A 341,608-nucleotide genomic window follows, 5' to 3' on the forward strand; every position below is an offset into this window, starting at 1 on the left:
TTTACCACTCATACTGCACCTTTCTTTTATTGCCATTATTACGGCTTAAAGGTGTCTAGTAAATTAGTGGCGATTCACTTTCACGCGCAATCGCCAGCAATACCTCCTGAACGGGCGCATCATGCACGACCAGGTTAATGAGTAAGGTGGGGGTGGCCGACTTTAATGGCGGCTTAATAATGCGGGCGGATTCAATTTCAGAGATATCGACTTCAGGGTAAGTTGCTACAGGTGGCGTTTCTGACACGCTGATATCTGGCAAATGCAATGCAGCGTGAGTAGACGCATCCAGCGGCTGCCGTACGCATGCAGCAAGCCAAACACAACACAGCAGGATGATAGCGAAGCGCATCCACGTCCCCCGTTACGATATTGACATTTTTTAACACATATTAATTAAAATCAATACGCAATGTCAAATCATCATGAGAGAAAACGCAGGCTTCTGGCGAAAGTGTCGATCAATTGTCAGTCAATAGACACTATTTTAGTGGCCATACTAAAAGTATGGCAGTGAGAAATTAGAACAATTCGATTTCGCCGGTAATCACACTGTCTGTGAGCAGGCCTTGCGCAATCAGCGTTTCATAGTAGCAAATTTGATCTCTACCGTGCTCTTTGGCGTAATACAAAGCTTCATCTGCGTGCTCAAGCACCGTATTCGGCAACACATTCAGCGCCATTTTTGAGCAACCGATACTGATCGTGACTTTCCCCACCTGCGGAAACGTATATGCTGCCAGTGCCTCTTTAAACCTGTCTAGCAACATGACAATGTCATGCTCTTCGGCACAGGAGAACACGCCGACAAACTCCTCCCCGCCAAAACGGAACAGCAGGTCACCATCCCGAAAAGCCTCTTGCATCAGACGCGATAACAGCAGCAGTACCTCGTCACCAATCAAGTGGCCATAGGTATCGTTAATTCTCTTGAAGAAATCAATATCGAAGATCACCAGGTAGTGGTGCAAAGGGAATCTGTATTCCGGCTTATAGTCATTAAGCAGGATTTTGCCAACGCATTGATCAAATGTCTTGCGATTGAGCAGGCCGGTTAAGGCATCGCGTTCGTTTTCAATAATCAACCCGGCGTAATGCTGGAACATCTGCAAGCATTGCTCTACCAGATCAATCTCCTCAGCCGAGAGCGATTCGTGCTGGATCAGCAAGATGGCACTTTTGTGGGAGATACTTTGCTTGAGCGGGAACACATGCAGCTTGCCGCTGGCTGTATCAAAACACACATGCTGACGATGCTCTTGATTCAAATAACCCAATAGCATCGTATACACTTCCGGCGGCCAGGCTTCAAAGGTCGGGTCAGTACTGGACTCCTGAGTATCCATCACCGAGACAAGCTGCCGCTTGGACAACACCTGCATCCTGACTGGCTGTGCCTGGGCCGCAAACACAGACATCCAGTGCTGCATTAATGATAGCAGCGCCGGATCGAGTGCAAGGCTTTCCCTGACCTTGGTGAGGTCAATCAGGCTTTGCATAAATTTTTTCAAATTCAAAGGTGTATTCATGTTCGCGACAATTGTTTTTTCGAACACTTTATCAAAAGCATGGCGTTGACCTATTGGTAAACAGAGCCAATTTTAGTGACTATTTTTGAATTTAAGACGGGATAAAATAAGAATGGGGTGGCTAATGGGGCTCGAACCCACGACAACCGGAATCACAATCCGGGGCTCTACCAACTGAGCTATAGCCACCACTGGGAAAGATTTTGGCCTGCCCGACAGGAATCGAACCTGTAACCCCCAGCTTAGAAGGCTGGTGCTCTATCCAGTTGAGCTACGAGCAGATAAAGTAGTTACATGCCGATCAGGCAATCCAGAGAAAACTGGTCGGCGTGGAGAGATTCGAACTCCCGACATCCTGCTCCCAAAGCAGGCGCGCTACCAGACTACGCTACACGCCGAAGACGGAAATATAACCGATTTTCTGAATTTGTGTCAATGTCGATGTGATAAAATTCTATTTTTTACGACAAATATTTTGTTCATGAGCGCTCATATTATTGATGGCAAGCAAATTGCCGGTCAACTGCTAGAGGATATTAAAGCCAATATCGATCAACGTGTGCAGGCCGGAAAACGTGCGCCCTGCCTCGCGGTGATTTTAGTAGGTGACGATCCTGCTTCTGCTATTTATGTGCGCAACAAACGCCTGGCCTGCGAAAAAACAGGCATCGTTTCAGTCGCGCACAACTTACCTGCCAGCACGTCACAAGAAGAATTGTTTGCGCTGATCAGGCAGTTGAATACGGACAATGAAACAGATGGCATTCTGGTGCAATCGCCCTTGCCACACCATATAGATGAAACAGAAATCCTTGCCCTGATTGATCCAGCCAAAGATGTCGATGGTTTTCACCCTTATAACATTGGCCGCCTGGCGGTACGCCAGCCTTTACTGCGCTCCTGCACACCTTATGGTGTGATCAAGATGCTGCAAGCCAGTGGCATCGCGCTCAAGGGCCTGGATGCCGTGGTGGTGGGCGTATCCAATCATGTTGGCCGCCCCATGGGCCTAGAGTTGCTATTGGCCGGTTGCACCGTGACCAGTTGCCACCGCCACACCAAAGACCTGGCTGCGCATATTGGCCGTGCAGATTTAATTGTGGCCGCAGCGGGCAAAGCCGGTCTGATCAAAGGGGAGTGGATTAAACCTGGCGCGATTGTGGTCGATATTGGTATTAACCGCTTACCAGATGGCAAGATTACCGGCGACGTGGATTTTGCCGTTGCCAGCCAGCGCGCCAGCCATATCACCCCGGTGCCAGGCGGCGTTGGCCCGATGACCGTCGCCACATTGATGGAAAACACATTAAAAGCGCTGGAACTGCGCGAGCAAGTCTAGCCGCTCCCAGTTTAACGCCCATAAAAGAAACTTTGCATGGTGGTTAAACTGGTGTACACTCGCGCGATTGTTGATTGACGTAATGCAGTAAACCACGCCTTTTTTGGCAATAACTATTCAGTAGTTTCGTTGTTTGGAACCATCATGGCAGATACCGTTAACAAATCCTTCACTCCTTACCAGCCAGCCGCCGGTGAGGAATATATGAACAAAAAGCAGCAGGATCACTTCCGTAAAATCCTGAATGACTGGAAATCAGAACTGAGTCACGACATTGACCGTACCGTGCATACCATGCAGGACGAAGTCACCAGCTTTGCTGACCCAAATGACCGCGCCAGCCAGGAGTCTGACATGGCGCTGGAATTGCGTAACCGCGACCGCGAACGCAAACTGATCAAGAAAATTGACGAGACCCTGCGCAATATCGACAGTGGCGACTATGGTTACTGCGAAGGTTGTGGCATTGAAATTGGCCTCAAACGCCTGGAAGCCCGCCCGACGGCCACCTTGTGTATTGATTGCAAAACACTGGACGAAATGCGCGAAAAACAAGTCGCAAAATAACGCCAATAAGCAATCCATCATAAAAAAGGCTGCAATGTATTGCAGCCTTTTTTATTAATGCCGTGCTACCAGCTTTCTTCCACTGCAAACAAGCGTCGGTGCTCCCGAATTGCGTAGCGGTCAGTCATGCCAGCCACATAGTCAGCGACGGCACGCGCCTGATTCTGCTTGGCAGCTAATTGATATTCATCCGGCATCAAGGCTGGATTATCCATAAACGCCGTAAACAGTTCTTCAATAATGCGGCGCGCCTTAGCGCTCATGCGATTGACTCGGTAGTGCTGGTAAAGATGCTTGCGCAAAAACTGCTTGAGCTCCAGGTTTTTTTCATCCAGCGCCTGGCTAAACCCAACCAGGTAGTCAGACGCCTTGCGTACATCCTCAATACTGGCTGGACTCAAAGCGGCAATGGCCTGCTGACTGTGCTGGCATAAGTCGACCACCAGCACATTAATCATGCGGCGTATGGTTTCATGCACTAGCCGTTTTTCTTCTATGTCACCATACAGCTTTTTCACTTCGGCCATGTTTTCGGCAAATAGCTGGATACCGGACAACTGTTGAATTGTAATCAAGCCTGAGCGAAGACCGTCGTCTACATCATGATTGTTATAAGCAATTTCATCGGCAAAATTGGTGACTTGCGCCTCCAGGCTGGGTGATTCGCCTCGTAAAAAACGCTCGCCGACATCCCCTAGCAACTGTGCATTTTTGCGTGAGCAATGCTTGAGGATGCCTTCACGCACTTCAAAAGTGAGGTTCAGGCCATCAAAACTGGCATAGCGGTTTTCCAGCACATCTACGACGCGCAAGGACTGCAGGTTATGTTCAAAGCCACCGTAGTCGCGCATGCAATGATTGAGTGCATCTTGCCCGGCGTGACCAAATGGCGTGTGACCGAGGTCGTGCGCCAGCGCAATCGCTTCGGCCAGGTCCTCATGCAGCCCCAGTGTACGCGCAATCCCCCGGGTGAGTTGTGCTACCTCGATACTATGGGTGAGCCGGGTGCGGAACAGGTCGCCTTCATGATTGACGAACACCTGTGTTTTATACTCCAGGCGGCGGAAAGCCGTGGAGTGGATAATACGGTCGCGGTCACGCTGAAACACATTACGCAACGGTGACTCTTGCTCACCGACCTTGCGGCCTCGCGTCTGTTCAGGATGGGCGGCAAAGCGGGCTAAGGTCATGTCGAGTCTCTGTGACTACACTGCGAGTGACAGCGTCTGTTTTAATTTATCAGCGTCATAATCTGCCGTCATCACCGCCTTGCCAATATCCTGCTGCAAGATCAGCCGGATGCGGCCATCGGACACTTTTTTGTCCAGCTGCATCAGGCGCAGATACTCGTCCGCCCCCAGGTCTGGCGCGTCTATGGGCAACTTTGCTGCCTGCATAATGGTTTTAATGCGAGCAATTTGCGCCGCATTGAGCCAGCCCATACGCTGTGACAAATCTGCCGCCATCACCGTGCCTGTCGCCACAGCTTCACCATGCAACCAAACCCCATAACCCATGGCATTCTCAATGGCATGGCCGAAAGTATGGCCCAGGTTGAGCAACGCACGCTCGCCCTGCTCGTGCTCATCAGCCACCACCACCTCAGCTTTATTCTGGCACGAGCGGTAAATGGCATAGCTGGCAACAGCAGTGTCCAAATCCATGAGGGCGGACATATTGATTTCCAGCCAGTCAAAAAAATCCGCATCGCGAATCAGACCATACTTGATCACTTCGGCGATCCCGGCTGACAACTCGCGTTGTGGCAATGTTTTCAAGGTATCAATATCAGCCAACACCAGTTTGGGCTGATAGAACGCACCTATCATGTTTTTGCCCAGTGGATGATTGATGCCGGTTTTGCCACCGACGCTGGAATCCACTTGTGACAACAAGGTCGTCGGCACCTGGATAAACGGCACGCCTCGCAAATAAGTGGCCGCGGCATAGCCGGTCAAATCTCCAATCACACCACCGCCCAGGGCGATTAGAGTGGTATTCCGCTCACAGCGATTTTGCAGCAAATGATCATAGATGATTTGCAAGGTCTGGTTATTTTTATGCGCCTCACCATCCGGCAGAATAATTTCAATCACGCTGACACCGGCATCGCGCAAGGGCTGCGCAATCGCTTGCATATATAACGGCGCTACCGTGGTGTTACTGACAATGGCAACTTGCTTGCGTTTGAGGTAGGGCAAAATAAGCTCTGCCTGCCCCAGCAGGCCACTGCCGATATGAATAGGATAGCTACGGTCAGCCAGGCTGACAGTTAAGGTTTGCATGATGGCTCCAACGCATTGAGGGCGTTTTCAATTTTTTGGATAATCACCGACACCGGTTGATGTCCGGTATCAACAATCAGGTGTGCAGTTTCGGTATAAAGTGGATTGCGTGCGTGAAACAATTGCTCCAGCTTGGCTTTCACATCCACATTTTGCAGTAAAGGACGGTTTTTATCGTTGCGCGTGCGCAGATACAACTCATTGACGTTGGCGCGCAGATAAATCACATAACCATAACGTCTGAGAATGTCACGGTTTTCCGGCGCGATAATCGCCCCTCCGCCAGTGGCAAGCACAATGTTATCCTGCTGCGCAAACTCTTCCAGGGTCGAGGTTTCGCGCTTACGGAAGCCGACTTCCCCTTCCAGCTCAAAAATAGTCGGTATCTTGACGCCGGTGCGCTGCTCAATCACATGATCCGTGTCGTAGAAGGTCTTGCCCAGACTTTTGGCAATCAATTTGCCAACTGTGGTCTTGCCTGCCCCCATCAAACCGATCAAAAATATGTTGTTTGGTATTTGCGCACCCATAAAAAAGCCCAACTGTTTCAGTTGGGCATTTTAAGGCAAAGCCTGTCGGCTGTCAGTAATCGCGCACGTTTGCGTGCGCTAATTAGTTCAAAGCTAGTGTTTCATCCATCACTTTAGGGGTGATAAAAATCAGCAACTCGGTTTTATCTTCTTGCTTGGTGTTGCGTTTAAACGCATAACCGACCACAGGCAAGTCCCCAAAGAAAGGCACTTTATCGGTAGATTTGCGGGAAACCTGTTCGTAAATCCCGCCCAGTACCACTGTCTCGCCGTTGCCAACGAGGACCTGCGTTTGTACGTTTTGCGTATTAATCGCCACACCACCGGGCAAGGTTTCACCACGACTGTCTTTGCGTACATCAAGATCCATAATAATTTTCTGGTCTGGCGTGATTTGCGGGGTCACCTCCAAACTAAGCTCAGCTTTTTTAAAGCTGACCGCAGTTGCACCACTGCTGGTGGCACTTTGGTAAGGAATCTCCACCCCCTGCGCAATACGCGCTTTCTGCTGGTTGGCCGTGGTCACGCGCGGACTGGAAATCACCTTACCACGTGAATCTGCTTCCAAAGCGGATAATTCAAGGTTCAGCAATAAATTGGCCGACAACTTAAGCAAACTCAGCGCAATGCCGCCATAAGCGTTGGTCACTGGCAGGTTGGACATCAAATCAGGCTGACCATTGGAGCTAACGGTATAGTTACCCAGCGTCGCACTCTGTACAGTACCGCCTTGCGTACCCAGTGTATAAGTCCCGGTACCGCCTGCCGTTGTCGGTGCAGTGTAAGCCGTCGCCTTATTGCCCAACGAGCCACCTATCGACAAGTTGGTATTACTGCCCGGTGTACCGGTTTGCGAAATGCCAAATCGCGCACCCAATGCTTTAGAGAATGTATTAGAGGCGATCACCATGCGTGACTCGATCATGACCTGTTTCACAGGCACATCCACTTTGTTGATAATAGTCTGGATTTCATCCAGTTTTCTTGGCGTATCCTGCACAAAAATCGTATTGGTGCGCGCATCAAATGTCACGCTACCACGTTGCGACAGAATGCGATTCATACGGCCAGCCGATGCGCCACCTGACGAACCGGTAGACGTGCCAGACGTCGAGCCACCTGAACCACTGGCACCGCCGCCAAGCAGCATATTCCTGAAGTCCACCGCCTTCTGGTATTTCAATGAAAACACCTCTGTACGCAAGGTTTCCAGCGTCTCGCGCTCCGCCTCAGCAGTGAGCTGCGCTTTCTCTTTGGCGGCAAACTCCTCTGCTGGCGCGATCGAAATCACACTACCGTTGACGCGCATGTCCAAGCCCTTGCTTTTCATGATCACATCCAGCGCCTGGTCCCATGGCACATCTTTCAGGCCGATGGTTACACTACCAGAGACTGAATCGCTGACGACGATGTTCTTACCGGTGAAGTCAGCGATCACTTTCAATACATCCCTGACATCTACACGCTGGAAGTTCAGAGACAATTTTTCACCAGCATAGCCTTGCTTGGAGCCCTGAATGAGTTTGTTAGGGTCTTTTGCCAATGGGCGGATATCGACCACCAGGCGCTTATCGGTCTGGTATGCAGACTGCTCCCAATCACCTTGCGGCTCAATCACGATTTGTGCCTGATTGTGATGCCGCAAAGCATCCACATACAATACAGGCGTATTAAAGTTGATCACATTCAGGCGGCGCTGCAAGGCTTCTGGTAACTCAGTATCGGCAAAATCAATCACCACTGTTTTCCCCGCATTGCGCACGTTGACGCCCACACGGTTATCCGACAAATCTACCAAAATACGGCCTTCACCATTTTTGCCACGCACAAAATCAATTTTCTGGATTTTGTGTCCAGCGGACACTTCCTGCTCAGAAAAACGCTTGGCGGCCACAGCCGCAACAGGCACCTCAGCGCCTTCTTGGGTCAGGCCTACCAGCAAGGTTTGCTCCTGCAACTGTAATTGATGCTGGACCGGCTTGGATAAATTTAATACAACACGACTGCGATCACTCGCCTGTGCAACCTGTACTGACTTCAATACCCCCTGATTCACCGGCAACACATTTTTACCGGTAGCGTTGATGGTATTGGGAATATCAAACACGATTCTGGGCGGATTACTCAAGATGAAACTGACCGGTGCCGCCGCCAATGGCTGCGACATTTGCAGTTGCACATCCAGGCGTCCTCCTGGCTGTGCTGTGACATCCACCGCCTGCAACTGGTTACTGGCCGTGGACACCTCTGCCGCCATGCCAACACCCTGTAGCGCTAGCGCCACAGACAAGAATGCCACCCTGGCCATAAAATAGCTTAAATTTTTCATCATTGATGTTCCTGCAGTTCCAACGTTGTCATTTGCTCAGACCACTCACCGCTCCCGGGGTCTTGAATCGTCTCTTTGATTTTTAATTCATACTTCAAGGTCTGACGGTTTTCTGTCAGTGCCGTAATGACGCCAAACTTCTCCCCCAGGTGCGAGCCAGGTTTGACCTGATACACCAGGTTATCCGGGGTCTGGATAGTGGCAAACATGCTGTTCTTTTTGCTTAATACGCCGACAAACTTGAGGTTCTCTAGCGGATAAGCCTCCAAGGGCTCCTTGCGCCGCGTCAGGTCAGGCTGGTTAGTGTTCTGCACTGCCGCTTTGCGGGGCACAAACGGGTCATGCAGCGTGCTATCCGCGTTATATTGCTTGGGGGCAAACCCTTGCACTTGTGGCAACGGCTCTACCGGTGCCCCCACGGTCTGGCTTGCCTCTTCCATAAAGCGGGTCAAATCATCATCTTGTGATGAGCCGCATGCAGACAGCAATAGCGTTGGGATCAGGGCAATTAAGTACTGGTTACGCATCATTTCTTCCCTGCCTTACTCTCCTGGGCCTTACGTGCAGCAACCTCTTCTGCATCCAGGTAACGGTAAGTTTTCGCCACGGCCTCCATCACCAGCATATCCTTGTGTGGCTGCTTATCCTCTTTACCGGCAGGCTGTATCTGCAAATTGTGTAGTGTCACGATACGTGACAGCTTGGCCACCTCTGTCACAAAAGCCCCCAGCTCGTGGTAATGCCCCAACACCTTGATATTGATGGGCTTCTCGGCATAAAAATCGGCAAAAATTTCTGGCATCGGCACAAAGCCTTCAAACGATAAGCCCTGGCTCAAGCCAGCCTGGTTAATATCGGTCAGCAAGCCATCCATTTCAGACTTGTCCGGCAACTGCTTGAGCAGGGTGCCAAAAGTGCGCTGGATATCAACGACCTGTTGCTCATAGGCTTTAATTTTGACTGCCTGTACTTTTTTAGCCAGGTATTCGTCACGCAGGCCCTGCTCTTTTTCTTGTTCGGCTTTCAATGCCTTCAGGTTAGGGCTGAGCAAAAACACATAGCCCAATACCAGCAATGCACTAGCCAAAATGGCCAGCAACACGGCTTTCATCGGCAGCGGTAAATTACCGGCCGTTTTTAAGTCAATATTATTAAAATCTGAAAGTTGCATTTCTCGCTTATCCTTTGGCCCCGACAGGCTTATGTTTAGCGGGGTCCTCTTTGGCAGTTTCGCGTTTTAAATACACCCGCAACACAAACTCATACTCTTTAACAGAGAGTGCATTGGTGTTGGCCTTGATTTCAACCAGGTTAGGGTTGTGCATAATCGGCGAACTGCCCAGGTTATGGACCAGCGTGGCAATCCTGGCATTGGTGTCAGCCACCCCCTTGAGTTCAATCTCATCCTCCAGTTGTTTGACGCTTTTGAGGAACACACCTTCTGGCAACTGCCTGGCCAACTCATCCAGAATCGACACTGCCTGGTTACGGTCACTCTGCAAGCCCTCGACAATTTGCTTACGCTCCAACACATGTTTAATCTGCTCTTTCAGATTACCGATAATGGCAATTTCCTTGTCCAGGTGCGCCATCTCATCTTGCAACCGCTGGTTGCGCGACTGCTGTGTCTGGATTTTGCTGTGGATATAGCTCCAACTCACAAACAGGATAGCCGCAGCGGCAATGGCCACCAGCGACGCCATAAGCCCAAACTCGCGCTGGCGCTCGGCACGCTTGATCTGACGGTGAGGTAACAGGTTCACTTTAATCATGCGTCCACTCCCCGCAGGGCGAGGCCACAGGCAATCATCAGTGCTGGCGCATCTGTTTCAAGCTGTGAAGACTTGATCTTGTTTGCCAGCGCCATCCCCTTGAAAGCATTGGCCACCAGCGTATGCACACCGGTTTTCTGCTCTATCAATGGCGCCAGGCCTGCGGTCGCTGAAACGCCACCGGCCAGCAACACATGGTCGACCTTGTTATATTGGGTAGAGTTGGTGAAAAAGGACACGGCACGCGCCGCCTCACCCGCCAGGTTTTGCAGGAAAGGTTGCAATACCTCCGCCTCATAAGACTCAGGCAAACCGCCCTGACGCTTGGCGATTTCACTCTCTTCAGGCGACAGGCCAAATCGGCGCTGGATCTCTTGCGACAGCATGGCGCCACCAAAGGCCTGTTCCCGTGCATAAATCGACTGTGTACCGACCATGACATTGACATGTGTCACATGCGCACCGATATCCAGAATCATGGTGACGGTCTTTTTGCTGTGTTGCGGCAACTGTTTGAGAATCTGACGATAGGCCGTTTCGGTGGCGTAAGCTTCTACATCAACGATGCTGACCTTCAAGCCGGCCTCTTCAGCCACGGCAACCCGGTCATCAATTTTTTCTTTCTTGGCCGCCACAATCAACACTTCAACTTCATCTGTGCTTTTGCCCATAGGACCCAGCACCTGAAAATCGAGGTTCATTTCTTCAAGCGGGAAAGGAATATACTGATTGGCTTCTGACTCCACCTGCAACTCCAGGTCTTCGTCACGCATGCCAGCTGGCATGATCACACGTTTGGAAATCACCGCAGCAGTTGGCAATGCCAGCACCACCTGTCGCGCGCGCGACCCGAGCAAACGCCAAGCTGAGCGCATGGTGTCAGCCACCAGCGCTAAATCGTTAATATTGCCATCACTGATGACCCCTTTAGGCAGGGTCACATTGGCGTAGCCATCCAGTCGGAATTGTTGTTTGCCCACGGCGCTCAGTTCCACCATTTTGATGGCGGTTGCGCTGACATCTACACCAATAAAACTGGTTTTTTTGCGTTGTAAAAAGCCCAGACTCAACTGTATTGCCCTTTTTTAATATTTGGATGCTCGTTGGCTTATGCATCAACCATGCCAACTCACACCATTTCATGGCGACAAGCAAATTCCCGGCCTTCATGGTAGCCAGAAGAATGCTGATTATTTACATGATTCCATAATTAACTGCCATTGAATTGGCAAAAAAAGATTACAATTCATGGGTAATTCTCACGATGGCAGCAAGACGCATGAACTCAAGAAACTGGTTGCAGTCCCTTCTTTTTCTTTCCATTACCGGCAGCTTGATCGTCGCCGCCCTGCTGGTGCTGATGATCAGCATCCTCTATCCGTCACTGCCTTCACTGGATGCCCTCACGGATTACCATCCGAAATTACCGTTGCGCATTTACGATGCCGAAGGTGGCCTGATTGCCGAGTTTGGCCAGGAACGCCGCGCCTTTGTGCCGATTGAGCAAACTCCCAAGGTCATGAAAGACGCGATCCTGGCCATTGAAGACCGTCGTTTTTACCAGCACAACGGTATTGATACCACCGGTATCTTGCGCGCCATCCGCAACAACCTGACCGGCCGCGGCCATGAAGGCGCCAGCACCATCACCATGCAGGTGGCAAAGAACTTCTTCAGCAGCCCGGATACACCGCGTAATATCTGGACCAAGATCAAAGAGGCCATGCTGGCAATCAAGATTGAAAACGCCATCAGCAAAGACAAAATTCTTGAGCTTTACCTCAACCAGATCTACCTTGGTGAGCGCGCATATGGCTTTGCCACGGCATCCAAAACCTATTACGACAAAGACCTGAAGCAACTCAACCTGGCGGAGGCCGCCCTGCTGGCAGGCTTGCCGAAAGCACCGAGCAAGTACGACCCGTATATTCACCCCGACTACGCGATCAAGCGCCAGCATGAAGTGCTGCGCGACATGCACCGCTACGGCATGATCAGCGACCGCGAATTTGAGCAGGCCATGAATACGCCACTCAAGTTCCAGTCGTCGAGACGACAAGTGCAAGCACTGGGTGGAGAATACGTGGCTGAAATTGTGCGGGCGACTTTGTATAAACGTTATGGCGAAAAAGCGTATACCAGCGGCCTGCGCGTTTACACCACCATCAATAACAAGCACCAGGCAGCGGCGAACACCGCCGTGATCCAGGGCATTATCAATTTTGAATTGCGCCATGGATTCCGTGGTGCAGAGCAGGTCATTTCCCTGCCAACCGGCAAACTGACCGCCAGCGGTGCCAGCGAACTATTGCGGGATTTTGTCACTTATAACCAGTTTGTGCCCGCCTTGGTCACCAAGGTCGAGCCCAACCTGCTCACTTTGGTCACTAACCGTGGCACAGTGCTCAAATTGCAGGACAAAGCCATTTTGCTGGTGAAAAACCATATGCCACCCGCCAAACGCACGCCATTGTCGCTGGTGCCTGGCGCGGTGATCCGTGTTTACCAGCAAAATGACAGCTGGTCTGTGGTGCAATTGCCAGAAGTTGAAAGCGGGTTTATGGCACTCAACCCGGAAACCGGGCAGGTACAGGCCCTCATTGGCGGTTTCAGCTTCCAGCGCAACAAATACAACCATGTGACGCAAGGCCGCCGCCAGCCTGGCTCCAGCTTCAAGCCATTTATCTACTCGGCGGCACTCGAAAAAGGCTACAGCCCGGCCAGCGTATTTGAAGATGCGCCTATCAGCTTCACCTCTACCGAAACCGGTAGCAATAGCAGCTGGGAGCCGCGTAACTACGATGAGAAATACGCAGGCCCCATGCGCTTGCGCGAAGCCCTGGCGCAATCCAAAAACACCATTTCCATCCGCCTGATGAATGCCATTGGTGCCCGCTATGCCCAAGACTACCTGCGCAGATTCGGCTTTGACCCCAAAGATCATCCGGCTTACCTGTCTACCGCGCTAGGTGCAGGCTCTTCGTCTGTCTGGCAAATGGCAGCCGCCTACGCCACCTTCGCCAACAGCGGTTACCAGGTACATCCTTACCTGATTGAAAAGATCATTGATAGCCGCGGCAAAGTCATTCAAGCAGTACAGGCTGGCAAACATGTGTCGCAACAACGTGTGATCGACCAGCGTAACGCCTTTATCATCACCACCATGTTGCAAGACGTGGTCCGTGACGGCACGGCCAGGGCCGCGCTGTCATTGCGTCGCCCTGACATTGCCGGTAAAACTGGCACCACCAATGACCAGTTTGATGCCTGGTTTGCGGGTTACCATCCGAAAGAGGTCGCCGTAGCCTGGGTCGGTTATGACAATCCGCACAACCTGGGGCGTGGTGAGACTGGCGGCCGTGCCGCATTACCAATCTGGATCAACTATATGCAGCAAACCCTGACCGGCTTGCCTATCTATCAGTACAAAGTGCCTGATGGGGTCTTACAGCTGAAAGTAGACGCTTACACTGGCACGCAAGTGGGTGAAGATGACCCTGGCATTTATGAATATTTCTACGAAGAACATTTGCCGCAATCACAACCGGAAAACCTGCCAGGCTTGTTTGACCCAGAGGCAGAGCATGCGCCAGAGGACAACGAACCATCTTTTCTGGAGCGCCTGATTGGCGATCATAGCAGTGGCAACAATGAGGACAAAAAGCTGCAGGTAAACCCGGCAGCAAAGTTACTCAGCCCTAATTAGAAACGAATTCAACTTAAAGCCTGATGCGATGTTTGACGACTTTTCAAGTGATCTAAGGCAAGAAATAGCACAGTCCGCCGCACGCCTGATGTTTGAGGAAGGCATTAGTGACTATGGCCGCGCCAAGCGCAAGGCGGTCAAGCTCATGGGCATACAACAGGATGCCCCGCTGCCGACCAATGCCGAAATTGACTCAGCGTTGCGCGAGTATCACGCCTTATACGCTGATGAAAATGATGCAGCGCACCTGCTGGAGTTAAGGCAAGCCGCCTTGCACACCATGCAGTTACTCAAAAAGTTTAACCCACACCTGATTGGTTCGGTGATGGAGGGCACGGCAGGCCCTTACGCAGACACCGACATTCATGTGTTTGCTGAAAGTGGTAAAGAACTGGAGATTTACCTGCTCAACCAGAACGTGCCTTACCGGCTGGATGAACAGCAATTCCGCATGTCTGACCGCCCTGGCAAGCAAAAGCATGACCTGGTACGCAAACGGGTGCCGGTGTTACTGGTGGAGACGCGTTTTGGTACGCAACGCATCAGTGTGTTTGAAACCGATGATATCCGCACCGCACCGCGTAAAAATGGCGAAAAGGCTGGCATACATCGCATGAACCTGCTGCAACTGACCGAAGCTCTATCCCCAGGTAAAACCGCCAGTGAATAAGCTTTAGCTTTACTGCAAGCTGATCTGGCCGTGCCCAAGCACAGTGCCGGTAGCATAGGCCATATCGACCAAAGAGACTTGATAATCACTGATCGCGCGGATTTCTTTCAGTTGTGCCTCGCCCAGACGCGTTAGCGTTTCCAGCACCTCGGTCATGGTGCGCAAGCCTTCATTAAACTGTTTGAGTTCAGCCTCGTAATTAATCCCGGCGACCAGTACCTGCTGGCGTGCCGCAATAATGCGCTGCCAGTTTTGCTCAACTTTATCCAGCGCGTCATGAATCTCACGTTTGACGGTCAGGGTTTGTAACGTTTTGGTGGTCAGCCGTTGCATGCGCTGGGCCACCGCACGATCCAGCTTGGCCTTGCGCGCCTCATTACTCACTGGCATTTCAAACTTCAGGCCGACCGACCAGTCGCGATAACGGCCACCAAACAAATCCTGGCCGATGTCGCCAAAACGTTCACCAGAACCAGACAATGCGCCATACTGATAATCCAGCGTGAATAAGGGCAAGGTCTGGTTTTGCAGATAATCAATCTGCACCAGGTCAGCACTTAGCTTCAACTCCTGATCCAGCAACTCAATACGGCTATCCAGCGCATCGCGGATCAAATGCGCGCGGTCAAATTCAAACCTAACCAGGTTAGGTGCCGTCATCGGCACCCAGGGTGACTGTCCTGCCTGATCGTCAGGCAAATCATTAAGCAAAAACTGTAATTGCCGTTGTGCCAGCTTGAGATTGGTTTCAGCCACAATCAGCGCCTCCATACGGTCAGCGACACCAATTTGCGCCCGGTTTACTTCAACCGCCGCGGTCAAGCCTTCTTGCACCCGGCGCTTGACCATGGCCAGGTTCTGGCTGGCATATTCATACTGATTCTTGCGTACATCCAGTGCCGCCCACGCCTCGTAAAGCTCCCAGTAGGCCTTATCTACGGTTGCCACAATGCGTATCGTCTGCAATCGCGTTTTCAGTTGTACGCCGTCACGGTCCAACTCGGCAACACGGATGCTGGCTTCATTGACCTGCGTGCCAGCATTACGCAGCAAAGGCTGGCTAAACGAGAAACGCAGGGCACTGCGATACTGATCACTGGCAAACTTGCCCAGGCTTTGCCGGTTTTCCAGCGGTGCGCTTAAAGTCACCGTGCCACCGGTACGCAAAGGCACTTTGACCCCGGCCTCCACATCCCAGAATTCCTTTTTCTGCGCATCTAGGTTGAGCTTGGCCAGCTCGCCATTCAGCAAAGCATTGTCTGACTTGATAATGACCTTATCCCCAGACATGGCGGGCGTGTCTTTTTCGGCATATTTGGCATAGGCAAAAATCACCTGGTCAAACTTGGCCTGCTCTTCGCGCAGCGATTGCCTGGCCAGTTCAGGGTCCATTTTGGCGACTTTGATCTGCAAGTTATTTTGCAGGGCGCGCTGGCGAATATCGGCAATGGTGACTTGGGCACCTTGCCCCTGCGGCGCGATACTATCAGTTTCCGGGCTATCAAACGGCTTTAACGCACTCTTGAGGTCTACTGTCACTGACGACTTGCGTTGCTGCTGTTGCTTGACCGCATCATGCAGCGGCACGCCCGGTTGCGGGCTATAGGTTTCCAGTGCACGCCCCTCTGTTTTTTCCAGGCGTTGCCGCGCACGCGTGTCTGTCACCTCATCGGCCAACAATGCGCCCCAAGGCGAAGCAAGCGCCAATAGTGTTACCAGCCAGCGCGTCATGCGGCTTTGCCTCCGGCCTGCTGCAAGGGTACGGGCTCTGGCGGAATGCGCGGCGGGAAGCCATTGAGCAAGCGCCACAACTCGTAGCCTATGGTCACACGCTCAAGCAATACCCAGCCTTTGGCACTGATGCCCTGACGCAAAAACCTGGCAGACGGCCACTCAGGCGTACCGGCTTTATGCACCACCATGATACGGAAGTGGCCAGAGCCGTTGTCCGTCGGGTCGACAAAGGAGATTTCGCCTTCAAAAGTGCCGACGCCGACCTGCGCCCAACCCGGCACCTGTATCGCAGGCCAGCCTTCAAACTCCAATCGCACACTGCTGCGGGACGTGATTAACGGCGCATCGCGGCCATCGACCCATAACTCGACCGCACGCTGCGAGGTATGTGGCACAATCACCAGCAAGGGATCGCCCTGCTTGATGATTTGCGATTGTGAATTCACTGGCAGCCTGAAAATCGTGCCATCCCTGGGGGCAACAATTCGCTGCATATTTTGCCGCGCCAGTGAGATCTCAGAGTTGTGCAGGCTATTTTCACTGTCTGCGGTTTCGCCACGGATTTTGTTGATCACCGCAGACGTCGAATCCAGGTATGCCTGGGTATCAGAACGGGTTTGCTGGATATCCGCCGCGGCAGAGCTGGCCTCCGCTTTAGCCGACTGCCATTGCGCTTGCGCACTGTTGAGACTGCGACTGGCGATAATATGGTCACGCTCGGCGACTTCCAGGTCACGCTTGGATACCAGGCCATCGCCAAACAGGCGTTGCAGGCGCTGTACTTGCTGGCTGGCAGCATCCAGTGTTGCCTGTGCCGAATTCACCGCCTCCTGACTACTGCGGATTTTCTGGTTAGCCACATCCAGTTTGTATTGCGCCGCAGAAATCTTGGCATCGCGCGCAGCGGTCAGGTTCTGTTTTTGTAACTCGTAATTACGCAACTCGTCCTGTTTTGCACCCAGCTTGCTTTGCAAATTATCCCGCTGTGCTTCAAGACGCTGCTTAAAATTAGGATCAGTATCGGCAATCTCCAGCAGCAAATCGCCCTCTTTGACCTGCGAGCCTTCTTGCACATGCCAGCGATTAATCATGCCATTCACCGGCGCATCGATGGTCTGCACACGTTCAGAAGGCGAGTAGGCGGTCACTTTACCCAAGGCTGTCACGTTTTGCTGCCAGGGTAAAAACAGGAACATCGTCGGTAAACCAACCAGCAACCAGGCCAGTCGTTTAATCCAGACGCGTAAACGCTGCGGCGTTTGCACCGTGCCCATCAATGTTTGCTGCAGTTGATTATGCATGCTGGTCTCCCGCCTGGCCGCGCGTGCTATCCAGCGTCATCACCTGCTGGAATTGCTGTGCAATATGGGGGAAACGGGTGGTCACAATCAACATCCAATTTGACTGGTGGCGCTTAAGCAAGGTCAGCACCTGATCCAGCTCCTGCTGACCGAGCCCATCCAGCAAGCCATCAATCATCAGCAACTCCGGGCGCCCTATCATCGCCCTGGCCAGCATCAGGCGTTGCAATTGGGTATAGGTCATGGGTGCACCATAATCAGTCAAGATAGTATCCATGCCCTTGGGTAACTGACTGATATCCTCCCACAAACCCAGCATTTGCAATATATCAACCATGGTATCCAGAGGGATCTCAGTGCGGGTCAGGCGCAGATTATCCAGAATCGAGCCGTGCTGCCACTCCACCTTGTTGGCAATACCAATATGGTCACGCAGGTGATCCAGGTTCAATTGGCGCAGGTCTATGCCACCATAACTGACATAGCCTTGCACCGGTTGCCTGAGGCCGGTCAGTAACTCGAGCAGGGTACTTTTACCACTGCCCAATGCGCCCAGAATGGCCAGACTCTGGCCACGCTGCAATTCAAAACTGACCTGACTCATCAAGGTTGGCTGGCCATGGTGGCTAAATCCCAAGCCAGCCACTTTCAGCGGGTGATACCCCTCCAGGCTGGATTGATGCTCACCTGCGGCCTCTACTGGCAACGTTTCCAGCACGCCCAATTTATCAACCGCAGCCAGCAAGTCGTAGAAATACTCCAGCTTGGTCACAAAACGCACAAAGGCAGACAATACGCCAAAAATAATCAGCTCTGCCGCCACAAACTGGCCCAGGTTAATCTGCCCCTTGATCACCAGCGTCCCGCCGAGAATCAGCATGCCGGTACCTATGACCGCATACATGCCCACCGCACCGATCAACTGCGTCATTAATACGCGGAAATGTTGTACTCTGGCATCCAGATAGTCCTGCGCCAGCACCTCGGTATTGGTTGTGGTGCGTTGCTTGGCACCATAAAATTTGGATAACCATTTATTACGTGCAATGTTTTCCAGCCATGCGGCCATATCGTACTTGGCCTTGGACTCCTTGAGTGCGGTGGTTTCTGCCTGTTTGCCCAGCAGAAATACGACCGCCCATAACACGATCAGCATCAGGATCACCAGAATGCCGAAATACAAGCTGTAAAACAGCAATACCACGCTGCCGATCAGGCCTTGCAGCAAGGCAGTCAGACCAACAGTCAGCAGCGTCGCCACAGACTTTTGCACGGTCTGGATATCAAAGTAGCGGTTTACCAGCTCGACTGGATTGTGCTGGTCATAAACAGAGACATGAATCTGTTGTGTGTTTTGCGCAATGAGCAAACTATGCCGCACAAATACCCGGCGCTGAATCAGCTCAACCAGGAAACTCTCAATCGCGTAAATGCCCCCCGACAAAGCCAGCAGACAAAACAGGATAAAGCCGACCACATACAAGGGCTGCAACACGCCGCCCATGGTGACGATATTGACCATGGTCTGTACCGCCACCGGCGTCGCGATGCCCAACACCCCATAGGCAAGCGTCAGGTAAACCAGCAGCAGGATATCCTGCTTTTCAAAGGTGGCGAGTTTTAATACCCGTTGTACGGGGCTCAACAAGGAGGGAGTCAGATTTGCCATGGTAAGAGTTATTTTAGTTCAGGCCCACTACATGGATAACAATGTATTTTATTAAGTTCAAAAAAAAAACGGCTCAATGAGCCGTTTTCTTTTTCACATCATGGATTACAGGCTATAAGCACGCTCACCATGCTCTGTCGTATCCAGACCTTCGCGCTCGTATTCTTCACTTACACGCAAGCCTACAACAGCGTCTACAACTTTGTAAAGAATGACGCTAACGATACCAGTCCAGATCAATGTTACCACCACAGCGATGATTTGAGTCGTCACTTGACCACCCATGGTCACGCCTTCGGCATAACCCACACCACCCAGGCCAGGAGACATCAGTACACCAGTACCCACCGCACCCCAGATACCGGCCAGGCCGTGCACACCGAATACATCCAGTGAGTCATCATAACCCAGTGCACCTTTCAACTTGGTCACGCCCCACAGGCTGACAAAGCTGGCGGTGAAACCGAGGATGATGGAACCCATCGGTCCGATGAAACCACAAGCAGGCGTAATCGCAACCAGGCCAGCTACCGCACCGGATGCAGCACCCAACATGCTAGGCTTGCCTCTGAACAACCACTCGGCAAAAATCCAGCCCAATACCGCAGCAGCCGTTGCCAACTGTGTGTTGACCAATACCATACCGGCAGTCGCATCCGCAGCCAGTTCGCTACCGACGTTGAAACCGAACCAACCCACCCACAGCAATGAAGCACCAATCATGGTCATCACCAAGCTATGCGGAGGCATCGCTTCTTTACCGTAACCGATACGTTTGCCCAACAACAAGGCACCAATCAGCGCAGCCACACCAGCGTTGATATGCACAACCGTACCACCGGCAAAGTCTTTAGCACCCAGCTCAGCCAGGTAGCCACCACCCCACACCATGTGTGCGATTGGGATGTAAGCAAAAGTCACCCACAATGCTGTGAACAACAAGACAGCAGAGAACTTCATACGCTCAGCAAAACCACCTACGATCAGGCCAGGTGTCAGCGCAGCAAAAATCATCTGGAAAGTCAGGAACACATACTCAGGGATCGTGCCAGACAAACTATCTGTCGTAATGCCAGACAGGAATGCCTTGCTCAAGCCACCAACAATGGCATTGCCTTCACTAAACGCCATACTGTAGCCGTAAGCCGCCCACAGCACAGACACCAGAGAGAACACCACGAAGACTTGCATCAACACGGAAAGCATGTTTTTCTGACGCACCAAACCACCGTAGAACAAAGCCAGGCCAGGGATAGTCATCAAAATCACCAACACAGTGGCGACAATCATGAATGCGGTATTACCCACGTCCAAGGTTGGCGCAGCCTCTGCGGCAGCAGGTGCGGCTTCTGCAGCAGGGGCTTCAGCCGCCGGTGCTGCATCAGGAGTAACTGTTTCTTGAACTGTGATGGTTTCTGTCACAGTCTCTTCAGCATAGCTGACTGGGGTTGCCGCCAGGCCAATCAAGGCAACCAGCGATAACATGGAAAGAATTTTCTTCATAGCTGAAGCCCTTTCTTATAGCGCATCCGGACCGGTTTCGCCGGTACGTATACGGTAAACTTGTTCCAGATCGAAGACAAATACTTTGCCATCACCGATTTTGCCAGTTGCAGCCGCTTTCTCGATCGCATCAACGACCTGATCCAGCATGTCGTCCTTAATGGCGACTTCCAGCTTCACTTTAGGCAAGAAATCAACGACATATTCTGCCCCACGATATAACTCGGTATGCCCCTTTTGACGGCCAAACCCTTTGACCTCAGTGACTGTGATGCCTTGTACGCCAATGTTGGACAAAGCCTCACGCACTTCATCAAGCTTAAATGGCTTGATTATTGCGGATACAAATTTCATTTGCTTCTCCCGTTGTTAACTCTGACGGGCACAATGCCCGCCAGATCTAAACTTACTTACTTCTGACTAACTTTTAGAATGTACGGCCCAATGTGAACACCAAGCGACCATCATTCAGGTCTTTAGTTTCGGTAGTACCGTTGATGGAACGGCTAAAGCTTGTACCGCCGTAGCCACCGCCCCAGTATTTGTCGTTACTGGCTTCAACCCAGTATAAACCAGCAGACCAGCCCTCAGACTTACCCACTGCAAAACTTTTGCTCAAACCCAGTTTCCAGTCAGTGTAGTCAGGGTTGGTTTCATATGTGCCTGGCGCACCGTTGGCAGTTGGGAAACCACTTGCCTGCAATTTACCAGCAACATTCATATGACCCACGTGAGCGACCAATGTCAGATCCCACCATGGCAATGGATAAGCCGCGTTCAACTCCAAATACATAGAACCTTTGGTGCTACCATCCCAGCCAGTTGCTTTCTCAGCACCAAACCAGTCTGTTAATGTATAAGAAACTTTAGCGCTGATCCAGTCATAAGACAAACCGAAGTTCAACTCGGTCGTATCCCATTTACCACCGGATTTTTTACCTTGGTCAGCAGTCAAGCCATCATACTTTTTCCAGGAACCGCCCGGATACATATATGAATATACACCAACGGTATAGCCTAACTTTTCTACAGCTGGGATCGTACCGTTGTAACCTGCATACACGTCAATTTCAGTTTGTGCATCAGGATAAGTGTTTGGTGTTACACCTGAACCCCAGATACCGGCATAGAAACCGCTGGAGTGAGTAATATCCATACCGCCTTGTACGGTTGGTTTGTGCCATGTTTGTGACAAACCACGGAAGTAGTAGTCAGATACGAAGCTGATGTTTGCTGTCGCATCCCAATTGGACGCTGGCGCAGCTTCTTCAGCTGCATATGAACTTTGTGCAAAAGATAATGCACCCAAAACTGCTGTGAGCAAAATAGATTGACGCATTTATGAGTCCTCTCTCTGTGAAAATCTTTGATCGAATTGTTGTAAACGAGAATGAAACAACATTGACCACAAAGCAAGGCACGTGCCAATCCATATAAACAAATTAAATCATATATTTAAATAATAAATTACATCTAAAATATTAAAATAACATCGCAATAAATTGTTTTTAATTGGAAATGACGTTTATATATTGAGGTAATTATATTTTCAAGCCAGTCATACATGCTAAAATATTGTGCAAAGGAGCCTTCATCATGCTATTCACCAATGAAAAAATTAAAGAATTATCTTTTAAAATCAAACAACTAGTGGATTCAAGCCCCATTTCAGAGCTAGAAACCAATTTGCATGCACTATTTCAGGGCGCGCTCACCAAAATGGAACTTGTTTCGCGGGAAGAATTCGATATTCAATCCGCATTACTGGCACGTACTCAACAGCAATTAAAAACACTTGAAGAAAAAATCACCCAGCTGGAACAGGCGCACGCAGCCAAAAAGTAAAAATTAATTTACAATTGTTAGCATTCTAATATTGAAGGATGCGACATGAGCCTGGCGGTGCTATACAGTCGTGCATTGAGCGGCATGGACGCGCCAGAGGTGGTGGTAGAAGTGCATCTGGCAAATGGCTTGCCTAGTTTTACGATTGTCGGACTCCCTGAAACAGAAGTCAAAGAGAGCAAGGATCGTGTGCGTGCGGCGATACAGACCGCACAATTTGAGTTTCCTGCCCGCCGCATTACTGTCAACCTGGCGCCTGCCGACTTACCCAAGGAAGGCGGTCGCTATGATTTACCCATTGCACTGGGCATACTGGCCGCTTCCGGGCAATTACCGAGGCAACATCTTGCCAATTATGTGATTGCTGGCGAGTTGGCGCTGACAGGTGAACTGCGGCCGATTCGTGGCGCATTAGCCATGACTTATCAACTTCTTCAGGATAAATCCAACGCGAGAGCAGCCATTCTGCCCCAAGAGAGTGCATACGAAGCCAGCTTAGTAGAAGGCTGCACCATTTTTGCAGCGAACAGCTTGCTCGAGGTGTGCGCCCACCTGTCAGGCAAGCAATCCCTACCCCAGCATCCCACAGTCACTACCGACCCGCAACGCGAGCAGCCAGACTACAATGAGGTCAAAGGGCAACTACGTGCCAAGCGCGCACTGGAAATTGCGGCAGCAGGCCAGCATAGTTTGCTCATGAGTGGGCCACCCGGCACAGGCAAGAGCATGCTGGCCCACCGCTTCGCCAGCATCTTGCCCGAGATGACGACGCAGGAAGCGCTGGAAAGCGCGGCCATATTGTCACTGTCCGGACAATTTCCGGTGGCAGACTGGAAAAAACGCCCCTCGCGCGCACCACACCATACCGCCTCCGCCGTCGCATTAGTTGGCGGTGGCAGCGTGCCTCGCCCTGGTGAAATCAGCCTCGCACATCATGGCGTGCTTTTTTTGGACGAGTTTAACGTTTAGCTTTTCTTATAATATTGTCAATATGACTTTTATTTATATACATCAATAGTATATATGGACACCTCCAACGTGAAAGTAATTGACAATGATCAATATCGCAAGAGCAAACATAGATTTTCCCTTTTTGGCAATCAATCTACATGTCCTGCATAAATTAGAGGAGGCCCACCACAATGTGGAATTGGGCGTTGCTTACAAGGCAAAAGCTAAGCCAGTTTTACGTACGCTTGAATGCTTTTTGCAAATAACTAATCGAAAATTAAATGATTCGATTCTGCAAAGCCCGGCCTTTGGGGAAATAATCTGCCTATATGCTGGGGCTTTATACTCGAAAAAAATATTCGAAATAACTAATCAAACAACTTATACATATCTATGTATTCTATCCAGGCTTTGTGAGCAATCCCAAAAACTATTCGATTCATACCCCTTTCCTAGTTTGAAATTTCACCTGACCAAACCTTCCTTAGATGCAATCAGTTGTGTTGAAAAATTTGAAAAGCTTGAATTAAATGAAGAAAAAGTTTGGCTATGGAATGCTTGGAAATGTTCAAATAAAGAAAGTGCAGAGTACTGGGCACCCTTGTACGGCATTTACGAAAAATTTGGGCGAGATTTCACACAGAAACTGTACGACATTTGCACGCTATATTACAGCGCCAGTGGAGCCGATAGAATTCATGGCCTCAAGTCTTTTGTTAATTTTATACGTCAGACTAAGGAACCTCTAAATGAGAGGAACTTCCAAGACCCCCATTTTATGGGTCCTTTTCTAAGAAGATTTCTAACATTTTATTTTGAGGAGGGGTATGCAAGCGGAGTCAAGGTCAACACATTGATTACTCGCTGGAACGGTTCAATTCTTCCGTTCCTAAATACATATTTATTGCGCTCAGATTTATTTGCGGAACCTTATGGAGCGATCCCTTCAATCCCTTTTAAAAAAGGTCCAAAATCGAGCAAAAATATAAAAATTGCTGATGAAGGGTATCTTGTCAGTCAAAAGCTATTAACTGACATTCCTTTGCATGCAACTGATGAAGAAGCTATGCACCTTCTCTTTCATAATATAAAAGCTGATTTAGATATTGCCATAACATGGGCCGAATGGGCTATAAATGAAATATGGGTAAGATACACATTAAGATTAGAAAATAGCACCTTAGGAAAAGTAGTTAAGATTGGTCAGAGTGATAAAACAAATAAAAACTCATGGTTAATTGATCGTTTTAATCCTGATCATTTAAAAAATGCAGCATCTACATATTTCCATCATGGACATATTGTAGATAAAAAAAATAACGCGCATCTTTTTCTTCCGAACCCGTTACCTCAAACTGCATACGAATTAGGCTTACCTATCACAGGGGCACTTTTACCTTTTTGCATTATCTTGATTGCTAATCACCCACAAATAACACCGTCCTTCTTAGAGAAGCTGCAACTCTTTGACAAAAATGGAAAATTGGTTGGATTTGTGAAGTCTGATAACGGCTATAACTTGATTAGCTACAAAAGTCGCAAAGGGCCTTTACTTGCTGAACAAATCATTCATTTAAATCTAAAAACAACATTTATTGTTCAGCAAATGATTGACTTAACTACCAGCTTACGGAACCACCTAAAAAAGAATAATGATGATAATTGGCGATACCTATTATTAACATGTAAACGTGGCTTTAGTTACCCAGCAAGAATTAAAAGGTTAGCAAGCGATACTTCACTGAGATTTGAATCATTTGCGGAATCTTTAGCAAATACATCCTCTCTAGACTATGAGAAGCGCCTTAAATATGCTCTTAGGTTCAGCCTCCCGGCTTTAAGAGCCAGTTGTGGTGTTCTGGTATATCTTGAGACTAGAAGTCTCAGTGAAATGTCTAAAGCTCTGGGACACACCCAGTTAGACATAAGGCTCATCAGCCGGTATCTTCCAAGGCCAATTCTAGATTTTTTCCAAGAACGATGGATTCGTATATTTCAGGCAGCAATAGTAATTCATGCAATGAAAGATAGTGACCTTATGCTTGAAGCAAGTGGTTTCGAAACAATTGATGAAGTCGATGAATTCTTGAAAACACATGCTTTGAAACAACCTACAAACCCAGCTATCCAGAACAGCAACAACTTTACTGAGCAGAGCATCTTTAAAGAAATAGTATTTGGAGTCAATTCAGAAATTTTGACAGTGTTATTTAGCTTAATGCAAGCAGTTGACCAAGCCAAAAGTACTGTCAATGCAAAAGCTAAATATTGGTCGGAAATAGCTTATTACCTAATTAATCATATCGAAACTTTAATCACGCAAAGACCAGACTTGAAGCTATATCTTGATTATGCAAAGCAAAACTCTAATCCAGGCTGGATGGAAAAGATAATCTATGCAAAGTAATAAATTGTGGCCAGAAGAGCTTAGTTTTCTGGAGTCTATCAATGGCGACCGCTTTCAGGAGTATCGTCATTGTCCATTTCTTACTGTCTCATTTGATGCTGAAGTTTGGATTCTTGATTTTGGTAAGTCAGAATTCTGTACGCTTGATTTTAGATTAAAACTTGAAAACGGTAGTTTGTTGACAGATGAGACGAATAGACTGCTACTAGATTTATTTAAATGTTGGATTTGCATTCAGAGTCATTCGGACATAACCGGTGGGAAATTAATATCAATTAGCTCTGCTTATAACTCATGTAGAAGGGTATTTTCGTTAATCGATTATTTTTTATTAAATGCTGGTCAATTCAAATTGTCCCAATACGGGCTAATGAATGTAACTGAAAATGATATCTTCAATTTACTCGCGCAACTAGCATCTTCAAATGAAACATCAACGAGCATTTATCAGTTACCAATCAAACTCACCGAGTTTTTGAAACGAGAAATTTCAGAAGCGAACATTATTGAATTGAATGCACTCATTGAAAACAATTCTGAGCTAGCACTTGATATACCTGATGAGCAAGACTGTATGCTTCAACTCGATAAGCAAGAGATTATTTATGCAAGAGCAATACTATGGAGTAAAGGTTATTACAAGTCTGATTATCGAACCAAAAAGCGCCTTGAGAGTTATCGATTCTCACCTGATTATGAAAAATTATTTGAAATAATCTATCCAAACTCAATTCGTGCATTTACATCTAAGCCTCAAGCACCTGAATTACTTTTCGATCAAATTAATAGTTATGTGAAGGAATACCCCAGAGCATCAGTCACTACAACTTTGGAAGAGACCATGAGCGTCAAGGAGTGGTCAGCATATCGCTCAGCTATTAGATCACTTGGTCAACTCAAAGAAATTGGCTTACCAGCTCCAATTCTTGCACTCAATGCAACCGACCCAGCCTTCAGTCATGATAAATTCAGCTTGAAAGAAGCAGGTCGTTTCAAAACTGTGCCAAATGAAATTGTTCTTAAGTCTTTAAGACAAGCCATTGAATTTACCCTGTCCAATGGTAAGCAAATATTTGACAGTGCAATTGCTGTAATTGAAGCTGCAAGAAAAGAGGGTGTAAGTTGCTTCACATACTCAATTAACAATGATATACGCCCCCTATTAGATCCCAAAATTCAGGCAATGGGTGTCAGCACTTGGAACCTCAGAACGCTAATTAGTCCATTTGAATCAAGGCATGGGCATAGCGCGCGACTGACTTCGGCTGAGTATTTTCAACGATTACGAAATAATGAAGGACTATTTGAAGTTCTCAGAGTTCTATTTGGGGCAATTCAATTCAGTATAGGGACTTTAGTTGCTCGTCGACAAGCTGAATTACTTGGATTAATTGCTGGAAGGTCAGTTGATTTAGAAAAAAGAAATCTAATTTTTGATAATGGAAAGTCTGGTATAGGTGAAATTAGAGAAAAGGAAGCTAGACCAATCCCTCCTGTAGCAGTGAAGATGATTGATTTACTAGAATACTTCCACAAGCGCCTTAAGGATATAGGAGCCAGCAATCGCCAGGTAGAGCTTTTTTCATATCCAAATATGCATACAGGCGCTCCGGGACCAGCTGACACTAAGAAATACAACTCAAATTTAGATTTGTTTTGTGATTACTTTGAAACTGGATTGAACGATAAAGGTGAACGTTATTACATGCGACAGCATCAATTACGTCGCTTCTTTGCAATGTTATTTTTCTGGGGAAATTCTTTTGGTGGGATGGAGACACTACGCTGGTTTCTGGGCCATACAGACATTGAGCATCTTTATCATTACATAACTGAATCTACACCTGGATATGTTCTTCGTGCATCAAAAGCCCAATTCGGCAGTGAAATCATCAGGACAGATCCAATGGAAAGTAAAGCATTAGCAGACATTATAGAAAAACATTTTGGCACCAGAGAGTTTTCTGTTCTCGATAGTGATGAATTGCAAGAATACATAGAAGAACTTTTACTAGCAGGTCGTATTGAAATTGAACCAATATTCTTCATGACACCAGATGGACAATCTTTCCGCATTGCAATAAAAGTTAAAGAAAGCCCCCTGGAGAAATTCAATGGATAAACGTATTGAAAAAAGTAATCAATCCTTGTTGGCACTATCAAGCCTGTTACGGGAGGTTATCAATCATCCAGAAACGTATATTCATGATCAGCAACTAAACACAGCCTTAAAATCTCAAGGAGCCTTAGCAAAATTCTCAAATACATCTAAAGGAATCTTTAGCCTATCAATTAATACTCAAAAAAGAATTGCAGACTCAATTATAAATGGCGGCTACGAGGGACTAAACAAGTCAAGAATCAATGCACTGTTAGCTCTCGAATCAAGCTTACATACAAATAAAAAACCTAATAAGGAAACCAAAGCCGGACTTCTACTTGTCAATCAACAATTAGAAAAAGAAATGCAATCCATTAGACATGATCTCTTACTTTTAACTTTAGCATTTGAAAAATCATTACGGCAAGGGGCTGTTTATGCCAGCCGATCTGACTCACCTACTCAAGCCCTGTGCAAAAAAGAGCAAAGAGAGCTTTTAGACATGTTAACGCTCAGAAACATTCCGCACTTAAAAATGTGATGAAGATGAAAAATGATTAAATCTAAGCTTTATAACAGCACAGACAATAAATTTCAGCTTCCCTTATATGTTGATCAGCAACATCGAGTTATCCCCCAAGATGCAACAAATATTCCAATGATATCTTGGCCTAACGGGACGTGGTGTCTTGAGGCTAACGTTTATATATTAGAACTTTACAATAAAGGGCTCTCTAGAAGAAATCGCGGCGGGACCCTGCTCACTTACGCTACCAATATAAGTCATCTTTTAAGATATGCTTTTTACAACAGAATTTCATTGATAAACCTGACAGATAATCACTTCTGCCAATTTATCAAAATGCTACAAGCTGAAAAAAGAAAGCGTCAGCCAGAATTATTTGCACGAGACTCAAATTCGGTAATCGCTATCGGCCGTAATTGTCTCGAGTTTTTAGCATGTGTAGGAAGGCTTTATCAACTTGAGAACTTCATCGGTCGCAATGGTCAAATTAAAGCCGAGGAAAAAGAGTTTTATATTAAACAAGTCAGCTCTAATCATTTCACCGGAAAAGGAAAGCCAACAAGGAAATATTGGACTCATCGCGCATTTCCTACTCCAGACCCTCAAAAAAAGCGGCTACCTATTGGAACAGAAGCTATTGATAAAATTAGAAAGGTGATACTTCCAACAAGCTCATCCATATTCTTACGGAAGAGACGCTACCTCATGTTGAAGCTTTTAGAAATCACTGGCGGTCGCCGTTCAGAGGTTGCTGACTTAACTTGTGAAAGTGTTCGTATCGCTGCAAGCATGCCTAAACCACTACTGAATCTAATTACTATAAAAAAAGGAAGCGGCACTGTAGCGCATAGAATGATTCCAATTGCTAGTCATGATGCGAAATTTTTACTTGAGTTCATAGAAAAAAATAGGCGCAGTGTTATACGTGCAACTTGTGGATTCAAAGAAGATGATGGATATGTGTTAATCAGTGAAAGAACGGGAAAGCAACTCCGTTCAAACACCATAACTCAGGAAATCTCAATACTTTCAAAAGCAGCTGGTATAGTAGAAAAATGTTGCCCTCATATGTTTCGCCATAGATTTATTACCAAATTATTTGTGGCGTTAATTGAACAACATGAGTTTGATAACCCTAATAGCTTTAGACGCGCTCTACTTGAAGTTGAATCTATTAAACAAATTGTTCAACAATTTACCGGCCATTCAAATCTTGCTTCACTCGATGTTTACATAAATCTCGCATTTGAAGAAGTTACAAACTTCAAAAATACATTGAATGTAGTCAATACCAAAAGAATTGTTAAGTCATTTCAGAACACTTTAAAACAACTCTCAGGAGAGCTTAATTCTGGAGCATCACCAACTGAAATATTGGTACAGATACAAAAATATTTGGATGCTTTTGAAGATGACCTAAATACTTGCCACATCACTGAAGCTACATAATCAAAAATCACTTAGCTTGAGACTCCCTTATTATCAGTCGCAACTGCATCATGGTCTAATGAGTTATGTAGATGTCTGGCAGCCTCCATGTATGGCGTGCACATACTGGAGCGGAAATCATACGCTACTAACAATGAGCAGAAGACATCATCATGGCTAAGCACGGCACTTTTATGTTGCCTTAAGTGGTTTTCTGGAAAGGCAGATGAGTTGCCAGTCCAAACTATCAGTGGAATTTTAGTTTGCTCTTTGGGTGCAATCATCACCGGTGCTGCATGCAGATACATCCCGTATTCTCCGAGCGACTCACCATGGTCCGCGATATACATCATCCCAACATCATAATTTTCTTCATAGGGTTTTAAAAACTTGATGACCTCTGACAAAAAGTAATCTGTATAGAGAATTGCATTGTCGTAAGAATTGTCTATTTCCTGTTTGGTGCAATCTTTTAGCTCTTTGGATTTACAAACCGGGCTAAATTTCTCAAAGGCAGCGGGGTATCTTCTGAAGTACTCAGGGCCATGGTTTCCCATTTGATGCAGCACGATCAAAATGTCTTTATCATTCTTAGATTGAATATGTTTATCAAGGCCATCCAGCATGCCGATGTCCCTGCACTCTGGATCGCAGACTGGGTTCAATGTTGTGGACTGGAAGTTTTGATATTTAACTCTTAAGGCAACGCCTTTGGAGTCGGAGTTATTATCCCTCCACAATACATCGACGCCATTCCTGGCAAGCACATCAATGGCATTCTCCTGCTTTAATGCTGCCTGTTTATCGTAATTTTTCTTACCCAGAGAAGAAAACATACATGGCACAGAAACACTTGTGGACGTACCGCAAGAGGACACGTTATCGAAACTAATCACATTGGCGTTTGCAAGGTTGGGATTGGTAATTCGCTGATAACCGTTGAGTGAGAATCTGTCAAAGCGAGCTGTTTCACCAACCACCATAATCATCAACTTACGTTTATTGCCCGTAGTTGAGGTTTTTACTGCATCCCCAGCAATCGTTTTGAGCACTGTATTACGTGCTTCGTAAACTTTTGCCTCTTGATTCAGGTAATTGTAAGCGGAGTAAATGGAGTAAGTGGGGTTTGCGTAAAACCTTACAATCTTATGCTCTCTAATGAACGAAGCATAACCTGCAGTGAATGGTGCCACGACTACGATGGCAGTTAACACAAGAACAGAAATCGCTTTGAGTCGACCTTTGACTTCTTGTTTGAAGGCCAACCCTTTGGGAAAGAATTTGATGACCAAGTAGGCTGGTATGCAGCCTAATAGAACTAGCCTAAGCAAGAGTTCAATGCTTATTAATCCTTGCATTTCCTTAAAGTCAGTTTGCGCTACGTTATCCATCATAGTGTGATCGATGACCACACCAAAACTATCCATAAAATACGCGTTGATAGAGGCAACAATCAGCAATATGGCTAATATCCATTTTGCTGTTGTTCTGCCAATGCAAAGAATCTGAAAGACGATAGCGATCGTCGCAAAAAAGAAAGTTATTAGAGAGGCCAGGAAAGGTAGGTTATGGAAACTTACTGGATATGTTTTCAGCAAGTTTTGGCAAAGGGAAAGGTTGCCCGTCACCATAATGAATAACGAAATTGCCAATATCCACTTGGTTTGTGTTTCCGGTACAGAAAAGTATTTTGCAATCCCTGTTTTGAAAGTACTTGAAAGCATCGTCATATCTTCTAATGATTATCATTCTTGATAAGCAATTCAGATGCCAGTTCGTAACCGATTGAATTTTATATATTTAATTAAAACTCATCCTGATAGCCATGCATTTTTTGCAGAGTGATATCTTAAATTTCCTGCAAAAAATGCACCCATGAATGATTGGTTTTATTGATAGTCCACAGAAATTAAGAGGCAGATTCAAAAGTATGCTTCGGGGATTCAGACTTTTGTACATTTAGTTACACTAAACTCATTGACTCATCAATAAGTTATTGTTAGATTTAAAAAGGCATGTATCAAATTTTTAAAAAATTCATGGTATTTCTTGCGCTGATCTCAGTGATGAGTTCATCGGCGTGGGCCTTTTCGCCTGAAGTTTTATTTGATGATGCTGTAGCGTCTCAAGCGGTTATGCAAGATGTCCATTTGATTAATAAGTCACAAATCACTTCGGTCTCAGATAATCAAACTGTCCCGATGCCGGAGCAGTTTTGTGATCATGCTTGCCATATCTCTGCACATATCACGGCTATTGAGACCAATGAAGTAGTTAGTACACTTTCCCAATTGGGCTCGACGATTTTCAAAACTGAGCCTAAAGATCAGTTCACCAACCCTGTCCTAAAAAGTCTCTACAGACCTCCTGCACTCATTTAGTCAATTTGTCTAAGATGCTGACTCGTTCAGCATCTTGATCATTGATCTAACGAGAGAGGTCTTGCCGTGTTTGAATCATCTATTAGAAGATGGCTATTACTTTCAATAGCTTTCTTCATAGCTCCAGCTATACAAGCTGAACCATTAACATTGGATGCAGCTTGGAATATTGCTGCCCAGAATAACCCTGATCTGAAACGCTTGATCGCCAACCAGAGTATTCCGGCTGGCGAATTCCAGGATGCATCAGGTCCACTTTATTACAACCCAACAGTCAACCTTGAGGCGAGAACACGTCGTATTGCTCAAACTGGCGCATCAGACCCATATCGAGGTGAATATGGCATAGGCGTTTCTCAAACCTTTGAGATTGCCGGACAGCAAGGCTTCCGTAGGCAAGCAGCTGAGGAAAGCAAAACGGCAATTAGCCAGGACATTGCTGAAGAGTACCGTGTCCTGCATGCACAGTTGGAAGAGCAGTTTATTACTGTGCTCGCAGTACAAAAGCGTATCGAAGTTGAAAAGCGCATTCTCAAGCTCATAGAGCAAAACACCTCCCTGTCTCGCAAGCGGGTAAGTGCCGGCGAAGATAGTTTGCTTGATGGTAATCTAGCCATCGTTGATGCTGAACGCGCAAGAAATCAGCTGATCTCTTTAAATGAACAACTACTGCGTGCCAGAACCCAACTAGCTGCCACACTACAACTCAATGCCAACGACTTTCCAGAGGTCACGGGGCAATTAACTCCAAATCAGACGCAATATACATTGCAGGATCTTTTCAACAAATTAGACTCCCGCCCAGGCATTCAGGCACTAACCAGTAAAGAAGCTTCTGCACGCTCACGCTTGGAGCTGCAAAAAAGCATGCGCTATCCAGATTTAACGGTGAGTCTGATCAATACCACCGAAGCCAGTTTGGCAGGTAGCGACAATATCTCATCCATCGGCGTTTCTTTGCCATTGCCTATCTTCCGCCGAAATGCTGCGGGTGTAGGTCGTGCGGCCGCTGAGCTTACCCAATCAGAAATCAACCGCACCTCTGGTACTCGCAATGCAAAAGCGACTATAGAGGCCGCATGGTTACGTCGTGAAAATATCAAAGACCGTGTAAGACGGTTAGATAGCGAGGTATATCCGAGGTTGGAAGAAAACCTGATACTTTCCAAGAAAGCCTTTGAAAACGGAGAAATCGGCTTACCTCAGTTATTGATTGTGCAAAGGCAGGTTGTGGATGCGCAGCGAGACATCATTGATGCTCAGAAAGAACTGCGCCTCGTGCAGATCGAATTGGAATATATCTCTGGCTGGCTATCCCCTATAGCTGCAACTGATCAAAACTAGGAAACTAAAATGCTAAAGTTCTTCAGAAATTTATACGTGATTGCACTGGCATTTTCAGTCATCATTTTTCTCATGATTTTAAGCGGGTGCAGTTCTGAGAACAACCAGCCTCAAGAGCCGAAAACAGAAACCTCAAGTATCCCAGCGGAGACAAAAGCTGATGAGGATTTAATTAAATTAAGTCCTGCCGAGATACAGAAAAGTGGTGTCACTATCGCCAAAGTGACCAAGCAACCCATACAGGATCAGCTCAGTTTTACAGCGAACATTTTGGCCAATCAAAATAAACTGGCTCATGTCACGCCTCGTATTGAAGGGAAGCTGTCCAAAGTGATCGCCAATCTTGGAGACCATGTAAAAACAAGCCAAACCCTAGCTGAGATTGACAGTGTTCCGATGGGGGAGGCTCGTGCACAATTCAGAAGCTCTAAGACCGATCTAACGCTAGCTCAGGCGAACTTTGATCGTATATCCAAGCTGTATGAAGACAAGGTTGTGCCACAAAAGCAATTCATTGAATCTCAGTCTGCACTGGAGCGCGCTAAATCAGCGCTCTACGCAGACTCTGAAAGATTAAGAATGTATGGCGGTCTGGATCAGCAGAGTGGATCTACCTACCTATTGAAAGCACCATTCAACGGCATCGTGATAGAGAAAAATGCAGTGATTGGTGAATTAGCCAATCCAGCAGATACCATTTTCACCATCGCGGACATGTCAACGGTGTGGATTGATGCCGATGTTCCAGAAAGGGATTTGCAATATCTGGAAGTCGGTAAAACAGCCAGTGTGACTGTGACCGCTTATCCCGATGAGGTATTTACCGGGAAAGTGAGCTACCTATCTAGTGTGGTGGATAAAACCACCCGTACGGTCAAGGCGCGTATCGAACTGCCTAATACAGAGCAAAAGCTTCGCATCGACATGTTTGCCAAGGTCGTTCTGAATCATTCTGGTACGAAGGATGTTCTAGTTGTACCTAATACATCTGTCGTGATGGTACAAGGTATCCCTAATGTCTACGTGAGCGAAGATGGCGGATTTAAAGCAAGAGCTGTAGAACTAGGTGCCCGATATAACGAGTATGTCGAAATCAAAACTGGATTAACTGAAGATGAAAGCATCGTTCAGACAGGCGTATATGCTCTAAAAGCTCGACAACTCAAATCACAAATCAGTGATGAGCACTAGGAGAACAGCATGTTGAATTGGATATTAGATGCTGCCCTCAAATACAAGCTTCTTGTCATTCTTGCCTTTGTTGTCGTGGTTTTTTTCGGTGTCAAAGCATGGCAGGAAGTCCCTCTAGATGCTTTCCCAGACGTGACTCCTGTGCAGGTAAACGTGTACACGGAGTCTCCTGGACTTGCTTCTGAAGATGTTGAAAAGCTAATTACTTTTCCAGTCGAGAGTTCTTTGGCTGGCCTGAAAGGTATTGAGGAGATTCGGTCAGTTTCATTGTTTGGTTTGTCTTATATCAGTGTTTATTTTTCTGATACTACTGACATACAACAGGCTCGCTTTTTGGTGGGTGAAAAGCTAGCTGATGCTCGCTCCAGAATGCCGGCAGGCTATGGCGAACCAACACTTGGCCCTAACACATCAGGTTTAGGTCAGGTACTTTGGTATACCTTGAAGTCCGATAAGCAAAGCACTATGGATCTTCGCACATTGCATGACTGGAATGTGCGTATGGTGATGCGTACCGTACCCGGAGTCGATGACATCACATCCTGGGGAGGCAACGAGAAACAATTTCAGGTTCAAATCGACCCTCAAAAGCTATTCAAATATGGCCTGACCTTCTCTGAAGTCATCGACAGATTGGTGGCAAATAACCATCAGGTTGGTGGGCAATACGTCAATATTGGCCAAGAACAGTTCTTGGTGCGTGGCTTAGGGCTGGTTAAAAATAGCCGCGATATTCAACGTATCGTCGTCTCTGAGAACCAGGGTACGCCAGTCTATGTAGAAAACATTGCCAAAGTAGTTGAAGGCGCAGGCCCCCGTTTTGGTGCTGTTACGCAAGATGGCAAGGAAGTTGTGATGGGTATGGTACTTGCCAGGATTGGTGAAAATGCCCAGCAAGTGGTTGATGCTGCCAAAGAGAAGTTGGAGCTGGTGAAAGCCACCTTACCTAAGGGTGTGACACTGGAAACTGTTTATGATCGAACCGCGATCATTGACAAGGCTATACGTATGGCAGACCGCGCCATGATTGAGGGCGCATTGCTAGTCATTGCGGTGCTGTTCATGTTGCTTGGCGAAGTGCGTTCGGCTTTAGTCGTCGTTGTAGCAATCCCAATGGGCCGTCTGATCGCTTTTATCTTCATGGAGAAATATGGCATCTCAGCTAATCTGATGTCATTGGGTGGTTTGATTATTGGCCTAGGTATGACCATTGATGGCCCACTGGTTCTTGTTGAGAACTGCTTCCGTCGTTTGGCTCACTTCGCTGGTCAAAAGGTAGATAGATCCAAAATCGTACTCGATGCTTCACGAGAGGTGATCAATCCAATCACTTTTGGTGTGTTGATCATCACAGTGGTTTTCCTGCCTATCTTCTCCCTGACGGGGCTGGAAGGGAAGCTATTTAAGCCCTTGGCCATCAACATGACTTTTGCCATGATTGGCTCAATGATCCTGACGCTGACACTTATTCCGGTGTTGTGTTCTTTGGCGTTGAAGCCAAAGGAAGAGAGAGATCCATGGCTGATTCGCTTAATCAAGCCTAAGTATGTATCTCTGCTGAAGTGGTGCTTGGCACATAAGAAGCTAGTCGTAGGCTCTACGGGTATTGCCTTCATTGCCGCCTTAGCGATGTTTCCATTCCTGGGCAAAGAGTTTATGCCCAACCTGCAGGAACAGGACATTCTCTTTAGGGTGACAGGCATCCCTTCTACCTCACTTGAGCAATCTATTTCAGTCTCTGATCGTGTGGCGAAGAGCCTCAAAAAAATGCCCCAAGTGCAAAGCAGCCTGGCAATGATTGGTCGTGCAGAAAAGGGTGAAACCGCTGACGTGAACTACATGGAAGTACTAGTGCATTTAAAACCAGCAGACTCATGGCCTCAAGAAATTACCTATGGCGACCTCGCGCAGCAGCTCCAGGAGCAAGTTGAAAAAGATGTCCCTGAGGCTGTTATTTCGGCTTCTCAACCTATCCAGTCTCGGGTTGAAGAATTGATCTCGGGCGTCAGGGCAACTTTGTCTGCAAAAGTCTATGGTGAAGATCTTGCAACCATTGATCGTATCGCTAATCAGGTAAGAGCTGTGGTCTCCAAAGTTAATGGAGTTACAGATCTGGCGTTGGAAGCCAACATAGGAAAACCGCAACTCATTATCAATGTGGATCGTGAAGCGATCGCCCGTTATGGCATTAATGCTGATGATGTCTTACAAGTTGTGCAATCAGGCATTGGTGGCAAGCCCGTCTCTACGCTGATTGACGGTGTGAAGCGATTTGCCATCCAAGTTTGGTTACAACCGGAGTACCGCAGTGATATTCGAGCAATTAACGATATCCCCATTTCAACATCTCAGGGTGCGTTGATTCCGTTGTCTCAAGTTGCTAGCGTTGATATTGAAGAGGGTTATTCATTTGTCAGACGTGAGCAATTGCAACGTTACGCAGTGATTCAAATGGACGTGCAAGGCCGGGACATTGATGGCTTTGTTAAAGAGGCCCAAGCCGCGATTGAGCAGCAAGTAAAACTTCCAAGTGGTTATTGGATTCAATGGGGTGGCGCATTTGAGAACCAGCAACGAGCCATGACTAAGCTGGCAATCATTGTACCGCTTACCATTGGTCTGATATTCGTTCTTCTCTACACAGCCTTCCATTCACTACGTTATGCCGGACTGATTATTGCCAATGTGCCTTTCGCAGCAATCGGCGGCATTTTCTCTCTGGCAATTGCCGGCCAGTACCTCTCGGTGCCTGCGGCGATTGGCTTTATCGCAGTGTTCGGGGTGGCCATGTTGAACGGTATTGTCTTAGTGGAGTTTATCAATGGCTTACGCGAAGAAGGCAAGTCCGTAGATGAGGCTGTACTGGAAGGTACCACTCTCCGATTAAGGCCTGTGATGATGACGGCCATGGTAGAGATCTTTGGTTTGATCCCGTTCTTACTTGCAACCGGTGTCGGTTCAGAAATCCTTAGACCACTTGCTGTCGTGGTTATTGGAGGCCTTCTCACGGCTACGGCACTTACCTTGGTTTTCCTGCCGGTTGCGTACGACTGGATGGAAACAAGGAGGGAGCTCAACGAAGCTAAAAACCCAAATTGATTTGGAGTTTTGGTTAATTAAGTGATCGGATCAGGTTGTATTTGTAGCAGCCTGATCATTAGCATAAATGTTTCATGATTCCATTGAGGAGAATATCGTGAATAGATCTAAGAATCATAAAAATGAAGCTAAGCAATGCAGTGATTGCATTGATAAAGAACCAGTAATTACTACTGCACTTTCAGAGGGTACATTGACAACCTCTTTATCTACTGTAGATCAAGCAAGATTTCGTATTCCATCCATGGATTGTGCTTCTGAGGAAGCTGAGATTAGACGTGCGCTTGCAAAGATTGATGCAATCAAAAGCTTAAGATTTAATTTGGGCGCACGTGAACTGATCATAGATGCAGATGCGAATAGCATCCCATTAGCTATGGAGGCAATCAAGAAATCAGGTTTTGAAACTGAATTAATCCTTGATGAGAAAAACTCTGAAGTCATTACAGCGTCTCCAAAAGGATTTTGGAGCAGTTGGGGCAAACCAATTGCCGGCTTGGTTTTGGCAGTAGCAGCCGAAGTCCTGGAGTTTGCATTTACAGGTACCCAAGAAATTCGATATCTTGGAATGGCTTTGGCTGGTCTCTCAATCGCTTTGACAGGGTTAGATGTTTATATAAAAGGACTCAAAGCATTTAATGATGGACGTTTAAACATCAATGCATTAATGACCATTGCTGTCACCGGTGCATTTTTCATTGGTCAATGGCCTGAGGCTGCAATGGTGATGGCGCTCTATGCAATCGCAGAAGCTATCGAAGCTAAGGCTGTAGATAGAGCACGGAACGCAATTAAGAGCTTGATGGAATTAACCCCAGAAGATGCTGAGGTTTTGCAATCGGATGGGGCATGGAAGCGTGAATTGGTCAAAGATATTCCAATTGATGCAAAAGTGCGTATTCGACCAGGTGAACGTATCCCGCTAGATGGCATTGTGATTTCCGGGCAGAGTGCTATAGACCAATCTCCTGTTACCGGCGAAAGCCTACCAGTGGATAAGTCTCCAAATGATCAAGTGTTTGCCGGAACTATCAACCAAGCGGCTGAATTAGAGATTCGAATCACTGCCCTTTCTTCGAACAGCACAATATCCAGAATCATCAATGCGGTTGAGCAAGCCCAAGGTTCCCGGGCGCCGACACAGAGATTTGTAGATTCCTTTGCGGCGATCTATACACCCGCGGTTTTTGTTCTTGCGCTAATCGTGGCTCTCTGGATGCCATTCTTACTGGAATGGACCTGGATGAAGTCTATTTATAAAGCACTTGTATTACTGGTGATTGCTTGCCCGTGTGCGTTGGTGATATCGACGCCTGTTACCGTAGTAAGTGGCCTTGCAGCAGCAGCGAGAAGAGGCATACTCATCAAAGGTGGAGTTTATCTTGAAGAGGCCCGTAAGATAAAAGCGGTTGCGCTAGACAAGACAGGAACGATTACTGAAGGAAAACCCAAGCTATCTAGCTTTGATGTATTTGATGTGCAGTCTAATCCCACTGAGTTAAAAAGTATTGCCTATAGTTTGGCATCTCGGTCAGATCACCCCGTGTCAAAAGCAATTGCTGAGGGCTTATCTGGGCAAACTAAGGATGTGAAGAATTTCAAAGCTGTTGCTGGACGTGGAGTACAGGCCAAAATTGGAAACAGTACCTTTTTCTTGGGAAACCATCGCTGGATTGAGGAGATGAACCTTTGCTCCTCCGAATTGGAAATGCAATTAGCCAAACTAGAAAATGCCGGTCGCACGGTTAGCTTACTGGCCACATTCGAAAAAGTGCTGGCAGTTTGCTCGGTAGCGGATACGATCAAGTCCTCTTCAAAAGAAGCTGTTTCAGATCTCATACGACTTGGAGTCACACCTGTCATGCTAACAGGGGATAATCTGGCCACCGCTAAAACGGTAGGTATCCAAGCTGGCATCAATGAAGTCAAAGGTAATCTATTACCAGAAGATAAATTAAAGGAAATTGAATTTCTTCAGAAACAATTCGGTGTGACTGCCATGACCGGCGATGGGATCAATGATGCGCCATCATTAGCACGAGCTGATATTGGTTTTGCGATGGGAGCAGCTGGGACACACACTGCGATGGAAGCAGCAGATGTTTTGGTAATGAATGATGATCTACGTAGGTTGCCTGAAACAATTCGCCTCTCAAAACAAACGCATGCCATTCTTTGGCAGAACATTGCTCTAGCCTTGGGCATCAAGTTTGTATTTTTATATCTTGCCTTATTTGACAATGCATCTATGTGGATGGCTGTCTTTGCTGATATGGGTGCAAGTTTGCTAGTGGTATTTAATGGTTTGAGATTGATTTACTTCAATCGGCAATCAAGAACCTAATACAAATAAACAGCTTTTATTTTAGGAGGTCTAAATTGATACTTAAGAAATTAGATGCTGAACTTAACTTTCACCAAGCAGCACTGCGCGTACGCAACCAGCGCCAAGAATTACTCGCATCAAATATCGCCAACGCTGACACGCCCCAATACAAAGCGCGTGACATTGACTTTCAATCTGCAATGCAGTCAGCGCTTCAACAAAGTGCTGGAGTTGGTCCTGCAACACAACCTGCAAGTGAAATGCAGCAAACCAATAATGCTCATATGAATGGTAATGCTGGCAATGGTTACCCCGGATCAGGTGACGTATTATTCCGATCATTGAGACAAGGATCCGTAGATGGCAATACCGTTGATATGGACGTAGAGCGAAACGCTTATGTAGATAATGGAATTCGCTACGAAGCAAGTCTCACGATGATGACTGATAAAATCAAAGAGGTGATGGCGGCTATTAACGGGCAAGATAAATAACAGTCACTATGGCATTATGCTGAGTCGAAATACTAATCTATGACCATACATCCTGATGCAATTTATGCGATATTAGCTGCCATTCTTTTTGGCTTGGCAACCCCCGTCGCCAAGCTTTTGATTAGTGATGTTTCACCACAAATGCTCGCCGGTTTATTGTATGCAGGTAGTGGACTTGGCCTTTTTCTGCTGTATGGCTTCACTCGATTATTTCTAGGCGATAATCATGAGCGCCTGCCTATCCAGGCACCGGATTTACCATGGTTATTAGGTGCAATAGTATGTGGAGGTGTGCTTGGACCAGTCTTACTTATGCAAGGATTGCTATCCACACTTGCTTCGATGGCGTCACTATTACTCAATCTTGAAAGCGTCCTGACTGCACTACTAGCCTGGTTCATATTCAAGGAGCATTTTGATCGTCGTATCTTGATTGGGATGGTCAGTATTGTATGTGGCAGCCTATTGTTATCATGGCCTAAGCATTTGAATACTGCTTTTCCTTGGGGTGCGGTGGCGATCGCAGGTGCCTGTGCGTGTTGGGCAATTGACAACAATCTCACGAGAAAAATATCGGCCAATGATGCTCTACAAATTGCTTGTATCAAAGGTTTGGTAGCTGGTTTTGTGAATCTGGCAATCGCATTAAGCCTTGGTAAAGCATTGCCTGATTTTTCTGCGGGAGTAAGTGCGGCTATTATCGGCTTCTTGGGTTACGGAGTCAGCCTGGTATTGTTTGTCATTTCTTTGCGCCACATTGGTACGGCCAGGACAGGAGCATATTTTTCTGCTGCTCCCTTTGCTGGCGTAATCTGTTCTTTTCTATTACTACATGAGCAGCCAGATGGCTTGTTCTGGGCAGCAATGGTCTTGATGATCATCGGTGTATGGCTTCATTTAACCGAACATCATGCTCACCTACATTATCACAGGGAATTACGTCATCAACATATTCACTCTCATGACGAACACCATCAACATACACATGATTTTGATTGGGATGGATCGGAGCCTCATGTGCACCCGCATGAACATATGGCATTAAGTCACAGTCACCAGCATTTCCCTGATTTGCATCACCAACATAAGCATTAATTTTTGTGGGATATACCCTTCCCAAGACCAAGTTATGCTCATGTCACTCGGCCAGCTTATGGTTTCATTTCCGTCTCGTGGCAATTTTATGCTTCTCTCAAGCGAGTGATAATTATCTCAATTAAGTTTGAATGAGCCTTTTCTAAAATATTATCGTAAGATGTATGGTGAGAACCCTAAAAAACATTAGATCGTCAAAAATTTGAAGAATATAATAATTCTCATAATTTTACTCGCTGATCCAGTTGTATTTTTGATCCGCACGCTTATTGATTCACTAGATCTAGCGCTATCAAAAGTCAAAAATCGTGTTTTGGTTTTCCTACAAATTACATATTTATGCCTTTTGCCTTTACTCATTAGTAGATTCAGAGTCGGGGTGATGTCTTTTGAAGAAGTTTGCCCAACCTGGAAAGTGATTCAGAATAAGCGTACCAAAAATCAGGCAGGCGGTTAGGCAAGCGAGCAGATACATACCGAAGGCACTCGCCATTCCAACAGCAGCCGTTGCCCACAATGTCGCAGCTGTGGTCAATCCTTGAATCCGGCCTCGTACCTGTAGGATAACTCCCGCTCCGATGAAACCCATACCTGAAACGACTTGCGCAGCGATTCGGGTGTCTACACCAGGAATGTGGTTGGATACGATGCTGAAGGCACAGGAGCCTACTGCAACTGCCATGTAGGTTCGAACGCCGGCATCTCGATTATGGCTTTCTCGTTCCCAGCCGATAAGGCCACCTAGCACGGCAGCCAGTAAAATGCGGAAGGTCAGCAATAGTTCGGTATCCCAATCCATTATCTGCCCCTCCACTTGTGCGGCCAGCTAGTTCGCTTTCCTTGGTTGTTGGAGTTGTTTGGCGCGTATTCTGAATGCATCAAAAGTCTCGTTTCGTCTAATTGATAAAGCAGAGCTACATTAACATTTCAATGGTGAGCAGCAAGATGAAGCCCAAGAAAAACATCGCTGTCTGGAAACTGGTTTCGGGTACTTCATGAGCCTCAACAAGCAATTCTTCTGTGACCAGATACAGCAGGGCAGCAAGGCTAAATGCTAAGATTGCATCCACTACGGTGTCACTCGCAAAAACGAGCAAGGCACTGCCGGCAAGTGCTCCGATGAGTAATATCAGAGAGAATCCGATAGACACCATGAGGGTGTTCTTGCGACTATTTCCGGCTTGAGCTAATGCTAATGCCCCTGACAATCCAAGAAATAGAACTTCAAGGGTAAGTGCTATGGTCAGCAGCAAGCCCTGCTTTTGGCCGGCAGCAAACCCTAACCCCACTAACAAACCATCCAAGGCCACATCAATGCCAAGAATTGCGATCAGGCTAGTTGGAGTAGTCGCGATACTGATTGTGTTTTGCCCTAATTTCTCGGCAAAGTGCTTAACTGCCAGCATGATCATCACCCCCAAGGTGAATCCAATTAGAGTAATCCAGGGAAGCTTTCGGTGCATTAGGTCCGGCAGGAGCTCAGTTGCTAGGGCGCAAAAAAGCAAGCCAGCAGCAAAGTGCTGTATAGCACTAACAGTCCCCGGTTTCAACGGCCGCCACAGCGCAATCAACCCTCCAAAGATTACGGCCAATGCAGGATAAAAAGCAAATGTGAGAATGCTAAACGCCGCCTGCATAGAAAGTTATCTCCTATCTAATTTAGTAATACATCCAGAGAATGATCATAGTTTTCGTTGTAAGTTTTAAAACAATAAGCTTTATTACCCAAACCCTAAGGTTAAATTACTCAGGTGAAGTTTGTTTCGGTTTGGCTTGTTTTCGAACCATCCCTCTAGCATGGGCAGCACCAGCCGCCTCGACTACACCATCCGGATTACCGTCTAAATCTAATCGGTTTGCTCCTTCTTTGCATGCTTGCCAGTAGCGTGAACTTTTACACCAAGTTTTAATAGCCAGCTGTAGGTCTTCCTTTGAAATGCCAATCTCTTCGGATCGTGCTTGAAGGTCTTCTAGAACCCCAATCTTCAAAGGTACTTTAGGTATCGGGTTTTTAGGGAATGCTTTGGGGTAAAACTTCTGAAGTTTGCCTATGATCAAAACCACAGGATCTACTCGAGCAGTGTTCTTGGGTTTAGCTGGCTTTGCTGGCTGCTTTTGTTTAATTTCTTCCGCAAGCTGCTTTTTGAGTTCGGCGAGTTTTTCTAGGCCCATGGTAATAAATGCGGTTGGTTGTTTTTCTTAAGACGAATTTTCTAACAGATAGTTATATACATGCAATCGATTTGAGAGGGGGTAACCGAACATCATGCTCACCTACATCATCACAGGGAATTACGTCATCAACATATTCACTCTCATGACGAACACCATCAACATACACATGATTTTGATTGGGATGGATCGGAGCCTCATATGCACCCGCATGAACATATGGCATTAAATCACAGTCACCAGCATTTCCCTGATTTACATCACCAGCATAAGCACTAGGGTTTGGTGGGACACACCCGAAGTTACATGCTACGAAGGTAGATGGTTTGCAAAACTTTAGCAACCTTACCAACTTATAGTGACGCTGAATCTTGAGGTAAGTTTCTGACGACAACAAATATTTCAACCCTCAAAATTTGGCCACATTGGACTTCAGCCGTTCTGTTTTAGAAATTATGATGTGTCTAGCAGAGCGGCTGAAGTCCAGTTACCCGATATCCAATAGCCCTGCAGATAAAAGGGCTTGGTAGGTTTTTAATATTTCCTCATCATTCAAGAGGTTGGCTGAATTCGCAATTAATTGTAACGAGGGATCATTTGCCGCATTCAGTCCCATGAGTTTTTGCCGCGCCACCTTTACACTCACTCCCTTCATTAGAGTATTCGCTAAATTGAAACTTGGCACCTTTGGTTCAACCTGCTTAGTATCTTTGGCACCTACTGTCTGGAGCGCTTTTAGATATGCTCTCTTCGCCATAAAGCCCTCACTCTTCGTAAAAGAGTCATTGTCTTCATCTAGTACCTCTCTATCAGGCAGCTTTATCACCTGATGTGATACCGCTTTAGCTATATTGAATAACTGCTCAATAGATTGCTTTGATTGTTTAGTCATAACGATTCCTGTAACCCTAACTTGTCATACTTACGCCTAATTGCCTTTAAGGCACTTGCATACTGTACGGGTGTTAATTCCATTAGCTTCTGTATTTCTGCGGGCTGCAAATTGTCCATTTGATAAGTCAAAATTTCCATGGACCTTTCATCCCCCTCAAATAACTGTTTGAGTGCTTGCAGTGTTTGGTTGGCAATCATCTCTTCTTCAGGTGTGCCAATCCTGCTGTCCAGCATATCCATCAGTTCTATAGCATCCTCACTATCTAATGGATGTATCGTGTTCTCCAAGGGGTCTGATTTACGCCTCTTAATAAAAGCATCCACAACACTTTCCATTGCATGATAAATAAAGACCTCCATCGGCAACTCTCTTCGACATCTCCGCCTACCCTCAAGAGCTCTGCAGATCACGATATGTAAAAGATCAGCACCCTCAATTGGCAAACCTCTGCATAGGTTATTTGCTGTCTTACCAAGCTTTATCCATTGAGCTTCAGTAAAAGCGTCAAAGCCTACCTTTATTTCAGATATGGTTAAAAAATCTTCTAAATTTTTATCGCTCAGCGCCAATTTATGTTCCATAGAATGTATGGCTCTAAAAACCCCAGTCGCAGACAAAAAAATATTCTTTTTTTAAATGTCTGAATGCCATCCTTTCGTAGCCCTTTCAATTATGCAGTATATGAATATAGTTTTTAACGGAGAACATCATGAGTGAAATTGAAAAAGAATCACAAGCAGACAAAGCAAAGGGCCACGAAATTACAATCATCGTAAATGCTACCCAGCATACAGTAGAAGACAAAGATCTAACCTATTTAGAGGTGGTTCAACTAGGCTTCCCTGGTGCGGTTGTTGGTAGCAATGTAATCTACACCGTCACATACAGAAAAGGCCCCTCCTCTAATCAACAAGGATCTATGGATGTTGGCGATACAGTTAAAGCAAAGAAAGGCATGGTATTCAATGTCACACCAACTGATAAATCATAGTCCCGACCTAAAAAGGTTACGTGATGAAGGATATGAGGTTCAAATAAAATCAGGCCACTTATTGATTTCAGGCGTACCTTATATTAACTCGAACCGAGAACTGAAGTATGGCACTTTGGTTTCGACCCTTCATCTTGCGGGCAATGTCACAACCAAGCCTGACACCCATGTGGGAATGTTTAAAGGTGACTACCCTTGCCACAAAGATGGGTCACCTATCGAAGGCTTTAGACACGCATCCCACAATCAAACCTTGGCAGAAGGTGTTGAAATAAACCATTCATTTTCTAGTAAACCTCGTGATGGCTTCGGCTATCCCAATTACTACGAAAAAATGAAACGCTATATCGACATCATTTCAGCACCAACTGGATTGAGTGCATGTACGTTTAAGACTATTGAATCGGTCGATTCTGAATCCGTTTTTCACTATCTAGACTCATGGTCTAGCAGAGCTGGTATTTCAACAATAAACGATAAATTCAAACATAAAAAGATCGCGATTATTGGGCTTGGCGGCACTGGATCATATGTATTGGATTTAGTAGCTAAAACACCTGTGGCTGAAATTCATTTATATGATGGCGATAAATTTCTACAGCACAATGCCTTTCGGGCGCCAGGTGCAGTTAGTCTTGAGCAGTTAAATGCACAAAGCTTCAAAGTAGATCACTTCAGAAGCATCTATTCAAATATGCATAAAAACATAATTGCGCATTCTGAATATCTCAATGAGTCCAACATCAATGAGTTACCTGACTTTGATTTCGTTTTCATATGCATTGATAAGGGAGAGATTAAAAAACTGCTTATCGCAAAACTTGAAGGTGACGGTACATCTTTTATAGATGTTGGAATTGGTGTGCAAGCAATAAACGATGCCTTAATTGCTACAGTACGTGTCACAACAAGCACCCAGACCAAACGTGACCACGTTGCTAGAAAAGTATCGCTCCATGACAGGGATGATGATGAGTATGCACAGAATATTCAGATCGCGGATTTGAACTCATTAAACGCATCACTTGCAGTCATTAAATGGAAAAAACTCAGTGGTTTTTACCATGATCACGAAAACGAGCATCATTCGACTTACACAGTCGATACAAACTTGTACTTAAGTGAATGTGAAAATGAAAACTAAATTTCTTAAACCAGAGTTCGTAGAGTTTATGCCTCCCTCTTTAGAAGAGGGAGTCATTTACGTTTCCATGGCGTATGGAACAGCGATTCATAGCTGTTGTTGTGGCTGCGGAGAAAAAGTCGTGACACCACTATCCCCCACTGACTGGAAGCTAATGTTTGACGGTGAGAATGTTTCGTTACATCCTTCAATCGGGAATTGGAGCTTTCCTTGTCAATCCCATTACTGGATCAAAAATGGCAGCATCAAATGGTCTGGGAAATTTACCAAAGAAGAAATCGACGAAGTAAGGAAAAGAGACAAATACGCAAAATCTCAGCACTACAAGGTTGCCGATATGCAAGAGAATCATCGTCCGAACTCTAACGCTCAGCCCGAGAAGATCGATCAGAATTTAATCATCACTCTTTTCAGAAAAATATCTCGCTTTTTTCAATAACCCTAAGAACAAGTTATCGCTCCAAACGAATAACTTGTTCTTACTGAAAATTCTTCGAACTGATCCAAACTCATCGAATTTGTTGCGCTTGTTACAAAAAAGATACATTTTTCTAAAAGATTATTAGCGGAATCTTTTAAAGATCGAATAAACATCTGCCTAAAATGCAAATGAACGCACTTCTTAGCCGATATCTTCCAAAATCCACCTTAACTACACCAATAATCTTCCGCACGCGCCATAAGGCAACGCCTAAAGATTAAGCGCCATTCGCAGCCATCGAAGTCATCGCATTCACAAGGTCCCGTTATTGACAACCAAAATTGTCAAAGAGATAATTTGCAAACAATATAGATACTTAAGTCGAGATTGATAGCAATCTCTATTTTTTTGCGTGATTATTTAATAACAACAAGAAACCTTTATCTCATCTAAGGTTTCAAATTAAAACATAGTTATTAAACTTTACAGATTAAGCGTCGTTATCATGCTTAAATATTGGAGTTAACCATGTCTAATCTAGGTTTATTCGTTCTTGAAGTAGCAAAGAGTGAAAGCAAAACCGTTCCGATGCCTGAAGATAAAGCACAGGAAATTCGAAACAATCTTTCTAATCAGATTTCGACCAAAATTGAAGAAATTCGTAATGAACAAAGACGGGCTGTAGAAGAGTCATTAAATATTACAGTCTTTTGATTTTTATTGGATAATAGAGCCGTCATAGGACGGCTTTTTTATGGATCCAAGAATAACAATTCACAATATCACGGACTATAATTCTCTTCTGAGTATTGTATATTCAGAACTTGAGTCCATTTCACGCCGTAAACCTCAACAATCTGTTGACACTCAGAATCCATTACTAAAATGCTGTGAAGCGCTTTTTCAGGCTGGCGCAATAACCATAATGGCTCAACACAAAGTGCTTGATCCAGATTTTCTAGCAGAATATAGCTCGTACTACAGCAAGCAATTCAATGAAGTCAGTCGCTACTGTACAAGACTGCACTTCTTCAAAGAGTCTAAAGCCACCGAGTTAACCCAACTGGAATATATTGACTCGACACCACCTGAACATTATTTAGGTTTTATTACTCTCAGACCAGTTATTACGAGTCCAGTAGGTGCGACAATCTTAAGCTCAGAAGTCGTACCTGGATTTATACGAAGCGCCGATAAATTTCCTGTGCATATTATGGGCAGAGAATTGTCTGTCTTCGGAACACCATTTATGCAGCAAGATAATGCTGTAGGCGCATGTGCTCAAGCCTCCATTTGGATGGCCCTAAGAACACTCCGTAAACGGGAAGGTGATCGAGCTCACGATCCCGCACAAATTACAGATGCTGCTACTCGCTATAACGCCAACGGACGTATCAAACCGAATCGCCAAGGATTAACTCAGATTCAAATGATGGAAGCGATTAGGTCAGCAGGTTATTCTCCACATTCTATTTGGTTAGGGCAGTGGCATAACCAAAGCCTAGATGCCATGAATCCTGCTGATGTTCAAACAGCAAAACGAACTATCCACCCATACATTGAATCTGAAATACCAGTCGTTTTACTACTAATCCATAAAATTGGCGGACATGCAGTTGTTGCAGTTGGCCATACATGGAATGCCAACACCACAGAATTCCAGACGGTAGAGGTCTCAAATTCAGCAAGCCTAGATTTAAGGTTAGTACATGCTTCGAGTTGGATTCCAGACTTCATTATCAATAATGATAATTCTGGTCCATACATGCCGTTTCCTTCTTCATCTGGAGGTGGCACAGGTTACTCAATGGAACAAATGGTGTACGCATTGCCATTGTTACCAGCTGATGTTTTCATGTCTGGTGAGGAGGCGTTAAGTATTGGTTTAACTGTCGTTTCAGATATATATGAAGGCTTTGCTACCGCTGCAGATAAAGAAGCACTCGAACTGTCCGCATCAGATATTGCTATTAGAGTTCTATTAGTTGAAAAACGGAAACTCAGAACCTGGGCAACAACAACAACTATGCCAAAAGAGCTGCAAGACGAACTTAGGACGATGCATCTTCCTAAGCGAGTATGGATACTTGAGCTACACTTAAAAGCTGTTTACGGTGCCCACGATAAAGAAAACATAGTCCCTAGTTTAGTAGCATTCGCGTTAATCGACCCAACGGGCGACACAGTTGCGAACTCCATATTAATGTTCTATCTAAACAAAAACTATCCCTTAGATATCATCGAGGTTGGCACATTCCTTCAGTTCCAAGATGGCTTGGTGAAGTCGGGCACTCAAACCACTGATAACACTCCTTTGGAGCCAATCAGGGGCCGGACGCCCTAATGATCATTTAATGTAGCAAAGACTTCTTCAAAATATGCAGCAAGATACATGCGAATGTATAACGACAGATCGTAAATAATTGGAAGCTCTATGCCACATAATCAAAGCTCCAGGCAATAGAAGTTTGCAACTGCTATCAGTTAGGATGTGAGAGTGAAATCATTTCATAATGGTTACTCTTCAAATCTTTTAAGATCCGCCATAATCCTAGAAATCAAATCTAACGCAGAATTATCTTTGTCAGTTGATAAGTAAGTCTGAAACAATAAAGAGACGGGATGCAGACCAACGACTTCAGACAATTCATCTAACTTTTCCAAACTAATTGAAACCTTACCCCGCTCAATATAGCTAATGTAAGACCTTGAGCTAACCTGCTCAAAATCGTCTTGTACCAACTTCGCACTCTTTCTTGCTTTTGCGAAAGTTTTCCCAAATGCTTGTTTAATATCCACAGCAAACTTCCAGTCAAAAGGAAGCTTGAATATTTGCTTACCGACCAATATATAACCACGCAATATATTGGTCATTTAGGAGTGGGCCATGTATTTATACTATTAATGGCAAGCTGTTATATTTAAAGAATTAGTATATCTTTGAATAACATACTGAGATAATGAACGATATATTGTTCATAATATTGTGTTTGACCTCATGTTCATTGCCAACAAAGACAACTTCATTCCTTCATTTTGGGAGGATTCATTTAACTTCTCTGGTGTGGAACTTATTTCGTTTTCGCCCTGGTTTATGTGCGAGGTACCTCAATTTGAAAAGGGCTCTGTGGAGGCGACTTTCAGATCGACTCACCTAATTGGTGATGTAATTAATCTTCATCATTTTGCAAGCATGAATGAGATTGAGAAGACTTACATTGTAACCCCAGCTAATTTGAATAAGACTGAAAGCTGGTCTATTCAAAGGCTGAGGTCGATTTCAAAAGCGATCTACCAAATTGAAGATTACGCGAATATTATTTACCGATTTGAAACTGAAATCGGTAAGTTTTTAGATTACGATCTTGGTGGGTTTGGTGGAGATTTACTAAATCTTAAATTCGATACAATCTTAAAGTTCAGCTAAGTGGTTATTAGTGCGCTCAATCTTCTACACGCCTTAAGGGAACAAAAATGAAGAAAGTCCCAATCAAAACTGGATCTGATGCAGACTTTTTCAAAAGAGGGGTTCTCATTTCTAGAGCGTTAGATGCAAGTAAGCCAGCCCCCAGTAAACTAATTCTAACGTTTGAAGATCCAAGTGACCTTATAAAACTAATTTCCGGTGCAAGATTAAATTTATTCAGAGCTATCAAGAAAGAACCTGGGTCAATTACTGCTCTAGCAAAAAGACTTAAGCGAAATAGAAGCACTGTAAAGCGCGATATTGATGCTATGCAAGCTGCAGGCATGATCATCGTAACAGAAAAAGTCCACCCGGGTCTCAGGCGTATTAAAGTGGTATGCGCTGTTGTCGAACAAGTGACCCTTGAATGCAGATTCACATGAAAGCGCACTCTACGCAAATAACTATACATTTTGAAAGCGACACTGAGACCTCAGTTAGCTTGGAAACAGCTAATGCGCTCATGACAATCACTGGTACAACATCTATTGAAGCGTTGATTCAGTTAGTACTCATTAGCTTAAGAAATTCGTTAAAAATTGCATACTCTTCTGATCACGGCCTGCCAACTGCCGATCAATTGGCGGCAATAGCCCGATTATCCCCACAAGATCTGGAGCTCAAATTAATTTCAAGTTTGTTTAATGAGTCTTCAGAAGATCAACAAATAAACACTGATCAAACAGATCTCGCCATGTTGATATCAATGGTTACCGAAGAAAATAAGCACGCTAAAATTGACCTTTAAGAGAGCGTTGGCAGAGAAAATCAGTAAGTTTTATCTTCCATCACGAGCTGATCCGGATTACTGTCGACCGCATTCAGGAGTTTCCAGTTAATTCGCATACAACAAAAAAGTAGTGGCTTATCAAGATATGGACTACATTTATTGTAAAGCATGGTAAAAAGCAAAATGCCGGAGTTTGACCGCAAAGTACTGGAGGTATTACGCGAGCCGCTGGAAAACGGCCACATTACGATTTCGCGTGCCGCCAGGCAGGCGACTTTTCCGGCACAATTTCAACTGATTGCCGCCATGAACCCCTGCCCCTGCGGCTATTTTGGCCATTACAACCAACGCTGCCGCTGTACGCCAGAGCAAATTTTACGTTACAAAAACAAACTTTCCGGGCCGCTTTTAGACCGCATTGACATGAATATTGATGTGCCCGCGCTGAAACCTGAGGAGTTGAGCCAGCATCATCCCGGAGAAAACAGTACCAGCATGCGCTCCCGCGTGATGCTGGCAAGACAGCGGCAAATGCAACGCCAGCAAAAACCCAATGCAACACTGGGACCACTGGAGCTTTCAGCGGTTTGCCAACTCGGCGAACAAGCCAGCCAGCTACTACAAAGCGCCATGCAAAAATTTTCCCTGTCTGCCCGTAGTTATCATCGCATTCTCAAGGTTGGCAGAACTATCGCCGATCTGGCAGGCACAGAACACATCAGCGATGCCCACATTGCAGAAGCGTTACAATATCGGCGTTATGACTATTAAAGGAGTTACGCCATGCATTTATACGACGTCAGTATCGCGCCATTGTTGCGCACCCTACAAAACCTGAAACACATCCTGCAACAAGGCGAGCTGTACGCTGAGCAGAAAAAAGTGGCGCCTGAAGTCGTGCTGGATAGCCGCCTAGCTGTCGACATGTACCCACTGACCAAACAAGTACAACTGGTCAGCGATATGAGCAAAGGCGCGGGCGCAAGACTGGCCGGATTAGAGATTCCGCAATATGCCGATGATGAAACCAGCTTCGAGACGCTTTATGTCAGAATTGATAAAACCGTAGATTTTCTGGCGCAAATCAAACCAGAACAGTTGGAAGGCGCGGCCAGTAAAGAAGTCGTGTTGACAATTCGCAAGGTCGACCTGACATTTACCGGGCTGGATTATCTGGAAAAATGGGTCATGCCGAACGTCTACTTTCACACCACCACGGCCTATAACATATTGCGCCACCTGGGCGTGCCGCTTGGTAAAACCGACTACCTCGGCCAAAAACGCTAATCGCTCAGGCAGATTTGCGCCAATAGCCAACGACGTTTGGCTGCGCTTTTAACATGGCCTGGCGCCGCAGCGTTTCATACGCCTCAGCCTCGGAAACCCCTTGCTCGTGCGCGATACGCTGCGCTTGCTGATTGGCCTCAGTCACCCAGGCTGGATTCTGCGCATACCCGCGATCTTGCATGCAGCGATCCAGTACGCGTGACTGCCGTGCCGCTTTTTCCAGCTTTTGAAACGGCAACACTTCAGGCAGCTCAGCCGCTGCCTTGCTGGCAATCAAATCACACTGATTAATCGCCTGCACGACATCACTCTGCTGGTGAGTTGGCTCAACCTCGGCCAGCGATTGCCAGTACCAAAACCCCGCATAGCCCAGCAAACCAATCACCAGCACAACCAACACTCTTGCAGTTTTCATAGCCACCCCTCGCTCCAATTGCATTTATTGTGCGCCATTTCATGGCAGATAGATAGCAAGGGAATTGTCATCTAAACAATGCATGCACTTCACGAAAGCGTCACACAGGCGGGTTAACATAGTTTTAACCGATGGCGACATGAATGACCGCCATAAATCAGGATGCCCGACTTAAGAATGGAGCAAGCATGACGTTAATACAGTTATACATACCAGCCAATAAAGGAAAAATCATGAGCGAATGGCAAGATGAGCCACTGACCTATACCGCCAGCATGCCTGAGCTGATGACTGCACAGGACATTATGTACTTGGCAGAAGACATTGTGGCTGACAATAATATTCAAGCAATTTACAAACCTGCAGAGCTCTCTCTGGAAGTGGTATAACGCTCAGAGTGTTGCCCGGCAACCAGCCGCGGCTAATCCGTACCAAACCCACGCAGCACCTCTGCCACACAGCCCTCCATCCATGCGTCTCGACCACGCCTAGACACTGACTCAGTGTTTGCCTAAAATAAACCCTCGACCATCACCATCACTGGAGGCAACCATGTTTTTAGGCGCGGTAGGCATCTATACCCTGATTGGCGTTGTTGTAGCGATTTGTCTGATTTTGTATGTGTTTGCAAAACGAGTGAAGTAACTCGCTGAGATAAAAAAAGCCCCTATCGGGGCTTTTTTATTTGCTACTTATTGTATGAGCTCATGCCAGCTTTGCTTGGTGCCATAACTACCATTATTCTTCTGCTTGAAAATCTCAGTCGACCTGCTCGTCGCCGAGAGGCCAAACACCTGGTCGTCCAGACTCAGTTGCTGCGGTGTTGGGTCATTACTGCCCGTCACCACCACATGTGGCACGCCATTACCGTCATAAACGATATTGAAGCCCACCGCCGGGGTAGTCATGCGTTCGGAAACGATGCCACTGGTTAGCAAAGAGCCGCCTTTTTTGTAGTTAAAGAAGTTAAACCAGCCATACCCTGCGCCATTACAGGCCTCGCTGCTGGGCACCATGGTTGGCATCATGAGTGCACCATTTAACAACAGTGGATCAAGGTTAACGCGCTCACCCGCCGGGAAATCCAGCACCCAGCCATAGCCGGTATCAAAATTGACCGTCCCACTCGAGGTCACGACACGATCACCGCTCAGTGATTGCGTCGTCAGTTGCGCACGCCCGATTGCCGTGGTTTGCCCGTTATCTTTAAACGTGTATGCAGAGTTTTGTGGGGTGTTTGTCAAATCAGCCGGTTCGAGAAACTTCCCTGTCCCCACCATGACCACCTTGTTATTGTCGACCTTACCCAATTCTGGTTGGGTAGTGATTTTTTGCACATTACCGCCGCCATCACGTAAGGTCGCAATTTTAGTCACTGCATTAGTGTTGATGTTAAAGCGCCAGATGTTGCCATTTAAATCACCACCATACACATTCAAGGCCATGTTATTTTCAAACATCTGGTCAGCATAGGCCGAGATTCTTGATAGGCCACTAGGCTCGCCAGCACTGCCTTCACCGGTAGAGAGAGTTTTCAACACGCTGCCGGTATTGGCATCGAGCACATACAGGTAACCGCCGCCATTCCCGGTTGGCGTGTTAGCGACCAATGTACCATCATTCAATTTACGCGCATTGGTGCCATTGTTATAGCCCGAAGTCACCAGCACTACCCAGCGGCCATCCTGCATTTTAGTCACCAGCGGGTTACCAAAGGTATACCCCAAATTATTATTCGCGCCGGTGGTCTGCGCATAAAACTCCCACAGCAACACGGGGCTACCGGGGTTCGTCACATCAATGGCAAAATAGCCACGCCCGCCGCCATTTAACCCAGAAACCAGGATAGTGCGCCAAATAGCACTATCGCCACTGCAGCCGGAGATACAAACATCGGTAACCACCGGGCTGCCATTCACGTAATTGGTATGGTAATTGGAGCCATACTCTTTATCGGCCAGATTGGCCAGGTTGGCAATCACCGGGGTGGGGATAAATGCCCACAGCTCATTACCGTTATCGGCGTTGAAGGCATGTAACATACCATCATTGGCGCCCACATAGACCGTTCCACTTTGCAAGGCTTTTCTTGATGCCTTATAGGCTTTATAACCAGCATCCAGATAATCCACATTAGAGGCTTTGAAATAAGCGGGGCGTGACTGTGAGATATCCCCCAGCGTTGCTAACCGCTCACGGAACCAGCGATTATCTGCAACCGGATTAGATGAGGTATCTTCGTAAGTCTTATTCCCTCGGAGATAATCCACCAACTTGCCGGCTTTATTAGGTTCAGTCATCCGCAGGTCGCTGGCAGGCAAGCCCTGCATCTGGCTCAACGCTTTATACCCATTTTCCAGCGTAGTGCGATGCTGCACAGGTAAGTTATCTGCCGTAAACAATACCATTGCATTATTGACATTAAAGAATATTTGACGGTTTGCACCCAGCTGATTCTGTAACTTGCCAGTACAACTGCTTGCAATCGCCACATAACACGAGGCAGGCTCACTCATGCCAATGGCAGAACCTAATGCGCCCCCTGCATTCCCGCACGCAGTCTGATCAGAGTTAGTCGTTTTACAATACAGCTTACCGTCCTGGCTAGCCGCCGTTGCAGGTGAGGTACATGTTTCTGCGGCCACATTCTCAACGCACCATACGGCGCTTTCTGACGTTTGCAAAGAGGTCGTGTTAACTGTGCGTGCCTCCAGATTGCCTGTCCACTTCACGGACTGGTAACTGGCCACATACTGGAAATTATCCCCATTGGTCGGCGCCAGGCTACTGGCGGCAGCGGCGGCACTGGCGCCCTGGATAGACTTGATCTCGGACAAGCCCTTCGCTAATGACTCACGTAACAACTTGGGGTTGCTGGCACTGTAATAGGTGCCGCCTGCGTTCACTGCCGCATGCCATAAGTCATCAATACGGGTGCCATCCTCATTGAGGGTTGGGTCCGGCCAGTTTTTTGCATTGGAAGAAATATCCTTGTAATCGCCGGAGGTCCGCGTTTTGTAGTCCTCGGTATAAACCAATGTGCCGTCAATGCCCAGGCCCAAGGTCATGGTCACCATATTCTGTTTTGGATAATCATTGGTTGTACCACACACAGAAGAGCCTAAGCCACCGGTACAATTCGAGAACGTATTATCCCGGATATCTGTATCATAAAAATACTTGGCCGTATCCGCCAGCGTGTTGGACTTAGCGCTACTGTCGAACTGTGGCCGTGGACTGCTACCGTCCTGGTCACCGATGGCTGTACTATTGATACGGGTTGGGTTGCTACTGTCGTTCCAGTAACCATCCGTGGTCAGCAAGGTGAAATTAGACTGACAGGCATATTGCATTGGGTCATCATTGCCCAATGTTTTTTTACCAGCAAAATGCCGCCCTACGCTGGATAGCGCCGTACGCAACGGGGTGCCGCCACTGGCAGACACCGCAAACAGTTTCTGGTACCAGGATTGCTTCTGGCTAGCATTAAACGGTGCCAGTGCCAGATAGTTGGAACTCGGACTATTAATGGTGACCAGACCAACGCGATAACGGGAATCCAGCGCCTTGAATGCCTGGCTGGCTGCCGTTTTCATCGACTGCATACGTGTACGGTAATACGCCCACCAGTTAGCAAAGTTGGTCATCTCCTCGGTAAGCGTACAAGTAGTGCCGGTACAATCCAGCCTATCCAGCCCTTTGGTCGTTTTTCCCGGGGCTGTATAAGGGACATCACTTGAAATCTTGACGTAGACCATGCTGCCGGGAATGTCAGTGGTGGTATTAGTCGTCAGTTGAGCCGTGTAGTTGCCACCTGTCATGGTGACTTGAATCGGGGCGGCGGTGTTCACTGGCTCACCAGCAGGCGTAATAATCGTCAGCACATTGCTGCTGATATTGACCGTATTACCGCTCAGGTTGCAATTGCCCGACAGACTGGTACGGCACATATTATTGCGTACCTCACTGGCAAACTGGCTGCTGTTATATGAGTTGTTGACTGAGACGGTAGTGGATAAAAGCTCAATATTATTGATTTTTATGCTTTGTATGGACGCATTATTACTGGTCTTGTTCAGCGTCAGGGTATAGGTGGAGATAGGCCTGCGCAAATTGGTATAGGTATTGCCGTCATTCACGGTACTGCTGGCATTGCGGATCTTCTGACAATACATGGAGCCGGTCAAACTGCGCCTGGTTGCAGCCGTGCTGGTGTTACACCAGCGGATATTGGACGGATAAATATAGCTTCCCGTTGCCTCTTTCGAGATCACGCAACTGGTCAGGCTAGGCGTGGAGCAAAACTCTCCTGGGATAAACGCATAGTAAGTCGCCATCGAGCGGATATCAGTGGTCCCGTTTTTGCCACCGCCCAGATCATTCACCTCATTCGGCACCGCCGCAAAATTAGTCTGGTTAGCCATACTCACGCCCAGGTAGGTCAGCGGCGGGCTATATTGCACCTCGGGGTTGTAATACTGTGTGTTGTAATCCGCATTATCAAATAACCACGGTGAAGAAGAATTGGACCAGTCAGGCGCATAATCCCAGCCCATACTGCCCGAGTTATCCAGCACAAACATCAAGTTAGGCTTCACATCCGAGCTACCAGAGGTTTGCAACGGCATGGTCGCCAGATCCAGAAACTCAGCTTGCACAATACCCGGCAGCAACAGGCCCAGCCAGAGAAGTTTTTTGATCCAGTGTTGGCTTTTCATCGTTCCACCCATTTAGTTGGAGATAAACGTTTGCAAAAAAGTGACGGTGTTTTTGGGTCCGGCGATGCGCAAGGTGACCCGGTATAGCGGTGAATCCGAGCCAGCAATACAGCGCTTGAAGAGCTCAATATTCGAAATATTATGAGAGCAGTTCTCGCCATTGCTGGGTGAACTGGCCATCATGCAACGTGAGGCATCACTCAATGCCGAACCGGCATTAATTTCAGCATCGCTGTAATTGCACATGCGCTCAACAACATAGCGGATCTCATTCCCCTGACGGTCTACACCGTTACGAATCTCATCATTACCATCGGTCTGGCTGGGGGCGAGGCTGCTATTGCCATCACTCCACGCCATCGTCGTTAACTGATTGCCATCGCATACTAGCGCATCGGGTTGGGTATCAAACTGGCTGCAATTAGCGTAATAGCCCAACGCTGGATGATGCGCAGTACTGACCGACAGCGATACGTTTTTAGCAATACTCTGCGCAATACCTTCCAACGCCACATTAGAGGCCGTACTGGCAGACTGCCGGAACACCATATTGCCGGACAGCAAGGCATTGGTATCCACACTGCGTATCAGGGCCACCGCCGCAATCGACATCACGGCAAGTGCCAGCAAGGCAAAAAACAGCACGATACCGCTTTGGCGAACCCAAAGCCTGCGTGCCACCCTGGACGATAAAAGGCTATAGCGCATCGCGGTTCCAAATAATGTTTCTGAGCGGGATAGTGGCTTCAAAACTACGGTAGCGGTAACGCTGCCAGTTGGGCACACTGCTTAAGTCAACACTGGCAGGATTGGCGTCTGCCTGCCAGATGCACACTCTGCTCACGCCTGCTGAGGCACCATTACATGCCTGGCTAACAGTGTTTCTTTGCAAATTGCCGTCCCTGGCAATCACTGCGATGCGGATCGCACGAATGCGGTTACGGTCCATGAGCGCCATCGTCGGCCCAAAAGTACCAGTGGCATCAACCCAGCGATCAACCCGGTTCAAATAAGCGGCAGCGGTGGTGGTGGTCGCCGTGGGGTCTATGGTCTCGGTGATCCCGTATTGCGCCTGCAAGGCCACAATATCACTGGCAACGGGTACCGCCGCGCTATTCGGAAATGGCGTGGTGCCGGATGTGCCTCCGGTGCGCGTCAGTTCCATGGCGGCATTCACCGTATATTCATACTGATTCCATGCGCCCAAACAAGAAAAGCGCACCCAGTCGGCACCATTCAAAATGCTCACCGGGCTGGCCGTAGGCGGTGTATTAATTTCAGACAAGGTATTTATGGTGCGATCAGAATTAACTTTTTGCAGGCGGCCAAGGCTGCAATTCGGATTGGTCGGTGTTTGATGAAACAGCACCACATCATTCTCCTGGCAACCAATCAGGCGCCCATCCAAAGTAGGCGCTGTCATGGTCCCCGTGGCGCGCAAGGATGCACCACCACTGGCCGGGTTGCCATAGCGGATGCGCACAATGTCGCTGCCTGTGCCACCGTCTACAATCACCACTGGCGACAAGTTAATAATCACTCCGCCCTGGTTAATCGAGGTGTTGATCGGGCACAACAAAGGAGATGGGTCACTACTGTTATACAAAGGCAGGCCATAACCCGCATTCTGCGCGTCGCGCTGCATGTAATACATGGCCAGCACCCCGCTTGACTGCGCATCTGAACCGCCCGCAATCATGCGCTTGCGCGCTTCAAACCCGCTAAACAAATTGCTGATGGCCAACGTTGCCACCAGGCCAATCGCCAGCCCTACCAGCAATTCAACCAGGCTCAGGCCAGCCTCTGCGCGCCCAGGGTGTTGACGTGAGAACATCGCTGAAGGCCGCATCATGGCATCACATCAAACAAATAACTGGACGCATTAACCTGGTGGCGGCTACCACCAGGCACCTGCCAACCGACGGTGACCGTCACCATGGTGTTGGTCAGCGCCGAGAACGTCAGCGTGCCATTAGGCAGCTGGGTTTTAATTCTGTCCTTATCGACTTGCGTAATGTAGTTCGCTGCATCGCCGCCAAATGCCATCATGTTGGCAATATGCGTTTGTGCGATCAACTGTGCCTCTGCGCGGTAGCGGTTGTCACTACTGTTTTTAATCATGGCACTTTGCAGACCCACCAGTGCCAGCACACCCATGCTAAAAATCACCAGCGCTACCATAGACTCAATCAGTACCGAGCCTTGCTGCAAGCGCATAGCAACAGAACGTTTTTGTCGTGAAAAAACTAACATGCTCTAGGATCTCCCACGGTCGACACGGCCGGATCACACACTTTGACATTGCCACCGGCGGCCAACAAGACACGCAACGCACGGCGCTCCTCGCTTTTGACTTGCGTATTGGTCACATTGACCACTGTCAGCCCCACTGCCGTCGCCGGGTCGCGCGTACCAAAGCTGCTAAACACGGCAGTATAATTATCTGCAGACACGGCTGTATTAGTAGAAGACCCTTCCGTGGCGTTTCTTTGCGTAATCAGCGCCGGGCACCCCGTGACCACAGTGACACAGCCAATTTGCCAGGCACTATTGGTTTGCAGGGTAAATTTGACTCTGGCATTGCGCTTGATCGCTTCCATGCGTGCTTGCTGCAAACCACTATGGATAGACTCGGCCACCGTACGGATCTGGGCATTACCGATGGAAGTTTGGAATGCCGGGATCGCAATCGTAGTCACCGAGACCAATACCACCATGGTGACGACCAGCTCTACCAATGTGAATCCCTTTTGCTGCATGACTAGCAACTTCCAGACGATGAAGTTAACCAGCAGGTGCTGCCGGTAGTACCATCAAACCTTGAAGTCTTGGCATTATCCTGATTTACCGTAAACTCAAAGTTGCCCATGTTCTGTGCCGCTCTACCAGAGGCTCTCAAGGTATAAGTGGTCGCTGACTGGTTATCAACGCCGTAATCAAAAAACCTGGCATCGCTAGGCACACAGGCAAAGCCCACATAAGTGAAGTTATCCTGGAAAAACTGCTCAGCCTGCACGCGGCAATTGGCCAGGTTCGCTGGCGCTTCCGCCGCATTGCCGCTTCTGACATAATCTTGGTAACCAGGCACAGCAATACTGGCCAACAAGCCAATAATCGCCACCACTATCATCATTTCAATCAGGCTAAAACCATATTGATTTGGGCGCTTCATGATCAAATCCCTTTTTAGATGGCCTTATCATGCAAACAGGTGGCTGTCATGTCCAGCACTAGCCGACCAGCGGTTGAGATCAGCCGACAAGTGGTCAAAAACAGCGACCATAAGCCACTTGAGGTTTAGTGGTAAAATAAGTCTTTGTTTATATTGGACTGTAAATCATGCCTTCCTGCTGGATGCGATTACTGGCTGCGGCCCTGTTATTGGCCCAACTGAGTGCCTGCGGCCTCAAGGGAGACTTGTACATTCCTGAACGCCAATACCCTCAACCTCAACCAAGCAACTCAACATCGTGACCGTTTTTTTGACCCAACAAGGCTTGCTGCATGCCGAGAATGTAGCCCTGCGTGACATTGCCCACGCCCATCAAACACCAACGTACGTCTATTCACGTGCCGCACTAACTCAGGCCTTCGAGCGCTTTCAGGCTGGCTTGGTCGGCCACGATCATTTGATATGTTTTGCCGTAAAAGCCAACCCCAGCCTGGCAATTTTGAACCTGTTTGCCAGGTTAGGGGCCGGGTTTGATATTGTGTCTGGCGGCGAATTGGCGCGTGTATTGGCAGCAGGCGGTGACCCGAAAAAAGTGGTGTTCTCGGGCGTAGGCAAATCACATGCTGAAATTAAAGCTGCACTCGAAGCGGGTATTTTTTGCTTTAACGTCGAGTCCGTGAATGAACTGGATCGCATCCAGCAAGTTGCGGCCAGCCTGGGCAAACAAGCGCCGGTTTCATTGCGGGTGAACCCGAATGTGGATGCCAAAACCCACCCTTACATTTCAACCGGCCTGAAGAACAATAAATTTGGCGTGGCGTTTGAAGATGCGCTGGGCTTGTACGAAAAAGCAGCACAGTCACCCAACATTGTAGTGCATGGTGTGGATTGCCATATCGGCTCACAAATCACCGAGCTGTCTCCCTTCCTGGATGCGCTGGATAAAGTACTAGGCCTGGTAGACGCACTGGCCGCCAAAGGCATTCATATCCAGCACATAGACGTGGGCGGCGGCGTCGGTATTACTTACAGCGACGAAACGCCACCAGACTTTGCTGCCTACACCGCCGCTATCCTGCAAAAACTGGCAGGCAGAAATGTGAAAGTGCTGTTTGAGCCCGGCCGTGCACTGGTGGGTAATGCGGGCGTGTTGCTGACCAAGGTTGAGTACCTAAAGCCCGGTGAATCGAAAAACTTCGCCATCGTCGATGCCGCCATGAACGACCTGATGCGCCCTGCCCTGTATGACGCATTCCACAACATCACCACCATTGCGCCATCAACGGCTACCGCGCAAGTGTATGAAATTGTCGGCCCGGTGTGTGAAAGCGGTGACTTTTTAGGTCATGACCGCACATTGTCAATTGAGGAAGGCGATTACCTGGCGATTCATTCTGCTGGCGCCTATGGCATGAGCATGGCCAGCAACTACAACACGCGTGCCCGTGCGGCAGAAGTCTTGGTGGATGGTGACCAGGTGCATGTGATCCGCGAACGCGAGCAAATTGCAGACTTGTTTAAACTGGAACGTACGCTGCCGTAAGCCTCCCTATGGCCAATAAAAAACCGAAGCCTCAAAGCTTCGGTTTTTTATTGGGTGAAACAGTTTAATCAAAAATCACTGTCTTGTTCGCGTAGAGCAGAATACGATGCTCGATATGCCAGCGCACGGCCTTGGACAGCACCACGCGTTCCAGGTCGCGGCCCTTTTGAATCAAGTCTTCCACCTGGTCACGGTGCGAAATACGCGCCAGATCCTGCTCAATAATCGGTCCTTCATCCAGCACTTCCGTCACATAGTGGCTGGTAGCCCCAATCAACTTCACCCCACGTTCAAATGCACGGTGGTATGGGCGTGCACCAATAAACGCGGGCAGGAATGAGTGGTGAATATTGATGATTTTTTGCGGATAACGCGCGACAAAGTCCGGCGACAAAATCTGCATATAACGTGCCAACACAATTAAATCCACACCATATTGGTCAAACAAGGCAAATTGCTGCGCCTCGACCTCGGCCTTGGTATCTTTGGTCATGGGCAGATAGTGGAAATCAATGCCGTAAAATTGCGCCAGCTTTTCCGTGTCCCGGTGATTACTGATAATCAGCGGAATATCACACGCTAACTCACCACTGTGATGACGATGCAACAAGTCAACCAGACAATGATCGTATTGCGACACCATGATCGCCATGCGTGTTTTCTGCTCAGACAATTTGAGTTGCCAGGTCATGTCAAAACGTTGCGCTACCGGGCCAAACGCCTGTTCAAAATCGGCCACGGCGACATTGAAATCGCTCAGATCCCATTCCACGCGCATCAAAAACAGATTATTTTCCGCATCCTGATGCTGGTCTGCGTGTAAAATATTGGCATTGTGCTCATATAAAAATTGCGCAATCGCCGCCACAATCCCTTTGGTATCCGGGCAGGTAATCAGCAAAGTAGCAGTGTTTTTCATAACATGGGCTTCAACGAGCGACAAAAATGCAGATTATACCTGATGCCTGCCAGACCTTGTGGTTGACATTGGTTTTCACCCGCGCGATGCAGCAGCATCCTTCACGGAATTGATTTATGCAAACACACGCTACACCCGATATCGTACTCGCCAACCCACGCGGCTTTTGTGCTGGCGTGGACCGCGCCATCATTATTGTTGAGCAAGCGCTGGAGAAATTCGGCGCACCGATTTATGTGCGTAATGAAGTGGTACACAACAAATTCGTCGTCGGCCAGTTACGTGACAAAGGGGCCATTTTTGTCGATGAACTGGAAAAAATTCCGGCAGGCAGCATTGTCATTTTCAGCGCCCATGGCGTGTCCAAAGCCGTGCGCGCAGAGGCAGAGTCGCGCGGACTGACTGCCTTTGATGCCACCTGCCCACTGGTCACCAAGGTGCATATCGAAGTGGCCAAGATGCGCAAAGATGGTCTGGAAATCATCATGATCGGCCACAAAGGCCATCCCGAGGTCGAAGGCACCATGGGTCAGTCTGAAGCAGGCATGCATCTGGTCGAAACGCCGGAAGATGTGGACACACTGCAAGTGGCAGATCCTGACAAACTGGCTTATGTCACACAAACCACACTGTCAGTGGATGACGCTACCCAGGTCATCAATGCCTTGAAAGTACGTTTTCCAACGATCAAAGCGCCTAAAAGCGATGACATTTGTTACGCCACGCAAAACCGCCAGGATGCGGTCAAAATCATGGCCAAAGATTGCGATCTGGTGATTATTGTCGGCTCACCCAATAGCTCAAACTCTAACCGCCTGCGCGAAGTCGCCAAAAACCAGGGCGTGGAAGCCTACATGGTCGACAACGCCAGCCATTTGCAAGCCGAGTGGCTCATAGGCAAACGCAAAGTCGGCATTTCTGCGGGGGCGTCTGCGCCTGAGGTGCTGGTGAAAGAAGTGATTACGGCCTTGCAAAACATGGGGGCGGCCCACGTTGAAGAGTTGCAAGGCGTAGTTGAAAACGTCGTGTTCCAGTTACCCAAAAACCTGGTCAACGCCGAAAAGCGCAATCAAGGTCAGTCAAACGGGTAATTCACCCGCATTCTGAGCAAAAAAAACCCAAGCTCGAGAGCTTGGGGCAAGCAATATCCTCGGGAAAGGATAATCGGGGAAAGATTGCTCGTTGTTGTGGTTATATGCAGTTGCTTCAATACTGACATTTTGGAGATGATCGCCCAACCTGCAAGCTGAGTGACTATCTTCCTTACTGCATTTAACGTGCCAACTCCCCAAAAACCGCAACCCATTGATTTTTAGACAATTAATTACTTTCATGCATATTCAAGCGCGCTGACTGGCTGAAATAAACCACCAGACTGGTTTCTTAAAACCAGCCCATCAGGATTTACGACGACGTACATCTGAGAATAGTGGGAACAACAAAGGCAGCAGCAGCAAGGTGAACAAGGTGGCCGTGATCAAACCGCCGACAATCACCACGGCAAAAGGCCGCTGTGTTTCAGAGCCGATGCCATGCGATAGCGCCGCTGGCATCAAGCCCAGCCCGGCCATCAATGCTGTCATTAAAATCGGCCGCAACCTGGCCACGGCACCATCAATCACGGACTCCGTCACACTGCGGCCTTCACGCATCAGGTTTTTAATCTGTTCGACCATAATCACACCGTTTTGCACCGAAATACCGGCCAGCGCAATAAAACCCACCGCCGCTGACACTGACAAATGCAGGCCTGCCACAGCCAAACCGGCCAAACCACCCACCAGCGTAAACGGAATCATCAATAACACCAGCAAGGCATTTTTCACCGACTTGAACGCCCAGAACAACAACACAAAAATCAGCAGCACAGACAATGGCACAATCACCATCAGGCGCTTCATGGCACGTTGCTGGTTTTCAAACTGGCCGCCCCAGGTCATGGTATAGCCAGGCGGCAATTTGACCTGCGCCTTCACCGTTTGCATCGCCTCTTTGACGAAGCTGCCCTGGTCCCTGTCTGTGATATTGGCCTTGATCGACACAATGCGTGCGCCCGCCTCACGGCTGACGCGCGAAGCACCTTGCTTGATCGTCACCTCCGCCACTTCGCTCAACGGGATACTGCCGCCGCCATTAGGCAAAGCAATCGGTAACTCATCAATATCATCGACAGAATCCCTGAAAGGCCTATCCAGGCGCAGGGTCACATCAAAATGGCGGTCACCATCGTAAAACGTATTGGCTGGGTTACCGGCCAGTGCCGTTTGCACAGTAGTATTCACGTCGCCCACCATCAAGCCATAACGTGATAACTGGTTACGGTTGAGCGTGATATCCAGCTCTGAATTACCTGAAATACGCACCGCCGCCACATCGGTTGCCCCCTGCACGGTATTCATGGCATCAACGACCTCAGCGGCTTTTTGCTCAAGAATCGCCAAATCGGGGCCAAAAATCTTGACCGCGATTTCGCCCTTCACGCCAGACAGCGCCTCTTCCACGCTATCCTGAATTACTTGTGAAAAGTTGGTCGGCACGCCAGGAATCTCATGGATGCGGCGCGACATATCTTTAATCAGCGCTTCTTTATCAACAAACTTCCACTCACTATGCGGCTTGAGATCAGCCAGAATTTCCATGTGATACGGCCCTTTAGGATCCGTGCCATCATCTGGCCGCCCGACATGCGCCACCACCAGACGTACCTCCTGGTAGCTATTGAGGATCTTCCTGATTTCGCGCTCGACGTCCTTGGTTTTCTCGAGACTGGCAGAAGGCGGTAAATCGACCGTGAGCCAGATATTACCTTCGTCCAGCTTGGGCAAAAACTCAGACCCCAGCATAGGGGCAGAGACCACAGACACGCCAAGAATGGCGACTGAGGCAATCACCACCAGCGCCCGCGATTGGCTGCTTTTGAGCAGGATATTGCGATAGGTTTCCTGCAGGCGATGCATCCAGTCGCTATGTTTTTCAGCCATATCTTCACGGCTCATGGTGTAGGACAGCAACGCGGGCACCAGGGTTAGGGTCAGGATAATCGCGCCTAGTAAAGCGAAGCTGAGTGTAAACGCCATAGGGGAAAAAATTTTGCCTTCTACCCGCTGAAAGGTAAAAATAGGCAGAAAGGCAGTGATGATAATAGCCTTGGAGAACAGGATGGGATGCCCCATATCAATCGCCGTGCTTTTAAGGGTTTGCATGCGCCAGGCCAGGCCCGTGTGCGTCGGGTTTTTATCCACTTCTGCCATGGCCAGCCGCACCATAAGCGCCTCGACCAACACCACCGCGCTGTCGATAATAATGCCAAAGTCCACGGCACCCAGTGAAATCAGGTTAGCCGAGACACCGCGCAAATCCATGACGATAAAGGCAAACAGCAATGATAATGGGATGACTGAAGCCACGATCAGCGCAGCCCGCCAGTTACGCAAAAACACCACCAGAATCGTCACCACCAGCAAAGCGCCAACAACCAGGTTTTCGGACACGGTATGCACGGTGTGCTGCACCAGGCCAGTGCGGTCATAAAAAGGCACCACCTTGACCCCGGCTGGCAGGGATTGATTCACCACATCCACTTTTTCGCGCAACGCTTCAATCACCTTGGCCGCATTTTGGCCTTTGGTCATCAAGACAATGCCTTCGATAATGTCATCTTGTTGGTTAAACGAGACAATGCCCGAACGCGGCCGGTCGCCAATCACCACCTGGCCAAGATCACTCACCAGGATAGGCTTGCCATCGCGCGTATCCACCACCGACTGCGCAATATCATCCAGGCTGTGATAGAGCCCGATACCGCGCACCACCAGCGACTCATCGCCCCGGTGCATCAGGCCACCACCCACATTGCTACTGTTGTTACCAACCGCCTGGTTCACCTGGTCTATGCTGACGGCAAATTTTTTCAGTCGGTAAGGATCGAGCTTGATTTGGTATTCTTTGACCGTGCCACCAAAACTGGTGATATCGGCGACGCCAGGCACCATGCGCAATTGTGGAATAATTTTCCAGTCTTGTATGGCGCGGATCTCACGTTGTGGCATGTCTTTAGGCGCTTCGACCAGGTAGCGGTAGACCTCGCCGACCGCGGTTGTCAACGGCGCCAAGGTGGGTTGCAGGCCAGTTGGCAAGCTCACGCCCTGCAAGCGCTCCAGCACCTGCTGCCTGGCAAAATAATCTTCCGTGCGCTCGGCAAATGTCAGCGTGACCACGGAAAGGCCAGTGATAGACACCGAACGGATTTGTGCCAGGCCAGGCACACCGCTCATGCCGTGCTCTATGGGTAGCGAGACGACGCGCTCTACCTCTTCGGGTGCCATGCCGGGTGACTGCGTCACAATAATCACGTGTACATCTTCTACATCCGGGAACGCTTCAATCGGCAGGTTTTGCACCGCGACCCAACCAAAAATGGTCAGCACGACTGCGCCTATGAGTAAAAATACCCGTTGTTGCAGCGAGAAAGTAATTAAGCCTCTTAGCATGCTCTATTTACTCACCGACAGATCAGAGTTCAATAAAATTGCACCACCGACCACCACACGCTCCCCCGCTTTCAAGCCGTCTTTCACCGTAGCGTATTCCCGACGTTGCAAGTCCAGCGTGACTTTGCGCTTTTTAAAGTGCAACGGCCGCTCTTCCACAAACACATAGCTGTATAAACCTTCAGTAATCAGCGCACTGTTGGGTAAACGAATCACGCGATGCTGGCTATTATCCAGCGGCGTGATGCGCGCATACATTTCCGGCTTGAGTTTGCCTTTACTATCTACCGTGCAACGCACGGGGATGCGACGTGTGGTCGGGTCGACCATGACACCTATGGTTTTCACTTCACCATTAAACACTTCGTCAGGATAAGCATCGACCTGCACACTTAGCTTCTGCCCTTGCGAAATCCGGCTCAACTCTCGCTCAGGCAGGTCGATACTGGCCCATAAATAGCCAGGATCCGTGACAATAAATAAAGGATCTGTACCATCCGGCCGCACCTCACTGCCAGGATTGATTTTACGGTCGACCACAATGCCGGCAATCGGCGAGCGCACCGCATAATTATCATTGGCTGCGGTTGAAACCCCCAGGTTTTTTAATCTCGCACCGGCCCGCTCCGATTCTGCACGTGACGTTGCCCAATCGGCCTGCGCTACTTCTACTTCCTTCTTCGCCAGCACGCCGTGATCCACCAGCATGCGGCTACGTTCCAGCGCCTGCTGTTTCAGTTGCATATCAGCCTGGGCTTTACGCACATCGGCTACCGCGCCACCTACATCGGGTGAATCCATCACCAGCAAAGTCTGACCCGCTTTTACGGCATCCCCAACCTGGGCCTTAATGCTCAACGCCCGCCCGGCCACTGGGGAAAAAATGCGTGCTGTCCGATTTTCATCAAATACAATCTTGCCGTTCAACGGTTCAGTCACGGGCACCGGAATTTCATTCACAGGTTCCACTTTCAGACTGTTCAACTGTGGCGACCCTGCGGTAAGCACGATTTCATTGGCGTCACGGGCACTCCCAGCCTGTTTGTCTGCGGCAGTTGCCTGACCGGCAATCACCAGAGCCAGTACGGCCAACGCAACGCTGCGTTTGACTGCGGCGGTCAATGTCGTGTCAGGATTGAATTTGGGCATGGTCATAAGCAGTTAGTCTTGAGGGATGAACGCCTGGCGGGTGGCTGCCAGCCAGGCAGAGAGGGATTTGGCATAGTCGGCTTTGACACTGACAGACTCCAGTTGCAAGGCGCGCAAAATACGTCGCGCATCCAGCAGGTCCATCACACTCATGGCACCATGCTGGTAAGCAAATTCGGCAGCATCTGCTGCCTGTTGCGCCTCACTGAGGATGCTCTGGTCAAAGCGGCGGTTTTTATCGACGGCCGCCTCTAAATCGGCTTTGGCCCTACGCATTTCAGCCACGGCAGCGGCTCTAACTTGTTCTTTAGCTTCCATCGCGCTGGTATAACCGACCTCGGCGCGCGCCGCCTCACCTTCATATTGATAATTGGTAAACAAGGGAATACTCACCGAGGCGCCCACCGTATCTGGTGCAGAGCCTGGCTCCTGCCCTGGAAAGTGTTGGTAAGCCAGCGACCAGGTCAGGTCACGGGTTTTAAGGGATTCAGCCAGTTTTCTTGCCTGTTGCGCCTGCTCCATGCGCGCCTCTGCGGCTTGCATGTCTGAGCGTTGCGGCAACCAGCTGTTTTCTGTCGCGGCCAGTTGGTCGGCCAGCAGGCTAGGCCAAGGGTCGGTCACATACAGTTTAGAAGCATCCTGGTCTTTACCCAGCAAATAGGCCAGCATGGCTTGCGCCTTTTGCAAGGTAGCTTGCGCCTGCCGTAAATCATTCCTGGCACGCAAGGCATCAACACGGATACGCGCAACATCGGCAGAGGCCACATCACCCGCCTTGAGCCGCAACTGCGCAGCCTGCAAAGTCTTGTCATAAGAGCCAACATTGGCTTGCTGTATTAACAGGGTTTCCTGTGCCAGCTTGAGGTCAAAATAAGCGGTGGCCATCGCCAGTGCCTGCTGGCGGTAAGTTTCTTTCAGGTCAAAACCCGAGGCCTTGACCGCACTTTCGGCGACCGCCGTACGCAGCTCGCGCTTGTTGCCGCGCTCATAAAGCTGGCTGACCTGTAAAGCGGAGTTATAGGTTTTGTCCCAGAGACCATTGGCACCACTCTGGTTTTGATTACCCTGGCCGCGATTGACATTGACGCTGGAGAGCCCCAGCGATAAGACAGGATTAGGACGTTGGCCCGCAATGAGGGTATCCGCCTCAGCCCCTTCCACGGCACGCTTGGCAGCGAGCAATTCACGGTTGCCTCCAGCAAATAGCTGCTCTGCCTGTTGTAAAGACAATTGATTTAATGCAACGGGATCACCAATACCGCCCGCTGCGGCATCTGCAGCCAGTAAACATTGCACGCTCATCATCAGCATCACGCATGCCCAGCCTAGCTGACGCCTCAACATTGAATCATTCCCTATGTTCTCTATTATGTTGTTTTTTTGATGATAATACTGACTACGGCTTACGACAATCTTTCAGTACATCAAATATTCAATCGCATGCCGCCATGGACAAGAAGCTGGCATTTATAGACAATATTTGTATGACACACCCCTATAAGACTCCCGTTTCAGCCCTGATTTTGATTCACACTCCGGATTTGCAGGTACTACTGCTCGAGCGCGCTGACAAAACAGGCTTCTGGCAATCAGTCACTGGCAGCATAGAAGCTGGTGAAACACCCTATGACGCCGCGATTCGCGAAGTGAAAGAAGAGACCGGCCTTGATGCGCTGGCTTATGATTTTCAGGATTGGCAAACCAGTAATCTCTATGAGATTTACCCACACTGGCGTTACCGCTACGCCCCCGGGGTGACAGAAAACACCGAGCACCTGTTTGGGCTCTGTTTGCCAGCCACCCTGCCCGTCACACTGGCCCCAGACGAGCACACCCGTTACGAATGGGTAGACTGGCGAGAGGCGGCTAAAAAAGTATTCAGCTGGACCAATGTCGACGCCTTGAAAAAACTAGGGGAGCACCACCATCTTAGTTTATGAGCAACCGCTTTGATTGGGATAAATCCTAATCGGTTGTAAAATATCATTTTTGTGAGAACCGGGCTTGGCCCGATGTCGGGAAAGCATGCAAACTGCCACCATCCAATTTGAGAAATTTCAAGCCGCGCAAGACGACGACTGTCAGGCGCGTATTCTGGCTGCCCGCAAGAAACTGGGCAAACGCCTGGTCATTTTAGGTCACCATTACCAGCATGAAAGCGTCTACCGACATGCAGATTATTCCGGCGACTCACTCAAGCTGTCCAAATATTGCGACAGCCTGGATGCGGAATACATCGTCTTCCTCGGTGTGCATTTCATGGCCGAAGTGGCTGACATCCTGAGCCGCCCTGAGCAAATTGTAGTGTTGCCTGATCTGGCTGCTGGCTGCTCGATGGCAGACATGGCCAACCTGGCAAAAGTCGAGCGTAGCTACCGTGAACTGAATAAGGTGCTCAACTTTGATGAAACCATCACACCAGTCACCTACATTAACTCGGCAGCCGATTTAAAAGCATTTTGTGGCGAACACGGCGGCATTGTGTGCACCAGTACCAACGCACCAAAAATTCTGGAATGGGGCTTTAGCCAGCGCGAAAAAATCCTGTTCTTCCCTGACCAGCACCTGGGCCGCTGGAGCGGCTACAAAATGGGTATTCCACTGGAGCAAATGCCAGTATGGGACCCTGACCTGCCTATGGGCGGCCTCACAGAACAACAAATCAGGGACGCCAAAATCCTGTTGTGGAAAGGCCATTGCTCAGTACACCAGATGTTCCGCAAACAGAATATCGAACAATTCCGCGCCCAGCACCCGGATGGCAAAGTGATTTCACATCCGGAAACGGCATTCGAAGTCTGCATTAACTCAGACTATGTCGGTTCTACCGAATATATCCTGCGCACTGTCAGCGAAGCCGAACCCGGCACCAAGTGGCTGGTAGGCACCGAACTCAACCTGGTCACCCGCCTGGCCGAAGAAATGAAACCGCAAAACAAACTGGTGCAATTCATGAGCCACGTCGTTTGCGAATGCTCAACCATGGCGCGCATCGACCCGCAACACCTGGCTTGGTGCCTGGAAAACCTGGCCGAAGGCAATGTGGTCAACCAGATCAAAGTGCCAGAACACGAAGCCAAACTGGCCAAGTTGACGCTAGACAGAATGCTGGCAGTCTCTTAATGAGTGACTGCGCGCTTTGCCTCCCCACACCACACGATCTACTGTGGCAGGACGGCTTCTGCCGCGTGGTATTACTGCACGATGCTGACTATCCTGCTTATTGCCGCGTTGAATTACGGGCGCACGTCAAAGAAATGACCGACCTGCCCCCCGCAGACCGCGCACGCACGATGAAAGTGGTGTTTGCGGTTGAAAGTGCTGTGCGTGAAGTGATTCAACCGGACAAAATCAACCTGGCAAGCCTGGGCAATAAAACGCCGCATATGCATTGGCATGTATTGCCTAGATTCGAGAGTGATAGGCATTTTCCGAATAGTCACTGGGGAGAACCTGTGCGGGATTCCGAGGTGCAGCCATTGAGCCAGGCCGTAAGGGATCAATTGCAGAGGATTGTTATTGAACGTGTCGAATGTGCGCTGAAGTCATAATCTATTGAGTCTTAAATTCTGTTTTTAACTCGATAAATTTATTTCGCCTGTAGGCGAGTCACTTTCTGGTGCTTGTCCCCCAGAAAGTAACCAAAGAGGAAGACACCCAGCCATCACGGCCTAAAGGCTTCCTTGCGTTGCTCAACAAAATAAGCCGGTCACGAAACTCAACCTGGCAGCTCACACAAAACGTGAGCTGCTGCGGGATTCAAACAGTCGCTCCCTCTACTCTTATTTTGTCTCCGCTACTCAGCGTGATGGGATGGGATTTATCTCGCCAAACTCACGTCACATAAATGCGGACGGTTCAAAAACCAGATTCTTTTATTAAACCCGCTAAAGGATGGTGCTCTCTTGGTGTTCTGGGTCCCCATCTGCCGCGCCGAGCAACGCAGGGTTGACGGGAGTCTTCGGCCATCGGCTGTCCGAGTTCCGCAACAAGCCACGTTCTGTGTGGCTTGTCAGGGCGAGTTTCGATGGACGCCCGGCAAACCGAGTAGCGCAAGGAAGACGCGGAAGCTGGGGTGCATTTCTTTTGGTTACTTGTTCTTTGGGCAAGCAAAGAAAAGTAACTCGCCGAAAAGGCGAAAAGCAACATCTCAATCAACCCGCCAACCCCACATCTAAAGAATTACCTTCCCTCCGATATCCCATCCATAAATAAAAAACCAGGCGCACCTCTCAGCACACCTGGTTTTAAGCTAACCTGCAAGTAAATAGAGATTAAACGTGCTTCCGCGCCAATCTCCCCCAACCGCGCAACCAGCCCAACAAATCATCCACATAGGTATACAACACTGGAATCACCACCAGGCTGAGCAAGGTTGAAGTAATCAACCCACCAATCACCGTAATCGCCATCGGCGAGCGGAAACTGGGGTCGGCACTCCAGCCAAGAGCAATCGGCATCATGCCGGCCGCCATGGCGATGGTGGTCATGATAATTGGCCGGGCGCGTTTGTGGCAGCCGTCGATAATGGCATCAAATCGGCTTAACTGCCGCTCTTTTCGCGCCATAATGGTGTATTCCACCAGCAAAATGGAGTTCTTGGTCACCACGCCCATGAGCATCAAGAGGCCAATCACACTTGGCATGGAGAAACTGTTATGCGTCACCAGCAAGGCGAAGAAAGCGCCACCTAATGACAAAGGCAGCGCGCCCAGAATCGTCACTGGCTGCAAGAAATCGCCAAACAGTAATACCAGCACGACATAGATGCACATGACGCCGATAATCATCGCGCCGCCAAAGCTGCTGAACAATTCGTTCATACGTTTAGCGTCACCTGCCTCAAGCTGCTTCACGCTAGGCGGCAGATTTTGCATGGCAGGCAGTTGCTGCACTTCGCGCATGACTTCGCCAATCTGACGCTTGTTGAGCTCAATATCAAAGGTGACATTGCGCATGCGGTCCATGCGGTCGATTTGCTGCGGACCGCTGCCCATGCGCACAGTGGCGACGGTTTCCAGGCTGACGCTACCGTTGCGTGAAGGCACGCGCAATTGCGCAATCTCCTGCAGGCTGGTACGCACACTCGGGCCCAGACGCACACGAATCGGCACCTGGCGCTGCGGCAAGTTTAATTTGGGCATGGTGTTGGTAAAGTCGCCCGACGTCGCCACACGGATCACTTGCGCAATGGACTCCACCGTCACACCAAGTTCAGCAGCTTTGTCGACATCAGGGATAATCTGTACCTCCGGCCGTTGCAAGCTGGCGCTGGAAGTAATATTGCCGACGCCCTTCAAGGTGCGCAATTGCTGTTGCAACTGCTGGCTGGCACTGGTCAAGGCATTGGCATCATCACTGGCCAAGGTGATTTGCAGCTTCTCGCCGGATTCGCCGATACCGACGGTCACGCGCGCACCGGGCAGGTTTTTCAGTCGTTCACGCAAGTCCGCTTCAATCTCGGATTGCTTTTGTTTGCGCTCGCTACGGTCAGTCAGGCTAATCACCAAACTGCCTTTACGCACATCAGTCGTGTTTTGTGACGCATTTGGCCCGCCGCCGCCCGTGCTGGCAGAGCCTGCCGCGCTGAATACCGCTTTTACTTCAGGATGTTGCTTGACGATCTGTTCGGCCATCTGCACCACATGCCGCGTTTGCGCCAGCGGCGTGCCTGGTTGTAACTCAATATTGACCTTGGTCTGGCTACTGTCAGAAGAGGGCACAAAGCCTTTAGGCAACAGCGGCATCAGGCTCAACGAACCAATAATAAACAAGATGAATCCTGCTACCACGGTTTTTCGGTGTTGCAAGCACCAGCCTACCCAGCGCAAATAGACACGCATGGAAGAGGAATCCTCTTCCTCTTGAGCCGCATGCGGTTTGAGCAGGTAAGCCGACATCATGGGCGTTAACAAGCGCGCCACCACTAATGAGCCCAGAATAGCGATGGCTGCCGTGATGCCAAACTGTTTGAAAAATTTGCCCGGAATGCCGCCCATAAAGGCGGTCGGCAAAAAGATCGCGACCAGGGTAAACGTGGTTGCAATCACGGCAAACCCGATTTCATCAGCAGCCTCCATGGCCGCCTGATACGGCGTTTTGCCCATGCGCAAATGGCGCACAATATTTTCAATCTCCACAATGGCATCATCGACCAGAATACCGACCACCAAGGCCATGGCCAGCAAAGTCAGTACATTGAGTGAAAAACCAAAGTACTGCATAAAGGCAAAGGTAGGAATCATGGACAATGGCAAGGCCACCGCAGCAATAATGGTGGCACGCCAGTCGCGCAAGAACCACCACACCACCAGAATCGCCAGCAGTGCGCCTTCATACAGCAGGTGCATGGAGCCTTCGTAGTTATCTTCTACCGGCTTGACCATGTTAAACGCTTCGACAATGTTGACCTGCGGATGTAATTGTTCAAACTTTTGCAATGCCTCACGCACATCTTTAGCCACGGTGACTTCGCTGGTGCCTTTGCTGCGCGTGATTTCAAAACGGATCACCGGCTTGCCATCATAGCTGGCATAGGTGGTGCGCTCGGCATAGGTATCCAGTACCTCGGCCACTTGTGACAACTTGATATGGCGGCCATCGCCGAGCGGAATATCGAGATTGCGCACTTCGTCTGCACTGTGCAAGGCCCCCAAGGTACGTACAGACTGGATATTGTCGCCAATATCGCCACGGCCACCAGAGGCATCTTGCTGCACGCGCTTGAGCTGTGCCGACACATCACTGACATCCACATCCAGCCCAGCCATCAAGGTCGGATCCAGGTTCACCTGCACTTCGCGGTCTACCCCGCCAGTACGCGTGATTTTGCCGACCCCATTGACCGCCAGCATGGCCTTGCTGACTTCGTTATCCACAAACCAGGACAGTTCGCCCTCATCCATATTATCGGCCGAGGCGACAAAGGTGAGAATGGCGTTGCCTGAGGTCGTGACTTTGGACACAGTGGGCGTTGTGACGGCGGCTGGCAACTCGGAACGTGCGCTATCCACTGCATTACGCACCAGGTTGAGTGCCTCTTCACTTTTGGTATCAATGGTGAACTGCACGGCGATGCTGACACTACCATCAGTGATGGTGGTGGTCATATGCTCAATGCCACCGATGGTCGCAATTTTGTCTTCAATCTTGCGCGCCACTTCGGTTTCCAGCTGCGGCGGCGCCGCACCTTCCAGCGCAGCGCTCACGGTGATGACCGGCAATTCAATATCAGGAAAGTTTTGTTTGCCTAACTGGTTGAGCGATTTCAGGCCGAGAAAACTCAGCACCACAAACAGCAAAATCGCCGGAACCGGGTTACGGATAGACCAGGCCGAAAAATTCATACTTAAGCCCCGCTACGCTTGCTCAGGGTGACCACTTGCACAGTGTCGCCATCGTTTAAAAATGCGCCACCGCTCAGCACCAATTGGGCGTTTGCATTCAGGTTGCCCAGTAACTCAATTTGCTCGCCTCGCGTACGGCCGGTTTGTACCTTGCGTTGAATCACTTTGTGCAACCCTTGGGCATCCGCTGCCGTCAACTCAAACACATAGGCAAAGCCATCGCGATAAGTCACGGCACTTAATGGCACGGCCAAGCCTTGTTGCTGACCAATATCCACTTGCCCCTGCACATACATGCCAGGCTTGGCGCTGTCTTTAGGAATATCCACATATACCAGCGCATTGCGCGTATTGTTATCTACCGTCGGCGAAATCAGGCGCACCTTGCCGGTCACCGCGTTGCCACCAGACAAGGTTAAACGCACCGACTGTCCAGCACGCAACGCCGTTTGCTGATCGGCATTCACCTCTCCGCGCCATTCAATCCGGCCCTGACGCACCAGCCGGAACAACTCGGTACCAGAAGACACCACATTGCCCAGGTTGGCTGAGCGTGACGAAATCACCCCATCATCCGGCGCGACTACTTTGGTCTGGCGCAAACGGATTCTCTGGTTTTCCAGCTCAGCCTCGGACAATGCCAGGTTTGCTTTCGCGGTTTGCTCGGCAATCAGGTATTCATTAATTTTTTGGGCCGACAAGGCGCCGCTGTCTTTAATTTCACGTGCACGGTCTGCATTGCTTTTCGCCTCTGCCAGCGCCGCTTTGTCTTTTTCAACAGTCGCCAACTGTTTTTGCAAATCGGCTTTGACTGTTTCATCGGCCAGCATGACCAAGGCCTGGCCTTTGCTCACTTGCGCGCCCACATCGGACAACACTTGCTGAATACGCAAACCAGAGATTTCTGCACTCACCAGCGCTTCTTGCCAAGGATAAATGCTGCCGTTGAGCACCAGCGTCATCGGCCATTGCACCACCGCGGGCTGTGTCACCTCTACACTCAAAGCAGCTTTAGAGGCCGGCGCCTGTGTGGCTGGGCTAGCCGTCGGCGTGGCAGCCGTTTGGCGGTGACCACGTTTTTCTGCCAGCTCGGCCTGGAGTAAAGGGTGTTGCCAGAACCACACGCTCACCCCCACCAATAACGCAGAAATAATGAGAAATGTTGTTTTTTTTGTCAGTTTTTTTGCCATCATGCTTACCTTTTTTCCATGGGCTTCAGAGGTTTACCAGTCTGCTGTGAGCCACGCTGCGTTTCTAGCCAGTCGCCGCCAAATGCCTTATACAAGGCGATCCACTGTAATACTCGGTTCTTTTGCTGCGTAATCACATTGAGTTCAGCGTTGATTTTCTGACGACGCGCATCTTCCAGCGACAGCAGATCCAGACCGCCGGATTTCCAGTTAATTTCAGCCGCTTTAAAATATTGCTGGTATTGCTGCGCACTGGCCTGCTCAGATTGTGCACGGCGCGTGGCGCTGTCCAGGTTAACCAGTGCCTGCTCGACTTCTTTGACGGCAGTTCGCACGTCTTGTTTGTAAGTCGCGAGCAAGCTGTCAAAGTTAGCCCGCGCCTCGGCGAGATCTGCACGTAAGGTGCCACCATCAAAAATAGGCAACTTGAGCGATGGGCCATAAGACCAGGAATCTGTACGCGTCACCATGCCGTTAAAATTGGTACGGCGGTAGCCAATCGAACCGGTTAACGTCAAGCTAGGGTACATTTGTGCTTTAGAGACACCAATATTGGCACTGGCTTCGGCCAAGTTGCGTTCATCTACCGCCAGGTCCGGGCGACGGGTCAGCAAGTTTGCAGGCAGCGCACTGACATCAAACATCGCTGGTTCCGGCATGCCTTTGCCTTTGGCCAAATCATCGCGTAACGCAGGTTCGGGCAGATTAGTCAGCTCAACCAATGCCTTGATTAAACCATCACATTCCGCCTGCTGGCCATCCAGCGTCGACTCACTGGCACGCGTTGCTGCCTCTGCCAGCGCCAGGTCAGATGGGGCAGAGAAACCAGCCTTGGCTGAAATGCCTGTCAAACGGGCCGTCTCGGCACGCGAATCGTAAGCCTGCTGCAATGCCTGCACCGAGGCCTGGCAGGCACGATAATTCACATAGTTATTGGCCACTTCTGCCGCCAGCGTCAGGCGCGCGTCATGCCAGGCAATCTTTTTCGACTCAAGCTGGGCTTTGGCCGCCTGCTTGGCCGCTTTCACCTTGCCAAACAGGTCGACTTCCCAGCTGGCATCCAGGGACACAGAGTCAATTTCTATGGTGCTGGATGGAAAAGCCGCATTACCACCGCCGCCTTTGCTCTTGGTGACACTGCCGGTGCTGGTTAAATCAGGAATGCCTTGCGCACGCGCCGACAATACATTGGCACGCGCCACACGGATATTAGCCAATGCGATTTCCAGCGAAGGGCTTTCTTTTTGCGACTCAGCCAACAGCTGGTCGAGCACCGGATCCTTGAATTGTGCCCACCAGTCTTTTAATGCGACCACACTACCGCTATGTGGCAAAGGCGCCTGCCATTGCTCGGCAATCACAGGTTTGGGACGAATATATTCATCAATCACTGAACAGCTTGCCAGTGGCAAACACAGTAATAGCCAGGCCCAGTGTTTATGACGCTGCATGAACTGGCTCCATTCCTTCTAATCCTCGTAAAAACAAACTCACCACAAATGCCACATGCGCCTCGGCATCCCAGTCCGGCTCAAGCACCCCAAACAGTGCCTTGGTCCGTGGGGTCGCAATCAGCAACTCACAATACGACTCAGCCGCCCGCATAAAGTCTTGTGTTGGCAACACTCCCTGCGCCGCATAAAAGCGGAAAATATCGGCCAGCATCTGGTGGATACGCTGCGGGCCGACGGTTTTCATTGCACGTGACAGCTCGGGGATATGTGCCGCCTCGGCAATGCCAATACGGAAAAAAGACAGCATGCGTGGCTCCATCACGCGATTGAGCGCGAAGCGGCCAATATCGGTCAGCACCTGCTGCAATGACTTGTTGTGCAAATCTTCTACCTTAAACATGGCAGACACATCCTGCTCCACCATGTGCCGCATGGCTGCAATCAGCAACTCATATTTATTGCTAAAGCGCTCATAAATGGTCCGCGTAGACACGCCGCACACAGAGGCAATATGCGCCACACTGGTTTGCGCCACGCCCTCAGTCATAAACAGCTCCAGCGCCTGCTCCAGCAACAATACATGGCGCTCTTGCTCAGTCCCTGACTTGGGGCGGCCGACTTTGGTTTTCACTTGTATAGGTTCCAGCATAAAATAAAAATAAAACGTTTCATTTTTATTTTACCTGCCACTTTGTCAAACTAGCAAGCGATTTGTTGTAACCCGGCAGATACATGCACGCTACGCGCCATGTTCGCGCACAGGTTTGCTATACTCGCAGCACTTTTAATTCAAACTGCACTGCACAGGCATGGCCCTTAAATCCACCATTTATAAGATAGACGTCAATATTGCCGACATGGATCGACATTATTACCAGCAACACCACCTTACACTGGCCAAACACCCGTCAGAGACAGATGAGCGCCTGATGGTGCGCCTGCTGGCCTTTGCGCTATATGCCGATGAGTCGCTGCTGTTTGGCAAGGGCTTGAGTGAGGACGACGAACCCGACCTTTGGCAAAAAGACCTGACCGGTGCGATTGAGCGCTGGATTTGTGTAGGCCTGCCAGATGAACGCGACATCCGCAAAGCCTGTGGCCGCTCGGCGCAGGTAGTACAAGTGCTTTATGGCGGCAGGACGGCGGACATGTGGTGGGAGCAGAACCATAAAGGGGTACTCAAGCTCGATAATGTCACGGTGATTAACCTGCCCGAGACTGAGCAATTAGCTGCCGCCGCTGCACGCGGGCTCAGCATCAGTTTCACCATTCAGGATAGGCAAATCCTGGTCAGTTATGAGGGCGGTAGTTTTGAAATCAGCCCGGTATGGTTAAAAGAAGCCAGCTAAACAAAAAGCCAGCATTGCTGGCTTTTTTCATATGAGGTCAGTTTAAGGAAAGAGCCGGTGTTCTGCTGGCCAGACACCACTATACATAGCCTCCGGGTGATGTCGCATCAGCCGTTGACGCACCTCACTCAACCTGCGCAAGGGCACAGACACAATCATCAAGATATTGCCCTGCTCAATTTGGGCAGAATATGATTTGATCCGGTAACTGGGCGCGGCTGTCGCCACCGTCGCTGCCCATGCTGCACATGAAAGCGCACCCAACACCATGCAATACGGGATCACCATGAGCGTGACCTCACCAAACCACCAGGGCACCAAATAAGCCAGCATGCCGCCGAACAAGCCGAACACGGCCCCAAACACAAAGCCCGCCAGTGCGCTGTAAATCACATCAGACTTTTCTACCGCGTTGGCTTTTGGCAAGTTACCCAGTGCCTGCTCATTTTTTGCATGAAAGTGAATGTGATCTTCATCAATGCGTTCCAGCAGCAACTCATTCATCATGGCTTGCGCACTTCTAATATTGGGTAAAACAAAATAGAGCCTGCGTCTCATGTCGTTCTCCTATCAATATTGCCAGTTTTCGCTTGTTTTACTTTGATAGTTTTTAAGCGCAAAGATTCACTTTTTAACAACTGTAGTGCTGGGCGGCCTTGCCACCAATAACGCAAGATTTATCTGTCATCCAGCTTACCGACCCAGACACTGCGCAACTTGGCCAGTTTATAGCGCAAACCAGCGCCTTCGTTGGAAAGTGCATCCAGAAACAATGACAGCCGCCTGGATTTAATGACCGTGTAAAACGTGAGCAAGCTGACCGGGATAAACACGACTGAGAAATACGCCAGTTTCTCCAGCGTGCTGGCTTGCGTGAGGTCAATCAGGTTCATACCCAGCAAGCCTGTTGTCATGGTGCCGATCAGGCCTAAAATGGTCACCACTGTGAGGCGGACAACCGTATCCGCTTGGCGCTTGATTTCTTCGCCTTCCAAATACTCGGCCATGTCCATAATACGGCGACGGGTTTTTTCAAACAGGCTGACGGAATCCAGTTGTTTCAGCATCAGTGAAAACAGGTCTTTGGCCACGGCCTGGTCAGACACATTTTCAAACCAGTAGCGATGGGTAAAGCGTAAAAACACGGCGGTAGCATTGCGGATACGGTTACGGAAATTTTTAACCGAGTCTTCGCTTTGGATATCCAGGCGACTGATGGCTTGCACCATGCGGTCTGACAGCATCAGCAAAGCCGCTTTCTGGAAATGTGCAATTAAAAACAACAGGAAATACTGGTTCTGGTAATGACGCTTGATGCCTGTGCGCTCATTGGTAAACACGCGATGCTGGTGGCTGCCAACGACGACAAAATTCTGCCCGGTACACATGATGCGGGTGGTGCTCCAGGGGTCTTGACGGGCTTCGTCCCAATAGCGGTCATAGCAGTTATTTTTTTCAAACTCCTGCAAGAAGTGTTCGGTAAACGGCAGGGTTTCCGAATGCCAGGGCTGGCAGACCAGGCCTAGCCGGATCAGGTCGCCACGACTCAGCTGGCTCACATCATCAAACGACAAATAAGCCATCAGCGGCATGCGCTGGTATTCAATTTCACGGTAGCGTAACTCGCCCTGCTGGCCGGAGTAATGCGGCACCAGCGGATGCAACAACGCCAACCAGTGCAACGACACGCAAGGCACATGGTTTTCTTTCACATAAGCCAGGTAGCGCGCCTTGTCTTCATAATCCGAGCGCGCAATTACTTGTCCTTGCTGATCCAGCCACTCAATCAATTGTGCGCAGTGCCCACCCTCGCCAGTATCATCCCAGTAATTAGGATAGGTGCGGCCCAGGCGGTACATTACCTCCATGGCCGACTTGAGTGGCAGGTCTTTGCCCGTCACTTCAAACGCCAGCATGGCCACATCAATATCAAAAAAGAAGTACAACTCGACATGGGAGACGCGCAAGATGAGCGGCTCCGCCTCGCCATGCAGCGTGATGCGCACCTGGCTAATATCACTGCGGGTAAAAATATGAATGGGCGATTCACCATAGCCGCCAGACTCGCGGCCATGCTTGCCTTCGCCATATAAAAAACGCTGGGCAAACGGTAAAAAGGTGACGAACTCCTGATACCTGGTTTCACTCAGATGCGGGGAATCCTGCAAAAACTCGTCTTGTATCTCGACCCAGGGCGAATCAGGCGCGGCTTTGAGTAGCTGCCAGGGACGATGCACGGCGCCCGCACTGTGATCGGTCATCAACTGTATCGGCCACAACAGTGTTTGCCGAAAATCTCGTACGATACTGCTTTGCAGGTTGTCCGCCATGATGGATGCCCTTTAGCCGCTTGAGTAGATGGTGGACTATAACGCGGGTTGCTATGACAGAATCAGAGAATAAGCGCCGAAAATACCCGCCAAATAATTTAGCCGCAATGTCGATACAAGTCCATCATGGTACGCCCCGCATTCACCAGTTCGTACACCAGCGTGCCCGCACCGGTGAATACAACCAGCAATACCGTCGCCAATATCAGCTTGCCAGTACTGAGTGCATGGCCTTTGAGATACATCGCCCATAACCGGGCTGACCAGATCAGCAGAATCAGCCCTGCCAGTAACTGCAGGCCTGCGGCCAACTTAAATAATGGCCTGTCGGTTGCCTGCATGTAAATCGCCTGCAAGGCTGTCAATTGTGTTTGCAACTGTGCGCCCAAGGCTGCGTTTGGCCGCACTTCACCACTGCTGGCATCAGTTGCGCAAAGCACGTTTTGCTCAATCAGCGGTTTGAGCGTCGCCATGCCTTTTTCCAACTGTCTCCATGCTTTTGCTGTGACCGGGTCAGCCAGGCTGATATTGGTGAGCGAAGCGGCAAACACCTGTATCACCAGCATGACGCCACAAGCCGTGCATATCAGGCCAAAAAAGCGCTGAAATCCGCTTTTGACGCCTGCCACTTTGGCCGCCAGGTAAGCCAGTGCCGACAAGCCCAACAACTCAAACAACAACCGTATGGCGGCAAATGCATGGGCAGCCATGCCTGCATCATCACTCGCCAGTTGCACCGGGTTAGTCATTTCAGGAAACACCACGGCCAGCACCAGCGCAATGGTGAAAGACAGTAATAAAAATGCGATGGACTGCTCCAGTTTGGCACGACTATCTTCAGCCTGCAGATGATCATGCACCAACTGCGCCGGTTGCGACAGCAGGTGGGTGAACTTGCCCAAATAGGCAGGCAGCTCCTTTAATACATCGTCCAACAATGCCATGGCGCACCCCTTTTACACAGACAGACATACCTTAACACTGTTGTGACGACGGCGGCTACTTCTGGCAGTGTTTGCAAGCAGCGTCGAGCAGCAGGCTGTCTGTTGCACGCCACACATAATAAAAAAGCCAGCATCGCTGCTGGCTTTTAAGCGTTCATCAGATTGCTTACACCTTCTGATAAACTTCACTCCCTTTTTTCACGAATTCAATCGCTTTTTCCTGCATGCCTTTTTGCAGGGCGGCTTGTTCATCAACCCCCAGCTTATCCGCATAATCACGTACGTCTTGTGTGATCTTCATCGAGCAGAAATGCGGGCCGCACATGGAGCAGAAATGCGCTTGTTTAGCGCCCTCTTGTGGCAAGGTTTCGTCGTGGAATTCCTTGGCTTTTTCCGGGTCCAGGCCGAGGTTGAACTGGTCTTCCCAGCGGAATTCGAAACGGGCTTTAGACAAGGCATTATCACGGATCTGCGCACCAGGGTGACCTTTGGCCAAGTCAGCGGCATGCGCTGCGATCTTGTAAGTGATGATGCCTACACGTACGTCTTCTTTATCAGGCAAGCCTAAGTGTTCTTTCGGGGTAACGTAACACAGCATGGCACAGCCGTACCAGCCGATCATGGCGGCGCCGATGCCGGAAGTGATATGGTCATAGCCAGGTGCAATGTCCGTAGTCAATGGGCCCAGGGTGTAGAACGGGGCTTCACCACAGTGCTCCAGTTGCAGGTCCATGTTCTCTTTAATGAGGTGCATAGGCACGTGACCTGGGCCTTCGATCATGCACTGTACGTCGTGCTTCCAGGCGATTTGGGTCAGTTCACCCAGTGTTTTCAGTTCAGCAAACTGTGCTTCGTCGTTAGCATCGTAGATAGAACCAGGACGCAAGCCATCACCCAGCGAGAAGGACACGTCATACTGCTTCATGATTTCGCAGATTTCTTCGAAATGCGTGTAGAGGAAGGACTCTTTGTGATGTGCCAGACACCATTTCGCCATGATGGAGCCGCCGCGCGACACGATACCAGTCATACGTTTTGCGGTCATCGGGATATACGCTAAACGCACACCGGCGTGGATGGTGAAGTAGTCCACACCTTGCTCTGCTTGCTCAATCAATGTATCGCGGAAAATTTCCCAGGTAAGGTCCTCAGCCTTGCCGTTTACTTTTTCCAGCGCCTGGTAAATAGGCACGGTACCGATAGGCACAGGTGAGTTACGGATAATCCACTCACGTGTTTCGTGGATGTTTTTGCCGGTGGATAAATCCATCACAGTATCGCCGCCCCAACGCGTGCCCCACACCATTTTCTCAACTTCTTCGCTAATGGAAGAGCCCAGCGCAGAGTTACCGATGTTGGCGTTAATCTTGACCAGGAAATTACGGCCAATAATCATCGGCTCGATTTCAGGGTGATTGATGTTGGCCGGGATAATGGCGCGGCCACGTGCCACTTCGTCACGTACGAATTCTGGCGTAATCACGGCTGGAATGCTGGCGCCATAATTCTGGCCAGGATGCTGTGTTTGCAGCAATTCGCTCATGTTTTCACGGCGCTGGTTTTCGCGGATAGCGATAAACTCCATCTCAGGCGTGATGATGCCTTTGCGTGCGTAGTGCATCTGGCTGACATTCTGGCCAGCCTTTGCCCGCAACGGTTTGCGATGCAGGTTAAAACGCATTTCAGCCAGTTGCGGGTCGACCAGGCGTTGGTGACCGAACTCTGAGGTCGGGCCATCCAGTTGCTCCACATCGCCACGCTCCATGATCCATGACGCACGCAGTGCTGGCAAACCATTACGGATATCAATCTCGACCGTCGGGTCAGTGTAAGGGCCTGAAGTGTCGTAGACCACGACGGGTGGATTGGTGTCGCCGCCAAAACTGGACGGTGTATCACTCAATGAAATTTCACGGAATGGCACCTGAATATCAGGGCGGGAACCTTCAACGTAGATTTTGCGCGATTTGGCAAATGGTTTGGTAGCAGCTTCGTCAACTTTGGCATCAGCGTTGACGAACTTGATATTTTTATCAATAGCGTTCATTGGCATCCTTAAAAGAAAAAGACGTAAGGATGCATGTGAAGGTTTGCATTCCCTACGGTGGTATTAACCACATCAGGTTCGAAGGGTAACTCTCACTGCAAAACCTGGAATAAATCAAGGATGTACAGACCCCTAGCAACGGACGGATTGTGCGTGAAAACGCTTGATAACGCAAGCAAAACAAAGTTTTGCAACTGCCTGCCATTGACAAATAGACAGACCTGTCTACAATCACAGCACCCGACTACAAAAACATACGGGATTTATTTCAATCAGGAACTCAGGAGAGATCATAATGGAAGCTTTACTCATAGGGGCCGTGGCCTGTACTACCGCTTTAATTTTGTCAGCATGGTTGATGACATTCGCGCGCTGGTTTCCCATCAAAGGCATAGATGGCGATTTTCTGGTCGATTACAAAACCATGATACGCGCCCACGTAGACTACGCCTTGATGGCCTTGTTTAACCTGGGTTTTTTTGGGGCGGCCAAAGCGGCAGGCGTTGAATTACATTATTTTGCCTGTGTCTGCGTGGCGATTGGTGGCTTTACCAACCCGACCGTATTTGTGATTGCGGCGTTTGACCCGGATTTCTGGAGCAAAACCAAGTGGAAAGTATTCTCTGCGATCAGCTTTGTCATCACCACGGTTGGCTTTATGACGATTTGCTACCAGCTGATTTGTCATGCCTTGTGTGCACAATAAGGCCTGTCACATCCCACCCTGAAACCCTGCTTCGGCAGGGTTTTTCAATCAGGCTGATCGCAATATCAATCAAAACGAGCAGTAATTTAAAAAACTAAGCACCGAACCTGCAAGTATTCCGCCATTCACTGCAAACCTGTACCCGCTAGACTATACGTGGGAAGTAGTCAAACAGGGACTCACAAGGCAAATCAAGCATGGATTGGTACGGTATTTTCTTTTTCAGGGCAGGCACTCCGACAGCACTGCTCTATGGCAGCTATGATGATTGGCTGGTGGTCCTGTCTGCGCTGGTCGCCATTGGCTCCTCTATACTCGCCCTGCAATTGACGCGCCTGTCACAGAAGCAGACGTCAGTCGTTTCACGCCGGTTTTCGATCATTGCCAGCTCAGTATCATTAGGTGCCGGCATCTGGGCCATGCACTTTATCGGCATGTTGGCCTATCAAATCTGCACGCCGGTTTCTTACTATCCGGATGCCACCCTTGTCTCCATGATGCCCGGCATCCTGGCGTCACACTATGCACTAAGCTTGATGTCTGAAAACCAGATTGATTACCGCAAGCTGATCAAAGGCGGATTTGCCGTCGGCGCAGGCATTGGTGCCATGCATTACATCGGCATGCTCGCCATGCGTATGGAGCCCGTGCTCAAGTTTGACCTGGTATGGGTATTGGTTTCAGTGGTGGTCGCCGTGGCCTTATCCACACTGTCACTATGGACAGGCATCTTTTTAAACCAGAAAGGCAAAATCCCGCCCAAAGTGAGCATCATCCTGGGCGGTATGCTTATGGGCAGCGCCATCACCGCCATGCACTATACCGGCATGGCCTCTGCGCGCTTTCTGGGCGAAGCCAAACCGGGCTTCAACCCGGATGACAATCAATCCATCACCATGGCGCTGGGCATTACGCTGGTCACTATCCTCATCGGCATTATCGCCACAGCGATCAACGCTCTGATACGTTACCGGCAAATGCTGGCCACCATCCAGGCCAGTGAAACCCGCTTATCGACCATTCTGGATACGGCGGTAGATGGTATCGTCACCATCAATACCACCGGTGAAATGATTGCCTGCAATGATGCAGTCGAAAAATTGTTTGGCTGGAAAAAAGCGGAAATGAAGGGCAAAAACATTTCGCTATTAATGCCAGAGCCTGACAGCTCCAACCACCTCTATTACCTGAAAAATTACCAGGCAACAGGCGATGCAAAAATCATCGGTGAAGGTCGTGACCTCGATGCCATGCGCAAAGATGGCTCAACCTTTCCGATTCGGCTGGCGATTGGTGAAGTCAAGCTTGCCAATGAAACCTTATATGTGGGCTTCATCACCGACCTCAGCCACCGCAAAGCGATTGAAGAGGCGGTGCGCGAAAAAGACCAGCAGATTCGGTCCATGATGAACAACATTCCCGGCGTGACTTTCCGCGTCAGCCTGGCGGGCGACTGGAGCATACAACTGATCAGCGATGCCGTGCTACAGATGACAGGCTGGCCTGCCCAGGACTTTCTCAGCGGGCAATTACGCTTTTCGCCCTTGATGCATCATGACGATATCGCACGTGTGCGCCCGATTGCAGCAAAAGCCATTGCCAAGCTTGAAAGCTTTGAAGTGGAGTTCAGGATCACGGATCGCAACGGTAATGAAAAATGGGTATCAGCATTCGCTTCACCGCTGCTGAATAAAGACGGCATGCCATATGCCATGGATGGCGTCTTGCTGGACATCACCGAGTCCAAGCAGAAAAACGCCGAATTTGAAGGCATCGTCAACGCGATCAATTACTCCACCAGCGTGGCCGAATTTACCATTGATGGCTTTGTCATTACAGCCAACCAGAACTTTCTTGGCCTGCTGGGCTACCAGGCGGAAGACATCGAAGGCCGCCATCATTCTATTTTCTGCCCGCCCGGCTTTGCCCAGACGGATACCTACCAGAAGAAATGGTCGTCCTTGCGCCGGGGTGAGTTCGTGCATGGCGAGTTTTTGCGTTACGGCAAAGCAGGTAAGCAAATCTGGATCAATGCCTCTTACAGCCCGGTGCGTGATGTAGACGGCAAGGTCGTTAAAGTGTTGATGTTTATGATGGACATCAGCGAGCGCAAGCAAATGGAACAAGAAATGCGGCAGGCAAAAGAAACCGCCGAGCAAGCAGCCAACGCCAAAAGTACATTTCTTGCCAATATGAGCCATGAGATTCGCACACCGATGAACTCTATTATCGGCTTTAGCGAATTGTTGTTGGATACCCCCATGCAACCGGAACAGCGCAACTATTTATCAACCATCAGCCAGTCAGCCAAGTCTTTGCTGCACTTGCTCAATGACATCCTGGATAGCGCCAAGCTGGAAAAAGGCATGTTGGAACTGGAAATGCTGGATTTCTCCATGCGCGAAATGGTCGATAGCCTGATTTCCTCACTCTGGTTGCAGGCACGTAAAAAGCAGCTGGACCTGAAGCTGAACTTAGCCCCCGAAACAGCTGGCTACTATATCGGCGCCGAACACCGCATTCGCCAGGTGCTGACCAACCTGCTGGGCAATGCCATCAAATTCACCGAGACCGGCCATGTTGAACTCAATGTGCACCTGACACCGCAAGGTGAAGTGCAGTTTGACATCATTGATACCGGCATTGGTATTGATGAAGACCGGCTGGATGTGATTTTTGAACCATTTACCCAAGCGGACGCTTCGATGAGCCGACGCTTTGGCGGCACAGGCCTGGGCACCACGATTAGCAAACAGTTGGTAGAGTTAATGGGAGGCCGCATTACCGCCAGCAGCAAAATTGGTCACGGCAGTTGCTTCTCAGTGATTTTGCCACTCACAGAAGGCAACGCACCGGAAAATACAGTGCAAAACAATGTTTCGGTATTCAGCTTACCGGCACTGAAAATCCTGGCCGCAGATGATATTGAACAAAACCGCAGGTTGCTCAACATTGTGCTCGAAAAACAAGGTCACCAACTCACCCTGGCCAGCAATGGCCAAGAGGTAGTCGATGCCTGGCAAGCACAATCCTACGACGTGATTTTGATGGATGTACAAATGCCTGTCATGGATGGCCTCAGCGCCAGCCTGCATATCCGCGCATTAGAGCAGCAATCCGGTAGGGCCAGAACACCGATTATTGCATTAACCGCTAGCGTGCTTGAGCAAGATCGGCTGGCCGCTGCAGAAGCCGGCATGGATGGCTTTGCGTCCAAACCCATTGAGCTGCCATTATTACTGGCAGAAATTCAGCGCGTGTTGCAGCTGGAAGCGGTCGTAATCAGCACCGACACTAGCCCATCCATACCTGCAACGACCCATTTTGACCTGAAAAAAGGCATCCAGTTATGGGGAGACCAGCAAACCTACCTGCATGAGGTAAATGTTTACGTACAAGAATCCCGCAAACATATCACCACACTCAAACAGGCGATCGCTGCACAAGATCACGCTACGGTGAAACAAATTGCCCATGCCAACAAAGGCGTGAGTGCCAATCTGGCGCTATTGAATATCCAGGACAGTTACCACGCCCTGGAACAAACCGGCGATGATCAATGGCATACCTGCTCAGCACTGGTGGCACAGTTGCAAATTGACGTGCAATCGCTACATGCATCCATCACGCCTTTGCTATCGCAGCAAGCAGTGATTCCAGCCATAGACGAGACTCAATTGCCAACCGTACAATTGCTCGATTGGCTGCAAGCGCTACGTACGCTGGTTGTCATGAACGAGCTGGATGATGCACTCGTCAGTAAACTTGTCCAACATGCCCCGGCTGCCTGGCGCAATGCATTGAACACCATTGCACAACTATTGAATGACTTTGACTTTGAGCAAGCGACCGTGCATATTGACCAGCTACTGGAAATCGAGAGCCAGGAGGCCTCCTCATGATGGATAACACCGCGCAACAAGCAAAAATCTTGGTTGTTGACGATGAGCCACTCAACCTTAAAGTATTGAAACAGGTGCTGCAGGACAATTACCGTTTAAGTTTTGCCAAAAACGGCATGGACGCATTGGAGTTGGTCAAAAAAGAAAGACCCGGCCTGATTTTACTGGATGTGATGATGCCAGGTATGACTGGTTTTGAGGTTTGCCGACAGTTAAAGAGCGACCCCGAAACAAACACCATCCCGGTGATTTTTGTCACCGCATTGGCGGATGAAGCGGATGAATCTGAAGGTTTTGCTGCTGGCGGTGTGGATTACATCAATAAACCGATTTCCCCGGCTCTGGTGCGTGCGCGCGTCAAAACGCATTTATCGCTGGTACATATCGACGAACTGAAACGCACCCATCTCGAACTGATCCAGCGTTTAGGCCGCGCTGCCGAGTTCAAGGATAATGAAACCGGCATGCACGTCATGCGCATGAGCCATGTGTCAGGCAGGCTTGCCTTGCAACTGGGCATGGATCCCTATTTTTCAGAACAACTGATTCATGCTGCACCTATGCATGACATCGGCAAAATCGGCATCCCTGACCATGTATTGCTAAAACCGGGTAAATTGAATGATGAAGAGCTGGCATTAATGCGCAAACACCCGAAAATGGGCGCTAAAATCCTGGATAACTCAACATCACCATTGATCAAGCTGGCACACTCCGTGGCGCTCTACCACCATGAAAAATGGGATGGCAGCGGCTATCCCTTTGGCTTAAAAGGAGAAGCGATTCCGATTGAGGCGCGCATCGTCGCCGTCGCTGACGTGTTTGATGCCCTGCTGAACAAACGCCCTTACAAAGAGGCTTGGCCAGTAGAAGCGGCCGTAGCAGAAATCGAAAGCAATCGCGGCAAGCACTTTGACCCGGCAATTGTGGACGCCATGCTGCAATGCCTACCGGACCTGCTGGCGATTAACAACAACTGGCTTGAGGAAGATTAGGTGACTGGCGGGAATGCTGTCATCAGGACAGCATCCCGGTTTAACCCAATTTGGCTTTAAGTAGCTCGTTGACTTGTGCCGGATTAGCCTTGCCTTTGGAAGCTTTCATGCATTGACCCACCAGCGCATTAAAGGCTTTCTCTTTACCGGCTTTGTATTCATCGACCATGGCCTGGTTAGCTGCCAGCACTTCATTGATAATCGCTTCAATGGCGCCAGTATCAGACACCTGCTTGAGGCCTTTGGCTTCAATGATGGCATCAACTTCACCCTCACCGGCCCACAAGCCCTCAAATACCTGCTTGGCCGCATTGTTAGAAATCGTGTTATCGGCAATACGCTTGAGCAATGCTGCCAATTGCGCGGCAGACACCGGGCTATCTACAATGGATTTTTCTTCGGCGTTGAGCTTGGCTGACAACGCGCCCATCACCCAGTTTGCCGCTTGCTTGGGCTCTGCACCTGCGGCCACGGTCGCCACAAAATAATCGGCCTGACTGCGAGAAGCAGTCAATGTACTGGCATCATAGCTCGACAGTTGGTATTCACTCACCAAACGTGCCTGCAAGGCTTGCGGCAACTCAGGCATTAGCGCTTTTACACGTGCTTTGTCAGCCTCAGTGACTTCCAATGGCAGCAAGTCAGGGTCAGGGAAGTAGCGATAATCGTTGGCTTCTTCCTTGCTGCGCATGGCGCGGGTTTCGCCCGTATCCGGATTAAACAGCACGGTGGCCTGCTGGATAGTGCCGCCATCTTCCAATGTTTCAATTTGCCACTGGGTTTCATACTCAATCGCCTGTTGCATAAACTTGAACGAGTTGAGGTTTTTGATTTCACGGCGCGTGCCTAATTTATCAGACCCTTTGGGGCGTACTGACACGTTGACATCACAACGGAAAGAGCCTTCCTGCATATTGCCGTCACAGATCCCTATCCATTGCACCAGCTCGTGCAGTTTTTTGGCATAAGCCACCGCTTCGGCCGCGCTACGCATATCTGGCTCGGTGACGATTTCCAGCAACGGCGTCCCGGCGCGGTTCAAGTCAATCCCAGACATACCTTCAACGGCGCCGTGTACAGATTTACCTGCATCTTCTTCCAGATGCGCACGCGTGATATTGATGACTTTTTCGTAGGCTTCGGTATTTTTAGTCGCAGGCACCTGGATGGTGATTTTGCCTTTACCAACGACCGGCAACTCAAACTGGCTAATCTGGTAGCCCTTTGGCAAATCAGGATAAAAGTAATTCTTGCGCGAAAACACGCTACGTGGGGCCATTTCAGCCTCAATCGCCAGGCCAAACTTGATGGCGCATTCAACGGCCTCTTTGTTGAGTACTGGCAACACACCTGGCAAAGCGATGCTCACTTCACAGGCCTGCGTATTTGGCTCAGCCCCATAGGTGGTCGAAGCACCGCTAAACTGCTTGGATTTGGTTTGTAACTGAGTGTGGGTTTCCAACCCGATGACGACTTCCCACTGCATTTAAATTCCCTCCGGCATACGTGTGTGCCAGTCTGTCACTTGCTGATAAGCGTGGCCGATCTCCAGCATGCGCGCTTCATCAAAATAATTACCAATGATCTGCAAGCCTACCGGCAAAGCCTTGCCTTCACCGCTTTGCGCAAAACCAGCCGGGATACTCATGCCTGGCAGACCGGCCAGGTTGACGGCAATGGTGTACAGGTCTTCCAGGTACATGGCGACCGGGTCACTGGTCTTCTCCCCGGCTTTAAAGGCTGTCGAAGGGGCAGCCGGGCCCATGATGACATCACAGTGCTTGAAGGCTTCGACAAAGTCCTGCGCAATCAGGCGGCGGATTTGCTGCGCCTTGAGATAGTAGGCATCGTAATAACCCGCGCTCAGCACATAGGTACCGATCAGGATGCGGCGTTTAACCTCCGCACCAAAGCCTTCGGCGCGCGACTTCATGTACATTTCCATGAGATCGTTGTACTCGGCAGCACGATGACCGTAACGCACACCGTCGTAACGTGACAGGTTGCTCGAGGCTTCTGCAGGGGCCAGTACGTAATACACCGGGATAGACAGGTTATTGTTAGGCAAGCTGACTTCCACAATCTCAGCGCCCAGTTTTTTGTATTCGGCAATGGCCGTTTCGATCACTTTGGCCACATCAGCACTCAGGCCTTCAGCAAAGTATTCTTTAGGCAAGCCGATACGCAAGCCTTTGAGCGGCTGCTCGCCAGCCATGGCCGCCAGGCCACGCGTGTAGTCTTCTTTTTCACGGTGGACGCTGGTGGAGTCACGCTCATCAAAACCGGCCATGACGTTGAGCATTAAGGCACAGTCTTCGGCAGATTTAGCCATCGGGCCAGCCTGGTCCAGAGAAGAGGCAAACGCGATCATGCCGTAACGTGAGACCAGGCCATAAGTCGGCTTGAGGCCAGTGAATCCACACAACGACGCGGGTTGGCGGATAGACCCCCCAGTATCAGTGCCGGTCGCAGCGGCACATAAACGTGCGGCAACGGCTGCGGCAGAACCACCCGAGCTACCACCTGGCACACGGTCAAAATCCCACGGGTTTTTCACGCCACCAAAATAGCTGGTTTCGTTGGAGGAGCCCATGGCGAACTCGTCCATATTGGTTTTACCCAGGTTCACCGCACCCGCAGCATCAAACTGGCTGATGACATGCGCGTCATAGGGGGAGATAAAGGTCTCCAGCATTTTTGAGCTACAGGTTGTGCGCCAGCCTTTGGCACAGAAAATATCTTTTTGTGCCAGCGGGATACCGGTCAGCGGACCGAAATCACCCGTTGCAATGCGTGCATCAGCGGCTTTTGCCTGCGCCAGCGTTTTGTCTTCGTCTATGGTGACGTAGGCATTAATGGCCGGGTTAAGCTGCGCCATGCGCTGCAAATAGGCTTGCGTCAGCTCGACACTGGATACTTGTTTGCTGGCCAACTGCTGGCCCAGCTGCTTGAGACTACTGTTAATCATAATGAGAACCGTAAAATCGCGTAGAAAGGCCGCTGTTATTCAATGACTTTGGGCACCAGGTAGAGGCCATCCTGTGTTGCCGGGGCAATAGACTGGAACAGCTCGCGCTGGTTGGTTTGGGTGACCACGTCTTCACGCAGGCGCTGCGTCACGTCTTGCGAATGTGACATAGGCGCAATGCCCGTGGTGTCGACGGCCTGCATTTGCTCGATCAAACCGAGGATGCCGGAAAGTTTGTTCAGGGTTTCCTGCGCTTCGCTGTCGCTGACCTCAATGCGGGCCAGATGCGCGATACGCTTGATATCATCTAGATTCAGTGCCATGTCTGGTTAATTGTCTGTAAGATTTTGAAAGCACATCTTAATTTCATGTGCGTTTTGCGCTATTATACCTTGATTTTATGCCGCACTTAGCGAGCAGTTCTAAAGTCGGAAACTTCACAGGATAAAACATGTTCGGTTCACTCAACAGCTACTTCTCCAATGATCTTGCCATTGACCTTGGCACCGCCAACACCCTGATCTACGTGCGTGGTAAAGGCGTCGTACTGGATGAACCGTCGGTGGTGGCGATTCGTACCGAAGGCGGCCCCAATGGCAAAAAAGTGTTGTTAGCCGTTGGTTCAGATGCGAAAAGCATGCTGGGCCGTGCGCCTGCCAACATTCAGGCCATCCGCCCGATGAAAGATGGTGTGATTGCCGACTTCACCATCACCGAGCAAATGCTCAAGTTTTTTATCCGCAAAGTACACGAATCCCGCTGGTTTTCTCCTAGTCCGCGCATCATTATCTGTGTGCCGGTTGGCTCCACCCAAGTTGAGCGCCGCGCGATTAAAGAGTCCGCCGAGCGTGCAGGTGCCAAACAGGTGTTCCTGATTGAAGAACCGATGGCCGCGGCGATTGGTGCTGACATGCCAGTGGCTGAAGCGACGGGCTCCATGGTGGTGGATATCGGCGGTGGTACAACTGAAGTCGGCGTGATTTCACTGGGCGGCATCGTGTACGCCAAGTCTGAGCGTGTAGGTGGCGACAAGTTTGACCAGGCGATTATTGACTACATTCGCCGCAACTACGGCATGCAAATTTCCGAGCCAACCGCTGAAGCCATCAAGAAAAGAATCGGCTCTGCCTTCCCGGGTTCTGAAGTCCTCGAAATGGAAGTCACTGGCCGCAACCTGGCAGAAGGCTTGCCACGTAAATTCACCATTTCCAGCAACGAAATCCTCGAAGCCCTGACTGAGCCACTGAACTCTATCGTCGGTGCGGTGAAATCTGCCCTAGAGCAAACCCCTCCAGAACTGGGTGCTGACATTGCCGAAAAAGGCATGGTACTGACCGGCGGTGGCGCCCTGCTGCGCGATCTGGACCGCCTGCTGGTAGAAGAAACTGGCCTGCCAGTCATCGTTGCAGAAGACCCACTGACTTGCGTTGCCCGCGGCTGTGGCCGTGCGCTGGAAGAAATGGATAAGCTGGGCAACGTTTTTGCTAGCGAATAATTCGGGGCAACGTTGGCGCGCACCCGATCATGCTAAAAGGCATACACCAACAGCTTGACCCTCAGGAATCCCCGGCTTTTTTTATCCAGGGACCCAAGCCTTTCTCACGCCTGATGTTTTTTTGCACGCTGTCACTGGTAATGATGGCCGTGGATGCGCGCTTTGATTACCTGAGCCAGGTTCGCCAATGGTTCAGCACCGCCCTGCACCCGCTGGAGGTGCTGGCCAGCGCCCCTAATGAGTGGGGACGCAACATTAACACCTACTTCACCTCACACAACCAGCTCATTCAGGACAACTTCAAGCTCAAACAACAAGCCTTGATAGACCATGCCGCCTTACAGCGACTGGCAACCGTGGATGCCGAAAACGTACACTTACGCACGCTGCTCGCGGGTGATTTGCCCATTATCCCGCAAGCCACACTAGGCGAAGTGTTGCACATGGGGCGCGACCCGTTCAGCAACATCATCACGCTTAACCGTGGCAGCCGCCATGACATCACCCCCGGACAAGCCGTGGTGGATGAACAAGGCGTGGTGGGGCAGATTACGCGCGTCTATCCATTCACCAGCGAAGTAACACTGATTACCGATAAAAAACTGTCGATTCCCATTCAGATTGAGCGCAACCAGTTACGTGCGATTGCCTTCGGCGAGGGCAAGCGCAACACGCTGGATATTCCATACCTGCCAACCAGTGTGGACATCAAGGTCGGCGACAAACTAGTCACCTCCGGCATCGATGGCGTGTATCCGGCAGGATTGGCGGTGGCCGTCGTCACCCAGATCAAGCAAAGCCAGGACTCGCCGTTTGCCAAAATCATCAGCCGTCCGATTGCAGGCGTCAACAACCATAAACACGTACTCATCCTCAAGATGCCGGATACGCCCGCCATGAACCAGGCCAGCGAAAACCGCCCCGTGCTGCCGCGCAACAATGCGCAGCACCTGGACCAGTCAGTGGTGGAAGTACTGCAAAAAAACAACGCCGCCGTTGATCCGCATCCGGCCACAGAAACACCCGTTTTAGATGCGACCCCTGCCAGCCCCGACAGTGGCGCAGCAGCAACACCTGATAACACGCCTGCCACACCGGAGCACCCATGAAGCCGGTTAAATTCAGCACATTCCTGTTTACCATGCTGGTCGGGCTTACCTTCCAGCTTTACCCCTGGTCCAATACCGGCATTATTATCCGCCCAGACTTTTTGCTGGTGATTATGATTTACTGGCTGTTGCAAGCGCCCTACCATTGCAACATTGGCTGGGTCTGGTTTGCCGGGCTATTGGTCGATTTATCGACGGGCAGCCTGCTCGGACAGCATGCACTGACCTTTGCAGTGACCGCTTTTCTGGGCCTGATTTACCAGCGCAGGCTGGTACTGTTTAACCGCTGGCAACTTTATTTATATGTCATCTTTCTGTTTGGTGCGCAACGCGCGCTGATTTTGCTGCTGAAACTGTTTGCTGGCGGCGAATTGCCGGACTGGACTTACGGCTTGCCCGTGATTTCCGACCTCATATTGTGGCAATGCATGATTATCTGGTTTGGCGAACTGACCCGCCCGAAGAAGTTATAAGCAATGGGGTATAGTACCGAACTCAAAAACCACCAAAACGAACAGCACAAGTTCCGGGTTCGTCTGGTGTTCCTGATCCTCATGGTCCTCAGCGCATTCTCTGCGCTGCTTGGCCGTTTTTACTACCTGCAAGTCTTCCGCTATGACTACTACCAGACCCTGGCGGAGAATAACCGTATTTCGATTGTCCCGATCACGCCCAACCGCGGCCTGATCTCAGACCGTAACGGCATCATTCTGGCGCATAACTTTTTTGTCTATACGCTGGAAATCACACCCTCCAAAACAGATGATTTGCAGGACACGATTGCCGAACTAGGTAAGCTGGTCGAAATTTCTGCTACCGATTTAAAACGCTTTAAAAAACTGCGCGCGCAAAGTCACACCTTTGAGAGCATTCCCATCCGCACCCACCTCAATGAGTACGAAGCGGCCAAGTTTGCCGTCAATCGCTTCCGCTTCCCGGGTGTTGAGCTCAAATCACGACTTTTTAGACATTACCCTTATGGCACCCTGGGTACGCATGGGATTGGCTATATCAGCCGCATCAATGAAAATGACCTCAAGCAACTCAAAGAGAGCAACCAGCTTTCTAACTACAAAGGCACCGAACATATCGGCAAAGCCGGAGTAGAACAGGCCTATGAAGCAGACCTGCATGGCATTACCGGCTTCCAGCAGGTGGAGATTGATGCCGATGGCCGCGCTGTGCGTGTGCTTTCAAGCGCGTCTCCCACCTCTGGCAACAATATTGTGCTGTCCATGGACGCCAAGCTGCAGGAAATCGTCGAGCATGAGTTCGCCGGTCGCCGGGGCGCACTAGTGGCCATACAACCTAAGACCGGTGAGGTCTTGGCCATGGTCAGCATGCCGTCATTTGATGCCAACCTATTTGTGGATGGAATTGATTACGACAACTGGAACAACCTGAACAACTCACCTGACAAACCGCTGATTAACCGCTCACTCAAAGGGATTTATCCACCAGGCTCTACCTTCAAGCCGTTTGTGGCATTAGCCGGGCTGGAGTCCGGCAAGCGTCAGCCGCCCTTCACTATCAGCGACCCGGGCTATTTCATGCTGCCCAACAGCCGCCACCGCTACCGCGACTGGAAGCCTTCCGGCCATGGTGCCGTTGATATGCGCAGAGCCATTACCGTGTCTTGTGACACGTTTTTTTATGGCCTGGCCGTTGAGCTGGGGATTGAGCGGCTGACGGACTTTGTACGCCACTTTGGGTTTGGCGAGAAAACCAATATTGATATCCAGGGCGAGCTGTCCGGCTTGCTGCCCACCCCGGCCTGGAAGCAAAAGCGCTACAAGCAACCATGGTATATGGGCGAAACCGTCATCGTCGGCATTGGCCAGGGCTATACCCTGGTCACACCTATGCAGCTGGCCTACGCCACAGCCACCTTGGCGAATAGTGGTAAAGCCATCCGTCCGCACCTAGTCAACGCCATCGTGGATGCCAAAACGAATCAGGTCAAAATGCTGCCACACACCGTTGCCGACCAGCTCCCGCTCAATACTCAGAATCTGGATATCGTCAAATTGGGCATGATGGACGTGACCCGTCCTGGCGGCACGGCTGCAGCCGTCGGTGCCAATGCAGGCTATGACATTGCTGCCAAAACCGGGACTGCGCAGGTGGTTGGTATCAAGCAGAATGAGAAATACAACGAAAAACTGATCGCCGAACGTCATCGCGATCATGCCTGGTTTATTGCCTATGCTCCGGCAGAAGACCCGAAAATTGCCATCGCCGTCATTGTCGAGAATGGCAGCCACGGTGGCTCGACAGCGGGCCCCATTGCACGCAAGGCCATGGATTATTATTTGCTAGGCAAAGTGCCGGTAGACCCTAACGCAGCCCCCGTGCCTGAAACCACGGTCACCAATGCGCCTGAAGTAGAGGAGGAGCCTCATGATTAGACAATGGATAGGCCACTTTATCCGGCATATCGACTCCATTTTGCTGGCCACCGTGCTCATGGTGCTGGTGGTCGCACTGATGGTGCTCTACAGCGCGTCCGGGCAGTCTATGCTCAAAGTCAATGCACAGCTCGTCAATATCGTGGTCATGATGGGCGTCATGTTACTGGTGGCCAATACACAACCACAGCATATAGAGCGTATTGCCTTACCGGCCTACCTGCTAGGCCTGTCCTTGCTGATTGCTGTCGCCCTGGTGGGAGATATCAGCCATGGCGCCAGACGCTGGCTCAACCTCGGCGTGACCAAAATCCAGCCATCCGAACTGATGAAACTGGCCGTGCCTATCATGCTGTCCTGGTATTTCTCCAAGCGTGAGAGCATGCTGCGTACCGCAGACTATGTGGTTGCAGGGGTCATTTTGCTGGTTCCAGTCTTGCTGATCGCCAAACAACCCGACCTGGGCACCGCCACACTGGTGTTTGCTGCCGGTTTTTATGTCATCTTTTTGGCCGGACTCAGCTGGAAGTTTATTTTTGGCAGCGCCATTGCATTTGGCGCCGCATTGCCGATTTTGTGGTCCATGCTGCACGACTACCAGCGCCGCCGGGTAGAGATTCTGATCGACCCGAGCCAGGACCCGCTGGGCGCCGGTTACCATATTATCCAGGCCACCATTGCCATTGGTTCTGGCGGCAGTACCGGCAAAGGCTGGCTCAATGGCACACAGTCGCAACTCGACTTTGTGCCCGAGAGAACGACCGACTTTGTGTTTGCCGTCTTTGCTGAAGAGTTTGGCCTGGTCGGCTGCAGCCTGTTATTACTGCTATTTACCATTATTATTGGCCGCGCCTTCATTATCGCGTCACAAGCCAAGAGTACCTTTTCACGCTTGCTGGCAGGCAGCATTGCGGCGACTTTCTTTACCTATTGTTTCGTGAACATGGGCATGGTAAGCGGCATTTTGCCCGTAGTCGGGATTCCATTACCGCTGGTCAGCTATGGTGGCACGTCACTGTTAACCCTAGGCCTGAGCCTGGGCTTGTTAATGAGTGTGCAATCACACAAACGCCTGGTCGCCACAGATTAGGTGCGTCAATACCGATTAAGGAACTGGATGTTTTTTCACTTGCAACGGTTATGCATCATCACACTGACAATCTGGCTGGCCGCCTGTAGCAGCAGCATGCCGCCGCGGCAGACCGCGCCTTCAACACCGCCGACAAAACCAGCAACGAGCAACCCTGCCAACAGCGCACCCATGCCGGCCACTAATGCTCCGGCCAGCAATGGCTCAATCATGGGTGGCCCCAAAGTGATTAATATAGACCCCAAACCTGAAAGCAGCGGCAATGCCACCGATGGCATAGACCCGAATATTCCGCTCGAAACCACCATCACACCTAAGGTGGAGCCGATTGTCAAAGGCACGACCAAGCCGTATATCGTCAACGGTGAAACCGTGACGCCTATGTCTGACCTCAGCACGCCATACACGCAAACCGGGCATGCCTCGTGGTATGGCAAGAAGTTTCATGGCCGCAAAACCGCCAGTGGTGAACCTTATGATATGTTCAAACTGACCGCGGCACACCGTACGCTGCCGATTCCGAGCTATGTACGCGTTACCAACCTCAGCAATGGCAAAACCATCATGGCGCGCGTCAATGATCGCGGGCCCTTTGGCCGTGATCGTATCATTGACTTGTCTTATGCCGCCGCCAAACAGCTGGATATCACCCGCCACGGCTCGGCCCAGGTACAGGTGACATTAATCGACCCCTCGCAGCCATCAGAGAGCACGGCCATAACTGCACCAGCCACAACAAACACACAAGCACTTCCGCAAGAGACCGTGCAGGTCACGCGCACCATTACCACGGCAAAACCATTGTCGACCTTGGATGCAAATGGCGTATATGTGCAGCTAGGTGCTTTCGGCCAGGAAGAGAACGCAGACCGCCTGCAACAGCGCATCTTCAGCGCCCTGCCCGAAACACAATCCCTGCTCAACAAAGTGTATAATGGAAAAGTGTTCCAGATAGTTCTGGGGCCTTATCCAGATCACGCATTGGCGACCCAGGCCGCCAACCAGATGCGTGACCAATTGCAGTTACCCGCGCTGATATTTTCGCGCTAGTATTTTCCTGTGAGCTGTTTCTCATTAAGTTTTTTTCTCGTTAAATGATGACCATGTGGCGTTCTTGTATTGCTTTTCTACTTTCGATTCCTTTGATGACCGTGGCGGCAGAAGCCATCACTGGCAATGTGCCGACCCCAACGCTGGCGGCCAAAGCCTTTGTACTGCGTGATGCCAACACTGGCAGCCTGCTGGCGGCTAATAACCCGGATATGCCGGTGGAGCCAGCCTCGCTCACCAAGGTGATGACGGCTTACCTGACTTTTGAGGCGGTGAAGCAAAAACGCCTGGCACTGACACAAACCTTGCCAGTCAGCCAAAAAGCCTGGAAGGTCGAAGGCTCCAAAATGTTTATCGACACCACCATGATGGTGACGGTGGATGAACTGCTGCATGGCCTGATTATTCAGTCCGGCAACGATGCCGCCATTACGCTGGCAGAGGGCATTGCAGGCAGTGAAGAACTGTTCGCAACCCTGATGAACAAAAAAGCCGCGGCGCTGGGCATGAAAAACAGCCACTTCGTCAATGCCACTGGCCTGCCAGACCCTACCCACACAACGACAGCGCGTGACTTGTCCATCCTGGCCAACGCCCTGATCCGCGACTATCCGCAGGACTACGCACGTTTATACTCCCAGAAGTCTTATACCTATAACAACATCACGCAGCCTAACCGCAACCGCCTGTTGTTTATCGACACGACCGTCGACGGCATGAAGACCGGCCACACCGAATCTGCTGGCTACTGCCTGATTTCTTCAGCCAAGCGTAGTGACTTCCGCTTGATTTCTGTGATACTCGGCACCACTTCAGATAATGTACGCGCGGCCGAAAGCCAGAAGCTGCTGAATTTTGGTTTCCAGTTTTATGAATCCAAACTGATTTATGCGGCTGACAAAGCCATTACGCGTCAAAAAGTCTGGAAAGGCACCGAAAGCGAAGTTGATTTAACGGTCGCCAAACCAGTCTATTTAACATTACCGCAAGGTGAGTATGCCAATATGAAGGCGAACCTGCGCATTGCCAAACCACTCGAGGCGCCATTAAAAGCGCATCAAACCGTGGGCGCGGTGGACTTTAGCCTGGGTGGCAAAGTGGTGCATAGCGTGCCACTGGTCACCGTGCATGCCGTTGAGGCCAGCAATATCTTCTCACGCATGATCGACCAGGTGCGCCTGTATTTGCAGTAAACCCTTGTTGTCATAACGCTGAACGAACACAAAGGTAGGTGACCCCATGACCCAGCAAGAGCAAACGCCTGCGGCGGAAGAAACCCTGATTGAGTTTCCAACCAACTTCCCGATCAAGGTCATGGGTGAAACGCATGATGACTTCACCCTTGAAGTCACCCGTGTTATTCAGGGCCATTGGCCAGAGTTCGATACGCACCTGATCGAGATGCGTGGCAGCAGCAATGGCAAATACCTGAGTTTGACCTGCCTGGTGTATGTGACCTCCAAACCACAACTGGACGATATTTATCGCAGCCTGACCTCGCACCCGATGGTCAAGGTCGTGCTGTAACCAGCCTTGCCTCCATGCTTGCTCTGCAAATCCGCCAGCTGGGCCTGACTGATTATGCGGCCACGCTGGCTGACATGCAGGCCTTTACCGCAGCACGTAACCAAGACACCCCCGACCAGCTATGGATCACCGAGCATCCACCCGTCTATACCTTAGGCCTTAACCGCCGGGGGGTACGCCTGCCGCAAAACGACATCCCTGTGGTCAATGTAGACCGTGGCGGCAAGATTACCTACCACGGCCACGGCCAGCTCATTATCTATTGCCTGATTGATCTGGCACGTAGCCACTTGAATGTGCGGCAACTTGTCTCCATCTTGGAAAACAGCCTGATAGAATTTTTGGCCGCGCATGGCATTGCCGCCGTCGCACGTGCAGATGCCCCCGGCGTGTATGTGGCAGGAAAAAAAATCGCCTCGCTGGGACTACGCCTGAAAAACCAGTGCTGCTATCATGGCTTGAGTTTGAATATAGACATGGATTTACAGCCGTTTGCCGACATTGACCCGTGTGGTTATGCCGGCATGCAAATGACGCAAACCCGGGATTTAAATATCGCGCTGAATATGACAGAGATCGCAGCAGATTTAACCCAACGATTGAAAGAGAAACTGACGCATGTCAGATAATTCCAACCAAGAACATCCGGTCAGCGTACGCCCGGCCAAAAAAGTGGCCGGTGTCAAAGAGATAGACGCCGCCAAAACATCGCGCATCCCGATTAAAATCGTGCCGCAACCCATGCTGCGCAAGCCGGAATGGATACGCATGAAAGTGCCAGATTCGGCACGTTTCCAGGAAATCAAACAGGTGCTGCGCGATAACAATCTGCACACCGTCTGTGAAGAAGCCAGTTGCCCCAACATAGGCGAATGCTTTAGCGGCGGCACGGCCACCTTTATGATTCTGGGCGACATTTGCACCCGCCGTTGCCCGTTTTGCGACGTGGCACATGGCAAGCCCTTGCCACCTGACCCGAACGAACCGGAAAACCTGGCGCGCACGATTGCACAGATGAAACTGCGTTATGTAGTCGTAACCTCGGTCGACCGTGATGACTTGCCTGACGGTGGCGCCCAACACTTTGTCGATTGTATCCGCGCCATTCGCGCGCAATCGCCGCAGATTAAAATCGAAATCCTGGTTCCTGACTTCCGTGGCCGCCTGGATGTGTCACTCAAAATCCTGCGTGAAGCGCCGCCGGACGTCATGAACCATAACCTGGAGACCGTACCACGCCTCTACAAACAGGCGCGCCCCGGCTCTGACTACCAACACTCGCTAGACCTGCTGAAGCAATTCAGCCTGATGTACCCGGATGTGCCTACCAAATCTGGCCTCATGCTAGGACTGGGTGAAACCGACGAAGAGATTATTGAGGTTATGCGTGACTTGCGTGCGCATAACGTCAGCATGCTCACGCTGGGGCAATACCTGCAACCCAGCGTGCACCATTTACCCGTGTTGCGCTACGTCACGCCGCAAACCTTCGACTGGTTTAAACAACAGGCCGACGCCATGGGCTTTGACAACGCAGCCAGCGGCCCGATGGTACGCAGCAGTTATCATGCGGATCAACAAGCCCACGCCGTGATAGAACAACCATCAGCATAAATAGCGCCGACAACCCGGCCCACCAATAACAAGCACAGGAGCAAACATGGTTCCACATTTAACAACGGCTTTGAGCGGTCCACTATACACGCTGGAAAAACGCGTGTTGCAAGCCATGCCAGATATCGAGCACTGGTTTCGCAGCAAATGGCAGGAAATCCCCGCCCCGTTTTACGCCAGTGTAGACCTGCGCAATGCCGGGTTTAAACTGGCACCTGTTGATACTAACCTGTTCCCTGGTGGTTTTAATAACCTCAATCCTGAGTTTCTGAGCCTGGCTGTGCAAGCGGCCCAAGTGGCGGTCGAAAAAATCTGCCCGGACGCACGCCGTTTGTTGCTCATCCCGGAAAACCATACCCGCAATACCTATTACTTGCGCAACGTGGTTGAACTGTGCAATATCCTCAAAGCCGCAGGCATGGAAGTGCGCGTCGGCAGCCTGTCACCTGAGATGACCGAAATCACCAAACTGGAAACCCATGACGGCCTGCCATTGATTCTGGAACCGCTGGTGCGCATCAAAAATCGCCTGCAATTAAACGCGGCTTCGTTTGAAGGCGTGGATTATCCGGCCTTTGATAGCTGTGCCATCCTGCTCAATAATGATTTGTCCGGCGGCGTGCCAGACATGTTGCAAAACCTGGAACAAACCCTGATTCCGCCCTTGCATGCAGGCTGGTTTACCCGCCGTAAATCACAGCACTTTGCCGCTTATGACAAAGTGGTCGACGAGTTTTCGCAATTACTGCAGATCGACCCCTGGTTGCTGAATCCGTATTTTGACACCGCTAGCGGCATTGATTTTCATGCCCGCGTCGGTGAAGACTTACTGGCAGACAAAGTCGATGCTATCCTGAAAAAGATTCAGGCCAAATATGACGAATACGGCATCACACAACAACCGTTTGCCATCGTCAAAGCCGATGCTGGCACGTATGGCATGGGCATCATGAGCGTCAAATCGGCGGATGAAGTGCGCGACCTCAACCGTAAAGCGCGCAACAAAATGTCGGTGATTAAAGAAGGCATGCAGGTGTCTGAAGTGATGATCCAGGAAGGCGTGTATACCTTTGAGAACATCAATGATGCCGTGGCCGAACCGGTGGTGTACATGATGGATCACTTTGTGATTGGTGGTTTTTACCGCGTGCACACCAGCCGCGGCATTGATGAAAACCTCAATGCGCCCGGCATGCATTTTGCCCCTCTCGCGTTTGAAAAACCCTGTACCCTGCCCGACTGTGCGGGCGCACCTGATGCGCCGCCAAACCGTTTCTATGCCTATGGCGTGGTCGCGCGCCTGGCACTGCTAGCCGCAGGCATGGAGCTGCAAGAAAACGACCCGTTGAATGATTAAACACCGCCGAGGCGCATAATGAAACTGCTGTTTATTCTGGATCCGCTGGCATCACTCAAAAGCTACAAAGACACCAGCCTCGCTATCATGCGCGCCGCCCAGGCACGTGGCCACGCAGTCTATGTGTGTGAACAGCACGACTGGCACCTGCAACGCGAAACCGTGCGAGTAGATGCCCAGTCTTTTGCCTTTGTTGAAGATGGCGGTTGGCAAACCGGTGACAAAACCACGCAAGCACCGCACAGCTTTGATGCCGTGCTCATGCGCAAAGACCCGCCGTTTGATAACGAATACCTCTACAGCACCTATTTACTCGAACTGGCGCAACAACAAGGCGCACGCATCCTCAACGATCCGGCTGCCATTCGTGGCTGGAACGAAAAATTATCGGTGACCCGTTTTGCGCAATTCACGCCACCGTTTATCGTCACCAGCAAACAGGAAAAAATACTGGCGTTTTTAGCCGAACATGAGGACATTATCGTCAAGCCTCTTGATGGCATGGGCGGCAGCGGCATTTTCCGCCTGCGCAAAGACGACCCCAATATCTACGCCATCCTCGAAACGCTGACCCAATTTGAAACGCAAACCATTATGGTGCAGCGTTATATTCCAGAGATTAGCAAAGGCGATAAACGCATCCTGATCATCAATGGCGAACCGCTCCCCTACGCACTCGCGCGCATCCCCAAAACCGGCGAGACCCGTGGCAACCTGGCCGCTGGCGGTAAAGGGGTTGCCCAAGCACTAAGCGCACGCGACCAGGAAATCGCTGAAACTGTAGGCAAAATACTCAAACAACACGGCCTGTTTTTAGTCGGGCTCGATGTGATTGGCGATTATTTAACCGAGGTGAATGTCACCAGCCCCACCGGCATGGTGGAAATTGCCGCGCAAACAGACTGTGACCCCGCCAAGGTGATGGTAGAAGCGCTGGAAAAACTCACGGCCTAGGGCGATAAAAACATAACCCTTACGCAAACTTGATTATCAAGTTTGATAATATGGCTGATGTCATTTAAAACATAAGTGATATCGTCAGTTGCAGTCGTAGGAGTGTCATCATGCGTGTGTTGGTGCTGGGTTCTGGAGTGATTGGTGTAACAAGTGCTTATTACCTGGCATTAAAAGGATTTGAAGTCACCGTCATCGACCGCCAGCCAGCGGTTGGCCTGGAAACCAGCTTTGCCAATGCAGGCCAAATCTCACCGGGCTATGCAGCGCCCTGGGCAGGCCCAGACGTTCCGCTCAAAGCCCTCAAATGGCTGTTTCAACGCCATGCCCCACTCTCGCTCAAACCCGATTTCAGCTTATGGCAACTGCAATGGATTGCGCAATTTCTAGGCAATTGCTCCACCGCGCGTTACGACCTCAACAAATCACACATGGTGCGCCTGGCAGAATACAGCCGCGACTGCCTGCGCACCTTGCGTACCAATACCGGCATCCAATATGAAGCGCGTAGCCGCGGTACGCTGCAAGTCTTCCGCACACCTAAACAACTGGCCGCTGAAGCTAAGGATATTGCCGTGCTCAGCCGCATGGGCGTGCCTTTTGAGCACCTGGACCCTACAGGCTGCACGCGCATTGAGCCTGCACTGGCGCACGTGCAAGACCAGCTATTGGGTGGGTTGTACCTGCCTGGCGACGAAACGGGCGATTGCCAGTTATTTACTACCCAGTTGGCGGCGAAGGCACAGGCGCTGGGCGTACAATTCATCCAAGGCGCCAGCATCCAGCGCCTAATCACGCAGCACAATCAATTGCAAGGCGTGGAAATACAAAGCCATGCTGGCGTTGAAACACTGAAAGCAGACCATTACGTGGTGGCACTCGGCAGCTATTCACGTCCACTCACGCAGTCACTAGGGCTGAGCTTGCCGGTATATCCAGTCAAAGGGTATTCACTGACCATCCCCATCACCAATAGCGATGCCGCACCGGTATCCACTGTCATGGATGAAACCTACAAAGTGGCCATTACACGCTTTGACCAACGCATCCGCGTCGGCGGTATGGCCGAGCTGTCGGGCTTTGATTTACGACTCAACCCGCGCCGCCGCGCAACGCTGGAAATGGTATTCAATGGATTATTCCCACATGCTGGCGATGTCTCGCAAGCCTTATTCTGGACCGGCTTGCGCCCCATGACGCCAGATGGCACGCCCATCATCGGCCAGGCAGACGCCCGCTACCCGAATGTATGGCTGAACACCGGGCACGGCACTTTAGGCTGGACCATGGCTTGCGGCTCAGGACAGGTTTTAGCTGACCTGATGACGCATGACAAACCTGCCATTGAGACCCAAGAATTAAGTAACAAACGCTACTCTTCTTAGCGCCTGCCTCCAAATCAAGCTGTGCCAAAATCCATCTTGATTATCCAGATCAATATACCTTTACCGATATTCCTGAACGAATATAGCGATGCTAGAATCCCCGCAGCGAATTGACCGCTATTCTTGCGTGTTCAGCGCATGAGTAAAACAAGAATAGAGCTCATCGACTAAAGACACCCTATTTATCACGAGAGGACAACCTTAGTGAACCACGTAAGAAATCGGGCAATATGCATTGCCACAGGCCAACAAGCGCCTTTTTCACGCGTTAAAAAAATCACAGCTGCAGTCAGCGCGGTGATGCTAGGTTTAAGCATCACACCCGCCTGGGCGGACGCAGAGACAGATGCCCGCATTGCTCAATTACAGCAGATGCTGGAAGCGCAACAACAGCAAATGCAAATGCTGGCGAACGAATTAAAAGCGTTAAAAGCCAGCGCCAGCAAACCAGCCGAACCGCCACATGCCATCGCGGCAGAAGAAAAACTGCAATTGCGTGAGCAACAATCAAAAATTGAGGCCATGGCAGATCAGTTAAAAACGCTGCAAGCAGCGCGCGGGCAGTCTACAGGTCAACCGGTATATGCCAACTTTAAAAACGGCTTGAGTTTTGAAGATGGCAGCGGTGCATGGAAGCTCGGCATTAACGGTCGCGTGCAAGCCGACTATCGCAGCTTTGCACCCGACATTGCCGCGCCTGATACATTCAATATCAGACGTGCACGTTTAGGGGCCAATGTCGCCCTGAAGGACTTTGCAGCCAGGTTAGAAGCAGAATACAGCGGCACCGCTAACAATGGCAGCGTGGGCTTAACGTATGCGCACGTCGACTATATCCACTTTAACGGTTTTAAATTGCGTGCTGGCCAGTTCAAGCCTTTTTATGGCCTTGAGCGGGCAATGAACGCCAACTTTACTGACTTTCAAGAACGTGGCTCTACTGACTATTTGTTAGGCCCTACCTTTGACCGAGGTGTGATGGTATTTGGCGAGCCGATCCCCGGTTTGTTTTATAACGCGTCATGGACCGATGGTAAAGGCGTCAATACGGCCACGGCTAACGGTGATGAAACCGATGCCAAATATGACAACAAAGACGCGTTACTACGCGTCGTTGGCAATATTGCACAATTCGCAAACTGGAAAGACAGCGTGGTGCACCTAGGCGGCTTTTATGCCAAAGGCCAACAAGAACCTGGCAGCATCACCACTCTCAATGTGCAGACCGAAGGTCGTGGTTATACAGTATTCTCCACGGATACGTTCACCAGAGCGATTGACCGTAGCCGCCAGGGTTATGAACTGGCGCTCGCACATGGACCACTCAAATTTCAAACCGAACATATCCAGGAGAAGTTTGATGGCAGTAATTTTGATCGCGACTTGACCGCATGGTATGCCAGCGTCAACTGGATAGTGACAGGTGAAACATTTGCCAGCACCTATAAAGACGGCATGTTTGGACGTTTGCGTCCCAAGCAGGACTTTGCCTGGGGTGGCGATGGCTGGGGCGCATTACAACTGGGCGCACGATACAGCAAATTTGATGGCAGTGACTTTGTGACCACGAATACCGCTGGCACTGGTCGCTTGGCTGCTGGCCGTTCGAATGAGTTTGACACCTGGACGATTGGTGCCAACTGGATTCTGACTCCTTATATACGCTTAGTCGCCAACTACGTGCATACGCACTTTGATACGCCCGTGACCGTCACAACCCCTGCAAGCAGCACCAATAAAAGCTACACGTTTGATCACGAAGATGCGATTACCATGCGCGCCCAGTTCGATTTTTAGTTCACTCTTTTAAATCATGCATACGCACCACACTCAGCGATAGTTTGCAGTGGTGCGTATCTTGGCAATCCTTTTTACAAAAATGTTCGTTTTACTGCAATGCCATCAGTTACATCAACACAAAGTCTTTAGGCTGTGGCGAGGGCGGTATATCACTCTCACGTAACGCTTCCTTGAGGTCAATTTCTATCATATCGGTCAAGGCATTGATCGGTAAGGCATTGGCACCCAGCGAAAACGGCTCCTCCAGCTCATTACCCAAGGCGTCGAGGCCAAACAGGGTATAGGCTGCCAGCGCGGTCACAAACGGCGTCGCCCAACCCAGGATATTGGCAAAACAAAACGGGAGCAAAAAACAAAAGGTATAAGCGGTTCTATGCAGTAATAGTGTGTAGCCAAACGGGATAGGTGTATTTTGTATGCGCTCGCAAGAGGCCTGTGCCAACGCCAGCCGCTGTAATAACTCATCCAGCATTTGAAACTGAATCACTTCAATTTTTCGGTCGCGCAAAGCCTCTACCAGCAACTGCTGCATGGCACGCAAAATGACTTCTGGCGGGTTGCGGCTGGTACGCACGGTCTGATAAAGTGCCTCTGGCAGCATGGCCTGTAGCTTGAATGATGAGCTGGCCGGGCGTAGCTGGATCAACAATGCGTGCGCATAGGCAATGCCATATTTCAATAGGCTTTGGCGCTGGCTGCTGATTGAGCCACGTGGCTCATCCAGCACCACACTCAAACGCCCCAGACTTCTGCAGGTCAGTACAAACTCCCCCCAGATTTTACGTGCCTCCCACCAGCGCTCATAACAGGCATTGTTTCTAAAAGCGAGAAAGATGGACAAGGTGATTCCCAGCAAGGCAAACGGCCCACCATCAAATTTAGGCAACCAGTCTGGCCTGAAGGTATACACCGACACCACCGCCGCAGACAAAGTCGCTACGAATACCAGCAGCGGCATGATTCTGAGCACGATCGAGCCTTTGATAATAAAAAACAGCTCAAACAAATGTGGTCTGGATCTGACGATCAAGGGAAGCCTCCTGCCTGGCGAACCATTGCGATAATGTTATACTCGATAGTCTGTAGTCTATCTGCCAGTGCCGCACCTGTATGTTTGAAAAAGACAGGGGAAACCACTGGTTAAGCATTTTTTGTCGTCTGCGCCGTGCATCATCGCTAATGGATTAACATCATGTTGAAATGGAAAGATATTCTCAAACTCGCCAGAGAAGGCAACCTGGCGCCCGATCACAAATTACAAAAATCCATACGCGCCTGGCGCGAAATTCTGGATGATGAAGTATTTGCGATTACCCGCCTGAGTGCGACCGAGCGGCCGTTTTCTTCTGAAATGTGTGTCGCTTTTACGCCGGGGCGCTACGCCTGTACCTGCTGTGAGCAAGTGCTGTTTGATTCAGGGCAGAAATTTGAATCCGCTTCTGGCTGGCCCTCATTTGACCAACCGTTGGCCAGCAATGCGATTGCCTACTTTGCTGATGAAAGCCATGGCATGCAGCGCGTTGAAGTAAAGTGTAATGTGTGTGACGCGCATCTGGGGCATGTGTTTCCAGATGGCAAAACCGAAAGTGGCTTGCGTTATTGCATTAACGGTAAAGCCATTACGTTTGTCGCCAATTAAACCACAAAAAAATGCGCGGCCTGACACCCCGGCCGCGCAGGACTCACTTTAAGATTAATGGGCTAAACGTCTGCCGAAACTCACGGCATAAGCAGTTGGCCGTGCCAGCAAGATAGGATCCTGGCTAGGCGCAATACCGTCTGTCAGTTGCAGCGGGTTAAACATAATCGGTTTTTCTGCCGCTTTGCTATCTGCCACCGCTTTATTCAAGGTGAGCGTACCCAGCTCTACCGTTTTACGGCTGTCTGGCCATACCACCGTCGCATTGTTCACCTCATCCCCCGGCTCAGCCAGTTGCAGCAATATTTTGTACTGCACGCCTTTGGCCTGCACACGCTCAACAATGTCTGTCATCAGGTAGTCGGGGGCCGCTTTATCAGCGACTTCCTGACTTAAATATTGTGCACCAGCCACCGGCACAATCTGATAGCGGCCATACACTGCCTTGCCTGCCGCATTGGTAAACTGAAATGCATTCACCCCAAAAAATGGCTGTGTGGCAAAACTCACCGGCGCTGGTTTCGGGGTGGTGACAAATTTAAGCGCTGCCGGATGTGATCCTAAAAACTGCTCCACCGGGCTAGGTTTAGCCGTGCTGCCTTGTGAATCACGTACCGCATTGAGCAAACCCAAAAAGTCCTCAGGCGTGGCGGCCGGAAAGCCATTCACAGAAATACTCACAATGTCTGTCCCCGTGCCATCTGGCAATTGAAAGCGGATGGCGATGCCTTTAGGGAAAGCATTGCCATTCGCATCGGGGATATTAGGCACGCCCGTGGCATTAGAAAAACGCACCAGTACTGGCGACGCTTTCTGGAAATGCGCGGCCTGGCTAATCCCAGCTGCCTGCGCAGTCGGTGCAAATGTGCCCTCCACCATCACACCCTTGGCATGGTTGGCGCGATAACCCGCATGCGGCCCACCAGACAAGGTCGTTAACGTATCCACCAGCTGTTCGGTCACCGGTTTATCATCCGCCAGAGCTGGATGGGCTGCGGTGAGTGACGCGGCAAATAACAGACTGACAACGGCGCTTAATTTCATCTTCATTCCCTTCGGTTAAAAAATGTTCCCATTAAAAAATAATTTCTAGGTTGATAACGCAAAATTAAATCGTGCACTACTTAAATGTCAAAAAAAATGAAACCCCTGTTTTTAGGCCCTGAGGCTCAGGCAACGTGCTGAATCAAATGATTGCGCAGGCTATTGAGGCGCTCACGTAACGCACCCAGCTCCTCCAGTGAACAGCCCATGGCACACAGCATGTCATCCATAATGCCTGCCGCTTGCTGGCGCAATTGCCGCCCTGACTCAGTCAGGCAAATAATCACCTGGCGCTCATCCTGGCTAGAGCGCACACGCTGCACCAGTTCCGCCACTTCCAGCCGCTTTAACAAAGGCGTTAAGGTGGCTGAGTCGAGAAACAGCTGCTCACCAATATCACTGACGGTGCGCTGATCGCCTTCCCACAATACCAGCATGACCAGGTACTGTGAATAAGTGAGATCCAGCTTTTTTAACAATGGCCGGTAAACCTTGTTAATCGCCAGCGACAGCGAATATACCGAAAAGCATAATTGCTCTTGTAATACCGGTGTTTTATTTTTTACTGGCTCATTCATATGTTTCTATTATAAATAGCACACTATTTAATAGCAATAGATTTAAAACTTATTTATGAAAATAATTAATCACATAGTGAACAATAAAATTGGCTTTTTTATGCATTCTGATCTGGCTCATATCAATCTCCTGTGGATATAGGTCACCATCATAAGCCGATATTTAGTGAAATAAAGTTGAATGTTTTTATGAGGCTGATTAATAAAATTGATGCATAGGAAAACGGACTGATAGCAAAACAAAAGCCCCACGTTAAAGTAGGGCTTGTGTATGCGCAAAAGGGTATCTAGCCGAGATTATCCAGCTTGAAAGGATCTTGTGTCTGCGGGTCGATATCCAGCGGATTAATCTCGTAGGACAGGTCGTCGCCAATATCAATGTCGATCTCGTTTTGACCTTCCCAGCGCTCCAGCCAGATAGAAAAATCTTTTTCCGGCATAGGCTTGCCAATAAAGTAGCCCTGACCTTCGTTGCAGCCCAATCGGGCCAACTGGTTCAGCACAACTTCATTTTCTATGCCCTCTGCCACCACGATCAGGCCCATATTGTGCGCCAGGTCTATGGTCGACTTCACAATGCTGGCGTCGCTGCTATTTTTGTCCATAAACATGACAAATGAGCGGTCAATTTTAAGCTCTTGCACAGGCAACTGGCGCAAATAAGCCAGCGATGAGTAGCCAGTCCCAAAGTCATCAATCGACAGATGCAGCCCCATCGCAGCCAGTTTTTTCACTACCACCTCAGCACGCTCCGGGTCCTGCATCAAACTGCCTTCGGTGATTTCCAGCTTCAATGCTTTGGCATCCAGACCATGTGAGGACAATAAATGGCCAATCTGTTCTGGTAACTCCATATTATTGAGGTCACGCGTGGAGAGATTCACCGCCAGCGTGATGTGCAAACCCTGTTTTTTAAAGCCAGCCAAGACCTGGCAGGCACGCAACAGCATCCAGTTGGTGATATCACTAATCACCCCGGTTTGCTCGGCAAACGGAATAAACTGATCCGGGAAAATCATGCCTTTTTCAGGATGCACCCACCGGATAAGTGCCTCGCCGCCTAGCGCGCGGCGCGTTGCCACATCAATTTTTGGCTGGATATACAACAACAACTGATCATGCTGGATAGCTTCCTTCAAATCCGAAATCAGGGTCAGTGTTTCTGACTGGTCAATTTCCAGCGCTGTGTTATAAACAATCCAGGGCGATTTTTTGGCTCTGGATTCCTGCAAAGCCGTTTCCGCATGGTTCAGCAATGACTCTTCGTCCAGCCCATGATCCGGATACAACGCAATACCGATGCCAGTACGCACATCTATCGCCTGGCCTTGCACGCTGACCGGCCGCTCAAACATCTGCTGAATCTTGTCGGCATAACGCGTGGCCTTGGCCTGGTCTGTTTGCTGCAATAACACGGCAAATTCATCTGCATCCAGGCGCGCGACCATATCCTGCGCACCAAGGACATTTTGCTTTAACACCTGGCCGACATGGCGCAGCAAGTCGTCGCCAAAGTCCCGGCCCAGCGTTTTATTAATCGGCTTGAAACGATGGATATTAATCACCATCACACTCAGCTTCTGCTGGCTGTCAGCATGTGACATGATGGCCTGATGCACACCCTGACTAAAAGCCAGGCGGTTAGACAAGCCAGTCAGCTCATCGTTAAACGCCAGCCGCTGTATACGCAGGGAACGTTGCAGCACAGCCTCACGCATGCTGTTCAGGGCTTTGGCAAGCAGACTGATTTCATCGCGGCTATTCACCTGAATTTCTTTTTCATAGTCACCCATAGCGATGTTGTCAGCGTCCCTCACCAGTGCCGCAATTGGCTCTGTCGTTTTGCGTGAGACATACCAAATCAGCGCGGCAAAGATCAGCACGCCTATTAAGGTCAGCAACAACATCACTTTAAACAGCGTGTTCAGGTCCTGTGTAAAGGGTTCGACCGAACCTTGCAGCACCACCAGCAAGGCTTCATCACGGGTTTCATGCAAGGAGCGGATTCTTAAATGAAAAGATTGACCACCGAGATTAACGCGATGCAATGACAACTTCTGGCGGTAGACGTCTGCCACCGTGCGAACCAGCAAGTTTGAGAGATCAGCCCCAGTGGTACCACTCACCAGTTGCCAGTGACTCTGCGGGGTGTTCTGCACAAAAGCGACATCAAGGTGTGTCAACTGCTTGATCTGACTCGCTAAACGCCCGTCCACCGCAAAGCCCATCACAATCCAGCCAATTACATCGGGCGCTTTTACCGGCACGGTGATCAGTTGATACGGCTTACCATCGACAATATCAAACTTGAGTGTACCGCTTTGATTTTGGAGAATTGCCTGCCTGGCATCTTCTTTGGCATTGGCACCAAACAAAGCATGCTCATTATCGGTCGTGCCGATCACCATATTTTCGTCGCGGCTGATGTAATAGGCTATATGCGCACGAATACGCCCCTGATAGCTCTCGAGGGCGGACTCAATGGTCTCGGCATCGTTCGTTGCCACCGCCTCTCTGAAGGCGAAATCGGCGGCCAGCACCTGCGTGGCCTGCTTGAGACTCTGTGTATTGTGCTGCAGCAAGTTGACAAATACACGCTCACCGACATCCATCTGCTCTTCAGCCAGTTGATTCGCATGTTTATCCAGGGCGTACTTGAGCGGAATCAGCCCGGCTAATTGAATCACCACCACCACTGTCAAAAAAGTAAAGGCAATGCGTGAGCGTATATGTTTGAACTGGATCATGCAGGGAAACTTTACGGGAGCGCGATTTTAATCTCGGCCGACCCTTCTATTTTCAGTTTTTGTTCTGTCGCGGGCTTGGTTTGACCCGGCAGCCAGGCTTGATAGCTATATTGACCATCGTTTAATTTGAGCACCGCTTTGCCATTGTCATCAGTTTTGGCAAAAAAAGGCGTATCTACAATATAGATGTACCCTACCATAGAATCATGAATGTTGCACCCCAGCGTCACAACACCGGCCTGGTCAAACAGCACAGGATCTGTCGGGACACCTGAATACAGTTTTAACTCAAATTTTTTGGCGGGCGAAAAGGAATACACATGGTGCCTGACAGAATCTTCGTTCGGAAAGTTGATTCTGGTCCCGGTTTGCACAATCGTGACCTTGGGATTAAACATCTTGTTTTTCTGCACAATTTTACCGCCTGCACCAGCAGGCAAGGCACTTGTCTTGCCATCATAAAAGGCAACAACAGCTTCAGCTACCGGCTTGCCAGCCGCATCAGTGATGATTGCAGTGACTTCAGCGGCGTCACTGCCGCGACTTAGGCACAGTACTGCCAGCATGATTAGAAGTTGCTTCATATGATCTCTTAATTAGTCACCACATCACGTTTCATTGGCGCGAGTATGCGCAGCAATTCATTTTTTTCTCTGGTACCTACCCCATTGCTATCCATGCGCTCACGCATCACGTCTACCATGCGTTCAAACTCCGCTGTGGTGATTTGGGCATCAGCATGTGATTTTTGCATGGTCTCGCCCTCATACACGCAATCGCCGCCGGTTTTCACACACAAAAAATTTGTCAGACTTTCTTTTAGCGTTTTCATTTTCACGCCGTCGAACGAGCGGCTGGTTTGCAGATCCTTGCTGACGATATCCAGCGTCTGGTTAGAAATTCTGCTGAGCATAGGCAAGCCACCAATACGCTGATACAGGCTGGCCTCAGCTTTGGGTGGCGTCACACACCCCGCAACAGTACACATACAGACTATCATCATCACAAAAAAACGCATTCCATTTTCTCCACACTTTGGGCCAATACTCACATCTTAACGCGCACGCAGGTAGCCCCAGGCGACAATAAACACCGCTTTATCGACGTTGTTCCAACAATTACATTTATCGCAATAATTACATAATGCGATAATCAAAATCAAGGAGCTCAGCCCGATGTATACACCTAATTTGTTTTTGACCAGGCTCATGCAAGCCGTTGCACTGATTTGTGCGACAGCACTCCCCGCCCATGCCGGTGACCGGCTACTAGCCACTGGCGGCGTCACGCAAATTGAAGGTGCCGCAGGCGGTGGCCTGATGCCATGGGCGGTGATCAGCGGCTATGGCACCGACAAGCAAATCGGCGGCTCATTGTTTTACACCCATGCTGAAACCCGTGGCGACTTCAAGCTTGACACCACAGGCGTTGCACTGGGGTTTTTCAACCGCGTGGAAGTGAGCGCCAGCCAGGCCCGCTTTGGCCTGAGTGACACCGTGCCTGGCGAGCAGATTCGCCTGAATACGCTAGGCGTAAAAGTGCGGGTATTGGGGGATGCTATTTACGAGCAGGATAGCTGGTTGCCGCAAATATCAGTCGGTGCCCAGTATAAATATAACGAAGACTTTAATTTTGTACCCAAATTGCTGGGGGCAAAAGACCGCAGCGGTGTTGATTATTATGTCGCGGCCAGCAAGCTGTTCTTGGGTGCCATTAATGGTTATAACCTGTTACTCAATGCTAACCTGCACGCCACCAAGGCCAACCAGTTTGGCCTGCTCGGTTTTGGCGGTGACAAGCATGACAATTACCGCATCTATCCGGCGGTGTCTGCCGCTGTCATGCTCTCGGACAACTGGCTGATTGGTAGCGAGATACGCTATAAACCGGATAATTTGTCTGTTTATCAGGAAAACAGCGCGCAGGATATTTTTATGACCTGGTTTCCACACCGCAATGTGTCCATCACCGGGGCGTATATTGATTTGGGCAGAATTGCCAACAAAGACAACCAGACCGGCTGGTATGTGTCTGGCCAGATCAATTACTAACCTGAATTACTAAGTTTGGTTAGGTTAGCGTAATGCCGTCAGGCCACAGTCAGCCTGCAACTTTTTATCCAGTTGCTTGAATTCAGCACCATTGCCAGTGGCAAACGCATAGGGATTAGTGGACAGATAACGGTTGTATCTGACTTGGCGCGCGGTGTATTTTTCTGCCAGGCCATCGGCGTAACATTCACAGGCAGCAGGCTGTTTTACACTCAGCGCCTGCTGGCAATCCGCGACGAGCATTTGTTTATCGACACCTGTCCACGGCTGGTCATGGCGTTGACCATTCGACCGCGCTTGCGTCAGCATGGCGTACATCAACTCAACACTGGCGCGCAATTTGCCCAACGCTGACGTTTGCAAAGTGTCCTGATGTTTCACTTGCAAGCTGCCAGCATCGACCGCAAAATCGGCTTCCAACACAGCTTGCTCAGGAATCTGGTAGCCCTGTGCGGCGAGCATGATTTGCTTGGCAGGCTCTGCCTGCAATAGCGCTTGTGCTTCGGCAATATCGGCCGCAGGTAAACGCAATTGCCAATGTGCCTGGCACGTGCCTGCCGAACCTGCCATCATTTGGCCTTGAATCAGCTGGTCATTCACAGCATCGGCAAAGGCTGGCGGAATGCGCTGCAGCATGTACTGCATTTCTTTGTCAGCCAACCCATTCAGCGCCTGCGCATCCAGGCAAGCCAGCACAGACTGGCTAAACAACAGCAATCCTAATGTGGTCACGCAGTGTGCAATAGTTGGCATGGTTTGTGGCCTTGTGAATGATCTGTGCATTGGAGATTGCGTGACCAAAAAAGGTTTTGTAGCATATGCTTTAAATGAAAACGGGCGCCTGAGCGCCCGTTCATGCCATTAAGAACAAATTATTTGTTCATAACGTACATAGTTACTTCGAAGCCGAAACGCATTTCGGTAGCAGCTGGTTTAGTCCACATAGTCATTCTCCTTGATCTTAAATTCGTGTTAGCGATTGCTATCAACGTGTGACCATATTAAAACTGCCCGCCACAATTGTCGTGATTAAACTACGCAACATGCATTCATGATTTTCATGAGTGTGGCCTGATATAAACTTTAAGCAAAGCGGGATTTGATATAGCGCAACAGCTTGCGTACGCCTTTGCGGCCGATGGTTTTCTTCAGTGAAACTTTGAAATCGTATAGATAAAACGGCCACAAGAACTGCCAGCTCAGGCGACGCCCGGTCATACCAAGATACATTTGCAGGAATTGTTTGCGGCCGTCCCAGTGCAGCTTATGTAGCGCCCGCGTTAAGTCTGCCAGGCGTTGCTTGATCATGATGGCGGTCGCACTTGCATGCAGGCGTGCGGTATCAATTAGCACAAAGTGTAATGCGCCATCGCTCTGCCGCTGTACCAAGATATTCCCGCCAGAAAAGTCGCGGAAATAAATCCCAGAACTATGCATATGTAAGCAAAAACGGGCGAACGCATGATACAAGGTCTCTGCAGCAACGCCTTCAAAATGACTGTCGCCGTTTTTAAATGCCAGAAAAGCTTTTGAAATGGCAAACTCATGCGGCACATAGGCTGAAATAAAAAAATTCCGTTTCAAGGTCGAGTCATTAGCATGCTCAAAGTAAGCCAGTGGCATCGCAGTCCCCACACCACGCCGTAACAACTCCATTGCGCCATTCCAGCTACGCTTGGCCTTGCTGGGTTTATATCTATCCAGCAAGGTTTTGTGCCAATACATGCGCACCGGTTTTTTAACGGTGACCTGTTGCGTGGCATCGCGCGGATCGGGCAGTGACCAGATGGCGTTTCTCGCATGGCGCAAAGCGTTTTCCTTGGCTGGCGGCAGCAAGGTTTCTGGGTGCCAGGCCTGCCACAACTGTTGCGCCTGCTCAGCATTCGCCGCCAAAATCATGCCGCGCCAATCGCCCTCTTCTATCGGAAAATACTGCTGACCAGCGATATGCGCGTGAATCACTGTACCACTCAACACAGGCCGTGGCGTGCGCAAGACAATCTGTTCAGCTTGTGGCCAAACCAGGTATAACGGCGACTCAGTGAGCATTTGCTTACCCTGCGCCGGTTCACCATCGCGGTTAAATAGTTGCGCTTGCTGCAAACTGTGCGGTGAGTAAATCTGGTCTAACAACGCGCATTGGCCATTCACGGTCCAGGCAATATGCACGGTCTGCCCATGCTGTTGCAATCGGTGCATTTCAAGGCCATTGCCAGTGCTGACTGGCGCAATATACTGTGCGCCATTGAGCCAATGGCTGACCATTTTAAAGGCGGCAAAACTCGGGTTCTGCTGGTAATCAGCCACCACGCCATCGGCTGACTTGTAATAAGCCACGCGCTCCAGCGCTGGATAATCGGCATCTTTCAAGCCATCATCAATCAAGCCTTCGCGGTGACAGACAAATGCCCCCCAATTGGCATGCCGTAACGCGCCTGCCGCAGCGAGCAAGGTGAAATAACGCGTGACATAATCGGCTTGTTTCTGCGCACCATCCGGGAAACGGCGCTTGATACGAAAAATCGCCCAGAATGAGACTGGAGAAACCAGTGTTGGCACGCCTAGATCGTCACCAATTTTTTGTAGTAGTTTGGCTTTTTTAATCAGGTTGAACTTAAGGATGCGCGTCCATTTGTGTTTAAAAATCCTGAAGTCAGCCAACTCAGGCTCAACCACCCGTTCCACAAACAAATTATTGCTATGCACATCTGGCAGGCGGCGGTCCTGACCCAGTGTTTTCAGCAAGCTGATATTGTATAGAGGCTCAAAGTCCTGAATATTGGGACCAACCACGACCACTTGATGCGCCCTGGCCAGGTCATAAGCAATTTGCCAGGCCAGCATAAAGCCCGGCATATCGTAACCCGCCCATTTCTTGCGATTGACGGTATTACCAATTTCCAGCGCCGCAATACTGCCCGCATACGCTTGGCATAGTTCGCTGACAAACCGTTTCCAGTCTGCCTGCACCTGGCTGTCACGCATATTTCTGGCCGCCTCAAAAGGCTGCACGGCGTGCAAGGTCACAGACAGCCCAGCTTCCAGCAATCGCCTTAAAAAACGCTCCTGGAACGGCCTAGCTTCGTCATCGCTGATATCCAGACGCACACGCTTCACGCCCAATGCCTGCAATTGCGCTAGCACATAGTCATCGGTGGCTGGCTCTGCATTGCTGGCCACACAGAGCCCGATAAAGTCATCAGGGATAGTATGGCTGATTGCGGGCAAATGACTGTTCTTCAGCCATAAACCACCCGTAGCGATATATTTCAGGCCATCAACAATGACCTGGCGCGTGAGCATGGAAGGTTGTGTCTTCTTCAAAACGATCTCTACTCCGGCAAGCGATAACGCTGCTCTTTATACAACAGCGCAGGCAACAGGCTATTCGCCAATGCCCGCTCAGCTAACGCAGCGCCATCAGCAGGTGCAGCCGTATTTTGCAATTGCTTGCTGGCAGGATCGTAACGCCCGAATGCAGCGGGTTTGCCTTCGCGCAGCACCACGACCTCATTCTCAACCACCGTTGCGCCCATTTGCTGCATCCAGCCAAAATTGTAGTTGTACTGCATCATGGCGCGACCACGGTAGTCAGCACTCACATTCGACAAATCATGCCCGGTCATTGGGTGTTGGGCCTCTATACCCATTAATGACAACATCGTCACCGGCAAATCAATCTGGCTGGCAATCGCATCCACCGTTTTGGGCTGTACCGCCCCTCCCAGAATCAGGGCCGGGATATGGAAGTGCTCAATCGGCACCAGTGAATCGCCACGCACGCGGATATCGTGGTCAGCCACCACCAGAAACACCGTATCGTTCCAGTAAGGGCTGGCCTTGGCTTTTTTAAAGAACTCGCCTATCGCGTAATCAGCGTATTTAACCGCATTGTTATCCGTGGCTTTGGGCTGTTCATAAAGCTCTATACGACCATCTGGAAATTCAAATGGTGCGTGGTTGGAAGAACTGAATGCCAGGGTAAAAAAGGGTTTGCCGCTGGCATGATGCGCCATGAGCTGCTCGTGGGTTTTATTCAGCAAGTCCTCATCTGACGCGCCCCAGCTAGCGACAAATGCCGGGTTCTTGAAGTCCGGCTGGTCAGTGATTTGCTGGAAACCATTGCCCATAAAGAAACTGCGCATATTGTCAAAATGCGATTCACCACCATAGATGAACTCGGTTAAATAGCCTTGTTTAGACAGTAAAGCGGCCAAGGTGAAAAAGTTCTTCTGGCTTAAATCCAGTTTCACCGTGCTATCCGATGGCGTCGGTTGGAAACCAGTCACCACTGCCTCAATGCCGCGCACAGAGCGGGTACCAGTCGCATATAAATGCGTGAACCAGATCCCCTCATTTTTCAGTGTTTCCAGGTTGGGTGTGACAGGCTTGCCGCCCAATGACTCAACAAAACCAGCACCCAGGCTTTCTTGCAGCAAAATCACCAGGTTCAGCGGCTTGTCTCGCTTGATGGAGGGCACTAACGTGGTCAAGGTAGGAATATCTGCCTCTTGCGCACCCGTGATCGCCAGCACTTTTTCACGAGGCAATTTGCCATAAATTTCGCTGGACTTTGCTTCATGCTGCAGACTATAAGCAGCATAAAACACGGAATAAGTAGAATTTAATACCAGACTGTTGACCATGCTATCTTGCGTAATCGCGAACAATGCCGGATTGGCGGGTCGATGTGTCAGCGTTGAGCGTATCCCTAACACCGTTAACACCAGTATCAATGGCCACACCAGCCAAACCGCCGGGCTTGCCCACTTGGCCTCAGCCTGACGCCAGGGTTTAAGCAGTTTAGCAACCGCAGCAAAAGCCACGAGGGTCATGACCAGACCAAACACCAACTCGGTCTTAAAACCTTGCCACAACATGCCAAACACTTCGTGTGGATATTTAAGGTATTCGACAAAAATACGGTTAGGCCGCACATCATATTCGAGAATAAAGCCAGGCGTGGCCGCTTCCAGAAACACCAGAAACACCAGTGATAACAATACCCACCAGTAAGTGAAGCCACGCCAAACCTTGAATAATTTCCGCGTCGCCAATATGGGTGACAGCAAAACGGGAATAATGGCCAGCAAACCAAGCTGGATAATATCCACGCGCACACCTTGCAGCAGAATCTGGCATAACTCGCCCGTGGCTTGTACGCGTTCCCATTTCCAGGTCACCAGGCCCAGGCGAGTGAGAGAAAGCAACACCAACCCACTGATAAACATGACGATGAGCGGTGCATAAGGGCCAAACCAATGACCAATGGCCCATAATTTTGAAGTGGAACGTGGCTTGCCGAAGTAACTTGATTGCATGGTTGCTTAATCAGATTGATTCAAGCGTGTGATTATAACGGGTTATTCACGATTGTTCGCGCAGGGCCAACGCTACTCAGGCAAAACAGACTTTTTGCGCAGGTCGAGGTACACCACGGACAGCAAGCCTACCGGAATCACAAACCCGACCAGCAGCGGTACCAAGTCAACCAGCATATCGACAATACCGGTCTGGCTGGTCAATAAACTCCATGCCTTTGCCAGCAGCGGAATCACTGTAAACAATAAAGTGGGGATTAAAAACCAGATCGTACTGGTCGCCCCGCGCTTCGCCAAGCGTGCGCAAACATAAGACACCACGGCGACAATCACCGCCGCGCCTGCACCCCACACCGCGCCGGCCAGAATGGTGATCCAGGTGCCGACCTGGTAAAGCAATAAACAAATAATCGCGGTCAGAATCAGTTTCCGTTGGCTAGCCAATGACATAAAGCGCTTCTTTTTATTGAGTTAAAGCTAAGACAGGTTTTCATTATAAAAGTGCAGGCGATGCCATGGCATCGCAGCAAAATGGGATTGCCCAAGCAATCCCATTATACCCGCCACCTTAATTGGTCGTCGCTGGCGGTGCTGCTTCATATTCAGTCGGTTGCACAGGATTTCCGTGCGTCGTCCCGGCTTTTTCGTCTTTATTCCTCAGCACTTTGTTTTTGTGCCTTTTCATGGGTCGATCGGCCGAGCCCTTGTCCGTGCGTTGGACCTGGTCTTTAACCTGAGGGCTCTCCGAATTGCCCAAATTGCTAGCATCATTAGGCACTCCATCTTGACTGCTACCAATAGACCCTTTGTCTGTCCGGCTTTGCTGCCTGTCGACTTGCGGGCTTTTAGACGTCCCTAATGTTGCGCCATCATCTTTGCTTTCAGCCGCATAAGACGACGTGGTTGAAATCACAGAAACCAATAATGCAATCAGTAATTTATTCATGTTTTGTCCTTAAATAAAAAATGTGGTTTGGCATTTTTATTTAAAAGGGAATCATGATGTCTGCTTATCCGTGCCTTGCTTATTTTGCTGTAGGAAGAGCGCGCCTTAACAAGTGCCTCAGTCCTTTCAGCAATACCCAGGCGAGACCAATCACACTGATTAAAAACAGAATCGCCGGTATCGGTAATACCGCAGGCGTCTCTGGCTTGCGCGCCAATCCCTCTTTTAACGGCTCAGGCAATGGATTTGGCGTGACCGGGATAATTTGCCACTGGTTTCTGTCTGCCGGAGCTTGTTGCAAGTATTGCGCAAAGCTATACACAGGTGCCAACCCATATACCCGGCTGGATGGGATCTGTGGGATGCGTACAAAATAAATGGCTTCCAGCTGCTCTGGCATTGCTTGCATAGCAACAGAGGTCAATGTTGACTGATTGCCTGTTTGGGCGATTTTAAGCAAATCGTTGCCTATCGCATTAAACGCCACGGCTGGAAACAGCCTGGTCATTTCGGTATTCAGGTAATCATAAATAGCGCGGCCTTTTTGCAAGCTGCGCTCCGTCGCTGCCACATACCAGTAAGCTGCACTGGCTTTGAGCAGGCTTTCTACACCACGTTTTGGCACTTGCCAGCCCAACTGACGCAGGGTGTCTATGCTGATGCCAGCGCAGTTTTCCAGCGCATGGTCATAGACAAAGTCATTGCGGTAAAAATGCTGGAATACCCTGTTATTCAGCGCTTGTACCTGCTTGGGAATCTCAGGCTGACTAAATACCGCCACCAGCATATACGAAGGACGATAAAAGGATTGCCCGCTATTGAGATCGCCCATGTATTTATCAAACGGCGTCACCCCGGCAATAATGCCTTTTTCACTGTTGCTGGCAAGGTTGTAATAGTTATTCACCAGCCACGTATCATAAGCACCGTCAGCCCCCACCCTGCCGGTTGCCAAGGCAAAATGCCCGCCATGCGCTTCGTCGTCACCTCCTTGCGCACCATTCAGCAGAATCCCCAGTGCCGCTTTGCCGGACGATTTTTGCGCGACGCCAGGCGATTTTTCCCATATCAAACGGCTTTGGTAAGGACTCCGTGCACCGCCATTGGCAAACTGCACCAGAGATTGCAGGCTTTCACCTGCTTGCAACGGCTGTGTGTCGGCTGTGAGGTCGAGTTTAAATGCTTGCGGCCAGACCGTACGCGCCACCAGCGTTTGCTCCTCCAGCTCACCACGGATGGCTAGTGGGCCCTGGTTGAAAAAATGGCTGGTGCTAGCGTTCCAATACGAGCGATTGCTGGCGATCTTGGGCGCCAATTTAAATCCAAATCGATCCCCTTCTGCGCTTGTGACCGTCGTTGCTTCAGCATTCAAGGTCAACCCTGACCAGTGCTGACTGGCCCCCGTCCACACTAAAGCAGGTAAGGCCTCAGGAGTTAATCCTTGCGTATCGTCAACGCCACGCTTAGTGGCGTCAAAATGGGTCATCAATGCATTGCTGTGCGGCAAGGCAAAGGTTTCATGACGAAAATACCATAATGCTTGCGGCAATGCCTGGCATGACGGGCAAACACCATTGACCGTTTGGAATTGGTTTTGTGCATATAAGCCCAGCTGACTGCTTCCAGGCTCGCTACAGGCAAACGACGAAATCAGGCCTAAGCCCACACCCATCATGCGACGCATGCTTAGCCTTTCAACCCACGCAGGTAATCGCGCACGCTGTGCCAATATTCCGGTTGGCGAAAACACAGATAAATAGCCACCAGCACATTGACCGCCGCTGTGATGGCAAACAATTGTGGAATGCTGACGCCCATGCCAAACAGCAACACCGAAAATCCGGCCGAGAGCACCATAAACAAGGCATTCATAATATTGTTAGCAGCGATCACGCGTGACTGATACCCCGCCTCGGCGCGGCTTTGCAGCAACACATACAGCGGCACGATATACAGGCCGCCGCTCACGCCGAGCAAGCCCACATCGAGCAACATGCGCCAATAATCCAGGCCACCTAATGTACGCAACGTGAGTGCTGGATTCGCTAACAGCTGTTGCTGAATACTGCCGGTAGTGCTGGCAAAATCCCAAGCGAATAAGGACATCCCTGCCGCCCCCAGCATGACTAGGCCCAGCTCTTGTTTGCCCTTGGACAACTTTTCACACCAGACCGAACCGACACCGACGCCGACCGAAAAAATCGACAGCAGGCTGATAAAGTCACGCTCACTGCCTTGCAACACATTTTTTGCCAGATTAGGGAATTGCGCCAGCAAAGTCGCCCCAAAAAACCAGAACCACGAAATGGCCACAATCGCTACCCACAAAGTTTGCTGCGCCCAGAACGTGCGCACATTCTTGATCGTTTCGGTGATCGGGTTCCAGTTAATGTTGATGTCAGGCACAGGCGCCGGTGACAACGGAATACCGCGGCTCAGGTGATAGCCGGAGACAGCGACCAGCAATACACTCAAACTGGTAAACAAGGCATGTTGCTCTAAACTACCCAACCAGGCGCCCAGCACCTGCCCTAGCAAAATAGCCACAAAGCTGCCCATTTCAACCAGGCCGTTACCCGCCGTGAGTTCGTTAGGCTGTAAATGCTGTGGCAAATAAGAGTACTTTACCGGCCCAAACAGGGTGGAATGCACTCCCATTAAAAACAAGGCCAGCGCTAGCATGACCAAGCTGCGGCTTAAAAAACCGATGCTGGCAAACAGCATGATGCAAATCTCAAGCACCTTCACCAGCCGGATAATCTGTGATTTTTCGTATTTATCTGCCAATTGCCCAGCCGAGGCCGAAAACAGGAAAAACGGCAAAATAAACAGGCCAGGTAGCAAGGTCGCTAATGTTGCCCCATCCAGGGTCGTCAGGCTGGCGGTGTTAAAGGCTACTTGCGTAATCAATGCGGTTTTAAACACATTGTCATTAAAAGCGCCTAATCCTTGTGTCCAGAAGAAGGGCGCAAACCGTTGCTGGCGTAATAAGATGAATGGGTTACTCATGCTGCTTGCTCCGCCATCTGCTTCAATGTCACATAATCTGTTTTACCCGTGCCCAGCACCGGGATTTGCGCCACCACAATAATTTTGCGGGCGATGGCAATTTCGGGCGCCCCCATACTTTTAGCCACAATCTGCAAGTCTTCACGCTTGAGTTTGGCATCGGTGGTAAATAGCACGATGCTTTCACCGCGGCTGGCATCTGCGATCGTGGTAGCGGCATGTTGTTGTTCGGGGGCTGCAGTAGTCGCCATTTTCTCCACCACTTCTAGCGAGACCATCTCACCAGCCACTTTGGCAAAACGTTTAACGCGGCCTTTGATATGAATAAACCCTTCACTATCTATTTCAACCACATCGCCCGTGTCATACCAGCCATCTTGCGGCGCAACCAACACACCGGGGTTGTCATACAGGTAATAGCCCTGCATGATGTTATCGCCCTTCACCAATAAGCGGCCGCCCTTTTCTATGCCTGGCACTGGTTCCAGTTTGTGTTCAATGCCGGGGAACAACTGGCCTACCGTGCCATTACGGTTAGCCATCGGCGTGTTGGCCGCGACCACGGGCGCACACTCGGTGGTGCCATAGCCTTCTAAAATGCGGATGCCAAATTTTTCGTGGTAAATCTTGCGCACCTCTTCATTGAGTTTTTCAGCGCCGGCAAACACCACGCGCAATTTATAAAAGTCGTACGGGTGCGCATATTTGGCGTAGTTGCCCAGAAACGTGCTGGTGGAAAAAAATACCGTGCAGCCTTTGTCGTAAATCACTTCCGGGATCAACTTGTATTGCAACGGTGAGGGGAACAGCAGCATGGGGATACCGTTTAACAATGGCAGCAACGCGCCGGTAAACCCAAAGGCGTGAAACAGCGGCAAGGCCATCATGAATTTATCCGCCGGGCTAAAATCCAGTGTTGCCAGAATCTGGTGCGTATTGGCCAAGATGGCTTTATGGCTGTGCACCACCCCTTTGGGCTTGCCCTCTGAACCTGAGGTAAACAACACCACCGCTGTCTCTTCGGCAGTGACCGGCTCCATGGCCGCGCGCGGATAATGTAAGGCATAGCCCATGAGCCAGGCACGGTCTAGCATGCCAAATTGGCTACGCAAGTCTTCGAGGTAAACAATATTCAAATCGCTCATTTTGGCGACCATCTCCTCCAGCTTGGCCGCTTCAATAAACTTGCGCGAACTGATCACCGTACGGATATTGGCGGCGTGGCAAGCATTACGCATACCATCCGCGCCTGCGGTGTAATTGAGCATGGCAGGGATTCTTTTAAAGGCGCTCATCCCCAGCACCAAGGCCAGCGTATTAGTGATATTCGGCATCAATACGCCAACCACTTCAGCAGGCTGACTCACCTTGGTGGCGATTCGTCCCAGTGCCAGGCTGCGCTTGAGCACTTCCTGATAGGTATCTTCAACCTGGTTCATATCCTCGATCATGCGCGACTTGGCTCCGTATTTATCCATGGCGTCCAAGAACGCTTCGAACAGGCTTTTGCTTTGCTGCGTTTTAAACAGCATATGCTGCATGATGCTGCGCATGGCCTCACCCGCGATCCGGCGGCGCTGCTTGGCCGTGAGCGGTGCGTGGTGTCCGTGCTGCTCAATGCGGATGTCAGTGGTGGGCAAAATCTTCAGGGTCACACGAGGCAACAATTTGCGTGGATGCGCATCGGATAAACGGCCAAAATAAGACTGGGCTGCACCTTCAACCCTGACTGGCAAGATTTTGACACCGGTTTTAGCCGCCACAAAGCCAGGGCCGTCATACACCTTCATCAAGGCGCCGGTCAGGGTAATGCGGCCTTCAGGAAAAATCACCACATTCTCCCCTGCATTCAGACGCTGCACGACTTTCTTCATCGCCAGCGGGCTGGCCGGGTCGACAGATAAATGCGGCGTCAGCTTTAACCACCAGCGAAAAAAGATATTTTTTAGCACACCGGTATGCACCACAAAAGTCGCGCGCTTGGGCAAAAACAAGCCCAACAACAAACCATCCAGAAACGACTCATGGTTGGCAATAATCAACAACCTGTCTTCCTGCGGCACGTTCTCCAGCCCTGTCACCTGCACGCGGAACAGCAGACGGCAGATCCCCCTTAATACACTCACCAGCATTGTTTGCTCCCTGTTAAATTCTTTTTATATTTCGTCTTTGATGTAGTCCAGCACGTTTTGCAGTGCCAGCTGCATGAATGATTGATTGACCCAAAAGTAGACTTCGCGGCCAATTTTCTCGCTCTGCAAGGCTCCACCTCGTTCGAGCACTTTTAAATGATGGGTCACAGCGGTGCGGCTCAGTTGCGAGCCCTCCACAATTTGCAGAATCGTCAGTCGCTCGTTTTTCTCGAACGATAGCAAAATCCGTTGCCGGTGGGCATCACCCAGCGCAACGAAGAGCTCTGAAATAGCGTTCCAGGGTTCTGGAACTTGGGTCACTGTTTTCATATAACTATATAATTAGTTATTTAGTTTGTTTTGTCAAGCATCATATAATCCCGCCATCCCCATGGACTAGTCTGCGCTTCATTAAAGCATCATCCAACGTTGGCGCACACCCTATTACACTGCAATGCCGCATGTAAAGGAGTGTTGAGATGTTACGCCTGTCAGTATTGTCCTGTTTGCTTGTCTGTTTGCCGTTGGCGAGTCACGCCAGTGCAGAAATCAGCCTGGCAAGCACGAGTTGCTCCGGCGACATGTCTCTGTCAGCAGGCAGTGGGATCTCATTAGCCTGTACTGGAAACCTGAGTCTGGATGGCGGCTGGCTCAAGTCTGACAGTCTGATATCAGTGTTCGCCGGTGGTGACCTGACACTCAACAACCTCAGCCTCTACGCGCCGGAAATCAGCTTATCAACCCTGTCCGGCAACCTGACTATTGGCAGCAACGTGCTATTCGACATCACGCACACAGCAGTGCTCACCAGTGGCGCCACGCCCTTAGACATTTGGTCGCCACGCCCGGTGATTGCGTGGCAGGCATTTAATATAGGCTTGAATTCAAGTGTCGTTTTCAATATGGGAGCAGCCAGTTCAAGCGTCATAAACCGTATCACGGAATATAGGCCAGATTTGGCAGGTAGCCTGGTACTCACACCCGCACAAAGTCAGATGCTCATTCATGAATCGCGGATCACATTGATCAACAGCGCAGGCATCAATGTCTCTGCGGTGCCTGAACCTGATGGTTATATGATGATATTAGCTGGCTTAGGGCTGATGGCTTGCAGACGCAAGACCAAAAAATTAGCTAGTGGAGGCTGAAAGATGCGTTTGCAGCAGACTGAGCATGGCGACATCGCCAGATTGGTCTGCGCTAAACGCGGTCAAACCGGATTCACACGCCTGCTCGGCGATGCGTGCATGGTTAACGAATACAGGCGTCGCTTTTAACCAGTCACCCTCGCCCGCCAGTGCCAATAAAAAACGCAAGGCTTCGCTGCTGGTGACAACGATGCCTTGTAACTGGCCGTTGGCATAGGCCTGCTTTAATGGCTGGGCGCTGCTTTGCGGATTCACACGGCGGTAGCATTCACCAAACACCACTTCCGCGCCACGCTGTTTTAAGGTGTCGGCTAATACCTCACGCCCACCCACGCCACGCACAATCAGTACGCGCTGCCCTTGCATCTGTTGCAATGCCGGTAGCGCCAGCAAGGCTTCGCTGTCAAATCGTTCGCTCGGTGTGAGCACCTCTGTCACGCCAAAACCTTGCAAGCTGGCGGCTGTGGTTGGACCAATTGCAGCAAATTTTAGCGCAGGTGAAATACCTGCCTGTTGCAACAAAGGCATGCCATATTGCACGGCATTGCTGCTGATAAACACGGCCCAGTCAAACTGGCTTAACGGCGTGACTGCCGCATGAAAAGCACTCAGGTCGTCGAGGCTTTTAATATCCAGCAACGGAAAAGAAATCACCGTGCCGCCTGCGCCAGTGATCGCCGCAGTCAGCTTGGTGGCTTGCTCGGGTGGCCGTGTGACCGCGATATGCATCCCGGCCAAGGTCGCTGCCGATGGCAGTGTCATTTCACCCCATCCAGCGTGGCCAGGATTTTATCGGCACCACGTGCCACGAGTTGCAGCGCCAATTGCTGACCCAGCTTTTCAGCTTCTGCCGCATGACCAGTGACGGTTTCTTTAAGCATCTGCTTGCCATCAACGCTGGCGACAAACCCCTGCATGGTGATGGTGTCACCTTGTTTGGTGGCATAAGCACCCAGCGGCACCGTGCAACTTCCTGCCAGCGCACGGCTGAATCCTCGTTCAGCTTCCACGCACAATTGTGTATCCACATGATTCAACGGCGCCAACACAGCCATCAGGTCACTGCGGTCAGCATTGATTTCGATACCCAATGCGCCCTGACCCACGGCCGGAATACTCTCTGCCGGACTAATAAAACTTTTAATGCGATCGCCTAACTCCAGGCGGATGAGCCCGGCTGCCGCCAGGATAATCGCCGCATATTGACCTTCATCCAGTTTGCGCAAACGGGTTTGCACATTACCACGCAATGACTCGATTTTTAAATGCGGAAAGCGCGCCTGTATCTGGCTTTGGCGACGCAAGCTGGAGGTACCCACCACGCTGCCCTCAGGTAAGGCTTCCAGATTCGCATAGTCGTTAGAAACAAATGCGTCACGCGGATCTTCACGCTCACCGGTCGCCGTCAGCACAAAGCCCTCGGGCAAATGCATGGGCACATCTTTCATACTGTGCACAGCCAGGTCAGCCCGGCCATCGGCCAGCGCATTTTCCAATTCTTTCACAAACAAGCCTTTGCCGCCTATGCGGGACAACGGGGAATCCAGAATCTGGTCACCAGTGGTGGTCATGCCTAAAATGCTGACCTCGCATTGTGGATATAAGGCCTGTAACCTGGCCTGGATATGCTTGGCCTGCCACATGGCAAGCGCACTCTCACGTGAGGCAATAACGAGCTTGGCAGGAGGATTGAATGTACTCACAACGATCTTACCTTTAATGGATTTAGCGCAACATTTTAGCACGGCAAGACGATTGTTCCGTGCGCATTACCGGCCCGATACAGATGAACCTTTTGCTCCCCAAGGCAGTCGGATTGAGTTATGCTGACACCTGCATAGCAACCCGAAGTGGCTAGAAAAGTCGCTATTCAATGATAAAAATGGAGGACTATCCATGCAATACCAAATCGACATTTTCCTTTCTTCTCTCAATCAATTCTGGGTCGAACTGGTCCATTTTGTGCCTAAATTACTGGCTGCCATGGTCATCCTGTTTTTCGGCTGGCTGGTCGCAAAAGCGGTGAGGCTTGGTGTGAAACGCATTCTTGAATTGACGCATTTCGATACCTTTGCCCAAAAGTCTGGCCTTGAGGCCTTTATGCGTAGCGCCAATTACAAAGTCACGCTGAGCGGCATCATCAGCCAGGTTGTCTATTGGCTAGTCATTTTGCTGTTTGTCATTACCGGCGCCAACTCACTGGGGCTGACAGAAGTCGCTTCATTGCTCAAAGAGCTGGCAAGCTACCTGCCGCATATTATTGTCGCCATCCTGGTGGTGATTTTCGGCACCCTGTTTGCCCGCTTTATCAACCGCCTGGTCTTTGCCTGGCTGCATAGCATCAAATTTGAGCAAGCGCTGATCATCAGCACCTCTGCGGAATATTGCATCCAGATTCTGGCCATTTTCATTGCCCTGGAACAACTGGGCATTGGCATGCAATTAATTCATTCACTGTTTGTGATTGTGTTTGGCGCCGTATTCTTGGCACTGGCCATCGCGTTTGGTCTGGGTGGACGCGACTGGGCAGCCAAAGTGATTGATCAAGCGCAACAGAAGAAAAAGTAACTCCTCAAAAAGGCCACCCTCAGGTGGCCTTTATCACATGCTGGTGGCGACGACTCACCACCAGCGTCTCCGGAACCCCTTTCACCAGCACCACCCATGCCGTCTCCCCGGCCTCTTCGCCTTCGGCAATCCGTTGCTTTTCAAACCCGCCAATGGCATTGCGCGCCACCAGCGCATTGCGGTGGATACGCACAAACTGCGCTGCATAGGTGTGCTCAAGCTGGTTAAGCGAGGTTTCAAGCAAATAGCTTTTATCACGCGTGCGTACGGTCACGTACTTCAACTCAGCCCTTAAATAAAGCACATCTGCGATAGGCACCAGCACCACTTTGCCACGCTCGTGTATGCTCAAATGATCATGCGTTTGTTGCAAAGACACCAACGCTTGTGACTGACTAGTCTGCAGCGGCTTGGCTTTGGCCAAGGCTGCCGCCAGGCGCTCACTGCGTATGGGCTTGAGCAAATAATCAATCGCACTGAGCTCAAACGCCTGCACCGCATAATGATCATAAGCGGTGGTAAAAATCAGATTGGGAGGTTGCGGCAAGCCCCGTAAATGCTGCGCTAACTCAATGCCATCCATGACAGGCATGCGGATATCCACTAGCACAATATCCACTGTAGCGTCTTGCAGCAACTGCAACGCTTCCACGCCGTTCGCGGCTTCGCCCACGACGTCGTAGCTGCCCACATCGCCGACCAAATCCCGCAAGCGCTGCCGGGCCAACGGCTCATCGTCTACAATTAACAAGCGCTGGTTAGCCATGCACAACCTCGGACAGCGGGCGCGTTGGGATCACGATTTCTACGATGTAACGCTGGTCGGCCTCATATTGCCGCAATTGCGCCTCCAGGTCGTAGTGCAGGCGCAAGCGCTCACGGATATTTTTGAGTGCCATTTTATTGCCGCCAGACTTGTCACTGCGTGGCGGCAGCGGATTACTGATACGCAACAACAAACTTTTGCCGCTAATGTTGATTTCAATCACCACCACCCCGCCCTGCGATTGCGGCTCTATACCGTGATACACCGCGTTTTCCAGCAAAGGTTGCAGAATTAGCGGCGGGATCATCATCTCGGCAGGGATGTCAGACAGTTGCCAGTCACATTGCAACCGCTCGTCTAGCCGTAGTTTTTCGATATTCAGGTATTGCTGGCATAAGGCAATTTCTTGTGACAACGGCACCAGATCGCGGTTATCGGCCATCAGCATGCGGAACAGTTCGGCCATGTCTTCCAGCGCCGTTTCGGCTCGTTGCGGCTGGCTGCGGATCAGCGACAAAGCCGCATTCAGGCTATTAAACAAAAAATGGGGGCGGATACGTGCCTGCAAAGCCTGCAAACGCGCCTCGGCAATCGCCGGTGAATAAGCGCGCTGCAATAAATCCAGGTAATACAAACACATCAGCACATCGGCCACACACAGCAGCATCACCTGCCAATATTGTGCGGCGCTCAATGGCATTATCCAGCGCTGGTAACCATAGCTGGATAATGCAGTGATGCCAATCGCCAGCAAAAACAGGGCCGCCAAGGCTTGTCGATAAGGCCAGCGACTAATCACAGGGTATGCCAGCGTCAGCGCCCCCAACACCAGCAACAGGGGCGGCAACCACTGGCTGCCTATACGCGCCAGGTCACTGGCCCACAACGTGACATTCCAGCCAGACTGGCCGTCATACACCGTGAGCAAGGCCAGCAAACACAGATGCAACAACAATACACGTAAGTGTATGCCCAGATTGCGAAAATTGGGGATGCGGCTACTTTTACGCACGGCGTGATGTTCGTTTATAATGTCGTGCCAGCATCATAAGTATTAAGTGCCACTGGCGCAAGCACGCGCTGTGCGCCCTATTTCTGGCAGAAAGAATTTTTGTTTTGACAACGTCCAATTCCAATACACAGTCATCTTTGCACCAAAAAGACCAAGCCTGGTCCGGCCGCTTTAACGAGCCAGTCGCCGAGCTGGTCAAACGCTACACAGCGTCTGTCGATTTCGACAAGCGCCTGGCCACATTCGACATTCAGGGCTCGATTGCCCACGCCACCATGCTAGGCGCACAAGGCATTATTTCGACGCAAGATGTCACCGATATTAAGCGCGGCCTGGGCGAGATTCTGACAGAGATTGAGGCCGGACAGTTTGAATGGCTGCTGGACCTGGAAGACGTGCACCTGAATATTGAAAGACGTCTGACAGAAAAAATCGGCGACGCCGGTAAACGCCTGCATACCGGCCGCTCACGCAACGACCAGGTGGCGACCGATGTGCGCTTGTGGCTGCGCAGTGTGGTCGATGATACCATTGCCGGTATCCGCGCACTGCAAACCTCGTTGCTCGATTTAGCTGAGCAACACGCCGCCACCATCATGCCTGGCTTTACCCACTTGCAAGTGGCGCAGCCAGTGACCTTTGGTCACCACCTGATGGCCTATTTTGAAATGCTCAACCGCGATGCCGAGCGCTTTGCCGATGCACGCAAACGTATCAACCGCTTGCCGTTGGGCGCCGCCGCACTGGCAGGCACCAGCTACCCGATCAAACGTGAGTTAGTAGCAGAATTATTAGGGTTCGACAGCGTCTGCCAGAACTCGCTGGATGCCGTGTCTGACCGTGACTTTGCCATTGAATTTAACGCCGCGGCATCATTGCTCATGATGCACTTGTCGCGCTTTTCTGAAGAATTGATTTTATGGATGAGCCCGCGCTTCGGCTTTATTGATATTGCCGACCGTTTTTGTACCGGTTCCTCCATCATGCCGCAAAAGAAAAACCCTGACGTACCAGAGCTGGTACGCGGCAAAACCGGCCGCGTCTATGGCCATTTAATCGGCCTGCTGACTCTGATGAAAGGCCAGCCACTGGCCTATAACAAAGACAATCAGGAAGACAAAGAGCCGCTGTTTGATGTGGCTGACACCTTGCTGGTGACCTTGCAGATTTACGCCGACATGCTGCGCGGCATCACCGTCAAAGCCGACAATATGCGCCAGGCCGCACTGGAAGGTTTTGCCACCGCCACCGACCTCGCCGACTACCTGGTGAAAAAAGGCATGCCATTCCGTGACGCGCACGAAGTGGTCGCCCACGCCGTGAAAGCAGGCGTGGAATCAGGCCGTGACCTGGCTGAATTCAGCCTGGCTGAGTTACAAGCCTTTAGCAACACCATCAGCGACGACGTGTTTGAAGTGCTGACGCTAGAAGGCTCCGTCGCCAGCCGCAACCACACCGGCGGCACCGCGCCCGAACAAGTGCGCCGCGCCATCGCCCAAGCCAGGCAACAAATAGGCAGCTAATGTCCCACCACCATCATCCACCGAGTAAGTGCAAATCACACCCGGTAATGATGGGGCTGGTGTTAGCCATCAGCCTATTGGCGACCCAGCCCACGCAAGCAGCGCTTGGCATCGCCAACCCCAAACACGAACAAGCCATGCTGTGGCCGCTGTTGCCAGGTGAAAGCGTCAACAGCCTGGCCGCCAAACTTTACCCGCAAAGCCCGGTGCTACAGCAGCGCTTTGTGCAGCAATCCATCACCCTCAGTCGGGGCCGTGGCATTCTGCTACGCCCGGATGAACGCAGTGCAACCGCACAACTCATTGCCGTGCCCAACGCGCAAACCTTGCACACCCTCACCCACCGTATTAAAAAAGCCGATGAAGTCGACACCGACGCATTTGTCACACCAGGCTTGGTGATGAGCGTGCAACTCACACAAGCATCGCAGCAAAACGCGACCGGGTGGCATTTGCCAAAGCTGAATCTGCCAGAAGGACTCGCGTTAAAAGGGTATTCTTTTTCTGTGTCGAATTTAACCGGGCGAATCGCAACCGCAAAGTCACATATTGTGGAAACCTATCAGGCCAATGCACGGGCGATTGCGCGGACGCCAGTGAAGAGACTGTATCAAACACCGCAATTGGCGGTGATTGTAGTGAGTGCGATCTTGTTGCTGGTGTTGAGTTTGAGTTGGGGTGTTTTGGAAGAGCGGCAGTCTAAAAAATAATTCTTATAGATACTCGTCACTTACATTTTCGCCTCTCGGCGAGTCACTTTCTGATGCTTGCCCCTCAGAAAGTAACCAAAGAGGAGGGCACCCAGCCATCACGGCCTTCGGCTTCCTTGCGTTGCTCAACAAAACAAGCGGTCACGAAACTCGCCCTAGCAGCTTGCACACTACGCAAGCTGCCGCGGAGCTCAAACAGTCGCTCCCTTCTCCCTTGTTTTGTCTCCGCTACTCAGCGTGATGGGATGGGATTATTCTCGCCAAACTCACATTGTGGGAATCTGAATGGTTCAAAAAACAGATTCGTTTGTTAAACCCGCTAAAGGATGGTACTCACAGGTGTTCGGGGTCCCCATCTGCCGCGCCGAGCAACGCAGGATTGGCGGAAGCTTTCGGCCATCGGCTGTCCGAGTTCCGCAACAAGCCACGAAGTGTGTGGCTTGTCAGGGCGAGTTTCGATGGACGCCCGGCAAACCGAGTAGCGCAAGGAAGAAGCGGAAGCTGGGGTGTCTTGTTCTTTGCCTTCTTTCTTATGGACAAGCATAAGAAAGAATGGTCGCCGAGAGGCGAAACACATCGACTGATTAGACAACCAAGCTCTAACTTAAGAAACCAAGAAAAGTAACTCGCTGTAAAAGCGAAAAACAACCTTTCAAACGCCTACTACCACTAGGAATTAAGGCAAAAACATCCCCAATAACTCATTCAAAAACCGTTGCCCTTTTAACGTCGGCGCAATCACCCCGCTCTGCTCCACCAACAAGCCTTGTTGCTGTGCTTCCTGCAAAGTAGATTGGATACTCCGTAACGGCAATCCCGTGCGCTGCTGAAATAAATCTGCTTCCACCCCATCCACCAAGCGCAATGCATTCATCATAAATTCAAACGCCAAATCCTCGCGGCCAATCTGCCACTCACTATCGACCATCTGGCCTTTGGCCACACTCTCCAGATATTTTTTAGGATGCTTATGTCGACTCTGGCGGACAATTTTGTCGTGAAAACTCAGCTTGGAATGCGCACCAGCGCCTATGCCCAAATAATCCCCAAAGGTCCAGTAGTTGAGGTTGTGCTGGCACTGCCGCCCAGACTGTGAAAAACCAGAAGTTTCATAATGTTGATACCCATGACTAGCAAGCACCTTCTCAATTTCCTCTTGCATGGTGGCGCTGGTATCGTCATCCGGCAAGCTCGGCGGCGTACGGTGAAATGGTGTGTTGGGTTCCAGCGTCAGGTGATAAAACGACAAATGCGCCGGTTTGATCTGGCAAGCCGTTTCGGCATCTTTCAATGCATCTTCCAGGCTTTGCTCCGGCAATGCATACATCACATCCAGATTCACCTGATCAAAGGTATTTAACGCCAATTCTGCCGCCGCCAATGCCTGCTCACGGTCATGAATACGCCCTAGCGCTTTAAGATATTGCGGCTGAAAACTCTGGATACCCAGTGAAACCCGGTTCACACCCGCCTGGCGATAGCCTTGAAAATTAGCGATATCCACCGTGCCTGGGTTGGCCTCTAGCGTCACTTCAGCCCCATACTCCAGCGGCGTCAGCATACGCACATGACTCAGAATTCTATCAATAGCCTCCGCAGAGAAAATGCTGGGCGTGCCGCCGCCAAAAAACACACTCCGGATTTTGCGCCCCCACACCAGCGGCGTCGCTTGCTCCAAATCCGCAATCAAGGCATCCACATACGCTGCTTCCGGGATTTCTTGCCGGGCTTCATGCGAATTAAAGTCGCAATAAGGGCATTTGCGCACACACCAGGGGATGTGAATATACAGAGAAAGTGGTGGTGGATTGGTGAGGCCACTCAAGGTGACATCACCTTGCAAAGGCGCATCCTTGAGGCTATTGGCGGGATAAATCGGGATCATTCGGACATTTTAACCTGTAACCCTACAATTGAAATCCGGCAAAGTCAGGATTAATGCAGATTAAGCCATTTCCTCTAACACACCCAAAAACTCGTCTCCATACTTCTGCAATTTCGCCTGCCCTATTCCGCTAATCTGTCCCATTTCATCCAAGGTCTGCGGTTTTCTATTATGGATTTCCAGCAAAGTACTATCGTGAAAAATCACATACGGTGGCACGCCCTGCTCTCTTGCCAGTTCCAACCGTTTGGCTTTAAGCGCTTGCCAGAGTGGATCATCATTGGCACCGGCAAAAGCTTCTTTGGCGCGGGCGCTGCGCTCGGCTTTGCTCATGCGTTTTTCGGGTTCGGCGTCGCGGCGTAGCCAGACTTCTTGCTCGCCTTTGAGCACTGGCCTTGCAGCTTCAGTCAGTTTTAAGCCACCATACGCTGCCATGTCGGCCTCAAGCATGCCAGCCGCAATTAGTTGGCGATAGACACCACTCCATTGGGCTTGATTGAGGGATTTGCCTATACCAAAGGTGCTGACTTTGTCATGGCCGAAGCGCTCGACTTGCGGAGTGAGTTTGCCGATGAGCACATCGATTAAATGGCCGACGCCAAACCTTTGCCCGGTGCGGTAAACACAGGAAAGTGCCATCTGGGCGACCTGGGTAGCTTGCCAGGTTTCGACGGGATGGAGGCAGTTATCGCATTGATCACAGGCGCCGGGATGGCTTTCACCAAAGTAGCGCAGAATGGTTTGATGTCGACAGGCGGTAGATTCGCAGTAGCCTAGCAAGGCATCCAGCTTCAGGCGTTCAAGCCGTTTGCGCTCTTCGGAGGCTTCGCCGCTATCTAGCATTTGCCGCATGGAGACGACATCGCCCATGCCGTAGACCATCCAGGCATTCGCTTGCAGGCCATCGCGACCGGCGCGGCCGGTTTCCTGATAATAGCCTTCCATGCTTTTTGGCAGGTCTAAATGGGCGACAAAGCGGACGTTAGGTTTATCGATACCCATGCCAAATGCAATGGTCGCCACCATGATAATGCCTTCTTCACGCAGAAAGCGGCGCTGATGATGTTCACGTAATTGCGCGGGTAAACCAGCGTGATAAGGCAACGCTGACCAGCCTTTTTCGACTAGCCAGGCGGCGGTCTCTTCGACTTTTCTGCGCGACAGGCAATAAATGATGCCGGCATCATCTGGGTGCTCACGCTCAAGAAAGGCCTGCAATTGCTGGCGCGCATTATTCTTGATCCCGACGTGGTAGCGGATATTCGGTCGGTCAAAGCTGGAGACAAACTGGGCGGCGTTTTCAAGGTTGAGCTGGCTGATGATTTCGGCGCGCGTGGGCGCATCGGCCGTGGCGGTGAGCGCAATACGTGGCACTTGCGGAAAGCGCTCATGCAGCACAGTCAACTGGCGATACTCTGGCCTGAAATCATGCCCCCACTGAGACACGCAGTGCGCTTCGTCGATGGCAAACAGTGCCAGGCCCACATGCTGATGCACTTCGTCGAGCAGGCTTAAAAAGCTGCCGACCATGAGCCGCTCTGGGGCAACGTAAAGTAGCTTTATGTCACCTGCGAGCACTTGGCGCGTAATGCGGCTATTGTCTTCTGCGCTTAAACTGGAGTTTAAAAAGGCGGCGTTGACGCCTAATTGCTGCAAAGCCTCGACCTGGTCTTGCATGAGGGCGATCAGCGGTGAAACAACAATGGCCAGGCCTTCGCGTGCGAGGGCAGGAATCTGGTAACACAGCGATTTGCCGCCACCCGTAGGCATCAGCACCAGCGCATCGCGCCCGTCGATCACGTGCTCAACGATGGCTTGCTGCTGGTGACGGAACTGCGAGTAACCGAAAACGTCGTGGAGGATTTGCTGCGGTGAGAGACCTGCCATATTGGCAAGCCTATAGCTTGTTGTAAGGATTAACCAGAGTATCGACGAGCGCATGCAACGCAGCACGCATCTGCTCTTCGCTGACTTCCATCAGCAAACCGTCTTCCATTGCATCCTGCGCGATTTGCTTGAGTTCATCAAAATTTTCGGCCATGACTTTGACCTTTTCGGTGCAAGAGACCACCGAACCGTCATCGCGTACCCATTTTGGCCATTCGTTTTTCATACACTGACTCTTTCCAAGGCTTGCAGCAATTTTACCAAAGCCTGACCGCGATGGCTCATGCGGCTTTTCACTTCCAATGGTAATTCGGCAACCGTTTTACGGGTTTCAATATCCATAAATAACGGGTCATAGCCAAACCCCTCGGTGCCGCGAAATTCGCGCAAAATTTCTCCACGCCACAGGCCATCGGCAATAATCGGTTGCGGATCTTGTGGCGAACGCACCAGCACCAGCACACTGTAAAAATACGCCTGGCGCTCGCTGATACGTGACAATACTGTGAGCAGTTTATCGTTGTTTCGTTCATCTTGCGTGAGCAGGCTATTGGCCGGTTGCGGCCCAGCATAGCGCGCCGAAATCACACCCGGCGCGCCTTGCAAAGCATCGACACACAGGCCGGAATCATCGGCCAACGCAGGCAAGCCTGTGTGCTGGCTGGCATGACGCGCTTTGGCCAAGGCATTTTCAATAAAGGTGCCGTAGGGCTCGGGGCATTCCGGCACATTAAATTCTGATTGCGACACGATGTCGATATTCAGCGGCGCCAGCACATGCGCAATCTCGCGGATTTTGCCTTTATTGCCAGAGGCAATGACCAGTTTATTAAATGGCAAGGCCATGGTTATTTGGCCAATGCCAGGGTTTGCAGTTGGCCCAACTCATGAATGCCTTTGGCAGCCAGGTCCAGCATCTGGTTCATGGTATCGCGGCTGAATGGCTCACCTTCGGCCGTGCCCTGAATTTCAACAAAGCCACCGTTGCCGGTCATGACCACATTCATGTCGGTATCGCAGTCTGAATCTTCGATATAGTCGAGGTCCAGCACTGGCGTGCCCTGATAGACACCGACTGAGATTGCTGCCACTGAGTCTTTGATGGGCGTTTCGGTGAGCAGGCCTTTTTGCAGCAAGGTGCCCACTGCATCTACCATAGCAACATAAGCGCCGGTGATGCTGGCGGTACGTGTGCCGCCATCGGCCTGAATGACGTCACAATCAAAATGGATGGTGCGCTCACCCAACTTTTGCAGGTCAATCACTGCGCGCAGGCTACGGCCGATCAGACGCTGGATTTCTTGTGTGCGGCCGCTTTGCTTGCCACGTGCGGCTTCGCGGTCCATGCGGGAGCCGGTGGAGCGCGGCAACATGCCGTACTCAGCCGTCACCCAACCCTGGCCTTTGCCTTTTAAAAAGCCGGGCACTTTTTCTTCTACGCTGGCGGTGCAAATCACGTGCGTATCACCAAACTTCACCAGCACTGAGCCTTCGGCGTGCTTGGTGTAATGGCGGATAATTTCGATGGCGCGCAATTGGTCATTGGCACGCTGGCTTGGTCTGATCATGGTTTACAACTTCCTGTTATTTAATATGTTGCCGGGTCCTGCCCAGCGCTTCCTGTATTTCGGCAATCGCCTTTTCAATTTCGTCATCGGTCAGGTCCAGCGCATATTGGCTGGGCGGGGCCGTGGTTTCGTTCATCATGGTAGTGGTGACGTCTACCGGTAAATCCAGTGTTGAAATCGTCAGCGGGCTAGTCACCCGTTGCCCCCATTGCAGGGCAATCGCGCTCATATTATCGCCGACAGTAATGCTGGCGGCATCGGCATCATCCAATAAACGGTTCACGCCATCGTTGATATCTGCAGCCAGCATATGTTGCGCCATGTTGATATCAGGCACAGTGTTCCATACACCATCCGAGCACAGCATGATGACATCGCCTTCGCGCAGCGGGATCGGCGCCGCCAGTTCCACTTTTGGCGGACGCTCTCCACCCACGCAATTATAAATTTTATTACGGTGCGGGTGATGATCCATCTCATCTACCGTGATTTTTCCCTCACGCAATAACGATTGCACGACTGAGTGGTCCTCGGTCTGGTGCTCGACCAGGCCATTTCGATACAGGTACAAGCGGGAGTCACCGACATGCGCACAAAACAGTTTGTTGTGCTGGATTAGCGCGACAACAATGGTGGTGCGTGGCGATTCCAGCAGGCGTTTTTGCAAACGCACATTTTCGATCACATCATGCGCACGGGCAATTTGCTCACGCAGAAATTGTGCAGGTTGGGTAATTAAAGGCTGCGATTCACGCTGAAAGGCCTCTATCATGGTTTTCACCGCGATTTCAGCGGCGACATCGCCATGCTGGTGGCCGCCCATACCATCGGCCAACACCATAAAAATGGCGTGCCTGTGATAAGAATATGCCAGCCTGTCCTGATTGTAAGGCCGCGGCCCCTGGCGGCTACCTTGTGCAATGGTGAATTTCATAGCGGTTTATTCAATACCTTGATGATTTTATCCACCAGCGAACCGCGAGGGTCTTCTACCACGCGGATGCCGATCATTTTTTTCTGTAATGAGAACACGCTTTGCGGCCGTAACAGGTAGTCCAGCTGCATGCATTCATCAATAATCGCCAGCAATTTCTCAGAGTATATCTGTTTACCGAGCTCAGTCGCAGGCACCAGCGTATCATCTTTCAGGCGCGCATTGGCCGAAATGGGCGATGCACGTTGCAAACAGGCATACATGCTGGCGCCTATGCTGTAAATATCACTCCACGGGCCCAGGTGTTTACGGTCTATATATTGTTCCGGCGGCGCAAAGCCCGGCGTGTACGTCGGCGCCAATGTCACCTCAGACAAGGCCTGGCGCGCCGATCCGAAGTCCAGCAACATAGGCGAACCATCGAGACGGATATAAATATTGGCGGGTTTGATATCCAGGTGCAGTAATTTGCGTGTATGCACCTCGCGCAAGCCATTGAGCAACTCGACAAACATGCGGATCAGGAAACTCTCAGGCACCGGCTGCGACAAGGCCATGATGTAATCTTGCAGCGACTTGCCACGCTCATACTTCATGACCATGTAAACGGTATTGTTGGCACGGAAGAAGTTTTTCACACGCACGATATTCTTGTGCTCGATATTGGCCAGCGCCAAGCCTTCTTCAAAAAAGCACTTCATGCCATGTTTGTAGGCGGCTTCATTTTTACCATTGGAGCGAATATGCGTATGTTCGTCACGTTCCGCCAGCGTCACCGGCATATATTCTTTAATGGCAACGGTGTTTTTTTGCGGATCTTGCGCCAGATAGACGAAACTAAACCCGCCCAGACTCAGCACCCGTGTAATGGTGTAGTCATGCAGCGCAGTGCCTACCGGCAAGGCAAAATCAAATTTATTAGAGAGCTTCACTAACGCTTTAACGTCACAATCATGGCTTTTTTAAGGGAAACCTTGCATTCAGTCGCGTGCCCGGCACGCATAAAAGCAGGTTTCTTTTATCTATGCCCTATTTTCGCATATCGATAGCGCATTTGATACAATCGTCCCGTTTGCCCGGAGCGCGATAATGACTGCCAACAAAACCACAGAAAAAGAAACCAAAAACGCACAACCCATTTTAAGCATGACGGGCTTTGCTGCAAGTGAAGCCCGCTTTCCTGGTGGCCTGCTGCTGATCGAATTGCGGGCAGTGAATCATCGCTACCTTGAGCTCAATGTCAAAATTGAAGACAGCCTGCGCCAGTTCGAAGCGCAAATTCGCGAACAATTACAGACAAGGCTCGGTCGCGGCAAAATCGAATGCCGCATGAGCCTCAAGAGTGACAACGCAGCCACCACACTGGCGCTCAACCCGGCCATGGTGGCGCAAATTGCACAAACGCTCAGCGAGCTGCAACAGCATTTTCCGCAGGCGCAACCGATCAACCTGGTCGACGTGTTCAAACTGCCCGGCGTCTTGCAAACCGAAGCGGTGGATGCCGAAGCCATGGCACAAGGCGTACAAACCGGCCTGTCACGCGGCATTGATGAACTGATTGCTGCACGCGCACGTGAAGGCGAAAAGCTCAAACAGGTATTACTTGACCGCCTGCAAGGCGTGCGTGAGCAAATCAGCATCGTTAAACCCCTGCTACCCACGCTGGTGAGCCAATACCAGGAAAAACTCACGGCCAAACTGCGCGAAGCCATGCAAGCCGATGACGACCGTGTGCGCCAGGAAATTGTGCTCTACGCGCAACGTATTGATGTAGACGAGGAACTGGCACGCCTGCAATCCCATATTACAGAAATGGACCGCATCCTCAGTGCTGGTGGGGCCATGGGCAAAAAACTGGACTTTTTAATGCAGGAAATGAACCGTGAAGCCAATACGCTGGGCTCAAAATCGGTCGCGATTGAAACCACGCAAGTTTCCATGCAGCTCAAAGTGCTGATCGAACAAATGCGCGAACAAATCCAGAACATTGAATAAACACCTCACACTGCACCAAAATCGTGACGCCAAAACGCACCGCAATGGTGCGTTTTGCTTTTGTAGCAACAGCTAAAAATCAATAACAATATGATTTAAAACACTATTCTTTGCTGGCACACGGCTTGCTCTTATTTAATTGAATTTTACAAGTAAGGCAAAGGTCCAGCATCATGACGCAATCGGCCAAACAGTTTTTCGATGAAATGCAGGGCTATGGGGGCAATGTCCGGGCGATTTACCAGGCGTATAACCGCTGGTTAAGCGATGTACCCACACAACAGCTGGCAGCCAAGCGTGCCGAAGCTGAAGTATTGTTTCGCCGCGTGGGCATTACATTTAACGTTTATGGTGAAGAAGACGGTGCCGAGCGTTTGATTCCGTTTGACGTGATTCCGCGCATGATTTCTGCCAGTGAGTGGGCACATCTAGCCAAAGGCGCCGTGCAACGCGTGCGCGCACTCAATATGTTTCTGCATGATATTTATCATGACCAGGAAATTATCAAAGCCGGCATCGTCCCCAATAGTATTTTAAGCAATTCGCAATACCGCCCGGAAATGGTGGGCGTCAATGTGCCTAACCAGGTCTATGCGCATGTGGCCGGTATCGACTTGGTGCGCACCAGCGAATCGCAGTTTTATGTGCTGGAAGATAATTTGCGTACGCCTTCAGGGGTCTCTTACATGCTGGAAGACCGCAAAATGATGATGCGGTTATTCCCGGATTTATTTAAAAAATACCCGATTGCGCCGGTCGAGCATTACCCACACGTGTTACTCAACAATTTGCGCTCGGTCGCGCAAACCGGTGTCACTGACCCGACTGTGGTCCTGCTTTCTCCAGGCGCTTATAACAGCGCCTACTTTGAACATGCCTTCCTCGCCCAGCAAATGGGCATCGAGCTGGTGGAAGGCCAAGATTTGTTTGTCCGTAATAACGCCGTCTACATGCGCACCACACAAGGCCCGCAAAGGGTGGATGTGATTTACCGCCGCATCGACGACGACTTCCTTGACCCTCTGGTGTTCAAGCCCGACTCCCTGTTGGGCGTGCCAGGTCTGCTCTCCGTCTACCGCAATGGTGGCGTCACGTTAGCTAACGCCGTAGGCACCGGCGTGGCTGATGACAAGGCGACGTATGTCTACGTGCCGGAGATGATTAAGTTCTATCTGGGTGAGTCTCCCATCCTGCAGAACGTGCCTACGTATCAACTCAGCAAGGAAGATGATCTGGCCTACGTGCTGGATCATCTGCCCGAGCTGGTCGTGAAAGAAGTACAAGGCTCCGGCGGCTACGGCATGCTGGTCGGCCCGACTGCCAGCAAGCAGGAAATCGAAGAATTCCGTTTACGGATTGTCTCCAAACCAGCCAACTACATTGCACAGCCTACGCTGGCGCTGTCTACCTGCCCAACGCTGGTCGACCAGGGCATTGCACCGCGCCATGTTGACCTGCGCCCCTTTGTGCTGTCGGGCAAAACCGTCAGTGTGGTGCCCGGTGGCCTCTCGCGCGTGGCGCTCAAGGAAGGCTCATTGGTGGTTAACTCCTCACAAGGCGGCGGCACCAAAGATACCTGGGTGCTGGAACGCGATGATGTCAGTGTAGAAACCATGCAGTCGCAAATGGCTGCACAACAAGCGAATCAAGAGGCCGTGATATGTTAAGTCGTACCGCAGATCATTTATATTGGATGGCGCGTTATATCGAGCGCACCGAAAACGTTGCACGCGTGCTGGATGTGACTTACAACATGTCGTTGCTGCCTTCTGACAGCAGCAACGAAGAAGAACTCTGGGATACGGTATTGGAAATTGCCGGTATCCGCGACATTTATGACAAAACCTATAAAGAGCTCAATGCCGCCAATGTGATTAAACATCTGGTCATGGATAGCAGTAATCCTTCGAGCATCTACAGCTCGTTGCGTAGCGCACGTGAAAATGCGCGTGCAGTGCGCGTGGCCATGACCACAGAAACCTGGGAAAACATGAATACGCTGTGGCTGGAATTTGGCCAATATATCAAGCAGGACCTGACACAGACTGGCTTGAGCGAGTTTTGTGAATGGGTCAAAAGCCGCTCGCATTTGTTCCGCGGCGTGTGCTTTGGCACCATGCTGCGCGACGAAGCATTTAGCTTTGTGCGCCTGGGCACGTTTATGGAACGCGCCGACAACACGGCACGCCTGCTCGATGTGAAATATGAGTTTTTAATCCCCATGCAGGAAGCGAATGACGGCGCGGTGGATTATTACGAATGGAGCGCGGTATTGCGCTCGGTATCAGCCTTCCAGGCCTATCAGAAAGTCTACCGCGATGCGATTGAGCCAATGAAAGTCTCTGAGCTACTCATTTTGCGTGAAGACATGCCACGTTCACTGCACGCCTGTTACGCTGAAATCATGCCAATTTTGCGCCAGGTGGCCGGTAGCCGCCAAACCGAGGCCGAGCGCCTGGCCGGACAAATGCATGCCAGGCTGCACTACGGCCGCATGCTGGATATTTTGAAAGATGGCGTACACCACTTTTTGGATGAATTTATTCTGGCCAACCGCAAACTGGGTGAAGAAATACAACGCAATTTTTTAAGTGCGACGGCCTGACAACGACAATAGATTGCCATGAACCCCCTCATGCGCAGACTGTTTAACACAGCGCTGCGCTTTTTTACTTTGGCACACCACACACATGCTGCTCAATATTGAACACCAGACCCACTATGCTTTCAGTGATATGGCGCAATACACCATTCAGCAACTGCGCCTGACACCACGCAATGGTCACGGCCAGCAAGTCAACCATTGGCAAATCAAGGTCAACGGGCAGCTGGCTGCGTTTGAGGATGCATTTGGCAATCTGGCGCATACCCTGGTCATCGACCAGCCGCATAATGAATTGCTCATCGCCGTATGCGGCGAAGTAGAAACCGGCGTGGCGGATATGGACGCGCACCAACCATTGCCAGTGGAGATTTTTCTGCGCGATACGCCATTGACCCAGGCCGATGCCGCCATGACGACGTTTGCCCAGCGTTTTGCCAAGGCCCCACTCACAGACATGATGCAGGCACTGCGCGCGCAGATGCAATACATCTCAGGCGCGACCCAGGTCGATACCTCGGCAGCCGAGGCCTTCAGGCTTGGCAAAGGGGTTTGCCAGGACCATGCGCATGCTTTTATTGGCTGTTGCCACAGCCTGGGGCTGCCCGCACGGTATGTCAGCGGTTATCTGTTCACCGAAAACGGCAACTTGATGCAAACGCATGCCTGGGTGGATGTGTGGCAACACGATCAATGGCTAGGGCTGGATGTGTCTAACGGCACATTGGTAAACGAAACGCATGTCAGATTGGCCACTGGCCTGGACTATCGTAGCGCCAGTCCGATCACGGGTTCGCGTATCGGTGGCGGCACAGAAGGCATGGCGAGCATGGTCAGTGTCAACCAGCACATTGGCCTGACAGATAAACAGCGCGAGCAGCATAAACAACAGCTACGGCAGCAGGCACAAAGTGCGCAGCAGTAGCTTGCCCGTGCATGCTATGATGACTTTTAAACATTAACCTTCCTCTTTTCTTATGACTTATTGTGTCGGTATTTTGCTGCAACAAGGCCTGGTATTGGCTTCTGATACGCGCACCAACGCTGGTGTCGACCAGGTAGCGATTGCGCCCAAAATGCACCTATTTGAAGTGCCGGGCGAGCGCATGATTGTACTGCTGACGGCGGGCAATCTGGCGATTACCCAATCGGTGGTCAACCTGTGCCGTGAACAGCTCAAATCACCTGAACCACACGCCCACCTGCATAACGTGCAGTCGCTGTTTGAAGCAGCCAGTGTCGTCGGCGCAGCCATGCGCACCGTGCATCAGCGCGATGGCAAAGCCCTCAAGGAACATAGCATAGACTTTAGCGCCAGCATTCTGGTAGCCGGGCAAATCAAAGGCGAGCAGCCGCGCCTGTTTAATGTCTATGCGGCAGGCAATTTCATTGAAGCCACCTCGGACACGCCTTATCTGCAAATCGGCGAGACCAAATATGGCAAGCCAATCATCGACCGCGTGATCAAACATCAAACCAATGTCACAGATGCGGTAAAATGCGTGCTGATTTCATTTGACTCCACCATCCGCAGCAATATTTCTGTGGCTTTACCGATTGACTTGATGATATACCGCACTGACACCTTTAGCGCCGATTGCCGGCAACGCCTGACGGAAGATGATCCTTATTACGCCTGCATCCGCAAAGGTTGGGGCGAAGGCCTGAAATCCGTTTTTTCTTCACTGCCTAACCCGGAATGGTGTGCATCATGAGCCATGGTCATTTATATGTGATTTCCGCTGCCTCTGGTGCTGGCAAAACCAGCTTGGTACGTGCCATGCTGGCGCAAGACCCGATTCTAAAACTGTCGGTATCACACACCACACGTACCCCGCGCCCGGGCGAAGAAGACGGCATCCATTACCATTTTGTCTCAGAAGCCGAGTTTTTGGGCATTCTGGATAACGGCGGCTTTCTCGAAAGCGCCCATGTACACAGTGCTCGCTATGGCACGGCACAAAGCGAAGTGGAAAATGCACTGGCATCCGGCCGTGATGTGATTCTTGAAATCGACTGGCAAGGCGCACAGCAGATACGCAAACTGTTCCCGCAAGTCACCTCCATCTTTATTTTGCCGCCCTCGATTGAAGCGCTGGCGCACCGCCTGAACAATCGTGGCCAGGACAGTGAAGCCGTGATTACGCAACGCCTCGCCGCAGCACGTGAGGAGATGCGTCACGTGCATGAGTTTGATTATGTTACAATTAATGATAATTTTGACGTGGCCTTGCAGGATCTGATGGCGATTGTTCGCGCCCAGCGCTTGCAGTTAGACCGCCAGGTTGCCTGCCACGCGTCATTGATTCAATCACTTACCTGACCCAGCGCGCCTGCCGCTCTGTGCAGGCTCATATATTAAGAGGTTTTTATGGCTCGTATTACTGTCGATGATTGCTTGGACAACATTTCTAACCGTTTTCAATTGACTTTGGTCGCCGCTTACCGCGCCAGACAATTGGCGAATGGCTCAGACCCATTAGTCAGCGGTTATTCACAAAAAGACAAGCCAACAGTGATTGCACTGCGTGAAATCGCCGCCGGTAAAGTAGGCGTAGAGCTGTTAGAGAAAAAGGGCCAAGCATAAACAGTTATGCCGCAAAGCCAAGGCGACGCTGCCCATCGCAAGTCCAGGCCTCCTCTGGAGGAAGTGGACTTGCTCCCTGCTGACCGTGAGGATTCCCCCCTTACCCAGCTGATCCGCAAGTATCTCAACGAAGAAGAAGTGCAACTGGTCTGGCAAGCGTATCGCTATGCCGAGCAGGCGCATGCCGGTCAAACCCGCAAAACCGGCGAACCCTACATTACCCACCCGATTTCGGTGGCCTGCATCCTGGCCAAACTGCATCTCGACTTGCCCACGCTGCTGGCGGCTTTGCTGCATGATGTAGTGGAAGATACAGAGGTCGACAGTGCGGCGATTGCCGAGCGCTTTGGCAAACAGGTGGCTGACCTGGTGGACGGCCTGACCAAGCTGGACAAGGTTGAACTGCAAACTGCCACCCAGGCGCAAGCCGAAAATTTCCGCAAAATGCTGCTGGCCATGAGCCAGGATGTACGCGTGATCTTGGTCAAACTGGCCGACCGCTTGCACAATATGCAAACGCTGGAGGCGATGCGCCCGGAAAAACAAAAACGCATCGCGCGCGAAACGCTGGAAATTTATGCACCAATTGCCAACCGGCTGGGTCTGAACCCGATTTACCATGAGCTGGAAGACCTTAGTCTCAAGTACCTGTACCCGAATCGCCACCGGGTGATTGATAAGGCGATTCGCCTGGCGCGCGGCAACCGCAAAGAAGTCATCAGCAAAATCCAGGAAGCCATTGAGAACCAGCTGACGCAATACCAGATTGAATATGATGTACAGGGGCGTGAAAAGCACCTTTACAGCATTTATAAGAAAATGGCTGAGAAATCGATGAAATTGTCGCAAATTGGCGACATTTACGGTTTTCGCGTCATTGTTAAGGATACCGCAGCCTGCTACCTCGCACTGGGCGCATTGCATGCCTTGTATAAGCCGATTCCGGGCCGCTTCAAAGACTATATTGCCATCCCTAAAGCCAACGGTTACCAATCGCTGCATACCACGCTGTTCGGCCCGTTTGGCACGCCCATCGAGGTACAAATCCGCAGCCAGGAAATGCACAACATTGCCGATGCTGGCGTGGCGGCGCACTGGCTGTATAAAACCACCGATGCGCACCTGACCAAACTGCAACAGCAAACCCACCAATGGTTGCAACGCCTGGTCGAAATCCAGACCGAGAGTGACGACAGCCACGAGTTCCTGGAGAACTTTAAAGTCGACCTGTTCCCAGACGAAGTCTATGTGTTCACACCTAAAGGCAACATCATGGCCTTGCCACGCGGCTCGACCGCGGTCGACTTTGCCTACGCCGTGCACTCTGATGTCGGTAACAGTTGTGTCGCAGTGAAAATCAATAATGAACTGGCGCCATTACGCACCGAGATGCGCAATGGTGATCATGTCGAAATCATCACCGCGCCACTGGCGAAACCCAATCCGGCCTGGCTCAACTATGTGGTCACCGGCAAGGCGCGCTCGCATATCCGTCATTACCTCAAAACGGTGAAGGTGGAAGAGTCGGCACAGCTAGGCGAACGCATGCTAAATGTGGCTTTACGCGCCATGCATATCGAACCAGCAGAAATTACCGACAAGCAGTGGCAAAAAGTCATGAATGACTATGGCAGTAAAACCCGCCAGGCCATTTTGACCGATATCGGCCTCGGCAAGCGCAACAGCCTGATGGTGGCGCACCAGTTGCTGGCGCATCCGGCAGATGCAGAAGAGAAGTCCGGCAAAGTGCTGGATACCATTACCATCCGCGGTTCGGAAGGCATGGCCGTACAGTTTGCGCCCTGCTGCCGCCCGATTCCAGGTGACCCTATCCTGGGCTTTATTAATAAAGACAAAGGCCTGGTCATTCATACCCACGATTGCCCGGCCATCCGCAAGTTCAGGCTGGATCCGGAAAAATGGCTGGATGTGGAGTGGGATGCCGACCCGAAAAAACTGTTCAGCGTCAACCTGCGCATCACGGTGGTCGACGAGCGCGGCATGCTGGCCAAAATTGCGGCAACCATCTCTAATGCAGATGCCAACATTGATAATGTCAGCGTTGAATCCAGTGATGGCAGCCAGTACTCCAATGTGAACTTTACGGTGCAAGTGCATAACCGTGTGCACCTGGCGACCCTGATCCGCAACCTGCGCAAGATTCAGCAAATCGTGCGCATCAACCGGGTCAAAGGCAACCAGCTGGAACAACGTATCCAGTAAACCAGCGGTGATGCCAGCATGCGTCCCTTGAACGACATCAAAGGCTTCACACCCGCCGTGTGCAGCCAGCTGGCAAAACTGCATATTCATTCAGTGCAGGCCTTGTTGCTGCATTTACCGCTACGCTACCTGGACGAAACCCGCATCACGGCCATCCGCGATTTACGATTGGGTGAGCAAACGCAAATCGAAGGCGTGGTAGTACACAACGAAGTGGCCTACAAGCCACGCAAAATGCTCAATGTCAGGTTGCAGGATGACACTGGCATCATCAACCTGCGCTTTTTGCATTTTTATCCCAGCCAGATAGCCGCCATGCAAACCGGCCAGCGTTTGCGCGTGTTTGGTGAAGTGCGGCCGGGATTTTTCGGCTATGAAATGGTGCATCCGACTCAACGCAAAGTCGGTGAAGATACCCCGGTCAGCAGTGCGCTGACGCCCGTCTACCCAACTACCGCCGGCTTAAGCCAGTCCACCATACGCAAAGCCGTCAACCGTGTATTGCAAGCAGAGTATTTACAAGAAACCCTGCCAGGCTGGGTATACCAGTCCATGCAATTGCCCGGCTTCGCCAGCAGCCTGCAGTTGCTGCACCAACCCCAAGCTGAGACATCGCTAGCGACACTGGAGGACCACTCGCATCCGGCCTGGCAACGCCTGGCTTATGACGAACTGCTGGCACAACAGCTGTCCATGCGCCAGCATTACGCGCGTCGCAAGCAATCGCGCGCACCGGCCATCTCTGCCTCACACACACTGGTTGCCCGTCTGCTAGCCAGCCTGCCGTTTACACTGACGGCCGCCCAGCAAAAAGTGGTGGCAGAAATTAAGCACGACCTGAGCCAGCCACACCCCATGCAACGCCTGTTACAAGGCGATGTCGGCAGTGGTAAAACCATTGTTGCCTGCTTGGCAGCCTTGCAACTCATAGAACATGGCTGGCAAGTGGCCATGATGGCGCCCACCGAAATTCTGGCCGAACAACATTACAAAAAACTCAGCGACTGGTTGCAACCATTAGGCATCACCATCGCCTGGCTCACCGGCAGCCAGCCAAAAAAAGAACGTGAGCAATCACTGTCACGCATTGCCAGTGGAGAAACCATGCTCGCCGTCGGCACCCATGCCCTGTTTCAGGATGAGGTGCAGTTCAAACAATTAGGGTTAGCGATTGTCGATGAACAACACCGTTTTGGTGTCGGGCAACGCCTGGCACTGCGCAAAAAGGGCACGGCCAGCCAAGGTCGTGGTCAATTGCTGGAACCACACCAGCTCATGATGTCGGCCACGCCGATTCCGCGTACCTTATCCATGAGCTATTACGCCGATCTCGACGTCTCTGTCATTGATGAACTGCCCCCTGGCCGCACACCGATTGTGACCAAACTGGTGGCCGATGACAGGCGCGATGAAATTTTGCAGCGCGTACATGATGCCTGCGCCCAAGGCCATCAGGCCTACTGGGTATGCCCGCTGATTGAAGAATCGGAAGCGCTGCAACTGCAAACCGCGAATGACACTTTTGCCTATATGCAAGAGGCATTCCCGGAACTCAAAGTCGGCCTGGTGCACGGCCGTATGAAATCTGCAGAAAAACAGGCGGTGATGCAGGCATTTTCTGCCAATGAGACTCACCTGCTGGTCGCCACCACAGTGATTGAAGTCGGCGTCGATGTACCGAATGCGAGTTTAATGGTGATCGAACATGCGGAGCGCATGGGCCTGAGCCAGTTACACCAGCTACGTGGCCGCGTCGGCCGTGGCGCAGCCAAGAGTACCTGCATTTTGCTCTATAGCAAACAGCAATGTTCGCAAATTGGGCGGCAGCGATTGAAGGTGATTTTTGAGAGTAACGATGGTTTTCAAATTGCCCAGGCCGATTTACATATCCGCGGCCCGGGCGAATTGCTGGGCACGCGCCAGAGTGGTGTGCCCATGCTTAAAATTGCCGATCTGGAACGGGATATGGCGTTGCTGGAAACAGCCAAAATCAAGGCGGACCAGCTCTTGCGACGGGAACCAGCGGCGGTTGCCGCCCATCTTCAGCGCTGGTTAAGCCAGGGCGAAGAGTGGATCAAGGTCTAGCTGAGTCGGCTACGTAACATTTTGCGCTGCCTGGTTGTGGATGGCGCGTTTGCCGCGCCGTGCAGCGTGGATTGCAAACTGGCTTCAAACTCTTGCAAAGGCAGCGGACGGCTAAACAAATAGCCTTGAAAAGCGTGGCAACCCATCTTTTGCAACATGACCATTTGCTGCTGCATCTCCACCCCTTCAGCAATCACACTGTGGCTCAGGTTTTTGCCCATATTGATGATGGTTTGCACAATAAATGAATCGTAGTTGTTATGGACGATGTCCTTGATAAAGCTGCGATCTATTTTTAATTCGTCCAGCGGCAGCCGCTTCAAGACCGACAACGACGACTGGCCAATGCCAAAGTCATCCAGCGAAAAAGTGATGCCCAATACTTTCAGGGCATTGATCTTTTCGATCACTTCATCGATATTTTTCACAATCAGGCTTTCGGTCAACTCCAGCCGCAAATAGCTGGCGTCACAACCACTCGCCAGTACGGTTTCTTTCACCATTTGCACAAAGTCCGGCTGGCTGAATTGGATGGCACTGACATTGACCGACAATTTAAGCTGGGCGGTATGCACAGACTGTGACCAGTGCTTAAGTTGCTGGCAAGCTTGCGCCAGCACCCATTGCCCAATCGAGACAATTTCACCGGTTTCTTCGGCAATCGGAATAAACTGGTCTGGGGGAATCATGCCCAGCGTCGGATGTTGCCAGCGCAACAAGACCTCTGCACCTGTTGGCTGCTGCAACTCATTGACTTGCACCTGGTAATACAACAAGAACTGCTTGCTCTGCAAGGCAAATGCCAGATCATTTTCCAAGGTGGCACGCATTTCCAGTGCCGGGTGCACGGCCTCGTCATACATTTGGATACTGTTGAGGTTATCCGATTTTTTAGCCTGATACATGGCAATATCGGCGCGCCGTAACACTTCATCTTCTTTCAACAAGTCGCCCAGAAACAGGCAAATACCAATGCTGGGGGCGGTACGGTATTTACTGTTTTGCAGCTCGAAAGGCTGTGAAAACACTGCCATCATTTTTTCGGCAGTGGTCTGCGCAGCAGTAATCGCTTCTGCCTTGTCGGTAGATAACTCGTCGAGCACGGCAATAAATTCATCGCCGCCCATGCGGGCAATGGTGTCTTTTTTACGCAAGCATTGTTGCAGCCTAAAAGCGACTTGTTGCAACAACTCATCCCCCGCCTGGTGCCCTTTACTGTCGTTCAGGCCTTTGAAATTATTCAGGTCCAGGCACAATACGGCGCCATAGCTCTGATGGCGCACACAGCGGGCAAATGCCTGATTCAAGCGGTCTGTCAGTAAGCGGCGGTTTGGCAGGCCGGTTAAAAAGTCATAATAAGCCAGCTGATGTACCTTTTTGTTATCCAGATTGGAGGCAATCCGCAACGAGATATTTTCACGCAGACTGTTAGCCAGGCTGCGGCCTGCCACCGTCACATAGAACACATACACCATAAACAACACGGCGAGCGCCAGGGAGACTGAGCTGCCATGAATCAAAAAGCGTGGAATCATGAATAACACGATGCCGCCGCTAAACAGGTTGGTGCTTAAAGTATCGACGGAATAAATAATGATGCCCGCCCCAGACACCCCAACCAGCGCGAAAATCAGAAACGCCTGATGTGCGGTGTCGGCTTCTGGGAAAAGAAGGATGCCACCCAAACCCCAGGCCAGGCCGCAAAAACAGGTGCTGGCGCGAAACCACTGTAGCCATTGGCGGCTATGCAGTTCACGTTGCTCGTCTTTTTCGTATTGATAGGTCAGGTAAGCACGAATGCCATAAGCCACCAGGAAAATGCTGGACCACACGGCGAGGATGGCATGGTCGATGAGGTGCCATTGCACGAGCAAAAGCGCAATCATGACCACGATGGCAGCCATCAATGATCTTCGATTGTTTGCATACAGCATGCCGACAATTTCTGCGTGCAATGCCGATGATTCCGCCGTCGTGTTCAACGCACGTATCCCCTATATATATTATTGTTAATCTCTTAACAACGGTTATGTCAGGCTGATACTTTAAGTTTACACACTTATCATGCGCTCAAAATTGAAAAAAAACACTATCCAACGGCTTGTTTCTCATCGCAGAATAGCAAAAATAACCTAAGAAATGTCAGCGGTGCCGTTCAGATAACCACGTCACAACAGGTAACTATACGTTGCCAAACGGGCAGCCAGCGGAGAAAAGCCTATTGCGTACTGAACAACTGCTTTAACTCAGCCACCGCCAGGTCAATAAAACTGCGCAATTTAGGTGGCATAAAGCGTTGCTTCGGGTAAACCAGGTGCACGGCATCCGCGCGCCCGCGCCAGTCTGGCAATACATGCTGCAAGCCGCCAGTCTCTACCGTAGGCTGGCAGATAAATGTGGGCAACAAAGCCACACCCTGCCCGTTTTCGGCCATAGCCCGCACCACGCCAATGCTGTTAACCAGGGTACGCGCAGCCAAGGGGACGCGTATGGCTGTTGTACCGCGCTGCAAATCCCATTGATGACGCCCCATGGGCGTGAATTGCACACATTGGTGCTGGCTGAGGTCAGTTGGCGTGGCAATCTGTCCCGCCGACTGCAAATACTGTGGGCTGGCAAATAGCGCCCATTGTATGGTGCCTAGTGACTTGGCAATCAAACTGGAGTCGCGCAATTCCCCGGTTCGAATCGCCACATCCACGCCTTCTGCCACCAGGTCAACATAACGCTCGGTGAGCATTAACTCCAGTGACAAGGCTGGGTAGGTGCGCTGCATCTGTGTCACCAAGCCTCCCAGCAAAGCATCCCCGAGGTCAGCCGGTGCCGTAACTTTTAACACGCCTTGCGGTTGCTGACGCGCTTCGTCCAGCGCAGCCTCCGCCTCGAGCAAGTAGCCCAGGCCGGTAGACGCGTGCTCAAAATACAAGGCGCCAGCTTCAGTCAGGTTTAAGCGGCGTGTAGTGCGTTGCAACAGGGTGACGCCCAGCCGTCGCTCCAGCCGCGCTACGCGGGTGCTAATGGTCGAGGTCGGCGATCCCAACTGCCGCGCGGCAGCGCTAAAGCTGCCCGCCTGCACCACCTTCACAAATACAGCGGCTTCATTAAAGTCCATGACTCAATTGTTCATTTAATTGAAAAGTAATTTTACATTTAACCATCTAGTGCCTTAAAAGTCATGTGTTTATAGTGTGAACCATGCAAACACGCAAACATTTCTGAAAGGGAATCATCATGAAAAAACTGGCTTTTATCAAACGCAGCAACGGCAACCACTGGGTGGGTGACGGCTTTCCGGTACAAAGTATTTTTTCTTACCGTGACATTGCCAATGACATTTCACCTTTCTTGCTGATGGATTACGCCGGGCCTGCCAGCTTTGAGCCAACCACACACAGACGCGGCGTCGGCCAACACCCGCACCGTGGTTTTGAAACAGTGACCATTGTCTACGATGGCCAGGTCTCACACCACGACTCCACCAACGCCGGTGGCACCATCGGCCCAGGGGAGGTGCAGTGGATGACCGCAGGCAAAGGCATTATTCATGAGGAATATCACGGCGATGACTATGCACGCAGCGGTGGCCCGTTTGAAATGATCCAGTTATGGGTCAACTTGCCGGCCAAGGACAAAATGACCGCACCTGGCTATCAAGGCATTACCCGTGAGCAGATCCCGGAGGTCGCTTTGCCGGAAGAGGCGGGTAAAGTACGCGTGATTGCCGGTGAATATGCAGGCCAAAAAGGCCCAGCCAATACATTTAGCCCGATGAATGTGTGGGATGTGCGCCTGAATGCCGGTACACGCACCACCTTCACCTTGCCGGAAGGCTACACCACCGCCATTTTTGTGCTGCATGGCGCGGTGAAAACCGGTGAAGTGCATACCATCCGCCCGGCTGAATTGGCGGTGATGCAACGCGAAGGCAATGAACTGGTATTGCAGGCACAGCAAGACACCGTGTTGCTGTTACTCAACGGTGAGCCGCTGAATGAGCCTGTGGTGGGTCATGGCCCGTTTGTCATGAATAGCTGGGAAGAAATTGACCAAGCCATTAATGACTTTAACCAAGGCCGTTTTGTCACCGCATAACGGCTTGTAAAGTAGTCAAACATTTTAAAAAAAGGAAACACGGCCGTCAGCATTCACGCGTTACGCTGACGGCCATGATCTCCACCCGACTAAATCCATTGAGAGGATATTCATCATGAACAACAAACCTTATGTACGCCTGGACCGTGACAACGCTGTCGTTTTGCTGGTAGACCACCAGGCTGGCCTGTTATCGCTGGTACGCGACATTGAGCCAGACCGTTTTAAGAACAATGTATTGGCCTTGGCCGATGCCGCCAAGTTTTTTAACCTGCCGACGATTTTGACCACCAGCTTTGAAACCGGCCCCAATGGCCCGTTGATGCCAGAATTAAAAGCACTGTTTCCGGATGCGCCTTATATTGCGCGCCCTGGCCAGATCAACGCCTGGGACAACGAAGACTTCGTCAAAGCCATTAAAGCCACGGGTAAAAAGCAACTGATTATCGCTGGCGTCGTCACCGAAGTGTGTGTCGCCTTCCCTGCCCTGTCAGCGATTGAAGAAGGATTTGAAGTGTTTGTGGTGGGCGATGCCTCAGGCACCTTTAACGAACTGACGCGCGATGCCGCCTGGCGCCGCATGGAGGCAGCCGGTGCACAAATGATGACCTGGTTTGGCGTGGCCTGCGAGTTGCATCGCGATTGGCGCAACGATATCGAAGGCCTTGGCACCCTGTGCGCCAATCATATTCCAGACTACCGCAACTTGATGACTGCATTCAATGCGCAACAAGCCAGGTAAAAAATTGGCAAATTGCAGAACTACACGGAACTTTTTTCGGATACTTTTTGTCTAATAGTTGCATGGTATTTCTTTGCGCCACGCCATAAAGCATTTCCTACACAACAATAGGAACATTGCTTATTAAGTATTCAGGTCAATTAGCGTAATCTGCAATTGTCGCGTTTGAAATGAAGTGTCGAATGCATTTCGAGTTTCATTCATAACAAGACAAATACGGCAGCCTTCACGGCTGCCGTTTGTACTCAACGAATGAAGGAGTATGCATATGCCTAGAGGATCCAACCCAAAGCGCGAACAAGAATACGAAGCCCTCAAACACGAGTTCAAGAAAGACCACCGCTACCCCGGCCGCGAAGAAGAAGTCGCCGCCCGTATCGTCAACAAGCAACGCAAACAAGCGGGTGAAACCAAGGATAACTCATCCTGAATCGCGCGGTTTTTAATGCATCAACACAGTGCCATGTTCAACCAATGTTCAATAAGATCCATGCAGGTTTGATGGGGTCATTGCTATAACGCCCCTGCCAGACCTGTTTAAAAAATGGGGGTTATTATGCAACAAACTGCTGATATTGGAATTTCACCACTCAACTACCAACCAGCCTATGAGGTGTTGGCCGAAAGCGAAACCAAAAGCCGGGAAAACCTGCAATATACGCTGCGCAAAATCTCCGAAATCACAGCCAGGCATGCCGCCTACAGCGCCCGTAGCGTACATGTAAAAAGTCATGGCCTGATCTCTGCCGAAATGGAGATTTACGATAACCTTCCCCCACTGTTGGCGCAAGGCATGTTTGCCAAAGCGCAAACCTTGCCGTTGGTCATGCGCTTTTCAACGGTGCCGGGTGATATTTTGCACGACAAAACCTGCACGCCGCGCAGCCTGGCCATCAAGGTACTTGGCGTTGATGGCGACCGGTTGCCTGGCAGCGAAAAAGCCATCACGCAGGATTTTTTATTTGTGAACGGCGCCAGTTTCCTGTCATCCAGCGTACAGGTGTTTCTCTCCAACCTGAAACACATCGCCTCCACGCCGGAAACCAACACTGAATTCCGGCATTTTTTATCACAAATTTTCCGCTCAACGGCCAAGCTGGTCGAATCGCTCAAAAGTGGCCAGCAAACCCTGATCAGAAACCTGCACCAGCCACAAGAAACCAATATCTTAGGTGAAACCTATTTTAGCCAGGACCCGATTCTATACGGCAACTACATGGCCAAAATCGCCTTTGTACCGATCTCCCCTGACCTAATCACCCTCACTAACAAACCGATTGATACCCTCGCCTCCGATGGCCTCAGGAAGTCTATCGTCGATTACTTTATTGCCCACACTGCCATCTGGGAGTTACGCGTGCAACTGTGCACCGACATCAAGCAAATGCCTATTGAGGACTCGACGGTGATCTGGTCGGCAGATGTGTCGCCTTATATCCCGATTGCCCGCATTACGGCCAAACCACAAATCGCCTGGAGTCCCTATCGTTCGCATGTCGTTGATGAGGGCATGATGTTCTCGCCATGGCATGGCATTCAATCGCACCGGCCGCTAGGCTCCGTCATGCGGCTGCGAAAAATGAGCTATGAAATGTCCAGAAACCTGAATGCGGCCCCCGCAGGCGCGCCGGTGCATGAGCCGACCAGTCTGGATGATTTGTGCTGAACACACATCATCCAGACTGACACAGCCTAGGCGGTCTGGCGGTCACGCAGGCGGTATGCCCATACATCCGGCAGGTAAGTCGCAATCACCATCAATGCCGCCAGGGTTAAAAACAGCCACTTCACCGAATAGCTGGTGACAAACTTAGCAGCGGGCGTTTGCGACTGCACAAACTGATAAAATGCCGGTTCGTCTATGCCTTCGATATATTGGCCCTTGATCTCTGTCGCCATGTCTTTCAAATGGTCCACATCCTGGCTGGATAAATAGCGGTCAAACTCGGCATACGCCACCGGTGGATCAGGATCATCCTTGCTGGCATCGCTGTAATTGACGCCGCCGCCAGCGCTTTCGGCCGCCGCATCGGTACCCCAATAGCCGACAAAGCGGTTATTCGCATTAAAGCGCTTGATTGGTGCAGGCTCCTTACCACCGACACCCACAAAAATCACATTTTTGCCTATGCGCACATCGCTGATATCCAGCTTGTTAATGCCATTGGCTTTGGGCGCTTCGTCACCATCGGTAAAAAACAGCATTTGCGCCGGAATATTCAGGTAATCAAACGTGGCTTCAGCGGCCTTCACCCCAAACGTCATGCGGCTGTTACCACTCCAGGCCATACGCCATTCCAGGTGATTAATGCTGTCATTAATAATGTCAAAGTTAGCGCACACTTCTAATGGCATAAACAATAACGCGACATTCTCAGCCGCAAATACGCCCACACTCACATATGTGCCGCAGGGCGATGTTTTCACCACCTGCCGCATCAGATGCTGTGTGTAGGCCAGGCGCGTCGCCGGTTTATTGGCAACGTGCATATCCTCGGCGTTCATGCTTTGCGAAATATCTGCCAGCAACAAATAGTTATGCACTTCTTGTTTGAGTTGTATCTCCGGCTTGACCAGGGCCAGCACCAGAAACAGCATGGTGCCCAACAATAAACTGGTTTCATAATGTGCTTTAAGCAGTGAAAAAAAGCGTTTCATGGTAACCCCTGTGGCAGATTGCTGATCTCCATGCCGGAAGGATCCTGCGGCACGGTTTTAATGTGTTTGGGAATCACGCCGTGCAATAAACTCAAATTGAATTTAGCTGCCTGGTTGCCAGGGTCGAGCTTGAGTGACTGCTCATACGCGGCACGCGCCTGTAAATAATCAAACTTGGCTTGCTCCTGAATCGAGCCATCCGTCTCGACCAGGCGCTGCAAACCAGAGCGGAACAAATGATTGCCAATATTAAAATGAATCTGCGACTTTAATGCCTGGCTGGGTTTAAACACCGAGGCATCCTGCTGTTTCGGCGCCTCCAGCAATTGGCCAAAATTCTGTATTGCATGTTTGTAGTTACCCGTTTTGCCTTGCTGATATGCATCGGCAAACTTCTGGTGAAAAGGAAACGGGTCTCCTGCCAGCACTTCGCCCGCCTGTAAAAGGCCATTGGCCGCAGAGATGGTATGCACCTGATAGCCTTCATACGCGCTCCCTAGCACGCCGACAATGAAGAGCAATCCCAGCACCTGGTTTTTGCGCGTTAAATGGTTTTTCATTCGTATACCCTTACATTTTTAATCACCAGAATCAGCAAGACCAACACCAGCGCAGAGACCATAAACACCTTGGAATAGTCATAGCCGGCAATGGTCTCGTGGTATTTAATGGCCTTTTTCTCCCGCGAGTCGATATCGTTAATCGCCGACTGCAAGGTTTCCGGGTCATCGGCTTCATAGGCTTTGTATTTCAGGCCCAGTGACTGGAAATACTTGTGCAGCACGATGGAGTTAGGCGTGCGGTCTTCTTCGTATTCATCTTTGGAGAAAATACTCGGCTCGCCTGGTTCACGCAGCATGATCCAGTAAATACTCAGCTTGCGGCTTTTCAGGCGCTCGCTGAGCAAATACTTCACGCGCGGGCTCAGTTTGCCAGCGCCATCCGAAAGCAGAATCACCGCGCGTGAGCCTGAACTCTGGATGTTATCGAACAAGCCAACCGCCTCAGTAAGCCCAGCGCCAATGTTGGTCTGGTTGAGCGAAGGACTGGTGGCGGCAAGAATCGCTGCATGAATGGCATCACGGTTAGTGGTGATTTTGATGCCGTACAACGCCGAGTTGGTAAACCCCACCACCCCCATCATGTCATTCGGACGTGAGTCAATAAATTGCGTGATGATACGGCGCGCCGCGGCAGACTTGATTTCCGCCACATGCCCACCTGAAGCATCTCCCGCAAACGGGTGGTCCATACTCACGCTGCGGTCTATCACCATCACCGTTTGGGCACCCTTGCCTACGCGTGGTACCTGTTCATCTGAACCTCGCGGGGCCGCCAGTGCAATCACGATACTCAGCAACAGCAAAGACATGATCACCTTCACCGCCAGGTTGAGCCGGTCAGAAAACAGGTCTTCCGGCATCAGCTCCAGCCAGCTGTAATGCTGGCCTTGATGGCCTTTTAACCAGAAAGGCAGCAGCGCGATGGGCAACAGGGCAAATGCCCATGGATTTAAAATGATCATGACACGCCCCGCTCACAATCACGCAAACGCTTGCTGAGCTGCACCAGCTGCGCAATCAGCTGGCGGCTATCGCGGCTTTTCACGTCGTATAACGATTGATTGGACGCCTCAAAAAATTGCGTAATCTCCTGCTGCAGGCCTTTAAAGCCTGGTCGCAAGCGCACAAACTCATCCACATCGCGGGCGAAAATATTCGCGCCATAATGCTGGTTGAAGGCCTGATGCAAATAAACCAGCGCTTTTTTCTCTTCTGCCGCAGTTTTTGGTTTGGCGGATTTTGCCAGGCGCTTGAGTTGCCTGTGCGCCCGTGCAAATGCCCCCCCCATGAATGGCAGCCATTGGCCATCGGCATTGATGTACAGCAAGGCGAGCAAGCTGATCACCGTCATGCTCAGACTGACCACCAACCCTTGCTGATGCACATGACTGTCAATCAGGGGTGTTTTCACTTCGGGCAAGATATTCTTCCTGGCGGTGGTCGTCCCGCCCGTCACCAGTGGTGAAAACCAGAATCCCCAGGCGGGAATATCCACTGTAGTGGCTGCAACTATCAGTTTTTCTGCGGGCAAATACATCACGCTGGGCGTGGCACTGGCCGCAAATACCTGATAATCAAATTGCACGGTATAACGGGTATGCCCGGACTGCGCCTGGCTTTGTACGGCGATGCCAACCAGCTCGATGCCATTCTGTTTGCGGCCCTTTTTAGGCAAGCTGTTTTTTGCCAGCGTGTCTCCGCCGGAAGCCTCAACCACTAGGGTTCTGGTCAGCACATCCCCAATATGCACCCCATACGTCGAGGGTGGGTTCACCACACTTAAAGTAGGGGCAGCTGCCAGGCTGCTATTGGCCGTGAGCAATACGCTGGCCGCCAGTAACAGGCATTGCATGCCCCTGCGAACGGTTATGTTTGAAATCTGTTTTAGCATGATTGTTTTTTCACCATCACATTGCTTGTTCAAAATAATGCGTCATCAGCTCTGGCCTGTAGTCGCCATGCATAAACAACGCCGGACTCTCATAACGCATGAATAAAGCTTCTAATGCCTGCCTGCGCGCATGAAAGGCGTGAATGAATTTGGCTTTCACTTCACTACGGAAAAACAACGTGCGGTTACGCCCGGTTTCCAGGTCTATCATGGTGCCAAAGCCAAACTTGGGCAGTTTTTTGTATTCCTCATCGTCCCACAGCACAATCGGCACCACCTTATGGGCAGACATCGCCAGCAAGGTTTTCTCAATCACCTGCATGGGCATATGAAAATCCGAAATCCAGAACACCAGGGCGCGCGTCTGCCCCAGAAAATTAGGCATGTCGGTGACGCCCTCCATGCCGATACGCAGCGAGTGATACTCATGCAGCAAGGCGATGGTCTGTTTGCTCTGGTGATAATTTCGGCTCAGCGGCAAGGTGAAATCCTCAAGCACCTGCTGGTTGTAGCCAATAAAACCAAACAAATCGCCCATGTTATAAGCCGAATTCGCCACCGCCGTGGCGATTTCTACCGCAGTATCCAGCTTGCGCTGGCGCCCCCTGAACTGCATGGACCCGGATAAATCACACACGGCATAAATCGGCGTCGTGCTGTCCTGGTTAAACTGCCGCACCTGCACCTGCTCAAACGGGTCACGTATGGTCTGCCGCAAATCCATACGCCTGGCATCCGGGTAATCCACCAGGTTGATGGTGCCACGGTAGTCTGAGCCTATCCCACGCTGAGTGCCGGGATGATCACCGAGCTGGATGCTGTCAGACTTCCAGCCAACCACATATTCAAAGGGCCGCGCATAACCGGCCTCTTCGTCATACCGCGGCGTTTTCTGCTCAGCTTTTTTCCAGGCGTTTTTGAGTGTGGCGCGCATGCTTAAGCCGCTTTGCTAAAGGACAGGCTAGGCACCGCCACCGTGCGGATAATATTGCTCGTCAGCTCCCTGGCCAAGGCTGTCCTGCGGTTTTCATAGGCCGCGTTAAACACCAGTCGGTGCGAAATCACCTCGTGGAACACGGCATGAATATCTTCCGGGTACAAACTATCGCGGCCGTTCAACCAGGCATTGACGCGGGCGGCTTTCATCAGCATGCCCATGCCGCGCGGGCTGGCGCCAGTCTGGATCACACGACTGACATCCACACTCTCCATGGTCACGCCAAATTTCTCCGGATGCTGTGTGGCCTCCCACAAATCCATGGTGTATTCCTCCAGCACATCGCTGGATTGAATATGATTTTGCAGTCGGTCAGAAAACGCATTTAACTGGTCAAACTTCAAAATGCTGCTCTCCACCTGTTGCGTGAGCTTTTCGGCGTGCTGGAACTTGGTATTGAACACCAGCGACTTTTTCAACTCACGGTCCGCCGGAATATCAATCGGAATCTCCATCATGAATCGGTCACGCGCCGCGGAAGGGATTTCAAACGTTTCGTTTTTCTCCACCTGGTTGCGGTCAGCAAACACAATCATGTGCGGCATGCGGTATTCTTTTTTGAACGCGCTGATATGGCGCTCCGCCATCACCCGCAACATCAGGGCATGCACCTGCGGCCGCGCACGGTTGATCTCGTTAAAAAAGAACACGGATAAATCTTCCCCGGCGCGCAACAACGGACCCTCATCAATTTGCGGCCTGCCATCTGGCCCCAAAAAGGTGTGGTAAATCAGGTCGTTCGGCATCAGGTCGACCGTGCCTTCAATCCGCTCATACGCGCCACCAATGCCGCGCGCAATCGATTGCAGCAAGGTGGTTTTGCCCACACCTACGCCACCATCCAGCAACACATGGCCGCGGGCAAAAATCGCAATATTCATCAAGCGGATGGCTTTACTCTGCCCGACAATCACCTGGTTCACCTGCTTTTCAAGTTCCAGCGCATGATGGCGCCAATCTGTCAGTTGGATATCTAATGGAGGTGACATGACTCTTCCTTTCTAACCACGGTTAAAAATACGCTCATGGAGAAGATCTCCCCGAACGATTTATCTGAATGTACAAAATGTTTCAAAAATGTAACAGAGTGACACTAGTCCACAATCCTCCAGTTTTAAGAACTTCACTGGTCCAGTTATTTTTGCGATATAGTGCCGATTGAGTAATCCAGATTTCCCGTAAAAGAAAGGGATTTATTCCTGACATGACATGTTTTTGGTGTGACTGATGGAGAGCGCAATGCTACGTTCGTGGAGTCTTAAACTCACAATTACCGACACCTCAGGCTTGCCGGTGTACCTGCAAATTGCCCAGCAAATCATGGAGGAAATTCAGCGTGGCCGCTTAGCGCCTTCCACCGCCATGCCAGGCACGCGGGAGCTGGCCGAGAAACTCAATGTAAACCGCAAAACAGTGATCCTGGCTTATGACGAACTCATCGCCCAGGGCTGGCTGGTGTCTGAGCAACGCCGAGGCTCGTTTGTCTCGGCCAACCTGCCCAACTTTAGTACACAGGCGCAAACTTCTAAAAGTAGTCATCAACCCGCCAATGTGGTGGAAGGCCCGACGCACCCGCTACTCAATTATCAATCGCCAGTCGATGGCGTGATTGATTTTAATGACGGCATCCCCGATGCACGGCTGATCCCGTTCAATATCCTGTCGCGGGCATTCCGCCATGCCTTGATCGGCTCCAGCAAAGGCAAAAGCCTAGGATATGGCGACCCACGCGGCACGCTGGCCCTGCGCCAATCCATCGCCACCATGCTCAATATGGAAAGAGGCCTGAGTGTGGATATCGACCAGATCTGCATTGCGCGTGGCAGCCAGATGGGCATCTTCCTGGCCGCACGCGTATTGACACGCCCGAACGACAATATTGTCGTCGAGCAGCTCAGCTACCCGGCCGCCAAAGAAGCCTTCAGGTCCTGCGGCGCCAACATCCTCACCGTCAAACAAGACAAGCATGGCATCGATGTCGTTGCGCTGGAAAAACTCTGCCAGCAGCACCCTATCCGCGCCATTTATGTCACGCCGCACCACCAGTTCCCCACCACCGTCATCATGACCGCCGAGCGGCGCTTAAAACTGCTGATGCTGGCCGAACAATACGACTTCACCATCGTCGAAGACGACTACGACCACGAGTTCCACTTTTCATATCACCCGGTGTTCCCGCTGGCCAGCACCAACCACGGCGGCCGCGTGATCTATGTTGGCTCGCTCTCCAAAGTGCTCGCGCCCGGCTTGCGCGTGGGCTACCTGGTCGCCACCCCCAGCCTCATAGATCGCTGTGCGCAGGAAGTCATGCTCATAGACCGTCAGGGCAACTCCATCACCGAACTCGCCGTGGCCGAACTCATGCACTCCGGCGAAATCAAACGCCATATCCGCCGTACGTTCAAGGTGTATAACGAGCGCAGAAACCTGCTGATTGCGCTGATTAAAAAAGAACTCAGAGAATACGTCACCTTCGACGCCCCCGATGGCGGGCTCGCCATTTGGCTACGTTTAAAAGAAGGTTACGACGTAGAACAGGTTGCCGGACAGGCGTTGAAACATCATGTGCGCATTTTGCCTGGCACCTTGTTTTCTGAGACAGAGCAAAGCGTGCATGCCATACGCTTGGGGTTTGGCAGTCTAACTACCGCCGAGTTAGAGAAAGGGGTACTGGCCTTAAAAACCGCGTTCATGGGCGGCTAGGTATTTTGATATTTAAGAAAATTTAAATATTACCGAAAACAATTTATTACAATGTAAGTTAATTTTATTATGGGAAGCGTCAGATAAATCAATATTAGAAATATTCGTTCATTTTATGAAAAATATTAAAAATCAGAATATTGAAAATAATCAATACATCCAGACCTTGATCGATAACTTCCCATTCATGGTCTGGCTCAAGGATGTGAACAGCCGCATCCTGGTGGCGAATACAGCCTACGCCAACATGGTGGGTGTTCACTCGAGTACTGAACTGATTGGTAAGACAGACTTTGATTTTTTTCCGCCAGAGTTAGCGCAAGAGTATGTCGATGGTGATAAAAAAGCCATGCTGAGTACCACGCCGAGCGCGGTCACGGTGCCGATTAAAAACGCAGAAGGCGAGTACTACTGGATAGAGTCTTACAAATCCTCAGTGATTGTAGACGGCAAAGTGGTCGGCTCGCTTGGTTACGCCAGAGACGTGACCGAAAGCATCCAGAAAGAAAACGAATACAAATCCATTGTAGAAAATTCATCGAACTGCATCGCCAAATACAACCGCGATTGCGAACGCATCTTTCTCAACAAAGCCAACTCCTCGTTTTATGAAGTCGACTCCACCAGCCTGATAGGCAAAACGCCGTCGCAATATCCCGGTGGCGCCTCCGCCAAAGTCCTTGAGAAAAGCATACAAGAGGTATTTCAAAACGGGGAAAATCAACATGTTGCATTCAAGCTGACCACCAAACATGGCAAGCACAAAATCATGCACACGGTATTAACTCCCGAATTTAACGCCATCCACGAAGTACAAGCCGTCATCGCCATCGGCCAGGACATGACGCAGTCATATGAAAACCTGGACCGCATCCATCACCTGGCGTATTTCGACTCTATTACCAAGCTGCCCAATCGTATTTCTTTGCTGGAAGTGCTAGAGCAATGCATCAAAAAATCACACCGCTCAGGCTGTTCATTTGCATTTCTGATGCTGGATTTAGATGGCTTCAAGGCAGTCAATGACTTGCTTGGGCACTCCGAAGGTGACTTGCTGCTATACGAAATGGCAAGACGCATTGAACGCTCGGTGAGGCCAACCGATACCGTTGCCCGCCTGGGCGGCGACGAATTCGCCATTGTGCTGTCAGACGTCAAAGACCCCAAAAATGCCGGGGGTGTGGCAAAAAAAGTACTCGAATCCATCAAGCAACCCATTTTAATCCGTGGCACAGAACTGTTTATTTCCGCCAGCATTGGCATCGTGATTTGCCCTGACCACAGTAGCGATGTCAGCGATATTGTGAAGTATTCAGATATCGCCATGTACAAAGCCAAGAAACAAGGCAGAAATAACTACCAATATTATTCCGCCGACTTATCGCAAACCACGATTGAACGCATAGACATAGAACGCTCATTGCGCACCGCCCTGCAAAACGACGAGTTCTTGCTGCACTACCAGCCACAAGTGAATTTAGAGACCGATAAAATCGTCGGCGTAGAAGCGCTACTCAGATGGAACCGTAACCACAACGAAATGATCCCGCCAAATCGCTTTATCAGCATTGCGGAAGACTCAGGCTTGATTGTCGAGATTGGTGAATGGATCATGCAAACGGCATTTAAAGACGCGGTCCGCTGGAACACTGGCCGCAAAGACCCCATTAGTGTCGCCATCAATTTATCCAGCCGCCAGTTTATCCATAACAACCTGCTCAACTCCATCAAGCACCTGTTAAAGAAAACCCACTGCAACCCGGCTTGGATCACCTTAGAGATCACGGAAAGCCTGCTGCTAAATGACAACCTGCATATTAGAAAAACCCTCAAAAGCCTGGATAACCTGGGCTTCAGAATCTCCCTGGATGACTTTGGCACCGGCTATTCCGCATTGAGTTACCTGAACAAATTCCCGGTCAGTGAAATTAAAATTGACCAGTCATTTGTGCAAGGCATCGCAGACAACAATGATCACCGGCTCATTGTGCAGGCGATTATTTCCATGGCGAAAAGCTTGGGTAAAGAACTGGTGGCAGAAGGCGTGGAGAAGGCCGAACAAGCCAAGTTTTTAGAAAGCTGTGACTGTAAAGTGGTGCAAGGCTACTTCTATAGTAAACCCAAGCCGTTTGATGAAATTGATATGCAGGCATCGTGGGCGCCTGCTGTTCACGAAAATAAAGCGATATAAACGCCAGCTACGCTGAAAGCTCTTGTAATGCCAACCTCAACTCGCTCGCGTCAATGTCCCTAACCAGGCGTTTGAGCTCAACACCGTCTTTCATAAAAACCAACGTAGGCCATAGTTTCACGTGGAACGACCGCCCTAACCTGCGGCCTTTGCCATCCTCAACTTTAATATGGCGGATATTGGGAAACTGAGCCAGTTCAGACGTAATCGCAGATTGCGCGGCCTTGCAGTAGCCGCACCAAGTAGCGCCAAACTCCAGCACTGTGGCGCCTGTTAAGGAGTTTACTTCTTCGCGGGTAGGTTCTGGGTTTTCCATATCCGACCTCTAACATTTATTCTCATCAGCAACTGTCAAGGATTACTTGACAGTTGCTGATAACCTTAAGACTTTGTTACACCCCCGATGGATGTGTTTGCTATGCAAGTATCGTTTAAATCTAGTGATTATCTGATGACTAAAAACGCCATCCTGACGACAAAGCCTCTGCCTGCTGCAAGACTGTTTGCACAGCTGCATCTTGCAAATCAGGTGGGTAGCCATACTTCCGCAGAATACGCTTCACCAGTACACGCATACGTGCCCGAGCGGAATCTCTATGTGCCCAGTCTACAGTGACATTTTCGCGAAGGCTTACTAGCAACTCATGTGCGATCAGTTTTAATTTATCGTCGCCCATCACCTCTAAAGCACTGTTGTTTTCTGCCAGAGCATCATAGAAAGCGATTTCCTCATCAGATAGCCCAGACTCTTCGCCACGCTGACGAGCTGCACGTATATCCTTGGCCAGTTGAATCAATTCTTGCAACACCTCGGCAGTCGTGATCGCATTGGCGTGATAACGTGCCACGGCATCTTCCAATCTTTCCGAGAACGCCTTAGTTTGGACTACATTGGCTTTACTACGTGAGCGAATGCCATCATTAATCAGCTTACGCAAAGCTTCCAGCGCAAGGTTCTTGCGCTCCATCTGCTGCACTTCAGCAAGAAACTCATCAGACAAAATTGAGATGTCCGGACTCTTGATGCCAGCAGCAGCAAGAATATCCACGATCTCGGTTGAAACTACAGCACGACTGACAATCTGCTGAATTGCAAGCTCGCGTTCTTGCTGAGTAACACCAGAACCCGTGCTACTCTTAACCAGTGCGGCACGGATCGCCTGGAAGAAACCGACCTCCTCCCGGATATCACGTGCTTCATCAGAGGCGGATGCCAAGGCAAACGCCTTGGACAATGCAAGTACAGCATCTTGGTATCGACGATGAGCATCCTTCTTACCATCCTTAGTTTTTTCGTTCGCCGCCAACCTCTGCTGCAGGTCTAGAATCCACTCTATGGCACCTGCCATCATTACCAAGCGTTCTTTGGGTGTGCCATTCATTGCAGAGGTATAGTTGTAGCCGTGGTACATATCACGTACAACTTCATATTTCTCCAGCATTACTGAAATGGCCTCAGCCTCATCAATACCAGTGTTTTCCTGGTCGTTTTTAGAATACTGTTGTAGGGCAGACTTCAAATTTTGCGCAATGCCGATGTAATCCACAATCAGACCAGCTGGTTTATCGCGGAACACCCGATTCACCCGCGCAATTGCCTGCATCAGGCCATGTCCCTGCATAGGTTTATCCACATACATCGTATGCATGCAAGGTGCGTCAAAACCAGTGAGCCACATATCCCGCACAATCACAAGTTTGAGTGGATCTTGCGGATCGCGGGCGCGTTTGGCCAATAAATCACGTCTAGCCTTATTGCCTATATGCTGCTGCCACTCCTTAGGATCGCTCGCCGCCCCAGTCATTACAATCTTGATTGCGCCTGCATTGTCATCATCGCTATGCCAATCGGGGCGTAGTTTCTTAATTTCTTCGTACAACCTCACGCAAATGCGGCGGCTCATACACACCACCATGGCCTTACCATCTAACGCAGCTACCCGATCTTCAAAGTGGGCAACCATGTCTTTGGCGACCAATGCCAGTCTTTTATCGCTGCCAACCAGGGCTTCAATCGTAGACCCCTTTTTCTTTAAGCGCTCTTGGTCGGCCTCGGAATCTTCTTCGGTGAGATACTCCACCTCGGCATCTATTTTTGGCTTCTCTTCCTCATCAAGCTCAATCCGCGCCAGCCGCGATTCATAGTAGATCGGCACGGTGGCACCGTCTTCCACCGCACGGCTAATGTCGTAAACATCAATGTAATTACCAAACACGAGCGGTGTGTTTACATCGTCCGCTTCAATCGGCGTGCCAGTAAAACCGATAAATGATGCATTTGGCAAGGCGTCGCGCATGTACTTGGCAAAGCCATAAGAAATCTCGCCGGTTTTGGCGTCCACCTTGGCTTTAAAGCCATACTGACTGCGGTGCGCTTCATCCGCGATGACGACCACGTTGCGTCTTGTGGTAAGCGGCTCTGTCACCTCGCCAAACTTCTGCAACGTCGTAAAAATAACACCGCCAGAAGCCCGGTTTAACATCTTCTGCAAATCGTCACGGCTTTCGGCCTGTATCGGCGTCTGCCGGATCAAATCACGGCACATCGAAAAAGTGGCAAATAGCTGATCATCAAGATCGTTGCGGTCAGTCAGCACTACCAGTGTCGGATTTGCCATCGCCGGATGCCGCACCAGTTGCCCTGCATAAAACGCCATCAAGAAACTTTTGCCCGACCCTTGCGTATGCCAGATGACCCCTGCACGTCTGTCACCTTGGCTCTGTGTCTTCACACTCGGCAAACCATAATCCGCTGGATCTTGCGCTGCGCCTTGTACAGAAGCTGAAGCTCGAATTGTTGAAGCAACCGCATGCCGTACTGCATGAAACTGATGATAACCTGCAATGATTTTGACCAACCCAGAACCCGTTTCACCAAACACGGTGAAATCGCGTAGCAAAGCCAGTAAGCGGCGCCGCTCGAATACGCCTTCAATCAATGTCGAGAGTTCTGGCGCACCTTTAGGCGCAACATCCACGCCGTCGGTGGTGCGCCAGGGCATAAAGCGCTCAAGGTCTGCCGAGAGCGACCCAACCCGTGCCGCAATACCGTCTGAGGTCACCAAAAGTGCATTGGTATTAAACAACGCCGGAATCTGCTGCTTGTAGGTCTGCAGCTGGTTGAATGCACCTAACAGATGTGCCCCTGCACTCCCCGGCGCTTTGAGTTCTATTACGCCTAAAGGCAAGCCATTGACGAAGATCACGACATCGGGTCGACGATTGCTTTGGCCGTTAATCACCACAAACTGGCTCACCACTAGCCAATCGTTATGCTCTGGGTGCTCAAAGTCAATCAGAGTAACTTTGCCCGCCGTCAGCGTACCATCGTTCGCATAGTACTCAACGTCTACACCCTCCGTTATCAGCTTATGGATGCGGCGGTTTTCTTCAAGCAGCGATGGCAGTTCAGATTGCATCACTCGCCTCAACGCATCGTTTTGCGCCTCAGCTGGCAAACTCAGGTTCAACCGTGCTACAGCGTCCTCAAACCGCTGTTTGAGTATCACCTCATTGTGACTCTCTCGCTCCGGCTGCTTGCCGTCTGGGCCAATTTCTTCTTCGCACGCAATGTTGTAACCCAGTGCCTGCAGTTGATCCAATAGTGTTTGCTCCACTTGCGCTTCGGATAAAAATGCCATTAGCGCTCCCCTTCAGTGAGCAATCGCACCAGTGGTGTATTAATAAAATACATATGCTTGCCTTGTGCAAACTCCTGCACGATGCCCTTGGCCGCGAGCTGCTTCAAATATTTAGCCGCTGTCTGGCGAGTGATGCCGAGGTCACGCTGTACAAACTCAATGCGCGTATAAGGGTGCCGAAACAAGTTGTTAAGTAAATCCTGAGAATAGAGTTTGGGCAACTCCTGCCGTAAACGCTGCTTGGTTTCCGCCATCAACTCACGCATTCCCTCAACCAGCACCACGGTAGTCTGTGCCGTTTCAGCCACGGCCTGCAACATAAACAATAACCATGCTTGCCAATCACCTTGATCACGCACAGCCTGCAGCAGACGGTAATAATCCGTCTTATGCTGATTGATAAAGCGCGAAAGATAGAGCACCGGCGCCTCTAGCAGCCCCGTTTTACTCAGATAAAGTACACTCACTATCCGCCCAATACGCCCATTGCCATCGCTAAATGGGTGAATGCTCTCAAACTGATGATGAATCACTGCCATTTTCAACAAATCATCCAGCCCATCCTCAGTCGTATTGATAAAGTGTTCCAGCGCATGCATATGCTGCAAAATCTCCGCCGCGTCTTGCGGTGGTACAAACACCGTCTTACCCGTTTTGTCGTTTTTAAGTACCGTGCCCGGTGTTTGACGAAATTCCTCTGCGCTATTTTTCAGCATCTGAAACAAGCTAATCAGCAAACCATTGGTCAACAACCCTTGTTGTTCACGCATCTGCTCGTAGCCCAACATCAAGGCTTCACGGTAACGCGAAACTTCTTTAGCTGCTATTGATATCCCTGCTGCCAACTGCAAATCTGCCTGAAACAGCTCATCCTGCGTGGTGACATAGCTTTCAATTTCCGAGCTCGCCTTAGCTTCTTGCAATGCCAGCGTGCTGACCAGGATGCCCTGATTGGGGATACTCTTAGCGCAGCCTTTCAGTTCCGCCAAGTGCCGATGAGCCAATGCCAATGCTTTCAGCAAAACTGGCGCATCGAAATCGACACCAACAGGCGGCAGAGGAGGAATGATATAACTCGGCGTTAACATGATTCGCTCATCGTGTTAATAAAATTGTATATTTTTAACATGGTAACTGGAATATGTTCAAAAAATAGAAATTTTTATGCATGTTTAGGCCATCATCTGTTAAGTCACTCCATTGCGACAAAACCCTATTACAACCCATCTTATTATTCAACTGCATCTGCAACCGGAGCTGGTAATCCACGTGTAGCGTTCAAGGCCTCGACATACGCGTCCCGATCTAGTTGATAGAGCAAACGGCTCACTTCAATATTGATAGGTATCTCATCTCCGCCAGGTAGTACAAAAAGCAAGGTCGGTGAATCAGTATTCTCATTACTCACCGCCAGTCCTACATGTGCATCAATCAACGCATTGTCATCTGCAAAGCGCTCCCATGGCTCGCGAGAACTGCTCGGGTCAAGCTGCGTATCCAGATAGGCTTGATGCAGAAAAGCTACGATGGCATCTGCCGCCAAAACCGCACTGCGGCGATGATGTTCGGCCAAACGAGCTAGATAAGGATCTTTACCGTGACTAGCAGGACCCGCCTTGTTGCGAAGGTCGTTCAGTGCATCGGCTAACTTATGGTGGCTGGACACCAGCTTTTTGAATCGGTCATCACGAACATCTCCCAACTTGAGTGCACGAATTGCGGCCGTCAACCAGTCGGAGAGCGAGGGTGTCTCTTGCGTAGGCCTAAGGGGGATTTGTTGAGTGTGAAAACTTTCTACCACCACGCGACAGACCACTTCAACGACAGTCTTGGCACAGTCTATGCACGCGTCGTTGTTCTGTTCTAGATTGCGCTCCATGGCCTCGAAGGTCTGTTGCAACATAGGCGCGTCGCGCCAATGACCGCATGCCTCGCGAATGCCAGGGCACCAATCCAAAGTCATATTGCTGCTCCAACGATACGCTCGGCATCCGGGACGCGCAACTCGCCAGTGATAAGCTTGGGCAGCAGGGTATCGCGCAGTTGGACGAGCGTTGCGATTGCTTCCTCGTTAGTTTTGATGCTAATGAACATAGGCTCAACAACATGCGAAAATGCATCCCACACAGCTTTGCTTGAAGGCACTGCAAGCTTGAATGCAGCTACTGAATCAGCCTGAACACGTTGGCGCCCAGAAGTGCCGGTCATACTCCGAATAGCCTGCTCTCGAAAGGCAGCGTTGCGGGCAAGCAGGTACCCAAACTCTTTCGGCACCGGAGGCTTAGGGCGCATAACGATGTACTCGGTGGATCCCCATCCTACGGTGTTATCCGGCAAACACTGGACGAAGGCCGTCTTGCCATTCTCTAAGCAAGGGGTAATTCTCGCCAGCAGGGTGTCGCCATTGCGAAAACGCATGCCACTGCCAAAGGCTCGCAATATAGGTGGCTCAGGCCAGCTTCCTGAAGTCGGCAATGCGGCCATCTCGATGTAGGGAGCCTCAGTGTCCTTTCGTAAAGGCTCAGCAGGATTGAACTCAATGAGTTTGCTCATCGGTACAATTTCCCATCCCTCTGGCATCTCACCCAACTTTGATTCAACTAACCGATCGGGAAAGATTTCATAGATATGTGCGGGCAGACCCGGCAAGGATTGGTTGTTGAACCAGCGGCGTTCCAGCTTGGCGCGTACTGGCTCGAAGTCTACGAACCACGCCTTGAATAAGGCATGAGAGATCGCATCAAGGGACACATTTTGAATGCGCAGATTTTCGATTTTTTCGTCGAGGGTACCAAGTATGTGGGCAATAGCCCGCTGTTCTGGCAAAGGTGGAATTGCGATTTTCAGTTCGTAGAGTACCGCAACGGTCAAATAGGGCAGCGCAGTACCTCCAGCTACCTCACCAAAATCAAACTGCGAAAGAGCATAGTGTAAGAAACGACTGTCGACAGCGTCAGAAGCTGGGATTGCACCCATCATATTGTTATCAATGATCGTCGGCCGAATGATGTAACGGAGTCGGTTAGCTTTAAGTGCTTCACCAATCTTTGCGAATATAGTTGTACCAGGAGGAAACACCTTCGCCTTTAATTGAAAGAGATCGTCGTCGTCGACCCAGTTATTTGCATCCTGAATCTGCACTACATTCGCAGCCAAGTTCATATCACTGACCTTGACGAATGGGTAGATGCCAGCTGATTTACCTTGTAGTGCTGGAGGGAAGACCGACCCAGCACGTAATTGGCAAACATCACGAAGAGTCGCATCTTGCCAATCATTCGCCATATCCAAGCTCCTTCAGGTTAGCCCCAATAGCCGCATCCAGCCTAGCGGCGTCGGCCTGGTGCTTTCGCCACTGCGCCGATAGCCGTAGTAACTTTTCCTCAAAGGGCTCACCGTCATCCTCCTGATCAGCCGCGCCCACATAGCGGCCTGGTGTCAGCACGTGACTGTGCTTACGAATATCATCCAACGTTGCCGATTTGCAGAAACCCGCCTCGTCAGCGTATTCACCTGCATCTTTCTCACCACGCCAAGCGTGGTAAGTGTTGGCGATCCTCAGTACTTCTTTATCTGTCAGTTCGCGCCGGGTACGATCCACCAGCACTCCCAGTTTGCGGGCATCGATAAATAGCACCTGCCCACGACGGTCACGCAGATGCTCTTTACCTGAACGGCCATTGGATTTGTCACGTGCCAAAAACCACAAACAGGCGGGGATTTGGGTTGAGTAGAAGAGTTGACCTGGGAGGGCGACCATGCAATCCACGACGTCTTTTTCAATCATTTCGCGGCGGATATCACCCTCACCAGAGGTGTTGGAACTCATCGAGCCATTAGCCAACACCACGCCTGCCGTACCAAACGGCGCGAGATGATGGTAGATGTGCTGAAGCCACGCGTAGTTGGCATTGCCCACTGGCGGTGCGCCGAATTTCCAGCGTACATCTTCTCGCAGGCGGTCGCCGCCCCAGTCTGAGATATTGAATGGGGGATTGGCGAGGATATAGTCAGCTTTTAGGTCGCGTAGTTCGTCTTTATGAAAACTGCCCTCGTTGTTCCAGCGGATGTCGGAGTCAATACCACGCACCGCAAGGTTCATCTTGGCCAGTCGCCATGTGGTGTAGTTAGACTCCTGACCGTAAATTGCAATATCGCCAATGCGGCCGCCGTGCTCCTGAACGAATTTCTCAGACTGCACGAACATGCCGCCCGAGCCGCAACAAGGGTCATAGACACGGCCGGAATAGGGCTCGAGCATCTCGACCAACACACTCACCACGGAACGTGGGGTGTAAAACTCACCGCCACGCTTACCCTCAGCGCCAGCGAATTGCCCAAGGAAATACTCATACACCCTTCCAAGCACATCTTTGGAGCGATCGCCTTCTTCATTGAGTGCAATGCCAGAGATCAGGTCGATTAGCTCGCCTAGCATCACTTTATTGAGCGCAGGGCGGGCGTAGTCCTTGGAAAGTACACCTTTGAGCGACTCGTTATCCTTCTCAAGGGCGCGCATCGCATCATCAATCAAAGTACCGATAGTTGGTTGCTTTGCGTTATCCTGAAGATGCGACCAGCGCGCTTCTTTCGGAACCCAAAACACATTGTCTGCTAGGTATTCGTCTTTATCCTCAGCTACCCGCGCATCCTCAGCTAACAAAGCTTTGTACTTAGCCTCAAAGGCATCGGAGATGTACTTAAGGAAGATCAGCCCAAGCGCAACGTGCTTGTAATCGGAAGGCTCCATGTTGCCGCGCAGCTTGTCGGCTGTTCTGAAAAGATCAGCCTCAAAACCCAAGTGATCTCCCTTAATATTTTTCTTCTCTACTTTTGCCATTTTCTATTTCTTGACCCAATGCTGAGGATTTTGCACCCATGCTACTTAATAAAAGCTTAAAACTCGTTTGACCCTAGATATTAACTTATTGGCATCAAACAAACACCCTCTGAAATTTTAATGTTGTCTTCGATTCGCCAGCTTCTTAAATAATGATTGTTATTTTTCCCCAGCTTGCTCATTTTTGCCTGAGGTTTGAAGCAAACGACACTCTGCAAACAACTCAGCCACCCACTCAATAAACGCCCGCACTTTGGATGATAAATGCCGATTTTGCGGATACAGCGCATTCATAGGCAAACTGCCCGTCGGGTAATCGCCCAACACTTTTTCTAACTTTCCGTCAGTTAAATACCCTTGCACCATAAACGTCGGCAGTTGGCAGATACCTATGCCTGCCAGTGCGGCGGCAACAATGGCGTCACCATTATTGATGGCCAGTTTACGTATGGCGGGGATTTCTTGCTCTACCCCTTCGTGCTCAAGAACGAAATTGCGCACTTTGCCGGTTTTGGATGAAAAGAAGTGCACGGCCTGGTGGCGTTGTAGGTCGTCATGATGCGTTGGCCTGCCGTGGGTTTGCAGGTATTCAGGTGAGGCGACCAGGATAAATTGCATGGTGCCTACGCGGCGGGCGACCAGGGTGGAATCCAGCGGATGACCGATACGAATTACGCAGTCGACGCCTTCTTCTAGCAGGTCAATCGGCCTGTCATCGCAGCCGATTTCGAGTTGTATCTCCGGGTACTTTTTAAAAAAATCTGGCAGGGCCGGAATAATCACCAGGCGCCCCAATGGCGTGGGCACATCTACCCGCAAGCGCCCTTTTGCACTGGCCGTGGCCTGGTTAAGCGCGGCTTCGGTTTCTTCCAGCTCGTTTAATAATCTGATGGCGCGTTCGTAATAGGCGGCGCCATCGGTGGTGACGCTGATGCGCCTGGTGGTGCGGTGCAGCAGCTTAACCCGCAGGCGTTTTTCCAGCGCCAGCACCTGGGCCGAGACGGTGGTTTTGGGCAAGTTAAGTGACATGGCGGCTTTGGTAAAACTTTCCAACTCTACTACCCTTGTGAAGGCCAGCATGGTGTCAAAGCGGTCCATAAACGTCCTGATTGATCTTAATTGTCCAATAAATTAGCACAGTGATTGCATATTTAGGTGATTTATCTGTGTTTTTTATTTATTTATAGTGGTCACCAGTTTCAAACAACTTCATTACTTTTTATTGAGGAGATTTTTATGAGCAAGAAACTTGAAGGTAAAGTAGCCGTAGTGACTGGTGCATCTAAAGGCATTGGGGCAGAAATTGCCAGACGTTTTGCCCGTGATGGCGCATCTGTCGTCGTCAATTATTTATCCAGCAAAGCGGGTGCTGACAAGGTGGTCGCTGACATTACCGCCGCGGGTGGCAAGGCTGTGGCCGTGGGTGGCAATGTGAGTGAAGCTGCCGACGCACAAGCGATTATCGATGCGGCGATTAGTAACTTTGGCAAGCTGGATATTTTGGTCAACAACTCTGGTATTTATGAATTTGGCAGCATCGAAGAAATCACCCCTGAACACTTCCACAAACAATTCAATATCAACGTGCTGGGCTTGTTACTCACCACGCAAGCGGCGGTTAAATATCTGCCTGAAGGCGGCAGCATTATCAATATTGGTTCTGTGGTCAGCCGTTTAACGCCTCCCGGCGCGGCGGTATACACCGCCACCAAAGGCGCGGTAGATGCTATCACCGGTTCGTTATCCAAAGAACTTGGCCCACGCAAGATTCGCGTCAATGCCTTGAACCCAGGCCTGGTTACCACGGAAGGTACGCAAACCGCAGGTGTGATTGGCTCAGAGATGGAGAGTGGCTATGTGGCACAAACACCGCTGGGGCGCACTGGCCAGCCGAATGATATTGCGTCAGTGGCGGCCTTTTTAGCCTCTGAAGACTCTTACTGGCTGACTGGCGAGCAATTGCTGGTGGGCGGTGGCTTGCGTTAATTTTAGAGAACAAACAAATGATCAACTTATACACATGGGCCACACCAAATGGTCGAAAGATCTCTATCCTGCTGGAGGAGTTAGGACTCGACTATGCGGTGAGCCCGGTTGATCTGGGCAAGCTGGAACAGTTTTCTGCACACTTCAGTGCGATTTCGCCTAACAACAAGATTCCGGCCATCATCGATACCGAACCAGATCGTGACCCGGTCGTGATTTTTGAGAGCGGCGCTATTTTGACCTACCTGGCCGAAAAGTACGGCCAGTTTCTGGCACCTACTGGGCAGGCGCGCTATAACGCCCTGGAATGGTTGCACTGGCAAACCAGTGCGCTTGGGCCCATGTTGGGCCAGCTCGGTTTTTTCGCGGTGCGTAGCCAGGAAAAATCGCCATTAGCCATCGCACGCTTTACCGAAGAGGCAGAAAGGTTATTCAGCGTGATGGAGAAGCAGTTAGCAAGCCATGCTTACCTGGCAGGTGAAGAATACTCCATCGCCGATATCGCCTGTTACCCATGGGTGCAAGCAGCCACGGTCTATTTCAAAGAGGCATTGAAAGGCTCGTTTGACACTAAACCAGCGTTGCAACGCTGGCTGAAGCGCATAGGCGAACGCCCTGCAGTGAAACTGGGCATGGCAGTGCCCACACTTTAAACCATGTGGACCACAAGCTTTGAATATCCGGCCAGTGCCGCACCAATTACTTTGCAGGTATTTGGCAAAGGCGATGCCAAAAGCAGGCAAGCTGCCCTGATTTATTTTCATGGCGGCTTGTTTAACTGTGGCAGTATTGAAACGGCATATGATTTGGCCCATGCACTGTCTGAACACATGGTAGTAGTGTGTGTGGCTTATCCCTTGGCGCCTGCCATGCAGTTTCCTGACACCATAGAGGTCGCCTACCAAGCGCTGGCGTGGGTGTGTGCGCACGCAAAAACAATAGGTGCAGATGCCAAAAGGATATTTGTTGGCGGGGAGCAAGCTGGCGGTAACCTGGCTGCGGTAGTGTCCATGTTGTTCCGCGACCGTGGCCTGAATTGCCGCAACACGCTTCAAGGCCAAATACTGATCAACCCCATGCTGGACGCGCTACAAACCTCAAAGTCACTGGCAGCCGTGGCAGATAGCCCGTGCCGCCGGGCCTGGGCAGATTATACGCAGGTGGCGAGTAATGCCTTGCACCCGTATGTGTCACCAGTGAATTCCTGTCGGCTGGGCGGACTGGTCCCTGCGATGATCATCAGCAGTGACAGCAACCCGCTCAGGGATGAAGCCGAAACCTATGCCACGAAACTGCTGCTCGCGGGCGTACCGGTACAAGTACAAAGACTGCAAGACAGCGCTTTTAATTTGAGCAACCAGCAGCACCCGGCTTTTGACACGCTTTGCCAGTTAATCAGGCAGTTTACCGGGTCGTCACCATGAACTACTGGCTGGCCCGGCCACTGAGTAATGAGCCCAGCGTGACCAAACCCAAGCCGTACATAAACCCGGCGCCTGGTGCGACATCTAACCACAGGCAGGCCAGTAACACCGATAATACCGGGGTGAAATACGACATCGTTGCCAGTAGTGCCAGGTTGCCGTGCTGAATGCTGTAGTTCCAGCATGAATAGGCGGTGGCCATCAGCGTGCCCATGACACAGACCTGGAGTAACCCGGCCAGATTGAATACCAAAGTCACTTCGTCACTAAGCCTGTAAGCAAGCCATAGCACCGCAGCCGTGGTGACGAGAAATAGCGGCACACCGTTGATACCTTTGCCAAAGCGGCGGGTAAATACCGAATACACCGCCCAGATGATGGCAGCTAACAACGCCATGCCATAGCCGATGGGATTACGCTGGACATTGTGCAAGAAGGTGGCGGGCGACCAGGCACCCTCGCCTTTCATCACCCAGGCGATGCCCAATAAACAAAGCACCATGGCCGGCAGTAATAGCCAGTGACCGCGTTGCTGGCGAGCTATCACTGCAAACAAAATGGTCAGGCTGGGCCACAGGTAATTGATCATCCCCAGCTCAAGTACCTGCCCCCTGTCAGTCGCAGTGCCGATAGAAAGCGCCAGCAGGACCTCGTAGAGCACGAACAGGCCGCCGCCTACCCATAGATATAGCCTGGGGAACGTTTTGAGCTTAGGCGCGCCGATAATCGTATTGGCAAATAACCCGGCAACGCTAAAAATCATGGCCGCACCCGCTATTGGGCCAAAAATTTCAGCCACACTCCTGAATAAGCCTACAGTGACGCTCCACATCAGCACGGCGCAACAACCGACCAGCGTGGCATGATTAAAGCGCGGGTTTGAGTCTTGCATGTTTTTAAGCTTTAAAGTGAGTAATAAAAAAGCGCCCGAAGGCGCTTTTTTAATTCAGGTGAAAACGGATTTCGTGTAGGTTCTCACAAAAAATGAAAAATCACACACAATAAAATCAATAAACTTTTCATGTTAATGTAGGTTCTCACAAAAAATGAAAAGTAACACCCAATAAAATCAACAAACTTTTCATGCTAATTGAAGCACTAGTAACGTCAAATTCGCACTTAATGTGAAAAATTCCTAACTTCTCGCATATTTAATGAAAAAAGCCTTAGTAAAGTATTTTACTAAGGCTTTCTGAATAAGATGCTAAGGAAGTGAGGCTACCTGGATTGCAAATCCAGCAGCAAACCCCAGAGAGGTGGCCACGGCAAGTTTTTTCAATCTCAAACTGAACTGCTGCGTGATCCTAGTGTTAATTGCTACCTCTGCTTTTACTGCTTTTACTGCTTTTACTGCTTTTACTGCTTTTACTGCTTTTACTGCTTTTACTGCTTTTACTGCTTTTACGTTTTCTGTGGTTTTATATTTCATGGTCTTCTCCTTCTTATGGTTAGGTTTTTCAACGTAAATCTTTTGGTTGTTGTTTTTCCTAGCCGTGACCACCACAGACTGGGGCTTAGACACCGTGCTTTCACCACCGACATGTCCATCACACCCACTACCTTAACATCTTATTTTGAATTATAACAAATTTGTTACATTATGTCAAATAGTTATATAACCTTGCTAACCCGAGTAAAGATTTATCTCTACTGAAAATGCGGTATTAATCAATACTTAATATTTAATGCTCGTTGGCCTTTGATGCAGATGCTTTCGGACTTGCATCAATTAACACAATATCTTTGCATTCAGTTAACTTTAATCTTTTCAAAATATCCATTACACGCTGAAGCTCTGAATCTGAAAAATACATAATTACTTTAATCGATTGCTTTGTATCACTAGCCTCTTCATAGATTTTTACTTGATGTTGCAGGTTCTTTTCCAGATAGGTGTTTTTTGCAAGCTTGAACTCTACTAAAGTTGAGTTCTTACTCCCCTTAGATATCTTGAAATCTACTGGACCACGTCCATTATTTACTTCTGCATTTAGATCGAGATCTTCTGAGTTAGCAAACCATGTGAGCCTAAACATCACGTGCAAGTCTACCTCTCGTTGAACAGGCTCACCATTAATGTAGAAGAGACGATGCCCTCCTTGATCTTCAATCACATGCTTAAGGTACATCACTCGCTTCATACTTTGTTCATATGAATGATCGCCGTTATAGAACTCCGCCCCCACCAAATAATCATTTACTAAAGTACGAACGTTCTCAACGAATTGTTCGTAAGTCTCTCTTACCTTGCCATTAGCAGATTTATGAGCTTCTGAACCATGCTCCTCTTTCCAACGAATGTAATAATCTAAAAGCGAATGAAATTTCTCAATTGTTCGCATCGCTGCTTCGCGCACTTCTTTTTCTTTAGATTTTCTATTAATTTGACTGTAAAAGTGCTCATTAACTTGCGCTCGTAAAGCATCATCAGGCAACGAAACACAAATGTCATGAAAGCGATCAAGAAGATCTGTCTGATTAATCCATGCTTCATCTCGTGTCAGGATCTCTTTGGGGGTAAGAACCACATAGTCGCCATTAATAACAGGAAGTTCGAAATAGTCGCTTTGCCAACGTCGTGTTGCATAGTCAAATCTAACACGCTCAATTCGGAATCGTGATCGTTGTTCTGGTCGAATGTTTGCAAGAGCAAATGCTTGTGTGTAATCAAGCAAATAAGCTTTGATTAAGTTAGTAGTGAAGTCACTAAGATGATCTCGTCCCACTCCTCCACTCAGCAAACCAAGTTTCTCTATGTGGGAGCTATGTGAGACTGTTTCGGTGCCAAAGTCTTTGAAAGCTGTTGTTAGATTGCGCGAGAGAGCCCGTGCAAATTCTGGACCAAGACCAGTTCCCTTATTACCAGTCTTACTAAAACCCAGCCAGTTTTGTTTAATTTCTTTAAAAAGCAGCCACTGTGAGATTGCACCAGGCGTCAATTCCCCACTTAATGCTCGATCACGAAGGAAACATAAATAAGTAATGATTTCTTCATGCAATTTCTGATAGGCGGGATTTTTACTGTCGTACAGAAGAAATGGATCAACGAATAATGGCAGATCATTAACAAGAGCGATATTGAATGCCCCATAAGCCTCAAGAATTTCAGGGGATACAGAAAATACATCTGAAAAGTAAATCTTCATCCCATTTGCCATTTTACTGATCCCTTTTCGTAGAGCTTGCTTATAAAAGTGCTCCACAATAAAACACTTTCCTCAGCTAGTTCCAACGCATCATAGATTACTCCATCAGATAAAATCTGATATTTGGATAATAAAAGCTCTCCGCCTCCATTACTGGTAAACATTAGAGAGGTTTTATGTTCTTTGGTAATAAAATGTGGCTGCCGCTCTGTACGCAGATTTCTTGTAAGTTTACAGTGCTTAGATCCGTTAGCTAAATCAGCACAAATTTTTAAGGGTATATGGTTATTTATGTACTCATCGACCTCTTTGGCATTAACGCAGACTTTGTTTAAATGAATTACCCAATCCCGAATATGATAACAATGAATAAAAAACGATATAACATCGTCATCATATGAATCTTTGTCGTGGCCGATTGGAGAAAAGACTCCTGAATAGATATTCTTGATTCTTTTTAAATATCTTTGTGATCTTTCAAGCTGCTCCACTACCCCTCCCTGCCCGAGATACCCGTGCTGTAGTAAGTTTTCTAAGTCAAACGATTCAAAATGATTTGAAGTATATTTTCTGCTGATTCCCCATTCATTTTATGTGGGTAAGAAACTTCTTTAGTGACGCTAAACTTAGATCAATCTTGGAGAAAGATTCATAAAGACCTTACAAGTTTAATTTCAGAATTGCATGCTCATGTCTGAGTTCAATCTCTGACACTGTTTATGCTAGGCTGAAAAATGCTCAAGCACTTGCATCCCTATGCTTGTATTATGGTGCTCGAAAAATTTGAGCAGCCTTTTAAGTTCACCTGTTCCTGATGCACCAAGTATCAACTTGTTAATCATAGCTCTCACACCAAATTGATTCTGGAGAGTGTTGATTGGACTTCCCTTCATGGCAATATTAAATATGTTGATACCTACAGTAAATGTAGTATTGTCAGTTGTAGACTTACCCATTGTCGAATCAACATATTTAGATATTGAGCTTAGTATTTTCTGATGCTTTTGAATCTCTTTGTAATCACCGTTATTTATACTTTTTTGATATTGCCCCAACCAATCCCTCAATTCTGCGTAATCATCTCGAATTTGCAGAGCGACAGTCATAATATCTGTTGGTGAACTGGCTTCTCGAATTACTTTAATTGGTAGGGGCTCCATATTTACTTGAAGAGAGTAGAGCTCATGATTACTAGATTGCTGTGACCGAATAGAAGCTCGCTTTTCTTCTATGACGTTGCAAGTTCGAATTACTGCATCAGTATCGGAAAGTGCAATTCCTGCCTTTTGTAAAAGTCGCCGTCTAACAGGGTGCGGTGTATATCCTTTTTCATAAACAAAAGCTCGGGCAAGCATACCTGCTCCCCCCCAGATTGTCTGAGAGAGATAAGGATGAGGTACTTGATTATTCAAAGCCCATCCATGGACGTTTTCTTTATGCTCTTTCTTTAACGAGCTTGTTAAACACAATCTAGAAACGAACTCGTCACGTGGCCCGATTAAAAGTTCAGGATCTCCTAGAAAGGGAAAGGCTTTTATCACTGATTGTTCCGCTAGATTCTTGAGGGGTCCATTTTCATCTAACCACACACTGGCGAATTCTTCTTCGACTAGTATTTGATCTCTCAAGATAATATCGGTAATCAAATCAAACATAGCCTCGATTGCAACAACTGCAGAAGGCACTTCTTCATACTGATGAGAGTCGGTTTCGCTGCTTGGTGTAATGAAATGAGTCACCTCGGCATCGATGCCATTGAGCAAAAGCTCTGATATATTTTGAAGCGACCAATTATCTGAAATTACACTTTGGCTCATAATTTTCTTTGCGGGTATAAATCCCAGAAATACTTAAGTGTACTAATCACTAGTATAGAGAAGCACTAACTGGTCCATTTCTAATAATGGTCTTTCAAGAAACTCCTGATATGTTAAAAATGTAAGATCAATAGGCACTTTTATATTTGAGGATAAAGTATCCAATTGCTTTTTAAGTACATAATAAACTGACAGTGGGTCCGAGCAATCAGGAGAGGCAACTGCCAAAAGATCTATATCAGAGTATATTTCCGATCGAAAGAAAGACCCAAAACCATATAGAGCACTCAATCCTTTAACCTCGATTGAAATATACAGGATTGCCTTTTTTATCTCGTTTGTAATATGACCAATATTCATTCTGCCAAAGCGCCCCAGACATCTCATCCGTTACATACAAACCAATATGTTGCTCTTCGCAAAAGAGCTTAGCTACAGATGTATACCCATTCCAACCTCCGCCAATATAAATCAGATCCAGAGGACCAAACTCCGCTATGGCGCTTTGCACTCTTGTTAAACTCATTGCATATTGACGGCAGCAAAAAATTCTTAAATGATCAGATTGCTTTATTCGATCGACTTCAAAAACAATGTCATCATGCCGAATAACATTGGTAATATTTGAATGCGTATTTAAAAGATTTTCAAACCATGTTATATCGCAAAATGGAACGTCCCAGGTATTTGACCCGTTATTTGTCATACCGAGAATAGCTCTGCAAAATGAAGAGGGAAAGTAGGATATGAATCCAATCGGTTAAGTTGATTGTCTTCGAAAGCTGAGGCATGAATTTTGAAATCAATAAATGCTTTAAATTCTTCTGGCTCAAGTAACTCAATATTTGAATTCACAACATTCACTATACGAATATTATTAGGGACAATAGTATCCAATTTACGTAGTGTCCACAAAATGTGAAGATTGGAACCTAAGTCCCTCCGAGCAGTTTCAGACTGTGGGCCAAATGCTTCCCAATTTGCTCTATTCTCCATAAGCATGCGATTAACATATTTCTTAAGGTCATTTAAGGATGAAAAACGCTTTTCTGACCCTGAAGAACGTATCACAGCTTCATGCTCTATCTTCCATGAATTTAATAAATCAATCGGGTACAAACCTTCAGGGGATTTATCGATGGTTCTATGGCAAGTGGGACACAGTAATATCAAATTGTCATATTTATCACTTCCGCCTTGTTGATTGCCTCTAGGACCGGATGGGCTATGTGCAATTATATGCGCCATTTCACCCACGTTATAACTAGTGGCGCCTTCTAAAAGTATTGTCAAATCCTCACGGCAAGACGGATTAGAACAAATACCTGCAGCGCGGCCCCACAAAAGTTTGTAATCATTATCTGAAATAGACATCAATAATCGTAATCTAATGATGAGGCATTCATAACACCCTCAACCCCAACTTCTTGGAGCCCTTTTTTCAAAGCACGATAAATATTAAAAAAGCTAGGTATTTGCAACAACCTATTCCCATTAATTCGTTTACGTTTGAACTCTACAGTTAATTGATTTCTTTTAACATTGAAAGGGAAAATATGATCTCTATTAAATTTCCATTTTTTTAGTAATTTAGCCCTTTTTTGTATCGTTTTATAGATTGTACTAACAAGCCAACCATCTAGTTCTTTTAGCTGATCTTCATTATCCACTAGAGGATAAAAGCTCATAATACCTTTAAAGAATATTCTATTACTATTACCATTTAGGTAATTTCTAATCATCTCTTCTGTTAGATTTCCATAAAGATATCTTCTTACTTCTTGAATCGCGCTTAATAATGCCGTGTCCTTATTATTAGCGGGAATGACTAGGGCTGTGAGCTGAGTTCCACCCAACGGCTGCAAAAGATGTTTATATAAAATATAGCTAATCTGCTTTTTAATTTTATTAACAGACCGCTCTTTTATTCCTACATTACTTACAGATACAGAGTACCCAAGAAATTCTATGTATTCCTTTTTACTTACGAATTCAGAAGGCATGTCTTTTGAACAGAGTAAGCTGATTCCATCTGATTTTTTTACATTAATTGCTACACCAGCCTCTTTAGAAAAGGCGGAGATAATGTCGTATGCTCGACTTATTTTTTGATAATCTTGTGACCAAATAACAGTATCGTCAGCATATCTTGCGAATTGCAAACCTGCTTTTTCTAACCCCTTATCTAATTTCCAACACACTAAATTTGCAAGAAATAAAGATATTGATGTCCCTTGTGGTATGCCTTTCCCACTCGGTCCTAAGAATGCTTCTATAACTTTTTTTTCAGCCTCGGTAACGAAAAACCCATTTTCTGCAAACTGATCAAAAAGATATTCGTGATTAATCGAATCAAAAAATTTTGAGAAATCAAACTCTGCTATAAACGATCGAGAGTTTTGTCTTAGTTCAACCGCTATATCCTGAATAGCAAAATGTACATTTCTGTCGTTTCGATAGGCATACGAAAATGAACTAAATCGATGCTTATTCTTCCAGAGTAATTGTTGATAATATAGTCTGGATACTGCGGCGTCAGGAATTTGATAGGTAGTTACCTGTCTATAACCACCTGAAGCTTTAGGAATATTTTTTACATTTGGCGGGTTAGGAGAATATGTCCCTTGAGTAATCTTTAACGCTATAGATTTTGCTATTTGGCGTCTGCGTTTATATACATGAAAAGGATTAAAAAGGTCATTGTCTTGCCAAGTGGCTGGAGTTTTCAAGACCTTCGCACTTACAGAAGAGGTACGCCTTTGTTTCCTAGCATGCTCTAATTCGAGGGCATTATGATATGAATGGTATCTAGTTTGAAGTTTAACGGCTTCTTCTTCAATTAGTTTTTTTAGTTTTTCTTCTAATGCCATTTGTAGCCTTTATAAAAGAAAACCCAGCATCTCTGCCAGGTTAACCCACGGACACAACCACGTAAAAGTAAGTCGCTACATATGATAAAAAATAGCTTTATTCTTTATCATCCATCCCTTAATGGTAATCCATCAAGTGCTAAGGGTGCCCGCTCTCCTCCTTAAGGAATAATTTATTAAATCAATTTATTAATTTAAAGTCAACGTAGAGTTATAACTTCAGTCAGTCCTGAACGCAGTGAGAATCTATTGAATGCATCAATCGTTTCTAATTCAATTTGAAAGGACTTGTTGTTATATATATTGTTTCTTAGCCATTCAATTTCACTATCCAGATTTATAGAATCAATAACTATAGACCAAAATTTTTTTTCTCCATTCCAGCGGTAACTACGTTTCTTTAGGATATCTTTAGTATCAAACTTAGAATTAATTGCCGACACTCTAATCTCTTTCGAACTAGCATTATCCAACAATCGTTTCATCGCTAATTCGCCTGACTCCGGCAATTTATTTTGTAAAACCTCAAGCAAAGCATGACAGTCATTGGATGCGCGATGCCCTGCATAATGGAAGCCATAACGGTAGGCGAGGAACTCTAATTTAGCCCCTCCCAGCCCTTCTTCATTCCAATTAATTTGCGAAAAGGAGCAGCCCCATGCTTTTTCTTGAAAAAAAGGAAATCTAGCTTCAACAAACGCTCTATCGAATTTCGCATTATGGGCAATAATCAGTGATGCCTCCGCTATGAATGCTTGGACCGCCAGTTCATCAAAATGGTGGCCATTAACCATAGTATTAGTAATACCGTGTATTTTCGTCGATTCAGGAGGAATAGATATCCCGGGATCTTCTAGTTCATCATACGTTTCTAAAACACGATAAGCTTGACCAGTTATTGGGCAATACTCAAATAAAACCATACCAAGCTCTATAATTCGATCACTGATAAAATCAATTCCCGTTGTCTCTGTATCTAGGATAATAGCTTTGAGCAAACTCTCTGGACGTTCATTATCTAAATAGTGATCTCGCGATATAAACTCTTTGGTGAATTTATAGCCATATCCACTCAATTCCTCTAACAATAATCCAATTTCTAATTCACTTCGCATTAAAATTTTCTCCTATTCTATGAATGCGAATTTATAGTTTTCAACTAAGTTCTAACATTAATTCTGGCTGATCTTGGCGATTCAAACTCATCTACACAATTTTTCATTAACTACATGGCGATCATTGTCGAAATACGCTACAAAGCAAGTCCTCTTTGAGCTGCCGCCATATTGGAATCAACTCATCAATTGCATGTCCTAGCTCACTCGGCGGTAACTCATCTACATCATCTATAATTGCTGATAGACAACGAAGGCTTAAATCTAACCATTGTCGGGTTGCCATAACTTGATCACTGCTTGCCAACACTTCCAGTCCATCTGCCAGAGCTAACTTTGGATTTAGAGGCAATTTTCCGCGTATGTAATGTTCGTCAGGCAACGAAACAAATGGAAGGATACGCTTTGATAGCTTAAGTACTGCACGTGTTAAAGCAATATCGACAGGGACATCTTTGTGTCCTCCATTGAAGTGTGATTGCATTTGAGATACAGCACATCTAATTGCTGTGGTGTCATTGATATTACGCCCCAGCTCACGGCTCCCACATTGCGCTAAGGAATAACACAAATCAGATGAACCTAGTGCACTGCTAGAACCTTTCTTTACATCTCTCGTTTTAAATGAGACCCATCTATTATTTGCCATTCTTTTGTTCTGGTGCCATTCAATTACGGTTGGTATCAAACGTTCAATAATCCAGTGATGGGTATATTCCGCATCCCAAGCCTTTGTTGGCCCCACCGCCTCTGCCTGGTCATCAAAATCACTAAGAGGTGTCCAGCTAAGTACAACATTTTCATCCCAAGGACCAGCTACCCCAACTTCATTATGGGCCTGCATCATCAAGTGGTATCCGGGTTCAAGCCTAGCTCTTCGATTTCTAACATAGACTTTTAACATTCCTGGAGCAGCATCAAAAATATGCCAATTTGAATCTCCATTTGCAAAATCATATTCCCATGCAAAATCCAAAATAATTGACCACAAATTTCGATGAACACTCACAAGTGCGTAAGAATCCCTGTTGTAATTATGCTCGATTAATTTGAACCTCATTGTTTGCCATTTTGCTTCATTAGCAAAGATCACTGGTAGAAGCCTATTCCAAGCTTCTTTTAATATCCAATCCAAATGACTGAGCTCATCCGTCGATAATGTTAGACGAGCATGCTTTGTACTAAGCATCCAGCGTTCTTTATTGTCTGTGGGAATGGCATATGGACGAGAATCTATTTCTTGAGCATGTGCTCGCCACTGTAACCAGTGCATCAGTTCATCTGAATCAATACCTAACGTTATACCGTTCAGATCTTTTCGAGCAAATGAAAGTAGTGCCGAGACAATTTGTTGCTTATCGTTAGGCACTAATAAATCTAATCGACACGTCAAATTCTCAAAAATTAAACTTGAATCGAGTCGATGAGCAAACTTTTGACGGTAGTTTACTGGATACTCTGTCGGTTGATTGGGTTCTAAACGAACACAAAATCTTTCTGCTGCAGCCTCGCCAAATAACTCCAATACAACTGGTTCTGCATATCTCAACAAGCTCTGAAGTTCGCCATAATCCCAAAGTGCACTATCAATTTTTTCCTCAAATAACGAGAAAGCTGCCTCTTTCCATTCATCAACTAGAGCAGTATCTGTTTCAATACTGAATGAAGTGCAGAGGAAATATTTACTAACCCCTTTACGTCTTTCGCCGGTTAGAAACTCTCTTATCCATTTAGTAATATCTCCACGGGATATCGTTTTAACATGTTTGCATTGGAGTACAAATGTATCAGCTGTTGCTGCATTAAAAGCAACTATATCAATCCCATACTGTTTTTGACCTTGACGACCATATTGAAAGCTATTTTGAATAGTACCTGACAAAGAATAGCGGACAAGTCTCACAATTAACCGCTCAAAATCTTCCCATGATAGTTCGCTATCAATTGGGAGTGCTTTCAACTTGCCATCAATCACCAAAGGAGTTTTGGAATCTCTCAATAAGCCATTATTATAATTATCGGTTACCATCAAACTGAATTGCCTATTTGTCGTTTTTACAACGTACGCTCGAATAAGTCATCAATTTCATCCGTTGGTGCAGCTTTCAAATACTCTCGCCAATCTTCGTCTGGCTCATGACTTGCAAAATATTTTTCAGCCTGTCCATTTATGTCATAAGAATCAACAATCTCTTGAATGTTTTTTTCACTTGGAATAGCTCCAAATTCCTCTAATTTTTTACGTGCTAGTAACTGAATTGATATTTCTGCAGCTTGCAGATCGTCTGGATTAGCATCTCCAAACACTTCACTAGCATCAAATTCATCAGCTGCATGATTTGCAATATATTCAACGGTAGCGGCATCAATGTTTGGTAAAAGTTTTAATTTAGATTCTTCTTCTAGCATTTCAATAATTTGAAAAAGAGTATGAATCTCGGAAGGAAATGGCGAGTTTGAACATGCCATATTTACCCACTTTTCAACCGACTCAGGATCAAAGCTTCCATTTTTAGCAGCCCATTCAACGACATTGGCAGCATCCTCAAAATAGAATGATGGCTCATTTTGAAGAATAAAATCGGCTGTGCTTTGGATAAGGTCAGCTTCATCATTAGATCTTAGTTTACGTAACAGAAAATTTGCAGCAGCTGCAAGATGATCGACAGAATAGCTAACAAAATTATTTGAAATAGCATCAATTAATATGTCGCTAGCCAAGCTAACGGCTTGATCTTCTGATACATACTTACTTGAAACAAGTCCTGTCAAGGTTGATATTGAACTTGCACTTCTAAGCGATATTAGCCCTACTCGTAAAGATGGCAAATCTTTTGAATACCTTTGAAGCACATAATCTCCAATGGAAGGGTTAAAAAGATCCAAAGTGACTGTACTTGATCGAGCGGTAGCCGTTCTATTCAAAAAAGACCCTACGAGATGACGAAGTGTAAGTAAAAAATCTCTACGGCCTGACATTCCCTTGCTCTCAGGACGTGAAACAAAACGTACATAAGCCTCTGCTAAAACATCTTCACTAATTGTGCGATTATTCAAGGTCACCAATAAAACTATACCTCGCCCAAAATCATCAAGTTGAGCCTCAAAAGGATGCTCCCAGACTCGAGCAGGATTTTTCAACAAGTTAGTGGTATAACTCCAATATTGCTCTGCAGGGTAATCTGTAACTGAATTGGCATCGGTTATAAATCGAATCAACCGTGGATTAAAATTTTGATGTTCGATTACAGTCCTATAACGCTTATTCAGATATAGCTCATTTACATATTCGATAGCAAGACTTGAGTGCCATATGTGATTGTATAAAATCCTAGCTTTATCGATATCTTTCAGAGATTCAATCTTAACCTCGAGCTCATTACGATTAATATTATTCTGAGTGAACACATCAATTAAAGCTTTACCTTGATTCAATATGGTTGTTCTGGAAGTAAGAATAAATCGTTTGCTCTTATCATGCGTAATACGTCTAATGAATTGCATGATGTGACTACCTTCGTGTCCTGAAAGCGCTTCAAGATAATTACGTCCAAGAAAGTCATCAAAATAGAAGATCTGCTTTTCATCATTCACATATGCATCTTCAGCCTCTCTAAGACGCTCTGCTATCTGAACTAGTTGAAAACCTTTTTCCACATAGTGTAAGACCATATGATTTGCTAGCGTACTTTTCCCGATTCCAGGAGCTCCAGTCACTATCACGGCTCCAAGCTGTTCGAGTTTTTTTATTGCGATTTCATGCAACTCGGTTGGAACATATAACTTAGCGTCTCTAATTATTTCTTCGAGCGAATATGCACTTCGATCATGGATCGCCTTGTTTAGCATATGTTGAAGAACTGAGGTACTACGAATCCAGAGCTTGTAGTGCCTTCTTTCTATTTTAGGGTCTTTCGATAAAAGATCATTTAAGTCCTCTCTACCCAAGATATCATCATCTCTAACCACAAACGGGCTAAGAATGTCGCGAATTCTTGCTTTATCAGCTCGAGAAAGTGCATGAGATACGGCTAAAATATAACGGGCTGGTTTTAACAATTCGACTTTTGGACGCTCGACTTTCTCAAGGTGAGAAACAAGTCGTTCAAGAGGTGTTATCTGCCAATGTTTGCACTGAAGAATTACCTCTTCTCCAGTTGCCTTAAAATAGCGGCCATCTACGCCACTATCTTTACCTGGTTTGAATCGTTCAAATCTATGCCCATACACGCCTGAAAGAAGGTCGGTACAAAGTGTTTCGAATTCTTTGTCATTTAGAGTTGAAAAGTCGTAGTCAGCCATCTGGAAAGAGTAGGCAAAGCCCAAATAATTGCGTTAAAATTTTTTCTCCATAGTATTGCTAATACTCTGCAATAGCAACGAGCATCCCGCGAACAAAATAAATAACAACAGGAGGCGCAATGCCCATCCAGCTTGAATCCGTCCATATCTCAAACTTTAAATCAATCTCTAATTGCGAGTTACTACTCAGTACTTATACTCCAATAATTGGTTACAACAACTCCGGAAAAAGTAATGCAATTTCTGCTATCCAATGGCTGTTAAGGAGATCTCTACTCGGTAAAACAGACTTTAATAATAGTGCCCAACCGATAGAAGTTACTGGTGTTATTTCTGGATTAACTCCTGCTCACGTCGGCCTCATGCCAGCAGTGCAACAAGGACAAATTAATCCATATATAAACAATGGGATCTTGAAAGTTAAGCGCACACAAGCATCTTCTGCAACCAAAGTTAGCGAAATAATACTTTCTGTATGGAATCCCACTACCGCAACGTGGAGTCCAAACCCTGTTGGAATTGATAATGCCTTAAGTACATTAATGCCGGATCCAATTCGTATAGGTGCAATGGAGGACTCTGCTGAGGATGCTTCTAAATCAAAATCGACAACTACCATTGGCAAGTTACTTGCCGAATTCATTGCTCCAGTTAAAGCAGCGCATGAGGCCGAATTATCTGGTTTTTTACAGGAAATATCACGTCGTGTCTGTGAAGATGGCGACATACGATTCGCTGAGTTTTTGACTATTGAGAGCCAAATTAGCACAAAAATAAATGATTTATTTCCTGGGATTAGCGCCAAACTTCATTTTGAGGTACCTAAATTCGAAGATTTAGTTAAAGGAGGTACACTGCGCTTGCAAGAGGGAGGCGCAACGGCTCGTGAATTCTCGTCTTATGGGCATGGAACACAACGTTCTGTTCAAATGGCGCTTATAAGACATCTTGCAGAAGTTAAACGTGCAGCTGCACCAGTATTAGGAACTACTTTATTATTAATTGATGAACCTGAACTTTACCTGCATCCTTTTGCGGTTGAACAAGTTCGTGCAGCACTCAAATCGTTGGGCAATACAGGATATCAAGTCATCTTTTCAACACACTCGGCTCAACTTGTTTCATCTTCTGATGCACAGTTCTCATTATTAATGAGAAAAAGTGATGCAAGAGGTAGTCATGTAAGACAGCGATTACAAGATGCCATTCAAACGGTTGTTCCAAATTCCACTCATCAAATGGAACAATTATTCACACTGGGAAACTCTAGCCAAGTCCTTTTCGCTGATAAGGTTTTACTTACAGAAGGTAAAACGGAACAACGATTACTACCGGCGATTTTCGAATCGCTTCGATCTCGCAGTTTAGGGCAGGATCGATGCGCATTAGTTGCTCAAAGCGGGGCTAATGATACAAAGAAATCAATGGAAATCTTAGCTGCTATGGATATTCCATCTAAAGCTATTGTAGATTTAGACTATGCATTTAATGGAGCAATTCGAGATGGGTTTCTCCAAGCTACGGATTCTGATATTGCAGCGCTTAAATCCATTCTAGCTAATCTTAGCGCCAATGGAAAAATAACTATTGGTGGTAACGGACTTCCACAAAGTGGTGTAGTACCGGCAGCCACTGCTTTTGTGATACTCGCTCAAGAACCAAGAGCAATAACTCACATCGCTTCCTTACATGCAAAATTATTAGCTCAAGAAATATGGCTTTGGCAGCAAGGTGATGTCGAAGCCCATTTAGGTCTCACTGAAAAATCTGAAAGAGAGTGGGCGCGTTTTAATACTGATTTAGGCACTAATGGACTATATGCAATCTGCCCACATGCTCTTTCGGTTGATCAAATGTTGGCGTGGGCTGTAGGATAGAGCCCGCTTAATCAAAAGTATCCGCTTTATTTTTTATAGAAATTTTGTCTTTTGATTATATCGTTCAAGCCACTCTCGATGGGATATCTCCCAAGCCTTCCATCCAGCCTGTTTAGCCCTAGCAGCATCTAATGCATGATAGGGCGACCGCCCCTCCAGTTCGAGATACTTCTCAATACCCTCATGAAAATCTCGACTTTTATTTAGCTTTCGTAAGTAATAGTCAGTGAATTGATTCGAGGGAATCTTTCCATTGAAGGCATTCCACATCAAATTCAGCTCCACGAGAGAGTACCCGGCAAGAGTAATTTTCTGAGGCAAACTCCCGAACCAGCTATACATACGTTCCGAAAGTTGCGAATCCGTTAGTTGAGCATCAGGCGTTTTGCCAAGTAGAGGAAATATTTTGGCTTTCAACGACTCACTGCAGGCATCTCGATTGAAATCTAACCTTTCAGCATAAAATTCATGCTTTAGATTTTTGCTCACCATTCCAAGACTGATCAGTTCGCCATCACCCAGATCTGTGTATTGGGTATCAATAAATAGCATCATCACATTCCCCTTTCATCAATCGCTCAAGCTCTCTTGTGCGAAGGTAAATATTTTGTCTGCCGCCATCGATCCAATGGCCACTGATCGGAAAAACATTTTCCTTGGCTAGAATTTCAAATAACTTTTTAGGACTCACCTTGAGTTGTCGACTAACCTCCACCCCAAAAATATGAGATTGCTTAAAGTCGTCCAGAGTATTTAACGCTACAAGCCGCTGCTTGGAGTCAACTTCTACGATGGTTTTTAAGATACCTGTCCGCACCAAGTGATAAATCACTTCCTCTTTAATCTTCAGGTGTTTTGCCGCAGCAGCAATTGGCATAGCGCCTTTACGTTCGACATTAATCTGCTCTGCTATCCAACTCTCTAAAGCCTTACGTTCATACGTCCAACCACAAATGCCCTTTTCATTTTTATTGACGGCAATAGGTAGTAAATCCTCTTTAATGATGGCGATCATTATTCCTGGGAAGAGGTACGGTCTTGTGAATAAATGGCGTATCGCATGGCCTAAACTCACCATATGTTCCGCTGATTTAAACTCCGGCAAATCAGAGCCTAGTATCAGTATTTGCTCCAAAGTCGCTCTGGAGATATGCCAACGCCCATTGCCACTTTCTTGTGGGCTAATAACTTTACCCAGTAGCTTGTGATCCACCAATTGCAGTACACGCTGCTCCTTAATGCCTAAAATTTCACTCGCCATTTTTAGATCGACACGATCTGTCAAAATGCCACGTATCACATCAACTTGCTGACGATTGATACAAAGCACCGTGCGTCCACCTGTTGTCTTGACTTGGCTACTCTCTATTTTTCCGCTATTTACCAAAGCGATGACTTGCTTAAGACCAGCACCTAATTCAGTCGCAATCGTTTTTACTGGTACCCAAACATGCTTTTTGCGTAACGGCATGGAAAGACGCTTATTTCTTTCAGCAAACGAATGACGCCAATTCTGCTCAAGATATTCTTCAAAGGCATGCAGTAGAAAACCGTATTTTGGTTCTTTGTAATGGCCGTAAAGATATCCATAAAATCTGCCGAAACGACCTGGTAGACTCGCCGACTCATCTGCCCCCATCGACTGTTGTATCTGATCCAGCATTCGATAAAATCCTTGGGGCCAATTAAGTAAAACTTCGGAAGCAGTTCCCATCAATTGCTGAGCACTAGCGATTGAATCGATCTTTTGTTCTCGCAAAGCAGAACTGACTCCAGCCTTTCCATATACCCCAAGGGTCACAATCAGCGAATGTAGTTGCTCCAACTCTAAAAGCTTTAAGTTTGGAATTCTTGAATCATGGCCAAATACCTTGTGATTTAATACTTGGGCTAATTTCAGCTCTTTCTGATCTGCTGAAAGAGATTTTGAGTGACGTAAATCGTGCCCACAAATGCAACTTAGTAAATTGCCTTTTTTCCATGATTGCACTTGATCACACTTCGGACAAATTTCAATTAAACTGACTCTATGCGCTGTGCAAACCGTCATAAGTGACAACTCCCACCCCTGTCGCCAATGAGGTTTTTCATGAAGACAAGCTGGGCAATAGCGACGTGTCCTGCTATTCCAAAGTGGGCGATTGCCTTTATTGTCATGTTGACGGAATAGTCTGTCAGTCCAACGCGCATCGGTTAAACCTAAAAGCCTGACCAATATATCGGGGCTCGGAGTAGCTTCATTCCAAAGTCTTCGTGGAGGACTTACATGATTACCTTCTGCCAAGCGCAAAATGAAGCCTTGCATACCTTCATCCGCAAACGGCTGAGGACGAAAAATCAATGGTGTGATGGTACTCATAAGCCAGCCTCTTCAGCCAAGGTTTCGCGATTTACCCTAGCTTGGTGCCGATCAACCATGTTCTCAAAAGGCTCGTTTGTTTTCGTAAGCGGTCTTAACGATCCATTGCTTGTAAAAGGATTTAACTTATCGGGCACATCTCGCCACACCTCCTCTTTGAAAGCTTCGGCATAATGTTTTTCTGTCACGAGTGCACTTTTCTCTAACAAAGCTAACAGCAATGCACCATCTACGATTTTGCCGATGTAATCGATCAAACCATAGGTTGCAAAGTAAAACCGCTTGGCCATGGTTGACGTACTTAATGTCACCGATGGCAGAGGCAGTTCCTTTTCGATCACCTTCAACACCCCTCGATACTCAACAATGTCCTCTTCATTCTCGATATTGAAAGGTCGCAAGTAATACCTTGCAGAAAACCGTCTTGCCAGTTGCACGTTTAACCTGAGAATTTCTTCGCTTTTGGGTAAGCCAAATAACACGACTGGGATGCGTGCCTGATTAATCAGATTTTTGAGCCAATCCGTTACCCGCAAGGTTTCATTGCGCTTCGCGTGCTCCACAAAGTGTTGAAATTCATCAATCAGCAATAACTCCACTTTGCAGAGCTTTAGGAAGTAATAAATACGGTGCGTTTTATGTTCTGCAGATCCTTGGTGACTCATGGGATCACCGAGCGCAACAAGAATAGTCTCCGCAAGGTTTTTTACGGTGGGCCCGGCTGGCGTATCTACCGTCAAAACGGGAATGACTGTGACTTCACCAAGATCTTTTCTTGGATATCGCCCTTCGTATTCATTCCTGATCGTGCTCTTGCCTGCACCCGATAAACCGGTGATTAGTAACCCTCCATGGTGGTCAGTATTTAATGACCGCACATGCAATCGTGTAATGAGCTCCAGCGCTTCTTTGAATCTTGGGTAGGAGATGATCCTGTTTCGAATAGAAAAACGCGTTATAGCGCTGCGCAGATGGTTTTTAGAGGTTGAAATCATTCTCTCTCCCCTCTCTGATTGCTTTTACGCTCACCTATCTCGAAATTTGGTAAGTCGATTTCCTCAGTAGCATCCTCGTTAAAAGTCTCTTCCTGCAAGGTGAATACTTCCGCTTTTGGCAATCGACTGTCCTTACCTCGCAAAACTGCTTGCCGTTTTCGTTTCCCCATTTTGTTATGGTGGATCGCTGACGTCACAATCTGCTGCAGCTCTTGTTTATTTTGAAGCAGGAGTTCTCTGTTATGAGGGTCTTTTTGCTGCTCTCTCAAAGCACTGCGAATGGATTGATGTTGCACCAGTCTCAAACCATCGGCATATTCAAAATGTATCGCATGCACCTTGAAGTAAAGCTTTTCGAAAGGATCGAAGACGTGGATATAGCCCATATCATCTTCGTAATACTTGAAGTCGACTTTAAGCTCCTCCCCATACTGCCGACGAAGCTTTTGTAAATGGTCATTGTTGTAATGCAGTCCATTTACCTCCAAGCCATAATGAAATACACGTCGTGTTTGCTGATGACCAGCAATCACTTCTAACAATGCAGGTTCAGCCGGATGTTTGATAATCCGCTCACGCTCCCCCGCTTGCCATTTTTCCAAAGGCGTCGTCATACCAACCCCCTGTGATGAGTGAGGTGATAGATATCGACGATCCATTTGATTAGCAGATGCTGCAGATCGCTAAATGTCAGACTGGCTTTTGCTTCCGATGGATAATCACCACGCGCATTAATGTTGGCAAACACGGTACCTGGTAATTGATGTATCAGCCCTTCTTCGATTGTTCGAAAAACCCGTTCTACTGAGCCTTTGTATTGTGGTGTTTTCGCTGGACAGAACTGGACTTGGATTCCCAGCTCCTGGCAGAAACTCATTAAGGCATTGGCATGGAGATCCATGCCGTTATCGCACACGATGGTCTCTGGAATTCCTCTCGCTGGCCAAGGTGTTTTGATATCGGGGTAAGCCGCCAGAATTTCATCCTTAGGCAAAATGGCTTGCTTCAGGCATTGCAATACCGCATATGCGGACGGCTCCCGGAAACTCAGATAAAAGCCCACAATCATCCGGCTATACTTATCGATGGTAATCGTCAGCCATGGACGCCCTAGTGGCTTAAAGCTTTTCTCACAAACGACTAAGATATCTAGTGGAGTATGGTCGATCTCCCAACGCTCCAACAGACGCGTCGCTATCTGCTTGCCTTTCACGCTCCTGAATCTAAGATCAGCCTCCGACTTCCCTAGACGTCTCGAGATAACATTGTATGCCTCCAATTTCTCGATATACCGGTAAATCGATGACTTCGAAGGTAGCTTGATTTCGTGGTCAGGCGGTAATTTCTTTACCCACTGTCCGATCCTTGTTTCAACAAGTTCTGCGACCGCACCCTTCGGGTATAGCTGATGATTGAAATATACCTCTTCGATCGCTTTATCAACGATGTCCTTAACAGTCTTGCTCCAACTTAATCGGCGACCTCGTTGCTCAAACCGATCAACGAGATCTACCGTACTGCCACGCCCTTTTTGTTTCTTTCTATTCCAGCGATACAGGCTAAGAGCACTAGGTGGATTTGGATCATTCAGCTCGACTGCAATCTGGGCAATTTGCTTTTCGAGCTTTTCGTAATTCATCACAAATTTCTGCCCACCGGTCACCCGCCTCAAGTACTCATCTTTCCTATAGGCCTTACGCTGCACCTCTTCTGAGAAAGTCGAAAGATCACGAGAAATCTTTGGGTCAATCACTAACGGGGCATCAAGTTCAGCGTCATCAATGATCCACTCGCCACGGCTACAACCAAGAATGATCTCTGCCTCACTACATTTGATTAGCTCACCATCCTCACTCTCCAGTTGAAAACTGCTATCCATTAAACGCCGCAGTAGCGTGAATTTCTGTTCATCACGAATAAAGACCAGTCCCTTCCTAAATGCAAAGTGTTTCATTGATCTCTCTCCCGAAGATAAACCACACTTTCCATCGTGATTGGTTGATCGAGATCGCAGATCAAATAACCAAGCGCTAATAACTTATATGCTAAGCGTTCATCTTTTAAGATCGCAATGACCCCAGCCAAAGTCCTGGCAGGAAGAATGATGAGTTTTTCGAATGCATCATCTGCATCGTTAAGATCGTCATTGATCCCTGGTAAGTGATAAGCCAAGAGTTTTAGATTCGTTAATCTTGGCTCTCGTCTAATGAAGGTTTCATCCCAAACTTGATAATTAAATCCTTGCTCCTCATGCGCCCACTTTATTGTGGCCAGCCGAGCTCTCAGCATCGGGCACTTCAATTTAGCCAATGGTTTGACTTCAATATGGGTAGGATCTTGATTTGCTCTATCAGCCCTGAAATCTGGGTAACAGAATTTTTGTTGATCGTTTTCGTAGAAATAGAATTTTTGAGGTTGTGCCGAATACTTTTTTACGTCATGAGAAAACTCTAAAATCAGAATAGCATCGCGCTCTAAAGTGGACTCCCATGGAATCATCTTTCTCATTTTCAGTGAGGCGCTATACCCTCTCACTCCCCGTCCTGAACGGGTTACAGCCTTACGTGCAGTCATAGTCAGTCCTTACGGTTAGGTCAGAACATCCTCATTTTTAAGGCGTAAAGAAGCCTTTGATCAGGTGAAAACCTGATTTTTTCTATGAGGTGCTAATTGAATTTACTACTTGACGCCCGCAAGGCTCGCAGAGATACTTAAGGTTCTCAGTCTTCAGGTACTACGTCTCTGAAGCCAAGGGGGCAAGCTGAAAAGTTTGTCCCCTTTTACATTTTTGGCCTCCCCTCTTCGCCATTCACGCTTTTTAAAGCAAGACTTCTTTGCTCTCGCAAAGTCAGTAATTCTTCAACAATGCGTATCTCGGATGATTGGAGTTCTGGTAAGGCATTCCATAAGCGATGCAGCATATGAAATGTTTCTGGTGGTATTTGTGCTGGAATAACAAGTTTACGTTGAGATACTCTTGCGAGCTTTCTCAGCTCTTCTGCTTCAACTAAGCTCAAGTTAAATTTGCGAACAAGTTTCTCTACAAACTCATCCGTTGGGGATTTCTTATCTAACTCCAGCGAAGAGATCAGTCCTTGCTCGTAACCTACACGTACAGCAAGCTCTCGCTGACTTAGTTTAAGTCTTTGGCGAAGTTGATAAAGATGTGCAGCAAAAGGGCTCAAAAAAAATCCCGGATTTAATAATCTTTGAACAGAAAGATTACATCACCGGGACTATTTTCTCAACAAAAATGTTGATTAAGTTATTGTTTTATAAGGAAAATTAGTTATATAAATATTGTATTATTTCCTATATAGGAAGCTTTTTTAGCAACCCAAATTTTTTAAAAGATTTTATATCCATCATTTTCAAAAAATTCGCACAACTGAGTTTTCACAATTGTGCGAAAGTTTTCACTATTTCTGCGAACCTACAAAAGTTTTCACTATTTCTGCGAACCTACATTTCGTTAAACATCCAGTGAGCTGACACTGAGCGCATTGCTTTCGATAAACGCGCGGCGCGGTTCCACGTTATCCCCCATCAGTGTCGTGAAGATTTCATCGGCACCGATGGCATCTTCAATTTGCACTTTAAGCAGGCGGCGCACAGTTGGGTCCATGGTGGTTTCCCACAATTGCTCCGGGTTCATCTCGCCCAAGCCTTTGTAACGCTGAATATTCAGGTTATGTTTGGCTTCGCCCAGCAACCAGTCCAGTGCCTGTTTGAAGGTGCTGACTTTTTGCTCTTTCTCGCCGCGCTTGATCAATGCGCCCTCGCCCAACAGGTTGTTGACCATATTTGAGGTACGGTTGATCTGGCGGTAATCGCCGCTGCTGAGAAACTCGGCATCAATCACGCAGCTTTGCAGGTTGCCATGCACGTATTTGTTCACTTCCAGGCGGTAGGCGCTGGTTTCTGTGTCCTGTGCCACGATGACTTCTGAACCAACCGCACCCAGGATAGGACGCAGTTTTTCAGCAGCAGTGTTGGCTGCAGACTCTGTGCTCAAATCCAGGTCACCTAAATCCTGGATCGCGCGTAACACGCTTTCGTCATACAGGTTGGCGATACGGCGGATCACGGCTTCTGTCAGCACCATTTGTTTGGCGATGCTGGTCAGGGCGTCGTCTTTCAGGATGTCGCCGCCTTCTTTGGTCACCAGCACGGCATCACGCAGGGCTGAGTTAAGCAGGTATTCATCCAGCTCGTGTTCGTCTTTGAGGTAGCGCTCGTCGCGGCCTTGTTTGACTTTATACAGCGGTGGTTGCGCAATGTAGATATGGCCGTTTTCGACCAGCTCTGGCATTTGGCGGTAGAAGAACGTCAGTAACAAGGTACGGATGTGGGCACCGTCGACGTCCGCATCGGTCATGATGATAATGCGGTGATAACGCAGTTTTTCCAGGTTGAAGTCGTCTTTGCCGATGCCGGTGCCCATGGCAGTGATCAGCGTGGCAATTTCTTGTGAACCCAGCAGTTTGTCAAAACGCGCTTTTTCCACGTTAAGAATCTTACCCTTCAAAGGTAAAATCGCCTGGAACTTACGGTCACGTCCTTGTTTGGCTGAACCACCCGCAGAGTCACCCTCGACCAAGTAGAGTTCGCTCAAGGCTGGATTTTTTTCCTGGCAATCAGCCAGTTTACCTGGCAGGCCCATGGTGTCCATCACGCCTTTACGGCGGGTGATTTCACGCGCTTTACGTGCCGCTTCACGCGCACGCGCCGCTTCTACAATTTTGCCACAAACAATTTTGGCATCGACCGGGTTTTCTTCCAGAAACTCTGCCAGTTTGGCCGCCACAATCTCAGACACCACTGGCTGCACTTCGCTGGACACCAGTTTGTCTTTGGTCTGTGAGGAGAATTTGGGATCAGGCACTTTAACAGACAGCACGCAGGTAATGCCTTCGCGCATATCGTCACCAGTAGTCTCGACCTTGGCTTTTTTAGCGAATTCGTTTTGCTCAATATACTGATTCAAGGTACGCGTCATCGCGGTACGCAAACCCGTCAAATGCGTGCCGCCATCGCGTTGCGGAATGTTGTTGGTAAAGCACTGTACCGATTCAGAGTAACTATCGTTCCATTGCATCGCCACTTCAACCGTCATATTGTCTTTTTCGCTGATGGCATAAAACACTTTTGGATGCAGCACCGTTTTAGTACGGTTCATGTATTCCACAAAACCTTTGATACCGCCACTAAAGGCGAAGTTTTCAGACTTGCCTGTGCGTTGGTCGATCAACTCGATCTTCACGCCATTATTCAGGAAAGACAGTTCACGGATACGCTTGGCCAGAATTTCAAAGTGATATTCAACCAGGGTAAATGTTTCAACCGATGCCAGGAAATGGACTTCCGTGCCTTTTTTGTCGGTAGTACCAGTGATGGTTAAAGGGGCTTGTGGCACGCCGCGATGGAATTCCATCTGGTGCACTTGGCCCTTGCGGTAAATTTTCAGTCTCAGCCAGTCAGACAAGGCATTCACTACAGACACACCCACACCGTGCAAACCACCAGAGACTTTGTAAGAATTCTGGTCAAACTTACCACCGGCATGCAGCTCGGTCATGACGATTTCAGCCGCAGAGCGTTTAGGTTCGTGTTTGTCGTCTTCTTTGATATCGGTAGGAATACCGCGACCGTTATCAGAAATACTGATGGAGTTATCCGGATGGATAATCACTTTAATATCGTCACAGTGGCCTGCCAGTGCTTCGTCAATCGCATTATCGAGCACTTCGAATACCATATGGTGCAAACCAGAACCATCTGACGTGTCACCGATGTACATGCCGGGACGTTTACGTACTGCGTCCAAACCTTCCAAAATCTTGATACTGTCTGAGTTATATTCTTGTGGCTGTGCCATAACAAAAGTTTCTTTAAATGAGATTTAAAAGTCCAACATTATCCATGCCAGGCGTGTTTCACGTGAAACACGGGTGCAGGCATTATATGCGCATTGGCATCACAACGTATTTATAGTTGGCATCGCTGGCCGCCGTGATCAGGCAGCTGCTGTTAGCATCGGCAAATGCAAACTCAATTTGCTCATCGCCAAGGTTATTCAGCACATCAATCAGGTAGGTGACATTAAAACCAATATCCAGCGCAACCTGGCTGTAATCAATTTCCAGTTCTTCTTCCGCTTCTTCCTGCTCAGTGTTAGTACTAATCAACTTAAGCAGGCCTTGTGTGATCACCATGCGAATACTACGGTATTTTTCATTGGACAAAATCGAAGCCCGTTGTAAGGCACTCAAAATTGCCACACGGTTCACCATAAATGTATTTTGATGTCCGGTTGGGATCACTCTGTTGTAGTCGGGGAACTTGCCGTCAATCACTTTGCTGATCAGTTGAATATCACCAAACTCAAAGCTGACCTGGCCATTGAGTAAATCAATGACAACAGGTGTTTCAGATTGCTCATCCAGCAACTTGGTCAGCTCCAGCACAGTTTTACGTGGCAGGATCACTTCCGTTTTTTCAAAGCTCTGATCCAGCGTGGTATTGGTATAGCTCAAACGATGGCCATCCGTGCCCACGACGTGCAACTGGTTGCCATTCACTTCCAGCAGTAAGCCGTTGAGGTAATAACGGATATCTTGCTGCGCCATGGCAAATTCAACCTGTTTCAGCAAGCGCTTGAGCTCTGATTGCGCCAGGCTGAAACTAATGTTCTGGCCACTGGCTTTACTCATCAAAGGATAATCCGCGGCTGGCAAGGTTTGCAGGTTAAAGCGGCTCTTGCCTGCCTTGAGCGTGATGCGGTTGTCCTGGTTATTCATTTCAATAGATGCGCTATCTGGCAATGAGCGACAAATATCCAGCAATTTTTTAGCAGAGATCGTTGTACTTAATTCGCCCTCTACCCCGCCATTCACTTTCAGCGAAATCTGCATTTCCAGATCAGTGGCTGTCAGATGCATTTCCTGCTGCTTGATGTTCACCAGCAGATTAGAAAGGATAGGCAATGTATGTCTGCGCTCTACGATGCCAGTAACACTATTAAGGGGTTTAAGCAAAACCTCACGGTTGATTTTGATTTGCATGGCCTGACCTGATTAATAACTTTATTTCAATATATAAAAGATAAGACTAATAGTAATGTGCAACTTTTTTGTGGGTAAGTCTAAAAAATAATTTAATTCAAAGACTTACAAACATTTTAGCTTGTGCATAAATTGCGGTTTAAACATGCATTATTTGTGGCTGATATTGTAAACTGATTTTATCCAGTCTATACGCAATATTTAAACACACGTCATTCTCAACTTATCCACAGCTTATTTTGTTAAATTTTTTTTGCTAGTCACGAATGACCTGTGTCAGCAAACCAATATCTCGCGCTAATGTCTGGTCATTTAAGCGTAATTGTTCAATTTCTTCACAGGCATGCATCACGGTCGTGTGATGGCGCCCGCCAAACGCTTCACCGATCTCCGGGAAACTATGATTGGTCAGTTCACGTGCCAGTGACATTGCGACCTGGCGCGGCCTGGCCACATTACGTGAACGTTTTTTGCTAAACATGTCGCTGACTTTAATCTTATAGTAGTCAGCGACGGTTTTCTGGATGTTTTCAATCGTGATCTGGCGGCCGCGCACAGCGATCAGGTCGCGCAAGGCGTCTTTGGCCAGGTGGACATCAATGGCGTGGCCAGTAAAGTTGGCCATGGCAATAATACGGTTCAGTGCACCTTCAAGTTCACGTACGCTGGAGCGAATTTGCTTGGCAACAAAGAAAGCCACATCTTCATGCAGGTTGATTTTGAGGTTTTCGGCTTTTTTGCGCAAAATCGCAACGCGCATTTCAAGCTCTGGCGGTTCAACGGCCACGGTCAGGCCCCAGCTAAAACGCGTGCGCAGGCGCTCATCCATGTCTGCGATCTCTTTAGGATAAGTATCGCAAGTAATGACAATTTGCTTTTTTTCTTCAATCAGCGTGTTAAACGCGTAGAAAAACTCTTCCTGGGTGCGGGTTTTTTTGGCAAAGAACTGAATATCATCAATCAGTAATAAATCGAGAGAGTGATATTGCTGCTTGAACTCGTCAAACGCTTTGTTTTCGTAAGCTTTCACCACGTCAGACACATAACGTTCAGCGTGCAGGTAGCGTATATTGGCTTCTGGCTTGGCTTTTTTCAGCTCATTGCCAATTGCCTGCAACAAATGGGTTTTGCCCAAGCCCACGCCACCATAAATAAACAAGGGGTTATACGCCTGACCTGGATTGCCTGCTACTTGAATCGCTGCAGCACGTGCCAACTGGTTGGCACGGCCGGTGACGTAGTTATCAAACAGGAAACTGTCATTCAAGCCACTGCTTTTCTCTGATTTGAGATGTTTGGCCGGCGCGCGGTTGCTCACTGGTTTTTTATCAATAACCCTGGTGGTTTGAGTGGCAGCAGCTACCACTGCTTCTACTGGAGATTGCGCAGTGGGAGTAGCTTTAACCGCAGGGGTGCTTGGTGCAGGTGCAGCCTGCTCACTGGTATCTACGATCAGTTCAACGACGGCAGTGGGAGATAATTCGGTAGCAATGGTGGCAATGCGGGTAAAAAACTTGCTTTTAACCCACTGCATGACAAATTTATTAGGCGCGACAATCTGCACCGCCTCACCATTGACGCGTGCTTTGAGGGGTTTAATCCAGGTATTGTATTGTTGTGCAGAAAGTTCTTTTTCGAACTTGAGCAAACAATAAGCCCAAAAATTTTCCATTGCTCCAGTGCTTTTTAAAAGTGCCAGCAAAAAGTCAGCCCGTTTCCGTGTTTCAGGCGCTGTTTGCGTTTATTCGTTATAATTGCCGGGAAGAGTGGCAGAAGACGTGGTCGTGTGGCGATTATCACCTTGACCTGTTGCAGACATTCTAAACGTTTTGACCTGAGTTATCCACAGCCATGGCCTATAAAAAAATAAAAAAAATCATTGACATAAGGTTGCGATTTGCTGTTTAATTAAGGGTTTTTGAAATCGGCAAATATTCACTGTTAAATCAGCGTTGCCGGATTAGAGTTTAATTGCCACTTTTGGCAGGAGTTTAATAATGAAACGTACCTATCAACCATCCAAAACCCGTCGTGCACGTACCCATGGCTTTCTGGTACGCATGAAAACCAAAGGTGGCCGTGCAGTGATTGCTGCTCGTCGCGCTAAAGGTCGTAAACGTCTGGGTCTGTAATCCCTGACGGATGCATTGCTTGAAACTCAATGCATGACATTGTACAAGCTAAAAAAAACGGATGAATTTTCATCCGTTTTTAGTTTCAGGAAACGGTTTTATGGTGAATGGCTGTTTGCCAACATCATGCCTAACCAGCAAGACCATCATCGCTACGGTTTGGTCGTGTCGAAAAAAGTCGCCAAACTGGCGGTCAAGCGCAACTATATGAAGCGCGTTTTGCGAGAATTGTTGCGGGCACAACCCTCTCTGGCCAGTCATGGCTTTGATGTTGTGTTACAAGTACGCAAGGCTTTTCAACACGAAGATTTTCCGGCCATACAACGTGATTTGTCACAATTGCTGGCTAGACTGAAAAAAACTGCGCCCGTTTCTTAACGATACTGATGAAAACGATACTGATTACATTAGTGAAATGTTACCAGTGGGGCTTAAGCCCCTGGCTGGGCCGTCAGTGTCGTTTTCATCCAACCTGTTCACACTACGCCATTGAGGCATTACAACGCTATGGTGCCTGGCATGGTAGCCTGTTAGCTTTGCGCCGCATTGGCCGCTGTCATCCGTGGCATCCCGGTGGTGTGGATCCCCTTCCCTGACCTGTAAAAACGAAACCTTATGGATACTCGCCGTTTAATTCTGTTCGTGATCTTTTCCTTCTCAATTATGTTGTTATGGGACGCCTGGCAACAGCAACACGCGCCTGCGCCAGTTGCACAGCAAGAGGCGGTGCAAACTTCCCCTGCTGACAAACCACAGGAAAATGGTTTTAAACTCAGCCAGGGTTCACGCATCGCGGTGAAAACAGACCGTTATGCGGCAGTGATTGATACGGTTGGCGGTGATCTGCGTCAGTTGTCTTTGCTGGAACATAAAGCGGACGATAACTCGGGACCTTATGAGCTCATGAGTGATGCCAGTGCAGATAAGTTGTATGTGGCGCAAACCGGTTTAAAAGGCGATGGATTACCTACGCATTATGTAACGTTTACAGCGGCTGAGACCAATTACAGCCTGCAAGAAGGCCAGGACACATTGGAAGTGCGTTTAACTGCACCAGAAACCAATGGTGTGGCTGTGGATAAAGTGTATCGCTTCCACCGTGGCCAATACCTGATCGATGTACAGTATGAAATCAAAAACAACAGCGATAAAGCAATTTCACCGTCAGTGTATTACCAGATTATTCATGATAATGAGTCTAACCAGGGCTCTAAAATGATGCCGACGTTTACCGGTGGTGCTTATTTCACCGAAGCGGATAAATATAACAAGGTCAAATTTGATGAAATGGCCAAAAAAGATGTGTCGATTAATGCTAAAGATGGCTGGGTAGGCTTGGTACAACATTATTTTGTCAGTGCCTGGGTGCCGCAATCCACGGCTGAGCGTAAGTTCTACACGACCAAGCTGAGTGAACATGACTTCTCTATCGGTACCATTTTGCCTGTGGGTGAAATTGCTGCGGGTAGCAGTAAAACGGTAGATGCAAAACTGTTCAGTGGCCCACAAGCCCAAGAGGATTTGGAAGCTGCTGCGCCTGGCCTGGAATATGTGGTGGATTACGGCATTCTGACGGTGATTGCCAAACCATTGATGTGGTTGTTGACCCATATTCACGAACTGGTGAAAAACTGGGGTATTGCCATCATTGTGTTGACCATTCTGATCAAGGCTGCCTTCTTCAAGTTGTCTGCTTCCGGTTACCGCAATATGGCGCATTTGCGTGAAATTGCCCCACGCATGCAAGCGCTGAAAGACAAATTTGGCGATGACAAGCAAAAACTGCAGCAAGCGATGATGGAAATGTACCGTACCGAGAAGATCAACCCAATGGGTGGTTGCTTGCCTATCCTGGTGCAGATTCCAGTGTTCATTTCATTGTATTGGGTATTGCTGGGCTCAGTTGAGTTGCGCCATGCGCCATTTTTTGGCTGGATTCAGGATTTGTCAGCCACTGACCCCTACTTTGTATTGCCGGTGTTGATGGGCGCGACCATGATTATTCAAACCTTTTTGAATCCGCCACCAACCGACCCGATTCAAGCCAAAGTCATGAAAATCATGCCAGTGGCATTCAGTATTTTCTTCTTCTTCTTCCCTGCTGGCCTGGTGTTGTACTGGTTGGTGAACAACATTCTGTCTATCTGGCAGCAATGGGCGATCAACCGCATGATTCATGCTGAAGCTGTGGCAAAAAAAGGGCATGGCAAATAATCAGGCCGCTTTAACTACAGACACCATTGCCGCCATTGCGACCGCACCAGGCGCAGGCGGTATTGGTGTGGTGCGGGTATCTGGGCCGTTGGCTGCAGATATCGCTACACAAATCCTGGGCCACTGCCCTGCCCCGCGGCATGCGGCCTACCTGCCTTTCTTGCAAGCGGATACCACGTTAATTGACCGTGGTATCGCCATTTACTTCCCTAATCCACACTCCTACACCGGCGAAGATGTGCTTGAGCTGCAAGCCCATGGCGGTACTGCCTTGATGCAAATCTTGCTGGCGCGTTGCATAGAGTGTGGTGCGCGTCATGCGCAAGCCGGTGAGTTTACCCAGCGTGCGTATTTAAATGACAAACTCGACCTGGCGCAGGCAGAAGCGGTTGCGGACCTAATCAATGCGGCGACGGTAGAAGCTGCACGCAGTGCTGTGCGCTCGCTCTCGGGTGAGTTTTCACAAGCCATACAGACTTTGTTGCAGCAGTTAGTTGATTTGCGCATGTATGTTGAAGCTTGCCTGGATTTTCCTGAAGAAGAGATTGATTTTATTACCCAGGGCCGGGTGCTTGAAAAGCTACAGGCAAATCAAGCGGCCTTGCAGCATATTTTTCACCAAGCCAAGCAAGGTGTCTTGCTGCGTGAAGGCATCAATGTCGTACTCATTGGGCAACCTAATGTGGGTAAGTCTAGTTTGCTCAACGCCCTATCTGGCGAAGAGGTGGCTATTGTGACGCCGATTGCAGGGACCACGCGCGATACCATTAAGAGTGTGATCCAGATTGAAGGCGTGCCTTTGCATGTGATTGATACTGCAGGCTTGCGCGAGACTGAAGACACGGTTGAACAAGTAGGCATTGCTCGCACCTGGAAGGCGATAGAAACTGCGCATGTGGCGTTATTGCTCGTGGATAGCCAGCATGGCATTGGCGCGCAGGAAAAGGCCATTTTGCACAAATTACCGCCAGAAGTGAAAAAAGTTTGGGTGCATAACAAGATAGATGTTTCACGTGAAACATCGCGCATTGAAAAACACGAAAATGAGCAACACGTGTTTTTATCGGCCAAGACAGGCGATGGTATTGCCAGCCTGCAAAAAACGCTTCTGGAAATTGTGGGTTATCAGCCTGGTGGCGAAGGTGTGTTTATGGCCAGGGCGCGTCATTTACAAGCGCTAGAAGAAGTTGAGCAGCATCTGGATCAAGCCATGTTGCAAATGCATGCGGCTGAGTTGGTGGCAGAAGAGTTGCGTTGTGCGCAAGAGGCGCTGGGAACCATTACAGGTGAGTTCACCCCCGACGATTTACTAGGGGAAATTTTCAGCCGTTTTTGTATCGGTAAATAAAAACCCGCATTAGCGGGTTTTTTTTCTTGGGAATGGCGTATTGCGTTCATTAAAGCGCTCATCAATGCTGCACACACGCTTGCAGCCGGTAATCATGGCCCAGATCAGGTTGTCGTGATTAATAAAACTTTCAAAAATAACCCCGAATACATGCACCACCACCACTGCCAGCCAGGTCCAAGTGGCATAGTGATGTAGCACCTGGCTCATCTCGTCATCAATGATGCCCCAGCCATTGTTGTAAACGATACAACCGGAGCCAACAGTGATGATACCCAAGCCTAGCATGGCGTAAATGGCAATTGAGCCTGTTGGGTTGTGGCCAATGTAGTGTCGGGCTGTGCCTTTGAGTAGCTTGAATAGGTGTTTGACTGCCCACACCGGGTTCAGTGGAAAGCTGCGAAAGCTGCCGTAGCCGGTAGCAAGCAATCCCCAGATAATGCGCGCGACGATCAGTGTGCCAGCGACATACCCTGCATAAGCATGATGTAGGCGGTCCCACATGGAGGCGTGGGTATAAAATGCATACCCAAACGCCGCCACTAAAGACCAGTGGAAGATCCTGATGAAAGGATCCCAGACATACCGTAGCATTTAGATTATTTGCTAGGTTTGGTTTCTGTTAACAGATAAGCGATAAAGTTGGCTTTTTCTGAAGGTGAGCAATCTGCACCCAGAATGTCGTTACAGTGCTTGGTGAACTCATCTTCCACTTTATCAATGTCGGTAAAGCGCTTGGTGTTAACACGTGGTGCCAATGGTGGAATTTCTTTGTTAGTCACAATGTTTTTGCCCACGTTGGCTGGATTGTTGGTGTGGCAGGATGCACAAGCTGCTTCTTTACCGCTAGGTGTTTTGAACTTGCGGTTGAAGAAAATTTTACCGTCTGTAATAGAAGGTGCTTCATACATAGGATTAGCGGAGTGTGCAATGTTGGTGTACTTGTATACCAGTTTTTCGGCATTGGTCACATCAGCCATTGCGTGTACAGAAAACAAGACCCCGAATGTAGCAATAATTGTTTTGATTTTCATGGTAAGAGCTCCTTGGTTGTTTTAAAAAATTCTATTCTTTTTATGTTAAGTAAATATGGCCTGCTTGTAATTGATTTGTATTAAACCGTAATAATTTTGTATTAAGACCGTATCAATCCATATTAAAACATGGAACAAGTGTATCAAAGCAGCGAATTAAATGACCATTTGATTAGTTTACGCTAAAATCACAATTCTTTTTAAATCAAACAGTTCAAGATTCTTTATGATGGACTTTCCTGATCGATTCGATGTCATTGTGGTGGGTGGCGGCCATGCCGGTACCGAGGCTGCGCTGGCGGCCGCCCGTATGGGGCAGAAAACGCTGTTGTTAAGCCACAACATTGAAACATTGGGACAAATGTCCTGTAACCCTTCTATTGGCGGCATAGGTAAAGGTCACCTGGTGAAAGAGGTTGATGCCCTTGGTGGCGCTATGGCGGCGGCCACTGATGAGGGTGGCATACAGTTCCGTATCTTGAACTCCAGCAAAGGCCCGGCGGTTCGCGCGACGCGCGCCCAGGCTGATCGTATCCTGTATAAGGCCGCTATTCGCCACCGCCTGGAAAACCAGCCTAACCTGTGGCTGTTCCAGCAAGCGGTGGATGACATTATTCTGGAAGGTGATCGTGCTGCCGGTGTCGTTACGCAAATTGGCCTGCGTTTTTACGCAAAATCCGTTGTCTTGACGGCAGGTACGTTTTTGGGTGGCTTGGTGCATGTGGGTTTGCAAAACTATAGCGCTGGTCGCGCCGGAGATCCGCCAGCCATCTCGCTTGCTGCGCGCCTGCGTGAAATTGGCCTCCCGGCCGGGCGCTTGAAAACCGGCACCCCTCCACGTATTGATGGTCGTTCCATTGATTATAGTGTCATGACTGAGCAGCCTGGTGATACGCCAGTACCGGTATTTTCTTTTTTAGGTAATGCAGCACAACACCCGCAGCAATTACCTTGCTGGATTACCCATACCAATCAACAAACGCATGACATTATCCGCGGTGGTCTGGACCGCTCGCCTATGTACACCGGAGTGATTGAGGGTGTGGGGCCGCGTTATTGTCCCTCGGTAGAAGACAAAATTCATCGCTTTGCAGATAAGGAGTCCCATCAGGTATTTCTGGAGCCTGAGGGCCTAACCACACACGAAATTTATCCTAATGGTATTTCTACCAGTTTGCCATTTGATATTCAGTTGGCGTTGGTGCGCTCTATTCGTGGTTTGGAGAATGCGCATATCTTGCGCCCCGGATACGCTATTGAATACGACTATTATGACCCTAGAGGCTTGAAGTCGACTCTTGAAACAAAAACTGTGCGTGGCTTGTTTTTTGCCGGGCAAATTAATGGTACTACGGGTTATGAAGAGGCTGCTGCGCAGGGTTTGCTCGCAGGGGCAAATGCCGCACTATTTGCGCAGGACAAAGAAGGCTGGTGCCCTTCGCGCGAACAAGCTTACCTTGGGGTGCTGGTGGATGACTTGATTACCACAGGAGTGAATGAGCCTTACCGTATGTTTACCAGCCGCGCAGAATATCGTTTACAGTTGCGTGAAGATAATGCCGATATGCGTCTGACGGAAAAAGGCCGCGAGCTTGGCTTGGTCGATGATGTGCGTTGGGAAGCGTTCTGTAAAAAACAGGAAGCGGTTGCGCGTGAACAAGCCAGGTTGAAACGTACATTCTTGCAGCCGGATAATGGCCAACCCGCAGGACAACATACAATTGTTTCACGTGAAACACAGGTCGCTGTTTTTGGTAAGCCTTTGGAGCATGAGTATTCATTGTTCGAATTATTGCGTCGGCCGGAAATTGCCTATCAGTCACTGTTGGACTTGGTGCCTGCTCCAGAGGTGTTGGCTGAGGATGTATTGGAGCAAGTAGAAATCGCAGCCAAGTATCAAGGTTATATTGATAGGCAGAATGAAGAAATCTCGCGCCAGAAAAATAGTGAGAATATCAAACTGGGGGATGCGATCGATTACAACGATGTGCATGGCCTGAGTAATGAGGCGCGCCAGAAATTATTAGCACAAAAACCGGAAACGATAGGTCAGGCTAGCCGCATACAAGGCATTACGCCGGCGACGATTTCACTGTTGTTGGTTTATCTCAAGCGTAAACATAAAAAGCAAAGCCAGTCTGGCGATATTGCAGCCGCATGATGGATGATTTGTTGCCGCAATTAGCCGCCGGAGTGGAGGCGCTTGGTTTACAATCTATAGTGACGCCGGAAAAGCAGCTGCAGTGTCTCGCTTATCTGGCGTTGCTGCAAAAATGGAATAAAGTCTACAACCTGACAGCCGTGCGCGATCCGCAAGAAATGCTGGTGTTGCATTTGCTGGATAGTTTGAGTGTGTTGCCTTATATTCAGCCGGGAAATCTGCTGGATGTGGGTAGCGGTGGTGGTTTACCTGGACTGGTAGTGGCGATTACACGACCGGATGTAGCGGTGACTACTATCGATACAGTGCAGAAAAAAGCGATTTTCATGCGTCAGGTAAAGGCTGAGTTGGGTTTGTCGAATGCGCAGGTGGTGCATGGTCGGGTGGAGGCTTATCAACCACCCTCGCCTTTTACGCAGATTGTCTCGCGTGCTTTTTCTGATATTGCTTTGTTTAAGCAGTTGACGACGCATTTGATCGCGCCGCATGGCCGTTGGTTGGCGATGAAGGGGGTGGTGCCAACCGATGAGCTGCAACAGGCTGCGGTGTTGCCCACAGAGGTCATCCGTTTGCAGGTGCCAAACCTGCAGGCAGAACGGCATTTAATTGTGTTTGAGAATACATAATGAAAATAATCGCAATCACCAACCAAAAAGGTGGCGTTGGTAAAACGACCACTTGCGTCAATCTGGCTGCCAGCCTGGCAGAGCATGGTAAAAAAGTATTGTTGGTTGATTTGGATCCGCAAGGTAATGCCAGTACAGGCAGTGGCGTTGACAAAACGCATTTAAAGGACAGTATTTACCAGGTGCTCATCGGCAATAAAACCATGCAAGAGGTAATCGTGCATGCTGAGGCTGCCAAGTTTGATGTCGCCCCGTCTAATCGTGACCTGGCAGGGGCTGAGGTTGAGTTGGTGAATGAAATGGCGCGTGAAACACGTTTGAAGAATGCCATCCTTAAACTGGGCGATGACGCCTATGATTATGTATTGCTTGATTGCCCGCCGTCGCTGAATTTGGTGACGGTGAATGCTTTAACTGCCGCCCATTCGGTGATGATTCCGATGCAGTGCGAGTACTACGCACTGGAGGGTTTGTCAGACCTGGTCAATACTGTCAAGAAAGTGCGTGCTCACTTAAATCCGGTACTGGAGATAGAAGGTTTGTTGCGGACCATGTTCGATAACCGCAATATGCTGGCGCAGCAGGTATCGGCACAACTGGTCAGCCATTTTGGTAAAAAGGTATATCAAACCATCGTACCGAGAAATGTGCGGCTGGCGGAGGCGCCAAGTTATGGCATGCCGGTATTGCTGTATGATCGCTCCTCCAAAGGTGCGCAGGCTTATTTGGAGCTGGCGCAGGAAATCATCCAGAAGAATTAATTGTCGATCAGCGACGTTTTTAGAGACTCATTGAAGAGGAAGTAGCAGTATGGTGAAGCCCAAAGGACTTGGACGCGGACTCGACGCATTGTTGTCAGGTGATACGGAAACGATCGCCCAGTCGGATACTTTGCGTACCCTCCCCGTTGATCAGTTGCAGCCGGGTAAGTATCAGCCGCGTTCTTATATGAACGAGGACGCATTGCAAACACTGGCAGACTCGATCGCGGCACAAGGCATCATGCAGCCTATCCTGGTGCGCGAAATTGCGGCCGAGAAATTTGAAATTATTGCCGGTGAGCGTCGCTGGCGTGCTTCGCAAAAAGCCGGGCTCACTGAAGTGCCGGTATTGGTGCGTGAGATCGCTGACGAAGCCGCCTTGGCGATGGCCTTGATCGAAAACATCCAACGTGAAGACCTTAATCCCCTAGAGGAAGCCATGGGGATCAAGCGCCTGATTGATGAGTTTGATATGACGCATGAAAAGGCAGCAGAAGCTGTGGGCCGTTCACGTGTGGCGGTGTCTAATTTGCTGCGCCTGCTCACGCTGACGCCTATGGTGCAAGACATGCTGCTGGATAACCAGATTGATATGGGTCATGCCAGGGCGTTGGTAGGTAGTGAGCCAGCACAACAAATTTTGCTGGCCAATAAAGTGGTGCAGGATGGTTTGTCTGTGCGTGAGGTGGAGCGCTTGATTCAATCAGAGCCCGCTACAGGTAAAAAGGCCAAGCCAGCCGTGCATCCCGATGTCGCTTCCTTGCAAAATCAACTCAGCGAACAATTGGGTGCCGATGTGGTGATTAGTAGTAAAGCTAGTGGTGCTGGGGTGTTAAAGTTGAGCTTTTCTAATCTTGATCAATTGGATGATTGGATAGCGAAACTGACCGATAATCGCCTGAAATCGTAAGTTAAATTGCATGTAAGTGATCTGGAAGCGGATTTTTCCAGCACATTCAGACAGTTAAGTCCTGTTTGGTGCTTGACTTCGGCGAGTGAATAATTCAAAATCTCGCGTCTTTGTAGTATTTTGCCTTGAATTTTAGCGGTCTCACCCCATGAGTGGTCAACAAAACACTGCGGCTGGCATGTCGCTCTATAGCAATGTGCTGCGTTGGCAGCTCATGGCGACGGCGGCTGTCACGTTGATTGCCTATGCGGTTGGTGGTTTAACGGCTGCATTATCTGCATTCATGGGTGGTGTTTCTGTGGTGATCGGTGCATGGTTTGCAGCGAGAATTGCAGAAAAGGGTCGTTTAAAAACAGACCCCACTGCTGTATTGCTCAATTTACTCAAGGCAGAAGCAGTAAAAATATTGATCATCGCGATTATCCTGTTTGTGGTTTTCAAGCTGTATCAGGCATTGGTGCCTTTCGCACTCATTGCTGGCTTGGCGGCAGCGGCGCTTTTTTCTGGCGCGGCACTGGCAAAATCACAAGTGGATGTGTAGACACGTTAATTTAAAAATAGTTTGAAGATATGACAACTGAACACGCACAAAACGTAGAACTCACCCCTTCTGAATATATCGCGCACCATTTGAGCTTTAATGCTCAGGGCGTTAACGGCAACACTGCCTCTGAAGGCTTCTGGGTGTTGCACTACGACACCTTGTTGACTTCAGTTGTGCTGGGCTTGCTGGTGATGGGCTTAATCTGGTGGGTAGCACGTGGTGCAACCGCTGGTGTGCCAACAAAGCGCCAGGCTTTTGTTGAGTTGGTGTTTGGTTTTGTTGATGATCAAGTCAAAAACATTTTCCACGGTGACCGTCATTCCTTTATTGCCCCAACTGCCCTGACCGTGTTTATCTGGGTGCTGGCCATGAACTCCATGGACTTCCTGCCGGTCGACTGGGTCGCTTCTATTGTGTCATTCTTCGGTGGCGAACACGCAAAATGGCGTATCGTCCCTACTTCCGATATCAACACTACCTTTGCGCTGGCATTGGCGGTGTGGTTCCTGATGATTTTCTTCTCTATCAAGGCTAAAGGCCTGGGTGGCTGGATCCACGAACTGTTCTGTGCACCATTCGGCAGCAATCCGCTGGTATGGCCTGCCAACTTCCTGTTCAACCTGATTGAATACGTTTCAAAACCACTTTCTCACTCATTGCGTCTGTTCGGTAACATGTACGCCGGTGAAATCATCTTCTTGCTGTTGGGTATGTGGGCTGCCACAGGCCTGAGCGGAACCGTGTTTGGTGCCATTCTGGGAGCTGGCTGGTCTATTTTCCACATCCTGATTGTGGCATTGCAAGCGTTTATTTTCATGATGCTGACTGTGGTCTACCTGGCCATGGCGCATGAGTCACACTAGTTTTTAACTTTGTAGTTGTTTTTAATTCTTTATAAGAGAGGGTATTAAATGGAAGCATTAGCATTGATTCAAGCCTACACAGGCGTTGGTATCGGTTTGATCATTGGTTTGGGTGCCGCTGGCGCTTGTATCGGTATTGGTATCATGTGTGCAAGTTTCCTGGAAGGCGCTGCTCGCCAACCAGAAATGATCCCAGCCCTGCAAGGTAAAGTATTCCTGCTGTTGGGTCTGATCGACGCTTCTTTCATTATTGGTGTTGGTCTGGCAATGATGTTTGCATTTGCAAACCCATTGTTGAGCGTTGTTGCTAAGTAATTTTTACTCGGTAAATACCGCCCGGTAGGGTTTAAGTGTGACTTAAACCTTTCAACCAATCAGTATGATGGATCCAAAATGAATATTAATTTCACACTCATCGCGCAAGCTATCGCATTTGCAGTGTTGATCTGGTTCACGGTGAAATTCGTTTGGCCGCCGCTGTTAACAGCGATCGAAGCGCGCCAAAAGGAGATCGCAGATGGTTTGGCTGCTGCCCAGGAAGGCAAAAGTGCCCTGGAAGTGGCTGCCAAAAAATCTGAAACCACGCTGAACGAGGCCAAACAAAAGGCAACTGAGATCATTGGGCAAGCCGAAAAACGCGCCGCTCAAATCATTGATGAAGCTAAGGGTAACGCCAAAGCTGAAGGTGATCGCATTATTGCCGGTGCCAAAGCTGAAATCGATCAGGAAGTGAACCGTGCCAAAGAAGGTTTGCGCGCACAGGTTTCCACATTGGCCGTAGCCGGTGCTGAAAAAATCCTGCGTAAAGAGATTGACGCTAAAGCACACAGCGAAATGTTGGCTAAACTCGCTGCGGAACTTTAAGGTAAAAGGGATAAAACATGGCTGAACTCTCAACCATTGCAAGGCCTTATGCTGTCGCTGCCTACAAGCTGGGCAAAGAGAAAAAAGCATTGGCAAAATGGTCTGAAATGTTGGCATTGGCCGCGGCAGTCGCAGCAAATGACCAAATGAAAACCCTGATTGATGACCCTAAGCTGAATGCCGCTGATATTGAAGCCGCATTCCTCAAGGTTTGCGGCGACAATCTTACCGAGCATGGTCAAAATTTGATCAAGACCTTGGTTGAATATGGCCGTTTATCCTTATTGCCTGCCATTGCTGAAGCTTTTGAGGCTTTGAAAGCGCAAGATGAAGGCACCTTGGACGCACAAATCATTGCCGCTGCCAAAATCACGGCAACGCAAACTAAAGATTTGGTAAAACGTCTGGAAGCCAAGTTCGGCAAGAAAATTGAAGCAAGCGTTTCCGTAGATCCGGAAATCATCGGCGGCATCAAAATTATTGTTGGCGACACCGTTATCGACGCGTCTGTCCAAGGTCAGTTACAAAATTTAGCCTATACGCTCACAGCATAAGGCATAGGAGAATTAAATGCAGTTATCTACATCAGAGATTAGCGAGCTCATTAAGAGCCGTTTGGAAAACTTCTCTACTTCTGCGGAAGCCCGTACTCAGGGTACCGTGATTTCCGTAACAGACGGCATTGTGCGTATCCATGGCCTGTCTAACGTGATGTCCGGCGAGATGATTGAGTTTCCAGGCAACACTTTCGGTCTGGCATTGAACCTGGAGCGTGACTCCGTAGGTGCCGTGGTATTGGGTGATTACGAGCACATTACAGAAGGTGATACCTGTAAATGTACAGGCCGTATTCTGGAAGTGCCAGTCGGTCCGGAACTGATTGGTCGCGTAGTGAACGCGCTGGGTCAGCCTATTGATGGCAAAGGTCCGGTTAACGCCAAACTGACTGACAAAATTGAAAAAATTGCGCCAGGCGTGATTGCACGTAAATCTGTGTCACAACCAGTGCAAACTGGCCTGAAGTCTATCGACTCCATGGTACCAGTTGGCCGTGGCCAACGTGAATTGATCATTGGTGACCGTCAGACTGGTAAAACAGCTGTTGCCGTTGATGCAATTATCAACCAAAAAGGTCAGAACATGACTTGTATCTACGTTGCGGTTGGCCAAAAGGCTTCAACCATTGCCAACGTGGTACGTAAACTGGAAGAGCACGGCGCGATGGCTTACACCATTATCGTTGCGGCTTCTGCTTCTGACTCTGCTGCCCTGCAATTCCTGGCACCTTATGCCGGTTGTACTATGGGTGAATACTTCCGTGACCGTGGCCAAGATGCATTGATCGTTTACGATGACTTGTCCAAACAAGCGGTTGCTTACCGTCAGATTTCCCTGTTGCTGCGCCGTCCACCAGGCCGCGAAGCTTACCCAGGTGATGTGTTCTACATCCACTCACGTTTGTTGGAGCGTGCTGCTCGCGTGAACGAAGAGTATGTTGAAAAATTCACTAACGGTGAAGTTAAAGGTAAAACAGGTTCATTGACTGCATTGCCAGTGATTGAAACCCAAGCCGGTGACGTGTCTGCATTCGTTCCAACCAACGTGATTTCGATTACTGATGGTCAGATTTTCCTGGAAACTGACTTGTTTAACGCGGGTGTTCGTCCTGCGATCAACGCCGGTATTTCTGTGTCTCGCGTGGGTGGTGCTGCACAAACTAAAATCATCAAAAAACTGGGCGGTGGTGTACGTCTGGCTTTGGCGCAATATCGTGAACTAGCTGCGTTTGCGCAGTTTGCTTCCGACTTGGACGAAGCTACCCGTAAACAACTGGACCGCGGTCGTATGTTTACCGAGTTGATGAAACAGGCACAATATGCGCCATTGAACGTGGCAAACATGGGTGTAAGCTTGTTTGCAGCGAACAAAGGTTTCTTTGATGACGTGCCAACCAACAAGGTATTGGCATTTGAAAATGCATTGCATGGTTTCCTGAACTCCAAGTACAAGAACATCATTGATGCTATCGAGTCCAGCAAAGATCTGAGCGGTGATAACGAGAAAGCATTGGAAGCTGCGATTCAAGATTTCAAAGCAACCAATGCTTATTAATCTCTGACACTTCGACTTAGGAACCTAATATGGCAGGTAGTAAAGAGATTAGAACCAAGATCAAGAGTGTAGAAAATACACGCAAGATCACCAAGGCGATGGAGATGGTAGCCGCCTCTAAAATGCGTAAAGCGCAAGACAGAATGCGTGCTTCCCGCCCCTACGCGGATAAAATCCGTAACGTGGCGGCTCACCTCTCCTTTGCACAATCCGAGTATCGTCATCCGTTTTTGATTAAACGTGACGTGGTGAAAAATGTCGGCCTGATTGTGGTCAGTTCAGACAAAGGCCTGTGCGGCGGTTTGAATACCAACGTATTGCGTTTGTCACTGAACCAGATGAAAGCCTGGGAAGCTGAAGGCAAAGGCATCAGCGTTAGCGCAATCGGTAACAAAGGCTACGGCTTTATGAACCGTATCGGCGCGCAAGTGAAATCCCATATCACTGGCTTGGGCGATACTCCGCATCTGGAAAAGTTGATCGGTACCATCAAGGTCATGCTGGATGCGTACATCGCTGGTGAAATTGATCAGCTTTACATCTGCTATACCAAATTCATCAACACCATGAAGCAAGAGCCGACCATGCAACAATTGTTGCCATTGACCGGTGAGCAACTGGGCAGCCCGAATGGCCATTGGGATTACATCTATGAGCCTGAAGCAAAACCAGTGGTAGATGAGTTGATGACGCGTTATATCGAGTCACTGATTTACAACGCAGTGGCCGAAAACATGGCGTCCGAGCAATCTGCCCGTATGGTGGCGATGAAATCTGCTTCCGATAACGCGAAGAGCGTGATTGGCGAGCTGAAACTGGTATACAACAAAGCCCGTCAGGCAGCGATTACCAAAGAGATTTCAGAAATCGTCGGCGGTGCGGCAGCGGTTTCCTCCTAAGGCGCGTGCTTTAAAAGCATCGTGAAAGAATTCAATTAGATCTGACTCATACAGTTAGGAAAAGAAAATGGCAAAGGCAAATCAAGCAGTAACAGGTAAAGTAGTGCAGTGTATTGGCGCTGTGGTTGACGTGGAATTTCCACGCGATCAAATGCCTAAAGTATTCGATGCATTGATTATTGATGCAAAAGACAGCAATGCAGAAGCCGGTTTGACACTGGAAGTGCAGCAGCAATTGGGCGACGGCGTGGTCCGTACCATTGCCATGGGCTCTTCTGACGGTTTGGCACGTGGTACCACATTCAAAAACACAGGTGCAGCGATCTCTGTACCAGTGGGTGAAGGTACTTTGGGCCGTATCATGGACGTATTGGGTCGCCCAATCGATGAAGTGGGTCCAATTGATTCACAAGAATTCCGCTCTATCCACCAGAAAGCTCCCGCTTTCGAAGAGCTGTCACCATCTGTTGACCTGTTGGAAACAGGCATCAAGGTGATTGACCTCGTTTGCCCGTTTGCTAAAGGCGGTAAAGTGGGTCTGTTCGGTGGTGCGGGTGTAGGCAAGACCGTTAACATGCTGGAACTGATTAACAACATCGCTAAACAGCACTCCGGTTTGTCCGTATTTGCTGGTGTAGGTGAGCGTACCCGTGAAGGTAACGACTTCTACCACGAAATGGCAGATGCAGGCGTCATCAAGCTGGACAACATGAAAGAGTCCAAAGTAGCGATGGTGTTCGGTCAGATGAACGAGCCTCCAGGTAACCGTCTGCGTGTTGCTTTGTCTGGTTTGACCATGGCTGAAAAATTCCGTGACGAAGGCCGTGACGTGTTGTTCTTCGTGGACAACATCTACCGTTACACCTTGGCTGGTACTGAAGTATCTGCGTTGCTGGGCCGTATGCCTTCAGCCGTAGGTTACCAACCTACCCTGGCTGACGAAATGGGCCGTTTGCAAGAGCGTATTACCTCTACTAAAGTCGGTTCTATTACTTCTATCCAAGCGGTTTACGTGCCTGCGGATGACTTGACTGACCCATCTCCAGCAACGACTTTCCAACACTTGGACTCGACAGTTGTGTTGTCACGTGACATCGCTTCCCTGGGTATCTACCCAGCGGTTGACCCACTGGACTCTACTTCACGTCAGCTGGATCCACTGGTGGTTGGTGAAGAGCATTACTCTGTTGCACGTTCCGTACAAGCAACATTGCAACGCTACAAAGAGTTGCGTGACATTATCGCGATTTTGGGTATGGACGAACTGTCTCCAGAAGACAAACTGGCAGTGGGCCGTGCACGTAAAATCCAACGTTTCCTGTCACAACCTTTCCACGTGGCTGAAGTGTTTACTGGCGCTCCAGGCAAATACGTACCACTGAAAGAAACCATCAAAGGCTTTAAAGCGATTGTGGCTGGTGAATACGATCACTTGCCAGAGCAAGCGTTCTACATGGTGGGTGGCATTGAAGAAGCCGTTGAAAAGGCTAAAACACTGAACTAATGGTTGCCGGTGCAGGCAGGCTTAAACCTGCTTGCATCAAAAATCTTCAGTGATATAGAAAAGAGAACATTATGGCAAATACAGTGCATATCGATGTTGTGAGTGCCGAAGAGTCCATCTTCTCTGGTGAAGCCGAGTTTGTGGTTGCACCAGCTGGCGCAGGTGAAGTGGGTATTTATCCACATCACGCACCGATGATTACCACCATCAAGCCAGGCGCATTGCGTATCAAGCAAACTGCCGAGCAAGAAGAGACGGTGATTTATATTTCCGGCGGCATGATGGAAGTACAACCAGGACTGGTAACAGTGCTGGCGGACACCGCAATTCGTGGCCAGGATCTTGATGAAGCAAAAGCCATCGCAGCGAAAGAAGCCGCAGAAGAAGCATTGCGTAACCGTTCTTCAGAGATCGATTACGCAGCTGCCCAGGCTGAATTGGCAGAAGCGATCGCACAAATCCAGGCAATCCAGAAATTGCGTAAATCTGTGCACTAGATTCCTGTGGAGTCTGGCAATAAAACAGGCGGCTTTCGAGCCGCCTTTTTTGTTTCTGAGATAAAATAACAGCATGACTGATTTGAATATCGTAATTCTCGCTGCGGGTAAAGGCACACGCATGCGATCAGACCTGCCTAAGGTGCTGCATGCGGTGGGGGGCAAGCCTATTCTGCATCATGTGATTGATGCGGCCCGCCAGCTGAATCCGCAAACCATCACGGTGGTGTATGGCTTTGGCGGCGAACAAGTACAACAACAGACGCCTGGTGATGACCTGCAATGGGTATTGCAGGCAGAACAACTGGGTACCGGCCATGCTGTACAACAAGCCCTGCCCACCTTGCCTGATCATGGTAAAACACTCATTCTGCTAGGGGATGTGCCACTGGTCGATGTGGCGGCTTGTCGTGACATGTTGACGCAAGCCGATCAGCACCTGGTGGTGCAGACGTTTATCAAGGCAGACCCCAGTGGTTATGGCCGTATTGTGCGTAATGACAAGCATGAAGTCGTCGCCATTGTCGAGCATAAAGATGCCAGTGAGGCCCAGCGCGCAATACAGGAAGTGAATACCGGCATTATGGCGATGCCGAATGTACAGTTGAAACATTGGTTGGCTAATATCAGCAACCAAAATGCGCAACAGGAATATTATTTAACCGATATCATCGCCCTCTCCGTTAATGAGGGCCGGGCGGTGTTACCGCATGTGGTCGCCGACGCCTGGTCGGTCACCGGCATTAACTCCAAACTGGACTTGCAGCAAATCGAGCGTGAGTACCAACTGCGCCAGGCAACAGCGCTGATGACACAAGGCGTGACCTTGCTGGATGCGCAGCGTATTGATATCCGTGGCGCATTACAATGCGGCCGTGATGTGTTGATTGATGTGAACTGCGTCTTTGAAGGCCAGGTCACGCTTGAAGATGATGTACAGATTGGCCCGCATTGTGTGATTAAGGATGCCGTGATCGCCAAAGGCACGCGCCTGGCGGCATTTACGCATATTGATGATGCCAAGGTCGGCCCGGGCAGCAAAGTCGGCCCGTTTGCACGCTTACGCCCTGGTACGCAGTTAGCCGCAGAGACACATGTCGGCAATTTTGTTGAAATCAAAAATGCCACCGTGGGCGTCGGCAGTAAGGTCAATCATTTGACTTACGTGGGCGATGCCAGCATTGGTGCCAATGTGAATATCGGCGCCGGCGTGATCACTTGTAATTATGACGGGGCGAACAAACATAAAACCATCATTGAGGATAATGTGTTTGTCGGCTCCGATACCCAATTAGTTGCGCCAGTGACTGTGGGCCATGGGGCAACGATTGCAGCAGGCTCAACCATTACCAAAGATGTGCCGGCAGATAGCTTAACGCTGTGCCGTGCGCGGGAACAACGGTCAATTCAGGGATGGAAACGTCCACAAAAGGTGAAAAAATAAGCGTATGTGCGGCATTGTCGGTGCGGTCTCCAATAGAAATATCGTTCCACTCCTGATCGAGGGCTTAAGCAGGCTCGAATATCGTGGCTATGATTCAGCCGGGATTGCCGTGCTCAATCAAACCATAGAACGCGCTCGCGCTGTCGGGCGTGTGTCCGAGCTGCAGTTAAAAGCAGAAGGCATGCATAGCCAGATTGGTATCGGCCACACGCGCTGGGCCACGCATGGTGGCGTCACTGAGCAAAATGCGCACCCGCACGTTTCTCCTGCGCAAGACAACGCACAGATTGCAGTCGTGCATAATGGCATTATCGAAAATCACGACGAACAACGTGATCGCTTGAAAGCACTGGGTTACCAGTTTTACTCACAAACAGATACTGAAGTCATCGCACATCTGGTGCATTACTATTACCAGCAAAACCAGGACTTGTTTACAGCCGTTAAACAGGCCATTGCCGAATTAACCGGTGCCTATGCCATCAGTGTGATTGCGCTGGATAATCCGCAGCAAATGGTGGTCGCCCGCCTGGGTTGCCCGTTGCTGATTGGCCTGGGTGACGGTGAAAATTTTGTCGCGTCTGATGTATCTGCCGTGCTCTCTGCGACCCGTAAAGTCATTTACCTGGAAGATGGTGATGTAGCAACGATGCAAACCGATGCCGTGATGATTATCGACAAACGTGGCGAGGTGGCTGAACGTAAAGTGCATCTGAGTGATGTGTCACTAGCCTCGCTGGAACTCGGCCCTTACAGCCACTTTATGCAAAAAGAAATCCACGAGCAACCACGTGCGATTAGCGATACGATTGAAGCGCTGATTGACGATGGCGCGTTCAGGAGTGAGTTGTTTGGCCAATCAGCCGCGAGCATTTTTTCACAGATTGATAGCGTACTGATCTTGGCGGCAGGCACCAGTTATTACGCAGGCCTCACGGCCAAATACTGGTTGGAAAGCATCGCCAAAATTCCAACCTCGGTTGAGATCGCCAGTGAATACCGCTACCGCGAGTCCGTGCCTAATCCTAAACAGCTGATTGTCACGATCTCGCAATCTGGCGAAACGCTGGATACCATGGAGGCGCTCAAACATGCGCAGAAACTGGGCCACGAACATAGCCTGGCGATTTGTAATGTACAGGAAAGCGCGATTCCACGGGCTTCGTCATTGATCTTTTACACGCGTGCTGGTGCTGAAATCGGTGTGGCCAGTACCAAGGCATTCACCACGCAGTTGATCGCACTGTTTGTGCTGGCTGTCACTTTAAGCAAAGCACGTGGCTTACTGAGTGCGGCACAAGAGCAGCAATACTTATCCGACTTGCGCCAACTGACAGGTGGCGTGCAGATTGCCTTGAATCTGGAGCCGCAAATCCGCGAATGGGCACACCGTTTTGGGGATAAAGAACATGCTTTGTTCCTGGGGCGCGGCGTGCACTTCCCGATTGCGATGGAAGGTGCACTTAAACTCAAGGAAATTTCCTATATTCACGCTGAAGCCTATCCGGCTGGTGAGCTCAAACACGGTCCGCTGGCACTGGTGGATAGCAATATGCCGGTAGTGGTGATTGCCCCTAATGATGCTCTGCTGGAGAAGGTCAAATCCAACATGCAGGAGGTCAAAGCACGTGGTGGCGAGCTGTTTGTGTTTGCCGATGCCGACAGTCACTTTAAAGAGTCTGAAGGCGTGCACGTGATCCGCACGCCGCGCCATGTCGGTGTGCTCTCGCCTATTTTGCATGCGATTCCAGTACAGTTGCTGGCTTATCATGCGGCTTTACTCAAAGGCACCGATGTGGACAAACCACGTAACCTGGCCAAGAGTGTCACCGTTGAGTAAGTAATAAAGGTAAAAAGCCCCGACATTCGGGGCTTTTTTCAAATAAGAAAACGGCTAGTATCCCTTATACTGATAGTAGATGCTCATCAGAAAGGCAGTCATGTCCACGTCACAACACAGTATTATCGGTCGCCAGCCGATTGTTAACAGTCAACAAGAGATTATCGGCTATGAGTTCTTTTTCAGGAACAATAGCAATGGCAGCCATGCGCCATTTGAAGAAGATATTCAAACCTGTGCCAAGATTCTCTCTACGACCATTGATGAGATGCAGGACAACTGGTTGTTAGGACAACAGCTGGCTTTTATCAACGTCGACCATGTCATGCTCGGCAGTGTATTTTTGGAGCTGATGCCTGCTGAAAAAACTGTTTTAGAGGTGGTGCATACAGTAGATGTGACCCCCGAGATCATTGCACGTTGCCGTGAACTCAAAGAAGCCAAATTCAGGATTGCGCTGGATAACCCGCAACACCACCCGCAGTTAGAGGCATTGATTCCCTACGCAGATTATATAAAGCTGGATATGCGAAATGTGGATATTGCACAAGCGACACAGTGGCTCAAAAAATATCAACCGACAGGTTGCAAACTGATTGCTGAAAAAGTCGAGCAGACTGCCCAGTTTGATAGCTTGCTTGAGGCAGGTTACCAGCACTTCCAGGGTTATTTTTACGCCAAGCCGGAAAACCTCAATAGCAAAGTCATTAACCCAAGTTTTGACGGCGTGCTGCATTTGTTAAACCTGGTCAGCCAGGAGGCGGACAACAAAACCATAGAAAATGGTTTCAAACGCGATACTACCCTGAGTTACAAGCTGCTGCGCTACATCAATTCTGTGGGCTTTGGCTTGTCCTGCGAGGTACAGTCAATTGGCCATGCACTGACTATTTTGGGCCGCAATCAGTTATACCGCTGGTTAACGTTATTGATGGTCACCGCTGGCAATAACAGCAGCTCCCCTGCCCTGATGAAAACATCCATTACCCGTGGCCGTTTGACCGAGCTGCTGGGCGAGCCTTTCTTTGAGAAACGTGACCGCGACAATCTGTTTGTGGTGGGCGTGTTTTCCTTGCTGGATGTGATGCTGAAAGTACCCATGGACAAGGTGCTGGAAAAGTTGCAGTTGCCAGAGACTATTGTAGATGCTTTGACCAAGCGTGAAGGTATTTTTGGCCCTTTCCTCAAGCTGACAGAAGCGTGTGAAGATGCCAACAGCGAGGAGATTTTACAACTGGCGGCAATGCTGCAACTAGACCCTGACAAAGTGAATCAGTGCCATATGGATGCCTTGGCCTGGACGGAGGCATTGGGTATTTAACCTGCTCGCTGGCCCTTGAAAAAATAAAGCGTATTCCCATATTGAAAATACAGATGCTTGCAGTTTGAGGTCTGAAATTCATGTTAATCGCTTTATTTTTACAAGGATCAACTTTATGCGTACTTATGACTTAAGCCCTTTCTACAGAACCGCCATTGGTTTTGACCGCCTGGCTAAAATGCTCAACGAAAACCAGCGTAGTGAAAACGAAATCAGCTATCCACCTTATAATATCGAACTGGTCGACGAAAACGCCTACAAAATTGTGATGGCAGTCGCCGGTTTTCAGCAGCATGAGCTGGAGATTGAAACCGAACACCAGGCGTTGCGTGTGACTGGCCGCAAAGCGAAAACTCAACAGGAAACTACCTTTTTGCACCGTGGGATCGCCACGCGTGATTTTGAACACAAGTTCCAGCTGGCTGACCATGTCAAAGTGACTGGTGCCAATCTTGAAAACGGCCTGTTAACCATTGCCCTGCTGCGTGAAATCCCTGAGGCCTTGAAGCCACGAAAAATCCAGATCGGCACGCAGGCGCAAACCAATCCTAGCTTTATTGAACAACGCGCCGCAGCATAAGTGTTTAAGTTAAAAAGGGCCGAAAGGCCCTTTTTTCATGCCGAATACTTTTATCTACAAGCTAATTTTGACCGCGCGTATTAAAATACGCACTTTCAATCACCGTCCCGGAATTTCTCATGGCGCAATATGTGATGTCCATGCTCCGCGTGAGCAAAATCGTGCCGCCCAAACGGCAAATCATTAAAAATATCTCTTTGTCATTTTTCCCGGGTGCCAAAATCGGCCTGCTGGGTTTAAATGGCTCCGGTAAATCCACTGTGCTGCGCATCATGGCGGGTGCCGATAAAGAGTACGAAGGCGAAGTGCAATGGCAGCCTAATTTGTCCATTGGCTATTTGCCGCAAGAGCCTCAGCTGGATCCGGACAAGACTGTGCGTCAGGAAGTCGAAGCTGGCCTGGGGGCGATTATGGAAGCCAAGCAAAAGCTGGAAGAAATCTACGCCGCCTATGCTGAGCCTGATGCTGATTTTGACAAGCTGGCCGAAGAACAGGCCAAGTATGAAAATATCCTCGCTGCCAGTGGTAGTGATGTTGAGCAACAATTGGAAATCGCTGCTGATGCGCTGCGCTTGCCGCCGTGGGATGCCATGATAGGCCCGTTGTCTGGCGGTGAAAAGCGCCGTGTGGCTTTGTGTAAATTGCTGCTCTCCAAACCGGACATGTTGCTGCTGGATGAACCGACCAACCACCTGGATGCGGAATCTGTGGAGTGGCTGGAACAGTTCCTGGTGCGCTTCCCGGGTACCGTAGTGGCTGTTACCCATGACCGTTACTTCCTCGATAATGCGGCTGAGTGGATCTTGGAACTGGACCGTGGCGAAGGCATTCCGTGGAAAGGCAATTACTCCAGTTGGTTGGAGCAAAAAGAAGACCGTTTAGCCCTGGAACAGAAACAGGAAGATGCTCACCGCAAAGCCATGAAGCAGGAGCTGGAGTGGGTGCGCCAGGGTGCTAAGGCCCGCCAGAGCAAGAGTAAAGCGCGTCTGGCCCGTTATGAAGAAATGTCCAGCGTTGAATACCAGCGCCGTAACGAAACCCAGGAAATCTTTATTCCGCCAGGTGACCGCTTGGGTAATCAGGTCATTGAGTTCAACAATGTGTCCAAAGGCTTTGGTGACCGTCTGCTGATTGATAATTTATCATTCAGCTTGCCGCCAGGCGCGATTGTTGGTGTCATCGGCCCTAACGGTGCCGGTAAGTCGACGCTGTTCCGTATGTTGCAAGGTCAAGAGCAGCCAGATAGTGGTGAAATCATCACCGGGCCTACCGTCAAGTTGGCAGCAGTCGATCAGACCCGTGACGGCCTGGATAACGATAAAACCGTCTTCGAGGCGATTTCTGGTGGCCTGGATGTGTTGAGCGTCGGCAAATTTGAAATGCCTAGCCGGGCCTATATTGGTCGCTTTAACTTCAAAGGTGGTGATCAGCAGAAGATTGTTGGTCAGTTGTCTGGCGGTGAGCGTGGCCGGTTGCATCTGGCGAAAACCCTGATTTCCGGCGCCAACGTCTTGCTGCTGGATGAACCGTCAAACGATCTCGACGTGGAAACCCTGCGTGCGCTGGAAGACGCCCTGCTGGAATTTGCCGGTTGCGTATTGGTCACCTCGCATGACCGCTGGTTCCTGGATAGGATTGCGACGCACATCCTGGCGGCGGAAGGTGATTCACAATGGACCTTCTTTAACGGTAACTACCAGGAATACGAAGCCGACAAGAAAAAACGGCTGGGTGAAGAAGGTGCTAAACCCAAGCGTATTCGTTACAAACCTATTACGCGCTAACTTAAAAGCCCATTCGATTGAATGGGCTTTTTTATGGCGAATGTTAAGGGATGTTGTAAATCATCCACAGCCGCATTTTTCAACATCTTTTAAAAAGGGCGGTTCTTTACAAAGATGAGCAGAAATCGCAAGATGAATCTGGAATCGTTGTAAGAATTTCTTTATTGATGATAGACAGAGGAGCGAGCGATGGCAGGTTGGTTTGAACTAACAAAAAGTGATGCAAACGGTCAATTCAGTTTTGCATTGAAGGCGGGTAATGGTGAGCAGATTCTTAAAAGCGAGCAATATACCACCAAGGCCGCGGCACAAAACGGCATTGAGTCTGTGCAGAAAAACAGTCCGCTGGATGAGCGTTACCAGAAGCTGACGGCCAAAGATGGTCGACCTTATTTCAATTTGCTGGCAGGCAATAGCCAGGTCATTGGCACCAGCCAGATGTACTCTGCGGAAGCTGGGCGTGATAATGGCATTGCTTCGGTGAAAACCAATGGTTCAACCGAAACGATTAAAGATTTGACCTGATCCGGTCAGTGTCGTGATTAAAGCCTCGCTTTGTGCGGGGCTTTTTTCATGATGAAGTCCCACACGCATGCAGGTAATAATCGCATCAGACGCGCGACGATGCCCATTTGCCACGGAATCACAGTAAAGCGGCGTTGTGCGGCAATCGCCCGCACGGCTTTGCGCGCAAACACATCGGCATCCATTAAAAACGGCATGGGGTAAGTATTGATATCGGTCATTGGCGTGCGGATATAACCCGGGGCAATGGTGGTGACAGCGATGCCGTATAGTTGCATTTCGACGCGCAGGCTTTCGAGGTAGGTGATCGCCGCAGCCTTGCTGGCACTATAAGCACCCGAGCCTGGCAGGCCACGGATACCGGCGACGCTGGCAATGCCAACCAATTGCGCAGGCTCACCTTTGGCCGCACTGGTTTTCATAGCCTCGATCAGAGGTTGGAAGGTGTGTACCAGGCCCATGACATTGGTTTCAAACACGGCTTGAAATGCCGGGATGTCTTCGGCAAATTCGGTTAAGGTGCCACGGCTGACACCGGCATTGCCGATAACGATGTGCGGCGTACCAAAGCGGTGTAAAAAGTCCTGAGCCATGGATTGCATTTGCTCGGCGACACGCACATCCACGCAATAAATGACGCAGGTGGTTTGATATTGTTGTTTTAAGCTGTCTACCAGCGTTTGCAATGCGGCTTCGTTTCTGCCGCACAAAGCCAGCACCAGTTTCCCGCCATATTCTCTGGCGTAGGCAGCAGCCATGGCTGCTCCTAGGCCGCTGGAGGCGCCGGTAATTAAAATACGCATGGCAGGCACAGGATTTTGTGACATAAAAAACATCGGGGTAAACAAATTTTAATCGGGTAGAATGCCATAAAACAATCGTCGGGGGAAACCTAAATGAATTTGGAAAAAGTGATTTTTGGCTTTTTTATTATTCTGGCCATGACACTCAATTTTGGTTTTTTTGTAGGCGAGATTGATAATCCGCAACATCACTTGCATTACGAGTTATATGTGGCGATTGTGGTGAACCTGATTGCCACCGTGCTCAAGTTTGGCGACCGTACCCAGATTGGCGCGATTCACCTGGCGACCAGCCTGGTGGCTGACATACAACTGATTGCCGCCGCGATTATCTGGGTGGTGGCAGGGAGCAAAGGCGCCGAGCCCGAGGTGATTGTGGGCATTGTTTCTTTGTCTGGCGGTGCTTTCCTGGCTAATATCACCTCAGTGATTTTGCTGATTTACGAAACCGTCACCTTGCGCCGCTAAGGTGCAGCAACGGGGACAGTCGTGAGTCTCAATCAAATCATCTTCCTGATTTTGCGGCGCATGCGCGCGCCGCTGCTCATGGTCATTATTAGCTATGCGATCGCGCTGATTGGTTTTGTACTCATCCCAGGTATGGATGATCATGGTCAGCCTTATCGCTACGGTTTTTTTGATGCGTTTTATATCCTGAGCTACACCGCCACCACCATTGGTTTTGGTGAAATCCCCTACCCGTTCACCACGCATCAACGCTTGTGGATGACTTTTTCGATTTACCTGACGGTCATTTCCTGGTTTTATGCCATCGGCGCGATTATTGCCCTGTTTCAGGAATCGGCCTTAAAGCTGGCATTTAAAAACGCCATGTTTCAGCGCGATGTGCGCAACCTGATGGAACCGTTTTACCTGATTTGCGGCTATGGCGAAACCGGTGGTGAATTGGTGCGGGCGCTGGATAAAAATGAATTGCGTGTGGTGGTGCTGGAAATTTCGCCGGAGCGTATCAATGAACTGGAAATGACCGATTACCAGTTCTATGTTCCGCATTTGTGTGCAGACGCCAAATTGTCAGAAGTGTTGCTGTATGCCGGCATTAAAAACCCGATGTGTCGTGGGGTGGCCGCGCTGACCGATGATGACCATGCCAACCTGGCGATTTCGGTGGCTGTGAAGCTGATCAAGCCCGATTTGCCGGTGCTGGCACGCGTGCAGAATGACGTGATTGCCGCCAATATGGCCTCGTTTGGCACTGACCGCATTATTAACCCTTACAATATTTTTGGCGAACATCTGGCCATGCGCCTGAACGCGCTGGGTACTTATTTGTTGCACGAATGGCTGACCAGGGCGCCGGGAGATGCGATTGCCACGCCAGCGCCGGTGCCGCAAGGGCATTGGATTGCCTGTGGTTTCGGTCGTTTTGGCAAGTCAGTTGTGAGCAGCCTGCAAAATGGTGAGATGCATGTCACCGTGATTGAGGCCGACCCGCAAGGCACGCAATGTGAGGACTGTATTATCGGCAGTGGTGTGGAATCGCATATTTTGCAGCAGGCCGGGGTAGAAAATGCGGTGGGTATCGTTGCCGGCACAGACAATGATATTAACAACTTGTCGATCGTGATGACGGCGCTCGAACTGAATCCGAAGCTATTCGTCATCATCCGCAAAAACAAACGGCATAACGATCCCCTGTTTCAGCACTTTAATGCCGATATCACTATGCAACCCAGCGATGTGATTGCGCATACCTGCTTGTCTTATATGGTGTCGCCCATGCTGGCGGAGTTTCTGGTGACTGCGCGGCATCAGGGCAACGCCTGGGCCAATGCTGTCATTGCGCAACTGGTTTCAAAATTAGGCGAGCAAGTGCCTGATACCTGGGACATCACCATTGCGGACGACATGGCGGTAGCCGTGTGCGCGCTGATGGAGCAAGGCATACTGCCTGCACTTAAACATTTGATGATGCGTCCGGCTGGGCAGCAGCGACATGAAATGCCGGTGGTACCGCTGATGCTGGTGCGCGGTGAGCAAAAGATGTTATTGCCGGAGTTATCTACGCCCTTGCAAATTGGCGACACGATTTTGTGTTGTGGCCTGGACCAGGCTAAATCGATACAGCGTTTTGTGATGCATGATATTAAGACGCTGCATTACCTGGTGACGGGGACGGAGATGCCGGAAACCTGGATTGGGCGTTGGCTTAAGGCTGGTGGGCGCTAGAGTGTTTTAGTTTGAATGATTGTGTAAGGTGATTGGGGCGTTGCTTTTCGCCTTTTTGGCGAGTTACTTTTCTTTGCTTGCCCAAAGAATAAGTAACCAAAAGAAAGTGCACCCCAGCTTCCGCTTATTTCCTGCGCTACTCGGCTTGCCGGGCGTCCATCGAAACTCGCCCTGACAAGCCACACAGAACGTGGCTTGTAGCGGAGCTCGAACAGCCGATGGCCGAATACTCCCGTCAACCCTGCGTTGCTCGGCGCGGCAGATGGGGACCCCGAACACCATGCGACTGCGACCGTCGATCGATTAAGAAAAAATTGTTTTTTTGAACTGTCCGAACTTCGCCAATGTGAGTTTTGCGAGATAAATCCCATCCCATCACGCTGAGTAGCGGAGACAAAACAAGAGAGAAGGGAGCGACTGTCTGAGCACCGCGGCAGCTTGCGTAGTGTGCAAGCTGCTAGGGCGAGTTTCGTGACCGCTTATTTTGTTGAGCAACGCAAGGACGCCGCAGGCCGTGATGGCTGGGTGCCCTCCTCTTTGGTTACTTTCTGAGGGGCAAGCATCAGAAAGTGACTCGCCCAGAGGCGAAAGAAAAGCTATCACTCAATAAAAATGCTAGTAGCGTGTGGGCATTCGCGCCCTCATGGTTTGTGTGATTGTTCAATGAATAGGTTTCACCCTCGGCGTGTATCCGCATTCATCGGTGGTCAATTAAATAGCTTTTTTAGTCTTTAGCAGCATCAAACAAAAACGCCTGATGTTGCTGACATCAGGCGTTCTTTTAATGCGAACTACTGGCTTATTTCTTACCGGCAGCTCTGTCTTTGCGCACGTTCTGAATAATAAAGTCAGCGGTTTGTAGGGCTGCTTCATTGCCACCGGCCATGGAGCTACCGGTGATGAATTTACCGTCGATAATCAGGGCAGGAACCCCAGTCGCGCCTGAAGCCCGGAAAGTTTGCATGGCTTTATTCATTTGCATGTTAATCGCGAATGACTTGAATGCTTTTTCAACTTTGATTTTATCGAGACCACCTTGCTTGGTCACCCAATCGATCAAAGACGCTTCGTCAGCCTGTTGGCTCAGGGTTTTGCTTTTGTGGATGGCGTCAAATAACTGGCTATGCAGTTTTTCCAGCACGCCGAGTTCTTGCATGGCAAAATAGGTTTTAGCTAACGGAGCCCAGCCTGCGTTTGGCAAGGCTGGGATGCGTTTGAAGTATACATCTGCGGGCAGTTTTTTCACCCAGGCTTGTAAAGGCTGCTCCATATGGTAGCAGTGCGGGCAGCCATACCAAAATAGCTCCATGACTTCGATTTTGGCCGGTTGATCGGTCGTGATTTGCTGCGCAACCTGATCAAACTGTTCACCCATTTGCGGGTCTGCCAGTGCTGAGGTCGCGGTAAAGCCAGCCCAAAGCATCAAACTCAACAACATATTTTTCATAAAGTCAGTTTCCTAAAGTTTTGTGGAACGTCATGCATTAACGTGGCAGCTGTGCATACGATGACAACCGCATTAATGGGTTGAAGATTCGATATTGACCTTGATCAGATTGGCCTGGAAGCCATTGGTTTCCAGATCGTGGCTAATTTTATTGATTTTGGCCAAGTCATTGAGCGGGCCAATACGCACCCGGTGCATGGTGCCTTTGTTGGGGATCTCTGCGGTTTGTACAAACGCTTCAAAACCAACCAGGGCCAAGCGGGTTTTGAGATTGTTGGCATCATCTTCTTTGGCAAAGGCGCCGACTTGCACAAAATAGCTTTCTTGCTTGATGGTCGGGTTTTTTTTCACTTGCTGTTCACTGATTTTGCTCTCGGTGTCGGGCAAAATGGTATAGAAATCAAACTTGTTCGGGTCCTCAATAGAGGCGCTACCAGGTTTGACTTCTTCTTCGGTGACGGTGTTCTTGATCGGGATTTCTTGCTGGCCCTCGTCTTTTTTGAATGCGCTGGAGAATGGGCTGTGATCACCTTTGATGTAGATAATCAGGGCCACGGTTAACGCGACACCCAAAAACAGGCCGACCAGCAGGCCGTTAAAGAAAGTGCTGCCGCTGCTTTTGCTTTTTGCTTTGGCTTGTGAGGGTTTGTAGTCGCGACTCATTGTGAGGTTAACCAATCAATTCAGCAGTCATTAAAGGGATGCTTACATTTTTTCCGGCGCGCCAACGCCCAATAACGCCAAGCCATTACGCAACACAGTGCGGGTGGCGGTGATCAGCGCCAAACGTGCCAGTTTGACTTGTTCGTCATCCACCAAAAATTTGGTGTCATTGTAATAACTATGCAAGGCACTGGCTAGCTCCTTGAGGTAGTTGGCCACCATGTGCGGTGCCAATGCCTGGCAGGCACTGCTGACCACTTCTGGATATTGGCCCAGTGCTTGCATCAGGGCGGTTTCTGTCGCGCTTTGCAACGGTGACAGTTCTGCCGCCGTTAAACGGGTCACGTCGTCATTCCACTGGTTGAGCACGCTGCATATGCGTGCATGTGCATACTGGATGTAATAGACCGGGTTGTCGTTGGTTTGCGCGCGTGCCAGGTCGATATCGAATACCAGTTGTGAGTCTGGGCTGCGGGCAGCCAGGAAGTAGCGCGTGGCGTCGCAGCCGACCTCTTCAATCAGGTCACGCAAAGTGACGTAGCTACCGGCGCGTTTGGACAGTTTGACTTCTTCGCCACCGCGCATCACGGTCACCATCTGGTGCAATACGTACTCGGGCCAGCCTTGCGGGATGCCGACGTCCAGCGCCTGCAAGCCTGCACGCACACGGGTGATGGTGCTGTGGTGGTCTGCACCTTGTTCGTTGATGACGCGTTTAAAACCACGGTTCCATTTTTCGCGGTGATAGGCGACGTCAGGCACAAAGTAGGTGAAGCCGCCCTCTTTTTTGCGCATGACGCGGTCTTTATCATCACCAAACGCGGTAGTGCGCAGCCATAAGGCATCATCCAGCTCGTAGGTGTGGCCGCTGGCGATCAGGGATTGCACGGTGTTTTCTACCTTGCCTTCGCTATATAAGGCGCTTTCGAGTGAAAACACATCAAACTTGATCTGGAAAGCTTGCAAGTCCAGATCTTGCTCATGACGCAAATAAGCCACGGCAAATTTGCGGATGGACTCGGTATCATTCACATCGCCGCTGGCGGTCACTTGCATGTCGTCAGCGGTGATGGTGGCTTTGGCCAGGTAGGCTTGGGCGATATCGACAATATAGTCGCCGCGGTAGCCGTCTTCCGGAAAGCCTGCATCGTCAGGATTGATGCCTTGCACACGCGCCAACACTGACTTGGTCAGGTTGTCGATTTGTGCACCGGCATCGTTGTAATAAAACTCACGCGTCACATTCCAGCCATTGGCATCCAGCAGGCGGCACAAACAGTCGCCCACCGCGGCGCCACGGCCATGACCGACGTGCAACGGTCCGGTCGGGTTGGCCGAGACAAACTCCACCTGCACTTTTTCAGCCTGGCCAGCCTGGTTGCGGCCAAACGCAGCCCCTGCTTGCAGCACCTCGTGCACAATTGCCTGTTTGCTGTCAGCCGAGACAAAGAAGTTAATAAAGCCTGCACCGGCTATATCGACTTTGCTAATGACATTGTTGGCGGGCAAGCCATCAATAATCTGCTGCGCAATCGCACGTGGGTTTTGCTTTAAAGGCTTGGCCAGTTGCATGGCGATATTGGTCGCAAAATCGCCGTGGTCGGCAGACTTTGGCCGCTCAAGAATGATGTTGAGGCTGGAGGTATCTTCTACCAGCGGTTTCACCGCTTGCAGAATGAGTTCTGTGATCGTTTGTTTCAAGGTTAAAATGGTGCTGAATAGTCAAGCCGCCATTTTAACCTAATTAAGCATTTTCACCCATGTGTTCAACTGTCTCCGACCTTCAGGCCGCAACCCCCGCCAGTATTGTGCGCGTGGTGCTGGACGTGCCACTGGATCGCCAGTTTGATTATTTAAATCCTGGCCTGTTGATTCGTGAAGGCAATCGCGTCGTGGTGCCCTTCGCCGGGCGGCAATTGGTGGGCATTGTCATGGCGCTGCTGAGCGAAACTGATGTGCCGCCACACAAGCTTAAAGCCGTGCTGCAAGTGTTTGATGACGTGCCATTTGACGCCGCGACCTTGAAGTTGCTGCGGTTTTGCGCCGACTATTATCACTACCCTTTTGGCCAGACCGTGCTGGCCAGCTTGCCACTGCGTTTGCGCCAGATTAAACCGGCGGTGACGCGAAAAATGTGGCTGTATCAGTTGGCGAAACCCATTCCGGAAGACTTTATTGGTAAGCGGCAACAAGTGCTGACCAAGCTGGTTGCCTCCCTGCAGCAGCAGGGTGAATGCAGTGAGGCGATGTTGGGCGAAGTGTCCGCTACCTGGCGCAAAGCCATACAGCCACTGCTGGATGCTGGCTACGTGTCCAGGCGCGAAGTGATTGCGACGCGCCCTTCCCTGCCCGCATCTGACCTGGCACCCACGCTAAATGACGAGCAAGACCATGCGGTCAATGCGATCCTGGCAGACTTAAACCGTTTTCAGCCCTGGTTGTTATTCGGCGTTACTGGTTCAGGTAAAACCGAGGTCTATATCCGCTTGCTGCAAACCGTGCTCGCGGAGCCGCAGGCGCAGGCACTGATCATGGTGCCCGAAATCAACCTGACCCCACAGCTGGAAAGTCGTTTTCGTAGTCGCTTAAGCCAGTTTCCACTGGTGACCTTGCATAGCCATTTGAGCGAGAGTGAGCGCTTGCAAAACTGGCAGGCGGCACAATCCGGTGTTGCGCGCATTGTCATCGGCACGCGTTTAAGTGTGTTTACGCCCATGCCGCATCTGAAATTGATGATTCTGGATGAAGAGCACGACACTTCGTACAAGCAGCAGGATGGCATGCGCTACCATGCGCGGGATGTCGCACTGGTGCGCGCCAAACAATGCCGGATCCCGGTGGTATTAGGTAGCGCAACGCCTTCGCTGGAAAGCTGGTACAACGCGATGGGAGATCAGGCACAAGCTGCATCGAATGCAAAAAAGGCCAGTTACCGATTGCTGACGCTGACCAAACGGGCGGCAGCCCAGGCCAAATTGCCACGTATTTTTTGTATTGATACCACGCACAGCCCGCCGGAAGCCGGACTGACGCCGCAACTAAAACAGGCCATTGAGCTGCGCTTGCAACGCGGTGAGCAAAGCTTGCTGTTTATTAATCGACGCGGTTATGCGCCCGTGCTGCATTGCTCCGCTTGCCAGTGGCTAGCGGATTGCCGCCGCTGCTCTGCCAAAGCGGTATTGCATTTGCGCCAGCGCGTCTTGCGTTGTCATCACTGCGGTGATGAGCAGCCGATTCCGGTGCAATGCCCAAGTTGCGGTAATCCTGATTTGCGCCCGGTTGGCCAGGCCACACAACGGGTTGAGGAAAGCTTGCAGCAGCTTTTTCCACAGGCGCGTGTCGCCCGCGTGGACCGCGACACCATACAGGCCAAGGATGCTTTAACCGAGCTGTTGTCCGCGGTACATGCGGGCAAAGTGGATATTCTGATTGGCACGCAAATGCTGGCCAAAGGCCATGATTTTGCCAATTTGACGCTGGTAGGGGTGTTGGATATAGATGGTGCGTTGTATAGCCCTGATTATCGGGCCAGTGAACGCCTGTTTGCACAGTTGATGCAGGTGGCAGGTCGCGCCGGTCGTGGGGATAAGCCGGGCGAGGTGCTGATACAAACCGCCTTTCCGCAGCATGCCTTGTTTGCTGCACTGCGCGAGCAAAACTATGCGGCGTTTGCCGACGATTTGTTGCAGGAGCGCATGGTCATGCAGTTTCCTCCTGCGACTTATATTGCCGTGATGAAGGCAGAAGCGACCGAGTACAGCCTGGTGAGCCAGTTTTTAACAGACTTTAGCCATGCCGCCAGAGAGTATGTCGCGGCACAAGCGGCAGCGTTGTCAGAGCAGCCTTTGGTTTATGACCCGGTGCGTCCAGGCATTGCCAGGCTAAATCGTATGGAGCGCGGGTATGTGATGCTGCAGTCTGCACATCGCGGCGCCTTGCAGCAGCTATTGCAGGTGGCGGTCGAGTGGGTCAGGACACATCCGCTGCAAGCAAAAATCCGGTGGGTGCTGGATGTGGATGCGCTGGAATACTAGTAAAAGTTACAAATATGCTACTAAACGCCCTTTTTTTTGTAAAAAAACGTTAGGATTTGGGGGTTTTTTAAGGGGAGTTTGGACGTTGTTATACTATTAAAAAGATTATATTTTTATAAAGCTTTGGGGAGTCATCTTGAAAACACAATTAAAGCGTATAGGCCTGTTACAGTTGCTGGCACTAGGCTACACATCTCAGGTATTGGCAGGGGGTGTTTCTTTGCCGGATATCCAGCAGAACTTGCCTAGACCTATTCTGCCAGAACCAAGACCTATCATTCAAGTGCCTGAAGAAACACCGGCACCAGAAAAAAAACAAAAGAAATCCAGCCTCAAGATTGTTGTAAAAGAATTCAAATTCTCCGGCAACAAACAATTCTCAGATGAAGTATTGGCTGCCCAGCTTGCACACCTGACTGGTCATGAAATTGGCATGCGCGAGCTTAACGAGGCGGTGGGGACGATTCGTAACTACTACCGCCAACGTGGTTATCTGCTGACACAAGTCTACTTGCCAACCCAGGATTTGCGGAAAACCACAGAAGCCGAAGCCGTGGTTGAGCTTTCTATCCTGGAAGGTACCTTGGGTGAGGTGAAAGCAGAGGCAGGGCAAGGCTTGGATCAGGAGTATTTCCAATCACTGTCAGAGTATGGGCTGAACAAGGGTGATGTACTCAATGAGCGCAACCTGGTGCGTAATATCATGGTCATGAACGGTTTGCCTGGCATTCAGGTGACTTCGCAGCTCAACCCGGGTGAGGCAGTAGGTAGTTCTGATGTTGCAGTTTCTGTGGAACCACGTGTTCCCCGCGTCACCGGTTTTGTCAGTGCCAACAACTATGGTAACCGTTATACCAACCGTGAAACTTTAGGCTTTGGTGTTGCCGTGAATAACCTCCATGGCCGTGGCGACCAGTTGGCGGTGGTCGGTAAAACCTCCAGGGATGAAGGTCAGCGTTCTATCAGTGGCTTGTACTTCACACCAGTGGGCAGTGCTGGCACGATCATGAACCTCGCGTACAGTTATGTGGATTACAAACTCGGTGGTGAATTTAAACAATTTGATGCATCTGGTGATGCCCATTACTTTTATGGTTCGCTTGAGCACCCTTTGCTGCGTGAAACCAAAAAAGGCGTTGCGTTCAAGGTCGGTGGCAACTACAAGATTTTGGATGACGAAGTAGGTACGTCGATTAACAACCGTCGTGATATCAGCAGCCTGGAGTTGGGCCTGGTCGGCGACTGGATTAATGATATTGGCAGCGTGGCCTATCAATGGAGCTTCCTGGTGACTGCGGGTGATGTCTCCTATAAAGACTCACTGGCAAAAGCCAATGACCGTGCATTACTGGATACCCAGGGCAGCTTCGTGAAGTGGAACTGGACCTCCAGCCGCACCCAGGTATTTGATAACGGTGTGAATTGGGTGGTACGTGCGGATTACCAGGGCGCAGGTAATAACCTGGATATTGCTGAGCGTTTCGGTATCGGGGCCATCAACCGCTGGCGTCAGTATTCTGAAATTCCTAGCCAGGCCGACCAGGGCTGGATGGTAGGCACTGATGTGCGCAAAACGTTTGCCACCACCGGGGCTGATGTCACGCCGTATATCCAGTCAGTGACGCCATTTGCCTTTTATGATGCCGGTCGCGGCAAGCTGAATCATGATCCGATTGGTAACAGCGTTTATGTCCGCTCTAACCATATTGGTGTTGGTACCGATATCCAGTTCCCAGGGCAGTGGATTTTGACGACTACCTATTCCCAGCAGAAGCGTGATCTTGACGGCGCTGAAAGTAATACCGAGTACCAACTCTGGGCGCAAGTAAGAAAAAATTTCTAGTTTTAAATCTGTAGTAAGCCTGATCCGGGCAAAAGCCTGGACATATAAAAAGTAGCCCGCATGAATGCGGGCGCATCTAATTGGAGTTGGATGCGCCCCAGGCAGCATTAGTCATAGTGGGCTACATACAAAAATAATTTCCTGAAACAAAATTACACCCATATCAGGAATTGAGAGAAGTGATGGTAACCCACTGGTCTTGGAGGATCAGTGGCGTTTCTTACTAAAGGAGAAGTGTCATGAAAGCAGCATCCTTAAACCATGTCTATCGTCTGGTCTGGAGCAAGCTCCAGCAAGCCTGGGTTGCCGTGGCCGAAACAACCCGTGCACATGGTAAATCCAGTGTGACCGGCGCAGTCAACCAAAAAAAAATATCGACAGCCAGCGATCTTTCAGACGCTTCGCTTACCTCAGCAACCAAATGGCGTTTTGTGGTGGCGAGTGCATTTGCCGCAGCGATCATGCCACTTTCTTCATTTGCAGATACTAATGTTGTGGCTGGTGTGGTAGCAGGTGACCTCACGGTGAAAGATGTCAGTGCGACGCACACCCAGTATATTCATACCGCCAATGTCAACATTGTTGATTTTTACAAGTTTGGCGTGATGAAGGGTCATCAACTGGATGTGATCATGCCAGATGCAGGCCGTGCCTTGTATCGTGTGATCGGCAACAGTCGCTCCGAAATCAATGGGACATTGAATTCGAACGGTAGCCTTTTCCTAGTGAACCAGAATGGTATTCTGTTTGGCAAAGGTGCTGAAGTTAACGTCGGTAATATTGTGGCGTCTACCCTGAATATTACCAATGAAGCCTTTTTGCAAGGTAATTACAAGTTTACGGCCGAAAATATGGCTGGCAATATCGAAAACCGCGGCCTGATTAAAACGCAGGGTGAAGGTTACATTGTGATGCTGGGTAAAAAAGTGGTGAACTCCGGCACGCTGGTCGCAAACAATGGCAGTGTTGTTCTGGCTTCTGCAAAAGAAGCGGTTCTGGATTTTTACGGTAATGGTCTGGTGAGAGCCAATTTAACTGCACAGGCAGTGGAGGGGTTGGTTAAAAACAGTGGATTGATCCAGGCCAATGGCGGTTTGGTGCAATTAGCGACCAATGCCCGTTCTGCAGCAATCAATGTTTCCGGTATTATTGAAGCCAACCAACTGGTTGAGCGTGATGGCGTGATCCGCCTTGAAGGTGGTGATAACGCCAAGGTTGAAGTGTCCGGCCAATTAATCGCTCAAGGTCAAGGCACAACAGGTGGGTCGATTGAAGTCACTGGTGAGCAAGTGGCCTTGATGAATGGTGCTTTACTGGATGCATCTGGTGATACCGGTGGTGGTAAGGTGCTGGTGGGTGGTGATTACCAAGGTAAAAACGACGCCGTTTACAACGCCAGAACTACCTATGTTGCTAGTGGTGCAACGATTAAAGCCGATGCACGCCAGCAAGGCGATGGCGGTAAGGTTGTGGTCTGGGCGAATGATTTGACCCGTTACTATGGCAGCATTTCTGCACAAGGCGGCGCTGCCAGTGGTAATGGTGGCTTTGTTGAGGTTTCCGGCAAGCAAGACCTGGCGTTCCTTGGGTCGGTGAATGTCGCTGCAGCGAACGGGCTGGGCGGATCCGTTTTGTTAGACCCTGAAACCATTAACTTGATCAGCGGCGGTTCTACGCCAACAGATAATGCGTCTGGTACGCCAGATGTGGCTTTCGCTGATAATGCCGGCGGCACAACCAATATCAATGTCGCAGGGATCACCGGCTTTAGCCAGCTGTTCCTGCAAGCGACCAAAGACATTAACGTCAATGCAGCTGTCACGATGAACGTCGATGGCAATATTCGCCTTGAAGCCAATAACGATATCAATGTCAACGCAGCGTTGACCACGTCAGGGAAAGGCAGCATTAACCTGAAGGCGGATGCCGATAATAGCGGTGTTGGTAACCTGCACATCGGTGCCAACATTACTGGCCCAGGTGGTGTCGTGCTGTCTGCAGCAACGTTGACGCACTCAGCAGGTAACATTAGCTCTAATGGTGATATTAAAGGCTATGGTCATGCTGGTAGCGTCAAAATCACCGTCGCTGGATTCGCGCAATTAGGTACTGCCAATATCACTGCGAACGGCCGCCCTGCATCTAGCACCACCAATGGCTTTAATGGTGGTAGCGTGGTGATTGACGCAGGTAGCCTGGAAATGAGTGGCAATATTAATACTTCAGGCTCGGCTTCTGGCACCCCAGGGACCGGCACCTCTACGCCGCCTTTTGGCACCGGTGGCACTGGCGGTAAAGTGGCCATTAGCACTACAGGAGATGCCACGGTCGGCAATATTACGACAGGTGCAGGTAACGCCGGACGCAACTCGATTGTCTCTACGGCTTCTGGTGAAGTCAGTGTCAAAAGCACTTCTGGCAATGTCACCGTTGGCAATGTGACGACCAAGGGCGGTTTCAACTCTATTGGTAATAAAGTAACACTTTCTGCGGTCAATGGATCCGTGACGGCTGGCAATATTGATACCAGTGCGGGCATTGGACGCGCTAATACCGATGGCAAGAGTGCAGGTGCGGTTAACATCACTGCGGGTACAGACATTACCACACAGGCGATTGTAGCCTCTGGTGCGGATGGTAATGGCACGAATAAATCCGGTGGTGCGGCAGGTGCGGTTACACTTAAAACCACGACAGGCGATATTAGAATGGGTGCCGTGACGATGGCACCTGGTGCTAAAACCGGGACAGGTACTGTAGGCAATGCGGCTAAATTACTCGCTCAAGCGGGTCGTGATATGTACACCCTTGGCAATATCTTAAGCTACAGCAATGCGGCTGATGCAGTGCAATTGGTTGCTGGCCGTAACTTTATTAACAGCGCGAATGCCACCATCACTACCGGTGCAACTGGTCGCTGGACAATTTACAGTGCGGATCCAACCGGCGATGTAAAAGGCAGCAATTTGCTGGCTACCTACAACTACAAACAATATGGCACGTCATTTGGTGGCACATTGTTAGGTACGGGCAACGGCTTTGTGCATCAGGTGAGTCCGACCGTCACAGCAACCCTGGCCGGGACCGCGACTAAAGCCTTCGATGGCAACAATATCGTGACAGATGCAAGCGGGTTGTCTGTCACAACTACAGGCCTGATTGATGGTGATGTCGCTACAGTGTCTCCGATTACTGGTGCAACCTATGATACGCCAGTCATTGGTACAGGTAAGCCTATTAACGGCACATACAATGTGGTCAATATTGTGACGGCCGAAGGCAAGCAGATCTTCAATCCAACAGCTGGCACAGTCGATGGTTACACGGTTAATCAGAACTCTACTGCAACAGGTAGCATTACTGATCCGACTTCACCACGTGATAATGCTGGTTTAGGTGGTCTCATCCCTAACAATCCGATCTTGAATACGATGTTTATCGTTTCTCTGAACCCTGCTGCTGGTGACGAGGAAGACCTGGATGCGGTGGCTTGTCCTACTAACGAAGATCATTTGGGTAGTACGCCTATCCTGAGTTCTGGCGTGAAGTTGCCAGACGGCGTGAACTCGAATTGTATTTAATTTAATCAGCCAAGCAGAAGCCGGACAATTGTCCGGCTTTTGTTTTTGTGCTGAATAATGTTTTGTATTCGACCAGACAGCAAGTAAAATAGCGGTCATTCGTTCGCGGCTGTAGTTCAATGGTAGAACGCCAGCTTCCCAAGCTTGATACGCGGGTTCGATTCCCGTCAGCCGCTCCAAAGGAATTTTCATGGCCAATACTCCTCCCACCGTTTTAACATTTGCCGCGACAGACCCGAGCAGTGGTGCCGGTGTGCAGGCAGATATCATGGCGCTCGCCAGTATTGGTTGTTACCCGCTGTCTGTGATTACCGGCATTACGGTGCAAGATACCGTAGGCGTGGAAAGTGTGATGCCACTGGATGCAGACTGGATTAATGACCAGGCACGTGCGATCTTGGAAGACGTGTCTGTGAGTGCCTTTAAATTGGGCCTGTTGGGCAGCGTGGAAAACGTGGCGGTGATTGCAGAAATCGTTGCCGATTACCCGGATGTGCCGTTAATCATTGACCCTATCCTGGCTTCTGGCCGCGGCGATGAACTGTCTAATGAAGAAATGCAGGCCGCTATGTGCGAACTGTTATTTCCGCAAGCGACGCTGATTACGCCCAACAGCCTGGAAGCACGCCGCTTGGCTTATTACGATGAGAGTGATGAAGTCAAACACAGTTCGCTCGAAGAGTGTGCGTTGCGCCTGCTGGGCATGGGCACCGAGTATGTGATGATTACCGGTACGCACGAGCGCTCGCTGGATGTCGTTAATAGCTTGTATGGTGTGCAAAACGAGATCCCGGGGCTGATTAAAGATTACCACTGGGAGCGCCTGCCGGGCAGTTATCATGGCTCCGGCTGCACCTTGACCAGTGCGATTACCGCTTGCCTAGCACACGGCTTGACCATGGAAGAGGCCGTGCATGAAGCGCAGGAGTTTACCTGGCAGACCCTACGTCATGCGTTCCGCCCTGGCATGGGGCAATTTATTCCTGACCGGTTCTTCTGGGCGCGCGAGTCAGACGTGCAGGAAAAAGCGAGTGAACTTCAGCATTAGCGGTTTATATCTGGTGACGCCAGATTGCGATGACACAGCGCTGCTTTGCGCGCAAGTGTCAGAGGCGTTACAAGGTGGCGTATCGCTGGTGCAATATCGGCATAAAGCGGCCAGTGACACTTTGCGTTTAGAGCAGGCGACAGCCCTACTCGCTCTGTGCCGCCAATTCAATGTTCCATTGTTGATTAATGACCATGTGGCGCTGGCTGCGGCCTTGGATGCGGATGGCGTACATGTCGGCCAGCATGATAGTGCGATCACTGCAGCGCGCGAGGTGCTAGGTGCACAGAAAATCATCGGCGCTTCTTGCTATAACCGCTTTGAATTGGCCGAGCAGGCGCAGGCCGCAGGCGCGAGTTATGTGGCTTTTGGCGCGTGTTACCCTTCTTCCACCAAGCCCAATGCGCCTAGCGCCGCCGCTGCATTATTTACCCAAGCCAAACAGTCATTGTCCGTGCCCGTCGTCGGCATTGGCGGCATTACGCTGGATAACGCCCGCCACTTGGTGGAGGCAGGTGCCGATGCACTGGCGGTAATTACCGATATTTTCCAGTCTGCGGATATTGTTGCCCGCTGCCGCCAGTACCAGCCATTATTTGCCAAAAATTGAGCGCTAATCGCTACCGCTTTACCAGACGTTGTTTGGTAAAATGCATGCATTCATTGTCCTGGTAAAATTTATGCACATTCACATCCTTGGTATTTGTGGCACTTTTATGGGTGGCATCGCCGTGCTGGCCAAAGCGGCCGGTCATCGTGTCACCGGGTGTGATGCCAATGTTTACCCACCCATGAGTACACAGCTCGAAGCGCAAGGCATCGAATTGATTGAGGGCTTCGACCCTACCCAAACCAGCCTGAATCCCGATATCTATGTGATTGGTAACGTGGTCACACGTGGTAATCCGCTGATGGAAGAAATGCTCAACCTGGGTTTACCTTATATTTCTGGTCCGCAATGGCTGGCCGAGAATGTGTTGCAAGGCAAATGGGTATTGGCGGTCGCGGGTACGCATGGCAAGACGACCACTTCTTCCATGCTGGCATGGGTGCTCGAATATGCAGGTTTGGCGCCTGGTTTCCTGATTGGTGGTGTGCCAGAAAACTTCGGCGTGTCTGCCCGTTTGCCACAAACGCCTAAACAAGACCAGAAATCGGTTTCCCCGTTTTTTGTCATCGAGGCCGATGAATACGATACTGCCTTCTTCGACAAGCGATCCAAGTTCGTGCATTACCGTCCACGCACGGCCGTGCTCAATAACCTTGAATTCGATCACGCCGATATTTTTGAAGACCTACCCGCGATCGAGAAACAGTTTCATCACTTGGTACGCACCGTGCCGCAACAAGGCCTGGTCGTGGCTAACCAGCAAGACAGCCTGGATCGCGTGATTGCGCGCGGTTGCTGGAGTGCCTTGGAACGCATAGACAGCGCCAGTGGTTGGCAAGTGCAAAACGTTGATGCACAAGGCCGTTTCGATGTGTATTTAAACGGTGAGCGCCAGGGCAATGTGAGCTGGGACTTGCTTGGTGAACATAACCGCAGCAACGCATTAGCGGTCATTGCCGCCGCACGTCATGTCGGCGTCGCACCCTGTATCGCGATTGAAGCCCTTGGTGAGTTTAAAAATGTGAAGCGCCGTATGGAAATAAAAGGCGTGGCTAATGACGTCACCGTCTATGATGACTTTGCGCATCACCCGACGGCGATTGCCACCACGGTGGCCGGGTTACGTGCCAAAGTGGGCGCCGCCCGCATTCTGGCCGTGCTGGAGCCGCGCTCTAACACCATGAAACTGGGCGTGATGAAAGATGCCTTGCCCGACAGCCTGCGTGATGCGGATGCTGTGTTTTGCTATGCCAATAATTTAGGATGGGATGCCACCGCTGCCTTAGCCCCCATCCAGCAAAAAGCGCAAACCTATGATGAGCTGGGTCAGTTGGTGGCTGCGGTCACCGCTATGGCGCAACCAGGCGATCATGTGCTGGTGATGAGTAATGGCGGCTTTGGTGGCGTACACCAAAAATTGTTGCAGGCCTTGCAGGGATAGTTGGACAAGCGCCGCATGGGGTTACCGGAGAGTTTCCGCAAACGCTCACCACTGGTGTGGGCGTTGTGGTTTTCGCTACTGGCACATGCGGTCGTGCTCACGCTACATTTTCAACCGGAACTTAAAGCCTTTAAAGACCAGATTCCTTCATTAGAAGTGATGCTGGTGAACAGCAAAACGCAAAGTGCGCCTGAAAAAGCCGATGCACTGGCGCAAGCCAATCTGGACCGCGGCGGCAATACCGATGAAAAACGGCAGATGAAGAGCCCGCTACCCAGTGTGCAGCAAATGCAGGCGTCCATGCCGCATGCCGCACAGGCGACGCTACCATCAGCCACGACTGCGAGCAGTCCGCACGAGGCCGAGCTGGTGCGTGAAAAACAGCGTGTGGCGCAATTGGAACAAGAAGCACAAGCGCTGCTCACACAGTTAAAAGCCAGCCAGGCCGTGACCAGCCTGCAAACACCGCCGTTGTCGCAGCCACATGCGGCGGCCAGGCAGCAGCCACCTTCGCAACATGTGCCGGTGCAAGCGCAGCCGCAAACGGCAGCCATGCAAGAGATGGCTAAGCTAGAGGCGCTGATTGCCAAGCAGCAGGAAGAATACGAAATGCGCCCCAAGCGCCAGTTTGTTGGTGCGCGCACGCGTGCATATCGTTTTGCCAATTATGTTGAGCAATGGCGGCAAAGAATTGAACGTGTGGGTAACCTGAATTATCCGCAAGCGGCGATGACACAAAAGCTTTATGGTAGGCTGCAAATGACCGTTTCAGTGAAAGCCGATGGTAGTATAGAAAGTATTCGTATCCACCAGAGCTCCGGGCACAGGCTATTGGATGAATCTGCACGCCGCATTGTCCAGCTGGCTGCCCCCTTTCCGGTCTTTCCGGAAGATATCCGCCAGGATACCGATGTACTGAGCATTACGCGTACCTGGACCTTTACCAGAGATGACCAACTCTCCACCGAATAAGCGTTGCATCCGGTGCGAGGTTTTACAAGGCAATCGTTATGACCACAAGTCACTTTCAATACCACGTATTTTTCTGTCTTAACCAGCGCGAAAATGGCGAAGACTGCTGCATGAACAGAGGCGCCGAGGCCGCGTTTGACTATATGAAAAAACAAGTCAAACAACAAGGCCTGGCCGGTGCTGGCAAAGTGCGTATCAACCGTGCCGGTTGCCTGGACCGCTGCGGCGAAGGGCCAGTGATGGTGATTTACCCGGATGCCGTTTGGTACACCTTTGTCGATGAAAGCGACATTGATGACATCATTGAAAACCATCTGCAACAAGGCAAGGTGGTGGAGCGTTTGTTGGTTTAAGGTGACGCCACAATGCTGAAAAAATGGTGCTTACGCCTCATTATTAGCCTGTTGATTGCCTCCTTGCTGGCCATCCTCGGCGTGGCGGCCTGGGTTTGGCAACCTTATGACAAAACTGCCTGGCGGGTAAAGTTGCCAGTAGGCAGTGGCATACAAGTGCGCGTACTGCCCATGCTGATGCTGGCGACTTCTCCAGCGGGGCGCTGGTTGTTAGATAAAAAAGGCTTCAGCCTGCATCATGGCGATGTCCGGCTTTATGATGCTGATGGTTTGCGTGTGCATTGCCAGCACTGTTGGCTGGAAGCTAAATCCGTCAGTGATAAACCATTGATGCTGGACTCTGTGGCGTTGTGGTTAAAGCTCGATGGGCAGCAATTAAACGGTTATTTATTAGTGGATGCGGCCAATCAGCCATTCAAAATTGATTTTGAAGGCAAGGCTACCATGCGCTCATTAAAGCTGAACTGGACCCTGCCAGCCACGCCTCTGGCCAGTTTGCTGAGTTCTTTGCGTGCGCATTCTAGTGCCATCTCTCAAGCCACTGTCTCAGGTGCACTTTCAGCCACAGGAATCTTGCGCTGGCCCCGGCAAAGCTGGAGTGTGCAACCGCAGCTATCGCAATTACACGTGAGTGGGCTGGACTTAAGCAAAGTCACCGCTTCGTCTGTGCAATATGATTGCCCGCTGCTGGATGAGCAAAAACACCCGGAAAAAGTGCATTGGCTCAGCTACGATAAAATGGGCCGCTGGTTACCGATGGCGACCATCATTGCCGAAGATGCCGAGTTCAGGCACCACCCGGGTTATGCCATCACACAAATGCAGCAACTACTCGGCAAGGAAAGTACTGACAAGGCCGTGGGGGGCAGCACCATTACCCAGCAAGTGGTGAAGTATATGTTTACCAACGGTGAGCGTACCTGGAAGCGTAAAATAGAAGAATTACTGTATGCCGTACAGCTGGAAAATACACTGGATAAAACCAATATTCTTAACCTGTACTTAAATACGGTCGACTGGGGCCCGAGTTTGTGTGGCGCACATGCGGCTGCAAATTATTACTTTGGGCTCTCCCCTGCGCAGATGAATCCGATCCAGGCCGCCTGGCTGGCTGGCATCATCAAAAATCCGCACCGTGCCTGGAAACAGCAGTTTATGGCCAAAAAACCGGACTTGGCACGAGCCGAAAGCATTTTGCGCTATATGCCAGAGAGTGCGCGCAAGCAGCCGGGTAGCCTGAATTTTCGTGCGTCAGCAGCCAAATAAATTACAATAGCACCTTATTCATCTTTCATTAGTGAGAAGACTGTTTTGTCTACGCTCAAACTCAATAAATCCCCCGCCACCACTGATCAAGCGCGCCAGAAAACCGTTAGGCGCTTGTCACCTGAGTTGCGTGATCGTACTAAACCACCTGCTAAAAAAGAGGTGTATGCCGAGGTGCAGCAAGATGCTGGCCCAAAAGAGCAGGCACCCCGCAAAGACAAAGTATTTAAAGATAAAGAACCGCGCAACTCGGCAGGGAAGCCAGCACATGCTGGCGGACGCCCACCTGTAAACAGGTCAGGCGCAGGCCGTAGCGAAAAGCCGCGTGATAAAGATCGCCCATATGCTGCGAAAACAGCTGACCGCCCACCCGTTCGCAGACCAGCCCCAACCGAGGCAGACGCTGACTTGCAACCGCGCTTATCTAAAGTGATGGCAGACCGTGGCCTGTGCTCGCGCCGTGAAGCCGATGACTGGATCGTCAACGGCTGGGTCAAGGTCAATGGCGAAATCATCGAAACCTTAGGCACGCGTATAGATCCAGATGCCGAGATTATCATCAGTACCTACGCCAAAGAGCACCAGGCCGAAACGGTGACCATTTTGCTGCACAAACCTGTTGGTTACGTCAGCGGGCAAGCCGAGGATGGTTATGAACCTGCGGTTGTGCTGTTTAATCCGGACAATCAATGGTCAGAAGATAGCAGTGGCATTGAGTTCAAGCGCGGGCATTTGCGTGGCCTGGCCCCGGCTGGCAGGTTGGATATCGACTCCACCGGTTTGCTGGTACTTACCCAGGATGGCCGCGTTGCACGCAAGCTGATTGGTGATGACTCCAATGTAGAAAAAGAATATCTGGTGCGTGTAGAAGGCCAGCTGAGCGCTAATGGCCTAGCGTTATTAAACCACGGCCTTAGTCTGGATGGCGTTCAGCTGAGGCCCGCTAAAGTCTCTTGGCAGAATGAAGACCAATTGCGATTTGTGTTGCGTGAAGGCCGCAAACGGCAGATTCGTCGCATGTGCGAATTGGTTGGCTTGCATGTGGTTGGGTTAAAACGTATTCGTATTGGTAGTATCAATCTAGGGAAGTTACCGCCGGGGCAATGGCGGTATTTGGCTGCACATGAGCGGTTTTGATGGGATTTTTTGAGGATAGCTTGGGAAGATTATTCTTTAGAGTTGTTGTTGGGTGATTGGGGCGTTGTTTTTCGCTTTTACAGCGAGTTACTTTTCTTTGCTTGCCCAAAGAACAAGTAACCAAAAGAAAGTGCACCCCAGCTTCCGCTTTTTCCTTGCGCTACTCGGCTTGGCGGGCGTCCATCGAAACTCGCCCTGACAAGCCACACGAAACGTGGCTTATTGCGGAGCTCGGACAGACGATGGCCGAATACTCCCGCCACCCCTGCGTTGCTCGGCGCGGCAGATGGGGACCCCGAACACCAAGCGAGCAGCATCGTTTAGCGGGTTTAACAAAAAGAATCTGTTTCTTTAACCGTCCGAACTAAATCAATGCAGGTTAGATGAGATCAATCCCATCCCATCACGCTGAGTAGCGGAGACAAAATAAGAAGAGAGGGAGCGACTGTTCGAATCCCGCGGTGGGCTGCGTATTGTGCAGCCCGCTAGGATGAGTTTCGTGACCGCTTATGCCTAAGTCCGGCAAGGCAACGGACGAAAGTCCTAAGCTGAGCAACGCAAGGAAGCCTTTAGGCCGTGATGGCTGGGTGTCTTCCTCTTTGGTTACTTTCTGAGGGGCAAGCATCAGAAAGTAACTCGCCGAGAGGCGAAAGAAAAGTTTAAACAATTAACTATATTAGGAGTAGCCATAATGGGATTATTCGATAGCGTCGCTGGCGCCATGATGAACAAAGTCATGGGTGATAAAGGCCCATTGGCAAAACTGGCCATGGAGTTGTTTCAGCAATACGGTGGGTTGCCGGGTATTTTGCAGGCACTCAAAAATGGCGGTTTGACCGAACAGGTGGATTCCTGGGTGGGTACAGGCGCTAACCAGAGCGTAAACGCGCAACAAATTGGCGCGGCATTAGGCAGCGCTGTGTTGGCAGGGCTTGCTGGTAAGCTGAACATGAGCACTGACGAACTGACTGGCAAAATTGCCGAACATTTGCCGGATGTCGTGAATCAATTGACACCGAATGGTGCGGTGGAGAATAACCCAGCGCTGATTATGTCGCGTTTAATGGGTATGCTTAAATAAATAAAACGAGCCTTTGCTCGCTTTATTGTTTATTGTTTGGCTCACTGTCTATCGTACGCAATATTGCGCACGATACGCTTCAATCGCCGGGAAGTATTGCGCCAATTGATCATTTCCTTGCAGATACGTGAACAAATCGGCCAGTTTGGCGATACTGACGACCGGCATCTGGTTGGTTTGCTCCACTTCTTGAACCGCGGACAATTCGCCCAAGCCTTTTTCCTGGCGATCCAAAGCAATGCTTACTGCACAAGGCGTGGCACCCGCGTGGCGGATCAGCTCTACGGATTCACGAATAGACGTGCCTGCAGAAATTACATCATCAATAATCAGCACACGGCCTTTGAGCGCGGCGCCGACCAATGTGCCGCCTTCGCCGTGGTCTTTGGCCTCTTTGCGGTTGTAGGCATAAGGGTAGTTTTTACCCATGCGCGCAAACGCAATGCTGATGGCCGTGACCAGCGGAATACCTTTATAAGCGGGTCCAAACAGCATGTCGAATTGTAGGCCAGACTGTAGAATGCTGTTGGCGTAAAATTCGCCCAGTTTGAGCATGCTTTCGCCATCATCAAACAGGCCAGCGTTAAAAAAATAGGGGCTTAAGCGCCCGGCTTTGGTTTTAAATTCACCAAAGCGCAACACCTGTTTCTGGATGGAAAAAGCAATAAAATCGGCACTGAGTGTGTTGGCAGTCATTTTTAAAAGCAGAAAGTATTTAGACAATGCGTATTATAACCTTGAACCTCAATGGCATACGGTCGGCCTGTAACAAAGGCTTTTTGCCCTGGCTGGCGAATAGTGGTGGCGATATTATCTGTTTGCAGGAGCTCAAAGCGCAAGCTGGCGACATGCAACCCGAGATGTTGCAGCCGCCCGGTTATCACGGCTATTTCCACTATGCCGAGAAAAAAGGCTATAGCGGTGTGGGCATCTACAGTAAACAGCCTGCTGATAAAGTCATCATTGGTTTGGGTCATGCGCACATTGACGCTGAAGGTCGCTACCTGGAATGCCAATATGGCAATTTGAGTGTGGTGTCTTTATACCTGCCCAGCGGCTCCAGTGGTGAAGAGCGTCAGCAATTCAAGTTCCAGGTCATGGATTTATTCTTGCCGCATCTTGAGCAGTTGGTCGCTTCTGGTCGTGACGTGGTGATTTGCGGTGACTGGAATATCGCGCACCAGGAAATCGATCTCAAGAACTTTAAAGGCAACCGTAAAAATTCCGGCTTTTTGCCAGAAGAACGCGCCTGGATGACTGATGTGCTGGGGCGTGTGGGTTGGGTGGATACCTACCGCGGTCTATATCCTGATACCACGGATGAATGCTATACCTGGTGGAGCAACCGTGGCCAAGCATGGGCCAAGAACGTCGGTTGGCGTATTGATTACCAGTTGGCAACACCGGCATTAGGCGCAAAGGTGATTGCGGCCAGTGTATATAAGGCGGAACGGTTTAGTGATCATGCACCTTTGACGGTGGATTATGCGGATTGATTAAAGAGGGTTGTTCTTAAGGGTGTTGTGTTGTTGGAGCTTTTCTTTGTTTGCACAACGTGAGTTTATGATCGATCTATTTCGCCTTTACGGCGACCATTCTTTCTTATGCTTGTCCATAAGAAAGAAGGCAAAGAACAATACACCCCAACTTCCGCTTATTTCCTGCGCTACTCGGCTTGCCGGGCGTCCATCGAAACTCGCCCTGACAAGCCACACACTTCGTGGCTTGTTGTGGAGCTCGAACAGCCGATGGCCGAATACTCCCGTCAACCCTGCGTTGCTCGGCGCGGCAGATGGGGACCCCGAAAACCAGTAAGCGCCACGATGGTCGGACTGAACAAATCAATCTGATTTCCAACCGTTGAGATTTCTACAATGTGAGTTTGGCGAGATAAATCCCATTCCATCACGCTGAGTAGCGGAGACAAAATAAGAGGAGAGGGAGCGACTGTCCGAATCCTGCAGCAGCTCACGGGGTTTGTGAGCTGCCAGGTTGAGTTTCGTGACCGACTTATTTTGTTGAGCAACGCAAGGGAGCCTTTAGGCCGTGATGGCTGGGTGTCTTCCTCTTTGGTTACTTTCTGGGGGACAAGCACCAGAAAGTGACTCGCCGAGAGGCGAAAAAGAATGCCTTTTATTTCCTAAAAAACTTAGCGTTCTCGCCAAGGCGCTACCTTAAACAACAGTAACATCCCCGGAATCGCCAACAACGTACACACATAAAAAAACTGCTCCCACCCTAGGCTCTCCACCATGCCGCCAGTAAGTGCATTAAACACAGAGCGCGGGACGGCCGACAGGCTGGTAAACAATGCGAGCTGTGTTGCGGTATACGCTGGATTCGTTTCACGCGCCATATAGGCGACATAGGCCGCGGTGCCCAGACCGATGCCAAACGCTTCAACACCAATCACAATGCCCAGCATGCTGCGTTCAACCACGCCAATCTCGGTAAACGGGCCGCTATGTGCCAGCCAGGCAAAACCGAGTATTGATAAGGCCTGCACTACCCCAAACACCCACAGGCCGCGATTGATGCCGAGTTTAAGCATCCATAAACCACCGACAAAGGCACCGGCAATTTGCATCACCAGGCCACTGCCCTTCACAATCGCGCCGATATCGGTTTTGCTGTAGCCCATGTCGATATAGAACGGGGTGGCGAGTGCGGTGGCCATGCTGTCGCCGAGTTTGTATAGCAGGATAAACAGTAATACCCACAGCGCGTGCTGCCAGTCGCTGCGTTGCATGAATTCTTTAAATGGCTCTACGACCGAGGCCAGCAGAGTTTTGGGTGTGCTGACAATGGCAGGCTCTTGTGACCACAGGGTAAAGCCGATGCCGGGCAGCATAAACAGGCCGACAATCAGGAACACTTGTGACCATGGCAGGTGATCGGCGAGAATGAGTGCCAGTGAGCCTGGGACCAGCCCGGCGATGCGGTAGGCGTTGACGTGGATGCTGTTGCCCAGGCCGAGCTCTTCATCACTTAAAATTTCGCGACGGTAGGCGTCAATGACGATGTCCTGGCTGGCGGAAAACAGGGCGACCAGAGTGGCGAGGAGAGCGACTGTGGTGATGTCTTGTTGCGGTTGAAACATGCCCAGGCTGATAATGCTGGCAAGCAAGGCCAGTTGTGTGGCTAATATCCAGCTGCGGCGGCGTCCGAGCGCTTGTAGCAGGCTGTATCTGTCCATCAGCGGCGCCCATAAAAACTTCCAGGTGTAGGGCAACTGCATAAAGGCAAAGGCGGCGATGGTTTTAAGGTTGAGGCCTTCACTGCGTAGCCAGGCGGGCAGGAGTTGCAGTAGCAGGTAAAGTGGCAGGCCGGAGCTAAAGCCGAGTGCCACACACATGAGCATGCGGCGCGTAAACAGGGTTTGTGCAATGGTCATGCCCGCATTGTAAACGCTTTTAACGGGTCGCCAATCTCAAGGCAAAAAAAAGCCAACCCTTGCGGGTTGGCCACACTCGGAGATCAATGGTAAAACGTTGGAAATGCAGCGTCAGTGGAGGCACCGTTGCAAGCATGGCAGCCATATTCCAGCGCTGCCACTGACGCTTTATTTCACAGGGGAACTACAAACTTAATACCCACTGGACGATGGTCTTGATATCGTCGTCCTTCACTTGCGGGCTGTTAGGTGGCATAGGCATCTCGCCCCACGCACCGCTACCGCCAGTTTTAACTTTTTGAATCAACTTGGCTTCTGCGGTTTTGTCACCTTTGTATTTGGCTGCGACATCTTTGTAAGCAGGGCCTACAATTTTTTTGTCTACGCCGTGGCATAACAGGCAGCCGTTTTTCTGTGCCAGTGCTTCGGCGCCGCTGCCAGCGATGGCTGAAGCAGTCACCGCCAGCAATGCTGTGGCCAGCAAGGTTTTGTTGAATAATTGCATCAGATTTCCTTCCTTATAAACTGAATACGTTCATGCCACCGCCACCAGGCGCAGCGTTGTATTTGGTCAGCTCTTTGTAACCACCGGCTGCACCCAAACCATCGGTATCGTTGGTCAGGCCCAGGTTCATGGCCACACCAGCCCAGCCACCAATACCGGACAATACGCCTACGTATTGCTTGCCTTTGTGGCCGTAGGTGATCATGTTGCCGACCACGCCGGAACCGACCTGGAATTTCCACAGTTCTTTACCGGTTTTGGCGTCCAGTGCTTTGACCCAACGGTCCAGCGTGCCGTAGAACACCAGGTCAGAGGCGGTGACCAATGCGCCGCCCCAGGCAGAGAATTTCTCTTTGTTGTACCACTGGGCTTTGCCTTTGAGGCCATCCCAGGCCATAAAGCCACCCATCACACCGTCAGGACCAGCAAACATGGTCAAGGTCGCGCCTACCCATGGTTGACCAGCCACATACTTGGACTCAACAGGCTCATACGTCATGCACACGTGATTCAAAGGCACATAGAAGGTTTTGTTTTTAGGTGAGTAAGCCGCTGGTTGCTCGTCTTTCACACCCAGTGCAGAAGGACACACGCCTTTAGCGTTGTAATCCTGGTGCGTGGAGTATTTCGGATCTTTGACCGGAATCCCTGTTTTCAGGTCAATCTTGGTCGCCCAGTTGACGAACGGATGCATTTTTTCCGCTACCAGCAAAGTGCCGTTAGTGCGGTCAAAGGTGTAGCCAAAACCGTTACGGTCAAAGTGTGAGGCCAGTTGTTTGCCGTTGGCTTCCCACAGAATGATCTCGTTCATGCCGTCGTAATCCCACTCGTCATGTGGTGTCATCTGGTAAGCCCAGCGTGCCATGCCTGTATCGAGGTCGCGGGCAAAAATCGTCATCGACCATTTGTTATCGCCAGGACGTACGTCCGGGTTCCAGGTGCCTGGGTTGCCGGTGCCGTAGTACATCAGGTTTAATTTAGGATCGTATGAGTACCAGCCCCAGGTTGGGCCGCCACCGTTTTGCCAGCCGTCTTTCTGTTGCTGCGGTTTCAACCAGGTGCGCACACCCAGGTCTGCTTCAGGATATTTCAATTGAGATTTATCCAGCGGCTTGAAGGAGCCGCCCATTTTGTTGCCGCCGTTCACGTCTTCATACACAGACAAGGCGTTGTAGTGCGGGTTTTCTTTGTTGAAGTCCTTGCCGATCAGCATTTCGCTATCAGGACCGGTGCTATAGGCTTTCCATGCCAGACTGCCATCTTTGAGGTTGTATGCTGAAATATGGCAACGCACGCCGAACTCACCACCAGAACAGCCAGTAATGACCTTGTCTTTAAACACGTGTGGTACATTGGTGTTGGCAGCGCCCATTTTCGGGTCGTTTACCTTCACGTCCCACAATTTGGCGCCGGTTTTGGCATCCAAAGCCACCAGCACGCCATTATTCTGTTGCAGCAGAATCTTGCCGTCGCCGTAGCCCAAGCCCTTGTTTACGTTATCGCAGCACAATACAGACTGCACATCCGGATCTTGTTTAGGAAAATAAGACCACAGGATTTTCTGGTTGTCGTTCAGGTCCAGCGCATACACGTTGTTCGGGAATGCGGTGTGGATATACATGGTATTGCCAATGACCAGTGGCGCACCTTCGTGGCCGCGGTTAACGCCGGTGGCAAATGTCCAGGCCAATTTCAATTGTTTGATGTTGCTCTTGTTGATTTGCGACAGGCGGCTGTAACCTTGGTTTGCGTAGTCTTTACGCGCCATCGGCCACTGGTTGTCGTCTTTCATCATGGCGTCCAGTTCGGCATTTGCCAATACGCTGGTGCTCACGCTGGCTAGCATCATTGCAGTGATGGCGAGCTTGATACGTTGTTGCATAAATAACCTCCAAAATGGTTGCGGTGAAGCTGGAATGTGTGGTGTTGCAAGCGGTCAGCAAAGGCTTCTTTTGTGACGGCTTGCCATTGTTTGCAACGCGCGTGCCAACTGCATGCATTATTTGGGAAATTGTAAAAAATGAATTAAAATCAATTGCTTAATCTGGTATGAAAACATTCATGAGGGGTCGCCGCGCGGCGAATACTGTTCACGACTGTGTCATACTGGTACAGTTGTTCAATCTGATGTGACAGGTGTTCAGTGTTAAATGCCCAATAAATATTCCCCGCCCGCTTCTCAAATGCCACAGCCTGGCATGCGCGACGATCAGCGTGCCATTGCTGAGGCGATTGCACGCTCATGGCGGCGTTGCATGGTCAAAGGCGTGGACGAGCAGGCGCCAGGTGAAGACCAGATTATTACGGCGCAGGAACTGTCGCAGCGACTGGAAAAAAACCGTTTATTACTGACGCATGCCGAGCCGGAAATGCTCACGCTCAGCGAGCAAATTGCCCATACGCGCAGCCTGGTGATTTTGACTGACAGCGAAGGTGTGATCTTGCGCACTCGCGGTGAAGGCGTTGAAGAAAACCAGATTCGTGCTTCATTGTTGCCGGGCGCCTCGTGGAGCGAGGAACACCGTGGCACCAATGCGATTGGGACTGCGCTGGTCGAGCGCCTGCCGATCAGCGTGCAAGGTGCCGAGCACTTTATGGCTTATCACCATTCATTAAGTTGCTCTGCCGTGCCTATATTTGCGGCTAACAATCACCTGGTCGCCACGCTGGATGTGTCCAATGACTTAAATGCGCCGCAACAACACACACTTGCCCTGGTCAAAATGGCCGCGCAAATGGTGGAAAACCGCTTGTTCCATGCCACAGCCGAGGGTGACATTGGTGTGCATTTCCATGTGCGGCCAGAATTCATCGGCACGCTGTGGGAAGGCGTGGCCTTATTTGATGCGCAGGGCCAGCTGCAGGCGATTAACCGTAGCGGCCAGTTCCAGTTCGGCCTGCCGCTGGACCAGGATGTGTTATCCGCTCGTCGCATCCCGTTTGAAGATATTTTTGATGAATCTTGGCTGGTATTCAAACAGCGTGGATTGTCGTCTGATGTCTTGTTCCCCTTGCGATTGCGCAACGGTGCGCGCCTGTTTGCACGTGCGTCCAGCCTGCAGGCGCCTGGCATAGCCAGCAGGCCAGTGCAGTCTGTGCCTCGTGAGTCGGCGGCTAGCCTGGAGTTATTGGATAGCGGCGACCCGCAATTAAAATTAGCCATCAGTCAGGTCAAGCAAGTGCTTAACCGCGATATCCCGGTCTTGATCCTGGGTGAAACCGGCGCCGGTAAAGAATTATTTTCACGGGCGATTCATGATGCCAGTGCGCGTCGGGCGCAGCCGTTTATTGCGGTCAATTGTGCGGCGTTGCCGGAAGGATTGATCGAAGCTGAATTGTTCGGCTATGAAGAAGGGGCGTATACCGGCGCCAAGCGTAAAGGCAATGTTGGCAAAATCCAGCAGGCTGATGGTGGTACCTTGTTCCTGGATGAAATCGGCGATATGCCTTTGTCGTTACAGGCCAGGTTGCTGCGTGTATTGCAGGAACGCAGCGTGACGCCTTTAGGTTCCAGCAAATCCATCCCTGTGAATTTTATATTGCTGAGCGCTACCAACCAGAAGCTCAAGGATAAAGTGGCAGCAGGCGAGTTCCGCAGTGATTTGTATTACCGTATCAACGGGTTAACCGTGCAGTTACCTGCCTTGCGCCAGCGCCAGGATATGTCACGCTTGATCCAGATGATTCTGCAAATTGAGCAGGCACCACAAACCACACTAAGTGATGACGTGATGGCCATATTTGCCACGCATCCGTGGCCGGGCAATGTGCGCCAGTTGCATAATGTGTTGCGTACGGCAGTAGCACTGGCCGATGGCGGTGTGATCGAGCGGCAGCACCTGACGCATGATTTTCTGGATGAAATGGCAGTGGAGGCCGAGCGTGACATCGTGCTGCAACCGGTATTAACCTTGAAAGCACAGTCTGATGAGGCCATCCGTATTGCGATGCAACAACAGGCGGGCAATGTGTCTGCGGTGGCGCGCCAATTGGGCATGAGCAGAAACACCTTGTATCGCCGCCTGAAAGCCTTGCATTTGAATTAGTGTATCGCTAAATAAAAAGCCCCGGCAATCCCGGGGCTTTTTTCATGGCTTTATTATGCGGTGATTATTTGTTGCGACGACGTACAACAGCACCCATCACACCCAGGCCCAGCATCATCATGGCATAGCTGTCAGCTTCAGGCACTGAAGACACGGAGGCAACTTGATCAACTTGGAAGGCCAGGGCTTGTGAGAAGCCAGCGCTGAAATTTAAAGTGTAAGAGGTGATCGGTGTAGAAATACCGCTCAAATCCCAGGAGTAGTAGTAATAGTCATCAACAGTACCAGTATTCACAAAGTTGACCAATGTGCCTGCGATTGCCTGGCTACCGCCGTTGTAGCTCAGCGTAATGGTATATGCCTCACCGCCGAATGACGCATTGAAGTCATTGACGATGCCTTGGAATGCCAGGGAGCTGATATTGCTTGCAACGGTATTGTCAGTGAATGTGAGGTTGCCATCACCATACAAACCAAAACCAGCGGGGTAGTAGCTGCCGGTAACCTGAGTCAGCAACGCGTCGCCTGAACCTGCTACGTTGCCCGCGGTACCTGCGGCCAGTTGCGCTGCGGTCAGTGGGTTAGCGGCGCCATTATCATCAACGCGGTTACGGTTCAGCTGGTTCCAGCCATCAAACGAGACTGAGTCCGTGACGTCGACAAAGCTGCTGTAAGTAGTGTTGGCTTGTGCCAGGCTGGTGATTGCAAACAGGCTTGCACCGATAGCGATGCTTAAATATTGAGCTTTCATTTTACTAACTTCCTTTTGAGTAATTATTAATGACTGGCGTCTTTAATCCGCGCCAGAATCTTTTAACTGGCTGCGTTACTCACAAACGTCTTACCATGTATTCTTATTTAATTGATAATAAGAATGATTATCATTATTGATAAATAATAGATGGAAGTCAATATATCTGTTATTTTTAATTGTTGGTCTTTTGTGGGCAATAGGGCAGCATGCGAGATGCGCCCTATTGTTGGTAGTGGTTATTCGTCAGCCAGTGTAGGCAGCGAATATTAGGGTAATTGTTTGCTGTGGCGGCGATCAGGCGCTGTATTTTCTTAGGCGATACATCGCCAGGTTGCCCATCAGATTGGGTAGTAAGTGCACATCCTGGCCGCCAGTAATCACTTTGCGTTCAATGACCTGAATTTGGTGCTGCACGCAAAAATCGTCAAAATCATTGATGGTGCACAAGTGCACATTGGGTGTGTCATACCATTGGTAAGGCAGGCTTTTAGACACTGGCATGGTGCCGAATGTAATCTGCATGCGGTTACGCCAGTAACCAAAGTTGGGGAAAGTCACAATTACTTCGCGGCCCACGCGCAGCATCTCTTGCACGATGCTTTCAGTGTTGTGCATAGCTTGCAGGGTTTGTGACAAAATCACCGTATCAAACGACTGGTCTTCAAAGCCAGACAAGCCTTCTTCAAGGTTCATTTGAATCACATCAACGCCATTTTTTAATGCCGCCAGCCAGTTGGCATCGTCTTTCTCAATACCGTAGCCAGTGGTTGCCAGTGTTTCGTGTAAATGCGTCAGCAGCGTGCCGTCACCACAACCCAAGTCAAGGACTTTCGCTTTGACATGCACCCAGTTTGTAATTAATGCAAAATCTGGGCGAATATTTGTAATTTTCGCATTTATCATACTTTAATCTGCTCCAGATATGCGCGCATAATGTCGTGGTAATACGGGTCTGGCATCAGGAATGCGTCGTGGCCGTGATCTGAGGTGACCTCGGCATATTTCACTGGCAAGGCGTTATCGAGTAGTGCTTTGACAATCTCACGCGAGCGCGCAGGTGAAAAGCGCCAATCGGTGGTAAATGAAATCACCACAAATTTTGCCTGCGCGCGACGCAGGGCTTTGCTCAAGTCACCGTCATAATCCAGTGCCGGATCGAAGTAATCCAGCGCGCGCGTCATGCGCAAATAGGTGTTGGCGTCAAACTCACCGGCAAACTTATCGCCTTGATAGCGTAAGTAAGATTCCATTTCAAATTCGACATCAAAACTGTATTTGACGTCACCATGACGCAGCTTACGGCCGAATTTCTCGCCCATCACGTCGTCAGACAAATAGGTGATGTGGCCGAGCATACGCGCAATGCGCAAACCACGACGCGGTACCGTACCGTGGTTGTAATAATCGCCGTCAAAAAACTCCGGGTCGGTAATAATGGCCTGGCGCGCTACTTCATTAAACGCCATGTTCTGCGCGGTTAAATTAGGCGCAGAGGCAATCACAAACGCATGGCGCACGCGCTCCGGGTAAACGATGTTCCAGTGCAGTGCCTGCATGCCGCCCAGGCTGCCACCAATCACGGCCGCTAATTGATCAATGCCCAGGTAATCCAGTAAACGGGCTTGTGATTCTACCCAGTCTTCCACGGTCACGACCGGGAACGTCGCGCTATAGGGCTTGTCAGTCAGTGGATCGACACTCGAAGGGCCGCTACTGCCGTGACAGCCACCCAAGTTGTTGAGGCCGATCACAAAGAATTTATTGGTGTCTAACGGTTTGCCGGGGCCAATCAGGTTGTCCCACCAGCCAGGATATTTATCATCTGCCGAATAGCGGCCAGCGACGTGATGGTTGCCAGACAGCGCGTGACAGATCAACACGGCATTGGTTTTGGCCGCGTTGAGTTCACCATAGGTTTCATAGGTCAGGTGGTATTGTGGCAACACGGCGCCGCTTTTCAGGGTGAGCGGCTGGGTGAAATGCGCGACCTGCGCTTTGACGATACCAACAGAATTCGATTCAGACATGCTGCAATTATACTATGCAGCATGCCAAACGGCGAGATGGGGCGCGGCTTGCTTTTAGGAGGGCGTTGCTGACAAACATCCCAATAATGCCGGCAGGTCAGACACCGACGGAATCGTGGCATCAGGTTCCACCGCTGACAGCCGGGTATAGGTTTCGCGGTATTTGCCGGTTTTCACCAACACGCCATGCAAGCCTGCATCTTGTGCGCCGCCGACGTCGGCATCAATATCATCGCCCACCATCACCACTTCATGCGGTTTGAGGCGCAAAGCATCAATGGCCATATTGAAAAAATGTTGCGAAGGTTTGCCCATCAGCATGGCTTTGGTATTGCTGGCATATTCCAGGCCGGTGACAAACGCGCCGATGTCCATTTGCAACCCAGTTTCTGTCTGCCAGAACCGGTTTTTGTGGATGGCGATCAATTGCGCACCATTCACCAGGCAATGAAACACCTCATTAAGCAACTCGTAAGACCAGCGGTCACCGATATCGCCAATCACCACATAATTGGCCGCTGTTTCCGATTGGTCAAAACAGGCAAAGTCCTTTTTCACGTCATCGGCCAGTAACAGTTTACATACCGGGTTAGGCTGCGTTTTGAGATATTGAATGGTCGCTTGTGGTGCACTCATGATTTCTTCAGGCACTACATTGAAGCCCAGGCCGCTAATTTTTTGCTGCAAGGCCGTGAGCGATAAGGTGCTGGTATTGGTGACAAAGCGCACGGCGATGCCTGCCTGGCGGATCCTGGCGACTGCCTCAATGGCGCCGTCAATTGGCTGCTGCCCAATATAGAGCACACCGTCCAGGTCAAACAGCACCGCTTTGATTGCATTAAAATTAAACATGGTTGGCCTTTCGCTACACACAGATAGACTGCGAGCAGCAAAAATCGTGCGCAATATGAAGATGCTATTTTTTAAATGGATACATCAATTGCTTCCAATAGCCATTGGGCACAGGATGGCCACCGATGCCATAGCCGCTTGGCCATTGGTTTTTAGGCATGTAATAAGTGCCAAACAATTTGTCGAACAGCGGAAAATGAATGGCAAAGTTGACGTCTATCGCTTCTTTTTCAATGCCGTGATGCCAGTGATGGAAGCGCGGTGTGACGATCAACGGTTTCAGCCACTCCACATTAAAGCGAACATTGGCATGCACAAAGGTAGCGTTGAGGTACACCAGCAAAATATAGAGATGCAACGCGCCTTCAGCAAAACCGAGCACATACATCGGCACCACTGTCATGCTGCGCAAACCGATAATTTCTACAATGTGCATGCGCGAACCCGCCAGCCAGTCCATCTTTTTGGCAGAGTGATGCACGGCGTGGAAACCCCATAAAAAAGGCACTTGGTGAAAAGCGCGATGAAACCAGTACTGCACAAAGTCGGTTAAAAACATGATTTCAAGCACTTGCAGCCATAATGGCTGGCTGGCGATGACTTGTCGCATACTGGCCCAATCGCCGGTGTAGTGCAAAATGGTCATCGAAGGTGCCAGTGTGAACAGGGTCAGTGTTTGCACAAACACGCTGCTGATTAAAAAGTAAAACAAATCTTCGCGCCATTCGTCCCGGAATAAGGGTTGCTGGGTCAGGCGGCCAAACAGTTTCTCCAGCGGAATAAACAAAAAGCCGGTGAGCAATATATTCAGCACAAACCAGTCCAGGCTAAGGGCAACCCCGCTGGTGCGCGCGGCCTGTGCATCTATGGTTTCGGCAATGGTGATGGTGAGCAACACCAGCAAAATGGCCGTAAACCCTAACACACGGTTGCGACGTAACACCAGGTTGCTGCAAGCGAGCAGAAAGCTGGCTAATAACAAGGCTTGAACTATGATTGTGAACTGTGGCAAGGCGTAGAGTGGTGACAGTATCTGGGTTGAAAACACGCCTTGCAAGCGCTCGCCCAGTAACAGGCACAGACTGGCAATGCCCAGCACCAGCGCGGCCACGCCGCTTAACCAGCCAGAGCCGAAGTGTCTGTTTTCTTCTGGTGCCTCCAGGTCATTGCGGATCGCCAAGCGTAATTTTTGAATCATGAATTGCCCCCTGTTGGTTTTTTATTAATGATTATTGCTTTGCGTGATACGTGTTTGTTCATTCAGTCGTTTGCCGCTGCGCTAGGGTGACCCTGGGGTTGCCGCCCAAATCGTGCAGTGTTTGAATCTGTTGCAAGCCTGCTGCATGCAGCAGTTGCTGCACGGCTTCGGCCTGATTGTAGCCGTGTTCCAGCATTAGCCAGCCGCCTGCGTGTAAATAATCAGGTGCCTGGGCGATAATTTGTCGGATATCCTGCAAGCCATCCACACCAGAGGCCAGCGCACTCATGGGCTCAAAACGCAAATCGCCTTGTTGCAAATGTGGGTCATTGCTTTCGATATAAGGCGGATTGCTGACGATCAGGTCAAACTTGCTGGCGTGCAATGCGGCAAACCAGTTGCTGGCAAGGAATTGCACATTGCTAAGCTGTAACGTCGCAGCATTTTCTGCCGCCACGGCGAGCGCGCTGGCCGACGCGTCTACCGCAACGACTTCACACGCTGGTGCATGCTTGGCAATGGCCAGTGCGATGGCGCCGGTGCCGGTGCCCAGATCTAATACGCGCATGCGGCCGTTGATTTTCTCTAAGGCGGCTTCCACCAGCGTTTCGGTATCCGGGCGTGGAATCAGGGTGTCTGGCGTGACTTTGAGCACGAGCCCGAAAAACTCGCGTGAGCCCAAAATATGCGCAACCGGTTCGCCTTGCAAACGGCGTTGCAAGAGTGATTCGACCTTGGGGATAAACATGTCAGTCAGGTTGTCAGTTGCGTGTGCAATCAGCCAGGCACGGTTCACACTCAGCACATGCATCAATAATATTTGCGCTTCCATACTCGCCTCATCCGGCGGGACAAATTGCGCCAACTGTTGCCGGGCCGTTTGTAGCCATTGTTGTACAGTGTGAGACATCATCACCTGCCGCCGGCCGCTTTGCGCAAAGCAATCGCCGTGGCGTGGCCTTGTTTGGCTGGATGGCGCACAGCATGGCGGATCACCCATTTCAGGTCTGTGTCGGCATTGGTGAGCCAGCGCTCACATAGCTCAAACGCTACTGCCGGATGGTCTTTGGCAATATCGCCCAAGTGGTTTGCCACGCTACGGCGCACATATAAACTGGGGTCGTTTTTGAGCGCCTCCAGAATCGGCAAGGTTGGCGTCGGGTCTTTAATCAATTGCGGGATGCGTGCGCCCCATGGCAAACGCGAGCGCGTACCTTCAGAACACAAGCGCCGCACATGCGGGTCAGGATCATCCAGCCATTGCGTTAACTGGTTCAGCGTACGGTCAAAATCATGCATCAAAAACGGGCGAATCGAAAACTCGGCTGTAAAGCGGCGCGTCAATTCATATTGGGCGCGCATGGCCGTGTCAAAAGGATCCTCGCCACCATTGTGTTGCGCATCACGCCCATATTCGGCAATAAAACGCGTATGTGGCAAGTAGAAAAACACGCTCAAGCCCAGGCGCTCAGTATGCACGTTGGGCGGCGTCAGCGTGTTAAGTAGAATCTCTGTGGCATCCGAGAATTTGGCCGGCAGCGTTGCTTTTAAAGCAGCCGCAATATGCGCCGACCTATCCATAAAGCCTAGTGGTGTAATGTTGGTAAGCGCTAACTGTTTAAAGACTTGCGTATCAAAAGCGCTGTGCACCAGGCCAATGTTATGCGCCAGGCAATCAATGGCTTCGCTATCCAGCAAAAACTTGATCGGGTTATCTTTCTGGATGCTGCGTGGTGCGGCAGGCAGGCGAAACTGTGTCATTTCAATATGGCCCTCTCGTTAAGGGCGTTCCGCATATTGCGGCGCATCATCGTGAAAGTCATGCCATTCGGCTTTTGAGGCGACAAATATATGTGCCGAGACCTGAGTAGGAAGTGGAGTATCTAGTGTGCCAATACGCAGCCTGAGCGTATCAGGATCGCTTTCCCGGTAGGCGATGATAGGTGAGCCGCAATGGCTGCAAAAGCTACGGCACACGCCCGCTTCGCTGCGATAGGTGGCCAGCGCGGCGGCGCCCTGCGTGATATTGAAGTCCGCTTTTGCGATGGGTGCCACGGCAATAAACGCTGAGCCTGTGGCTTTGCGGCAACGCTTGCAATGGCAATAGACCAGCGCGCCCAGATTGCCTGTCACTTCGTAGTGCACGCGCTCACATAAACAACTGCCTTGATGTACTGGTGTGCGCATGTTTTGGCGGGCTGTTTTAAGCGTCTTCACCCAGGCTCGCCAGCAAGTCGGCCTGATATTCAGTCGCCAGCGCATTAATCAACTCGTCCATATCGCCCTCAGTGATGGCTTCAATTTTATACAGCGTCAGGTTGATGCGGTGGTCTGTAATACGGCCTTGCGGGTAGTTGTAGGTGCGGATGCGTTCTGAGCGGTCACCGGAGCCAATGAGGTTGCGGCGCTCGGAGGCGATTTTGCTTTGTTGTTCGTCGACTTGCTTGGCTTTAATGCGCGCAGCCAACACTTGCATGGCTTGCGCTTTGTTGGCGTGCTGGCTGCGGCCATCCTGGCATTCGACCACGATGCCGGTGGGTGCGTGGGTAATGCGCACGGCAGAGTCGGTTTTGTTGATGTGCTGACCACCGGCACCTGAAGCGCGGAAGGTGTCAATCCGGATATCGGCCGGGTTGATTTCAACATCCCCCACCTCTTCTACCTCGGGCAGAATCGCGACCGTACAGGCGGAGGTGTGGATGCGGCCCTGGGTTTCAGTATCTGGCACGCGTTGTACGCGGTGGCCGCCGGACTCGAATTTGAGTTTTGAGTAAGCGCCGTAGCCGATGATTTTGGCAATGACCTCTTTATAGCCGCCGACTTCGCCTTCGTTGGCAGAGACGACTTCCACTTTCCAGCCCTGGCGGTCGGCAAAGCGTGAATACATGCGGAACAAGTCCCCGGCAAACAGGCCGGATTCGTCACCGCCGGTACCGGCGCGGATTTCAAGGAAGATATTTTTATCGTCGTTAGGGTCTTTGGGCAGCAACAGTTTTTGCAGTGTCAGCGCGACTTCTTCCAGGCGCTTTTTGCCAGTGTCGATTTCTTCCTGGGCAAACTCTTTCATCTCCGGGTCGGCCAGCATGGCATGCGCTTCTTTAATGTCAGACTCGGTTTGTGCATAGATATGGTACTGCTCAACAATCGGGGTAATTTCCGTATGTTCCTGCATGATCTTACGGTAGTTATCCATGTTGTCAGTCACGCCTTCGCTGCTGAGCAGGCGGTTGAGTTCTTCGAGGCGCTCACTGAGGTTGGCGAGCTTTTGTAACATACTTGGTTTCATGTGGTTACCTAATCTTCAAAGCGTGCGCGGATGCCAGGCTTGGAAAGTTATTCTTTAATTTGAAAGAGTTGTTTCACGAGGTGCTCCATATGCGCATGGGCATCGCCGTGAGAGTTGTTGAGCGCATGGCTGGGACCATGCAAAAATTTATTGGTGAGTGCATTACTTAGGGCTTCGAGGGCTTTTTCCGGCGATTCGCCTTTTTGCAGTAATTTGAGCGCTTTTTCCAGTTCGGCTTTACGTACGGTGTCTACCTGGTCGCGCAATGCTTTAATAGTGGGCACGGCTTCGCGCTGTTTGAGCCACTGCATAAAGTGCTCTACGCGCGAGTTTACGATGAGCTCAGCATTGACGGCGGCTTCCTGGCGGTTGCCCAGGCCTTCTGTGACTACCTGAGCTAAGTCGTCTACCGAGTATAAAAACACATCATCCAGCGCGGAGACTTCGGGCTCAATGTCACGCGGCACGGCGAGGTCGACCATAAACATCGGCCGGTGCTTACGTGCTTTAATCGCGCGCTCTACCATGCCCAGGCCGACAATTGGCAACTGACTGGCGGTGCTGGTGATGACGATGTCAAATTCTTGAAAGCGCTCAGGTAGGTCGTTGAGCAAAATGGCTTGTACGTTTAAGCCTTGGCCGCGAATTTTTTCTGCCAGTTGTTCGCCGCGCTCTAGTGTGCGGTTGGCAACGGTGATTTTTTTCGGTTTTTGCGCGGCAAAATGGTCGGCACACAGCTCTATCATTTCACCGGCGCCAATAAACAGCACACTTTGTGAACTCAGGTCACCAAAAATACGTTGTGCCAGCTTAACGGCGGCGGCGGCCATGGAAATCGAGCTGCCGCCAATGTCGGTATTGGTGCGGACTTCTTTGGCCACTTCAAAAGTGCGCTGGAACAGCTTGTGCAGCATTGTGCCCAGCGTGCCTGAATCTTGCGCAATTTTGACTGACTGTTTGAATTGCCCGAGGATTTGCGCCTCGCCTAGCACCATGCTGTCCAGGCCACTGGCGACGCGGAATGCATGCTTGACCGCTTCGTGGCTACTCAAGGTGTAGGTGTAAGGCAGCAATTTGTCTGCGTCCAGGCGGTGATAGGCCGCCAGCCAGTCAATCACCACTTCGGGGCGGATGGACTGCACATAGATTTCAGTGCGGTTGCAGGTCGATAAAATAGCCACTTCTGCCACGTTATGACGTGCCAGATCCGCCAGCGCCTGCGGCAAGGTTTCGTTGTTAAACGCAACGTTCTCGCGGATGGCAATAGGGGCGGTGGTGTGGTTGACACCAATGGTATACAGTTGCATGGCGCTATTTTACCTGCGGGACAGGGTCAAAAGATAAACAAATCGGCGCTTGCAAACAGTTCATGAGCGTTTGGATGGAAATCCATGTCTAATAGTGCCGACATTTTCTTATATTCACGCGTCACAAGCAAGAATCCTGTCAATTTGAAACAAATTGGCGGTAAAATATTGGTTTTGCTAAATTTTTATTAGATTAATTCACGGAACTCAAGAGACGGAACACCAGCATGGATAAAACTTTTCGCATTGCCCCAAGTATTCTTTCTGCCAACTTTGCCAAATTAGGCCAAGAAATCGAAAACGTCATTAAATCCGGCACTGACATTGTTCACTTTGACGTGATGGATAACCATTACGTGCCTAACCTGACCATTGGTCCGCTGGTCTGTGATGCCATTCGTGAGTTGTCTCACAATGCTGGCGCGCTGATCGACGTGCATTTGATGGTAAAACCAGTGGATCGTATCATCCCTGACTTTGCCAAAGCCGGTGCGGACATCATCACTTTCCACCCGGAAGCGTCTGATCATATCGACCGCAGCCTGGCATTGATCCGTGACAGCGGTTGCAAGTCTGGCCTGGTATTTAACCCAGCGACGCCATTGCATTACCTGGACTACGTGATGGACAAAGTGGACATGATTCTGCTGATGTCTGTGAACCCAGGTTTTGGTGGCCAAAAATTCATTCCAGCAACCCTGGATAAACTGAAACAGGCCCGTGCACGCATTGATGCTTATTACGAGCAAACTGGTCGTCAAATCTGGCTGGAAGTGGATGGCGGCGTGAATGCGAACAACATCGCTGAGATTGCTAAAGCCGGTGCCGATACATTCGTGGCTGGTAGCGCTGTGTTTGGTGCAGGTAAAGACACTGACCCTAACCGTTATGACACGATTGTTGGTCAGTTGCGCGCTGCCTTGGCAACGGTATAAATTTAAAGCGTTGCAAGGGTAATCAAGATGCGGTTCCAAGTCAGGGTGGTGATGTTCGATCTGGACGGCACCCTGCTTGATACCGCGCCGCAAATTGCCGAAGCCGCCAACCGTATGCTGGTGGCGTTAGGCAAGCCCATGTTACCCCAGGCACAAATCACCACTTATATTGGCGAAGGCGTGCAAAACCTGATCAAACGTTGTTTGGTTGGTAGCATGCACGGTGAGCCCTCTGAGCAGGAATTTGCCCGTGCGCAACCGCTGTATCATGGTTTTTATGAGGCGAATGCGACCGACAGCCAGGCCTTTGCTGGCGTGTTGCCAGCGTTGCAACAATTGAAAAAACAAGGCTATCGTTTAGCCTGTGTCACCAACAAGCCGGAAAAGTTTACCCTGCCTTTATTGCAGCATGCCGGATTGGCGGATTTTTTTGAAATCGTTGTCTCCGGTGATACCTTGCCTAAAAAGAAACCAGACCCGTTGCCGCTGTTGCATATTTGCCAAAAGCTAGGCACTTTGCCAGCTGAGGCAGTGCTGGTGGGTGACTCTGAAACCGATATTCAGGCCGCCCATGCTGCGGGGTGCTTTGTCGTGACTGTGCCTTATGGGTATAATCAAGGGCGCGCCATTGATGTGGCAACCGTGGATGCCACGGTACAGCAACTCACCGAGGTGGTGAATTTGCTGGAGTTACCTGCTCTCTTAAGCGGGGATAACAAGAAATTTGTCCAGATATCATGATGTTTTGTGCTCATCATTCTTCCAGTTGGCCAGTATTAAGCTGGCGTCGTTCGTGGCGGGGCTAGTCCTACTCCCCGGCGCTGGTGCACGCCATTTGCACTGATCTGTCGTGAGGCTTGCCCACGACACACTCGACGATCAACCTGGAAAAAGCATCATGTTAAGCACCTTAAGCAAGACCGAATTTGACACGCTGGCGGCGCAAGGTTACAACCGTATTCCGCTGGTGATGGAAACCTTTGCCGATCTGGATACGCCTTTGTCGCTGTATCTGAAACTGGCGAATCAACCCTACTCTTACCTGCTCGAAAGCGTACAAGGCGGCGAACGCTTTGGCCGCTATTCGATTATCGGCTTGCCAGCCACCACGCGTATTGTCGTACGTGATGAGGCCTTGCAAGTCATTCAAGGCGATCAAGTCATTGAGTCGCACACTGATCAAAACCCGCTCGACTTTATTAAAGCCTATCAGGCCCGTTTCAAAACACCGCCATACGATGGATTGCCTCGGTTCACCGGCGGCCTGGCGGGCTATTTTGGTTACGAGACCATTCAATACGTTGAGAAGCGTCTGGGCAAGCGGAAAAAGCCAGACGTGATTGGTACACCAGACATCTTAATGATGGTGTCTGAAGAGATTGCTGTGGTGGATAACCTGTCCGGCAAATTGTATTTCATTGTGTATGCCGATCCGGCCAAGTCTAATGCCTATGAAACTGCGTGTACGCGCATGCATGCATTGGTGGAGAAATTACGTTGCAGCGTTGAGATTCCTGCGGCATTACCAACTGCAAAAACAGCAGCTATTTCAGAGTTTGGTGAAGATAACTTCAAAGCGGCAGTTAAAAAAGGCCAGCAATACATTCTTGAGGGCGACATCATGCAAGTGGTGCTCAGCCAGCGCATGGTGCAAGACTTTGACGCCCCGCCACTGAGTTTGTACCGTGCCTTGCGCAGCCTGAATCCATCACCATATATGTTCTATTACGATATGGATGACCATCATGTGGTTGGCGCTTCGCCAGAGATTCTGGTGCGCCTGGAAGACACCACGGTCACGTCCCGCCCGATTGCAGGGACACGCCCTCGCGGTAAAAACCGTGACCACGATCTGGCGCTGGAAGCCGAATTGCTGGCCGATCCCAAAGAGCGTGCCGAGCACGTGCAATTGATGGACTTGGGTCGCAATGATGTTGGCCGTGTCGCGCTGACGGGGACGGTGAAAGTCACTGACAACATGACCATTGAGCGTTACTCGCATGTGATGCATATCGTCAGCAACGTCGAAGGCCAGCTCAAACCTGGCCTGGATGCGATTGATGTGCTGAAAGCGACATTTACTGCAGGTACGGTTTCCGGTGCCCCTAAAGTACGCGCCATGGAAATCATTGAAGAACTGGAGCCGTCCAAGCGCGGGATTTACGCGGGTGCCGTCGGCTATTTAGGCTTTAACGGCGATATGGATGTGGCGATTGCCATCCGGACGGCGGTGATTAAAGACAACAAGCTTTATGTGCAGGCGGGTGCTGGTATTGTTGCCGACTCGGTGCCGCAGTCTGAGTGGGACGAAACCCAAAATAAAGCCAAGGCGGTGATTCGTGCCGCCGAACTGGTGCAGGCTGGTTTAGATAACCAAGCGGCCAATATTCAAACCCATGCAGGAAAGGGAGCCTGATATGTTGTTGATGATTGATAACTACGACTCTTTTACCTACAACCTCGTGCAGTATTTCGGCGAGCTGGGCCAGGATGTACATGTGCACCGTAATGATGAGATCACGCTGGAACAGATTAAAGCGATGCAGCCGGAGAAAATCGTGATTTCCCCTGGCCCTTGTACGCCGAATGAGGCAGGTATTTCTGTGCCACTGATTCATGAATTTGCTGGCAAGATTCCGCTGCTAGGCGTGTGCCTGGGTCACCAGAGCATCGGCCAGGCCTTTGGCGGCAACATCATCAAGGCCAAAACCCTGATGCATGGTAAAACCTCATTGATCCACCATACCAATACCGGTGTGTTCAGGAACCTGCCTAACCCATATACCGCGACGCGCTACCACTCGCTAGTCATTGAGCGCGAAACCATCCCGGATTGCCTGGAGATCACTGCCTGGACTGAAGATGGCGAGATCATGGGCGTCAAGCATAAGACCCTGGCGGTGGAAGGTGTGCAATTCCACCCCGAATCTATCTTGACCGAGTACGGACATGAGTTGCTGGACAACTTCCTGAAAGGCTATTAATGGTGAGTATGACGCCTAAAATCGCCTTACAGCGCTTGATTGACCATACCGATTTCACGCATGAAGAAATGCTGCAAATCATGCAGCAGATCATGAGCGGCGAATTTACCCAGATCCAGATTGCGGGCTTTTTGTCTGCTTTGCGTGTTAAAGGCGAAACCGTCACTGAAATTGCCGCTGCCGCGCAGGTGATGCGTGAGCTTTCCAGTAAAGTGGATATTAGCGATACGCGTCATTTGATTGACACTTGTGGCACGGGTGGTGCACCTAACAAGGTATTTAATGTCTCAACGGCATCAGCCTTTGTTGCCGCAGGCGCGGGTGCAAAAATCGCCAAACATGGTGGCCGTGCAGCCTCTTCAAAAAGCGGCTCTGCCGATGTGCTGGAAGCGCTGGGCGTGAATATCGCGTTGACGCCGGAGCAAGTGGTGCGTTGCGTCAATGAAGCGGGCATTGGCTTTATGTTTGCGCCAAATCATCATGCCGCCATGAAGTATGCCGCGCCTGTGCGCCGTGAACTTGGGGTGCGTACCATGTTCAACTTGTTAGGCCCAATGACCAATCCGGCCGGTGCCAAGCGCCAGGTCATGGGCGTGTTTCATCGCGATCTTGTGCCATTGCTGGCGCAAACCTTGCAAAAACTGGGTAGCGAGCATGTGATGGTGGTACATAGCGCGGACGAAATGGACGAAATCTCTTTTTCTGCCGACACTTATGTGGCCGAACTCAAAGACGGCAAAGTCAGTGAGTACACTTTGAACCCGGCCCAGTTTGGCATGCCATTGCATGACATCAACAGCATCCGGGTGGAAAGCGCACAGCATTCCAGCGAGATTATCCTGGGCTTGCTGTCTGGTGAAAAAGGCCCGGCGCGCGATATTGTATTGCTGAATGCCGGTGCTGCCATTTATGTGTCTGGCCTGGCAAATGATTTGCCATCGGGCATTGCGCAAGCGGCGCAATCCATTGACTCAGGCGCGGCCTTGAATAAACTGCAACAACTGAAAGCCTTGAGCCAGACGGCATGAAACGCTACGGATTGATTGCGCTGGTCTGTTTGCTGGCTGCGTGTCAGCAAACGTCGCAAAAGGGCGCAAGCGGCTATGGTACAAGCAATCAGCCGCAGTCAGCGGTTGAAGTTAAATCACAGGCTCAAACGCTTAACCTGCAATCACTGTTTGCTGGTCTGACAGCAGAAGACAATGCCGGCGTTAAGCAGGCTTTTGCCCAAAAGCAAAGCCATGTCTGGCTGGAGGGGAGCGGTGTGGTGAAAAAACTGCTGCCTGACGATAACAAAGGTGCCCGGCACCAGCGTTTTTTGGTCAGTGTCTCGCCTGAACAAACCTTGTTATTTGCGCATAATATTGACCTGGCACCACGGGTGGAAGCACTGAGTGTAGGTGATGTAGTGACCTTTAAAGGTGAGTATATTTACAACCCCAAAGGTGGCATCATGCATTGGACGCACCACGATCCGCAAGGGCGCCAGAGCGGCTGGATTAAACATCAAGATCATACTTACCAGTAAGCGCGCATGCGCGCAGCCAGTAAGTGAAACGATAAACATGCGAGTACATTATGTCTGATATTTTAAATAAAATTTTAGCCACCAAACGCGAAGAAATCGCTAAGGCACAAGCGATCAAGCCGCTGAATGCGATGCGTGATGAAGCGCTGGATCAGCCTGATTGCCGTGATTTTATCGGCAATATTGTTGATAAGGTCGATGCGGATAAACCAGCAGTGATTGCTGAAATTAAAAAAGCCAGCCCTTCCAAGGGCATTATTCGTGCGGATTTCAATCCGGCCGAGATCGCCAAAAGCTATGAAAAAGGCGGCGCCGCCTGCTTGTCCGTACTCACGGATGAACAATATTTTCAGGGTTCCGCAGCTTATTTAAAACAAGCCCGTGCTGCTTGTAAATTGCCAGTGCTGCGCAAAGACTTCATGATCGACCCTTATCAGGTCTATGAAGCGCGTGCCATGGGCGCTGACTGCATTTTGCTGATTGTTGCCGCGCTGGAACTGGCACAAATGCGCGAGCTGGAACTGACCGCCCATAATCTGGGTATGGCGGTGCTGGTAGAAGTGCATGATGCAGACGAACTCGAACTGGCCCTGCAACTGGAAACGCCTTTGTTGGGCATCAATAACCGTAATCTGCGCACTTTTGATGTCACCTTGCAAACCACGCTCGATTTGCTCGAAAACACGCCAGAAGACCGCTTTGTGGTCACTGAGTCCGGTATTTTTACACCGGAAGACGTCGCCCTGATGCGCAGCCACAACGTTAACGGCTTTTTGGTCGGTGAAGCATTTATGCGTCAGGACGATCCCGGCGCTGAACTGGCCAGGGTATTTGGGTAAAGCAAAGGGCTACCATGAGTAATCAATTTCTCGCTATCCGTCCACGCCGCATGCGTAAGGACGATTTTTCTCGTCGTTTGATGCGCGAGAACGTCCTCACGGTGAATGACCTGATTTATCCGGTATTTGTGCTGGAGGGCGAAGGTAAGACTGAAGAAGTGAAATCCATGCCTGGCGTGCAGCGTCAAAGTGTCGATGTATTGCTGAAAACCGCCGAAGAATGCGTCAAGCTGGGCATTCCGGCGCTGGCTTTGTTCCCGGTGGTGCCGCAGCAATACAAAAGTCTGGATGCCAAAGAGGCCTACAACCCGGATGGCTTGGTGCCGCGTACGGTCAAAGCCCTGAAAAAAGCCTTCCCTGAACTGGGCGTGATTACTGACGTCGCCCTGGATCCTTACACGACGCATGGTCAGGATGGCCTGATTGATGACACGGGTTATGTGCTCAACGATGAAACCGTTGAGGTCCTGGTCAAACAAGCCTTGTGTCACGCAGAAGCAGGTGCCGATGTGGTTGCGCCTTCTGACATGATGGATGGCCGTATTGGCGCCATCCGCGATGCACTGGAAGAGCACGGGCATATCTATACCCGCATACTGGCCTACTCCGCTAAATACGCCTCTGCTTTCTACGGTCCGTTCCGTGACGCGGTTGGTTCTGCTGGCAACCTCGGCAAAAGCAATAAATACAATTACCAGATGGACCCGGCCAACTCTGACGAAGCGTTGAAAGAGGTCGCGCTGGATCTGGAAGAGGGCGCCGATATGGTGATGGTGAAACCAGGCATGCCGTATCTGGATATCGTACGCCGCGTCAAAGACGAGTTTGGTGTACCGACCTATGCTTATCATGTCAGTGGTGAATATGCCATGCTCAAGGCCGCCGCACAGAATGGCTGGCTGGATGAGAAGGCGTGTGTGCTGGAAGCGATGTTAGGGTTTAAGCGCGCAGGGGCGGATGGCGTGTTGACTTATTATGCGATGGATATTGCGAGATGGTTAAAAGGGTAATTTTTTAACCGGCCCTTTTCGCTTTTACAGCGAGTTACTTTTCTTTGCTTGCCCAAAGAACAAGTAACCAAAAGAAATGCACCCCAGCTTCCGCTTGTATCCTGTGCTAATCGGCTTGGCGGGCGTCCATCGAAACTCGCCCTAGTGGCTTGCACAAAACGCAAGCCACTGCGGAGCTCGGACAGCCGATGGCCGAAGACCCCCGTCAATCCTGCGTTGCTCGGCGCGGCAGATCGGGACCCCGGAAACCAAGCGAGCGCAACGGTTTAGTGATTTAAATAAACGAATCTGGTTTTTGAACCGTCCGCATTTATGCGACGTGAGTTTGGCGAGATAAATCCCATTCCATCACGCTGAGTAGCGGAGACAAAATAAGAGTAGAGGGAGCGACTGTCCGAATCCCGCAGCAGCTCACGTTTTGTGTGAGCTGCCAGGTTGAGTTTCGTGACCGGCTTATGCCTAAGTCCAGCAAAGCAACGGACGAAAGTCCTAATTTGAGCAACGCAAGGGAGCCGCAGGCCGTGATGGCTGGGTGCCCTCCTCTTTGGTTACTTTCTGAGGGGCAAGCATCAGAAAGTGACTCGCCTACAGGCGAAAAAAAATAGCGCAAGGCAGAGGCAAGTTACTTAGGCGCAAACGTAAACGCATCACTATAAAACTCTTCTTCAGGCAGCCCACGCGCGACAAACGTCTGTTTGGCAATATCTACCATGCCAGGTGCGCCACACACATACACCTCAAATCCACTCAAATCCGCATGATCTTCCAGCACGGCCTGATGTACCAGTCCGCGACGGCCATCCCAGTTTTCACTGTTGTTGCCATCTGAAATTACCGGGATATATTGAATATTCGGCATAAACTGCGCCCAGCGTTGGCAAAGCTCGTCCATATACAAGTCACTGATTTGGCGTGCGCCACGGTAGAGATACACCTGTCTCTGGATCTGGTTGAAAATCATGTGCTCTATCATGCCTTTCACCGGCGCAAAACCAGTGCCACCGGCGACCATGATGATAGGCTTGTCATTTTGTTCACGCAGGAAAAAGCTACCCAAGGGTGCTTCTATGCGAAGTATGGTTTTTACCGGCATCTCGTTAAATACTTGTTCGGTGAAGTGACCACCGGCAATTTTGCGGATGTGCAGCTCGATAAAGCCTTTTTCGTGCGGGGCATTGGCGATCGAAAACGCGCGGCGGCGGCCATCTTTGAGCAGGAATTCGATATATTGCCCGGCCATAAAGGCGAGTTGTTCGGTGCCCGGTAATTGCAAATGCAGCACCATGACGTCATCGCCTAGCTGCTCTTTATGCTGGATGCGCACGGGCAGAATGCGTGGCTTGATGCCTTGCACCATATCAATCTGGCGGCATTCTATGACGAGGTCTTCCAGTGGGCGCGCACAGCAAAACAGTGCCAGGCCTGCGGCTAGTTCTGCATCGGTCAGCGCATTGCCTTGAAAGTCGTCATGCATGACTTTGCCGGTCAACACTTTGCCTTTACATGCGCCGCAGGCGCCATTGCGGCAGCCGTATGGCAGGTTGATGCCTGCTTCAATGGCGGCTTCGAGCACGGTTTGGCTGGGGCGCACGTCAAAGGTATGGCCGCTGTTTTCAATCAAGACACGATTCATAAGGCGTTGTTTTCTGTCGGGTTAATCTTTGCGAGGTAAGTGCACCACGTTGTCTGCTGGCTTACTGTCATCTACTTCGGTAAATTCGCCTTCAATCACTTCGTCGTTGGCGCTGGCACGATATTGCGCGCTGTTTTGATTGCCCGTTGTGCCTACGCCCGCATTGTTGCCGGGAATCAGCAGCAATATGACGGCGAGCACGTCGCTGATGACGCCAGGGATTAATAATAGTACCCCGGCAAACATATTCCTGGCCGTTGAAAACATGGCAGCTACCGGATTGCTACCCGCGCCCATTTGCTGGAACATGCGCGCTGCAATCAGGTCTTTTTCATTGCGTATCAATTTCAAGCCCAGGTAGCCGATAATGACCAGGTAGGCCAATACCCACCAGCCATAGCGTTGGCTGAGTTCGATCAGCACAGCTATCTCCAGAAACGGAAAAGCCAGTAGAATAGCAAAGATGAGAAAACGCATGTCAGAATCCTGTCTGTGAGTCAGCGCCTGTGACGCCAAAAGAGGAAATTATAATCGTGTTTACGCATGTGCCGAACAGGGCATGTGCCGAGCATATCGCGCAGACGCTGGTTACAGAGAAGTTGGCGGCATGTGTCAATATTTCAAGCCCGGTGACATCAATCTATCGCTGGCAAGGGCAAGTTGAGCACGCGGAAGAGATTGGACTGACCATCAAAACGACTTGTCAGGTTTATGCTGACTGCGCGACTAAGTTAAGGATGCTGCATCCTTATGAACTTCCGGAGATTATAGGCATCCATGTGAACGAGGGTTTGCCAGAATATCTGGCATGGGTGGCGGCAGAAACAAGGGTACGGGAGTAGATAGTTGATGAGAATGTGGTTAAGAAGCTGGATCGTGCTGGTAGCGCTATTGCTCGCCATGCCGCCCGTGCATGCGGCTTCGCAGTTTTCAAAGCTGTTTACGGACGATAGCAGCGAAGATTTCTTGCCCGTCGATGAGGCGTTTAAAGTCGAGGCCGGTTTGGTAGATGTAAGCCATGCGCAGCTCAAGTTCACCGTGGCACCGGGACATTATTTATACCGTGAGCGCATTCAATTGGTGTTGCCTGCCGGGGACACTGCCAAAATCACATTGCCTGCGGGCGAAACCAAGAATGACCCTAATTTTGGTGAGCAGCAGGTGTTTCACCACGACACCTTAGCCGAGGTCGCGTTTACGGGCGTCGCGCCTGACACATTGCAGGTGCGTTATCAGGGCTGTAGCGAAAAGGGCTTGTGTTACCCACCGCAAACCAAATCACTGCCTTTGTCCAAGTCACCTTCCTTTGGATCTGCGGTTTCTTCTTACAGCATCACATCTGCTGCGTCAGACGTTGCGCCTGTTGAAGAAGAGTTCTCCGGAAAACTATTATCTTCTGGCCGCTGGTGGCAGATTGTTGCGGGCTTTTTCGGGGCGGGCTTGTTGTTGGCATTGACGCCTTGTGTGTTCCCCATGATTCCTATTCTATCCGGCATTATTGTCGGTAAAAATGCGCATGTTTCGCGCGGTAAAGCCTTCACGCTGTCATTGGCTTATACCTTGGGCATGTGCCTGACTTATACATTGGCAGGGGTGGCGGCAGGTTTGTCGGGGCAGTTGTTGAGCAACGCCTTGCAAACGCCCGCCGCCTTGATCACCGGTGCGTTGATTTTTGTGGTGCTGTCTTTTTCGATGTTTGGCTTTTATGAGTTGAAGTTGCCAAGCGCGGTTGAGAATTACTTTTTTAACTGGAGCAGCCGCTTTAAAGGTGGTCATTTATTCAGTGATTTTCTGATGGGCGCCATTTCCGCACTGATTATCAGCCCGTGCGTGGCAGCGCCGCTGGCGGGTGCCTTGCTTTATATCAGCCAAACCCATGATGTCACGCTGGGCGCGGTGGCTTTGTTTTCACTTTCTTTAGGTATGGGGGCGCCATTGTTATTGATCGGTGCCTCTGCGGGCACATTGCTGCCCAAAGCTGGTGAGTGGATGAATACGATTCGGCGCTTGTTTGGTGTGCTGATGCTGGGTGTGGCCATCTGGGTCATCAGTCCGATTTTGCCGGTAACAGCTCAATTGGTATTATGGGCGGCACTCTGCATTGTGCCTGCAATTTATTTGCGGGCAATTGATCCACTGCCTGCCACGGCGGGCACGGTACAGCGCTTATTTAAAGGATTTGCGGTCATCTTGCTGCTATATGGCATCGCCTTGCTCGTCGGTGCCTGGTCAGGGGCGCGCTCGCCGCTACAACCATTACAAAATCTGATGGCAAGCTCACCTGCCAGTGTGCAGCCATTGGCGTTTGAGCGCGTGCATAGCGTGCAAGCGCTTGAGCAACGCTTGAAGGCTGCCAATGGCCAGCCGGTGATGCTGGATTTTTATGCCGACTGGTGTGTGTCTTGCAAGGAGTACGAGCAGTTTGTATTCAGCGACCCCGCTGTGCGGGCTGAATTGCAAGGCGTATTACTGTTGCAGGCCGATGTGACAGACAATCATGCTGAAGATGCCGCGTTATTGAAGCAATTTGCCTTATTTGGGCCGCCTGGCATTGTGTTTTTCAATGCACAGGGCCAGGCCATGCAGCCCGTGATTAAAGGCTATCAGGATGCTGAGCGCTTTGTGCGCACGGTGCGTGCACTTAAATTAAAACCAGTAGAGGCCTTGCCGCATGCGTAATGTCGCCCGCGTGGTCATGACGGTGCTGCTCATGGTGGTGCTTGGCAGCGGTTTTCGCTGGTTATATCTTAACCGCCACCAGTTTATGGCAACAGAATCCGCATTGCCGACTGCGGCAGACATTGCACCGGTATGGGCCACCACCCTGTTCGATCATGGCGGTAAAGCATATCCACTGGCGCAATATAAAGGCAAGCCGCTTATTTTGAACTTCTGGGCGACTTGGTGTGAGCCTTGTCGTGAAGAAATGCCGGAGATTTCTGCTTTGGCCAGTGCGCACCCTCAGGTTACTATATTGGGTCTGGCGATTGATGAGGCTGCCGCCGTGCATGAGTTTATAGAAAGCACGCCAGTGAGCTATCCCCTGCTGATAGCCGAGAATGAAGGCATGCCATTGGCTGAAACATTGGGTAACCATAAAGGTGTGTTGCCTTATACGGTGGTGATCTCCGCGCAAGGCGAGGTGACGCAAATTTTCTTTGGCCGCGTCAATCGCCAAATGCTGCAAAGTGCACTCAATTTGTAGCGTTTTAATGGCTTTTTTCTAGTGTGCACAGGCCGTCAAATCCCGTCTGTTCGCTACAAAACCACTTCAATTGTCGGCTAAATTAGCGACTTTCAATTTTCTTTAAACTGCGAATTTCTCTGGACAAAATGCAATAACTTCGGCAAACTTCGACGCCATGAAGGTTGTACTTTTCTCCATGAGAGGCGTGTGAAATGGGCACCAAATCCATCCTGGTGATTCACGGACCCAATTTAAATATGCTGGGCACCCGTGAGCCGCAGCATTATGGCAGTCAAACACTGGCAGACATTAATCAACGTTTGCAAGATTTGGCGCGCGCTGATCAGGTGCGTCTTGATACTTTTCAAAGTAATTCTGAAGCCGAGATCATTGAGAAAATACACGCACTTTCCGTGAACCGCGTCGATTATGTCATCATTAATCCGGCTGCATTCACACATACCTCCGTGGCCATTCGTGATGCTATTTCTGCGGTCAAGGTGCCGTTTATTGAAGTGCATTTGTCGAATGTGCATGCGCGAGAGTCATTCCGTCATCATTCTTATTTCAGCGATATTGCAACCGCAGTCATTTGCGGTTTGGGCGCAGAGGGATACTTCGCTGCTTATCGTTACATCCAACAACTCTAATAAACATTAAAACATTTACATTCGAGGCTTTTATGGATTTACGTAAACTCAAAAAATTGATTGATTTGGTCGAGGAATCGGGGATTTCCGAGCTGGAACTGACCGAGGGCGAAGAAAAAGTACGTATTAGTCGCGCCATGGCGCCTGGCGTTGCGCCGGTCGCACAATATGTCGCTGCCCCGGCGCCGGTTGCGGCCCCTGTGGCTGCCGCGCCAGCAGCCGCTGCGCCTGCCGCTGCTCCGGCTGAAGCGCTGGATGGCAAAGTGGTTAAATCACCAATGGTGGGTACGTTCTACCGCGCGTCTTCACCTGATGCCAAAGCCTTTGTCGACGTTGGCAGCAGTGTCAGCACTGGCGATACTTTGTGCATTATCGAGGCGATGAAGCTGCTCAATGAAATTGAGAGCGAGTTCTCTGGCACGATTAAAAAGATTTTTGTTGAAAACGGTCAGCCTGTCGAATACGGCGAACCCCTGTTCCTGATTGGTTAATCACTATGTTTGAGAAAATCCTGATTGCCAACCGCGGTGACCAGCTGCCTGCAGGCAGCGCAGCAACGAAGTTAAATTGCGTCGTGGCTGCAAGCCACGCGGCTATTGAGACGCGGAGTTAATAATGTTTGAGAAGATACTGATTGCCAACCGCGGCGAAATAGCCTTGCGTGTGCAGCGCGCTTGTCGTGAGTTGGGGATTAAAACGGTGGCCGTGCACTCTGAGGCCGACCGTGATGCTAAATATGTCAAATTGGCCGATGAGTCTGTGTGTATTGGCCCTGCGCCGTCAGCTAAAAGTTACCTGAATATTCCAGCAGTGATTAGTGCTGCAGAAGTGACAGATGCGCAAGCGATTCACCCTGGTTATGGCTTTTTGTCGGAAAACGCAGATTTTGCCGAGCGTGTAGAACAAAGTGGTTTTGTATTTATCGGCCCGCGTGCCGAAACCATCCGTTTAATGGGTGACAAGGTTTCCGCTAAAGATGCCATGAAAAAAGCGGGCGTGCCTTGTGTGCCAGGTTCTGATGGCGCCTTGAATGACGATCCGGCCGAAATCATAAAAACGGCTAAACGTATTGGCTATCCTGTCATTATTAAAGCAGCGGGTGGCGGTGGCGGTCGTGGTATGCGTGTGGTGCATACCGAAGCGGCGTTGCTCAATGCCGTGAATATGACTAAAGCCGAAGCACAAACGGCCTTTGGTAACCCCATGGTCTACATGGAAAAGTTCCTCGAAAATCCGCGCCATATTGAAATCCAGATCTTGGCTGACCAGCATGGTAACGCGGTTTACCTGGGTGACCGTGACTGCTCTATGCAGCGTCGTCACCAGAAAATCATTGAAGAAGCACCTTCTCCACTGTTAACGGATAGAATCCGTGACAAGATTGGTGAGCGTTGTGCAGAGGCTTGCCGCAAGATTAAATACCGTGGCGCAGGTACTTTTGAATTTTTGTACGAAAATGGCGAGTTCTATTTCATTGAAATGAACACACGTTTGCAGGTGGAGCATACTGTGACCGAAATGATCACCGGTATCGACCTGGTACAACAACAGATCTTTATTGCTGCGGGCGAAAAATTACCGTTCCGTCAGCGCGATATCGTGTTGAATGGTCATGCCATTGAGTGCCGTATTAACGCTGAAGACCCGTACACTTTCGTGCCTTCACCAGGCTTTATCAATCGCTTTCATATGCCTGGCGGCCCTGGTGTGCGCATGGATACCCATGTTTATGGCGGCTATACCGTGCCTCCGCATTATGACTCCATGATCGGCAAGCTGATCACGCATGGCGCGACGCGTGAGCAAGCGATTGCCAGAATGCGCGTGGCCTTGTCCGAGATGTATGTTGAAGGCATTAAAACCAATACTGCGCTGCATTCTGACCTGATGGCCGATTTGGCCTTCCAGCAAGGCGGTACCAGCATTCACTACCTGGAGCAGAAGCTGGGTATCAGCTCGAAATAATGTTGCATTGGCTGTTACTTAAAATTCAATCGACTGAGCCGCAAGCCGAGGCGCTCAGCGATGTGCTCATGGAACATGGTGCATTGTCTGTCAGCATAGAAGATGCGCACGCTGACACAATGGCCGAGCAGGCCATTTTTGGCGAACCTGGCGATCCGCCGCCGGGTATCTGGGAACAGAATATCGTTACTGCCATGCTGGATGCCGAGGCAGATGTGCAATCCTTGCTGGCCAATGTGCAATCTGACTTGCAACTGGATGGCTTGAAGTATCAAGTGGAGCAGATTGAGGAACAGGACTGGGTGCGTGCGACACAGGCCCAGTTTGACCCCATTCGTGTCACCGATGACTTGTGGATTGTGCCTTCATGGCATCAGGCGCCAAATGCCGATGCGATCAATATTGTGCTGGATCCTGGCCTGGCCTTTGGTACTGGTAGTCATCCAACCACGCATTTATGCCTGAGCTGGCTGGCGCAATTGCCCAAGCCGTTGCTGGCTGGTGCCAATGTACTGGATTACGGTTGCGGATCTGGTATTTTGGCCATCGCCGCTAAAAAACTGGGCGCACAAAGTGCAACAGGTGTGGATATTGATACGCAAGCCGTGATTGCCAGTCGCGATAATGCGGCGAATAATCAGGTCGATGCGATTTTTTATGACTCGGCAGATTACTTGCACGAGCCATTTGATATTGTGGTTGCCAATATTCTTTCCAGTGCGCTGATGGTATTGGCGCCCGTGATTGCCTCATCTTGCAAAAGTGGCGGCAAAGTTGCATTATCCGGCATATTGGATAGCCAGCAGGATATCTTGCTGGCACATTACGCAGAGTGGTTTGAAATGGATGCCCCCATCCAGCAAGATGGATGGGTCTTGCTGACGGGAACCAGAAAATGTCCTTGATTACGGCCTGCCCGGCCTGCCAAACACAATTCGAAGTTACGGATGAGCAACTGCAAGCCTACGCAGGCAAAGTGCGTTGTGGCGAATGTGACCATGTGTTTGATGCCCGCTCACATTTGCTGGATGCGCCTGTTTCAGCCTCAACAGAGGCAACCTTAGCTGAAGCAAATACTACAGAAGCCACCAGCGATGCAGCGGTTTATTTCAAGGTGAGTGCCGAAGCAGCCAATGCCGACGTGCCCACGGCGGTGCCTGATTTACCGTTGCCTGATACGGTTTCCCCAGACTTTAGCGCTGATACAGACACTGATCCTGGGCCGCTTATTCCTGCATTCTTGCGCGACGTTTCTCTGGCCGATGAGCGCCCTGCTGTTATTGAAACGCCAGCCAGCCAGCGCCTGTTTATTGGGTTATCAGGCCTGCTAGCGCTATTAATTGTATGGCAATGGATATACTTCACACGCACCAGCCTGGCGGCCAATTACCCACCTGCCAAGCCGCTGTTGCAGGCCATGTGCCAGTCATTGCATTGTGAGGTGAGTCTGCCACGTGACCTTGCGCAGTTAACCATAGACGATGCCGATATTCAGGAACATAAAGAGCGTCAGGGCGTACTCATTTTTTCCAGCGTGCTGATGAATCATGGCACGGCTGCGCAGGCTTACCCCAAAGTAGAGCTGACTCTGACCAATATGGCAGATGAACCGGTATTACGTAAAATCCTTGAGCCTGCAGCTTACTTACCTGCCTCGGTCAAGGTAGCTGAAGGCCTGCCGCCACAGCAAGAGCAGGCCGTCAAAGCTTTGCTTGGTGTCGATGAAAAACTAGTCACCGGTTTTCGCGTCGCCATCGCCTACTAGCTTGCTATCCCGTAGCACATGGCATTTATGCCTGCGCTTTACCAACTTCTGCCATCACTTGTCCAAGCACCTCAATAGCGGCGGTGCGTACAAAGCTCTTCCGCCAGGCTAATGCAATGCGTCGGCTAGGCGCCGGTTTGCTAAACGGGATGACCCGAATCAGCGGATTTTGATAGCGCGATACGGTCGCCATGGCCGGTAAAACCGTAATGCCCAGGTTGGAGGCCACCATATTGCGTATGGTCTCCAGTGAGTTACCCTGTAATACCTCCCCTTTGCGGCTCAACTCCGGGCAAGCCTGCGTCACCTGGTTGCTAAAACAATGGCCAGTATTCAACAGCAGCACTTTCTCGTTACTTAACTCATCCGCATGAATGGTCTTGCGCGTCGCCCATGGGTGGCTCACCGGCACCACGACATTAAAGTCTTCATCGTAAAGCGGGATGGTTTCAATGCCAGGCACATCAAACGGCAAAGCAATCACTGCGGCATCAATGACACCATTTTTGAGTTGCTGTTCCAGGGTCGCGGTGATGTTTTCTTCGACTTCCAGCGGCATATGTGGCGCCGTTTTTATCAATGGCGGAATGATTTCCGGCAGCAAGTAAGGCCCTACCGAGTGAATCATGCCCAGTTTAAACAGGCCATTGAGCGGGTCGTTGCCATGTTTGGCCATGTCTTTGATTTTAGCCGCCTGCTCCAGCACGATATTCGCTTGCGCAATAATTTGCTCGCCGATCTCGGTGGGGGTGACCTCATTACGATTGCGTTCAAACAATGACACGCCTAATTCCTCTTCCAGCTTTTTAATGCCCAGGCTCAGGGCGGGCTGGGTCACAAAACACTTCTCGGCGGCGCGGCGAAAATTACGTTCTTGTGCCACGGCTAACACAAACTTCAATTCAATCAGGGTCATGGCGGTGCTCTTATAAGGTGATGGCTGATAGTGTAATTCTATTAATTTTATTAATCAATAATATCAAAACATACAATTATACAAATTAATGTCGGTTGCCTAGAATGCAAGCCATGTACTCATTCGTACTTCATTCATAAGGAGAAAACATGTTGGCCTGGCTGTATACCGAACCCCCTGATTTGCAGGAAACATTGGCGGCTTACGCTGCCTGCTTTTAATCAGCGACAAGATCGCTATGATCGTTGGGACGATGAACTATTATCGCAATAATTAAGAAGTAGTATATTGATCATCTGGACATTTCTGGTGTCTGGATGACCATAATCAAAAAAGGAGCTTAAAGATGGAGAATAAACAACACATGACCGGCAAGTGTCCTTTTAGCCATGGGGCAATTACCGCCAGCGGCCAATCCAATACCAATTGGTGGCCTAATGCATTAAATCTGGATATCTTGCATCAGCATGACCGTAAAACTAATCCTCTGGGGGAGGCTTTTAATTATCGTGAGGCCGTTGCGACCCTTGATGTGGCAGCTGTGAAGAAAGATTTGCACGCTTTAATGATCAACAGCCAGGCGTGGTGGCCAGCTGATTGGGGGCATTACGGTGGCTTAATGATCCGCCTGACCTGGCACGCAGCCGGGACTTACCGTGTGGCAGATGGCCGCGGCGGTGCAGGAACCGGTAACCAGCGCTTTGCGCCACTTAATAGCTGGCCTGATAACGTCAACCTCGACAAGGCACGTCGCCTGCTGTGGCCGATCAAAAAGAAATATGGCAACAAGCTGTCCTGGGCAGATTTGATCGCCCTCGCCGGCACTATCGCTTATGAGTCCATGGGCCTCAAAACCTTTGGTTTTGCCTTTGGTCGTGAAGATATCTGGCATCCGGAAAAAGACATTTACTGGGGTAACGAAAAAGAATGGCTGGCCAAAACCGGTAGCGAAGGTAATCGTTATTCCGGCCAGCGCGATCTCGAAAACCCGCTGGCGGCGGTGATGATGGGCCTGATTTATGTCAACCCTGAAGGGGTAGATGGCAACCCTGACCCATTAAGAACAGCGCACGATATCCGTGAAACTTTTGCCCGCATGGCCATGAATGATGAAGAAACCGTGGCATTGACGGCAGGGGGGCACACTGTAGGTAAGGCACACGGCAACGGCCAGGCCAGTAATCTTGGCGCCGATCCTGAAGCCGCCGATGTGCATGAGCAAGGCCTGGGTTGGAATAACCATACGACACGCGGTGTTGGCCGTGACTCAGTGACCAGCGGTATTGAAGGCGCCTGGACCACGCATCCGACGCGCTGGGATAACGGCTATTTTGCCATGCTGTTTAACCACGAATGGACGCTTAGCAAGAGCCCCGCAGGTGCCTGGCAGTGGGAGCCGGTGAATATCAAGGAGGAAGACAAGCCGACAGATGTGGAGGACCCTTCGATTCGCTATAACCCGATTATGACCGATGCTGACATGGCCATGATTAAAGACCCGGTTTACCGCCAGATCTCGGAACGTTTCCGCGATGACCAGGCGTATTTTTCCGAGGTGTTTGCCCGCGCCTGGTTCAAGCTGACACACCGCGATATGGGGCCGAAAGCGCGTTATATTGGTCCGGATGTGCCGAAAGAAGACCTGATCTGGCAAGACCCGGTGCCTGTCGGCAATGCGCTGAGCGAGGCGGATGTTGCTGCCTTGAAAGCACAGATTCTCGGCAGTGGTCTGACAACAGCGGAACTGGTTGCTACCGCCTGGGACAGTGCCCGCACTTTCCGTGCATCTGACTATCGTGGCGGTGCTAATGGTGCACGTATTCGCCTGGCGCCGCAAAAAGACTGGGTAGGCAATGAGCCCGTCCGCTTACAAAAAGTGCTGGCGGTGTTGCAAGCAATTCAGCAAGCGTTTGGCAAACCAGTCAGTCTAGCCGACCTGATTGTGCTGGCAGGCACTGCCGCAGTTGAGCAGGCAGCCAAGGCGGCAGGTGTTGAGGTGAAAGTACCATTTACTGCAGGCCGTGGCGATGCGACTGCCGAGCAGACCGATGCGGAGTCTTTCGATGTGCTGGAGCCAGTACATGATGGTTACCGCAACTGGCTGAAAGCGGACTATGTGCCCAGTCCGGAAGATATGTTGCTTGATCGTACGCAACTGATGGGTCTGACCGCACCGGAAATGACGGTGTTAATCGGTGGTCTGCGTGTGCTGGATACCAATCACGGTGGCAGCAAGCACGGCGTGTTTACCGATAGGCCAGGTGTGCTCAGTAACGACTTCTTCGTCAACCTGACTGACATGCGTTATACATGGGTGCCAACAGGGCAAAACCTGTATGAAGTGCGTGACCGCAGCACGGGCTCAGTGAAGTGGACTGCGACACGTGTGGACCTCGTGTTCGGCTCTAACTCGATATTGCGTGCTTATGCTGAGCTGTATGCGCAAGACGATGCCAAGCAGAAATTTGTGCAGGATTTTGTGGCTGCTTGGACGAAAGTCATGAATGCGGATCGGTTTGATCTGAAGTAATTACTATTTTTGTAAAGCGAAAGCGCCTTGAGAAATCGAGGCGCTTTTTTATTTGTGGGTGAGATCTCATGGGGAAAGGAATGCTTTACGGTCGTTGTGTTATTGGGGCGTTTTGTTTCGCCTTTTCGGCGAGTTACTTTTCTTTGCTTGCCCAAAGAACAAGTAACCAAAAGAAAGTGCATCCCAGCTTCCGCTTATTTCCTGTGCTACTCGGCTTGTCAGGCGGCAATCAAAAACTCGCTCCTTTGGAGCTCAAACAGTTGCTTGCCGACTACTCCCGTCAACCCTGCGTTGCTCGGCGCGGCAGATGGGGACCCCGAACACCCGGGAGCGCCCTCATTCTCGGTGGTAATCAGCAAAGCTGAAGAATTATGCTTCCGTTAAATTTTCACTAATGGTCGTTTGACGAGACAAAGCCCATTCCATCACGCTGAGTAGCGGAGGCGAAGTGGGGGAAGTCGGCCATCGGCTGTTCGAGTTCCGCAGTGGCTTGCGTATTGTGCAAGCCGCCAGGGCGAGTTTCGATGGACGCCCACTTTGCCGAGCAACGCAAGGGAGCCTTTAGGCCGTGATGGCTGGGTGCCCTCTTCTTTGGTTACTTTCTGAGGGGCAAGCATCAGAAAGTGACTCGCCGAGAGGCGAAAGAGAATAAATCAATGAAGAACCATCTTTTGTTCTAATCTGGCATCGCCTGGATCCCAGTCACGTCGGAGTGGCACAGATAGTCATATACATTCCGTTAACTCACCAAACGCTACATTTATGACTAAATATTTCACGGTATGACTGATCCTGCTAATTTTCCCAACACTCCGCAAGTCCTTTGCAGTGTCTGCTAGAATACAGCCATGGATATTTATTTGATGCTGAAGGCCGTGATCATGGGCCTGGTCGAAGGCGCGACCGAGTTTATTCCTGTCAGTAGTACTGGACATCTGATCATTACCGGGGAGTGGCTGGATTTTCTCTCTAAAGATAAACGCGATGTGTTTGAAATCATTATCCAGCTGGGCGCGATCCTGGCGGTCTGTGTGGAATATCGCCAGCGCCTCTGGAGTACGGTGCAGCGCATTCAAACCGACACCAATGCTCAGCATTTTGTACGCAACCTGATCATTGCTTTTTTACCTGCTGCGCTGATTGGCCTGGCATTTCATCATCAAATTAAAGAACATTTGTTTTCCTCATTCACGGTGGGTATTGCGCTGGTCGTTGGCGGCATACTGATTTTACTGATTGAAAAATTTGCGCCAGCAGGCAAAACGAGTGATGTTGACCAGATCACGGCCAAGCAAGCATTGCAGATTGGTTTTGCTCAGTCGCTGGCCTTGTTCCCAGGCATGTCACGTTCAGGTGCCACGATTCTGGGTGGTATGTGTTTTGGCCTGAGCCGCCAGACCGCCACCGAGTTTTCATTCTTTTTGGCGTTACCTATCATGTTCGCGGCCACCGGTCTGGACTTGTTTCAGGCACGTGATTTGTTGTCCGCCGATGATGCGCTGATCTTCTTGATTGGCTTTGTGGTTTCGTTCCTGTCTGCGCTGGTGGTGATTCGTGCGTTGATCCGTTTTGTGGCGCAGCATTCATTTGCGGTGTTTGCCTGGTATCGCATCGTATTCGGCATTTTGATATTGGCCTTTTTTGCACATTAATCTGTTTAAGGTGTGAGTCATGAATCGTGCACTGTTTAAAAAAATTGCGTTAGGCATCGTTGCCCTGCTGGCGGTGTTGCTATTGGTGGTGGTTTACCTGGCGGTGACCTTTAATCCTAACGATTACAAGCCCACCGTGATTCAATTGGTGAAAGACAAAAAACAGCGCACCCTGGATATCAAAGGTGACATCAAGCTCAGCTTCTGGCCCAAGATTGGTGCTGATCTGGGCGAGATTACCTTGTCCGAGCATCAATCTGACAAACAGTTTGCTGCGATTAAAAGCGCCAAAGTGGCGCTGGCGGTATTGCCCTTGCTCAAAAAAGAAATCGTGGTGGATACCGTTTACCTGGATGGCGCGCAGGTCAATGTGATCCAGCATGCTGATGGCAGCTTCAACTTTGATGATTTGCTGAGCAAAGAAGAGGAAGAGTCACAGCAGATTAATTTTGATGTGCAAGGCGTCAAAATCACTAACACCCAGGCCAGCTTTAGCAATGAAGGCACAGGGGCTAAATATAATGTAGACCAGTTTAACCTGACCACCGGTCAGGTGGCGTTGAAAAAGCCGTTTGATGTGGCGACAGATTTTCACCTTGCGGCTAACCAGCCTGCTATCGATGCCAAAGCGGCGATCAAGGTCAATATCATGGCTGACCCGGAAGGTAAGCATTTTGTTGTTAAAGGCTTAGACGCACAATTAAAGGGTGCCTTGCTGGATGGGCAGGACGTCACAGTCACTGCGCAAGGCTCGGTTGATGTTGATGCGGCGAAAACGGCATTGGATGTATCTGGCCTGAAACTGGCCATGCAAGGAAACTTTAAAGGCGCTCAGCGCGATGTCAGCGTGCAGGCGCCTGCCTTGAAAGTGAATCCAACGTTGATCAGTAGCGACAAGGTATTGCTGTCACTCAAGCAGAAAGATGCCAATGGCGATGTAGATTTGGCCGTGGTGCTGGCTGAATTAAAGGGGAATCAACAGGCAGTAGAAAGCAAAGGCATTACAGCGGATATTAATGTCAATGCAGGTGCACGCAAAGTAGAAGGCCACTTCGCATCCCCGGTGAAAGCTAATCTGACTGACCTGATCTTTGAAGTACCCACGCTAGCTGGCAAATTTGATATTAAAGACCCTGCCCTGCCTAATGGTGCCATGCAGGGCCAGTTCAAGCTGGCAGCCAATGCCAATGTGAAGCAAGAGCAGGTTAAAACCACATTTGACTTAGCGCTGGCAGAAACCAAACTGAATGGTGATGTGAGTGTGGCCGGTTTCAGTACGCCGCATATTGGTTTCAAGCTGCATGCTGATACTCTGAACTTGAACGCACTGCTCGGCAATGCTAGTGGTAAAAAAGACGTTGCAGCGAGCAGCACCAAAGCAGATAAACCTGCTGACCTGAGTGCGTTAAAAACCTTGTTCCTTGATGGCAGCATCAACATTGGCAAGATTATGTACAGCCCTTATACATTAAGTGGCTTGAATGTTGGCATCAAAGCCGATGGACAAAAGCTCGCCTTGCAAGGCCTGGATGTCAAACTGGATGACACGCGTATTCAGGGCAATGTCGGGGTGAGCCAGTTCAGCAAGCCTTTATATACGTTTGATCTCAATATAGACAAGCTGGATTTGAATCGCTACTTGCCGCAATCGACGGCCAGCGCCAGCGAAAGCAAACCTACTGAGAAAGCCGCCGATAAGACTGAGCAACCGATTGATTTGTCTGCCTTGAAAGCATTGAATGCGCAGGGCAGTATCCGTGTGGGCTGGTTGAAATATGGCAAAACAGAAGCTAAAAACCTGAATATCGGTTTAAAAGCACAAGATGGTCTGGCCAGCCTGGATCCGCTCAATGTGGATGTCTATCAAGGAACGGTGCGTGGCGCAGTCAAGCTGGATGCGCGCGCAACTCCTGCGGTGGCGATTCAGCAAAGCCTGCAAAATATCGCCGTCGGCCCGTTGCTGGTCGACACTATTAATAATGACATGCTGTCAGGCAACGGTAACTTGAATTTAAATGTGACAGCGCAAGGTAATACGGTGACGGCGCTAAAAAAGTCACTGGGCGGCTCGGTTGATTTGCGTATGGCCGAAGGCGCCGTGAAAGGCTTTGATCTGGCTGGCGCGATCCGGGATGCCAAAGGCAAGCTGAATGTGCTCAAAGGCCAGTCTAATGCCGATGCAGATAAAGGCAAAAAAACAGACTTTAGTGAATTGACGGCAACGTTTAATATCAAAAATGGCGTTGCACACAATGACGACCTGGCCATGAAGGCGCCAGTCTTCCGCCTGACCAAAGGTGAGAGTAAAGGCGATATCGATATCGGCAAAGAGCAGATTAACTATGTAGCCAAGCCAACGCTGGTCAATTCGCTCAAAGGCCAAGGTGGTAAAGATGCCGAACAGCTAGGTAGCATAGGGGTGCCGGTTAAAATCACCGGTACTTTTGCAGCGCCTAAATTTGGTATCGATATGGCCGCGTTGGGGCAAGCATTGGCGAAATCCGTGGCACTGGATGCGATTACCGACAAACTTGGCGGCACGAAGGCCGATGCCCTAAAAGGATTGCTCAATGGTAAGTCATCCAGCGATAGCGCAGGCAGCGATGCGGCCAAATCCGAGAGCGGGGCGACAACGGAACCAGCCAAGCCTGCAGACCAGCTCAAACAAAAGGCTTTGAAAAAGCTGTTGAACTTCTAGCTGTGAGTGTGTTTGCTGAAAAATTAATCGCCTGGCAACAGGCGTATGGCCGCCATGATTTGCCGTGGCAGCAAACGCGTGACCCTTACGCCGTGTGGGTGTCTGAAATCATGCTGCAACAAACGCAGGTTTCGGCCGTCATTGGCTACTATGACCGCTTTATGCAGCGTTTTCCCACCATCGCCAGTCTGGCCGAGGCTGAGCAGGACGAGGTGATGCGTCATTGGAGTGGTTTGGGCTATTATTCCCGCGCACGTAACCTGCATCATGCTGCGCAGACTATCATGCGTGTGCATAGTGGTATTTTTCCAACAGATTTCGATACTATCCAAACCCTCAAAGGTATAGGCCGCTCAACGGCCGCCGCGATTAGTGTGTTTGCTTTTAATCAGCGGCAGACCATACTTGATGGTAATGTGAAGCGCGTATTGGCCAGGCTTTATGCGGTTGATGGCTGGCCAGGTTTGCCCGAGGTTGAAAAGAAACTCTGGCAAATCGCGGAAGGCTTGTTGCCTGACGCAGGCTTGCCAGCCTATGTGCAAGGCTTAATGGATTTTGGTGCGACTTTGTGCACACGCAGCAAGCCACGTTGCGATAGCTGCCCTATGCAGAGCCAATGTCAGGCCTATCAGCAACAACGCGTGGCTCAACTGCCTGCTTCTAAACCTCGCAAAGCATTGCCAGAAAAACAAGTCACCATGCTCATGATTGTGGATGCGGGCGAGATTTTGCTGGAACGGCGACCCAATCAGGGCATCTGGGGCGGTCTATGGAGCCTGCCTGAATTATCGTCTACCCAAATAGCGGTGCCGCATGTACAGGATAGGCTGGGCTTGGAAACAGAGTCACTGGAAGTGTTGCCGGTGTTATGGCATACCTTTACTCACTTCAAGCTAGAGATTACGCCGCAACCATTACAACTGACCGGGCGACGACCTGCGCTCCCGCCTAATATGCAGTGGTTGACATTTTCTGATGCGATTTCAGCAGCGCTGCCAACGCCGGTGCGCACGCTCATTAAAGCGTTCAAACAGCCTTGAGAGGTTAATTAGATATTGGCGAGTCGAAAAACGTGGCTTGCCAACTCTGCCTGATTGATCTTAAGGTGTTTTAGTAAAGACGTTGCACTGTCAGGCTTGACCAGTGCTTTGGTATAAATCACTGGTAATTCAAAAATAGCAATTTCTCGTTCAACAATATTCAGGTTCGTATGCGCAGAACCTTGAATCACATCCATAAGCTTGTCGTATACATTATCCGTGACACGGGTATAAGGGAACAAAATCCAGAAGTCAGTGCCTTCCCTACCGACCAAGTCTGACCGTCTAAACGAGCGCTGCAAATCATGTGTCAAGGACGATAGCTGACGTAAAGCCTCAGGCGCACCGTAAGCCTCGCCCAAGCTGTTATCGTCGCCATAAGCAATTCTGACTAACGCGACGTTAAAGTCATCAGAGTGTCTGATCAGCACTTGGCAAATCCAGTCTAATGTATCTATAAAACGACTACACAACTGAATGTCAGAAATCATGAGAAGCCCCGGTTAGAATGTGCATATAAAAGAATACAGTCCAAAGAAAGACACCGTTAAACATTGCTATGCTAGCAGAAACTTTTAGATAAATTCAGTTTGAACAGCTTGATAAAACCACTCCTTTTCATAACCTTGCAATTGACCGAACTAGTCAGACTGTTGCAATTCTGCAACAAATCAAACTTGCGCTAAGCAATTTGACGTATTCACTTGCGCCGCAACCCCTGCATTTGCAAAAATTGCTCTGACCTTGTTGGAAATGCTTTAAGTGATTCCGCAGGAGTTATCGAGGTTGAGCGTTTTAAGCGCTCGATCCTTAAAAGGCAATATCCTTACACAAGTTGTGAAAACAACATTTTTGGAGATTCGTATGAATACAAAATTGAACGTTGCAGTTGCAGCAGCTCTGTTCGCTGCCGCTACTGGCGCACAAGCTGGCATCACTATCCCAGCGGGTGACTGGACTCTGGACATCGGTGGCGTTGTTAACGCTTACTACACAAATACAAAATTTGGTGGTGATGCAGGTGCAGGTACAGCCGCTTTAGGTTTGGGCGCTGGCGATGCTAGCTCACAAAGCAACATCACTACTGGTTTGCTGCCAAACTACCTGAGCGTTTCTGGTAAAACACGTCAAAACGATCTGGATGTTGGTTTCACTATCAGCATTAACCCAGGTTCATCATCAAACAACTCAGGTATTCAAGACAACGACCGCGCTAATGGCGGCGGTGCTGAAAACCGTCAAGCATTCTTGACTTTCGGTGATGCTTCATGGGGTTCTTTCAAACTGGGTAAAGATCTGGGCATCTACGGCTCAGACGCTATCTTGAACGACATGACATTGTTGGGCGTTGGCGGCGGTGCTGGTTCACTGTCTGGTAACACAACAACTTTGGGCCGTATCGGTTCAGGTTTCATGTATGCTGACTGGAAATCTCAAGTTGCTTACTCTTCACCAAACTGGAATGGTTTCCAATTCACAGTTGGTTTGACACAAGGTTGGAACGCTACTAACACAGGTCTTCCTACAGCAGCTCAAGGTTTGACATCTACAGACCGCTCAGGCGCTGGTACTGGTTACGAAGGTAAAGCTTCTTACGAGTGGACAGGCGATGTTGCAGGTAAAGTATGGGCTTCTGCTATTAGTCAAAAAATTACTGGTGTGACCGGTCTCGCAGGCAGTGAAAATGCCTATTCATGGGATGTTGGTACAACAGTTAAAGTTGCTGATTTTGCATTGACTGGTTACTACTACGATGGTAAAGGTATCGGTCAAACATTCCAATTTGCTGGTGGCTTGGACGCAAATGGCAATCGCCGTGACTCCAATGGTTACTACGTGCAAGGTACATACACATTGCCAGGTGTTGGTACAAAACTGGGTGTGAGCTGGGGCGAATCCAAATTGGAAGGCAACCGTGCAGATGTAGCTTTGGATGAAATCAAAGACAGCATGTGGGTAGTTGGTGCTTACCACCCACTGACCAAGCACTTGAACTTGGTTGCAGAGTTCTCTAAATCAGAGCGTGAATATGATAACCGCACAACAACCGCTAAGGGCGATGCGAAAACTATCTCTTTGGGCGCTATTCTGTTCTTCTAGTTTAATTGCAGTTTAACTGCTTAAATTAAGAGTCAGAAAAAACGGCAACTTCGGTTGCCGTTTTTTATTTTCTAAAGTCTGTGCTTGCGGTGACTGGCACAAGATGTGCATTTATATCAGCCCTCTAGGGATGCCATCATGCCGCAAGTCTTTTTAGTTAGTAGTATTGATGCACAGAAACAGAGCTCAGAGCTCGTTCCCGCTATGGCGCAGTCAAAATCAGTCGTCTATACCAAGTTCTTGAATTTTGCGCGTCAGCGTATTACGTCCCATGCCTAACTGATTGGCTGCCTCGATACGGCGGCCATCGGTATGCGCTAGGGCGCGTGTGATAAGAATGCGCTCGAATTCCTTGGTTTTAGCGTCGAGAATATTGGTTTCACCCCTATTAAGCGCATCGGTGACTTCTTGTGCCAAGGCTTCTTGCCAGGAGCCGGCTGTACTATGTTTGCCAGTGTCTTCTTTCAGTTCTGGCGGCAGGTCGTTCACGTCGACGTTCTGGCCGGGTGCCATGACGGTGAGCCAGTGACAGACGTTTTCCAGTTGGCGGACGTTACCGCTCCAATTGACTGACATTAGGTATTTGATAGCCGCTTGGGATAACTGTTTAGGCTCTACACCCAGTTGCTGAGCGCTGTGGGCGAGAAAATGCTTGGTCAGCAAGGGGATGTCTTCCCTGCGCTCGCGCAAAGGCGGCAGGCGCAGGCGGATGACGTTTAAGCGGTGAAACAAGTCTTCACGGAACAGGCCTTGTTTAACGCGCTCTTCCAGGTCCTGGTGGGTGGCTGCAATGACGCGCACATTGACCTTGATGGGCTGGTGACCACCGACGCGGTAGAACTGGCCATCGGACAACACGCGCAATAAGCGCGTTTGCAAGTCTGCGGGCATATCGCCGATTTCGTCTAAAAATAAGGTGCCATTGTCAGCCTGCTCAAAGCGCCCTCTTCTAGCTGCTGCTGCGCCGGTAAACGCGCCACGTTCGTGACCAAACAATTCGGATTCCAGCAAATCTTTGGGGATCGCTGCGGTGTTAATGGCGATAAATGGTTTGTCTGCGCGTGGGCTATGTCTATGCAAGGCGCTCGCTACCAGTTCTTTACCACTGCCAGACTCACCATTGATGAGTACGGTGGAGTGCGAACGGCTCAAGCGGCCAATGGCGCGGAAAACCTCTTGCATGGCTGGTGCCTGGCCGATAATTTCTGGTGATGGGCCTGTGTCTTCGACGGCCTCAACCGATTGCCGCATGCTTTCTTCAACCGCGCGCTTGATAATTTCAATCGCCTGGTCGACATCAAAAGGCTTGGCCAGATATTCAAACGCGCCGCCCTGGAATGCCGCCACTGCGCTTTCCAGATCGGAGTACGCCGTCATGATAATGACAGGGATGTCCGGGAAGCGTTGTTTTACCTCTGACAGAAAGTCCAGCCCGGAGCCGTTAGGCATGCGAATATCGCTGACAATCACTTGTGGTTGTTCGCGGTTTAAGGCATTCAGTGCTTCTGCAGGGGACGAGAAGGTTTTAAAGTCAAAGTCAGTGCGTGCCAGTGCTTTTTCAAACACCCAGCGGATGGATTTGTCGTCGTCTAGGATCCAGATTGGCTTCATAGCTATTTCTCGTCAATTATTATGCTGATGATTTTAATTGCGTACTCTCAATGGGTAGCAATATATGGAAAATGGTTTTACCCGGCTGCGAATCGCAATCTATCATGCCGTGGTGTTGTGTAATGAATGTCTGCGCCAGCGCCAGCCCCAAGCCGGTGCCGCCTTCGCGGCCAGAGACCAGCGGGTAGAAAATACGCTCTTTAATGCCGGCCGGGATGCCCGGGCCATTATCAATAATCTCAAGATGGATACCGACGCGGTAGCGTTTTCTGGCCAGCGTAATCTGGCGTTCTGCGCGCGTGCGGAAGGTGATGCTCGCATTTTCTGTCTGGCTTTGTTGCATGGCTTGTGCCGCGTTACGGGCAATGTTGAGCACGGCCTGAATCAGCTTCTCACGGTCACCAATCAACTCCGGCAGGCTGGTGTCGTAATCGCGGATCACGCGGATGTGATTGGGCGACTCCGCCAGCAGCAGGCTGCGTACACGCTCCAATACCTCATGGATGTTGGTTGGCTCATATTTAGGCACGCGGTGCGGGGCGAGCAACCTGTCCATTAGGCTGTGCAGCCGGTCGGCCTCTTTAATGATGACTTGCGTGTATTCCTTCAGGCTGGGCTGCGGTAGCTCAAACTCCAGCAATTGTGCTGCTCCACGCAAGCCACCTAAGGGGTTGCGGATTTCGTGTGCCAGATTACGTAATAGCTCCGAATTGGCCTGTTGCTGAATCAGCATGCGTTCTTCACGCGCAATGCGCAATTGCTGGTCCATCTGCACAAACTCCAGGATCAGCATGTCTTCTGGGGTCTGGTTAAACGTGGTTGAAATAGGCGTGACGGTGCAAGTCACCGCTGTGGTATGCCCGCGTTGCGTGGTTAACGTGAACTCGTGCTCGCGGAACGGCCCTTGTGTTTGGATGGCATTGGTCACAGCCATTTGCAGAATCTCGCAATTCACGAATACATCGTGAATGTGCAGGCCTTGAATTTGGTTGGCGCTAAACGCGAACAGTATCTCTGCACTCGAGTTTGCATAGGTGACTTCCAACTGGTTATTGAGCAGAATCACTGCCGTAGCAATGTGCTCTAAACCGCTAAACCCGTGGGGAGATTTTTGAACCATATCCTAAGCTTGTTAAAAAGAGTGAATCACGCCCTGTTTTAAAGCAAAAGCCAAGCCAATTCTAACCCACTTGTTAAAAATGGCTTAAAGAGTTGCCAAAATGGTGCGCTTAAAGATTGAGTTCTTTGTTTAGCAGTTCAATATTGCGCTCATGTGCCTGAATTTCGGCTTCAATGACGCGCAGTTTTTCATCGTATTTGGCGACGTTTCTAAAGGTTTTTCCATTCGCGCCTCTATATACTTCCGGCGTATTTTGCGCCTCTTCGTAGAGCTGTTTAGCATGCTCAAGTGCTTGTTTTTCTTGCTCTAATTCATTCATGAGCACTTCGCGGCGTTTTTGGTCACGCTGATTCTGTGTCTGGTTATCTACCTTGGGGAAGTTGGCTGGCGTCGGTGTTTTTGCCGTTGGTTTTTTTTCGCGTGGTGCTGGTGGTGGTTCGGTGGTTTTGGGGCCGCTGATGACCAACTCTGCTTTGCTGTTGCCTTCTGGCTTGATGTTTGTGTAGGTCGTTACCCCATTACTGTCGGTATATTTATAAATATCCGCGGTAGCGTGATTGCATATCAGCGCAAAAGCAAAAATGTAAAAAAGTCTTTTCATGGCAATAGTTTAGAGTAGATTGTTGAGGTTATCAACGGCTCTGCAACCGAAAAAGTTGACGATGAGGCACGCACATAAAAAAACAGGGCAGCCTGGGCTGCCCTGTTTTGGTGCGTCTCTTGCGATTAGCAGGAGTAGTACAAACCAAACTCAACTGGGTGAGGTGTTTGACGCAATTTAGTCACTTCTTCCATTTTCAATGCGATGTAGGAATCAATCCAGTCATCTGAGAAAACGCCGCCGCGTGTCAGGAATTCACGGTCTTTGTCCAGATACTCAAGCGCTTGCTCCAGTGAGGAACACACGGTTGGGATCAATGCATCTTCTTCTGGAGGCAGATGGTACAAGTCTTTAGTTGCTGGTTCACCTGGGTGAATCTTGTTCTGAACGCCGTCCAGGCCTGCCATCAGCAAAGCTGAGAAAGCCAGGTATGGGTTGGCAATCGGGTCTGGGAAACGCGCTTCAACACGGCGTGCTTTGTCTGAATGCACGAATGGAATACGGATCGCAGCAGAACGGTTTTTAGCAGAGTAAGCCAGTTTTACTGGTGCTTCGTAATGCGGTACCAAACGCTTGTAAGAGTTAGTGCCTGGGTTGGTGATCGCGTTCAATGCGCGAGCGTGTTTGATGATGCCGCCGATGTAGTACAGGGCGAAATCGCTCAAACCAGCGTAACCGTTACCTGCAAACAGGTTTTTGCCATCTTTCCATACGGATTGGTGTACGTGCATACCAGAACCGTTATCGCCAAACATTGGTTTAGGCATGAAGGTCGCAGTTTTGCCGTAAGCATGTGCGGTGTTTGTGACCACGTATTTCAGGATTTGTGTCCAGTCAGCACGTTGTACCAATGTTGCAAATTTAGTACCGATTTCACATTGACCAGCAGTCGCCACTTCGTGGTGATGCACTTCAACAGGCACGCCCAACTCTTCCAGTGTCATCACCATCGCAGAGCGGATGTCGTGCAATGAGTCGACTGGAGGCACTGGGAAGTAGCCGCCTTTAACGCCTGGACGGTGGCCTGTGTTGCCGCCTTCGAATTTTTCACCTGATGACCAGGCTGCTTCTTCGGAGTTGATCTTAACGAAGCTACCACCCATGGTGGCATCCCATTGTACGCTGTCAAAAATGAAGAACTCTGGCTCAGGACCGAAGTAGGCTGTGTCGCCCAGGCCGCTGGATTTCAGGTAGGCTTCTGCGCGTTTTGCCAGGCTACGTGGGTCACGGTCATAACCTTTACCATCTGTAGGGTCAACAACGTCACAGGTCAAAACCAATGTTGGCTCGTCAAAAAACGGGTCAATGTATGCGGTGCTTGCATCAGGCATCAGTTGCATGTCAGAGGCTTGAATGCCTTTCCATCCAGCGATGGAAGAGCCGTCAAATGCATGGCCTTCAGTAAATTTATCTTCGTCGAAGTGAGAAACTGGCACAGTCACGTGCTGCTCTTTACCTCTGGTATCGGTAAAACGGAAATCAACAAATTTGATGTCGTTTTCTGCAACCAATTTCATTACGTTTGCAACGGACATTACATTCTCCTCAATGATCAAGGTCTAAATTTTAAGTTGCACACGCAAAAAGCGGGGCATGTTGCGGATGTCCCGTAACGTGAGCAAGTGTCAAACAATGGATAGTTGGAATTCAGCCGGATGACCGAATCCCAGGAAATCTCAATGTGTAATATTAGCAGGAAGCATGCCACGCCAAAATAACCATTTTGCATGGTTAAGGGGTATCTTACATAAAATTATAAAAACAACATGCACCATTGATGTGCAATGCAACAAATTGAGCACCAAAATTGTGCATCATGATTTTGCCTGGCTTTCGCAGGTATACTCGCCGTTTTGGTATATGTGTTTAAGAATGAAGGTGTGATTTGGAAAGCGTAGAAAATATCTTAACCCAAGCTCAGGCCCGCGCCACACAAACCGGCTTGTCATATGCAGGTGCACTGACGCCACAAGAGGCTTATGCGCTGATTAGCCAGGATAACAGTGCAGTGTTGGTCGATGTGCGCTCACGCGCCGAGTTGGAGTTGGTAGGCCGCGTGCCGGTTGCGACACATGTCGAGTGGGCGTTTTACCCTGGCATGGTGGCAAACGCTGATTTTGCTGCGCAATTGCAAGCGCAAGTGGATAAATCGCGCACGGTGATTTTTATGTGCCGTACCGGCGGGCGTAGCCATAATGCTGCGTTGCTGGCGCAGCAGTTGGGCTATAGCAATGCTTACAATATGATTGAAGGCTTTGAAGGCCAGGCTAATGCGCTCAAGCAAAGAACCTTGATTGACGGCTGGAAGCATGCAGGCCTGCCGTGGACGAATTAATCGGCGCATTCGCATTTAATTACAAATCACATCAGACCCGCGTATGACCGTTGAAAAGTATGCAGTGATTGGTCATCCAATCGAACATAGCAAATCCCCCCTCATTCACCAGGCATTTGCACGGCAATGTAATAAATCCATTGTTTACGAGAAAGTGCTGGCGCCTTTGGATGGGTTTGCTGCAACGGTGGCCCGCTTGCAGGCCGATGGTTACCTGGGTGCCAATGTGACGGTGCCATTTAAGTTTGAGGCATTTGATGCTTGCCAGGATTTATCTGCACGCGCGCAAGCTGCAGGCGCGGTGAATACCCTTAGCTTTAAAGCGGCACAATTGCTTGGAGACAATACGGACGGTTGCGGCCTGGTTAACGACATCCTCAAGCATCAGCAAACATCATTGGCAGGTAAAACAATCTTGTTGCTCGGCGCTGGTGGTGCAGCGCAAGGCGTGGTGTTGCCTTTGCTAGAGCAGCAACCATCGCAACTGACCATTGCCAATCGCAGCCTGGATAAAGCTCAGCTGATGGCAGCAAGATTTGCTGCAGATGCCGCGCGTACGCAAACCTCATTGCAGGTGCAGACGTTTGCAGATTTATCGCAAGGCTATGACGTGGTGATTAATGCCACTTCGGCCGGATTGACTGATAGTGCCTTGCAAATGCCAGCACTGGTGTTCCAGCAAAACACGCTGGCTTACGACATGATGTATGGCCGCGACACCCCCTTTATGCAGCAGGCGCGTGCAGCCGGTGCGCGGGTGGCAGATGGTTTGGGTATGCTGGTCGAGCAAGCGGCTGAAGCATTTTATCTCTGGCACGGTGTGCGCCCAGAGACCGCACCCGTCATTCAATCTTTCCGTCAAATTTAGACTTTCCCGATGAAGCAAGCCATCAAACTATTTTTTGGCATCCTGTTGCTGTGGGTGTTGTTGTACCAGGTATGGGTGTTATTACATATTTTGTGGTGGGTTGAGCATAACCCAACGTCAACCGCTTTTATGGAGGCGCGGCTTGATGTCATGCAGGAAAGTCATCCGGATGCAAAGCTGCATCAGCAGTGGGTGCCTTATGCCAAAATTAGCGCCCATTTAAAGCGGGCGGTCATTGCGGCCGAGGACAGCAAGTTTGTCGATCATCAGGGGTTTGATTGGGTGGGCATAGAAACCGCTTTCGAGAAGAACCTGAAGAAAGGCAAAATTGTGGCAGGTGGTTCCACCATCAGCCAGCAGTTGGCCAAGAATTTGTTTTTATCCGGGCACCGGACGCCCTGGCGCAAGGCGCAAGAAGCTGTGATTACCTTTATGCTGGAAAAAATACTCAGCAAGCGCCGTATTCTGGAGATTTACCTGAATGTCATCGAATGGGGCGAGGGCGTGTTTGGCGCCGAGGCTGCCTCACGCCATTATTTTCATGGCAGCGCCAAGTCGCTAGGCCCTGCGCAGGCTGCCAGGCTGGCTGCCATGATCCCTAATCCACGCTTTTATGATGTGCATCGCAGTACACGCTATTTAAGCCGTCATGCGGGCACCATACAGGCGCGTATGCGATTAGTGAAAATACCCTGATTTTCAGGGCTTGTTTCAGCTATTAACCCACCACACTGCCACATACAATGTTTGATATAAATATATGTATGTGGCTAAACCACATCCGTATTGGATGCACCATCGATTCGGTGCATCAGGGGACAGGTTGCATGTTGACCTTAGCCCTTAACAGCGAGATGTTTCAACAAGGGTGTGAGGTAACGGCCAGTATAACTGGCCGTATTTTTTGCCAGTTCCTCAGGCGCACCCACGCCAACCACCACGCCACCACCATCACCGCCTTCAGGCCCCATATCAATGAGCCAGTCCGCGGTTTTAATCACATCCAGGTTGTGTTCGATAATGACCACGGTGTTGCCAGAGTCGCGCAATCTGTGAATCACATCCAGCAATAATTGAATATCGGCAAAGTGCAAGCCGGTAGTCGGTTCGTCCAGAATGTACAAGGTGCGGCCGGTATCACGCTTACTCAGTTCCAGTGACAGTTTGACGCGTTGCGCCTCGCCACCAGACAGTGTCGTTGCTGATTGCCCCAGGGTAATATAGCCTAGGCCCACGTCGAGCAAGGTTTTCAGTTTGCGCTCAATGACAGGTTGCGCGTTAAAGAACTGATGCGCTTGTTCCACCGTCATTTCCAGCACCTGGTGGATGTTTTTGCCCTTAAACTGAATTTCCAGCGTTTCGCGGTTATAGCGTTGGCCTTTGCAGACATCGCAAGGCACATACACGTCAGGCAAAAAGTGCATTTCTACACGCAGCACGCCGTCGCCCTGGCAGGCCTCGCAGCGACCACCTTTGACGTTAAATGAATAGCGGCCAGGGCCATAACCGCGGGCGCGGCTTTCGGGCACGCTGGCAAATAAATCACGGATAGGCGTGAACAAGCCTGTGTAAGTGGCCGGGTTAGAACGTGGCGTACGGCCAATAGGACTTTGGTCTACATCGACCACCTTGTCGAAAAACTCCAGGCCGTCGATGCTGTCATGCGGCGCGGCTTCGGTTGTGCTGCCATATAAATGCGTCGCCACTACGCGATAAAGCGTATCGTTAATCAGCGTGGATTTGCCGCTACCAGAGACGCCGGTGACGCAGGTAAGCAGGCCAACCGGGATCTCGATGCTGACGTTTTTCAGGTTGTTGCCGGTCGCATTGTTGAGTTTGAGCCAACGTGCCGGGTCAGGGCGCGTGCGCGGCAGCTTGAAGGTAATCTGCTTTTTGCCGCTGATATATTGCCCAGTCAGTGAGTTAGGATCAGCTTCAATTTGTGCTGGCGTGCCAAAGGAGACAATATTGCCACCATGCTCACCGGCCCCAGGGCCAATGTCGACAATAAAATCGGCTAATTGAATCGCATCCTGGTCATGTTCGACCACAATCACGCTATTGCCGATATCGCGCAGGCGTTTCAGCGTTTCCAGTAAGCGATCGTTGTCACGCTGGTGCAACCCAATCGAAGGCTCATCCAGCACATACATGACGCCAGTCAGGCCACTGCCGATTTGTGACGCCAGGCGGATACGCTGCGCTTCACCGCCAGATAAGGTTTCTGCAGAGCGTGACAGTGACAAATAATCCAGACCAACATTGGTCAAGAATTTAAGGCGGTTTTCAATCTCTTTGACGATTTTGTCAGCAATTGCCAGCTTTTGGCCGCTGAGTTGCAGCGTTTCAAAAAAGTGCAGCGCCTGTTTCAGTGGCACTTCACAAATCTGGTGAATGTTGCGGTCGCCAACTTTGACGTGGCGCGCTTCTCTGCGCAAACGTGTACCTGCGCAATCGGGGCAGCTGGTCGCATTGATATATTTGGCCAGTTCGTCACGTACCGCAGTCGAATCACTCTCGCGGTAACGGCGTTGCAGGTTGTTGATAATGCCTTCAAAGGTGTGCGATTTGCTGAAAAACGTACCGCGCTCATTGAGGTATTTAAAGGTAATTTGTTCGCGACCGGAGCCAAACAGCAAGATTTGCTGGGTTTCTTCCGGCAGGTTTTCAAAGGGGGCTTCGAGGTCAAACTCGTAATGCTGGCTCAGGCTGGCCAGCATCTGGAAGTAAAACTGGTTGCGTTTGTCCCAACCTTTAATCGCGCCGCTGGCAAGCGACAAATGCGGGAAAGCCACTACGCGTTTCGGGTCGAAAAACGTCACCTGGCCCAAGCCGTCACATTTGGGGCAAGCGCCCATCGGGTTGTTAAAGCTGAATAAACGCGGCTCTAGTTCCACCAGTGAGTAATCACACACCGGGCAGGAGAACTTGGCTGAGAACAAGTGTTCTTTTTCTGTGTCCATTTCGAGGGCAATGGCTTTGCCATCGGCCAGACGCAGTGCCGTTTCAAATGACTCAGCAATGCGCTGCTTCATGTCTTCGCGCACTTTGAGGCGGTCGACCACTACATCCACGCTGTGTTTAGTGGTTTTGGCCAGTTGCGGTAGCTCGTCCATTTCATAGACTTTGCCATCAATGCGCAAACGCACAAACCCTTGTGCTTTCAGGGTGTCGAACAAGTCGAGTTGTTCGCCTTTGCGGTTAGAGACCACGGGCGCCAGAATCATCAGCTTGGTGTCTTCTGGCAACTTGAGGATGCTGTCCACCATCTGGCTGACCGTTTGCGCTTCAAGCTTGATGCCATGGTCCGGGCATTCCGGGTCACCGGCACGCGCATACAGCAAACGCAAGTAGTCGTGAATTTCAGTCACGGTGCCCACGGTAGAACGTGGGTTGTGTGAGGTGGATTTTTGTTCAATGGAAATCGCGGGCGATAAACCTTCAATCAGGTCGACGTCCGGTTTGTCCATGCGGGCCAAAAACTGGCGGGCATAGGCCGATAAACTTTCGACGTATCGGCGTTGTCCTTCTGCATACAGTGTATCAAAGGCTAGTGAAGATTTTCCCGAGCCTGAGAGACCTGTGATCACCACCAACTGGTTGCGCGGAATATCGAGATTGATGTTCTTCAGGTTATGGGTGCGCGCCCCGCGAATTTTGATAAATTCCATGATACTTTCACGAACAGACAGCCAACCTGATAATATACGCAATTATTCAAAATTAAGCCAAGTTTTCTTACAGATTCATGCAGTTCTCCGAAAAAATGACCCAAATAGAAACACGCGCCACCGCGGCCTTGGCTTCTATTTATGGGCTGCGTATGCTGGGCATGTTTTTGATCCTGCCTATTTTTGCAATTTATGCCGAAAAGCTGCAGGGCGGCGATAACCATGCCCTGATTGGCCTGGCGCTGGGTGCCTACGGGTTTATGCAGGTGATTTTCCAGTTGCCGTTTGGCATGGCGTCTGACCGTTTTGGCCGCAAAAAATTGATTTACCTGGGCTTGATCATGTTTGCGGTGGGCAGTGTGTTTGCCGCTACCGCGCAAGATATTTACATGGTGATTGTGGGCCGTGCCATTCAGGGCGCGGGCGCTATTTCTGCCGTGGTCACAGCGCTGGTGGCAGACTCCACACGTGAAGAACACCGCACACAGGCCATGGCCATGATAGGTGCCACCATCGGCGTGACATTTGCCGTGTCGTTGGTAGCGGGGCCGATTTTGAATCAATGGATAGGCGTGTCAGGCATTTTCTGGCTGACGGCCGTGTTGTCGATATTGGCCATTGCCGTGGTGAAATTTGCCGTGCCCGAGCCGTTGCATGCGCATTTTCACTCCGATGCACAGGCGGCCCCTGCCAAAATACGTGAAGTGTTGCGTGACACTCAATTATTACGCCTGAATTTTGGCACCTTTTGCTTGCATGGCGCGCAAATGGCCATGTTTATGGTGGTGCCGTTTGCCATCAAAAATAGCACCGGTATGAACGAAAACACGCACTGGCAAATCTACCTGCCAGTGTTGGTGCTGTCGTTTATCCTCATGGTGCCTGCGATTATTTATGCCGAGAAAAAGGCTAAATTAAAACCCGTCTTCATCAGTGCCGTGGGGTTGATGCTGTTGACGCAAATTGCCTTTATGTACAGCCTGAATAGCTTGTGGGGCATTGTCGCAACCTTATTTTCTTACTTTGTCGCATTTAATGTGCTCGAAGCCTCGTTGCCATCGCTGATCTCAAAAATGGCGCCGGTGGCGGCCAAAGGCACGGCGATGGGCATCCACAATACCGCGCAATCATTTGGCATGTTTTTAGGTGCCGCGCTGGGTGGCTGGCTATCACACAGTTATGGTAGCCCAACCGTATTTGTGTTCTGTGCGGCCCTGATGGTGATCTGGTTTGGCCTAGCACTGGGCATGCAAGCGCCTCCCAGTGTCAAAACCAAAATGTTCCATATACAAGGGTATAATGACGAGCAAGCCGCCAAACTGGTGCAAGATGTACGCGCCATGGAAGGCGTGTACGAAGTCGTCGCCATTCCTTCTGAAACCATGCTCATGGTAAAGTTGGAAAATCAGCGCAGCAAAGCATTTCAGGCGGCATTGTCGCAAGCAATCATGAATCGAATAGGGGAGTAGTGACACCATGGCATCAGTCAACAAAGTGATTTTGATGGGTAATCTGGGGCGTGACCCGGAAGTGCGCTATATGCCAAACGGTGAGGCAGTAGCTAACTTCAGCATCGCCACCACCGAAAACTGGAAAGACAAGTCTGGCGTGCGCCAGGAAAAAACTGAATGGCATAACATTGTCATGTATCGCCGTTTAGCTGAAATCGCCGGTGAATACCTGAAAAAAGGCCGCCCGGTGTATGTGGAAGGCCGTTTGCAAACACGCAAATGGGAAAAAGACGGTGTGACGCGCTACAGCACAGAGATCGTGGCCGACCAGATGCAAATGCTGGGCACCGGCCGTGAAGGTGGCAGTGCGCCTTATGAAGGCGGTGATATGGACCAAGGTGGTGGTATGGACGATTACAACCAGGCACCAGCCCGCCAGCAACCAGCGATGGGTAGCGGTAATGCAGGCGGTGGTAACCGTAACGCATTCCAGCCAGCACCAGCGAGCAAGCCAGCTGGTAATTTTGACGATTTTGATGACGATATTCCATTTTAATCAGTTACTTTTAGCGCTAACATCCAAAGCCCGAGCAATATGTTCGGGCTTTTTAATTTCTGGCAGGTGCGCGATGCGTTTAAAACAGCAAGGATTGATTTGGCGATTGCTTGGTGTGGTATGGCTGGTATTGGTGATGATAAATGCGGCGCAGGCGCGCCCGGTCAAGCAATCACCATTGCCACCACCGTTGACCACCAAACAGGAGATGAGCGTACATACCGATGATCTGCGTACGTTGATGCAGCAGTTATATACCGAATACCCGGATGAGTTAGCCAAAAGCACCCAAGTGGGGCCGCGTGAAATGACCGAGTGGGTTTTTGATGGTAAAGCTAACTGGAAATTTGAGGGCATCCGCCGCTTGCAAGGCACTGATGCAATCAGCCTGGTATTTGATCCGGCTTTTACCGGCGACCATATCATGGCAGCGGTCTGCGCAGTTGCGTTTGCAGGCTAACACACAGACAGGCACGCTCTTGAGCCAGTCCTTTGCGCAGCGGCAGGTCGATCAGGTGCTCAACAGCGTGTTGCAGCGGCTGCAAGCGCAGCATTTAGCAAGATGCAGCTAGTTCTTGGGCGGTGAATGGCTATCTATCAACGCCAGTTGGTGACCCAGTTTATGTTTCTTGGTGGAGAGGTAGGCAGCACTTTGCGGATTACCTGCCACTTCTAGCGGCACGACGGCCTCAACCGTCAGTCCCCAATCGGACATGGCTTGTGATTTGTCAGGGTTGTTACTAAGCAAGCGAATCGAGGCAACCTGCAAATGCTGCAGTATGCCAACCGCGATATCATATTCACGCTGGTCAACTGGCAGGCCTAGCGCCAGATTGGCTTCTACCGTATCCAGCCCTTGTTCTTGCAAGGCATAGGCGCGCACTTTATTGCTGAGCCCGATGCCGCGCCCTTCATGCCCGCGTAAATAGACAATCACGCCTTTACCCTGTTGTTGTATCAGTCGTTGTGCCTGTTTGAACTGCTCGCCACAATCGCAACGTTGTGAGCCAAACACGTCACCAGTCAGGCACTCGGAGTGCAAGCGTGTCAGCACCGAAGATTGCCCGCCGACTTCTCCCAGCACCAATGCGATATGCTCTATGCCGCTTTTGTGGTCGAGAAATGCGTGTAGTTGATAGTGGCCATAGTCTGTAGGCAGGCTGGCAACCGCCTGTGGCGCGATTCGCGCACGTAAGTCCGCAGGCACAGGCTTGAGCGCAAGGTTACTTGAGGGCATTGATCGCTCCCATTTTAATCAGCTTGGCACGTAGCACATTACGGCTTAAACCAAGCAACTTGGCCGTTTGCACTTGGTTGTGGTGGCAGTGGTGATAGGCGGTGCGCACCAGGGCGTCTTCAAAATAATCATAGAGCTGTGCTTTGCCAGATTCAAACAATTGCTGAAACGCTTCTTCGAGCAAATCCGGTGTCTGGTGCCCCGTTTGCTGTGTGTGTTCCTGCTTGGGCCTGTGCAATGTAATAGACGATAAGTGCAAGTCTTCACTACGCACCAGGTTGTTACGGCAAATCAGCAGCGAGTGGTGAATGACGTTTTCCAGTTCGCGGATATTGCCTGGCCAGCTATGTTGCAACAGTTTTTGCCTGGCGCTGTCGTCGAGGCGGATATCGGCATAGCCCAGGCGTCGCGTATATTCACCAACAAAATACTCAGCTAGCGGCAAAATATCGCCAGGACGGTTTCTTAATGTGGGTAACTCCAGATGGGCGACGCGCAGACGGTAAAACAGGTCTTCACGGAAATTGCCTGCTTGCACTGCTTCTTCCAGGCGCACATTGGTGGCGGCGACCAGGCGCACATCAATCGGCGTTGATTTCCGCGCGCCCAGTCGCACGACTTCGCGCTCTTGTAGCACGCGTAGCAGCTTGACCTGGATGCTGAGAGGCAAGTCGCCGATTTCATCGAGAAACAGCGTGCCGCCGTTGGCCGCTTCAAACCAACCGGCTTTGGCGACAAACGCGCCGGTAAACGCGCCTTTTTCGTGACCAAACAATTCACTCTCGACCAAGGTATCAGAAAACGCGCCGCAGTTGACGGCGACAAACGGTTTGCCTTTGCGGTTGCTGAGTTCATGCACATGACGCGCGATCAGCTCTTTGCCAGTGCCGGTTTCACCAATGATGAGCACGTTGGCATCACTAGGTGCAATTTGCTGAATACGGCTGAGCAAGGCGATGGATTTCGGGTCCTCAAACACTTGTGCGGTGGCCCGGATAGACGTGGTCAGCGCGCGTGAGTTGGGCAGCGTGAGCAGTTTTTTTTCATGCTCACGGGCGTCAATATCCTGCGACTGATCCAGATGCTCGATAAATTTGTCCATAATATTCATGAGTAAAATGTAGGGTTAGGGAAGCTACCAGTCAGCGCCCATACACCCAGCTCCTTAATTTTGTAATCTAGTGGATCGTGCAGCGTGTGCGTTCTCAGGTTACGCCAGTGCCTGTCCAGCCTGAGGCCGGCGTGGGTGGCCCTGGAGCCCGCCACTTCAAACATCCTGCTGGTAATGTCCAGCCCGGTGCGGGTGGCCATGACCTTGGCGGTGCTGATGCTGGTGGCCAGTAAACCACGTTCTTCCTCTGTGAGCGCCAAGCCTTTAGCCCAGGCGGCATCCAGTTGTTCTGCTGCCTGGTTAGTCAGTGCACGTGTCGCTTCCAGGCCGACCCAAAACTCGCCATAGTGGCTGAGAATGTAGGGGTCCTGGCTGGTGGACTCAACATTAGCGCTGTTCCAGGGCCGGGCTTCGCGCAACGTGTAGTGTTGCGCGTCATTAAATGCGCCTTCGGCAATGCCTAAATAAATATTGGTCAGGATGAGTTGCGCGATCAGTGGCCGCAGGCAGGCAAACGGATTACTCAGCGGCCCTGGCTCAGTGAGTAACTCGTTTTCTTCTACGCGCACTTTTTCAAAGTTCACGCTGCCGCTATCCGTCTGGCGCTGGCCGATATTGTCCCAGTCATCAAGGATAGTGATGCCGGTGCGCAGGGTAGGGATGGCGGCAATCACCAGTTGCCCGTCGGTCTTTTTAATCGCCGAGGCAATCAGCATTTCCGAATCCAGCGCACCCGAGCAAAAGCTTTTTTTGCCTGAGAACTCATGCCAGTGGCTGTCTGCGTTATGATGGGTTTTGCAAATCGTGCGCTCATCCAGCGGATTGAGCGCATTGCCCCAAAACCAGTTCGATTGCGCGGTTTGCTCATACCAGCGTTCCCACTGGTCAGTCCGCGAAAATAACCGCACAGTGGCCAGCATCAGGTGCTGAAAACCATAGACATGGGCAATCGAACTATCCACCTTGGCAAACTCGCGTACCACTTGCAGTGTTTCCTGCCAGTTGGCGCCATAGCCACCATATTGGCGTGGAATGATTAAAGACAATAAGCCGCTGTTGCGCAGCGCATCCCGCTCCAGCTTGGGCGTGCCGCCCTGATGATCGCGCTCCACGGCCGTCAGTGAAAAGGATTCCGCCAGTTGTTTGGCTACGGTCAGGGCATGCTGTCCCTCATTGAGTCGAGCCGTCGGCGGGATAGCAAAAGTATTTATATTCAAAAGTAATATCCATCTGGTTGCATATGCTTAATGGTTCAGCATGATTTGTGCCAACTCCGTCCAGCTTGATTTAAGACTTTTTTGCATGGGGTGGTGGTGCGAGAGTGGGTGGAATTACTCATATAAATCATTGACTTGTGTGATTGATAGCGAAGATGAGAAACATTTTCTCTGTCAGGTAAACATATCCCGCCAGTGGCTGGCTGCTGAATAATCAGCACAAATGCTGCTGATAAAGCAGCAGTCGTAAAAAAGATGCTGATTATTCAGCAACATGTGTTTGCCTGATTGTAACTGTATGAATTTAATGATGTTTATTTGTGGCATGCTCTTTGCGGTAAGGGTTCCATGTATGCAGCATGAATAGAAGGAACAATACATCATGGAAATTTTCTGGTTTTTACCCACGCACGGTGACCAGCGTTACCTTGGCACCAGCAAAGGTGCCAGACCGGCCACCCTGTCTTATTTAAAACAAATTGCACAGGCAGCAGATCGCCTGGGCTATGGCGGGGTGCTGGTGCCCTCGGGCCGCTCTTGCGAAGATGCATGGGTGATTTCGTCTGCCTTGATCAATGAAACCAAACAGCTCAAGTTTCTGGTGGCGACACGGCCAGGATTTGTGTCGCCCGTGGTGTCGGCGCGCATGGCCTCGACGCTGGATCGTATTTCTGGTGGTCGTTTGCTGATTAATGTCGTTGCGGGTGGGGATCCAGCCGAGCAGCAGGCCGAAGGCAGCTTTTTGGCACACGATGCGCGTTATGCGGAGGCTGAGGAGTTTCTGTCTATCTGGCGCTCTGTGTTGGCTGAAGAGGTGGTGGATTACGAAGGGGAATACCTGCGCGTGAAGGGCGCCAGTTTGCCGACGGGTAGTTTGCAAAAGCCTTATCCACCATTGTTTATTGGCGGCGCGTCAGAAGCCGCGATTCAGCTGAGTAGCAAGCATATTGACGTGCATTTAACCTGGGGTGAGCCACCCGCCGCGGTGGCCGAAAAAATCCGCGTCATCCGGGAGGCGGCTGCCAAACAGGGGCGCAGTATCCGTTTTGGTATTCGCTTGCATGTGATTGTGCGCGAAACCAGTGAGCAAGCCTGGCAGGCGGCTGACGAACTGATTTCACATGTGACCGACGAAACCATTGCTGCCGCGCAAGCCGCGGTGGCCAATTTTGACTCGGTGGCGCAAAAGCGCATGACGGCACTGCATCATGGCCGCCGCGACCAACTGGAGGTCTCGCCTAACTTGTGGGCTGGGGTTGGCCTGGTGCGTGGCGGGGCGGGTACTGCGCTGGTGGGCAATCCGCAAGAAGTGGCTGAACGCATTAAAGAATACCAGGCGCTGGGCATTGATTACTTTATTTTCTCCGGTTATCCGCACTTGGAGGAGTCATACCGTGTGGCGGAGTTGTTATTCCCGTTGTTGCCGCTCAAGCAGCAGGCCGATGCAGAGGTCAGCATCAATACCAATATGACAGGCCCGTTTGGCGCAGCCAAACCAGTCAAGCATGCGGCATAGGAGGGATGATGACACTGGCACTGAATTCACGCCTGGACGACGTTGAAACATCGCATGGCGTTGCCTTTAGCGGCTCTACGCAGGAGATCACCCGGCAATTATGCGATTACCTGGCACAGACGGCAGTAGAACGCGATGCCGCAGGTGGTACCCCTTACGAACAGCGGCAGGCCGTACGTGATAGCGGCTTGCTCAAGCTGCTGATTGCAAAAAGCGATGGCGGTTTGGGTGGCAACTGGCAGGAGATCTACAGCATCATCCGCCAGATTGCGCGCGTCGATAGCTCAATCGCGCAGGTCTTCGCTTTCCAGTTTTTAATGCTGACGTCTATCCGGCTATATGGCAGTGAGTCGCAATGGCAGCAGTATTTCCGCCTGACGGCTGAGCAGAATATCTGGTGGGGCAATGCCTTGAACCCGCTGGATAATCGCACCATTGCCCGCAAAGTGGCTGCCGGCTATGTGTTTAGCGGGCAAAAAAGCTTTTGCTCTGGCTCCATGGATTCTGACTACCTGATTGTGTCGGCGATTGAGGAGGGCACTGGTAGGTTTTTGGTGGCTGCCGTGCCTACCGACCGTGCCGGTATTCATCTCAACGGCGATTGGGACAATATCGGCCAACGGCAGACCGATAGTGGCAGCGCCGAATTTAACCAACTGCGGGTCGATGACAGCGAGTTGCTGATGAATCCTGGCCCGTTGAGCTCGCCATTTGCCAGTTTGCGATCATTGGTAGCGCAGCTGATTTTCACCAATATCTACCTCGGGATTGCTGAAGGCGCACTGGCCGAAGGTGCGAAATACACGCGAGGCAGCAGTCGGGTGTGGTCGGGCTCATTGGCGAATACCATCCATGAAGATCCGTTTACCTTGCTGCATTACGGCGAGTTTTGGGCCAGCTTGCATGCCTCGGCGGTGCTGGCCGACCACGCTGCCAACTTGCTCGATGCGGCCTGGCAACAAACGCTGGGCCTGGAGGAGCAAACGCGTGGTGAGCTGGCGCTGGCGGTGTTTTCGGCCAAAGTGAATGCCACACGGGCCGGGCTGGATGTGACCACACGCATTTTCGAAGTGGCGGGCGCACGCGCCACCACTGCCAAGCTACGCATGGATAGATTCTGGCGCAATTTGCGTGTGTACACGCTGCATGACCCGGTGGATTACAAACTGAAAGATTTAGGCGATTGGGCGCTGAACGGCCAGTACCCAACTCCCAGCTTTTACGCATAATACAGAGTAAGAAAGTATATGAAACAAAGAATTATTGATCTACGCAACCGTCCTGCTTTTTTGCATGACTTTTTTGGCGCCACGCCTGATACACCCGCCTACGAAACTGCCAAATGGCTCAATCAGCGTGTTGGCTCGCTAGAGCCTGAACACTTTCGCCGCTCTTATACGTTGGAAGGCTATTTGCAGGAGATAGACGCCGCAGGTATTGATTTCGCCGTGGTGGTTGGGCGCGAAACGCCAGATTTGACCATAGACGATCAGCAGATTGCTGACCTGGTGAAGCACAGCCCGAAACTGGTGGGTTTGGGCTCGGTTGATATTGAAACGCGTGGCGTGGAAAGTGCGCTGGCGGCGATTGAGAAAGCCGTGAATCACTATGGATTCAAAGCCATTAATATCGAGCCCGGTTTTGGCAAACCAGCACGCCAGGTGGATGACCCGATGTTTGACCCGGTGTATGAGGCGTGCCAGCAATACGGTGTGCCGGTGTGCGTGATGTCTGGTCCGACCACGCCAGATTTGGACTATGCGCACCCGAATGCAGTCGCCAGGGTGGCGAGAAAATATCCCAACCTGAACATTATTTGTTTTCACGGCTATTACCCGTTTGTGAACGAAATTGTCGGTGCTGCTTTGCGTTACCCCAACCTGTATTTAGTGCCGGATATGTATATTTTCCAGCCAGGGGCTGAGTTGTATGTACAGGCCGCTAACCAGTTTTTAGGCGATCAGTTGCTGTTCGGCACCTCGTATCCGTTTAGACCCATGCAGCAAACCATTAACGATTTTGCGGCGCTTGGCTTTAAAGAGGCGGTGCTGGACAAAGTGTTTTATCAAAACGCGGCACGGTTGTTAAACCTCAGCGTTGAGTGAGTTTAAGGAAGCAGCATGTTACAAAAAACAGAACAGTTTGATGCAGTCACCGATGCGATCGAGGCCATCGCCAATGGCGAGTTTGTGATTGTGGTGGATGATACCGATCGTGAAAACGAAGGCGATTTGATTATTGCCGCTGAAAAAATTACCACCGAAAAAATGGCGTTTCTGGTCAGGCATAGTAGCGGCCTGGTCTGCGTGGGTATGTCCGCGCCACGTTTACAGGCGCTGGATTTACCACAAATGGTGACGCATAACGCTGACCCTTTCCGCACCGCGTTTACAGTAAGTGTGGATTACAAGTACGGCACCACCAGCGGCATTTCGGCGGCGGATCGTGCGCTCACGCTACGCAAGCTGGCCGACCCAGCCAGTGTGGCCAGTGATTTTCACCGCCCTGGCCATATTTTCCCGTTACGTGCGCGCCGTGGCGGTGTGCTGGAGCGGCCGGGCCATACCGAGGCGGCGCATGACCTGGCGGCACTGGCAGGCTTGCAACCGGTGGGCGTGCTATGCGAAATCGTTAATGACGACGGCAGCATGGCCAGGCGCCCGGATTTATTCAAATTCGCAAGACAACATGGGTTAACCATCATCACTATTGCAGACATGATTTCCTATCGCGAGCAGCAGTTGACCTATGCACCGCCACGCATGCATGGTGTCCGCCAACGAAGCAAATTGCTGGATGCTGCCATGGTCTATAGCGGTTAAACCTAATCATCGCTTAAAGCAATAAAGCCCTCATACGAGGGCTTTATTGTAACCACTTGAATGAACGCGTTAAATCCAAGGGTGGCGTGGTGGTTTCACGTTGTTCAAACTGTAATTGCCCACGGCATGGTATTTCCAGCGTACCGGGTCATGCAGCGTATGCGTACGCGCATTACGCCAATGGCGGTCCAGGTTGTATTCACCCAGGGTCGAGCGCGTGCCAGCGAGTTCAAACAGTTTGCTACCCGCCAGCAGTGCGGTTTCTGTACTCAGCACTTTGGCTTCGGCGACGGCGATAGACGCTTCTGCCACCGTGTCTTCATTCGGGTTGCGTTGCGCTTCGTCTATGTATTCCCCGGCGCGCGCCAACAAAGCTTCAGTCGCGTGTAAACGAATCTGCAAGTCGCCGATGTCTTTAATGGTGTGCGGGTCTTCGTAACCGTGTTCGAGGTCGGTATCTATCCATGGGCGGGTGTAGTTGCGCACAAAGTGCAGCGTATCTTTAAACGCGGCACGCGCAATGCCGGTATCGACAGCGGCCTGGATAATTTGGGCGACTGGGCCCATGGCGGTCGGGCGGTCAAATGCCAAATGGTGCGGCAACACATATTCGCTAGGCACAAAAATATTTTCCAAAATAGTCGTGCCGCTGGCGGTGGTGCGCTGGCCAAAGCTGGACCAGTCGTCAATGATGGTCAGGCCTTCTGCGCCTGCAGGCACAAAAGCCACCACGGTATTGTCCTGTTCATCTTTGGCCACCACGGGTACCCAGTCAGCCAGCAAGGCTCCAGAAGAATAGAATTTTTTGCCGTTTAAGAAGTAGCCGCTGTTAGTCGGTGTCAGTTTGGTTTTGACATCATTGACACTGCGGGTGCCGATCTCAGAAAACGCATTACCAAAGCGCACGCCTTGCAGCACCAGCTCATAAAAATATTTCTTTTGAAACTCGGTGCCGTCCAAGCGTAGGCCTTCCACCATATACAAATGGTTTTGTGGAATCTGGCCAATGCTGGGGTCGGCTTCTGCCACCGTGGCAATCACTTCCGCCAGTGTTTTATTCGACACAAACGCACCGCCATATTCTTTAGGTACGGTAATGCCCCATAAGCCGCTACTGGAGAATAAATCCAGCTCCTTGCGTGGCAAGCGTCTTTCCTGGTCGCGGAGTATGGCTTCTTTGGCGATCTCACTGGCAACTTGCTTGGCCACGCTAATGGCTTCGGCATCGCTGGTGATGATATGTGCCGGTTGGCGCGGCTGGTGATTAGGCAAATGCGCAATCTTGCTTGCATGTGCAGTCATATTGAATCCTTATCAAGTAAAGGTTGGGAATAAATACGCAGCGTTTAGTTAAAAAGTGGCTGCGCGTCCGTGTATGACTTTGCATTTAGCATGCCAATAGTTAACTAATTGTTTTTAAATAACAATCATGCAATCTGTATTTTTCACCGCCTCTATAGAAACAGTTTTTTGCTGAATGTCTGCTGATTAATCAGCAATTGAGCCTGTGCAATGCACAAACAAGCCATGACTTAGCTGCTGCATTTTGAGAGGGGTTGCTGGTATAGCAGCAGTGCATCAGCAAAACAGGCCTGAATTCAACAGGGTGAAAATCATTAAAAACAGTATAAGTATTTGAAATTTAACACTAAATTAGTTTGGCATGGATGCTGCTAAGTATTAAGTGAGCTGGCCTGACCGCTATTGCACATGCAAAGCGGCAGCAGCAATCTTAATGAGGAGTCATGATGAGCCGTCCGTTAAAAGTCACTGCCGTGTCCGGTAGTTATAAATTGCCTTCCAGAACAGCTGCGCTGGTGGAGGCAATCACCCAACAGTTGGGTAAGCAATTGCCGATTGATCTGCACCTGATCGAATTAAATGAAATAAGCAGCAGCCTGGTCGCGTCTTACGACCCCAAAGCGCTGCCACTCAAGGTGCAGAAAGATATTCAGGCCATTGAAACCGCTGACCTGTTAGTCGTCGCGACGCCGGTCTACCGCGCGTCTTACACCGGTTTGTTTAAACACCTGTTTGACCTGGTTGACTACGAAGCACTGGTCAATGTGCCGGTGTTGCTGGCGGCGACAGGTGGCAGCGAGCGCCATGCCTTGATTATTGATCATGAGTTACGTCCGCTGTTTAGCTTTTTCCAGGCACTGACTTTGCCGATCGGTGTGTATGCCACCGAAGCCGATTTTGAAAACTACCAGGTGAAAAGTGAGGCCGTCACTGCGCGTATCGCGTTGGCCGTCGAGCGAGCCCTGCCTTTGCTCAAACATCGTGAGCTGATTAATAAAGACCGTTTGCTGGCGGTATAAGCCAGGCGACTATTTGGAGAATAAACATGAGTACAGAAAACATTAAATTTGCCTATTGGGTGCCTAACGTCAGTGGCGGCCTGGTGGTGAGTAACATTGAGCAACGCACCAGTTGGGATATCGACTACAACCGCAAACTGGCGCAAATTGCCGAGAAGGCCGGGTTTGAATACGCCTTGAGCCAGATCCGTTTTACGGCGGGCTATGGCGCGGAATTCCAGCATGAGTCTGTGTCTTTTTCGCACGCGTTATTGGCGGCGACCACTAAATTAAAAGTGATTGCAGCGATTTTGCCCGGGCCATGGAATCCGGTGCTGGCGGCCAAGCAGTTGGCGACTATTGATCTGCTGACCGAAGGCCGTATCGCCGTGAATATTGTGTCTGGATGGTTTCGTGGTGAATTCACCGCGATTGGCGAGCATTGGCTGGACCATGATGAGCGCTATCGCCGTTCTAAAGAGTTTATTGAGGCGCTTAAAGGTATTTGGACGCAAGATAACTTTACCTACCGGGGCGATTTCTACCGTTTTAGCAATTACACCCTGAAACCAAAACCATTGCAGCAGCCACATCCGGAAATTTTCCAGGGTGGCAGCTCACGTGCCGCGCGTGACAACGCAGCCAGCGTGTCTGACTGGTATTTCACCAACGGCAATACGGTTGAGGGTATCAAGGCACAAGTGGATGATATTCGTACCAAAGCTGCTGCTAATAATCACCAGGTCAAAATCGGCGTCAATGCCTTTGTGATTGCGCGTGATACCGAAGAGGAAGCAAAAGCAGTATTGGCCGAGATTATTGCCAAAGCTAACCCGGAAGCGGTGAATGCCTTTGGCCATGAGGTGAAAAATGCAGGTGCTGCCAGTCCTGAGAAAGAAGGCAATTGGGCCCAGTCGACCTTTGAAGACCTGGTGCAATACAACGATGGCTTTAAAACCAATTTGATCGGTACCCCACAACAAATTGCCGAACGCATCGTTGAGTTAAAAGCGGTGGGTGTAGATTTGATTCTGTCTGGCTTTTTGCACTTTCAGGAGGAGGTGGCCTACTTTGGCGAAAAAGTATTGCCACTGGTGCGTGAGCTCGAAGCCAAGAAACTGGCTAAAGCTGCTTAATCAATCGACTAGAAACCCTATGGCCGCTGAGACATTACCAAACTGGTTAGCCTGGCAAGCGCGAGAGCGCCCAGCCAGAGTGGCCATCCGCCACAAGCAACTGGGTATCTGGCAGCAAATCAACTGGCAGACCGCGCATGATGCCGTGTTGCGTGCTGCACGGCGGTTGCAGCAACAAGGCTTTAGCAAGGGCGATACGCTGTTTTTGCTCAGTGAGCCCAGGCCAGAGGCTTTGTTGCTTTCGCTGGCAGCGCATTGGTTAGGCGGCGTGTCTGCGCTGCTGGATCCTGCCTACGCACAACCGCAGTTGCTGGATTTGCTGCATACACTGCGGCCCAAGTTTGTGTTTGCAGAAGCGCAGGCGCAGGTTGACCAGGTATTGGCCGCCAAACCAGATGTACAACTGGTGATCTATGCGGATGCCCGCGGCCTGGCGGATTATCGCCATCCGGCCATACAAGCATACAGCCAGATCATGACGGGTGCCATTGACGAGGCGTTGCCTGCGTTGGACAGTGTGGCGGGCACTAACGATATTGCGTTCCGTTTTTACCGGCTGAGTGATGGGTATCAGTTGGAGTATCGCGAGTTAAGCCATGCCGAGTTGTTGAATAACGGTCGGCAACTGGTCGCACAGGAAGCACTCAGCGATCAGGAGCAAGCGCTGGCGGCGCGGGCATTTGCTGCTAGTGGCCATGCCCGGTATTTGCTGTCGCCGTGGTTGCTGGCCGGTTTTACGCTGAACTTCCCCGAAAACCTGGCCACCCGCGACACCGACCGGCGCGAGCTGGGGCCTACGCTGGTGGCGGGCACGGCAGCGACTTACCAGCCTTTATATGCGCTCACGCAATCGCGTTGGCCGCTTGCCAATAGCTGGCAGTTTTTACTGGTGACCTGGGCGTTACGGGTTGCGCAAAAACGGCTGCCGGTGTTATCCACAGTTGCAAAGTGGCTGGTGATTCTGCCCTTGCAAGATGTGCTTGGCCTGCGCCGCACGCGCGTGCCTTTATTGGTCGGCGAACCTTTGTCGGCTGAAGCGGAGCAGTTCTTTTTGTCTATCGGTATTCATGTACGCGCCTGGCCAGAAGAGTCCGTTTGGCGAACCAGCCAGTTGCAAGTGATTCCGCAACAGTCACCAGACCTTGGTCACTACTTTGGCTTGAAAGCATTGAGGTCAGCCATATGACAGCAGCCGCACAACCATTATTGGTGCTGGACAGTATTTCACTGTCATTCAAGGGCGTGAAAGCCATCACCAACATCAGCTTTGCCGTCAAAAAAGGTGAAATCTGCGCCTTGATCGGCCCCAATGGCGCCGGTAAGAGTTCATTACTGAATGTGATTAACGGTGTCTACAAAGCCGATGAGGGGCGTATCACTTATCAGGGCGAATCCCGCACCACCATGCATCCGCAATGGGCCGCCAGGCGCGGTGTGGCGCGCACCTTTCAAAACATTGCCTTGTTCAAGGGCATGTCGGTGCTGGATAACGTGCTCACCGGCACCAACCTTAAAGTGAAGAGCAGTTGGCTGGAGCAGGTGTTCAACCTCGGCCGCGCACCGGCCGATGCGCTGCGTCAGCGCCAGAAAGCCGAGCGCGTGATTGCCTTCCTCAAGTTGCAGCCCTGGCGCAACAGCATTGTTGGCGGCTTGCCTTACGGTTTGCAAAAACGTGTTGAGCTGGCGAGAGCGCTGGCGGCCGAGCCGGAATTGCTACTGCTGGATGAGCCGATGGCAGGTATGAATGCCGATGAAAAAGCCGAGATGAGCCGCTTTATCGTCGAGACCCAGCGCGAATTTGGCACCACCATCGTGCTGATTGAACATGATATCGGCGTGGTGATGTCGCTGTCTGACCATGTGGTGGTGCTCGATTATGGCAAAAAAATCGGTGACGGTTCGCCTGATGAAGTGCGTGCCAACCCAGAAGTGATTGCCGCTTACCTGGGCACCAAGCATGGCGAAACGGCCTAAGGATAACAAATGAATTTCTTTCTCGAGGTACTCACGGGTGGTTTGCTGGCTGGCGTCATGTATTCGCTGGTGGCGATTGGTTTTGTGCTGATTTATAAGGCCTCAGGCGTGTTCAACTTTGCCCAGGGTTCTATGGTGCTGTTTGCTGCACTGACCTTTGTCAGCTTGCTGGAGCGAGGCGTACCGTTTTGGGGTGCATTTGTCATCACCTTGATCACCATGGCGCTGCTAGCATGGCTGATTGAATTGCTGGTCTTGCGTAAATTGGTCAACCGCTCGCCCATCACCTTGTTTATGGCGACATTGGGATTGAGCTATATCGTTGAGGGCCTGGCGCAAGCGGTGTGGGGCGCGCAAGTACATGCGCTGGACATCGGCATTAACGATGAGCCTTATGAAGTGTTTGGCATTTTGCTGTCGCAGTTTGACCTGTTTGCCGCCGCGATTGCGGGTGGGTTGGTGGTGTTGCTGGGCTTTTTGTTCAATAAAACCCGTATTGGCATTGCCTTGCGCGCCGTGGCTGACGACCAGTTGGCCGCGCTGGCGGTCGGCATACATCTGCAGCGCTTATGGCTGATTGTGTGGGCGGTGGCTGGGTTTGTTGGCCTGGTGGCTGGTATGTTGTGGGGTGCGCGTGTGGGTGTGCAATTTTCACTGTCGCTCATCGTGCTTAAAGCTTTGCCGGTGCTCATCATCGGCGGCTTCACTTCGATTGAAGGTGCGATTGTTGGCGGCCTGATCGTCGGTGCCAGCGAAAAACTGGCCGAAGTGTTTATCGGGCCACTCATTGGTGGCGGTATCGAAAACTGGTTCCCTTATGTGCTGGCCATGTTGTTTTTACTGGTCAGGCCATATGGGCTGTTTGGCGACAAAGCCATAGAACGCGTGTAAATAAGGCGCAGGTATCAACACTATGCTGTATCAAGAATCCGGACAATTTGTCACCGCTTACCAGCAGGATAAGCGCTTTTTCAGGCTTAAACAGGAGCGCCGGGCGTTTGCGGCATTGCTGGCATTCGCGTTTCTTCTGGTGCCTGTCATCGGCAATGATTACTGGTTTAGCGCCATTCTCATCCCGTTCCTGGTGCTGTCACTGGCCGGGCTGGGCTTGAACCTGCTCACGGGCTATGCCGGGCAGTTGTCGCTAGGCTCAGCTGCGTTTATGGCCGTGGGCGCGTTTGCCACCTATAACTTTCATCTGCGCATTGAAGGTTTGCCCCTAGTGGCCAGCCTGATTCTAGGTGGCTTGACTGCGGGTGGCGTGGGCTTGCTGTTTGGCTTGCCCAGTTTGCGTATCAAAGGCTTTTACCTGATTGTATCTACGCTGGCGGCACAGTTTTTGGTGCAATGGGTATTCACCAACTTCTCCTGGTTTTCGAACAACTCTTCTTCTGGGGTCATTACGGCACCGCCGTTGCAGCTATTAGGCACCGACTTGAGTTCGCCCGTCGGCCGCTATCTGCTGACATTAACCGTGGTGTTGGCATTCGGCGTGCTGGCAAAAGTCATTGTCAGCGGCGAGTTGGGCAGAAAATGGATGGCAGTGCGTGATATGGATACCGCTGCCGCCGTCATCGGTATTTCGGTGCCGAAAACCAAACTGTTAGCGTTTGCCATCAGTTCATTTTACCTGGGCATTGCTGGCGCGTTGTGGGCATTCACTTACCTGGGGACGGTTGAGCCACATGGCTTTGATCTATCTCATTCTTTCCAGATTTTGTTCATTATTATCATCGGCGGTATGGGCAGCATCTTGGGTAGTTTTCTCGGCGCGGCGTTTATTGTGCTGTTTCCTATCTTGCTTTCCAACTTGTCTTCTGGCCTGCTCGCTGGGTCTATAGACCCAGGGCAGCTAGAGAATTTCCAGAAAATGATCTTTGGCGCGCTGATTATCTTTTTCCTGATCAAAGAACCCAATGGTTTGGCCCAAGTCTGGCAAACCATCAAGCAACGGTTGCGGGTCTGGCCGCTGCGTTTTTAGGCCGTTCATTCCCATCGAATAAAGGAGACTTTTCATGTGTTGAACGCTTAATACGGACTTTTATATAACTAAAAACGATTAGTAGCTATTTTTATATTTTCAATAAGGAGTTTTAGAGTGAAATTTTTAGCTAAACATCGCTGGCTATGGCTAGCATTCGGCTTGGCAGTGAGCAGTGTGAGCACGCAAGTGCAGGCCGCCAATGAGCAATATTTTCCGTTACAGAGTTACCGCATCGGGCCTTATGCCGCGGGTGGCTCCGGCTTTTTTGGGGGCTTTATTGACTACCTGCAATACGTCAATGCCAAAGACGGCGGCGTGAACGGTGTGAAATTCACCTGGAGCGAGTGCGAAACTGAATACGTGGTGGAAAAAGGCGTCGAGTGCTACGAGCGCCTGAAAAAAGGCTTGAACGGCGCACCAGCGGCGGCGACCAATCCACTGTCTGTAGGCATTGCTTATGCCACGCTGGATCGTTCTACCGCTGACAAATTGCCGTTGATTACCATTAACCACGGTCGTACCGACTCCACCGATGGTAGCGTGTTTCCGTATGCCTTCCCGCTGCAATTGAATCCTTACAGCGAAGTGTCGGCGATTGTGAATTACATTGCCCACCAATCTGGTGGCCTCGATAAGCTTAAAGGCAAGAAGATCGTCACGCTGTATCACGGCTCACCTTACGGCAAAGAAACCAGCCCGATTCTGGAACTGCTGGCGAAGAAATATGGCTTTGAGTTGACGCTGATTGAAGTGCCGCACCCAGGCAACGAGCAGCAGTCACAGTGGCTGAGCATCCGCCGTATTAAACCAGACTGGGTGATTCTGCGTGGCTGGGGCGTGATGAACCCGGTGGCTTTGAAGACCGCACAAAAGACTGGCTTCCCGGCTGACCATATCATCGGCAACATTTGGAGCAACTCCGAAGACGACGCGGCGCCTGCAGGCAATGCGGCCAAAGGGTTTATCTCGATTACCACCCATCCTTCTGGCACCAGCTTCCCGGTATTGCAGGGCATTAACCAATATGTGATTAAAGCTGGCAAAGGCAATCTGCAAGACCCTAAACGCTTTGGCAATGTGTATTACAACCTGGGCGTGGTCAACGGCATTTTGAACGTTGAAGCCGTGCGCGTGGCACAAGCCAAGTTCGGCAAGCGTCCACTGACCGGTGAAGAGGTGCGCTGGGGCTTCGAGAATATCAAGCTGGATGATGCGCGTCTGAAAGAACTCGGTGCCCTGGGCCTGGTACAGCCATTGAAACTCAGTTGCGCTGACCATGAAGGTGGTGGTGCGGTGCGCTTCCAGCAATGGGATGGCAGCAAGTGGAAAGTTATTTCAGAGTGGGTACAGGCTGACCGCCAGTTGTTGCGCCCGATTATTGAAAAGTCTTCACACGAGTATGCCAAGGAAAAAGGCATCACGCCGCGTGATTGCAGCAAAGAAGAAGTTGCTGCCAAATAAATAGGCAGGGATGAAATCAATGCACACCGCAACGTGCGGTGTGCATGTGCAGTTTGATGCCGTGGGCAGTCAATGCCGACGTGATCAAATTGAGGAGGTGGTGATGTCGCAATCACAACAAATAAATTCAATACAGCACAATCTGGCGTACGAACCGCTATTGCAAATGGATGATATTGAAGTGATCTATGAAAAGGTCATTTTTGCCATCAAACATATTTCACTGCAAGTCGGGCCGCAGTCTATTGTTGCGTTGCTGGGTGCCAATGGCGCCGGTAAAAGCACTATCCTGAAAGCAATTTCCGGCCTGGCACCGGCGCAACGCGGAGAGGTCGTGCAAGGCAAGATTGTCTATGGCGGCAAGGAGATCACCCAAGCCACACCACGTCAGTTGGTGGCACAAGGCCTGGTGCAGGTGCTGGAAGGCAGGCATTGCTTCGGGCATTTAACCGTGGAAGAAAACCTGCTCACCGGCGCATTTATCCGCCGGCCTTCCAGTAAGGCATTGGCACAGGATCTGGAAAGGGTCTATGCCTTTTTTCCGCGTCTCAAATTGCTGCGCAAAAACTATGCGGGATATACGTCAGGCGGAGAACAGCAGATGGTTGCCATCGGTCGCGCCCTGATGGCGAATCCCAAACTGATCCTGCTTGATGAACCCTCCATGGGCCTGGCACCGCAGATTGTTGAGGAAATCTTTGAAATTGTGCACCAATTACAGCAAAGCCAGAGCCTGAGCTTTTTACTGGCTGAGCAGAATGCCACCGTGGCGTTGCGTTATGCCAACTATGCTTATGTGCTCGAAAGCGGGCAAATCACCCACCACGGCGATGCGCAAACCATTGCCAGCAGCCAGGTCTTAAGTGACGCTTATCTGGGTGGCCGCTAATGCATGACCCATTCAGGTAGTTACAATTTAGTAATAAATTGTGTAACATATTTGTTGCAATTATATAAAACTAACTGTAAACACTTTGGGAGCTTTCGATGCTAAAACAACTTGCTGGTGCTTTTTCATTTATTGCAATTACGTCCTTTATGACGCCGGTGGCCATGGCTTATGACTTTGATGGTACTGCTTTGGTCAGTCCGGACTCTGTAGACTATTCATTTAATGCGGCTGCGACGGCTGCGACCGTTTCATTTGACCTGATTGGTTACGCAACCCTGGATGGTTTTCCAGACAACAATTATGAAGATTATTTCACCCTCTCAGTGAACGGCAGCGCTGTGTTTTCTGCGAGCTTTAACCTGGGTGGTGATGGTGGCCCGATCACGATTACTCAAGGTGACGCAAGCTACGTGTCAAATTATGTCTACAACGGTTTTAATAACGGCGGCTCGTTGACCATTACACTGCCAGTCACTTTGGTATTAGGTAGCAATAACCTGACTTTCAGTTACGCCAGTGCCATTCCACAAGGGTTGGGTGATGAAGGCTGGGGTGTTAAAAACTTGTCTGTGACCACTGTGCCTGAGCCAGAGTCTTATGGTTTGTTGATGGCTGGTTTAGGTCTGGTAGGCTTTGCCGCCAGAAGAAAAGCTGGTAAATAAGTATTGCAGCAGTAAAAAAACGGCCTTGCAGGCCGTTTTTTATTGTCTGAACAAAGGCTTAGAAGAAGTGTGCGACATGGAAAATGGCTTTAATGCCGTCAATATCCGGCAAGTTGTTGCGATTCTCCCTGAAGTAGAACACATCAATACGCTTGTTGCTGTCGCCGTCGATTAAATAGCCTACACCCACATCAATACGTTTGCGGTCGAGGCCGGTGGTGTCATTGTTAAACTCCTGGTAAATCACTTTGGGCTGGAATTTGCCTATGCCCACTTTGTCAGCAAACGTATAGCTGCCGTTGATGAAAAAGCCTTTGGCTTCCGGCAATACGGTATCACCGGTATTGTCGTTATCGTAGTTGTAATATGAGGCCTCCGCGCCCAGCACAGCGCCATTACTCAACGGCTTTTCCAGTCGCGCATCCAGGTTCCAATACTTGGAATCGCCTTTATTCAAAATAGTGCCGGTGCCATCTTTCTGGTAGCGGTAAGAGCCGCCGACAGACAGGATGGATTTTTTGCCATCGTAGCTGGATAGGTTGTAAAAGCCAGGCTCGGTATCCCAGAAGTTGTATTGCAGGCGTGTGGCATAAGACAGGTTGTCAGCCTGGTTAGAGCCGCCCTGACGACCATTGGTGGCCGAGACATAGTATTTAAAGGCATTGCTGCTGTCTGAGCCAAAGAACACGGCGCCATTGTCACGGCCGCCAAACTGGTAAGAGCCTTGCTCGGCAATCGGGAAGTCAAAGGTGGTCGAATACATGGGCGCAACGGCAGAGGCGCGGCTGGCGGCCGGCAAAAAGCGGCCAATCCAGAAATTGGCGTAATTGTTGAATTCCAGGCCCAAGTGACCATCCAGTAACTCTATTTTGTCGTCTGCCGTATTGCGGGCAAAGTTAAATTCAAACGAGACGTTTTCGTGCAGTTTGCCGTTGGTATATAAACGCGCTTCTTCCACTTCAAAGTCATTAGAACGGTCTTTACCACTGGGGGCGGCGTCTTTAATCGAACTAAAGCTGACACGCGAGGCAATACCGATATTAATGAACTGGTTGTCATTGCGCTGTATGGTGGCTTCGGCAAATGCCTGGCTGCTGAGCAGGGCCAGGCTGGTTAATAAAGAAATACGGTGCAGGCTGTGAGGGGTAGGTTTGTTTTTCATGTATTCACTCTGAGATTAGTCATTCGGTTATCAATGGATATCAGTCGTCCTCATCACGCGCAGGCGTGATGAGGTCACGTTCCAGAATGTTTAATTGCAGAATGTGTGCCACAAAATTAAGTGATAAAAATCAATGGCTTGAGTTGTTCTGTGGGAATGGCGGATGCTGGCTTATCCGCAGGGTGCTGTTAGCCTGCCTTGCAATCAGCATGTGTACTGTCCGACTTGGTGGCGATGTTTTTCTTAACATATATTGACATTAAATTTGTCACACCCCTATAATTCGCTGGTTTGTTAATAAATATTATCTCAATTTACCAGGTGTAATCTCCGTCGCTGGCATCTACCGTCATGGCCAATCAGCCTTTATTCCGTCACGCTGCGCTCAATGCACAAAAAAACCATTGGCTGGGCACTATCCTGCTAGTGCGTCCTGTCAGTTACCTGTTGCTCACTGGCCTGGCCATCATCTTTGCGGTGATTGTGGTGCTGTTTATGGCGTGTGCGACTTATACCAAGCGTAGTACGGTCATGGGGCAGTTGGTGCCGGAAACAGGCTTGTTGAAAGTGTATGCGCCGCAATTAGGGCTGGTGGTTGAAAGGAAAGTGCAAGAAGGGCAGCTGGTCAAGCAAGGCGATATTCTGTTTGTATTGTCCAGTGAGCGTTACTCGGATGGGCAGGGCTCTGTGCAGGCGTCCATCAGCGCACAACATACCCAACAACGGCAATCGCTGCGCGACGAAATCGTCAAAACCAGGCTGCAACAGCATGATGAACAACAGGCATTGCAGTCACGTCTGCTAGGGATTCAGGAAGAGCTGACCCGGCTGGCAGCACAATATAAAGCGCAGCAGACGCGCGTGACATTGAGCGAAGAGGCGTATCAACGCTATCAGGGATTGCTGGAGAAAAACTATATTTCACGTGAGCAAACGCAGCAAAAACAAGAGGATTGGATAGAGCAGTCTTCGCGGCTAGAGTCCATGGCGCGCGAACAGGTGCGCATGCAACGTGATGTGCTTGCCCGTCAGGACGAGTTGTCCAGTGTGCGGGCCAAACATCAAAACCAGATTGCGCAGCTGGAGCGCAGTGTGTCCAGTGTCAATCAACAGCTGACCGAAAGCGAAGCCAAGCGACGCCTGGTGATCCGTGCGCCTGAGTCCGGCACGGCCACTGCCGTCGTTACAAATGTCGGCATGGCGGTCGAAGGCAGTCGGCCGCTGCTGAGTATTGTGCCGCGTAGCGCCAGGCTGGAAGCGCATTTGTTTGCACCCAGCCGCGCCGTGGGGTTCGTCCGCCCCGGTGTGCCGGTGCGCTTGCGTTACCAGGCTTATCCCTACCAGAAATTTGGCCAGGCGACTGGCCGGGTGGTGTCCGTGTCGAAGACAGCGTTGCCAGCCAGTGAGATTTTTACCATGGGCAATCCTGCTGGTAATAACCAAAACAACGAGCCTTATTACCGCATTTCAGTCGTGCTAGACCAGCAAGCCATCGTCGCTTATGGCGTCAGGCAACCCTTGCAGCCTGGCATGTTGCTGGATGCTGACGTCATGCTCGAACGTAGGCGCTTGTATGAGTGGGTGCTGGAGCCATTAATTAGTTTGACTGGCAAGTTGTAGCCATGGAAATGAAAGTGAGTCATGTCTTTTCTTAGTCAGCTGTCTTTTGGCCTGGGGCGTACACTGCCCATCACGTTACAAACCGAGGCCAGCGAGTGCGGCTTGGCCTGCCTGGTCATGGTGTCAAACTATCATGGGTTTCGCACCGACCTGGCGACCATGCGTCGATTGTTCCTGGTCTCAATCAAGGGCACGACCCTGAGTCACCTGATGGGCATGGCGCAAGCCGTGGGTTTTACCACGCGCCCGGTCAAACTAGAGCTGGAAGACTTAAAAGATTTGCGTCGGCCGTGCATTTTGCACTGGAATTTCAACCACTTTGTGGTGTTGAAAGAGGTGGGCGCGCGCCAGGTGGTGATTCATGACCCGGCCATGGGTATACGCAAGTTGAGTTTTGATGAGGTGTCTGCCGCATTTACTGGCGTGGCATTGGAGTTGTGGCCCAACCCAGGCTTTAAGCAGGTGACCTTTAAACAAAGCGTGAAATTGCGTGACATGATGGGGCATGTCACCGGTCTTTATCGTTCGCTGGGGCAGGTGTTGCTGTTAGCGCTGGCGTTGGAGGTGTTTGCGCTGGTGTCGCCGTTTTATATGCAATGGGTCGTTGACCATGCGCTGGTGTCGGCAGACCGGGATTTGCTCACCACGCTGGCACTTGGTTTTGGCCTGCTGGTCTTTATGCAGCAGGCCATTAGCACGGTACGCGCTTGGGTCATCATGCATATGTCTACCACGCTCAACGTGCAATGGCGGGCCAATTTATTTGCGCACTTGATCCGCTTGCCGGTCGGTTTCTTTGAAAAGCGGCATCTGGGCGATGTGGTGTCGCGTTTTGGCGCCATTGATCAAATCCAGCACACGCTGACCAGTACCTTTGTCGAAGCCATCCTAGATGGTGTGCTCACCGTGGCGACCTTGGCCATGATGTTTTTGTATAGCCCGACCATGGCCTGGATCGCTATCGGTGCCATGCTGTTGTATGGCCTGGGGCGCTGGGCCTGGTTTCGGCCTTTGCGCAATGCCACTGAAGAGCAAATCGTGCATGCCGCCAAACAGCAAACCCATTTTATTGAAACCGTGCGCGGTGTGCGGGCGCTTAAGTTGTTTCAACGATTAGACGAGCGCAGAAATAGCTGGTTAGGCTTGTTTGTCGAGCAAGTGAATGCTGACTTACGTACGCAAAAGTTGCAGGTGATGTACCGCTTGCTGAATGGCTTGTTGTTCGGCGTGGAGCGTATCCTCATTATCTGGCTAGGCGCCAAACTGGTGATGGAGGGTGCGTTCACGATTGGCGTCTTGCTGGCTTTTATTGCCTATAAAGACCAGTTTGTGACGCGCGTGAGCGGCCTGATTGACCGCATGGTTGAGATGCGTATGTTGCATTTGCAAGGTGAGCGCCTGGCGGATATTGCCCTGGCCGAGCAGGAGCCTGAAGTCGTGGATACCATGAGCAAGCAGGAGATTGAAAAACTGCCTGCCAATATTGTGATTCAGGGCTTGCGTTACCGTTATGCGGATGGCGAACCTTGGGTGCTGGATGGCGTCGACCTGGAGATTGCTGAAGGCGAATCGGTGGCCATTGTCGGCGCTTCCGGTTGCGGTAAGTCCACCTTGATGAGCATTATGCTCGGGCTGCGCCCTTTTAAAGAAGGGCAGATATTGGTGGGCGGGCAACCGTTGTCCAAACTGGGCTTGTCGCATCTGCGCAATATGGTCGGTACGGTGATGCAGGACGATGCGCTGTTTGCAGGCTCTATTGCTGACAATATTGCATTTTTCGATCAGCAAGTTGATATGGCGTGGGTGGAAGAATGTGCGCGCAAGGTGGCAGTCTATGAAGAAATTGCCGTCATGCCCATGGGCTTTAATACCCTGATCGGCGATATGGGCGCAGCGCTGTCTGGCGGGCAAAAACAACGTATCCTGCTGGCACGCGCTTTATATAAAAAGCCCAAAATCCTGTTCCTCGACGAAGCGACCAGCCACCTAGATGTGGCGCGTGAAACCATGGTCAACCAGGCCATACAGGCGCTCGATATGACGCGCGTGATTATTGCGCACCGGCCCGAGACCATCGCTTCGGCCAAGCGTGTGATTGTGATGGCGGCGGGCAAAGTCCATATGACGGCGTTGGCGGACGCATGAGTGTATCCTTGCGCCAGGCATTGCCATTATGCTGGGTGCTGGGGCTTGTATTGCCAGTCAGCGCCATGGCACTGCAATTGACCGACTTTACTGAGTTCCAGGGGCGCGTCGCCGGTAGCCCGGCCAAAGAGATGTTAACGACAGCGGCTGAATCTGAATTGGCGCCCTGTGCCGCGGCCTTGCCGCAACGGCCGCTGACACTGCTTGATGTGGTTGAGCAGGCTTTATGCAACAGTCCGCGTAGCGCCGAGGCCTGGTCCATCGCCAAAGCGCAGGCCGCGCAAGTGGCGGTACAAAAGTCCAATTATTTACCGCGTATCAATATCACGGCAGGCACGGCCAAAGTGAGAAATCACGTTGAAAACTCATTGTTCTCTTCGCTGGACCAGGACAATCACATTACTAACCGTACGGCCAGCTTACGTCTGAGCTGGTTACTGGCTGACTTGGGACAGCGCTCGGCCAAGCTTGGTCAGGCACAAGCCTTATTAAATGCCGCCAATGCTGCGCATGATGCTGCCTTGCAAGAAGTGTTTATCACCGCCGCCCAGGCGTATTTTGACAATTTGACCACACAGGCCACTTTGACCGCTTTTGAGGATGCTGAGTCACTGGCCAAGGAAAGCCTGGCCGTGGCAACGGCCAAATTCAAGGCTGGTGTCGGTTTACTCACCGACCAGTTACAAGCGCAAACGGCTTACGCTCAAGCCCGGCTAGATAGAACCAAAGCCGAGGGGGACCTGAAAAATGCCCATGGCACGTTGTCCGCCGCCATGGGCTTAATGGCCAATACCACCTTTCAGCTGTTAAAACGCAGCCAACCACTGGAGCAGGCAGATTTTCTTAACCGGGTGGATGTGCTGATCCAACAGGCCCTCGAATCGCATCCGGCCATTCTTGCCGCGAAATCTAAAGTACAGGCCGCTGAAGAAAATATGAAGGCTGTGCGTGCAGAAGGACTGCCAACCTTAAACCTTAATACTGAATTGAGTCGTTCGGATCAGATGGGCTATCAGCAACTGGCAAACTTTCCGGCCAGTAGTGTGTACTCAACCACGGCCACCGTCGGTTTGCAGCTGAATATGCCTTTATTTGAAGGGTTTTCGCGTAGCTATCAGGTGCAATCTGCCGAAGCAGAGCGTCAAACACGCGTGGCAGAACTGAATCGCATCATGCAGCAGGTCTCGCTGGAGGTATGGAAAAGCTATCACGCTTTGATGTCAGAACGCGAAAATCTGCGTGCGACGGAGGAGCTCGTGCGCCATGCTCAAGAGGCGTTTCAGGTCGCGCAAGGGCGTTATCAGGCCGGGGTGGGCAATATGATCGAGTTGCTGGGGGCGCAAAATGCACTGTCCAGCGCCAGGCAGCAGCATATCAAGTCGCTGGCAGCCTTGCGTGCGGCCAGATTGAAACTCGCTGCCAATATGGGCAATGTCGGCTTGTGGGCGATTGTCGAACCTTTGAACATCAATGGCCGTTAACCTGTTTACGTAATTGTTAATTTTAGTTAATATTATGTTGCTGTGATGTGGCTGTTATGCAGCGATATCACCGTCTGAATTATCTTGAATCAAGGTGATGGTGGGCGCGAGTTAATTGTGCAGTCGTCAAGGATTGCATGGTTAGAAAGAGCACATTAATAACGTAAATGAGGAGAAGTAAATGGCAATTCAAAACTTGAAAAAGGTTGAAGTTGAAGCGGTTTCTGGCGGTGCGGGCTTGGATCTGTCCGGTTTGCTGGGTGGCATTCCGTTGTTAGGTGGTTTGCTGGGCGGTGCGACCAGTTCTACCGGCGGCACGGTCAACGGTTTGGTCAGTACCCTGTCGGCGATCCCATTGGTTGGCCCCCTCTTAGGTAGCGTGCTTGGCCTGTTTGGCGGCTTGGTCAGCATTTAACAGACTCGGTTTTCCCCTCCGATGTATTTGCCCTGCTTTTGCAGGGCTTTTTTGTGCCAACAGCTACTTACTTTTTGGTCTCGGCAGGTTTGCAGTTTTTGAGGTGTAAATGATCACTGTCATCCAGCGTGGTTTGCTCGCCGTTCAGGCGCAAATCCATGGTGCCGTAGTGATAAAGCTGCTTATCGCTCGCATCTCTGGCCAGGCCAATTTCGTGATCAGGCAGCATGACCCAGGCTTCGTCACCATTTGCAGATAGTTTCAGGCCAAAAGACTGGTAGTTGTCGCATTGGTAATGGATGGCTTCTTTGCCATAGCGCGGTATTTCCTTGGTGCCTTTGTCAAACATGCTGGGAAACTCAAAGCTGGCGCAGCCAAACAATAAGGCAGAGGCGGCAGCGATCATCAAATGTTGATAGGTATTTTTCATTGTGTGTATCTTGTTCTAATCAGAGGCTATAAATAAATATGCACCATATTGTGCCAGTCATGCCTCACAGACTCAATTGTTTTGGTCGTCGGGCTGGTAGGCCGCACGTTGCAAGCGGTCACGCAATGCATCCCATTCCGGGCTGACTGGTGGCGATTCGATCAGGATCACCTCAGCCTGTGCGGTGTCCAGTGTATGTAGTGCGGCGTAGAGTTGCTCAGCTGCTTGCGCTGGGTTATTCGGCAGGTAAACATCTTTGGCTGTCACCTGCTGTGCATTGCCAAACAACAGCGCAGCGGCTGCTGGCCTGGTTTGGGCGTAGTGCAACATGGCTGGGATTGACGCAAATAGCAGGCAGGGGGTACGTGGCGAATAATGCAGCAAATGCTGGCCAGGTACCTTCGGTGTTGGCACCGATTGCTGGGTGGCCGGTTTGCCTGCAATCGCGGCGATCGCTGCAGCCTCTATCATGCCTGGGCGCAATAATTGCCACTCGTCTCCGTGCACGCTGACGATGGTTGACTCTATCCCTACCTGGCAGGCACCGCCGTCCAATACAGGGATGTCATGGCTCAGGCCAGACTCCACATGCTCAGCCGTGGTGGGGCTCAACTGTGTATATTTATTGGCAGAAGGCGCGGCAAGCCCCAGACCGCTATCTTTTAACAGGGTAAGTGCCACCGGGTGTGCCGGCACGCGCAAGGCCACGGTTGGTTCGCCAGCACGTACGGTTTGCGATACCTCAGCGCGCGCTGGTAATACTAATGTCAGCGGTCCTGGCCAGAATGCGTGTGCCAGTTGTTGTGCCAATGGTGGAAACTCACTCGCCCAGTCCGCCACTTGTGCTGAGCTGGCAATATGCACAATCAGTGGATTGTTGGCCGGGCGCTGCTTCGTCGCATATATTTTGGCAATGGCCGATTCGTTGCGTGCATCAGCCGCCAATCCATATACCGTTTCTGTCGGGATGGCGACTACCTCACCACGCTTTAACAGTTCAATCGCCTTTGCCGGGCTGATACGCATCATGCACTCTGTATATTTGTAAAAATTCTATTTTACTATCGAAAACCATGCGTGCTAAAGCATGGCTTCCTATAAAATGCGCGGTTCAGTATAAGGAGCAGCAAAATGCAAATTCAAGTTCAACATAATCCTGCCGAAACACAATTAAAGACACTCGGTGTTGCCAAGTGGCCCACCTGGCAAAAAGAAGTGTCTGTTTTTGACTGGACATTCCATGAACAAGAGCAGGCATATATATTAGATGGCGAATGTGTGGTCACTCCGGTAGGCGGCACACCTGTCAGTTTTGGCAAGGGTGACTTCGTTACTTTTCCGGCAGGACTCAAAGTCAGCTGGGAAGTGAAGCAGCCTTTGCATAAGCATTATCATCTGGATGGCAATGTCTTGACGCAAACATGGTTGCGACTCAAAGCAGCTTTCAAGAAATAATCATCAATTTGTAACAGAATTGTAATAGTGGTGAATGGGGGCTTGACCGCAATCCTCATCGCTGTAGAATGCGCGGCTTCCTTAAACGAAACGACATGTTGAGTTGTCAGGATGTGCCTTTAGCGGGGTGGGTTGATAGTGATTTGAAACGAGTTTTTAAATTGCTGTTGACGCGATAAAAAACCTCTGTATAATGCGCACCTCGTTACGAAATAACGGTAACGAAAACAGCGAAAAGCTGATGTTCTTTAAAAA

General features: G+C 50.1%; 305 protein-coding genes, 4 tRNA genes, 1 pseudogene and 1 riboswitch. Of the genes and pseudogenes, 162 read left to right on the plus strand and 148 right to left on the minus strand.

All coding sequences use genetic code 11. The features are described from left to right. Positions 1-55 precede the first annotated feature (55 nt). From ACIDE9_RS02320 to ACIDE9_RS02340, 5 genes are all read right to left on the minus strand, one after another. Positions 56-352, minus strand: a complete 297-nt coding sequence (locus ACIDE9_RS02320) for a hypothetical protein (RefSeq protein ID WP_411992411.1) — start codon at positions 350-352, stop codon at positions 56-58. A 169-nt stretch (positions 353-521) separates the two neighbouring features. Further along, on the minus strand, positions 522-1,529 hold the full coding sequence (locus ACIDE9_RS02325; protein ID WP_411992413.1) for a GGDEF domain-containing protein: 1,008 nt from the start codon (positions 1,527-1,529) through the stop codon (positions 522-524). 113 nt (positions 1,530-1,642) lie between these two features. Beyond that, positions 1,643-1,718, minus strand: a tRNA-His gene (locus tag ACIDE9_RS02330). 15 nt (positions 1,719-1,733) lie between these two features. Beyond that, positions 1,734-1,810, minus strand: a tRNA-Arg gene (locus ACIDE9_RS02335). Positions 1,811-1,850: 40 nt separating this feature from the next. Continuing rightward, positions 1,851-1,927, minus strand: a tRNA-Pro gene (locus tag ACIDE9_RS02340). Between the two features lie 83 nt (positions 1,928-2,010). Between ACIDE9_RS02340 and folD the strand changes: the two genes are divergently transcribed. Both folD and dksA read left to right on the plus strand, forming a co-directional pair. Next, positions 2,011-2,868: a bifunctional methylenetetrahydrofolate dehydrogenase/methenyltetrahydrofolate cyclohydrolase FolD gene (folD, locus tag ACIDE9_RS02345; RefSeq protein ID WP_411992415.1), complete on the plus strand. Its 858-nt coding sequence runs from the start codon at positions 2,011-2,013 to the stop codon at positions 2,866-2,868. A gap of 144 nt (positions 2,869-3,012) precedes the next feature. Next, positions 3,013-3,435 carry an RNA polymerase-binding protein DksA gene (gene dksA, locus ACIDE9_RS02350; protein ID WP_019880976.1) on the plus strand — a complete coding sequence of 141 codons (423 nt, stop codon included), beginning with the start codon at positions 3,013-3,015 and terminating at the stop codon, positions 3,433-3,435. Between the two features lie 65 nt (positions 3,436-3,500). Here the strand turns inward: dksA and ACIDE9_RS02355 are convergent, their stop codons facing one another. The 8 genes from ACIDE9_RS02355 to ACIDE9_RS02390 form a co-directional block, all read right to left on the minus strand. Next, the gene (locus ACIDE9_RS02355; RefSeq protein WP_411992417.1) at positions 3,501-4,625 is read right to left on the minus strand and encodes a deoxyguanosinetriphosphate triphosphohydrolase; all 1,125 of its coding nucleotides are present in this window, start codon (positions 4,623-4,625) and stop codon (positions 3,501-3,503) included. A gap of 15 nt (positions 4,626-4,640) precedes the next feature. Continuing rightward, positions 4,641-5,720, minus strand: a complete 1,080-nt coding sequence (aroB, locus tag ACIDE9_RS02360; protein WP_411992419.1) for a 3-dehydroquinate synthase — start codon at positions 5,718-5,720, stop codon at positions 4,641-4,643. Next, positions 5,708-6,250, minus strand: coding sequence for a shikimate kinase (locus tag ACIDE9_RS02365; RefSeq protein ID WP_411992420.1), 543 nt, complete (start codon positions 6,248-6,250; stop codon positions 5,708-5,710). Before ACIDE9_RS02365 ends, aroB begins: the two co-directional genes overlap by 13 nt. A gap of 82 nt (positions 6,251-6,332) precedes the next feature. Then, positions 6,333-8,582, minus strand: coding sequence for a type IV pilus secretin PilQ (gene pilQ, locus ACIDE9_RS02370; RefSeq protein WP_411992421.1), 2,250 nt, complete (start codon positions 8,580-8,582; stop codon positions 6,333-6,335). Beyond that, a complete protein-coding gene (locus ACIDE9_RS02375) occupies positions 8,579-9,106 on the minus strand; it encodes a pilus assembly protein PilP (protein ID WP_411992423.1) in 528 nt (175 codons plus the stop codon). The genes pilQ and ACIDE9_RS02375 overlap by 4 nt, the downstream gene beginning before the upstream one ends. Continuing rightward, positions 9,106-9,750 (minus strand): type 4a pilus biogenesis protein PilO, encoded by a 645-nt coding sequence (locus tag ACIDE9_RS02380; RefSeq protein WP_411992425.1) that lies wholly within the window; start codon positions 9,748-9,750, stop codon positions 9,106-9,108. The genes ACIDE9_RS02375 and ACIDE9_RS02380 overlap by 1 nt, the downstream gene beginning before the upstream one ends. Positions 9,751-9,757: 7 nt before the next feature. Further along, the gene (locus tag ACIDE9_RS02385; RefSeq protein ID WP_411992426.1) at positions 9,758-10,351 is read right to left on the minus strand and encodes a PilN domain-containing protein; all 594 of its coding nucleotides are present in this window, start codon (positions 10,349-10,351) and stop codon (positions 9,758-9,760) included. Beyond that, entirely contained in the window at positions 10,348-11,421 is a 1,074-nt protein-coding gene (locus ACIDE9_RS02390) for a pilus assembly protein PilM (protein WP_411992428.1), read from the minus strand. Before ACIDE9_RS02390 ends, ACIDE9_RS02385 begins: the two co-directional genes overlap by 4 nt. A gap of 209 nt (positions 11,422-11,630) precedes the next feature. On the opposite strand from ACIDE9_RS02390, the gene ACIDE9_RS02395 reads away from it, so the two are divergent. Both ACIDE9_RS02395 and ACIDE9_RS02400 read left to right on the plus strand, forming a co-directional pair. After that, positions 11,631-14,057 carry a penicillin-binding protein 1A gene (locus tag ACIDE9_RS02395; protein WP_411992430.1) on the plus strand — a complete coding sequence of 809 codons (2,427 nt, stop codon included), beginning with the start codon at positions 11,631-11,633 and terminating at the stop codon, positions 14,055-14,057. 28 nt (positions 14,058-14,085) lie between these two features. Beyond that, entirely contained in the window at positions 14,086-14,727 is a 642-nt protein-coding gene (locus ACIDE9_RS02400) for a hypothetical protein (RefSeq protein WP_411992432.1), read from the plus strand. A 9-nt stretch (positions 14,728-14,736) separates the two neighbouring features. On the opposite strand, the gene ACIDE9_RS02405 is transcribed toward ACIDE9_RS02400, so the two are convergent. From ACIDE9_RS02405 to ACIDE9_RS02430, 6 genes are all read right to left on the minus strand, one after another. Beyond that, a complete protein-coding gene (locus ACIDE9_RS02405) occupies positions 14,737-16,458 on the minus strand; it encodes a TolC family protein (protein WP_411992434.1) in 1,722 nt (573 codons plus the stop codon). Further along, entirely contained in the window at positions 16,455-17,762 is a 1,308-nt protein-coding gene (locus ACIDE9_RS02410) for an HlyD family secretion protein (RefSeq protein ID WP_411992436.1), read from the minus strand. The genes ACIDE9_RS02405 and ACIDE9_RS02410 overlap by 4 nt, the downstream gene beginning before the upstream one ends. Continuing rightward, entirely contained in the window at positions 17,755-19,431 is a 1,677-nt protein-coding gene (locus ACIDE9_RS02415; protein ID WP_411992438.1) for a peptidase domain-containing ABC transporter, read from the minus strand. The genes ACIDE9_RS02410 and ACIDE9_RS02415 overlap by 8 nt, the downstream gene beginning before the upstream one ends. Before the next feature lie 105 nt (positions 19,432-19,536). Further along, complete coding sequence (locus ACIDE9_RS02420; protein WP_411992440.1) at positions 19,537-20,934, minus strand: ammonium transporter; 1,398 nt, start codon at positions 20,932-20,934, stop codon at positions 19,537-19,539. 15 nt (positions 20,935-20,949) lie between these two features. After that, positions 20,950-21,288: a P-II family nitrogen regulator gene (gene glnK / locus ACIDE9_RS02425; protein ID WP_018986930.1), complete on the minus strand. Its 339-nt coding sequence runs from the start codon at positions 21,286-21,288 to the stop codon at positions 20,950-20,952. Positions 21,289-21,361: 73 nt separating this feature from the next. Then, positions 21,362-22,273: a TorF family putative porin gene (locus ACIDE9_RS02430; protein WP_194752617.1), complete on the minus strand. Its 912-nt coding sequence runs from the start codon at positions 22,271-22,273 to the stop codon at positions 21,362-21,364. Between the two features lie 257 nt (positions 22,274-22,530). Between ACIDE9_RS02430 and ACIDE9_RS02435 the strand changes: the two genes are divergently transcribed. The 6 genes and pseudogenes from ACIDE9_RS02435 to ACIDE9_RS02460 all read left to right on the plus strand — a co-directional run bounded on the left by ACIDE9_RS02435 (position 22,531) and on the right by ACIDE9_RS02460 (position 30,213). Beyond that, positions 22,531-22,779, plus strand: a complete 249-nt coding sequence (locus ACIDE9_RS02435; RefSeq protein ID WP_411992443.1) for an accessory factor UbiK family protein — start codon at positions 22,531-22,533, stop codon at positions 22,777-22,779. Between the two features lie 45 nt (positions 22,780-22,824). Further along, a pseudogene (locus tag ACIDE9_RS02440) lies at positions 22,825-23,736 on the plus strand (YifB family Mg chelatase-like AAA ATPase); the annotation flags it as partial. 97 nt (positions 23,737-23,833) lie between these two features. Then, positions 23,834-26,137: a hypothetical protein gene (locus ACIDE9_RS02445; RefSeq protein WP_019880953.1), complete on the plus strand. Its 2,304-nt coding sequence runs from the start codon at positions 23,834-23,836 to the stop codon at positions 26,135-26,137. Further along, positions 26,127-28,259 (plus strand): hypothetical protein, encoded by a 2,133-nt coding sequence (locus ACIDE9_RS02450; RefSeq protein WP_019880952.1) that lies wholly within the window; start codon positions 26,127-26,129, stop codon positions 28,257-28,259. Before ACIDE9_RS02445 ends, ACIDE9_RS02450 begins: the two co-directional genes overlap by 11 nt. Beyond that, positions 28,252-28,779 carry a hypothetical protein gene (locus ACIDE9_RS02455; RefSeq protein ID WP_019880951.1) on the plus strand — a complete coding sequence of 176 codons (528 nt, stop codon included), beginning with the start codon at positions 28,252-28,254 and terminating at the stop codon, positions 28,777-28,779. Before ACIDE9_RS02450 ends, ACIDE9_RS02455 begins: the two co-directional genes overlap by 8 nt. A gap of 12 nt (positions 28,780-28,791) precedes the next feature. Next, positions 28,792-30,213, plus strand: a complete 1,422-nt coding sequence (locus ACIDE9_RS02460; RefSeq protein WP_019880950.1) for a tyrosine-type recombinase/integrase — start codon at positions 28,792-28,794, stop codon at positions 30,211-30,213. A gap of 11 nt (positions 30,214-30,224) precedes the next feature. Here the strand turns inward: ACIDE9_RS02460 and ACIDE9_RS02465 are convergent, their stop codons facing one another. Then, positions 30,225-31,922, minus strand: coding sequence for a phosphoethanolamine transferase (locus ACIDE9_RS02465; protein ID WP_019880948.1), 1,698 nt, complete (start codon positions 31,920-31,922; stop codon positions 30,225-30,227). A 285-nt stretch (positions 31,923-32,207) separates the two neighbouring features. Between ACIDE9_RS02465 and ACIDE9_RS02470 the strand changes: the two genes are divergently transcribed. The 7 genes from ACIDE9_RS02470 to ACIDE9_RS02500 all read left to right on the plus strand — a co-directional run bounded on the left by ACIDE9_RS02470 (position 32,208) and on the right by ACIDE9_RS02500 (position 42,122). Next, the gene (locus ACIDE9_RS02470) at positions 32,208-32,573 is read left to right on the plus strand and encodes a hypothetical protein (protein WP_019880947.1); all 366 of its coding nucleotides are present in this window, start codon (positions 32,208-32,210) and stop codon (positions 32,571-32,573) included. Between the two features lie 66 nt (positions 32,574-32,639). Next, positions 32,640-33,917, plus strand: coding sequence for a TolC family protein (locus tag ACIDE9_RS02475; protein ID WP_231587212.1), 1,278 nt, complete (start codon positions 32,640-32,642; stop codon positions 33,915-33,917). 9 nt (positions 33,918-33,926) lie between these two features. Next, positions 33,927-35,108, plus strand: a complete 1,182-nt coding sequence (locus ACIDE9_RS02480; RefSeq protein WP_019880945.1) for an efflux RND transporter periplasmic adaptor subunit — start codon at positions 33,927-33,929, stop codon at positions 35,106-35,108. A 9-nt stretch (positions 35,109-35,117) separates the two neighbouring features. Continuing rightward, positions 35,118-38,207, plus strand: a complete 3,090-nt coding sequence (locus ACIDE9_RS02485) for an efflux RND transporter permease subunit (RefSeq protein WP_019880944.1) — start codon at positions 35,118-35,120, stop codon at positions 38,205-38,207. Between the two features lie 97 nt (positions 38,208-38,304). Beyond that, positions 38,305-40,551, plus strand: a complete 2,247-nt coding sequence (locus tag ACIDE9_RS02490) for a heavy metal translocating P-type ATPase (protein WP_232411215.1) — start codon at positions 38,305-38,307, stop codon at positions 40,549-40,551. 35 nt (positions 40,552-40,586) lie between these two features. Next, positions 40,587-41,027, plus strand: coding sequence for a flagellar basal body rod protein FlgB (gene flgB, locus ACIDE9_RS02495; protein ID WP_019880941.1), 441 nt, complete (start codon positions 40,587-40,589; stop codon positions 41,025-41,027). Between the two features lie 39 nt (positions 41,028-41,066). Next, positions 41,067-42,122 (plus strand): DMT family transporter, encoded by a 1,056-nt coding sequence (locus ACIDE9_RS02500; RefSeq protein WP_019880940.1) that lies wholly within the window; start codon positions 41,067-41,069, stop codon positions 42,120-42,122. Between the two features lie 352 nt (positions 42,123-42,474). Here ACIDE9_RS02500 and ACIDE9_RS02505 read toward each other — a convergent pair whose 3' ends face one another. The 5 genes from ACIDE9_RS02505 to ACIDE9_RS02525 all read right to left on the minus strand — a co-directional run bounded on the left by ACIDE9_RS02505 (position 42,475) and on the right by ACIDE9_RS02525 (position 45,770). Beyond that, complete coding sequence (locus ACIDE9_RS02505) at positions 42,475-42,921, minus strand: MgtC/SapB family protein (protein ID WP_231587210.1); 447 nt, start codon at positions 42,919-42,921, stop codon at positions 42,475-42,477. A 115-nt stretch (positions 42,922-43,036) separates the two neighbouring features. Further along, positions 43,037-43,759, minus strand: coding sequence for a ZIP family metal transporter (locus ACIDE9_RS02510; protein ID WP_019880938.1), 723 nt, complete (start codon positions 43,757-43,759; stop codon positions 43,037-43,039). A gap of 106 nt (positions 43,760-43,865) precedes the next feature. Further along, complete coding sequence (locus tag ACIDE9_RS02515; RefSeq protein WP_019880937.1) at positions 43,866-44,294, minus strand: ProQ/FinO family protein; 429 nt, start codon at positions 44,292-44,294, stop codon at positions 43,866-43,868. Positions 44,295-44,781: 487 nt separating this feature from the next. Then, on the minus strand, positions 44,782-45,186 hold the full coding sequence (locus ACIDE9_RS02520) for a hypothetical protein (protein WP_019880936.1): 405 nt from the start codon (positions 45,184-45,186) through the stop codon (positions 44,782-44,784). Next, entirely contained in the window at positions 45,183-45,770 is a 588-nt protein-coding gene (locus tag ACIDE9_RS02525) for a sigma-70 family RNA polymerase sigma factor (RefSeq protein WP_019880933.1), read from the minus strand. The genes ACIDE9_RS02520 and ACIDE9_RS02525 overlap by 4 nt, the downstream gene beginning before the upstream one ends. A gap of 128 nt (positions 45,771-45,898) precedes the next feature. Between ACIDE9_RS02525 and ACIDE9_RS02530 the strand changes: the two genes are divergently transcribed. From ACIDE9_RS02530 to ACIDE9_RS02550, 5 genes are all read left to right on the plus strand, one after another. Further along, complete coding sequence (locus ACIDE9_RS02530; RefSeq protein WP_019880932.1) at positions 45,899-46,180, plus strand: multiubiquitin domain-containing protein; 282 nt, start codon at positions 45,899-45,901, stop codon at positions 46,178-46,180. Next, positions 46,155-47,324: a ThiF family adenylyltransferase gene (locus ACIDE9_RS02535; protein WP_019880931.1), complete on the plus strand. Its 1,170-nt coding sequence runs from the start codon at positions 46,155-46,157 to the stop codon at positions 47,322-47,324. Before ACIDE9_RS02530 ends, ACIDE9_RS02535 begins: the two co-directional genes overlap by 26 nt. Further along, positions 47,314-47,763 carry a DUF6527 family protein gene (locus ACIDE9_RS02540; RefSeq protein WP_019880930.1) on the plus strand — a complete coding sequence of 150 codons (450 nt, stop codon included), beginning with the start codon at positions 47,314-47,316 and terminating at the stop codon, positions 47,761-47,763. The genes ACIDE9_RS02535 and ACIDE9_RS02540 overlap by 11 nt, the downstream gene beginning before the upstream one ends. Before the next feature lie 510 nt (positions 47,764-48,273). Continuing rightward, positions 48,274-48,459, plus strand: coding sequence for a hypothetical protein (locus ACIDE9_RS02545; protein ID WP_019880929.1), 186 nt, complete (start codon positions 48,274-48,276; stop codon positions 48,457-48,459). 40 nt (positions 48,460-48,499) lie between these two features. Continuing rightward, positions 48,500-50,089: a hypothetical protein gene (locus tag ACIDE9_RS02550; RefSeq protein WP_019880928.1), complete on the plus strand. Its 1,590-nt coding sequence runs from the start codon at positions 48,500-48,502 to the stop codon at positions 50,087-50,089. 173 nt (positions 50,090-50,262) lie between these two features. Here ACIDE9_RS02550 and ACIDE9_RS02555 read toward each other — a convergent pair whose 3' ends face one another. Then, positions 50,263-50,619 carry a helix-turn-helix domain-containing protein gene (locus tag ACIDE9_RS02555; RefSeq protein WP_019880927.1) on the minus strand — a complete coding sequence of 119 codons (357 nt, stop codon included), beginning with the start codon at positions 50,617-50,619 and terminating at the stop codon, positions 50,263-50,265. A gap of 124 nt (positions 50,620-50,743) precedes the next feature. Between ACIDE9_RS02555 and ACIDE9_RS02560 the strand changes: the two genes are divergently transcribed. The 5 genes from ACIDE9_RS02560 (at position 50,744) to ACIDE9_RS02580 (ending at position 53,228) form a co-directional block, all read left to right on the plus strand. Beyond that, positions 50,744-51,172 carry a hypothetical protein gene (locus ACIDE9_RS02560; protein WP_019880926.1) on the plus strand — a complete coding sequence of 143 codons (429 nt, stop codon included), beginning with the start codon at positions 50,744-50,746 and terminating at the stop codon, positions 51,170-51,172. A gap of 47 nt (positions 51,173-51,219) precedes the next feature. Next, positions 51,220-51,594, plus strand: a complete 375-nt coding sequence (locus ACIDE9_RS02565) for an HTH domain-containing protein (RefSeq protein WP_019880925.1) — start codon at positions 51,220-51,222, stop codon at positions 51,592-51,594. Continuing rightward, entirely contained in the window at positions 51,591-51,959 is a 369-nt protein-coding gene (locus ACIDE9_RS02570) for a hypothetical protein (protein WP_019880923.1), read from the plus strand. The genes ACIDE9_RS02565 and ACIDE9_RS02570 overlap by 4 nt, the downstream gene beginning before the upstream one ends. A 150-nt stretch (positions 51,960-52,109) precedes the next feature. Continuing rightward, positions 52,110-52,712 (plus strand): ATP-binding protein, encoded by a 603-nt coding sequence (locus ACIDE9_RS02575; RefSeq protein WP_411992451.1) that lies wholly within the window; start codon positions 52,110-52,112, stop codon positions 52,710-52,712. A 12-nt stretch (positions 52,713-52,724) separates the two neighbouring features. Next, positions 52,725-53,228 carry a DUF1993 family protein gene (locus ACIDE9_RS02580; RefSeq protein WP_411992453.1) on the plus strand — a complete coding sequence of 168 codons (504 nt, stop codon included), beginning with the start codon at positions 52,725-52,727 and terminating at the stop codon, positions 53,226-53,228. Positions 53,229-53,232: 4 nt separating this feature from the next. Here ACIDE9_RS02580 and ACIDE9_RS02585 read toward each other — a convergent pair whose 3' ends face one another. Beyond that, complete coding sequence (locus tag ACIDE9_RS02585) at positions 53,233-53,643, minus strand: hypothetical protein (RefSeq protein ID WP_411992455.1); 411 nt, start codon at positions 53,641-53,643, stop codon at positions 53,233-53,235. A 233-nt stretch (positions 53,644-53,876) separates the two neighbouring features. Between ACIDE9_RS02585 and ACIDE9_RS02590 the strand changes: the two genes are divergently transcribed. Beyond that, complete coding sequence (locus ACIDE9_RS02590) at positions 53,877-54,032, plus strand: hypothetical protein (protein ID WP_019880917.1); 156 nt, start codon at positions 53,877-53,879, stop codon at positions 54,030-54,032. A gap of 303 nt (positions 54,033-54,335) precedes the next feature. Here ACIDE9_RS02590 and ACIDE9_RS02595 read toward each other — a convergent pair whose 3' ends face one another. From ACIDE9_RS02595 to ACIDE9_RS02620, 6 genes are read right to left on the minus strand one after another with little or no spacing between them, the layout of a single operon-like run. After that, complete coding sequence (locus tag ACIDE9_RS02595) at positions 54,336-58,361, minus strand: pilus assembly protein (RefSeq protein WP_411992457.1); 4,026 nt, start codon at positions 58,359-58,361, stop codon at positions 54,336-54,338. A 12-nt stretch (positions 58,362-58,373) separates the two neighbouring features. Beyond that, on the minus strand, positions 58,374-59,069 hold the full coding sequence (locus ACIDE9_RS02600) for a hypothetical protein (RefSeq protein ID WP_411992459.1): 696 nt from the start codon (positions 59,067-59,069) through the stop codon (positions 58,374-58,376). Next, positions 59,059-60,213 (minus strand): PilW family protein, encoded by a 1,155-nt coding sequence (locus tag ACIDE9_RS02605; protein WP_411992461.1) that lies wholly within the window; start codon positions 60,211-60,213, stop codon positions 59,059-59,061. Before ACIDE9_RS02605 ends, ACIDE9_RS02600 begins: the two co-directional genes overlap by 11 nt. Beyond that, on the minus strand, positions 60,210-60,614 hold the full coding sequence (locus tag ACIDE9_RS02610; protein ID WP_411992463.1) for a hypothetical protein: 405 nt from the start codon (positions 60,612-60,614) through the stop codon (positions 60,210-60,212). Before ACIDE9_RS02610 ends, ACIDE9_RS02605 begins: the two co-directional genes overlap by 4 nt. Then, positions 60,608-61,120, minus strand: a complete 513-nt coding sequence (locus tag ACIDE9_RS02615) for a GspH/FimT family pseudopilin (RefSeq protein ID WP_411992465.1) — start codon at positions 61,118-61,120, stop codon at positions 60,608-60,610. The genes ACIDE9_RS02610 and ACIDE9_RS02615 overlap by 7 nt, the downstream gene beginning before the upstream one ends. Before the next feature lie 2 nt (positions 61,121-61,122). Continuing rightward, the gene (locus tag ACIDE9_RS02620) at positions 61,123-61,533 is read right to left on the minus strand and encodes a type IV pilin protein (RefSeq protein WP_411992467.1); all 411 of its coding nucleotides are present in this window, start codon (positions 61,531-61,533) and stop codon (positions 61,123-61,125) included. A 182-nt stretch (positions 61,534-61,715) separates the two neighbouring features. Here ACIDE9_RS02620 and lptM point away from each other — a divergent pair, with 182 nt between their 5' ends. Both lptM and lysA read left to right on the plus strand, forming a co-directional pair. Beyond that, positions 61,716-61,835 carry an LPS translocon maturation chaperone LptM gene (lptM, locus tag ACIDE9_RS02625; protein ID WP_228522873.1) on the plus strand — a complete coding sequence of 40 codons (120 nt, stop codon included), beginning with the start codon at positions 61,716-61,718 and terminating at the stop codon, positions 61,833-61,835. Beyond that, positions 61,832-63,076 (plus strand): diaminopimelate decarboxylase, encoded by a 1,245-nt coding sequence (gene lysA / locus ACIDE9_RS02630; protein ID WP_411992469.1) that lies wholly within the window; start codon positions 61,832-61,834, stop codon positions 63,074-63,076. Before lptM ends, lysA begins: the two co-directional genes overlap by 4 nt. Before the next feature lie 64 nt (positions 63,077-63,140). Here lysA and purU read toward each other — a convergent pair whose 3' ends face one another. Then, entirely contained in the window at positions 63,141-63,995 is an 855-nt protein-coding gene (purU, locus tag ACIDE9_RS02635; RefSeq protein ID WP_194742453.1) for a formyltetrahydrofolate deformylase, read from the minus strand. Between the two features lie 116 nt (positions 63,996-64,111). On the opposite strand from purU, the gene ispH reads away from it, so the two are divergent. Beyond that, entirely contained in the window at positions 64,112-65,086 is a 975-nt protein-coding gene (ispH, locus tag ACIDE9_RS02640) for a 4-hydroxy-3-methylbut-2-enyl diphosphate reductase (protein WP_411992471.1), read from the plus strand. Between the two features lie 306 nt (positions 65,087-65,392). Here ispH and ACIDE9_RS02645 read toward each other — a convergent pair whose 3' ends face one another. Genes ACIDE9_RS02645 through ACIDE9_RS02655 form a run of 3 tightly spaced genes read right to left on the minus strand, consistent with a single transcriptional unit; the run spans position 65,393 to position 70,978 of the window. Continuing rightward, entirely contained in the window at positions 65,393-68,485 is a 3,093-nt protein-coding gene (locus tag ACIDE9_RS02645) for an efflux RND transporter permease subunit (protein WP_411992473.1), read from the minus strand. 3 nt (positions 68,486-68,488) lie between these two features. Beyond that, a complete protein-coding gene (locus ACIDE9_RS02650; RefSeq protein ID WP_411992475.1) occupies positions 68,489-69,640 on the minus strand; it encodes an efflux RND transporter periplasmic adaptor subunit in 1,152 nt (383 codons plus the stop codon). A 6-nt stretch (positions 69,641-69,646) separates the two neighbouring features. Continuing rightward, entirely contained in the window at positions 69,647-70,978 is a 1,332-nt protein-coding gene (locus ACIDE9_RS02655; protein ID WP_411992477.1) for a TolC family protein, read from the minus strand. 140 nt (positions 70,979-71,118) lie between these two features. Between ACIDE9_RS02655 and nudB the strand changes: the two genes are divergently transcribed. From nudB to ACIDE9_RS02670, 3 genes are all read left to right on the plus strand, one after another. After that, positions 71,119-71,574 (plus strand): dihydroneopterin triphosphate diphosphatase, encoded by a 456-nt coding sequence (gene nudB / locus ACIDE9_RS02660; protein ID WP_411992479.1) that lies wholly within the window; start codon positions 71,119-71,121, stop codon positions 71,572-71,574. An 85-nt stretch (positions 71,575-71,659) separates the two neighbouring features. Beyond that, a complete protein-coding gene (gene nadA / locus ACIDE9_RS02665; RefSeq protein WP_194752600.1) occupies positions 71,660-72,757 on the plus strand; it encodes a quinolinate synthase NadA in 1,098 nt (365 codons plus the stop codon). Continuing rightward, positions 72,757-73,185 (plus strand): HIT family protein, encoded by a 429-nt coding sequence (locus tag ACIDE9_RS02670; protein WP_411992481.1) that lies wholly within the window; start codon positions 72,757-72,759, stop codon positions 73,183-73,185. Before nadA ends, ACIDE9_RS02670 begins: the two co-directional genes overlap by 1 nt. Positions 73,186-73,908: 723 nt before the next feature. On the opposite strand, the gene ACIDE9_RS02675 is transcribed toward ACIDE9_RS02670, so the two are convergent. From ACIDE9_RS02675 to ACIDE9_RS02690, 4 genes are read right to left on the minus strand one after another with little or no spacing between them, the layout of a single operon-like run. Continuing rightward, on the minus strand, positions 73,909-76,980 hold the full coding sequence (locus tag ACIDE9_RS02675) for an efflux RND transporter permease subunit (RefSeq protein ID WP_411992483.1): 3,072 nt from the start codon (positions 76,978-76,980) through the stop codon (positions 73,909-73,911). Positions 76,981-76,982: 2 nt separating this feature from the next. After that, positions 76,983-78,173: an efflux RND transporter periplasmic adaptor subunit gene (locus ACIDE9_RS02680; protein WP_411992485.1), complete on the minus strand. Its 1,191-nt coding sequence runs from the start codon at positions 78,171-78,173 to the stop codon at positions 76,983-76,985. A 2-nt stretch (positions 78,174-78,175) separates the two neighbouring features. Continuing rightward, positions 78,176-79,621 carry an efflux transporter outer membrane subunit gene (locus tag ACIDE9_RS02685; RefSeq protein WP_411992487.1) on the minus strand — a complete coding sequence of 482 codons (1,446 nt, stop codon included), beginning with the start codon at positions 79,619-79,621 and terminating at the stop codon, positions 78,176-78,178. Continuing rightward, positions 79,608-80,255, minus strand: a complete 648-nt coding sequence (locus ACIDE9_RS02690; protein WP_411992489.1) for a TetR/AcrR family transcriptional regulator — start codon at positions 80,253-80,255, stop codon at positions 79,608-79,610. The genes ACIDE9_RS02685 and ACIDE9_RS02690 overlap by 14 nt, the downstream gene beginning before the upstream one ends. 178 nt (positions 80,256-80,433) lie before the next feature. Between ACIDE9_RS02690 and ACIDE9_RS02695 the strand changes: the two genes are divergently transcribed. Then, positions 80,434-80,973: a YaeQ family protein gene (locus ACIDE9_RS02695; protein ID WP_411992491.1), complete on the plus strand. Its 540-nt coding sequence runs from the start codon at positions 80,434-80,436 to the stop codon at positions 80,971-80,973. A 42-nt stretch (positions 80,974-81,015) separates the two neighbouring features. Here the strand turns inward: ACIDE9_RS02695 and ACIDE9_RS02700 are convergent, their stop codons facing one another. The 4 genes from ACIDE9_RS02700 to thiC all read right to left on the minus strand — a co-directional run bounded on the left by ACIDE9_RS02700 (position 81,016) and on the right by thiC (position 86,294). After that, on the minus strand, positions 81,016-81,531 hold the full coding sequence (locus ACIDE9_RS02700) for a hypothetical protein (protein WP_411992493.1): 516 nt from the start codon (positions 81,529-81,531) through the stop codon (positions 81,016-81,018). 119 nt (positions 81,532-81,650) lie between these two features. After that, positions 81,651-83,303, minus strand: coding sequence for a hypothetical protein (locus ACIDE9_RS02705; protein WP_411992494.1), 1,653 nt, complete (start codon positions 83,301-83,303; stop codon positions 81,651-81,653). Between the two features lie 98 nt (positions 83,304-83,401). Then, on the minus strand, positions 83,402-84,247 hold the full coding sequence (locus ACIDE9_RS02710; protein WP_411992496.1) for a hypothetical protein: 846 nt from the start codon (positions 84,245-84,247) through the stop codon (positions 83,402-83,404). A gap of 166 nt (positions 84,248-84,413) precedes the next feature. Continuing rightward, positions 84,414-86,294 (minus strand): phosphomethylpyrimidine synthase ThiC, encoded by a 1,881-nt coding sequence (gene thiC, locus ACIDE9_RS02715; protein WP_411992497.1) that lies wholly within the window; start codon positions 86,292-86,294, stop codon positions 84,414-84,416. Between the two features lie 31 nt (positions 86,295-86,325). Further along, positions 86,326-86,438, minus strand: a riboswitch (TPP riboswitch). 151 nt (positions 86,439-86,589) lie between these two features. Here thiC and ACIDE9_RS02720 point away from each other — a divergent pair. The 3 genes from ACIDE9_RS02720 (at position 86,590) to ACIDE9_RS02730 (ending at position 91,897) form a co-directional block, all read left to right on the plus strand. Beyond that, complete coding sequence (locus tag ACIDE9_RS02720) at positions 86,590-87,000, plus strand: hypothetical protein (RefSeq protein ID WP_194752563.1); 411 nt, start codon at positions 86,590-86,592, stop codon at positions 86,998-87,000. Positions 87,001-87,197: 197 nt separating this feature from the next. Then, positions 87,198-90,902 (plus strand): PAS domain S-box protein, encoded by a 3,705-nt coding sequence (locus ACIDE9_RS02725; protein WP_411992499.1) that lies wholly within the window; start codon positions 87,198-87,200, stop codon positions 90,900-90,902. Beyond that, complete coding sequence (locus ACIDE9_RS02730) at positions 90,899-91,897, plus strand: HD domain-containing phosphohydrolase (protein WP_411992501.1); 999 nt, start codon at positions 90,899-90,901, stop codon at positions 91,895-91,897. Before ACIDE9_RS02725 ends, ACIDE9_RS02730 begins: the two co-directional genes overlap by 4 nt. A gap of 40 nt (positions 91,898-91,937) precedes the next feature. Here the strand turns inward: ACIDE9_RS02730 and gatB are convergent, their stop codons facing one another. Genes gatB through gatC form a run of 3 tightly spaced genes read right to left on the minus strand, consistent with a single transcriptional unit; the run spans position 91,938 to position 95,188 of the window. After that, positions 91,938-93,383, minus strand: a complete 1,446-nt coding sequence (gene gatB, locus ACIDE9_RS02735) for an Asp-tRNA(Asn)/Glu-tRNA(Gln) amidotransferase subunit GatB (protein ID WP_194742469.1) — start codon at positions 93,381-93,383, stop codon at positions 91,938-91,940. Then, entirely contained in the window at positions 93,384-94,865 is a 1,482-nt protein-coding gene (gene gatA, locus ACIDE9_RS02740; protein WP_411992504.1) for an Asp-tRNA(Asn)/Glu-tRNA(Gln) amidotransferase subunit GatA, read from the minus strand. It lies immediately after the preceding gene. A gap of 35 nt (positions 94,866-94,900) precedes the next feature. Continuing rightward, the gene (gene gatC / locus ACIDE9_RS02745) at positions 94,901-95,188 is read right to left on the minus strand and encodes an Asp-tRNA(Asn)/Glu-tRNA(Gln) amidotransferase subunit GatC (RefSeq protein WP_411992505.1); all 288 of its coding nucleotides are present in this window, start codon (positions 95,186-95,188) and stop codon (positions 94,901-94,903) included. 128 nt (positions 95,189-95,316) lie between these two features. On the opposite strand from gatC, the gene ACIDE9_RS02750 reads away from it, so the two are divergent. The 5 genes from ACIDE9_RS02750 to rodA are packed head-to-tail and all read left to right on the plus strand — an operon-like array spanning position 95,317 to position 100,967. After that, positions 95,317-96,360 carry a rod shape-determining protein gene (locus ACIDE9_RS02750; protein ID WP_018985380.1) on the plus strand — a complete coding sequence of 348 codons (1,044 nt, stop codon included), beginning with the start codon at positions 95,317-95,319 and terminating at the stop codon, positions 96,358-96,360. A 29-nt stretch (positions 96,361-96,389) separates the two neighbouring features. Further along, positions 96,390-97,469, plus strand: coding sequence for a rod shape-determining protein MreC (gene mreC, locus ACIDE9_RS02755; RefSeq protein WP_411992508.1), 1,080 nt, complete (start codon positions 96,390-96,392; stop codon positions 97,467-97,469). Then, a complete protein-coding gene (gene mreD / locus ACIDE9_RS02760) occupies positions 97,466-97,942 on the plus strand; it encodes a rod shape-determining protein MreD (protein WP_194742474.1) in 477 nt (158 codons plus the stop codon). Before mreC ends, mreD begins: the two co-directional genes overlap by 4 nt. Before the next feature lie 3 nt (positions 97,943-97,945). Next, positions 97,946-99,877, plus strand: a complete 1,932-nt coding sequence (gene mrdA / locus ACIDE9_RS02765; RefSeq protein ID WP_194752570.1) for a penicillin-binding protein 2 — start codon at positions 97,946-97,948, stop codon at positions 99,875-99,877. Beyond that, positions 99,870-100,967 (plus strand): rod shape-determining protein RodA, encoded by a 1,098-nt coding sequence (rodA, locus tag ACIDE9_RS02770; RefSeq protein WP_194742476.1) that lies wholly within the window; start codon positions 99,870-99,872, stop codon positions 100,965-100,967. The genes mrdA and rodA overlap by 8 nt, the downstream gene beginning before the upstream one ends. Positions 100,968-101,002: 35 nt before the next feature. On the opposite strand, the gene ACIDE9_RS02775 is transcribed toward rodA, so the two are convergent. After that, on the minus strand, positions 101,003-101,179 hold the full coding sequence (locus ACIDE9_RS02775) for a hypothetical protein (RefSeq protein WP_411992511.1): 177 nt from the start codon (positions 101,177-101,179) through the stop codon (positions 101,003-101,005). On the opposite strand from ACIDE9_RS02775, the gene ACIDE9_RS02780 reads away from it, so the two are divergent. The 9 genes from ACIDE9_RS02780 (at position 101,178) to ACIDE9_RS02820 (ending at position 110,651) form a co-directional block, all read left to right on the plus strand. Then, positions 101,178-102,017: a septal ring lytic transglycosylase RlpA family protein gene (locus tag ACIDE9_RS02780; protein WP_411992512.1), complete on the plus strand. Its 840-nt coding sequence runs from the start codon at positions 101,178-101,180 to the stop codon at positions 102,015-102,017. The genes ACIDE9_RS02775 and ACIDE9_RS02780 overlap by 2 nt on opposite strands. Positions 102,018-102,112: 95 nt before the next feature. Further along, positions 102,113-103,210 (plus strand): D-alanyl-D-alanine carboxypeptidase family protein, encoded by a 1,098-nt coding sequence (locus ACIDE9_RS02785; RefSeq protein WP_411992834.1) that lies wholly within the window; start codon positions 102,113-102,115, stop codon positions 103,208-103,210. Positions 103,211-103,256: 46 nt separating this feature from the next. Beyond that, positions 103,257-103,544, plus strand: a complete 288-nt coding sequence (locus ACIDE9_RS02790; protein WP_019880868.1) for a YbeD family protein — start codon at positions 103,257-103,259, stop codon at positions 103,542-103,544. Between the two features lie 14 nt (positions 103,545-103,558). Continuing rightward, positions 103,559-104,173, plus strand: coding sequence for a lipoyl(octanoyl) transferase LipB (lipB, locus tag ACIDE9_RS02795; RefSeq protein WP_411992514.1), 615 nt, complete (start codon positions 103,559-103,561; stop codon positions 104,171-104,173). Continuing rightward, positions 104,163-105,158, plus strand: a complete 996-nt coding sequence (lipA, locus tag ACIDE9_RS02800; protein ID WP_194752573.1) for a lipoyl synthase — start codon at positions 104,163-104,165, stop codon at positions 105,156-105,158. Before lipB ends, lipA begins: the two co-directional genes overlap by 11 nt. 46 nt (positions 105,159-105,204) lie before the next feature. Beyond that, entirely contained in the window at positions 105,205-106,515 is a 1,311-nt protein-coding gene (gshA, locus tag ACIDE9_RS02805) for a glutamate--cysteine ligase (RefSeq protein WP_411992516.1), read from the plus strand. Between the two features lie 18 nt (positions 106,516-106,533). Further along, the gene (gene gshB, locus ACIDE9_RS02810; RefSeq protein ID WP_411992518.1) at positions 106,534-107,469 is read left to right on the plus strand and encodes a glutathione synthase; all 936 of its coding nucleotides are present in this window, start codon (positions 106,534-106,536) and stop codon (positions 107,467-107,469) included. A gap of 110 nt (positions 107,470-107,579) precedes the next feature. After that, positions 107,580-108,854 (plus strand): D-amino acid dehydrogenase, encoded by a 1,275-nt coding sequence (locus ACIDE9_RS02815; RefSeq protein WP_411992520.1) that lies wholly within the window; start codon positions 107,580-107,582, stop codon positions 108,852-108,854. Positions 108,855-109,058: 204 nt separating this feature from the next. After that, positions 109,059-110,651: an OprO/OprP family phosphate-selective porin gene (locus tag ACIDE9_RS02820; protein WP_411992522.1), complete on the plus strand. Its 1,593-nt coding sequence runs from the start codon at positions 109,059-109,061 to the stop codon at positions 110,649-110,651. 109 nt (positions 110,652-110,760) lie between these two features. Here the strand turns inward: ACIDE9_RS02820 and ACIDE9_RS02825 are convergent, their stop codons facing one another. Further along, positions 110,761-111,684 carry a bestrophin family protein gene (locus ACIDE9_RS02825; RefSeq protein ID WP_411992524.1) on the minus strand — a complete coding sequence of 308 codons (924 nt, stop codon included), beginning with the start codon at positions 111,682-111,684 and terminating at the stop codon, positions 110,761-110,763. Positions 111,685-111,846: 162 nt separating this feature from the next. Between ACIDE9_RS02825 and msrB the strand changes: the two genes are divergently transcribed. Beyond that, positions 111,847-112,293: a peptide-methionine (R)-S-oxide reductase MsrB gene (gene msrB / locus ACIDE9_RS02830; RefSeq protein ID WP_194752579.1), complete on the plus strand. Its 447-nt coding sequence runs from the start codon at positions 111,847-111,849 to the stop codon at positions 112,291-112,293. A gap of 54 nt (positions 112,294-112,347) precedes the next feature. On the opposite strand, the gene ACIDE9_RS02835 is transcribed toward msrB, so the two are convergent. The 5 genes from ACIDE9_RS02835 to ACIDE9_RS02855 all read right to left on the minus strand — a co-directional run bounded on the left by ACIDE9_RS02835 (position 112,348) and on the right by ACIDE9_RS02855 (position 117,680). Then, positions 112,348-113,337 (minus strand): catalase family peroxidase, encoded by a 990-nt coding sequence (locus ACIDE9_RS02835; RefSeq protein ID WP_411992526.1) that lies wholly within the window; start codon positions 113,335-113,337, stop codon positions 112,348-112,350. A 125-nt stretch (positions 113,338-113,462) separates the two neighbouring features. Next, entirely contained in the window at positions 113,463-113,915 is a 453-nt protein-coding gene (locus ACIDE9_RS02840) for a MarR family winged helix-turn-helix transcriptional regulator (RefSeq protein ID WP_411992527.1), read from the minus strand. A 287-nt stretch (positions 113,916-114,202) separates the two neighbouring features. Next, positions 114,203-116,662: an EAL domain-containing protein gene (locus ACIDE9_RS02845; RefSeq protein ID WP_411992529.1), complete on the minus strand. Its 2,460-nt coding sequence runs from the start codon at positions 116,660-116,662 to the stop codon at positions 114,203-114,205. Positions 116,663-116,673: 11 nt separating this feature from the next. Beyond that, the gene (locus ACIDE9_RS02850) at positions 116,674-117,246 is read right to left on the minus strand and encodes a methylamine utilization protein (protein WP_411992531.1); all 573 of its coding nucleotides are present in this window, start codon (positions 117,244-117,246) and stop codon (positions 116,674-116,676) included. Positions 117,247-117,254: 8 nt separating this feature from the next. Beyond that, complete coding sequence (locus ACIDE9_RS02855) at positions 117,255-117,680, minus strand: group I truncated hemoglobin (RefSeq protein ID WP_411992533.1); 426 nt, start codon at positions 117,678-117,680, stop codon at positions 117,255-117,257. A gap of 190 nt (positions 117,681-117,870) precedes the next feature. Here ACIDE9_RS02855 and ACIDE9_RS02860 point away from each other — a divergent pair, with 190 nt between their 5' ends. Beyond that, positions 117,871-118,713 (plus strand): DUF3034 family protein, encoded by an 843-nt coding sequence (locus ACIDE9_RS02860; RefSeq protein WP_411992836.1) that lies wholly within the window; start codon positions 117,871-117,873, stop codon positions 118,711-118,713. Positions 118,714-118,737: 24 nt separating this feature from the next. On the opposite strand, the gene ACIDE9_RS02865 is transcribed toward ACIDE9_RS02860, so the two are convergent. From ACIDE9_RS02865 to ACIDE9_RS02910, 10 genes are all read right to left on the minus strand, one after another. Continuing rightward, the gene (locus ACIDE9_RS02865; protein ID WP_411992535.1) at positions 118,738-119,466 is read right to left on the minus strand and encodes a hypothetical protein; all 729 of its coding nucleotides are present in this window, start codon (positions 119,464-119,466) and stop codon (positions 118,738-118,740) included. A 119-nt stretch (positions 119,467-119,585) separates the two neighbouring features. Then, positions 119,586-119,657, minus strand: a complete 72-nt coding sequence (pqqA, locus tag ACIDE9_RS02870) for a pyrroloquinoline quinone precursor peptide PqqA (RefSeq protein WP_081624291.1) — start codon at positions 119,655-119,657, stop codon at positions 119,586-119,588. A 139-nt stretch (positions 119,658-119,796) separates the two neighbouring features. Continuing rightward, positions 119,797-122,016 carry a lipopolysaccharide kinase InaA family protein gene (locus tag ACIDE9_RS02875; RefSeq protein ID WP_411992839.1) on the minus strand — a complete coding sequence of 740 codons (2,220 nt, stop codon included), beginning with the start codon at positions 122,014-122,016 and terminating at the stop codon, positions 119,797-119,799. 29 nt (positions 122,017-122,045) lie between these two features. Continuing rightward, positions 122,046-124,034 (minus strand): LTA synthase family protein, encoded by a 1,989-nt coding sequence (locus tag ACIDE9_RS02880; protein WP_411992537.1) that lies wholly within the window; start codon positions 124,032-124,034, stop codon positions 122,046-122,048. Positions 124,035-124,106: 72 nt separating this feature from the next. After that, a complete protein-coding gene (locus tag ACIDE9_RS02885) occupies positions 124,107-124,484 on the minus strand; it encodes a hypothetical protein (protein WP_411992539.1) in 378 nt (125 codons plus the stop codon). A gap of 118 nt (positions 124,485-124,602) precedes the next feature. Next, the gene (locus ACIDE9_RS02890) at positions 124,603-124,980 is read right to left on the minus strand and encodes a hypothetical protein (protein WP_411992541.1); all 378 of its coding nucleotides are present in this window, start codon (positions 124,978-124,980) and stop codon (positions 124,603-124,605) included. A gap of 79 nt (positions 124,981-125,059) precedes the next feature. Next, a complete protein-coding gene (locus tag ACIDE9_RS02895) occupies positions 125,060-126,664 on the minus strand; it encodes a hypothetical protein (protein ID WP_411992543.1) in 1,605 nt (534 codons plus the stop codon). Positions 126,665-126,666: 2 nt separating this feature from the next. Beyond that, positions 126,667-127,989, minus strand: a complete 1,323-nt coding sequence (locus tag ACIDE9_RS02900) for an MFS transporter (RefSeq protein WP_411992545.1) — start codon at positions 127,987-127,989, stop codon at positions 126,667-126,669. After that, the gene (gene aas / locus ACIDE9_RS02905; protein ID WP_411992547.1) at positions 127,986-130,121 is read right to left on the minus strand and encodes a bifunctional acyl-ACP--phospholipid O-acyltransferase/long-chain-fatty-acid--ACP ligase; all 2,136 of its coding nucleotides are present in this window, start codon (positions 130,119-130,121) and stop codon (positions 127,986-127,988) included. Before aas ends, ACIDE9_RS02900 begins: the two co-directional genes overlap by 4 nt. Positions 130,122-130,145: 24 nt before the next feature. Beyond that, on the minus strand, positions 130,146-130,451 hold the full coding sequence (locus ACIDE9_RS02910) for an ArsR/SmtB family transcription factor (RefSeq protein WP_194752592.1): 306 nt from the start codon (positions 130,449-130,451) through the stop codon (positions 130,146-130,148). A 149-nt stretch (positions 130,452-130,600) separates the two neighbouring features. On the opposite strand from ACIDE9_RS02910, the gene ACIDE9_RS02915 reads away from it, so the two are divergent. Then, positions 130,601-131,269, plus strand: a complete 669-nt coding sequence (locus ACIDE9_RS02915; protein ID WP_411992550.1) for a PEP-CTERM sorting domain-containing protein — start codon at positions 130,601-130,603, stop codon at positions 131,267-131,269. Here the strand turns inward: ACIDE9_RS02915 and ACIDE9_RS02920 are convergent. Both ACIDE9_RS02920 and hemC read right to left on the minus strand, forming a co-directional pair. Then, on the minus strand, positions 131,252-132,031 hold the full coding sequence (locus ACIDE9_RS02920; protein WP_411992552.1) for a uroporphyrinogen-III synthase: 780 nt from the start codon (positions 132,029-132,031) through the stop codon (positions 131,252-131,254). The genes ACIDE9_RS02915 and ACIDE9_RS02920 overlap by 18 nt on opposite strands. Continuing rightward, positions 132,028-132,972, minus strand: coding sequence for a hydroxymethylbilane synthase (gene hemC, locus ACIDE9_RS02925; RefSeq protein ID WP_370583203.1), 945 nt, complete (start codon positions 132,970-132,972; stop codon positions 132,028-132,030). Before hemC ends, ACIDE9_RS02920 begins: the two co-directional genes overlap by 4 nt. Before the next feature lie 193 nt (positions 132,973-133,165). Here hemC and ACIDE9_RS02930 point away from each other — a divergent pair, with 193 nt between their 5' ends. Then, positions 133,166-133,837: a mechanosensitive ion channel family protein gene (locus ACIDE9_RS02930; RefSeq protein WP_194742502.1), complete on the plus strand. Its 672-nt coding sequence runs from the start codon at positions 133,166-133,168 to the stop codon at positions 133,835-133,837. A 19-nt stretch (positions 133,838-133,856) separates the two neighbouring features. Here the strand turns inward: ACIDE9_RS02930 and ACIDE9_RS02935 are convergent, their stop codons facing one another. Beyond that, entirely contained in the window at positions 133,857-134,603 is a 747-nt protein-coding gene (locus ACIDE9_RS02935; RefSeq protein ID WP_411992555.1) for a LytR/AlgR family response regulator transcription factor, read from the minus strand. Beyond that, on the minus strand, positions 134,596-135,615 hold the full coding sequence (locus ACIDE9_RS02940) for a sensor histidine kinase (protein WP_411992557.1): 1,020 nt from the start codon (positions 135,613-135,615) through the stop codon (positions 134,596-134,598). Before ACIDE9_RS02940 ends, ACIDE9_RS02935 begins: the two co-directional genes overlap by 8 nt. Before the next feature lie 104 nt (positions 135,616-135,719). On the opposite strand from ACIDE9_RS02940, the gene argH reads away from it, so the two are divergent. Both argH and ACIDE9_RS02950 read left to right on the plus strand, forming a co-directional pair. Continuing rightward, on the plus strand, positions 135,720-137,138 hold the full coding sequence (gene argH, locus ACIDE9_RS02945) for an argininosuccinate lyase (RefSeq protein ID WP_411992559.1): 1,419 nt from the start codon (positions 135,720-135,722) through the stop codon (positions 137,136-137,138). Further along, positions 137,138-137,848, plus strand: a complete 711-nt coding sequence (locus ACIDE9_RS02950) for a hypothetical protein (protein WP_411992561.1) — start codon at positions 137,138-137,140, stop codon at positions 137,846-137,848. The genes argH and ACIDE9_RS02950 overlap by 1 nt, the downstream gene beginning before the upstream one ends. A gap of 676 nt (positions 137,849-138,524) precedes the next feature. On the opposite strand, the gene hemW is transcribed toward ACIDE9_RS02950, so the two are convergent. The 7 genes from hemW to ACIDE9_RS02985 are packed head-to-tail and all read right to left on the minus strand — an operon-like array spanning position 138,525 to position 145,054. Next, complete coding sequence (hemW, locus tag ACIDE9_RS02955) at positions 138,525-139,733, minus strand: radical SAM family heme chaperone HemW (RefSeq protein ID WP_411992563.1); 1,209 nt, start codon at positions 139,731-139,733, stop codon at positions 138,525-138,527. A gap of 60 nt (positions 139,734-139,793) precedes the next feature. Beyond that, positions 139,794-141,620 (minus strand): DNA helicase RecQ, encoded by a 1,827-nt coding sequence (recQ, locus tag ACIDE9_RS02960; RefSeq protein WP_411992565.1) that lies wholly within the window; start codon positions 141,618-141,620, stop codon positions 139,794-139,796. 10 nt (positions 141,621-141,630) lie between these two features. After that, positions 141,631-141,846 (minus strand): hypothetical protein, encoded by a 216-nt coding sequence (locus ACIDE9_RS02965; protein WP_019880825.1) that lies wholly within the window; start codon positions 141,844-141,846, stop codon positions 141,631-141,633. Next, positions 141,843-142,466 carry an RdgB/HAM1 family non-canonical purine NTP pyrophosphatase gene (rdgB, locus tag ACIDE9_RS02970; protein WP_411992568.1) on the minus strand — a complete coding sequence of 208 codons (624 nt, stop codon included), beginning with the start codon at positions 142,464-142,466 and terminating at the stop codon, positions 141,843-141,845. The genes ACIDE9_RS02965 and rdgB overlap by 4 nt, the downstream gene beginning before the upstream one ends. 2 nt (positions 142,467-142,468) lie before the next feature. Further along, on the minus strand, positions 142,469-143,188 hold the full coding sequence (gene rph, locus ACIDE9_RS02975) for a ribonuclease PH (protein WP_019880823.1): 720 nt from the start codon (positions 143,186-143,188) through the stop codon (positions 142,469-142,471). Between the two features lie 16 nt (positions 143,189-143,204). Next, entirely contained in the window at positions 143,205-144,122 is a 918-nt protein-coding gene (locus ACIDE9_RS02980) for a PP2C family protein-serine/threonine phosphatase (RefSeq protein WP_411992570.1), read from the minus strand. Next, positions 144,119-145,054, minus strand: coding sequence for a serine/threonine protein kinase (locus ACIDE9_RS02985; RefSeq protein ID WP_194752549.1), 936 nt, complete (start codon positions 145,052-145,054; stop codon positions 144,119-144,121). The genes ACIDE9_RS02980 and ACIDE9_RS02985 overlap by 4 nt, the downstream gene beginning before the upstream one ends. A gap of 157 nt (positions 145,055-145,211) precedes the next feature. On the opposite strand from ACIDE9_RS02985, the gene ACIDE9_RS02990 reads away from it, so the two are divergent. The 9 genes from ACIDE9_RS02990 to recG all read left to right on the plus strand — a co-directional run bounded on the left by ACIDE9_RS02990 (position 145,212) and on the right by recG (position 155,614). Continuing rightward, the gene (locus tag ACIDE9_RS02990) at positions 145,212-146,117 is read left to right on the plus strand and encodes a YicC/YloC family endoribonuclease (protein ID WP_411992573.1); all 906 of its coding nucleotides are present in this window, start codon (positions 145,212-145,214) and stop codon (positions 146,115-146,117) included. A 173-nt stretch (positions 146,118-146,290) separates the two neighbouring features. Beyond that, on the plus strand, positions 146,291-147,784 hold the full coding sequence (locus ACIDE9_RS02995; protein WP_411992575.1) for a circularly permuted type 2 ATP-grasp protein: 1,494 nt from the start codon (positions 146,291-146,293) through the stop codon (positions 147,782-147,784). Continuing rightward, a complete protein-coding gene (locus ACIDE9_RS03000; protein ID WP_019880818.1) occupies positions 147,778-148,722 on the plus strand; it encodes an alpha-E domain-containing protein in 945 nt (314 codons plus the stop codon). The genes ACIDE9_RS02995 and ACIDE9_RS03000 overlap by 7 nt, the downstream gene beginning before the upstream one ends. Positions 148,723-148,807: 85 nt before the next feature. Continuing rightward, a complete protein-coding gene (locus ACIDE9_RS03005; RefSeq protein ID WP_411992577.1) occupies positions 148,808-149,644 on the plus strand; it encodes a transglutaminase family protein in 837 nt (278 codons plus the stop codon). A 52-nt stretch (positions 149,645-149,696) separates the two neighbouring features. After that, positions 149,697-150,434 carry a proteasome-type protease gene (locus ACIDE9_RS03010; RefSeq protein ID WP_019880816.1) on the plus strand — a complete coding sequence of 246 codons (738 nt, stop codon included), beginning with the start codon at positions 149,697-149,699 and terminating at the stop codon, positions 150,432-150,434. Next, positions 150,431-151,042, plus strand: coding sequence for a guanylate kinase (gene gmk, locus ACIDE9_RS03015; RefSeq protein WP_411992579.1), 612 nt, complete (start codon positions 150,431-150,433; stop codon positions 151,040-151,042). Before ACIDE9_RS03010 ends, gmk begins: the two co-directional genes overlap by 4 nt. 48 nt (positions 151,043-151,090) lie before the next feature. Further along, on the plus strand, positions 151,091-151,306 hold the full coding sequence (gene rpoZ / locus ACIDE9_RS03020) for a DNA-directed RNA polymerase subunit omega (protein ID WP_194742240.1): 216 nt from the start codon (positions 151,091-151,093) through the stop codon (positions 151,304-151,306). Positions 151,307-151,312: 6 nt separating this feature from the next. Further along, positions 151,313-153,529, plus strand: a complete 2,217-nt coding sequence (locus ACIDE9_RS03025) for a RelA/SpoT family protein (protein WP_411992582.1) — start codon at positions 151,313-151,315, stop codon at positions 153,527-153,529. A gap of 18 nt (positions 153,530-153,547) precedes the next feature. Further along, the gene (gene recG, locus ACIDE9_RS03030) at positions 153,548-155,614 is read left to right on the plus strand and encodes an ATP-dependent DNA helicase RecG (protein WP_411992584.1); all 2,067 of its coding nucleotides are present in this window, start codon (positions 153,548-153,550) and stop codon (positions 155,612-155,614) included. Here recG and ACIDE9_RS03035 read toward each other — a convergent pair. Together ACIDE9_RS03035 and ACIDE9_RS03040 are read right to left on the minus strand one after the other, a co-directional pair. After that, complete coding sequence (locus ACIDE9_RS03035; protein ID WP_411992586.1) at positions 155,611-157,596, minus strand: putative bifunctional diguanylate cyclase/phosphodiesterase; 1,986 nt, start codon at positions 157,594-157,596, stop codon at positions 155,611-155,613. The two genes, recG and ACIDE9_RS03035, sit on opposite strands and share 4 nt — an antisense overlap. Positions 157,597-157,832: 236 nt before the next feature. Continuing rightward, positions 157,833-158,726 carry a LysR substrate-binding domain-containing protein gene (locus tag ACIDE9_RS03040; protein ID WP_411992588.1) on the minus strand — a complete coding sequence of 298 codons (894 nt, stop codon included), beginning with the start codon at positions 158,724-158,726 and terminating at the stop codon, positions 157,833-157,835. A gap of 119 nt (positions 158,727-158,845) precedes the next feature. On the opposite strand from ACIDE9_RS03040, the gene ACIDE9_RS03045 reads away from it, so the two are divergent. The 4 genes from ACIDE9_RS03045 (at position 158,846) to ACIDE9_RS03060 (ending at position 162,114) form a co-directional block, all read left to right on the plus strand. Further along, the gene (locus tag ACIDE9_RS03045; RefSeq protein ID WP_194752542.1) at positions 158,846-159,706 is read left to right on the plus strand and encodes a pirin family protein; all 861 of its coding nucleotides are present in this window, start codon (positions 158,846-158,848) and stop codon (positions 159,704-159,706) included. A gap of 115 nt (positions 159,707-159,821) precedes the next feature. Then, positions 159,822-160,448 carry an isochorismate family cysteine hydrolase YcaC gene (gene ycaC, locus ACIDE9_RS03050; protein ID WP_194742244.1) on the plus strand — a complete coding sequence of 209 codons (627 nt, stop codon included), beginning with the start codon at positions 159,822-159,824 and terminating at the stop codon, positions 160,446-160,448. A 268-nt stretch (positions 160,449-160,716) separates the two neighbouring features. Beyond that, the gene (locus ACIDE9_RS03055; RefSeq protein WP_411992591.1) at positions 160,717-160,878 is read left to right on the plus strand and encodes a hypothetical protein; all 162 of its coding nucleotides are present in this window, start codon (positions 160,717-160,719) and stop codon (positions 160,876-160,878) included. Between the two features lie 126 nt (positions 160,879-161,004). Next, positions 161,005-162,114 (plus strand): catalase family protein, encoded by a 1,110-nt coding sequence (locus ACIDE9_RS03060; protein WP_411992593.1) that lies wholly within the window; start codon positions 161,005-161,007, stop codon positions 162,112-162,114. A gap of 26 nt (positions 162,115-162,140) precedes the next feature. On the opposite strand, the gene ACIDE9_RS03065 is transcribed toward ACIDE9_RS03060, so the two are convergent. From ACIDE9_RS03065 to ACIDE9_RS03090, 6 genes are read right to left on the minus strand one after another with little or no spacing between them, the layout of a single operon-like run. Then, positions 162,141-163,106 carry a vWA domain-containing protein gene (locus ACIDE9_RS03065; protein ID WP_411992595.1) on the minus strand — a complete coding sequence of 322 codons (966 nt, stop codon included), beginning with the start codon at positions 163,104-163,106 and terminating at the stop codon, positions 162,141-162,143. Further along, entirely contained in the window at positions 163,103-163,666 is a 564-nt protein-coding gene (locus ACIDE9_RS03070; RefSeq protein WP_411992597.1) for a hypothetical protein, read from the minus strand. Before ACIDE9_RS03070 ends, ACIDE9_RS03065 begins: the two co-directional genes overlap by 4 nt. Further along, positions 163,663-164,631: a vWA domain-containing protein gene (locus ACIDE9_RS03075; protein ID WP_411992599.1), complete on the minus strand. Its 969-nt coding sequence runs from the start codon at positions 164,629-164,631 to the stop codon at positions 163,663-163,665. The genes ACIDE9_RS03070 and ACIDE9_RS03075 overlap by 4 nt, the downstream gene beginning before the upstream one ends. Continuing rightward, positions 164,628-165,521 (minus strand): hypothetical protein, encoded by an 894-nt coding sequence (locus ACIDE9_RS03080; RefSeq protein ID WP_411992601.1) that lies wholly within the window; start codon positions 165,519-165,521, stop codon positions 164,628-164,630. The genes ACIDE9_RS03075 and ACIDE9_RS03080 overlap by 4 nt, the downstream gene beginning before the upstream one ends. A 55-nt stretch (positions 165,522-165,576) precedes the next feature. Next, positions 165,577-166,494: a DUF58 domain-containing protein gene (locus tag ACIDE9_RS03085; RefSeq protein ID WP_411992603.1), complete on the minus strand. Its 918-nt coding sequence runs from the start codon at positions 166,492-166,494 to the stop codon at positions 165,577-165,579. 2 nt (positions 166,495-166,496) lie between these two features. Beyond that, on the minus strand, positions 166,497-167,546 hold the full coding sequence (locus tag ACIDE9_RS03090; protein WP_411992605.1) for an AAA family ATPase: 1,050 nt from the start codon (positions 167,544-167,546) through the stop codon (positions 166,497-166,499). Positions 167,547-167,796: 250 nt separating this feature from the next. Between ACIDE9_RS03090 and ACIDE9_RS03095 the strand changes: the two genes are divergently transcribed. Then, positions 167,797-169,260, plus strand: coding sequence for a PLP-dependent aminotransferase family protein (locus tag ACIDE9_RS03095; protein ID WP_411992606.1), 1,464 nt, complete (start codon positions 167,797-167,799; stop codon positions 169,258-169,260). A 115-nt stretch (positions 169,261-169,375) separates the two neighbouring features. Then, positions 169,376-171,451, plus strand: coding sequence for an EAL domain-containing protein (locus ACIDE9_RS03100; protein ID WP_411992608.1), 2,076 nt, complete (start codon positions 169,376-169,378; stop codon positions 171,449-171,451). Positions 171,452-171,458: 7 nt separating this feature from the next. Here the strand turns inward: ACIDE9_RS03100 and ACIDE9_RS03105 are convergent, their stop codons facing one another. The 7 genes from ACIDE9_RS03105 to ACIDE9_RS03135 form a co-directional block, all read right to left on the minus strand. Beyond that, complete coding sequence (locus ACIDE9_RS03105; RefSeq protein ID WP_411992610.1) at positions 171,459-171,767, minus strand: thioredoxin family protein; 309 nt, start codon at positions 171,765-171,767, stop codon at positions 171,459-171,461. A 139-nt stretch (positions 171,768-171,906) separates the two neighbouring features. After that, entirely contained in the window at positions 171,907-175,092 is a 3,186-nt protein-coding gene (locus tag ACIDE9_RS03110; RefSeq protein WP_411992612.1) for a type I restriction endonuclease subunit R, read from the minus strand. Next, the gene (locus ACIDE9_RS03115; protein WP_411992614.1) at positions 175,092-176,180 is read right to left on the minus strand and encodes a Fic family protein; all 1,089 of its coding nucleotides are present in this window, start codon (positions 176,178-176,180) and stop codon (positions 175,092-175,094) included. Before ACIDE9_RS03115 ends, ACIDE9_RS03110 begins: the two co-directional genes overlap by 1 nt. A 143-nt stretch (positions 176,181-176,323) precedes the next feature. After that, positions 176,324-177,055 (minus strand): abortive infection family protein, encoded by a 732-nt coding sequence (locus tag ACIDE9_RS03120; RefSeq protein ID WP_411992616.1) that lies wholly within the window; start codon positions 177,053-177,055, stop codon positions 176,324-176,326. Beyond that, on the minus strand, positions 177,052-178,377 hold the full coding sequence (locus ACIDE9_RS03125) for a restriction endonuclease subunit S (protein WP_411992618.1): 1,326 nt from the start codon (positions 178,375-178,377) through the stop codon (positions 177,052-177,054). Before ACIDE9_RS03125 ends, ACIDE9_RS03120 begins: the two co-directional genes overlap by 4 nt. Then, the gene (locus tag ACIDE9_RS03130) at positions 178,367-179,932 is read right to left on the minus strand and encodes a type I restriction-modification system subunit M (RefSeq protein ID WP_411992620.1); all 1,566 of its coding nucleotides are present in this window, start codon (positions 179,930-179,932) and stop codon (positions 178,367-178,369) included. Before ACIDE9_RS03130 ends, ACIDE9_RS03125 begins: the two co-directional genes overlap by 11 nt. Positions 179,933-180,091: 159 nt before the next feature. Continuing rightward, positions 180,092-181,030 (minus strand): LysR family transcriptional regulator, encoded by a 939-nt coding sequence (locus ACIDE9_RS03135; RefSeq protein WP_411992622.1) that lies wholly within the window; start codon positions 181,028-181,030, stop codon positions 180,092-180,094. 138 nt (positions 181,031-181,168) lie between these two features. Between ACIDE9_RS03135 and ACIDE9_RS03140 the strand changes: the two genes are divergently transcribed. The 3 genes from ACIDE9_RS03140 to ACIDE9_RS03150 are packed head-to-tail and all read left to right on the plus strand — an operon-like array spanning position 181,169 to position 183,342. Then, complete coding sequence (locus tag ACIDE9_RS03140; protein WP_411992624.1) at positions 181,169-181,918, plus strand: glucose 1-dehydrogenase; 750 nt, start codon at positions 181,169-181,171, stop codon at positions 181,916-181,918. 17 nt (positions 181,919-181,935) lie between these two features. Next, positions 181,936-182,571, plus strand: a complete 636-nt coding sequence (locus ACIDE9_RS03145) for a glutathione S-transferase N-terminal domain-containing protein (protein WP_411992626.1) — start codon at positions 181,936-181,938, stop codon at positions 182,569-182,571. 3 nt (positions 182,572-182,574) lie between these two features. Then, entirely contained in the window at positions 182,575-183,342 is a 768-nt protein-coding gene (locus ACIDE9_RS03150) for an alpha/beta hydrolase (RefSeq protein WP_411992628.1), read from the plus strand. A 1-nt stretch (position 183,343) separates the two neighbouring features. On the opposite strand, the gene yddG is transcribed toward ACIDE9_RS03150, so the two are convergent. From yddG to ACIDE9_RS03205, 11 genes are all read right to left on the minus strand, one after another. Further along, a complete protein-coding gene (gene yddG, locus ACIDE9_RS03155; RefSeq protein WP_411992630.1) occupies positions 183,344-184,234 on the minus strand; it encodes an aromatic amino acid DMT transporter YddG in 891 nt (296 codons plus the stop codon). 312 nt (positions 184,235-184,546) lie between these two features. Continuing rightward, the gene (locus tag ACIDE9_RS03160; RefSeq protein ID WP_411992632.1) at positions 184,547-184,771 is read right to left on the minus strand and encodes a hypothetical protein; all 225 of its coding nucleotides are present in this window, start codon (positions 184,769-184,771) and stop codon (positions 184,547-184,549) included. A gap of 253 nt (positions 184,772-185,024) precedes the next feature. After that, on the minus strand, positions 185,025-186,500 hold the full coding sequence (locus tag ACIDE9_RS03165; RefSeq protein ID WP_411992634.1) for a hypothetical protein: 1,476 nt from the start codon (positions 186,498-186,500) through the stop codon (positions 185,025-185,027). Next, the gene (locus tag ACIDE9_RS03170) at positions 186,485-186,979 is read right to left on the minus strand and encodes a hypothetical protein (protein WP_411992636.1); all 495 of its coding nucleotides are present in this window, start codon (positions 186,977-186,979) and stop codon (positions 186,485-186,487) included. Before ACIDE9_RS03170 ends, ACIDE9_RS03165 begins: the two co-directional genes overlap by 16 nt. 231 nt (positions 186,980-187,210) lie before the next feature. Then, positions 187,211-188,305 (minus strand): hypothetical protein, encoded by a 1,095-nt coding sequence (locus ACIDE9_RS03175; RefSeq protein WP_411992637.1) that lies wholly within the window; start codon positions 188,303-188,305, stop codon positions 187,211-187,213. A 295-nt stretch (positions 188,306-188,600) separates the two neighbouring features. After that, positions 188,601-189,011, minus strand: a complete 411-nt coding sequence (locus ACIDE9_RS03180; RefSeq protein WP_411992639.1) for a hypothetical protein — start codon at positions 189,009-189,011, stop codon at positions 188,601-188,603. Continuing rightward, on the minus strand, positions 189,008-189,679 hold the full coding sequence (locus ACIDE9_RS03185; RefSeq protein ID WP_411992641.1) for an HNH endonuclease signature motif containing protein: 672 nt from the start codon (positions 189,677-189,679) through the stop codon (positions 189,008-189,010). Before ACIDE9_RS03185 ends, ACIDE9_RS03180 begins: the two co-directional genes overlap by 4 nt. Further along, on the minus strand, positions 189,679-191,175 hold the full coding sequence (locus ACIDE9_RS03190) for a reverse transcriptase domain-containing protein (protein WP_411992643.1): 1,497 nt from the start codon (positions 191,173-191,175) through the stop codon (positions 189,679-189,681). The genes ACIDE9_RS03185 and ACIDE9_RS03190 overlap by 1 nt, the downstream gene beginning before the upstream one ends. A gap of 200 nt (positions 191,176-191,375) precedes the next feature. After that, positions 191,376-192,290, minus strand: coding sequence for a 3'-5' exonuclease (locus ACIDE9_RS03195; RefSeq protein WP_411992645.1), 915 nt, complete (start codon positions 192,288-192,290; stop codon positions 191,376-191,378). A 121-nt stretch (positions 192,291-192,411) separates the two neighbouring features. Continuing rightward, positions 192,412-194,322: a hypothetical protein gene (locus tag ACIDE9_RS03200; protein ID WP_411992647.1), complete on the minus strand. Its 1,911-nt coding sequence runs from the start codon at positions 194,320-194,322 to the stop codon at positions 192,412-192,414. Between the two features lie 23 nt (positions 194,323-194,345). Further along, positions 194,346-196,592 (minus strand): restriction endonuclease, encoded by a 2,247-nt coding sequence (locus ACIDE9_RS03205; protein ID WP_411992649.1) that lies wholly within the window; start codon positions 196,590-196,592, stop codon positions 194,346-194,348. A gap of 119 nt (positions 196,593-196,711) precedes the next feature. On the opposite strand from ACIDE9_RS03205, the gene ACIDE9_RS03210 reads away from it, so the two are divergent. Continuing rightward, positions 196,712-198,469: an ATP-dependent nuclease gene (locus tag ACIDE9_RS03210; protein WP_411992651.1), complete on the plus strand. Its 1,758-nt coding sequence runs from the start codon at positions 196,712-196,714 to the stop codon at positions 198,467-198,469. A 33-nt stretch (positions 198,470-198,502) separates the two neighbouring features. On the opposite strand, the gene ACIDE9_RS03215 is transcribed toward ACIDE9_RS03210, so the two are convergent. The 10 genes from ACIDE9_RS03215 to dnaA form a co-directional block, all read right to left on the minus strand. Beyond that, entirely contained in the window at positions 198,503-199,024 is a 522-nt protein-coding gene (locus ACIDE9_RS03215; protein ID WP_411992653.1) for a hypothetical protein, read from the minus strand. Then, entirely contained in the window at positions 199,008-200,828 is a 1,821-nt protein-coding gene (locus ACIDE9_RS03220) for a TniQ family protein (RefSeq protein ID WP_411992655.1), read from the minus strand. Before ACIDE9_RS03220 ends, ACIDE9_RS03215 begins: the two co-directional genes overlap by 17 nt. Continuing rightward, the gene (locus ACIDE9_RS03225) at positions 200,825-201,823 is read right to left on the minus strand and encodes a TniB family NTP-binding protein (protein ID WP_411992657.1); all 999 of its coding nucleotides are present in this window, start codon (positions 201,821-201,823) and stop codon (positions 200,825-200,827) included. Before ACIDE9_RS03225 ends, ACIDE9_RS03220 begins: the two co-directional genes overlap by 4 nt. Next, positions 201,820-202,437 (minus strand): Mu transposase C-terminal domain-containing protein, encoded by a 618-nt coding sequence (locus ACIDE9_RS03230; RefSeq protein ID WP_411992659.1) that lies wholly within the window; start codon positions 202,435-202,437, stop codon positions 201,820-201,822. The genes ACIDE9_RS03225 and ACIDE9_RS03230 overlap by 4 nt, the downstream gene beginning before the upstream one ends. Continuing rightward, on the minus strand, positions 202,434-203,777 hold the full coding sequence (locus ACIDE9_RS03235) for an integrase catalytic domain-containing protein (RefSeq protein WP_411992661.1): 1,344 nt from the start codon (positions 203,775-203,777) through the stop codon (positions 202,434-202,436). Before ACIDE9_RS03235 ends, ACIDE9_RS03230 begins: the two co-directional genes overlap by 4 nt. Next, positions 203,774-204,397, minus strand: a complete 624-nt coding sequence (locus ACIDE9_RS03240) for a hypothetical protein (protein WP_411992663.1) — start codon at positions 204,395-204,397, stop codon at positions 203,774-203,776. The genes ACIDE9_RS03235 and ACIDE9_RS03240 overlap by 4 nt, the downstream gene beginning before the upstream one ends. 206 nt (positions 204,398-204,603) lie before the next feature. After that, the gene (locus ACIDE9_RS03245) at positions 204,604-205,008 is read right to left on the minus strand and encodes a helix-turn-helix domain-containing protein (RefSeq protein ID WP_411992665.1); all 405 of its coding nucleotides are present in this window, start codon (positions 205,006-205,008) and stop codon (positions 204,604-204,606) included. Positions 205,009-205,295: 287 nt separating this feature from the next. Next, on the minus strand, positions 205,296-207,701 hold the full coding sequence (gene gyrB, locus ACIDE9_RS03250) for a DNA topoisomerase (ATP-hydrolyzing) subunit B (RefSeq protein ID WP_411992667.1): 2,406 nt from the start codon (positions 207,699-207,701) through the stop codon (positions 205,296-205,298). Positions 207,702-207,783: 82 nt separating this feature from the next. Next, entirely contained in the window at positions 207,784-208,887 is a 1,104-nt protein-coding gene (gene dnaN, locus ACIDE9_RS03255) for a DNA polymerase III subunit beta (RefSeq protein WP_194752525.1), read from the minus strand. Positions 208,888-209,143: 256 nt separating this feature from the next. Next, positions 209,144-210,559, minus strand: coding sequence for a chromosomal replication initiator protein DnaA (gene dnaA, locus ACIDE9_RS03260; RefSeq protein ID WP_411992669.1), 1,416 nt, complete (start codon positions 210,557-210,559; stop codon positions 209,144-209,146). A gap of 325 nt (positions 210,560-210,884) precedes the next feature. Between dnaA and rpmH the strand changes: the two genes are divergently transcribed. From rpmH to mnmE, 5 genes are read left to right on the plus strand one after another with little or no spacing between them, the layout of a single operon-like run. After that, positions 210,885-211,019 carry a 50S ribosomal protein L34 gene (gene rpmH, locus ACIDE9_RS03265; protein WP_018987191.1) on the plus strand — a complete coding sequence of 45 codons (135 nt, stop codon included), beginning with the start codon at positions 210,885-210,887 and terminating at the stop codon, positions 211,017-211,019. Between the two features lie 33 nt (positions 211,020-211,052). Further along, positions 211,053-211,397 carry a ribonuclease P protein component gene (rnpA, locus tag ACIDE9_RS03270; protein ID WP_411992672.1) on the plus strand — a complete coding sequence of 115 codons (345 nt, stop codon included), beginning with the start codon at positions 211,053-211,055 and terminating at the stop codon, positions 211,395-211,397. A gap of 8 nt (positions 211,398-211,405) precedes the next feature. After that, the gene (gene yidD, locus ACIDE9_RS03275) at positions 211,406-211,615 is read left to right on the plus strand and encodes a membrane protein insertion efficiency factor YidD (protein WP_232410957.1); all 210 of its coding nucleotides are present in this window, start codon (positions 211,406-211,408) and stop codon (positions 211,613-211,615) included. Between the two features lie 19 nt (positions 211,616-211,634). After that, on the plus strand, positions 211,635-213,233 hold the full coding sequence (yidC, locus tag ACIDE9_RS03280) for a membrane protein insertase YidC (RefSeq protein ID WP_411992674.1): 1,599 nt from the start codon (positions 211,635-211,637) through the stop codon (positions 213,231-213,233). Continuing rightward, entirely contained in the window at positions 213,196-214,581 is a 1,386-nt protein-coding gene (gene mnmE, locus ACIDE9_RS03285) for a tRNA uridine-5-carboxymethylaminomethyl(34) synthesis GTPase MnmE (protein ID WP_411992676.1), read from the plus strand. Before yidC ends, mnmE begins: the two co-directional genes overlap by 38 nt. Positions 214,582-214,590: 9 nt before the next feature. Here the strand turns inward: mnmE and ACIDE9_RS03290 are convergent, their stop codons facing one another. Together ACIDE9_RS03290 and cycA are read right to left on the minus strand one after the other, a co-directional pair. Next, on the minus strand, positions 214,591-215,175 hold the full coding sequence (locus ACIDE9_RS03290; protein ID WP_411992678.1) for a cytochrome b/b6 domain-containing protein: 585 nt from the start codon (positions 215,173-215,175) through the stop codon (positions 214,591-214,593). Between the two features lie 5 nt (positions 215,176-215,180). Next, on the minus strand, positions 215,181-215,615 hold the full coding sequence (gene cycA / locus ACIDE9_RS03295; RefSeq protein ID WP_194742271.1) for a cytochrome c'': 435 nt from the start codon (positions 215,613-215,615) through the stop codon (positions 215,181-215,183). 229 nt (positions 215,616-215,844) lie between these two features. Between cycA and mnmG the strand changes: the two genes are divergently transcribed. From mnmG to ACIDE9_RS03390, 19 genes are all read left to right on the plus strand, one after another. After that, positions 215,845-217,776 carry a tRNA uridine-5-carboxymethylaminomethyl(34) synthesis enzyme MnmG gene (mnmG, locus tag ACIDE9_RS03300; RefSeq protein WP_411992841.1) on the plus strand — a complete coding sequence of 644 codons (1,932 nt, stop codon included), beginning with the start codon at positions 215,845-215,847 and terminating at the stop codon, positions 217,774-217,776. Continuing rightward, the gene (rsmG, locus tag ACIDE9_RS03305; protein WP_411992680.1) at positions 217,773-218,402 is read left to right on the plus strand and encodes a 16S rRNA (guanine(527)-N(7))-methyltransferase RsmG; all 630 of its coding nucleotides are present in this window, start codon (positions 217,773-217,775) and stop codon (positions 218,400-218,402) included. Before mnmG ends, rsmG begins: the two co-directional genes overlap by 4 nt. After that, positions 218,402-219,163 (plus strand): ParA family protein, encoded by a 762-nt coding sequence (locus ACIDE9_RS03310; RefSeq protein WP_228519651.1) that lies wholly within the window; start codon positions 218,402-218,404, stop codon positions 219,161-219,163. The genes rsmG and ACIDE9_RS03310 overlap by 1 nt, the downstream gene beginning before the upstream one ends. A 49-nt stretch (positions 219,164-219,212) precedes the next feature. Then, a complete protein-coding gene (locus ACIDE9_RS03315) occupies positions 219,213-220,073 on the plus strand; it encodes a ParB/RepB/Spo0J family partition protein (RefSeq protein ID WP_411992682.1) in 861 nt (286 codons plus the stop codon). Between the two features lie 148 nt (positions 220,074-220,221). Beyond that, positions 220,222-220,614, plus strand: a complete 393-nt coding sequence (locus ACIDE9_RS03320; protein WP_194752518.1) for an ATP synthase subunit I — start codon at positions 220,222-220,224, stop codon at positions 220,612-220,614. 29 nt (positions 220,615-220,643) lie between these two features. Beyond that, positions 220,644-221,480, plus strand: a complete 837-nt coding sequence (atpB, locus tag ACIDE9_RS03325) for a F0F1 ATP synthase subunit A (protein WP_194752517.1) — start codon at positions 220,644-220,646, stop codon at positions 221,478-221,480. A gap of 48 nt (positions 221,481-221,528) precedes the next feature. After that, on the plus strand, positions 221,529-221,795 hold the full coding sequence (gene atpE, locus ACIDE9_RS03330) for a F0F1 ATP synthase subunit C (RefSeq protein ID WP_018987204.1): 267 nt from the start codon (positions 221,529-221,531) through the stop codon (positions 221,793-221,795). A gap of 78 nt (positions 221,796-221,873) precedes the next feature. Next, the gene (locus tag ACIDE9_RS03335; RefSeq protein ID WP_019880765.1) at positions 221,874-222,344 is read left to right on the plus strand and encodes a F0F1 ATP synthase subunit B; all 471 of its coding nucleotides are present in this window, start codon (positions 221,874-221,876) and stop codon (positions 222,342-222,344) included. 17 nt (positions 222,345-222,361) lie between these two features. After that, positions 222,362-222,898, plus strand: coding sequence for a F0F1 ATP synthase subunit delta (locus ACIDE9_RS03340; protein WP_194752516.1), 537 nt, complete (start codon positions 222,362-222,364; stop codon positions 222,896-222,898). A gap of 16 nt (positions 222,899-222,914) precedes the next feature. Beyond that, positions 222,915-224,456, plus strand: coding sequence for a F0F1 ATP synthase subunit alpha (gene atpA, locus ACIDE9_RS03345; protein ID WP_024930194.1), 1,542 nt, complete (start codon positions 222,915-222,917; stop codon positions 224,454-224,456). A 29-nt stretch (positions 224,457-224,485) separates the two neighbouring features. Continuing rightward, the gene (gene atpG / locus ACIDE9_RS03350; RefSeq protein ID WP_194752515.1) at positions 224,486-225,355 is read left to right on the plus strand and encodes a F0F1 ATP synthase subunit gamma; all 870 of its coding nucleotides are present in this window, start codon (positions 224,486-224,488) and stop codon (positions 225,353-225,355) included. Between the two features lie 67 nt (positions 225,356-225,422). Continuing rightward, positions 225,423-226,859: a F0F1 ATP synthase subunit beta gene (gene atpD / locus ACIDE9_RS03355; protein ID WP_411992686.1), complete on the plus strand. Its 1,437-nt coding sequence runs from the start codon at positions 225,423-225,425 to the stop codon at positions 226,857-226,859. Between the two features lie 71 nt (positions 226,860-226,930). After that, positions 226,931-227,356 (plus strand): F0F1 ATP synthase subunit epsilon, encoded by a 426-nt coding sequence (locus ACIDE9_RS03360; protein ID WP_411992688.1) that lies wholly within the window; start codon positions 226,931-226,933, stop codon positions 227,354-227,356. Between the two features lie 73 nt (positions 227,357-227,429). Further along, positions 227,430-228,800, plus strand: coding sequence for a bifunctional UDP-N-acetylglucosamine diphosphorylase/glucosamine-1-phosphate N-acetyltransferase GlmU (gene glmU / locus ACIDE9_RS03365; RefSeq protein ID WP_411992690.1), 1,371 nt, complete (start codon positions 227,430-227,432; stop codon positions 228,798-228,800). A 4-nt stretch (positions 228,801-228,804) separates the two neighbouring features. Further along, positions 228,805-230,640, plus strand: a complete 1,836-nt coding sequence (glmS, locus tag ACIDE9_RS03370; protein WP_411992692.1) for a glutamine--fructose-6-phosphate transaminase (isomerizing) — start codon at positions 228,805-228,807, stop codon at positions 230,638-230,640. 100 nt (positions 230,641-230,740) lie between these two features. Further along, positions 230,741-231,961 carry an EAL and HDOD domain-containing protein gene (locus ACIDE9_RS03375; protein ID WP_411992694.1) on the plus strand — a complete coding sequence of 407 codons (1,221 nt, stop codon included), beginning with the start codon at positions 230,741-230,743 and terminating at the stop codon, positions 231,959-231,961. A gap of 115 nt (positions 231,962-232,076) precedes the next feature. Then, positions 232,077-232,541, plus strand: coding sequence for an Hsp20 family protein (locus tag ACIDE9_RS03380; RefSeq protein WP_411992696.1), 465 nt, complete (start codon positions 232,077-232,079; stop codon positions 232,539-232,541). Positions 232,542-232,660: 119 nt separating this feature from the next. Further along, on the plus strand, positions 232,661-234,325 hold the full coding sequence (gene ettA / locus ACIDE9_RS03385; protein ID WP_194752509.1) for an energy-dependent translational throttle protein EttA: 1,665 nt from the start codon (positions 232,661-232,663) through the stop codon (positions 234,323-234,325). 189 nt (positions 234,326-234,514) lie between these two features. After that, complete coding sequence (locus tag ACIDE9_RS03390; protein WP_024930186.1) at positions 234,515-234,850, plus strand: YegP family protein; 336 nt, start codon at positions 234,515-234,517, stop codon at positions 234,848-234,850. Between the two features lie 17 nt (positions 234,851-234,867). Here ACIDE9_RS03390 and ACIDE9_RS03395 read toward each other — a convergent pair whose 3' ends face one another. Further along, on the minus strand, positions 234,868-235,686 hold the full coding sequence (locus ACIDE9_RS03395) for an SDR family oxidoreductase (protein ID WP_411992698.1): 819 nt from the start codon (positions 235,684-235,686) through the stop codon (positions 234,868-234,870). Positions 235,687-235,746: 60 nt separating this feature from the next. On the opposite strand from ACIDE9_RS03395, the gene ACIDE9_RS03400 reads away from it, so the two are divergent. Next, positions 235,747-236,121, plus strand: coding sequence for a DUF6394 family protein (locus ACIDE9_RS03400; protein ID WP_019880750.1), 375 nt, complete (start codon positions 235,747-235,749; stop codon positions 236,119-236,121). 60 nt (positions 236,122-236,181) lie between these two features. Beyond that, complete coding sequence (locus ACIDE9_RS03405) at positions 236,182-237,843, plus strand: potassium channel family protein (RefSeq protein WP_411992843.1); 1,662 nt, start codon at positions 236,182-236,184, stop codon at positions 237,841-237,843. A gap of 799 nt (positions 237,844-238,642) precedes the next feature. On the opposite strand, the gene ACIDE9_RS03410 is transcribed toward ACIDE9_RS03405, so the two are convergent. The 3 genes from ACIDE9_RS03410 to argS all read right to left on the minus strand — a co-directional run bounded on the left by ACIDE9_RS03410 (position 238,643) and on the right by argS (position 241,654). Beyond that, positions 238,643-239,290 (minus strand): thiol:disulfide interchange protein DsbA/DsbL, encoded by a 648-nt coding sequence (locus ACIDE9_RS03410; protein WP_194752506.1) that lies wholly within the window; start codon positions 239,288-239,290, stop codon positions 238,643-238,645. 72 nt (positions 239,291-239,362) lie between these two features. Beyond that, entirely contained in the window at positions 239,363-239,953 is a 591-nt protein-coding gene (locus ACIDE9_RS03415) for an SPOR domain-containing protein (RefSeq protein ID WP_194752505.1), read from the minus strand. Positions 239,954-239,995: 42 nt separating this feature from the next. Next, positions 239,996-241,654 (minus strand): arginine--tRNA ligase, encoded by a 1,659-nt coding sequence (argS, locus tag ACIDE9_RS03420; protein ID WP_411992700.1) that lies wholly within the window; start codon positions 241,652-241,654, stop codon positions 239,996-239,998. A gap of 59 nt (positions 241,655-241,713) precedes the next feature. Here argS and ACIDE9_RS03425 point away from each other — a divergent pair, with 59 nt between their 5' ends. From ACIDE9_RS03425 to ACIDE9_RS03480, 12 genes are all read left to right on the plus strand, one after another. Continuing rightward, positions 241,714-243,987 carry a primosomal protein N' gene (locus ACIDE9_RS03425; protein ID WP_411992702.1) on the plus strand — a complete coding sequence of 758 codons (2,274 nt, stop codon included), beginning with the start codon at positions 241,714-241,716 and terminating at the stop codon, positions 243,985-243,987. Positions 243,988-244,123: 136 nt separating this feature from the next. Then, complete coding sequence (locus tag ACIDE9_RS03430; protein WP_411992704.1) at positions 244,124-245,830, plus strand: ShlB/FhaC/HecB family hemolysin secretion/activation protein; 1,707 nt, start codon at positions 244,124-244,126, stop codon at positions 245,828-245,830. A gap of 239 nt (positions 245,831-246,069) precedes the next feature. Beyond that, on the plus strand, positions 246,070-249,411 hold the full coding sequence (locus tag ACIDE9_RS03435) for a filamentous hemagglutinin N-terminal domain-containing protein (protein ID WP_411992706.1): 3,342 nt from the start codon (positions 246,070-246,072) through the stop codon (positions 249,409-249,411). Positions 249,412-249,516: 105 nt separating this feature from the next. Next, positions 249,517-249,590, plus strand: a tRNA-Gly gene (locus ACIDE9_RS03440). Positions 249,591-249,601: 11 nt separating this feature from the next. After that, complete coding sequence (thiD, locus tag ACIDE9_RS03445; RefSeq protein ID WP_194742298.1) at positions 249,602-250,459, plus strand: bifunctional hydroxymethylpyrimidine kinase/phosphomethylpyrimidine kinase; 858 nt, start codon at positions 249,602-249,604, stop codon at positions 250,457-250,459. After that, complete coding sequence (thiE, locus tag ACIDE9_RS03450; protein WP_411992708.1) at positions 250,443-251,069, plus strand: thiamine phosphate synthase; 627 nt, start codon at positions 250,443-250,445, stop codon at positions 251,067-251,069. Before thiD ends, thiE begins: the two co-directional genes overlap by 17 nt. A 70-nt stretch (positions 251,070-251,139) precedes the next feature. After that, a complete protein-coding gene (mpl, locus tag ACIDE9_RS03455; RefSeq protein ID WP_411992709.1) occupies positions 251,140-252,510 on the plus strand; it encodes a UDP-N-acetylmuramate:L-alanyl-gamma-D-glutamyl-meso-diaminopimelate ligase in 1,371 nt (456 codons plus the stop codon). Positions 252,511-252,525: 15 nt separating this feature from the next. Continuing rightward, complete coding sequence (locus tag ACIDE9_RS03460; protein WP_411992710.1) at positions 252,526-253,482, plus strand: energy transducer TonB; 957 nt, start codon at positions 252,526-252,528, stop codon at positions 253,480-253,482. A 38-nt stretch (positions 253,483-253,520) separates the two neighbouring features. After that, the gene (locus ACIDE9_RS03465) at positions 253,521-253,835 is read left to right on the plus strand and encodes a (2Fe-2S) ferredoxin domain-containing protein (protein ID WP_411992712.1); all 315 of its coding nucleotides are present in this window, start codon (positions 253,521-253,523) and stop codon (positions 253,833-253,835) included. Between the two features lie 12 nt (positions 253,836-253,847). Further along, a complete protein-coding gene (locus ACIDE9_RS03470; protein WP_411992713.1) occupies positions 253,848-255,101 on the plus strand; it encodes a biosynthetic peptidoglycan transglycosylase in 1,254 nt (417 codons plus the stop codon). Positions 255,102-255,146: 45 nt separating this feature from the next. Beyond that, a complete protein-coding gene (locus ACIDE9_RS03475; protein ID WP_411992715.1) occupies positions 255,147-256,238 on the plus strand; it encodes a pseudouridine synthase in 1,092 nt (363 codons plus the stop codon). A 691-nt stretch (positions 256,239-256,929) separates the two neighbouring features. After that, on the plus strand, positions 256,930-257,319 hold the full coding sequence (locus ACIDE9_RS03480) for a YidB family protein (RefSeq protein ID WP_411992717.1): 390 nt from the start codon (positions 256,930-256,932) through the stop codon (positions 257,317-257,319). Positions 257,320-257,367: 48 nt separating this feature from the next. Here the strand turns inward: ACIDE9_RS03480 and pyrE are convergent, their stop codons facing one another. Further along, positions 257,368-258,015, minus strand: a complete 648-nt coding sequence (gene pyrE / locus ACIDE9_RS03485; RefSeq protein WP_411992719.1) for an orotate phosphoribosyltransferase — start codon at positions 258,013-258,015, stop codon at positions 257,368-257,370. A 26-nt stretch (positions 258,016-258,041) separates the two neighbouring features. Between pyrE and ACIDE9_RS03490 the strand changes: the two genes are divergently transcribed. Further along, a complete protein-coding gene (locus ACIDE9_RS03490; RefSeq protein ID WP_411992721.1) occupies positions 258,042-258,815 on the plus strand; it encodes an exodeoxyribonuclease III in 774 nt (257 codons plus the stop codon). Between the two features lie 653 nt (positions 258,816-259,468). Here the strand turns inward: ACIDE9_RS03490 and ACIDE9_RS03495 are convergent. The 3 genes from ACIDE9_RS03495 to ACIDE9_RS03505 form a co-directional block, all read right to left on the minus strand. Further along, a complete protein-coding gene (locus ACIDE9_RS03495) occupies positions 259,469-260,713 on the minus strand; it encodes an AmpG family muropeptide MFS transporter (protein ID WP_411992723.1) in 1,245 nt (414 codons plus the stop codon). Positions 260,714-260,897: 184 nt separating this feature from the next. Next, positions 260,898-261,218 carry a c-type cytochrome gene (locus ACIDE9_RS03500; RefSeq protein ID WP_411992724.1) on the minus strand — a complete coding sequence of 107 codons (321 nt, stop codon included), beginning with the start codon at positions 261,216-261,218 and terminating at the stop codon, positions 260,898-260,900. Positions 261,219-261,231: 13 nt separating this feature from the next. Beyond that, the gene (locus ACIDE9_RS03505; RefSeq protein WP_194752491.1) at positions 261,232-263,100 is read right to left on the minus strand and encodes a methanol/ethanol family PQQ-dependent dehydrogenase; all 1,869 of its coding nucleotides are present in this window, start codon (positions 263,098-263,100) and stop codon (positions 261,232-261,234) included. Between the two features lie 301 nt (positions 263,101-263,401). On the opposite strand from ACIDE9_RS03505, the gene ACIDE9_RS03510 reads away from it, so the two are divergent. Further along, positions 263,402-265,264 carry a sigma-54-dependent Fis family transcriptional regulator gene (locus ACIDE9_RS03510; protein ID WP_411992845.1) on the plus strand — a complete coding sequence of 621 codons (1,863 nt, stop codon included), beginning with the start codon at positions 263,402-263,404 and terminating at the stop codon, positions 265,262-265,264. A 64-nt stretch (positions 265,265-265,328) separates the two neighbouring features. Here the strand turns inward: ACIDE9_RS03510 and ACIDE9_RS03515 are convergent, their stop codons facing one another. The 10 genes from ACIDE9_RS03515 to hemA form a co-directional block, all read right to left on the minus strand. Next, the gene (locus tag ACIDE9_RS03515; RefSeq protein ID WP_411992726.1) at positions 265,329-266,015 is read right to left on the minus strand and encodes a PEP-CTERM sorting domain-containing protein; all 687 of its coding nucleotides are present in this window, start codon (positions 266,013-266,015) and stop codon (positions 265,329-265,331) included. A 297-nt stretch (positions 266,016-266,312) separates the two neighbouring features. Further along, complete coding sequence (gene metW / locus ACIDE9_RS03520) at positions 266,313-266,921, minus strand: methionine biosynthesis protein MetW (RefSeq protein ID WP_411992728.1); 609 nt, start codon at positions 266,919-266,921, stop codon at positions 266,313-266,315. Beyond that, positions 266,918-268,045: a homoserine O-succinyltransferase MetX gene (metX, locus tag ACIDE9_RS03525; RefSeq protein WP_194752488.1), complete on the minus strand. Its 1,128-nt coding sequence runs from the start codon at positions 268,043-268,045 to the stop codon at positions 266,918-266,920. The genes metW and metX overlap by 4 nt, the downstream gene beginning before the upstream one ends. A 54-nt stretch (positions 268,046-268,099) precedes the next feature. After that, positions 268,100-268,897 carry a TIGR01458 family HAD-type hydrolase gene (locus ACIDE9_RS03530; RefSeq protein ID WP_411992730.1) on the minus strand — a complete coding sequence of 266 codons (798 nt, stop codon included), beginning with the start codon at positions 268,895-268,897 and terminating at the stop codon, positions 268,100-268,102. 64 nt (positions 268,898-268,961) lie between these two features. Next, the gene (locus ACIDE9_RS03535; RefSeq protein ID WP_411992732.1) at positions 268,962-270,095 is read right to left on the minus strand and encodes a sterol desaturase family protein; all 1,134 of its coding nucleotides are present in this window, start codon (positions 270,093-270,095) and stop codon (positions 268,962-268,964) included. A 58-nt stretch (positions 270,096-270,153) separates the two neighbouring features. Continuing rightward, on the minus strand, positions 270,154-271,005 hold the full coding sequence (gene prmC, locus ACIDE9_RS03540) for a peptide chain release factor N(5)-glutamine methyltransferase (protein ID WP_411992847.1): 852 nt from the start codon (positions 271,003-271,005) through the stop codon (positions 270,154-270,156). Positions 271,006-271,007: 2 nt separating this feature from the next. Further along, complete coding sequence (locus tag ACIDE9_RS03545) at positions 271,008-271,856, minus strand: DNA alkylation repair protein (protein WP_411992733.1); 849 nt, start codon at positions 271,854-271,856, stop codon at positions 271,008-271,010. Between the two features lie 18 nt (positions 271,857-271,874). Then, positions 271,875-272,282 carry a GFA family protein gene (locus tag ACIDE9_RS03550; protein WP_411992734.1) on the minus strand — a complete coding sequence of 136 codons (408 nt, stop codon included), beginning with the start codon at positions 272,280-272,282 and terminating at the stop codon, positions 271,875-271,877. A 16-nt stretch (positions 272,283-272,298) separates the two neighbouring features. After that, positions 272,299-273,381 carry a peptide chain release factor 1 gene (gene prfA / locus ACIDE9_RS03555; protein WP_411992736.1) on the minus strand — a complete coding sequence of 361 codons (1,083 nt, stop codon included), beginning with the start codon at positions 273,379-273,381 and terminating at the stop codon, positions 272,299-272,301. Between the two features lie 47 nt (positions 273,382-273,428). Continuing rightward, positions 273,429-274,688: a glutamyl-tRNA reductase gene (gene hemA, locus ACIDE9_RS03560; protein ID WP_194752483.1), complete on the minus strand. Its 1,260-nt coding sequence runs from the start codon at positions 274,686-274,688 to the stop codon at positions 273,429-273,431. 227 nt (positions 274,689-274,915) lie between these two features. Between hemA and rpe the strand changes: the two genes are divergently transcribed. From rpe to hemB, 8 genes are all read left to right on the plus strand, one after another. After that, positions 274,916-275,623 (plus strand): ribulose-phosphate 3-epimerase, encoded by a 708-nt coding sequence (rpe, locus tag ACIDE9_RS03565; protein ID WP_194752482.1) that lies wholly within the window; start codon positions 274,916-274,918, stop codon positions 275,621-275,623. Positions 275,624-275,650: 27 nt separating this feature from the next. After that, positions 275,651-276,364, plus strand: coding sequence for a phosphoglycolate phosphatase (locus ACIDE9_RS03570; RefSeq protein ID WP_411992739.1), 714 nt, complete (start codon positions 275,651-275,653; stop codon positions 276,362-276,364). A gap of 157 nt (positions 276,365-276,521) precedes the next feature. After that, complete coding sequence (gene trpE, locus ACIDE9_RS03575) at positions 276,522-278,039, plus strand: anthranilate synthase component I (protein WP_411992741.1); 1,518 nt, start codon at positions 276,522-276,524, stop codon at positions 278,037-278,039. 1 nt (position 278,040) lies between these two features. After that, positions 278,041-278,607, plus strand: coding sequence for an aminodeoxychorismate/anthranilate synthase component II (locus ACIDE9_RS03580; protein WP_411992742.1), 567 nt, complete (start codon positions 278,041-278,043; stop codon positions 278,605-278,607). After that, positions 278,607-279,635 (plus strand): anthranilate phosphoribosyltransferase, encoded by a 1,029-nt coding sequence (gene trpD, locus ACIDE9_RS03585; protein WP_411992744.1) that lies wholly within the window; start codon positions 278,607-278,609, stop codon positions 279,633-279,635. Before ACIDE9_RS03580 ends, trpD begins: the two co-directional genes overlap by 1 nt. Then, the gene (locus ACIDE9_RS03590; protein ID WP_411992746.1) at positions 279,632-280,135 is read left to right on the plus strand and encodes a DUF3465 domain-containing protein; all 504 of its coding nucleotides are present in this window, start codon (positions 279,632-279,634) and stop codon (positions 280,133-280,135) included. The genes trpD and ACIDE9_RS03590 overlap by 4 nt, the downstream gene beginning before the upstream one ends. Before the next feature lie 50 nt (positions 280,136-280,185). Then, positions 280,186-280,974 carry an indole-3-glycerol phosphate synthase TrpC gene (gene trpC, locus ACIDE9_RS03595; RefSeq protein WP_194752477.1) on the plus strand — a complete coding sequence of 263 codons (789 nt, stop codon included), beginning with the start codon at positions 280,186-280,188 and terminating at the stop codon, positions 280,972-280,974. A 14-nt stretch (positions 280,975-280,988) separates the two neighbouring features. Next, positions 280,989-281,984: a porphobilinogen synthase gene (gene hemB / locus ACIDE9_RS03600; protein ID WP_411992749.1), complete on the plus strand. Its 996-nt coding sequence runs from the start codon at positions 280,989-280,991 to the stop codon at positions 281,982-281,984. A gap of 622 nt (positions 281,985-282,606) precedes the next feature. Here hemB and ACIDE9_RS03605 read toward each other — a convergent pair. After that, on the minus strand, positions 282,607-283,617 hold the full coding sequence (locus tag ACIDE9_RS03605) for a CDP-6-deoxy-delta-3,4-glucoseen reductase (RefSeq protein WP_411992751.1): 1,011 nt from the start codon (positions 283,615-283,617) through the stop codon (positions 282,607-282,609). Positions 283,618-283,638: 21 nt separating this feature from the next. Further along, positions 283,639-284,094, minus strand: a complete 456-nt coding sequence (locus ACIDE9_RS03610; protein ID WP_411992752.1) for an FxsA family protein — start codon at positions 284,092-284,094, stop codon at positions 283,639-283,641. 56 nt (positions 284,095-284,150) lie between these two features. On the opposite strand from ACIDE9_RS03610, the gene cutA reads away from it, so the two are divergent. The 8 genes from cutA (at position 284,151) to ACIDE9_RS03650 (ending at position 291,184) form a co-directional block, all read left to right on the plus strand. Continuing rightward, positions 284,151-284,459 carry a divalent-cation tolerance protein CutA gene (gene cutA, locus ACIDE9_RS03615; protein ID WP_411992754.1) on the plus strand — a complete coding sequence of 103 codons (309 nt, stop codon included), beginning with the start codon at positions 284,151-284,153 and terminating at the stop codon, positions 284,457-284,459. A gap of 13 nt (positions 284,460-284,472) precedes the next feature. Further along, the gene (dsbD, locus tag ACIDE9_RS03620; protein WP_411992849.1) at positions 284,473-286,296 is read left to right on the plus strand and encodes a protein-disulfide reductase DsbD; all 1,824 of its coding nucleotides are present in this window, start codon (positions 284,473-284,475) and stop codon (positions 286,294-286,296) included. Further along, positions 286,289-286,822 carry a TlpA family protein disulfide reductase gene (locus tag ACIDE9_RS03625; RefSeq protein WP_411992756.1) on the plus strand — a complete coding sequence of 178 codons (534 nt, stop codon included), beginning with the start codon at positions 286,289-286,291 and terminating at the stop codon, positions 286,820-286,822. Before dsbD ends, ACIDE9_RS03625 begins: the two co-directional genes overlap by 8 nt. Positions 286,823-287,016: 194 nt before the next feature. Then, on the plus strand, positions 287,017-287,454 hold the full coding sequence (gene aroQ / locus ACIDE9_RS03630) for a type II 3-dehydroquinate dehydratase (protein ID WP_194752471.1): 438 nt from the start codon (positions 287,017-287,019) through the stop codon (positions 287,452-287,454). Between the two features lie 32 nt (positions 287,455-287,486). Beyond that, complete coding sequence (accB, locus tag ACIDE9_RS03635) at positions 287,487-287,945, plus strand: acetyl-CoA carboxylase biotin carboxyl carrier protein (RefSeq protein ID WP_411992759.1); 459 nt, start codon at positions 287,487-287,489, stop codon at positions 287,943-287,945. Positions 287,946-288,069: 124 nt separating this feature from the next. Beyond that, positions 288,070-289,419, plus strand: coding sequence for an acetyl-CoA carboxylase biotin carboxylase subunit (accC, locus tag ACIDE9_RS03640; protein WP_411992760.1), 1,350 nt, complete (start codon positions 288,070-288,072; stop codon positions 289,417-289,419). A 2-nt stretch (positions 289,420-289,421) separates the two neighbouring features. After that, the gene (gene prmA / locus ACIDE9_RS03645; protein WP_411992851.1) at positions 289,422-290,324 is read left to right on the plus strand and encodes a 50S ribosomal protein L11 methyltransferase; all 903 of its coding nucleotides are present in this window, start codon (positions 289,422-289,424) and stop codon (positions 290,322-290,324) included. Continuing rightward, positions 290,315-291,184: a DUF3426 domain-containing protein gene (locus tag ACIDE9_RS03650; RefSeq protein WP_411992762.1), complete on the plus strand. Its 870-nt coding sequence runs from the start codon at positions 290,315-290,317 to the stop codon at positions 291,182-291,184. The genes prmA and ACIDE9_RS03650 overlap by 10 nt, the downstream gene beginning before the upstream one ends. A gap of 25 nt (positions 291,185-291,209) precedes the next feature. On the opposite strand, the gene ACIDE9_RS03655 is transcribed toward ACIDE9_RS03650, so the two are convergent. Next, on the minus strand, positions 291,210-292,100 hold the full coding sequence (locus tag ACIDE9_RS03655) for a hydrogen peroxide-inducible genes activator (RefSeq protein ID WP_194752466.1): 891 nt from the start codon (positions 292,098-292,100) through the stop codon (positions 291,210-291,212). A gap of 346 nt (positions 292,101-292,446) precedes the next feature. Between ACIDE9_RS03655 and katG the strand changes: the two genes are divergently transcribed. From katG to mutY, 4 genes are all read left to right on the plus strand, one after another. After that, positions 292,447-294,630, plus strand: a complete 2,184-nt coding sequence (gene katG, locus ACIDE9_RS03660) for a catalase/peroxidase HPI (RefSeq protein WP_411992765.1) — start codon at positions 292,447-292,449, stop codon at positions 294,628-294,630. Between the two features lie 848 nt (positions 294,631-295,478). After that, a complete protein-coding gene (locus ACIDE9_RS03665) occupies positions 295,479-296,282 on the plus strand; it encodes an undecaprenyl-diphosphate phosphatase (RefSeq protein WP_411992767.1) in 804 nt (267 codons plus the stop codon). Positions 296,283-296,301: 19 nt separating this feature from the next. Beyond that, positions 296,302-298,980, plus strand: a complete 2,679-nt coding sequence (locus ACIDE9_RS03670; RefSeq protein ID WP_411992769.1) for an AsmA family protein — start codon at positions 296,302-296,304, stop codon at positions 298,978-298,980. Between the two features lie 2 nt (positions 298,981-298,982). Beyond that, positions 298,983-300,020 (plus strand): A/G-specific adenine glycosylase, encoded by a 1,038-nt coding sequence (gene mutY, locus ACIDE9_RS03675; RefSeq protein ID WP_411992771.1) that lies wholly within the window; start codon positions 298,983-298,985, stop codon positions 300,018-300,020. Positions 300,021-300,028: 8 nt separating this feature from the next. Here mutY and ACIDE9_RS03680 read toward each other — a convergent pair whose 3' ends face one another. After that, the gene (locus tag ACIDE9_RS03680) at positions 300,029-300,511 is read right to left on the minus strand and encodes a hypothetical protein (RefSeq protein WP_194752461.1); all 483 of its coding nucleotides are present in this window, start codon (positions 300,509-300,511) and stop codon (positions 300,029-300,031) included. A 373-nt stretch (positions 300,512-300,884) separates the two neighbouring features. On the opposite strand from ACIDE9_RS03680, the gene ACIDE9_RS03685 reads away from it, so the two are divergent. After that, positions 300,885-302,120, plus strand: coding sequence for a porin (locus ACIDE9_RS03685; RefSeq protein WP_411992774.1), 1,236 nt, complete (start codon positions 300,885-300,887; stop codon positions 302,118-302,120). A 219-nt stretch (positions 302,121-302,339) separates the two neighbouring features. On the opposite strand, the gene ntrC is transcribed toward ACIDE9_RS03685, so the two are convergent. From ntrC to glnA, 4 genes are all read right to left on the minus strand, one after another. Beyond that, positions 302,340-303,731, minus strand: coding sequence for a nitrogen regulation protein NR(I) (gene ntrC, locus ACIDE9_RS03690; protein WP_194752458.1), 1,392 nt, complete (start codon positions 303,729-303,731; stop codon positions 302,340-302,342). Positions 303,732-303,750: 19 nt separating this feature from the next. Then, positions 303,751-304,851 (minus strand): nitrogen regulation protein NR(II), encoded by a 1,101-nt coding sequence (glnL, locus tag ACIDE9_RS03695; RefSeq protein ID WP_194752457.1) that lies wholly within the window; start codon positions 304,849-304,851, stop codon positions 303,751-303,753. Between the two features lie 109 nt (positions 304,852-304,960). After that, a complete protein-coding gene (locus tag ACIDE9_RS03700) occupies positions 304,961-305,452 on the minus strand; it encodes a DUF4124 domain-containing protein (protein WP_411992777.1) in 492 nt (163 codons plus the stop codon). A gap of 125 nt (positions 305,453-305,577) precedes the next feature. Continuing rightward, positions 305,578-306,987, minus strand: coding sequence for a type I glutamate--ammonia ligase (glnA, locus tag ACIDE9_RS03705; RefSeq protein WP_411992779.1), 1,410 nt, complete (start codon positions 306,985-306,987; stop codon positions 305,578-305,580). A 350-nt stretch (positions 306,988-307,337) separates the two neighbouring features. Here glnA and ACIDE9_RS03710 point away from each other — a divergent pair, with 350 nt between their 5' ends. Genes ACIDE9_RS03710 through mtgA form a run of 3 tightly spaced genes read left to right on the plus strand, consistent with a single transcriptional unit; the run spans position 307,338 to position 309,351 of the window. Beyond that, positions 307,338-307,787, plus strand: coding sequence for a rhodanese-like domain-containing protein (locus ACIDE9_RS03710; protein WP_411992781.1), 450 nt, complete (start codon positions 307,338-307,340; stop codon positions 307,785-307,787). A 43-nt stretch (positions 307,788-307,830) separates the two neighbouring features. Continuing rightward, positions 307,831-308,655, plus strand: a complete 825-nt coding sequence (gene aroE / locus ACIDE9_RS03715) for a shikimate dehydrogenase (RefSeq protein WP_411992783.1) — start codon at positions 307,831-307,833, stop codon at positions 308,653-308,655. A gap of 9 nt (positions 308,656-308,664) precedes the next feature. After that, positions 308,665-309,351, plus strand: coding sequence for a monofunctional biosynthetic peptidoglycan transglycosylase (gene mtgA, locus ACIDE9_RS03720; protein ID WP_411992785.1), 687 nt, complete (start codon positions 308,665-308,667; stop codon positions 309,349-309,351). Positions 309,352-309,491: 140 nt separating this feature from the next. Here the strand turns inward: mtgA and uvrA are convergent, their stop codons facing one another. Then, positions 309,492-312,326 carry an excinuclease ABC subunit UvrA gene (gene uvrA, locus ACIDE9_RS03725; protein ID WP_411992787.1) on the minus strand — a complete coding sequence of 945 codons (2,835 nt, stop codon included), beginning with the start codon at positions 312,324-312,326 and terminating at the stop codon, positions 309,492-309,494. Positions 312,327-312,403: 77 nt separating this feature from the next. Between uvrA and ACIDE9_RS03730 the strand changes: the two genes are divergently transcribed. The 3 genes from ACIDE9_RS03730 to ACIDE9_RS03740 all read left to right on the plus strand — a co-directional run bounded on the left by ACIDE9_RS03730 (position 312,404) and on the right by ACIDE9_RS03740 (position 314,793). Continuing rightward, on the plus strand, positions 312,404-313,795 hold the full coding sequence (locus ACIDE9_RS03730; RefSeq protein WP_411992789.1) for an MFS transporter: 1,392 nt from the start codon (positions 312,404-312,406) through the stop codon (positions 313,793-313,795). 7 nt (positions 313,796-313,802) lie between these two features. After that, the gene (locus ACIDE9_RS03735; RefSeq protein ID WP_194742349.1) at positions 313,803-314,333 is read left to right on the plus strand and encodes a single-stranded DNA-binding protein; all 531 of its coding nucleotides are present in this window, start codon (positions 313,803-313,805) and stop codon (positions 314,331-314,333) included. Between the two features lie 73 nt (positions 314,334-314,406). Continuing rightward, entirely contained in the window at positions 314,407-314,793 is a 387-nt protein-coding gene (locus tag ACIDE9_RS03740) for a hypothetical protein (protein WP_411992792.1), read from the plus strand. 108 nt (positions 314,794-314,901) lie between these two features. On the opposite strand, the gene ribA is transcribed toward ACIDE9_RS03740, so the two are convergent. Genes ribA through ACIDE9_RS03755 form a run of 3 tightly spaced genes read right to left on the minus strand, consistent with a single transcriptional unit; the run spans position 314,902 to position 317,898 of the window. Further along, positions 314,902-315,570, minus strand: coding sequence for a GTP cyclohydrolase II (gene ribA, locus ACIDE9_RS03745; protein ID WP_411992794.1), 669 nt, complete (start codon positions 315,568-315,570; stop codon positions 314,902-314,904). After that, positions 315,557-316,672, minus strand: coding sequence for a sigma-54 interaction domain-containing protein (locus tag ACIDE9_RS03750; RefSeq protein WP_411992795.1), 1,116 nt, complete (start codon positions 316,670-316,672; stop codon positions 315,557-315,559). Before ACIDE9_RS03750 ends, ribA begins: the two co-directional genes overlap by 14 nt. A gap of 5 nt (positions 316,673-316,677) precedes the next feature. Next, positions 316,678-317,898, minus strand: a complete 1,221-nt coding sequence (locus tag ACIDE9_RS03755) for an acyl-CoA dehydrogenase family protein (protein WP_411992797.1) — start codon at positions 317,896-317,898, stop codon at positions 316,678-316,680. Positions 317,899-318,280: 382 nt separating this feature from the next. Here ACIDE9_RS03755 and ssuD point away from each other — a divergent pair, with 382 nt between their 5' ends. Genes ssuD through ribB form a run of 4 tightly spaced genes read left to right on the plus strand, consistent with a single transcriptional unit; the run spans position 318,281 to position 322,236 of the window. Continuing rightward, positions 318,281-319,414 (plus strand): FMNH2-dependent alkanesulfonate monooxygenase, encoded by a 1,134-nt coding sequence (gene ssuD / locus ACIDE9_RS03760; RefSeq protein ID WP_411992799.1) that lies wholly within the window; start codon positions 318,281-318,283, stop codon positions 319,412-319,414. Positions 319,415-319,422: 8 nt separating this feature from the next. Beyond that, positions 319,423-320,643 carry an acyl-CoA dehydrogenase family protein gene (locus tag ACIDE9_RS03765; RefSeq protein WP_411992853.1) on the plus strand — a complete coding sequence of 407 codons (1,221 nt, stop codon included), beginning with the start codon at positions 319,423-319,425 and terminating at the stop codon, positions 320,641-320,643. Positions 320,644-320,661: 18 nt separating this feature from the next. After that, positions 320,662-321,519 carry an amidohydrolase family protein gene (locus tag ACIDE9_RS03770; protein ID WP_411992801.1) on the plus strand — a complete coding sequence of 286 codons (858 nt, stop codon included), beginning with the start codon at positions 320,662-320,664 and terminating at the stop codon, positions 321,517-321,519. A gap of 15 nt (positions 321,520-321,534) precedes the next feature. Then, positions 321,535-322,236: a 3,4-dihydroxy-2-butanone-4-phosphate synthase gene (ribB, locus tag ACIDE9_RS03775; protein WP_411992803.1), complete on the plus strand. Its 702-nt coding sequence runs from the start codon at positions 321,535-321,537 to the stop codon at positions 322,234-322,236. A gap of 69 nt (positions 322,237-322,305) precedes the next feature. Here the strand turns inward: ribB and ACIDE9_RS03780 are convergent, their stop codons facing one another. Further along, a complete protein-coding gene (locus tag ACIDE9_RS03780; protein ID WP_411992805.1) occupies positions 322,306-323,538 on the minus strand; it encodes an SfnB family sulfur acquisition oxidoreductase in 1,233 nt (410 codons plus the stop codon). Positions 323,539-323,981: 443 nt separating this feature from the next. On the opposite strand from ACIDE9_RS03780, the gene msuE reads away from it, so the two are divergent. The 9 genes from msuE (at position 323,982) to ACIDE9_RS03825 (ending at position 332,645) form a co-directional block, all read left to right on the plus strand. Beyond that, positions 323,982-324,557 carry an FMN reductase gene (gene msuE / locus ACIDE9_RS03785; RefSeq protein WP_411992808.1) on the plus strand — a complete coding sequence of 192 codons (576 nt, stop codon included), beginning with the start codon at positions 323,982-323,984 and terminating at the stop codon, positions 324,555-324,557. 26 nt (positions 324,558-324,583) lie between these two features. After that, positions 324,584-325,672 (plus strand): dimethylsulfone monooxygenase SfnG, encoded by a 1,089-nt coding sequence (sfnG, locus tag ACIDE9_RS03790; protein ID WP_411992810.1) that lies wholly within the window; start codon positions 324,584-324,586, stop codon positions 325,670-325,672. 19 nt (positions 325,673-325,691) lie between these two features. Further along, positions 325,692-326,858: an AMP-binding protein gene (locus ACIDE9_RS03795; RefSeq protein WP_411992812.1), complete on the plus strand. Its 1,167-nt coding sequence runs from the start codon at positions 325,692-325,694 to the stop codon at positions 326,856-326,858. After that, positions 326,855-327,646: an ABC transporter ATP-binding protein gene (locus ACIDE9_RS03800; protein WP_411992814.1), complete on the plus strand. Its 792-nt coding sequence runs from the start codon at positions 326,855-326,857 to the stop codon at positions 327,644-327,646. Before ACIDE9_RS03795 ends, ACIDE9_RS03800 begins: the two co-directional genes overlap by 4 nt. 9 nt (positions 327,647-327,655) lie before the next feature. Continuing rightward, positions 327,656-328,537 carry a branched-chain amino acid ABC transporter permease gene (locus tag ACIDE9_RS03805; RefSeq protein ID WP_411992816.1) on the plus strand — a complete coding sequence of 294 codons (882 nt, stop codon included), beginning with the start codon at positions 327,656-327,658 and terminating at the stop codon, positions 328,535-328,537. Positions 328,538-328,559: 22 nt separating this feature from the next. Further along, positions 328,560-329,627 (plus strand): branched-chain amino acid ABC transporter permease, encoded by a 1,068-nt coding sequence (locus tag ACIDE9_RS03810; protein ID WP_411992818.1) that lies wholly within the window; start codon positions 328,560-328,562, stop codon positions 329,625-329,627. 117 nt (positions 329,628-329,744) lie between these two features. Further along, positions 329,745-331,091 (plus strand): ABC transporter substrate-binding protein, encoded by a 1,347-nt coding sequence (locus tag ACIDE9_RS03815; RefSeq protein WP_411992820.1) that lies wholly within the window; start codon positions 329,745-329,747, stop codon positions 331,089-331,091. A gap of 103 nt (positions 331,092-331,194) precedes the next feature. Beyond that, positions 331,195-331,980 carry an ABC transporter ATP-binding protein gene (locus ACIDE9_RS03820; protein ID WP_411992854.1) on the plus strand — a complete coding sequence of 262 codons (786 nt, stop codon included), beginning with the start codon at positions 331,195-331,197 and terminating at the stop codon, positions 331,978-331,980. Positions 331,981-332,078: 98 nt separating this feature from the next. Then, complete coding sequence (locus ACIDE9_RS03825) at positions 332,079-332,645, plus strand: PEP-CTERM sorting domain-containing protein (protein ID WP_411992821.1); 567 nt, start codon at positions 332,079-332,081, stop codon at positions 332,643-332,645. Between the two features lie 58 nt (positions 332,646-332,703). On the opposite strand, the gene ACIDE9_RS03830 is transcribed toward ACIDE9_RS03825, so the two are convergent. After that, positions 332,704-333,807 (minus strand): porin, encoded by a 1,104-nt coding sequence (locus ACIDE9_RS03830; protein ID WP_411992824.1) that lies wholly within the window; start codon positions 333,805-333,807, stop codon positions 332,704-332,706. 351 nt (positions 333,808-334,158) lie between these two features. Here ACIDE9_RS03830 and ACIDE9_RS03835 point away from each other — a divergent pair, with 351 nt between their 5' ends. The 4 genes from ACIDE9_RS03835 (at position 334,159) to ACIDE9_RS03850 (ending at position 339,468) form a co-directional block, all read left to right on the plus strand. Beyond that, positions 334,159-335,427: an HlyD family secretion protein gene (locus tag ACIDE9_RS03835; RefSeq protein WP_411992826.1), complete on the plus strand. Its 1,269-nt coding sequence runs from the start codon at positions 334,159-334,161 to the stop codon at positions 335,425-335,427. Positions 335,428-335,448: 21 nt separating this feature from the next. Continuing rightward, positions 335,449-337,572: a peptidase domain-containing ABC transporter gene (locus tag ACIDE9_RS03840; RefSeq protein ID WP_411992827.1), complete on the plus strand. Its 2,124-nt coding sequence runs from the start codon at positions 335,449-335,451 to the stop codon at positions 337,570-337,572. After that, a complete protein-coding gene (locus tag ACIDE9_RS03845; RefSeq protein ID WP_411992829.1) occupies positions 337,569-339,053 on the plus strand; it encodes a TolC family protein in 1,485 nt (494 codons plus the stop codon). Before ACIDE9_RS03840 ends, ACIDE9_RS03845 begins: the two co-directional genes overlap by 4 nt. 181 nt (positions 339,054-339,234) lie before the next feature. Further along, positions 339,235-339,468 carry a hypothetical protein gene (locus ACIDE9_RS03850; protein WP_194752432.1) on the plus strand — a complete coding sequence of 78 codons (234 nt, stop codon included), beginning with the start codon at positions 339,235-339,237 and terminating at the stop codon, positions 339,466-339,468. A 67-nt stretch (positions 339,469-339,535) separates the two neighbouring features. Here ACIDE9_RS03850 and ACIDE9_RS03855 read toward each other — a convergent pair whose 3' ends face one another. Beyond that, complete coding sequence (locus tag ACIDE9_RS03855; protein WP_194752431.1) at positions 339,536-339,898, minus strand: hypothetical protein; 363 nt, start codon at positions 339,896-339,898, stop codon at positions 339,536-339,538. Positions 339,899-339,970: 72 nt separating this feature from the next. Then, positions 339,971-340,927: an L-threonylcarbamoyladenylate synthase gene (locus ACIDE9_RS03860; RefSeq protein ID WP_411992832.1), complete on the minus strand. Its 957-nt coding sequence runs from the start codon at positions 340,925-340,927 to the stop codon at positions 339,971-339,973. Between the two features lie 102 nt (positions 340,928-341,029). Between ACIDE9_RS03860 and ACIDE9_RS03865 the strand changes: the two genes are divergently transcribed. Then, on the plus strand, positions 341,030-341,353 hold the full coding sequence (locus tag ACIDE9_RS03865; RefSeq protein WP_194752429.1) for a cupin domain-containing protein: 324 nt from the start codon (positions 341,030-341,032) through the stop codon (positions 341,351-341,353). Positions 341,354-341,608 lie beyond the last annotated feature (255 nt).

The organism is Methylophilus sp. 'Pure River' (assembly GCF_046765995.1).
Classification (GTDB): Bacteria; Pseudomonadota; Gammaproteobacteria; order Burkholderiales; family Methylophilaceae; genus Methylophilus.

Bases quoted from the DNA above. Each gene is read 5' to 3' on its own strand.
- ACIDE9_RS02615 (WP_411992465.1), bottom strand. From the start codon at position 61,120: ATGCAGCAAAAGGGATTCACATTGGTAGAGCTGGTCGTCACCATGGTG.
- ACIDE9_RS03505 (WP_194752491.1), bottom strand. From the start codon at position 263,100: ATGCAACAACGTATCAAGCTCGCCATCACTGCAATGATGCTAGCCAGC.
- hemB (WP_411992749.1), top strand. From the start codon at position 280,989: ATGAGTAATCAATTTCTCGCTATCCGTCCACGCCGCATGCGTAAGGAC.
- gshA (WP_411992516.1), top strand. From the start codon at position 105,205: ATGGTTCCACATTTAACAACGGCTTTGAGCGGTCCACTATACACGCTG.
- ACIDE9_RS03180 (WP_411992639.1), bottom strand. From the start codon at position 189,011: ATGACAAATAACGGGTCAAATACCTGGGACGTTCCATTTTGCGATATA.
- gmk (WP_411992579.1), top strand. From the start codon at position 150,431: ATGAGCCATGGTCATTTATATGTGATTTCCGCTGCCTCTGGTGCTGGC.
- ACIDE9_RS02535 (WP_019880931.1), top strand. From the start codon at position 46,155: ATGTCACACCAACTGATAAATCATAGTCCCGACCTAAAAAGGTTACGT.
- ACIDE9_RS03845 (WP_411992829.1), top strand. From the start codon at position 337,569: ATGAGTGTATCCTTGCGCCAGGCATTGCCATTATGCTGGGTGCTGGGG.
- ACIDE9_RS02675 (WP_411992483.1), bottom strand. From the start codon at position 76,980: ATGAATTTTTCGGCCTGGTCTATCCGTAACCCGGTTCCGGCGATTTTG.
- ribA (WP_411992794.1), bottom strand. From the start codon at position 315,570: ATGCCCTCAAGTAACCTTGCGCTCAAGCCTGTGCCTGCGGACTTACGT.
- ACIDE9_RS03005 (WP_411992577.1), top strand. From the start codon at position 148,808: ATGCTGCTCAATATTGAACACCAGACCCACTATGCTTTCAGTGATATG.
- ACIDE9_RS02555 (WP_019880927.1), bottom strand. From the start codon at position 50,619: ATGACCAATATATTGCGTGGTTATATATTGGTCGGTAAGCAAATATTC.
- ACIDE9_RS02655 (WP_411992477.1), bottom strand. From the start codon at position 70,978: ATGTTGAGGCGTCAGCTAGGCTGGGCATGCGTGATGCTGATGATGAGC.
- ACIDE9_RS02790 (WP_019880868.1), top strand. From the start codon at position 103,257: ATGACCCAGCAAGAGCAAACGCCTGCGGCGGAAGAAACCCTGATTGAG.
- ACIDE9_RS03470 (WP_411992713.1), top strand. From the start codon at position 253,848: ATGCTGAAAAAATGGTGCTTACGCCTCATTATTAGCCTGTTGATTGCC.
- ACIDE9_RS03230 (WP_411992659.1), bottom strand. From the start codon at position 202,437: ATGACGACGCCTTTGGAAAAATGGCAAGCGGGGGAGCGTGAGCGGATT.
- ACIDE9_RS03580 (WP_411992742.1), top strand. From the start codon at position 278,041: ATGTTGTTGATGATTGATAACTACGACTCTTTTACCTACAACCTCGTG.
- ACIDE9_RS02680 (WP_411992485.1), bottom strand. From the start codon at position 78,173: ATGATGGCAAAAAAACTGACAAAAAAAACAACATTTCTCATTATTTCT.
- ACIDE9_RS03190 (WP_411992643.1), bottom strand. From the start codon at position 191,175: ATGGCATTAGAAGAAAAACTAAAAAAACTAATTGAAGAAGAAGCCGTT.
- ACIDE9_RS03055 (WP_411992591.1), top strand. From the start codon at position 160,717: ATGCCTAGAGGATCCAACCCAAAGCGCGAACAAGAATACGAAGCCCTC.
- trpC (WP_194752477.1), top strand. From the start codon at position 280,186: ATGTCTGATATTTTAAATAAAATTTTAGCCACCAAACGCGAAGAAATC.
- mnmE (WP_411992676.1), top strand. From the start codon at position 213,196: ATGCTGAAGCTGTGGCAAAAAAAGGGCATGGCAAATAATCAGGCCGCT.
- ACIDE9_RS03145 (WP_411992626.1), top strand. From the start codon at position 181,936: ATGATCAACTTATACACATGGGCCACACCAAATGGTCGAAAGATCTCT.
- ACIDE9_RS02950 (WP_411992561.1), top strand. From the start codon at position 137,138: ATGTCCCACCACCATCATCCACCGAGTAAGTGCAAATCACACCCGGTA.
- ACIDE9_RS02990 (WP_411992573.1), top strand. From the start codon at position 145,212: ATGACTGCCAACAAAACCACAGAAAAAGAAACCAAAAACGCACAACCC.
- ACIDE9_RS02605 (WP_411992461.1), bottom strand. From the start codon at position 60,213: ATGATGCGGCCTTCAGCGATGTTCTCACGTCAACACCCTGGGCGCGCA.
- mrdA (WP_194752570.1), top strand. From the start codon at position 97,946: ATGGGGTATAGTACCGAACTCAAAAACCACCAAAACGAACAGCACAAG.
- ACIDE9_RS02815 (WP_411992520.1), top strand. From the start codon at position 107,580: ATGCGTGTGTTGGTGCTGGGTTCTGGAGTGATTGGTGTAACAAGTGCT.
- rodA (WP_194742476.1), top strand. From the start codon at position 99,870: ATGATTAGACAATGGATAGGCCACTTTATCCGGCATATCGACTCCATT.
- atpB (WP_194752517.1), top strand. From the start codon at position 220,644: ATGACAACTGAACACGCACAAAACGTAGAACTCACCCCTTCTGAATAT.
- ACIDE9_RS02410 (WP_411992436.1), bottom strand. From the start codon at position 17,762: ATGCATAATCAACTGCAGCAAACATTGATGGGCACGGTGCAAACGCCG.
- rpoZ (WP_194742240.1), top strand. From the start codon at position 151,091: ATGGCTCGTATTACTGTCGATGATTGCTTGGACAACATTTCTAACCGT.
- ACIDE9_RS03390 (WP_024930186.1), top strand. From the start codon at position 234,515: ATGGCAGGTTGGTTTGAACTAACAAAAAGTGATGCAAACGGTCAATTC.
- dnaN (WP_194752525.1), bottom strand. From the start codon at position 208,887: ATGCAAATCAAAATCAACCGTGAGGTTTTGCTTAAACCCCTTAATAGT.
- ACIDE9_RS03160 (WP_411992632.1), bottom strand. From the start codon at position 184,771: ATGAAATATAAAACCACAGAAAACGTAAAAGCAGTAAAAGCAGTAAAA.
- aroB (WP_411992419.1), bottom strand. From the start codon at position 5,720: ATGCAAACCTTAACTGTCAGCCTGGCTGACCGTAGCTATCCTATTCAT.
- ACIDE9_RS02525 (WP_019880933.1), bottom strand. From the start codon at position 45,770: ATGGAACATAAATTGGCGCTGAGCGATAAAAATTTAGAAGATTTTTTA.
- ACIDE9_RS02575 (WP_411992451.1), top strand. From the start codon at position 52,110: ATGGTAAAAAGCAAAATGCCGGAGTTTGACCGCAAAGTACTGGAGGTA.
- ACIDE9_RS02420 (WP_411992440.1), bottom strand. From the start codon at position 20,934: ATGAAGAAAATTCTTTCCATGTTATCGCTGGTTGCCTTGATTGGCCTG.
- ACIDE9_RS03240 (WP_411992663.1), bottom strand. From the start codon at position 204,397: ATGACTGCACGTAAGGCTGTAACCCGTTCAGGACGGGGAGTGAGAGGG.
- ACIDE9_RS02650 (WP_411992475.1), bottom strand. From the start codon at position 69,640: ATGACCATGCCCAAATTCAATCCTGACACGACATTGACCGCCGCAGTC.
- hemW (WP_411992563.1), bottom strand. From the start codon at position 139,733: ATGATCCCGATTTATCCCGCCAATAGCCTCAAGGATGCGCCTTTGCAA.
- ACIDE9_RS03000 (WP_019880818.1), top strand. From the start codon at position 147,778: ATGTTAAGTCGTACCGCAGATCATTTATATTGGATGGCGCGTTATATC.
- uvrA (WP_411992787.1), bottom strand. From the start codon at position 312,326: ATGGAATTTATCAAAATTCGCGGGGCGCGCACCCATAACCTGAAGAAC.
- msrB (WP_194752579.1), top strand. From the start codon at position 111,847: ATGTTGAAATGGAAAGATATTCTCAAACTCGCCAGAGAAGGCAACCTG.
- ACIDE9_RS03850 (WP_194752432.1), top strand. From the start codon at position 339,235: ATGGCAATTCAAAACTTGAAAAAGGTTGAAGTTGAAGCGGTTTCTGGC.
- ACIDE9_RS02965 (WP_019880825.1), bottom strand. From the start codon at position 141,846: ATGAAAAACGAATGGCCAAAATGGGTACGCGATGACGGTTCGGTGGTC.
- dksA (WP_019880976.1), top strand. From the start codon at position 3,013: ATGGCAGATACCGTTAACAAATCCTTCACTCCTTACCAGCCAGCCGCC.
- ACIDE9_RS03125 (WP_411992618.1), bottom strand. From the start codon at position 178,377: ATGGCGAATGATTGGCAAGATGCGACTCTTCGTGATGTTTGCCAATTA.
- ACIDE9_RS02375 (WP_411992423.1), bottom strand. From the start codon at position 9,106: ATGCGTAACCAGTACTTAATTGCCCTGATCCCAACGCTATTGCTGTCT.
- yidD (WP_232410957.1), top strand. From the start codon at position 211,406: ATGAAAACGATACTGATTACATTAGTGAAATGTTACCAGTGGGGCTTA.
- ACIDE9_RS02835 (WP_411992526.1), bottom strand. From the start codon at position 113,337: ATGAAATTAAGCGCCGTTGTCAGTCTGTTATTTGCCGCGTCACTCACC.
- ACIDE9_RS02850 (WP_411992531.1), bottom strand. From the start codon at position 117,246: ATGAAGCAACTTCTAATCATGCTGGCAGTACTGTGCCTAAGTCGCGGC.
- atpD (WP_411992686.1), top strand. From the start codon at position 225,423: ATGGCAAAGGCAAATCAAGCAGTAACAGGTAAAGTAGTGCAGTGTATT.
- glmU (WP_411992690.1), top strand. From the start codon at position 227,430: ATGACTGATTTGAATATCGTAATTCTCGCTGCGGGTAAAGGCACACGC.
- ACIDE9_RS03395 (WP_411992698.1), bottom strand. From the start codon at position 235,686: ATGTTTTTTATGTCACAAAATCCTGTGCCTGCCATGCGTATTTTAATT.
- ACIDE9_RS02550 (WP_019880928.1), top strand. From the start codon at position 48,500: ATGGATCCAAGAATAACAATTCACAATATCACGGACTATAATTCTCTT.
- ACIDE9_RS03310 (WP_228519651.1), top strand. From the start codon at position 218,402: ATGAAAATAATCGCAATCACCAACCAAAAAGGTGGCGTTGGTAAAACG.
- ACIDE9_RS03315 (WP_411992682.1), top strand. From the start codon at position 219,213: ATGGTGAAGCCCAAAGGACTTGGACGCGGACTCGACGCATTGTTGTCA.
- rdgB (WP_411992568.1), bottom strand. From the start codon at position 142,466: ATGGCCTTGCCATTTAATAAACTGGTCATTGCCTCTGGCAATAAAGGC.
- ACIDE9_RS03465 (WP_411992712.1), top strand. From the start codon at position 253,521: ATGACCACAAGTCACTTTCAATACCACGTATTTTTCTGTCTTAACCAG.
- recG (WP_411992584.1), top strand. From the start codon at position 153,548: ATGCGTCCCTTGAACGACATCAAAGGCTTCACACCCGCCGTGTGCAGC.
- pyrE (WP_411992719.1), bottom strand. From the start codon at position 258,015: ATGACTGCCAACACACTCAGTGCCGATTTTATTGCTTTTTCCATCCAG.
- ACIDE9_RS03205 (WP_411992649.1), bottom strand. From the start codon at position 196,592: ATGGCTGACTACGACTTTTCAACTCTAAATGACAAAGAATTCGAAACA.
- ACIDE9_RS02480 (WP_019880945.1), top strand. From the start codon at position 33,927: ATGCTAAAGTTCTTCAGAAATTTATACGTGATTGCACTGGCATTTTCA.
- ACIDE9_RS02485 (WP_019880944.1), top strand. From the start codon at position 35,118: ATGTTGAATTGGATATTAGATGCTGCCCTCAAATACAAGCTTCTTGTC.
- ACIDE9_RS02670 (WP_411992481.1), top strand. From the start codon at position 72,757: ATGAGTGACTGCGCGCTTTGCCTCCCCACACCACACGATCTACTGTGG.
- ACIDE9_RS02720 (WP_194752563.1), top strand. From the start codon at position 86,590: ATGGAAGCTTTACTCATAGGGGCCGTGGCCTGTACTACCGCTTTAATT.
- ACIDE9_RS03025 (WP_411992582.1), top strand. From the start codon at position 151,313: ATGCCGCAAAGCCAAGGCGACGCTGCCCATCGCAAGTCCAGGCCTCCT.
- ACIDE9_RS02915 (WP_411992550.1), top strand. From the start codon at position 130,601: ATGTTACGCCTGTCAGTATTGTCCTGTTTGCTTGTCTGTTTGCCGTTG.
- ACIDE9_RS02705 (WP_411992494.1), bottom strand. From the start codon at position 83,303: ATGGCGGACAACCTGCAAAGCAGTATCGTACGAGATTTTCGGCAAACA.
- mpl (WP_411992709.1), top strand. From the start codon at position 251,140: ATGCACATTCACATCCTTGGTATTTGTGGCACTTTTATGGGTGGCATC.
- ACIDE9_RS03110 (WP_411992612.1), bottom strand. From the start codon at position 175,092: ATGGCATTTTTATCCGAAGCGCAAGTGGAGCAAACACTATTGGATCAA.
- ACIDE9_RS03405 (WP_411992843.1), top strand. From the start codon at position 236,182: ATGCGCGCGCCGCTGCTCATGGTCATTATTAGCTATGCGATCGCGCTG.
- yddG (WP_411992630.1), bottom strand. From the start codon at position 184,234: ATGCAAGACTCAAACCCGCGCTTTAATCATGCCACGCTGGTCGGTTGT.
- ACIDE9_RS02730 (WP_411992501.1), top strand. From the start codon at position 90,899: ATGATGGATAACACCGCGCAACAAGCAAAAATCTTGGTTGTTGACGAT.
- ACIDE9_RS02545 (WP_019880929.1), top strand. From the start codon at position 48,274: ATGTCTAATCTAGGTTTATTCGTTCTTGAAGTAGCAAAGAGTGAAAGC.
- glmS (WP_411992692.1), top strand. From the start codon at position 228,805: ATGTGCGGCATTGTCGGTGCGGTCTCCAATAGAAATATCGTTCCACTC.
- ACIDE9_RS03500 (WP_411992724.1), bottom strand. From the start codon at position 261,218: ATGCAATTATTCAACAAAACCTTGCTGGCCACAGCATTGCTGGCGGTG.
- lipA (WP_194752573.1), top strand. From the start codon at position 104,163: ATGTCAGATAATTCCAACCAAGAACATCCGGTCAGCGTACGCCCGGCC.
- ACIDE9_RS03835 (WP_411992826.1), top strand. From the start codon at position 334,159: ATGGCCAATCAGCCTTTATTCCGTCACGCTGCGCTCAATGCACAAAAA.
- ACIDE9_RS02935 (WP_411992555.1), bottom strand. From the start codon at position 134,603: ATGGCTAACCAGCGCTTGTTAATTGTAGACGATGAGCCGTTGGCCCGG.
- lptM (WP_228522873.1), top strand. From the start codon at position 61,716: ATGCGATTACTGGCTGCGGCCCTGTTATTGGCCCAACTGAGTGCCTGC.
- ACIDE9_RS03590 (WP_411992746.1), top strand. From the start codon at position 279,632: ATGAAACGCTACGGATTGATTGCGCTGGTCTGTTTGCTGGCTGCGTGT.
- ACIDE9_RS03735 (WP_194742349.1), top strand. From the start codon at position 313,803: ATGGCATCAGTCAACAAAGTGATTTTGATGGGTAATCTGGGGCGTGAC.
- gyrB (WP_411992667.1), bottom strand. From the start codon at position 207,701: ATGGCACAGCCACAAGAATATAACTCAGACAGTATCAAGATTTTGGAA.
- ACIDE9_RS03460 (WP_411992710.1), top strand. From the start codon at position 252,526: ATGGGGTTACCGGAGAGTTTCCGCAAACGCTCACCACTGGTGTGGGCG.
- atpG (WP_194752515.1), top strand. From the start codon at position 224,486: ATGGCAGGTAGTAAAGAGATTAGAACCAAGATCAAGAGTGTAGAAAAT.
- ACIDE9_RS03425 (WP_411992702.1), top strand. From the start codon at position 241,714: ATGTGTTCAACTGTCTCCGACCTTCAGGCCGCAACCCCCGCCAGTATT.
- ACIDE9_RS02565 (WP_019880925.1), top strand. From the start codon at position 51,220: ATGAAGAAAGTCCCAATCAAAACTGGATCTGATGCAGACTTTTTCAAA.
- ACIDE9_RS03410 (WP_194752506.1), bottom strand. From the start codon at position 239,290: ATGAAAAATATGTTGTTGAGTTTGATGCTTTGGGCTGGCTTTACCGCG.
- rpmH (WP_018987191.1), top strand. From the start codon at position 210,885: ATGAAACGTACCTATCAACCATCCAAAACCCGTCGTGCACGTACCCAT.
- ACIDE9_RS02895 (WP_411992543.1), bottom strand. From the start codon at position 126,664: ATGCGTCGCATGATGGGTGTGGGCTTAGGCCTGATTTCGTCGTTTGCC.
- ACIDE9_RS02385 (WP_411992426.1), bottom strand. From the start codon at position 10,351: ATGATTAAAGTGAACCTGTTACCTCACCGTCAGATCAAGCGTGCCGAG.
- ACIDE9_RS03570 (WP_411992739.1), top strand. From the start codon at position 275,651: ATGCGGTTCCAAGTCAGGGTGGTGATGTTCGATCTGGACGGCACCCTG.
- trpE (WP_411992741.1), top strand. From the start codon at position 276,522: ATGTTAAGCACCTTAAGCAAGACCGAATTTGACACGCTGGCGGCGCAA.
- ACIDE9_RS02430 (WP_194752617.1), bottom strand. From the start codon at position 22,273: ATGCGTCAATCTATTTTGCTCACAGCAGTTTTGGGTGCATTATCTTTT.
- gshB (WP_411992518.1), top strand. From the start codon at position 106,534: ATGAAACTGCTGTTTATTCTGGATCCGCTGGCATCACTCAAAAGCTAC.
- accC (WP_411992760.1), top strand. From the start codon at position 288,070: ATGTTTGAGAAGATACTGATTGCCAACCGCGGCGAAATAGCCTTGCGT.
- ACIDE9_RS03115 (WP_411992614.1), bottom strand. From the start codon at position 176,180: ATGTTAACGCCGAGTTATATCATTCCTCCTCTGCCGCCTGTTGGTGTC.
- dnaA (WP_411992669.1), bottom strand. From the start codon at position 210,559: ATGGAAAATTTTTGGGCTTATTGTTTGCTCAAGTTCGAAAAAGAACTT.
- ACIDE9_RS03220 (WP_411992655.1), bottom strand. From the start codon at position 200,828: ATGAGTACCATCACACCATTGATTTTTCGTCCTCAGCCGTTTGCGGAT.
- ACIDE9_RS02845 (WP_411992529.1), bottom strand. From the start codon at position 116,662: ATGATCCAGTTCAAACATATACGCTCACGCATTGCCTTTACTTTTTTG.
- ACIDE9_RS03865 (WP_194752429.1), top strand. From the start codon at position 341,030: ATGCAAATTCAAGTTCAACATAATCCTGCCGAAACACAATTAAAGACA.
- metW (WP_411992728.1), bottom strand. From the start codon at position 266,921: ATGATAAATGCGAAAATTACAAATATTCGCCCAGATTTTGCATTAATT.
- ribB (WP_411992803.1), top strand. From the start codon at position 321,535: ATGTTACAAAAAACAGAACAGTTTGATGCAGTCACCGATGCGATCGAG.
- ACIDE9_RS03670 (WP_411992769.1), top strand. From the start codon at position 296,302: ATGAATCGTGCACTGTTTAAAAAAATTGCGTTAGGCATCGTTGCCCTG.
- ACIDE9_RS02910 (WP_194752592.1), bottom strand. From the start codon at position 130,451: ATGAAAACAGTGACCCAAGTTCCAGAACCCTGGAACGCTATTTCAGAG.
- ACIDE9_RS03095 (WP_411992606.1), top strand. From the start codon at position 167,797: ATGCTACGTTCGTGGAGTCTTAAACTCACAATTACCGACACCTCAGGC.
- ACIDE9_RS03130 (WP_411992620.1), bottom strand. From the start codon at position 179,932: ATGGCAAAAGTAGAGAAGAAAAATATTAAGGGAGATCACTTGGGTTTT.
- ACIDE9_RS02695 (WP_411992491.1), top strand. From the start codon at position 80,434: ATGGCCCTTAAATCCACCATTTATAAGATAGACGTCAATATTGCCGAC.
- ACIDE9_RS02780 (WP_411992512.1), top strand. From the start codon at position 101,178: ATGGGTGGCCCCAAAGTGATTAATATAGACCCCAAACCTGAAAGCAGC.
- aroQ (WP_194752471.1), top strand. From the start codon at position 287,017: ATGGGCACCAAATCCATCCTGGTGATTCACGGACCCAATTTAAATATG.
- ACIDE9_RS03510 (WP_411992845.1), top strand. From the start codon at position 263,402: ATGCCACAGCCTGGCATGCGCGACGATCAGCGTGCCATTGCTGAGGCG.
- ACIDE9_RS03800 (WP_411992814.1), top strand. From the start codon at position 326,855: ATGACAGCAGCCGCACAACCATTATTGGTGCTGGACAGTATTTCACTG.
- ACIDE9_RS02930 (WP_194742502.1), top strand. From the start codon at position 133,166: ATGCAATACCAAATCGACATTTTCCTTTCTTCTCTCAATCAATTCTGG.
- ACIDE9_RS03080 (WP_411992601.1), bottom strand. From the start codon at position 165,521: ATGCAATGCCTGTTACTGGCGGCCAGCGTATTGCTCACGGCCAATAGC.
- ACIDE9_RS02500 (WP_019880940.1), top strand. From the start codon at position 41,067: ATGACCATACATCCTGATGCAATTTATGCGATATTAGCTGCCATTCTT.
- ACIDE9_RS03730 (WP_411992789.1), top strand. From the start codon at position 312,404: ATGCAGTTCTCCGAAAAAATGACCCAAATAGAAACACGCGCCACCGCG.
- ACIDE9_RS02785 (WP_411992834.1), top strand. From the start codon at position 102,113: ATGACCGTGGCGGCAGAAGCCATCACTGGCAATGTGCCGACCCCAACG.
- ACIDE9_RS03765 (WP_411992853.1), top strand. From the start codon at position 319,423: ATGACACTGGCACTGAATTCACGCCTGGACGACGTTGAAACATCGCAT.
- lipB (WP_411992514.1), top strand. From the start codon at position 103,559: ATGCTTGCTCTGCAAATCCGCCAGCTGGGCCTGACTGATTATGCGGCC.
- cycA (WP_194742271.1), bottom strand. From the start codon at position 215,615: ATGAAAATCAAAACAATTATTGCTACATTCGGGGTCTTGTTTTCTGTA.
- sfnG (WP_411992810.1), top strand. From the start codon at position 324,584: ATGAGTACAGAAAACATTAAATTTGCCTATTGGGTGCCTAACGTCAGT.
- ACIDE9_RS02520 (WP_019880936.1), bottom strand. From the start codon at position 45,186: ATGACTAAACAATCAAAGCAATCTATTGAGCAGTTATTCAATATAGCT.
- trpD (WP_411992744.1), top strand. From the start codon at position 278,607: ATGGTGAGTATGACGCCTAAAATCGCCTTACAGCGCTTGATTGACCAT.
- glnK (WP_018986930.1), bottom strand. From the start codon at position 21,288: ATGAAATTTGTATCCGCAATAATCAAGCCATTTAAGCTTGATGAAGTG.
- ACIDE9_RS03060 (WP_411992593.1), top strand. From the start codon at position 161,005: ATGCAACAAACTGCTGATATTGGAATTTCACCACTCAACTACCAACCA.
- ACIDE9_RS03010 (WP_019880816.1), top strand. From the start codon at position 149,697: ATGACTTATTGTGTCGGTATTTTGCTGCAACAAGGCCTGGTATTGGCT.
- ACIDE9_RS02725 (WP_411992499.1), top strand. From the start codon at position 87,198: ATGGATTGGTACGGTATTTTCTTTTTCAGGGCAGGCACTCCGACAGCA.
- ACIDE9_RS03610 (WP_411992752.1), bottom strand. From the start codon at position 284,094: ATGCGTTTTCTCATCTTTGCTATTCTACTGGCTTTTCCGTTTCTGGAG.
- ACIDE9_RS03605 (WP_411992751.1), bottom strand. From the start codon at position 283,617: ATGAATCGTGTCTTGATTGAAAACAGCGGCCATACCTTTGACGTGCGC.
- ACIDE9_RS02400 (WP_411992432.1), top strand. From the start codon at position 14,086: ATGTTTGACGACTTTTCAAGTGATCTAAGGCAAGAAATAGCACAGTCC.
- ACIDE9_RS03210 (WP_411992651.1), top strand. From the start codon at position 196,712: ATGCCCATCCAGCTTGAATCCGTCCATATCTCAAACTTTAAATCAATC.
- ACIDE9_RS02860 (WP_411992836.1), top strand. From the start codon at position 117,871: ATGCAAGCCGTTGCACTGATTTGTGCGACAGCACTCCCCGCCCATGCC.
- ACIDE9_RS02460 (WP_019880950.1), top strand. From the start codon at position 28,792: ATGATTAAATCTAAGCTTTATAACAGCACAGACAATAAATTTCAGCTT.
- ACIDE9_RS03650 (WP_411992762.1), top strand. From the start codon at position 290,315: ATGTCCTTGATTACGGCCTGCCCGGCCTGCCAAACACAATTCGAAGTT.
- msuE (WP_411992808.1), top strand. From the start codon at position 323,982: ATGATGAGCCGTCCGTTAAAAGTCACTGCCGTGTCCGGTAGTTATAAA.
- ACIDE9_RS03290 (WP_411992678.1), bottom strand. From the start codon at position 215,175: ATGCTACGGTATGTCTGGGATCCTTTCATCAGGATCTTCCACTGGTCT.
- ACIDE9_RS02855 (WP_411992533.1), bottom strand. From the start codon at position 117,680: ATGCGTTTTTTTGTGATGATGATAGTCTGTATGTGTACTGTTGCGGGG.
- prfA (WP_411992736.1), bottom strand. From the start codon at position 273,381: ATGAAACCAAGTATGTTACAAAAGCTCGCCAACCTCAGTGAGCGCCTC.
- ACIDE9_RS03075 (WP_411992599.1), bottom strand. From the start codon at position 164,631: ATGATCATTTTAAATCCATGGGCATTTGCCCTGTTGCCCATCGCGCTG.
- ACIDE9_RS03825 (WP_411992821.1), top strand. From the start codon at position 332,079: ATGCTAAAACAACTTGCTGGTGCTTTTTCATTTATTGCAATTACGTCC.
- ACIDE9_RS02580 (WP_411992453.1), top strand. From the start codon at position 52,725: ATGCATTTATACGACGTCAGTATCGCGCCATTGTTGCGCACCCTACAA.
- ACIDE9_RS02840 (WP_411992527.1), bottom strand. From the start codon at position 113,915: ATGAATGAGCCAGTAAAAAATAAAACACCGGTATTACAAGAGCAATTA.
- gatA (WP_411992504.1), bottom strand. From the start codon at position 94,865: ATGATTAACAGTAGTCTCAAGCAGCTGGGCCAGCAGTTGGCCAGCAAA.
- ACIDE9_RS03380 (WP_411992696.1), top strand. From the start codon at position 232,077: ATGCGTACTTATGACTTAAGCCCTTTCTACAGAACCGCCATTGGTTTT.
- folD (WP_411992415.1), top strand. From the start codon at position 2,011: ATGAGCGCTCATATTATTGATGGCAAGCAAATTGCCGGTCAACTGCTA.
- ssuD (WP_411992799.1), top strand. From the start codon at position 318,281: ATGGAAATTTTCTGGTTTTTACCCACGCACGGTGACCAGCGTTACCTT.
- ACIDE9_RS03400 (WP_019880750.1), top strand. From the start codon at position 235,747: ATGAATTTGGAAAAAGTGATTTTTGGCTTTTTTATTATTCTGGCCATG.
- ACIDE9_RS03490 (WP_411992721.1), top strand. From the start codon at position 258,042: ATGCGTATTATAACCTTGAACCTCAATGGCATACGGTCGGCCTGTAAC.
- yidC (WP_411992674.1), top strand. From the start codon at position 211,635: ATGGATACTCGCCGTTTAATTCTGTTCGTGATCTTTTCCTTCTCAATT.
- ACIDE9_RS02320 (WP_411992411.1), bottom strand. From the start codon at position 352: ATGCGCTTCGCTATCATCCTGCTGTGTTGTGTTTGGCTTGCTGCATGC.
- ACIDE9_RS03040 (WP_411992588.1), bottom strand. From the start codon at position 158,726: ATGGACTTTAATGAAGCCGCTGTATTTGTGAAGGTGGTGCAGGCGGGC.
- nudB (WP_411992479.1), top strand. From the start codon at position 71,119: ATGACACACCCCTATAAGACTCCCGTTTCAGCCCTGATTTTGATTCAC.
- ACIDE9_RS02560 (WP_019880926.1), top strand. From the start codon at position 50,744: ATGTTCATTGCCAACAAAGACAACTTCATTCCTTCATTTTGGGAGGAT.
- ACIDE9_RS02590 (WP_019880917.1), top strand. From the start codon at position 53,877: ATGAGCGAATGGCAAGATGAGCCACTGACCTATACCGCCAGCATGCCT.
- metX (WP_194752488.1), bottom strand. From the start codon at position 268,045: ATGTCTGAATCGAATTCTGTTGGTATCGTCAAAGCGCAGGTCGCGCAT.
- ACIDE9_RS03100 (WP_411992608.1), top strand. From the start codon at position 169,376: ATGAAAAATATTAAAAATCAGAATATTGAAAATAATCAATACATCCAG.
- prmC (WP_411992847.1), bottom strand. From the start codon at position 271,005: ATGTCTCACACTGTACAACAATGGCTACAAACGGCCCGGCAACAGTTG.
- ACIDE9_RS03415 (WP_194752505.1), bottom strand. From the start codon at position 239,953: ATGAGTCGCGACTACAAACCCTCACAAGCCAAAGCAAAAAGCAAAAGC.
- ACIDE9_RS03680 (WP_194752461.1), bottom strand. From the start codon at position 300,511: ATGATTTCTGACATTCAGTTGTGTAGTCGTTTTATAGATACATTAGAC.
- ACIDE9_RS03090 (WP_411992605.1), bottom strand. From the start codon at position 167,546: ATGTCACCTCCATTAGATATCCAACTGACAGATTGGCGCCATCATGCG.
- mnmG (WP_411992841.1), top strand. From the start codon at position 215,845: ATGGACTTTCCTGATCGATTCGATGTCATTGTGGTGGGTGGCGGCCAT.
- ACIDE9_RS03550 (WP_411992734.1), bottom strand. From the start codon at position 272,282: ATGCGCACACCAGTACATCAAGGCAGTTGTTTATGTGAGCGCGTGCAC.
- ACIDE9_RS02685 (WP_411992487.1), bottom strand. From the start codon at position 79,621: ATGCAGCGTCATAAACACTGGGCCTGGCTATTACTGTGTTTGCCACTG.
- ACIDE9_RS02995 (WP_411992575.1), top strand. From the start codon at position 146,291: ATGACGCAATCGGCCAAACAGTTTTTCGATGAAATGCAGGGCTATGGG.
- ACIDE9_RS02865 (WP_411992535.1), bottom strand. From the start codon at position 119,466: ATGCCAACTATTGCACACTGCGTGACCACATTAGGATTGCTGTTGTTT.
- atpA (WP_024930194.1), top strand. From the start codon at position 222,915: ATGCAGTTATCTACATCAGAGATTAGCGAGCTCATTAAGAGCCGTTTG.
- ACIDE9_RS03515 (WP_411992726.1), bottom strand. From the start codon at position 266,015: ATGAAAGCTCAATATTTAAGCATCGCTATCGGTGCAAGCCTGTTTGCA.
- ACIDE9_RS03685 (WP_411992774.1), top strand. From the start codon at position 300,885: ATGAATACAAAATTGAACGTTGCAGTTGCAGCAGCTCTGTTCGCTGCC.
- ACIDE9_RS03085 (WP_411992603.1), bottom strand. From the start codon at position 166,494: ATGCGCGCCACACTCAAAAACGCCTGGAAAAAAGCTGAGCAGAAAACG.
- aroE (WP_411992783.1), top strand. From the start codon at position 307,831: ATGACCGTTGAAAAGTATGCAGTGATTGGTCATCCAATCGAACATAGC.
- ACIDE9_RS03795 (WP_411992812.1), top strand. From the start codon at position 325,692: ATGGCCGCTGAGACATTACCAAACTGGTTAGCCTGGCAAGCGCGAGAG.
- ACIDE9_RS03120 (WP_411992616.1), bottom strand. From the start codon at position 177,055: ATGACTTTGGATTGGTGCCCTGGCATTCGCGAGGCATGCGGTCATTGG.
- katG (WP_411992765.1), top strand. From the start codon at position 292,447: ATGGAGAATAAACAACACATGACCGGCAAGTGTCCTTTTAGCCATGGG.
- ACIDE9_RS03185 (WP_411992641.1), bottom strand. From the start codon at position 189,679: ATGTCTATTTCAGATAATGATTACAAACTTTTGTGGGGCCGCGCTGCA.
- ACIDE9_RS03070 (WP_411992597.1), bottom strand. From the start codon at position 163,666: ATGAAAAACCATTTAACGCGCAAAAACCAGGTGCTGGGATTGCTCTTC.
- ACIDE9_RS02880 (WP_411992537.1), bottom strand. From the start codon at position 124,034: ATGCAATCAAGTTACTTCGGCAAGCCACGTTCCACTTCAAAATTATGG.
- glnL (WP_194752457.1), bottom strand. From the start codon at position 304,851: ATGGTTCAAAAATCTCCCCACGGGTTTAGCGGTTTAGAGCACATTGCT.
- ACIDE9_RS02710 (WP_411992496.1), bottom strand. From the start codon at position 84,247: ATGGCATTGTTGGACGATGTATTAAAGGAGCTGCCTGCCTATTTGGGC.
- mreD (WP_194742474.1), top strand. From the start codon at position 97,466: ATGAAGCCGGTTAAATTCAGCACATTCCTGTTTACCATGCTGGTCGGG.
- ACIDE9_RS03700 (WP_411992777.1), bottom strand. From the start codon at position 305,452: ATGAAAAGACTTTTTTACATTTTTGCTTTTGCGCTGATATGCAATCAC.
- ACIDE9_RS02890 (WP_411992541.1), bottom strand. From the start codon at position 124,980: ATGAATAAATTACTGATTGCATTATTGGTTTCTGTGATTTCAACCACG.
- hemA (WP_194752483.1), bottom strand. From the start codon at position 274,688: ATGCAACTGTATACCATTGGTGTCAACCACACCACCGCCCCTATTGCC.
- mreC (WP_411992508.1), top strand. From the start codon at position 96,390: ATGCTAAAAGGCATACACCAACAGCTTGACCCTCAGGAATCCCCGGCT.
- accB (WP_411992759.1), top strand. From the start codon at position 287,487: ATGGATTTACGTAAACTCAAAAAATTGATTGATTTGGTCGAGGAATCG.
- ACIDE9_RS02980 (WP_411992570.1), bottom strand. From the start codon at position 144,122: ATGAAATTCACCATTGCACAAGGTAGCCGCCAGGGGCCGCGGCCTTAC.
- gatC (WP_411992505.1), bottom strand. From the start codon at position 95,188: ATGGCACTGAATCTAGATGATATCAAGCGTATCGCGCATCTGGCCCGC.
- ettA (WP_194752509.1), top strand. From the start codon at position 232,661: ATGGCGCAATATGTGATGTCCATGCTCCGCGTGAGCAAAATCGTGCCG.
- ACIDE9_RS02380 (WP_411992425.1), bottom strand. From the start codon at position 9,750: ATGCAACTTTCAGATTTTAATAATATTGACTTAAAAACGGCCGGTAAT.
- ACIDE9_RS03740 (WP_411992792.1), top strand. From the start codon at position 314,407: ATGCGTTTAAAACAGCAAGGATTGATTTGGCGATTGCTTGGTGTGGTA.
- ACIDE9_RS03530 (WP_411992730.1), bottom strand. From the start codon at position 268,897: ATGTTTAATTTTAATGCAATCAAAGCGGTGCTGTTTGACCTGGACGGT.
- rph (WP_019880823.1), bottom strand. From the start codon at position 143,188: ATGATCAGACCAAGCCAGCGTGCCAATGACCAATTGCGCGCCATCGAA.
- ACIDE9_RS02450 (WP_019880952.1), top strand. From the start codon at position 26,127: ATGCAAAGTAATAAATTGTGGCCAGAAGAGCTTAGTTTTCTGGAGTCT.
- ACIDE9_RS02505 (WP_231587210.1), bottom strand. From the start codon at position 42,921: ATGGATTGGGATACCGAACTATTGCTGACCTTCCGCATTTTACTGGCT.
- ACIDE9_RS03545 (WP_411992733.1), bottom strand. From the start codon at position 271,856: ATGACACAGTTTCGCCTGCCTGCCGCACCACGCAGCATCCAGAAAGAT.
- ACIDE9_RS03215 (WP_411992653.1), bottom strand. From the start codon at position 199,024: ATGATGCTATTTATTGATACCCAATACACAGATCTGGGTGATGGCGAA.
- ACIDE9_RS03065 (WP_411992595.1), bottom strand. From the start codon at position 163,106: ATGAAACGCTTTTTTTCACTGCTTAAAGCACATTATGAAACCAGTTTA.
- ACIDE9_RS02540 (WP_019880930.1), top strand. From the start codon at position 47,314: ATGAAAACTAAATTTCTTAAACCAGAGTTCGTAGAGTTTATGCCTCCC.
- rpe (WP_194752482.1), top strand. From the start codon at position 274,916: ATGGATAAAACTTTTCGCATTGCCCCAAGTATTCTTTCTGCCAACTTT.
- ACIDE9_RS03495 (WP_411992723.1), bottom strand. From the start codon at position 260,713: ATGACCATTGCACAAACCCTGTTTACGCGCCGCATGCTCATGTGTGTG.
- ACIDE9_RS03625 (WP_411992756.1), top strand. From the start codon at position 286,289: ATGCGTAATGTCGCCCGCGTGGTCATGACGGTGCTGCTCATGGTGGTG.
- atpE (WP_018987204.1), top strand. From the start codon at position 221,529: ATGGAAGCATTAGCATTGATTCAAGCCTACACAGGCGTTGGTATCGGT.
- ACIDE9_RS02900 (WP_411992545.1), bottom strand. From the start codon at position 127,989: ATGAGTAACCCATTCATCTTATTACGCCAGCAACGGTTTGCGCCCTTC.
- rsmG (WP_411992680.1), top strand. From the start codon at position 217,773: ATGATGGATGATTTGTTGCCGCAATTAGCCGCCGGAGTGGAGGCGCTT.
- ACIDE9_RS02645 (WP_411992473.1), bottom strand. From the start codon at position 68,485: ATGCTAAGAGGCTTAATTACTTTCTCGCTGCAACAACGGGTATTTTTA.
- ACIDE9_RS03480 (WP_411992717.1), top strand. From the start codon at position 256,930: ATGGGATTATTCGATAGCGTCGCTGGCGCCATGATGAACAAAGTCATG.
- ACIDE9_RS02510 (WP_019880938.1), bottom strand. From the start codon at position 43,759: ATGCAGGCGGCGTTTAGCATTCTCACATTTGCTTTTTATCCTGCATTG.
- ACIDE9_RS03855 (WP_194752431.1), bottom strand. From the start codon at position 339,898: ATGAAAAATACCTATCAACATTTGATGATCGCTGCCGCCTCTGCCTTA.
- ACIDE9_RS03165 (WP_411992634.1), bottom strand. From the start codon at position 186,500: ATGGCAAATGGGATGAAGATTTACTTTTCAGATGTATTTTCTGTATCC.
- ACIDE9_RS03780 (WP_411992805.1), bottom strand. From the start codon at position 323,538: ATGACTGCACATGCAAGCAAGATTGCGCATTTGCCTAATCACCAGCCG.
- dsbD (WP_411992849.1), top strand. From the start codon at position 284,473: ATGTGGTTAAGAAGCTGGATCGTGCTGGTAGCGCTATTGCTCGCCATG.
- nadA (WP_194752600.1), top strand. From the start codon at position 71,660: ATGCAAACTGCCACCATCCAATTTGAGAAATTTCAAGCCGCGCAAGAC.
- ACIDE9_RS03860 (WP_411992832.1), bottom strand. From the start codon at position 340,927: ATGATGCGTATCAGCCCGGCAAAGGCGATTGAACTGTTAAAGCGTGGT.
- ACIDE9_RS02620 (WP_411992467.1), bottom strand. From the start codon at position 61,533: ATGAAGCGCCCAAATCAATATGGTTTTAGCCTGATTGAAATGATGATA.
- ACIDE9_RS03045 (WP_194752542.1), top strand. From the start codon at position 158,846: ATGAAAAAACTGGCTTTTATCAAACGCAGCAACGGCAACCACTGGGTG.
- ACIDE9_RS02415 (WP_411992438.1), bottom strand. From the start codon at position 19,431: ATGGCAAATCTGACTCCCTCCTTGTTGAGCCCCGTACAACGGGTATTA.
- ACIDE9_RS02435 (WP_411992443.1), top strand. From the start codon at position 22,531: ATGCTATTCACCAATGAAAAAATTAAAGAATTATCTTTTAAAATCAAA.
- ACIDE9_RS03830 (WP_411992824.1), bottom strand. From the start codon at position 333,807: ATGAAAAACAAACCTACCCCTCACAGCCTGCACCGTATTTCTTTATTA.
- ACIDE9_RS02515 (WP_019880937.1), bottom strand. From the start codon at position 44,294: ATGGGCCTAGAAAAACTCGCCGAACTCAAAAAGCAGCTTGCGGAAGAA.
- ACIDE9_RS03655 (WP_194752466.1), bottom strand. From the start codon at position 292,100: ATGACCCTGATTGAATTGAAGTTTGTGTTAGCCGTGGCACAAGAACGT.
- ACIDE9_RS02530 (WP_019880932.1), top strand. From the start codon at position 45,899: ATGAGTGAAATTGAAAAAGAATCACAAGCAGACAAAGCAAAGGGCCAC.
- ACIDE9_RS03320 (WP_194752518.1), top strand. From the start codon at position 220,222: ATGAGTGGTCAACAAAACACTGCGGCTGGCATGTCGCTCTATAGCAAT.
- ACIDE9_RS02585 (WP_411992455.1), bottom strand. From the start codon at position 53,643: ATGAAAACTGCAAGAGTGTTGGTTGTGCTGGTGATTGGTTTGCTGGGC.
- ACIDE9_RS03375 (WP_411992694.1), top strand. From the start codon at position 230,741: ATGTCCACGTCACAACACAGTATTATCGGTCGCCAGCCGATTGTTAAC.
- ACIDE9_RS02775 (WP_411992511.1), bottom strand. From the start codon at position 101,179: ATGATTGAGCCATTGCTGGCCGGAGCATTAGTGGCCGGCATGGGTGCG.
- ACIDE9_RS03360 (WP_411992688.1), top strand. From the start codon at position 226,931: ATGGCAAATACAGTGCATATCGATGTTGTGAGTGCCGAAGAGTCCATC.
- ACIDE9_RS02445 (WP_019880953.1), top strand. From the start codon at position 23,834: ATGATCAATATCGCAAGAGCAAACATAGATTTTCCCTTTTTGGCAATC.
- gatB (WP_194742469.1), bottom strand. From the start codon at position 93,383: ATGCAGTGGGAAGTCGTCATCGGGTTGGAAACCCACACTCAGTTACAA.
- ntrC (WP_194752458.1), bottom strand. From the start codon at position 303,731: ATGAAGCCAATCTGGATCCTAGACGACGACAAATCCATCCGCTGGGTG.
- ACIDE9_RS03135 (WP_411992622.1), bottom strand. From the start codon at position 181,030: ATGGACCGCTTTGACACCATGCTGGCCTTCACAAGGGTAGTAGAGTTG.
- ACIDE9_RS03235 (WP_411992661.1), bottom strand. From the start codon at position 203,777: ATGAAACACTTTGCATTTAGGAAGGGACTGGTCTTTATTCGTGATGAA.
- pilQ (WP_411992421.1), bottom strand. From the start codon at position 8,582: ATGATGAAAAATTTAAGCTATTTTATGGCCAGGGTGGCATTCTTGTCT.
- ACIDE9_RS03225 (WP_411992657.1), bottom strand. From the start codon at position 201,823: ATGATTTCAACCTCTAAAAACCATCTGCGCAGCGCTATAACGCGTTTT.
- ACIDE9_RS02700 (WP_411992493.1), bottom strand. From the start codon at position 81,531: ATGAGACGCAGGCTCTATTTTGTTTTACCCAATATTAGAAGTGCGCAA.
- aas (WP_411992547.1), bottom strand. From the start codon at position 130,121: ATGCTGGTGAGTGTATTAAGGGGGATCTGCCGTCTGCTGTTCCGCGTG.
- ACIDE9_RS02610 (WP_411992463.1), bottom strand. From the start codon at position 60,614: ATGTTAGTTTTTTCACGACAAAAACGTTCTGTTGCTATGCGCTTGCAG.
- ACIDE9_RS02885 (WP_411992539.1), bottom strand. From the start codon at position 124,484: ATGTCATTGGCTAGCCAACGGAAACTGATTCTGACCGCGATTATTTGT.
- ACIDE9_RS03535 (WP_411992732.1), bottom strand. From the start codon at position 270,095: ATGATTCAAAAATTACGCTTGGCGATCCGCAATGACCTGGAGGCACCA.
- ACIDE9_RS03820 (WP_411992854.1), top strand. From the start codon at position 331,195: ATGTCGCAATCACAACAAATAAATTCAATACAGCACAATCTGGCGTAC.
- ACIDE9_RS03805 (WP_411992816.1), top strand. From the start codon at position 327,656: ATGAATTTCTTTCTCGAGGTACTCACGGGTGGTTTGCTGGCTGGCGTC.
- ACIDE9_RS02365 (WP_411992420.1), bottom strand. From the start codon at position 6,250: ATGGGTGCGCAAATACCAAACAACATATTTTTGATCGGTTTGATGGGG.
- ACIDE9_RS03750 (WP_411992795.1), bottom strand. From the start codon at position 316,672: ATGGACAAATTTATCGAGCATCTGGATCAGTCGCAGGATATTGACGCC.
- ACIDE9_RS03105 (WP_411992610.1), bottom strand. From the start codon at position 171,767: ATGGAAAACCCAGAACCTACCCGCGAAGAAGTAAACTCCTTAACAGGC.
- ycaC (WP_194742244.1), top strand. From the start codon at position 159,822: ATGAACAACAAACCTTATGTACGCCTGGACCGTGACAACGCTGTCGTT.
- ACIDE9_RS02920 (WP_411992552.1), bottom strand. From the start codon at position 132,031: ATGACACTGCCATCGGCAGCGACCTTGGCCGGGATGCATATCGCGGTC.
- ACIDE9_RS03175 (WP_411992637.1), bottom strand. From the start codon at position 188,305: ATGAGCCAAAGTGTAATTTCAGATAATTGGTCGCTTCAAAATATATCA.
- thiC (WP_411992497.1), bottom strand. From the start codon at position 86,294: ATGAACGCTATTGATAAAAATATCAAGTTCGTCAACGCTGATGCCAAA.
- ACIDE9_RS02455 (WP_019880951.1), top strand. From the start codon at position 28,252: ATGGATAAACGTATTGAAAAAAGTAATCAATCCTTGTTGGCACTATCA.
- ACIDE9_RS02405 (WP_411992434.1), bottom strand. From the start codon at position 16,458: ATGACGCGCTGGCTGGTAACACTATTGGCGCTTGCTTCGCCTTGGGGC.
- ACIDE9_RS03810 (WP_411992818.1), top strand. From the start codon at position 328,560: ATGCTGTATCAAGAATCCGGACAATTTGTCACCGCTTACCAGCAGGAT.
- ACIDE9_RS03335 (WP_019880765.1), top strand. From the start codon at position 221,874: ATGAATATTAATTTCACACTCATCGCGCAAGCTATCGCATTTGCAGTG.
- recQ (WP_411992565.1), bottom strand. From the start codon at position 141,620: ATGGCAGGTCTCTCACCGCAGCAAATCCTCCACGACGTTTTCGGTTAC.
- ACIDE9_RS03665 (WP_411992767.1), top strand. From the start codon at position 295,479: ATGGATATTTATTTGATGCTGAAGGCCGTGATCATGGGCCTGGTCGAA.
- ACIDE9_RS02465 (WP_019880948.1), bottom strand. From the start codon at position 31,922: ATGACGATGCTTTCAAGTACTTTCAAAACAGGGATTGCAAAATACTTT.
- ACIDE9_RS02395 (WP_411992430.1), top strand. From the start codon at position 11,631: ATGAACTCAAGAAACTGGTTGCAGTCCCTTCTTTTTCTTTCCATTACC.
- ACIDE9_RS02355 (WP_411992417.1), bottom strand. From the start codon at position 4,625: ATGACCTTAGCCCGCTTTGCCGCCCATCCTGAACAGACGCGAGGCCGC.
- ACIDE9_RS02875 (WP_411992839.1), bottom strand. From the start codon at position 122,016: ATGCTCACGCGCCAGGTCATTGTTGATGGCCTGAAATATATCGCTACG.
- thiD (WP_194742298.1), top strand. From the start codon at position 249,602: ATGGCCAATACTCCTCCCACCGTTTTAACATTTGCCGCGACAGACCCG.
- rnpA (WP_411992672.1), top strand. From the start codon at position 211,053: ATGACATTGTACAAGCTAAAAAAAACGGATGAATTTTCATCCGTTTTT.
- ACIDE9_RS02325 (WP_411992413.1), bottom strand. From the start codon at position 1,529: ATGAATACACCTTTGAATTTGAAAAAATTTATGCAAAGCCTGATTGAC.
- ACIDE9_RS03840 (WP_411992827.1), top strand. From the start codon at position 335,449: ATGTCTTTTCTTAGTCAGCTGTCTTTTGGCCTGGGGCGTACACTGCCC.
- ACIDE9_RS03435 (WP_411992706.1), top strand. From the start codon at position 246,070: ATGAAAGCAGCATCCTTAAACCATGTCTATCGTCTGGTCTGGAGCAAG.
- ACIDE9_RS02750 (WP_018985380.1), top strand. From the start codon at position 95,317: ATGTTCGGTTCACTCAACAGCTACTTCTCCAATGATCTTGCCATTGAC.
- ispH (WP_411992471.1), top strand. From the start codon at position 64,112: ATGCAAACACACGCTACACCCGATATCGTACTCGCCAACCCACGCGGC.
- mtgA (WP_411992785.1), top strand. From the start codon at position 308,665: ATGAAGCAAGCCATCAAACTATTTTTTGGCATCCTGTTGCTGTGGGTG.
- ACIDE9_RS02595 (WP_411992457.1), bottom strand. From the start codon at position 58,361: ATGAAAAGCCAACACTGGATCAAAAAACTTCTCTGGCTGGGCCTGTTG.
- ACIDE9_RS03770 (WP_411992801.1), top strand. From the start codon at position 320,662: ATGAAACAAAGAATTATTGATCTACGCAACCGTCCTGCTTTTTTGCAT.
- ACIDE9_RS03340 (WP_194752516.1), top strand. From the start codon at position 222,362: ATGGCTGAACTCTCAACCATTGCAAGGCCTTATGCTGTCGCTGCCTAC.
- ACIDE9_RS02470 (WP_019880947.1), top strand. From the start codon at position 32,208: ATGTATCAAATTTTTAAAAAATTCATGGTATTTCTTGCGCTGATCTCA.
- ACIDE9_RS02570 (WP_019880923.1), top strand. From the start codon at position 51,591: ATGAAAGCGCACTCTACGCAAATAACTATACATTTTGAAAGCGACACT.
- ACIDE9_RS03150 (WP_411992628.1), top strand. From the start codon at position 182,575: ATGTGGACCACAAGCTTTGAATATCCGGCCAGTGCCGCACCAATTACT.
- glnA (WP_411992779.1), bottom strand. From the start codon at position 306,987: ATGTCCGTTGCAAACGTAATGAAATTGGTTGCAGAAAACGACATCAAA.
- ACIDE9_RS03195 (WP_411992645.1), bottom strand. From the start codon at position 192,290: ATGCGAAGTGAATTAGAAATTGGATTATTGTTAGAGGAATTGAGTGGA.
- ACIDE9_RS03140 (WP_411992624.1), top strand. From the start codon at position 181,169: ATGAGCAAGAAACTTGAAGGTAAAGTAGCCGTAGTGACTGGTGCATCT.
- ACIDE9_RS02600 (WP_411992459.1), bottom strand. From the start codon at position 59,069: ATGCGCTATAGCCTTTTATCGTCCAGGGTGGCACGCAGGCTTTGGGTT.
- purU (WP_194742453.1), bottom strand. From the start codon at position 63,995: ATGAAAAACACTGCTACTTTGCTGATTACCTGCCCGGATACCAAAGGG.